This window comes from Ruegeria sp. H4, assembly GCF_056533065.1.
In genome coordinates this window covers 1-454,659 of the sequence record NZ_JBQFOC010000001.1, presented here as the reverse complement: position 1 = coordinate 454,659, position 454,659 = coordinate 1, and the positions used below count along the sequence as shown (strand labels likewise).

The 454,659-nt window shown below is 58.2% G+C and carries 445 protein-coding genes, 4 tRNA genes, 1 pseudogene and 2 riboswitches (2 of these 452 cut by a window edge); of the genes and pseudogenes, 211 read left to right on the top strand and 239 right to left on the bottom strand.

The annotated features are described in order from the left end of the window. Window positions 1–6: the 3' end of a 3-deoxy-D-manno-octulosonic acid transferase gene (locus ACR0KG_RS02250; protein ID WP_480826357.1), read on the top strand. 1,230 nt of this gene lie to the left of the window's left edge; 6 of the gene's 1,236 nt are visible here — the last part of the coding sequence; the start codon falls outside the window, past its left edge; it ends in the stop codon at window positions 4–6. Continuing rightward, a protein-coding gene (gene lpxK / locus ACR0KG_RS02245) for a tetraacyldisaccharide 4'-kinase (protein WP_480550673.1) crosses the window boundary here: on the top strand, window positions 1–991 show its 3' portion. It extends 8 nt beyond the left edge of the window; 991 of the gene's 999 nt are visible here — the last part of the coding sequence; its start codon lies off the left edge, out of view; the stop codon is at window positions 989–991. Before ACR0KG_RS02250 ends, lpxK begins: the two co-directional genes overlap by 14 nt. Before the next feature lie 33 nt (window positions 992–1,024). Here lpxK and ACR0KG_RS02240 read toward each other — a convergent pair whose 3' ends face one another. Then, window positions 1,025–1,687 carry a DsbA family protein gene (locus tag ACR0KG_RS02240; RefSeq protein WP_480543146.1) on the bottom strand — a complete coding sequence of 221 codons (663 nt, stop codon included), beginning with the start codon at window positions 1,685–1,687 and terminating at the stop codon, window positions 1,025–1,027. Between the two features lie 13 nt (window positions 1,688–1,700). Next, window positions 1,701–2,207: a DUF721 domain-containing protein gene (locus tag ACR0KG_RS02235; protein ID WP_480826356.1), complete on the bottom strand. Its 507-nt coding sequence runs from the start codon at window positions 2,205–2,207 to the stop codon at window positions 1,701–1,703. Between the two features lie 81 nt (window positions 2,208–2,288). On the opposite strand from ACR0KG_RS02235, the gene mutY reads away from it, so the two are divergent. Together mutY and ACR0KG_RS02225 are read left to right on the top strand one after the other, a co-directional pair. After that, window positions 2,289–3,344, top strand: coding sequence for an A/G-specific adenine glycosylase (mutY, locus tag ACR0KG_RS02230; protein ID WP_480826355.1), 1,056 nt, complete (start codon window positions 2,289–2,291; stop codon window positions 3,342–3,344). Between the two features lie 59 nt (window positions 3,345–3,403). Next, on the top strand, window positions 3,404–4,540 hold the full coding sequence (locus tag ACR0KG_RS02225) for an alkane 1-monooxygenase (RefSeq protein WP_480550667.1): 1,137 nt from the start codon (window positions 3,404–3,406) through the stop codon (window positions 4,538–4,540). Window positions 4,541–4,618: 78 nt separating this feature from the next. On the opposite strand, the gene ACR0KG_RS02220 is transcribed toward ACR0KG_RS02225, so the two are convergent. The 4 genes from ACR0KG_RS02220 to ACR0KG_RS02205 form a co-directional block, all read right to left on the bottom strand. Further along, a complete protein-coding gene (locus tag ACR0KG_RS02220) occupies window positions 4,619–6,001 on the bottom strand; it encodes an adenylate/guanylate cyclase domain-containing protein (protein WP_480550665.1) in 1,383 nt (460 codons plus the stop codon). A 141-nt stretch (window positions 6,002–6,142) separates the two neighbouring features. After that, complete coding sequence (locus ACR0KG_RS02215) at window positions 6,143–7,246, bottom strand: DNA methyltransferase (protein WP_480543152.1); 1,104 nt, start codon at window positions 7,244–7,246, stop codon at window positions 6,143–6,145. A gap of 105 nt (window positions 7,247–7,351) precedes the next feature. After that, a complete protein-coding gene (locus tag ACR0KG_RS02210) occupies window positions 7,352–7,969 on the bottom strand; it encodes a ribonuclease HII (protein WP_480543154.1) in 618 nt (205 codons plus the stop codon). Window positions 7,970–8,080: 111 nt separating this feature from the next. Beyond that, window positions 8,081–8,536, bottom strand: coding sequence for a hypothetical protein (locus tag ACR0KG_RS02205; RefSeq protein WP_480543156.1), 456 nt, complete (start codon window positions 8,534–8,536; stop codon window positions 8,081–8,083). A 176-nt stretch (window positions 8,537–8,712) separates the two neighbouring features. On the opposite strand from ACR0KG_RS02205, the gene ACR0KG_RS02200 reads away from it, so the two are divergent. The 3 genes from ACR0KG_RS02200 (at window position 8,713) to ACR0KG_RS02190 (ending at window position 11,352) form a co-directional block, all read left to right on the top strand. Then, complete coding sequence (locus tag ACR0KG_RS02200) at window positions 8,713–9,000, top strand: hypothetical protein (RefSeq protein ID WP_480826354.1); 288 nt, start codon at window positions 8,713–8,715, stop codon at window positions 8,998–9,000. Beyond that, window positions 8,972–9,673, top strand: coding sequence for a winged helix-turn-helix domain-containing protein (locus ACR0KG_RS02195; protein ID WP_353008969.1), 702 nt, complete (start codon window positions 8,972–8,974; stop codon window positions 9,671–9,673). The genes ACR0KG_RS02200 and ACR0KG_RS02195 overlap by 29 nt, the downstream gene beginning before the upstream one ends. A gap of 107 nt (window positions 9,674–9,780) precedes the next feature. Then, a complete protein-coding gene (locus ACR0KG_RS02190; RefSeq protein WP_480543160.1) occupies window positions 9,781–11,352 on the top strand; it encodes a DUF427 domain-containing protein in 1,572 nt (523 codons plus the stop codon). A 113-nt stretch (window positions 11,353–11,465) separates the two neighbouring features. Here ACR0KG_RS02190 and ACR0KG_RS02185 read toward each other — a convergent pair whose 3' ends face one another. The 6 genes from ACR0KG_RS02185 to ACR0KG_RS02160 all read right to left on the bottom strand — a co-directional run bounded on the left by ACR0KG_RS02185 (window position 11,466) and on the right by ACR0KG_RS02160 (window position 15,188). Further along, window positions 11,466–12,260, bottom strand: coding sequence for a DUF1217 domain-containing protein (locus ACR0KG_RS02185; protein WP_480543162.1), 795 nt, complete (start codon window positions 12,258–12,260; stop codon window positions 11,466–11,468). Further along, complete coding sequence (gene flbT / locus ACR0KG_RS02180; RefSeq protein ID WP_353008964.1) at window positions 12,257–12,658, bottom strand: flagellar biosynthesis repressor FlbT; 402 nt, start codon at window positions 12,656–12,658, stop codon at window positions 12,257–12,259. Before flbT ends, ACR0KG_RS02185 begins: the two co-directional genes overlap by 4 nt. After that, window positions 12,658–13,032 carry a flagellar biosynthesis regulator FlaF gene (gene flaF / locus ACR0KG_RS02175; protein ID WP_480543164.1) on the bottom strand — a complete coding sequence of 125 codons (375 nt, stop codon included), beginning with the start codon at window positions 13,030–13,032 and terminating at the stop codon, window positions 12,658–12,660. Before flaF ends, flbT begins: the two co-directional genes overlap by 1 nt. A 77-nt stretch (window positions 13,033–13,109) precedes the next feature. Then, window positions 13,110–14,360, bottom strand: a complete 1,251-nt coding sequence (locus ACR0KG_RS02170; RefSeq protein ID WP_170533499.1) for a flagellin N-terminal helical domain-containing protein — start codon at window positions 14,358–14,360, stop codon at window positions 13,110–13,112. Between the two features lie 209 nt (window positions 14,361–14,569). Beyond that, window positions 14,570–14,929 (bottom strand): flagellar biosynthesis protein FlgN, encoded by a 360-nt coding sequence (locus ACR0KG_RS02165; RefSeq protein WP_353008959.1) that lies wholly within the window; start codon window positions 14,927–14,929, stop codon window positions 14,570–14,572. Then, window positions 14,919–15,188: a rod-binding protein gene (locus ACR0KG_RS02160; RefSeq protein WP_170533505.1), complete on the bottom strand. Its 270-nt coding sequence runs from the start codon at window positions 15,186–15,188 to the stop codon at window positions 14,919–14,921. Before ACR0KG_RS02160 ends, ACR0KG_RS02165 begins: the two co-directional genes overlap by 11 nt. Window positions 15,189–15,301: 113 nt before the next feature. On the opposite strand from ACR0KG_RS02160, the gene ACR0KG_RS02155 reads away from it, so the two are divergent. The 3 genes from ACR0KG_RS02155 to ACR0KG_RS02145 are packed head-to-tail and all read left to right on the top strand — an operon-like array spanning window position 15,302 to window position 18,124. Then, window positions 15,302–16,534, top strand: coding sequence for a flagellar hook-length control protein FliK (locus ACR0KG_RS02155; RefSeq protein WP_480826353.1), 1,233 nt, complete (start codon window positions 15,302–15,304; stop codon window positions 16,532–16,534). Window positions 16,535–16,536: 2 nt separating this feature from the next. Then, on the top strand, window positions 16,537–17,199 hold the full coding sequence (locus ACR0KG_RS02150; RefSeq protein ID WP_480550645.1) for a flagellar hook capping FlgD N-terminal domain-containing protein: 663 nt from the start codon (window positions 16,537–16,539) through the stop codon (window positions 17,197–17,199). A 58-nt stretch (window positions 17,200–17,257) separates the two neighbouring features. After that, window positions 17,258–18,124 carry a phosphotransferase gene (locus ACR0KG_RS02145; protein ID WP_480826352.1) on the top strand — a complete coding sequence of 289 codons (867 nt, stop codon included), beginning with the start codon at window positions 17,258–17,260 and terminating at the stop codon, window positions 18,122–18,124. Between the two features lie 7 nt (window positions 18,125–18,131). Here the strand turns inward: ACR0KG_RS02145 and ACR0KG_RS02140 are convergent, their stop codons facing one another. From ACR0KG_RS02140 to ACR0KG_RS02120, 5 genes are all read right to left on the bottom strand, one after another. Continuing rightward, window positions 18,132–19,433: an NAD(P)/FAD-dependent oxidoreductase gene (locus tag ACR0KG_RS02140; protein WP_480826351.1), complete on the bottom strand. Its 1,302-nt coding sequence runs from the start codon at window positions 19,431–19,433 to the stop codon at window positions 18,132–18,134. Continuing rightward, window positions 19,430–20,248 carry an ABC transporter permease gene (locus tag ACR0KG_RS02135; RefSeq protein WP_480550639.1) on the bottom strand — a complete coding sequence of 273 codons (819 nt, stop codon included), beginning with the start codon at window positions 20,246–20,248 and terminating at the stop codon, window positions 19,430–19,432. Before ACR0KG_RS02135 ends, ACR0KG_RS02140 begins: the two co-directional genes overlap by 4 nt. Then, on the bottom strand, window positions 20,245–21,135 hold the full coding sequence (locus ACR0KG_RS02130; RefSeq protein ID WP_480550637.1) for an ABC transporter permease subunit: 891 nt from the start codon (window positions 21,133–21,135) through the stop codon (window positions 20,245–20,247). The genes ACR0KG_RS02135 and ACR0KG_RS02130 overlap by 4 nt, the downstream gene beginning before the upstream one ends. Then, window positions 21,135–22,262 (bottom strand): ABC transporter ATP-binding protein, encoded by a 1,128-nt coding sequence (locus tag ACR0KG_RS02125; RefSeq protein ID WP_480826350.1) that lies wholly within the window; start codon window positions 22,260–22,262, stop codon window positions 21,135–21,137. The genes ACR0KG_RS02130 and ACR0KG_RS02125 overlap by 1 nt, the downstream gene beginning before the upstream one ends. Before the next feature lie 66 nt (window positions 22,263–22,328). Then, window positions 22,329–23,414: a polyamine ABC transporter substrate-binding protein gene (locus ACR0KG_RS02120; RefSeq protein WP_480826349.1), complete on the bottom strand. Its 1,086-nt coding sequence runs from the start codon at window positions 23,412–23,414 to the stop codon at window positions 22,329–22,331. A gap of 176 nt (window positions 23,415–23,590) precedes the next feature. Between ACR0KG_RS02120 and ACR0KG_RS02115 the strand changes: the two genes are divergently transcribed. After that, on the top strand, window positions 23,591–24,238 hold the full coding sequence (locus tag ACR0KG_RS02115) for a GntR family transcriptional regulator (protein WP_480826348.1): 648 nt from the start codon (window positions 23,591–23,593) through the stop codon (window positions 24,236–24,238). Between the two features lie 71 nt (window positions 24,239–24,309). Further along, window positions 24,310–25,707 carry an aspartate aminotransferase family protein gene (locus ACR0KG_RS02110; protein ID WP_480826347.1) on the top strand — a complete coding sequence of 466 codons (1,398 nt, stop codon included), beginning with the start codon at window positions 24,310–24,312 and terminating at the stop codon, window positions 25,705–25,707. Between the two features lie 106 nt (window positions 25,708–25,813). On the opposite strand, the gene ACR0KG_RS02105 is transcribed toward ACR0KG_RS02110, so the two are convergent. The 3 genes from ACR0KG_RS02105 to ACR0KG_RS02095 form a co-directional block, all read right to left on the bottom strand. Further along, entirely contained in the window at window positions 25,814–26,173 is a 360-nt protein-coding gene (locus ACR0KG_RS02105; protein WP_480550631.1) for a 1-deoxy-D-xylulose-5-phosphate synthase, read from the bottom strand. A gap of 111 nt (window positions 26,174–26,284) precedes the next feature. Beyond that, window positions 26,285–27,577 (bottom strand): lytic murein transglycosylase, encoded by a 1,293-nt coding sequence (locus ACR0KG_RS02100; RefSeq protein ID WP_480826346.1) that lies wholly within the window; start codon window positions 27,575–27,577, stop codon window positions 26,285–26,287. A gap of 90 nt (window positions 27,578–27,667) precedes the next feature. Continuing rightward, window positions 27,668–28,381 (bottom strand): helix-turn-helix transcriptional regulator, encoded by a 714-nt coding sequence (locus ACR0KG_RS02095; RefSeq protein WP_480543202.1) that lies wholly within the window; start codon window positions 28,379–28,381, stop codon window positions 27,668–27,670. An 83-nt stretch (window positions 28,382–28,464) separates the two neighbouring features. Here ACR0KG_RS02095 and ACR0KG_RS02090 point away from each other — a divergent pair, with 83 nt between their 5' ends. After that, complete coding sequence (locus ACR0KG_RS02090; RefSeq protein WP_480826345.1) at window positions 28,465–29,163, top strand: glutathione S-transferase family protein; 699 nt, start codon at window positions 28,465–28,467, stop codon at window positions 29,161–29,163. Continuing rightward, window positions 29,160–29,546, top strand: coding sequence for a DUF1801 domain-containing protein (locus ACR0KG_RS02085; protein WP_353008932.1), 387 nt, complete (start codon window positions 29,160–29,162; stop codon window positions 29,544–29,546). Before ACR0KG_RS02090 ends, ACR0KG_RS02085 begins: the two co-directional genes overlap by 4 nt. On the opposite strand, the gene rnr is transcribed toward ACR0KG_RS02085, so the two are convergent. The 3 genes from rnr to dapE are packed head-to-tail and all read right to left on the bottom strand — an operon-like array spanning window position 29,537 to window position 33,571. Then, window positions 29,537–31,795 (bottom strand): ribonuclease R, encoded by a 2,259-nt coding sequence (gene rnr / locus ACR0KG_RS02080; RefSeq protein WP_480826344.1) that lies wholly within the window; start codon window positions 31,793–31,795, stop codon window positions 29,537–29,539. The genes ACR0KG_RS02085 and rnr overlap by 10 nt on opposite strands. A gap of 57 nt (window positions 31,796–31,852) precedes the next feature. Beyond that, complete coding sequence (locus ACR0KG_RS02075) at window positions 31,853–32,428, bottom strand: TIGR04282 family arsenosugar biosynthesis glycosyltransferase (protein ID WP_480826343.1); 576 nt, start codon at window positions 32,426–32,428, stop codon at window positions 31,853–31,855. A 3-nt stretch (window positions 32,429–32,431) separates the two neighbouring features. Beyond that, a complete protein-coding gene (gene dapE / locus ACR0KG_RS02070; protein ID WP_480826342.1) occupies window positions 32,432–33,571 on the bottom strand; it encodes a succinyl-diaminopimelate desuccinylase in 1,140 nt (379 codons plus the stop codon). Window positions 33,572–33,780: 209 nt separating this feature from the next. On the opposite strand from dapE, the gene ACR0KG_RS02065 reads away from it, so the two are divergent. Then, on the top strand, window positions 33,781–34,839 hold the full coding sequence (locus tag ACR0KG_RS02065) for a transporter substrate-binding domain-containing protein (RefSeq protein ID WP_480826341.1): 1,059 nt from the start codon (window positions 33,781–33,783) through the stop codon (window positions 34,837–34,839). On the opposite strand, the gene ACR0KG_RS02060 is transcribed toward ACR0KG_RS02065, so the two are convergent. The 4 genes from ACR0KG_RS02060 to ACR0KG_RS02045 form a co-directional block, all read right to left on the bottom strand. Beyond that, entirely contained in the window at window positions 34,836–35,183 is a 348-nt protein-coding gene (locus ACR0KG_RS02060) for a hypothetical protein (RefSeq protein WP_353008923.1), read from the bottom strand. The two genes, ACR0KG_RS02065 and ACR0KG_RS02060, sit on opposite strands and share 4 nt — an antisense overlap. A gap of 52 nt (window positions 35,184–35,235) precedes the next feature. After that, the gene (locus ACR0KG_RS02055) at window positions 35,236–35,862 is read right to left on the bottom strand and encodes a LysE family translocator (RefSeq protein ID WP_480500676.1); all 627 of its coding nucleotides are present in this window, start codon (window positions 35,860–35,862) and stop codon (window positions 35,236–35,238) included. 108 nt (window positions 35,863–35,970) lie between these two features. After that, window positions 35,971–36,798 carry a 2,3,4,5-tetrahydropyridine-2,6-dicarboxylate N-succinyltransferase gene (dapD, locus tag ACR0KG_RS02050; RefSeq protein WP_480826340.1) on the bottom strand — a complete coding sequence of 276 codons (828 nt, stop codon included), beginning with the start codon at window positions 36,796–36,798 and terminating at the stop codon, window positions 35,971–35,973. A 108-nt stretch (window positions 36,799–36,906) separates the two neighbouring features. Next, window positions 36,907–37,818, bottom strand: a complete 912-nt coding sequence (locus ACR0KG_RS02045) for a threonine/serine dehydratase (protein ID WP_480550612.1) — start codon at window positions 37,816–37,818, stop codon at window positions 36,907–36,909. Window positions 37,819–37,897: 79 nt separating this feature from the next. Between ACR0KG_RS02045 and ACR0KG_RS02040 the strand changes: the two genes are divergently transcribed. Together ACR0KG_RS02040 and ACR0KG_RS02035 are read left to right on the top strand one after the other, a co-directional pair. Beyond that, window positions 37,898–38,740 (top strand): LOG family protein, encoded by an 843-nt coding sequence (locus tag ACR0KG_RS02040; protein ID WP_170533568.1) that lies wholly within the window; start codon window positions 37,898–37,900, stop codon window positions 38,738–38,740. 3 nt (window positions 38,741–38,743) lie between these two features. After that, on the top strand, window positions 38,744–39,841 hold the full coding sequence (locus ACR0KG_RS02035) for a cystathionine gamma-lyase (RefSeq protein WP_480543222.1): 1,098 nt from the start codon (window positions 38,744–38,746) through the stop codon (window positions 39,839–39,841). On the opposite strand, the gene ACR0KG_RS02030 is transcribed toward ACR0KG_RS02035, so the two are convergent. Continuing rightward, entirely contained in the window at window positions 39,842–40,225 is a 384-nt protein-coding gene (locus ACR0KG_RS02030; protein ID WP_480550610.1) for a hypothetical protein, read from the bottom strand. 159 nt (window positions 40,226–40,384) lie between these two features. Between ACR0KG_RS02030 and ACR0KG_RS02025 the strand changes: the two genes are divergently transcribed. Together ACR0KG_RS02025 and ACR0KG_RS02020 are read left to right on the top strand one after the other, a co-directional pair. Continuing rightward, on the top strand, window positions 40,385–41,305 hold the full coding sequence (locus ACR0KG_RS02025; RefSeq protein WP_480550608.1) for a DnaJ C-terminal domain-containing protein: 921 nt from the start codon (window positions 40,385–40,387) through the stop codon (window positions 41,303–41,305). Next, window positions 41,302–41,640 carry a hypothetical protein gene (locus ACR0KG_RS02020; protein WP_170533578.1) on the top strand — a complete coding sequence of 113 codons (339 nt, stop codon included), beginning with the start codon at window positions 41,302–41,304 and terminating at the stop codon, window positions 41,638–41,640. Before ACR0KG_RS02025 ends, ACR0KG_RS02020 begins: the two co-directional genes overlap by 4 nt. 8 nt (window positions 41,641–41,648) lie before the next feature. Here the strand turns inward: ACR0KG_RS02020 and ACR0KG_RS02015 are convergent, their stop codons facing one another. From ACR0KG_RS02015 to ACR0KG_RS01995, 5 genes are all read right to left on the bottom strand, one after another. Next, window positions 41,649–42,272, bottom strand: coding sequence for a cytochrome P460 family protein (locus ACR0KG_RS02015; protein WP_480550606.1), 624 nt, complete (start codon window positions 42,270–42,272; stop codon window positions 41,649–41,651). A gap of 189 nt (window positions 42,273–42,461) precedes the next feature. Then, complete coding sequence (gene rlmN / locus ACR0KG_RS02010) at window positions 42,462–43,649, bottom strand: dual-specificity RNA methyltransferase RlmN (protein ID WP_480550604.1); 1,188 nt, start codon at window positions 43,647–43,649, stop codon at window positions 42,462–42,464. 93 nt (window positions 43,650–43,742) lie between these two features. Continuing rightward, window positions 43,743–44,120 carry a lysozyme inhibitor LprI family protein gene (locus ACR0KG_RS02005; protein ID WP_480826339.1) on the bottom strand — a complete coding sequence of 126 codons (378 nt, stop codon included), beginning with the start codon at window positions 44,118–44,120 and terminating at the stop codon, window positions 43,743–43,745. A 132-nt stretch (window positions 44,121–44,252) separates the two neighbouring features. Further along, window positions 44,253–44,420, bottom strand: coding sequence for a hypothetical protein (locus ACR0KG_RS02000; RefSeq protein ID WP_170533589.1), 168 nt, complete (start codon window positions 44,418–44,420; stop codon window positions 44,253–44,255). 164 nt (window positions 44,421–44,584) lie between these two features. Then, on the bottom strand, window positions 44,585–45,118 hold the full coding sequence (locus tag ACR0KG_RS01995; protein WP_480500665.1) for an invasion associated locus B family protein: 534 nt from the start codon (window positions 45,116–45,118) through the stop codon (window positions 44,585–44,587). A gap of 182 nt (window positions 45,119–45,300) precedes the next feature. On the opposite strand from ACR0KG_RS01995, the gene ACR0KG_RS01990 reads away from it, so the two are divergent. Then, window positions 45,301–46,299: an asparaginase gene (locus ACR0KG_RS01990; protein ID WP_480550600.1), complete on the top strand. Its 999-nt coding sequence runs from the start codon at window positions 45,301–45,303 to the stop codon at window positions 46,297–46,299. Window positions 46,300–46,301: 2 nt separating this feature from the next. Here ACR0KG_RS01990 and ACR0KG_RS01985 read toward each other — a convergent pair whose 3' ends face one another. Genes ACR0KG_RS01985 through serB form a run of 4 tightly spaced genes read right to left on the bottom strand, consistent with a single transcriptional unit; the run spans window position 46,302 to window position 48,312 of the window. Then, a complete protein-coding gene (locus ACR0KG_RS01985) occupies window positions 46,302–46,622 on the bottom strand; it encodes a YciI family protein (protein ID WP_480543238.1) in 321 nt (106 codons plus the stop codon). Between the two features lie 22 nt (window positions 46,623–46,644). Next, window positions 46,645–47,073 carry an SRPBCC family protein gene (locus ACR0KG_RS01980; protein WP_480826338.1) on the bottom strand — a complete coding sequence of 143 codons (429 nt, stop codon included), beginning with the start codon at window positions 47,071–47,073 and terminating at the stop codon, window positions 46,645–46,647. Beyond that, the gene (locus ACR0KG_RS01975; RefSeq protein ID WP_480543242.1) at window positions 47,061–47,390 is read right to left on the bottom strand and encodes an ArsR/SmtB family transcription factor; all 330 of its coding nucleotides are present in this window, start codon (window positions 47,388–47,390) and stop codon (window positions 47,061–47,063) included. The genes ACR0KG_RS01980 and ACR0KG_RS01975 overlap by 13 nt, the downstream gene beginning before the upstream one ends. A gap of 43 nt (window positions 47,391–47,433) precedes the next feature. Beyond that, a complete protein-coding gene (serB, locus tag ACR0KG_RS01970) occupies window positions 47,434–48,312 on the bottom strand; it encodes a phosphoserine phosphatase SerB (protein ID WP_480826337.1) in 879 nt (292 codons plus the stop codon). Window positions 48,313–48,469: 157 nt separating this feature from the next. Here serB and ACR0KG_RS01965 point away from each other — a divergent pair, with 157 nt between their 5' ends. After that, entirely contained in the window at window positions 48,470–49,987 is a 1,518-nt protein-coding gene (locus tag ACR0KG_RS01965) for a malonate--CoA ligase (RefSeq protein WP_480826336.1), read from the top strand. On the opposite strand, the gene ACR0KG_RS01960 is transcribed toward ACR0KG_RS01965, so the two are convergent. From ACR0KG_RS01960 to ACR0KG_RS01940, 5 genes are all read right to left on the bottom strand, one after another. Further along, complete coding sequence (locus tag ACR0KG_RS01960) at window positions 49,974–50,711, bottom strand: metallophosphoesterase family protein (protein ID WP_480826334.1); 738 nt, start codon at window positions 50,709–50,711, stop codon at window positions 49,974–49,976. The genes ACR0KG_RS01965 and ACR0KG_RS01960 overlap by 14 nt on opposite strands. 117 nt (window positions 50,712–50,828) lie before the next feature. Then, complete coding sequence (serA, locus tag ACR0KG_RS01955) at window positions 50,829–52,424, bottom strand: phosphoglycerate dehydrogenase (RefSeq protein ID WP_480826333.1); 1,596 nt, start codon at window positions 52,422–52,424, stop codon at window positions 50,829–50,831. Window positions 52,425–52,481: 57 nt separating this feature from the next. Then, window positions 52,482–53,636 (bottom strand): phosphoserine transaminase, encoded by a 1,155-nt coding sequence (locus ACR0KG_RS01950; RefSeq protein ID WP_480826332.1) that lies wholly within the window; start codon window positions 53,634–53,636, stop codon window positions 52,482–52,484. Window positions 53,637–53,795: 159 nt separating this feature from the next. Then, window positions 53,796–54,893: a Gfo/Idh/MocA family protein gene (locus ACR0KG_RS01945; protein WP_480826331.1), complete on the bottom strand. Its 1,098-nt coding sequence runs from the start codon at window positions 54,891–54,893 to the stop codon at window positions 53,796–53,798. Window positions 54,894–54,904: 11 nt separating this feature from the next. Further along, window positions 54,905–55,615, bottom strand: coding sequence for a GntR family transcriptional regulator (locus ACR0KG_RS01940; protein ID WP_480550588.1), 711 nt, complete (start codon window positions 55,613–55,615; stop codon window positions 54,905–54,907). Window positions 55,616–55,721: 106 nt separating this feature from the next. Between ACR0KG_RS01940 and ACR0KG_RS01935 the strand changes: the two genes are divergently transcribed. From ACR0KG_RS01935 to ACR0KG_RS01910, 6 genes are read left to right on the top strand one after another with little or no spacing between them, the layout of a single operon-like run. Further along, the gene (locus tag ACR0KG_RS01935; protein ID WP_480826330.1) at window positions 55,722–56,876 is read left to right on the top strand and encodes an LLM class flavin-dependent oxidoreductase; all 1,155 of its coding nucleotides are present in this window, start codon (window positions 55,722–55,724) and stop codon (window positions 56,874–56,876) included. Next, window positions 56,876–57,766, top strand: a complete 891-nt coding sequence (locus ACR0KG_RS01930) for an aldo/keto reductase (RefSeq protein ID WP_480550584.1) — start codon at window positions 56,876–56,878, stop codon at window positions 57,764–57,766. The genes ACR0KG_RS01935 and ACR0KG_RS01930 overlap by 1 nt, the downstream gene beginning before the upstream one ends. Continuing rightward, on the top strand, window positions 57,766–58,281 hold the full coding sequence (locus ACR0KG_RS01925; RefSeq protein WP_480550856.1) for a flavin reductase family protein: 516 nt from the start codon (window positions 57,766–57,768) through the stop codon (window positions 58,279–58,281). Before ACR0KG_RS01930 ends, ACR0KG_RS01925 begins: the two co-directional genes overlap by 1 nt. Window positions 58,282–58,334: 53 nt before the next feature. Further along, a complete protein-coding gene (locus ACR0KG_RS01920; protein ID WP_480543262.1) occupies window positions 58,335–58,922 on the top strand; it encodes a TRAP transporter small permease in 588 nt (195 codons plus the stop codon). Next, a complete protein-coding gene (locus ACR0KG_RS01915; RefSeq protein WP_170533636.1) occupies window positions 58,923–60,212 on the top strand; it encodes a TRAP transporter large permease in 1,290 nt (429 codons plus the stop codon). It abuts the gene before it with no gap. 24 nt (window positions 60,213–60,236) lie between these two features. Next, complete coding sequence (locus ACR0KG_RS01910) at window positions 60,237–61,298, top strand: TRAP transporter substrate-binding protein (protein ID WP_480543264.1); 1,062 nt, start codon at window positions 60,237–60,239, stop codon at window positions 61,296–61,298. 31 nt (window positions 61,299–61,329) lie between these two features. Here the strand turns inward: ACR0KG_RS01910 and ACR0KG_RS01905 are convergent, their stop codons facing one another. Continuing rightward, on the bottom strand, window positions 61,330–61,800 hold the full coding sequence (locus tag ACR0KG_RS01905) for a tetratricopeptide repeat protein (RefSeq protein WP_480550582.1): 471 nt from the start codon (window positions 61,798–61,800) through the stop codon (window positions 61,330–61,332). 42 nt (window positions 61,801–61,842) lie between these two features. Here ACR0KG_RS01905 and ACR0KG_RS01900 point away from each other — a divergent pair, with 42 nt between their 5' ends. Continuing rightward, entirely contained in the window at window positions 61,843–63,084 is a 1,242-nt protein-coding gene (locus tag ACR0KG_RS01900; protein WP_480550580.1) for a cytochrome-c peroxidase, read from the top strand. Window positions 63,085–63,104: 20 nt separating this feature from the next. Here ACR0KG_RS01900 and gcvP (ACR0KG_RS01895) read toward each other — a convergent pair whose 3' ends face one another. The 4 genes from gcvP (ACR0KG_RS01895) to ACR0KG_RS01880 all read right to left on the bottom strand — a co-directional run bounded on the left by gcvP (ACR0KG_RS01895) (window position 63,105) and on the right by ACR0KG_RS01880 (window position 69,038). Next, a complete protein-coding gene (gene gcvP / locus ACR0KG_RS01895) occupies window positions 63,105–65,960 on the bottom strand; it encodes an aminomethyl-transferring glycine dehydrogenase (RefSeq protein ID WP_480826329.1) in 2,856 nt (951 codons plus the stop codon). 113 nt (window positions 65,961–66,073) lie between these two features. Next, window positions 66,074–66,439, bottom strand: coding sequence for a glycine cleavage system protein GcvH (gene gcvH, locus ACR0KG_RS01890; RefSeq protein WP_480826216.1), 366 nt, complete (start codon window positions 66,437–66,439; stop codon window positions 66,074–66,076). Between the two features lie 17 nt (window positions 66,440–66,456). Further along, entirely contained in the window at window positions 66,457–67,551 is a 1,095-nt protein-coding gene (gcvT, locus tag ACR0KG_RS01885; protein WP_480543274.1) for a glycine cleavage system aminomethyltransferase GcvT, read from the bottom strand. Between the two features lie 299 nt (window positions 67,552–67,850). Continuing rightward, the gene (locus ACR0KG_RS01880; RefSeq protein ID WP_480826328.1) at window positions 67,851–69,038 is read right to left on the bottom strand and encodes a Zn-dependent hydrolase; all 1,188 of its coding nucleotides are present in this window, start codon (window positions 69,036–69,038) and stop codon (window positions 67,851–67,853) included. Window positions 69,039–69,173: 135 nt separating this feature from the next. Between ACR0KG_RS01880 and ACR0KG_RS01875 the strand changes: the two genes are divergently transcribed. From ACR0KG_RS01875 to ACR0KG_RS01860, 4 genes are read left to right on the top strand one after another with little or no spacing between them, the layout of a single operon-like run. Continuing rightward, complete coding sequence (locus ACR0KG_RS01875; RefSeq protein WP_480826327.1) at window positions 69,174–69,824, top strand: histidine phosphatase family protein; 651 nt, start codon at window positions 69,174–69,176, stop codon at window positions 69,822–69,824. A 10-nt stretch (window positions 69,825–69,834) separates the two neighbouring features. Then, a complete protein-coding gene (locus tag ACR0KG_RS01870) occupies window positions 69,835–70,449 on the top strand; it encodes a glutathione S-transferase family protein (RefSeq protein ID WP_480826326.1) in 615 nt (204 codons plus the stop codon). Between the two features lie 14 nt (window positions 70,450–70,463). After that, the gene (locus tag ACR0KG_RS01865) at window positions 70,464–71,519 is read left to right on the top strand and encodes a saccharopine dehydrogenase (protein WP_480551151.1); all 1,056 of its coding nucleotides are present in this window, start codon (window positions 70,464–70,466) and stop codon (window positions 71,517–71,519) included. A 3-nt stretch (window positions 71,520–71,522) separates the two neighbouring features. After that, entirely contained in the window at window positions 71,523–72,665 is a 1,143-nt protein-coding gene (locus tag ACR0KG_RS01860; protein WP_480543284.1) for a saccharopine dehydrogenase family protein, read from the top strand. Between the two features lie 97 nt (window positions 72,666–72,762). On the opposite strand, the gene ACR0KG_RS01855 is transcribed toward ACR0KG_RS01860, so the two are convergent. Both ACR0KG_RS01855 and ACR0KG_RS01850 read right to left on the bottom strand, forming a co-directional pair. After that, window positions 72,763–73,080: a DUF3775 domain-containing protein gene (locus ACR0KG_RS01855; protein WP_170533669.1), complete on the bottom strand. Its 318-nt coding sequence runs from the start codon at window positions 73,078–73,080 to the stop codon at window positions 72,763–72,765. A gap of 87 nt (window positions 73,081–73,167) precedes the next feature. After that, window positions 73,168–73,938, bottom strand: a complete 771-nt coding sequence (locus ACR0KG_RS01850; RefSeq protein WP_480551149.1) for a DUF1365 domain-containing protein — start codon at window positions 73,936–73,938, stop codon at window positions 73,168–73,170. Between the two features lie 149 nt (window positions 73,939–74,087). Between ACR0KG_RS01850 and ACR0KG_RS01845 the strand changes: the two genes are divergently transcribed. Beyond that, the gene (locus ACR0KG_RS01845; protein WP_353009261.1) at window positions 74,088–74,744 is read left to right on the top strand and encodes a sigma-70 family RNA polymerase sigma factor; all 657 of its coding nucleotides are present in this window, start codon (window positions 74,088–74,090) and stop codon (window positions 74,742–74,744) included. 10 nt (window positions 74,745–74,754) lie between these two features. Beyond that, window positions 74,755–75,405 (top strand): ChrR family anti-sigma-E factor, encoded by a 651-nt coding sequence (locus ACR0KG_RS01840; RefSeq protein WP_480827321.1) that lies wholly within the window; start codon window positions 74,755–74,757, stop codon window positions 75,403–75,405. 7 nt (window positions 75,406–75,412) lie between these two features. On the opposite strand, the gene ACR0KG_RS01835 is transcribed toward ACR0KG_RS01840, so the two are convergent. From ACR0KG_RS01835 to ACR0KG_RS01805, 7 genes are all read right to left on the bottom strand, one after another. Continuing rightward, complete coding sequence (locus ACR0KG_RS01835; RefSeq protein WP_480826325.1) at window positions 75,413–76,717, bottom strand: adenylate/guanylate cyclase domain-containing protein; 1,305 nt, start codon at window positions 76,715–76,717, stop codon at window positions 75,413–75,415. A gap of 50 nt (window positions 76,718–76,767) precedes the next feature. After that, window positions 76,768–77,997, bottom strand: a complete 1,230-nt coding sequence (locus ACR0KG_RS01830) for a DNA recombination protein RmuC (protein ID WP_480826324.1) — start codon at window positions 77,995–77,997, stop codon at window positions 76,768–76,770. A gap of 57 nt (window positions 77,998–78,054) precedes the next feature. Continuing rightward, window positions 78,055–79,911: a DNA mismatch repair endonuclease MutL gene (gene mutL, locus ACR0KG_RS01825; protein ID WP_480826323.1), complete on the bottom strand. Its 1,857-nt coding sequence runs from the start codon at window positions 79,909–79,911 to the stop codon at window positions 78,055–78,057. A 289-nt stretch (window positions 79,912–80,200) separates the two neighbouring features. Beyond that, window positions 80,201–81,130, bottom strand: a complete 930-nt coding sequence (locus tag ACR0KG_RS01820) for a metal ABC transporter permease (protein WP_480826322.1) — start codon at window positions 81,128–81,130, stop codon at window positions 80,201–80,203. After that, window positions 81,127–82,332 (bottom strand): metal ABC transporter permease, encoded by a 1,206-nt coding sequence (locus ACR0KG_RS01815; protein WP_480826321.1) that lies wholly within the window; start codon window positions 82,330–82,332, stop codon window positions 81,127–81,129. The genes ACR0KG_RS01820 and ACR0KG_RS01815 overlap by 4 nt, the downstream gene beginning before the upstream one ends. A gap of 3 nt (window positions 82,333–82,335) precedes the next feature. After that, complete coding sequence (locus tag ACR0KG_RS01810) at window positions 82,336–83,139, bottom strand: metal ABC transporter ATP-binding protein (protein ID WP_480826320.1); 804 nt, start codon at window positions 83,137–83,139, stop codon at window positions 82,336–82,338. Between the two features lie 3 nt (window positions 83,140–83,142). Further along, window positions 83,143–84,096 carry a metal ABC transporter solute-binding protein, Zn/Mn family gene (locus ACR0KG_RS01805; RefSeq protein ID WP_480826319.1) on the bottom strand — a complete coding sequence of 318 codons (954 nt, stop codon included), beginning with the start codon at window positions 84,094–84,096 and terminating at the stop codon, window positions 83,143–83,145. A 202-nt stretch (window positions 84,097–84,298) separates the two neighbouring features. Here ACR0KG_RS01805 and deoC point away from each other — a divergent pair, with 202 nt between their 5' ends. The 4 genes from deoC (at window position 84,299) to ACR0KG_RS01785 (ending at window position 89,304) form a co-directional block, all read left to right on the top strand. Further along, entirely contained in the window at window positions 84,299–85,297 is a 999-nt protein-coding gene (gene deoC, locus ACR0KG_RS01800) for a deoxyribose-phosphate aldolase (protein WP_480551133.1), read from the top strand. A gap of 10 nt (window positions 85,298–85,307) precedes the next feature. Beyond that, window positions 85,308–87,641: an aldehyde dehydrogenase family protein gene (locus ACR0KG_RS01795; protein ID WP_480826318.1), complete on the top strand. Its 2,334-nt coding sequence runs from the start codon at window positions 85,308–85,310 to the stop codon at window positions 87,639–87,641. A 24-nt stretch (window positions 87,642–87,665) separates the two neighbouring features. Continuing rightward, the gene (locus tag ACR0KG_RS01790) at window positions 87,666–88,481 is read left to right on the top strand and encodes an SDR family oxidoreductase (protein WP_480826317.1); all 816 of its coding nucleotides are present in this window, start codon (window positions 87,666–87,668) and stop codon (window positions 88,479–88,481) included. A 97-nt stretch (window positions 88,482–88,578) separates the two neighbouring features. Then, a complete protein-coding gene (locus tag ACR0KG_RS01785) occupies window positions 88,579–89,304 on the top strand; it encodes a Crp/Fnr family transcriptional regulator (protein ID WP_480826316.1) in 726 nt (241 codons plus the stop codon). A gap of 3 nt (window positions 89,305–89,307) precedes the next feature. Here ACR0KG_RS01785 and ACR0KG_RS01780 read toward each other — a convergent pair whose 3' ends face one another. The 7 genes from ACR0KG_RS01780 to ACR0KG_RS01750 form a co-directional block, all read right to left on the bottom strand. After that, a complete protein-coding gene (locus tag ACR0KG_RS01780; RefSeq protein WP_480826315.1) occupies window positions 89,308–90,612 on the bottom strand; it encodes a M16 family metallopeptidase in 1,305 nt (434 codons plus the stop codon). Continuing rightward, window positions 90,609–91,949, bottom strand: a complete 1,341-nt coding sequence (locus ACR0KG_RS01775; protein WP_480826314.1) for a M16 family metallopeptidase — start codon at window positions 91,947–91,949, stop codon at window positions 90,609–90,611. The genes ACR0KG_RS01780 and ACR0KG_RS01775 overlap by 4 nt, the downstream gene beginning before the upstream one ends. 79 nt (window positions 91,950–92,028) lie before the next feature. Beyond that, window positions 92,029–92,544 carry a DUF3035 domain-containing protein gene (locus ACR0KG_RS01770; protein WP_170533713.1) on the bottom strand — a complete coding sequence of 172 codons (516 nt, stop codon included), beginning with the start codon at window positions 92,542–92,544 and terminating at the stop codon, window positions 92,029–92,031. 49 nt (window positions 92,545–92,593) lie between these two features. Then, window positions 92,594–93,070: a signal peptidase II gene (gene lspA, locus ACR0KG_RS01765; RefSeq protein ID WP_480826313.1), complete on the bottom strand. Its 477-nt coding sequence runs from the start codon at window positions 93,068–93,070 to the stop codon at window positions 92,594–92,596. Then, complete coding sequence (gene purH / locus ACR0KG_RS01760) at window positions 93,070–94,659, bottom strand: bifunctional phosphoribosylaminoimidazolecarboxamide formyltransferase/IMP cyclohydrolase (RefSeq protein WP_480826312.1); 1,590 nt, start codon at window positions 94,657–94,659, stop codon at window positions 93,070–93,072. The genes lspA and purH overlap by 1 nt, the downstream gene beginning before the upstream one ends. Before the next feature lie 22 nt (window positions 94,660–94,681). Beyond that, window positions 94,682–96,421 carry a heparinase II/III family protein gene (locus ACR0KG_RS01755; protein WP_480826311.1) on the bottom strand — a complete coding sequence of 580 codons (1,740 nt, stop codon included), beginning with the start codon at window positions 96,419–96,421 and terminating at the stop codon, window positions 94,682–94,684. A 72-nt stretch (window positions 96,422–96,493) separates the two neighbouring features. Next, window positions 96,494–97,771, bottom strand: a complete 1,278-nt coding sequence (locus ACR0KG_RS01750) for an RsmB/NOP family class I SAM-dependent RNA methyltransferase (RefSeq protein ID WP_480826310.1) — start codon at window positions 97,769–97,771, stop codon at window positions 96,494–96,496. An 88-nt stretch (window positions 97,772–97,859) separates the two neighbouring features. Between ACR0KG_RS01750 and ACR0KG_RS01745 the strand changes: the two genes are divergently transcribed. Beyond that, the gene (locus ACR0KG_RS01745; protein ID WP_170533727.1) at window positions 97,860–98,042 is read left to right on the top strand and encodes a DUF1674 domain-containing protein; all 183 of its coding nucleotides are present in this window, start codon (window positions 97,860–97,862) and stop codon (window positions 98,040–98,042) included. A 4-nt stretch (window positions 98,043–98,046) separates the two neighbouring features. On the opposite strand, the gene ACR0KG_RS01740 is transcribed toward ACR0KG_RS01745, so the two are convergent. Next, window positions 98,047–98,901: a LysR family transcriptional regulator gene (locus ACR0KG_RS01740; RefSeq protein WP_480543321.1), complete on the bottom strand. Its 855-nt coding sequence runs from the start codon at window positions 98,899–98,901 to the stop codon at window positions 98,047–98,049. Between the two features lie 99 nt (window positions 98,902–99,000). Between ACR0KG_RS01740 and tmpA the strand changes: the two genes are divergently transcribed. After that, on the top strand, window positions 99,001–100,137 hold the full coding sequence (tmpA, locus tag ACR0KG_RS01735) for a 2-trimethylaminoethylphosphonate dioxygenase (RefSeq protein WP_480826309.1): 1,137 nt from the start codon (window positions 99,001–99,003) through the stop codon (window positions 100,135–100,137). Continuing rightward, window positions 100,134–100,724, top strand: coding sequence for a (R)-1-hydroxy-2-trimethylaminoethylphosphonate oxygenase (gene tmpB / locus ACR0KG_RS01730; protein WP_480826308.1), 591 nt, complete (start codon window positions 100,134–100,136; stop codon window positions 100,722–100,724). The genes tmpA and tmpB overlap by 4 nt, the downstream gene beginning before the upstream one ends. Window positions 100,725–100,784: 60 nt before the next feature. On the opposite strand, the gene dapB is transcribed toward tmpB, so the two are convergent. Next, complete coding sequence (gene dapB / locus ACR0KG_RS01725) at window positions 100,785–101,594, bottom strand: 4-hydroxy-tetrahydrodipicolinate reductase (protein ID WP_480826307.1); 810 nt, start codon at window positions 101,592–101,594, stop codon at window positions 100,785–100,787. A 91-nt stretch (window positions 101,595–101,685) separates the two neighbouring features. Here dapB and rbfA point away from each other — a divergent pair, with 91 nt between their 5' ends. The 6 genes from rbfA to rpsO all read left to right on the top strand — a co-directional run bounded on the left by rbfA (window position 101,686) and on the right by rpsO (window position 105,834). Next, complete coding sequence (rbfA, locus tag ACR0KG_RS01720; protein WP_170453633.1) at window positions 101,686–102,081, top strand: 30S ribosome-binding factor RbfA; 396 nt, start codon at window positions 101,686–101,688, stop codon at window positions 102,079–102,081. Beyond that, window positions 102,078–102,821 (top strand): phosphodiester glycosidase family protein, encoded by a 744-nt coding sequence (locus ACR0KG_RS01715; RefSeq protein WP_480826306.1) that lies wholly within the window; start codon window positions 102,078–102,080, stop codon window positions 102,819–102,821. The genes rbfA and ACR0KG_RS01715 overlap by 4 nt, the downstream gene beginning before the upstream one ends. Before the next feature lie 54 nt (window positions 102,822–102,875). Next, window positions 102,876–103,781, top strand: a complete 906-nt coding sequence (gene truB / locus ACR0KG_RS01710) for a tRNA pseudouridine(55) synthase TruB (RefSeq protein WP_480551103.1) — start codon at window positions 102,876–102,878, stop codon at window positions 103,779–103,781. Between the two features lie 21 nt (window positions 103,782–103,802). Beyond that, window positions 103,803–104,306 carry a DUF1643 domain-containing protein gene (locus ACR0KG_RS01705; RefSeq protein ID WP_480551101.1) on the top strand — a complete coding sequence of 168 codons (504 nt, stop codon included), beginning with the start codon at window positions 103,803–103,805 and terminating at the stop codon, window positions 104,304–104,306. A gap of 95 nt (window positions 104,307–104,401) precedes the next feature. Further along, window positions 104,402–105,421 (top strand): calcium-binding protein, encoded by a 1,020-nt coding sequence (locus tag ACR0KG_RS01700; RefSeq protein ID WP_480826305.1) that lies wholly within the window; start codon window positions 104,402–104,404, stop codon window positions 105,419–105,421. 143 nt (window positions 105,422–105,564) lie between these two features. Then, entirely contained in the window at window positions 105,565–105,834 is a 270-nt protein-coding gene (gene rpsO, locus ACR0KG_RS01695; RefSeq protein WP_170428415.1) for a 30S ribosomal protein S15, read from the top strand. Between the two features lie 66 nt (window positions 105,835–105,900). Here rpsO and ACR0KG_RS01690 read toward each other — a convergent pair whose 3' ends face one another. The 3 genes from ACR0KG_RS01690 to ACR0KG_RS01680 form a co-directional block, all read right to left on the bottom strand. Next, window positions 105,901–106,803 carry a hypothetical protein gene (locus ACR0KG_RS01690; RefSeq protein ID WP_480826304.1) on the bottom strand — a complete coding sequence of 301 codons (903 nt, stop codon included), beginning with the start codon at window positions 106,801–106,803 and terminating at the stop codon, window positions 105,901–105,903. A gap of 138 nt (window positions 106,804–106,941) precedes the next feature. Continuing rightward, on the bottom strand, window positions 106,942–108,543 hold the full coding sequence (locus ACR0KG_RS01685) for a BCCT family transporter (RefSeq protein ID WP_480826303.1): 1,602 nt from the start codon (window positions 108,541–108,543) through the stop codon (window positions 106,942–106,944). A gap of 189 nt (window positions 108,544–108,732) precedes the next feature. Next, window positions 108,733–109,497 (bottom strand): DUF3299 domain-containing protein, encoded by a 765-nt coding sequence (locus ACR0KG_RS01680; protein WP_480826302.1) that lies wholly within the window; start codon window positions 109,495–109,497, stop codon window positions 108,733–108,735. Window positions 109,498–109,779: 282 nt separating this feature from the next. Here ACR0KG_RS01680 and pnp point away from each other — a divergent pair, with 282 nt between their 5' ends. The 4 genes from pnp (at window position 109,780) to ACR0KG_RS01660 (ending at window position 115,427) form a co-directional block, all read left to right on the top strand. Further along, on the top strand, window positions 109,780–111,927 hold the full coding sequence (gene pnp, locus ACR0KG_RS01675; protein ID WP_480826301.1) for a polyribonucleotide nucleotidyltransferase: 2,148 nt from the start codon (window positions 109,780–109,782) through the stop codon (window positions 111,925–111,927). Window positions 111,928–112,134: 207 nt separating this feature from the next. Beyond that, the gene (locus ACR0KG_RS01670) at window positions 112,135–113,325 is read left to right on the top strand and encodes a hypothetical protein (RefSeq protein WP_480551091.1); all 1,191 of its coding nucleotides are present in this window, start codon (window positions 112,135–112,137) and stop codon (window positions 113,323–113,325) included. Between the two features lie 208 nt (window positions 113,326–113,533). Continuing rightward, window positions 113,534–114,538: a Hint domain-containing protein gene (locus ACR0KG_RS01665; protein ID WP_480826300.1), complete on the top strand. Its 1,005-nt coding sequence runs from the start codon at window positions 113,534–113,536 to the stop codon at window positions 114,536–114,538. A gap of 199 nt (window positions 114,539–114,737) precedes the next feature. Further along, entirely contained in the window at window positions 114,738–115,427 is a 690-nt protein-coding gene (locus ACR0KG_RS01660; protein WP_480543351.1) for an outer membrane protein, read from the top strand. A 136-nt stretch (window positions 115,428–115,563) separates the two neighbouring features. On the opposite strand, the gene ACR0KG_RS01655 is transcribed toward ACR0KG_RS01660, so the two are convergent. Then, window positions 115,564–116,214, bottom strand: coding sequence for a peroxiredoxin (locus ACR0KG_RS01655; RefSeq protein WP_480826299.1), 651 nt, complete (start codon window positions 116,212–116,214; stop codon window positions 115,564–115,566). Window positions 116,215–116,427: 213 nt separating this feature from the next. On the opposite strand from ACR0KG_RS01655, the gene ACR0KG_RS01650 reads away from it, so the two are divergent. After that, on the top strand, window positions 116,428–117,867 hold the full coding sequence (locus tag ACR0KG_RS01650) for an aldehyde dehydrogenase family protein (protein WP_480826298.1): 1,440 nt from the start codon (window positions 116,428–116,430) through the stop codon (window positions 117,865–117,867). Between the two features lie 55 nt (window positions 117,868–117,922). Here the strand turns inward: ACR0KG_RS01650 and ACR0KG_RS01645 are convergent, their stop codons facing one another. Both ACR0KG_RS01645 and ACR0KG_RS01640 read right to left on the bottom strand, forming a co-directional pair. Continuing rightward, a complete protein-coding gene (locus tag ACR0KG_RS01645; RefSeq protein WP_480826297.1) occupies window positions 117,923–118,357 on the bottom strand; it encodes a glyoxalase superfamily protein in 435 nt (144 codons plus the stop codon). Between the two features lie 177 nt (window positions 118,358–118,534). Further along, window positions 118,535–119,386, bottom strand: a complete 852-nt coding sequence (locus tag ACR0KG_RS01640) for a methylated-DNA--[protein]-cysteine S-methyltransferase (RefSeq protein WP_480551083.1) — start codon at window positions 119,384–119,386, stop codon at window positions 118,535–118,537. Between the two features lie 118 nt (window positions 119,387–119,504). Between ACR0KG_RS01640 and nth the strand changes: the two genes are divergently transcribed. Both nth and ACR0KG_RS01630 read left to right on the top strand, forming a co-directional pair. Then, a complete protein-coding gene (gene nth, locus ACR0KG_RS01635; RefSeq protein WP_480826296.1) occupies window positions 119,505–120,149 on the top strand; it encodes an endonuclease III in 645 nt (214 codons plus the stop codon). Continuing rightward, the gene (locus tag ACR0KG_RS01630; protein WP_480826295.1) at window positions 120,146–121,135 is read left to right on the top strand and encodes an adenosine kinase; all 990 of its coding nucleotides are present in this window, start codon (window positions 120,146–120,148) and stop codon (window positions 121,133–121,135) included. Before nth ends, ACR0KG_RS01630 begins: the two co-directional genes overlap by 4 nt. A gap of 51 nt (window positions 121,136–121,186) precedes the next feature. Here ACR0KG_RS01630 and trhA read toward each other — a convergent pair whose 3' ends face one another. Together trhA and ACR0KG_RS01620 are read right to left on the bottom strand one after the other, a co-directional pair. Further along, complete coding sequence (gene trhA / locus ACR0KG_RS01625; RefSeq protein ID WP_480826294.1) at window positions 121,187–121,783, bottom strand: PAQR family membrane homeostasis protein TrhA; 597 nt, start codon at window positions 121,781–121,783, stop codon at window positions 121,187–121,189. Window positions 121,784–121,924: 141 nt separating this feature from the next. Then, the gene (locus tag ACR0KG_RS01620; RefSeq protein ID WP_480826293.1) at window positions 121,925–122,410 is read right to left on the bottom strand and encodes an RNA pyrophosphohydrolase; all 486 of its coding nucleotides are present in this window, start codon (window positions 122,408–122,410) and stop codon (window positions 121,925–121,927) included. 136 nt (window positions 122,411–122,546) lie between these two features. Between ACR0KG_RS01620 and ACR0KG_RS01615 the strand changes: the two genes are divergently transcribed. Continuing rightward, window positions 122,547–124,574 carry an FAD-dependent oxidoreductase gene (locus ACR0KG_RS01615; RefSeq protein ID WP_480826292.1) on the top strand — a complete coding sequence of 676 codons (2,028 nt, stop codon included), beginning with the start codon at window positions 122,547–122,549 and terminating at the stop codon, window positions 124,572–124,574. A gap of 6 nt (window positions 124,575–124,580) precedes the next feature. Here ACR0KG_RS01615 and ACR0KG_RS01610 read toward each other — a convergent pair whose 3' ends face one another. Next, window positions 124,581–125,189, bottom strand: a complete 609-nt coding sequence (locus tag ACR0KG_RS01610; RefSeq protein ID WP_480543366.1) for a LysE family translocator — start codon at window positions 125,187–125,189, stop codon at window positions 124,581–124,583. A 73-nt stretch (window positions 125,190–125,262) separates the two neighbouring features. After that, entirely contained in the window at window positions 125,263–125,703 is a 441-nt protein-coding gene (locus ACR0KG_RS01605) for a DUF4399 domain-containing protein (RefSeq protein WP_480543368.1), read from the bottom strand. A 226-nt stretch (window positions 125,704–125,929) separates the two neighbouring features. On the opposite strand from ACR0KG_RS01605, the gene ACR0KG_RS01600 reads away from it, so the two are divergent. Continuing rightward, on the top strand, window positions 125,930–126,835 hold the full coding sequence (locus ACR0KG_RS01600; protein WP_170533810.1) for a LysR family transcriptional regulator: 906 nt from the start codon (window positions 125,930–125,932) through the stop codon (window positions 126,833–126,835). 77 nt (window positions 126,836–126,912) lie between these two features. Here the strand turns inward: ACR0KG_RS01600 and ACR0KG_RS01595 are convergent, their stop codons facing one another. From ACR0KG_RS01595 to ACR0KG_RS01580, 4 genes are read right to left on the bottom strand one after another with little or no spacing between them, the layout of a single operon-like run. Beyond that, a complete protein-coding gene (locus tag ACR0KG_RS01595) occupies window positions 126,913–127,815 on the bottom strand; it encodes an OmpA family protein (RefSeq protein WP_480826291.1) in 903 nt (300 codons plus the stop codon). Further along, window positions 127,812–128,369 (bottom strand): peroxidase-related enzyme, encoded by a 558-nt coding sequence (locus ACR0KG_RS01590; protein WP_480551161.1) that lies wholly within the window; start codon window positions 128,367–128,369, stop codon window positions 127,812–127,814. The genes ACR0KG_RS01595 and ACR0KG_RS01590 overlap by 4 nt, the downstream gene beginning before the upstream one ends. 31 nt (window positions 128,370–128,400) lie before the next feature. Beyond that, window positions 128,401–129,111, bottom strand: coding sequence for a GNAT family N-acetyltransferase (locus ACR0KG_RS01585; RefSeq protein ID WP_480551067.1), 711 nt, complete (start codon window positions 129,109–129,111; stop codon window positions 128,401–128,403). After that, the gene (locus ACR0KG_RS01580) at window positions 129,108–129,830 is read right to left on the bottom strand and encodes a competence/damage-inducible protein A (protein WP_480551066.1); all 723 of its coding nucleotides are present in this window, start codon (window positions 129,828–129,830) and stop codon (window positions 129,108–129,110) included. The genes ACR0KG_RS01585 and ACR0KG_RS01580 overlap by 4 nt, the downstream gene beginning before the upstream one ends. Before the next feature lie 49 nt (window positions 129,831–129,879). On the opposite strand from ACR0KG_RS01580, the gene sfsA reads away from it, so the two are divergent. The 3 genes from sfsA to map all read left to right on the top strand — a co-directional run bounded on the left by sfsA (window position 129,880) and on the right by map (window position 132,139). Then, window positions 129,880–130,596, top strand: coding sequence for a DNA/RNA nuclease SfsA (gene sfsA / locus ACR0KG_RS01575; RefSeq protein WP_480826290.1), 717 nt, complete (start codon window positions 129,880–129,882; stop codon window positions 130,594–130,596). Between the two features lie 63 nt (window positions 130,597–130,659). Then, entirely contained in the window at window positions 130,660–131,187 is a 528-nt protein-coding gene (locus tag ACR0KG_RS01570; RefSeq protein WP_480551062.1) for a GNAT family N-acetyltransferase, read from the top strand. Window positions 131,188–131,326: 139 nt separating this feature from the next. After that, window positions 131,327–132,139, top strand: coding sequence for a type I methionyl aminopeptidase (gene map / locus ACR0KG_RS01565; protein ID WP_480543380.1), 813 nt, complete (start codon window positions 131,327–131,329; stop codon window positions 132,137–132,139). On the opposite strand, the gene ACR0KG_RS01560 is transcribed toward map, so the two are convergent. The 4 genes from ACR0KG_RS01560 to ACR0KG_RS01545 all read right to left on the bottom strand — a co-directional run bounded on the left by ACR0KG_RS01560 (window position 132,127) and on the right by ACR0KG_RS01545 (window position 134,820). Next, a complete protein-coding gene (locus ACR0KG_RS01560; RefSeq protein ID WP_480543382.1) occupies window positions 132,127–132,306 on the bottom strand; it encodes a hypothetical protein in 180 nt (59 codons plus the stop codon). The two genes, map and ACR0KG_RS01560, sit on opposite strands and share 13 nt — an antisense overlap. Window positions 132,307–132,329: 23 nt before the next feature. Next, complete coding sequence (locus ACR0KG_RS01555; protein WP_480826289.1) at window positions 132,330–132,965, bottom strand: HAD family hydrolase; 636 nt, start codon at window positions 132,963–132,965, stop codon at window positions 132,330–132,332. 86 nt (window positions 132,966–133,051) lie between these two features. Continuing rightward, entirely contained in the window at window positions 133,052–133,612 is a 561-nt protein-coding gene (gene rsmD, locus ACR0KG_RS01550) for a 16S rRNA (guanine(966)-N(2))-methyltransferase RsmD (protein ID WP_480551061.1), read from the bottom strand. Then, window positions 133,609–134,820, bottom strand: coding sequence for an NAD(P)/FAD-dependent oxidoreductase (locus ACR0KG_RS01545; protein WP_480826288.1), 1,212 nt, complete (start codon window positions 134,818–134,820; stop codon window positions 133,609–133,611). The genes rsmD and ACR0KG_RS01545 overlap by 4 nt, the downstream gene beginning before the upstream one ends. A 99-nt stretch (window positions 134,821–134,919) precedes the next feature. On the opposite strand from ACR0KG_RS01545, the gene ACR0KG_RS01540 reads away from it, so the two are divergent. The 4 genes from ACR0KG_RS01540 (at window position 134,920) to ACR0KG_RS01525 (ending at window position 136,446) form a co-directional block, all read left to right on the top strand. Beyond that, complete coding sequence (locus ACR0KG_RS01540) at window positions 134,920–135,405, top strand: peroxiredoxin family protein (protein WP_170533843.1); 486 nt, start codon at window positions 134,920–134,922, stop codon at window positions 135,403–135,405. 103 nt (window positions 135,406–135,508) lie between these two features. Beyond that, window positions 135,509–135,754, top strand: coding sequence for a glycine zipper 2TM domain-containing protein (locus ACR0KG_RS01535; protein WP_480826287.1), 246 nt, complete (start codon window positions 135,509–135,511; stop codon window positions 135,752–135,754). Then, complete coding sequence (locus ACR0KG_RS01530; protein ID WP_480826286.1) at window positions 135,748–136,110, top strand: EF-hand domain-containing protein; 363 nt, start codon at window positions 135,748–135,750, stop codon at window positions 136,108–136,110. Before ACR0KG_RS01535 ends, ACR0KG_RS01530 begins: the two co-directional genes overlap by 7 nt. A gap of 24 nt (window positions 136,111–136,134) precedes the next feature. Beyond that, window positions 136,135–136,446, top strand: a complete 312-nt coding sequence (locus ACR0KG_RS01525) for a hypothetical protein (RefSeq protein ID WP_170533852.1) — start codon at window positions 136,135–136,137, stop codon at window positions 136,444–136,446. Here the strand turns inward: ACR0KG_RS01525 and ACR0KG_RS01520 are convergent. From ACR0KG_RS01520 to ACR0KG_RS01505, 4 genes are read right to left on the bottom strand one after another with little or no spacing between them, the layout of a single operon-like run. Next, window positions 136,443–136,736 (bottom strand): 4a-hydroxytetrahydrobiopterin dehydratase, encoded by a 294-nt coding sequence (locus tag ACR0KG_RS01520; RefSeq protein WP_480826285.1) that lies wholly within the window; start codon window positions 136,734–136,736, stop codon window positions 136,443–136,445. The genes ACR0KG_RS01525 and ACR0KG_RS01520 overlap by 4 nt on opposite strands. Then, window positions 136,733–137,920: a GNAT family N-acetyltransferase gene (locus ACR0KG_RS01515; protein ID WP_480826284.1), complete on the bottom strand. Its 1,188-nt coding sequence runs from the start codon at window positions 137,918–137,920 to the stop codon at window positions 136,733–136,735. The genes ACR0KG_RS01520 and ACR0KG_RS01515 overlap by 4 nt, the downstream gene beginning before the upstream one ends. 45 nt (window positions 137,921–137,965) lie before the next feature. Then, complete coding sequence (locus ACR0KG_RS01510) at window positions 137,966–138,733, bottom strand: glycerophosphodiester phosphodiesterase family protein (protein WP_480543399.1); 768 nt, start codon at window positions 138,731–138,733, stop codon at window positions 137,966–137,968. After that, window positions 138,730–139,185, bottom strand: a complete 456-nt coding sequence (locus tag ACR0KG_RS01505) for a RidA family protein (protein WP_480826283.1) — start codon at window positions 139,183–139,185, stop codon at window positions 138,730–138,732. The genes ACR0KG_RS01510 and ACR0KG_RS01505 overlap by 4 nt, the downstream gene beginning before the upstream one ends. Window positions 139,186–139,475: 290 nt before the next feature. Between ACR0KG_RS01505 and ACR0KG_RS01500 the strand changes: the two genes are divergently transcribed. Together ACR0KG_RS01500 and ACR0KG_RS01495 are read left to right on the top strand one after the other, a co-directional pair. Beyond that, window positions 139,476–140,291 (top strand): MlaA family lipoprotein, encoded by an 816-nt coding sequence (locus ACR0KG_RS01500; protein WP_480543752.1) that lies wholly within the window; start codon window positions 139,476–139,478, stop codon window positions 140,289–140,291. Beyond that, entirely contained in the window at window positions 140,281–140,889 is a 609-nt protein-coding gene (locus tag ACR0KG_RS01495) for an MlaC/ttg2D family ABC transporter substrate-binding protein (RefSeq protein WP_480826282.1), read from the top strand. Before ACR0KG_RS01500 ends, ACR0KG_RS01495 begins: the two co-directional genes overlap by 11 nt. 92 nt (window positions 140,890–140,981) lie before the next feature. On the opposite strand, the gene fliP is transcribed toward ACR0KG_RS01495, so the two are convergent. The 4 genes from fliP to fliF are packed head-to-tail and all read right to left on the bottom strand — an operon-like array spanning window position 140,982 to window position 144,175. Next, window positions 140,982–141,713, bottom strand: a complete 732-nt coding sequence (fliP, locus tag ACR0KG_RS01490; protein ID WP_480826281.1) for a flagellar type III secretion system pore protein FliP — start codon at window positions 141,711–141,713, stop codon at window positions 140,982–140,984. Then, window positions 141,713–142,000 (bottom strand): FliM/FliN family flagellar motor switch protein, encoded by a 288-nt coding sequence (locus tag ACR0KG_RS01485; protein ID WP_480826279.1) that lies wholly within the window; start codon window positions 141,998–142,000, stop codon window positions 141,713–141,715. The genes fliP and ACR0KG_RS01485 overlap by 1 nt, the downstream gene beginning before the upstream one ends. Then, window positions 141,993–142,589 (bottom strand): FliH/SctL family protein, encoded by a 597-nt coding sequence (locus ACR0KG_RS01480; protein ID WP_480826278.1) that lies wholly within the window; start codon window positions 142,587–142,589, stop codon window positions 141,993–141,995. Before ACR0KG_RS01480 ends, ACR0KG_RS01485 begins: the two co-directional genes overlap by 8 nt. Next, entirely contained in the window at window positions 142,589–144,175 is a 1,587-nt protein-coding gene (fliF, locus tag ACR0KG_RS01475; RefSeq protein WP_480826277.1) for a flagellar basal-body MS-ring/collar protein FliF, read from the bottom strand. The genes ACR0KG_RS01480 and fliF overlap by 1 nt, the downstream gene beginning before the upstream one ends. Before the next feature lie 119 nt (window positions 144,176–144,294). On the opposite strand from fliF, the gene ACR0KG_RS01470 reads away from it, so the two are divergent. From ACR0KG_RS01470 to ACR0KG_RS01450, 5 genes are read left to right on the top strand one after another with little or no spacing between them, the layout of a single operon-like run. After that, window positions 144,295–144,792, top strand: a complete 498-nt coding sequence (locus ACR0KG_RS01470) for a flagellar basal body-associated FliL family protein (protein WP_480551034.1) — start codon at window positions 144,295–144,297, stop codon at window positions 144,790–144,792. A 9-nt stretch (window positions 144,793–144,801) separates the two neighbouring features. Next, the gene (locus ACR0KG_RS01465) at window positions 144,802–145,293 is read left to right on the top strand and encodes a hypothetical protein (RefSeq protein WP_480551032.1); all 492 of its coding nucleotides are present in this window, start codon (window positions 144,802–144,804) and stop codon (window positions 145,291–145,293) included. Continuing rightward, complete coding sequence (locus ACR0KG_RS01460) at window positions 145,293–145,877, top strand: MotE family protein (protein WP_480551030.1); 585 nt, start codon at window positions 145,293–145,295, stop codon at window positions 145,875–145,877. The genes ACR0KG_RS01465 and ACR0KG_RS01460 overlap by 1 nt, the downstream gene beginning before the upstream one ends. Window positions 145,878–145,923: 46 nt before the next feature. Continuing rightward, a complete protein-coding gene (gene motA, locus ACR0KG_RS01455) occupies window positions 145,924–146,793 on the top strand; it encodes a flagellar motor stator protein MotA (RefSeq protein ID WP_480551028.1) in 870 nt (289 codons plus the stop codon). Next, entirely contained in the window at window positions 146,790–148,925 is a 2,136-nt protein-coding gene (locus ACR0KG_RS01450; RefSeq protein WP_480551026.1) for a hypothetical protein, read from the top strand. The genes motA and ACR0KG_RS01450 overlap by 4 nt, the downstream gene beginning before the upstream one ends. Before the next feature lie 53 nt (window positions 148,926–148,978). Here the strand turns inward: ACR0KG_RS01450 and ACR0KG_RS01445 are convergent, their stop codons facing one another. Beyond that, entirely contained in the window at window positions 148,979–150,331 is a 1,353-nt protein-coding gene (locus ACR0KG_RS01445; RefSeq protein ID WP_480551024.1) for an MmgE/PrpD family protein, read from the bottom strand. Then, window positions 150,328–152,769, bottom strand: a complete 2,442-nt coding sequence (locus ACR0KG_RS01440) for a GcvT family protein (RefSeq protein ID WP_480826276.1) — start codon at window positions 152,767–152,769, stop codon at window positions 150,328–150,330. The genes ACR0KG_RS01445 and ACR0KG_RS01440 overlap by 4 nt, the downstream gene beginning before the upstream one ends. A gap of 332 nt (window positions 152,770–153,101) precedes the next feature. Here ACR0KG_RS01440 and ACR0KG_RS01435 point away from each other — a divergent pair, with 332 nt between their 5' ends. Further along, window positions 153,102–153,431: a hypothetical protein gene (locus tag ACR0KG_RS01435; protein WP_480551020.1), complete on the top strand. Its 330-nt coding sequence runs from the start codon at window positions 153,102–153,104 to the stop codon at window positions 153,429–153,431. Window positions 153,432–153,434: 3 nt separating this feature from the next. On the opposite strand, the gene ACR0KG_RS01430 is transcribed toward ACR0KG_RS01435, so the two are convergent. Continuing rightward, window positions 153,435–153,947: a potassium channel family protein gene (locus ACR0KG_RS01430; RefSeq protein ID WP_480826275.1), complete on the bottom strand. Its 513-nt coding sequence runs from the start codon at window positions 153,945–153,947 to the stop codon at window positions 153,435–153,437. Window positions 153,948–154,012: 65 nt separating this feature from the next. Beyond that, the gene (gene trhO, locus ACR0KG_RS01425) at window positions 154,013–154,918 is read right to left on the bottom strand and encodes an oxygen-dependent tRNA uridine(34) hydroxylase TrhO (protein ID WP_480551016.1); all 906 of its coding nucleotides are present in this window, start codon (window positions 154,916–154,918) and stop codon (window positions 154,013–154,015) included. A gap of 97 nt (window positions 154,919–155,015) precedes the next feature. Here trhO and pncA point away from each other — a divergent pair, with 97 nt between their 5' ends. Beyond that, entirely contained in the window at window positions 155,016–155,609 is a 594-nt protein-coding gene (gene pncA / locus ACR0KG_RS01420) for a bifunctional nicotinamidase/pyrazinamidase (RefSeq protein WP_480551014.1), read from the top strand. Here the strand turns inward: pncA and ACR0KG_RS01415 are convergent. Then, window positions 155,606–156,139, bottom strand: a complete 534-nt coding sequence (locus ACR0KG_RS01415; RefSeq protein ID WP_480551012.1) for a hypothetical protein — start codon at window positions 156,137–156,139, stop codon at window positions 155,606–155,608. The genes pncA and ACR0KG_RS01415 overlap by 4 nt on opposite strands. A 165-nt stretch (window positions 156,140–156,304) precedes the next feature. Between ACR0KG_RS01415 and pncB the strand changes: the two genes are divergently transcribed. Further along, window positions 156,305–157,597 (top strand): nicotinate phosphoribosyltransferase, encoded by a 1,293-nt coding sequence (gene pncB / locus ACR0KG_RS01410; protein WP_480551010.1) that lies wholly within the window; start codon window positions 156,305–156,307, stop codon window positions 157,595–157,597. Here the strand turns inward: pncB and ACR0KG_RS01405 are convergent. From ACR0KG_RS01405 to ACR0KG_RS01380, 6 genes are read right to left on the bottom strand one after another with little or no spacing between them, the layout of a single operon-like run. Then, entirely contained in the window at window positions 157,594–159,045 is a 1,452-nt protein-coding gene (locus ACR0KG_RS01405) for an aldehyde dehydrogenase family protein (protein WP_480826274.1), read from the bottom strand. The two genes, pncB and ACR0KG_RS01405, sit on opposite strands and share 4 nt — an antisense overlap. Before the next feature lie 35 nt (window positions 159,046–159,080). Further along, entirely contained in the window at window positions 159,081–160,679 is a 1,599-nt protein-coding gene (locus ACR0KG_RS01400; RefSeq protein WP_480826273.1) for an ABC transporter ATP-binding protein, read from the bottom strand. Continuing rightward, window positions 160,676–161,491, bottom strand: a complete 816-nt coding sequence (locus ACR0KG_RS01395) for an ABC transporter permease (RefSeq protein ID WP_170640558.1) — start codon at window positions 161,489–161,491, stop codon at window positions 160,676–160,678. The genes ACR0KG_RS01400 and ACR0KG_RS01395 overlap by 4 nt, the downstream gene beginning before the upstream one ends. After that, window positions 161,488–162,435: an ABC transporter permease gene (locus ACR0KG_RS01390; protein WP_480826272.1), complete on the bottom strand. Its 948-nt coding sequence runs from the start codon at window positions 162,433–162,435 to the stop codon at window positions 161,488–161,490. Before ACR0KG_RS01390 ends, ACR0KG_RS01395 begins: the two co-directional genes overlap by 4 nt. A 40-nt stretch (window positions 162,436–162,475) precedes the next feature. Continuing rightward, on the bottom strand, window positions 162,476–163,495 hold the full coding sequence (locus ACR0KG_RS01385) for a hypothetical protein (RefSeq protein WP_480826271.1): 1,020 nt from the start codon (window positions 163,493–163,495) through the stop codon (window positions 162,476–162,478). A gap of 22 nt (window positions 163,496–163,517) precedes the next feature. Then, a complete protein-coding gene (locus ACR0KG_RS01380; RefSeq protein WP_480826270.1) occupies window positions 163,518–165,005 on the bottom strand; it encodes an ABC transporter substrate-binding protein in 1,488 nt (495 codons plus the stop codon). A 169-nt stretch (window positions 165,006–165,174) separates the two neighbouring features. Here ACR0KG_RS01380 and panB point away from each other — a divergent pair, with 169 nt between their 5' ends. The 4 genes from panB (at window position 165,175) to ACR0KG_RS01360 (ending at window position 168,869) form a co-directional block, all read left to right on the top strand. Continuing rightward, window positions 165,175–166,014: a 3-methyl-2-oxobutanoate hydroxymethyltransferase gene (panB, locus tag ACR0KG_RS01375; protein WP_480826269.1), complete on the top strand. Its 840-nt coding sequence runs from the start codon at window positions 165,175–165,177 to the stop codon at window positions 166,012–166,014. Beyond that, the gene (panC, locus tag ACR0KG_RS01370) at window positions 166,011–166,862 is read left to right on the top strand and encodes a pantoate--beta-alanine ligase (protein WP_480826268.1); all 852 of its coding nucleotides are present in this window, start codon (window positions 166,011–166,013) and stop codon (window positions 166,860–166,862) included. The genes panB and panC overlap by 4 nt, the downstream gene beginning before the upstream one ends. Before the next feature lie 72 nt (window positions 166,863–166,934). Further along, entirely contained in the window at window positions 166,935–168,413 is a 1,479-nt protein-coding gene (gene glpK / locus ACR0KG_RS01365) for a glycerol kinase GlpK (RefSeq protein WP_480826267.1), read from the top strand. Between the two features lie 39 nt (window positions 168,414–168,452). Next, a complete protein-coding gene (locus tag ACR0KG_RS01360) occupies window positions 168,453–168,869 on the top strand; it encodes a VOC family protein (RefSeq protein ID WP_480550992.1) in 417 nt (138 codons plus the stop codon). Window positions 168,870–168,878: 9 nt separating this feature from the next. On the opposite strand, the gene smpB is transcribed toward ACR0KG_RS01360, so the two are convergent. The 10 genes from smpB to ACR0KG_RS01310 form a co-directional block, all read right to left on the bottom strand. After that, entirely contained in the window at window positions 168,879–169,355 is a 477-nt protein-coding gene (gene smpB / locus ACR0KG_RS01355) for an SsrA-binding protein SmpB (protein ID WP_170379480.1), read from the bottom strand. Window positions 169,356–169,412: 57 nt separating this feature from the next. Continuing rightward, on the bottom strand, window positions 169,413–169,955 hold the full coding sequence (idi, locus tag ACR0KG_RS01350; RefSeq protein ID WP_353008698.1) for an isopentenyl-diphosphate Delta-isomerase: 543 nt from the start codon (window positions 169,953–169,955) through the stop codon (window positions 169,413–169,415). 198 nt (window positions 169,956–170,153) lie between these two features. Next, window positions 170,154–170,567: a c-type cytochrome gene (locus tag ACR0KG_RS01345; RefSeq protein ID WP_480826266.1), complete on the bottom strand. Its 414-nt coding sequence runs from the start codon at window positions 170,565–170,567 to the stop codon at window positions 170,154–170,156. Window positions 170,568–170,687: 120 nt separating this feature from the next. After that, window positions 170,688–171,692, bottom strand: a complete 1,005-nt coding sequence (locus ACR0KG_RS01340; protein WP_480826265.1) for a P1 family peptidase — start codon at window positions 171,690–171,692, stop codon at window positions 170,688–170,690. An 81-nt stretch (window positions 171,693–171,773) separates the two neighbouring features. Next, complete coding sequence (locus tag ACR0KG_RS01335) at window positions 171,774–172,520, bottom strand: SDR family oxidoreductase (protein ID WP_480826264.1); 747 nt, start codon at window positions 172,518–172,520, stop codon at window positions 171,774–171,776. A gap of 60 nt (window positions 172,521–172,580) precedes the next feature. Then, window positions 172,581–173,000, bottom strand: a complete 420-nt coding sequence (gene arfB, locus ACR0KG_RS01330; protein WP_480550986.1) for an alternative ribosome rescue aminoacyl-tRNA hydrolase ArfB — start codon at window positions 172,998–173,000, stop codon at window positions 172,581–172,583. A gap of 263 nt (window positions 173,001–173,263) precedes the next feature. Continuing rightward, window positions 173,264–173,911, bottom strand: coding sequence for a queuosine precursor transporter (locus ACR0KG_RS01325; RefSeq protein ID WP_480826263.1), 648 nt, complete (start codon window positions 173,909–173,911; stop codon window positions 173,264–173,266). 91 nt (window positions 173,912–174,002) lie between these two features. Continuing rightward, window positions 174,003–174,887: an esterase-like activity of phytase family protein gene (locus ACR0KG_RS01320; protein WP_480826262.1), complete on the bottom strand. Its 885-nt coding sequence runs from the start codon at window positions 174,885–174,887 to the stop codon at window positions 174,003–174,005. After that, complete coding sequence (mepA, locus tag ACR0KG_RS01315; RefSeq protein ID WP_480826261.1) at window positions 174,860–175,723, bottom strand: penicillin-insensitive murein endopeptidase; 864 nt, start codon at window positions 175,721–175,723, stop codon at window positions 174,860–174,862. Before mepA ends, ACR0KG_RS01320 begins: the two co-directional genes overlap by 28 nt. Then, the gene (locus tag ACR0KG_RS01310) at window positions 175,720–177,087 is read right to left on the bottom strand and encodes an MFS transporter (protein WP_170521177.1); all 1,368 of its coding nucleotides are present in this window, start codon (window positions 177,085–177,087) and stop codon (window positions 175,720–175,722) included. The genes mepA and ACR0KG_RS01310 overlap by 4 nt, the downstream gene beginning before the upstream one ends. Window positions 177,088–177,217: 130 nt before the next feature. Between ACR0KG_RS01310 and ACR0KG_RS01305 the strand changes: the two genes are divergently transcribed. The 3 genes from ACR0KG_RS01305 to yaaA all read left to right on the top strand — a co-directional run bounded on the left by ACR0KG_RS01305 (window position 177,218) and on the right by yaaA (window position 180,527). Then, a complete protein-coding gene (locus ACR0KG_RS01305; protein WP_170521175.1) occupies window positions 177,218–177,505 on the top strand; it encodes a YggT family protein in 288 nt (95 codons plus the stop codon). A 78-nt stretch (window positions 177,506–177,583) separates the two neighbouring features. Next, window positions 177,584–179,623 carry a DNA helicase RecQ gene (gene recQ / locus ACR0KG_RS01300; RefSeq protein ID WP_480826260.1) on the top strand — a complete coding sequence of 680 codons (2,040 nt, stop codon included), beginning with the start codon at window positions 177,584–177,586 and terminating at the stop codon, window positions 179,621–179,623. 133 nt (window positions 179,624–179,756) lie between these two features. After that, the gene (gene yaaA / locus ACR0KG_RS01295) at window positions 179,757–180,527 is read left to right on the top strand and encodes a peroxide stress protein YaaA (protein WP_480543472.1); all 771 of its coding nucleotides are present in this window, start codon (window positions 179,757–179,759) and stop codon (window positions 180,525–180,527) included. Window positions 180,528–180,610: 83 nt separating this feature from the next. Here yaaA and ACR0KG_RS01290 read toward each other — a convergent pair whose 3' ends face one another. Beyond that, window positions 180,611–182,800 carry a response regulator gene (locus ACR0KG_RS01290; protein WP_480826259.1) on the bottom strand — a complete coding sequence of 730 codons (2,190 nt, stop codon included), beginning with the start codon at window positions 182,798–182,800 and terminating at the stop codon, window positions 180,611–180,613. Between the two features lie 115 nt (window positions 182,801–182,915). On the opposite strand from ACR0KG_RS01290, the gene ACR0KG_RS01285 reads away from it, so the two are divergent. Both ACR0KG_RS01285 and pbpC read left to right on the top strand, forming a co-directional pair. After that, complete coding sequence (locus tag ACR0KG_RS01285) at window positions 182,916–188,339, top strand: alpha-2-macroglobulin family protein (RefSeq protein ID WP_480826258.1); 5,424 nt, start codon at window positions 182,916–182,918, stop codon at window positions 188,337–188,339. 36 nt (window positions 188,340–188,375) lie between these two features. Beyond that, window positions 188,376–190,412, top strand: a complete 2,037-nt coding sequence (gene pbpC, locus ACR0KG_RS01280) for a penicillin-binding protein 1C (RefSeq protein WP_480826257.1) — start codon at window positions 188,376–188,378, stop codon at window positions 190,410–190,412. Window positions 190,413–190,423: 11 nt separating this feature from the next. Here the strand turns inward: pbpC and ACR0KG_RS01275 are convergent, their stop codons facing one another. The 4 genes from ACR0KG_RS01275 to ACR0KG_RS01260 are packed head-to-tail and all read right to left on the bottom strand — an operon-like array spanning window position 190,424 to window position 197,101. Continuing rightward, window positions 190,424–192,466, bottom strand: coding sequence for a hypothetical protein (locus ACR0KG_RS01275; RefSeq protein WP_480826256.1), 2,043 nt, complete (start codon window positions 192,464–192,466; stop codon window positions 190,424–190,426). Then, entirely contained in the window at window positions 192,463–195,225 is a 2,763-nt protein-coding gene (locus ACR0KG_RS01270) for a DUF4159 domain-containing protein (RefSeq protein WP_480826255.1), read from the bottom strand. The genes ACR0KG_RS01275 and ACR0KG_RS01270 overlap by 4 nt, the downstream gene beginning before the upstream one ends. Continuing rightward, a complete protein-coding gene (locus ACR0KG_RS01265) occupies window positions 195,222–196,097 on the bottom strand; it encodes a DUF58 domain-containing protein (protein ID WP_480550962.1) in 876 nt (291 codons plus the stop codon). Before ACR0KG_RS01265 ends, ACR0KG_RS01270 begins: the two co-directional genes overlap by 4 nt. Next, on the bottom strand, window positions 196,094–197,101 hold the full coding sequence (locus tag ACR0KG_RS01260) for an AAA family ATPase (protein WP_480826254.1): 1,008 nt from the start codon (window positions 197,099–197,101) through the stop codon (window positions 196,094–196,096). The genes ACR0KG_RS01265 and ACR0KG_RS01260 overlap by 4 nt, the downstream gene beginning before the upstream one ends. Before the next feature lie 64 nt (window positions 197,102–197,165). On the opposite strand from ACR0KG_RS01260, the gene ACR0KG_RS01255 reads away from it, so the two are divergent. Then, window positions 197,166–197,744 carry a DUF1285 domain-containing protein gene (locus ACR0KG_RS01255; RefSeq protein WP_480543484.1) on the top strand — a complete coding sequence of 193 codons (579 nt, stop codon included), beginning with the start codon at window positions 197,166–197,168 and terminating at the stop codon, window positions 197,742–197,744. Here the strand turns inward: ACR0KG_RS01255 and ACR0KG_RS01250 are convergent. Beyond that, window positions 197,741–198,682: a DMT family transporter gene (locus tag ACR0KG_RS01250; protein WP_480550958.1), complete on the bottom strand. Its 942-nt coding sequence runs from the start codon at window positions 198,680–198,682 to the stop codon at window positions 197,741–197,743. The two genes, ACR0KG_RS01255 and ACR0KG_RS01250, sit on opposite strands and share 4 nt — an antisense overlap. 172 nt (window positions 198,683–198,854) lie before the next feature. Between ACR0KG_RS01250 and ACR0KG_RS01245 the strand changes: the two genes are divergently transcribed. Both ACR0KG_RS01245 and ACR0KG_RS01240 read left to right on the top strand, forming a co-directional pair. Beyond that, window positions 198,855–199,610 (top strand): hydroxypyruvate isomerase family protein, encoded by a 756-nt coding sequence (locus ACR0KG_RS01245; RefSeq protein ID WP_480550956.1) that lies wholly within the window; start codon window positions 198,855–198,857, stop codon window positions 199,608–199,610. 70 nt (window positions 199,611–199,680) lie between these two features. After that, window positions 199,681–199,911: a DUF2798 domain-containing protein gene (locus ACR0KG_RS01240; RefSeq protein WP_480550954.1), complete on the top strand. Its 231-nt coding sequence runs from the start codon at window positions 199,681–199,683 to the stop codon at window positions 199,909–199,911. Between the two features lie 13 nt (window positions 199,912–199,924). On the opposite strand, the gene polA is transcribed toward ACR0KG_RS01240, so the two are convergent. From polA to ACR0KG_RS01225, 3 genes are all read right to left on the bottom strand, one after another. Further along, complete coding sequence (gene polA / locus ACR0KG_RS01235) at window positions 199,925–202,720, bottom strand: DNA polymerase I (protein WP_480826253.1); 2,796 nt, start codon at window positions 202,718–202,720, stop codon at window positions 199,925–199,927. Between the two features lie 70 nt (window positions 202,721–202,790). Continuing rightward, entirely contained in the window at window positions 202,791–203,261 is a 471-nt protein-coding gene (locus ACR0KG_RS01230) for a hypothetical protein (protein ID WP_480550950.1), read from the bottom strand. 82 nt (window positions 203,262–203,343) lie between these two features. Further along, the gene (locus tag ACR0KG_RS01225) at window positions 203,344–203,520 is read right to left on the bottom strand and encodes a zinc-finger domain-containing protein (protein WP_170533977.1); all 177 of its coding nucleotides are present in this window, start codon (window positions 203,518–203,520) and stop codon (window positions 203,344–203,346) included. 87 nt (window positions 203,521–203,607) lie between these two features. On the opposite strand from ACR0KG_RS01225, the gene ACR0KG_RS01220 reads away from it, so the two are divergent. Continuing rightward, window positions 203,608–204,549, top strand: a complete 942-nt coding sequence (locus tag ACR0KG_RS01220; RefSeq protein WP_480827320.1) for an ABC transporter ATP-binding protein — start codon at window positions 203,608–203,610, stop codon at window positions 204,547–204,549. 20 nt (window positions 204,550–204,569) lie between these two features. Here ACR0KG_RS01220 and ACR0KG_RS01215 read toward each other — a convergent pair whose 3' ends face one another. Then, complete coding sequence (locus ACR0KG_RS01215; protein ID WP_480826252.1) at window positions 204,570–205,034, bottom strand: DUF1203 domain-containing protein; 465 nt, start codon at window positions 205,032–205,034, stop codon at window positions 204,570–204,572. Between the two features lie 153 nt (window positions 205,035–205,187). Between ACR0KG_RS01215 and ACR0KG_RS01210 the strand changes: the two genes are divergently transcribed. Both ACR0KG_RS01210 and ACR0KG_RS01205 read left to right on the top strand, forming a co-directional pair. Continuing rightward, complete coding sequence (locus ACR0KG_RS01210) at window positions 205,188–205,601, top strand: group III truncated hemoglobin (protein WP_480826250.1); 414 nt, start codon at window positions 205,188–205,190, stop codon at window positions 205,599–205,601. 144 nt (window positions 205,602–205,745) lie between these two features. Then, on the top strand, window positions 205,746–206,684 hold the full coding sequence (locus ACR0KG_RS01205) for a DMT family transporter (protein WP_480826249.1): 939 nt from the start codon (window positions 205,746–205,748) through the stop codon (window positions 206,682–206,684). A 45-nt stretch (window positions 206,685–206,729) separates the two neighbouring features. Here ACR0KG_RS01205 and ACR0KG_RS01200 read toward each other — a convergent pair whose 3' ends face one another. Next, a complete protein-coding gene (locus ACR0KG_RS01200) occupies window positions 206,730–207,455 on the bottom strand; it encodes an NYN domain-containing protein (protein ID WP_480826248.1) in 726 nt (241 codons plus the stop codon). A gap of 95 nt (window positions 207,456–207,550) precedes the next feature. Then, the gene (locus ACR0KG_RS01195) at window positions 207,551–208,663 is read right to left on the bottom strand and encodes an S-(hydroxymethyl)glutathione dehydrogenase/class III alcohol dehydrogenase (RefSeq protein ID WP_480826247.1); all 1,113 of its coding nucleotides are present in this window, start codon (window positions 208,661–208,663) and stop codon (window positions 207,551–207,553) included. A gap of 130 nt (window positions 208,664–208,793) precedes the next feature. Here ACR0KG_RS01195 and ACR0KG_RS01190 point away from each other — a divergent pair, with 130 nt between their 5' ends. Further along, entirely contained in the window at window positions 208,794–209,081 is a 288-nt protein-coding gene (locus tag ACR0KG_RS01190) for an I78 family peptidase inhibitor (RefSeq protein ID WP_480550938.1), read from the top strand. A gap of 13 nt (window positions 209,082–209,094) precedes the next feature. On the opposite strand, the gene ACR0KG_RS01185 is transcribed toward ACR0KG_RS01190, so the two are convergent. Then, entirely contained in the window at window positions 209,095–209,820 is a 726-nt protein-coding gene (locus tag ACR0KG_RS01185; protein ID WP_480826246.1) for an SDR family NAD(P)-dependent oxidoreductase, read from the bottom strand. A 186-nt stretch (window positions 209,821–210,006) separates the two neighbouring features. Here ACR0KG_RS01185 and ACR0KG_RS01180 point away from each other — a divergent pair, with 186 nt between their 5' ends. From ACR0KG_RS01180 to ACR0KG_RS01160, 5 genes are read left to right on the top strand one after another with little or no spacing between them, the layout of a single operon-like run. Continuing rightward, entirely contained in the window at window positions 210,007–211,341 is a 1,335-nt protein-coding gene (locus ACR0KG_RS01180; protein WP_480826245.1) for an NAD(P)/FAD-dependent oxidoreductase, read from the top strand. Further along, on the top strand, window positions 211,292–211,840 hold the full coding sequence (locus ACR0KG_RS01175) for a hypothetical protein (protein ID WP_480543509.1): 549 nt from the start codon (window positions 211,292–211,294) through the stop codon (window positions 211,838–211,840). Before ACR0KG_RS01180 ends, ACR0KG_RS01175 begins: the two co-directional genes overlap by 50 nt. Continuing rightward, window positions 211,840–213,063 (top strand): MFS transporter, encoded by a 1,224-nt coding sequence (locus ACR0KG_RS01170; protein WP_480550933.1) that lies wholly within the window; start codon window positions 211,840–211,842, stop codon window positions 213,061–213,063. The genes ACR0KG_RS01175 and ACR0KG_RS01170 overlap by 1 nt, the downstream gene beginning before the upstream one ends. Next, window positions 213,060–213,677: a DUF3833 domain-containing protein gene (locus tag ACR0KG_RS01165; RefSeq protein WP_480550931.1), complete on the top strand. Its 618-nt coding sequence runs from the start codon at window positions 213,060–213,062 to the stop codon at window positions 213,675–213,677. The genes ACR0KG_RS01170 and ACR0KG_RS01165 overlap by 4 nt, the downstream gene beginning before the upstream one ends. Next, window positions 213,674–214,216, top strand: a complete 543-nt coding sequence (locus ACR0KG_RS01160) for a DUF3833 domain-containing protein (protein WP_480543515.1) — start codon at window positions 213,674–213,676, stop codon at window positions 214,214–214,216. The genes ACR0KG_RS01165 and ACR0KG_RS01160 overlap by 4 nt, the downstream gene beginning before the upstream one ends. 17 nt (window positions 214,217–214,233) lie before the next feature. On the opposite strand, the gene ACR0KG_RS01155 is transcribed toward ACR0KG_RS01160, so the two are convergent. Continuing rightward, window positions 214,234–214,845 carry an FMN-binding negative transcriptional regulator gene (locus ACR0KG_RS01155; protein WP_480550929.1) on the bottom strand — a complete coding sequence of 204 codons (612 nt, stop codon included), beginning with the start codon at window positions 214,843–214,845 and terminating at the stop codon, window positions 214,234–214,236. Window positions 214,846–214,899: 54 nt separating this feature from the next. Further along, a riboswitch (FMN riboswitch) is annotated at window positions 214,900–215,047 on the top strand. 70 nt (window positions 215,048–215,117) lie between these two features. Between ACR0KG_RS01155 and ACR0KG_RS01150 the strand changes: the two genes are divergently transcribed. The 5 genes from ACR0KG_RS01150 to cobO all read left to right on the top strand — a co-directional run bounded on the left by ACR0KG_RS01150 (window position 215,118) and on the right by cobO (window position 219,095). Next, the gene (locus ACR0KG_RS01150) at window positions 215,118–215,558 is read left to right on the top strand and encodes a 6,7-dimethyl-8-ribityllumazine synthase (protein WP_480550927.1); all 441 of its coding nucleotides are present in this window, start codon (window positions 215,118–215,120) and stop codon (window positions 215,556–215,558) included. Window positions 215,559–215,701: 143 nt separating this feature from the next. Next, a complete protein-coding gene (gene aroC / locus ACR0KG_RS01145; RefSeq protein ID WP_480826244.1) occupies window positions 215,702–216,802 on the top strand; it encodes a chorismate synthase in 1,101 nt (366 codons plus the stop codon). Beyond that, a complete protein-coding gene (locus ACR0KG_RS01140) occupies window positions 216,786–217,448 on the top strand; it encodes an HD domain-containing protein (protein WP_480826243.1) in 663 nt (220 codons plus the stop codon). The genes aroC and ACR0KG_RS01140 overlap by 17 nt, the downstream gene beginning before the upstream one ends. 54 nt (window positions 217,449–217,502) lie before the next feature. Then, window positions 217,503–218,438, top strand: a complete 936-nt coding sequence (locus tag ACR0KG_RS01135; RefSeq protein ID WP_480826242.1) for a DMT family transporter — start codon at window positions 217,503–217,505, stop codon at window positions 218,436–218,438. Between the two features lie 57 nt (window positions 218,439–218,495). After that, on the top strand, window positions 218,496–219,095 hold the full coding sequence (cobO, locus tag ACR0KG_RS01130; RefSeq protein ID WP_480550919.1) for a cob(I)yrinic acid a,c-diamide adenosyltransferase: 600 nt from the start codon (window positions 218,496–218,498) through the stop codon (window positions 219,093–219,095). Window positions 219,096–219,137: 42 nt separating this feature from the next. On the opposite strand, the gene ACR0KG_RS01125 is transcribed toward cobO, so the two are convergent. The 5 genes from ACR0KG_RS01125 to ACR0KG_RS01105 form a co-directional block, all read right to left on the bottom strand. After that, entirely contained in the window at window positions 219,138–219,359 is a 222-nt protein-coding gene (locus tag ACR0KG_RS01125) for a hypothetical protein (protein ID WP_480550917.1), read from the bottom strand. Window positions 219,360–219,559: 200 nt separating this feature from the next. Beyond that, a complete protein-coding gene (locus tag ACR0KG_RS01120) occupies window positions 219,560–221,128 on the bottom strand; it encodes an alkaline phosphatase D family protein (RefSeq protein WP_480826241.1) in 1,569 nt (522 codons plus the stop codon). A 135-nt stretch (window positions 221,129–221,263) separates the two neighbouring features. Next, entirely contained in the window at window positions 221,264–221,629 is a 366-nt protein-coding gene (locus ACR0KG_RS01115; RefSeq protein ID WP_353008637.1) for an SPW repeat domain-containing protein, read from the bottom strand. Between the two features lie 109 nt (window positions 221,630–221,738). Next, entirely contained in the window at window positions 221,739–222,689 is a 951-nt protein-coding gene (locus ACR0KG_RS01110; protein ID WP_480550912.1) for an AraC family transcriptional regulator, read from the bottom strand. Window positions 222,690–222,815: 126 nt separating this feature from the next. After that, on the bottom strand, window positions 222,816–223,682 hold the full coding sequence (locus ACR0KG_RS01105) for a branched-chain amino acid aminotransferase (protein WP_480826240.1): 867 nt from the start codon (window positions 223,680–223,682) through the stop codon (window positions 222,816–222,818). Between the two features lie 159 nt (window positions 223,683–223,841). On the opposite strand from ACR0KG_RS01105, the gene ACR0KG_RS01100 reads away from it, so the two are divergent. The 6 genes from ACR0KG_RS01100 to dxs all read left to right on the top strand — a co-directional run bounded on the left by ACR0KG_RS01100 (window position 223,842) and on the right by dxs (window position 229,099). Continuing rightward, window positions 223,842–224,354 (top strand): MarR family winged helix-turn-helix transcriptional regulator, encoded by a 513-nt coding sequence (locus tag ACR0KG_RS01100; protein ID WP_480826239.1) that lies wholly within the window; start codon window positions 223,842–223,844, stop codon window positions 224,352–224,354. After that, window positions 224,351–225,052, top strand: a complete 702-nt coding sequence (locus ACR0KG_RS01095; RefSeq protein ID WP_480826238.1) for a response regulator — start codon at window positions 224,351–224,353, stop codon at window positions 225,050–225,052. The genes ACR0KG_RS01100 and ACR0KG_RS01095 overlap by 4 nt, the downstream gene beginning before the upstream one ends. A gap of 69 nt (window positions 225,053–225,121) precedes the next feature. Further along, on the top strand, window positions 225,122–226,048 hold the full coding sequence (locus tag ACR0KG_RS01090) for a histone deacetylase family protein (protein ID WP_480826237.1): 927 nt from the start codon (window positions 225,122–225,124) through the stop codon (window positions 226,046–226,048). After that, on the top strand, window positions 226,045–226,287 hold the full coding sequence (locus tag ACR0KG_RS01085; RefSeq protein WP_170534025.1) for an exodeoxyribonuclease VII small subunit: 243 nt from the start codon (window positions 226,045–226,047) through the stop codon (window positions 226,285–226,287). The genes ACR0KG_RS01090 and ACR0KG_RS01085 overlap by 4 nt, the downstream gene beginning before the upstream one ends. After that, window positions 226,288–227,154, top strand: coding sequence for a polyprenyl synthetase family protein (locus ACR0KG_RS01080; RefSeq protein ID WP_480826236.1), 867 nt, complete (start codon window positions 226,288–226,290; stop codon window positions 227,152–227,154). A 16-nt stretch (window positions 227,155–227,170) separates the two neighbouring features. Further along, a complete protein-coding gene (dxs, locus tag ACR0KG_RS01075) occupies window positions 227,171–229,099 on the top strand; it encodes a 1-deoxy-D-xylulose-5-phosphate synthase (protein WP_480826235.1) in 1,929 nt (642 codons plus the stop codon). Between the two features lie 537 nt (window positions 229,100–229,636). On the opposite strand, the gene ACR0KG_RS01070 is transcribed toward dxs, so the two are convergent. Then, window positions 229,637–229,712 (bottom strand) — tRNA-Thr (locus ACR0KG_RS01070). Window positions 229,713–229,893: 181 nt separating this feature from the next. Between ACR0KG_RS01070 and ACR0KG_RS01065 the strand changes: the two genes are divergently transcribed. Genes ACR0KG_RS01065 through arsB form a run of 4 tightly spaced genes read left to right on the top strand, consistent with a single transcriptional unit; the run spans window position 229,894 to window position 234,002 of the window. Continuing rightward, window positions 229,894–230,721 (top strand): arsenate reductase/protein-tyrosine-phosphatase family protein, encoded by an 828-nt coding sequence (locus ACR0KG_RS01065; protein ID WP_480550898.1) that lies wholly within the window; start codon window positions 229,894–229,896, stop codon window positions 230,719–230,721. A 1-nt stretch (window position 230,722) separates the two neighbouring features. Next, complete coding sequence (locus ACR0KG_RS01060) at window positions 230,723–231,721, top strand: ArsJ-associated glyceraldehyde-3-phosphate dehydrogenase (protein WP_480826234.1); 999 nt, start codon at window positions 230,723–230,725, stop codon at window positions 231,719–231,721. Then, window positions 231,718–232,983 carry an organoarsenical effux MFS transporter ArsJ gene (arsJ, locus tag ACR0KG_RS01055; protein WP_480826233.1) on the top strand — a complete coding sequence of 422 codons (1,266 nt, stop codon included), beginning with the start codon at window positions 231,718–231,720 and terminating at the stop codon, window positions 232,981–232,983. Before ACR0KG_RS01060 ends, arsJ begins: the two co-directional genes overlap by 4 nt. Next, entirely contained in the window at window positions 232,980–234,002 is a 1,023-nt protein-coding gene (gene arsB / locus ACR0KG_RS01050) for an ACR3 family arsenite efflux transporter (protein ID WP_480826232.1), read from the top strand. Before arsJ ends, arsB begins: the two co-directional genes overlap by 4 nt. Before the next feature lie 3 nt (window positions 234,003–234,005). Here the strand turns inward: arsB and ACR0KG_RS01045 are convergent. Next, window positions 234,006–234,082, bottom strand: a tRNA-Arg gene (locus tag ACR0KG_RS01045). A 115-nt stretch (window positions 234,083–234,197) separates the two neighbouring features. Between ACR0KG_RS01045 and ACR0KG_RS01040 the strand changes: the two genes are divergently transcribed. Beyond that, a complete protein-coding gene (locus tag ACR0KG_RS01040; RefSeq protein WP_170534041.1) occupies window positions 234,198–235,223 on the top strand; it encodes a LacI family DNA-binding transcriptional regulator in 1,026 nt (341 codons plus the stop codon). A gap of 4 nt (window positions 235,224–235,227) precedes the next feature. Continuing rightward, window positions 235,228–236,442: a winged helix-turn-helix domain-containing protein gene (locus ACR0KG_RS01035; RefSeq protein WP_480826231.1), complete on the top strand. Its 1,215-nt coding sequence runs from the start codon at window positions 235,228–235,230 to the stop codon at window positions 236,440–236,442. A gap of 3 nt (window positions 236,443–236,445) precedes the next feature. On the opposite strand, the gene ACR0KG_RS01030 is transcribed toward ACR0KG_RS01035, so the two are convergent. Continuing rightward, window positions 236,446–237,144, bottom strand: coding sequence for a fumarylacetoacetate hydrolase family protein (locus ACR0KG_RS01030; protein WP_480826230.1), 699 nt, complete (start codon window positions 237,142–237,144; stop codon window positions 236,446–236,448). A gap of 652 nt (window positions 237,145–237,796) precedes the next feature. Further along, entirely contained in the window at window positions 237,797–238,231 is a 435-nt protein-coding gene (hpaR, locus tag ACR0KG_RS01025) for a homoprotocatechuate degradation operon regulator HpaR (protein ID WP_480543556.1), read from the bottom strand. Window positions 238,232–238,417: 186 nt separating this feature from the next. Here hpaR and ACR0KG_RS01020 point away from each other — a divergent pair, with 186 nt between their 5' ends. Next, complete coding sequence (locus ACR0KG_RS01020) at window positions 238,418–239,188, top strand: aldolase/citrate lyase family protein (RefSeq protein ID WP_480826229.1); 771 nt, start codon at window positions 238,418–238,420, stop codon at window positions 239,186–239,188. Between the two features lie 2 nt (window positions 239,189–239,190). Here ACR0KG_RS01020 and ACR0KG_RS01015 read toward each other — a convergent pair whose 3' ends face one another. Next, window positions 239,191–240,333 (bottom strand): DUF3095 domain-containing protein, encoded by a 1,143-nt coding sequence (locus ACR0KG_RS01015; RefSeq protein ID WP_480826227.1) that lies wholly within the window; start codon window positions 240,331–240,333, stop codon window positions 239,191–239,193. Between the two features lie 137 nt (window positions 240,334–240,470). Between ACR0KG_RS01015 and ACR0KG_RS01010 the strand changes: the two genes are divergently transcribed. The 3 genes from ACR0KG_RS01010 (at window position 240,471) to ACR0KG_RS01000 (ending at window position 243,838) form a co-directional block, all read left to right on the top strand. After that, window positions 240,471–241,643, top strand: a complete 1,173-nt coding sequence (locus ACR0KG_RS01010; protein WP_480826226.1) for an MFS transporter — start codon at window positions 240,471–240,473, stop codon at window positions 241,641–241,643. 22 nt (window positions 241,644–241,665) lie between these two features. Then, window positions 241,666–242,703: a glycosyltransferase family 4 protein gene (locus ACR0KG_RS01005; RefSeq protein WP_480826225.1), complete on the top strand. Its 1,038-nt coding sequence runs from the start codon at window positions 241,666–241,668 to the stop codon at window positions 242,701–242,703. Between the two features lie 112 nt (window positions 242,704–242,815). Further along, complete coding sequence (locus tag ACR0KG_RS01000) at window positions 242,816–243,838, top strand: aspartate-semialdehyde dehydrogenase (RefSeq protein WP_480550878.1); 1,023 nt, start codon at window positions 242,816–242,818, stop codon at window positions 243,836–243,838. 159 nt (window positions 243,839–243,997) lie between these two features. Here ACR0KG_RS01000 and ACR0KG_RS00995 read toward each other — a convergent pair whose 3' ends face one another. Next, on the bottom strand, window positions 243,998–244,897 hold the full coding sequence (locus ACR0KG_RS00995) for a type IV pili methyl-accepting chemotaxis transducer N-terminal domain-containing protein (RefSeq protein WP_480826224.1): 900 nt from the start codon (window positions 244,895–244,897) through the stop codon (window positions 243,998–244,000). A gap of 392 nt (window positions 244,898–245,289) precedes the next feature. Here ACR0KG_RS00995 and ACR0KG_RS00990 point away from each other — a divergent pair, with 392 nt between their 5' ends. After that, a complete protein-coding gene (locus tag ACR0KG_RS00990; protein WP_480826223.1) occupies window positions 245,290–246,396 on the top strand; it encodes a TIGR03032 family protein in 1,107 nt (368 codons plus the stop codon). A gap of 83 nt (window positions 246,397–246,479) precedes the next feature. On the opposite strand, the gene ACR0KG_RS00985 is transcribed toward ACR0KG_RS00990, so the two are convergent. The 3 genes from ACR0KG_RS00985 to ACR0KG_RS00975 are packed head-to-tail and all read right to left on the bottom strand — an operon-like array spanning window position 246,480 to window position 247,580. Continuing rightward, window positions 246,480–246,635 carry a hypothetical protein gene (locus tag ACR0KG_RS00985; protein ID WP_480826222.1) on the bottom strand — a complete coding sequence of 52 codons (156 nt, stop codon included), beginning with the start codon at window positions 246,633–246,635 and terminating at the stop codon, window positions 246,480–246,482. Continuing rightward, on the bottom strand, window positions 246,635–246,886 hold the full coding sequence (locus tag ACR0KG_RS00980; protein WP_480826221.1) for a DUF6552 family protein: 252 nt from the start codon (window positions 246,884–246,886) through the stop codon (window positions 246,635–246,637). The genes ACR0KG_RS00985 and ACR0KG_RS00980 overlap by 1 nt, the downstream gene beginning before the upstream one ends. Continuing rightward, complete coding sequence (locus ACR0KG_RS00975) at window positions 246,876–247,580, bottom strand: SDR family oxidoreductase (protein WP_480826220.1); 705 nt, start codon at window positions 247,578–247,580, stop codon at window positions 246,876–246,878. The genes ACR0KG_RS00980 and ACR0KG_RS00975 overlap by 11 nt, the downstream gene beginning before the upstream one ends. Window positions 247,581–247,678: 98 nt before the next feature. Here ACR0KG_RS00975 and ACR0KG_RS00970 point away from each other — a divergent pair, with 98 nt between their 5' ends. Next, on the top strand, window positions 247,679–248,557 hold the full coding sequence (locus ACR0KG_RS00970) for a LysR substrate-binding domain-containing protein (protein WP_480826219.1): 879 nt from the start codon (window positions 247,679–247,681) through the stop codon (window positions 248,555–248,557). A gap of 159 nt (window positions 248,558–248,716) precedes the next feature. Here ACR0KG_RS00970 and ACR0KG_RS00965 read toward each other — a convergent pair. Next, window positions 248,717–250,046: pseudogene (locus ACR0KG_RS00965) on the bottom strand (aminotransferase class I/II-fold pyridoxal phosphate-dependent enzyme). A gap of 97 nt (window positions 250,047–250,143) precedes the next feature. Here ACR0KG_RS00965 and ACR0KG_RS00960 point away from each other — a divergent pair. Then, window positions 250,144–251,043: a LysR family transcriptional regulator gene (locus ACR0KG_RS00960; protein ID WP_480826218.1), complete on the top strand. Its 900-nt coding sequence runs from the start codon at window positions 250,144–250,146 to the stop codon at window positions 251,041–251,043. Here ACR0KG_RS00960 and ACR0KG_RS00955 read toward each other — a convergent pair. The 9 genes from ACR0KG_RS00955 to glyA all read right to left on the bottom strand — a co-directional run bounded on the left by ACR0KG_RS00955 (window position 251,040) and on the right by glyA (window position 262,084). After that, entirely contained in the window at window positions 251,040–252,032 is a 993-nt protein-coding gene (locus ACR0KG_RS00955; RefSeq protein WP_480550866.1) for a helix-turn-helix domain-containing protein, read from the bottom strand. The two genes, ACR0KG_RS00960 and ACR0KG_RS00955, sit on opposite strands and share 4 nt — an antisense overlap. Before the next feature lie 84 nt (window positions 252,033–252,116). Beyond that, on the bottom strand, window positions 252,117–254,972 hold the full coding sequence (gene gcvP / locus ACR0KG_RS00950; RefSeq protein ID WP_480826217.1) for an aminomethyl-transferring glycine dehydrogenase: 2,856 nt from the start codon (window positions 254,970–254,972) through the stop codon (window positions 252,117–252,119). A 113-nt stretch (window positions 254,973–255,085) separates the two neighbouring features. Continuing rightward, window positions 255,086–255,451: a glycine cleavage system protein GcvH gene (gcvH, locus tag ACR0KG_RS00945; protein WP_480826216.1), complete on the bottom strand. Its 366-nt coding sequence runs from the start codon at window positions 255,449–255,451 to the stop codon at window positions 255,086–255,088. Between the two features lie 17 nt (window positions 255,452–255,468). Next, on the bottom strand, window positions 255,469–256,563 hold the full coding sequence (gcvT, locus tag ACR0KG_RS00940) for a glycine cleavage system aminomethyltransferase GcvT (RefSeq protein WP_480826215.1): 1,095 nt from the start codon (window positions 256,561–256,563) through the stop codon (window positions 255,469–255,471). A 16-nt stretch (window positions 256,564–256,579) separates the two neighbouring features. After that, entirely contained in the window at window positions 256,580–257,002 is a 423-nt protein-coding gene (locus ACR0KG_RS00935) for a universal stress protein (protein WP_480826214.1), read from the bottom strand. Between the two features lie 77 nt (window positions 257,003–257,079). After that, complete coding sequence (locus ACR0KG_RS00930; protein WP_480550559.1) at window positions 257,080–258,453, bottom strand: alanine/glycine:cation symporter family protein; 1,374 nt, start codon at window positions 258,451–258,453, stop codon at window positions 257,080–257,082. A 24-nt stretch (window positions 258,454–258,477) separates the two neighbouring features. Next, window positions 258,478–259,422 carry a lipoyl synthase gene (lipA, locus tag ACR0KG_RS00925; protein ID WP_480826213.1) on the bottom strand — a complete coding sequence of 315 codons (945 nt, stop codon included), beginning with the start codon at window positions 259,420–259,422 and terminating at the stop codon, window positions 258,478–258,480. 14 nt (window positions 259,423–259,436) lie between these two features. Next, window positions 259,437–260,819, bottom strand: coding sequence for a dihydrolipoyl dehydrogenase (gene lpdA / locus ACR0KG_RS00920; protein ID WP_480826211.1), 1,383 nt, complete (start codon window positions 260,817–260,819; stop codon window positions 259,437–259,439). Between the two features lie 11 nt (window positions 260,820–260,830). Continuing rightward, window positions 260,831–262,084 carry a serine hydroxymethyltransferase gene (gene glyA, locus ACR0KG_RS00915; protein ID WP_480826210.1) on the bottom strand — a complete coding sequence of 418 codons (1,254 nt, stop codon included), beginning with the start codon at window positions 262,082–262,084 and terminating at the stop codon, window positions 260,831–260,833. 147 nt (window positions 262,085–262,231) lie between these two features. Here glyA and ACR0KG_RS00910 point away from each other — a divergent pair, with 147 nt between their 5' ends. Beyond that, entirely contained in the window at window positions 262,232–262,834 is a 603-nt protein-coding gene (locus ACR0KG_RS00910) for a helix-turn-helix domain-containing protein (RefSeq protein WP_480543596.1), read from the top strand. Window positions 262,835–262,844: 10 nt separating this feature from the next. Here the strand turns inward: ACR0KG_RS00910 and ACR0KG_RS00905 are convergent, their stop codons facing one another. Then, window positions 262,845–263,381, bottom strand: coding sequence for an SRPBCC family protein (locus ACR0KG_RS00905; RefSeq protein ID WP_480826209.1), 537 nt, complete (start codon window positions 263,379–263,381; stop codon window positions 262,845–262,847). A 114-nt stretch (window positions 263,382–263,495) separates the two neighbouring features. Then, window positions 263,496–263,969 carry a phosphoribosyl-AMP cyclohydrolase gene (locus ACR0KG_RS00900; RefSeq protein WP_480826208.1) on the bottom strand — a complete coding sequence of 158 codons (474 nt, stop codon included), beginning with the start codon at window positions 263,967–263,969 and terminating at the stop codon, window positions 263,496–263,498. A gap of 216 nt (window positions 263,970–264,185) precedes the next feature. On the opposite strand from ACR0KG_RS00900, the gene ACR0KG_RS00895 reads away from it, so the two are divergent. The 3 genes from ACR0KG_RS00895 (at window position 264,186) to ACR0KG_RS00885 (ending at window position 266,755) form a co-directional block, all read left to right on the top strand. Then, on the top strand, window positions 264,186–264,575 hold the full coding sequence (locus ACR0KG_RS00895; RefSeq protein WP_480543602.1) for a hypothetical protein: 390 nt from the start codon (window positions 264,186–264,188) through the stop codon (window positions 264,573–264,575). 63 nt (window positions 264,576–264,638) lie between these two features. Then, window positions 264,639–266,021 (top strand): leucyl aminopeptidase family protein, encoded by a 1,383-nt coding sequence (locus ACR0KG_RS00890; protein WP_480826207.1) that lies wholly within the window; start codon window positions 264,639–264,641, stop codon window positions 266,019–266,021. Then, a complete protein-coding gene (locus ACR0KG_RS00885) occupies window positions 266,018–266,755 on the top strand; it encodes a C40 family peptidase (protein ID WP_480826206.1) in 738 nt (245 codons plus the stop codon). Before ACR0KG_RS00890 ends, ACR0KG_RS00885 begins: the two co-directional genes overlap by 4 nt. Here ACR0KG_RS00885 and ACR0KG_RS00880 read toward each other — a convergent pair. From ACR0KG_RS00880 to ACR0KG_RS00835, 10 genes are all read right to left on the bottom strand, one after another. Beyond that, a complete protein-coding gene (locus ACR0KG_RS00880; protein WP_353009256.1) occupies window positions 266,752–267,102 on the bottom strand; it encodes a DUF2794 domain-containing protein in 351 nt (116 codons plus the stop codon). The two genes, ACR0KG_RS00885 and ACR0KG_RS00880, sit on opposite strands and share 4 nt — an antisense overlap. A 63-nt stretch (window positions 267,103–267,165) precedes the next feature. Beyond that, window positions 267,166–268,830 carry an ABC transporter permease gene (locus tag ACR0KG_RS00875; protein WP_480550547.1) on the bottom strand — a complete coding sequence of 555 codons (1,665 nt, stop codon included), beginning with the start codon at window positions 268,828–268,830 and terminating at the stop codon, window positions 267,166–267,168. A gap of 103 nt (window positions 268,831–268,933) precedes the next feature. Continuing rightward, window positions 268,934–270,151 carry a phenylacetate--CoA ligase family protein gene (locus tag ACR0KG_RS00870; RefSeq protein ID WP_480826205.1) on the bottom strand — a complete coding sequence of 406 codons (1,218 nt, stop codon included), beginning with the start codon at window positions 270,149–270,151 and terminating at the stop codon, window positions 268,934–268,936. Between the two features lie 19 nt (window positions 270,152–270,170). After that, a complete protein-coding gene (locus ACR0KG_RS00865) occupies window positions 270,171–271,004 on the bottom strand; it encodes an ABC transporter ATP-binding protein (protein ID WP_170534149.1) in 834 nt (277 codons plus the stop codon). Window positions 271,005–271,117: 113 nt separating this feature from the next. After that, the gene (locus ACR0KG_RS00860; RefSeq protein ID WP_480826204.1) at window positions 271,118–272,401 is read right to left on the bottom strand and encodes an ABC transporter substrate-binding protein; all 1,284 of its coding nucleotides are present in this window, start codon (window positions 272,399–272,401) and stop codon (window positions 271,118–271,120) included. Window positions 272,402–272,477: 76 nt separating this feature from the next. After that, a complete protein-coding gene (locus tag ACR0KG_RS00855) occupies window positions 272,478–273,554 on the bottom strand; it encodes a branched-chain amino acid ABC transporter permease (protein WP_480500931.1) in 1,077 nt (358 codons plus the stop codon). 3 nt (window positions 273,555–273,557) lie between these two features. Continuing rightward, entirely contained in the window at window positions 273,558–273,815 is a 258-nt protein-coding gene (locus tag ACR0KG_RS00850; RefSeq protein WP_480826203.1) for a hypothetical protein, read from the bottom strand. Window positions 273,816–273,817: 2 nt separating this feature from the next. Further along, window positions 273,818–274,804, bottom strand: coding sequence for a branched-chain amino acid ABC transporter permease (locus tag ACR0KG_RS00845; protein WP_480826202.1), 987 nt, complete (start codon window positions 274,802–274,804; stop codon window positions 273,818–273,820). Window positions 274,805–274,833: 29 nt separating this feature from the next. Next, a complete protein-coding gene (locus tag ACR0KG_RS00840; protein ID WP_170534159.1) occupies window positions 274,834–275,652 on the bottom strand; it encodes an ABC transporter ATP-binding protein in 819 nt (272 codons plus the stop codon). A gap of 79 nt (window positions 275,653–275,731) precedes the next feature. After that, window positions 275,732–277,675, bottom strand: a complete 1,944-nt coding sequence (locus tag ACR0KG_RS00835; protein WP_480827319.1) for an AMP-binding protein — start codon at window positions 277,673–277,675, stop codon at window positions 275,732–275,734. Window positions 277,676–278,049: 374 nt separating this feature from the next. Between ACR0KG_RS00835 and ACR0KG_RS00830 the strand changes: the two genes are divergently transcribed. Continuing rightward, window positions 278,050–279,171 (top strand): serine/threonine protein kinase, encoded by a 1,122-nt coding sequence (locus tag ACR0KG_RS00830; RefSeq protein ID WP_480826201.1) that lies wholly within the window; start codon window positions 278,050–278,052, stop codon window positions 279,169–279,171. A 217-nt stretch (window positions 279,172–279,388) separates the two neighbouring features. Further along, complete coding sequence (locus ACR0KG_RS00825) at window positions 279,389–280,168, top strand: class I SAM-dependent methyltransferase (protein ID WP_480550532.1); 780 nt, start codon at window positions 279,389–279,391, stop codon at window positions 280,166–280,168. An 84-nt stretch (window positions 280,169–280,252) separates the two neighbouring features. On the opposite strand, the gene mutT is transcribed toward ACR0KG_RS00825, so the two are convergent. Genes mutT through ACR0KG_RS00810 form a run of 3 tightly spaced genes read right to left on the bottom strand, consistent with a single transcriptional unit; the run spans window position 280,253 to window position 282,728 of the window. Further along, window positions 280,253–280,651 (bottom strand): 8-oxo-dGTP diphosphatase MutT, encoded by a 399-nt coding sequence (gene mutT / locus ACR0KG_RS00820; RefSeq protein WP_480550531.1) that lies wholly within the window; start codon window positions 280,649–280,651, stop codon window positions 280,253–280,255. After that, window positions 280,648–281,874, bottom strand: coding sequence for a bifunctional glutamate N-acetyltransferase/amino-acid acetyltransferase ArgJ (gene argJ / locus ACR0KG_RS00815; RefSeq protein ID WP_480826200.1), 1,227 nt, complete (start codon window positions 281,872–281,874; stop codon window positions 280,648–280,650). Before argJ ends, mutT begins: the two co-directional genes overlap by 4 nt. Window positions 281,875–281,879: 5 nt before the next feature. Beyond that, window positions 281,880–282,728, bottom strand: a complete 849-nt coding sequence (locus ACR0KG_RS00810; RefSeq protein ID WP_480826199.1) for a peptidylprolyl isomerase — start codon at window positions 282,726–282,728, stop codon at window positions 281,880–281,882. Window positions 282,729–282,904: 176 nt separating this feature from the next. Between ACR0KG_RS00810 and secA the strand changes: the two genes are divergently transcribed. The 3 genes from secA to ACR0KG_RS00795 all read left to right on the top strand — a co-directional run bounded on the left by secA (window position 282,905) and on the right by ACR0KG_RS00795 (window position 288,234). Next, the gene (gene secA, locus ACR0KG_RS00805) at window positions 282,905–285,622 is read left to right on the top strand and encodes a preprotein translocase subunit SecA (protein ID WP_480550527.1); all 2,718 of its coding nucleotides are present in this window, start codon (window positions 282,905–282,907) and stop codon (window positions 285,620–285,622) included. 101 nt (window positions 285,623–285,723) lie between these two features. Continuing rightward, window positions 285,724–286,653: a hypothetical protein gene (locus tag ACR0KG_RS00800; RefSeq protein ID WP_480826198.1), complete on the top strand. Its 930-nt coding sequence runs from the start codon at window positions 285,724–285,726 to the stop codon at window positions 286,651–286,653. Window positions 286,654–286,677: 24 nt separating this feature from the next. After that, window positions 286,678–288,234 (top strand): phosphate ABC transporter substrate-binding/OmpA family protein, encoded by a 1,557-nt coding sequence (locus ACR0KG_RS00795; RefSeq protein ID WP_480826197.1) that lies wholly within the window; start codon window positions 286,678–286,680, stop codon window positions 288,232–288,234. Window positions 288,235–288,238: 4 nt separating this feature from the next. Here ACR0KG_RS00795 and radC read toward each other — a convergent pair whose 3' ends face one another. The 13 genes from radC to dnaK form a co-directional block, all read right to left on the bottom strand. Then, window positions 288,239–288,994 carry a RadC family protein gene (radC, locus tag ACR0KG_RS00790; protein ID WP_170534177.1) on the bottom strand — a complete coding sequence of 252 codons (756 nt, stop codon included), beginning with the start codon at window positions 288,992–288,994 and terminating at the stop codon, window positions 288,239–288,241. A gap of 35 nt (window positions 288,995–289,029) precedes the next feature. Next, entirely contained in the window at window positions 289,030–289,764 is a 735-nt protein-coding gene (locus ACR0KG_RS00785; RefSeq protein ID WP_480550521.1) for an ABC transporter permease, read from the bottom strand. After that, a complete protein-coding gene (locus tag ACR0KG_RS00780) occupies window positions 289,761–290,486 on the bottom strand; it encodes an ABC transporter ATP-binding protein (protein WP_480550519.1) in 726 nt (241 codons plus the stop codon). Before ACR0KG_RS00780 ends, ACR0KG_RS00785 begins: the two co-directional genes overlap by 4 nt. Further along, complete coding sequence (gene tenA / locus ACR0KG_RS00775) at window positions 290,483–291,157, bottom strand: thiaminase II (protein ID WP_480826196.1); 675 nt, start codon at window positions 291,155–291,157, stop codon at window positions 290,483–290,485. Before tenA ends, ACR0KG_RS00780 begins: the two co-directional genes overlap by 4 nt. Beyond that, complete coding sequence (locus ACR0KG_RS00770) at window positions 291,154–292,089, bottom strand: ABC transporter substrate-binding protein (RefSeq protein WP_480826195.1); 936 nt, start codon at window positions 292,087–292,089, stop codon at window positions 291,154–291,156. The genes tenA and ACR0KG_RS00770 overlap by 4 nt, the downstream gene beginning before the upstream one ends. 20 nt (window positions 292,090–292,109) lie before the next feature. Further along, window positions 292,110–293,072 (bottom strand): HesA/MoeB/ThiF family protein, encoded by a 963-nt coding sequence (locus ACR0KG_RS00765; RefSeq protein WP_480826194.1) that lies wholly within the window; start codon window positions 293,070–293,072, stop codon window positions 292,110–292,112. Further along, window positions 293,069–293,665, bottom strand: a complete 597-nt coding sequence (locus ACR0KG_RS00760) for a thiamine phosphate synthase (protein ID WP_480826193.1) — start codon at window positions 293,663–293,665, stop codon at window positions 293,069–293,071. The genes ACR0KG_RS00765 and ACR0KG_RS00760 overlap by 4 nt, the downstream gene beginning before the upstream one ends. After that, window positions 293,662–294,426: a thiazole synthase gene (locus ACR0KG_RS00755; protein WP_480826192.1), complete on the bottom strand. Its 765-nt coding sequence runs from the start codon at window positions 294,424–294,426 to the stop codon at window positions 293,662–293,664. The genes ACR0KG_RS00760 and ACR0KG_RS00755 overlap by 4 nt, the downstream gene beginning before the upstream one ends. A 2-nt stretch (window positions 294,427–294,428) precedes the next feature. Beyond that, window positions 294,429–294,623, bottom strand: coding sequence for a sulfur carrier protein ThiS (gene thiS, locus ACR0KG_RS00750; RefSeq protein ID WP_480826191.1), 195 nt, complete (start codon window positions 294,621–294,623; stop codon window positions 294,429–294,431). Next, window positions 294,607–295,584, bottom strand: a complete 978-nt coding sequence (locus ACR0KG_RS00745; RefSeq protein WP_480826190.1) for an FAD-dependent oxidoreductase — start codon at window positions 295,582–295,584, stop codon at window positions 294,607–294,609. The genes thiS and ACR0KG_RS00745 overlap by 17 nt, the downstream gene beginning before the upstream one ends. Beyond that, window positions 295,581–296,384, bottom strand: coding sequence for a bifunctional hydroxymethylpyrimidine kinase/phosphomethylpyrimidine kinase (gene thiD / locus ACR0KG_RS00740; RefSeq protein ID WP_480826189.1), 804 nt, complete (start codon window positions 296,382–296,384; stop codon window positions 295,581–295,583). Before thiD ends, ACR0KG_RS00745 begins: the two co-directional genes overlap by 4 nt. A 43-nt stretch (window positions 296,385–296,427) precedes the next feature. Next, window positions 296,428–296,532, bottom strand: a riboswitch (TPP riboswitch). Between the two features lie 260 nt (window positions 296,533–296,792). After that, window positions 296,793–297,938, bottom strand: coding sequence for a molecular chaperone DnaJ (gene dnaJ, locus ACR0KG_RS00735; protein ID WP_480550501.1), 1,146 nt, complete (start codon window positions 297,936–297,938; stop codon window positions 296,793–296,795). Between the two features lie 74 nt (window positions 297,939–298,012). Beyond that, window positions 298,013–299,920 carry a molecular chaperone DnaK gene (gene dnaK / locus ACR0KG_RS00730; protein ID WP_480550499.1) on the bottom strand — a complete coding sequence of 636 codons (1,908 nt, stop codon included), beginning with the start codon at window positions 299,918–299,920 and terminating at the stop codon, window positions 298,013–298,015. Between the two features lie 214 nt (window positions 299,921–300,134). Here dnaK and ACR0KG_RS00725 point away from each other — a divergent pair, with 214 nt between their 5' ends. Next, complete coding sequence (locus tag ACR0KG_RS00725) at window positions 300,135–300,737, top strand: alpha-ketoglutarate-dependent dioxygenase AlkB family protein (protein ID WP_480826188.1); 603 nt, start codon at window positions 300,135–300,137, stop codon at window positions 300,735–300,737. Here ACR0KG_RS00725 and ACR0KG_RS00720 read toward each other — a convergent pair. Further along, window positions 300,734–301,555 carry an ABC transporter permease gene (locus ACR0KG_RS00720; protein WP_480543666.1) on the bottom strand — a complete coding sequence of 274 codons (822 nt, stop codon included), beginning with the start codon at window positions 301,553–301,555 and terminating at the stop codon, window positions 300,734–300,736. The two genes, ACR0KG_RS00725 and ACR0KG_RS00720, sit on opposite strands and share 4 nt — an antisense overlap. Before the next feature lie 122 nt (window positions 301,556–301,677). Here ACR0KG_RS00720 and cysQ point away from each other — a divergent pair, with 122 nt between their 5' ends. From cysQ to ACR0KG_RS00685, 7 genes are all read left to right on the top strand, one after another. Beyond that, the gene (cysQ, locus tag ACR0KG_RS00715) at window positions 301,678–302,475 is read left to right on the top strand and encodes a 3'(2'),5'-bisphosphate nucleotidase CysQ (protein WP_480550495.1); all 798 of its coding nucleotides are present in this window, start codon (window positions 301,678–301,680) and stop codon (window positions 302,473–302,475) included. Further along, window positions 302,475–303,275 (top strand): 3-deoxy-manno-octulosonate cytidylyltransferase family protein, encoded by an 801-nt coding sequence (locus ACR0KG_RS00710; RefSeq protein WP_480550493.1) that lies wholly within the window; start codon window positions 302,475–302,477, stop codon window positions 303,273–303,275. Before cysQ ends, ACR0KG_RS00710 begins: the two co-directional genes overlap by 1 nt. Window positions 303,276–303,344: 69 nt before the next feature. Next, window positions 303,345–304,328 (top strand): UDP-glucose 4-epimerase GalE, encoded by a 984-nt coding sequence (galE, locus tag ACR0KG_RS00705; RefSeq protein WP_480826187.1) that lies wholly within the window; start codon window positions 303,345–303,347, stop codon window positions 304,326–304,328. 7 nt (window positions 304,329–304,335) lie between these two features. Next, on the top strand, window positions 304,336–305,382 hold the full coding sequence (locus ACR0KG_RS00700) for a glycosyltransferase family 2 protein (protein ID WP_480826186.1): 1,047 nt from the start codon (window positions 304,336–304,338) through the stop codon (window positions 305,380–305,382). Between the two features lie 177 nt (window positions 305,383–305,559). Then, the gene (locus tag ACR0KG_RS00695; RefSeq protein WP_480827318.1) at window positions 305,560–306,546 is read left to right on the top strand and encodes a glycosyltransferase family 2 protein; all 987 of its coding nucleotides are present in this window, start codon (window positions 305,560–305,562) and stop codon (window positions 306,544–306,546) included. Then, window positions 306,543–308,243, top strand: coding sequence for a DUF5927 domain-containing protein (locus tag ACR0KG_RS00690; RefSeq protein ID WP_480826185.1), 1,701 nt, complete (start codon window positions 306,543–306,545; stop codon window positions 308,241–308,243). The genes ACR0KG_RS00695 and ACR0KG_RS00690 overlap by 4 nt, the downstream gene beginning before the upstream one ends. 6 nt (window positions 308,244–308,249) lie before the next feature. Continuing rightward, window positions 308,250–309,695 carry a nodulation protein NodH gene (locus ACR0KG_RS00685; RefSeq protein WP_480550487.1) on the top strand — a complete coding sequence of 482 codons (1,446 nt, stop codon included), beginning with the start codon at window positions 308,250–308,252 and terminating at the stop codon, window positions 309,693–309,695. Here ACR0KG_RS00685 and ACR0KG_RS00680 read toward each other — a convergent pair. From ACR0KG_RS00680 to hslO, 8 genes are all read right to left on the bottom strand, one after another. Continuing rightward, the gene (locus tag ACR0KG_RS00680; RefSeq protein WP_480543680.1) at window positions 309,679–310,197 is read right to left on the bottom strand and encodes a L,D-transpeptidase family protein; all 519 of its coding nucleotides are present in this window, start codon (window positions 310,195–310,197) and stop codon (window positions 309,679–309,681) included. The two genes, ACR0KG_RS00685 and ACR0KG_RS00680, sit on opposite strands and share 17 nt — an antisense overlap. A gap of 62 nt (window positions 310,198–310,259) precedes the next feature. Next, window positions 310,260–311,045: an ion transporter gene (locus ACR0KG_RS00675; protein ID WP_480550485.1), complete on the bottom strand. Its 786-nt coding sequence runs from the start codon at window positions 311,043–311,045 to the stop codon at window positions 310,260–310,262. A 13-nt stretch (window positions 311,046–311,058) separates the two neighbouring features. After that, complete coding sequence (locus ACR0KG_RS00670; protein ID WP_480826184.1) at window positions 311,059–312,288, bottom strand: class I SAM-dependent RNA methyltransferase; 1,230 nt, start codon at window positions 312,286–312,288, stop codon at window positions 311,059–311,061. A 39-nt stretch (window positions 312,289–312,327) separates the two neighbouring features. Beyond that, window positions 312,328–314,160 carry an ABC transporter ATP-binding protein gene (locus ACR0KG_RS00665; protein ID WP_480826183.1) on the bottom strand — a complete coding sequence of 611 codons (1,833 nt, stop codon included), beginning with the start codon at window positions 314,158–314,160 and terminating at the stop codon, window positions 312,328–312,330. Further along, the gene (locus tag ACR0KG_RS00660; RefSeq protein WP_480826182.1) at window positions 314,157–315,995 is read right to left on the bottom strand and encodes an ABC transporter ATP-binding protein; all 1,839 of its coding nucleotides are present in this window, start codon (window positions 315,993–315,995) and stop codon (window positions 314,157–314,159) included. Before ACR0KG_RS00660 ends, ACR0KG_RS00665 begins: the two co-directional genes overlap by 4 nt. Before the next feature lie 191 nt (window positions 315,996–316,186). Beyond that, the gene (locus ACR0KG_RS00655) at window positions 316,187–317,341 is read right to left on the bottom strand and encodes a CCA tRNA nucleotidyltransferase (RefSeq protein ID WP_480550477.1); all 1,155 of its coding nucleotides are present in this window, start codon (window positions 317,339–317,341) and stop codon (window positions 316,187–316,189) included. Continuing rightward, window positions 317,338–317,952, bottom strand: coding sequence for a CoA pyrophosphatase (locus tag ACR0KG_RS00650; protein WP_480550475.1), 615 nt, complete (start codon window positions 317,950–317,952; stop codon window positions 317,338–317,340). Before ACR0KG_RS00650 ends, ACR0KG_RS00655 begins: the two co-directional genes overlap by 4 nt. Further along, window positions 317,927–318,913: an Hsp33 family molecular chaperone HslO gene (gene hslO, locus ACR0KG_RS00645; protein ID WP_480550473.1), complete on the bottom strand. Its 987-nt coding sequence runs from the start codon at window positions 318,911–318,913 to the stop codon at window positions 317,927–317,929. The genes ACR0KG_RS00650 and hslO overlap by 26 nt, the downstream gene beginning before the upstream one ends. 76 nt (window positions 318,914–318,989) lie before the next feature. Here hslO and ACR0KG_RS00640 point away from each other — a divergent pair, with 76 nt between their 5' ends. After that, complete coding sequence (locus ACR0KG_RS00640; protein WP_480826181.1) at window positions 318,990–319,433, top strand: NUDIX hydrolase; 444 nt, start codon at window positions 318,990–318,992, stop codon at window positions 319,431–319,433. Here the strand turns inward: ACR0KG_RS00640 and ACR0KG_RS00635 are convergent. Then, window positions 319,430–320,701 (bottom strand): PP2C family protein-serine/threonine phosphatase, encoded by a 1,272-nt coding sequence (locus ACR0KG_RS00635; protein ID WP_480826180.1) that lies wholly within the window; start codon window positions 320,699–320,701, stop codon window positions 319,430–319,432. The two genes, ACR0KG_RS00640 and ACR0KG_RS00635, sit on opposite strands and share 4 nt — an antisense overlap. Before the next feature lie 155 nt (window positions 320,702–320,856). On the opposite strand from ACR0KG_RS00635, the gene ACR0KG_RS00630 reads away from it, so the two are divergent. Beyond that, a complete protein-coding gene (locus ACR0KG_RS00630; RefSeq protein WP_480550467.1) occupies window positions 320,857–321,186 on the top strand; it encodes an Hpt domain-containing protein in 330 nt (109 codons plus the stop codon). Here the strand turns inward: ACR0KG_RS00630 and ilvA are convergent. Both ilvA and ACR0KG_RS00620 read right to left on the bottom strand, forming a co-directional pair. Continuing rightward, window positions 321,183–322,409, bottom strand: coding sequence for a threonine ammonia-lyase IlvA (gene ilvA / locus ACR0KG_RS00625; protein WP_480826179.1), 1,227 nt, complete (start codon window positions 322,407–322,409; stop codon window positions 321,183–321,185). The genes ACR0KG_RS00630 and ilvA overlap by 4 nt on opposite strands. A 59-nt stretch (window positions 322,410–322,468) precedes the next feature. Next, window positions 322,469–323,239 carry a hypothetical protein gene (locus ACR0KG_RS00620; protein WP_480543701.1) on the bottom strand — a complete coding sequence of 257 codons (771 nt, stop codon included), beginning with the start codon at window positions 323,237–323,239 and terminating at the stop codon, window positions 322,469–322,471. Between the two features lie 144 nt (window positions 323,240–323,383). Between ACR0KG_RS00620 and ACR0KG_RS00615 the strand changes: the two genes are divergently transcribed. The 3 genes from ACR0KG_RS00615 to msrA (ACR0KG_RS00605) all read left to right on the top strand — a co-directional run bounded on the left by ACR0KG_RS00615 (window position 323,384) and on the right by msrA (ACR0KG_RS00605) (window position 325,793). After that, window positions 323,384–324,610: an argininosuccinate synthase gene (locus ACR0KG_RS00615; RefSeq protein ID WP_170534242.1), complete on the top strand. Its 1,227-nt coding sequence runs from the start codon at window positions 323,384–323,386 to the stop codon at window positions 324,608–324,610. Window positions 324,611–324,744: 134 nt separating this feature from the next. Further along, on the top strand, window positions 324,745–325,026 hold the full coding sequence (locus ACR0KG_RS00610) for an SCP2 sterol-binding domain-containing protein (RefSeq protein ID WP_480543702.1): 282 nt from the start codon (window positions 324,745–324,747) through the stop codon (window positions 325,024–325,026). Between the two features lie 95 nt (window positions 325,027–325,121). Then, window positions 325,122–325,793: a peptide-methionine (S)-S-oxide reductase MsrA gene (gene msrA, locus ACR0KG_RS00605; protein ID WP_480543703.1), complete on the top strand. Its 672-nt coding sequence runs from the start codon at window positions 325,122–325,124 to the stop codon at window positions 325,791–325,793. Here the strand turns inward: msrA (ACR0KG_RS00605) and ACR0KG_RS00600 are convergent. Further along, window positions 325,790–326,662, bottom strand: a complete 873-nt coding sequence (locus ACR0KG_RS00600) for a ribokinase (RefSeq protein WP_480550459.1) — start codon at window positions 326,660–326,662, stop codon at window positions 325,790–325,792. The two genes, msrA (ACR0KG_RS00605) and ACR0KG_RS00600, sit on opposite strands and share 4 nt — an antisense overlap. A 3-nt stretch (window positions 326,663–326,665) precedes the next feature. Beyond that, a complete protein-coding gene (locus ACR0KG_RS00595) occupies window positions 326,666–328,921 on the bottom strand; it encodes an NADP-dependent malic enzyme (RefSeq protein WP_480826178.1) in 2,256 nt (751 codons plus the stop codon). A 161-nt stretch (window positions 328,922–329,082) separates the two neighbouring features. On the opposite strand from ACR0KG_RS00595, the gene mutS reads away from it, so the two are divergent. Further along, window positions 329,083–331,698, top strand: a complete 2,616-nt coding sequence (gene mutS / locus ACR0KG_RS00590; protein WP_480827317.1) for a DNA mismatch repair protein MutS — start codon at window positions 329,083–329,085, stop codon at window positions 331,696–331,698. A 58-nt stretch (window positions 331,699–331,756) separates the two neighbouring features. On the opposite strand, the gene ACR0KG_RS00585 is transcribed toward mutS, so the two are convergent. Then, entirely contained in the window at window positions 331,757–332,320 is a 564-nt protein-coding gene (locus tag ACR0KG_RS00585; RefSeq protein ID WP_170534249.1) for a nucleotide exchange factor GrpE, read from the bottom strand. 10 nt (window positions 332,321–332,330) lie between these two features. Then, window positions 332,331–333,395, bottom strand: coding sequence for a heat-inducible transcriptional repressor HrcA (gene hrcA / locus ACR0KG_RS00580; RefSeq protein WP_480550455.1), 1,065 nt, complete (start codon window positions 333,393–333,395; stop codon window positions 332,331–332,333). 112 nt (window positions 333,396–333,507) lie between these two features. Here hrcA and rph point away from each other — a divergent pair, with 112 nt between their 5' ends. The 4 genes from rph to ACR0KG_RS00560 are packed head-to-tail and all read left to right on the top strand — an operon-like array spanning window position 333,508 to window position 336,334. Further along, on the top strand, window positions 333,508–334,221 hold the full coding sequence (gene rph / locus ACR0KG_RS00575) for a ribonuclease PH (RefSeq protein WP_480550453.1): 714 nt from the start codon (window positions 333,508–333,510) through the stop codon (window positions 334,219–334,221). Further along, window positions 334,218–334,832, top strand: coding sequence for an RdgB/HAM1 family non-canonical purine NTP pyrophosphatase (rdgB, locus tag ACR0KG_RS00570; protein ID WP_480543706.1), 615 nt, complete (start codon window positions 334,218–334,220; stop codon window positions 334,830–334,832). The genes rph and rdgB overlap by 4 nt, the downstream gene beginning before the upstream one ends. Then, on the top strand, window positions 334,822–335,976 hold the full coding sequence (gene hemW / locus ACR0KG_RS00565) for a radical SAM family heme chaperone HemW (RefSeq protein WP_480826177.1): 1,155 nt from the start codon (window positions 334,822–334,824) through the stop codon (window positions 335,974–335,976). Before rdgB ends, hemW begins: the two co-directional genes overlap by 11 nt. Before the next feature lie 4 nt (window positions 335,977–335,980). Further along, the gene (locus ACR0KG_RS00560) at window positions 335,981–336,334 is read left to right on the top strand and encodes a YbaN family protein (protein ID WP_480826176.1); all 354 of its coding nucleotides are present in this window, start codon (window positions 335,981–335,983) and stop codon (window positions 336,332–336,334) included. On the opposite strand, the gene ACR0KG_RS00555 is transcribed toward ACR0KG_RS00560, so the two are convergent. From ACR0KG_RS00555 to ACR0KG_RS00525, 7 genes are all read right to left on the bottom strand, one after another. After that, window positions 336,324–337,220 (bottom strand): ParB/RepB/Spo0J family partition protein, encoded by an 897-nt coding sequence (locus tag ACR0KG_RS00555; RefSeq protein ID WP_480826175.1) that lies wholly within the window; start codon window positions 337,218–337,220, stop codon window positions 336,324–336,326. The two genes, ACR0KG_RS00560 and ACR0KG_RS00555, sit on opposite strands and share 11 nt — an antisense overlap. Window positions 337,221–337,241: 21 nt before the next feature. Then, window positions 337,242–338,045 (bottom strand): ParA family protein, encoded by an 804-nt coding sequence (locus ACR0KG_RS00550; protein WP_353008488.1) that lies wholly within the window; start codon window positions 338,043–338,045, stop codon window positions 337,242–337,244. After that, window positions 338,038–338,658, bottom strand: a complete 621-nt coding sequence (rsmG, locus tag ACR0KG_RS00545) for a 16S rRNA (guanine(527)-N(7))-methyltransferase RsmG (protein ID WP_480543710.1) — start codon at window positions 338,656–338,658, stop codon at window positions 338,038–338,040. The genes ACR0KG_RS00550 and rsmG overlap by 8 nt, the downstream gene beginning before the upstream one ends. Next, window positions 338,655–340,523, bottom strand: a complete 1,869-nt coding sequence (mnmG, locus tag ACR0KG_RS00540; RefSeq protein ID WP_480826174.1) for a tRNA uridine-5-carboxymethylaminomethyl(34) synthesis enzyme MnmG — start codon at window positions 340,521–340,523, stop codon at window positions 338,655–338,657. The genes rsmG and mnmG overlap by 4 nt, the downstream gene beginning before the upstream one ends. 12 nt (window positions 340,524–340,535) lie before the next feature. Then, window positions 340,536–341,822: a tRNA uridine-5-carboxymethylaminomethyl(34) synthesis GTPase MnmE gene (mnmE, locus tag ACR0KG_RS00535; protein ID WP_480826173.1), complete on the bottom strand. Its 1,287-nt coding sequence runs from the start codon at window positions 341,820–341,822 to the stop codon at window positions 340,536–340,538. A gap of 30 nt (window positions 341,823–341,852) precedes the next feature. Then, window positions 341,853–343,124, bottom strand: coding sequence for a transcription termination factor Rho (gene rho, locus ACR0KG_RS00530; RefSeq protein ID WP_170656900.1), 1,272 nt, complete (start codon window positions 343,122–343,124; stop codon window positions 341,853–341,855). A gap of 122 nt (window positions 343,125–343,246) precedes the next feature. After that, window positions 343,247–343,696, bottom strand: coding sequence for a CopD family protein (locus tag ACR0KG_RS00525; RefSeq protein WP_480826172.1), 450 nt, complete (start codon window positions 343,694–343,696; stop codon window positions 343,247–343,249). Window positions 343,697–344,100: 404 nt separating this feature from the next. Here ACR0KG_RS00525 and ACR0KG_RS00520 point away from each other — a divergent pair, with 404 nt between their 5' ends. The 4 genes from ACR0KG_RS00520 to dnaQ are packed head-to-tail and all read left to right on the top strand — an operon-like array spanning window position 344,101 to window position 346,835. Further along, entirely contained in the window at window positions 344,101–344,700 is a 600-nt protein-coding gene (locus ACR0KG_RS00520) for a Maf family protein (protein WP_480826171.1), read from the top strand. Then, the gene (locus ACR0KG_RS00515; protein WP_480826170.1) at window positions 344,697–345,530 is read left to right on the top strand and encodes a shikimate dehydrogenase; all 834 of its coding nucleotides are present in this window, start codon (window positions 344,697–344,699) and stop codon (window positions 345,528–345,530) included. Before ACR0KG_RS00520 ends, ACR0KG_RS00515 begins: the two co-directional genes overlap by 4 nt. Continuing rightward, window positions 345,527–346,120, top strand: coding sequence for a dephospho-CoA kinase (coaE, locus tag ACR0KG_RS00510; protein WP_480826169.1), 594 nt, complete (start codon window positions 345,527–345,529; stop codon window positions 346,118–346,120). Before ACR0KG_RS00515 ends, coaE begins: the two co-directional genes overlap by 4 nt. Continuing rightward, window positions 346,113–346,835 (top strand): DNA polymerase III subunit epsilon, encoded by a 723-nt coding sequence (gene dnaQ, locus ACR0KG_RS00505; protein ID WP_480826168.1) that lies wholly within the window; start codon window positions 346,113–346,115, stop codon window positions 346,833–346,835. The genes coaE and dnaQ overlap by 8 nt, the downstream gene beginning before the upstream one ends. 24 nt (window positions 346,836–346,859) lie before the next feature. Here dnaQ and secB read toward each other — a convergent pair whose 3' ends face one another. Together secB and ACR0KG_RS00495 are read right to left on the bottom strand one after the other, a co-directional pair. Further along, window positions 346,860–347,360 (bottom strand): protein-export chaperone SecB, encoded by a 501-nt coding sequence (secB, locus tag ACR0KG_RS00500; protein ID WP_170534282.1) that lies wholly within the window; start codon window positions 347,358–347,360, stop codon window positions 346,860–346,862. 54 nt (window positions 347,361–347,414) lie between these two features. Next, on the bottom strand, window positions 347,415–347,915 hold the full coding sequence (locus ACR0KG_RS00495; protein ID WP_480826167.1) for an FxsA family protein: 501 nt from the start codon (window positions 347,913–347,915) through the stop codon (window positions 347,415–347,417). A gap of 108 nt (window positions 347,916–348,023) precedes the next feature. Here ACR0KG_RS00495 and ACR0KG_RS00490 point away from each other — a divergent pair, with 108 nt between their 5' ends. From ACR0KG_RS00490 to ACR0KG_RS00480, 3 genes are read left to right on the top strand one after another with little or no spacing between them, the layout of a single operon-like run. Beyond that, window positions 348,024–348,683 carry a Tim44/TimA family putative adaptor protein gene (locus tag ACR0KG_RS00490; protein WP_480826166.1) on the top strand — a complete coding sequence of 220 codons (660 nt, stop codon included), beginning with the start codon at window positions 348,024–348,026 and terminating at the stop codon, window positions 348,681–348,683. Continuing rightward, window positions 348,680–349,720, top strand: coding sequence for a murein transglycosylase A (gene mltA / locus ACR0KG_RS00485; protein ID WP_480543719.1), 1,041 nt, complete (start codon window positions 348,680–348,682; stop codon window positions 349,718–349,720). Before ACR0KG_RS00490 ends, mltA begins: the two co-directional genes overlap by 4 nt. Further along, the gene (locus tag ACR0KG_RS00480; RefSeq protein ID WP_170534288.1) at window positions 349,720–350,307 is read left to right on the top strand and encodes a Smr/MutS family protein; all 588 of its coding nucleotides are present in this window, start codon (window positions 349,720–349,722) and stop codon (window positions 350,305–350,307) included. The genes mltA and ACR0KG_RS00480 overlap by 1 nt, the downstream gene beginning before the upstream one ends. On the opposite strand, the gene ACR0KG_RS00475 is transcribed toward ACR0KG_RS00480, so the two are convergent. The 3 genes from ACR0KG_RS00475 to hslU form a co-directional block, all read right to left on the bottom strand. Further along, window positions 350,304–351,524: an MFS transporter gene (locus tag ACR0KG_RS00475; RefSeq protein ID WP_480826165.1), complete on the bottom strand. Its 1,221-nt coding sequence runs from the start codon at window positions 351,522–351,524 to the stop codon at window positions 350,304–350,306. The genes ACR0KG_RS00480 and ACR0KG_RS00475 overlap by 4 nt on opposite strands. Beyond that, complete coding sequence (locus ACR0KG_RS00470) at window positions 351,521–352,624, bottom strand: alpha/beta hydrolase (RefSeq protein ID WP_480826164.1); 1,104 nt, start codon at window positions 352,622–352,624, stop codon at window positions 351,521–351,523. Before ACR0KG_RS00470 ends, ACR0KG_RS00475 begins: the two co-directional genes overlap by 4 nt. A 100-nt stretch (window positions 352,625–352,724) precedes the next feature. Then, complete coding sequence (gene hslU / locus ACR0KG_RS00465) at window positions 352,725–354,032, bottom strand: ATP-dependent protease ATPase subunit HslU (protein ID WP_480826163.1); 1,308 nt, start codon at window positions 354,030–354,032, stop codon at window positions 352,725–352,727. A gap of 188 nt (window positions 354,033–354,220) precedes the next feature. Here hslU and ACR0KG_RS00460 point away from each other — a divergent pair, with 188 nt between their 5' ends. Further along, window positions 354,221–355,462 (top strand): MFS transporter, encoded by a 1,242-nt coding sequence (locus tag ACR0KG_RS00460; RefSeq protein ID WP_480550415.1) that lies wholly within the window; start codon window positions 354,221–354,223, stop codon window positions 355,460–355,462. Here ACR0KG_RS00460 and hslV read toward each other — a convergent pair. Next, window positions 355,454–356,011 carry an ATP-dependent protease subunit HslV gene (gene hslV, locus ACR0KG_RS00455; RefSeq protein ID WP_480550413.1) on the bottom strand — a complete coding sequence of 186 codons (558 nt, stop codon included), beginning with the start codon at window positions 356,009–356,011 and terminating at the stop codon, window positions 355,454–355,456. The two genes, ACR0KG_RS00460 and hslV, sit on opposite strands and share 9 nt — an antisense overlap. A 197-nt stretch (window positions 356,012–356,208) precedes the next feature. Here hslV and ACR0KG_RS00450 point away from each other — a divergent pair, with 197 nt between their 5' ends. Further along, a complete protein-coding gene (locus ACR0KG_RS00450; RefSeq protein ID WP_480826162.1) occupies window positions 356,209–356,403 on the top strand; it encodes a DUF1127 domain-containing protein in 195 nt (64 codons plus the stop codon). Between the two features lie 61 nt (window positions 356,404–356,464). Here the strand turns inward: ACR0KG_RS00450 and ACR0KG_RS00445 are convergent, their stop codons facing one another. From ACR0KG_RS00445 to regB, 10 genes are all read right to left on the bottom strand, one after another. Next, window positions 356,465–356,827, bottom strand: a complete 363-nt coding sequence (locus tag ACR0KG_RS00445; protein WP_480550409.1) for a Lin0512 family protein — start codon at window positions 356,825–356,827, stop codon at window positions 356,465–356,467. After that, on the bottom strand, window positions 356,824–357,174 hold the full coding sequence (locus ACR0KG_RS00440; protein ID WP_480826161.1) for a Lin0512 family protein: 351 nt from the start codon (window positions 357,172–357,174) through the stop codon (window positions 356,824–356,826). Before ACR0KG_RS00440 ends, ACR0KG_RS00445 begins: the two co-directional genes overlap by 4 nt. A 75-nt stretch (window positions 357,175–357,249) precedes the next feature. Continuing rightward, complete coding sequence (gene trxA / locus ACR0KG_RS00435; protein ID WP_480826160.1) at window positions 357,250–357,570, bottom strand: thioredoxin; 321 nt, start codon at window positions 357,568–357,570, stop codon at window positions 357,250–357,252. A 60-nt stretch (window positions 357,571–357,630) separates the two neighbouring features. Continuing rightward, window positions 357,631–360,990, bottom strand: coding sequence for a double-strand break repair helicase AddA (gene addA / locus ACR0KG_RS00430; RefSeq protein ID WP_480826159.1), 3,360 nt, complete (start codon window positions 360,988–360,990; stop codon window positions 357,631–357,633). Then, a complete protein-coding gene (gene addB, locus ACR0KG_RS00425) occupies window positions 360,987–363,911 on the bottom strand; it encodes a double-strand break repair protein AddB (RefSeq protein WP_480826158.1) in 2,925 nt (974 codons plus the stop codon). Before addB ends, addA begins: the two co-directional genes overlap by 4 nt. Next, window positions 363,904–364,590, bottom strand: coding sequence for a nucleotidyltransferase family protein (locus ACR0KG_RS00420; RefSeq protein WP_480543730.1), 687 nt, complete (start codon window positions 364,588–364,590; stop codon window positions 363,904–363,906). The genes addB and ACR0KG_RS00420 overlap by 8 nt, the downstream gene beginning before the upstream one ends. After that, window positions 364,587–365,591 carry an aminoglycoside phosphotransferase family protein gene (locus tag ACR0KG_RS00415; RefSeq protein WP_480543731.1) on the bottom strand — a complete coding sequence of 335 codons (1,005 nt, stop codon included), beginning with the start codon at window positions 365,589–365,591 and terminating at the stop codon, window positions 364,587–364,589. The genes ACR0KG_RS00420 and ACR0KG_RS00415 overlap by 4 nt, the downstream gene beginning before the upstream one ends. Then, window positions 365,588–366,061, bottom strand: coding sequence for a tRNA (adenosine(37)-N6)-threonylcarbamoyltransferase complex ATPase subunit type 1 TsaE (gene tsaE / locus ACR0KG_RS00410; RefSeq protein WP_480550402.1), 474 nt, complete (start codon window positions 366,059–366,061; stop codon window positions 365,588–365,590). The genes ACR0KG_RS00415 and tsaE overlap by 4 nt, the downstream gene beginning before the upstream one ends. Before the next feature lie 41 nt (window positions 366,062–366,102). Next, entirely contained in the window at window positions 366,103–367,611 is a 1,509-nt protein-coding gene (locus tag ACR0KG_RS00405; protein ID WP_480826157.1) for a PAS-domain containing protein, read from the bottom strand. Window positions 367,612–367,679: 68 nt separating this feature from the next. Then, window positions 367,680–369,077, bottom strand: a complete 1,398-nt coding sequence (gene regB / locus ACR0KG_RS00400) for a sensor histidine kinase RegB (RefSeq protein WP_480550398.1) — start codon at window positions 369,075–369,077, stop codon at window positions 367,680–367,682. Window positions 369,078–369,167: 90 nt separating this feature from the next. Between regB and ACR0KG_RS00395 the strand changes: the two genes are divergently transcribed. The 3 genes from ACR0KG_RS00395 (at window position 369,168) to ACR0KG_RS00385 (ending at window position 371,886) form a co-directional block, all read left to right on the top strand. Then, window positions 369,168–369,791, top strand: a complete 624-nt coding sequence (locus ACR0KG_RS00395; RefSeq protein WP_480826156.1) for an SCO family protein — start codon at window positions 369,168–369,170, stop codon at window positions 369,789–369,791. An 83-nt stretch (window positions 369,792–369,874) separates the two neighbouring features. Beyond that, entirely contained in the window at window positions 369,875–370,429 is a 555-nt protein-coding gene (locus ACR0KG_RS00390) for an ActR/PrrA/RegA family redox response regulator transcription factor (protein ID WP_480550394.1), read from the top strand. Window positions 370,430–370,659: 230 nt separating this feature from the next. Beyond that, window positions 370,660–371,886, top strand: a complete 1,227-nt coding sequence (locus ACR0KG_RS00385) for a CapA family protein (RefSeq protein WP_480826155.1) — start codon at window positions 370,660–370,662, stop codon at window positions 371,884–371,886. A 14-nt stretch (window positions 371,887–371,900) separates the two neighbouring features. Here the strand turns inward: ACR0KG_RS00385 and ACR0KG_RS00380 are convergent, their stop codons facing one another. Continuing rightward, the gene (locus ACR0KG_RS00380; RefSeq protein ID WP_480826154.1) at window positions 371,901–372,494 is read right to left on the bottom strand and encodes an HD domain-containing protein; all 594 of its coding nucleotides are present in this window, start codon (window positions 372,492–372,494) and stop codon (window positions 371,901–371,903) included. 207 nt (window positions 372,495–372,701) lie between these two features. On the opposite strand from ACR0KG_RS00380, the gene ACR0KG_RS00375 reads away from it, so the two are divergent. From ACR0KG_RS00375 to ACR0KG_RS00365, 3 genes are all read left to right on the top strand, one after another. After that, window positions 372,702–373,016 (top strand): hypothetical protein, encoded by a 315-nt coding sequence (locus ACR0KG_RS00375; RefSeq protein WP_480500812.1) that lies wholly within the window; start codon window positions 372,702–372,704, stop codon window positions 373,014–373,016. Between the two features lie 103 nt (window positions 373,017–373,119). Further along, window positions 373,120–374,508: an adenosylhomocysteinase gene (gene ahcY / locus ACR0KG_RS00370; protein WP_480543739.1), complete on the top strand. Its 1,389-nt coding sequence runs from the start codon at window positions 373,120–373,122 to the stop codon at window positions 374,506–374,508. Between the two features lie 13 nt (window positions 374,509–374,521). Then, window positions 374,522–375,271, top strand: a complete 750-nt coding sequence (locus ACR0KG_RS00365; protein ID WP_480826153.1) for an extensin-like domain-containing protein — start codon at window positions 374,522–374,524, stop codon at window positions 375,269–375,271. Window positions 375,272–375,297: 26 nt separating this feature from the next. Here the strand turns inward: ACR0KG_RS00365 and ACR0KG_RS00360 are convergent, their stop codons facing one another. Next, complete coding sequence (locus ACR0KG_RS00360) at window positions 375,298–375,492, bottom strand: hypothetical protein (RefSeq protein WP_480826152.1); 195 nt, start codon at window positions 375,490–375,492, stop codon at window positions 375,298–375,300. A gap of 150 nt (window positions 375,493–375,642) precedes the next feature. Here ACR0KG_RS00360 and ACR0KG_RS00355 point away from each other — a divergent pair, with 150 nt between their 5' ends. Both ACR0KG_RS00355 and ACR0KG_RS00350 read left to right on the top strand, forming a co-directional pair. Continuing rightward, window positions 375,643–375,975, top strand: a complete 333-nt coding sequence (locus tag ACR0KG_RS00355) for a hypothetical protein (protein ID WP_480826151.1) — start codon at window positions 375,643–375,645, stop codon at window positions 375,973–375,975. 66 nt (window positions 375,976–376,041) lie between these two features. Next, window positions 376,042–376,383: a DUF2853 family protein gene (locus tag ACR0KG_RS00350; RefSeq protein ID WP_170534337.1), complete on the top strand. Its 342-nt coding sequence runs from the start codon at window positions 376,042–376,044 to the stop codon at window positions 376,381–376,383. 228 nt (window positions 376,384–376,611) lie between these two features. Here the strand turns inward: ACR0KG_RS00350 and ACR0KG_RS00345 are convergent, their stop codons facing one another. From ACR0KG_RS00345 to tsaD, 4 genes are read right to left on the bottom strand one after another with little or no spacing between them, the layout of a single operon-like run. Then, window positions 376,612–377,034, bottom strand: a complete 423-nt coding sequence (locus tag ACR0KG_RS00345; RefSeq protein ID WP_480826150.1) for an EVE domain-containing protein — start codon at window positions 377,032–377,034, stop codon at window positions 376,612–376,614. Next, complete coding sequence (locus tag ACR0KG_RS00340) at window positions 377,034–377,303, bottom strand: YciI family protein (protein ID WP_480826149.1); 270 nt, start codon at window positions 377,301–377,303, stop codon at window positions 377,034–377,036. The genes ACR0KG_RS00345 and ACR0KG_RS00340 overlap by 1 nt, the downstream gene beginning before the upstream one ends. A gap of 1 nt (window position 377,304) precedes the next feature. Continuing rightward, window positions 377,305–378,267 (bottom strand): NAD(P)H-dependent glycerol-3-phosphate dehydrogenase, encoded by a 963-nt coding sequence (locus ACR0KG_RS00335; RefSeq protein ID WP_480826148.1) that lies wholly within the window; start codon window positions 378,265–378,267, stop codon window positions 377,305–377,307. Then, window positions 378,264–379,361: a tRNA (adenosine(37)-N6)-threonylcarbamoyltransferase complex transferase subunit TsaD gene (gene tsaD, locus ACR0KG_RS00330; RefSeq protein ID WP_480827316.1), complete on the bottom strand. Its 1,098-nt coding sequence runs from the start codon at window positions 379,359–379,361 to the stop codon at window positions 378,264–378,266. The genes ACR0KG_RS00335 and tsaD overlap by 4 nt, the downstream gene beginning before the upstream one ends. Window positions 379,362–379,491: 130 nt before the next feature. Here tsaD and ACR0KG_RS00325 point away from each other — a divergent pair, with 130 nt between their 5' ends. The 18 genes from ACR0KG_RS00325 (at window position 379,492) to ACR0KG_RS00240 (ending at window position 399,264) form a co-directional block, all read left to right on the top strand. Continuing rightward, a complete protein-coding gene (locus ACR0KG_RS00325) occupies window positions 379,492–380,172 on the top strand; it encodes a uroporphyrinogen-III synthase (protein WP_480826147.1) in 681 nt (226 codons plus the stop codon). Window positions 380,173–380,226: 54 nt separating this feature from the next. Then, a complete protein-coding gene (locus tag ACR0KG_RS00320; protein ID WP_480826146.1) occupies window positions 380,227–381,483 on the top strand; it encodes a COG4223 family protein in 1,257 nt (418 codons plus the stop codon). A 10-nt stretch (window positions 381,484–381,493) separates the two neighbouring features. Beyond that, entirely contained in the window at window positions 381,494–382,981 is a 1,488-nt protein-coding gene (locus tag ACR0KG_RS00315) for a heme biosynthesis HemY N-terminal domain-containing protein (RefSeq protein ID WP_480826145.1), read from the top strand. Window positions 382,982–383,063: 82 nt separating this feature from the next. Beyond that, the gene (locus tag ACR0KG_RS00310; protein WP_480826144.1) at window positions 383,064–384,161 is read left to right on the top strand and encodes an MHYT domain-containing protein; all 1,098 of its coding nucleotides are present in this window, start codon (window positions 383,064–383,066) and stop codon (window positions 384,159–384,161) included. Between the two features lie 139 nt (window positions 384,162–384,300). After that, complete coding sequence (locus tag ACR0KG_RS00305; protein ID WP_480545265.1) at window positions 384,301–385,134, top strand: FAD binding domain-containing protein; 834 nt, start codon at window positions 384,301–384,303, stop codon at window positions 385,132–385,134. Window positions 385,135–385,146: 12 nt separating this feature from the next. Continuing rightward, complete coding sequence (locus ACR0KG_RS00300) at window positions 385,147–385,641, top strand: (2Fe-2S)-binding protein (RefSeq protein ID WP_480545266.1); 495 nt, start codon at window positions 385,147–385,149, stop codon at window positions 385,639–385,641. Beyond that, window positions 385,638–388,055 (top strand): aerobic carbon-monoxide dehydrogenase large subunit, encoded by a 2,418-nt coding sequence (locus ACR0KG_RS00295; protein WP_480550369.1) that lies wholly within the window; start codon window positions 385,638–385,640, stop codon window positions 388,053–388,055. Before ACR0KG_RS00300 ends, ACR0KG_RS00295 begins: the two co-directional genes overlap by 4 nt. A 100-nt stretch (window positions 388,056–388,155) precedes the next feature. Continuing rightward, window positions 388,156–389,022, top strand: a complete 867-nt coding sequence (locus ACR0KG_RS00290; RefSeq protein ID WP_480826143.1) for an AAA family ATPase — start codon at window positions 388,156–388,158, stop codon at window positions 389,020–389,022. Then, a complete protein-coding gene (locus ACR0KG_RS00285; RefSeq protein WP_480827315.1) occupies window positions 389,022–390,212 on the top strand; it encodes a vWA domain-containing protein in 1,191 nt (396 codons plus the stop codon). Before ACR0KG_RS00290 ends, ACR0KG_RS00285 begins: the two co-directional genes overlap by 1 nt. Before the next feature lie 11 nt (window positions 390,213–390,223). Then, complete coding sequence (locus ACR0KG_RS00280) at window positions 390,224–391,036, top strand: XdhC family protein (RefSeq protein ID WP_480826142.1); 813 nt, start codon at window positions 390,224–390,226, stop codon at window positions 391,034–391,036. 107 nt (window positions 391,037–391,143) lie between these two features. Continuing rightward, window positions 391,144–391,596, top strand: coding sequence for an SRPBCC family protein (locus tag ACR0KG_RS00275; protein ID WP_480826141.1), 453 nt, complete (start codon window positions 391,144–391,146; stop codon window positions 391,594–391,596). A 142-nt stretch (window positions 391,597–391,738) separates the two neighbouring features. Beyond that, the gene (locus ACR0KG_RS00270; RefSeq protein ID WP_480550363.1) at window positions 391,739–392,764 is read left to right on the top strand and encodes a LacI family DNA-binding transcriptional regulator; all 1,026 of its coding nucleotides are present in this window, start codon (window positions 391,739–391,741) and stop codon (window positions 392,762–392,764) included. 95 nt (window positions 392,765–392,859) lie between these two features. After that, the gene (locus tag ACR0KG_RS00265) at window positions 392,860–394,164 is read left to right on the top strand and encodes an ABC transporter substrate-binding protein (protein WP_480826140.1); all 1,305 of its coding nucleotides are present in this window, start codon (window positions 392,860–392,862) and stop codon (window positions 394,162–394,164) included. Window positions 394,165–394,271: 107 nt separating this feature from the next. After that, window positions 394,272–395,138, top strand: a complete 867-nt coding sequence (locus tag ACR0KG_RS00260) for a carbohydrate ABC transporter permease (RefSeq protein WP_170534370.1) — start codon at window positions 394,272–394,274, stop codon at window positions 395,136–395,138. Between the two features lie 12 nt (window positions 395,139–395,150). Continuing rightward, the gene (locus ACR0KG_RS00255) at window positions 395,151–395,981 is read left to right on the top strand and encodes a carbohydrate ABC transporter permease (protein WP_170568548.1); all 831 of its coding nucleotides are present in this window, start codon (window positions 395,151–395,153) and stop codon (window positions 395,979–395,981) included. 12 nt (window positions 395,982–395,993) lie between these two features. After that, window positions 395,994–396,998: an ABC transporter ATP-binding protein gene (locus ACR0KG_RS00250; RefSeq protein WP_480545274.1), complete on the top strand. Its 1,005-nt coding sequence runs from the start codon at window positions 395,994–395,996 to the stop codon at window positions 396,996–396,998. Next, window positions 396,995–397,768 (top strand): L-iditol 2-dehydrogenase, encoded by a 774-nt coding sequence (locus ACR0KG_RS00245; RefSeq protein ID WP_480826139.1) that lies wholly within the window; start codon window positions 396,995–396,997, stop codon window positions 397,766–397,768. The genes ACR0KG_RS00250 and ACR0KG_RS00245 overlap by 4 nt, the downstream gene beginning before the upstream one ends. Then, window positions 397,768–399,264 (top strand): mannitol dehydrogenase family protein, encoded by a 1,497-nt coding sequence (locus ACR0KG_RS00240; RefSeq protein WP_480827314.1) that lies wholly within the window; start codon window positions 397,768–397,770, stop codon window positions 399,262–399,264. The genes ACR0KG_RS00245 and ACR0KG_RS00240 overlap by 1 nt, the downstream gene beginning before the upstream one ends. A 44-nt stretch (window positions 399,265–399,308) precedes the next feature. Here ACR0KG_RS00240 and ACR0KG_RS00235 read toward each other — a convergent pair whose 3' ends face one another. Then, on the bottom strand, window positions 399,309–399,752 hold the full coding sequence (locus ACR0KG_RS00235; protein ID WP_480826138.1) for a c-type cytochrome: 444 nt from the start codon (window positions 399,750–399,752) through the stop codon (window positions 399,309–399,311). Window positions 399,753–400,210: 458 nt separating this feature from the next. Between ACR0KG_RS00235 and petA the strand changes: the two genes are divergently transcribed. From petA to ACR0KG_RS00220, 3 genes are read left to right on the top strand one after another with little or no spacing between them, the layout of a single operon-like run. Beyond that, window positions 400,211–400,795, top strand: coding sequence for a ubiquinol-cytochrome c reductase iron-sulfur subunit (gene petA / locus ACR0KG_RS00230; protein WP_480550355.1), 585 nt, complete (start codon window positions 400,211–400,213; stop codon window positions 400,793–400,795). A 14-nt stretch (window positions 400,796–400,809) separates the two neighbouring features. Next, complete coding sequence (gene petB, locus ACR0KG_RS00225; protein ID WP_170534382.1) at window positions 400,810–402,141, top strand: cytochrome b; 1,332 nt, start codon at window positions 400,810–400,812, stop codon at window positions 402,139–402,141. Between the two features lie 17 nt (window positions 402,142–402,158). Further along, window positions 402,159–402,947: a cytochrome c1 gene (locus ACR0KG_RS00220; protein ID WP_480826137.1), complete on the top strand. Its 789-nt coding sequence runs from the start codon at window positions 402,159–402,161 to the stop codon at window positions 402,945–402,947. 144 nt (window positions 402,948–403,091) lie between these two features. Here the strand turns inward: ACR0KG_RS00220 and mtaB are convergent, their stop codons facing one another. Both mtaB and dapF read right to left on the bottom strand, forming a co-directional pair. Continuing rightward, window positions 403,092–404,348, bottom strand: coding sequence for a tRNA (N(6)-L-threonylcarbamoyladenosine(37)-C(2))-methylthiotransferase MtaB (gene mtaB / locus ACR0KG_RS00215; RefSeq protein ID WP_480826136.1), 1,257 nt, complete (start codon window positions 404,346–404,348; stop codon window positions 403,092–403,094). Continuing rightward, window positions 404,345–405,187: a diaminopimelate epimerase gene (gene dapF / locus ACR0KG_RS00210; RefSeq protein WP_480826135.1), complete on the bottom strand. Its 843-nt coding sequence runs from the start codon at window positions 405,185–405,187 to the stop codon at window positions 404,345–404,347. Before dapF ends, mtaB begins: the two co-directional genes overlap by 4 nt. Window positions 405,188–405,398: 211 nt before the next feature. Between dapF and ACR0KG_RS00205 the strand changes: the two genes are divergently transcribed. Together ACR0KG_RS00205 and ACR0KG_RS00200 are read left to right on the top strand one after the other, a co-directional pair. Next, window positions 405,399–405,474 (top strand) — tRNA-Lys (locus tag ACR0KG_RS00205). A gap of 277 nt (window positions 405,475–405,751) precedes the next feature. Further along, the gene (locus ACR0KG_RS00200) at window positions 405,752–407,731 is read left to right on the top strand and encodes a bifunctional 2',3'-cyclic-nucleotide 2'-phosphodiesterase/3'-nucleotidase (protein ID WP_480550323.1); all 1,980 of its coding nucleotides are present in this window, start codon (window positions 405,752–405,754) and stop codon (window positions 407,729–407,731) included. A gap of 72 nt (window positions 407,732–407,803) precedes the next feature. Here the strand turns inward: ACR0KG_RS00200 and ACR0KG_RS00195 are convergent, their stop codons facing one another. After that, window positions 407,804–408,721 carry an alpha/beta fold hydrolase gene (locus ACR0KG_RS00195; RefSeq protein ID WP_480826134.1) on the bottom strand — a complete coding sequence of 306 codons (918 nt, stop codon included), beginning with the start codon at window positions 408,719–408,721 and terminating at the stop codon, window positions 407,804–407,806. Window positions 408,722–409,021: 300 nt separating this feature from the next. Here ACR0KG_RS00195 and ACR0KG_RS00190 point away from each other — a divergent pair, with 300 nt between their 5' ends. The 9 genes from ACR0KG_RS00190 (at window position 409,022) to ACR0KG_RS00150 (ending at window position 418,355) form a co-directional block, all read left to right on the top strand. After that, on the top strand, window positions 409,022–409,585 hold the full coding sequence (locus ACR0KG_RS00190; RefSeq protein WP_480826133.1) for a GbsR/MarR family transcriptional regulator: 564 nt from the start codon (window positions 409,022–409,024) through the stop codon (window positions 409,583–409,585). Between the two features lie 42 nt (window positions 409,586–409,627). After that, entirely contained in the window at window positions 409,628–410,341 is a 714-nt protein-coding gene (locus ACR0KG_RS00185) for a DUF4166 domain-containing protein (RefSeq protein ID WP_480826132.1), read from the top strand. Then, the gene (locus ACR0KG_RS00180) at window positions 410,334–411,440 is read left to right on the top strand and encodes a saccharopine dehydrogenase family protein (RefSeq protein ID WP_480826131.1); all 1,107 of its coding nucleotides are present in this window, start codon (window positions 410,334–410,336) and stop codon (window positions 411,438–411,440) included. The genes ACR0KG_RS00185 and ACR0KG_RS00180 overlap by 8 nt, the downstream gene beginning before the upstream one ends. Before the next feature lie 46 nt (window positions 411,441–411,486). Continuing rightward, the gene (locus ACR0KG_RS00175) at window positions 411,487–412,086 is read left to right on the top strand and encodes a rhomboid family intramembrane serine protease (protein ID WP_480826130.1); all 600 of its coding nucleotides are present in this window, start codon (window positions 411,487–411,489) and stop codon (window positions 412,084–412,086) included. Window positions 412,087–412,242: 156 nt separating this feature from the next. Next, window positions 412,243–412,800, top strand: a complete 558-nt coding sequence (locus ACR0KG_RS00170) for a TetR/AcrR family transcriptional regulator (protein WP_480826129.1) — start codon at window positions 412,243–412,245, stop codon at window positions 412,798–412,800. Further along, window positions 412,797–413,633, top strand: coding sequence for a sterol desaturase family protein (locus ACR0KG_RS00165; protein ID WP_480826128.1), 837 nt, complete (start codon window positions 412,797–412,799; stop codon window positions 413,631–413,633). The genes ACR0KG_RS00170 and ACR0KG_RS00165 overlap by 4 nt, the downstream gene beginning before the upstream one ends. Before the next feature lie 17 nt (window positions 413,634–413,650). Beyond that, entirely contained in the window at window positions 413,651–414,877 is a 1,227-nt protein-coding gene (locus ACR0KG_RS00160) for a flavin monoamine oxidase family protein (RefSeq protein WP_480826127.1), read from the top strand. 294 nt (window positions 414,878–415,171) lie between these two features. Beyond that, complete coding sequence (locus ACR0KG_RS00155) at window positions 415,172–417,016, top strand: GumC family protein (RefSeq protein ID WP_480545288.1); 1,845 nt, start codon at window positions 415,172–415,174, stop codon at window positions 417,014–417,016. Between the two features lie 76 nt (window positions 417,017–417,092). Then, window positions 417,093–418,355: an O-antigen ligase family protein gene (locus tag ACR0KG_RS00150; RefSeq protein WP_480545289.1), complete on the top strand. Its 1,263-nt coding sequence runs from the start codon at window positions 417,093–417,095 to the stop codon at window positions 418,353–418,355. Between the two features lie 101 nt (window positions 418,356–418,456). On the opposite strand, the gene ACR0KG_RS00145 is transcribed toward ACR0KG_RS00150, so the two are convergent. Continuing rightward, window positions 418,457–418,543, bottom strand: a tRNA-Leu gene (locus ACR0KG_RS00145). Between the two features lie 201 nt (window positions 418,544–418,744). Between ACR0KG_RS00145 and ACR0KG_RS00140 the strand changes: the two genes are divergently transcribed. After that, complete coding sequence (locus ACR0KG_RS00140; protein WP_480826126.1) at window positions 418,745–419,728, top strand: complex I NDUFA9 subunit family protein; 984 nt, start codon at window positions 418,745–418,747, stop codon at window positions 419,726–419,728. Here ACR0KG_RS00140 and ACR0KG_RS00135 read toward each other — a convergent pair whose 3' ends face one another. Beyond that, window positions 419,729–420,532 (bottom strand): undecaprenyl-diphosphate phosphatase, encoded by an 804-nt coding sequence (locus ACR0KG_RS00135; RefSeq protein ID WP_480826125.1) that lies wholly within the window; start codon window positions 420,530–420,532, stop codon window positions 419,729–419,731. 229 nt (window positions 420,533–420,761) lie between these two features. On the opposite strand from ACR0KG_RS00135, the gene ACR0KG_RS00130 reads away from it, so the two are divergent. The 8 genes from ACR0KG_RS00130 (at window position 420,762) to ACR0KG_RS00095 (ending at window position 432,971) form a co-directional block, all read left to right on the top strand. Beyond that, on the top strand, window positions 420,762–422,195 hold the full coding sequence (locus tag ACR0KG_RS00130) for an NAD(P)-dependent oxidoreductase (protein ID WP_480826124.1): 1,434 nt from the start codon (window positions 420,762–420,764) through the stop codon (window positions 422,193–422,195). 26 nt (window positions 422,196–422,221) lie between these two features. Then, a complete protein-coding gene (locus tag ACR0KG_RS00125; RefSeq protein WP_170534481.1) occupies window positions 422,222–422,656 on the top strand; it encodes a GFA family protein in 435 nt (144 codons plus the stop codon). Continuing rightward, window positions 422,653–427,185: a glutamate synthase large subunit gene (gltB, locus tag ACR0KG_RS00120; protein ID WP_480826123.1), complete on the top strand. Its 4,533-nt coding sequence runs from the start codon at window positions 422,653–422,655 to the stop codon at window positions 427,183–427,185. Before ACR0KG_RS00125 ends, gltB begins: the two co-directional genes overlap by 4 nt. A gap of 186 nt (window positions 427,186–427,371) precedes the next feature. Beyond that, complete coding sequence (locus ACR0KG_RS00115) at window positions 427,372–428,286, top strand: Hint domain-containing protein (RefSeq protein ID WP_480545295.1); 915 nt, start codon at window positions 427,372–427,374, stop codon at window positions 428,284–428,286. A 39-nt stretch (window positions 428,287–428,325) separates the two neighbouring features. Beyond that, the gene (gene mtgA, locus ACR0KG_RS00110; protein ID WP_480826122.1) at window positions 428,326–429,060 is read left to right on the top strand and encodes a monofunctional biosynthetic peptidoglycan transglycosylase; all 735 of its coding nucleotides are present in this window, start codon (window positions 428,326–428,328) and stop codon (window positions 429,058–429,060) included. A gap of 58 nt (window positions 429,061–429,118) precedes the next feature. Then, a complete protein-coding gene (gene fzlA, locus ACR0KG_RS00105; protein ID WP_480826121.1) occupies window positions 429,119–429,784 on the top strand; it encodes an FtsZ-binding protein FzlA in 666 nt (221 codons plus the stop codon). 74 nt (window positions 429,785–429,858) lie between these two features. Next, on the top strand, window positions 429,859–430,896 hold the full coding sequence (queG, locus tag ACR0KG_RS00100) for a tRNA epoxyqueuosine(34) reductase QueG (RefSeq protein ID WP_480826120.1): 1,038 nt from the start codon (window positions 429,859–429,861) through the stop codon (window positions 430,894–430,896). Between the two features lie 71 nt (window positions 430,897–430,967). Then, on the top strand, window positions 430,968–432,971 hold the full coding sequence (locus tag ACR0KG_RS00095; protein ID WP_480826119.1) for a hydantoinase/oxoprolinase family protein: 2,004 nt from the start codon (window positions 430,968–430,970) through the stop codon (window positions 432,969–432,971). Between the two features lie 31 nt (window positions 432,972–433,002). Here ACR0KG_RS00095 and msrA (ACR0KG_RS00090) read toward each other — a convergent pair whose 3' ends face one another. Further along, window positions 433,003–433,512, bottom strand: coding sequence for a peptide-methionine (S)-S-oxide reductase MsrA (gene msrA, locus ACR0KG_RS00090; protein WP_480550291.1), 510 nt, complete (start codon window positions 433,510–433,512; stop codon window positions 433,003–433,005). After that, complete coding sequence (gene msrB, locus ACR0KG_RS00085; RefSeq protein WP_170534495.1) at window positions 433,512–433,958, bottom strand: peptide-methionine (R)-S-oxide reductase MsrB; 447 nt, start codon at window positions 433,956–433,958, stop codon at window positions 433,512–433,514. The genes msrA (ACR0KG_RS00090) and msrB overlap by 1 nt, the downstream gene beginning before the upstream one ends. A 142-nt stretch (window positions 433,959–434,100) precedes the next feature. Here msrB and ACR0KG_RS00080 point away from each other — a divergent pair, with 142 nt between their 5' ends. Beyond that, on the top strand, window positions 434,101–434,622 hold the full coding sequence (locus ACR0KG_RS00080; protein WP_480550289.1) for a glutathione peroxidase: 522 nt from the start codon (window positions 434,101–434,103) through the stop codon (window positions 434,620–434,622). Here ACR0KG_RS00080 and ACR0KG_RS00075 read toward each other — a convergent pair. The 5 genes from ACR0KG_RS00075 to ACR0KG_RS00055 form a co-directional block, all read right to left on the bottom strand. Further along, window positions 434,598–435,485 (bottom strand): DMT family transporter, encoded by an 888-nt coding sequence (locus ACR0KG_RS00075; protein WP_480550287.1) that lies wholly within the window; start codon window positions 435,483–435,485, stop codon window positions 434,598–434,600. The two genes, ACR0KG_RS00080 and ACR0KG_RS00075, sit on opposite strands and share 25 nt — an antisense overlap. Window positions 435,486–436,921: 1,436 nt before the next feature. Continuing rightward, on the bottom strand, window positions 436,922–437,209 hold the full coding sequence (locus ACR0KG_RS00070) for an HU family DNA-binding protein (protein ID WP_170453278.1): 288 nt from the start codon (window positions 437,207–437,209) through the stop codon (window positions 436,922–436,924). Window positions 437,210–437,339: 130 nt separating this feature from the next. Then, a complete protein-coding gene (locus ACR0KG_RS00065) occupies window positions 437,340–438,800 on the bottom strand; it encodes an AMP nucleosidase (RefSeq protein ID WP_480550285.1) in 1,461 nt (486 codons plus the stop codon). Continuing rightward, window positions 438,797–440,599, bottom strand: a complete 1,803-nt coding sequence (gene ade / locus ACR0KG_RS00060; protein WP_480826118.1) for an adenine deaminase — start codon at window positions 440,597–440,599, stop codon at window positions 438,797–438,799. Before ade ends, ACR0KG_RS00065 begins: the two co-directional genes overlap by 4 nt. Before the next feature lie 146 nt (window positions 440,600–440,745). Beyond that, window positions 440,746–441,606 (bottom strand): LysR substrate-binding domain-containing protein, encoded by an 861-nt coding sequence (locus tag ACR0KG_RS00055; protein WP_480826117.1) that lies wholly within the window; start codon window positions 441,604–441,606, stop codon window positions 440,746–440,748. Between the two features lie 112 nt (window positions 441,607–441,718). Here ACR0KG_RS00055 and ACR0KG_RS00050 point away from each other — a divergent pair, with 112 nt between their 5' ends. Both ACR0KG_RS00050 and ACR0KG_RS00045 read left to right on the top strand, forming a co-directional pair. After that, window positions 441,719–442,474 (top strand): class II aldolase and adducin N-terminal domain-containing protein, encoded by a 756-nt coding sequence (locus tag ACR0KG_RS00050; protein WP_480550279.1) that lies wholly within the window; start codon window positions 441,719–441,721, stop codon window positions 442,472–442,474. A gap of 21 nt (window positions 442,475–442,495) precedes the next feature. After that, window positions 442,496–443,485, top strand: a complete 990-nt coding sequence (locus ACR0KG_RS00045) for a sterol desaturase family protein (RefSeq protein WP_480826116.1) — start codon at window positions 442,496–442,498, stop codon at window positions 443,483–443,485. On the opposite strand, the gene ACR0KG_RS00040 is transcribed toward ACR0KG_RS00045, so the two are convergent. Beyond that, window positions 443,482–444,423: a GlxA family transcriptional regulator gene (locus tag ACR0KG_RS00040; protein WP_480826115.1), complete on the bottom strand. Its 942-nt coding sequence runs from the start codon at window positions 444,421–444,423 to the stop codon at window positions 443,482–443,484. The genes ACR0KG_RS00045 and ACR0KG_RS00040 overlap by 4 nt on opposite strands. Before the next feature lie 77 nt (window positions 444,424–444,500). Here ACR0KG_RS00040 and ACR0KG_RS00035 point away from each other — a divergent pair, with 77 nt between their 5' ends. The 3 genes from ACR0KG_RS00035 to ACR0KG_RS00025 are packed head-to-tail and all read left to right on the top strand — an operon-like array spanning window position 444,501 to window position 448,449. Continuing rightward, window positions 444,501–445,661 (top strand): acyl-CoA dehydrogenase family protein, encoded by a 1,161-nt coding sequence (locus ACR0KG_RS00035; RefSeq protein WP_480826114.1) that lies wholly within the window; start codon window positions 444,501–444,503, stop codon window positions 445,659–445,661. Continuing rightward, window positions 445,658–447,673 (top strand): acetate--CoA ligase family protein, encoded by a 2,016-nt coding sequence (locus tag ACR0KG_RS00030; protein ID WP_480826113.1) that lies wholly within the window; start codon window positions 445,658–445,660, stop codon window positions 447,671–447,673. Before ACR0KG_RS00035 ends, ACR0KG_RS00030 begins: the two co-directional genes overlap by 4 nt. Then, complete coding sequence (locus ACR0KG_RS00025) at window positions 447,670–448,449, top strand: carnitinyl-CoA dehydratase (RefSeq protein ID WP_170534515.1); 780 nt, start codon at window positions 447,670–447,672, stop codon at window positions 448,447–448,449. The genes ACR0KG_RS00030 and ACR0KG_RS00025 overlap by 4 nt, the downstream gene beginning before the upstream one ends. A 67-nt stretch (window positions 448,450–448,516) precedes the next feature. Here the strand turns inward: ACR0KG_RS00025 and ACR0KG_RS00020 are convergent, their stop codons facing one another. Further along, window positions 448,517–449,149, bottom strand: a complete 633-nt coding sequence (locus ACR0KG_RS00020) for a class I SAM-dependent DNA methyltransferase (protein ID WP_480827313.1) — start codon at window positions 449,147–449,149, stop codon at window positions 448,517–448,519. Window positions 449,150–449,236: 87 nt separating this feature from the next. Here ACR0KG_RS00020 and ACR0KG_RS00015 point away from each other — a divergent pair, with 87 nt between their 5' ends. Continuing rightward, on the top strand, window positions 449,237–450,082 hold the full coding sequence (locus ACR0KG_RS00015; protein WP_480826112.1) for an SDR family oxidoreductase: 846 nt from the start codon (window positions 449,237–449,239) through the stop codon (window positions 450,080–450,082). A 6-nt stretch (window positions 450,083–450,088) separates the two neighbouring features. Here ACR0KG_RS00015 and ACR0KG_RS00010 read toward each other — a convergent pair whose 3' ends face one another. Continuing rightward, entirely contained in the window at window positions 450,089–451,708 is a 1,620-nt protein-coding gene (locus ACR0KG_RS00010; RefSeq protein ID WP_480826111.1) for a GMC family oxidoreductase, read from the bottom strand. A gap of 393 nt (window positions 451,709–452,101) precedes the next feature. Here ACR0KG_RS00010 and katG point away from each other — a divergent pair, with 393 nt between their 5' ends. Further along, the gene (gene katG, locus ACR0KG_RS00005; protein WP_480826110.1) at window positions 452,102–454,303 is read left to right on the top strand and encodes a catalase/peroxidase HPI; all 2,202 of its coding nucleotides are present in this window, start codon (window positions 452,102–452,104) and stop codon (window positions 454,301–454,303) included. Window positions 454,304–454,659 lie beyond the last annotated feature (356 nt).

The following is a 454,659-nucleotide window of genomic DNA, read 5'->3' as shown; positions in this document are numbered from 1 at the left end:
ACCTGAATTTTGGAACACCCCCCCGGATCAACTGGATCTAAGGGCGCGCATATTGGCCCCCCTGGGTCGTATCTATGCGTCGGCAACGGCTCGCCGCGTCGCACAGGAGGCCGGTATCAAACCGGGCGCGCCGGTTATTTGCATCGGCAATCTGAACGCAGGCGGTACGGGAAAGACACCCACGGCAATCTGGATGGTCGAGCAATTGCGCGACAGCTGGCACACGCCACATATCGTGACCCGTGGGCACGGCGGCACTCTGGAAGGCCCGGTGCGGGTCGACCCCGGCAAGCATTCGGCAGCGCAAGTCGGGGATGAACCGTTGCTGCTGGCCATGTTCGCCGATGTCTGGGTTGCAAAAGACCGGGCCGCCGGGGCACGCGCGGCGGCGGAGGATGGGGCAACGGTCATCGTTTTAGACGATGGGTTTCAAAACCCCTCGGTCGCCAAGGATTTCTCGATCATCGTGGTGGACGCCCAGCGCGGGTTCGGGAACGGACTGTGCCTGCCCGCAGGTCCCTTGCGCGAGCCGGTCGATGTTGGTCTGAAACGCGCCGATCTGGTGCTTTCACTTGGAGATACCCCCGCACAGGCAAGATTTGCTGAGCAGTGGGGTGATGCGATCACCGTGCCGCTTGCAACCGGAGTGGTCGAGCCCTTGCAGACCGGTATGGACTGGACAGGCTCCAAAGTGTTGGCCTTCGCCGGGATCGGCCACCCTGAGAAGTTCTTTCAAACCCTCCGCCAACAGGGGGCAGAGCTTGCGCGCGCCGAAGCGCTGGATGACCACCAGCCACTGACCACAGCCCTGATGACCCGCCTTGAGAACGAAGCGCGCCTATTGGGCGCGCAAATGGTGACAACCGAGAAAGACGCTGTCCGCCTGCCCGAAGCCTTCCGGCGAAAGGTCGTGACCCTGCCGGTTCGTCTTCACATCTCGGATGCAGACGCCGTCAAAGAGATGTTGGCAAAGGTCGCGCCCTCACCCTAGCGTCGGCCCTGTTCGGGCCGACCGGATAACAGCTTAGCTGCCCAGTTCAGATTCGATTAGCTGCTTGAAATCGGCGTAGGACTGGTTGGACACTTTCTTGCCGTTGACGATGAAAGACGGTGTCGCCTCAATCCCGTCACGCTCGGCGTTTTCCTGATACCAAGCAACCAATGTCTGGGCGCGGGTTCCATCTTGCAAGCAAGCTTCAAGCTGATCGTTGTCGATACCTGCGAGGCGACCGATCTTGCGCAGCTCATCCACGATCTCAGTCGGGCCACCGGCGCGGGTCCATTCGGACTGACCCTCATAAAGCAGATCGGTGATGCCAAAGAACTTATCGGGACCCGCGCAGCGCGCTATCATCGACGCCCACAGGCCATAGCGGTCAAAATAGACCTCACGATAGGTGAACTTGACCTTGCCAGTGTCGATGAAATCCTTCTTCAACTGCTTATAGGCCCCTTTATGAAAGGTGGCGCAATGCGGGCAGGTGTAGGATGCGTATTCGATGATTTCGACCGGGGCATCTTCGGCCCCTTGAACCATTTCAACAATGGTTGATGTATCCAGCTCTGCCTCTTGTGCGATGGCACTTCCGACCAGCGGGTTGGCGGGGGTCGAACTTGTGGTTGTCAGCCAATACCCACCAGCGGCAATGGCGACAGCCGCACAGATTCCTGTTGCAATACGGCTCATTCTCAGCCCTTTCTCAGCGTTTGTGCTTAGATAAAATGTTGCGGCCCAGACGTTCAAGGGCAGCGCGCAAATCACCATCGTGAACGTCACGCGACACTTTGTCTGCCTCGGCTGCGATTTCAGGTTCTATTTCGGGTTTCGGCGGCTTCGGTTTGTGATCGAAACTGGCCTGCCCCTCGGCAAATCCGGTCGGAGCGGTCTGAGTGATCCGGATACGGCTGATCGCGTTGTAACCGTAAACGGCATTCACCTTGCCGCGCAGCTGCTCCTTCTGCATTTCCAGCATCGGAGCCTGCGGCCCTGTGGTCAGCAGCGTCAATGTGGCACCAATCCCGCCTTTGCCATATCCCACATTCACCGGACGCGCGATCGAGGCAGTATCCTGCCCCACAATCTCGGCCCAATGGGTCAGCAGTCGCGACACAGCAAACCCCCGGCTTTCCCCGGCGCGCCGAATCTGATCATTCAGCAAACTGGCGGTGCGTTTGAACCCGCGGGTCGAGGAACGTCTGCGTTGCATCTGGTTTCCAACTCCTGCGCCGCTATTGTAATGGGCAGAATGGCAGGTGCCAGCGAAACCTGACGGGGAGTTAGATAAAACTTGCGTGACATCACTGAATTCAGCGTGAGCACCGCGCTTTTGGACTGGTACGATCGCCACGCCCGCGAAATGCCATGGCGCGTGGGTCCGGCGGATCGTGCGGCTGGTGTACAGCCTGCCCCCTACCGCGTCTGGCTGTCCGAGGTGATGTTGCAGCAAACAACCGTGGCCGCCGTGCGTGATTACTTCACACGCTTCACCACGCGTTGGCCCACGGTTCAAGCGCTGGCCGCCGCACCGGATTATCAGGTCATGGGGGAATGGGCCGGACTTGGCTACTATGCCCGCGCCCGCAACCTGTTGAAATGCGCGCGGGTCGTGGCCGAGGATCACAAGGGGCAGTTTCCGGACACTTACGATGCGCTTCTGCAATTGCCCGGAATTGGCCCCTACACCGCCGCTGCGATCTCGGCCATTGCCTTTGACCGGCCCGAGACTGTGCTGGACGGCAATGTCGAACGGGTGATGGCGCGGCTTTATGACATTCACGATCCGCTGCCCGGATCGAAATCCGTTCTGAAGGAAAAAGCCTCTGCGCTGACTCCCGATCAGCGGCCCGGGGACTACGCACAAGCGGTCATGGATCTGGGCGCAACCATCTGCACTCCAAAATCCCCCGCCTGCGGCATTTGCCCGCTGCGCGATCCCTGCCAGGCCCGGATCGCCGGAACACAGGCAGAGCTGCCAAAGAAAACACCGAAAAAGCCCAAACCCACCCGCTTCGGCCATATCTACATCGCCCAACGCATGGACGGGGCGCTGCTGTTGGAACGCCGTCCTGATAAGGGTCTATTGGGCGGAATGCTCGGCTGGCCCGGGTCTGACTGGTCTGAAACCCCTGCCGAAGCGCCCCCTTTCCCAGCGGATTGGCGCACCCTGCCGGGCGAAGTGCGCCATACTTTTACACATTTCCATCTGGTGCTGAAAATCTGGACAGCCGTGCTGCCAGCCAACACCATACCAGATGGGCTGACACTTCTGACCAAGCATGAGTTCAAACCCAACGACCTGCCTACTGTGATGCGCAAGGCTCACGATTTGTGGAGGGGGCAATAAGCCCGCTGTCCAAGCGCGATTGCTCGGGCTAGGCTGCGTTCGAAGGTTCGGAGCACTAGATGATCGCAACTCAAACCCTGACCCGCTGGCAGACCGCGATGCCCTTCTGGGTATCGTTCCTGTTGATCCCCTTGATCTGGGCCACAGCAATAGCAGGCGGATGGTGGGTTCTGCTGATCCCCTTGTCCACCTGGTGGGCCTTTGCTGCGCTGGATCGGCTCACCGGGCTCAATCTTGACAATGCAAACCCGGAAACGCCCGACGATATCCTGCATTGGTATATATTGCTGACCAAGCTTTGGGTCCCTGCTCAGTTCGTCACCCTGTTTGGCCTGATCTGGTATGCAACCCATACCGACCATCTGACGACCTGGTCTAAGATTGGCCTGTTCTTCGGTATGGGCATCCTGTCGGGCACGGTGGGTATCAATTACAGCCATGAACTGATGCACCAGCGGTCTCGGCTGGAACGCTGGCTGGGGGATATCCTGCTGGCAATGGTCCTCTATTCCCATTTCCGATCCGAGCATCTGCTGGTGCACCACCGCTATGTCGGAACGCCGCGAGACCCGGTTACCGCGCGCTATAACGAGGGGTTCCATCGCTTCTATCCACGCGTTTTGTTGCAATGCCTGGTCTCTGCCTTTCACGCCGAGAAGGACAAGCTTGCCCGCAAAGATCGCCCTTGGACAGACCGCGCAAACCCGTTCTGGCGCTATTGGGCGTTACAAGGCGGGATGCTTCTGCTGGCGGGGCTGATCGGAGGATGGGCCGGGCTGGGATTACTCCTATTGCAGGCGGGCGTTGCCATCTGGCAGCTGGAATTGGTCAACTATGTCGAACATTACGGGCTGACACGGAAACACATGGGCGACGGAAAATACGAGCATGTCTTGCCCCGCCATTCTTGGAATGCCGCGCAAAAAGCCTCGAACTGGCTGCTGATCAACCTTCAGCGTCACTCCGACCACCATTACAAACCAAACCGGCGCTTCCCCTTGTTGCAAAACCATGCACAAGAGGACGCGCCGCAACTGCCCTATGGCTACCCCGTGATGACCGTTGCCGCGATGATCCCGCCCCTGTGGCGGCGCGTCATGAACCCTCGGGTCCGGGCCTGGCGGCGGCAATACTACCCCGAAATCACGGATTGGCACCCTTACAACAAAGCGCAGAACCCGCAGCCAAATACCTGACCGCAGCGCGCCCAGCGCGCTGCCCGGCCCAACGGGTGGGGTTGCATCTTTGATGCGGCCCCTCCGGGCGGGAGCCCCTTAGTTGATCCAGATATCCATAGGGTCTTCAACGCCGCGCACTGGTTGGCTGGCTTTTGGGGCGAACCCTTCCAGCAATGGCTGGCTCGTCGGGCTTTCTTTCAACACTTGGTCCCGCAGCGCATCGCTGACTACAATATCCGCTTTAAATTCACGGGTCATCGCCTCAAGCTTAGCCGCAACGTTCACCGCATCGCCGATCACCGCAAACTCCAGCCGGTTGGCACCGATATCTCCCAAAACGACCGAGCCATAGTGGACCCCGATCCCGACGTGAATCTCGACCTCACCCGCGCGCCGGCGTTCAAGGTTCCATCGCTCGATAACCTCGGCCATGGCCCGCGCGCAGCCAAGCGCGTTGGTCGCATCCAACGGCGTTGTGACCGGCGTTCCAAACGTGGCCATCAGGCCATCGCCAAGATACTTGTCCAACGTACCGTTATGCCGAAATACCTCAGTCTCCATCCGCCCGTGAAACCCACGCAGAACCTCGATCACCTCATAAGGGTCGCGACCCGCCGCAAACCGGGTGAACCCAACAATGTCGATAAACAAAACCGCTATGTTCTCTTTGCGAACCTGTTTCAGTGGCTCATCGTTATGGCTCAATGATTCAACCACATTGGGCGAGAAATACCGTGACAGGTTTGCGCGCTCCCTCTCTAGTCCTGCATTGCTGAGCAGAAGGCGATTGAGCCGTCGCATCGAAATGCCCAAGGTCACAGCGACCATCACAAATACGATGACTTCCTGAACCCGCAGAGAAACAAGGAAATTGTTGGGATCAAGCAATCCCTGTAGATCGGGATACCCTTGCAGCGCGACAAAGACACTGTCACCCAATTCAGGGAATGGCGTTGCAACCCACCAGGCAATAACCCAGCCAACGGTCCAAATCATAGCCGTCCAGGATCCGATCGCAACAACAGTGCGCCATGAATAGGCCAGCGTTCCCGCAGCAAGAATAATGAAAAAGTACTGGAAGTTGTCGAACCGAAATTGTGTCGCAAGGGGCCGTACATCATCGCTGAACGGGTTCGGGACGATCATACCAAGCGTCATGATCAGCAGATCCGCAAAGATCAAAAGCAGCTCGACCCTGGATTGCCCGACGCGCCCCGCACGCTGGATCAACCAGCCGTTTGCGCAAATCAGCAAAAGGATGAAGTGATAGTACAGAACTTCCCAGTTTGGGTTCAGATAGATCAGCAGAATCCCGGTCAAACCCATCGCAACCCAGCGGGCCCTGACCGCCAGCTCCAACCCTTCGCGCTTGTGCCGTTCCAGCGCCTCTTCGGCGTATTTGTGGTCCAGATCAAAATCGTCCGGCTGAGTTATAAAGAAACGGCTAAAGCGGGACGGGCTGGGTGCAATGTCGGTCAAGGGTCAGCACTCCTGTACGGTCTGACGAGTTTGGCTTATGCAATCATTCCTTGGCCAAAAACAAAAGACCCCGCCGTAGGATCGGCGGGGCAAGGCTAAGTGCCTTGTGTCAGGCCACAGGCACCGGCGGTATTCTTGAAATCAGTTGTGCATCTCAGACCGGATCTGCTGACGCAACACGTCGATGGGCACTGTCTTGCCATCGCGTTTGAAGCACCAATATGTCCAACCGTTGCAGGAGGGGGCGTTTTCCAGATGCGCACCAACCTGATGGATCGAGCCTTTGACATTGTCACCGACCAATGTGCCGTCTGCCCGAACCTTGGCCTTGTGGCGCTGGTTCATGGAATACAGTTCCTCACCCGGACGCAGCATGCCGCGTTCGACCAACTGGCCGAAGGGCACGCGCGGCTCGGCGCGTTTGCTGGCGCTGACCTCCAGCGCCTCGCGGTCAAATTTGCGCACTTTTGCGATGCGCTTTTCGGCGACCTTGCGATAGCTTTCTTCGCGCTCGATGCCGATGAACTCACGACCAAGCATTTTCGCGACGGCACCCGTGGTGCCAGTACCAAAGAACGGGTCCAACACCACGTCGCCCGGATTGGTCGACCCGATCAGAACGCGATGCAGCAGCGATTCCGGTTTCTGCGTGGGATGTGCCTTATCGCCGTTGTCGTCTTTCAGACGTTCATGCCCGGTGCAGATCGGCAGCACCCAATCGCTGCGCATTTGCACGCCCTCGTTCAGAGCCTTCAGCGCTTCGTAGTTGAACGTGTATTTCGCGCCTTCCTGTTTCGAGGCCCAGATCATCGTCTCATGCGCGTTGGTAAAGCGCTTGCCACGGAAATTCGGCATCGGGTTCGACTTGCGCCACACGACGTCATTCAGAATCCAATAACCCGCATCCTGCAGGGCTGAACCCACACGGAAGATATTGTGGTACGAGCCGATCACCCAGATCGCACCATTCGGTTTCAGCAGACGATGCGCCGCCTTCAGCCATTCCCGCGTGAACTGATCATAGGCACCGAAACTGCTAAACTGATCCCAGTGATCATCGACCGCATCCACCTGAGAGTTATCGGGGCGATGCAACTGACCTTTCAGTTGCAGATTATACGGTGGATCCGCGAAAATCAGGTCAACCGACGCCTCGGGCAGACTGTTCATCACGTCGATGCAGTCTCCGGAAAGAATCGTGTTTAAAGGGAGCGCGGCTGCGCCCTTTGTCTTAATGGTGGTCATATCACTGCCTCAGTTCCACGGCGCTTCTGCGCTCATTTGGTTGAGACAAGGATGAGTCAAAGATGATTCGCCGTCAAATTCTTTTTTGAATCAGTGACTTACAGTTTACTCTTGATACAAGATATTGTGGACCGGTTTGAATGAACGTCTATGGTGTGGGGTCACACCAAGATTTTGCAGCGCGTCACGGTGCTGTTTTGACGGATAACCGGCATTTGTCTCCCATCCATATCCCGGATGCTGTTGCGCCAAATCCACCATCAGTTGATCACGCCAGTTTTTGGCAAGGATCGAGGCCGCCGCAATCGACACTGATCGGGCGTCTCCTTTGACCACGGCTTGGGCGGGGATCTTCAGGCCGCGCGGGATCATATTGCCATCGATCAGCAGATAATCAGGCGCCAGGTCCAGGGCCGCCACCGCCCGCTCCATTGCCAAATGCGAGGCGCGCAGGATGTTGATCTCATCAATCTCGGCCACGGATGCTTCGGCCACTGCAAACTCTGCCCGGTCCCGCAACGCCGCATCCAAAGCGGCGCGGCGTTTCGCGGTCAGCTTCTTGGAATCATTCAACCCTTCGGGAATGTCCAGCGGGTTCAGGATCACGGCGGCCGCAACCACCGGCCCAGCCAATGGGCCGCGCCCCACCTCATCCACACCCGCGATGCGAAGACGCCCGCCGTCCAACAGGGCCTGCTCAAGCTCAAAATTCGGAACCATCATCCCTTTGGAAAACCGTGTTTCATCACCGACCGCAAGAAAAAAGAGAGGGCCGCTTGCGCCGCCCCCTCTCTTGCGCGGTGCTTCTGCGGCACCGCTCCTGCTCGTGACTGATTACTGATAAACCACGCGGTAACCTTGTTGGCGCAGGCATGCAGGCTCGTAGGCCCGTTTTACCTTTTTGCCATTCCAGAAACCGACCTTGCACTCTTGTGGCAGGCTATTGGCGTGTTTGTAATGCTTGTTTAGGCACCCGGTCCCCAACAGCGGCCGGTCCCCGTAGGCATTGAAAGTTCGCAGACAGCGTTGAGGCAGATCATAACGCGCCACCCGTCTGGGCAGTGGTTTCACATGGCGCGGTTTTGGGTCCACATGGGTATATTGCCGCGAAGCACGTTCACGATCTTTGCGTTTTTCCTTGTTATAGTGATTGACCGCCGCGCCAATGATCGCGATCGCAGCCAGCCCGCCCAGTATGTCACGCGTGTCCGCTGCGCGCGCTTGTGAGGCGGAAACCCCCGTTACAGCCATGGCAATCCCAATGATCAGAGCGATGAATTTCTTGTGCATCTTGCTTGTCCTTTCGGATGTGGATGCGACCACATGACGGGCCGCGCATTCGATGTATCCAAACTGGGCCCACACCTTTCAGACAGGCAATAACAGGCCTCTGCTATCCAATATCAGCCTGCGCAAACCCCTTGCGTTATTGAATATCGGGCCAACCCATGCGCAGGATGCGGCCTATGAAACAGATCATCTCTTCTTTGGCCCTGGCGTCCCTGATATCGGTGGGCTCAGTCGCGTCCGCAGCGGATTGCTACGCGGACTACAAGGCAAAACAGGACAACCCATTGCGCCTGCATTACGGTGTGATGCAGGTGACCTCGTGCGACAAAGGTAAGGCGCAACAAGAGGTTGCCCAGCGCCTGCAAGGCTCTGGCTGGACCTTGCTGAATGTAATGACGGTGTTTGGGCCGGAAGGGTTGGATCAAAGGAAGGCCAATGCCGGAAAATTCTATCTCCGTTTCTGATGCAAGACGGTCTGGCACCCGGCTGGTAGGGTTGGGAATCGCCGCGATCCTGATCATCCTTGTCACCGCTGCCGCCTTTTTGCTGTGGACATTGCCCGATGCCAACGCCTTCAACGCGCGGGTTGAACGGCTGTTCGTCGAAAGTGATCTGACCTCGCAGGCAGAAATCCGGCTGTTGGAAATTCTGGCTCAATCCGGCACCGCCTTTGCGGACACGCTGGCCAGCTATCGGATGGTGATCTACGTCTTGCTGGTCTTTTCCTGCGCGATGCTGATTTCGGCCTTTGTATTTCTGGTGATGCTGGTGCTGCTGAACCGTCGCATGGCCCAGATTGAACGCACAGGGATACAGGTTACTTCCCTGCTGATCAGCCGCGAGGAAAACACCGTTTACCTCAACAACATGGATTTCAAACTGACCCCGGCAGCGATGGAAACCCTGTCGGTTCTGGCGGAATCCCGTCTGGATGATGAGGTGCTGTCCGGCGCGCAGATCGAAGGAATGATCTCAGGCCGGGACGCCTCGGATTGCGACGAAGCGGCAGGTGCGACACGGATCAAACGTCTGCGCGATGCCTTGGGCAATCAGATGGTCAGCGAGTTGTTGGTGAAAAACATCGCGAAGAAGGGCTATATGCTGTCGATCGAAAAAGATGTCATTCAGATGGTCTGACATCAAGGGGGGCTCGGACCCGCAGCCGATAAAATCTGCATGATCCCTCTTGGAATGAAAGGCGTAAGGCCCCATTCTTTGTGGACCCATGGCAAGGGAGGTCGATCATGAACGTCCACGCCACACCAAGAACCACGGGCTATGGAATCTCGGTTGAACCGCTAAAGGGCAAGATTGCCATTTATCGGAACGATACATTGTTGGCCGAAAGCCACAACGCCAAGGTGATGTATGAAACTCGACTGCCGCCGACCATCTACATCCCCCGCGATGACCTATGTGTCGATCTGGGCGCCGAGACCGAGCTGCAGACCTTCTGTCCGTTCAAGGGCACCGCGACTTACCATGATATCACCGTGCAAGGCGAGTATCTGGCCAATTCCGTCTGGGCCTATGAGGAGGCTTTGCCAGAAAGCATCGCCATTCAGGGCCATATCGGATTTATGCCGGGCGCTTACACCGATATCGACCTGGGTCCGAACCAGCTGCGCGATCCCGATGACGGAAACATCAGCGGCCCGTTGATCGACTGGTTGATGCGCGGTGCCTCGGCCGCGACGACGCCCGAGGCTTTTACCAAAGCTCTGGCCGAGAAAATGCTGGAACACGGGATCGCGATCCAACGCCTCAGCATCCTTGCCTGGTCTCTGCACCCGCTGATCGCGGGGAAGCATTTTATATGGGAAAAGGATCAGGAGGAGATCCTGACCCGCGCACCAACTTATGAAATCTATGACCACCCTGCCTTTATCAACAGCCCGTTGCGCCACGTTTCCAACGGGCTCGGTGGCGTGCGCCAGCGGTTGAATGATGAAAACCCGCATAACAGCTTTCCCATCATGGAAGATTTGCGTGAGAAAGGTGCGACAGACTACGTAGCGATGCCCCTGCCTTTCTCAGATGGGCGCACGAATGTTCTGACCCTCACCTGCGACCACCCCAACGGCTTTACCACCGAAAACTTGGGGCTGGTGTTTGAATGCTCATCGGTCATCGCGCGCTATTACGAAGTGTTCATGCAGCGCGAAAATGCGCAGGTGCTGTTGGAAACTTATGTCGGCAAACGTTCAGGCGCGCGGGTTCTGGGCGGTGAAATCCGGCGTGGTGACGGCGATGAGATCGACGCCGCGATCATGTTCTGTGACCTGCGCAACTCCACCAGTCTGGAGGAACAGCTGGGGCGTGAAGCCTATATCAATCTCTTGAATGAGTTTTTCGAAACTGTCTCGGAAATCGTTCATGAAAACGGTGGCGAAGTGCTGAAATTCATCGGCGACGCTGTGCTTGCAGTTTTCCCGGCGTTGGATAACCCAGACCTCGCGCGTGAAAGCGCGCAGCGCACGGCGATTGATATCGTCGAACGGTTGGGCGAGTTGCGGCAATCGGGCACCGATATTCACTGCGATTGTTCAATCGGGCTCGCCTATGGGCGCGTGACTTATGGCAATGTCGGATCGCGCGAGAGGCTGGATTTTACAGTCATCGGCCACGCAGCAAATGTGGCAGCACGACTAGGTGAGTTTGGCAAAACGGTCGGCCATCGCATTGTTGTGTCCGAAGATATCGCCCCTGCCTGTGCCCATGCGCAACCCTTGGGTGCAGTTGCCCTGCACAATGTGTCAAAGCCTGTTAACTCTTACGCCCTGCGCACATCCGCGGATGAGATACTGAATTCTTAGCAAGCCCGGCAGCGGTTTCTTCGTCGCCAGAGCGGTTCGCCTATTACCATGGCATTGGCCAATCTTCCGAGTGGAACGCCTGAAAGCTCTGGTGGTTGAGTACCAGGTTCTGCCTATCCCGCCCCAAGCAAGATAAGCGCGGTCTGTGCTGGCGAGGTAGTGTTCTGCAACTGTGCGATCTGACTGCGCGCCAGATAGGTGTCGGTCAATCTCGTAACCGCGTCTTCTTCGGTGAATTGCGCCAGATCATCAGACCCGGTCAACCGAAGCAGCCTGTCCTTGAATTCGACCAACTGCTTATCGATATCCAACTGCCCAAAAGATGAGGGCAACCCCAGCGCCGTTTCCATCATGCTGCGCAGCGGAGGCAAACCCATCAGATCGAACCATTTGGTGTCGGTACTGACATTTTTTTGCGCCAACTCGGTCAGCGCATGTTGTGCATAGAGGGCGATCCGCATGGTCTCATCCGATTCACCAACCGAAATCTCGAACCTGGCCGTCATGTTGTCCTGAGCAACTTGTTCCATCAAAGATGCAAAGCCGGTTCGCCGTACTTGACCTGGTCCGAACCCAAACGCGTCCGAGAATTCCCGGTACCGTTTGTCGGCCAACCGATTGGCCAGAGCGTCATCTGCGCTGGTCCCGTCTTCCAGAATCTTACGAATGAAAAACCGATTGTCGAGATCCCCTTCCAGACCAAAGGCTCCCAGCGCGACCTGCAGCAGACGCCGGTCTGAGACCAGCTGCTCGGCCGTTTCAATCTTGCCGATGTTTTCCAGGAAGTAGCGGTTCTCGCGCTCGTTGATGTTCGAGCTCGAAAAAGCCTGAAACTGCGACTCATAAGTTCGCTGGAGGAAACGCCATCCGACCAATCCACCCGTTGGTATGACGGGTTGGAATGTCATTGCTGATAGGCCATCAAACGCTCTTCCCGCGGCAAGAGTGAGCGAAGGGATTTGAGGCATTTGTAGTATTGCTCGCCTACCAATGCATCCGTGGCCTCGCCCAGCACACGGCGGCTGTCGGAGTCAGTAAAAACCTGGCTCAATTCCTCGACCCGGCGCAGCAATTGCTGACGCGCTTCAACAGGGTCCATATCACCTGACAGAACAAGTTGTGCGGCATAACACACGCGCCGGACAGGGGTGTTAACCTCATCGGGGTGTATCGCGTCTCGCAGCCGCAGAACATTGGCCTGAGGCGTCATGATCGAGAACCGGCTGCGACGGTCCCCATTTTCGATCACAACTCCGTTGATCAGAACCCTCTCTTTCGGGGCGAGTTTCAGAACAAGGCCCCCCATTATGCCGCCCCACCCTGTCGCAGGCCGCGCAAGACCGCCGTATTGATCTCCAACAATGGTTCCACGGTGGCGTTGTTGCCAAGGACCTGACTGCTATGGTGTTCCGTGAATTCTGCCAGATAAAATATCCGCGCGCGCAATTCATTGGGCAAGGCGTTGTCGGAATCTGAAACGCCCGTCGCCAGAACCGTCCACAAGCGACGGTTTTCATGTACGGCCTGCACAAACGCGGCGAAATCTGTTGTCTTGCTGGCTGCAGCCGCTTTCAGGCGGCGTGTGATTTTCGAGATCGCCTCGAATTCGGTGTCTCGTGGTGTACGAATAGGAGCGGCAGTTTGCGCATAAGCGTTGTGAGCAAGCATTTGCGGGGTCACTTGAAATCCTTCCAATTGGCCGTCTTCAGGCGGTCAGAACCGGGGCGCGAAAACCGCGCCCCGGCCAAGCTCCGGGATTAGCGGAACAGCGACAGGATCGACTGCGGTGCCTGGTTGGCAATCGACAGCGACTGGGTCGCCAACTGCTGCTGGACCTGCAGCGCCTGCAGACGGGCCGAGGTTTCCTCCATATCCGCATCAACCATCGCGCCGATGCCGGATTTGAAGGAATCCGTCAGTTTGGACACGAAATCCTGCTGGGTCTCGATCCGACCCTGGGCCGAACCAAAAGCAGCTGCTGCGTCAATCGACGTGTCGATCAGCGATTCAATCGTGCCAAGTGCAGCAGCGGCACCTGCATCGGTGGATACGTCAATCGAGCTAAGCGCACCCAGACCACCCGAACCGGCATTTGAGAACTGAGCAGATACCGAAATATCCTGATCCGCGTCAGCCCCGGCAGCCGCCGTACCTGTTGCGAAGGACAGTGTATTCGGAGCGCCCGACGAGTCGTAGTCAACCGCCAATCCAGTGATGCCAAGCGCATCAATCTCGTTCTTCAGGCCAACCGCCACCAATGCGTCGGTATAGTTCTCGTCATATGTTCCAGAAGGATCAAGATCGCTGTCCTGGATGGTGTAAGACACTTCTTGATCGCCGACCCGAATCGAGACCCGGTCGCCAACTTCGAAGTTGTCAGTGGAACTGTCGATCAAGATATCGCCGGTGCCGGCTGTGCGGTCCATGGTGAACCCAGCCACATCGTTATCGGTGGTCGCACCATCCGAACCTGCAAGCACGCCTTTGGCGGTATAACCACCGATGGACAGATCCTGGCTTGCGACCGAGATAGACGCCGAGTTGACTGCACCAGTGCCATCACGGTCCAGCGAAGACAGGATCGAAACCGTACCCGCAGAACCATCCACAAGGTTCAAACCATTGAACTGTGCAGCACCAACAACCGATGCAATCTGATCCCGCAACGCTGTCACATCATCATTGATCTTGGCCCGATCGACGTTACCTTCCTGCGCGGCGACGATCTTGCCTTTCATCTGGGTCAAAAGGTCGGTCACAGTTTCAGATGCGTTCCGCGCAACCGCCACAGTCGACTCACCCAATGCAAGGCTGTCTTTGATCGCATTGAAGCCTTTGACGTCCGACTCCATCACTTTCGAAATCGCCCAGACCGCCGAGTTGTCCTTGGCAGTTGCGACGTCCTTACCTGTTGAAATAGCGTTCTGCGTCATCGCCAGATTTTTGTTGACCGACTTCAGGGTCTGCAGCGCAACCATTGCGCCATTGTTTGTCAGAATGCTGGACATTGCTGTCATCCTTTCACTTCGGGCGATTTGCGCCCATGTTCACCCCGCAGAGAACTGCAGGCTTGGCTGTCTTTCTGACCTGTGCGATGCGCCCTGCGGCCATTCGCGCCACCTGCTGATTTCAGGTGCAGGGATACTTTTGGCGCTGATCCCCTAACGGAGTGCTAAGATGCCCGATCCCGAAACTTCAGATTTGAATCAACACGGCACTAAGCCCGTTTTTCGAGCTTTGCGTGGCTGCGAACTGCAAAGCCGCTGCGTTGCCCGTCGGCCCCATAGGTGCTGAACTCCTGCCGTACGCGGCGCAGTTCGGCCATTCGGGCGGCAACGGCGCGGATGCCATCTGCCGCGCTGTTCAACAAAGCCTGATTACGTTCGACCTTCTGCTGAACCCGAATCAGATCGGCACTGTCGCGCACTTGCAGATCATTGATCGCGCCGATCAGTTTCTCTTTTTCCGGCACCATATGCGTCAGGCGGTCCAGATCGCCATCCACCAGCGCAGTGCGTTCAAGATCCAGAATCTCTTCCAAAGATTTAATGAGCGTCATGCTTGGTTCAGCCGTCATTGAATTTCTCCATCATTGAATTGAACAGAATTTCGGACAGACCGACACCGCCCGACTGGGCCAATTGCTGGGCCTGATGCTGGACAAGGAAAGATGAAAACTGATCCTCACCTGCACCCCCACCGAAGGAATCGCGCGATTCACCCAGCCCTGCGGATTTCAGCATCTCAGCCAGAAATGTCGCCTCAAGCTCGACCGCTGCGGCCTGCAGCTTATCTGCGTTGGTTTGAACCGGTTGGGGCAGCGCCGTGACCTTCATCGCTTTCTCCGAAATTTACATCGAACTTTCTCGATCAAAGGTGAAAGCAGTTAAAATAAACGTAACTTCCTGCGGGCAGATTTCTGATCAGACATGACGGAGCCCGGAGCAAAATGCCCAACCCGCTTACACTGATGACAGCTGCCACAACCTCGACCGTCAGACCCGAGGCGGGCGCAGAGAAAGCGCGCCATAACAAAGCCGGGAGCCAGTTTCAGGATATTCTTGATGAACAGGACGCGCCACCTGAGCTGGAAATCTCGTCCGAAGATCTGCCAGAGGATCAAGATGCTCCGGTGGCGGCCGAAACCGATATCCGCCCGGTCAAAGGTGATTCTTTGGACCCGGATGTTGTCGCATCTGACCCGACCCCGCGTCTCGAAACTCAAAACATTGTTGAGGTTGGGAAAACGGAACTCGCAATCGCCGCGACACAAACACAGCCGGGGAATGAGGCTATCTGGCAGCCGCTGCAGGGACGTGGCGGGGTGGATACTCCGCCAGAATCGGCACATAGCGTGATGCCCAAATCGAGGATCGGGCCTGCAGACCCAGCGCAGCAAGTTCACCCAAAGCCACAAGGGGAAACCCTCGTGGCTCATAAGGATGTGGCCAATCGTCCCGACACCAGTGTGATCGCAGTACACACCGCTACAACGCAAGCAAAAGACAGGTCCGTCCAGATCGATGCGGTGCCTGCTGACAAAGCCCCGGATACGAATCCCACCGCCACGCAACAGCAGAAGCCAGCACAAACTGTGCCCCCCGGGGCAGTCGGCATCAGCGTCGCGCAATTGCAATTGAGCGCCACTGCCCGGCAGCGAGACGCAGAACAGGCTCTAAAAGTCGATACCGGCGAACCTACTGCTGCCTTGGGTGATGAGCCTGTGTTGCAATCAGCCCGCGATTCGGCAGCACCGCTCAGCGCATCTGCACAGGCGGCGCGGGCCGAGGTTGCGCGGGCAATCGCGGGCCAAATCGCCGCAGCCATACAGGCGCGGCCTGGTTCGGGCGCAATCGAGATTGCCCTGAACCCCGAAGAATTGGGGCGCGTTTCCATTGTTCTGAATGGTCGCGAGGACGGGTTTCACCTGACAATTGCGGCTGAACGGCCCGAGACACTGGACCTGATGCGCCGCCATATCGCTGTACTATCCGAGGAGTTTCAGAAATTGGGTTATGGCGACCTGTCATTTGATCTCGGGAATTCCTCGGATTCGCAGCAAAATCCGCTCGATCATCAACAGGCTAACAGCTTCGACCTGACGCCCCAGGACCATGGTGCGCAGGCTGCACCGTTTCCAAAGAACACCGCCCCGGGCCGGGGCATAGATATGAGGCTTTGAACATGATCAATCCAACACAGGCCGCTCAGACACCGGTTCAGTCGCAAGCAACCTCAGGGTCAAAGATCAGTGCGATCGCCTCAGATTTTGAAACCTTCCTGTTGATGATGACAACACAAGCCCAGAATCAGGATCCGCTGGACCCGATGGATTCAGCCGAATACGCCTCGCAACTTGCGCAGTTTTCGATGGTGGAACAGCAAGTTCAGACCAATGATTTGCTGGCGTCCCTCACCTCCAGCATGGGCAGCCTGAACCTGGGCGAACTGGCGAATTGGGTCGGCATGGATGTCCGGTCAACATCCGGGTTCAGCTTCGATAGCCAACCGGTGACGCTGTTTGCGGCTCCGCATGAAGCTGCGGATCAAGCTACGCTGACCGTGCGGGACGCTGATGGAGAAGTGGTTTCCATCTCGGATGTCCCGCTTGATCAGACCGAATTTACCTGGGCCGGCACCGATTCTGATGGCAACCCGCTGCCGCCGGGGAACTACACCGCAACCCTTAGCAGCTATCAAGATGGAGAGCGCTTGTCTGAAACACCTGTCGCCTCATACGGCCGGGTTGTTGAAGCGCAGATTGGCACGGATTCGATCTTGCTGACCCTCGAAGGCGGGCAGATTGTTCCCACACATCAGGTGAGCGGGGTTCGATCAGGCGCTTGATCTGATCAGAAGCGCAGGCCAAACCTAGGCGGATCGCGATTCGCCCCTAGTACTGGTTTTGACCCTGCCAAACTTTTCCTCACCACCGCCTGATCTTGTTCAACAGCTTTCCGACCAAAAGCTGGTGCAAAACGATGCGCGTTTCGAAACGCTTTACGGCGGGCGGACCAATCAGGTCTGGAAGGTTCTGGGAGGAGACGGCGACCGCGTTCTGAAACTCTATCGATCCTCGTTGCAAAACCCGCTGTTTCGGAACGACGCCGCGCTAGAGGCACGATGCCTTACCGCATTGGAACCTACGGGGTTTGTGCCACGTCTATGCGCTGCCGGTGGTTATCATGCCGATCATTGGGTTTTGTACGATCATGCGCCCGGCGCCCCTTGGGACGATGATCCTGCGCCCGTTGCATTGTTGCTCCGGCAATTGCATCAGTCAGCGGTCAGAGTAACAGCGCCAGCGGGCTGTAATGGGAGTGCCGATCTTGCGCGACATGGGCAAGACATCCTGGACCTTTGTGCCCCCGAAACCCGCGACAAACTGCTAAGCCTTAGACCAAATCACGAAGTCACGCCAACGGCGAACCTAGGCCTGATTCACGGCGACCCGGTGCCCGGCAATATTCTGGTCGCTGCATCCGGGCTGACGCTGATTGACTGGCAATGCCCGGCATTGGGCGACCCATGTGAAGACCTGGCAATGTTCCTGTCCCCGGCGATGCAACTGCTCTATCGGGGTGCGCCTTTGGACGGAGATCAGGAAAACCGCTTTCTAAGTGCTTACGGAGACCCCGACATCCTGCCCCGATACGAACAGCTCCGACCGTGGTTCGCCTGGCGCATGGCCGCCTATTGCCTGTGGCGGATGGAAAATGGTGCCCCGGACTATGAACGTGGGTTTCAGCTTGAAGTTGAGGCGTTGCGTTAGCTGCAGATCACCAATCAGCAACCGCCATAGCCGCATAGGCGGGCGGCAACAGAGCGCGCCGCATGCGCCCCAACGGGAACCGAGCGGGCGTTTGCGTCATCGGCTCTGGCAGACCCGTCGCCTGCCCCAAAGCCAATCGCGCCAACGCACGGCCACAATAGCTGCCCATCGCAACACCGTTGCCATGAAACGCAAACCCCGCGAACAGGCCCGGTTGCCCCGGAACGCGCCCCGCATAAGGCAACAGCGAACGTGAAAGACACACCATACCCGACCAGATATGGGTGATCTCAACCTCGGACCATGCAGGGAACATCCGTCTGAAATCCCGCCGCACCAAGTCCCTGATCGCCTTCTCGAACGCCTCGGAAGATCGCAACCCCCCTCGCATTCCAAACAGAAACCGCCCATCCGGCATGAGACGGAAGTAGTGCAGAAGATGCCGCGTATCATAACACATCTGGTCCGAGGTCCAGCCCTGCGCTGCCTTCTCGGGCTCGGTCAGAGGCCGCGTAACCAGAACCGTCGATTGCGCAGGCATGTATCGGCCTGACATCCAATCGGGAACATCCTCACTGGAATAGCCGTTGGTGCAGATCAGCACTTGTTCGGCCTGCACGCGTCCCTTGGGCAGCTCAAGCTCAAAACCCGATGAGGTTTTTTCGACCGTCTGCGCAGGGCTGGTCTGATAAAACACCGCCCCCAATTCGGCTGCGGATTGAGCAAGCCCAAATAGGTATTTCCGAGGGTTCAATCCAAACCCGACCGGAGTCGTGTACCCGCCATAAAACGGGCCATTCAGGCCCAACCCCGGCAAATCCTCTTGCTCGTGCAAGGTGCCGTTTTGGTCTGCGGAACGACGCAGTTTCGCCATCGCGCGTGACGAATGCGCCAGCTGGGTCTCACCAACTGAATGCGTATCAGCCGCGATCTGATATTCCTCAAGCAAGGCGGCCACTAATGCGACGGCATCATGTTCTGCTTGTTCATAAGCGGCGGCACTGTCCTGCCCAAAGCGGCGCTCTAAGGCCCTGTGGCTCAGTTTTGATCCCCCCAGACAACAGAAACCACCATTGCGCCCCGATGCGCCCCAACCTGGGGTTTCCGCTTCAAGCACGGCGACCGAAGCCCCTGCTTTGGCAAGGTGCAACGCGGCAGATGTTCCAGTGAAACCACCGCCAATGATGGCGACGTCTACTCTCTGATCACCGTTCAGTTCCGGCCACTCAGGGCTGGGGCAGGTCTCATCCCACCAACAGCCCTCACGCGGGCCGGGGCCGTAGGTGTAGGCGGGATAGATGCGTTTCATTCGGCGCGGGCAGCGGCCATTTCATCCTGCCGCTGTCGCATCATCGCTCGTTTGGTGACCAGCGATGCGGTGATCACCCCCACCGTGACCACCGCAATCATGATAGTTGAAAGCGCATTGATTTCGGGGCTGACCCCAAGCCGGACAGCTGAGAATATCTTAATCGGCAAGGTGGTCGCCGATGGGCCAGATGTGAAGGACGCAATCACCAGATCGTCCAGCGACAGGGTAAAGGCCAGCAACCAGCCCGAGATCACGGCTGGAGCGATGATCGGCAAGGTCACAAGGCGAAACGCCTGCGCAGGGGAACAGCCCAAATCCAATGCGGCCTCTTCCAAAGACTGATCAAATGTCACAAGGCGCGACGAGACGACAACCGACACAAAGCACATTGAGAATGTCGTGTGCGCCAACACGATGGTCAGAATACCCCGGTCCAAACCGATCCCGATGAACAGCAAGAGCAGTGAGAGGCCAGTAATCACCTCGGGCATCACCAGCGGTGCATAGATCATGCCCGAAAACAGGGTTCGCCCAAAGAAGCGGCCTCCACGCACCAGCACATAGGCCGCAGCGGTGCCCAGAATGGTGGCAAGCGTTGACGAAAACACTGCAACCCGGACGGTAACCCAGGCGGCGTCCAGAAACGCTTCGTTCTGGACCAACTCGCCGTACCATTTGGTCGAGAACCCGGCCCAAACGGTGACCAGCTTGCTTTCGTTGAAGCTGAAGATGATCAGGATGATCATCGGGATATACAGGAACGCAAACCCCATCGTCAGCGAAACGGCATTGAACCAGCTTAGCTTGCTCATTGCTCGGCCTCCGTCTGTTTTTGCTGGTTGCGCTGGAACAGCACAATCGGGATCACAAGGATCAACAGCAAGACTACGGCCACAGCGCTGGCCACGGGCCAGTCACGGTTTGAGAAGAACTCCTCCCACAGAACCTTGCCGATCATCAGCGTACCCGATCCACCAAGGAGTGACGGGATCACGAACTCACCAATCACCGGAATCATCACAAGGAAACAACCGGCGATGATACCGGGGCGCGATAAGGGAATTGTGACCAGCCAGAAGGCTTGTAGTCGAGAACATCCAAGATCTTCGGCAGCCTCAATCAGGGATTCGTCCATTCGCTCCAGCGCCGAGTAAATCGGCAGGATCATGAAAGGCAGATAGGTGTAGACGATGCCAATATAGACCGCCGTATTGGTGTTCAGAATGGTCAGCGGCGTTGAAATGATACCCGTCCAGAGTAGAAGCTGGTTCAGATAGCCCTCGTTCGACAGGATGCCCATCCACGCATAAACGCGGATCAGGAACGAGGTCCAGAAGGGCAGAATCACCAGCATCATCAATGTTGGCCGCCATTCTTCGGGCGCGCGGGCCATACCATAGGCGATTGGATAGCCCACAATCAGCGTTAGAATGGTCGAGATCAGTGCGATTTTGACGCTGGACAGGTACGCTTTCCAATACAGGTCATCCTCGGTCAGCCAGATAAAGTTCTCGAAATCCAACTGGCTGAAGAAATCTCGGATGCCAGCCCACCCCTGTGACAGGTCCAGCGTCGGCGTATAGGGCGGGATCGCAAGTTCAGTGTCGGACAGCGATATCTTCAACACAATGAAGAACGGCACCATGAACAGCGCCAGCAGCCAGACATAGGGAACTGCGATCAGCAGGGCGCGACGCATCAGTTCGCCAGCAAAACCGCAGCCGTTGCTGTCCAAGACAGCCAGACCGGGTCTTCCCAAGTAAAGGATCGGCGCGAGATACGGCGCGTGTTGGCAGATTGCGCCTTGATGATCGTGCCGTTTGACAGTTCCACGTGATAGGTCGAGAGGTTACCAAGATAGGCAATGTCCAGCACCTTGCCCTGCACCGCGTTGATTGCTTCGGCCGGGCGATCGGTCGAGATTGTCACTTTCTCGGGCCGGATTGCGAGATGGCAGGATTGACCATTCGAAAGCTCAGTGCCCGATGTCGCAGTCAGGGGTGCCTGTCCTTCGGCCCAATCGATCTGATAGGTCTCATCACCTGTCGATGTTGCACGACCTTCGATGATGTTCACATCTCCGATGAAGTCGGCCACGTAGACCGAGTTCGGGTTTTCATAGATACGATCCGGCGTGGCGACCTGCATCAGTTTGCCCTGATCCATCACCGCTACACGGCTGGCAACGGTCATCGCCTCTTCCTGATCATGGGTAACGATCACAAAGGTGGTGCCGGTTTTTTCCTGAATATCCATCAGTTCGAACTGCGTGTCCTGTCGCAGTTTCTTGTCCAGCGCGCCAAGGGGTTCGTCCAACAGCAACAGCTTCGGAGCCTTCGCCAGCGACCGTGCCAAAGCGACCCGCTGCCTTTGTCCACCCGAAATCTGGTGCGGTTTACGACGGGCGAACTGTTCCAAACGAGTGAGGCGCAACATTTCCTCGACCCGATCCTCCAGATCATGCTTGGGCATGTTATCCCGGCGCAGCCCAAAGGCAATGTTGTCCCAAATGCTGAGATGCGGGAACAGCGCGTAGGACTGGAACATCATATTCACCGCCCGCTTATTCGGCGGGATCGGATCAATGTCTTGTCCACTCAGCATGATGTGTCCCTCGGTCGGGGTTTCGAACCCCGCCAGCATTCGCATCATCGTGGTCTTGCCACAGCCCGATGGGCCGAGCAGAGCAAAGAATTCCCGTTCGAAAATCTCCAGCGACAGGTTGTCGATGGCAGTGAAGCCCCCGAACCGTTTGGTAACATTCTGGAACTGGATCAGTGGTTTCGCCTGTGGGTCTTCCCACGGCGCAAAGACATCAGAGTTCAAAGCGGCCCCCGTATTTCTGTACGGCAAAGAAAAACGCGGGGCGTTGTTTCGCCCCGCGCCGCAAGATCAGGTGCCTGACTTGATCTTGGTCCACAGGCGGGTCACGACCCGCTGTGTTTTCGACGGATAGGGCGTCGTGATATAGAGGTTCTGCATCGTCGCATCATCCGGATAGATCGCCGGATCACCGATCACGTCTTCCTCCAGAAACTCCTGCGAAGCCTTGTTGCCGTTTGCGTAGTACACATAGTTCGACGCGGCAGCCATGTTGTTGGCGTCCAGGATGAAGTCCAGGAACTTGTGCGCGCCCTCGGGATTTGGCGCATCCGCTGGAATGGCCATCTGGTCGAACCACATCAGCGAGCCTTCGGCGAAGGGGTGATATTCGATCTCGACACCATTGTCGGCCTCGGCCGCACGGTCCCGCGCCTGAAGGATGTCACCGGACCAGCCAACGGCCACGCAGATATCGCCATTAGCCAACGCATTGATGTATTCCGAACTGTGGAATTTCTGAATATGTGGGCGTACAGCCGTCAGCACTTCTTCCGTCTTGGCGATGACATCTGGATCGTGGCTGTCAGGATCCTCACCCAGATACTGCAACGTCATCGGTATCATTTCAGCCGGCGCATCCAGGAAATGTACACCGCAAGAGGCCAACTTCTCCATGTTTTCGGGTTTCAGAACCAGGTCCATGCTGTTCAGGGCCACGTCGTCGCCCAAAGCTTCTTTGACCTTGCCGACATTCACACCGATGCCGGTGGTGCCCCACATGTAGTTGATGGAATAGGCGTTGTTCGGATCATACCCGGCGGTTCGATCCTGAATCACGTCCCAAAGGTTGCCAGCGTTCGACAGTTTGGCGGCATCCAGTTCCTGAAACGCGCCAGCCTGAATCTGACGTTGCAAGAAAGTGCCGGACGGCACCACAACATCATAGCCTGACCCACCGGCCAGCATCTTGGTTTCCAGTACCTCGTTACTATCGAAGACGTCATAGATCAGCGTCAGGCCGGTCTCTTCTTCGAACTTCGCCAGCAGGTCCTCGTCAATATAGTCGGACCAATTGTAAACACGCACCTCTTCAGCAAAGGCTGCCGAAGTCCCCAATGCGATGACCGCTGTCAGCGTCAGCGTTTTGATTGTCATTTTTTTCTCCCTGCAAATGTCCGGGTATTTTCCCGGTTTTTCAGATTTGATCAAGTTTTGCGTTTTTTGATGGTAACGACTATGGTTCCACGAAGGGTTAAACCCCGCAAGCCATAGGTATCGAAACTGGAACCAGCCCATTGGATTTGATCAAAAATAAAGCAAATGCAGCACAGATGAGTGACACAAAAAGCCCCGTGCATGAGCAGGTCTATCACACCCTCAAATCGCAAATCCTGTTTGGCGATTTGGTTCCGGGACAACCGGTCACGATCCAGGGTTTGGCCAATGCTTTGGGTGTTGGCATGACACCGGTGCGCGAAGCGATTCGGCGGTTGACCTCTGATGGGGCACTGGTGTTTCAGGGGAACCGCCGGGTCAGTGTTCCATTGATTTCCGATTCGGATATCGCCCAGATGAAATTCGCCAGAAGCGCAATAGAATCAGAGCTTTCCAGACGCGCAACCGCGAATCTAAGCCCTGCTGGTATTGATGAGCTAGAGCGAATTGACCAGCGTTTGGACAGCATGATCGACGAAGGCGATATCGGCGGTTATCTTCGCTTGAACTATGCCTTCCACAAAGCGCTTTATGCCCATGCGGATGCCCCGATTCTACGCGATCTGGCCGAGCGGATGTGGCTCAGATTCGGCCCGTCCTTGCGGGTTGTCAGTGGCCGATTCGGCACGCAGAGCCTGCCAGATCGACACAAGGACATCATCGCGGCACTGCGCGAAGGCGATGCCGAAAAGGCTGCATTGGCCACCGCACAAGATGTTGAACAGGGGATGGAGCTGATGGTCGGCGCGCTGACCCCTGCCTGAATCACGCGATTCGATTGACAGACAAAAATTTGATCATATTGTGACCTGCAACTGCTTTAGGAGGTTTCAGGATGTCCACCATCACCAACCATATGCCCACCGCTGAGTTGCAGGCCCTGGATGCGGCCCATCACCTTCACCCGTTCTCGGCCAATGGTGCATTGGGGCAGGAAGGCGCGCGCGTCATTACCCGCGCCAAAGGCGTCTACCTGACTGATAGTGAGGGCGAAGAGATCCTGGACGCAATGGCCGGTCTGTGGTGCGTGAACATCGGCTATGGGCGCGACGAACTGGCCGACGTTGCCGCGCGTCAGATGCGCGAGCTTCCCTACTACAACACGTTTTTCAAAACCACCCACGTGCCCGCCATTGCTTTGGCGGCCAAGATTGCCGAGCTGGCGCCCGGTGACCTAAACCACGTCTTCTTTGCCGCAGGTGGTTCCGAGGCAAACGACACCAACATCCGTCTTGTGCGCACCTATTGGGCAGAAAAAGGTCAGCCTGACAAGAACATCATCATCAGCCGCCATAACGCTTACCATGGTTCATCGGTGGGCTCCGCTTCGCTGGGCGGTATGGCCGGAATGCACGCACAGGGTGGCATTCCGATCCCCGACATCCACCACATCAACCAGCCGAATTGGTGGGCCGAAGGGGGCGACATGACGCCCGAAGACTTTGGCCTGGCCCGTGCGCGTGAGTTGGAAGAAGCCATTCTGGAGCTGGGCGAAAACCGCGTCGCCGCCTTTATTGCTGAACCCGTGCAAGGCGCTGGCGGGGTCATTGTCGCGCCGGATACCTATTGGCCCGAAGTTCAGCGTATTTGTGACAAATACGATATCCTGTTGATCGCCGACGAGGTCATCTGCGGCTTCGGCCGTACCGGCAACTGGTTCGGGTCGCAAACCGTTGGGATCAAACCCCATATCATGACCATCGCCAAGGGCCTCAGCTCGGGCTATGCGCCCATCGGCGGGTCCATCGTCAATGACGAAATCGCCGATGTGATCGGGGGAACCGAGTTCAACCACGGCTATACCTATTCCGGGCACCCGGTTGCGGCAGCCGTGGCGCTGGAGAACCTACGCATCCTCGAAGAGGAAAAGATCGTCGAGCACGTCCGCGACGTCGCCGCGCCTTATCTGAAGAAAAAATGGGAGGCTCTAGCTGATCATCCGCTGGTGGGTGAGGCTAAGATTGTCGGCATGATGGCCTCGATCGCACTTACGCCCGACAAGGCAAACCGCGCCAAATTCGCCTCGGCCCCCGGAACCGTGGGGTATATCTGCCGCGACCGTTGCTTTGCCAACAACCTGATCATGCGCCATGTTGGCGACCGGATGATCATCTCTCCCCCGCTGATCCTGACTCCGGCGGATATCGACGAGATGTTCATACGCATCCACAAATCGCTGGATGAAGCACAGGCTGAGATTCATGCGCAAGGGCTAATGAAGGCGGCGTCTTAGTCGGCTTTTCTTGGGTTGTAGTAAAGGCGGCTTTGACAGCCGCCTTTTTCTTGGGGATTTGGCCCCATGACAGGGTAAGCTACGAACCCAAACCTACATCGCTATCCTAACGGATAAGCGCCTCGTACTCGTCTCGTACATCGTCATCGACCAAGACGCCTTCGTTGCCACCATAAAGCCTATCGTTCTGATCTTTACGAGGCCCAGATATCCAATAGAAATCACCGCTCTCAGTTTCGAAGTAGTTTGCCTTGAAACCGGCACCCTTGAGGCTTTGGAAGCGAAGCCCCTTGTAATAAAGGGTTTTGCCAGTTTTTGAGAGATACACACGGCCGATAACAGCATCTCCCTCAAGTCCTTCGGACTTGGACTCGATGTACATAATTCGTGACCTGGTTAGCCGAAACTCGCTCGGAAGCGCCGCATCCTGATCGAGCTTTTCTTTCCAATGATCGGCATGTCGCATTAAGAAGTTCCATTTCACAGTTCGTGCAGTTGCGCAGATAGCAAGAAATTCGAACGACAACAAAGTCCGCATCGCGAACCCCACAGCAACTAAGATCGTTCACCTACCCAATCACCGCAACCGCTCCAACAGGTTCAACGTCGGGTACCCATCCGGCACCAATCCCTGCGCCAGTTGATACGCCCTCACTGCGTTGATGGTGTTTGGTCCTGTCCGCCCATCAATGCCTTGCGTATCAAATCCAGCTTTGGTCAGTCGGGTTTGTAGTTCCTTCTTCTCGGTAAAGCTCAGCACCCGGTCGCCGCGTGGCCAAGGGGCCTGAAACGGTGCGCGGCCTGCCAGGCGGTCGGACAGGTGACCAATGCCAATGACATAGGCATCTGCCCCGTTATAGCTCTCAATCACACCGAAGTTATCGAAGATCATCAGCGCAACGCCCTGCCCGCCAGCGGGTAGCAGGATCGCGGCCTGCCCGTGATCGGCAACAGTTTTACCATCGCGTCCAACCACACCTAGTGTCGCCCACTCCGACGGCATCAAGGTGTAATCCCGTTTGGCCGTGGCATAGTCGAACCCCTCGGGCAGGCGTACTTCGACACCCCAAGGCTGCCCCTTGGTCCAACCGTGCCGGGCCAGATAGGCCGCCGCCGAGGCCAGCGCGTCGGTTGGGTCGTCCGACCAGATATCGCGCCGCCCATCGCCGTCGAAATCAACCGCATGATCTAGGTACGAGGTCGGCATGAACTGCGTATGCCCCATCGCCCCAGCCCAACTGCCGATCATCCGGCCCGCACTGACATCGCCTGCCTGAATGATCTGTAAAGCCGCAATCAGCTGGGTTTCAAAGAAGGATGCGCGACGCGCATCAAAGGCCAGTGTCGCCAAAGACCGGATCGTCGGGTTACTGCCCCGATAGGTACCGAACGATGTCTCTAACCCCCAGATCGCGGTTACGACCTCTTTCTCGACGCCGTATTGAGCCTCGATCCGCTTTAGGACCTTTTGGTGCCGATCCAGCGCCGCACGGCCATTTGCGATGCGTGTATCCGAGACGGCGCTGTCCAGATATTCCCAAATCGGCTTTGAGAATTCAGCCTGATTGCGATCCCGCTTGATAACGTCCAGATCATAGGACAGGTCCGCCAAGGCGTGGCCCAGCGTAGATTGTGAGATACCCTGATCCCGCGCCCGGTCCTCAAACGCCCCAAGCCAGGCCTGAAACCGGGCGTTTCCTGCCGAGGACGCTCGCACGACCTCAACCGTGGGTCGGGGCACCGGTCGCAGGGATGTTGTAACATCCGCCGAAGCCAATTGAATTTCGCCACCCACAGGCCGAATCTCGGGCCTGGGGGCGTGTTCTGCCGCTGACGCCTGCACGATGGATGCCCATAATGCGGCGGTCATGACGCCACCTATGCATTTATGCATTCCGATTTTTTTCCTGAGTACTGCTCAACTTCAAGGATAGCGCAAAATCGGCAATTCTCAAAGGTCTCAGGTGTTTTCATCCTGCTCATGTGCGGCACGCTTTGCACGAATCTGGGCAATAACATCGCGCAGCATTGGTATACGATTTGGACGAAAGCTTTGATCTGTCACCGACATTTCCCGCATGCGATCCAACCGAAAGACGCGGAAATCCTGCCTGAGATGGCACCAACTGAGCAAGACATTCGAGCGGTCCATGTAGACGATGCTCAAGGGGTCCACCCGCCTGCGGGTCTCATCTCCCTTGGCGTCGGTATATGCGAATTCGACTGTGCGTTCATCCCATGTGGCCTGCCGCAGATCGGCAACTTCGATGGTCGGCGCAGGGGGGCGGTTGAATCGCGTTGCAGCCAGCACCGCGTGACTCAGTCGGTGGGATTGGCGCGGCGGCAGCCGTCCTTGAAGTTTGCGCAGTGCCGCGCTGGCAGCGTCAGCCAGTGCAGGATCGCCGATCACCTGCACTTCGCGCAGTCCCAGAACCAGCGCCTCAAGCTCATCATCGGTAAATCCCAGCGGCGGCAGGGTTGCGTCTTCGATCAACGTGAACCCGAACCCGGCCTCACCATCAATAACCGCGCCAAGGCCGCGCAGCGCATCGATATCGCGGTGGATCGTACGGGGAGACACGCCGAGGTCGTCAGCCAGTTGAACCGAAGTTTTCGGTGACGGGCCAGAGCGTAAGGCTTGCATCAATTGGAACAGGCGGGCGGTGCGGGACATATCGGATATTAGCTTACCCCTAATGTCAGAAAATGTCATCAGACGTGTTTAAGGTCCGGCCATCCCCAATGATGGAGCCCCTGATGCTGACTCTTCTCACTTACCCATCTGCTTTTGGCTTGTTCAGCGCCAGCCCGTTCTGCGTGAAAACCGCGCTGATGCTGCAAAAATCCGGCCAGACCTGGCAGCGATCCGACATTTTGGACCCTCGCAAGATGCCGCACCAGAAGCTGCCTGTGCTACGTACGCCCGAGCGTTTGGTCCCGGACAGCGATCTGATCCGCGATTGGCTGGAACAGCAAGGGGCCGACTTCGACGCGGGCTTGTCGGATGTTGAAAAGGCGCAATCCCGCGCCTTAATCCGTATGGCCGAGGAGCATCTATATTTCCACATCGTTCTGGATCGCTGGGGCAATGATGAGGTCTGGCCCATTCTGCGCGAGATGTTCTTTAACAGCATTCCAGCCCTAATCCGCAAACCGGCCTCTAATGCAATCCGCAAATCAGTTCTGAAGGGCATCAAAGCTCAGGGCATCGGCCGCTTTTCCCAGAATGAACGTCTGGACCGGGTCGAGCGCGACCTTGAGGCGATCTCGGCCTATCTGTGGCAATCACCGTTTCTGCTGGGCGAACGCCCGACCGCTGCGGATATGAGCGTTGGCCCCATGCTGGCCGCGATGCGTGCGACACCCGTCGAAACACCGCTGACCCGCCGCATCAAACAGGATAACCTGCTCAACAGTTACGTAGACCGGATGGAACAGACAGTACCCCTGTCATGACTCAGATTGAAGATCCCGCCGTAGCGGCCGCCTTTGCGGCGTTGCCCCCGGACACGCGTGCCGGAGCACTTGCCTTGCGTGATCTGATCCTTGAGACCGCCAGCGCACTGCCCAGTGCCCAACCGCTGCAAGAGGCGCTGCGCTGGGGTCAGCCCGCATATCTGGCCCCCAAAGGCTCAACCATTCGGTTGGGTGGACATAAGTCCGCGCCATTTGCCCTGTTCGTGCATTGCCAAAGCCGGTTGATGGGGGACTTCACGACCGCCTTTCCCGATGAGGATCGGATTGAAGGCAACAGGGCGGTGCTGTTCGACGATGTGGATCAGATCGACCCGACCCGCCATGGCTGGTTGATCGCGCGAGCGTTAACCTATCATCTCTGACGGCGCTTACGTTCGACCTTGCGCTTGATTTTGTCCTTCTTGCGCTTGGTGCTTGCCGCCTTGCGCCGCACGCCCCGTTTGGCGGGGCCGCGCCCCCGCGGTAAGGCCTGATCGTCGATGGACAGCAGTTCCAGCTCCAGCCCACCTGTCACCGGGGTTGCCTCGGTCAGGCGCACGGTGACACGCTGGCCTATGGCGATGATCAACCCGGTATCCGACCCCATCAGGGTTCCGGCCTCGCGGTCAAAATGGAAGAACTCACGCCCGAGGGACCGCACGGGCACCAGCCCGTCGGCGCCGGTTTCGTCCATCTTCACGAACGCCCCGAACCGCGCGATACCACTGATCCGGCCCGAGAACTCATTGCCCACCCGTTCGCTGAGATAGGCAGCCAGATAGCGGTCGGTCGTATCCCGTTCAGCCATCATCGAGCGACGCTCAGTGTCCGAAATATGCGTTGCGGTTTCATCAAGTCGGGCGATTTCCTCCTCGGTCAGACCGTCATCACCCCAACCGTGGCCCGTGATCAGCGCGCGGTGAACAATCAGGTCAGCATAGCGACGAATGGGCGAGGTGAAATGCGCGTAGTTTCGCAGCGCCAGACCAAAATGTCCGAAATTCTCGGGGTTGTAATAGGCCTGCGCCATCGACCGCAGGGTGGTCAGGTTGATCAATTCCGCATCTTCGGTACCCGCAGCCGCATTCAGCAGGGCGTTCAGGTGACGGGTTTGCAGAACCTGCCCCTTGGCAAGGTTCAGGCCAGCGGCTTGGGCCGTTTCACGCAAGCTCTCCAGCTTTTCGGGGGCCGGTTCTTCGTGCACACGGAACAGCAGCGGGCGACGCTTGGCGATCAGCGTCTCGGCAGCGGCGACATTGGCAAGGATCATGAACTCTTCGATCAGCTTATGCGCATCCAGCCGGTCGCGGAACGCCACGCTGGTCACCTCACCCGTGTCGGACAGGACGATCTTGCGCTCCGGCAGGTCCAGCTCCAGCGGCTGGCGCGCCGCGCGCGCGGTTTTCAGCGCGGCATAGGCGGCGTAGAGCGGTTTCAGAACCGGCTCCAACAGCGGTCCGGTACGTTCGTTGGGGGTGCCGTCGATGGCCTCCTGCACCTCGGCGTAGTGCAGAGACGCGGCCGAGCGCATCAAGCCGCGCAGAAAGCGATGACCGATCTTGTTGCCCTCGGCGTCGATCTGCATCCGCACGGCGATACATGCCCGCGGGACACCTTCGTGCAGGGAACACAGATCACCGGACAGGCGATCCGGCAGCATCGGCACCACCCGGTCGGGGAAGTAACTGGAATTGCCCCGCTTACGCGCCTCGCGATCCAGCGCGGTGCCGGGCTGCACATAGGCAGCAACATCGGCGATGGCGACCCAGATGACATGCCCGCCGGGGTTCTTCGGGTCGTCATCGGCATGCGCATAGCAGGCATCATCATGGTCGCGCGCGTCCGACGGGTCGATAGTCAGCAACGGCATGTCCCGAAGGTCTTCGCGGCCCTTCAAGCCAACGGGTTTGGCTTTGTCCGCCTCATCAATAACCTTATCGGGAAAATCGTCAGGGATGCCATGTTGGTGAATGGCTATCAGCGAGACAGCCTTGGGTGCGGTCGGATCGCCCAAACGTTCAACAACGCGCGCACGGGGCAGCCCCATACGGTTCTTGGGCCCGGCCTGTTCGGCCTCGACCAGTTCGCCATCCTTGGCCCCATGCATCGCGCCTTCGGGCACCAACCATTCCGTCGAACCGGCTTTGTCGATGGGCACGATCCGCCCGCCCTCGGCCCCTTTGCGATATATACCTACGATCTTGCGCGGGTTGGTTCCGATACGGCGGATCAGGCGGGCCTCATAATTGTGGTCTTCTTCCTGCACCACGGTCAGGCGCGCCAGAATGCGGTCGCCTTCCCCCAGCGCCGGATCGCTGGCGCGGGTGATCAGCAGAACGATGGGCTCGACCCCCTCGCCATGCCATTCCAAGGGCCGCGCGAACAGATCGCCATCTTCATTCGGGGCCTTCACTTGCAAAACGCTGACCGGCGGCAGACGATCCGGGTCACGATAGCTGCGCTTGCGCTTTTCCAGATGCCCCTCGGCCTCAAGCTCTTTGAGGATGCGCTTCAGATCGATCCGATCCGCGCCCTTGATGCCGAAGGCCTTGGCGATATCACGTTTCGAGGTCAGGGTGGGGTTCGCTGAGATCCAGTCGAGGACCTCCTGCTTGCTGGGAATGCGACTCATGTCTTTGGCCTAGCACGCGCATGCAACCGCGTCATGACCAAAAAGTGTCCATTCGGCTCAGCCGCGCAAATCAGCGACGGTATCCACATCACGCAGTTCGTTCAACAGGGCGACACGACAGCCGGGAACAGACGCCAGCGTATCGGCCAGCGCATGTTCTGTCGACCAGCGCACATCCCGAAACAAGCCCAAGGGCAACGCGCCATAGCGTTGCGCACCGACCAGCCAATAGCCGCCATCCGGGGCCGGGCCGAACACCATTTGCGAACGACCCAATGCCTTGAACGCGTCCGAGATATGACATAGCGCGATACCCGGAATATCCGCCCCAATCAGGCAAACCGGCCCTTTTGGCATCCCGCGCAGCATCCGCCCCATACGGTCACCCAGATCGCCTCGCCCCTGCGCCACGCGTGGCAGATCGGCAGGCCAGATCCGACTGGTCAGCCCTTCTGCGTCAGGGGAAACCGCCAACACAATCTGCCAACGCGGATCGCGCAGCCGCCGGATCAGCGACCGGGTCTGGTGCCGGAACCACCATGCAGCGCCTACCATACCGAAATCGCGTCCCAACCGGGTTTTAACGCGGCCCGGACGAGGCTCTTTGACCATGATGACCAGAGTGCGCTGCATCGCTCAGGCAAAATAGTCAGTCAGAATACGCATATAAATCGCCTTCAACTGCTCGATCTGGGCCACCTCGACGCATTCATCGACCTGATGCATCGTGCGTCCGACAAGCCCGAACTCGACCACCGGGCAGTGGTTTTTTACAAACCGCGCATCCGAGGTGCCGCCTGTTGTTGACAGTTCGGGTCGCATGCTCGTTTCGGCCTCAACCGCTTGCGCCACCAAATCGGACAGTGCGCCCGGCGGGGTCAGGAAACTTTCGCCCGAGATCTTGATCTTTGTATCAACCTGAACGCCAAACTCATCGGCTACGCGCGCCGCTTCAGCCTTAAGCCAGTCACTCAAGCTCGCACCGGTATGCGTGTCGTTGAAGCGGATATTGACGGTGCCACTGCATTGCGCGGGGATGACATTTGTCGCGGGATTACCGGTGTCGATGGTGACCACGGCCAGTGTGGACGCATCGAAGTGATCGGTGCCCTGGTCCAGTTCATGACTGGCCAGCCGATCCATCAGCCGCGCGATGGCTGGCAAAGGGTTTTTGGCCCGATGCGGATAGGCTGAATGTCCCTGAATCCCCGTCACGGTGAACCATGCAGTCATCGACCCGCGCCGGCCGATTTTCATCATCTCGCCCATCCGGTTCGGGCATGTGGGTTCACCAACCAGGCACACGCTCATCTTTTCGCCAAGCTGATCCATATGATCAAGCAGGGCGGTTGTGCCATCCAACGCGTCAGCTTCTTCGTCGCCCGTAATGGTCAGGATAATCGCCCCGTCGGGTGGGGTGTCGCGCACGAAATCAATCGCCGCAGCCGCAAAGGCGGCAACGCCCGATTTCATATCCGTCGCGCCGCGCCCATACATCACCCCGTCATGAACCTCGGCCCCGAAGGGCGGTTTGGTCCAGGCCGCCTGATCCCCCACAGGCACCACATCCGTATGGCCGTTGAACCCAAATGTCCGCGCGTGTCCCTTGGGGCCCCAACGGGCGAACAGGTTACTAATGCCACCGCGATCCACCCGAGTACATTCGAACCCTGCCTCCGTTAGGATGTCCTGCAGCAGAACGAGCGCTCCGCCTTCATCAGGTGTGACCGATGGGCAACGGATCAGGTCTGCCGTCAGTTGAACTGCATCGGTCATATGTAGGCCTCGCTGTTGGTCATGTGTTCAGGTTCGTGCACAGATTCAACGAATTGGCAGGATTGCCAAGGCCAATCCACAAAAATTATCGCACTGAACAAGCGATGTATCAGTCTGAGAGCGCAATAAAACATGCCGATTTACTCTGCGGCCACCTTGCCCATGCATATACATTCGCGTTACAGGGCCGCGAAACGGGTGACTTGACCATGAAGCGCGCATTCTACGCATTGATCAGCCTGACTTTCGCCGTTCTCGCACAGCAAAGCCTGGCACAGACGCTAAATGTCACGACAGTGACACGCCCGCCGTTTTCCTATGTCGAGGACGGTGCCGAAACCGGATTCTCGATGGACCTGCTGGGGGCTCTTTCTGAGGCCTTGGGATGGGAATACTCTGTCCAGCGCGTGGATTCCTTTGCCGAGATGCTGGGCGCGGTCGAGGACGGATCGGCCGATTTGGCCATCGCCAATATCTCGATCACGGCCTCGCGCGAAACGCAGATGGATTTTAGCCAGCCGATTTTCGAGGCGGGCTTGCAGATCATGGTGCCATCGGACGCGGTGCGCAGACCGTCGCTGTTGCAGGCATTACTATCCACCGAATTGTTCATCGCCATTGGGCTGGCCTTCGCCATCCTGCTTGGCGGCGGCATGTTGATGTGGGGGTTCGAACGGCGCGCCCAGCCCTATTTCGACCGCAAGCTGAACGAGGCATGGTTCCCATCCTTCTGGTGGGCGCTGAATCTGGTCGTGAATGGTGGTTTTGAAGAACGGATGCCCCGCACACCATTTGGCCGCATTCTGGGCGTGGTGCTCGTGGTATCCTCGCTGTTCATTGTATCGGTCTTCACCGCCCGCATCACCAGTGTCATGACGGTGGATGCGATCACCGGCAATGTGAATTCGGTGAATGATCTCTATGGCAAGAATGTCGGCACCATTACAGGTTCAACTGCGGCCAGCTTCCTGGACCGGCGCGAAATCGAATATGCGGGCTATCCGGGGCTCGATCAGATGCTTGAGGCATTTAAAGCCGAAGATCTGGACGCTGTCGTGTTCGACGCGCCTATCCTGTCCTACTTCGCGGCGCATGAGGGACGCAGGATTGCAACGATGACGGGTAGCATCTTCCTGCGAGAAAACTATGGCATTGCCTTCCCGACCGGCTCGCCACTGGTGGAAGAGGTCAATCAGGCGCTGCTATCCCTGCGTGAGGACGGGACCTATGACGAGTTACACCGCAAATGGTTCGGATCGCAGAACTAAGAGGCTGAGGTTTCGTCTTCAAAAAACGGAGTCATCTGCGCCACGATTACCGCGTTTTCGTCCAGCGCTCGCTGCATCAGGGTACGTTCATCCGCATCGATGTCATGGCCTTGGGCCTCACGCTCAGCCAACGTGCCGTAACCGGTGACATCCAGAGGCGCGGTATCTGCTTGCTTCAGGATCGCCACGGTCTCGCGCACGGCCTCGGCCTCATCCACGCCACTGGCATAACAGATCAACGCCGCACCCGTTGCCCCGTCGGGCAAACCATCTCCATCCTTCCGTCCGATCTGAACAAGAAGGGTATAGACTTGCTGGCGCGAGGGTTTTTTCTGCTTTTCCATGGCACGGGCCTTAGCCCTGCGGCCTGAATTGGTCAAGCTTAGGGTCAGGCCCCTAGCGCTCGGCCGTGGCCAGTTTGAGGGCCAGCGCAACAAAGATCACGCCCGAAACGCGGTTCATCCACAGCTGAACCGAAGGCGAACCCCTCAGCCAACTGCCCAAAGTACCCGCAGCAAGGGCCACGGCCCCGAACACCACAACCGTCGCTAGGAACATCAGCGCCCCTAGTTGATAGAACTGCCCGATCAGCGATCCGTTCAACGGATCGACAAATTGGGGCAGGAAAGCCAACATGAAAATCGTCACCTTCGGATTGGCGATGTTCATGATCAAACCACGCAGATAGAGCTTGCGCGTCGGGATCTCCGGCGCATCACCGCCGTCAAGCGCAGTCCCTGCTGCAGTAAACGCCTTCCACGCCAAATAGACCAGATAAGCCGCACCTGCGTACTTCAGCGCCGCAAAGGCAGTTTGTGAAGTTTGGAAAATGACGGCCACGCCCAAAGCCGCTGCGGTAGTGTGCACGATAAGCCCAGAGGCCAGTCCCAGCGTCACAACCAACCCTGACATCCGACCGTAAAGCGCCGACTGCGTCATCACAAAGATATTGTCTGGCCCCGGAACAGCGGCCAACGCAATCGCAGCCCCCATGAACAAGATGGCGATATCAATGGGGATCATGGGTCTTCCTCTTCCTGTGCAGCAGCGCCCGGTATAGCAGCATGATGTTATTACAAAAAAGGCCGCGGAGCCTATCCACGGCCTTTTGTCATTCACGCTACGTTTGGATCAGTCACGCAGCAGCTCATTGATCCCGGTTTTCGAACGGGTTTTCTCATCCACACGTTTCACGATAACCGCGCAATAGAGGTTCACGTTGTTCTTGGACGGCATCGATCCGGCGACAACCACTGAATAAGGCGGTACTTCGCCATACATGACCTCGCCGGTCTCACGATCCACGATCTTGGTCGACTTGCCGATGAACACGCCCATCCCCAGAACCGAGCCTTCGCGCACGATGCAGCCCTCGACAACTTCGGAACGCGCGCCGATAAAGCAGTTGTCCTCGATGATTGTTGGGCCCGCCTGCATCGGCTCCAACACACCGCCAATGCCAACGCCGCCGGACAGGTGTACATTCTTGCCGATCTGCGCACAGGACCCAACAGTGGCCCAGGTATCAACCATGGTGCCTTCGTCCACATAGGCACCCAGGTTCACGAAAGACGGCATCAGAACGACGCCCGGTGCGATGAAGGCAGATTTGCGGACAACGCAGTTCGGAACCGCGCGGAAGCCAGCGGCTTTCCACTGGTTGTCACCCCAACCTGCGAACTTGCTGTCGACCTTGTCCCACCAGCCGCCGCCCTGCGGGCCGCCGGTTTGCGTTTCCATATCCTTGATGCGAAAGCCCAGCAGAACCGCTTTCTTCGCCCATTGGTTCACATGCCAGTCACCGCTCTCCTGCTTCTCGGCAACCCGCAATGACCCGCCGTCCAGCGCGTTCAGGGTATCCTCGATGGCTTCGCGCCGCTCACCCGTAGTTGCTGGTGTGATCGTATCGCGCGCGTCCCAGGCGGCTTCGATGGCGGCTTCCAATTGCGCGTTGGACATTGGGCGTCTCCCTACAGAATCTGTTCGTGTTGGTTTGGCCTATACGCAAGTGACACTCATGGCGCAATGCGACGAACACGGTTCCGTTTACGTCTGGGCAACGATCATTCACCCGGCAAGCGGGTCGGGGGCGATATTCCCACCGCAGATCAGGACCGCGACACGCTCACCCGGTTCGGGCTGATAGGCCCCCGAGGTCAGCGCCGCCAGCGCTGCGGCCCCTGCGGGTTCCACCAGAATTCGATGCGCCTGCCAAAGCATCTGCTGCGCTTCTGCAATGGCTTCATCACTCACCAGAACCGAGCTCATACCCTGCGCCAGATCAAAGCAAATCTGGCCAATCCGCCGGGCACCCAACGCATTCGCTGCAATGCCGGACACGGACACATCCACAGGCTCACCCGCCTTCAGCGCCGCATTCAAGGCGCAAGAGGTCTCGGGTTCGACCGCCACAACCTTGCGCGCGCCGTCAAACCACGCCAGAGCGCCCGCAATCAGACCACCGCCACCAACCGCAACTAGAACAGTATCGGCTTCCAGCCCCTGAGCGTCCCACTCGGCAAAGCACGTCCCCTGCCCAGCCACCGTTGCGGGCGCGTCATAGGCATGAATCTGCATCGCGCCGGTAGCTTGTTCATGCGCCTGCGCGGCCGTCAGCGCGTTGGCATACTCACCCGAGACAACGCTCAGGTCCGCACCGGTTTGCTTGATCAATGCGATTTTGGACGGCCCCGCAAGCTCGGGCACAAAAATCTTGGCCGGGTAGCCCAGCGCCTGCGCCGCATAGGCGGCGGCTGCGCCATGGTTGCCACCGGATGCCGCGACCACACCGGCCTCAGGCACGTCGGAACTGATCAGAGTATTGAACGCCCCTCGCGCCTTGAAACTGCCGGTATGCTGCATCTGCTCCAGCTTCAGTTCGATGGGATAGCCTGGTATCTTGCTGGTCATCACGGGTGTGACCTGCGCATAGCCTGAAATGCGATGCTGGGCGGCTAATATTTCACTCTTCCAATTCATTCTTGTCTTTCCGTGACTGGCGCTCTGTCCGCGAACCCTATAGCTGTTTGAAAAACACGCAAGCAGGGATCGATCACCCATGAGAGAAGACCGTCACAGCCCGTTCCGCGACGCACAAACAGATCGCTCGACCGCGCGCGAGGTGCCGGATACGCCGCAGACCCGCTCGCCTGCCTATCGCCTTGCTTTTGCCGATGAAGAATTCCTTTGCCGGGATGAGCTGCGCCCAGTGCGTCTGCAGTTGGAGTTGCTCAAGCCCGAGATGATCATGAGCGAGCGTGAGATCACCTCGACCATCGTCATGTTCGGCGGCGCGCGTATTCCAGAGCCGTCGCAAAAGCACACTGCACGGACCGAAACGCTGGCAGGTCTATCTCAATACTACGATGAAGCCCGCGAATTCGCGCGACTTATGACCGAAAAATCCAACGAGACCGGTGGGCGTGAAAACGTGATCGTCACCGGCGGTGGCCCTGGCGTGATGGAGGCCGGGAACCGCGGCGCGCAAGACGCAAACGGCTGCTCCATCGGGTTGAACATCGTGCTGCCGCACGAACAGGCACCGAACCTGTACGTGACACCCGATCTTAGTTTCAACTTCCATTACTTCGCCATCCGCAAGATGCATTTCCTGATGCGCGCCCGCGCCATCACCATCTTCCCCGGTGGTTTCGGCACAATGGATGAACTGTTCGAATCCCTGACCCTGATCCAGACAGGCCGGATGGAGCGTGTGCCCTTCCTGCTGTTTGGTCGTGAGTTCTGGGAGAAAGTCATCAACTGGGCGGCACTGGCCGATGCGGGCACGATCTCGGACGAAGACCTTGACCTGTTCCGTTTTGTCGATACTGCGCAAGAAGCGGTCGATATCATCGAGAATTGGGAACCCGCCCCGCCCCGCGACGCCATTCCGGGGCGCTGAACCATGGCCCCCAAGATCGGAAAGATGCTGCACCTGCGTGGCAATTCCTTGAACGAAGGTGAACCGGTCGCCCTGCCGCTGACCCAAAGCAGCATGTACCACCTGCCGGGCGCAACGGATGGTCTGGCCACTTATGGCCGCGTCGACAATCCGACATGGGTGCAGCTGGAACATATGCTGTCACATCTTGAAGACGCGCCGAGCCTCAGCTTTCCATCGGGTATGGCGGCGATCTCAGCAGCGTTGTTTGCCACGGTTCAGGCCGGATCACGCCTGCTGATCCCGTCGGACGGGTACTATGTCACGCGCTTGCTGTCGGATCGATTCCTCTCGCGTCTCGGGGTCGAGGTTGAGGAACGCGCAACAACGTCCTTTGCCGAGGGTGGTTTCGAGGGGTTTGACGTGGTGTTCGTCGAAAGCCCGTCGAACCCCGGTCTGGATATGATCGATCTGGCCGACGTTGCTGAACAAGTGCGCACCGCCGGAGGGGTAACAATTTCAGATAACACAACCCTGACACCGCTGGGCCAGCGCCCGCTGGATCTGGGGATTGATGTCGTGGTGTCCTCCGACACCAAGGCAATGGGCGGACATTCAGATTTGCTGATGGGTCATGTCGCCAGCCGCAACGAGCAGATCATGGAACGGGTCGAGGAATGGCGACGCGTCTCAGGCGCGATCCCCGGCCCGCATGAGGCGTGGTTGCTACATCGCGGGCTGGAAACACTGGACGTGCGCTACGACCGAATGTGCAGTACAGCGCAGGTGCTGGCCGAACAGCTGGCTACCCATTCCGCTGTCATGCAAGTGCGCTATCCGGGGCTGCCTGGCGATCCGGCGCATGTGCTTGCGCAGGCTCAGACGAAACGGTTCGGATTTCTGTTGTCCCTGACGCTGGACAATGAGGACATAGCAGAGGCGTTTATTAACGGATGCCCTTTGTTGCGCCCTGCGACATCCTTTGGCGGCGTCCACAGCTCGGCCGAGCGTCGCGCCCGCTGGGGCGATGATGTTGACCCCGGTTTCATCCGCCTGTCTGTTGGATGTGAACCTGTTGAGGAACTATGGCAAGCCATCGAGGCCAGCCTGAACGCACTGTAGCTACTTCTTCGGCGCACGCAGTTCAGGGAACACATAGATCGGCAGAACAATACTGCCGATCAAAGCGCCCAACCAAACCAGCAGCGTTGCTGCCAACAGATTTGCCACCCCTCCGATAACAAGTCCGGCTGTGATCCATTCGGTCACCAGCAGACCCACAAAAGTCACGATCAGGGCGATCCCACCTCTGAGTGCAGGCGCTTTCTTTTCTCCGATCTTCAGGATCAAAGGCTCTGCGATCACTTGAACAACGGTGAAGACAATCACCACGACCACAAAGGACAAAGGTTTGATCGCAAAACCGGTCAGCAGCAGTACGGCCAATATCAACCCGATTGCGTTCCCGGCCAGCAAGGCCAAAGCGGATTTGAATCTGCGTGACATGCGGGGCCTCCGTCAAAGAACATCTGAGATCATGTAGATACTACCAGACCCGCCGGATTTTACGAAGCAATTCAATTGCCTCTTCCTTTCGGCCGGATGAAATCGCATGATAAAACACATTCATAAAGATCAGACCGACCCACATCCGCGAGAGGTGAGATGAGCGACGATCCCTATTCCGTCCTTGGCGTAGCCAAAGACGCCAGTGCTGCCGATATCAAGAAAGCTTATCGGCGCATCGCAAAAGAATGCCATCCGGATCTGAAACCCGGTGATGCCGAGGCTGAGGCAAAGTTCAAAGCCGCCGCCGCTGCTTACGATCTGCTGAAAGACCCTGAAACCCGTGCCCGTTATGACAATGGCGAGATCGACGCCTCCGGTCAGGAACGCCCGCAACAGCAATACTATCGTGATTATGCCGAGGCCGCCGGAAACCCTTATCGCGGGCGGCAGGCGGACCCGGATGATATGTCAGACATCTTCGCTGAATTCATGCGTGGCCGCAGTGGGTTTGGCAGTCAGCGCGCGCAGGAATTCCACGCGCCGGGTCACAACCTGAACTACTCGCTGCAGATCAGCTTTCTGGATGCTGTGTTTGGGGCCAGTCAGAAACTGACCCTGCCCGATGGCAACCGGATTGAGGTCAAGATACCGGCGGGCATCACCTCGGGCCAGACCATCCGGCTGCGGGGCAAAGGCGCTCCGGGCTATGGTGACGGACCGGCGGGTGATGCGCTGGTCACGATTTCGGTTGCGGACCATCCCGTGTTCGACCGGCAGGGCGATGATATCCACATCACCCTGCCCATCAGCATTGATGAGGCTATTCTGGGCGGCAAAATCCCCGCCCCGACAATCGACGGCGGTGTCAACGTGACCGTCCCGGCGGGCACCAGCAGCGGCAAGACACTGCGCCTGCGGGGCAAGGGGGTCAAAAAACGCGGCTCGTCTGGGCGGGGGGATCAACTGATCGAGTTGACCGTCGCCCTTCCCGATCAGATCGACGATGACCTGAAGCACTTCATGGAAACCTGGCGCGAAAGCCACAGCTATGATCCTCGGAAAGGAATGCCGTCATGACCCTGACCGAAGAGGAACTGATCGCCACCATCACCCGCCTGACCTCGGACCGTCTGACCGAATATCTGGCCGCTGAAATTGTGATCCCCGAGCAATCGGCACAAGGCGTGGTTTATCGCAGCATCGACGTCGCCCGGCTGGAACTGGCCTGCGAGCTTCATGAGCAATACGATATGGAGGCGGATGCCCTGTCGATGATGATCTCTCTGATCGATCAGATGCACGGGTTGCGCGCCGAACTGCGCGAGGTTTTGAATGCTGTCGAAGCCCAACCCGAACCCGTCCGCCAACAAATGATCGAAGTGATCGGCACGGCGCGCCTTAAGCGTGGATAAGTTGAACGCTACTCAGCCTTGACCCGATACTCTTCGGGCACGAAGAATGTGTAGTCACGCTCAGCCACCTGTTCGTGACATTCGTGGCAATAAACAACCTGATTGGGGCGTGATCCTGTGGTGTCTCCATAAAGCGAACCGTCAGGCAGCACCATGATGTAACGCCAATCAGCCGTTGCAGGGTTGGTGCCCTGCGGTAGCTTCTCCATCACGAACATCGCACCCGGAAAGATCTTACCCTCATCGGTAACCGTCATACTGTCCTTTGCCAGAACCGACCCCGCTGGCAACACGTCTCCGTCCTGCATGGCTCCGTAGTTATGGGCCATGCGATTGGCGTAGCTGTTCACATATCGTTGACCGTGGGTCGCCGACACATAAGGCGAGTCATTGAACAGCGCCCAGCTTTGATAATTCCGGATCAGGTCAAGTCGCGCCCCGGCATAGCCGCGTGCCAGACGTCGGCTAAGCGATTGATAAATCTCTTCGGCCTCGTCTTTGCTGAGCTCAGCGGGGTTCTCGATTGTGATGTGTGCCTCGCGGTCATCGGCCTTCGCGGCTCCGATATGGAAAAGAAGCGAGAATGAGGCGGTGAGTATTGTTTTGAAACTAATTTTTAAAATCGTGCTCATGGTATTGGCCCATCTGAAAACAGTTTGCCTGCGTTCGGTCCGCGCGCAGGACATTGTCAAGGATTTAGCTTGTGGTTCACAACGACCCATTCCTCTCACAGCCTTGTGCACAAAGGTGAGCCCGACCTGAACCGAACAGGCCAAATATAACAAATTTTGAGTTCAGAAAACAGGCGCTGGCAGTGTCGCTCAGCCGTTCAGCCCAGCCTCGGCCTCAATCTGCTTGCGTGATTTACGAGCACGTTCGGTGGCCGATTTCAGCTGGCCACAGGCGGCCATGATGTCTTCTCCGCGTGTTTTGCGGATCGGTGAGGCATAGCCTGCCTGATAGATGATGTTCGCAAAGGCCCGGATACGATTGTTCGAGCTGCGCTTGTACGGCGCGCCGGGCCATTCGTTGAATGGGATCAGGTTGATCTTGGCGGGTATATTGTGGCGCTTTATGTGCTCGATCAGGCGATGCGCGTCCTCATCACTGTCATTGACGCCATCCAGCATCACATATTCAAAGGTGATCCGCTCGGAATTCGACGCGTTAGGATAGCTCGCGAGCGCTTGCAGCAACTCCTCAATATTCCAGCGCTTGTTGATGGGAACCAGAACGTCTCGGGTCTCATCCGTGGTGGCATGGAATGAGATCGCCAGCAGGCAGCCGATTTCTTCGGCAGTCCGTGCGATTTCAGGCACCACGCCAGATGTGGACAGCGTGATCCGGCGGCGCGACAGGGAAATACCTTCAGGGTCCATGGCGATCTTCATCGCATCACGGACGTTTTCGAAGTTATAAAGCGGCTCGCCCATGCCCATCAGAACGATGTTCGACAGCAGGCGCGTTTCGTCCTTGGGGGCACCGGGGGTTGGCCATTCCTCAAGATCATCGCGAGCCATCATCACCTGACCAACAATTTCCGCCGCTGTCAGGTTGCGCACCAGCTTCTGCGTTCCAGTATGGCAGAAAGAACAGGTCAGCGTGCAACCCACCTGGGACGAGATACACAAAGTGCCGCGATCTTCTTCAGGGATGTAAACAACCTCAACCTCGTGGCCGCCTGCAATACGGCACAGGTATTTGCGGGTTCCGTCTTCCGAGACCTGACGGGTCACGACCTCAGGGATTTCGATTACGAAATTCTCAGCCAGCTGTGTGCGATAGGCTTTGGCCAGATTTGTCATCTCGGCAAAGTCCCGCACGCCCCATTGGTAGATCCACTGCCAGATCTGCCCGGTGCGCATTTTGGCCTGTTTTTCAGGCGTGCCATGTTCGATCAACACCTCACGCAGGCGATCACGCGACAAACCCACCAGATTCACTTTCCCCTCGGGCAGCTTGCGGGGGATGGTCATAACGTCTTGCGTGATCGGCGCTTTGGGCGACATGCTGGTACCTTTTGGGGCGTATCTATGCAGATTCTGGCTTGGGATGCGCCTCTATATAGGAACGCGCGCAAAGATCAAAAGGAATCGTACCAATCAGTTTGCCAGGCGCAAAAGTTCATCAACGCGTGCGCGACCCAGATTCACCCGGCAGGACGCAATTGCGATACCTGTTCCTGATCCGCCACCAAATGAAGCGCCAACAGCATTGCAATGCGCGTCCCTATACCTTGCCCATGCAGTTTGGGCAGTTTCCAGAGCAGGCTGTGCCTCTACACGCCCTGTGACGTCGTCCAATTCACCGGCGGCCTCTGCAGCCAGTTCATAACTTATCTCTAGCGCAACTTTGACCCTGTCTTCCATCTCCGCAACACAGGATCCGATTTCAACCTGTGAACTCGCGCTGGAGCATTCCAATGCCGGGTCAGCAATCGCGACAGTTGGAAAAAGCAGGGCAACAAAAACAAAACGCATAACCACCTCTCCGATCTGTTCACAACGGACGAGGTCAGGTTAGCATGTTTTTTTGAAAGCCTTCGATTGAATTCGACCGCAGCAAAGGCGTTGCTGCGGTCAGTCGTTTAGCTGGCGAATGTGGGTGCAGTGTCAGACACCTGAGGGTGGAACAAGGCAGTCTGCTGCATCCAGCTTTTTCACCGGATCATCTGGACCACATTCTTCACCGGTAACCGGATAGGTTTCTTCGTTGTTTTCACAGGCCGTCAACAGAACCCCACACACCATCATCAACGCGACCAGAGATTTGTTCATCATATCTTTCACTCCTTCGTTTCTCTTGAACCGATTAGTTCAGATTCTGAAGGCCGCGACATTGATACGGATCAAATTCAAAGCTGACATTGCGTAAAGACGCTAACGGGTCGCCAAAACGACAAAGCCCCGCCAGATGACGGGGCCTTTCACGCACGAGCGTAACCTTAGTTGGTGCAGCGAGTTTCGGCGTCTTCAATGGCCGCCGTGAAGCCCAGCAGCGAAAACGTGTCTTTGGTCTGCGTTCCACGCTCGGACCGTGCGGTCAGCACCGCCTCGGTCCCGCGTTTCATGGCGGTGACGATCTTGGCGTCATCGGCGGCTGTTGCCGGCCAAGCCCATTCGCCTTCAGTGAACAGCTCAAATTCACTGCCATCCACATTCAGGTTCACGGTCGAGCCCGATGCGAACGGATAGCCACCGGTAAAGGTGACCTGACCTTTGACCTCGGCATTGGGGCGATAGAACACGAACAGCAGGATGTCGCTGCGACGGACCGAAACCACACGCCCGCCACGGGTATTCACCGTTTCCTTCGGGGCGGAAACGCTCCAGCATTCGGTGGGATCATCTTCGACAAAAACGCTCCAATCGGTTTTTGCCGCTACGCGATTTGTGCTTGTCGCTTGTTGAGCGATTGCAGTTGTGGCCATCCCTGCCACACACAGGCCCGCGATCACGCGGACGAGCATTGATCCCATTTGTCCAGCCTCCTAGCTCGACCTTTTACCTCATACCCACCGGAATGCCCCGCGAACCCTGCCGGTTCGTCTTTACGAAAGTTGCGCATTCCGATGATTGCCGACATACACACACTAACGCAGGTTTCGCCACAGGCGAAAGGGCGATTGGCAGAATTTTGCGCAAAAAACCGGAGGTCCCGATGACGCAGCCTATCCCGATGACAGAACTGTGGCGCGGTCCTTTGCTGGAAAGCTTGCATCTGGGCCACGCTGTCATCTGCGACGATACCGGCCAGATTGTGCAAAGCTGGGGGGACCCGAACGCGGTGATCTATCCGCGCTCATCCGCCAAGATGATTCAAGCACTTCCCTTGATCACGTCGGGTGCGGCGGCAAAATACGGGCTGAGTTCCGAGCATCTGGCGTTGGCCTGCGCGTCACACAACGGGGCTGCCATTCACACGGATCGCGTGACCGCCTGGCTGGATCATCTGGGACTGTCAGAGCCCGATCTGCGCTGCGGCCCGCAGGAACCGGCGGACAAGGCCGCACGCGACCGGCTGATATTGGCCGACGATACACCCTGTCAGATACACAACAATTGTTCGGGCAAACACTGCGGGTTTCTGACCTTGGCACAGCATATGGGGGCCGGGCCGGAATATCTTGAAATCGATCATCCCGTTCAGCAGGCCAGCCTGGCTGCATTCGAAGAAACCACAGGGGAAACCAGCCCCGGCTATGGGATTGACGGCTGCTCGGCGCCGAATTTTGCCACATCGCTGGTGGGTCTTGCCCGTTCCATGGCTTGGTTTGCATCCGCTGCTGATCGCTCGGATCGGTCCAGCGATGCCGCGCAGAAGCTGACGGCGGCCATGATCCAGCATCCGGACCTGGTAGCGGGTGAGACGCGTGCCTGCACCGAGCTGATGCGCGCCATGAATGGCCGCGCCGCGATCAAAACCGGGGCCGAGGCCGTGTTTGTGGCCATCATCCCCGAGAAAAGGATGGGCGTGGCCCTGAAGATAGCCGATGGCACAACCCGCGCCAGTGAATGCGCGATTGCAGCCATTCTTGTCAGTCTTGGCGTGCTGGAGGCCGATCACCCGGCCACCCGCAAGTTCATGAATGCCACGCAATACAGCCGCCGAGGGCTGGAATGCGGCGTGATCCGGCCTGCACCGGGTTTTCCCGGTTAGGCCTAGGCCTCGAATTCGTGGATCTCAGCCACCTCGACCGAGCCGGTGCCACTGACGACCATGGGGCAGCCCTTGGCCATTTCATTCGCCGCCTCGACCGTGTCGGCCATAACGACGCTAAATCCCGACGCGGGATTTGCACCACCATCCTCGGCAACGCCTGACGCGCTGACAGTATAGGACTGCCCGACCGGGTTGCCTGGTATCTTGACCGCCGGTCCCATGTCCTGAAACCAGGCGCCCCATGCAGCCATGGTGGCGTCGATTTCGGCCTGAGATTGCGGCGCAGCACCGCCGTGGTAGACAAACAAATATTGGGGCATATCGCTCCTCCCTGATGAAACCCTATTTGCACTGCGCCTCAAGTTTGCGCAGCGACGATGTCCAGCCTTTGGTATGGTTTGCGGCGGCCTCGGCATCAGCCAGTTCGCGGTGATCCAGAACCAGCTGTGATCCGGTACCAGAGGCGGTGACGGAGAAGGTCACATGGCTTTCGGCCCCGCGCTGATCCTGATCGTCATGCCAGCCCCAGGTGAACCCGACCGAGTTTGGGGGATCGACATGGGTAACATGGCCCGAGACCTTGTATTGCTGACCCTCGGCATTCTGCATCACCGAATACCAGGGCCCGGTACGCGAGAAATCCAGATTGTGCTCGGGCACATGCATTCCCTCGGGGCCCCACCACTGCAACAGCTTCGCCCCGTCCGAGACCCACGCGAACAGAGTTTCGGGGTCAACGGGAAACTCCCGTTCGAGTTTCAGGTCGGCCATGAGGTTTCCCTTTCCAAAATGTCGCCCAAACGATCCAGGCTGTTCTCCCAGAACTGCCGTTTCGAGATTGTCCAATCCGCAATCGCTCGCAGGCCTTCGGGTCTCACCGAATACAGACGCTGCGTGCCCTGCACCCGCTGCTGAATCAGCCCTGCCTCGCGCAGAACTTTCAGATGGCGTGAGATTGCGGCACCCGACATGCCTTTGCCATCGATCAGATCACCGGCAGGCAATTCCCCATCGGCCATCAACTGCTCGACAATCGAGAACCGCGTGGCGTCGGATAAAGCGGAAAAGGCGGTCAGAAGCGTGTTCATGACCACTATTTAACATATCTGTTAAATAAAAGAAAGCTCAGTTCTACGAATCGGCAAACTCTGCGCGCGAATAGCCCTGCAGGTACAGCAGCGCCGTCAGATCCCCATGATTGATCCGCACCTCGCACTCTGCTGCGACCGAGGGTTTGGCGTGGAGCGCCACACCTGTTCCGGCGCGATGCAACATGCCCAGATCATTCGCCCCATCACCCACGGCAAGAACATCCGATTCCGCGATGCCCAAATGCGCAGTGATCCGCTCCAGCGATTCAACCTTGGCCTCGCGCCCAAGTATCGGACGCTGAACCTCTCCTGTCAGTTTGCCATCCGCGGCCAGAAGCGTGTTGGCCCGGTTTTCGTCAAACCCGATCAACTCGGCCACACGCGCGGTAAAGGCTGTGAACCCGCCCGAGACGAGCGCAGCGTATCCGCCGTTTCCGCGCATTGTTGCCACCAGGGCGCGCCCGCCGGGCATCAAGGTAATCCTTGTGTTCAACACCTGATCAATCACCGCCTCATCCAGACCTTTCAAAAGACCAACCCGTTCGATCAGGGCGCCTTCGAAATCCAGTTCGCCATTCATGGCCCGTGCGGTGATGTCTTTGACGCGCTCGCCGACACCGGCCTCATCGGCCAGTTCATCAATGCATTCCTGTTGGATCATCGTGCTGTCCATATCGGCCAGCAGCATCTTTTTGCGTCGCCCTTCTGCAGGCTGCAGGACAAGATCCACGCCCATGGACTGCAAGTCTGCCCAGACCTCCCATTGATTGTCGGGGCGGGCTGAAAGGTTGAATTCTGCCGCTTCATCGGGGCTGAGCCAGATAACATCTTCGCCGCCCCACGCGTTTCGCAAAGACTCGACCAGGGCAGTATCCAGCGCAGGCGCAGCGGGGTTGGTCAGCAAAGTGGCAACAAACATCTCAGGTCTCCGGCAAACTGCCTTGCGCATATCGCAGGTGCAGCATTTTCGCCAGAGTTGGATGGGCCTTCGCCCTGGAAATATCTGGGATTCGGGTCTTGTCCGCCTTGGATTTCCCGGTCAGGTTCAGGGCGCAGTGCACCGAAGGGACTAAACAATGACCAACCCGCTTTATGATCGTTTGTTCGGCATCCATGCGGGGAAAGAAACGCCGTTTCTGCACCTGCCCGATGGCCACACCATCACACATGCCGGATTCCTGAACATGGCCGCACAAATCGCCAATGCGCTGACGGCACTTGGGCTGAAACCGGGTGACAGGGTTGCGGTCCAGGTTGAAAAGTCACCGCAGATGCTGGCGCTCTATGCCGCCTGCGCGCAGGCCGGGCTGATCTTCCTGCCGCTGAACACCGCATATAAAACGGCGGAACTCACCTATTTCATCGAAAACAGCGGCGCGTCTTTGGTGGTCTGCGATATGGTCAATCAAGCCGAGCTGACCGCTATCGCACACGCTCAGAATGCCAAGGTGGAAACACTGAACGGGGATGGCGGCAGCAGTCTGATGCGAAACGCACAGACCATGCCAACCCATTTCGAGACAGTGAACCGGGCTGAGGATGATCTGGCCGCATTCCTTTACACCTCGGGCACCACGGGGCGGTCCAAGGGGGCCATGCTGACACAGGCGAACCTACTGTCCAATGCAGAAACGCTGGTGCGGGAGTGGCAGTTCACCCGCGACGATGTGCTGTTGCACGCGCTGCCGATCTTCCACACCCACGGGTTGTTTGTGGCAACAAATGTGATCCTCTCCTCAGGTGGGTCAATGATTTTTCTGCCGAAATTTGATTTGGATGAGATGCTGCGCCTGATGCCGCAGGCAACGTCGATGATGGGCGTGCCGACGTTCTACACCCGCTTGCTGGGAGATGATCGATTCAATGGCGATCTGACCAGCCTTATGCGGCTGTTCATCTCGGGCTCAGCCCCTCTTCTGGCGGAAACCCATGAGCAGTTCGAGGCCCTCACAGGTCATCGCATTCTGGAACGCTATGGCATGACCGAGACCAATATGAACACCTCGAACCCTTATGACGGCGAACGCCGCGCGGGGACGGTCGGGTTTCCCCTACCGGAGGTCGAGTTGAAAGTGACCGATCCGGACAGCGGCGAGACCCTGCCGCAGGGTGAGATCGGCATGATCGAAGTGCGCGGCCCGAACGTGTTCAGCGGCTACTGGCAGATGCCTGAAAAAACCGCAGCCGAACTGCGCGAAGACGGGTTCTTCATCACCGGCGATCTGGGGCGGGTGGATGAGGATGGCTATGTCCATATCGTCGGGCGCGGCAAAGACCTGATCATCTCGGGCGGGTTCAACATCTATCCAAAAGAGCTTGAACTGCTGCTGGACGACCAGCCCGGCGTGCTGGAAAGTGCTGTGATCGGCGTACCGCACCCGGATTTCGGCGAGACGGTTTTGGGCATCATCGTGCCTTTGCCCGGCCAGTCGCCGGACCTGACCGCAATCATGGCCTCGGTTCAGAACGACCTCGCCCGGTTCAAACACCCGCGCGAGCTGATCCTGATGGACACCCTGCCGCGCAATACGATGGGCAAGGTGCAGAAAAACGCCTTGCGGGAACACTTCAAGGACAGGTTCAGCCAAAGATAGGTTTCAGAGGTACGCGTCCGTTTTGAGTCAGTAGCCAACACTGACGACCTTCGAACACCGCAACGGCTAGAGACCGACCATAACCCGCACCTGCATCCAGATTGATCCGGTTGCCGCAATGCTCGGCTGCATCAACCGGTGTATGACCATGTACGACCAACCAAGGGTGAGGTTCGGTTTCCATCAGAAATTCTCGCCGTATCCAGACCAAATCGTCTTCGGATTGTTGTTCGAGCGAAATGCCTGGGCGGATGCCTGCGTGGACGAACAGCAGTTCACCTTCCTGATGGTACAGCGGCAAGGTATTGATGAAATCAATATGCGCGGGCGGGACCGCCGCGCGAGCACGTTCATTGACCTGAAAGATGCGGTCATTATCGACGACTTCAACACCGTAGGAGGCCAACGTTTCTCGTCCGCCCAAACGCGGGTGCAACCAACTGAGCGTGATCGGCAGATGTTTGTCTGCGATCTCGCAATCCTGCACGAAACGGGCAAACATGCGGTCGTGGTTTCCCTTGACCATGATCCAGTTCCGACCCGCGCGTTGTCCGTCGATCAATAGGTCGAGCACAGCTTTGCTGTCAGGGCCGCGATCGACATAGTCACCGAGGAACACAACCCTTGCATCAGGCCCGCCATCTGCCTCAATGCGGGAAAGTGCTAACTGCAACATGCCCAACTGCCCGTGAATGTCACCAATGGCGTAGATCGGGGAAGTCATAGAAAACCCTTGTATAAACGAATACCCTGCGAGCTCTCTATAATTGAGAGCCTGTTAAAGAAAACACCCGCGCCTTGGGCGGCGCGGGCAAAGGATGTCTCAGAAACTCAACACACGCTAGGCGACGTCAAATTCCAGCGGTTTGATCTGGGTGAATAGACCCGTCTCGGCCAGCTTGGCGCGTGCTTCGGCCGGGACCGGCTCGTCCACATAGAGAAGCGCGATGGCCTCCCCACCCGCCTCGGACCGGCCGAGGGTAAAGTTCGCGATATTCACTTCGTTCTCGCCCATGGTCTGGCCCAGCGCACCGATGATGCCCGGCACATCTTCGTTGGTGGTGTAGAGCATATGTGCCCCGATTTCGGCATCGATATTGATGCCTTTGATCTGGATGAACCGCGGCTTGCCGTCGCTGAACACTGTGCCGCCGATGGAACGCTCGCGTTTTTCGGTCACCACGGTCACTTTGATGTAACCCTCGAACGCACCGGATTTGTCCTGATTGGTGGTCGAAATCTGGATACCACGCTCACGAGCGACAACGGGGGCCGAGACCATGTTCACCTCGGGGTTAAACTTCTTCATGATCCCCGCAACGACCGAGCAGTTCAGTGCTGCAAGGTTCATCTCGGCAGCGACCCCGTCATAGAGGATGTTGATCGCCTTGATCGGCTCATCGGTCATCTGGCCGATGAAGCTGCCCAAGTGACCTGCCAGCTTAATCCACGGCCCCATCACTTTGGCTTCTTCGGCGGTGACGCTGGGCATGTTCAGCGCGTTTTCCACAGCACCGGTCAGCAGATAGTTCGAGATCTGCTCGGCCACTTGCAGGGCCACGTTCTCCTGCGCTTCGGTCGTGGCCGCACCAAGGTGCGGGGTGCAAACCACGTTGGGCAGGTTGAACAGGGCGTTTTCCTTGGCAGGTTCTTCGCTGAACACGTCGAAGGCCGCGCCGGCGACATGACCCGATTGCAGCGCCTCCGCCAGTGCGTCTTCGTCAACCAGACCCCCACGGGCACAGTTGATGATGCGCACACCCTTCTTGGTCTTAGCGAGATTCTCACGGCTGAGGATATTGCGCGTCTGATCGGTCAGCGGCACGTGCAAAGTGATGAAATCGGCGCGCGCCAGTAATTCGTCCAGCTCGACCTTTTCCACACCCATTTGCGCGGCTTTCTCTTCGCCCAGATAGGGGTCATAGGCGACAACCTTCATCTTCAGGCCAAGCGCGCGCTCGCAGACAATACCGCCGATATTGCCCGCCCCGATCACGCCGAGGGTCTTGTTGGTCAGCTCAATCCCCATGAACTTGGACTTTTCCCATTTACCCGCATGTGTCGAGGTGCTGGCCTCAGGGATTTGCCGCGCCACGGCGAACATCATCGCAATCGCGTGCTCTGCCGTGGTTATCATGTTGCCGAACGGCGTGTTCATCACGATCACGCCCTTTTTCGAGGCCGCATCCTTATCGATATTGTCGGTTCCGATCCCGGCACGGCCGATCACTTTCAGTTTGTCGGCCTTCTCCAAAATAGTCGGTGTGACCTTGGTGGCCGAACGAATGGCAAGACCGTCATACTGACCGATCACCTCGGCCAGTTTGTCTTTGTCCTTGCCCAGATCGGGCATGAAATCCACGTCGATGCCGCGATCGCGGAAAATCTGCACGGCGGTTTCGCTGAGCTTGTCAGATACGAGTACTTTGGGGGCCATGTTCTCTGGTCCTTGAATTGTATGGAAGGTCCGGGCCTTGGACGGCCCGGTGAAAAGTCAGGCAGCCTCAGACTGCGCCGCAATCTCGGCCTCAAAAGCCCATGCCAGCCAAGGCAGCATCGCTTCGATGTTCGAAGTATCGACCGTACCGCCGCACCAGATACGCAAGCCCGCAGGGGCATCGCGATAAGCTCCGATGTCCAATGCGATGTTCTCGGCCTCAAGCCGTTTGGCCACGGCTTTCGCGAATGCTGCACCGTCTCGAATGCGGGCATCGGTGAACTTCAAGCACACGGATGTGTTCGAACGCATCGCCGCATCCTCGGCCAGGTTGGCAATCCAGCCATTCTGGTCGCAAAACGCATGCAGCGCACCAGCATTGGCATCGGCCCGGGCGATCAACCCCTGCAACCCGCCAACCGAGCGCGCCCAGTCCAGCGCGAACAGGTAATCCTCAACCGCCAGCATCGAGGGCGTGTTGATGGTCGCGCCGGTGAAAATCCCTTCGATCAACTTGCCGCCCTTGGTCAGGCGGAAAATCTTCGGCAGCGGCCAGGCCGGGGTGTAGCTTTCCAGCCGCTCGACTGCGCGCGGGCTTAGGATCAGCATCCCGTGGGCCGCTTCGCCGCCCAGCACTTTTTGCCAGCTGAAGGTGGTCACATCCAGCTTGTCCCAGGGCAGGTCCATCGCAAAGGCCGCCGAGGTCGCATCGCAGATCGTCAGACCCTGACGGTCATCGGCGATCCAGTCGCCGTTGGGTACTCGAACGCCCGAGGTTGTGCCGTTCCACGTAAACACCACGTCATTGGCGAAATCGACCGACGCAAGATCAACGATCTGACCATAATCCGCTGTCTTCACTTCTGCATCGATCTTCAACTGCTTGACCACGTCAGTCACCCAGCCCGCGCCAAAGCTTTCCCAGGCCAGCATCTCGACCTTGCGTTCACCCAGCAGCGACCAAAGCGCCATCTCAACCGCGCCGGTGTCCGAGGCGGGAACGATGCCGATCTTGTAGTTTGCCGGAATGCCCAGAATCTCACGCGTGCCTTCGATGGCCGCTTTCAGCTTATCCTTGCCAACAGCAGCCCGGTGCGAGCGTCCCAGCGCGGCATCGGCCAGTTTGGTCAGATCAAATGTGGGGGGTTTGGCGCAGGGGCCCGAGGAAAAACGCGGATTAGCCGGCCGCGTCGCCGGTTGTTCATTCGTCATCTGTATTACCCTTCCAGATACACGCCCCTCGTTGGGGAGGGGTGTCCCACGGGCAGAGCTATTGCCTGCTCAACCGCTCAGCAAGCGGAAAAGACCTCTCCGATGCTAAAAACGACATCGGAAATCGCGTATATCGGGAACACAGGTTTCCTATCGGCATCACGGGCCAAAGCGAACGGCCTCGCCCGTGTTCAGCGCCTGCTGCGCCGCCAGCCCCATGCGCACGGCCCATAGACCGTCGTGAAGTGAGACATCCGGAGCAGTACGCTGACCGCGCAACAGTTCCAAAAATCCCTGATGTTGATAGAAGGTCGAGCCATTGTGGTCCCCAGCCGCCAGCAACTTGGGGTCAACCGGGATGTCTTTTGACACAGGTCCTTTCGGATCACGCGGGCTGACAATCAGTTGTGGCACCGGGGGCTCACCCAAATGATCAGGCCAGAACCGACCCGGGCCGGGCACCAACGCCTCGATCTTGGCCTTGGGGCCAATGGCCGAGACCTCTTCCTGATAGCGTGAGCCTTCGGCGAACATGCACAGTTCCAGCATCGCCCGCGCCCCGTTGGCGAAATCGACCAGCACATAGCCGTGATCCAGAATATCCGGCGTCTCGCCGCCGTAGTCTTCGTCCAGATGGTTCACGGCCTGCCCGCCGCTTGCTGTTATCCGCACCGGATCCGAGCCGATGATCAGGCGCATCAGGTCGAAGAAGTGACAGCATTTTTCGACAAACGTTCCGCCCGTGTTGCGGTTGAACCGGTTCCAGTTGCCAACCTTGCCCAGAAACGGAAAACGATGCTCTCGGATCGTCAGCATCTGAACCCCGCCCGTCACACCCGCCTGATCAATCAAGGCGGCGATGGGCGGCATATAGCGATACTCCATCGCCACCCAGATCGGATGGGGGTAGTCCCGCTGCACCTGCTCAAGCCGCGCGGCATCCGCCGGGTTGGTAAATAAGGGTTTCTCGACCAGCAATGGCAGAGGGCGCGTTTCTGCAATCTCACAGATCTGGTCCACATGCAGATGGTTCGGGCTGGCAATGACAACGCAATCCAAATTCTCGACCGCCAACAGCTCTTGCACAGACGCCACAATGGCCGCATCGCGCGCAATGGTTTGCGCCGCTTGGGCCATATCCGGGTCGGGTTCATAGATCGCGGCAACGCGCGCGCCGTCCAACAGCGCTATGTTGTGCAGGTGCTCCTGCCCCATCATGCCGCATCCGATCAGCCCGTAGTGGATGGTCCGGGTCATGCGTTTTCCTTTTACTTCAGACGTTGGACATAAGTGGCTCGATCTGGATCGAACCATGTTTTTGAAAACTCGACGGGTTCCGCCTTTTCCGACCAGCTGAACCGCTCGATATACCCTACCGTTTCCCCGGCAGGTTTGGTGAAGGTTTCGGGCGTCCAGCCGGGCAGTTTCCCGACCGAAACCCTGTCTTCCGCCCGCGTGATCCAGAACCCAAGCTGGTGCTGATAATAACGATAGAGCGAGTCTGACAGCAGGCTTCGATCGATCCGACCGGCTGATTCGTCCAGCCAGATCTCCTCGACCGCGATGATTGTGTCATTCAGATAGCGCATCCGGCGCACGCGCGAGCCGCGCTGCGAGGTTCCGAATTCCGGCAGATCGACAGGCTTGTCGACCTGATCAACCGACAGGATATCGGCGCGAGGCAAACCGCCCCCGTCTGGCAGCTCGAGCCGGAACATCGCATAGACACTGTTCTGCGTTCCGGTCTCGCGCACGTAATTGCCCGAGCCCTGAATGCGCTCCAACATCCCTTTTTTCTCAAGCTCAGCCAGCGATTTTCGCAACGTCCCGACCGAAACTTTGAGCTCGGCCGCCATGTCCCGTTCCGGTGGCAAACGCTCGCCATCAATCATGCGACCTGCCGCGATTTCGCGGATCAGCAGCTCTGCGATCTGAACATAGATCGGCAAGGCATTGGGGTTTCGGTTGGTCGTGGTCACTTGCGCGCGCTTCACTGGGTCGCAGGAAAAATTGATACACTATTGATCTACATCAATGTGCTTGCTACGCAAGAGGAAAGTCAAAGATGTACGGAGTGTGAATCAAATGACCATCGTCCCCATCACATCCCCCGATCTGGATGCGGCCGAGGTTTCCTGGTTTGCAGCACTTTGCTCGGATGACTACCAGTTTCTTGGCGTACCTGACGGCAATCTACGTTCGAGCTGGGATCATTGTTCCGGCATCGTCAAAGAGGCCGAAGCGCAGGGGTTCCGCAACATCCTATGCCCCTCGTCCTATCAGGTCGGTCAGGACACGCTGAGTTTCGTCGCCGGCTGCGCCCCGATCACCGAAAAGATCAACCTGCTGGCCGCCGTGCGTTGTGGCGAGATGCAGCCCATCATGCTGGCCCGTACCATTGCGACGCTGGATCACATGCTGAAGGGGCGGCTGACGGTCAACATCATCTCATCTGATTTCCCAGGTGAAAAAGCCGATAGTGCCTTCCGCTATCAACGCTCGCGCGAGGTGGTTGAGATTTTGAAACAGGCCTGGACGCAGGATGAGATCAATCATGCGGGCGAAGTCTACAATTTCTCAAGGCTGACTACTGACCCGGCAAAACCGTACCAGACCGGCGGTCCGCTTCTGTATTTCGGTGGCTACTCTCCGTCCGCTCTGGACCTTTGCGGTGAGCATTGCGATGTCTACCTGATGTGGCCCGAAACCAAGGACCAGCTAGCCGAGCGTATGAAGGCCGTTCACGCCGTGGCCGAGAATTACAACCGCACGTTGGATTACGGCCTGCGCGTCCACATGATTGTGCGCGATACCGAGGCCGAGGCGCAGGAATACGCGGATTACATCGTTTCGAGACTTGATGATGAATATGGCCGCGCGATCCGTGAACGGGCGCTGGATTCCACCTCGCTGGGCGTGGCGCATCAGGCCAAGAACCGCGATCTGGCGGATGAATACGGCTATGTCGAGCCGGGTCTGTGGACGGGCGTGGGCCGGGCACGTTCCGGCTGTGGCGCGGCTCTGGTGGGCTCGACCGATCAGGTGATGAGCAAGATCGAAGAATACCAGAAGATGGGTATCCGCGCTTTCATCTTCTCAGGTTATCCACACATGGATGAGGCCAAGCATTTTGGCGCCCGCGTGATGCCCAACCTGAAAACCTGCTCGCTGCCCGAAGCCTATGGGCGCGTGCCTGCAACATCCCCGGCGACCCCGCTGGGCAATGGAGTTCGTCGCTGATGCAACGTGTGAAACTATCCGACACGCTGGAAATGAGCCGCCTTGTCTATGGCATGTGGCGGCTGGGCGATGACAGCGATACGTCCGTGGGTCATGTCGAGGCTAAGATTCAATCTTGTCTGGATCAGGGCATCACCACCTTTGATCAGGCTGACATCTATGGCGGCTACGCTGCTGAGGCTGTTCTGGGCAATGCCTTGCGCGCCAATCCCAGCCTGCGCAAACAGATGGAAATCGTCACCAAATGTGACATCGTGGCGCCGATGGGCCGGTATTCGGACGCCAAGGTCAAATACTACGACACCTCGCGCGACCATATCCTGAAGTCCGTCGATACGTCTTTGTCGGAGATGGCGATTGACCATATCGACCTGCTGCTGATCCACCGCCCCGACCCGTTCATGGACCACTATGAGACCGGCGCCGCGCTAGATGAAGTTGTTGCCGGCGGCAAGGTTGGCGCGGTTGGGGTGTCGAACTTCCGCCCCTGGGACTGGTCGCTGCTGCAATCAGCGATGAAGACGCAGCTGGTCACTAACCAGATCGAAATTTCCCTCGGTGAGATCAGCCCTTTCACGAATGGCGATCTGGCCTTTCACCAGCAGCATGGGCAACCAATCATGGCATGGTCACCGCTAGGGGGCGGCCTTTTGATGGCCGGAAACCCGCCGGTGGGCGTTGTCGCGGACGAAATCGCAGCCGAGTCTGGCGTGGATCGCGCCGCTGTCGCGGTGGCGTTCCTGTTGGCTCACCCCGCGAACATCCTGCCGGTTATGGGCACAAATAACCTGAACCGCATCAAAACCATCTCGGACGCTCTGAAAGTCAAACTGGATCGTGAAAGCTGGTATCGCCTCTATGAGGTGGCATTGGGGCATGAGGTACCATGATGAATGCAATCTCAAAGGACATGACCCACACCTTCGTTCCACATAAGGACGACACCCGCACCCTGCGCGATGCGTTTGGGCGGTTTGCCACAGGCGTCACTATCGTAACCTGCAACAGCACCGATGGCCCGGTGTGCATCACCGCCAATAGCTTTTCGTCACTATCGCTGGACCCACCGCTGATCATGTGGGCAGGCGATCGCAACTCGCGGCGTTTTCCCTATTTTCACAAAGCCCGCCATTTCACCGTACATGTGCTATCGTCCGAACAGGCAGAGCTGTGCTTTGGGTGCTCCAAAGACGCCCACGCCCTGCGTGAGATCGAACATGAGCGCTGCGAGAATGGTACGCCGCTGCTGTCGGATTGCCTGGCGCGGTTTGAATGCGAACAACATGCCTATCACGATGCGGGCGATCATGTGATCGTGGTGGGCAAAGTCCTGAAGGCCAGCATGAGCGATGGAGACGCGCTGACCTTCTATGCCGGGAAACTCGGCCAATTCGCGCAACACTAAGCGCGATCTGACGACCGCAGGAGAAACCTGCGGCTGCACAAGGGAGGATCCGCATGGGCGGACTGGCATCGGTGCTTGCGCCGATTGCATTCGTGAACGAAACCGCGCTGCGCCTGGGCCGCGCGGTTGGCGTCGTTGCGATTGCATTGATGGTGATCGCGATCCTGATTCAGGTGTTCTTTCGATACGTGCTGGGCAATGCTCTGCCCTGGCCGGATGAAGCCGCGCGATTCTGTATGTTGTGGATGACCGGCCTGATGGCCCCCACCGCCTTTCGGCGCGGTGGCTTTGTAGCCATCGACATGGTGCCATTGATGCTGCCGCGCGTTGTCGGGCAGGTGCTGACCCTGTTCCTGCTGGTGGTCTCACTGGCGGTGTTGCTGGTCGCCGTTAATATCGGATGGTCCGAGGTCACCGGATTTGGCGGCAAATTCGCAACTGCTGCTTTGTACCTGCCCACCTCCCTCGGGTTCGACGAATGGTATCGCATCCCGCGCAGCTGGATGATGGCCTCACTGCTGGTGGGGATCATCCTGCTGATTTCTGTAAATATCGAGCTGGTCCTGCGTTCAGTCGTGACCCTCATGGGTGGCGGACATCTGTTGCCTGAAATTCCTGATGCGCCAGCGGGGGCTGAATAAATGCTGATCTGGTTCCTGCCCACTTTCCTGGTTTTCCTCATCATCGGCCTGCCGGTCTTCTTCGCCTTGCTGGCCGCACCTGGCATCCTGCTTTGGCTAAACGGCCAAACAAACGACATCACGCTGTTGTATCGCAATGTCTACAATGGCATGGACAGCTTTCCGCTGATGGCGATCCCCTTCTTTATGCTGGCCGGAGAGTTGATGAACCGCGGCGGCATTACCATCCGCTTGGTCGAGTTCAGCCAGGCGCTGATGGGCCACCTGCGCGGCGGTCTGGCACATGTGAACGTGCTGAGTTCGATCCTCTTCGCAGGCCTCTCGGGGTCGGCGGTGGCTGATACCTCGGCCCTTGGGTCGATGCTGATCCCGGCGATGGAAAAACAGGGCTACACCCGCAAATTCGCCGCAGCAATTACAGCGGCGAGTTCTGTGATCGGCCCGATCATCCCGCCCTCGGGCATCATGATCATCTACGCCTATGTCATGGGCGAAAGCGTCGCGGCACTGTTCCTGGCTGGTATTGTGCCGGGCGTGATGGTCGGCGTCGGCCTGATGCTGATGATCAAATTCATGGCCGACAAGTATGACTTCCCCGTCGCCAGCCGCAAATACACCTGGGGTGAACGGCGCCAGGCCAGCCTCAAAGCGTTTTTCCCGCTGCTGACTCCGGTGATCATTCTGGGCGGAATTCTGGGCGGTATCTTCACACCGACCGAGGCCGCCGCCGTGGCTGTAGGATATGCCTTCATCATCGGCTTTTTTGTCCTGCGCACACTAACGTTGAAAGAGGTGCCCGAGATTCTCAGCAATGCCGGTCTGACCTCGGCCGTTGTGCTGCTGCTGGTTGGTGCCGCGATGGCGTTCAAAACCGTTGTCAGCCTCAGCCACGCGCCGGAACAATTGGCTTCGCTGATCCTCAGCCTGTCGGAGAATCCGCTGATCCTGCTGTTCCTGATCAACCTACTTCTGTTTGTCGTCGGCATGTTCTTGGATGCGGGACCGGCGATCATCATCCTCGGCCCAATCCTTGGCCCCATCTTCACCAGCCTTGGGGTCGATCCGATCCATTTCGCTATCATCATGAGCGTCAATCTGACGGTTGGCCTGGCCACGCCGCCCATGGGGCTGGTGTTGTTCGTGGCCGCTGCCGTATCGCGCGAGAAGGTCGAGACCATCGCCAAGGCCATTCTGCCGTTCCTGGCCGTTGAAATCATCGTGATCTTTCTGATCACCTATATCCCCGCAATATCCATGACGATCCCGAGGATAACGGGATTTGCAAACTAACTGAGATCCATAGGGAGGAAACGCATGCTCAGAAACTTCATCAAAACCGCAGCGGTGGCCACGTCACTGGTGGCGGCATCTGCCATAGCGGCAACCGCAGCCGATTACACGTTGCGCGCCACGGCCAACTCGAACGAAAACGATGAGGACTATGACGGTCTGATCGTCTTCAAGAACTATGTCGAGGCCGCGTCAAACGGCGCCATCGAGGTGGAACTGTTCATTGGCACGCAGCTATGTTCGAACGGTGCGGAATGCCTGCAAGGTGTGGCTGATGGCACCATTGATATCTACATCTCAACTTCGGGCGGCGCGTCCGGCATCTTTCCTTACGTGCAGGTTCTGGACCTGCCGTATTTGATGGCCGATGACCGCATTGCGGAACATGTCCTGTCCGGCGACTTCACCCGTACCATGCGTGACATGGCGCTGGAGGATTCCGGCGGCGCGATCCGTCTGATGACCATCGGCAACACCGGCGGCTGGCGCAACTTTGCGAACACGCAACGGCGCATCGCTGAACCTGCCGATATGGACGGTCTGAAAATCCGCACCGTGGTCGCCGACCTGCCGCAGGAACTGGTCAAGGCACTGGGTGCATCGCCCACCCCGATCCCGTGGCCTGAACTGTTCACCAGCTTCCAGACTGGCGTTGTTGAGGGTTCCAAAAATGGCATCACAGACATCATGGGCATGAAATTCCCGGATGCGGGCCTGCAATATGTCACGCTGGACGGCCACGCCTATATGGGCGCGCTTTGGTGGATGAACAATGCGAAGTTCCAGGAGATGCCCGAGGACATGCGCCGCGTCGTCGTTGACGGTTTCTATGCGTTGCAACAGGCCACTTTTGCCTCGCCCAAGCGCAAGTCGATTCAAGCCTATGAAGACTTCGTCGCCGGTGGCGGTGACCTCTATGTTCTGACACCTGATCAGAAGGCCGCGTTCAAAGAAGCCGCTACTCCGGTTTATGACTGGTTCCAGTCCAACGTTACCCGCGGTGATGAGATCTTTGTTGCGCTGACCGATGCAGTTACAGCGGCTGAGGCCGACGTAAATGCCTCACGCGACGCTGACCTGAACTAAGACAATGGGTCGGGCCCAGAAGGCCCGGCCCTCACCGAAACGGGTACATCCAACCCTTGTAGTCATTCACCAGAACATGCGCCTTTTCGATTTGCTCCGGCGACATTTTCTTGACCACTTCCTCAAGGCTGATCGCCGCGTCGGGGTCGCCGCCAATGGCGCTGAGCGTGTACCACATATAGGCCCGCACCAGATCGGGCGCGGGCATGCCCAGACCAAGCTCATAATACCAGCCAACACCCGATTGCGCCCCCGGATGCCCCTTCATCGAGGCGCGCAGATACCATTCGAACGCGCGTTCATAGTCTTGTTCGACACCCAGCCCCAACCCGTACATCACGCCGATCAATTCCTCGGCCTCGGCATTGCCCGACCGAGCCGCTGGCAACAGCTCCTCACGCGCGGCCTCAAACTCCCCAGCCTCCATCATGTCGCGCGCCTGTTCCAGTTCGGCCAACGCCGGGGACGCGCACAGGCAAAGGGCATATACAAACTGACGCACGGGGCTGCTTTCCTTCTGGCCGGGGCTGCAGCGGCACAAGATTTGCCGCGTCCGCTGACGGATGCTGATTTCATCCCCTTTGATATGGAACAGGCCGCTATTGGTCATCAACTGTTTTATGATCCGATTCTGTCGGGCAACCAGAACATCTCTTGCGCCCATTGCCATCACCCGGATTTCGGCACCTCGGATGGGCTATCTTTAGGCATTGGCGAAGGTGGTGAGGGTCTGGGCCCCGATCGCACACCCGGCACTGGGATCGATAGAATCCGCAAACGTATTCCGCGTAATTCGCCGGGGCTTTGGAACCTCGGCGCTAAGGACATCCACACAGTGTTTCACGATGGTCGCCTGAGCATATCGGATGTCTATGGCAACGGCTTCAATTCACCCGCGCAGGAATGGTTGCCCGAAGGGTTGAATTCATTACTCGCCGCGCAGGCGCTGTTTCCCTTGACGTCGCAATTCGAGATGGCTGGGAATGTCGGCGAAAATCAGGTGACCGGAGCGGTGGCCGACCGGATCGATCTGGGCTGGCCCATTCTGGCCAAACGCGTCCGCACCAATCCGCGTTACGGACCGGCTATGATTAAGGCATTCGACGAAGTCGAAAATACCGAAGACATCACGATCACACAGATTGCAAATGCTCTGGCCGCGTTCATGGCCATCGAATGGCGCAGCACCGACAGCCCGTTTGATCAGTACCTGGCGGGTGATGCCACGGCGCTCACGGACGCTCAGAAAGACGGTATGAGCCTGTTCTATGGCAAGGCCAATTGCGCGAGCTGCCATTCCGGCCCTTTCATGACGGATCAGCAATTTCACGCTTTGGGCCTGCCTCCCTTTGGCCCTGGACGAACTCGCCAATGGGACCCATACGCCCGCGACGTGGGCCGCATGGGCGAAAGCAATCGGATCGAGGACGCCTATCGCTTCCGCACCCCCATGCTGCGTAACGTCGCGCTGACCGCGCCCTATGGCCATAACGGGGCCTTCCCCGATCTGGACACGATGATCCGCCACCATTTGAACCCGCAGGCCAGCCTTTCGAATTGGACACCGGATTCGGCGGCCCTGCCCGCGGTCCCGTGGCTGCAAAAAGCGGATTTTGTCGTCTGGCAAGACCGGTTCGAAATGCAGCGGGTGCGCAACACAATCGACATTTCCCCGGTGGTTCTTACCGACACGGAAATCAACGCACTCATTGCGTTCCTGAACGCCCTAACAGGCACGAACGTGGACACACCGCCTTTTGGTGTGCCCAAAGATTTCAAGCCGTAAAGTGCCCCCCTTGGGGGGAGTTACTCTGCGGCGTCTTGGTATTCGGTCATGGGTGGGCATGTGCAGATGAGGTTTCGGTCGCCGTATGCGTTGTCGACGCGGTTGACGGGGGACCAGTATTTGTCGACACCCATCGAGCCTGGAGGGAAGCAGGCCTGTTCGCGGGTGTAGGGCCGATCCCAGTCGCCGACCAGATCGCGCACCGTGTGGGGGGCGTTTTTCAGCGGGTTGTTTTCCGCGTCGATGGTGCCGTCGATGATGTCCTGCGCTTCCGAACGGATCGAGAGCATGGCGTCGCAGAAGCGGTCCAGCTCGGCCTTGGGCTCCGATTCCGTGGGCTCTACCATCAGGGTGCCTGCCACCGGCCAGCTCATCGTCGGCGCGTGGAAACCTGAATCGATCAAGCGCTTGGCCACATCGTCGACGGTGACATGCGCCTCGGCGTCCAAGGGGCGGGTGTCGAGGATGCATTCATGCGCCACACGACCGGTCTCGGAGGTGTAGAGGATGGGATAGGCATCCTGCAGACGCGCGGCGATATAGTTGGCGTTCAGGATCGCCACTTTGGTCGCTTGCGTCAGACCCGCGCCGCCCATCAGCAGCACATAGGCCCATGAGACCGGCAGAATGGACGGAGACCCAAAGGGCGCGGCCGAGACCGGACCCACGGCGGTGCCATATTCCGGATGGCCCGGCAGGTGTTCGGTCAGATGCGCCTTGACGCCGATCGGACCCATGCCGGGTCCACCGCCGCCATGGGGGATGCAGAAGGTCTTGTGCAGGTTCAGGTGGCTGACGTCACCGCCGATGTCTCCGGGACGCGACAGGCCCACCATGGCATTCATGTTGGCCCCGTCGATATAGACCTGACCGCCATGATCATGGGTGATCTGGCAGACCTCCTGCACGGTGGTCTCGAACACGCCATGGGTCGAGGGGTAGGTGATCATGCAGCCGGCCAGATGATCGGAATGCTTCTCGGCCTTGGCGCGGAAGTCGTTCAGATCGATATTGCCATTCTCATCCGCCAGAACCGGCACAACCTGCCAGCCGACCATCTGGGCCGAAGCCGGGTTGGTGCCATGCGCCGAGGTTGGGATCAGGCAGACGTTCCGCTGACCCTCGCCACGGGCGAAGTGATAATTGCGGATGGTCAAGAGACCCGCATATTCCCCCTGTGCGCCCGAGTTGGGCTGCTGCGAGATCGCGTCATAGCCGGTGATCTGGCACAGCTTGTCGTTCAGATCGGCAATCATCTCGTGATAGCCCTGCGCCTGATCTTGCGGCACAAACGGGTGCAGATTGCCGAACTCGGGCCAGGTGACCGGGATCATCTCGATCGTGGCGTTCAGCTTCATGGTGCACGAGCCCAGCGGGATCATCGCCCGGTCCAGCGCCAGGTCGCGGTCGGCCAGACGGCGCATATAGCGGGTGATCTCGGCCTCGGCCCGGTTCTGGTGGAAGATCGGGTGGGTCAGGTATGCGCTTTCGCGCAGGGCGTAATCGGGCAGACGGTAATCGACATTTGCGCTGTCATCCTGACGGTCGATGCCGAAGGCGCCCCAGACGGCCTCGATGGTCTCGGGCCGGGTCTGTTCGTCCAGGCTTATGCCAACCTTGGTCTCGCCCACCTTGCGCAGGTTCACACCGCGCGCGACGGCGGCCTCCATCACTGTTGTCTGCAGGGGACCGACCTCAACCGTGATCGTATCGAAGAACACTTCCGGTTCCACGGCAAAGCCCGCCTCTTCCAGACCGGCCGCCAGACGCGAGGTCTTGCGGTGTACCGATTGCGCGATGGCCTTGATGCCATCAGGGCCGTGATAGACCGCATACATCGAGGCAATCACCGCCAGCAGCGCCTGCGCGGTGCAGACATTCGAGTTCGCCTTCTCACGCCGGATATGCTGTTCGCGGGTTTGCAGCGACAAGCGGTAGGCCTTGTTGCCGCGGCTGTCGATCGACACACCGATGATCCGGCCCGGCATCGAGCGCTTCAGCTTGTCGGTGGTCGCCATATAAGCCGCGTGCGGGCCACCATAGCCCATCGGCACACCAAAGCGCTGGGTCGAGCCGATGGCGATATCCGCGCCCATCTCACCAGGGGATTTCAGCAGGGCCAGCGACAGGATGTCGGCGGCGACAATGGCGATGGCTTTGTGCTCATGCAGCGCGGCGATTTCCGATGTGAAGTCGCGCACGTGGCCATGGGTGCCCGGGTACTGGAAGATCGCGCCAAAGACGGCTCCTGCGTCCAGCGTGTCGGGATCGGCGACCTGCACGTCGATGCCCAGAGGCTCGGCCCGCGTTTTGATCACCGCGATGGTCTGCGGGTGGCAGTTCTTGTCGACAAAGAAGGCCGCGTTATTGGCTTTCGAACGCCCGCCGCGCTTGGCCATCGCCATGGCTTCGGCCGCCGCTGTGGCTTCGTCCAGCAAGGAGGCATTGGCCACATCGAGCCCGGTCAGATCGCTGACCATGGTCTGGAAGTTCAAAAGCGCCTCAAGACGGCCCTGGCTGATCTCGGGCTGATAGGGCGTATAGGCGGTGTACCAGGCCGGGTTTTCCAGAATGTTGCGCAGGATCGGCGCCGGCGTTGTGGTGCCGTAATAGCCCTGACCGATCAGCGAGGTCAGAACGGTGTTCTTGCTCGCCACCTCTTTCATGTGGAACAGCGCGTCACGTTCCGTCATCGCCGGACCCCAGTCCAGCGGCTCTTTCTGCCGGATCGCGGGCGGGACGGTGGCGTCGATCAGCTGGTCCAGCGTCTTGAAGCCGATCACCTTGAGCATGTCGCGCATCTCGGTCGGGCTGGGCCCGATATGGCGGCGGTTGGCGAAGTCATAGGCTTCGTAATCGGTCAGTTTGAAGGCCATCTGTGCGCTCCTCAAGGATAAGTCAGGTCGGGCGGAGACCGCGCAGGCCTCCGATACATCACGAGCCGGTTCGGCCCAAATGGGCGGAGCCCCGTGCAGGGCTCCGGTCTGGATCAGCCGATGAAGTCCTTGTAGCCGGCCTCATCCATCAGATCTTCCAGCTGCGACGCGTCGGTGATCTTGATCTTGTAGATCCAGGCCTCACCTTCGGGGTCTTCGTTCAGCGCGCCGGGATTGTCGGCCAGCGCCTCGTTGACCTCGGTGATCTCGCCATCAACCGGGGCATAGAGCTCGGACGCTGCTTTGACGGATTCGATCACGCCGATCTCACCATCCTTTTCGAACTCATCGCCCACTTCCTGCTGCTCAACAAAGACCACTTCGCCCAGCTGTTCAGCCGCGTGTTTGGTGATGCCCAGCGTGGCGGTGTCGCCCTCGACCATCAGCCATTCATGCTCTTCGGAATAATAGGTTGCCATGTCTCTCTCTCCTGGCTTCAACGCTTGTAATTCTGTGTGACAAAGGGCAGCGCCACAATCTGCGCCGGTTGCGCCTTGCCCCGGATGATCAGATTGACCTTTTCGCCCGGCTCACCATGGCCTGCGGACACGTAGCCCATCGCAACCGGGCCACCCACCGTGGGGCCAAAGCTGCCCGAGGTGATCCGACCGATGGTGTTGCCACTGCTGCACTGGATCTCGACACCCTGACGCGCCGGGGCGCGGCCATCGGGTTTGATGCCCACCAGCTTGCGCGCGGCACCCTCGGCCAGTTCTTTCTGCACGCGATCGGCACCCGGGAAGCCGCCCTCTTCCTTGCGGCGCTTCTGAATGGCCCAGCCAAGGCTGGCTTCAATCGGCGAGGTGCTCTGGTCAATGTCATTGCCATAGAGGCACAGACCCGCCTCAAGCCGCAGGCTGTCGCGCGCGCCCAGACCGGCCGGCTCACAATCCTCATGCGCCAGAAACGCCTTGGTGATCTCAATGGCCTTGTCCTCGGGGATCGAGATCTCATACCCGTCCTCACCGGTATAACCCAGCCGCGAGATACGGCATTCGACGCCGTTGATATCCGCCAGGGTGGTTTCCATGAACTTCAGGTCGCGGGCGGCGGGGCAAAGCTCACCCACCACGTCTTCGGCCTTGGGACCCTGCACCGCCACCAGCGCCCGGTCGAAGATCTCGGTCACTTCAACGCCGTCCAGGTTCGCCTGCATATGTGGAATGTCCTGATGCCGCAGCGCCGCGTTCACCACCACAAAATAATGATCCCCCGCGTTCGACACGATCAGGTCATCCATGATCCCACCGTCTTCGTTGGTAAAGAACCCGTACCGCGCCTTGCCTTCCTTCAGCGTCGCATAAGCCTGCGGGCACAAAGCTTCCAGCTTCTCCCCCACATTCTCACCCCGCAAAATCACCTGACCCATATGAGACACATCAAACACCGCCGCCTTCTCACGACACTGCTTATGCTCCCCCATAATCCCCAACGGATACTGAACAGGCATCTCCCAACCCGCAAAATCAACCATCTTTCCACCCAACTCAACATGAAGAGAGTACAAGGGAGTGCGTTTCGGGGAAGTCATGGCGGGTACTGCCTTTCGTCTCTAATGGTCGCAACGCATGCGCATCAGTCTGCCGCAAGCAGCAAAATTTGCAACGATTCAGCCCCGGATTCTAACTGCGGGGCTTTGCTGCGGCAAACCTGTATACGGGCGTATGCATCAATAATGTTCCTATAGGAAACTTTTTTCCGTTAGGCAACACTCGTTGCAATAGACCCTGCGCTTCACCGAAATTAATCAAAGGCGCGAACCCCGCCAAAGGGACTTACCCTGGGGTCAATACGCTGAGAACTCTGGATATTCCATGTCTTCTATTCAGATTACCCAGCCAAGGCTCTTACAGCATGTTCCAACACGCAAAGACCAGCGACTAGGTCATCCTCGGCCGTATCCTCGGCGAAATCATGGCTGATTCCATTGATCGAGGGCACAAATAGCATCGCAACTGGCATCAGGCGGGCGACATTGGTGGCGTCATGCAGCGCACCCGATGGCATTCCGCGCCAGTTGTCGGGCGAGACCTGTTGCGCACCACGCTCCAGCGCCGCGCGCAGGGTCGAGTCCATGGCCACCGGCTCCAGCCCCAGCATTGGGCCGTAACTGAGGGTCATGCCAAGCTCGTCGGCGACCTGCTGCGCGGTGGATCGAATGATCTCCTCCATGCGGATCAGCCGGTCCCCATCGCCATCGCGCCATTGCATCGAGAACCGTACACGCCCCGGCACGATGGAGGATGCATTGGGATGCAATTCGACGCGACCGATAGTCCATACGGTCTGAGGGGTCACCACGTTACGGAAGCGGTTATTTAATCGCGCGTTAAACAAAGACAAGGCCTGAAACGCATCGCGCCGCAAATGCATCGGCGTGGTACCCGCATGGTTCTGTTGCCCCTCAAACGTGATCGACATATCCCGGATTCCGACAATATCGGTGACAACGCCGATTTGCTGCCCCGCTGCGTCCAGCGCGGGGCCTTGTTCGATATGCATCTCGATGAAACCGCGGAACCGGGATGGTTCGACAAAGCCTTGTGTCAGGTCAGCCATCGCAGATCGGGCCGCGCCAAAGGGAACTCCAGAGCCGTCGGTCAGCTGATCGGCCTGTTCCAGCGGCAGCCCACCTGACCAAACCGCCGATCCAGTGGTCACGCCAAAGCGACCCTCTTCATCTTGAAAACTGACAACCGAGATCGGTTGATCGCTGGCCCGTGCAATCTCGAGCGCGGCAATCACGCCCAGCGCCCCGTCCAGCCAGCCGCCTTCTGGCTGGCTGTCGGAATGTGATCCCATCAGCAAGGAAGTGCATGGGGCAAGTCCAAACAGGTTCCCAACCGGATCAAAATGCGGCTCCAGCCCCGCTTCGGTCATACGGCCCGCCAGCCATTGCCGTGCGGCAATGTCCGCTGGGGAATAGGCCGGACGTACGACACCTTTGCCAACACCCGACACCCCGAATTCGCGCAGCTTGTGCAGATCGGTCAGAAAACGATTTGGATCGATGCTCATAGGTCCTCCAGACACATAGTCGCGGCAACCATAGCCAGAACACAAAAAGCTGTAAGGATTTTTTGCCACCAACGGGAAACCCCTCTGGCCCCGGCCCGGAACCTGCCCTAAGACATCCGCATAAGAGGGACCGACATGTCACATATTACATTGGTGCGGCACGGGCAGGCCAACACGGCGGCGCGCGACGAGGCAAACTATGACAAGCTGAGCGATTTGGGGCATCAGCAGGCCCGTTGGCTGGGTGCGCATCTGCGCGACACGCGCAGCCATTATCCCCGCGTCTATTGCGGAACGCTGACCCGGCACGCCGAAACAGCGGCGAGCATGGAGTTAACCGACCCGATCCGTGACCCGCGGTTGAATGAGATCGAGTACTTCACTCTCGCGCAATTGTTCGAGGATCAGCATGGCGTTGCCATCCCCACGGATCGCGAAGGCTTTGTCGAACACCTGCCCAAGACGTTTGCCGCCTGGGCCAATGGCGAGATCGAGAACACGCCCGAGACCTTTGGACAATTCGAAACCCGTGTCCGCGATGCGCTGCGGGACATAGGGACAGAAGGTGGGCCCGCCATCGTCGTCACCTCGGGCGGGTTGATTTCGATGGTGGTGCGGCAGGCAATGGGTCTGGATATCCCTTCGATGGCACGCGTCGCCCTTGCCATCATGAACACGTCAATGCATCGTCTGCATCCGATTGGCGCACATCTCAGCCCGGTTCTGTTTAACGCCGTCCCGCATTTGGAAACGCCCGATCGGCAATTCGCACAGACGCATCTGTAAGGAGACCCCTATGCAGCTTTACTACGCCCCTCGCACCATCTCGGTTGCCGTTGCCATCGCTCTGGAAGAGGCGGGACTGGACTATGAGGCCATCAAGCTGGATTTCGCCGGGGGCGAGCAGGCGAAACCGGCCTACAAACAGATCAACCCAAAGGGTCGGGTCCCGGCGCTGGTGGTCGACGGGGGCATTCTGACCGAGACCGGCGCGTTGCTGGAATTCATCGCCGCCAAAGCGCCTGAGGTCGGGCTGGTGCCTGCCGATCCGATGCTGGCAGCCCGGATGCGCGAGGTGATGTTCTATCTCGCCTCGACCATGCATGTGAACCATGCCCACAAGCAGCGTGGCCATCGCTGGGCGGATAAGGAAGCCAGCTGGAAGGATATGACGGCGAAGGTCGCGGAGACAATGACTGCGTCTTGTGACTACATCTCAGCCAACGGGCTGCGCGGGCCTTTTGTGCTGGGTGAAGCGGTCTCGCTGGCGGATGCGTACCTTTACGTGGTGTGCAGCTGGCTTGAGGGCGACGGGGTAGATGTTTCGGCCTTTCCCAAAATCGTCGCTTTCCGTGATGCGATGGAGGCGCGGGGGTCGGTTCAGGCCGTGCGTGCCGCCGGAATGCTCTGAGCAAAGGAAACTGCATGACACATCTGTGGGTCCGGGCAGAACAGCGCCCGAACGAGGAACGGGTCGGTCTGACCCCCGAAGGCGCCGCCGCGCTGATCGGAGCGGGTATCCGCGTGACAGTCGAAGAAAGCTCGGTCCGCGCTATTCCGATTGATGGGTACAAAGACGCAGGCTGCGAGATCGCGGTCGAGAATTCCTGGCCCGAAGCCCCATTGGATGCAATCATCTTTGGCCTCAAGGAATTGCCCGAAGATGGCTCGCCCCTGCCCCATCGCCACATCATGTTCGGCCATGCCTATAAGGGTCAGCATTCGGGGCGCGCGTTGTTGCAGCGATTCAAGGCCGGGGGCGGCACGCTTTATGATCTGGAATATCTGGTCGATGAAGATTGTCGCCGGGTGGCCGCCTTCGGATACTGGGCCGGATACGCCGGGGCGGCTGTCACCCTGAAAACTTGGGCCGCGCAACAACGCGGCGAAGAATGTCCGCCAGTCGGCGTCTATTCGAACAAAGATGCGCTGAACGCCGAACTGCTGGCGGAACTCGACGCTACGGAGACCACCCGCCCCCGCGCCATCGTCATCGGCGCTCTTGGCCGCGTGGGCACCGGGTCAGCAGACCTGTGCGAAGCGATGGGCGTCAGCGTCACCAAATGGGACATGGCTGAAACCACCAGCGGAGGGCCATTCCCGGAAATCCTCGACCATGACCTGTTCCTGAACTGTATCTTCGCGCGCCCCGGCACGCCGGTCTTTGTTCCGCGCGAGGCGCTGACCGCGCCGCGCAACCTGACCGCCATCGGCGACGTGGCCTGCGACCCGGACAGCGATTACAATCCGGTGCCCGTCTATGACCGAGCGACCACGTGGGACGCCCCCGCCCTGCGAATCGCCACCGAACCAGTGATGGACGTGATGGCCATCGACAACCTGCCCTCGATGCTGCCCGTCGAAAGCTCGCAAGATTACGCCGCGCAATTGCTACCCTCTCTGCTGACGCTGACCGATCTGGACAACGGCGTCTGGGGTCGGGCAGAAGCAACCTACAAAACTCATATCGAAGGACTCTGAGCGATGACGATTCACTGGTGTGGCACCGGCCTGTCGGCCATCCCCGGCCTGCGCCGCCTGATCGAAGGCGGTCAAAAGGTCACTGTCTGGAACCGGACCGTCGACAAAGCCCGCGCCGAAGTCGGAGACCTGACCAACGACATCCACGCCTTCGACATCAACACTCTGGGGGCAGTGCTGGAGAAAGGCGACGTGATCGTCTCGATGCTGCCGGGCGACTGGCACGTGCCGCTGGCGGAGCTGGCGATCTCGAAAGAGGCGAACTTCGTCTCCTCCTCCTACATAGCGCCCGAGATGCGCGCGCTGGACGACAAGGCACGCGACGCCGGTGTGGCGCTGGTCAATGAGGTCGGGCTGGACCCGGGCATCGACCACCTGATGGCGCATGCTTTGGTGGCCGACTACCGCGCCTCGGACGCGTTCGATGCGCAAAACCACCTCAGCTTCATCTCGTATTGCGGCGGTATCCCGAAGAACCCGAACCCGTTCCGCTACAAGTTCAGCTGGTCACCACTCGGCGTGCTGAAAGCGCTGCGCTCACCTTCAAAATCGATCCGTGAATACGCCCCACTGGACGTTGCCCGCCCATGGGACGCGATCAGCAGCTATATCGCGCCGCTGCCAACCCCCGAGAGCTTTGAGGTCTACCCAAATCGCGACTCGCTGCCCTTCATGGCCGAATACCAGTTTGAGGATCACTGGCCGGTCAAAGAGTTCGTCCGCGGCACCCTGCGCCTGAACGGCTGGACCGACGCCTGGGCCGACGTATTCACCGAGATCGAAACCCTCTCAGGCCCCGAAGGTGACGCGCGTCTGAAAGAGATGTCGGACCAGTTCTGGGCCGAAAACGCCTATGACGAAGGCGAGCCCGACCGCGTAGTGCTGTGCGTCGGCCTGAAAGCTGAGAAAGACGGCATTGAAGTCTGGCACAAAACCTATGTGATGGACGCCTGGGGCGACGAACGCGGCACCGCCATGGCCCGCTTGGTGTCGATCCCGGTGTCATTGGCCATCGAGGCCGTCCTGAACCGCGCGATACCGGCTGGCGTTCACGCAGCCCCAAACGACCCGAAACTGGTGCAGGGCTGGATGGCTGAGATCGACACCCTGGCCCAGCATTTGCAGATCGTGGATCATTTGGTCTGACAATACCTGCCGGAGCCGGCCGACCAATCCTTCTTCTGTTCAAAAATACCTCGGGGAGCCCGAGGGGCTGGCCCCTCGTTTCCAACTTTAGCAACGCCTACATCAGATCGTTTTCCACATCCTCGGCCGAAATCCCCAGCGCATCCAAGCCGTTCTCCAGATGGTCCGACAGATGCGGCGTTCCGATCAGGTAGTCAGCACATGGGGTTGAGGCCTCCGACCTTGCGGTCGCAATCGCCTCAGCCAGATCCTCGGCGAAGAAGCTCTCGCGCCCAATCCACATGATAGCGACCAGCTCGGCCTGCTCATCCTCGCTCATCCGGTCGACAAAGGCGCGTAACTCACCTTCGGCCCGCTCCAACTCACGGCCCATCATGGCGACCTGGGCGACTTTTCTTGCTGAGATTTCCAGCATGTTTCCAGCTCCTTCTGTTCGCGGTCTCAGAGCATCAAACCCGTTCCAAGGGCCCGAGTCTTTGATCTTACGCAAACAAGAGATGGCTTAGCGCCGACTGCGCGATACTGGGTGATCCGGCACGGGCGCGTGACGGAACGGGCGAAACCGGGCTTTCTTGAGCCAAAGCTTCAGCGCTTGCCAAACGATCAGGGCAAATGTCCGCCGCGCGCCGAAAGGCCGGCGCAGCAACGACCACAGGATCGTGCGATTGGTCAGTGGCTGTCGTGGCCCGGTCAAAGTGGCGATCAGCCCCCCGTCCGCACGTTCGTAGTCGATCCAGACCCCGATACGGTCAGAGCAATAGTCGAAGCGAAACGTGTAGCTGCCCTCGATCTGCTGGAACGGAGACACATGCATCAGCTTGTCCGCCACCACACGGTCAGACGGGCCAATAGGCGAAAAATCCGGCTTATGGCAGACATAGCTGTGACGGGTTCCATAGGTATTGGTGACCTCGGCAACAACCACGTACAGCTGCGCCTCAGTGTCAAAGCAAAGCCAAAAGCTGACAGGGTTGAACACATGGCCCAACACGCGGGGCTGCGTCAGCAACATGATCTGCGCGGGCTGCGGCACCTCCAATTCATCAAAGCGGGCACGCAACCAGCTTGCGCCAGCACCTTGCTTTGGCACGCCTCCGTGATCAGTACGCCGCCAGTTGAAGACATTCGCACGATCCATCGAAAACAGAAGGGGTGTTGTCAATTGCGCCTCGGGGTCGAACAGGATGTAGTCAACCGAATATCGGAACGCATTTTCAATCGCACCTTTGCGACCATGATATGTATGGCCTGCGATATGGTCGATTTTCTTCATGTCGTCGCGTATCCTGTCTGACCCGTAAACCGTTAGAATGGCGCTCTTTTCCTCAAAGAGCTGACATATCTAATACGAAATCTAGCGCGGATTGGATTATTTTGTCTCAGGAAAGTGATCCGCCTTGGGCCGCCCCGCGTAATGTGGTTATGTTTACCGAGATCAATACCGTGACCTTGGACGAACCTGCGGCTGAACAGGCCGCCCCTCAGCCTTGGCGCGCGAAGAAACGCATCAAGGGTAGACAGGTGAACGGAACGAACGGCAGTTGCGACACCAGGACTGAGTGGGTGGACCAAGTCAGGCGTATCCGGGATGCGCAGGACCAGGCGGCCTTTGCCGAGCTGTTCCAGCATTTCGCGCCGCGTATCAAGGCGTTCCTGATGAAGTCAGGGTCTGACGCCACGATGGCCGAGGAATGTGCGCAAGAGGTGATGGCGACCTTGTGGCACAAGGCCCATCTGTTCGATCCATCGCGGGCCACAGTGGCCACCTGGGTGTTCACGATTGCTCGGAACAAACGCATTGACGTCCTGCGCAAGCAGCGCCGCCCCGAACCCGAGGAACTGGGATGGGGACCCGAGGCCGAGCCTGATCAGGACGATGTCCTTGCGTTACAACAGGAAACCGCGCAGCTGCGTACCGCCCTATCGGCGTTGCCAGACGCGCAGAGACAGCTGATCGAGAAGGCGTACTTCGGAGATCTGAGCCATCGAGAGATCGCATCTCAGACCGGATTGCCGCTGGGCACGATCAAATCACGGATACGGCTGGCGCTGGACCGCTTGCGCCACGCGATGAATTGAGATGAGTAAGATGAGCAACCCGATCAAACATCACCTGACGGATGATCTGCTGATGGCTTATGCGGCGGGCACCCTGCCCGAGGCGTTTGACCTTATGGTCGCCACCCATCTGTCGCTGTGCGACCACTGTCGCGCGCGTGCTGAAAGCTTTGACGCCGTGGGCGGGCATGTGCTTGAGGATCAGTCAGACAGCATTAGCATGAGCGATGCGTCACTTGCGGCCACCATGGCTTTGATCGCCCAAGGCGCACCGACCCCCAAGCCCGCGAAACCGGGCTGCGCCGTTCTGCCGACTCCACTGCAGGACTATGTTGGCGGAACCGTGGATGACATCCAGTGGAAATCCATTGGTATGGGCGTGAAGCAAGCGATCCTGCCCACGTCCAAGGATGCCACTGCGCGGCTGCTTTTCATTCCGGCAGGCGTTGCCGTGCCGGACCACGGACATCACGGGACCGAGTTGACCATGGTGCTGCAAGGCGCTTTCTCGGATGAGGTCGATCGGTTTGCCCGTGGCGATGTCGAGATTGCGGATGAGGATCTGGAGCATACGCCTGTGGCTGACATGTCACAGGATTGCATTTGTCTGGCCGTCACCGATGCGCCATTGAAGTTCAATAAGCTGATGCCCCGGCTGTTCCAGCCTTTCCTGCGTATCTGACGTGCAGTCAGGCGCTGCAATCCGGCCGGGGTATTCCGTATACATCCAACGCACCGCTGCGCCCGCGCACCTCTACCGGGGGCAGCGATATCAGTTCGGTATCAGACACCGAGGCACTTGCGGCGTCGAGTAACGCGGCGGACATAATCAGGGTCATATCTGCTGTACGCGTCAGGCTTTCCAACCGGGCCGCAATGTTGACCGTGTCACCAAACACCGAATACTCCAGCCGCTCCTGATCACCGATCACACCAACAAAAACCTCACCCCAATGCAGGCCGATGCCCGTTTCCAGCGTGGGCAGGTCCGCGTGCCTGCGCTCGATACTCCAATCGCGCATCTCGTGCGACAACCCCAGCCCACATCGCAAACACCGTTCAGCCGCGCGTTCACCCTCAAAAACGATCATCACCGCATCCCCGATGAATTTGTCGATGATGCCATTCTCTTGCCGAACCACCTTTGAGACACGGCTGCGATAAGAAGTAATTAGCTCGGACACCTGCTCGGGCTGCAAGTTTTGCGATAAGGTCGTAAAGCCGCGCAGGTCTATGAAAATCACTCCGGCCAGCTGCCGCCGCCCCTGTTTAAGCGCTGACAAACCGCTTTCGCCCAGATCTCCGACCACTTGCGCAGGCAGGTATCGGGTCAGGTTCGCGCGGCGCTGCGCTTCGGTCACCGACTGAAACAGCAGCGCATTTACGCGATAGGCGGCAACGATGAGAACCACACCCGCAAGTGTGATCATGAACAGACGGATCAGGTTGGGTGGCGGCGAGAGGAACAGCCAGATCGGATTTGCATCTTGCCCCCTCGAAAGCCCCGCATCCTGACCGATCAGATATAACAATCCCAGAACAAGCAGCGCAACTTGCAGCGCCATGACCTTGGGGTTGCCACGCAAAACGCCAAAGGCCAGCACGACAGGCACCAGCCACACCGCTGGCAGCACAAACATCACGTCCCCTGACAGGCCAACATTGCGCATGCCCACCCAGACATTGAAAACCAAAAAAAGCGCATCTGCCGCGGAAACTGGCCAAGCCGTCCAACCGGCAAAGCGCTGTTGTCGCGCTACTGTCCATGTGACCAGGCCCAGCGCAAAATAGGCAAACATGGTGCCAAGGGCGGATACCCATTGCCGTTCCAACACGGCATGACCCGTATTCTGAACCGGTTGCACGGTGACCAGAAAGAACAGACCCAGGCCAAAGGCCACTAGCATACGCAACAGACCAACGATCTGTTCGGCATCCTGCTCAGCTTTGCCCAGCAGCTCGGCAATCTCTGACGGCGGAGTGTCTTGTGCCATATCTCTGCCAGTGCGCCCCTTGATCATACGACGCCTGTTCAGGCGCAGGATTAGCCTTCTTGGCGCGCCAGCGGAACAACGTCATGCGAGTCGTCCGGAGCTAACTCCTCAAAGTCGAAATTGTCCAGTCGGCGCGCCCTGCGCCCGGCCTTGTCAGCACTGATCTTGATCTCCGAGATATCCTTGGCCGCCTGTCCGAAATGACGATCCAGGTTGGTCACGCGATCACCCAGACGTTCAACATCCTTGTGCAGGGCACCCAGTTCCTTGCGGATCGCGCCCGCCTGTTCGCGCATGCGGGCATCTTTCAGGATCGCGCGCATAGTGTTCAGCGTCGCCATGCAGGTGGTGGGCGAAACGATCCATACCCGTTTGTTAAAGCTTTCCTGCACCAGTTCGGGGAACTTGGCGTGCAGCTCGGCATAGACGGCTTCGGACGGCAGAAACATCAGCGCGCCATCAGCCGTTTCGCCATCCAGAATATACTTCTCGGCAATGTCGTTGATGTGCTTGCGTACGGTGCTACGGAACATCTGAAGCGCCGCTTTCAACTCCATATCATTGGTCGAGCCAATAAGCGCCTCATAGGCCTCCAACGGAAACTTGCTGTCGATCACGATGGGGCCCGGCGGGTTCGGCAGATGGATCAGGCAGTCGGCGCGCCGCCCGTTCGACAGCGTTGCCTGCAACTGAAAGCTGTCTGACGGCAGCGCCTTGGAGACGATGTCATTCAACTGAATTTCACCAAACGCGCCGCGCGTCTGTTTGTTCGACAGGATATCCTGCAGCGAAAGTACATCCCCAGACAGTTTGGTGATATTGACCTGCGCCTTGTCGATGGCCGACAGACGTTCCTGCAATTGGGTCAGCGAGGTTGCCGTCTGTTTCGACGAGCCATGCAGCGATTCCTTCATCCGTTCCTGCATCTCGGCCAGCGCACGCGCCGATTTCATCGCGTTATCGGCCAGCCGATCGTTCATTTGCTGCTGGACCGAGGACAGGCGCGCCTCGACCGTCTGAATCACCTGCACCTGCGCATTGGCCTGCGTGTCCGAAACATGCTGCAATCCACCGCGCAACTGTTCCTGCCCCTGCCCCAACTGCTGCACATGCTGACCCAGATGCGCCATCTGCCGCGCCAGCGGTTCAGTCATACGTGCCGAGCGATTGGCCGCGCGCAGCGACAGGAACAACATCAGCACGATCAGCGCGACCAAACCGCCCACAGTCAGGACAACTGGGTCATTTATTGCGATCTGTATTCCTGCGATCTGGATCATGTGATTCAATTTGTTCTCGTTTTGTTTCGATCTTCTTAACGGGTCTGGAGCATCGGATCAACTGCGCCCGAACAGCCGCTCGATATCGCTCAGTTTCAATTCCACGTAAGTGGGCCGCCCGTGATTGCATTGGCCAGAATGGGGTGTTGCCTCCATCTCGCGCAGCAGGGCGTTCATCTCTTCTGCGCGCATCCGGCGACCCGAGCGGATCGAGCCGTGGCAGGCGATGCGGCTCAGGATCGCCTCGATCTTGGCCTGTACCATTTGGCTTTCGCCCTGATCTACCAGTTCGTCGAGGATATCCAGGATCATCGCACGGGCATTGACCTCACCCAAAATGGACGGAGTTTCGCGCACGGCGATGGCCCCGCCACCGAATGGCTCTAGCGTCAAGCCAAGGCGGGACAGATCATCGGAAACGGCCATCAGGCGGGCGCAATCGCCCTCGGACAGTTCTACGATCTCGGGAATCAGCAGGGCCTGCGCGGCGACGCCACTCTCGGCCATCTGAGCCTTGAGTTTCTCGTAGACCAGCCGTTCATGTGCAGCGTGCTGGTCGACAATCACCATGCCATCGGCGGTCTGGGCGATGATGTAATTCTCGTGCACCTGTCCGCGCGCCGCGCCCAAAGGCAGGTCCTGTGCCGGTGGTTCTTCGGCGACCGGTTCGATCGGGGTCGGTGCAACAATGCTGCCGCTATAGTCATTGGCCAGTTCCGCAAAACCCGGAGATTGCGTCCGGTACGCGGCCTGGCGCGCCACAGGGGTTGGCCGGTCCATCTGATAGACCCGCGCCGGGGTCGCCTGTGCCGGTTCCGGGCGCATCGCCCCAAGCGTTGCATTAGCCACGGTCGAGGATGCACGATGCCCAGCCTCGGCCAGCGCATGGCGCAGGCTGGACACGATCAGCCCGCGCGCAACGCCCGGATCCCGGAACCTCACTTCGGACTTGGCCGGATGGACGTTCACATCGACCAGCATAGGATCACAATCAATGAACAACGCCGCGGCCGAATGGCGATCCCGGCTGAGAAAATCGAAATAGGCCGCGCGCAAGGCGCCAGTCAGCATCTTGTCCCGGACCGGGCGACCATTGACGAACAGGTACTGCGCCACCGCCGCGCCACGGGAATAAGTCGGCAGGGCGGCATATCCGTACAGGCGCAGCCCTTCGCGTGTGGCATCGATACGCAGAGCGTTTTCGGCGAACTCGCGGCCAATCACGCGGGCCAGGCGGGCGTGCAGCGCGTCAAATAAATCGCCATTCTCACGGTCAGCACGAAAGGTCACGCGCCCCTCACCGCCTCCCGAGACATCGCGCAGGGAGAAGGTCACGGCCGGTTCCGCCATCGCCAGCCGCTTGACGGTATCGGTGATCGCCTGACCCTCGGCCCGATCCGTGCGCATGAATTTCAGCCGGGCGGGCGTAGCGTAGAACAGATCGCGCAGTTCAACCACCGTGCCCACGCGCAGAGCAGCGGGTTTCACCGCCTCCATCTTGCCACCAGCTACGTGGATTTGCGCAGCCTCGGCACCGGGCACTCGGCTGGTGATCGTCAAACGCCCGACAGCGCCGAGCGAGGGCAGAGCCTCGCCTCGGAACCCGAATGTTTGGATATTCAGCAGGTCCGAGCCGTCGATTTTCGAGGTCGCATGCCGCGACAAGGCCAGCGGCAAATCCTGGGCGGAGATACCGCAGCCATCATCCGTGACCCGGATCAAGGTCTTGCCACCGTCCGCGATATCTATGGCCACCCGGCTGGCGCCAGCATCAATGGCATTCTCAACCAGTTCCTTCACAGCCGACGCCGGGCGTTCCACCACCTCGCCCGCCGCGATCCGATTGATCGCTGCATCGTCGAGTTGCCGAATAACCGGGCGAATGTCGCTGATATTGGGGTTTGCTTGCGCCATACCACCACACCTAGCACATGGTACTACGATTCCGCCACCGATTTTGGCATCGGTTTCGATTTGATTTTAGACTTGGGAGAGGGGTGTCCGGGCAGTTGTGGGCGGGTACCAAATAAGGTGCCGCTTGTCCCCAACCACCCGGACGTTCTGAAGTGAGTGGTAGGTAACGAGTTCTTACCGTCACGCGTACCATGCGCATTTTCAGAAGGCTCACTAAGAGTCACATTCGAACAATCTGGGCAGAGTCCAGCCGATGACCTGCGGAAAGCACTGGCAGGAAAGCGCCAATTCACACAGTCGTGTGCGCACCAACTCTGGTTCGGCACGGGCCGAACATCGCACTCAGAGCCAGAATCACACCCGACATTGTGGCAATCATACCGGCCGCGCTAACCGCGTCTGCCGCGCCCAGCCAAAGCGGTCCGTAGCCTGCCAGCACATATCCTGACACAGCTGAGATCACGGCGAATGCAACGCTCCACGTAACTTGCGCCTCAAGCCGGTTGGTCATCATACGTGCCGCAGCGGGCGGGCAGATGAACATGGCGATTACTATGATCGAGCCGACCGCGTCAAACGCCGCCACAGCAGCAATCGCAGCCACAATCACCAGCGCCAGACCCAATGCATTGGTTCGGATCCCCAAGGTGCGGGCGAACCCCTCATCGAAGGTCGAAATTTTCAGCGGACGCCAGAACAGCCAGGTGAACAGCAGAACACCCAGCAATGTGATCGCGATCCGGGGCAGTTCGGGCGGCAAGCCCACCAGCGCTTCGACATCCCAAAGCGAGGACCAACCTGTGGCATCCAGCCAGATCAGGCTTTCCAGATTGCCATAGAGCGCGTGTTCCACGTCCAAATGCACGGTCGAGGTATCGGTCTGTTCCAGAAGCAGTACACCGCCTGCGAACATGGTGGTGAAGACAACGCCCATCGCTGCACCGGGTTCGATCTGACCCAACCGCCGGATGGCCTCGATCAGGATCACCGCGACAATCGCCGCACCTGCCGCGCCCAGCATCATGGGCCAGGTTGAGATTGCACCGGTGACCAAAAAGGCCACAACGATACCCGGCAACACGACATGGCTGATCGCATCCCCGATCAGCGCCTGTTTGCGCAACACCAGAAAGTTGCCGGGCAGCGCGCAGGCAACGGCTGCAAAGGTGCCAATCAGCAAAGGCGTCAGAGAAAGGGGAACGAATTCTTCACCACTCATGCCGGAACCTCCTGAGGGCCACCGATCTGGCGGTCGATCTCGGCGATCTGATCGCGGGTCAGCACGGTTTCGATGTCCCGTAGCCCGTCATAGAGCGCCGCCGTCGCCTCATGCGCCTGATCCGCGCGCACAACTTCCCACCGCTTCTCATCGCGCAGCGCCTTGGCGGCGCGCGCCTTTCCGGCATCGGTTGCAACCCCATCCGCACGAACCAGATCGGCGCGGCGCAACAGGCGCAGGGTCAGCGGCTCGTATATCTTTTGGTCTTGCGCCAAGGCCAGCAGCCCTTGCCGGATATGCACACGGCGTTGAAACCGCAGGTGACGCAGAACAGCGGCCAGAACACCTCGGATCGGCGCAAAGAATAGCGACAGGACAAAGAAACCAAAGCTGACCAGAACGATGATCGGTCCAGTAGGCAGGTTCGGCGCGGTGGCAGACAACGCGGCTCCGACATAGCCAGCCAATCCACCTGCCAAACCGGCAAGGATAACAACACGATCAGAGCGGTCGGACCAAAACCGCGCCGTGACGGGCGGGATGATCAGCAGGGCGACAATAAGGATCAGGCCAACGATTTTCAGCCCGACCACGGTGACGGCCATCACCAATCCCATCATCGCCAGATCAATCCGATGCACTGGCAAGCCTTGGGCCGTCGCATAATCCGGATCAAAGGCCACCAGTGTCATCGGACGACGCAGGATCATGACCAGCACCAAGGTGGCCGCGCCGCCAATGGCAATGATCATCGCATCCGCCCAAAGCATACCGGCGGTGGAGCCCAGCAGGAAACCTTCGAGCCCCGCCTGACGACCCACACCCATGGTCTGAATGACAGTCAGCAGGACGATGCCAAAGCCAAAAAACACTGACAGGACTGCGCCAATCGCAGCGTCTTCAACCAGCCGCGTGTGGCGTGTCAGCCAGTTCATGCACAGCAGCCCAATCCAGGCGGAAACCGCCGATCCCGCCAGCAGGCCCAACAGATTGCGCCCATCCCCACCGAACGCGACCAGCACCATGAAAGCAAGGCAGACACCGGGCAGGGTTGCATGGCTGATCGCATCACTGACCAGCGCGCGTTTGCGCAGAAAAAGAAAGGTGCCAGTGACACCCGCCGACACCCCCAGCAACGTCGCACCAATGGCAACGAGCGTGGCGTTATAGCCAAGCTGCAGGCTAAGCGCATCCCAAAGCATGTGTTACCCGACTGCGCGCGAAATCTGATCGATCTGCGCGGTAGCCAGACGCCCACCATATGCGGATTGCAGAGTTTCTGCGGTGAACGCCTCAGACACCGGACCTTCAGCAACCTTGCGGGTGTTGATCAGGAAGACATGGTCGAAATAGTCAGTGACGGTTGCCAGATCGTGATGCACGACGACCACGGTCTTGCCCGCCTCTTTCAGCGACTTCAGCACTGCGATGATGGCCTTTTCAGTGGCCGCATCGACCCCGGCAAAGGGTTCGTCCAACAGATACAGGTCGGCATCCTGCGCCAGAGCGCGGGCCAGAAATACCCGCTGCTGTTGTCCACCCGAAAGCTGGCCGATCTGGCGATCTGCGAAATCACGCATCCCGACCCGGTTCAGGCAATCCATCGCGCCGGCCATGTGGCGCGCACGAACCCGGCCCAACAGGCCCAGCTGCCGCGACAGACCCATCAAGACCACGTCGATCACGCGGGTCGGGAAATCCCAATCCACACTGGCACGTTGCGGCACATAGGCGATCCGGGCACGTTGATCTTCTAGCGATTTCCCGAACACGGTTACCAGACCGGACAGAGGCTTCACGATCCCAAGCGCCGCTTTCAAAAGGGTCGATTTCCCCGCGCCGTTCGGACCAATAATCGCCGTCATCGCACCCGGTTGAACGGTCATATCAACCGAGAATACCGCCGGTTTCTGACCATAAGAAACGGTCAGACCCCGCACCGCCAACGGGCTGGATTCAACGCTTTGATCTTCGATCGAAACACCCTGTGAAGCGGCCAGTTCCAGCATCGTTTAAAACCCCGCCGACAGTTTGCCGTTCAGGCCGCGCTCGGGCACGTCTGCACCCAATGCACCTGCAATCACGGTGATATTGTGATCCAGCATGCCGACATACGTGCCTTCATAGGTGCCATCGACACCCATTGCGTCAGAGAACAGCTCCCCCCCAACAGAAACCTCGTGCCCCTTGGCCGCAGCCCCTTCGATCAGTGCGCGCATGGAACGGTCAGAGACCGAGCTTTCCACGAAGACGGCGGTCAGTTGACGGTCAACCAACGTATCGACGAGCTCTCCGATCCGGTTCAAGCCGGCTTCGGATTGGGTTGAGATCCCCTGAACGCCCATGGCCTCATAACCATAGGCCGCCCCGAAATATCCAAAAGCATCATGGGCGGTCAGCAACACACGGCTTTCTTCTGGTACAGCCGTCAGAGACTGTTCTGCATAAGCTGCCAGCGCTTGCAGCTCAGCCAGATGCGCCTCGGCATTTGCCGCAAAAAGGTCTGCCGATTCAGGGCGGGCTTCGGTCAATGTGGCCTGAATCTCGGTCACAACCTCGCCCCACAAGGCTGGGCTCATCCAGATATGCGGGTCGTATTTGTCGGCATAATCGTCATGGGCACGCAGCTTGGATTTATCGATGCTTTCTGCCACAGCAACCACAGTCTGTTTGCGCGAAAGGTTTTCAAAGAAGTCCTCCATCTGCGCTTCCAGATACAGGCCATGCCACAGAACCAGATCCGCACGGGTCATGGCAACGATGTCGCTGCGGGTCTGGCGATACGCATGCGGGTCAACGCCAGGCCCCATCAGGCCCTTCACATCAACTTGATCTCCACCAACCTGACGCACCGCATCTGCGATCATGCCGGTTGTTGCGACGATTTTGAGAGGAGCCTCGGCCCAAGCGGCAAGCGGTAGCGTTGCAGCAACAGCCAATGCGGCAAGGAAATGGCGACGAATCATATTCAGACCTCGGAACTCGGGCTCAGTTGAGATTGAATATGAGAACCATTCGCAACTAAGTCAATGCTATTGAGAATTATTCGCAACAAATTCCGCATTATTTGTCCAAATGGTCAAATTATTCTGTGTCGCGCGGTTCTGATGCCTTCCATTTAGCCGCAGCCCGTGCGATTTTGGCGCAAACCTCCCAAAGGACGTGACAATGGAAACGCAGAGCTCAGACAGCCCCGTGCGCACCGCGCATCTGCCGCAAGTGACCGAACCCCGCAACCCCGGTATGGACCTTGACCTGGACTGGGTGCGCGCCGTGCAGGCAAACACCTCTGCGATCGAACGCCGAGCGGCCACCCTGCCGGGTCGGCGGTCGGTGAAGAAAGACTATCAAGCCGCATGGCTGCTGAAGGCGATCACGATGATCGACCTGACCACCCTGTCGGGCGATGACACTGTGGGACGGGTGCGTCGACTGTGCGCCAAGGCACGCCAACCGGTTGCATCCGCCACCTTACAGGCGCTGAATATGCCCGCGATCACCACAGGCGCGGTTTGTGTGTATCACGACATGATCGAAACTGCGGTTGATGCGCTCAAGGGCACTGGGATTCCAGTGGCAGCCGTTTCCACCGGCTTCCCCGCCGGCTTGTCCCCGTTTCACTTGCGTGTGGCCGAGATCGAGGAAAGCGTGAAGGCCGGCGCCGAAGAGATCGACATCGTGATCTCGCGCCGTCATGTACTGTCGGGTGACTGGCAAGCGCTGTACGACGAAATGAAGGCGTTCCGCGTGGCTTGTGGAGATGCACATGTGAAGGCGATCCTAGCGACCGGAGAACTGGGCAGCCTGCGCAACGTCGCCCGTGCTTCGCTGGTGTGCATGATGGCGGGGGCGGATTTCATCAAAACCTCAACCGGTAAGGAAAGCGTCAACGCTACCCTGCCCGTTTCTCTGGTGATGATCCGCGCGATCCGCGACTACTATGACCGCACTGGGTATCGCGTGGGATACAAGCCTGCGGGCGGGATTTCCAAGGCCAAGGACGCGTTGGTCTATCTGTCGCTGATCAAGGATGAGCTGGGCGACCGCTGGCTGGAGCCCGATCTGTTCCGCTTTGGCGCCTCATCGCTGCTGGGCGATATCGAGCGGCAGTTGGAACATTATGTGACAGGCGCGTATTCCGCCGGTTACCGTCACTCCATGGGCTGAGGACAAAACAATGACAGTCAAAGAGATTTTCGAAACCATGGATTACGGCCCAGCCCCCGAAAGCGCTGCCGAGGCACTGGCCTGGCTGGTCGATCAGGGCGACAAGTTCGGCCACTACATCGACGGGGCCTTCACCAAACCCGGCAAGGGGTTCGACAGCCGCAACCCCGCGACCGGAGAGGTTCTGGCCAAGCTAACCCAGGCGAAGCAAGCTGATGTGGACGCTGCCGTCGCCGCTGCCCGCAAGGCGCACCCCAAGTGGGAGAAACTGGGCGGCGCAGGTCGTGCACGGTACCTCTATGCTATTGCACGTCTGTTGCAGAAGCATTCTCGCCTGTTTGCCGTGCTGGAGAGCATGGACAATGGCAAGCCGATCCGCGAGTCCCGCGATATCGACATCCCCCTGGCGCAGCGACACTTCTACTACCACGCCGGTATGGCGCAGCTGATGGAAAGCGAACTGCCCGATGCTGAGGCCTTGGGCGTTTGCGGCCAGATCATCCCGTGGAACTTCCCTTTGCTGATGCTGGCGTGGAAGATCGCGCCTGCGCTGGCGATGGGCAATACAGTGGTTCTGAAGCCGGCCGAGTATACCTCGTTGACCGCGCTGCTGTTCGCCGACATCTGCTCGCAGGCTGGATTGCCGAAGGGCGTCGTTAACATCGTGACCGGAGACGGCGCGGTGGGCGAGATGATCGTGAACGCGGATGTGGACAAGGTTGCCTTTACCGGCTCGACCGTGGTTGGCCGCCGTATCCGCGAAGCAACCGCTGGATCAGGCAAGGAACTGACTTTGGAGCTGGGCGGAAAGTCCGCTTACGTCGTGTTCGACGACGCCGATATTGACTCAGCTATCGAAGGTTTGGTCGATGCGATCTGGTTCAATCAGGGTCAGGTCTGCTGTGCGGGTTCGCGCCTGTTGGTGCAGGAAGGCATCGCCGACCGCTTTCACGACAAGCTGCGCGCCCGGATGGATGGCTTGCGCATCGGTGATCCGCTGGACAAATGCATAGACGTCGGCGCTGTGGTGGACCCGGTTCAGCTGCAAACGATCAAGGGCATGGTCGATAGAAACACGGTTGGGCATGTGCATCAGGCCGCCTGTGAGTTACCGGAAAACGGCTGCTACTACCCTCCGACACTGATCTCGGGTCTCGAAACTTCGGACCCGCTGATGCAGGAGGAAATCTTCGGCCCGGTACTGGTCTCGTCCACTTTCCGCACTCCGGAAGAGGCGGTGGAACTGGCCAACAACACCCGTTACGGTCTGGCCGCGACGGTCTGGACCGAGAATGTGAACCTGGCGCTGGATATCGCGCCCAAGCTGGTCGCGGGCGTGGTCTGGGTCAACGCCACCAACCTGTTCGACGCCGCCGCAGGGTTTGGCGGCGTGCGCGAAAGCGGTTTTGGACGGGAAGGTGGCTGGGAGGGGCTGACGGCCTATACCAAACCCAAAGGCAAAGCTAAGCCGCTGGCCAAGGTCGAAGCGGCCATGGGCGAAGGGGCTCCGGTCGATCCCATCGACCGCACCGCCAAGATGTATATCGGCGGCAAACAGGCACGACCCGACAGCGGATATTCAAAACCAATCTGGGGCAAATCCGGCCTGCTGGGCCATGTGGGCTTGGCCAACCGCAAGGACGTCCGCAACGCGGTTGAGGCTGCGGCGGGGGCGAAAGGTTGGTCCAAAACTACCGGCCATCTGCGGGCGCAGATCCTTTATTATATCGGCGAGAACCTCTCGGCCCGCGCGGGTGAATTTGCCGCCCGTATCGACGCCTTGACCGCCAAAAAAGACGGCGCGAAAGAGGTCGAAGCCTCGATCCAGCGCCTATTCACCGCCGCCGCCTGGGCCGACAAATATGACGGTCAGGTGCATGGCGTTCCGATCCGGGGCGTGGCAATCGCCATGAAAGAACCCGTGGGCGTGATCAGCGCGCTCTGTGCGGATGAGGCACCACTGCTGGGTCTGGTTTCGGCCTTGGCCCCAGCGATTGCGATGGGCAACCGGGTGGTGCTGGCAGCGTCTGAACCCTACCCGCTGGCGGCGACGGATTTCTATCAGATCCTCGAAACCTCGGACGTGCCCGCCGGTGTGGTCAACATCCTGACCGGCAGCCACGCGGAACTGGCGAAACCGCTCGCCTCGCATCTGAACGTGGACGCGGTCTGGTCGTTCTCATCCACCGACCTATCGAAAGAGATCGAAGCCGCCTCAGCCGGGAACCTGAAACGGACCTGGGTCAATAACGCGACGGCAATCGATTGGAGCGTGGACCATTCCCGCCGCTTCCTGCAAGCTGCGACCGAAGTCAAAAACATCTGGGTGCCCTACGGAGAGTAGGGCTCCCGACCATGGGAGGCCCATATGGATTTTTCAGGAAAAACCGTCATCGTCATTGGCGGAACCAGCGGTATCAATCGTGGTATTGCCGAGGCCTTTGCGGCCTCGGGCGCGAAACTTGCGGTGGCCAGCCGGTCGCAGGAAAAAGTGGATGATACTGTCGCGGCCCTGAAATCCACAGGCGCTCAACAGGCCATCGGAGCAGCCTTTGATGTGCGCGATCCCGAGGCCGTTGCAGAAGGCCTGGAACAGTTCCACGAAGCCTTGGGCGAGTTCGACGTTTTGGTTTCCGGTGCGGCAGGCAACTTTCCGGCACTGGCGGCTCAGATGTCGGTCAACGCATTCAAGACAGTGATCGATATCGACCTGATGGGCACGATCCACGTGATGAAAGGGGCCTACCCCTATCTGAAACGTCCCGGTGCTAGCATCATCAACATCTCGGCCCCGCAATCCTATCTGCCTTACGAAGGCCAATCCCATGTCTGCGCCGCCAAAGCCGGGGTCGACCAGATCACGCGCACGCTGTCGATGGAGTGGGGGATCGAAGGGATCCGGGTGAACTCGGTCGTGCCTGGCTTCATTGAAGGCACCGAGGGCGCCAAACGTCTCACGCCTTCGGAAGACGCGCATGAAGAAATACGAAAGGACATCCCATTGGGCCGCTGGGGGCAGCCGCAGGATGTGGCCAATGCCTGCCTGTTCCTCAGCTCGGACCTGGCCAGTTACATCAGCGGGACAGTAATGGCTGTGGATGGCGCTCTGTATCAGCGCGGGTCGGGCAAATTCGGGCAGATGATGGGGGGTATGCTGCGCGCGCAGGCAAAGGCACGGACATAATCGTTAATAACTTGTGAAGCTGTTCATATACAGCATCCGGTTTTGAAGGCAGCCTTTGGTCCATCACATCGCAAGGGTGGGCCCGAAGATGCTAACATTGCCGACGGACGTCACAGACATTGCACAGCTGATCGTTATGATCGGCGTATTCGGTGCCGGGCTATACATTCTCAACTACTTTCTGTTGCAAATGGGGATCGTGCGCGGGTCAGGCGTTCTGTATCCCGTTCTGGTCATCGTTGCGGCAAGTTGCGTGCTAATCAGCATGGCGGAAGAATTCAATCTGGCAGGATCAATTATCCAGCTGGCTTACATCCTGATCTCGGTGCTGGGTTTGTTACGCGGATATCTCTCACATCATCTGGTGCGGTTTTCCGAACCCGAACAGCAGTTTGTTGACAACTACCTTGAAACGCTCAAACCCCATCACGCGCGCAAGCTGCTGAATACCGCAAAGCTGATCACTTACGAACCCGGCGTTACCCTGATCGAAGAAGGCATGACCAGTGACTTTCTCGCTTATGTCCTGTCAGGCCGAACCACGATTCTGAAGAACAGTCAGGTGATTAATCAATGCGGCCCAGACCAGATATTGGGAGAGTTGACCTTCGGCATCGGCCTACCCGCAACAGCCACGGTGCGCACCGATGAGCCGACGGTCTGCCTGGTCTTTGACAGCCAGCGTCTGGCCCGGGTGTTGCGGCGCAACCGCCAGATAGACGATGCGCTCAAGGCCGCGCATTTCCGGCATGCGCGCCAGAAACTGCTGAGCAGCAACAATCACACTGTCAAGGCGCGCACGATGTTGGCGGCTGCGGCCTGAGCTTTATCCGTCCAGCCCGACTGGCTTGCCCACGACAGTGAAGTGCAAACCTTCTGGGTCCAGCAGTTCACTCGCGACCCGGTTCACATCCTCCAAGGTCACCGCATTCACCTGATCGTTGCGGGTTGCAATATAGTCGATAGGCAGACCTTCCATCTGCATTCCAACCATGATCCCGGCGATCTGACCATTGCCGTCAAAGCGCAAAGGGTACGCCCCCGTCAGATAGGTCTTGGCATCATCCAGTTCTTTCTGTGTCACGCCTTCGCTGGCTGCGCGTGCCCATTCGTCGCGAATAACCTCAACCGCTTCGGCGATGCGATCATTGGAGGATGAAACCGACCCAATATAGACCGAGGCCAAATCCTTGGGCACAAGATAGGTGCCGACACCGTAAGTCAGGCCGCGCTTTTCGCGCACCTCCTGCATCAGGCGACTTTCAAACCCGCCGCCGCCAAGGATGTGATTCAAGATATAGGCCGCGAAGAAATCCGGATCGTCCCGGTCGATCCCTTTCTGGGCGAACAAGGCAACCGATTGCGGCGTGTCAAAGTCGACAACGGTGACACCGCCTTCGATCGACACTTCTGCCTTGCCCGGAATTGGCTTTGCGCTGTCAGGCAGATCAGCCAGCAATTTGTCCAGAAGCACGCCCAGTTCTTCGGCGGTGATGTCACCAACCGCACCGACATAAAGCCGGTCTTTGGCGAAGACACTGTCATACGCCTCGACCACGTCATCGCGGGTCAGGGCCGATACGCTGTCAATGGTACCTTTGCCCTCAGACCCATAGGGATGATCGCCATAGGCCATCGACGAGAAACTAAGACCCGCGATATCATTGGGGTCGTTGGCATCTGATTTGAGCCCGGACAGGATCTGCGCCTTCACCCGCTCAACCGCGTCCTCATCAAACCTGGGTTCGTGGATCGTGGTGCGCAGAAGGTCCGTGACCTCATCGCGATTCTCAGTCAGAAAGCGCGCTGAGATCGAGACGGTGTCATCGCTCGCGTTGTAACTGAATGACGCGGCCAGCGCTTCGAGTTCACGAGCATAGCTGCGAGCATCCATGTCGCCCGCGCCTTCTTCGATCAAACCGCTCATCAGATAGACCGCACCGCGTTTTTCGGGGTCATCCAGTGATGTCCCGCCACGGAAACGCAACTCCAGCGCAGTGAACGGGATCGCGTGATCCTCGACCAGCCAGGCGGTAATGCCCCCGGGTGATGTCACCTCTTTGATCTCAATCTCTGCCCATGCTGGCAATGCGACCAGAAGGGCGATCAGAGTTGTAAAAAGCCGTTTCATTGCGTCACCTCATCGTCGCGCATCAGCCAGCCGGTCACCGAGGCCTCGCGCTGCAGGACATCGCGCGCGGCGGCGATGATCTGGTCACCTGTGACCTCCTGCAGAATATCGGGCCAGGCCTGTACGTCTTCGACCGTCAGACCGCTGGCCAAGGCACGGCCATAACGGTTGCCGATCCCATCCACATTATCACGGGCATAGATCTGCGAGGCGCGGAGTTGCATCTTGATCCGGTCCAGATCCTCTTGGTTCACGCCTTCAGCGATGAAGTCTGCTACGGCCTGATCCATGGCATCTTCGGCCTCTTGCAACGTCACGCCCTGCGCTGGGACAACCAGCAGATCAAAGGTCGTGTCATCCAGCGAAACGCCGCGATAGAACGCACCTGTATAAACGGCGATCTGCTGATCGAATTGCAGTTCTTCATTCAAATACGAGGTCGTGCTGCCCCCCAGCAGCTCGGCCAGCAGGAACAAGGCGGCGGCTTTTTCCTGCGCGCCCGGGTCACGTTCGGGTGCCAGATAGGTGCGGTGCACATAGGGTTGCGCCACGCGCGGGTCCTTATAAGTCAAGCGACGCTCGGCTGTCTGCGGCGGCTCCTGTGGACGCGCGCGTTCGGGCACCTCGGGGTTTGACGGGATGACGCCATAATACCGATCGGCCAACGCGCGCACCTCTTCAGGGTCCACATCCCCGGTGACAACAAGGATGGCGTTGTTGGGTGCGTAGTGGTCCGCGTAGAAAGACAGGGCGTCGTCCATGTCCAGCGCCTCCATCTCATGCATCCAACCGATGATCGGTACGCCGTAGCCATGGTTGAGATACTGTGCCGCGCTCAGCTGTTCGCCAAACAAGGCACGTGGATTGTTTTCGGTTCTCTGGTTCCGCTCTTCCAAAATCACGCCGCGTTCAGCGGTGATGTCATTTTCTGTCAGGCGCAGATTGCGCATCCGGTCGGATTCCATCTGCATCATCAGCTCCAGCCGATCCGCAGCGACGCGCTGGAAATAGGCGGTGTAGTCGTATGAGGTGAAGGCGTTGTCATCGCCGCCATTGGCTGCGACCGTAGCCGAAAACTCCCCCTGTTTCAGGGTGTCCGTCCCTTTGAACATCAGATGTTCCAGGAAATGCGCGATACCTGATACACCCGCAGGCTCATCCGCCGACCCTGCCCGATACCAGACCATATGCTGCACGACAGGCGCACGGTGGTCTTCGACCACGACCACTTCCATTCCGTTATCAAGCGTAAATGTCGTGACCGCTTCTTGACCATCCTCGGCAAAAACCGGGGTCGCGGCAATCAGGGCGGCAGAAAGTGCCAAGGCCCGAACCATGGGGCATCCTCCGTTTCGTTATGAGCATAAACTACGGTGGCGCGCGGCAGGTTCAAGTCAGATGACAAAAAGTTAAAATTTATTCATCTGGCGGTGACGAGGGCGTTTCGAGCCCGGCACGGCGGGCAGCTTCCGTCTGCGCAAAGGGATCCAACGCCTGACGTTCATAGACCTGCTGATAGCGATCCACCGGGAACAGGCGCAGGCCGGTCCACCGGCCACGACGTTGGCGGAACTCATCGTCTTCGGCCTGAACGATCTGGCGCGTGTTCGCCGGCACACCATAGCGGCTGGACGCGGTCACCAGCGCGGAATCCGAGGCCGGGATCGCCCCGTTCGGGTTCGTCGCTGCCGGGTTACCACCCAGTGCAAGAACCGCATCTGCCTTGGGATTCGGATCTGTCAGATTACTACCACCCGGGGTTGGGGCGGGCAGAAATGCATAATCCTTGGGTTCTGTCAGAGGTTTGACCGGCAGCACCGAGAACTCATCGGGGCCATCCCCCGGAGGCGTCAGTTCGCGCAAACCAGGGTTCGAGCACGCCGCAACCGCAGCGGCAAAGATCAAAACATAGGGTGCGCGCGACAACCGCATCAGAGTCTCCAACCAGTTTCGGACGTTTTATCGCATATCCTTCGGCGCGTCACGAGGGCTTTTTCCCGTCAAACAGAACAAGCCCAATGGCCCCTGCAAAGACAAAAACATCCGCCAGATTAAACACATACGGGTTGTTAATGCCGCAGCAAGACATGTTCAGGAAATCCAGAACAAAACCATAAAACACCCGGTCAACCACGTTACCCAGCGCGCCACCGATCAATAAACCGCCGCAAATCAGCATCAGTTTGGACGGGGTTGAACGGCGCAGCCAGATAAAAACAGCGACACAAATCGCAACGGAGATCGCGACCAAAACCCAGCGCGCGGCATCAGAGTTGCCCTGAAACAGGCCAAAGTTGATACCGCGGTTTTCACCGTATTTGAACACGACCAAAGGTGGCAAAACGTCGATACCACCAGGCTGATCCGCCACGCGCAGTACCCGAACGACCAAATATTTGCTGATCTGGTCGATCAGAATGGCCACCAGCGCAGCCCAGTATAGCAGCCGATAGGACATCAGTGCCGGAAATGCCGCATGCCGGTGAAGACCATCGCCAGCCCGGCCTCATCCGCCGCTGCGATCACCTCATCATCGCGCATGGAGCCACCCGGTTGGATCACGCAGGTAGCACCAGCCTGCGCCGCCTCCATCAAACCGTCTGGGAAGGGGAAGAACGCGTCCGACGCCACGGCGGAGCCAATGGTCAATGGCTGGGGCAGGCCCAGAACATCGGCCATGCGCTCAGCTTTCTTGGCTGCGATGAGTGCGGAGTCGACACGGCTCATTTGCCCCGCACCCACACCGACGGTTGCTCCGTCTTTGACATAGACGATGGCATTGGATTTGACATGCTTGGCCACCTTCCACGCGAACAGAAGGTCGCGCATCTGTTCGTCGGTCGGCGCTTTCTTGGTGACCACTTTCAGGTCATCCATGCCAACAAAGCCATTATCCTTGTCCTGAACCAACAGGCCGCCAGCCACCTGACGCACGGTTTTGCCACCGGCGGTCACGTCCGGCAGGGCTTCGGTCGTCAGCAGGCGCAGGTTTTTCTTGGCCGCAAAGATCGCCTTGGCCTCATCCGACGCGCCGGGGGCAATGACGACCTCGGTGAAAATCCCGGTGATTTCCCGCGCGGTTTCAGTATCGAGCGGTTGATTTAGGGCTACAATGCCCCCAAAGGCTGAGGTTCGATCGCAATCGAAGGCCGATTTATAAGCGTCGAGCAAGGTTTCACCTGTCGCAACACCACAGGGGTTGGCGTGTTTGATGATGGCGCAGGCCGCGCCCTGTGCCGGATCAAACTCTGCCACCAACTCAAAGGCCGCGTCAGTGTCGTTGATGTTGTTGTAGCTCAGTTCCTTGCCCTGATGCTGAACAGCTGTCGCCACACCGGGACGGTTCGTGCCGTCGGTATAGAACGCTGCCTGTTGATGGCTGTTTTCGCCATAGCGCAGGGTCTGTTTCAGTTCGCCAGCAAAGGCACGGCGCTTGGGGGCCTCCAGCTGCAGCGCCTCCGCCATCCAGTTCGAAACAGCTGTGTCATAGGCCGCTGTGCGGGCATAGGCCTTTTGGGCCAGCCACTGGCGGAACCCGTATGAGGTCTTGCCGTAGTTCTCTTCCAACTGATCCAGCAGGGAAGAGTAATCTTCGACATCGACAACAACATTCACAAAGGCATGGTTTTTTGAGGCCGCGCGGATCATCGCAGGCCCGCCAATGTCGATGTTCTCGATACATTCATCATAGCCCGCACCTTTGGCAACGGTCGCCTCGAACGGGTAGAGGTTCACGACCAGCAGGTCGATTGCGCCAATGCCATGCTCGTCCATCGCTGCGACATGGGTGTCGTTGTCACGCAGGGCCAGCAGGCCTCCATGCACCATCGGGTGCAGCGTTTTCACCCGACCATCCATCATCTCGGGAAAGCCGGTGATCTCACTCACGTCCCGAACTTCAAGCCCCGCGTCACGCAGCGCTTTGGCAGTGCCGCCGGTCGACAACAGCTCAACCCCGCGTTCGGCCAGAGCCTTTCCCAGCTCGATCAATCCGGTCTTGTCGGAAACGGAAAGCAACGCGCGGCGCACGGGGTGAAGATCGGTCATGGGTCCAAAGGTCCTTTTGGCGTCAGTCGAATTCTGGCTCGTCCCGGTGCAGGTCACGCACGGCATAGGCAGTATCCTGCGCCTTGCTTAACGTCCACTGGATGCGCGTCGCATACTCCATTGCGCGGCCAGATAGAACGATCTGTTTTGTCGCGCGGGGCTTTAGGCGCCCTTTTTCAAGGTAAACGCTTGGCTGGACGTCCAATTTTCCTATGCCATCATGGCGGAAAACCCAGATCTCGCCGCTTTTGAGCGCCATCGACACCGCCGCCCCGCCCAGATCAACGGCTGTATCCACATCCGGATGCAGGTGAAAACGAATGTCAAAAGGGATGCCCGACAGGCCCGAGGCATCCATCGCCTTGTCAAACTGCCGCTTGGCTTTGTCGGTTGCGGTCAGAAGAATATCTTCGACCGTCAATTTGCGTCCGTCAAAACGCAACTCGAAGGTGCGCGCATGGGTCAGGCCAAACACTTTGGCGTACCCGTCATGCCCGGACATAAAGCGAATGCCTTCGATCGCGTCCTCAAAATCAAATGGAACACCGCGCGGCGCGTCGACAAGCGCCTGCTGCTCACTACCTTGAACCGGCTGGGCCAGTCGGGCGCTGGAATAGCCGTCCAGGCACAAAGTGGAATGAGACGGCGTTGCCCGGCCTGCCCGCCGCCAATCCAGCCCGAAACTGGCCCCGGACCCGCAATTGACGATCAGAGGACGACGACCCGACGTTAGCTCGAACGCCAAAGTCGAGGCATGCGCGTTGAACGAGGCCGCACCGGATGGCGGCGGGCTGGCATCGACAACAACCGTGGTCCGACCGGCAGAAAGGCAAGAATACCCCATCGGCAGCTCGGTCGCCGCCTTGTGTTTGACCCCGCTTTGCGCCAGCGCCTGTTCCAATCGCCCCTCGACCCCGCGACCACCACCATGGAACCGGGCCAAGGCCCCATCGGCGTGGCGCAAGCTGCGCAAGGTAGGTGCAATCCGCTTAATCGCGTTGGCCTGCGCCACGGGCGTGCCGCGGCCCACATCGTTCAGGGCGGCGGCGGTCCAGCTGAGCAAGGTGAAAACCTCCAGCAACTCCTCGGGGTTGCGGGTTGGGATACCACCTTGTGCATCCACCTGTCGTTCGCATTCCCGCGCCAAGGCACGGACTGCGGGGTCGGCCATCGCCTCCAGCCCCTCAAGGGCAAGGCCCGATTGCACCAGTCCGGCCAGTGCCTCGAACCTTGGCAATCCCGGCGTCGCCGCATGCCAACGCTTAGACAGGAACCAGGTCTGTTGCGCCAGAGACCGAAAGAACAGCTTACTTTGGGCATCATCAACGCCGCGCAGCAGGAAGAGAGCGTGATTGATCCAGCGCATGACCCTGCGCCCGGTCAGATCAGGAACCCATCCGGGCCCGCGGCCTCGCCCATGGGCCGCGATCCAGCCCCAGACCCAGCGCTGCGCCTTTTCCCGCGCGCGACTGTCTCCAACCGCAGCCAGATCATCAAGCCAGGCAAAGCCGTGGCGTTCATCGTCAAATCCAACGCTTGGGGCCGCGACCTCCCACAAACCCGTATCTTGCGCCTCGACCAGATAGCCGGAGAACAGCAGGTTTCCGGCGACCAGCTGACGCCCCCGCGCATAAGACCCAACGGTGCGCGGTTCGGGCTGTGAAACAAACCCGGTCACCGCCCGCTGCCTTTGACTTAGACGCGCATAAAACCGGTTCTGAAACCGCATCCACCGGCTGGTCATGGTGTCCGTTTCTGACATGACGCGTTTTACTCTGCCCCTTGCGCTCTGCTGGCGCTTGCGACCCAACGATAGACCGGGCTGATCGTCAAGTCATCGAAAAGCGTGACCTAAGGCGGATTTACTCAGGCAGGCGATGTAGAACCCATCCATACCGCCGTGATCCGCCCAATAATCCGGCCGCAGGCGCAAGCCGCCTTCTTCGGTGATCCAGTTATTGTCCACGCCCGGCAGGTTCAGCGCCACGCGATCCACTACCATATCCGGATGGCTTGCCAGCGCCTCTTCGATCTGCACCTCGCCTTCGTCCGGCAACAAAGAACAGGTGCAATAGACCAACCGCCCGCCGGGTTTCAGCAGACCCCAGGCATGGGCCAGCATCTGCGCTTGAAGATCGATCAAACCACCGAATTCGGACCCATCCTTGGCAAAAGGCAGATCGGGGTGCCTGCGGATCGTGCCCGTGGCCGAACAGGGTGCATCCAGAAGGATCGCATCATACTGTCCCGCATGCTCCAGTGCGTCGCCGACAACAACCGTTGCCTTCAAGCCGGTCCGTGCGAGGTTCTCTCGTACCCGCTCCATACGCGCCTCTGAGATATCCAGCGCCGTGACATCTGCCCCGGCAGCGGCCAGTTGCATCGTCTTCCCGCCCGGCGCGGCGCAAAGGTCCAGCACCTTTTCACCCGGCTTCGGGGCCAGAACGCGCACCGGCAGGGCAGCCGCCGCATCCTGTACCCACCACGCCCCGGCCTGATATCCCGGCAAGGTCGAAACCTGACCTGCATCTTTGACACGCACCGACCCGGTTGGCAGCGTTTCACCCGACGGCGCAGATGCCCCCGGCTTGACGGTCAGATCCAGCGGAGCCCCGGCAAAATGGGCCTGTTCCATGCCGATAACAGCACCCGCGCCCCAAGCGGTGATCAGGGGATCGCGCAACCATTCGGGCAGACGTGGTACACGCATCTTGGGCCAGGCCTCAGGCCCTTCGGCAGCGACCTTGCGCAATACTGCATTGACCAGACCCTTAAGGCGACCATGCTTGCGTGACCGGCTGACAATCTCGACCATGGAATTCACCACCCCATGCGCGGCTTCGCCATTGCACAGCTCAACCGCACCAAGACGCAGCGCATTATGCACAGTCAGGGCGGGTGTCCGGTTCAAATGATTGTCAAGAAGTCGGTCGGCGCGCTCCAACCCGCGCAGCGTTTCAACGGCCAGGCGCTGCGCACGCGCGCGATCTTCGGGGCCCAGCCGGTCCAGCGCACCTGCGGCCAGGCATTCGGACAGCAACCGGCCCTCACCCAGCACCTGATCCAACAGATAGATTGTGCTGCGCCGTGCTGCTGTTGCGCTGTTTGACATGATCCCGCCTTCATATGACCTGCGCCCGCATTGCCATTGGCGGACGCGGGCGTATATCAAGGCTGTGCCCGGAAAGGAACCCGATGTCATGAGTGATGACCGCAAAGACCTGCCCCCCGCGGCCCAGCGCGCGCTGGCCGAAGCGGAAGAACGCCGCCGTAAGGCCGAAGCCAAAGCAGAGGCATTGCCCAAAGAACTGGGCGGTCGTGACGGGCCAGACCCTGCCCGCTATGGCGATTGGGAGAAAAAGGGCATCGCCATCGATTTTTAGGCGATCAGCCGCGCAGCGCTTGCAGAAAATCCTGAATCAACGCGCGCTGTTTCTTGGATGTCGCCCGGTCTTCAGGCCATGTCAGCCAATAGCCATCCTTGGTCTGCAATTCTGGCAAGTCTAGCCTTTGCAATCGCCCCGATTGCAAATCCGCCTGCGCCAGAGGCACCGAGCCCAGTGTCACACCCTGCCCCTGCCGGGCTGCGGAAATCGCATGTTCCATCGAATCAAAGCTCACTTTTGACGGCGGAAGCTCCGCCCCGCCCGTTTTCCTTGCCCAGTCCCGCCAGCCCGGGCGTTCGCCACGCAGATCAATTAGCGGCGCGCCCCAAACGACACCGGGTGCGGCCATCGGCACCAGAACCTCGGACGCGATCAGCGCGGCATCGCGCCCCGGCCACGCTTCGCGCCCATAGCGGATTTGCAGCCAGGTGCGCTCTTCATCCAATGACGACCGGCGCGCAACCGAGTCTGTCATCACGCGCACCTTGGGCCGCATGTCCTGAAATCGGTCCAGACAGGGCAGAACAAGCGCATGAATGCTCGATGATAGCCCTGCAACCCGCAGCTCACGCGGGGATTTTCCGAACAAGTCCTCGGTATTGCGTTCCAACGCCTGCAAACTGTCCTGCACCAGCGGCAGATAGCTTTCACCTTCGACCGTCAGTGACACGCCGCGCGCTTCACGCACAAACAAGGACCGGCCCAGCCAGGATTCGAGGTTGGCAATCCGCTGGCTGACCGCCGCCTGCGTCAGCCCGAACTCTTTTGCCGCCGCTGAAAACCCGCCCAACCGGCCCGCAGCTTCGAACACCCGCAGCCAGTCCAGGGGCGGCAATCCGATCTTTTTCTTAGCCATAAGTTTTTCCGAGCCTCAGCCGCAAGAAGGATTAATTGTCGTAATGCCATGAACATCGTATCTGCTCAACCAAAGCTCGCGCTGAACAGGAGACCCCCCATGCTGCGCACCGCCACTCACACCGCCTCTGTCGTTACTGTTGTGTTTGACAGCGGAACCGAGGCCCGCTTTCACGCCATCTGGCTACGCGACAACGCGCTGGACCCGGACACCCGTGCGCCCGGCAATGGCCAGCGCCTGATTACTATCAGCGACATCCCCTCCGACGTCTCGGTCAGCGCGGTGCAAGTTGTTGCGGGCGATCTGCAGGTCACGTTCCAGCCCGAGGATAAGACGGTCATCTTCCCCGCCGACTGGCTGGCTGAACATTGCTATGACCGCGATCATGATGCTGTGCCGGGCCGCGTCGCGCCCGGCATCACCACATGGGAACGTGGCATCGATGCGCCCAGCGGTGACTGGTCTGAGGTTCATGCCAATCCTTCCGCCAAGCGCAACTGGCTGGCAGCGGTGGCTGAATATGGCTTTGCCAAGCTAACCGGAGGCCCGACCGAGGCGGAATCGCTGCTGAAAGTGGCCGACCTGTTCGGCTATGTGCGCAAAACCAACTATGGCCCCTATTTTGAGGTCCGAACCGAAGTGAACCCGACCAACCTGGCCTATACCGGGCTTGGATTACAGGCCCATACCGACAATCCTTACCGCGACCCGGTGCCCACACTGCAAATCCTCTATTGTCTTGAAAACTCCGCCGAAGGCGGCGATTCCATCGTGGTTGACGGATTCCGCGCGGCCGAAAAGCTCCGTGATCAGAACCCCGAAGGCTTTGCCCTGCTGGCAGGCTACCCAGCCCGGTTCGAATACAAAGGCTCAGACGGGGTCTGCCTGCGGTCGCGCCGCCCGATGATCGAACTGTCCCCGGATGGAGAGTTGATTGGCATCCGCTTCAACAACCGCTCCTCGGCCCCGTTTGTTGACGTGCCCTTTGACAAGATGGAAGTCTATTACGCCGCCTATCGCCAATTGGCCGAAATCATCGATGACCCGGCGATGGGTGTGGCGTTCAAGCTGGAACCGGGTGAGAGCTTTATCGTGGATAACACCCGCGTACTGCATGCGCGCCTCGGCTACTCGGGCGCGGGATCACGTTGGCTGCAGGGGTGTTATGCAGACAAAGATGGCTTGCTGTCGACCTTGGCCGCGATGGAAATGGCCCAGCCGGAGGCGGCGGAATGAAACCTGATTTCACGACGCTGAGCCGCGACAATATCGTGGCTTTCATCGGCGACATCTTCGACCGACGCGGCGGTGAAGAGTATCTGGGCGAACCTGTCACCATGGCCGAACATATGCTGCAGGGCGCCACCATCGCAGAACAGAACGGCATGGCCGAAGAGATCATCGTGGGCGCGTTGCTGCATGACATCGGCCATTTCACCTCCGAGTTCGGCACGTATCATCCCGACGACACCGAGGACCGCCATCACGAGGATGCCGGGGCTGAAGTGCTAGAGCAGTTCTTCCCCTCGGTCATCACCGATTGCTGCCGATATCACGTTGCGGCCAAGCGCTATCTCTGCGCCACCAAGCCGGAATATTTCAACCGGCTGTCAGCCGCGTCCATCCACACGCTTGAACTGCAAGGCGGCCCGATGAGCACAGAAGAAGTGGCAGAATTCGAAGCCAATCCAAACCTGAAAGAGATCATTCAGGTACGTTACCTCGACGAAGCAGGTAAGCGCGCGGATATGGATACACCCGATTTCGCCCATTTCGCGCCGATGGTGCAGCGCATGGTCGATCGTCATCTGAAGACCGATTGACGCAATCATAAGCGACCACCGAGGGCAACAAACACTTGTCCTCGCTGGCGCTGCGCAGGGCTACAGGCCCAGAACATCCAACATGTCATACTGACCCGGCGATTTCCCCTGTCCCCAAAGCGCGGCTTTCAATGCGCCTCTGGCAAAGATTGCGCGGTCGGTGGCCAGATGACGCAGAACGATGCGCTCGCCCGGTGCGGCGAACAAAACGTCATGTTCCCCCACGATGTCACCACCACGTATGGCGTGAAACCCGATATCGCCACGTTTGCGCGCACCGGTAATGCCGTCGCGACCCCGGTCGGAGACATCGGCCAGCTTGACTCCACGCCCCTCAGCGGCGGCCTCGCCCAGCATCAGCGCGGTGCCCGAAGGGGCGTCGACCTTGTGGTGATGGTGGCCTTCAATGATCTCGATATCGAAATCCTCATCCAGCGCCGCCGCAACCTTTTTAGTCAGTTGCACCAGCAGGTTGACGCCGAGGCTCATGTTGCCCGCCCGCACGATGACTGCGTGGCGCGAGGCAGGCTCCAACGCCGAAATTTGGTCGTCGCTCATGCCGGTGGTACCGATCACGTGGACACAGCGCGCCTGTGCCGCCAATGCTGCGAATTCCAACGTCGCCTCGGGTGCTGTGAAATCGATCACGGCCTGCGCCTGCGCAAAGGCTTCCAACGGGTCATCGGTGACTGTGACACCCAGCGCGAGGCCGCCCATGGCCTCACCTACATCCTGACCGATCCAATCATGGCCCGCGCGCTCGACCACGCCGACCAGACGCGCCTGATCGCTGTCGCTGACGGTCTTGATCAGCATCTGCCCCATACGGCCCGAAGCCCCTGTGATAACGATCCCCGGAATATGGGTCATGGCGGTGTTCCCTTGCTGCAAACTGCTCAAAGCCTCCTACCCGGTTCGCGCCCGCTTGGCAAAGCCCTGCTTTGCGCTTAGATCGGGGTTTATGGCAAAGAACAAATTCCACGATGGCCCTGGCCCGTCCCAACGACAGCTGCGAGTCGGCGAACTGATCCGCCGCACCCTGTCCGAGGTTCTGGCGCGCGGAGATGTCCACGATCCCGACCTGAACCGCATGTCGATTACTGTGGGTGAGGTGCGCACCTCGCCCGATCTTAAGATCGCCACCGCCTATGTGCTTCCACTCGGGGGCAAGGGGCAGGAGGACGTGATCGAACTGCTTGCCCGTAACAAGGGTGAGCTGCGGCGCGTGATCGGTAAGAAACTGAACCTGAAATTTTCACCCGATCTGCGATTCCGTCTGGATGATACGTTTGACCGTCTGGACGACACCCGTCGCATGTTCGAACAGGACGCGGTGCGCCGCGATCTGGACGAGTGATCCGGTCACTGACCATTTTGAGCGCGGTTCTCTGGGCCGTGCAAGCCGGCGCGGTGACCTGTGAGAAGGTCACGCATCAGGACAAGCGCTATACGATCTGCGAGGTAGATGCCACCAGCGAAGACCTGCGCCTGTTTCTAAACGATGAAAACGGCGATCTGCTTGGGCACTTTTCCTCGATCAACGAAGCGCTTGAACCCGGTGGCAAACGCCTCGCCTTTGCGATGAACGCAGGCATGTATCACGACGATCGGTCGCCCGTGGGCCACTATGTCGAGTATGGTCAGGAACAGATGCGCGTGATTGCCAATCCGGGCCCTGGAAATTTCGGCTTGCTACCCAATGGTGTGTTCTGCATCCGCGACGGCCGTGCCGATGTGTTTGAGACGTTGGAGTTTGTCGAGCAAGCCCCGCAGTGCCGTTTTGCGACTCAATCCGGTCCGATGCTGGTGATCGATGGCGAACTACACCCACGCTTTCTGCCCGATTCCACCTCGGTCTATGTGCGTAATGGGGTCGGCACCAGCGCGGATGGGACGCGCGCAGTGTTCGCGATCTCTGATGACTACGTCACTTTTCACGAATTCGGCAGCCTGTTCCGGGATGTTCTGGAAACACCAAATGCGCTGTTCTTCGACGGCAATATCTCTCGCATGTATGAACGTGCCAGCAACCGGTCGGATGTCGGGTTCTCGTTGGGGCCCATCGTAGGCGTGGTCGAGGATATGCCTGTAAATTGACAGCGTCTGGGCGATCCGCTAACTCGCGCGCCTCAGCAAGATTCTAGGTGCAAAATGGGACGCAAACGCAAAGGTCGCGATATCTCTGGCTGGCTGGTGGTGGACAAGCCCGCCGGCATGACCTCGACCGCGGTGGTCAACAAGGTGCGTTGGGCGATGGACGCCAAGAAGGCGGGGCATGCAGGGACGCTAGACCCTGAGGCGACTGGGGTTCTGGCCGTGGCTCTGGGTGAGGCGACCAAGACCGTTCCCTATATCACAGATGCTTTGAAAGCCTACACCTTCACTGTGCTTCTGGGTCAGGCCACCAATACCGACGATGCCGAGGGTGAGGTGATTGCACAATGCGATATGCGCCCCTCGGATGACGAGATCAAGCAGGCGCTTTCCCCGTTTCTGGGCGACATCATGCAGGTGCCACCTAAGTTCTCGGCGGTGAAAATCGACGGGCAGCGCGCCTATAAGCTGGCCCGCGATGGCGAGAATGTGGAACTGTCCGCTCGCCCCTTGTGGGTCGAAGAACTCATACTGGTTGATCGCCCCGACGATGACCATGTGGTGCTGGAGATGACTTGCGGCAAAGGGGGCTACGTCCGCTCCATCGCGCGTGATCTCGGTGAGGCTTTAGGCTGCTACGGCCATGTTCGCGAGCTGCGCCGCATCTGGTCCGGCCCGTTCGAGGCCGAGGATGGCCTGTCCATCGAGCAGATCGACGAGATGGCCAAGACCACCGCGCTGGACGACTACCTGCACCCGCTGGAAACCGGCCTGTCGGACCTGCCCGAACTGAAATGCACCCCCGAAGGCGCCACCCGCCTGCGCAACGGTAATCCGGGTATGGTTCTGGCCTCAGACGCAAAATACGGCGATGAGGCCTGGGCCTCGCTCGACGGCAAAGCCGTGGCGGTGGGCATCTATAAATCGGGCGAATTGCATCCTAGCCGGGTGTTCGTTGCCTGACCCACGTGCTAGGCGATGGGCATGATCACTCGAACCCACACCAAGGGCGATGCGCCATCAACCGCTGTTTATTCTGATTGCGAAAACTATCGCTATAGCCTCACCCGAATCTGGGATCCCGAGGGTCGCAAGGCGCTGTTTGTGATGCTGAACCCGTCGACCGCGACTGAGGTGCAGAATGATCCCACGGTTGAACGCTGTGAACGCCGCGCGCGCGCTTTAGGCTTTGGGGCGTTTCAAGTGACAAACATCTTTGCTTGGCGCGATACCGACCCACGCAAGATGCGCGCCGCTGTCGATCCGGTAGGCCCCGAGAACGACGCGGCCATTCTGGATGGCGTTCAGTGGGCCGATCAGGTCATCGCCGCCTGGGGCACCCATGGCGCGCATCTGGAGCGCGGACCAACAGTGGAAACCCTGCTGCGGAACACCGGGCACCCTCTGTTCCATCTGGGTCTGACGAAAGACGGCCACCCGAAACATCCGCTGTATATCGCATACACCCAACAGCCCGAAGCCTGGTGACAAAGGGTTAACCACACCTCCAGCTTGGCTTTGACCAAGCAACAGGCCGGATGGGATAGTCCATCCTCGGAGCAGTTTGCTTTCGGAGGGTTCCCATGTTTCTGGCCGGACTAATTGGATTGGCAGCCGTTGGTGGCGCAGCATATGCGATTGGCGATGTTCTGACCTCAGAAGAAGACGAGCGGGACGAAGACGAACCACAGGACAATATTGCCGACGACATCCCCGAAGGTGAGTTTCTGGAGGTCGGCGAATATGTCGATCCACCTGCGACAGAAGACATCCCCGACATTTCAACAGGTACGGTGATTTCCGAACATCTGGGCGATCTGGTGATCGCAGGAACGGACGGCGTGGATGAGATCACCGGGCAAGAGGGGACCGATCAGATCAACGGCTATGCCGGCGATGACCTGATCAACGGCGGATGCGGCAATGACGTTTTGCATGGCGGCGATGGGCAGGACGTGATGTTCGGCGGTCATGGGGAGGATACGCTGCACGGTGAAGATGGTGACGACCTGCTGTTCGGCAATCAGGGCGACGACCTACTTGCGGGTCATTTCGGTGACGATGAACTGGACGGTGGCGCGGGCGACGATACGCTCTACGGTGGTCAGGGCGATGATGAACTGGCGGGTGGCAAAGGAGATGACGCGCTGCATGGCGGATATGGCGATGACAGGCTGTCGGGGGGCGCGGGCACCGACACGCTGTTCGGGGGCGATGGCGATGATCTGCTGCTTGGCCGTGACGACGGAGGGTTCGACCAGACCGACTTTCTGAACGGGGGTGATGGCGAAGATACCATCGTGGCCCATACATCAGATGTGGCCAATGGGGGCGACGGGGCTGATAACATTGTCCTAAGTTCGGAGGCCGAGGATGTCACCATCATGGGCTTTGAACCGGGAGACGACAAATTGTTTATCACCTGGGAAGACCAGACCAATCCCGACATTCAGATCGAACGGGATGAGGACACTCCCAACCTGACCCGTATCGTGGTTGACGGAGAAGAGGTTGCCCAGGTCTTTGGCGCTGACGGCATCAGCCTTGATGATATTCAGCTGATCACCGAGGCCGAACTGGCCCAATATGGATCGATAGGCTAGGGCCCCAGAAACCCTTTGCCATTCCTTTCAAAAGCGCCTATACGCGCCCATCCGCATCGGAATCGGTGCGGTTTTCTCCATGGGCCTGCGCTGGACGACATCCCGGCCTGCGCCATTAACTCTAACCTTTGAAGGAGACCCCGATGTCGATCACTGCCGCTGAAAAAACACGCGTCATGAAAGAATTCGCAACCAAGGACGGCGACACCGGTTCGCCAGAAGTCCAGGTTGCCATCCTGACCTCGCGCATCAACACCCTGACCGAGCACTTCAAGACCCACAAAAAAGACAACCACGGTCGTCGCGGTCTGCTGAAAATGGTTGCCCAGCGCCGTAAGCTGCTGGACTATCTGAAGGGCAAAGAAGAAGCGCGTTACCAGGACCTGATCAAAAAGCTGGGCATCCGCCGCTAAGGTTGGCTCTCACCGCTTGCAGATTTCAAACGCCCGCCACTTTGGCGGGCGTTCTTGGTTTCCGGCCTAGATCGCCTGCCACTTTTTGTAGGTATCAACCGCCAGCGCGGTATCGATTACGAACATCGCCACCGCAGCGACCATCGCGACCATCGACAGCCAGAACGATCCGCTAGCCGAAGCCAAAGCCAGTGTCATGCCGCCCACGCAGGTGGCAATCGCGGCCGCCTTTTCCAGACCGCTCATATCGGTCAGAACGATACCTGCCAGCTTGGTGAAGCCGACCGATGCTTTGGCCACGCCCAGCATGGCCTTCATCTTGGCGACATCACCGCCTGCTTTGCCAGCCTTTGCGATGGCACCTGCATGGCGGGCAATCGGTTTGCTACATTTGACAGCGATACCGGCACCTGCCTTTGTCACGGTTTTGCTGCCTAGCGCTTGATAGACCCCCAAGGCGGCCATCGCCATGGTGATGATATCGGCAAAAGCCTTTGCTGCCGCGCCGATAAACGTATTCAATGCAGCCTTTTTCTTCTGGCTTTTGCTGGACCCAAGAGGCGCGCCCAGCAGTGGCGTATTGCCTTGCATCAGGATTAGACTGTCCGCCGTTTCTTCAATCGAGAAAGGCGCATCATCGATCGGGACAGTCGCGGCATCAGCTTCGGAGATCGGGTCCGGCGACAGGAAACGCGCCTTAATCTGTGCCTGCTGTTCTTCGGGAAGCGACCGGATATCGGCCCCCTCTTCAGAGTTATAAAGCTCTTGCCACGCGCTTTCCATGATCGCGGCAACATCCGCGTCACTTGGCTCGGCGGTTGGCGCGGCGGTCATCAGCGGCATTTCAGTAGTTTCGTCTATATCAATATCCTCGACCGCATCTTCGGGAAGATTGTCGAGCATATCGACAAATGATTCATCGAACACATCGGGATTGAATGAAATGCCTGAGGCGGAATGAAGCTGCATGAGAAAACCTTTGCTAAACTATGAAACAACAACGCGGGTAGAATAGACGGGTTTTGGATTTTCTCTGTGGTCAACCTCACACATAAAAAACGCCCGCCAAACAGGCGGACGTTTCATTTTCTCATGGCTTAAGGCGTTTTACATCTTCGCCTTTTCTGATTTCAGTGCCAGCCACAGGCAGTAGCACATGATCAAAACCACCAGCGTGAACGGTATGCCCGTAGACACCGCGGCACCCTGCAGGGCAGATAATCCGCCACCCAGCAACAGCGCGATGGCGACCAGACCTTCGAGCGTGCACCAGAAGACCCGCTGGATCACCGGCGCGTCCATCTTGCCACCTGCGGTGATCGTATCGATCACCAGCGAGCCCGAGTCCGACGAGGTGACAAAGAACACCACGATCAGGACCAACGCGATGGGCGCGACGATCCCGTAAAGCGGCAGCTCTTTCAGGAAGCCGAACAAGGCACCTTCTGGCGCATAGCTGTCAATCACCGTGGCACGCACGCCTTCGGCTCCGCCCGCGTTCAGCATGTCGATGGCGGCGCCGCCAAAGGTTGACATCCACAGCGCGCAGACCGCTGTCGGAGCCAGTAGCGCGCACAGGATAAACTCACGCACCGTGCGACCCTTTGAGATGCGGGCGATGAACATGCCCACAAAGGGTGACCACGCGATCCACCAGGCCCAGTAAAAGGTTGTCCAGCCATGGAAATAGCTGGTGTCTTCGCGCCCGAACGGGTTGGATAAGGCCGGAAGGTGGTAGACATAGTCGACCATGACGTTGAAATATCGCGCGATGGCAGTGCCGACGCCGGTCACGACGATCACAAAGATGAACAAGCCGACGGCCATGATCATGTTGATCTCGCTCAGCCGTTTGACACCTGCATCCATGCCCATCAAGACCGACCCCAAAGCGATCAGCGTGATCCCGATGATCAACAGAACAGTCACGGTCGGGCTGGGTTCGATACCAAACACCTCGTTCAGTCCAGCCGCAACCTGTTGTGCGCCCAGACCCAGCGAGGTTGTCAGACCGAACAATGTGGCAAATACCGCCAGCGTGTCGATAAGGTGGCCCCACCAGCCCCAGACGCGCTCACCCAGGATCGGGTAGAAAGCCGACCGCAGGGTCAGCGGCAGGTCCAGATTATAGGCAAAGATCGCAAGGCTCAGACCAACAGCTGCGTACACCGCCCAGCCTTCTAGACCCCAATGGTGGATCGTCCCCACAATACCGGCGTATTCATTGCCCGGAACCGCGATGTCGATACCCAATGGCACAGCGTTTCCGCCTTCGGCAAAGTTGTAATAGACCGGTTCCATCACACCAAAGAACAAGAGACCGATGCCAATACCGGCCGCGAACATCATCGCAATCCATCCGGCATAGGAATAGTCAGGTTTGGCATCCTTGCCCCCGATCCGCACCTTGCCAACCGGCAGGACGATCAGAACAAGGCAGAACAGGGTGATTGCATCCACTGAAAGCACCAAAAACCAGTCAAACGTGCTGGTCAGCCAGGGCCGCAGCCAACCGAAGAATGTAGCAGCGGATTCCTGATTGGCCAAAGCGATCAGAACGAACGCAAAGATCAGGATACTTGAGATCAAAAAGACCGGGTTGTGGATGTCCAGACCGAAGGGTCGGACATTATCCTGCCCCAGCTCGTATTCGGTCTCAAAATCATAGATCCGTGGATCCGGATCCAGCATTTTCTTGGTTTGTGCCATTCGACTTACCCTCAGTTTGCTAGGTGCAAACGCCAAGGTCTTCGGTCGGAGGCGGCATCTGTTTTTGTGTTACCTTGGCGCGTTACCGTCCTCACGACCATAGGTCTTGTAGGCCAAGCCTACACTGTCACTAAATTTACACAAAACTATTCTGCTTTTCGAATGTATCTTTTGTCCTGTGGTATCGGGTTAAGGTGCATCGACAGCACCGCTGGACTTTCGCCCCAATGCTGCGCGTAACCGATCATGCAACGTTAGAAATTCATTGAATTGAACCTCCCCGCCGTCCAGAATCTCGGCCTCCTGAACCTCCATGCTGAAGGTTGCGTGCATAGGAACCTGCCCATCGATGACAAACGTCTCGTACCTGGTTGGTGCAATCGCTAGACGACCGATCAGACGCACATGCTCATAGTAGCCGGCCGGGGCCCAGTGATCTGAAAGCAGGAGCCGGATCATCTGGTTGGGCGGCGGCGGCGGCAGATGGCTGCACATGCCGGGCTGAGGCACCAGATAGGCAACCGTGCGACCCTGTTCATCAGGCGGTACGGGGATGACGTAGCCCGCGATCGAAATGATCTGATCGTCGAGCACAGGGTTGCCTGTGGTATTGGCAGTCTCGCGCCGCTGGATCACCGCCTCGCGCTGAGACATGAGCCAGTCGATATCGATTTGATCAGCAGCCAGGGCGGCTTCGGTTTCGACCAACATCTCTTGCCATTGCTGCCGTTCCCCTGCGCTGCCGACATTCTGTTCCAGCCGCCCACGCAACCGCAGCGCAAACCTGATGTCATCGGCCTGCTCATCATTGAGATCACGAAAAGGATCTTCGAAGACCTGCGCTGCGGGGTCAGGCAAGGCGGACCACTCAATAGGTTTGACGGGCGCTGCTAGTGATGAAACGCCTGAAAGGGCCAATATGATGACGGTCAGAAACCGCTGGCAAAAGGTCATCGCATCCTCAGTTATCAGATATGTATGACCATGTATGCAATCCTACGCCGTTTGCCATGGCGTTCATTTGGGTGGGCCTATAGATGCAGGATGGCGACCCGCCGCTGCTTTGTTCGGTTTCGCTTCCCTTCGGCCCCAATCTCCTGTATGCGCGCGCTATCTGAGACGTTGTGCCCTGACCCCGGCACTCGAATGGAAGATAAAGTGGGGTCGGCGGCAATGGGGCCGCCATGCAAACCGGAGACCCGCAGGGGCGGGAGTGCTCCGTTCTAGGATACGCATATGTTTGATGTAACGAAGAAATCAATGCAGTGGGGCGAGGAAACGCTGACACTGGAAACCGGCAAGGTTGCCCGTCAGGCCGACGGCAGCGTGATTGCCACGCTGGGCGAAACCAGCGTCATGGCAAACGTGACCTTTGCACGGGCGCAAAAACCCGGTCAGGACTTTTTCCCGCTGACCGTCCACTATCAGGAAAAATACTATGCCGCCGGTAAAGTTCCGGGTGGCTTCTTCAAGCGTGAGGCGCGCCCGACCGAGAAAGAGACGCTGACCGCGCGTCTGATCGACCGTCCGATCCGCCCGCTGTTCGTTGACGGCTTCAAGAACGAAGTTCTGGTGATGTGCACCGTGCTGTCCCACGATCTGGTCAACGATCCCGACATCGTTGCAATGATCGCTGCATCCGCTGCCCTGACCATTTCCGGCGCGCCGTTCCGTGGCCCGATCGCTGGTGCCCGTGTTGGGTTTGAGGATGGCGAATACGTCCTGAACCCGACCGTCGACGACATGCAGGACCTGCGCCTGAACCCCGAACAGCGTCTGGATCTGGTTGTCGCTGGCACCAAAGACGCCGTGATGATGGTGGAATCGGAAGCCTACGAGTTGTCCGAGGCGGAAATGCTGGGTGCCGTAAACTTTGCTCATGAGCAGATCCAGCCGGTGATCGACCTGATCATTTCGCTGGCCGAAGAAGCCGCAAAAGAACCGTTTGACTTCCAGGCGCCGGATTACTCTGAGCTGTCCGCTGCCGTTAAGGCCGCCGGTGAAGAGCAGATGCGCGCAGCCTTCGCGGTCACCGACAAGCAAGAGCGCACCGCCGCTGTTGCCGCTGCCCGCGAAGCGATCAAGGAAGCGCTGACCGAGGAACAGTTGGAAGACGGCAACCTCGGTTCCGCAATGAAAAAGCTGGAAGCCGGCATCCTGCGCGGCGACGTCGTCAAGGGTGGCAAGCGGATCGACGGTCGGTCGACCACCGATATCCGTTCGATCGTTGCAGAAACCTCGATGCTGCCGCGTACGCACGGATCCGCCCTGTTCACACGTGGTGAGACTCAGGCGTTGGCCGTGACCACGCTGGGCACTGGCGACGATGAGCAGTTCATCGACGCGCTGCATGGCAACTTCAAATCGAACTTCCTGCTGCACTACAACTTCCCCCCCTATTCGGTTGGTGAAGTTGGCCGCGTGGGTGGCCCCGGTCGACGTGAGATCGGCCACGGCAAGCTGGCATGGCGCGCCCTGCAGGCGGTGCTGCCTGCGGCGACCGACTTCCCTTACACGATCCGTATCGTGTCGGAGATCACCGAATCCAACGGCTCCAGCTCAATGGCATCGGTCTGCGGCGGTTCGCTGTCGATGATGGATGCGGGCGTTCCGCTGAAAGCCCCGGTTGCCGGTGTGGCCATGGGTCTGATCCTGGAAGATGACGGCGAATACGCCATCCTGTCGGACATTCTGGGTGATGAAGACCACCTGGGCGACATGGACTTCAAGGTGGCGGGTACCGAAAACGGCATCACATCGCTGCAGATGGACATCAAGGTTGCGGGCATCACGCCCGAGATCATGGAGAAAGCCCTGGCGCAAGCCAAGGACGGCCGGATGCACATCCTGGGCGAGATGGGCAAAGCCCTGTCCGAGACCAATGAATTCTCGGTACACGCCCCGCGCATCGAGACCATGAACATCCCGACCGACAAGATCCGTGAAGTGATCGGCTCGGGCGGTAAGGTCATCCGCGAGATCGTCGAGGTTTCGGGGGCCAAGGTCGACATCAACGACGATGGCGTCATCAAGATCGCCTCGCCCGATGGTGAATCGATCAAAAAGGCCTATGAGATGATCCACTCGATCGTCGCCGAGCCGGAAGAAGGTCAGGTTTACACCGGCAAGGTCGTCAAGATCGTCGACTTCGGTGCTTTCGTAAACTTCTTTGGCAAGCGCGACGGTCTGGTGCACGTGTCCCAGATCGAAAACCGCCGCCTGAACCATCCGTCGGATGTTCTGAAGGAAGGTCAGGAAGTTAAGGTCAAGCTGCTGGGCTTTGACGACCGCGGCAAGGTCCGTCTGTCGATGAAAGTGGTCGATCAGGAAACCGGCGAAGAAGTCGTGCCCGAGAAGAAAGAAAAGAAAGAAGACGCAGAATAAACCGCCCTTTCTTTCGATATCAAAGGCCCCGGTTTCGACCGGGGCCTTTTTACATGGTGGGTTGTGGTAGCGCGCTTCCCTACAGGTGCTCAGTTCATTCCCGATGTCGGCTTCGAGCCCAAAGTGCCACATGCTGCGCACTGCACCAATGACGGCTTTTAATTTCGGGGCGTTACTCTGCCGCGCGGCACAGGTATGTCTCCAACCATGTTGAACTCCTTTATACTCGCAACCGTTACTCTGGCTGGAGCGGTCTTGATCTGGCCCCGGCTGGCCAATGCGCAACTGTGGCGCGCCACCATCACACCCTTGGCGTCGATCATTGGCAGCGGTTTTCTTGTTCTGGGACCCATTCTCGATGTGAGCTTTGGAGGTTATGCGCCGCTTGTGATGATCGGTCTGTGTGCGGTGGCCTATCTGTTTGGCACTGCGATCCGGTTCAACATCGCCGACATTGACCGTCAGCCGCACACCTCCCCGGTCATAAATGCGCTCGAAACGATGTCGTCCTGTGTCCTTGCCTTCGCATTCGTGGTATCCGTTTCCTATTACCTCAACCTGTTTGGGGCATTTGGCGTTAGCTTGACGCAGCTTGATGACGCGTTCCACGCCAACCTGCTCACCAGTGCGGTCTTCCTCCTGATTCTGTTTACGGGTCTGACGCGTGGCTTTGCCGCGCTGGAACGGATGGAACAGATTTCCGTGGGGTTGAAGCTTGCCATCATCGCGGGCTTGCTATTTGGCCTTGCCGTTCATTTTGGCGACGTGGCGGGGCAACACGCGCTGCAATTCGAGACACCGCAGGTCACGGGCTGGACCGCCTTCACGCTCATGGCCGGGTTGATCGTCACGGTTCAGGGATTTGAAACATCGCGCTATCTGGCCGGAACCTACGATGCCGCGACTCGCATCCGCTCCATGCGCTTGGCGCAGGTGCTGTCGACCGGCATTTACTGTCTGTATGTCGGATTGTTGACCTTTGCCTTCGAGACCGATCCGGAGTCGCTAGACGAAACCGCGATCATCGACCTCATGCAGGTTGTTGCCCCAATCCTGCCGCTGCTTTTGGTCGTGGCGGCGTTGAGCGCGCAGTTCAGTGCCGCTATTGCAGATACCAGCGGATCAGGCGGTTTGATTGCAGAAGTGAGCGGCGGGTTTGTCTCTGAAAAGTTGGCTTATGCTTTACTAGTTGCTGCTGGTCTTACGCTGACCTGGACCGCCAATATCTTTGAAATCATCAGCTATGCGTCGCGGGCCTTTGCGCTTTACTATGCGCTTCAATCCATGGCCGCCACGATCCGCGCCGCAAGATCCCGCGATCCTGCACGCATGGTGTTCTTTACAGCCTTGGCTTTGCTCGGGTGTGCTATCGCTGTCTTCGGCACCCCGGTCGAATGAAAGGCGGACCTTTGTGGACGAAGCAGTGAAAGGCAGCTTCGTCGGCATCGCTACAATCGACCGTCCACTGAATGGCACAGTATTTCTCGCGCCGCTCCGCCGACGAAACAACCGCACCGCGGATTGGTAAATCAATTGTTAACTCTTATCGCGTGTATTTGCTCAACCTTAAGGTTTGTTTTGTCAATTCCAGGGATGCCTTTCGATCGTGGCCTCAGTTACCGTATTCGAAATCAGTGCGGACCCGTTCAGCAATCGCAGCGTCGACATCACGCAGGCGTATTCGGTTGAGATCATCGACAATGATGCCTTCCTCCAAGACCCTGACCCAGACAGCGCACAGCTTGATTTGACATCCCTGCCCGGGTTTTCGGGCTCGTCCCAGAACTTCAGCACGTTCGAAAGCTATACGGGCACAGTTAATGGGGCGCCGGTGCGCTTTACCCTGATCCAGTTCAGCAACCCGCGATACATCATCGTCACCTCGGGGCAGGCTGCGCTGGGTGACACAATCTCGGATACCGGCTTTGCTGGAACCGCTCAGTCGGCGGCGTATCAATCCCTGCCCTCCTTCGTGTGTTTCACGTCGGGGTCTCTGATCCTGACACCCAATGGCCTCCGCAAGGTCGAGACGTTGCAACCCGGCGATCCAGCCTGCGTTGCCCAAGGTCAAACCCGCGTCATCCGCTGGATCGGCCGACGTCGCCTAAGCCGCCTCGATTTGCAGGCCAACCCCCATTTATGCCCGGTTCGGATCAAGGCAGACAATTTTGGCCACGGTTGCCCGCGCCGCGATTTGCTGGTCTCTCCACAACACCGGATCGCCGTCACGTCCCCCGTAATGGAGCTGACACATTGCGAACCGCTCATGCTGGCCACAGCGAAAGCGCTGATCAACCAGAACACTATAACGCAGGAAACACCCGAGAACGGTGTTGAATACATCCACATCCTGTTCGACCGGCATGAGCTGGTGAATGTAGAAGGACTGTGGTCTGAATCCTTTTTTCCCGGCGATACAACCGTCAATGCAATGGCTCCTGCAACCCGCCGAGAATTGTTCGAACTGTTTCCGGAACTGTCGAAAGGGGCAGTAGGCTACGGGTCAACAGTGCTACCTGTGCTGAAAAACTACGAGGCGCGAGCGCTGCAATTCGTTCTCACCGCGCCACAGTTGGAGATGCAGCACCACGCCCAAGAGAAAGCGGCGTAACGCATACGACACCAATTGCCCTGCACCGCGGAATCGACACACCTCCAATCGAGGGATGCAGGAACAACTTGAAACAGGAATTTATTCCCTCACCAGCTTCCAATTTAGAGTGATCCAACGTGAAGGCCCGCTGCCTTTTCTTCTGATCTTGCCCGCTCATATTGCTGCGAGAAATCAATCGGAACAAAGGACAACGACCATGGTCATTCGCGGTATTCTGGCATCGGCAACCCTGGCCCTTGCCGCAACGCATGCCTCAGCTCAAAGCCTGACTGATGGTGCATATATACAGGGGTTTCTGGGCTATAGTCAGCTTCAGGACAGCGACTTCTCCGGCACGATCGGAGGCGCAACACAATCTGTCGATACCGATTTCGATGCGGGATATGGTATCGGTATCGCGATCGGTAAAGAAATTCCGCAATGGTCAAATGACCGGATCGGCACTCGCCTAGAGCTGGAACTGTCCTATCGCGACAATGATGTCGATGGCGTGAACTTCTCGGGCAATGGGCCAGCGCCAGAAGGCAATGTTTCGGGCGATATCGCGCAAACCTCTTTGTTTGCCAATGTTCTGTTTGATTTCAAACAGTCCGGTAAGGTTACCCCGTTTGCTGGCTTTGGTCTGGGCGCTACCTATTCTGACATCGACTTTGCTTACGGCCCGGGCGTCGCTCTTGATGACAGCGATACCAACTTCGCTGCTCAATTGATCGCGGGTGTGGCCTATGAAATCAACGCGTCCACCGCCTTCACGGTTGATGCCCGTTATTCACGCGCTTTCGATGTGTCGTCGGCCCGCTTGGCCCCCAACGGCGCGCTGACTGGCACGGTCGAAGATGATCTGGATACGTTCAGTGTGAACTTCGGGCTGCGCTACAGTTTCTGATCCGCTAAAGTTCTGCGGCCGCGTGCACCCCTGAGGGCCCGAAGCCACTTGCTTCATCTGGCCACAAATATCCTCGGGGGGAGTCGCGCCACTAGGCGCGACGGGGGGCAGACAGCCCCCCTGACCCGGTCCCGCCTTACGACGGGGCCTTGGTCTTACGCAGATAGGGAAAGATCGTTTCAAACTCACCAAATTTCGCCTTGGCATCTTCGTTTGAAACGCCCGGCGGGATAATCACATCTTCGCCCGGAATCCAGTTGGCAGGCGTCGCCACACCTTTGGCCGACATCTGCAACCCGTCCAGCGCCCGCAGGATCTCGGCAAAGTTCCGGCCCACGGTCATCGGGTAGGTCATTGACAGTTTTAGCTGCTTGTCGGGCCCGATGATAAAAACAGACCGTACTGTGGCACTATCGGCCGGCGTGCGGCCATCGGGCAGGTAGGCTTCGGCAGGCAGCATGTCAAAGGCTTTGGAAACAGCCAGACCATCGTCGGCAATAATCGGAAAGCCGGGATTGGCCTTGCCGTATTCCTCGATGTCCTTTTTCCACTTCTTGTGATCCTCAACCCCATCGACCGAGACACCAATCACCTTGGTATTGCGTGCAGCCCATTCATCGTTCAGCTGAGCCACGGCCGAGAACTCGGTCGTGCAAACCGGGGTAAAGTCCTTTGGGTGCGAAAACAGGATCGCCCAGCTGTCACCAATCCAATCGTGAAACTGAATGGTGCCCTGATCTGTTTCTGCGGTAAAATTCGGGACCGTGTCGTTGATGCGCAAACCCATGGGGCATCTCCTTCTTTGGTTACTGACCGAGTCGAATGCTGTGAACCTAACCACTTTGCGCCAGAGTTAAACCTTCCGCAAATCCAGCTTTGCTTTTTTCTGAGTAAGCACCCGCAAGAAATTTGATCAAATTCTCCTCTTGTCGCGCGCCGGGGTCGGTGACAGTGTGTGCGCAACCCCAGTTTAGGACATCACGATCCCGGAGGATTCGCCATGATCGAAAAGCGTAATTTCTATATCAACGGTGAATGGGTTGCCCCGTCCCAAGCCCATGATTTTGAGGTGATCAACCCATCGACCGAAGATCCCTGTGCAGTGATTTCACTGGGGTCCGAGGCGGATACAAACGCCGCCGTGGCAGCAGCCAAATCCGCGCTGCCCGGCTGGATGGCCACTCCAGTCGAACAGCGGATCGCGCTCGTCGAGAAACTGATCGAGATTTACCAGACGCGCAGCGAAGATCTGGCTCAAGCCATGTCGCTTGAGATGGGCGCGCCCATCGATATGGCCCGCACACAGCAGGCTGGTGCCGGAACATGGCATCTGCAAAACTTCATCAAAGCCGCCAAAGCCTTTTCGTTTGAACGGCCCTTGGGTGATCATGCACCAAATGACCGCATCATTTACGAAGCAGTAGGCGTCGCGGCCCTGATCACCCCCTGGAACTGGCCGATGAACCAGATCACGCTCAAGGTGGGGGCAGCTGCAATTGCGGGATGCACCATGGTGCTGAAACCCTCGGAACAAAGCCCGCTGAACGCGATGATCTTTGCCGAAATGATGGATGAGGCAGGTTTCCCGCCCGGCGTATTCAACCTTGTGAACGGTGACGGGGTCGGGGTTGGCTCGCAACTGTCGGCACATCCGGACGTGGATATGGTCAGCTTCACCGGCTCGACCCGCGCCGGGACGGCCATTTCCAAGAATGCGGCAGATACCTTAAAAAAGGTGCATCTGGAGCTTGGAGGCAAGGGCGCGAACCTAATTTTTTCCGACGCCGATGAGAAAGCCATTAAACGTGGTGTACTGCACATGATGAACAACACGGGCCAAAGCTGTAACGCCCCCAGCCGGATGCTTGTGCAGCGCCCGATCTACGATCAAGCCGTTGAAACTGCTGCTGAGGTGGCCAATTCCGTATCTGTCGCTAGCGCGGCGGAGGAAGGCCGTCATATCGGGCCTGTGGTGAACGAACTTCAGTGGACCAAGATTCAAGATCTGATCCAGAAAGGTATCGACGAAGGCGCGCGCCTTGTCGCCGGTGGCACCGGGCGGCCCGACGGGCTGAACAAGGGCTACTATGTCCGCCCCACGGTCTTTGCCGACGCCAACAACCAGATGACCATCGCGCGCGAGGAAATCTTTGGCCCGGTTCTGACCATGATCCCCTTCGACACCGAAGAAGAGGCAGTCGAGATAGCAAATGACACACCCTATGGTCTGACCAATTATGTTCAAACTCAGGACGGCGGGCGCGCCAACCGCATGGCGCGGGTATTGCGGTCGGGCATGGTTGAGATGAACGGCAAATCGCGCAGCGCGGGTTCCCCGTTCGGCGGCATGAAGCAATCCGGAAACGGGCGCGAGGGCGGCGTCTGGGGGTTGGAAGACTTCCTGGAAGTCAAAGCAGTCGGCGGCTGGGCTGCTGAGTAACTCAACGCGTAATTAGTCATGAAAGGGCGAGGCGCATCCAGTGCCTCGCCCCTTTTTATGCCGGTTGAACAACAAGCTGAGGCTCGCCGTCCGAGGTGCACCGGGTGGATCGGCCATCCCAACCGATCACACCTGTAACGCGCTGCCGGATCGCCGAAAAACTGTCGAACCGCACCACATCCACGGGCGCATCGAATTGCAGGGTCAACCGACGCTGCGCGCCATCGCCCAGAACAGTCAGACCGCGAATTTCGGCGGTGAAGGGCTGACCCAGGTACCGGCCCTTGACCCGGTCACCCACGCGCAGATGCATCCGGTTTCCCGCGATTGCCGTCAGCGTGTTCCAATCCCGCACGCCGTGCTGCCGGGCCAGAAGCTCCAGCGCCGCACTGTGCGATACGAAAACCCCAGTGGTTTTCAAAGCCTCCCGCAGGCGTTTCGCTTGCGATTTCAGCTCCGCCACTGGGGCGATTGAGTCAGATCTTGTCATCATGTGCCTCGTTTTCTGTAACGGGCGCGAAGTCAGAACGGGGTTCGCATTTCCATCCACGCGCCAGAAAAGGGCAACAGATGTTCATTCAAACGGGTTTCACCAAAGCCAAGGGCCGCGAACGGCAGGAGACCCGAACCTGCCGCGCCTTTTGGCGATGTTTGGATCACTTGTCAATCAGGCGTCAGCTTGCGCGGCTTCATAGGCCAGCATCGCCCGCTTGACGGGCAAGCCCCAGTGATACCCACCAAGGCCGCCTGATTTGCGTAGCGCCCGGTGGCAGGGGATCAGCCAACTTACCGGGTTGCGCCCGACCGCCGTTCCGACTGCACGAACGGCCTGTGGCGAGCCAACCCGCTGCGCAATTTCAGAATAGGTGGTGACTTGACCCGAAGGGATGTGCATCAGCGCCTCCCACACTTTGATCTGCAGGGGTGAGCCGATCAGGTACAATGGCGTCGGCTGCAAACGGTCGCTGACCGACCCAAAGGCGCTCAGAACCCAGGGCCGCAGGTGCATCGGATCCTCGACGAACGCAGCCTGTGGCCAGCGCGACAGCATATCCTCCATCGCCTCTTCCTCGCCAGTCTCGGCCCCGAAGGCCATGCCGCAGATGCCCTTGTCGGTGCCCATGACCAGCGCAGGGCCAAAGGGACTTTCGAACCAGCCCCAATAGATCGTCAGATCCGCGCCTTTGCGGGCGTATTCGCCGGGGCTCATGGATTCCCATTTCAGGAACAGGTCGTGCAGGCGACCGCTGCCAGACAGGCCGACGTTATGGGCGGTCTCCAACGTGGTGAACCGTTCCCGCAGCAACGCCTTGGCGTGGCCCAGTGTCAGATATTGCTGGTACCGCTTCGGCGACACCCCGGTCCAGCGCGAGAACAGGCGCTGGAAATGGGCAGGGCTCATATCCATCTGTTGCGCCAGTTCCTCAAGGCTGAGGCCCTCGCCGCCCTGATCGATCAGCTCGATTGCGCGTCGCATGACGTTGTAGTGATAGCCGCTTTCCGGGGTCTGGATGTTCATGGTTCTCACCTCATTCTGTGGCCTAAACCATAGCGCGCGAGACACGTCCAAGCGACCCGGAACTTGCGCATTGGCTTTGGGCTTGTGTCATTGGCCCTTGGGCGGCATTAAGGCTCGGATGGCAAAGCAACTCGATTACCACACGATCCGCGAGATCTTTACGCGCTTTCAAGAGGCCGACCCCGAGCCCAAGGGCGAGCTGGAACATGTGAACGTCTACACTCTGGTCGTCGCAGTGGCGCTGTCGGCGCAGGCGACTGATGCGGGCGTCAACAAAGCCACGCGTGAGCTGTTCAAGATCGCAGATACTCCGCAAAAGATGTTGGATCTGGGCGAAGAGGGCCTGATCGAGCATATCAAAACCATCGGCCTGTTCCGCCAGAAGGCGAAGAACGTCATCAAGCTCAGCCGCATACTGGTTGAGGACTATGATGGCAAGGTTCCCAACTCGCGCGCCGCGCTGCAATCGCTGCCCGGTGTCGGGCGCAAGACGGCCAATGTGGTTCTGAACATGTGGTGGCGGCAGCCGGCCCAAGCCGTGGACACCCATATCTTTCGCGTTGGTAACCGCACTGGTATTTGCCCCGGCAAAGACGTAGACGCTGTCGAACGCGCCATCGAGGACAATATTCCAGCCGACTTTCAACTCCATGCACATCACTGGCTGATCCTGCACGGGCGCTATCACTGTAAAGCGCGCAAGCCGCAATGCCCGACCTGCATCATCCGTGATCTCTGTCAATTCGAGGACAAGACCCTATGAAAACCTACCAACTGACCGGCATCGGAAATGCCGTTGTGGATGTCATTTCCCAGGCCGATGACAGTTTCCTGGAACTGATGGGCATTGAAAAAGGCATCATGCAACTGATCGAGCAGGAGCGCGGCGAAGTGCTCTATGCCTCGATGGAGGGGCGGGTGCAGACGCCGGGCGGCTCGGTCGCGAACACGATCGCGGGCGCGGGTGCGCTGGGCCTGGATTCCGCGTTCATCGGGCGCGTGCATGATGACGCGTTGGGCCGGTTCTATGCGGATGCGATGAACGAGGATGGCGTCGATTTCGTCAATCCTCCGGTTCCGGGCGGCGAGCTTCCGACCTCGCGTTCGATGATCTTCGTCTCACCCGATGGTGAGCGGTCGATGAACACATACTTGGGGATTTCCTCGGAACTGTCGTCTCAGGACGTCTCGGACGAGGTCGCGGGCAACAGCCAGATCATGTTCCTTGAGGGCTATTTGTTCGACAAGGAAAAGGGCAAGGCTGCGTTTCTTGAGGCCGCCCGTGCCTGTCACAAGGGCGGTGGCAAGGCGGGGATCGCAATCTCTGACCCGTTCTGCGTGGAACGTCACCGGGTCGATTTCCTGCTGCTGATCGAGAACGAACTGGATTTCGTGATCGGCAACGAGGCCGAGATCAAATCTCTGTTCGAAACCGACGATCTGGAAGAGGCGCTGACCAAAACGGCCGAGATTTGCCCGCTGGTCGTGTGTACCCGTTCGGGCGACGGCGTGACGGTGTTGCACAATGGTCAGCGTGTGGACGTACCGGTTGAAAAGGTGGTTCCGGTGGATGCCACCGGCGCGGGCGATCAGTTCGCGGCCGGTTTCCTGTTTGGGATGGCGACGGGTCGGGATTTTGAGACATGCGCCAAGATTGGTAATGTCTGTGCCCGTGAAGTGATCAGCCATATAGGCCCGCGCCCTGAAGCGAATATGGTTGAGCTGCTGAAAAGCGAAGGCCTGCTTTAACCGGATCTTCTGGTTGAATTTTGAAAGGCCGGAGTGCCCACCGGCCTTTTTTTAGTTGCCCGAGAACAGCGCGAGCCAAATACCGGCGAACATGAAGATCCCGCCGATATTCACACAGGAATGCCAAATCGCATAACGAAACGGCATGGTTTTTCGCGCATAGAAAACCGTTCCGATTACATAGCTGGCAGCCCCGGCGACGATGCACCACAGGGTCGCCACCGGAACAGTTGTCATATCGGGCATCGCGCTTAATCCTATGGCCCCAAGCCCAAGATAGGAGGCGGTCGACCATTTGGATTTGATGGTTTCATTTGCGATCTTGTTCCAGACCGCCAAGATGGTCAGACTCCAGCAGAGCCAAAGCAAGGTCATGGTCCACTCCGTACCCGCCTGAACGAAGAACGGCGTAAACGTCCCGCAGATACTGGGGTAGATTGCTGCATGATCGATCCGGCGCAGCACCATGCGACGATCATGCCAGGGGGCGAAGTGATAGGCCCACGACGCCAGGTTCGAGACCAACGCGCACAGAACGTAGACCACAACCGCAAGAAACAAAGCCGTCTCAAGTCGGGCATAGGTATTGATCACAAGAACGCTGCCCGCTGACAGGATCAGCAGTAACCCGACCGCATGAACGGCCATGTCTGCACTACGGTGTGCCCGAGCGGTGCTTGGAAAGGTCGTATACGTCATGAGAAGCCCGAAAATGCCATCTCCGCGCTACCCATCAGCCTGGGAAATGTCCAACCTTCCCTAACGTTAGGCCTCACGCAAAGGGTGGGTTCAGGACAGATGCGTCTTGAACGCGCTCAGAACCTGTTCGTAGACATCTCGTTTGAATGGCACGATCTCATTCACCAATTGGTTGGGCTCTTGCCATTTCCACTGAGCGAACTCGGGATGATCCGTGGCGATATTGATCTGATCATCGGTCCCGATGAAACGCAGCAGGAACCACTTCTGCTCTTGCCCCCGATAGCGGCCTTTCCAGATGTTCGGCACGATGTCATGCGGCAGATCGTAGGGCAGCCAGCCCGCAGTCTCGGCCAAGACCTCGACCAGGTCAGCGGTCACCCCGGTTTCTTCCCTAAGCTCGCGCAGAGCCGCATCGCGCGGGTCTTCACCCTTGTCCACCCCACCCTGCGGCATCTGCCATGCGTCTTGTGGGCCGTCGTTTCGCATACCCACAAAAATCCTGCCGTCGGCATTCATCAGCATCAGCCCAACGCAGGGGCGATAGGGCAGTTTGGCAATCTCATCAGGGGTCATATGTGGCCTCGTCACTTGTCCGGCCAACCTCTAACAAGGGTAAAAGCGCCCGCAAAGGGGGTGACGTTAGGTTTCGCGTGACAAAGGTGACGTGCAGGTCAATTTAGAGCCCAACTTCGGGAGGGAGAGTTTCGCCATGACTGCGTACCCAAACATGCTGGCCCCGCTGGATCTGGGCTTTACCACGCTGAAGAACCGCGTGCTGATGGGCTCGATGCATACCGGGCTGGAAGAAACCGGTGACTGGAACCGCGTGGCCGAGTTCTACGCAGACCGGGCGCGCGGCGGTGTAGCATTGATGGTGACAGGCGGCATCGGTCCAAACCTCGAAGGCTCGGTTCTGCCCGGCGCATCGATGATGACTAATGATAAGGAAGTAGCGAACCATTCCATCGTGACGCAGCGCGTGCATGAAGCAGGCGGCAAAATCGCGATGCAAATCCTGCACGCAGGGCGCTATGCCTATGGCCCGAAATGCGTTGCCCCCAGCCCGGTGAAATCCCCGATTTCTCCTTTCCCCCCTCATGAGCTGGACGAAGACGGCATTGAGAAACAGATCAACGACATCGTGAATGCTGCGGTTCTGGCGCAAAAGGCTGGCTACGATGGCGTCGAGATCATGGGATCCGAAGGGTACTTTCTGAACCAGTTCCTGGTAACGCACACCAATAAGCGCGAGGATCGCTGGGGCGGTTCTTATGAAAACCGTATGCGCCTGCCGATTGAGGTGGTGCGCCGCACGCGCGCGGCTGTGGGCACGGATTTCATCATCATCTACCGCCTGTCGATGATCGATCTGGTGCCCAATGGCTCGACCCATGACGAGGTTGTGCAACTGGCACAAAAGATTGAAAAGGCCGGTGCCACGATCATCAATACCGGTATCGGTTGGCATGAGGCGCGCATACCAACCATTGCAACCAGCGTTCCACGCGCGGCCTTTGCGTGGGTGACCAAGAAGCTGATGGGCAAGGTATCGATCCCGGTCATTACCTCGAACCGGATCAACACGCCCGAAGTGGCCGAAGAGGTTCTGGCAACCGGCTGCGCCGACATGGTTTCATTGGCGCGACCAATGCTGGCGGATGCGGATTTTGTAAACAAGGCCATCGCCGGGCAGTCGACTCAAATCGCGCCGTGCATTGCCTGCAATCAGGCCTGTCTGGATCACACGTTCAGCGGCAAGCTGACGTCGTGCCTGGTCAACCCGCGCGCCTGCCACGAAACCGAATTGGTGATCGAGAAAGCCGAAGCACCAAAATCCGTCGCAATCGTTGGGGCGGGTCCGGCAGGCCTGTCTACTGCGATGACTGCGGCCCAGCGCGGCCACTGCGTAACCCTGTTCGACCGCGCGCCCGAGGTCGGCGGGCAACTCAACATGGCCAAACAGGTTCCTGGGAAAGAGGAGTTCTGGGGCCTTGTCGATTGGTACCGCACCATGATGGACGATCTGGGCGTAAACGTGGAACTGAACCGCGAGGTCAGCGTGGATGACCTGACCGGCTTTGATGAAGTGGTCATCGCCACCGGCGTCACCCCCCGCGATCCGGAAATCCCCGGCCAGGATCGGGACAACGTGCTCAGCTATATCGACGTGTTGCGCGACAAGGCTGATGTCGGAAAATCAGCGGCTGTGATCGGCGCGGGTGGCATCGGGTTTGACGTCTCTGAATTCCTGCTGGAGGACGGGCACAGTGCGACCACCGATCTGCCGCTATGGATGAAGGAATGGGGCGTGACAGACCCTGCCGAACACCGCTCGGGCCTTGCACCCGAAGGACCACAGCCCGAAGCGCCAGCCCGTCAGATCACCCTGCTACAACGCAAGAAACAGGCGCATGGCAAGGGTTTGGGCAAGACCACTGGTTGGATTCACCGCGCGACGCTGAAGATGAAGGATGTCAATTTTGTTGGCGGCGTGAACTACGAGCGGATCGACGAAGATGGCCTGCATGTCAGCTTTGGCGAAGAGCGCGCCGACCCCACGGTGATTGCGGCGGACACGATTGTCCTGTGCGCAGGTCAGGTCTCGGACCGGAGCCTCGCCGATGCACTGATTGATCGCGGGATTACCCCGCATGTAATCGGCGGCGCTGACGTGGCGGCCGAACTGGATGCCAAACGGGCGATCAATCAGGGGACAAGACTGGCGGCAGCGCTTTAGGCGCTGTCAGTCAGATAGGGCAAGCTTGACCCCAAGCGCACCAAAAGTTGTGGCAAAGCAGCGTTTGATCCATGCCATGACCGATGGGCGGTGGACGATATAGTCACGTGCAAACGCAGCACATGCGCCATACACAACAAAAACAACAAACGTCATTACCATAAAGACGGCGGCAAGTTGAACCAGCGCCAGACCCGCATGGGCTGTGTCAGTTGGTACGAACTGAGGCAGGAAGGCTAGAAAGAACAGCGACAGTTTGGGATTCAACACGTTGATCAACGTGCCGGTCACGGCGATCTTAAGGTAGCTTCGGGTGGATTTATTGGCATTCACTTCCATCGCACCGCCGTCGCGGAAAATTCCCCAAGCCATATAGAACAGGTACAACACTCCAAGGTATTTGAGCACCTGAAAGGCCAAAGCGCTTGTATGTAACAGTGCCGCCAGACCAACGATGCTTGCCAAAGCCGCTGGAAGGATACCAATGGTACACCCAACCGCTGCCGCGACGCTGGCGCGGAACCCACGCCCAAGGCCAATCGCCAACGTGTAGATCACACCCGTACCGGGCAATAGCACAACGATCAAAGACGTGAATAGAAACTCAAGCGACATGGAACCCTCCGGCTGGTCTGCGCAGAGTTCATCACTTCTGATGGGATGTAAACAGTGGCCGCGAACGCGCCGCTTATTCCACGGTAATCGTGATCACCTCGGACACCACAGGTGGATTATGCGGCACGTGGCCCGCATCCCCCAGCACCAGTTGCAGCGTATGCTGCCCGGCAGGCAGGTCCAATGTCACCTCAGTCTGGCCGCCGCCAAAATGCATATGATTGTCGTCGGCGGGCAGGCCATAGGCCAACTCATCCGCGCCGTCTTCGCCCTCACCAATCGGTGGGCGGTTGATCAGCAGGTGGTGATGGCCTGTATTCTCAGCCTCAGTTCCTGCAGGCGCGACACCCATTCCGCTGAGGCCAAAGACCACCGTGACCGGAGATTGAACACTGTCGCCATCCGCAAGATTCACAAAATAGACCTTTGCATCGGGATTCGAAGGGGTCTCACCCCCAGCCCAGACAAAACTTGCGCTCAGACAGAACGCGGCGGTGAATAGAAACGATTTCATTAACTCCTCCCAGGTCACAAAATTGCCATTCTAACCATAGCACAAACGCGAAATTATGTAGAATTCGGTGCTTATCGCCGATGCTGACGGATCGGAAACCACTGTTTCCGCGTTTCTGAACTGCAAACGATCCGATTCAAAACCCTGATATTATCCCATGTCTGCCCCGTTTCCGCCCAGATTCGGAACCAATATCACCTTCGAGAGCAAGACCTGGGGAACGAGTATGGATCGACTGACCGAAATGGAAGCCTTCGCCAACGTGGTGGACCAAGGTGGCTTCACCGATGCGGCCAAGAAGATGGGTATCTCCAAATCGGCAGTGTCCAAGCACGTGTCGAGCCTTGAGGCGCGGCTGGGTGCACGGCTGTTGAACCGCACCACGCGCCGGGTTTCACCAACAGAGATCGGGCTGGCCTATTATGACCGCGCGCGCCGCGTTCTGAATGATGCGGGCGAGGCGGATGCGCTGGTCACTTCGATGCAATCGGCACCATCGGGCCTGCTGCGCATCAGCGTTGCAACCGATTTTGGCGTCAATCACCTGTCGCCTGTGCTGTCCGAGTTTCTGTCAGCCTATCCCGACATCACCGTGAACATGGTTTTGAATAACCGATATGTTGAGCTGATATCCGAAGGCTTTGACGTGGCGGTCCGCATTGGAGAGCTGGAAGACAGCACCCTGCGCGCCCGCAAGTTGACAGAAACCGTCAAACGCATGGTTGCGGCACCCAGTTACATCGAAAAGTTCGGACGCCCGCAAAAGATCGACGATCTGAACGAACACAAACTGCTGCACTACTCCAGCCAATCCTCGGGCAGTGTGTGGAAACTGACCGCACCTTCGGGTGAAAAACGGCAGGTCCGCACCGCCGGCTGGCTAAGTGTGAATGACGGACAGTCCCTTTTGAATGCCGCAATTTCGGGCTTGGGCATCGCCCACCTGCCCAGCTACCTGTATGCGGATGCGTTGAAATCTGGCCTTGTGCTGGATGCCATGCCATCGCTACCGGACGAGGTGCAGGGGGTATATGCGGTCTATCCTCCCGGCCGCTTTACCCAGCCGAAAGTGCGCGCATTCATTGATTTTCTGGTTGAATCCTTCAACGAGAAGGGTCCGATGGATTGGTAAGTTTCTCCCTGTGAACTGGAACGGCCCGTGCAGAAATGTGCGGGTCTTTTTTTGTCTCTGACCAGGCTAGACCGAGCCTAATTGACAAGCAAAACGGCCTCGACCCGGCGGTTCAGGTCTCGCCCTTCGGGCGTCGCGTTCGAGGTTATCGGGGCAAGATAACCCACGCCCTGCGCTTCAATCCGGTCAGCCGCGACGCCATAAGCTTCGATCAACCGGCTACGAACCGCCTCGGCCCGACGTGTGCTGACCCGAATGTTGGCATCTAAATCGCCAGTGTCATCGGTGTTGCCAACCAGCGCCAAACGCAGGCCTGGATTATCTGTCAGAAATCCGGCCAGTAGGGCAAGCGAGGCAAACCGACCGTCGCCCAGCGCCACTTCACCCGTGCGGAAATGCAGGTCGTCCAGAATGACGTGCCCGTTTTGCTGTAGCTCGGCCAAGAGGCCTTGGGCCCCATCGACGGATTGTTCGACAACGATTGGCGCGGGTGCGGGCGCGTCAACAGGGGTGACGCGGATCATTTGCACATAGCCGTCGGGCGTATCCCGGCTGACCAGCAGGCTAAGCACGGTTTGCCCTTTCTGTGCCGCCAGAAACCGGTAATCCTGAATGGCCACATACATGTCAGGCGTGGGGACGACCTCGGTTCCAAACCGAAAGTCAAAACCGCCACACACGCGCGCCTCGCATTCAAAAAGGATGTCATATCCTTGCGCTTCGATCTGATCCCGCAACGGGGCCAGCAACTGCAGGGTCGTGCTGGACCCGGCCTGCAGGCGCCATGTGTATCGCTCAACCTGCCCTTCAACGGTCCGTGATGGCACAGCCCCATCTGCAATCGGCCCGGTTGGCAGATTATAGCTGTCCAAGGCCGAACTGCGGTCACTGATCTGCTGTGCCGTCTGCGGCAAGGTCAGTTCTTGCGCCACCACAGGTCCGGCAACAACCAAGAAGACAGATATAAGCGTTCGGATCATCGAAATTGCGCGTGATATTCTTGGTTCGGTGCCATTGCGGTGGCGCTGGCGACCCGGTTGGACATGTTGAAGAAGCCGGCCACATTGGCGATGTCCCAGATGTCACGATCACTGAACCCTACATCGCGCAAGTGCTGACGGTCAGGTTCTTCAATCTCGGCGCTGGCCTTGGTCATTTTGGCCACAAAATCCAGCATGGCACGCTGACGCGTATCGAGAGGCGCAACGCGATAGTTCATCGCCAGCATCTCTCCCAATTGCGGATTACTAGACAATTGCCGCACCGCTGCACCATGGGCAACGAGGCAATAGAAGCATTTGTTGATCGACGAAACGACTACCGCAATCATCTCACGTTCCAGTTTGGACAATCCGCTATCGGCCAGCATCAGGTCGTTATACATGGTGGTGAAAGCGTTGAGCTTATCAATATCGAACGCGTAAGCCTTCAGCACATTCGGCACCATGCCCAGTTTCTCGACACAGATATCAAAGTATTTCTGCGTCTCGGACGGCAGCGGATCGACCATAGGCAGGTCCAGCGCGGTAGGCATATCTTGTTGTGTCACGGGGGGCCTCTCTTCGTCAGATAAGCTGACGGTAATGGTATTCGCCCACGATCTCCATCCCAAGCGCGCGGTAGAGACCATTTGCCCCTTGGTTTGCTTTGGTACAGATCACACTGAGCGTTTTCGCACCGTTGTCGCGCCCCCAGATTGCAGCGGCACGCATCGTCCATTCGCCCATACCCTGCCGTCGGTGATCTGGCAGAATCTCAAGCGCATGCAGCATGGCGATGTCATCATGCATCGCCACAAATGCAGCTCCGCAAGGTTGATCCGAATGACGCAAGAGCAGGCTGGTCTTGGGCCCTTTGGCACGTTCCATGATCGCCACCCGTTCGGGGCCGATGCCGCCGGTTGCCCAAATTTCCCGCATGATCGCTAAGGGTTCCCAAATCTGAAATACCGTGACCAGCGGGATCAGGCGGTTAGTCAGGTCAGATACCGGGCAGGTGTAGATATTAACCGGGTCCAGCACCTGATAGCCGCGCGCTGCAAGCTGGGCATCCAACGCCTCGTCACCCGGACGCAGGCAAAAGATACGCTTTTGCCCCATGGCCAGCATCGCCTGTTCTGCTGCATCAATATCCGCTTCACTGACCGGGCCGATGGCGCTGGCTGCCGAAACCCGCGATCCACCGCCCTGCCCTTGGCGCAGTTGAAATGGTCCTGACTGCTGATAGCTGGCAGCAGGCCATGTGCCATCGACGACCTCGGCCCAATTGGCGCTCACAAGTCCAGCTCTTTTGCCAGTTGGGTCATGGCAGCGTCGATCCGCGCGCCGTCGGTCCCCCGGATCACGACATTTGCGCCGAAAACTCCGTTGATCTGGAACGGGTAGCAGCCAATCGACAGGTCACCATAAGCATCCGCCAAAGAGGCCAAGGTTGCCGCGATATCGCCCTCCCCCCGGTCCACACGCAGGGTCTGAGACAAGAGCGGGCTGCCTCCGGTGAGCTTGGGCAAAACGCTGGCCACCATGGCCTGAAACACCGACGGCACACCGGCCATGACATGGACGTTTCCAATGGTAAAGCCCGGCGCAGTTGAGACCGGGTTGTCGATCAAAACCGCCCCGTCTGGGATGCGGGCCATGCGCAGGCGCGCTTCGTTCAGTTCCAACCCCGATTTGTCATAATGCGCCTGCAACAGGGCGCGCGCATCATCCCGCACATCGATATACGCCCCAAAGGCCCGCGCGATGCAATCGGCGGTGATGTCATCATGGGTCGGGCCGATACCGCCGCTGGTGAACACAGTGTCATAGCTGTCGGACAACGCCTTAACAGCGGCCTCAATCGCCGGGGCATCATCGCTGACAATGCGCACCTCGTTCAGGTCGATACCGTGTTTGGTTAGCTCCCCAGCGAGGTAGTGCATATTCGCATCGCGCGTCCGGCCGGATAGAATTTCATCCCCGATCACCAGCATTGCAGCGGTTGGATTGGCCATGGAATGTCCCCTCTTGATCGACCTTTGGGGCAGGTATAGGCCCTAGGCTATGCGATTTGAAACCCCTCTTGTCCCCGCCCGCCTGATCCGCCGTTACAAACGCTTTCTGGCCGATTGCACACTGGAGGACGGCCGCGAGGTCACCGCCCATTGCGCCAATCCTGGTTCGATGTTGGGGCTGGCGGAACCTGGGCAGAAAATCTGGCTGGAACCGAATGACGATCCAAAGAAAAAGCTGAAATACGGTTGGCGGCTGGTCGACAATGAGAACGGACATTTCACCGGGGTCGATACATCCGTGCCGAACAAGGCCTTGCGATTGGCCTTACAAGCAGGCGAGATTCCCGAACTGGCCGCCTACGATACCGTCCGGGCCGAGGTGAAATACGGCCAAAACAGCCGCATCGATTTTCTGCTATCCGGGCCCGGCTTGCCCGATGCCTATGTCGAGGTCAAAAGCGTCACCCTGTCCCGCCAAACCGGTCTGGCCGAGTTCCCCGACAGCGTGACCGCACGCGGCACCAAACATCTGGGCGAGTTGGCCGAGATGGTTGAACAAGGGCACCGGGCGATCATGTTGTATCTGGTGCAGCGAACCGATTGCGAACGCTTCGCGCTGGCCGCAGACATAGATCCAGCTTACGCTGCGGCGTTTGAGTTTGCGCAGGTGAAAGGGGTGGAACGGTTGGTCTATGGCACTCGGATAACGCCCGAGGGCGTTTGGGTTGATACAATTGCCTGCATCGGAACCGAAACCAAGATATGATCATAGGATGTTAGCGAAACCTGTTCGCGGCAAAAGCCAGTACGGCCAGCTAGGAGCCCCCTGATGGTAGAAGTATCAATTGAAACCTGTACCGAGCTACCGGAAAAGGACGCATTCAGTAGCATTTTATCGCAGTATTATCGCCTCATCGTCCAACGAATGCAGGAAATGGGTTTCGACATAGACCCAACCGCACCCGAAAGCGCAATGGCCGAGTTCTGGGCCAATTCGAACGACTATCTGCCTCCGAACGGCTGCATCGTTGTGGCGCGAGATGCCACGGGTGAAATCATCGGATGTGGTATGTTGAAACGGCTTGATGACCAGACTGGTGAACTCAAGAGAGTCTTTGTTGTTGAGAGCGCAAGAGGAACAGGTACCGGAAAAGCGCTGATCGAAGCCCGAGAACAGGCCGCGCGCGCGATGGGTCTGACACGATTGGTCGCCGATACGCTTACACCCAATGTCGAAATGCGCAGCCTTTATCCAAAACTGGGCTTTGTCGAAGTCGATGAAGCAATTGAGACGACAACCTACAAAGACCAACCTATGCTGCGCCCGCATATGCACTACTTCGTGAAAGAAATTTAAGGCAACACGCCCTTGCTGGCGATACTTGAACACTGCGACACACCCGCCAATTTAGGAGCCACAGCCCCGCGCCCTCTGGAACTTTCTGCACAAGCAGCGTAAATAGAGTGCTGCGCGACACATTTGGAGCTTAGCGTCGATGAAAGAGCATCGCGGCCGTATGACGAAAGACGGCATCCGTATCTATGAACAGGGTGACTTTGCCGGCATGCATGCGGCAGGGGCCTTGGCTGCGCGGATACTCGACGATATTGCCGATCATGTGTTTCCCGGACAGACAACCGGCGCGCTTGACGGGTTGATTACGCAGATGGTCGAGGATGCAGGCGCGACCTCAGCAACCATCGGCTACAAAGGCTATCAGCACGCCAGCTGCATCAGTGTAAACCACGTGGTTTGCCACGGCATTCCCGGCGATAAGAAGCTGAAAGATGGCGATATCCTTAATATCGACGTGACCGTCGTTGTCGATGGTTGGTTCGGTGACACTTCGCGCATGTATGTTGCAGGAAAACTGCCTCGCAAGGCCGAGCGTCTGATTCAGGTCACCCATGACGCGCTGTTCAAGGGCATCGAAATGGTCAAGCCCGGCAACACGTTCGGTGATATCGGCCACGCCATTCAGGCTTATGTTGAGGCGCACCGGATGAGCGTTGTCCGCGATTTTTGCGGCCACGGGTTGGGCCGTGTGTTCCATGCACCGCCAAACGTCCTGCATTACGGGCGTCCGGGAACCGGTGCGGTTCTGGAAGAAGGCATGTTCTTCACCATCGAACCGATGGTCAATCTAGGCCGCCCGGAAACCAAAACGCTGGCCGATGACTGGACCGCCGTAACCCGCGACAAATCCTTGTCCGCGCAGTTTGAGCATTCAGTGGGTGTGACAGCCGATGGGGTGGAGATTTTCACCCTGTCACCCGGCGGGAAGTACCATCCGACCTATTCGTCCTGATCGACGGCCTGATCGCGTAGCAGCTTGAGCAACAGCGTTTCATCTCGCCAAGGGATTATCGCGTCGTGAATGAAAACAGGTGCGCGCATCGGCTTACGCTCGGGCGCAGGGGTGACGTCAGCATCCTGCGAAAATGACCAGATCGGTGGGTTCAGTACGCGGTCCATAACCCGACACTAGCACGGTTGTGTCAAATTCCCAAAAGACCCGGAACCTCGGTCATGTTGTGAAAAACCTCTGCCCCGATCTCCGCCAATTTCGCGCCGTGACCCTCTGGTACAAAGGCAAGGCACCGCATACCCGCGCGTACGGCGGCAGTCACACCACTCTGGCTGTCTTCAATCACGACGGGTGTGGATGCGTTGAACTGCTTCGCCGCCAACAGAAACATCTCTGGGTCCGGTTTTGCTGTCCCAAGCTGGTGGGCTGAGAACATGACACCCTGAAACCGGTCCCAAAGCCCGTTCTGCCCCAGCGTGATCGCCATCTTGTCCGGACTGCCATTTGAGGCCACGCAGAATGGGATACCGTGGTGGTCGAGCCGATCAAGCAAGTCCCGAATACCCGGCATCAATGCCACGCCCTGACGCAGACGCTCGTAGGTTTCCGAATAGACTTCATCGATCCAGTCATCGGGTAAATCAGCCCCCAGCGCACGTGCTTTGTCGCGCACGCCAGCCATTGTACCGCCCAAGAAAAAACCAACGCTGTCTTCCAGAGTCAGGTCCAGTCCATAGCGGGCAAGGTTGTCTACCAAAACCTGATTGGACAGCGGCTCACTGTCGACCAGAACGCCATCGCAATCGAAAATGACCAGATCGTGCATAAAGCCTCCGTCTGCTTTTCAATCGCCGTACCCGAGCGCAGGTTAATGCGCAAATCGGCAAGCGGCATCAATTCGCGCAGCAGGTTTCAGTTTGAAACATTGCGCCATATCAAGGAGATATGAGTATCTCCATACTTCCGGCTGTCGGACCGGCTGAACCCATCAGGCGCTGCCATGGGTGCGTTTTCCTCCCAGACCAACAAGGCGTCATCAGCCACCCATCCACCGGCGGTCAGGGCAGCCACCGCCTTTTGGCCCAGCGACTTGCCATAGGGCGGGTCCAGAAAAATCAGATCATAAGGGGCGTACGGGTTGTCGCCCAGCCGCGTCGCGTCCCGACGGACCAATTCGGTACGATCAGCACTGTGTGTCAGTTCGATATTCTTGCGGATCAAACCCTGTGCAACTCGACCGTCATCCACAAACGTGACATGCGCTGCCCCACGCGACAGCGCCTCAAGCCCCAATGCGCCGGTGCCTGCAAACAGGTCCAACACGCGCAGACCATCGAAGTCAATCTGATGCGTCAGAACATTGAACAGGCTTTCGCGCACTCGGTCGGTGGTGGGGCGCAGATGCGCGCCCGCATCGCCTTTGCCAACCAAGGCCAAGGCGCGGCCCCGAAAGTCTCCGGCAATGATCCTCACGCCTTAAGCAGCGGTTTCAGGTCCGCTTTCGGGTCCGCGACCACGGATGGATCAGCCGTCTTGCCCGCATCGATCAGGCGTTTGCCAACCATATAGGCGCGAGGGTCGTTCATGGCGTCGACCGCGATTAGCTGGTCGCCCTTGTAGTACCAGAAGGACACCGTCGCGCCTTCACCCTTGCGGGTTACCACGCGGTCATACCCTGTGTTCAGCCCGGCAATCTGCAGCTTGACGTCATACTGATCCGACCAGAACCACGGCGTTGCAGTGTAGTCCTTGGCGGCACCCAGCATGTTCTGAGCAACGATCTCGGCCTGATCGATAGCGTTTGGGACGCTTTCCAGACGAATACGCCCTTCGCCATGGGGGAAGGATGCACAATCGCCTGCCGCCCAGATCGACGGGTTAGAAGTACGGCCATGCGCGTCGGTTTTGATCCCGTTGTCCAGTTCCAGCCCCGCCATCTCCGCCAATTGCGTCGATGGGGCGATGCCAACACCGACAACAACGAAATCCACCTCGATTTCGGACCCGTCCGTCAAAACCGCTCCGACCACTCTGCCGTTGTCACCGACCAACCGATCCAACCCAACGCCTTCGCGGATATCCGCGCCGTATTCGCTGTGCAATGCGCGGAAATAGTCGCTGGTTTCCTTCGCAGCAACGCGTTGCAAGATACGCTCGGCCATCTCGACCAGAGTCACTTTGACCCCGCGCTTGGCACAGACGGCTGCTGCCTCAAGCCCGATATAGCCGCCACCCACGATCAGTGCGCGTGCGCCTTCAGTGACACGAGGCTCCATCTCATCGATATGTGCTAGATCGCGCACCACATGCACGCCGTGCAGATCACCGCCGATCGCGGCGGGAAGGTAGCGCGGGTCCGATCCGGTGGTCAGCGCCAGTTCGTCATATGTAAGGACATCATCGCCAACCGTCACCGTCTTTGCCTGCGGATCAATTGCGGTGACACGCTGCCCCAGGCGCAGAGTGATGTTGTTTTCGGCATAGAAGCTCTCGGGTCGCAGGAACAAACGCTCCAATTCCATTTCACCCAGCAGATAAGCCTTGGAGAGGGGCGGGCGCTGATAGGGCAAATGCGGCTCAGCCCCGATCAGGGTGATGTCACCATCAAACCCGTCTTTGCGCAGCCGCGCGACAAGCGAAGCGCCTGCTTGTCCGGCGCCGATCACGACAATATGGCTCATGTTCCTCCCACCCTGTCGAATTACCGTGGTCTCATCCACGCGACCACCTATATTGCGGCAAAGCCCGACTCTGCAAATCCAAACGACAGGAGGTAAAAAATGATTTCAACAGGTGACACGCTGCCCGATGCCACGTTGACCCAAATGGGTGCCGAAGGCCCGGAAGAGGTGCGGATTTCCGACAAAACCAAAGGTCGGAAAGTGGTCATCTTCGCGGTGCCCGGTGCCTATACCGGCACCTGCACCACCGCCCATGTGCCCAGCTTTATCCGAACCAAGGATCAGTTCGACGCAAAGGGTGTAGACGAGGTGATCTGCATTTCTGTCAACGACCCGTTTGTCATGCATGCCTGGGGCGAATCCACCGGCGCCGCTGCGGCGGGGCTGACCATGCTGGGCGATGCCACATCGGAATTCACCAAAGCCCTTGGCATGGATTTCGATGCACCGCCCGTAGGCCTGATCGCGCGGTCCAAACGCTATGCGATGCTGGTCGAGGACGGCAAGGTGGTCGCGCTGAACCTAGAAGAAAACCCCGGGGTTTGCGAAGTCTCGGCTGGCGAGGCGCTGTTGGACGCAATCTGAACCGATCTAGCCCCGGCCGAGGTCGGGGCCAGATAAACCCTATTTAACTTGCGACAACGCCCCGTTGCGCGAATACTTGGCGCATAAACACGGGAGTTGATTGATGAAACCCAAATTTTTAACCCTTTGCGCTGTCTGCGCAGGCGTTTTGGCAGCCTGCGGCCCGGCCCCGACCCCGCAACAGCAAGCCGCGCGCCAGCACGAAATCGCCTGCCTTGGCGGTACATTGGGCGGCGCCCTGATCGGCGGTGCAATTGGCAATCAATTCGGGGGCGGCTCCGGCAAAACCATTCTGACGGCAGCGGGCGCTGCTGCGGGTGGTATCGAAGGGCAGAGGTTCGCATGTTGAAAGCACTGAAATTGAAACCGCTTGTTTTGATCGCGTCCGTTGCGTTTGCCGCTGCGGCCAATGCCGAGACCGTGGCCGAGCTACACGAAAACGAATTGCGTGCTATTGATGCCAACAATGACGGGTTCTTGTCCAAGGACGAGTTCAACGCCTTTTCCGACTACGCGTTTCAGACGATGGACGAGGATAAGAACGGCACGCTGGGATTGGATGAGGCCAAGCCGTTTCTGGACATCAAACAGTTTCAAAACGTTGACCGGAACGGCGATAGCTTTATCTCAAGGGCAGAATACGACGCGCAGATGGGCAATGATTTCACCACTGCGGATCAGGACGGAAACGGCCAACTGGACTAGGCCAACTCTGAACAGGAGCGTGGTATGAACAAATGGATCGCCTTTGGGGCGCTTGCCGCCCTTTGCGCATGCGATGTGCCCCAAGCCCCAATCATAACGGGGCCGGATGGCCAAGCACGCATTCAGATCAATACCAGTGGTTTGACCTGCTACAATACAAAGTGTCTGGATATTAATCCGGCCGCGCGCAGCGTACGTCAGGTGGGCAACCGCACAACCGGAATTCCGGGCAACATCAATGTCAGTGACGGAACCGTGACACCGGCCGAGTTCGAACAGATGGGCGTTGCCGCCTCATTGGCTGGTGGAATGGGATCGCGCGGGGATCGCGGCTAGACTAGGCTGTCCATCTTGCGCGCCAGTTTGGCATCCAGAGATGACAAACCGCCCACATCGTGGGTGGAAAGCACAACTTCGACCGTTCGGTAGACGTTGAACCATTCCGGGTGATGGTTCCATTTCTCAGCCCAGATCGCCACCTGGGTCATCCAACCAAAGGCGGCAACAAAATTGTCGAAACTAAAGGTTTTTGTGATTGCATCGCGGCCCTCGACCATCGTCCAACCGTTGCTAAACAGCGGATCCAAAAGGGGGCCTCGGGTCTCGGTCGACAAAAGCTCGGTCATTGCTGTTCCTCCGGGTTCGACTTTCTGAACGGTCCGTAGTCCGTCAGAATCTCAATCTCTTCTCCTACGGCGCGGCCTTCGGCGTCCAGATATCTTTTGACAGCATCAGCAAAACCCGGATCACCGATCCAATGCAAGCTGTGCGTGCGCGTCGGCAGATAGCCGCGCGCCAATTTGTGCTCGCCCTGCGCCCCTGCCTCGACCCGCAACAAGCCCTGGGCAATCGCAAAATCAATGGCCCGGTAGTAACACAGTTCAAAATGCAGGCAGGCGTGGTGTTCGACACAGCCCCAATACCGACCAAAAAGCGTTTCGCGCCCGATAAAATTCAGCGCCCCTGCAATCGGATAGCCATCGCGCATGGCAAGAATCAGCGCCATGTCATTCGCCATCGTGTCCTGCGCTATGTCAAAGAACTGCCTCGTCAGATAGGGTGAGCCCCATTTCCGCGCACCGGTGTCCTGATAAAACCGCCAGAACGCATCCCAATGCTCGGGTCGCAGCTCTGACCCGGTCAAAGTGATGATCTCACCACCAAACCCGTTCGCTTGCGCCCGTTCTTTGCGGATATTCTTGCGTTTGCGCGACGACAGAGCAGCGAGAAACCCGTCGAAATTTGCATACCCGTCGTTCAACCAGTGAAATTGCTGCGAGCTGCGCAGCATCAGGCCCATCTGTTCGCCCGCCAGCGCCTCATCCTCGGTGCAGAAGGTTGCGTGCAGAGAGGAGACCTGATTGTCGGCCGCCAGTTGTACCGCACCCTGCACCAGCGCGGACATGCCAATCGCCTCATAGCCCGGTCGCACCAGAAACCGCCGCCCGGTTGCAGGCGTGAAGGGAACGGCAATTTGCAGTTTGGGATAGTACCGCCCGCCCGCATTTTCGTAGGCATGCGCCCAGCTATGGTCGAAGATGTATTCACCCTGACTGTGCGACTTGGCATACATCGGCGCGGCAGCGATCAGCATTCCGTCCAGATAGCTGGTCAGGTATTGCGGGTGCCAGCCAGTTCCCGACCCGACCGACCCGCTGTTTTCAAGCGCCAACAGAAACCGATGAGTGGTGAACGGATCCAGAGGGCGCCCGCCATCTGCCGCCTCGGGGCAAGCGCAGCCATCCCACTCTGCCGCAGAAATCTGCGACAGTGAGTTCAGTACCTGAACTTCTATCTGCGCCTGATCCATGTACCCTCCGCGTCTGTTCTTTATCTGTGACAGTGCGGGTCAGGTTCAACCCGGATGAGCGGCCAAATACCCCTCGAAGGTCACATTGTCGGCAACGGCGCGGGCCTGTGCCTCTTGTTCAGGCGAACGCACGGTCCAGCACAGAATCGGAACGCCCTGTGCCTTTAGCTCGGCAACACGGGGGCGGTTCAGGTCGTGAACCTCATGGCTGATGAAGCTGGCCCCCACGCGGTCAAAATCCGGAATACTGCGCAGATGATCGCAGATGCTATCAGACAGAGGCCAATCCTGCGGATCATATGAGCTGGTCACGATCCCGCGTGGCAAATGCGGGGCCAAACGCGCCAGTTCGGCCACGCTGTTGGGGTTGAAGGACATCAACGCCACCGGGCCTTTGTAGCTTTGCAGGGCCCGCACGGTATCAGCCTCAAGCGGGCCAATATCGGTGCCCATTGCGCCATCCTGATCCTTGAGCTCGATCAGCAAAGGCACCTTGCCGGCGACCATCGCAAGCACCTCATCCAGCGCTGGGATACCATCATCGCCATGCAGCAAGGGGATTTCCAACGCTTGCTCGGAAGTGATCCGTCGGATCGGACCCGCCTGTCCGGTCAGACGCGCCATATCATAGTCATGAAAGACCATGGCGCGGTTGTCCGACGTCAGCTGCAGATCGATCTCAATCCCGTACCCGGCATCCACCGCGGCACGAATGGCCGCCCGGCTGTTTTCCGGACGGCGATCCGAGATGTCGTGCAAGGCCCGATGCGCGATCGGGGCCCGCAGAAATTCGGCTGGCAGTTTTGGGGTCATTGGACCTCGAAAACACCTTCGATTTCAACCGCAACGCCCAAAGGCAATGAGGCCGCGCTGACGGCCGAGCGGGAATGACGCCCTGCATCACCCAGCGCCTCGACCAGGAAATCGGACGCGCCATTGATCACCTGCGGCTGCGCGGTGAAATCGGCGGTCGAGTTCACAAAGCCGGTTAGCTTGATCACGCGCACCAGTTTTTCGATATCGCCACCACAGGCCGCTTTGACCTGTGCCAGAAGGTTGATAGCGCAGACCTTCGCTGCCGCGGCGCCCGCTTCGACATCCATGTTATCGCCCAGCTTGCCTGTGATCAGATCATCCGCCTTGGAAATCTGGCCTGAAATATAGACAATATTGCCCACGCGCACGAAAGGCACATAGTTCGCTGCAGGTGCAGGGGCGTCGGGCAGGCTGACGCCCAGGCTTTCCAGTTTTGCGGTGATACTCATGCGATGATCCTCATCCCTCATTTGACTCCGGCGGACGCTACCCCCTTGGGCGCGACAGGGAAAGCAGGAAACTGGCATTTTTGAACGTGGCGCTTATCTGGGCATAACTTCTCTTATTCCGCAGTGTTGAAGCGATGTCACTTTACCACGCGCAGGCAGACACGTTAAACGCTGGATGTTTCAATTTGAACCTGAAACATTTATGTGACCAAGACTTGTGCCAACGCGGCACTATTATCGATTTAATATCTGGCAATCATGGGCCGGATTACTTTGGAGTGGCAAAGACCGTGTTGAGCAGATTGCGCCTGAAACACCTTGTTGTGCTGTCCCTGTTGCCGATCCTGACCGCCTGCGCCACGCAGCCCCCGGAACAGGCCGCCCGGGGTGAGGTGTTCGATCCTTACGAAAAGACCAACCGGGGCATCCACAAGTTCAATCTGGGTGTTGACCGGTTCCTGTTCCGCCCGGCCTCGAAAGGCTATGTCAAAATCGTCCCTGATCCGATGGTGACCAGCTTCAGCACCTTTGCCGAGAATATCTCGCTGCCGGGTCAGGCCGTCGACTATCTGCTGCAAGGCAATCCAAAACAGATGGGCAACGCCCTGTTGCGTTTTGTTGTGAACATGACAGTAGGCGGGTTTGGTCTGTCCGCACCCGCTGATGAGCTGAACCTGCCGCCCGTGGATACGGATTTCGGCGAAACGCTACATGTCTGGGGATTTGGTGAGGGCGCCTATGTCGAGCTGCCGTTCTACGGCCCCTCAACAACCCGCGATGCGGTAGGCGTTGTGGTCAACCTGTTCTCGAACCCGATCAACTTTACCCCCACACGCCCCGCCGACAACCTTGGCGTTTATGCCGAGATCGTGCGCCGCATGGGCGACCGGGGGCGGTTCTCGGATACGGTTGACTCGATCCTGTATGAAAGCGCCGACAGCTATGCACAGGCCCGCCTGATCTATTTGCAAAATCGCCGCTTTGAACTGGCGCGCGATGATGAGGATGCCTATCTGGATCTGTACTCCGATCCCTATGCTGAAATCGGAACCGACCCTGTCAGGGACCCCTATCTAGACCCTTACGAGGACCCCTATGCCGAGTAAATCTTTGAACCGACGTCATTTTGTTTTCACCGGCCTGACCGGATTGGCGCTGACTGCGCTACCTGGATCCGCCTTTGCCCAGACCGAAGCAAGCGCCAAGGCGCTGGTGAATAGTGTTGTGGCCGAGATCAACCGCGTGATCGCGTCCGGCAAATCTGAAAGCGCCATGCTGCGCGATTTCGAAAAAATCTTCGTGCAATATGCCGATGTTCCGATCATGGCACGCTATGCCCTTGGGGCCGATGCGCGCACTGCTAGCCCAGCACAGCTGAAACAGTTCACCAACGCCTTTCAGGGCTATATCTCGCGCAAATACGGTCGCCGATTCCGAGAGTTCATCGGCGGCCAGGTCGATGTGCGAAACGCCCGCAAAATCCGCGCCGGTTACGAGGTCAGAACACGGGTGAAGTTGCAGGGTTCCTCCCCGTTCGAGGTTACCTTTCTGGTGTCGAACAAATCCGGGCGCGACAAGTTCTACAATATGTTCATCGAAGGCGTGAACCTGCTGTTGACCGAACGGACCGAGATCGGGGCAATGCTGGACGCGCGTGGTGGCAATCTCAACCAACTGATCAAAGATCTGAACCGGACCGCTTAAATTTCTGTTTCGTGTGAAAGGGGCCGCATTGCCACGGGCAACGCGGTCCTTTTGTTATGATTGACACCGGGCCCTTCATTTTCCGGGCCCGCCTAGGGCATGTAGCTGCGCACAAGCGCACTGGCGATCAGGGCCCAACCATCTGCAATCACAAAGAACGCCAGCTTGAAAGGCAAGGACACGATGGCCGGGGGCACCATCATCATACCCATCGACATCAGCACCGCGGCGACAACCAGATCAATGATCAGAAACGGCAGAAAAATCAGGAATCCGATCTGAAACGCCCGCGCAATTTCGGACAGCATGAAAGAAGGCATCAGGACAGACAGCGGAGCCTCGGGCGATAACTCCATCGCTTCACCCCCTGGTCTCAGCGCCGCCATGGCTTGAAATGTATCTACATCCAGACGCGCAGCCATGAAGGCCCGAAACGGTTGCAAGGCGCGTTCTAGGGCCGGTTCCACTTCCATCGTTTCGTCGATCATGGGGCGTATTCCGGCGCTCCAGGCTTCGGTAAAGACCGGGTCCATGATGAAGTAGGTGAGAAACAGGGCCAGGCTGATAATCAGCATATTCGGTGGGGATTGCTGCAATCCGATCCCCTGCCGCAAAATCGACAACACCGTGATCAGGAAGGGGAAACAGGTGATCATGATCGCCAGTCCCGGCGCAAGGCTGAGCACCGTGATCAAAAGGATCAATTGGATGGTGCGCGCCGAGATCGATTCTCCGTCACCCAGCGACAGGCTCAGGTCTTGCGCGACGACCAGCGACGGTGTCAGCACCGCCGCGGCAAGCACCAGCCCGATCAGAAGGCGCATCAGCCGATCCCGTTCTGCAAATCTGCGATTTCCGTCAGGCGCACCGCCAGTTGCCCGGCCTGATCACCGTCCATCTCTTCCAGCAGGCCGCGCGCAACCAGTTGATCGCCAACATACAAATCCACCGGATCTTCGATCCGTTTATCCAAGGTCAAAACAGCGTTTTCGCCCATATTCAGCAAATCGCGGATCAACGGACGGGCACGACCCACTGAGACCGTAACCTCAATCGGGACCGCGTCGAACGGGCTGGCTTTTTCGGGTTTCTGAATCTGGGCGTCACTCATTTTCCAATGCCTCTCTGGCTTCAAATAGATATGCGTCAAAGGCTCGCGCGACCGAGGCCAGAACGGCGCTGCAATCCACCTCACTGCGCGAGATACCTACCTGCAGGCGGGCATGTCCCGGCTCTAACGCGGGGTCCTCGATGACCTTTGGGGGCGAGCCAAGAACTGCAGGCAACATCGCTTCAACCTCGGCTACGCGGCCCTCGGGAACCATGATGTGCATGGGCTGACCAACCTGCGCGCGGGCCAATTCGGTCAACTGCTCAACAACATGCGCAGCAAATCCACGATCGATCATCTCGGGCAAAACCAGCCGCGTCAGGCTGTCGAACATCGGTTCCAGAGACAGGGACATTCTGGTGACCGCTTCGGTGTAGGTGAACGACATGTCCTCAAGCGATTTCCCCAGTTCAGACGAAATCTGCCCACGGCTTTGTTCCTGCGCCTGCGTCGCGTCCTCCCACCCCGCGCCGTAGCCTTGTTCGAAGGCCGCAAGGCGCTGTTCTTCCAGGGCTTCTTCGTCCAGCAGATGAACCTGACCACCTCCGGCAAGTATGGTGAAATCTTCAAGAAGATGAGCGATCGACATCAGACACGCTCCTCACCTTCTTCCAGCCAACTGCGCAGAATCTCGACTGTTTCCTCCTGCTTGTCGCCAATCATCGCGCGCAAACGATCCACGGGGTCTTGCGATTGATCTACGCCAATTGCAGGCACGTCGGCTTGCGCGGCCAAAGGCGCGAACTCTGACATACCATCAGCGGCAATCTCACCCGTCAGCACCTGCGCATTCTCGGCCTCAACGTCCCCGCTCGCCGGCAGCAAGGCGGGCATGACCGCAGGTTTCATCAGGATCGGGCGAATGACAAACAGGGCCAAAACCAGTGAGACCACCGCCAGAACCGCCATTTGAACCAGAGACATCGCATCCAGATGAACGTTCTGAAACATCGATGCGGATACCAGGGTGCCTTGCGGTTCAACCACCGGTAAATCCAGCGATTTCAAGGTGATGACATCCCCGCGCTCGGCGTCGAAGCCCACCGCCGACGCCACAAGTTCCTGCAACGCGTCCAACTCGGCCTGCGGGAGTGGCGCAAAGCTCTCAGCCCCTGCAGCATCGACCACGCGTATGCCATTGACCAGCACGGCAACCGTCAGGCGTTTGACGGCGCCGGGCGCGGTATGCACTTCAAGCTCGGTTTCTGAGACCTCGTAATTCACCCGCTCACGTGTCTGGGTTGCGTTCGAGTTCGATTCGTCCCCACCAGCGCCATCACCATCCGGCAGGTTCGAGGCCACCGTCACATCCGACGACTGGTTGCGGGCGCTGTCCGAACGCTCTTCAACATCGGTGCTGATGGCAACGCGCCCTTTGGGATCAAAACGTCGTTCGCGGATCGATTCGGTTTTGGTCACGGTATCCACGCTGACCTCGACAACCGCGTTGCCCGCGCCGACGCGCGCCTCAACCAGGCGCATAACACGCTCACGAAGCTGACGCGATTTGTCATCGGCCGTTTCCGCAGCCACAGCAGTCTCCTGCCCTCCGATCACCGCGCCCTTCGAATCGATCACCGCCACGTTTTCCGGGGCCAGCCCGCTGACGGCTGAAGAAACAAGAAACCGGATGGCCTTGGCCTGATCACCGGTGATCTCAGCCCCGGTCGACACCAGATAAACCGATGCAGTTGGGGCCACGCTGCGTTGAAACGGGTTTGCGGATCCGTTGGCAATATGTACGCGCGCTTGGCTGACATGGGGGCTGCCGACAATCGTGCGCGCAAGCTCACCCTCTTTGGCGCGCCAATAGGCGGCATCAAACATCTGAGAGGTGGTGCCAAACCCGCTTAGCGAATCGAGCAATTCGTACCCACGATTGCCATTTGCAGGCAGCCCTTCGCTGGCCAGTGTCATCCGCAGCTCATCCCGCTGCCCGCCCGGCACATAGATAGACCCGCCGCGAATCTCATATGGCACGCCGCGTTGATCGAGCGAACGGACGATATCACCCGCTGCCCCGCTTTCCAGCCCCGCATAAAGCAGCGTCATCGACGGCGCGGATGCCAACCGCGACATGCCCAAAATTCCCAGAAACACCAGCACAACTGCGCCGGCAACGATGATTTGTTTTCGCCTGTCCAAACTTGCCCAGACAGTTCCGATCTGCTGCACGCTCACCTCCGACTCGCCGACATTCTGCCCGGCGCGTTCTCTGTTTGGACCATTGCCCTTAACAATCGGTTAGTCCCTGACGGGTTATGACGGATTCACAACGAATGGATGAGGACGTCATGACAGACGCAACGGCAGAAGAGGCAGAAGCGCCTGAGAAAAATGGAAAAAAGGGCCTGATGATCGGGTTGATTCTGGCCGTCGCTGGCGCGGCGGGAGGATATTTTTTGACCACATCGGGCCTGCTGCCTTTCGGCGCAAAATCCGAGGAGACATATGCCGAAAGTGACAAGAAAGACGCCAAGGCTGAACCGCTTGCAGATGTCGGTTTCGTGAATCTTCCGCCCGTGGTCATCTCTTTGACCGAAAGCCAGGCGCGTCATTTGAAATTTCACGCGCAGCTCGAAGTTAACGCTCCGTACATCGCTGATGTGGAAAAAATACAACCACGAATCATGGATGTGCTGAACGGCTATCTGCGCGCGGTCAGGGTTTCGGATCTGGAAGATCCGATGGCTTTGACCCGGATCAGAGGACACCTGCTGCGGCGCATTGAAATTGTTACCGGAGAAGGTCGGGTGCGTGATGTTCTGGTCATGGAATTTGTACTGAATTAGGAGGCGAAATTGGAGCTTATCGCGGATATTTTGCTGGTCGCGGGCGCGCTGGGTGCAGGGCTGTATTGCTTTGTTCTGTCGCGCAGACTCAGACGGTTTACCGATCTTGAAAAGGGCGTAGGCGGCGCTGTTGCAGTGCTGTCCTCGCAGGCAGATGAGTTGAAGAGATCCCTCGACAATGCGCGCGCGGCTTCGGATCAGTCAGGCGAGTCTTTGAAGGATCTGACTCAGCGCGCCGAAAGCGTGGCGCAACGTCTGGAACTGATGATGGCCTCGATGCACGACGTGATTCCAGCAGAGGAGACCGATCCCGAAACGGTCGACATGAAGGACCCTCTGGTCGAGCCTGCACCAAAGTCTGAGGTAGCGAACGAAGTCGCTGAAACTGACGTGGAACCGCCCGAAGCGCAGCCTGAGGACACACTGAGTGAGGCCCCTGCCAAAGCCCCCGAAGGGCTGATGTTTTTCCGGCATGGCCGAAACATGAACGAGGCCACCTGATGCATCCCAAAACTGCGGATAAAAGGCCAAATCGCCCGCGCGCGGGGGTGTTGACGGTCATCTCTCTGTTGATGATCGGATCAGCGATTATTCGTGTCGGGCTGGAAGCCGGGCCAGCGCTGGCGAAATCCGCGGATGTCGAGCAGTCGAAAGAAAAACCCGCAACAACGCAAGCGCGCGATGTTGAGGGCCTTCTGGCCGAGTTGTTGCGCCGTGAAGAACGCGTGAAACAGCGCGAAGATAGGGTGATGGAAAAGGAAAAGGCTTTGGAAATTGCCAATGAGGCCATCGACATGCGCCTCGCCACTTTGCAAGAGGCCGAAGAGTCACTGCGTGCGACCCTGGCCGTGGCAAACAAAGCCGCCGAAACGGACCTGACCCAGCTGACAGATGTCTATCAGAACATGAAGCCGAAAGACGCGGCCGCGTTGTTTGAGACGATGGACCCAACCTTTGCGTCCGGCTTTCTGTCACGCATGCCGCCAGAGGCTGCGGCGAGCATACTGGCCGGTCTCAGCCCGGATGCAGCCTATACCATCAGCGTTGTGATGGCAGGTCGCAACGCGACCGCACCGCAAGAGTAGACCCCATGGACCGCACACCTGCCTCGAACATGCCTGGAGATCGCAAATGATTGGAATTGTTGGAATTATCGTCATTTTCGTAATGGTGTTCGGCGGCTACCTTGCAGCCGGCGGTAAGATGACAATCATCCTGAAATCGCTGCCATACGAGATGATGATGATCGGCGGGGCTGCCGTCGGGGCCTTTTTGATCAGCAATGATGCAGGTGGCATCAAGCACACAATCAAGGACATGGGTAAGGTTTTTAAAGGGCCAAAATGGAAGCCCGAAGATTACCGTGACCTGCTCTGCCTTTTGTTCTCATTGATCCGTATTGCGCGCGCGAACCCGGTTGAGGTGGAACAACACATCGAAGAACCCGAAAGTTCGAGCCTGTTTTCCGCTTATCCCAAGATTCAATCCGACAAAGAGGCGGTGGATCTGATCTGCGACACGATGCGCGCTGCCGCCATGAACTATGACGATCCGCATCAGGTGGAAGAAGTGCTGGATAAACGGATGGAGGCGAATTTTCATCACGCCATGCATTCAAGTCACGCATTGCAAACCGTAGCGGACGGCCTACCGGCCTTGGGCATCGTTGCTGCGGTTTTAGGAGTGATTAAGACCATGGGCTCGATTGATCAACCGCCCGAGGTGTTGGGTAAACTGATCGGGGGGGCGCTGGTTGGGACTTTTCTGGGCGTCTTCCTCGCCTATGGCCTGGTTGGCCCTTTTGCAGGCAAGTTGAAAAACGTGGTGGAAGAGGACAACCATTTCTACCAACTGATAAAAGAGGTGCTTGTCGCCAATCTCCACAACCACAACGCTGCAATGTGTATTGAAGTCGGGCGACAGAACACACCCACACATAATCGCCCCGATTTCACCGAGTTGGAAGATGCCTTGAAAGAGTTGAAGCAGGCGGCGGCATGACCCGGCTTGTCGCGCTGGTATTCGCACTGATCGCCTGGGCGACCTGGGCATCGTCACAAGAGGTGACTGTTCGTTCTGGCGAGCATGATGGATACACACGCCTTGTGTTCACTGTGCCACCAAACACAGGTTGGGTTGTGAAGCACCGCAAAGGCGGGGCACGTTTGATCGTCGATCTGGACGATGTGACCTACAAGACCGGAGGTGTGTTCAGTCGGCTGACAACAAACCGCCTCGCCTCTTTGTCGCAGAAACAGCCGGGCGATGGGCTGGAACTGGATTTTGGCTGCGACTGCGTTGCTTCTGCATTTCTCTATCGCGACTCAATGATCGTTCTGGATATTGCACCCGGCGCGATACTGCCGCCTTTGCTGGCCAATATCCCGCCACCCCGATCGGCGCCGGAGCCGGACCTTTCGTCCCGCCCTAACCCGCCAGAAGTCATAGAGTTGCCTTCGCTGCCCCTTGGCGGGCAGAGTTTCAAAGACCAGCTATCGACGCGTCTGTTGCAAGGGGCGGATCGGGATGTGCTGGAACTGAATCTTGCTACTATCGGGCCAAGGCGACAGCGCGCGCTGCAGGCACTGCCTTTGACGGGTGGTTTGAGCTCGAATATAGAGCTTTCAACCGCATTGGATGAACTCAACGCGCTGCTGGGTTCCGAATTCCCGCAGATCGAAGCCAAACCTGCCTGTTTCACAAGCGTTGAGCTTGGATTTGAAACCTGGGCAAATGACCGACCTTTCCAGGATCAGGTCGCACAGCTGCGCGTAGGGCTGTTTCAGGAGTTCGACAGGCTGGACGCAGATCGCGCTTTGGCTTTGTCCAAGCTTTATGCCTATTACGGTTTTGGCGCGGAATCCCTTCAAGTGCTCGGTCTTTCGGGCTTGCAAAGTGATGAGGCTCAACAGGTTGCAGCAATTGCAAACATCGTTGACGATCAACAGTTTCCCCAGCGCAGCCCATTTCACGGCCTGCAGCGATGCGACAGCGATGCCGCGCTTTGGGCTGCACTTGCAGAGCGGGAACTGACAACCGATGCACGCGTTGAGGCAATCGAACAAAGCTTTGTCCGCTTGCCCGACCATCTGCGCCGCAACCTGGGGCCCCGGCTATCCTCTATTCTGGTTGAAGCAGGACAACTTGAAGCCGCGCGGCGGGTCTTGCGGTCGGTAGAGCGTGTTGAACCGGAGACAACTCCTTCACTCTTCAACGCCAAGGCCGAGGTGGCTTATGCCGAAGGGGATGGCCCATCAGAAGAAAGCCTCTTGTCCGAAGTGATTAGGGCACCCGAAGCCTCGACCGAGGCGCCGCTGGCCTTGGCGCGGTTGGTTGAAAAACGATGGAACGATCGAGGGGCTGTTTCTCTGCAGGAACTGGATCTCGCCGCCGCCTATGCGAACGAATATCGTAAAACCGAAATGGGGCCAATGATGGCCCGAACACATGTGGTTGCACTAGGTCTTGTGCAGGAATTCGAACAGGCCTTTGAGCTGATCGAGACATTGCCGGATAGCGCAGAAGATCCTGCCGTGCTTGACCGACATCTGCAATTGCTTGCAGAACGCGCCGATGACTTAACATTTTTGCGGCAGAGCCTGACTCTGTCACAGCCACAGAAGGATGCGGTGTCGACCGACACAGCCATCGCCCTGTCCGCGCGATTGACAAAGTTGGGGTTCGGCACGCAGGCGGCGGCACTGGCCAACCGCGGCCAAGACCGCGCGAGGCGCGCGGAACGGGCGCTGCTAAGGGCGCAGGCAGCGTTGCAGGTTGGTCGCCCCTATCAGGCGGTGCTGGAGTTGGCCGATGATCCATCAGAGGCCGCCAATGCTTTGCGGATCGAGGCGATGATCGCCAGCCGCGATTTTGCCAACGCCGCAGCTTTGTTGCAGGAGGTCGGCGATGTGCAGGCCGCAAACAGATATTACTGGTTGGCAAATTTGCCAGACCGAGCCGATGTGGATTCGAACGGAAAGTTCGCTGAGTTAAATGCGACAACGCAAGCACTGGCGGACGCACCTGAACGCATCGAGGACAAACCCTTGGCAGATGCTGTGAACCTGCTGGATGAAAGTGCTCAGGCACGCGCAAGAATCGCTGCTTTGCTTGAGATCGTTGAAACAGAATAGACCAACCCAGCGACGCCAATTGCGGTCTTAATTCTATGAGCTTAGGAAATAGACTATGGCGCTGGTGGTTCATACAGAAGCGCAGCCAAATCCGAATAGCGCGAATGCGGATCGGTCCAGCTCAATATCGCGTCGCGGATGGCCTCGGCGCGATCCGCGCCTACCACAGGCTTAGCGAATTCCATGTATTTCGCAATTACGTCTGATCGCGAAAACGGTGCTTCGGGGCCGCCTCGGGCATGGATATCACCCGAATGAAGAAGTCGCCCATCCATCGTGGTAATCTCAACATCAGCCCAGCGCCCTTTAGGGAAACGCGCGGTGTGCCGCTCAATTTCTGCAACCTGAATACGGGACATGAACTCAGCAACCTCTGGATCAGAAAGGCCGGGCCCCGAGATATGCTCAACACCGATCCGACCATGAAGTGCATAAACGGCCACCGCAAAAGGCAAAGAATACTGCGCTTGAGATGTTGTCAGAGGGATACCTGAATAAAGACAGGCGGCCTGATGAAAACTGTTCACCTTTAGGGTCGCAATTTGACTAGGGCTCAAATCGTGTTCGATCATCACCGCCCGCGTTGCATCGATGGCCGCATGGGCCCATCGGCAGATGGGATAGGGTTTCACATATTGATGCTCGACCTGCCAGAAGGTCCCTAGATCTGACCAATGCGATGCCGCTTCATCGGATTCGATCGTGATGGCCGGGGCTCCGGTAAACCCGCGTTCGGCCAGCACGGCGGCGGACAGACCAACCAATGCACCCCAGCCTGACCCGTCATGCAGCATGGTTGGGTTTGCAATCTCGCGCATCATCTGGCCGCGGGGTCCATGGTATTCGGCGATGCCCATGGCTTGCCGCAGTTGTTCAGCACTTTGCCCCCGCATGCGCGCGGCCATGGCCGCGACACCCAAAGCATTCCACGCGCCCGATGTGTGATAGTCAGTGACGCTGTCATGCAGCGATATTCCGGCCCGACCGGCAATTTCATAGCCTGTGATCACCGCTGCCAAAGCCTCGAGGCCTGACAGATCGGGGCGATGTTCAGCCAAAGCCACCAGAGTGGGCAAAACGACCACGCCAATATGACCCTTGGTAGGGTTATAGCCATCATGGCCGTCCAGATTATCGGTTTGAGTCGCGGCCGCATAAGCCGCACCTGCCAGACTGACCGCGCGGCCATCAAACATCATGCGGGCGCTGAACGCTGGATCAGTGCTGGCATACAATAGGGCCGCGGCATCGCGCGCGATCACGCCCGCCTCCATCGGTCCCGCCGCGATCAGAATGCCCATCGTGTCCAGCATCATCAGCGCCGCAGCCTCTTGCGCGCTGTTCGGCATGTCGGCAGCCGCCCGCATCAGCGCAAAATCGGCAACGCGGGCGAAGCTGTTGGTCACGCCGCGCCCTCCATCACCGGTTGTACATCACGCAGTCGGCGGCCTGCCGGGTCAAACGGGGGCTCTGACAGGATCTTCGCTTTGTGCGGTTTGCCGAGGATGAAAACCTCAACCGTATCGCCTGGCTTGGCCACTTTCGGGTTCGCATAGCCGATCGCCAGCGACTTCCCGACCGAATAGCCGTATGCGCCCGAGGTCACGCGGCCCACCGGCGTACCATCCGGGGCGAAGATCGGTTCACCGCCGCTGGCATCTGCATCGGCTGCGTCAACCTCGAAGATCGACAGAACCTCGCGCGCGGCATTGTCCTTGATAGACAGATAGGCGTCTTTGTGCAGGAAATCCTTATCCAGCTTGATCAGACCCGCAAGACCAACCTCTTGCGGCCAGTATTCCTGAGAGTACTCGCGCCCCCAAGAACCATAACCCTTTTCGATCCGCAGCGACCCCAGCGCGCGTCCGCCAACCGGGCCGCCGCCATGGTCCTTAGCGGCCTCTAAAAGCGCTGAATAGAGTCTGATTTGGTCGGATTCGGCGCAATGCAGCTCCCACCCCAGATCGCCGGTAAAGCTGACGCGGATGGCCAGGCAGGTGACACCTGCGACTTCGATGGTTTGTGAGCGCATGAAGCGGAACGCTTCATTCGACAGATCCGCGTTGGTCAGGCGTTGCAGGACATCGCGGGATTTCGGACCGGCCACGTTGAATCCGGCGATCCGGTCAGTTGCGACGTCCAGCGTGGTACCGTCGGGCAGGTCGACCATGTTGAAGAAACGCTGGTGATAGCGCTCGGCCATGCCCGAGCCGATCATCATGTATTCGTCGTCGGCAACCTTGGTGATCGTGAAATCCCCAGCCACGCCACCGCGCACTGAGATCAGAGGTGTCAGGCAAGATCGCCCAATCTCAGTCGGGATGCGGTTGGCGACCAGCCGATCAAGCCAGTCATGGGCACCGGGGCCCTTGATCACATAGTTGGCAAAGTTCGAGATATCGATCACGCCGACCGCGTCCCGCAACATCTGAACCTCGCGCCCCACCGGCTCCCACCAGTTCTGGCGGGTAAATCCGTTGGTTTCGACCGTGCCGGGCTGGTCGGCAAACCAAAGCGGATGTTCCCAGCCGCAGTTCAGGCCAAAAACACACCCCATCGCCTTTTGCATCTCATAGGCCGGGCGCACGCGGGCGGGGCGACCAGCGCTGCGTTCCTCGTTTGGGAAGTGGATGGCGAAACGGTGCGAATACTGATCTTCAACCCGTGCTTTGGTGAACTTCTTGTCGGCCCAATCGCCAAAGCGAGCCAGATCCCAAGCGAACATGTCGTATTGCGGCTCGCCCTCGATCATCCATTGCGCCGCCAACAAGCCCAGTCCGCCGGATTGCGAGAAACCGGGGATGATGCCGGTGCAGCAGAAATAGTTTTGTAGCTCGGGCACCGGGCCCCAGATCGCGTTGGAATCCGGCGACCAGATCATTGGGCCGTTGATGACGCGTTTGACACCCGCCGTGGCAGCAACCGGAACACGTTCGGTGGCGCGGATCACGTTCTCCATGATCCGATCCAGATCGTCGGGGAACAGATCGTGGGCGAAATCCAGCGGCGTGCCGTTTTCGGCCCAGAACCGCATGTCTTTCTCATAAGCCCCGATCAGCAGGCCATTGCCTTCCTGCCGGAAGTAATACTCGCCATCCCGGTCGGCGATTGAGGGCAGACGACGGCCCATACTGGCCACTTCGTCGATGGATTCCGTGACAAAATACTGGTGCTCGGTCGGTTGCAGCGGCAATTCGATGCCCGCCAAAGCCGCGACCTCGCGCCCCCACAGGCCCCCGGCATTGACCACCCATTGCGCGCGGATGTCACCCTTTTTGGTCCTCACGATCCAAGAGCCGTCGGGCTGCTGTTCCGTCCCTACTACGGGGCAAAACCGCTCAATCGTGGCTCCCATGGCACGCGCCCCAGCGGCATAAGCCATGGTCACACCGGACGGATCGACGTTGCCGCCATCGGGTTCGTACATGATGCAGCGGATATCATCGAACTGCGCCAGCGGATGCAGTTCTTTTGCCTGTTCCCGGCTGATTTCATAGAAGTTCAGACCGTAGAACCGCGCCTTAGCCTCTTGCAAGCGCAACTGATGTTCGCGGTCTTCAGTTTGGGCCAGGTACAGCGAACCCGGTTGAAATACACCGCAACCCTGGCCGGTTTCCTTCTCCAGCTCTTTATACAGATTCATCGTATAGTGTTGGATGCGCGTGACGTTGTTATTGTCATGCAGCCCGTGGATATTGGCCGCCGCATGCCAGGTCGAGCCGGATGTCAGCTCATCCCGCTCCAGCAGAACAACATCTGTCCAGCCAAGCTTGGCCAGATGATAAAGGATTGAACAACCGACTAGGCCCCCTCCGATAACGACGGCCTGTGCGTGGGTTTTCATGAGATCTCTCCTAAAAAATCGGGCGCTGCCTGCAGGGCAGGTTTAAACAAGAGTCAGCCATAGGTTGGAATGGGCATATGTTCTGTTCCCGACGCGAAATGTCGGGAACAGGGCTTTCTTAACATGAGTTTAACTCAACCCAATTGAATCCTTTATGATATTTTGAAAGCTTCAGGATTATGTGGAGTAACCCTGTGAACCTTTTGGATACGGACCAGTCACACAGGGTTGAGTTGGAGGAAAAGCGCCGAACAACACACCAAACCCCACAGAATACTTGAAATATTTGGTTAATGTTCTATTTATGTTCTACATAGTCAGAGGACAAGCCGATGGCCCAGCACATCCGAAATTCGGCTCTGGGTGAGCCAAGCAACGATTATCACCTGCTTCCGGTAACAGACCGGCAGATGCGGTATGCCCGTGCGATTGCAGAGCAATCTGCGCTGGAAATCCCCGTAGATGTGCAGCGAGACCGCAAGATGCTGTCGGATTGGATTTCAGCGCACAAGCCCCGCGTAACCTCGCAATTCGACAATTACCCAACTGGCAAGCAGGTCGCCTTTGCCGAGCGTATCTCGCGCAGCAAACGTCGACCTATCCCATCTGAGTGCTTCCATGACAAACGGATGATGTCGCGCTGGATTGACCAGAACAAATAGGCTCTAACCTTGGCTATTTGGGCTGTGGTTGCGTGCATAGATCGCAACCGAGGCCGCCACAAACATACCCAGCAGGATATAGCCCGTGACCGCTTCGGCCGCAGCAAGTGCGCGGCACAGTCCGACTGGGGACATATCGCCATAGCCGACGGTGGTGAAGGTGACATACGAGAAATACAGGATGTCCGCAGGCCCCTGCGCGCCGATCACGCAATTGTCGTTATAGCCAAAGGCGCCATAAGCGGCAGCAAACAGGAATGGCACGACTTGAATGAAGGACACGCCCATCAGCAGCAACAGCCGCCGGGGGGATTTCACCTGGGTCACATAGTACCAAGATTGCGAGGCGATCCAGATCAACAGACCCACTGAGGCGAAAGAACCGATTGTATCGCCAGCGGTCGCATCACTGAGGCGCGACAGGCCATACCACGCCAGAAAACTGGCAATCACCAAACCCAATGCGGCCAGCAGGGTCGATTTCCACTCTTCCAGAGTTTTGGGTTCACGATGCATTGAGGCTCCGTCCCGCAGGTGTGCCCCTGATCATCAGTCCTAAGGGGCGGACCCGCAAGCTGAATTTAGCTCGAACCCAGGTGCTCGAACCCACGTTTGCGTGCCAATAAAATTTGCTTTTGCCGTTCACGAAACCGGGCCTTATCTGCCTCAGTCGTTTCATCGACGCACCGATGACAAGCCACGCCATGCTCGTATTCTGGGCGTTTCATATCTTCGGGCAGGATCGGGCGGCGGCAGGCATGGCACAGACGGTGCGGCCCCTCCACCAGCCCATGACCGACCGAAACGCGGTTGTCGAACACAAAGCATTCGCCCTGCCAGGTGCTATCTTCGGCAGGCATCTCTTCGAGATAGCGCAAGATGCCGCCTTTCAGGTGATACACATCCTCGACCCCCTGCCCCAGCAGATAGTTGGTGGATTTCTCGCAACGAATGCCGCCGGTGCAAAACATGGCCACGCGCTTGTTGTGGAAGCGGTCCTTGTTTTTCTCCCACCAGGCCGGGAAATCCCGGAAACTGGCGGTTTCAGGGTCTATTGCGCCCTCAAACGTACCGATCGCCACCTCATAGTCGTTGCGCGTATCGATCACGACCACGTCGTCCGAGCGGATCAGGTCGTTCCATTCCTCCGGCTCAACATAGTTGCCGACACGGGCCCGCGGATCGACATCCGGCTGGCCCATGGTCACAATCTCTTTCTTCAGCCGCACCTTCATTTTGCCGAATGGCGGATGGTCTGCGGTTGCCTCTTTCCACTCAAGATCAGCACATCCGGGCAGCGCTTTGATATGCGCCAGCACCGCATCAATCCCAGCACGAGGACCCGCGATAGTGCCGTTGATACCTTCCTGCGCCAGCAGCAGTGTGCCCTTGACCGATTGGGCGCGGCACAGGTCCAGCAACGGATCCCGCAAGGCGGCGTGATCCGGAAAGCGGGTGAAGTGATAGAGAGCAGCGATCGTGTACATGCGCGCGGTCTAAACCCGCAGGCGCAGAGTCGCAAGAGACCGCATTGACGACCAACCCACGCCCGCCTACCGATAAGGCATCAAAGGAGGCCCCCAGATGACCCATGCCCTGATCGTAATCGACGTCCAAAATGATTTCTGCCCCGGGGGTGCGCTGGCCGTTGCGGGCGGGGACGAGGTCGTGGCCCCGATCAATGCCATGATGGATGATTTCGACGCGGTGATCCTGACGCAGGATTGGCATCCTGCAGGTCATTCCAGCTTTGCCAGTTCGCACCCGGGCAAAGCCCCGTTTGAGCTGATCGATATGCCCTATGGCCCGCAGGTCCTGTGGCCCGATCACTGCGTTCAGGGCACGGATGGCGCTGCGTTTCACCCCGGTCTGCGCACCGATGCCGATCTGATCATCCGCAAAGGGTTTCGCAGAGCAATCGACAGCTATTCTGCCTTTTTTGAAAACGACCGTGAGACGCCGACAGGGTTGAAAGGCTATCTTGACACACGTGGGTTGTCGAAGGTCACCCTCGTCGGGTTGGCTACGGATTTCTGCGTCCATTACTCTGCCGTAGATGCCGCGCAGCTGGGGCTGGATGTGACCGTTCGGCTGGATGCCTGTCGCGGGATCGATATGGACGGGTCGATGGCAGCGGCTGAGCAGGCGATGCGGACCGCAGGGGTGGTTCTAATTTAGGGTGTCGAGGTCCCGGTCGCCTCAAGGAACTTGAACAGAACAAACAGAATGACGGCCAGCCCTAGGGCAAAGCCAATGCGGCCCGGCACTGCTCGCCGTCTGGTTCGGTTTGTCGGCATTGGCTCGGGCGCGGGGGCAGTCATAACAGGCTGCACGATCCCCTGCACTGGCCGCGCGCGTTTCACATGCGCCAGGAACTGCAAAAGATCGAACTCACCACTGTATTCACCCTGAACGCCCTGGTTTTTGATGTTGGCAAACAGCACTTGCAAAATCTGGTCGCGGTCAGCCTTATCTGCGGGCGAGTATACATCGGGCGCAATTCCGCTGTCATGCGCGGCCAGCTCGAACCCCGCATCCTGAAATATCTTGCGAATCTTGGGCGACGCCCCGCGCAATGCATCAGACGTCTTCACATCCCGAAACATCGCCACCGGGCGAACCCCATCTTTGGTCTCGCCCGAAAGTGTTTCAAATGTTTGATCGTCTGATGCTGTTCTTAAAATATCAAAGTCGTATCGAAGACTCATTCACAACTAACAACCTTATCTTTCCATCCCGCACCCTCACTAATCGGTGATCCAATCAAACAATATGCCCGCTTTGTGGCGTCAAACGGGCATTGTCACCAAATCAGCGACTCTTGCTATTCGTCGTGCCGATTGATCTAACAACGGAAATCGCAGGAGTTCCCCATGGTCGATATTGCGACCCGTGTTTACAATCACAAATGGAAAATCGATCCGATTGTGCGGTCTTTGATCGATACGGATTTCTACAAACTGCTGATGTGCCAGTCAGTGTTTCGAAACAAGCCTCAAACAAATGTCGAGTTTTCACTGATAAACCGCTCGAATCACGTGCCATTGGCGCGCCTGATCGACGAAGGCGAACTGCGCGAACAGCTGGACCACATCCGCTCGCTCAGCCTCAGCCGAGGGGAAAGCACCTGGCTGCGGGGTAACATGTTTTATGGCAAACGGCAGATGTTCCGCTCGGATTTTATGGAGTGGTTCGAAAATATGCGCCTGCCGCCCTATCATCTGGAGCGCAAAGGCGATCAGTACGAGCTGACCTTCGAAGGTAAATGGCACGAGGTCATGCTGTGGGAAATCCCCGCTTTGGCCGTGTTGATGGAACTGCGTTCGCGCGCCGTCCTAAACCACATGCGCCGGTTCGAGTTGCAGGTTCTTTATGCCCGCGCCATGACCCGGGTGTGGGAGAAGATTGAACAACTCAGCGCCATTCAAGGTCTTGGGATTGCGGATTTCGGAACCCGTCGGCGGCACTCGTTCCTCTGGCAAGACTGGTGTGCTCAGGCGATGATCGAAGGGTTGGGCCCTGCTTTCACCGGCACCTCGAACTGTCTGATCGCCATGCGGCGCGAGGTTGAGGCCATCGGCACCAACGCCCACGAACTGCCCATGGTCTATTCCGCTCTGGCCGATACGGATGAGGCGCTGGCTCAGGCCCCCTATGACGTTCTCAGCGACTGGCATGAAGAACATGACGGCAATCTGCGCATCATTCTGCCAGACACCTACGGTACTAAGGGATTTCTGGACCGCGCGCCCGATTGGCTGGCGGGCTGGACTGGGATTCGTATCGACAGTGGCGACCCTGCTGAAGGGGCCGAAGTGGCCATCGACTGGTGGAAGTCCCGTGGAGAAGACCCAACGCAGAAACGGATCATCTTTTCCGACGGGCTGGACGTCGACAAAATCAAGGAGCTGCACGCGCAGTTTGTCGGGCGCACCAACATCTCATTTGGGTGGGGCACCTTGTTGACCAATGATTTCCGCGGGCTTGTGCCGAACGACGCTCTCGCGCCGTTCTCGCTGGTCTGCAAGGCGGTGTCGGCCAATGGGCGACCAACGGTCAAGCTGTCGGACAACCCGGAAAAAGCGATGGGTCCAGCCGATCAGATCGACCGATACAAGCGGGTGTTTGGTGTCGGTGCTCAGAAGGCAATTGAGGTGATTGTTTAGCCGTGAAACGCCGCCACCGTCTTGAGTTGTGAAAAGCCATACAGCGCCTCGAACCCTTTTTCGCGGCCGTGTCCGGATTTTCCGACCCCTCCAAACGGAAGCTCCACGCCGCCGCCCGCACCGTAATTGTTGATGAACACCTGACCCGAGCGCAGGCGCTTCGCCAACCGCATCTGCCGCGCGCCATCGCGGGTCCAGATGCTGGCGACAAGGCCATAATCGGTACTATTTGCTATAGTTAGAGCCTGTTCTTCGGTTTCAAACGGGATCAGAACCTGTACTGGGCCAAAAATCTCATCCTGCGCCAAAACGTGATTGGCGGGAACATCCGCGAACAGCGTCGGCCGGACATAGGCACCTGTCTCTGGCGCATCCGACGTGATCCTCCCTTGCCCCACGATGGTCAAATCCTCTCCCTTCTCCAGAAAACCCATAACGATGGTTTTTTGCCGGTTCGAGATCAGCGGGCCCACCCGCAGGTCATTTATCGCAGGCCCCACGGTCAGTTGACCATAGGCTTCAGCCATCCGCGCCTTGACCTGTTCGTAGACCCCACGCTGCACCAGAATGCGGGATGAGGCAGAGCAGGTTTGCCCGGCATTCTGAATGCCTGCATTGACCAGAAACGGCAGGGATGCGTCCAAATCGGCGTCATCAAACACCAGTTGCGGTGATTTTCCGCCGAGCTCCAACGTCACAGGGACTACATTGCGCCCCGCTGCTTGCTGCACCAAAGCCCCGGTCGCAACGGACCCGGTGAACGAGATGTGATCGACGCCCGGATGCCCGGACAGCGCGGCCCCGGCCTCGGCCCCCAGACCCGGCACAACGTTCAACGCACCGGCAGGCAGCCCGGCCTCAGTCGCCAGATGGGCAAAGGCCAGCGCGGTCAGGCAGGCCTCTTCCGCTGGTTTCAGCACACAAGCATTGCCCATGGCCAGGGCGGCCCCGACCGAGCGGCCAATGATTTGCATTGGGTAGTTCCACGGCACGATATGGCCCGTCACGCCATGTGGCTCGCGCAGCGTGTAGACGGTGTAGCCATCCAGATACGGGATGGTCTCGCCCATCACCTTATCCGCGGCACCACCATAAAACTCACAATACCGCGCCAAGGCCACGGCATCCGCCCTTGCCTGCGTCAGCGGTTTGCCAACGTCCTTGGCCTCCAAAACGGCCAGATCCTCGACACGGTCCAGAACCAACCGACCTAAACGACTTAGAATGCGCCCACGCTCGAATGCAGGCATTCGGCCCCATTCGCCATCTAGTGCAGCGCGGGCTGCCACGACAGCAGCGTCGATATCCGATGCTCCACCGCGCGCGATCTGGCAGATTTCAGAATCATCGGACGGGTTGACCAAGGGCAACGATTGAGCGGTGACCGGCGATTGCCACGCACCCCCGATCAAACAGAGGCTGGGATCAAACCATATCGCATTGGTCATATCTAACTCCTATTTCGGCTCTAACACGGGGAAAATCACGCAGCACCCACTCCGATCTCCGGCAACTGCGGCGCAGCAGAAATCAGCTTTTGTGTGTATGGATGGCGCGGATTGGTGAAGACCTGCTCGGTCTCACCCTGTTCAACGATCTTCCCGGCCTGCATGACCATCACCCTGTCCGTGATCGTGCGCACGACGCTCAGATCGTGGCTGATGAACAGATAAGTCAGATCATAGGCGTCACATAGTTCAGCCAGCAGGTCTAGAATCTGCGCCCGGACCGAGACGTCGAGGGCCGAGACCGCCTCGTCAAACAGGATCAGTTCCGGGCGGATGATCAGCGCGCGGGCAATTGCAATGCGCTGCCTTTGACCGCCCGAAAATTCGTGGATGTACTTGTCCGCATCCTCTGGGCGCAGCCCGACGGCGGTCAACATTTCGGCAATGCGAGCCTGCCGCTCGCCTCCAGTCAGAGGGATTTCGAGTAAATGAAATGGTTCGGTAATCAGGCGTGCAACCCGGTGGCGCGGATTGAAACTGCCATAAGGGTCTTGAAACACCACCTGCATCTTGCGCCGCACGGCCGGATTCGGCTTGTGACCGGAGAACACCGGCTGACCATCCAACCGGATGTTACCGGATTGAACCTCTTCCAATCCCAAAATCGCCCGTGTTAGGGTCGATTTTCCACATCCGGACTCCCCTACCAGACCCAGCCGCTCACCCCGGTTGAGGGTGAAGCTGACCTGATCCACGGCACGGGTATAGCCGGGCGCATCGAACAGGCCCTTGCGGGGCAGGCGATAGTCGCGGACCACTTGCGTGACCTCTAGCAACGGCTGCGGTTGTTTTGCATGAGGCAGAGCCACCTGATGGTTCGACGCCTCGAACAGCATCCGGGTATAGGGGTGCTGCATGTTGCGTAGCAGGTGATCTGTCGCGCCGCTTTCGACCACCTCGCCATGGCGCATGACGACGATCTGATCCGCCATATCGGCGACAACGGCCAGATCATGGGTGATCATCAGCAGGCCCATGTCGTATTCGGTCACCAAGCCCCTGAGCAAATCCAGAATCTGCGCCTGAGTGGTCACATCCAGCGCCGTTGTCGGTTCATCCGCGATCAGCAGTTTAGGGCGCAAGGCAATCGCCATTGCGATGACCACACGCTGACGCTGACCACCGGACAATTCATGCGGATAGCGGGACAGGGGGAAGCGATCAGAAGGCAGCCCAACTCGGGCCAATACCTCTTCCGCCCGCTCCCGCGCCTGCGCAGGAGGCATCGCCTTGTGGATCAGGATGGTCTCCATCACCTGATCGCCGATGGTTTTGACCGGGTTAAGCGCAGTCATAGGCTCTTGAAACACCATCCCGATCGAAGCACCGCGCAATGCGCACATCTCTGCCTCGGGCCGGTTCAGGATTTCCTGCCCGTCCAGCAGGATCGAGCCATCACTTTCCGTCCCATCGGGCAACAACTGCATCACGGCCAGCGCGGTCATCGATTTACCCGAGCCGCTTTCCCCGGTTACAGCAACGATCTGCCCCGGTGCAATCGACAAGCTGACCTGTTTCAAAATCTCGCCCCCGTGAATGCCGAGCGACAGGTTCTCGATCCGCAGCAAACTCATGCCCGCGCCACCCGGATTCGGGGGTCCAGCCAGTCGCGCAGACCATCACCCAGCAGGTTCAGGCCCAATACCGTCACGATGATCGCCAGACCCGGAATCAGAGCCAAATGTGGGGCAAAACTGACCATCGTCTGCGCATCGGCCAGCATCCGACCCCAGCTTGGCGTGGGTGGTTGCGCCCCGAGACCGACGTAACTCAAGCCCGCCTCGGCCAGAATGCCCAGGCTGAATTGAATGGTGCCCTGCACGATCAGCAGATTGGCCACGTTGGGCAGGATATGCTCCGCCGAAATCCGCGCCGCGCCCTTGCCCGAGACACGGGCGGCGAGGATGAACTCACGCTCCCACAGGGACAGGGCCGCCCCTCGGGTGATGCGGGCAAAGACGGGGATGTTGAAGATGCCGATGGCGATGATGGCGTTGATGGCACCCGCGCCGAACACGGCCGTGATCAGGATGGCGATGACCAGAGAGGGGAAAGCAAAGACCAGATCGTTGCCGCGCATGATGACTTCGTCCAGCCACGATCCCTTGCGTGCGGCCGCTGTCAGGCCCAAGGGCACGCCCAACGCCATACCGATCCCCACGGCGACCAGCGCCACGGCAATGGACGTCCGCGCGCCGACCATGATCATCGAGAACATGTCGCGCCCGAAGTGATCGGTGCCGAACCAATGCTGCGCGTTGGGTGGCTGCAGTTTCGCGGGAATGTCCAGCGCGGCATGGTCATAGGGCGTCCAGACAAACGAGATCAGCGCCGCCAGCAGGACCAGCGAGGACAGCACCGCGCCTAGGATCAGGTTGCGACTCATGTCCTGCTCCTCAGCCGCGGGTCAACGGCGGCATAGGCCAGATCCACCAGGAAGTTCACGGTGATGACAGCGAAGACCAGCAGCATGACCACCGATTCCACCACGATCAGATCGCGGGCCGAGATCGCCTGAAATACCAGCCGCCCGAGGCCGGGCAGATAGAAAACCTGTTCAATAATGATCGACCCGGCCAAAAGGAACGAAAACTGCAGCCCGATGATCGTCAGCACCGGGATCAGCGCGTTTCGCACCCCGTGTCGCCACAGCGCCTGACGACGGGACAGCCCTTTGGCGCGGGCCGTGCGCATGAAATCTTCGCCCAGTATGTCCAAAAGCGAGGATCGCATCACCCGCGCCAGAATGGCTGCTTGTGGCAAGGCCAGGGCAATCGCGGGCAGGGTCAGGGAATGCAGCCCGGCCCAGAATCCGTTGTCCCAGCCAGCAAACCCGCCCGCATTGAACCAGCGCAGGTTTATGGCAAAGATCAGGACCAGCATCATCGCAAACCAGAAATTCGGCACCGCGATGCCTAGCTGTGTTGCTCCCATCACCGTCAGATCACCCGGTTTGCCGCGGCGCGCGGCGGCATAGATGCCTGCGGGAAAGGCGATCAGGGTCGACAAGGTCAGTGCATAAAGCGCCAGTGGCAAAGACACCCACAGCCGATCCGCGATCATCTGTGAAACAGGCGTGCGATACGTGTACGAGGTCCCGAAATCCCCCACCAGCATACCGCCCACCCAGTTGAAGTAGCGCTGGGTCTTGGACATGTCCAAGCCCAACTCGGCCCGCAGCGCAGCCAATGTGTCGGGCTGCGCATTGACCCCCAACATGAACGAGGCCGGATCACCCGGCGCCACCTCGATCACCGCAAAGATGACGACCGAGGCTATGGCAAGGCTGATCACAAGCGAGAGCAGTCGTTTGAGCGCATAACGTAGCATTGTGGGCAGGTTAAGTGCGCGCCCTGCCCGGGTCCAGCGGCTAGTTATACTTACGCTGCTCTTGCCGAACCAGATCGACGGCGCAGGCCGAAAGCTCTTGCGCAGGGGCCGATTCAGCCAGCGTTTCCAGATTGGTTTCGGTGCGCGCAAGGGCCGCCCGACGCAGCACCATCAACCGGGCGCGCGGGCTGTCCAGAAACTGCGATTGCGGGATCACGGTCTCAAGGGGGCTGTCCATGCGGATCACCTCGAAATACCCGCCCAGCAGCGAGAGGAAGGCAAAGGAACAAGCCGCAGCCTCTGCCGAACAATGCGTGTTGCACAGATGCGCGATGGGTCGCGTTGCCTCGGCTGTCATCAGCCAATTCTCCACGGCGGGCCGCCACGGGTTGCCCGGTGACAGATCGCCATAACCCAGTCCCAACGCCAAAACACCAGCCATACCAAGCGCCTGCTCCGACTTTGCCGAAACCAGGTCGGGCTGAATATGACGCAGCGCAGCCAAGCCGTCCCCGCGCGGCTCGGGACTGTCCGAAAGATAGGCCAGATAGGGCTGCAGATCGTCCATGGTCCCGTCATAGGCGCGCAACTCATCCCGCATCGCCTGGCTGCCGTACAACGCAACGATCCGCGTTGGGTAATCTGTGGCTTGATGTTCACCAAGATCGTTGAGGCGTTTCACCTGATCGGGATCAGGCTGAGGCTGCCTGGATCGCAGCAAGGCCTGCGCCAGTGCATTCCCCTCGGCGGCCTCGATGGTCAACCAGGATGTGCCGAAATTGCTATTGTCGTTGCGCCGGAACAGGGCGCGGGATTGGGCGGGCTCAAGGCTTTGTCGAAACGGGGACGGTCCAAGATCCGTGGTTTCGATCCGGCCCAGCAACAAACGCGCATCCGAATTGCCAGACGCCGCCAGCGCGGCCAGCATTGGCAGCGCCTTGGCATCATCGCCGCCCAGCCATAAGGCTATTGCCGCATCCATAGTGGTCTCTGCCGATACGGATGGCGCAACACAAAGCTGCGCCAGGACCATCACGGCAAGGAAAGAGCGTTTGATCATAGGCCTTCCCTCAGGCTGAACGCTACTCCGCCCAGCTGATCGCTGTCAGATCAATAGCCGCTGTCGGCGCGTTCTGCCACAGCCCTTGTACGCCTGCCTTGGCCACACCCAGTTTGGCCAGCTGGAACAGGTACCCGTTGACATAGTCGTTGGAAATCAGGCGCTGCGCCTCTCCCATCAACCGGGCCCGTTCCTCGGGGTCGGTGGTGGTGTTCAGCAGCTCCATCAGGGCCTGAAAATCCGTGCTGTCATATTGGAAGTAATAATCGGGCCGCGCATAGATACCGATATCCATCGGCTCGGTATGGCTGACGATGGTCAGGCCGAAATCCTTGCCCTTGAACACCGATTCCAGCCATTGCGCCCATTCTACATTGATGATCTCGGCGGTGATCCCAACCTCGGCCAATTGTGCTGCGATGATCTCTCCACCCCGGCGCGCGTAGGAAGGCGGCGGCAGGTGCAGCGTAGTCTCAAAGCCTTCGGCAAAACCGGCCTCAGCCAGCATAGCCTTGGCTTTTTCCGGGTCATAGGCAGATTGGCCGGTTAGATCGACATAGGCCGGGTTATGCGGCGCGAAATGGGTTCCGATGGGCGTGCCGTAGCCGAACATGGCTCCGTTGATGATGGCCTGACGGTCAATCGCATGAGCCAGAGCCTGCCGGACGCGGATATCATCAAACGGCGCTTGCTTGTTGTTGGTCGACAGGATCGTTTCGCCTTCGGTCGAGCCAACAAGAACCTGGAACCGTGGGTCAGCCTCGAACTGAGGCAGGTTCTCCGGCGCGGGGAAATTATCGAACACATCCACATCTTCGGCCATCATGGCAGCAAAAGCGGCGGTCGGGTCCGAGATGAATTTGAACGTCGCGCTCTCTAATGCAGGCTGATCGCCCCAATAGTCAGGATTGCGGTTCAATGTGATGCTGTCGCCCTGCACCCACTCGCCAAAGGTAAAGGCTCCGGTCCCTACTGGGTTTGTCTTGATATCATCGATGCTCTCAGAGGCTACGATCACTGCGTCACCCCAGGCCATGTTGAACAGGAAGTTACCGTTTGGTTCGGACAGGGTCACCTTGACGGTCAGCGGATCCACGGCCTCGACACTTTCAATTCCGGCAAAAAGGGCCTTCTGCGCGTTGGCGCTGTCTTCTGCCATTGCGCGATCAAGGCTGAATTTGACATCCTCAGCATCCATCGCGCTGCCGTCATGGAAGGTCACTCCATCGCGCAGCTTGAAGGTATAAACGGTGCCGTCATCCGAGATTTCCCAGCTTTCCGCCAGCCCCGGCACGACCGATCCATCGCCCATGAACCGGGTCAGACCTTCGAAGATGTTGGTGTAGACCACCGAATCGATGGCCTGAGCAGCCGCGCTGGTCGGATCCAGATGAGGCGGCTCTAACTGCATGGCGATTGTAATGTCCGATTGGGCCATCGCTTGTGTTGCCAGCAATCCGGCGCTTAACGCCAGCACCGAGCCAAAGGTTCGAAACACCTGCTTAGTCATGGAAACTCTCCCCGTTGAAGTCAACGCAGCCGCGTGTTTGCGGGCTTTCTGGGCCCAGTGTTCCTTTAAACCTAAGGTCATTCAAGGAAATGTTCGCGCAACCGGGGTTTCGTGGGCCCTGCTCGATCTGTTATGCCGCACTGCAACATGAACCCCGCAAGGAGCGAACATGAGCGCCACCGCCCGAAAAAAAGCCCCAAACGCCGAAGATATTCGCGCCCGGAAGGGCGGTGAGCCGCTGGTCAGTCTGACCGCCTATACCACCCCGATGGCGCGTTTGATGGACACCCATTGCGACTTTGTGCTGGTGGGTGACAGCGTTGGCATGGTGCTGCACGGACTGGAATCGACCCTTGGCGTGACGATGGAGATGATGATCCTGCACGGTCAGGCCGTCGCGCGCGGCTTGAACAGCGCGATGATGGTCATCGACATGCCCTTTGGCAGTTATGAACATTCCCCTGCCGATGCATTCCGCAATGCCGCCCGTCTGATGGCGGAGACCGGTGCGGGGGCTATTAAGCTGGAAGGTGGGGTCGAGATGGCCGAGACCATCCGCTTTCTGGTCAAGCGTGGCATTCCGGTGATGGCCCATATCGGCCTGACGCCGCAATCGATCAACACGCTGGGCGGGTACAAGGTTCAGGGCCGGGATGACCAAGCACATGCTGTGCTGGCCGATGCCCATGCGGTGGCCGAGGCGGGCGCGTTTTCCGTCGTGTTAGAGAAAGTTCCGCAAAATCTGGCCGATCAGATCACCAACGAAGTAGCGATCCCGACCATCGGCATCGGAGCCTCTGCCGGATGCGACGGGCAAATCCTTGTGGTTGACGATATGGTGGGCTTTTTCACGGCGTTCAAACCGAAATTCGTCAAACGCTATGCCGAACTGGGCCCGTTGGCCGAAGCCGCGATAGCCGAATACGCCGCCGAGGTGCGCGCGCGCAGTTTCCCGGCGGATGAACATGTCTTTGCCGATCAGGCCCCGGCCAAAGGGTCCAAGACATGACCGCACCAATCCTGCGCCGTCTGGCCGATCTGCGCGCGCTGACGACCGAATGGCACCGCAAGAGCGAAATCATCGGCGTTGTGCCCACCATGGGCGCGCTGCACCAGGGGCATCTGTCACTGGTTCAGGCCGCCAAGGCAGGCACGGACCGCGTGATCGTCACGATCTTTGTGAACCCCAAACAGTTCAACAACCCCGAAGATCTGACCAATTATCCGCGTACCGAGAGCGAGGATGCGCAAAAGCTGGTCCCTTACGGTGTTGATGCGATTTATGTGCCCGATCCCGATGAAATCTACCCGGCAGGCTTTTCAACCACTGTGATCGTCGGCGGCCTCACTGATATGATGGAGGGTCCCTTCCGCCCCGGCCATTTCGAGGGCGTCGCCACAGTGGTTGCCAAACTTTTCCTGCAAACGCAGGCGGATAAAGCCTATTTCGGCGAAAAAGATTATCAGCAACTGCTTGTCGTCCGCCGTATGGCCCGTGATCTGGACATCCCCGTTGAAGTTGTGGGCTGCCCTACGGTCCGCGAGCCCTCGGGTTTGGCCATGTCATCGCGCAACCTGCGGCTGTCGGCCAAAGGGCTAAAGATCGCAGCGCGAAAGAACACGCTTATGCAAGCGATGGCCAAAGAACTCGCCGCCGGCGCACCGTTCGAGCCACTTGCAGAGCAAGCAAGGGATGACTTGCTGGCCGCGGGGTTCACCGAGGTGGAATATATCGATCTGCGTTGTGCCGAAACGCTTGAGCCCCTGCCCAATGCATCACGCCCGGCCCGGCTGTTCGTCACCGCGTGGGCCGATGGCGTGCGCCTGATCGACAATACCCCCATTCCGGCGGCCTGATTTCTGCTCTGGCCCCTGCGCGAGTGTTTGCGCTAAAGTCCCGCAAAACCATGCGGGGGAGGAGCGCAGGCAATGACCTATATTCTGGCAATCGATCAGGGCACCACGTCCTCGCGCGCGATCTTGTTCGACGCACAAATGCAGGCCGTCGGCACCGCCCAGCGCGAATTTCCTCAGCATTTCCCGCAGGAAGGCTGGGTTGAACATGATGTTGAGGATATCTGGGACAGCGTTCTGACCGTCTGCCGTGAGGTGATGGAGACCAGCGGCGTCTCGGCCGACCAGATCGCCGGGATCGGCATCACTAATCAGCGCGAAACCACCGTGGTCTGGGACAAGACCACCGGCAAAGCCATCCACAACGCTATCGTCTGGCAGGACCGTCGCACCGCCGAGATCTGCGCCCGCTACAAACAAGCCGGGTGCGAGGATGATGTGACGGCCCAAACTGGGTTGCTACTGGACCCCTATTTTTCGGGCACCAAGGTCAAATGGCTTCTGGATACCGTCGACGGAGCCCGCGACCGGGCCGCGGCCCAAGAGCTGCTGTTTGGCACCATCGACAGCTTTCTGATCTGGCGTCTAACCGAAGGCCGTTGCCACGTCACCGATGCGACCAACGCCGCGCGCACCCTTCTGTTCGACATTCACAAAGGCGCGTGGAGCCCCGAGATTTGTGACCTGCTGGACGTGCCTTTGACGATGCTGCCAGAGGTGCTGGATTGCGCGGCTGATTTTGGCAGCACGTCCCTGCTGGGTGGCAACATACCAATTCTGGGTGTCGCAGGGGATCAGCAGGCCGCCACGATCGGTCAGGCCTGCTTTCAACCCGGCATGATGAAATCAACCTATGGCACAGGGTGTTTTGCGCTGCTGAACACGGGCGCGCAGCCCGTCGCCTCAAAAAACCGTCTGCTGACCACCATTGGCTATCAGTTAGACGGGCAAAAGACCTATGCGCTGGAAGGTTCGATCTTTATCGCGGGGGCTGCGGTGCAATGGCTGCGGGATGCGCTGAAAATCATCGATGCCGCCCCGCAAAGCGGCGATCTGGCGGCGCAGGCCGACCCGACTCAGCATGTGGTTCTGATCCCTGCCTTCACCGGCCTTGGTGCACCCTATTGGAAGCCTGATTGCCGGGGCGCGATGTTCGGGCTGACGCGCAATTCAGGCCGGGCCGAGATTGCCCGCGCCACGCTGGACAGCATCGCCTTTCAGACCCGCGACCTGTGGCATGCAATGCAAGGCGATTGGGGCGCCGAGGCCAATGTGATCCTGCGTGTCGATGGCGGGATGAGCGCGTCAGACTGGACCATGCAGGGCCTGTCGAACTGTCTGGGGGCCCCGGTGGATCGCCCGGTGATGCAGGAAACAACCGCATTGGGCGCGGCATGGCTGGCCGGGATGAAAGCGGGCGTCTATCCTGATCAGGAGGGTTTCGCCCAGACCTGGCAGCTTGATAAACGCTTTGAGCCCCAGATGGCGCAGGATGCCCGCGATGCCGCCTATGCCCGCTGGCAACGTGCTGTACAGGCGGCCATGTCATTCTAAAATCTATTGTCTTGGGCTTCCAAGACGAGGAGGGATACAATGATCAGCTATGTCACGGTTGGCACCGATGACGTCGGACAGGCCAAGCGGTTCTATTCGGCCTTCATGCCTGCGTTGGGCTATGAGCTTGAGGAAGGGCCCGAAGGTCTAAGCTATGCCCTGCCAGTGGAACCGGACCAATCACCGGTATTGCCCGAGTTCTATGTCAAACCCACCTTTGACGGAGCACCCGCCTCGGCGGGTAACGGGTCAATGACCGCATTCGAGGCGCAAAATCAGCAGCAGGTGCGTGATCTGCATGCCGCCGCACTGGCTGCTGGAGGATCCGACGAGGGTGCGCCAGGCTTTCGCGCCGCTTACGGACCCAATTTCTATGTTGGATACCTGCGCGATCCGCAGGGCAACAAGATTGCTCTGTTTTCGAGCAATCCGAACGAGCCTGGGCGGGACGACTAGCGCCGAGACTTAGCTGTGATCTTTCATCAATCGCTGCTTCTGGCGTGACCAGTCACGCTTGGCCTGGGTTTCGCGCTTGTCGTGAAGCTTTTTACCCTTGGCGATCCCGATCTTCAGCTTGGCCCGGCCCTTGTGGTTGAAATACAGAACCAACGGCACCAGCGTCATGCCCTTGCGTTGCGTTGCATTCCACAGGTTCGACAACTCCTTGCGCGAGACCAGCAACTTACGGCGGCGGCGTTCTTCGTGCTTGAACACCTTGGCCTGCTCATACGGCGCGATGTAGCTGTTGATCAGCCACAACTCGCCATCATCGACCGAGGCATAGCTTTCGGCGATGTTCGATCCACCGGCCCGAAGGGATTTGACCTCGGATCCTTCCAGCATGATGCCACACTCGATATCCTCTTCGATCGCGTAGTCGAAGCGGGCACGCCTGTTTTCGGCGATCACTTTGTAGTTTGGATCAGTCTTCTGCTTTGCCATGACGCGTTGATTTAGGCGGCTTGAACCCGCCATGCAAGGCCAGCACAAGCTTTGGCATCAGGATTGTGCGGAAATGATCAGGTCCGGGCCGAAAATCGTGTCCGAATGGTTGTGCAGATAGATTTTGAGCCAGGGTGTAAAGCGTTCCGGGTGGCGCTGCACCTCGGCCAGAAGATCGTGATAATCGATCCAGCGAATATCCATCACTTCGTCCGGGTTCGGCTCGATCTTCAGCGGGCCGCGTACGTGCGCCAGAAAAACGTCCACCACCTCATGCTCGATCAGGTTGTTGCCGACATCGGCGTGATACTCCAGACGATGGCGGTACTCGGGATACAACCCGGTGATCCCGAGTTCTTCGCGCAAACGGCGCACTGCGCAGGCTGAGGCCCCTTCGTCCCAATCAGGATGGGTGCAACAGGTGTTCGCCCACAGGCCCGGGGTGTGATACTTGCCCAACGCCCGGCGCTGCATCAGGATTTCAGTACCGCGCACCACAAAGACAGAGACAGCCTTATGCCTGAGGCCTTTTTCATGTGCCTCAAGTTTGTCCACGGGGGTCAACTCACCATCAACCCAAGCCGGGATCATGATTCCCATATGTCGTCTCCTGATGCCGATCCATCGGACTGGCGAACTTTGATGTGGTGCTATGGCCGGATCGGCTTGGCATCGGGGCCCGTCGGCCCCGGATCGGGCCGCGTTGGGACAAAATGGCAATGATCGGTCGGATTATCAACCTTACGAAAAGCCGCAGGTGAAGCGGCTTTTCGATATGTCATTGGATCATCTGAAAGCTTATTCGCCTGATACGCTGAGGATATAGGCATAGACATCCTCGCCACCGGATTTCAGTTTGAAGCTCATCTTTGACTTGGCCGCAGTGTCATCAAGGTATTCTTTGAGGAAGGCTCTGGGATCCTGAGAATAGGCGACAAAGGTTTCTTCGTCCCAGACAAGCCCATTCTCGCCAGCGGCCACGATGCTGTCGCCATATTTAAACCCTTCCAAAGTCCCAGCAGTCCGACCCGCAATTCCGTAAAGGTTCGGTCCGGTTTTACCGCCTTTTACAATCACATCACCCGAAGGATCAGCGATCATGTGGCAGGATTTGCATCTGTTGAAGGCTTTCTTGCCCGCCTCTGCATCCCCTTCTGCATAAACAGGTAAGGCAAGCAGCCCGACGATTGTGGTTGCGAGGAAACGATTCATTGTCTTTGCTCCAGATTTACGTGGCTGGCCTAACAGGAGCTTTGGAGCGCCAATGAGTCAACGCGCAGATTGCCGCGCGTGGGGCTGTGACGCTGTGGCAAAACGCCGGGCCTAACCGGTTTATCTGAGCTGTGACCAGCACGGTAGCAGGTCGCCGGGTGCGGGTGAGGCGAGGTAGACCGCGCGCGCGATGGCCCGCGCCAGACAGAGCGAAGCCGCATGGCCGATCATTCCAAGTTCGGTATCATTGGCCAACTGCACCTCACCTGTACTGACGCCAAAGACCAAATCGCCATCCCCCGGTGTGTGGGCAGGCAAAACCGCGCGCGCGATACCATCATGCGCGGCTACGGCCAGCCTGTAACATTGAGATTTTGACAAGGCCGCATCGGTGGCAACAATGGCGATTGTGGTATTTGATTTCTCGGGATCGGCCCGCATTGCGCTGGCCTTGCGGCTCGCACAAGGCTGACCCAAACCGGCGCGCGGATCAGAGCCTAAACCGCCGAATTCTTTCCCTTGTTCGAATGGTGCCGCCCAGAAATGCCGGTCGCCTTGGGTGGTTACGCTCCCCATGGGATTGGCCGCAACAAGCGCACCCACCGTGATCCCTGTGTCTAGCACTGCTGAAGCCGAGCCCAACCCGCCCTTCTGCATGGCGGCCAAGGCACCGGTTCCTGCGCCAGCTGTGCCTAGTACAAAGTCTTCGCTGGCCGCCTCAAAAGCGCGCCGCCCCAATGCGCGGTAGGGATTTTCGGGCCAGTCTTTGTTGCCGCCATTCAATAGATCGAACAGGATCGCGCCGGGAACGATGGGGACCGCAGTATTGCCAACCGGATATCCCCGGCCTTGGGCCCTTAGCGCATCTGACGCGCCCGAGCAGGCGTCGAGCCCAAAGGCTGATCCGCCAGACAGGGCAATCGCGTCGACATGGGCGACCGATTTATCGGGGGCCAGAAGATCGGTCTCGCGTGTTCCGGGCGCGCCGCCCATTACGTGAACCGAAGCAGTGAATGGCGCGTCCGCCATAAAGACGGTTGTGCCGGATTTGAGATCCGCATCCTGCGCATTGCCGACCTTCAGGCCGGGGACATCGGTGATCAGGTTTCGGGGTCCGGGGGTCATTTTCGCCTTTTTTGTTGGGCCGAAAGCGCGCTGGTGCGTGCTGCCTCCGGCGGAGGTATTTTTGAACAGAAGAAAAGCGGATCAAATGCAGCGGCCACCGTCGACCTCAAGCGCTGTGCCGGTGATCATGCTGGCCTCATCCGAGCAGAGGAACAGGGCGGCATTGGCCATGTCCTGAGGGGTTGAGAAGCGACCGAGCGGGATGGTCGAGAGGAACTTGGCTCGAATCTCGGGCGTGTCTTCGCCCATGAAGGATTTCAGCAGCGGCGTTTCCCCTGCAACCGGGCAGATGGCATTAACGCGTACGCCCGAAGGGGCCAATTCGACCGCCATGGTTTTCGTCGCGGTGATCATCCAGCCCTTAGAGGCGTTGTACCAGTTCAGATTGGGGCGCGGCGAAAGCCCGGCGGTTGAGGCGACGTTGAGGATCGCCCCGGCGCCGCGCGCTTTCATCGCCGGAACAAAGGCGCGGGCAGTCAGGTAAACGGACTTCATGTTCACGTTGAAGACGCGATCAAAATCTTCTTCGCTGACGTCTTCCAGCGGGGTGGGCAGATGGGTGACGCCAGCGTTGTTGACCAGAATATCGAGCTGCCCATATGCGGCCTCGACCGCGCCGGCCATCGCCTGAACCGACGCCCCGTCGCTAACATCCACTTGCTGCGCCATCGCGCCAGAACCCAGTTGCACCGCCAGATCCTGCGCCGCGGCGGCGTTGATGTCAGCGATCATCACGCGCGCGCCCTCGGCCAGAAACGTCTGAACGATCCCGGCCCCGAACCCAGACGCACCGCCGGTTACGATTGCCGTTTTCCCCTCCAGCCTCATGGTGTTATCCTCCTGCCGCTTTTGCGGGTCAGAGTATCAACGGGTCGGCAAGATACCAGATCAATCTTCAGATACTTTCCCGCGCAGCGCCTTGACGTCGCCACGGGCCTTTTTCGCGGCCAGACGGCGTTTGACTGAGCCGTAGGTAGGCTTGGTGGCAATCCGCCGCTTGGGCTTGACCAGCGCCCTTGAAATCAACTCAGCCAATCGGGTGCGCGCGATCTCGCGGTTGCGGGCCTGAGAGCGGGTTTCCTCACATTGAATGATGATCGCCCCATCTTTGGTCCAGCGTCGCCCGGCCAGCCGTTTCAGGCGGTTCTTCACCTGCTCGGGCAGCGACGGTGAACGCGCGGCTTCGAACCGCAGCTCGACAGCGGTCGAGACCTTGTTGACATTCTGCCCGCCGGGACCGGAGGAGCGGACGAAGCTCTCGGTCATTTCCCAATCCTGTAGGATGATATCGTCGGTGATGCGCAACATGGGGCGGACCTTACAAGGCGTCAGGGAAAACAGAAAGGGCCGCCCCGGTGGGACGGCCCTTCGAAAGTTCAGGAGGTTGGGTCGGTTAGATCAATCGACCAGCCGGAGCGAGCGCTCCGCCAAGGGCTGCCCTAGCAGGCGATCCCCCCGGTTGTTCCGACACCTCTCTCCAATCTCTTTCTCGACACTGGATCACCTCCTTTTCTATCTGTTGCGGTTAACTTTGAGCCTGACACAAGATGCACCATTCTCAAAGCACTTTTTTAGGCAGGCTGTGCGGCGGTCAGACGGGCGACGATCACCTTGAACGGGATCAAGGCAATCAGGGCCAGCGACAGCTTTACCAACCAATCCGCGAAAGCCAGCGTAACCCAGAGCGGAGCCATCGGTCCGGACAGCATGAACGGCACAGGCTCCCACGCCCAGTTGATCGCGGCGTCCGCGTTTGCGCCGAAGAAGGTGACCGAGGCCGAGAAGGCCAGCGTAAAGAAGATCGCCGTGTCTAGCGCCGATCCGACAAGGGTCGAGACCAGCGGAGCACGCCACCAGCGGCCACCGCGCAGCGAATTGAAGATGGTCACATCAGTCAACTGCGCGATCAGGAAGGCGGTGCCGGACGCGACCGCAATCCGCAGCGGCACGGCGGCATAGGTGAACCCATCACCCTGCAGCATGATCTGGCTGCCGATCAGTGAGCAGATGATACCGGTGACAAACCCGGCGAACACGACCTTGCGGGCCGGGCCCACGCCATAGACGCGGTTCATGATGTCAGTGACCAGGAAGGCCAGCGGATAGGTGAAAGCACCCCAGGTCAGCAATCCGTCAAGGATCAGGAACTGGACCAGAATGTTCGAGGCCACAACAATGGCGGCCATGGCAATAATGCCGGGAATATAAGAGCGTTGCATTTTCAGATGCCCGTTTTGACAAGGTAGCGGCGACTTGGCCAAGGGTTCATCCCAAGGCAAGCCGTGCGTTTAGACCTTTGCCCTGCACCTGTCAATCGGGCAGTAGATATTCGACCAGTTCGGTCTGTTGCAGCGCCAGAAAATTGTCGTCCGAGATCATCGTGGCGCGCAGCCGCCCCTGATCGTCGCGCCAGACGGATAGGCCCTCCAGATTGTCATGCGTGCCTTTGCTGGTCTCGAACAGGATTTCCTCTGCTTCCGGGGTATCGCCAGAGACATCCCACCGCCGCAGTCGCGACCGAAACCCGGTAATGGAGGCCGTCCGCTCTAGCACATAGAACCGGCCATCGGGGCCGAAATCGGCTGCAACAGGTTGGAACTGACCACGTTGCGGCAGCACGAAAGGCGTCGACCAGACCTGACCATCCCAGCGATAAACCGGGATATCACCATCTATTGTGCGGCTCTTTTCAGTGAGCGTATACAGGCGGCCGGTGTCGTCGATCGCCAGCCCTTCGAACGATCCATTCCGCTCCAAATCATCAAAGGCCTTGGGGCGCGGCAAGACTCGGGCATTTGTCCCCGGTGCCGGATAGTAGGCGACCCGGTGCACACCTTCGAAAGAGATGTAGAAACCACCATCCGGGGCCATCGCGATCCCTTCGGAATCGCCAGCATAGCCCAGCATGATGCGCCCGGTACTGGATAAGACCGGCCAATGACCCAGAATGCGAATGCCTGAGATCTGATCCCCGTCGCGGTCGACCCGCCCAGTTATCAAGGTCGCCCGGTCGCTGAGAACCGTCAGATGGCGCCCCATGTCAGACACATGGATCGCCGAGAATCCACCGAACCACGCGGCGTTGTCCCTCCAGACATAACTGCCAAGCTGGGCGGCGGTTTTGACCTCAACCGCCCAGACCGACCCGGCACACAGAGATGCAGCAATCAGTTTGACGACAAAACGGCGGCGCATTGCTTGGGCAAATCGGCCAGAACATATTCCCGGCGTTTCTTGGGGGCAGGCGCATTCGGATCGGGCGGTGGCGGGTTGAGAATGTTGTTCACCCATTCCTGCGCCTGAGCGCAGCCATCACCTTTGGGGATAGGGTCCTGATTGACGCAGCCTTTTGACCCTCTGGGACAGTTCAGGCGCACGTGGAAATGATAGTGATGCCCCCACCAAGGCCTGATCTTGCGCAGGTAAGCACGGTTGCCTTTCTCATCCTTGCACATCTGAACCTTGGCCCCGGGGAAGACAAAAATCCGCGCCACGCGCTTGTCTTTCGCTGCTGCGCGCAGCACAGCGTGGTGTTGTTTCGTCCAGTTGTTGTTCACGAACGCCCCGTTCGAGCGGCGCAGGGAAATGGATGAGAGATTTTCGCGTGCTTTGCGGCTCAGGCGCATATCGCCCCCTGGCAGCATCCAGATATCGATATCCAGACCCAGTTGATGAGACCGATGACCCGATGTCATCGGCCCGCCCCTTGGCTGGCTGATATCCCCGACATAAAGGCCATTCCACCCCGGTTGCTTTGCGGCAAACCGGCTGAGGTCCTGCACATAGTCTATCGCAACAGGATGCCCCCAGTTTCGGTTGCGCGACAGGCGCATGGCCTGCCAAGTCGGTCCGGTTTCAGGCAACTGCACCGAGCCGGCCGCGCATCCACGCGAATAACTGCCGAAAGCAGCCGGTTTTTGTTGTGAACTAACCCGTTTTGACCCGAACAACTGTTTCGCCAAAGGTTCGGCCGTCGCCGTGCTTGCCAGTGCAAGTGCGGCCAAAGCGATTAAAAAACGTCGTAAAATCATCTGCTCTGATCCCCTTCCGGTTTCACCCAGCGCATTAGGAACAGCCCCAGAATAAACAACAGGACGATGGGTGACACCCCCAGTCGCGCGCTGCCGGTCACGGTTGTGGCAATCCCGATCAGCAGCGGCGCGGCAAAGGCTGTGGCGCGGCCCGACAGACCATAAAGCCCAAAGCTTTCAACCGGGGTGGCGGGATCCGTATGGCGTACCATCATCGAGCGGCTGGCCGATTGCAGGATACCGCCCATGCCACCAATCAGCACACCGCAGCCAAAGAACACCAGATCCGGCAGGTTGGACCCTTCAGGCAGGGAGATGCCGTAGATTTGCGTCCGGTCCATCATCACCACCGTAGCGCAGACAAAGATCAGCACCCAGATCGCGGTCAAAATCACCGGTTTAGGGCCGTATTTCCGATCCATCTTGCCGCCGATCCAAGCAAAGATGGCCGAGGCCAGAACGCTGACGATCCCGAACACGCCGATCTTGATCAGGTCCCATTCCAGCACCAGCCGCGCGTAAACGCCGCCAAAGCTGTAAAGCCCGTTCAGCGCGTCGCGGTAGAACATGGACGAACCCAGATAAGCCGCCAGACTGCCCCGATGACGCAAGGCGGCGATCGACTTGCCTAAAAGGCGCAACGCCTCTCCGACGCTGCCCTTCTTTTCGGTTTGCGGATCATCGCGCACCCACAGGAAATAGGGCACCATGAACAGAACGAACCACCCGGCGGTGAACGGACCGACAAAACGCGTGCCCTCGCGCGCGGCGGCGTCCAGCCCGAACAAGGGCTCCATTCCGATCAGGGTCTTGCCATTGGGCTGTTCCACAAACAGCGCCAGCATGATTGCGAGCGAGATCAGACCGCCGAAATACCCGAACGCAAAGCCCGAGCCGGAAATCTCGCCCACTTCGTTATCGTCCCCCAGATCGGGCAGCTGAGAATTGATGAAGATCAGCGCATATTCCGCCCCTACAAAGCCCAGACCAAAAGCCGACAGCATCAGCCACATATTCGAGCCATCGGGCATCGTGTACCACAGCGCAGCCGAGCCCACCGCGTACATCACCGAAAAGGCGAAAATCCACGGGATGCGCCGCCCCGACACATCCGCCATTGCGCCCAGCAAGGGCGCCCCGAACGCGATGATCAGACCGGTGATGGTCAGGCAGTTTGCCCAGACCGTCTGCGCCTGCGCGGCGGCGGCCTCGGCACCCAGCCCGGTATTTGCGTAATACCCGGCGGCGACCCCTGCGAAATAGGGGCCGAACACAAATGTCACCAGCAGAGTGTGATAGGGCTGGCTGGCCCAGTCGAAAAACCACCAGCCCCAGATGCGCTTGCGCTTGGAAATCTCTGCCATGACTGCCCCTGTTCTTCTTTGTCTTCATAAGACGGGGCTTTGTCCAAATTCGCAAGCTTTCAGTTGGGCCGGACTTGCTCTTTACGACAGGGGCGCTTAGGTCTCTGTTCGGTGAAAGAACGGAGTGCCCATGCTGTCGCTGATCCAAATCCTGCTGCTGATCCTGGACATTGTCTGGTTTATCATCCTTGCCCATGTGATCATGAGCTGGCTGATCAACTTTCAGGTGCTCAACCTGCATCAACAACTGGTCGCGCAAATCTGGTACGGCCTGAACCGTTTGTTAGAGCCTATATATGGCCCGATCCGCCGTGTTCTGCCCAATATGGGCGGGCTGGACCTGACACCTTTGGTGGTGCTGATCGGGGTCTATGCGCTGCGGATCATTCTGATCAACAATATGGGCTATTTTGTCTGAGGCCTTGTTCACCGAATCTTAGTATGTGATTGTCCTGTCTTAAGAGCAGATAAACCTTAAAACAGGGCACCCCCGCAGATGTTCGACTCCGCGCCTTTGCTGCGAGATGTCTTTGGATTCGACGCCTTCCGCCCCGGGCAGGAAGAGATTGTCGATGCCGTGACCGCTGGCGAAAACGTGTTGGCCATCATGCCCACGGGGGGCGGTAAATCCTTATGTTTCCAACTGCCTGCCCTGCTGCGCGACGGGGTGACGGTGGTGATCTCTCCACTCATCGCCCTGATGCGCGATCAGGTGCGTGGGCTGCAAGAGGCGGGCGTTGAGGCCGGGGCGCTGACATCCGGCAATACACAGGAAGAAACCGATGCGGTGTGGGAGGCGCTGGAGGCCGGGCGGCTGAAGCTGCTCTATATGGCCCCTGAACGTCTGGCCGCCGGGTCGGCGCTGGGAATGCTGCGCCGGATCAATGTCAACCTGATCGCCGTGGACGAGGCGCATTGCGTCAGCCAATGGGGCCATGATTTCCGCCCCGATTACCTGCGGATCGGAGAGCTACGGCGCGCGCTGAACGTGCCATTGGCCGCCTTCACCGCCACGGCGGATGCGGAAACGCAGGACGAGATTGTCGAAAAACTGTTCGACGGCACCGCCCCGCGCGAGTTCCTGCGCGGGTTCGACCGGCCCAACATCCATTTGGCCTTTGGCGCCAAGGATGGCCCCCGCAAGCAGGTCCTCGACTTTGCCGGTGCCCGCAAGGGGCAGTCGGGCATTGTCTATTGCGGCACCCGCAACAAGACCGAAGTGCTGGCGCAGGCGCTGCGGGCCGAGGGCCACTCGGCCTGTCATTACCACGGCGGGATGGAGGCCGAGGACCGCCGCATCGTCGAAACCCGGTTCGCGCGCGAAGATGGGCTGATCGTGGTCGCCACGGTCGCCTTTGGCATGGGCATCGACAAACCCGATATCCGCTGGGTCGCCCATGCGGACCTGCCCAAATCCATCGAGGCTTATTATCAGGAAATCGGCCGCGCAGGCCGCGATGGTGGCCCGGCTGAAACCCTTACCCTGTTTGGCCCAGACGACATCCGCCTGCGCCGGTCGCAGATCGATGAAGGGCTGGCCCCACCTGAAAGGCGCATGGCTGACCATGCGCGTTTGAATGCACTGCTGGGGTTGGCTGAAGCTTTGAAATGTCGCCGTCAGACCCTGTTGGGCTATTTCGGAGAACAGGCCGAAGCCTGCGGCAAATGCGATCTGTGCGATACCCCGCCCGAGGTTTTCGATGGCACCACACCGGTGCGCATGGCCCTATCTGCGATCTTGCGCACTGAGGAATGGTTTGGCTCAGGCCATCTGATCGACATTCTTTTGGGCAATGAAACCGACAAAACACGCGCCCGCTGCCATGACACGTTATCCACCTGGGGGATCGGCAAGGACTGGTCCCGCCCCCAATGGCAAGCGATCTTCCGGCAGATGATGGGGCATGATCTGGTGCGCCCCGACCCCGAGCGCCACGGCGCGCTGCGTATGACCGAGGCAGCGAAACCGATCCTCAAGGGTGAGGCGCAGATTGAGCTGCGCAAAGACACGATCCGCAAGGCCACGCGCCGCCCTGCGGTCAAAGCGATGGTATGCGAGGAAGACGCGCCGCTGCTGAGCGCGCTCAAAGCCAAGCGCCGGGCCTTGGCGGAATCCGCCCGTGTTCCGGCCTATGTCATCTTCCCGGATCGGACCCTGATCGAAATGGCCGAAAAGCGCCCGATGACGCTGGATGATATGGCCCGGATTGGCGGGGTCGGTGCGAAGAAGCTGGAACGCTATGGCGACACGTTTCTTGAGGTGATCGCGGGTGAGGCCGCTGCAGTTCACCCCGCGCGCCGTAAACTCGCGGGCCGCGATCAGGGTGAGATTTATGACCGTTTGCTAGAGGTACAGTCCCAGTTGTCACGTGGTCCGGATGGAATCGACAAACCACTGACTTGCTCTGCCTCGCAACTGGCGAAGGTGGCGCAGCTACGCCCGGATGATCCGCGCGGGATCGAACAGGTGCTGGGCGACCGCCGTCACGAAAGGTTTGGTGTGGCCTTTCTGGACGTGCTGCGAGATGCAGGTTAGGTCGTTTCGCGTCGCAATGGTGTCAAAAGACGATGCCTCTCCCTGCGGTCGACCGCGCCTTTCGACAAAAGCTCTTTTGGTAAAACGCAAAACGACCTAGATACCGCAGGACAGGCAAGGAAAGAGGGCGGATATGCTGGTAGTGATTTCCCCGGCCAAGCGGCTGGACTGGGCAGAGCGGGATGTTGAGGTCACGTCACCCGATTTTCAGGACGACGCAATCCGACTGTCAAAAACCACCCGCAACCTAACCCTTGGCGATCTGAAAAAGCTGATGGACCTCAGTGATGATCTGGCGCGTCTGAACCGCGACCGCTATCGCGCCTTTGCCGACGCGCCTGAGGCTGACACCACCCGCCCCGCCGCGCTGGCGTTTGCTGGCGACACCTATCAGGGGCTTGAAGCTGCGTCACTGGATGCGGATGAGATGGCCTGGGCGCAGGATCACCTGCGCATTCTGTCCGGCCTTTATGGCGTGTTGCGCCCCTTGGACGCAATTCAACCCTATCGGTTGGAGATGGGCAGCAAGCTGAAGACCCGCCGTGGTAAAAACCTGTATGAGTATTGGCGCGACCAACTGAGCAAGGCGCTGAATGCGCAGGCCGAAGAGGTTGGCAGCGATGTTTTGGTGAATTGCGCCAGTCAGGAATATTTTGGCGCAGTGGACTTGAAGGCCCTGAAACTGCGTGTGATCACGCCGGTCTTTATGGAAGACAAGGCGGGCAGCCCCAAGATCGTGAGCTTTTTTGCCAAGAAAGCCCGCGGTGCAATGGCGCGGTACATTGTTCAAAACCGCCTGACCGATCCGCACGCGTTGCTGGAATTTGACAGCGGCGGCTATGCATACCGCCCTGATTTGTCAGAAGCTAACAAACCGGTATTTGTACGGCCCTATCAAGCCTGATGGGCAGGGCAAGCGGTTGGAGCGCGGGGCCAGCCCCTCGCGCTCCCCGAGGTTTTTTTTGGACAGAAGACGGCGCGGCCATTTCAATCCGTTTCAGGTTTGATAGGAGCAGTGCCGTCGGGGCGGTGATCCAGGATCATCTGATGGATCAGCTTTTTGTGCAGCGGTTTGGTCAGGTAGTGATCAAGTCCGGCTGACAGGATACTTTGATCATCTCCTGCCATGGCATGGGCGGTCAGGGCTACGATGGGAATGTGCTGCCCGGTTTCAATCTCTTGCCTGCGAATCTCGGCGGTGGCCTGTTTGCCATCCATCTTTGGCATCGAAATATCCATAAAGATCAGATCGGGGGCAAAGTCTTGATGGGCCCCGACCGCCTCAATCCCGTTTCCGGCAAAGCGCAGTTCGATGTTCAGGTCTTTCACCATCTTTTTAAGGATCAGTTGATTGGTGCGATTATCCTCGGCTGCCAATACGCGCATCAGCCTGTCCCCTTCGACGCGTACCTCAGGCTCAGAATCATCAGCAGGTTCTGGGCTGAGCACAGAACTGCCTAGCGCGATCAGGCGGTTATAGAGCTCGGAGCGAGGGATGGGTTTTTGCAGAACGCCATCGATCAACTTCCGCGCGGGATTGGCGTGGATGACACCCGGATTGGCGGACATGATCACCAGAGGCACATCGGCCCAGCCGCGATCTTTCAGCGTTGTTGCCAGTTCCAGCCCGTCCATATCGGGTAGATCGTGATCGCAGAGGATCAGATCAATCGATGCATCCAGTTTTGACAGGGCTTCGCTGCCCGATGCGCAGACCGTGACCTCAGCGCCCATCCGGCTGAGTTGTTTTTCAAGGATCGCCCGGTTCACGGCCAGATCCTCGACCACCATGACGTTCTTCAGACGTCCGTCCAGATCAGGCGGCACGGGTTGCGGACCTTCCGCTGTAGGCAGAGAGATACGGAACCCAAAGCACGAGCCCTGCCCCAGCTCACTTTCTACCCAGACCGTGCCGCCCATCATCGTGATCAGACGTTTGGTGATGGCCAGGCCCAGACCTGTGCCCTCAAACTGGCGGTTGCGTTCGTCTTCGACCTGATTGAACTCTCCAAAAATATGCCCGATTTTGTCGGCTTCGATCCCGATCCCGGTATCCTCGATCGCAATGTGGATGTCGCAGTGCTGCTGATCGGGATGGGGCACGCCGGTGACGCGGATCAGCACATGCCCTTCGGTCGTGAACTTGACTGCATTGCCCACCAGGTTGGTCAGCACCTGCCGCACCCGCCCCGGATCACCGACAAAAAGCGTGGGCAGGAACAGGTCATAATCCACCAGCAGGGTCAGGCCTTTGTCGCGCACGCTGGGCTGCAACAGCATCGCAACCTCAAGAATACAGCGTTCCAGATCGAACTTTTCAGGATGCAGGATCAGCTTGTCGGCTTCGATTTTCGAGTAATCCAGAACATCGTTGATAATGACCAGCAAAGCCTCACCTGAGTTGCGGATCGTATTGACGTAAAGGCGTTGTTCTTCGTCCATCGGCGTCTCGGAGAGCAACTCGGTCATGCCGACGATACCGTTCATCGGCGTGCGAATCTCATGGCTCATATTCGCAAGGAAAGCCGATTTGGCGCGGTTCGCAGCTTCGGCCCTGTCGCGGGCGGCCTGCAACTCGGCCTCATGCCGTACCGAGGCGGTGATGTTCAGCGCCAGGCTCACCACATCGCCCCCGCTGCCGCGTTGGTCGATCAGGCGGATGTACTGGCCGTTCCACAGCTGGACCACCTCGGGCGGAGGGTTGGAACGCGTCCAACGCCTTTGCATACGGGAACACCATTCGGTTGCGCTTTCCCGACCAATATCCACAATCCCTTCGCTGGTCAGCAGCTCCAGAATACGCATGTATGAGATACCCGGCGTGACCTCATCCAACCCTTCGAACACGCTCAGATAGGAGGTATTGGCACTGATTAGCCGGCTGCCGCCATCAAAAAAGGCAAACCCGTCCTGAATGGTCTGGATCGAATGCCACAAGCGCCGTTCAGCCACTTCGATCTTGGCATTGGCGACCGTCAGGTCGGATTTGACCTTTTCATTCTCGTCCCGGACCGTCTCAACCTCGGCCTGGGTTTCGCCAATGCGCTTGGTCAGGGCCATGGCGTGGCGACCCAACTTGCGATTGGCCGAGGACAATTCCGCCTGTTTCAGTTCCAGCATCCGCTCGGCCGCAAGGCGCGCGCGTCGTTCTTGTGCCAGCTTCTGTGCAAGACTCATTGCGTTCGATCCCGTTCGTTCCATGCGCAGCATCCCGCCAACCGGTGAAAAAGTGTTTAAGCCGTTGCGTGACTGGCAGGCCGCGTGCGAGGCTACGTTGGAATAGGAGGTCGTCATGCACCGCTTTGTTTTGATTTCAATTGCTTACATCATTTCGTTCCTGATCCTGCCGATAGCGTCCTTTGCCCAAACCGCAATTCCTGAATTTCGCTATGTCACCACGCGGGATGCTGATTTCTATGGCTCGGATCTGGATGCGCTGTTCGATACAGATCTGGCGTCCTGCATTCGGGCCTGCTCGGCCAATCAAAGCTGTACGGCCTTTACCTATAACACCCGGTCGGATGCCTGTTTTCCCAAAAGCGGCGTCAACCGACAGGAAGAGTATCAGGGCGCTTTATCAGCGCAGAAAGTTCCAACCTCGGATCAGATCCTAATATTGGGGAAAACGCGGACTGAGGCGCTGGAATTCCTTAGTCAGAAAGACCTTAACCGAGCGGCAAAACAGGCCCGGGACCTGGGGTTTACTCACAACGCGGGGGGCCGTGATCTGCAGACTTTGCTGGAGGCGGCGCGAACCGCCGAAAACAATCGCTTGGCGATGCTCTGGACGGGGGCCGCCGTATCGCTTAGCGACGCGCCGGACCTGTGGGTCGAATATGCCCGGTTGCTGCAGGTCGCCAAACCGCCTGCGAATGGCAGTCGATTTGAACAGCGCCAACGCGCGGTCGATGCCGCAATCAACGGATATCTCCGCGCCGATGCACCGGGCACCCAGATTGCCGCCTTGTTGACACTCGCTGACGCGCTAGAAGCCGTGGATCGCGGGCGCGATATGGTCTCGGCCCTGCGGCTGGCCGAACAGGTGCAACCGCGCGAGGATGTACTGGCCGCTCTGGACGACGCCATTGGAAAGTATGGCTTTCGTGTCATCGACAGTACCGTTAAAAGCAACGCCGCCGCGCCGCGCATCTGCGTTGAATTTTCCGAGCCTCTGGTCAAGGCCGGGGTCGACTATGACCCGTATGTGCAGCGCAGCGATGAGGGGCTGGTGGTTCAGCTGGACGGCAAATCCCTGTGCGTCGATGGGGTGGCGCATGGTCAGCGTTATCGCCTCGCACTGCGCGAGGGGCTTCCCGCCGCATCCGGAGAGGTTCTGAACCGCACGGTTGAGCTGACGCATTATGTGCGAGACCGCGCGCCATCGGTTCGGTTTCCCGGGCGCAGTTATGTTTTGCCCAAGGCCGCAGATGCCGCGCTGCCGGTTGAAACCGTCAACACGCCGACGCTGGACCTGACCCTGCGGCGCGTCAGTGACCGCAACCTGATCCGCACCGTGCAGCAGGACTTCTTTGGCCGTCCGCTCAGCGAATGGCAGGAGCGGGCGTTCTCGGATGAAATCGCCGAGGATATCTGGAGCGGAACCGCCGAAGTTGCGAACCAGCTGAACCAGACCATGACCGCCCGCCTGCCCATGGCTGAAGCGATTGCCGATCAACCCGCTGGTATTTATGCGCTGACGGCCCGCGTACCGGGGGCTGATCCTTATGATGATCCCGGCGCGACCCAATGGTTTGTGCTGACCGACCTGGGGATCAGCACCGCGCTGGGTACCGATGGGCTGCATGTCACCGTGCGCGGGTTGGCAGACGCCATGCCGAGGGAGGGGATCGATGTTTCGCTGATCTCAAACGCCAATGCGGTGATTGCCAAAGGTCGGACCGATGGTAGCGGCTATATCCGATTCGAACCCGGTCTGACACGCGGTACGGGCGGCAGCGCGCCTGCGCTGGTTATGGTATCCAAGGGCGATGCGGATTTCAGCTTTCTGTCCCTAACCGACCCTGCCTTTGACCTGTCGGATCGCGGGGTCGAGGGGCGCGCACCCGCCGGACCCGTCGATGTGTTCCTGAGCACCGACCGGGGAGCCTATCGAGCCGGTGAGGTAATTCATGTCACCGCCCTGTCGCGGGACAGCACCGCGCAGGCGATTGACGGCCTGCCGCTGACAGTGATCCTGTCTCGCCCGGATGGGGTTGAATATCGACGCGCCGTCTCAGATGGCGGGGTTGCTGGTGGGCACGTCTTTGCCCTGCCCGTTGCCGCAGATGTACCGCGTGGGGCGTGGAAAATCGAGGTCAAATCTGACCCCAAAGGCGATGCACTGGCCCGCCAGACCATTCTGGTCGAAGACTTTTTGCCCGAACGCATCGACTTTGACCTGTCGCTGCCGGATGCGCCGTTGCGCCCGGGCGACACGCCTCCCTTGCAGATCGACGCGCGGTATCTGTTCGGCGCGCCTGGGTCGGATCTGAGCATTGATGGTCAGGTGATCGCCCGCCCTGCTAACACCGTTCCCGGCTATGAGGCGTATCGCTTTGGCCGCTACGATGCCGAGACATCAACCCGCAGCAGCTATTTCGGCGATGCCCGCACCGACGCAGCGGGACAAGCCACCATTGCCGTGGAAATCCCCGTGTTAGAGACTGATGGTGCACCCGTCGAGGCTGTGGTCATTGCGCGCCTTGCCGATGGATCGGGCCGCCCGGTCGAACGCCGCCTGACCGCGCCTGTGCAATCTGCGCAGGCGATGATCGGGGTCAGACCACTCTTTGAGGATGTGCTGCAACAGGGTACCGAGGCGGCGTTTCAGATCATCGGTCTGTCACCCGATCTGACGCCGGAACCCATGCGCCTGCGCTGGACGCTGAACAAGGTCGAGACCCGCTATCAATGGTATCAGCTTTATGGAAACTGGAATTGGGAACCGACCACGCGTCGCACGCGCATCGCCACTGGCGAGATTGAGACGACAGCAGACCCGATAAACCTGTCGCAACCTGTCGATTGGGGTCATTATGAGCTGGTCGTCCAGCGCCTGGATGGCGCTTACGCGGAAACGGCGGTCGAGTTCTCCGCGGGTTGGTATCAGGCCGCGGATGCCTCGGTCTCACCCGACCGGCTTGAGATGTCGCTGGACCGCAACAGCTATCGCCCCGGTGAGACCGCGCAGCTGCGCATCGTTCCTCGGATGGCCGGAGTGGCGCAAATTGAGGTTCTATCCAACCGGGTAATCCATCGCCAGATGGTCGAGGTGTCCGAAGGCGAAACCGTGATCCCGCTCGAGGTGAACGAGGACTGGGGTGCAGGTGCCTATGTCACCGCAACAGTGATCCGCCCAATGGATGTCGCCGATGGCCAGAACCCTGCGCGCGCCATGGGCGTGGCCCATGCAACGGTCGAACCGGTGGGCCGTACACTGGAGGTGGCAATTGACGTGCCCAGTGTGACCTCACCTCGACAAGCGCAAAAGGCTATTGTTAGGGTCGAAAATACTCGCGAGGACGATCCTGTTTGGCTGAGTTTGGCCGCTGTGGACGTGGGTATCCTGAACCTGACCGGGTTCGAAAGCCCAGACCCCGAAGGATACTATTTTGGCCAGCGACGTCTGGGCGTTGATCTGCGTGATGTTTATGGCCGATTGATCGACGGGATGAACGGCGCGATGGGAACCGTGCGTTCGGGCGGAGACAGTTCGGGCCTGCGGCGGCAATCCCCACCGCCGACACAGGACTTGATGGCTGTGTTCAGCGGGCCGGTTTTGGTCGACGCCAACGGCGAGGTCGAAATCGACATCCCGCTGCCCGCCTTTAACGGCTCCGTGCGCCTGATGGCGGTGGCCTGGTCCAACGCCGCCGTAGGTCAGGCCGAGGCCGAAATGATCGTCCGCGACCCGGTTGTTGTCACCGCCAGCCTGCCGCGTTTTCTGGCCCCCGGCGATGAAAGCCGGATGTTGCTGGAGGTCGTGCATGCCGATGGCCCCTCAGGCGAAATGGCGTTGGGGCTGACATCCTCTGCCAGATTGGAACTGGGCGATGCACCCACCAGCTTTGTCCTGGACGAAGGCGGCAGGGCGACATTCGAAATCCCCATCCGCGCTCTTGCGGTCGGAGACCCGGAGGTCAGCGTTGCAATCTCGACACCGGATGGACGTGATCTGGAACAGACCCTGCGGATGCCAATCCGCGCAAATGACCCTGTTGTGGCTCAAACACGGCGGTTTTCGCTGGGTGAAGGCGACAGCTTCCTGTTCACGCAGGATGTCTTTGACGGCTTCCAACCGGGATCGGCCAAGGCGATCCTCTCCGCAGGCGCTTTGGCGAGGTTCGACACGCCCGGCCTGTTGGACCAACTGAACCGCTACCCCTATGGCTGCACCGAGCAGATCACCAGCAAGGCGCTGCCGCTGCTCTATCTGTCATCGGTCGCGCAGGCGACCGGGCTGGGCGATGGGCCGCTGGTGGATCAGCGCATCAACGACTCGATCCGCAGCATCCTGACGCGGCAATCGTCGAACGGTGCTTTCGGCCTCTGGCGCGCGAACAGTGGGGATTTCTGGCTGGACGCTTATGTCACCGACTTCCTGTCGCGCGCCCGTGCACAAGGTCACGCAGTACCCGACCGGGCCTTTGCACAGGCCATGGATAACCTGCGCAACCGCATCAACTATGCCCCCGATTTCGACAAGGGTGGTCAGGACATTGCCTACGCTCTGATGGTGCTCGCGCGTGAAGGAGCCGCCTCGATGGGAGACCTGCGGTATTATGCCGACGCCAAGGGGGACGCATTCGATACCCCACTGGCAGCGGCGCAATTGGGAGCCGCTCTGGCGTCATACGGCGATCAGACCCGCGCGGATGCCATGTTCACCCGTGCGGCCCAAATACTGGACCAACGACCTGAACAAGGGCAATCCCTCTGGCGTGCGGATTATGGCACCAATTTGCGCGATGCTGCCGGTCTACTGACGCTGGCTGTGAATGCGGGCAGTCAGGCTGTGGACCGCAACGCCCTGATCCAGCGTGTCAGCGCTGGCAGGCAGTATCTGTCCACGCAAGAGGCCTCTTGGTCGCTGCTGGCCGCCCATGCGCTGGTCTCGGACCCGTCCGGGTCTGGGTTGAGTGTGAATGGCGCTCCGGTCTCAGGCCCATTTGTTCAGGTTCTGGAAAGCGTGCTGGCGGATGAGTTGAACATCACCGCCACGGACGCGAACCCAACCGACATCACCCTGACCGTCACGGGCATTCCGACCATACAGCCGCAGGCGGGCGGCACCGGCTATGCGATCGACCGGGCCTACTATTCGATGGACGGCGATCCGCTTGACCCGACCTCGTTCACCACTGGCGACCGGTTCGTCACCGTTCTGACGATTACGCCCTTTGAAACTGGCGGAGCGCGGCTGATGGTGGATGATCCGCTGGCCGCCGGGATCGAGATCGACAACCCAAGCCTGCTGCGCTCGGGCGATGTGCGTGCGCTGGACTGGCTGGACCTGTCCGAGGCCAGACATACCGAGTTCCGCTCGGACCGGTTCCTGGCGGCTGTTGATTTATCCGGGGGCGAGACGGTGACGTTGGCCTATGTGGCACGCGCAGTTACGCCGGGCTCGTTCCACCACCCGGCAGCATCGGTCGAGGATATGTACCGCCCGCAAAACCGTGCCCGGACAGGAACAGGGCAGGTTGATATCCGGTGATCATTCGTCCGACATATCAGGACGCGAGGCACCGGGATGCCTAAAAGCGCCACATTACTGTTGGCGCTGGCTGGTGCGCTCTACCTGACCGCCTTTGCGCGAGATCGAGTGGCGGAATGGGTCGACGCGACCATGCTGCCCTCGGTTCTGGCCGAAACCTCGGTCGAGATGCGGGATCGGAACGGCGCATTGCTGCGGGCCTTCCCGGTCGAAGATGGCATCTGGCGGATGCGGCCCGGCCCGATTGATCCCCGCTTTACCGAGATGCTGATCCGGTACGAGGACAAGCGGTTCTGGTCTCATTCCGGCGTCGATCCTGCCGCGATGATCCGCGCCACCGGCCAAGCGCTTTGGAATGGCCGCGCAGTCTCGGGCGGATCGACCCTGACCATGCAGGTCGCGCGGCTGATCGAGGATGGCCCAACCGGGCGATGGAGAGGCAAAATCCGCCAGGTTAGGGTCGCGTTGGCGCTGGAACGCCGCCTGACCAAACGGCAGATCCTGGACCTGTATTTGATACATGCGCCCTATGGCGGCAATCTGGAAGGCATCCGCGCGGGTGCGCGGGCGTGGTTCGGAAAAGACCCAACGCGATTGACAGCTGCGCAGGCGGCATTGCTGGTGGCCCTGCCCCAAGCGCCCGAATCCCGCCGTCCGGATCGGGCAAACGCGAATGCCGAAAAAGCCCGCAATCGCGTTTTACACCGGATGCAGCGGCAAGGGGTGCTGTCGTCAGACGACATGCAGGCAGCTCTGACCGAAGCGGTTCCTACGCAGATGCGCCCCTTCCCGCGTCTTGCAGCGCATCTGACCGATCACGCGCTACGCGCGCGCCCCGAGGCCCAGACCCACGATCTGACCCTGGATGCGCGCCTTCAATCCCGGTTGGAAGCATTGGTGGCCCAAGCGGCCTCCAAAGCGGGCCCGCGAATCTCGGGTGCGCTGATCGTGGCCGATCATCGCAGCGGTGACATACTCGCCTCGGTCGGGTCAGCGGGCTATCAAGACGCCCGGCAGGGATTTGTGGATATGACCCGTGCGGTGCGTTCGCCCGGATCAACGCTTAAGCCCTTGATCTATGGCATGGCCTTTGATCAGGGACTGGCCCATCCTGAAACCCTGATCAGCGACAGCCCGGTGATGTTCGGGCGTTACGCCCCGCGCAATTTCGACGGTATGTTTCGCGGCGATATCCGGGTGCGTGATGCGCTGCATCTGTCTTTGAACATCCCCGTCGTTCGGTTGACGAACGAACTTGGCCCAGCCCGCGTCATGGCCGCCCTGCGCGATGCCGGAACGCAGCCGAAACTGAGTGGCGGAGCTCCGGGTTTGGCGATCTCGCTGGGCGGCGTCGGGCTCAGCCTGCGGGATCTGGTACAGCTCTATGCGACGCTCGCAGCAGGGGGTCAGGGGCCAGTTCTATATCACGATGCTTTGGCTGGCCGGGCACAGACCACGCGCACCCTTTCAGATGTCGCCGCGTGGCAGGTGGCCGACATCCTATCCGGGCTAGCACCCCCTTCCGGTGCTGCTGCGCAGGGGTTGGCCTATAAAACCGGCACATCTTATGGGCATCGTGACGCTTGGGCGATTGGATTTGACGGGCAGCATGTCATCGGGGTTTGGTTGGGCCGTGCTGATGGCACCCCGGTGCCCGGCGCCTTTGGCGGAGAGCTGGCGGCCCCCCTGCTGTTTGAAGCCTTCGGGCATCTGAAACCCGCCCCCACGCCCTTGCGCCCGCCGCCGCCATCCACATTGATCCTTGGCGCGGCTGAATTGCCCCAACCTTTGCAACGGTTCCAACCGCGCAGCACCGCGTTTGAGAAAGATCCAAGCGCGCCCGACCTGGTATTTCCGCCCAACAACGCCGTGTTAGAGACGAACGGAGCCCCCGTGACCGTCAAACTGCGCGGCGGGGTTGGGCCGTTCTCCTTGCTGGCTGATGGGGTTCCGGTGCTGACAGGTCAGCGGCAACGAGAGTTTGATATCCCCAATCCCGGTCGCGGTTTTTCACACTTGTTGGTGGTAGATGCACGCGGCGCGTCTGATCAGGTCTCGATCCAGGTCGATTAAGGTGTGAACCCTTACCGGCGACCTTCGCGCAGCCAGCCGCCCAACAGGAACCCACCCGCAAGCAGCAGCACCAGCCAGGGGGGCAGCAGCCCGGCCTGGGTAACATCGCGTGTTTCATACGCCTCGCGCGGCGTCAGACCAATCCAGCCGCGCCCGGCCGCTGGTCGCCCGGCCCGGACGTTGCGGACCGCAGGCACACCATCCTCCAAGCGGATGACGCCGCCACGCATTTGATCAATCACTGGTTCCAGAACGTCGCCCGTCGCAATGGTCTGCTCAAACTCCTTTGGTGCGGCGGGGCCCAGCCCGATCACGGCCATTAGGTCGCCCTCTTGCAAGCGATAAAGACCAATCTCAGGCCCAAAATACTGCGCTTCAAACCGACCGGGCGTGACCTCATCAAGTGTCATCTCAAGCGTTTCGCCATTAGGGCGGGTGATTGTCACCGGGCCAACCTCTTCTTCGAGTGTCTGACGGATGATGCGCATCGATTGGCCATTGGCCTCGGCCCACAGTGCCTCTTCCTCTAGCTCCGGCTCTTTCATCATCCAATGGGCCAGACGACGCAGCAATTCCAGCTGCGGCCCGCCGCCCTCGAACCCCCGACTCCAGAGCCAGGCGTGATCCGAAGCCAGCATGGCAACGCGTCCTTCACCCACCCGGTTCAGAACCAACAGCGGGCGGTCCTCGACCCCCGTCATCAAAACCTGACCCTCGCGATGCTTCACGTCGATCTGACGCAGCCATGCGCCCCAATCCTCGGAATCACCCAGATTGGTGGTGACTGGATGCCGGTGGCCCAGATCGCTGACCATAGGCACATAGCGTTCTTCGATCACACGCGCGGTTGGCTGCGCCGGTAAGATCGACGCGAGCGGTGAGCGAAAGATACTGTCCGCCGTGGCAAAATCAGGACCCGCTGCAATCAGCACTGCACCGCCATCGTTGATATAATCGGTCACGTTGTCCAGATAGATCGCGGGCAAGATGCCGCGCCGTTTGTAACGATCAAAGATGATCAGATCGAAATCGTTTATCTTTTCCAGAAACAGCTCTCGGGTCGGGAAGGCAATCAGCGACAACTCATCGACCGGCACGCCATCCTGCTTCTCCGGAGGGCGCAAGATGGTAAAGTGAACCAGATCAACGGAACTGTCTGATTTCAACAGGTTCCGCCACGTGCGACCGCCCGGATGCGGTTCACCCGACACCAGCAGCACGCGCAGCCGATCACGGACACCATTCATCTGGATCAGCGCGGTGTTATTGCGATCCGTCAGCTCACCCTCGGCCTCGGGAACCGTGAACTGGATGACATTGCGCCCACCATGAGGCAGAGTGATGGGCAATTCTACATCCATGCCAATCGGGATGGTGAACTGCTGTGACTCGCCGCCATCGACGGAAATCTCAAGCGGTGCATTTGCGGCACCAACCGGTGCGGCGCCACTGTCTTCGACCCGCAAAGTCAGTGTTACAGGTTCGCCGATAATAGCAAAGGCAGGCGCGTTGCGGACGATCAGCCTGCGGTCCCAATCGTTTTCGCGCCCGGTTTGCAGCAGATGCATCGGTGCAGGCAGGTCGGGCGCCTGATCGACGTCGTGCACGATCCCATCCGAGACCACAAGGATACCGGCAATCCGCGCACGCGGTTCTTCGGCCAGCGCCGTGTTCACCGCGGCCATCACCTGCGTGCCTTCATCCCCATCCCCGTCGCCAACACGGATGCGGCGCAGCTCGGTATTGTCGCGCGAGTCGATCTCGGCGGCCAGCGCCTCAGCGGCCTCGGCGGTCTGATCCGCACGATCTGAGAGTGTCTGACTGGCGCTTTCATCTTCGATCATAAGAACGATATCGGTCAGCGGCGCGCGATCTTCGACCTGATACACCGGACCGGCCAGAGCAGCGATCACGACCAGAGCGGCCAAGCCGCGCAGCGCCCAACCGGACAGGCCGCGCCAAAGGGCCAGAACGATCCCGCAGACCGCAATCGCGGCAACAACGGCCAGCACGGGCCATGGTATCAGCGGATCAAAGATGACGGTTCCGGTCATTGTCCCAACCTGTCCAGCAGAGCAGGCACGTGGACCTGATCGGATTTGTAGTTTCCAGTCAGCACATGCATCACCAGATTGACCCCAAAGCGGTTGGCCAGTTCGCGCTGCCGCTCGCCCGCATAACCGCGTCCCACCGGCAGCAACGCCTGCCCGTTGCGGTCCACCGCCCAGGCCCCGGCCCAGTCGTTGCCGCCGATCACCACCGGCGTCACGTTGTCATTGAGGTTACGGAAGGGCATCCCCTCAATTTGTTCTGCATCCAGCGGCGCAGCTTCAACCCAGACCTCAGTGCCCGCATAGCGGCCCGGAAAATCCTGTAACAGATAGAAGGTCCGGGTCAGGACGTGGTCGCGGGGAATAGGCTCTAGCGCCGGGATATTTAGCGGGGCGGCCAGCTGTTGCAGCTTGCGCCCATTTGGGCTGGAAGCGCCGAACCCGGCAATATCCGCATCGCGCGTATCGAACAGGATCATGCCACCTGACCGCAGATAAGCGTTCAGCTTGGCATAGGCCTCGGCTGAAGGTTGCGACTGATCGGGGGTGATCGGCCAATAGAGCAATGGGAAAAAGGCCAGCTCATCGCGTTCCAGATCCACGCCAAACGGCTCTGCCGGCTCCACAGATGTGCGGAAGAACAGCGTCTGCCCTAAGCCACGCAGACCTGCCTGCGCGATGTCGTCCACCCGCGCATCGCCGGTCAGAACATGTGCCAGAACCAACTCTTGTGTCGCGGCGAGAGCGAAATCCGTATCATCCGGCGTTTGCGCCTGCGCCTCGGGCACCAAAAGCAAGGCCCCCAACGCAACAGCCGTTGCTTTGGCCAGACCCAACCGGCCTGACAGGGCAAGCGAGGCAATCACATCCACGGTCAGAAGGATCAGCGCAAGGCTGAGCAGCAAACCACCCAATGGCGTCTCGGTCGTTACTTCCTGTCCTTTGATTGGAACACCAGCGGGCCAGACAACCGGGCGCAGGGTTGCATCCTCGGCCAATACATTGCGGGCCAGCTTTTGCTTACCGCTTTCGTAGAGACCGGGGCGGATATCAGGACCAATTTGCCCAGAGACCAGTTCAACACCATCCACACCCGCCAGGGTGCCCGCGTCGGACAACGTACCAAAGCCGTCCATGATTTGCACAGGCTCCCACGTGGTGCCTTGTAGCTGATCCACCTGCCGTGATTTCGCCGCCGAGGCCACCGCCAGACGATCCAGCATTTCCACGAACAGACCCGAGAGTGGCAGGCTGGACCATTCAGCATCTGCGGTCACATGGAATAGAACCACCTGCCCCAATCCCAATGCCTTGCGGGTGACCAGAGGCGTGCCATCCGACAGCGACGCAATCACCCGATCCGCCAGATTGGGATCCGGTTGCGCCATGACTTGGGTTGAGACGACAACATCACCGGGTATCTGCAGCCCGTAAAAGGGCGACGCTTCAGGGAACGGGGCCAGTGTCTTGGCCTCGCCCCAACTCATCGCTCCGCCGACAGTACGCCCACCGCTGCGCAGGCGCACGGGCAGCAACGTGTCTTCTTCGTCCCGGCCCAGATCGCTGGCGGCCATGCGGGGCCCGGCAAAGCGCAGCAACAGGCCGCCCTGTTCAACCCATTCTATCAGACCCGCCTGTTCCGTGTCGGACATCTGCGCCACGTCGGACAGAACGATCACATCCGGGTTTGCAGGCAGAACCTCTAGCAACCCACCCTCGACAAAATCCGCCGTGGGGATCAGAACTTGGGTTAGATAGTGTAGCGGCGACAGCAGCTCCAGCCCTTCGCGGTTCACCGTTCCGGCAATCAGCGCGACCTCGCGCCGGCGCAGGCTGTCATCGGTCAGCGTGACGGCCCCTGCCGATTTCTGGCCCTGAATCTCGAACCGAGTGATCCGAGCGCGCAGTTCCGATGGCAGAGCAAGTTCGATCTGCGCCTCAGTCGCGCCTGCCTCAAAAGCCATTTCTGCAGATTGTAGAACGCGCGCGGTGCCCGCAGGGTCACGGCCCTGCGCCAGAATGGTCACGGTTTCCTCGGGGCCCGGCTCGGCCCGCAACACCGTGATCTGAATGACACCATCCTGATAGGCCGCCGGAAGGATGGCCAATGCATCCGATGGGGATTGGTAAACTGTCACGTCACCGCGCGATTGCAGCGCTGACACTAAACCCTCATGGCCGTCATAGGTCAGCCGATCACTGAACCAATGCGTGTCAAATCCTCCCTCGACCTGATCCAGCCCGGCTATGACCTGTTCGATCTGCGCCTCAGTCGGCTGCCATGGGTTGGGAACCAGGCCGGGCAGGCGGTTGCGCCATGCCTCTGCCGCCTGAAACACGGGCGGTACCGGTTCGGTCAATCGCAGGATCGAGACAGGACGGCTTGAGCGGCCCGCCTCGGTCAATTGCGCATCGATCTGGTCAAGCGTCGAGGACCACCGTGTAGCCCCGCCCCAGCTGGCATCCAACACCAGCAACAAAGGCCCGGTGCCCGTTTCATCGCGTGAAGGGTTCAGGACCGGACCCGCCAATCCAATAATGATCGCTGCCGCTGCCAGCATACGTAACAAGAGCAGCCACCACGGGGTGCGGTCCGAGACGCTCTCGTCATCCTTCAACCCCAGCAGCAATGTCACCGCCGGGAACAAGCGCCGGATCGGCGCGGGGGGCACGGCACGCAGGATCAACCACAGGATCGGCAAGGTCAGCAGACCCAACAGCACCCATGGCGCGGTAAAGCCGATGCCCGCCAGAACCGTCATCGCGTGCCCCCGTCCAACGCGCGATAGAGCCAAAGCAGCGCCGCCTGCGCGCTATCGCTGGTGTGATGCAGACCCAACTGCCACCCCGTCGCGCGGCACAGCCGCGTCAACGCATCCTTGCGCTGCGCCAATCGGTTCAGATAGCGATCGCGCAGGTCTCCGGCTTTTAGTGTTTCATGGCGAGCTGTTCCACCAACGCTTTCGAAAATGGTACGGCCGAGATAAGGAAAGCTCTCCTCGCTTGGGTCCAGCACCTGCAAGATCACACCGCGTACACCGCGGTCAGCGGCTTTGGTCAGCGCCAGTTCAACCTCGTCCATCGGGCCAAGGAAATCCGAGATAAACACCGCACGCGCATGCGGGATCATGGCACGGTGTTCAGGCGGGGCATAGTCTGCCTGATCATCCTCGGACCAGGCTTGAGCCAAGCGGATGATCTGCGCATTGCCGCGTCGGGGCGGCAAGGTCGTCCCCGTTAGCCCAACACGTTCACCGCCGCGCACCAGCAAGATAGCCGTAGCCAGACCCAACAGACGCGCCCTGTCCGATTTCGTCGGCAAGCCTTTATCAGAAGCAAACCGCATTGACGCGCCCTGATCGACCCACAGCATCACCGATTGCGCAATCTGCCATTCGCGCTCCCGCACAAATTGCTGGTCCCCTCGCGCTGATCGGCGGTGGTCGATCATCCGGCGGCTATCTCCGATCTGAGCCGGGCGATATTGCCAGAAATCATCGCCCATACCTGATCGCCGCCGACCATGGTCGCCCAATAAAACGGTTCCGGCCAGATGTTCGGCGCGCGCCAACAGCGGCGGCAGCCGGGACGCCTCGGCCTCAGATCGCTCTCGAAGGGTTAGCGCAGCATTCACGCCGCAGCCTCGGTTCGGATCAAACTGGCAGCGGTAGACTCGATGAGGTCTGACAAGCTGTCGCCCCGCGCCCGCGCCGCAAAGTTCAGTGCCATCCGGTGGCTAAGCACCGGGCGAGCCATATCCAGCACATCTTCGGCATTCGGCGCCAAACGCCCTTGAAGCATGGCACGCGCTCGAACTGTCATCATCAGCGCCTGCGCCGCACGAGGGCCGGGCCCCCAGGCGACGGTTTCCTTGACCCGCTCGGACACGCCCGCTTCATCCGGGCGGAAGGCGCGAACGAGATCGAGGATCAGTTCGACAACCGAATCCCCCACCGGCATCCGGCGCAACAGGACTTGCGCGGCGAGCAATTCCTCTTTGGTGAAAATCTGATGCGCGTCATCTTCTTCGACGCCTGTGGTGGCCAGCAGAATGTCCCGCTCAGTCTGACGATCCGGGTATTCAACATCGATCTGAACAAGGAACCGGTCCAACTGCGCCTCGGGCAAGGGATAGGTGCCCTCCTGCTCAATTGGGTTCTGGGTGGCCAGCACGTGGAAGGGTACACCCAGCGAGCGATCCTCGCCCGCCACGGTCACAGTCCGCTCTTGCATCGCCTGAAGCAGGGCCGACTGAGTTCGAGGGCTGGCGCGGTTGATCTCATCCGCCATCAGCAATTGGCAAAAGATCGGGCCTGAGATGAACCGGAAATGACGGCTGCCGTCATCCGCCGTGTCCAGAACTTCGGACCCCAGAATATCGGCAGGCATCAGGTCGGGCGTGAACTGAATTCGGTTTCCATGCAGGCCCATCACGGTCGACAGCGTCTCGACCAGTCGCGTCTTCCCAAGACCCGGCAGACCAATCAACAATGCGTGCCCGCCACACAAAAGCGCTGTCAGGGTCAGGTCCACAACCCTCTCCTGCCCGATGAAGCGGCGGGTGATCGAGGCCTTGGCCTCTTGCAACTTGGTTTCCAGCGCTTCGATCTCGGATACGAGGTCGGCAGGTTCGGTCATGACTTTCCCTTCCGTGGACTATTATAGATGAAGTGTATCGCGCTAAGAGGAAATGGCAAAAGCAATGAGCGGACAAAAACCCGTGAAACCTTCGCCGGATGGTTTGGCTGCATCAGTCAAAGCGGCCAAAACCAAGGGTTTACCGCCCGTTCACCTGTGGAATCCTCCGTTTTGCGGCGATCTGGACATCAAGATCGCCAAAGATGGTTCTTGGAGTTACTTAGGGTCGCCCATCAACCGGTTCGAGCTTGTGAAGCTTTTTTCCTCAATTCTTAAGAAAGAAGACGGCAAATACTACCTCGTCACCCCGGTCGAGAAGGTGGGAATCACTGTCGAGGATGCGCCGTTTCTTGCGGTCGACTTCGACCAGACAGGGGATGGCCTGTCGCAAGACCTGACATTTACCACCCATGTGGGCGATACGGCCATCGCCGGGCCGGATCACCCGATCCGCATTGTCATCGATGCGGAAACAGAGGAACCCGCACCCTACGTATTGATCCGAAACAACCTTGAAGCACGCATTGACCGCAAAAGCTTCTACCGACTCGTGGATATTGGTACCAAGCATGATGGCTGGTTTGGCGTCTGGTCGGGTGGGCAGTTCTTTCCGCTAATCTCAGCCTCAGATCTACCGGACTAAACGGTATGCGCCACCTTGCGGTCCTGCGCCAGCACCACAGCCACGGCCACGATCCCTGCGCCCAGCGCGCGAGTCCAGTTCCAGTCATCCCCCAACATCAGCATGATCAGCATCACGTAGAAAGGCGCTATGTTGATGTGGAATGAGGCCAATGCAACGCCCAGCTTCCCAACGGATCCAACGAACAGTACCTGACTGAGGCCCATTGCAACCAACGCATAAATTCCGAGCATTCCGATCTGTTGAACATCGATCTGTGCCGTTGGCATTACATCCACACCCAATTGTCGCGCAACGAAGAACAGCAATACAGCAACAATCAATCCGCCAAAAAATGTGATGGTACTGCGGCCTGTCTGGCTAAGGTCAGGGAAATCTCTCGCAGTTGCCATTGTCGCCCAGCAGAACAGCCCGGTCGAGGCTACGGCACAAATAGCGCCCAACCCCAGCTGCGCCGGGGCCACCGCACTGGTGGCGATCAGACCGCCTATGATGGACACCACCACACCCAACGCAAAATTCCAGCGTAACCGCCGTGTTCCAGTTGCCAACTCGATCAATGTGGCAAACAACGGTGCGCAGGATGCGATGATGGCCACTGTTACCGGATCTGTCAGCTTTTGCGCCAAAATGATCAGGAACATACCGGCGCCAAGCATCCCCCCAACAAACATTGCATGCCCCCATCGGGCACGCAAGACGCGCGATTGGCCGTCGATCAGAATCCAAATTGGCAACATGACAGCCACAGCGAGCGCCAGTCGTGCAACGAGCAACGCAACTGGTGGCCAAGTTTGTAACAAGACCTCAGCCGCGGGAAACCCGGCAGCCCATGTCAACATAGACGCAACCGCCAGCCCATTGCCTGGCAAGGCCGAGCTGCGCCCACCAGACACAGGTAAAGATGTCCCGCGCACGGGGTCTGGGCTCATCGCCATTGGATCGAACCTTCATAAAAAACGGCGCTCGAAAATGATTCGCCGTGTCGCCTAGAATTTCGATGATTTGCGCGGTCCGTTCTGGTCGATTTTCGACAATCTGTCGTTTTCAGTCTCTTTCCTGAAAACCACCCGCCCGTTAGAGTTTGCGAACCAAACCCCGGGACCACTCATGCCCAGATTTGCCGCCAATCTTTCGCTGCTCTTTACCGAGTTGCCGTATCTCGACCGTTTCGAAGCCGCCGCACAGGCCGGCTTCAAGGCCGTCGAGATTCTGTTTCCCTATGATCTGGCAGCCAAGGAAACCCGCCGCGCCTTGCTGGCGAACGGGCTGGAGCTGGTTCTGATCAATGCCCCTCCGCCCAACTACACGGGCGGCCAGCCGGGCTATGCGGCGGTGCCGAAGGGCGAGGCTCGGTTCCAATCTGACATCCGGCGCGTCCTGCGCTATGCAGAGCTGTTGCGCCCTCAGACGATACATATCATGTCCGGATATGCCTCCGGGCCTAAGGCCATGGAGCGTCTCATACAAAACCTGCAATGGGCAGCAGACGTCGCACCAAACCAGCAATTCACCATCGAACCGCTGAACCCGGTGTCACAACCCGACTACTTTCTGAACGACTACGCGCTCGCGGCTGAGGTGCTGGATCAGGTGGACCGTCCCAATATTGGCCTGCAATTTGACAGCTTCCACGCGCAGATGATCCATGGGGATGCGCTTGCCATATGGCAGAAATATCAGGACCGCGTGACCCACGCCCAGATCGGCGCCGCCCCAAACCGGTCAGAGCCGGGCGATGGCTCGATCGACTTTCCCGCCCTGTTCAACGCCATCGACAACAGCGGATACGACGGCTGGGTCAGCGCCGAATACAATCCAACGACGCCCCGCACCGTGGACTCGCTGGGCTGGATGGCGCGCTAACATACCCGTTACTGGCATTTTCTGCGAAGATATCGCACAGCTTGGCGCGGTGAATGAACGGATGATACCGATGACCCACGCCCGACTGTCACATATTATGTTCTGCCTGATCATGTCAGGACTGATGTCCTGCATCGTGACCGGGATTGCCACGGTCAAGGCCATCGGATTTGGGCCGGGCACCTTTGGGGATTGGATGGCGGCCTGGGCCTTTTGCTGGCCTATCGCCTTCACCGTCATCGTGATCCTTGGACCCAGTGTCAAACGGCTGGTCGATCGTCTGGTCAGGCCCAAGGCCTGATGAGCGGCGTGCCCTAGTGCGCTTCGGCCCAGTTTGCCCCGCGCCCGGCATCGACATCCAGCTTCACATCCAGCTTCACCGCCGGGTCCGAGGCCCCCTCCATCACATCGCGCGCCACCTCGATCAGCCGATCAACACCGTCCTCAGACACTTCGAACAGCAATTCGTCATGCACCTGCAACAGCATCTTGGCGGGCAACCCTTGAATCGCATCCGGCATCCGCACCATCGCGCGCCGGATCACATCCGCCGCCGTACCTTGGATCGGCGCGTTGATCGCAGCCCGGCGCGAGAAACCCGCATGCGGCCCTTTGGCATTGATCTCAGGCGTGTGGATTTTGCGCCCAAACAGGGTCTGCACATAGCCGTGCTCTTTCGCAAAGGCGATGGTGTCGTCCATATAGGCGCGAATACCAGGGAAGCGTTCGAAATAGCGGTCGATGAATCCCTGTGCCTCGGCCCGCGGAATACGAAGGTTGCGCGCCAGGCCAAAGCCCGAGATGCCGTAGATCACACCAAAGTTGATCGCCTTGGCCTGACGACGGATATCCGGCGTCATCTCATCCAATGGCACATCGAACATCTCGGACGCGGTCATCGCGTGAATGTCCAACCCGTCGGCAAACGCCTGTTTCAAGGCGTCAATCCCGGCAATATGTGCCAGAATGCGCAGCTCGATCTGGCTATAGTCGAGGCTCACCATCACATTGCCCGGCTCGGCGATGAACGCCTCACGAATGCGGCGGCCTTCCTCGGTCCGGACGGGAATGTTCTGCAGGTTCGGATCGGTCGAGGCCAAACGGCCCGTGTTCGCCCCAGTGATCGAATAAGACGTATGCACGCGGCCCGTGTCCGGATTGATATGGGTCTGCAGCGCATCCGTGTAGGTCGATTTCAACTTCGACAGTTGCCGCCAGTCCAGTACCCGGCGCGGCAATTCATGCTCGGTCGCCAGATCCTCAAGAATATCCGCCCCGGTCGAGTACTTCCCGGTTTTCCCCTTCTTGCCGCCTTCCAGACCCATCTTGTCGAACAGGATCTCACCCAACTGTGCGGGCGAGCCGACATTGAAGTTCTGACCGGCCAACCCGTGAATTTCAGCCTCTAGTCCGGCCATTTTCTGCGCAAAGGCATTCGACATCCGACTGAGGACATCGCGGTCCACCTTGATACCGTGCATCTCCATTTCTTTGAGAACCGGCACCAGCGGGCGTTCCAGCGTTTCATAAACCGTCGTCACCTGAACCTGATGCAGCTGCGGCTTGAACAATCGCCACAGGCGCAGAGTAATATCCGCGTCCTCGGCGGCATAAGCGGTGGCCTCATCAATCGGCACCTTGTCGAAGGTGATCGCCGATTTGCCCGAGCCCAGCAGCGGTTTGATCGGGATAGGAGTATGGCTTAGATAGCGCTCGGACAGAGTATCCATCCCATGTCCATGCTCACCGCCATGCATGGCGTAGGACATCAGCATCGTGTCATCGATCGGAGCGATATCGATGCCATAGCGCGCAAAGATCTTGGCATCGTATTTCATGTTCTGCCCGATCTTGAGGATCGAGGGGTCCTCGAACAGCGGTCTCAGCAGTGTTAGAGCCTCATCTAGCGGCATCTGCCCCTCGGCCAGCGCATCCGAGCCGAACAGATCATCCGCCGATCCGTCGCGGTGGGTCAGCGGGATGTAGCAGGCCTCCCCTGCTTCGATACAAAGCGAAATGCCGACCAGATCGGCGATCATCTCGTTCAGGCCGGTGGTTTCCGTATCAACGGCGATCCAGCCGGTTTCATAGGCCCGGTCGACCCAGACTTGTAGCGCAGCCGCATCCCGAACACATTCGTATTTCGAGGCGTCAAATGGTATTGCTTCGACTTCGGGCGCTGCTTCGGCCGCGGGAGCATCGGGGATTACTGGCGAGTCCACGCCCAGTTTATCCGCAATGCGCTTGGTCAGCGTACGGAACTCCATCTGAGCCAGAAAACTCATCAAGACGTCGGCCTCAGGGTCCTTCACTTCCAGATCATCGAGCGTGAAATCAAGAGGGGTCTGTTCATCCAGCTGCACCAGCTTCTTCGACAGCTCGATCTGATCGCGCTTTTCGATCAGGGTCTGGCGGCGCTTGGGCTGTTTGATCTCTCCCGCACGGTCCAGCAGGGTTTCGAGATCACCATATTCGTTGATCAGCAAGGCTGCCGTTTTGACGCCGATTCCCGGTGCCCCGGGTACGTTGTCAACGCTATCCCCAGCCAGCGCCTGCACATCAACCACGCGCTCCGGGCCAACGCCGAATTTCTCGATCACCCCGTCCCGGTCGATGCGCTTGTTCTTCATCGCATCCAGCATCTCGACGCCGCCGCCGACCAACTGCATCAGGTCCTTGTCGGAACTCACAATAGTCACACGTCCGCCAGCCTCACGTGCCTGAACGGCAAGAGTGGCAATGATGTCGTCAGCCTCATACCCCTCCAACTCTTTGCAAGCGATGTTGAAGGCCTTTGTCGCCTCGCGGGTCAGCGGCATCTGCGGGCGCAGGTCCTCGGGCATCGCCTCACGATTGGCTTTGTACAGGTCATAGAGGTCATTGCGGAAGGTGTGAGAGCCCTTGTCGAAGATCACCGCCACATGGGTCGGTGCATCCGGGCCATCGTTCCCCTCGACATATTTTTGCAGCATGTTGCAAAAGCCCGAAACCGCCCCGATCGGCAAGCCATCGGATTTCCGCGTCAGCGGCGGCAGCGCGTGATAGGCCCTGAAAATAAAGGCCGATCCATCGATGAGATGCAGGTGACACCCTTTTCCGAAATTGCTCATGCGCACGCTCCCTGTCGGTCAGAGATGGTTCTGCCACAGGGTCGCTCGGGTGACCAGTCTTGAACTTGGGCTAACCGCCGAAGAGGCCGCTGAAAACGTCCGAAAAGCTGTTGAGCAAAGCCATAATGACCAACACACCAAGGAAGGCAAAAAACGCGAAGGCAAAGAACTGGAACAGGATTGCGCCGACGCCAACCGCAATCCCGGCGATGGCAGGGCGGCGCTTTTCGTGACGCAGGATGCCGACAACAGACAGAACAACTGCCAGTGCACCCAACATGGCGACACCGATCTGCAGGAAATCATCCAGATCGCGCGCACGCGCAACAGGCTCGGGCTGTTCCAGCCCTGCCGCAGATCGAAGGGTGGATTTGCCGATTTCAGCCGCTAGCTCACCCAGCGACACACCCGCGGATTGCTGAGGTGCGAAGGGTCCGGCCCAAAAGACGAACAAGGCAGCAAACAGCGCCAAAGAGGCAATGCAAAAGCCGATCCATCCGAATATCGGGTTGGCAGAGTCATTAGGTGCAATGTCAGTCATCACGCTCGCCTACGCTGTATGCACCACCGAAATAGCATAAAAAACACGGCGAGATTTGGGCGAAACCCGATTGGACGGGCAATTAGCCTTGCTCTGTGCCTTTCAGAACATATTTGCAGTCGCAATACGGGCACTCGACCCAGCCCGTATCTTCAGGGATTTGCAGCCACACGCGCGGATGGCCCAGCGCACCTTCGCCGCCGTCACAAGCGACGCGGGTGGTTTCGACGATCTTGGTTTCCGGCGCTTCGATTGTCACGGCTGGCGATCCTTCACTGGTTGTCGGCCTCGCGGGCATGCATTAGGTGCGTTTATGAGCGATGAGCAATCCGGGGGCAAGAGCCACATGAGCGATGCGGCAATCAGGATCGAAGGTCTGCGCAAGACCTATCGGGCAAGCAAGGGCCAGCCCGAGAAGCACGCACTGAAGGGGATTGACCTGACCATTCCCAGCGGCTCGGTTTTTGGGCTTTTGGGGCCGAACGGCGCGGGTAAGTCGACCCTGATCAACATTCTTGCCGGGCTGGTGATCAAAACCTCCGGGAAGGTTTCGATCTGGGGCTTCGATCAGGATCAGAACCCACGCCAGTCGCGCGCCGCCATCGGTGTGATGCCGCAAGAGCTGAACCTGGACCCGTTCTTTACCCCGCGCGGCGCGTTGGAGGTACAGGCTGGCCTTTATGGCGTGCCCAAGGCCCAGCGCCGCAGCGATGAGATTCTGGAGCTCGTCGGCCTCAGCGACAAGGCCGAAGCTTATGCCCGCACGCTATCAGGCGGGATGCGGCGGCGGTTGCTGCTGGCCAAGGCGTTGGTGCATCACCCCAGGATTTTGGTTCTGGATGAACCGACTGCGGGTGTCGATATCGAGTTGCGCCAGATGCTTTGGACCAATGTGCGCAAGCTGAACGAACAGGGGATGACGATCATCCTGACCACGCATTACCTGGAAGAAGCGCAGGAAATGTGTGATCAAATCGCGATCATCAACCATGGCGAGAAGATCACTCAGGACAGCACCGCCAATTTGCTGGGCCGCATGGACCGGCGCACCATGGTGATCATGCCCGATAGCCCGGTTGCGGACCTTCCCTCGGCTGCCGGGGTCGAGGCCACATTACGCGACGATGGCAGCCTGCTGCTGCAGTATCGCAGCGCCCAGACCAGTGCCGAGCAGGTGCTGGAATCCGTTCGCGCTGCGGGTATCCGCATCCGCGATGTGCGCACCGAAGAAGTAGATCTTGAGGATGTGTTCCTTGCCCTGACCTCGTCTCAGGCTCGGGCGTCGTAAGCGCGGCTTAGAACCAGCCTTTAGCCCCGGTCGATCCGCGCTTGATAGCAGTTGTTGCGCGCAGATCGCACGTGGATATAGGCCACATCGGAGCGGTCAAAGATATCTTTGACCTTTGCACCAATCTGATCCGTGGGGGTGATCGCTCCGGTGCCATAAACGATCCGGTCATCCTGCCCGTATCCCTTGATCAAATAGTCAAGAGAGCTGGTCAAAATCTCGGGCAATTCATCCCCTTCATAGCGCTCGCAGGGTTCGGCGCACAAAAATATCGGCCCGGTTTCCGCATACGGATGCGTCTTGGCAAAGGGCCTGTGCGCCAGAACCAGCATCGGCGCCCCTTCGGGTATGTTTTGCAGACAATGACGGCAAGGATTGCCCGCGCCGGTTGAAACAGCGTGCTCCGGCGTGGCTCCATAGGCATCCGGACCACCCTGTTGCAGGGTGCGGACTTCTTCAGTGGGCAATGCAGTGATTTTGAACATATCAATCCTCCGGTTTTCCGGACCATGCCCAATCATGACCACGCCGCGCGACCCGATTCCTGCGCAAATCGCCCGTCACCGTTCGCCGTAAGGATAAGCGCGACAAAACCACGCCTGTAGAACCGTCGGGATTCTGGTTAGGACCAAAACACTATGACCCGACCCGTCCTGCCGCCGCGATTTCCGGCCACGTCTGATCAGATCAATGCGCAGGTGTGCGCCTTTTACGCCCGTGTCCGGACCGACCCGGTACTGGGGCCCGTTTTTGCGCAACATGTCGACGACTGGCCCGCGCATGAGGAAAAGATCGCCTCATTCTGGCGCAATGCGATCCTGTATGAGCGCGGGTATGACGGCAATCCGCAGCGGGTTCATATTGAACGGCCGGCAGTGCAGCCCGACATGTTCGCCCATTGGCTGGACCTGTTCGAAGAAGTCGCAGCCCAGACGTTGCCAGCCGAAACCGCGACGCCCTGGGCCGCCCTGGCGCGACGCATCGGTGTGGGGATGAAGGCCGGCGTGCAATCGGCGCGTCAGCCCAAGGATGCGCCACCGATCCTGCGTTGATCTGAAGACATGGCAGCTTTGCACTGTTAGCGGTAAAATGGGGGCTATGCGGGATGGTCAATTGGGTTTACTCAGGGCCAAGACAGCCCTTTTTGCGCTGAGCGGCATTGTGCCACCACACCAACATCACCCGAGGCCACAGCGATGAGCACTCAGAACACCACCCTTCGGGGACTTGGTTACGCGTTTCTTGGATTCGCAGTTTTTGCCAGCCATGACGCATTGATCAAAGTGCTGGGCGGGACCTATTCGGTGATGCAGATCATCTTTTTCGCCACTCTGTTTTCCTTTGTCCCCATGGCGGTGACAATCCTGACAGACCGGACCACCGGGAACTTTCTGCCGCACCATCCCTGGCTAGTGCTGCTGCGGTCGGCCCTGATGGTTACGGCCATGATCTGCGCCTTCTACGCCTTTTCGGTGCTGCCGCTGGCCGAGGTCTATTCGCTGCTCTTCTCCTTCCCATTGATCGTGACCGTTCTGTCGATCCCGATTTTGGGAGAGGTCGTCCGCGTCCAGCGCTGGGCCGCCGTGGCCGTTGGATTGATCGGTGTTTTGATCGTCCTGCGCCCGGGTTCAACCGACATCACTCTGGGCCACCTCGCCGCCTTGACCGCCGCGTTTTGCAGCGCGTTTGGGTCTGTTCTGGTGCGCAAGATCGGGAACGAGGAGCGGTCCGCCGTCCTGATCCTGTACCCCATGTTGCTGGCCATTCTGGTCATGAGCCTGATTCAACCCGCCGTCTATCAGCCGCCCTCGTTGCTGCATCTGGCAATGATGGCGCTGGTTGGTGTGTTTTCGGTCATCGCGCAACACCTGATCATCCTCGCCTACCGCGCCGCGCCCGCCGGGGTCGTCGCGCCCAGCCAATACAGTCAGATCATCTGGGCCACTTTGTTCGGCATGATCTTCTTTGGCGAGCGCCCGGATGGCTGGGTCGCCGTCGGCGCAGGTATCATCATCGCGTCTGGTGTTTTTGTGGTCTGGCGCGAGAGCCGGTCCAACACCACATCCGTGAACACTCCGGTCCTGCGGGTACGGTCGCCACGCGCAGATACCGGGGCGTCGCGACCGGGGGAGTAGCTCAAGACCAAAAGTGGAATTCATCAGAACGACAAATTTACGTGATCAGCTGGCTTTGATTCTAATCCTGTAACCGCCGTTTATTCCGTCTTCTTCGAATTTTCCCGTCGCGCGCACCAAATCGCTCAGCTTCGCGTAGCCATAGGAACGAGCATCAAAATCCGGGTAGATCTTGCTAAGCTGACTTCCTACTTGCCCTAGCTTAACCCACCCATCTGGTTCATCAGCGTTTTGAACAACATTGCGAACAAGCTGATAGGCATGGTTCAATTCTTGCCTTGGCTTTGCGCTTTCGGTTTTCTTTGCCTGCGGGATGTCCTCGGGCTGTTTCTCAATATTCTCGATATAAATAAATCGATTACACGCGGCTACAAACGCCTTGGGTGCCTTGCGCTCTCCAATACCATAGACGTCCAGCCCTTGTTCGCGAATGCGGCTGGCGAGACGCGTGAAATCGCTGTCTGAGGACACTAGAACAAACCCGCTGAACCTGCCGGAATGCAGGATGTCCATGGCATCAATGACCAAGGCAATATCGCTGGAGTTTTTTTTGGACGTATTGGCAAACTGTTGATGGGGAACGATGGCGTATTCGGCCAGGGACTTGGCCTCCCATCCCTGCGGTGGTCCATTGGAGAAGTCGCCGTATATCCGTCGTAGGCCAGCCTCTCCCAACGTAGCAATTTCTTCAAAAATCTCTGCCGCATGCTTTGCGGAGACATTGTCCGCATCAATCAGAACCGCAAGGCGGTCTGTTCGTCCTGTCGTCACCTGAATTCCTCAACCTTAAATTTAATTCATGGTGAGGAATGTAAGGGTCAAAAAGGGCGAGCAAAAGCCCGCCCTTGGAAAGTATTTTTGTCTTGTCAGTAAACCACCACCGACCGGATGCTTTCACCCTTATGCATCAGGTCGAAGCCGTGGTTGATGTCGTCTAAACTCATGGTGTGGGTGATCATCGGGTCGATCTCGATCTTGCCGTCCATGTACCAGTCAACGATCTTGGGTACATCTGTCCGGCCCCGCGCGCCGCCAAAGGCCGTGCCGCGCCACGAGCGGCCGGTGACCAGCTGGAACGGGCGCGTCGAAATTTCGGCACCCGCAGGTGCCACGCCGATTATGATCGACTCACCCCAGCCTTTATGCGCCGACTCGAGCGCGTCGCGCATCACGCCAACATTGCCGGTGGCGTCGAACGTATAATCAGCACCGCCCTTGGTCAGGTTCACCAGGTAGGGAACAAGATCGCCTTCAACCTCTTTTGGGTTCACGAAATCGGTCATGCCGAACTTGGTCGCCATTTCCACCTTCGACGGGTTCAGATCGACACCAACGATCTGATCGGCCCCGGCCAGACGCAGGCCCTGGATCACGTTCAGGCCAATACCGCCCAGACCGAATACAATGGCACGGCTACCCAGTTCGACCTTGGCGGTGTTGATCACCGCGCCGATGCCGGTGGTTACACCGCAACCGATATAGCAAATCTTGTCAAACGGCGCGTCCTCGCGCACTTTGGCCAGCGCGATTTCTGGCAGAACCGTGTGGTTCGAGAAGGTCGAGCAGCCCATGTAGTGCAGGATCGGATCGCCATCCAGCGTCGAGAACCGCGAGGTGCCATCCGGCATCAGGCCCTTGCCTTGTGTTTCACGGATTGCCTGACACAGGTTCGTTTTGGGATGCAGACAATATTCACACTCGCGGCATTCCGGGGTGTAAAGCGGGATCACATGATCGCCGGGTTTCAGGCTGGTCACGCCCGGCCCGACTTCGACCACCACGCCAGCGCCTTCGTGGCCCAGAATTGCCGGGAACAGGCCTTCGGGGTCTGCCCCCGACAAGGTGAACTCATCTGTGTGGCAAATACCGGTGGCCTTGATCTCAACCAGAACCTCACCCGCCTTGGGGCCTTCGAGGTTCACATCCATAATTTCCAAAGGCTTGCCAGCCTGAACGGCGACGGCTGCACGGGTGCGCATAGTGCTTGTCTCCCAGTCTTGTTTGTCCAAACCCTGCGTCAAAAACGGGGTTCTTTCAACTATGCATTCATGACAGAGTGGCTAAACTTTTGATATTGAAGAAACGACATTGTCCGAATGAGGAACGCCAATGCACCGAATTTTTCCGATCCTGATCCTTCTGGCGGCCTGTTCAGAACCACCCCCACCCGAAGATATTCCGATTGAGCCAGAGGCCGCGCCTGTCGATCTGGCCTTTTGTCAGGGTGATCCATTTGCCGAGACGATTGGCCAGCCGGTTTCAACCATTCAAGCCAATCTGCCCGAACGCAGTCGCGTACTGGGGCCAAACGACATTGCAACCCAGGATTATCGGATCGACCGACTGAATGTGTTTGTGGATGATACCGGCGTGATCCAACGCCTGACCTGCGGTTGACCCTGGATCAGCGCTATTTCCCGCGATAGATCAGCCAATCCGGAAGGTAGTCCAGCAACCGGATGACCCATGAAAATGGGGCCGGGAAGTCAGTCCGGAAACGACGGCGCGACATCGCTTTGATCACCCGGTCTGCCGCGTCCTCAGCCGTCATCAACATCGGCATCTTGAAATTGTTTTTCTCGGTCAGACGGGTCTTAATGAAGCCCGGGTTGACGATGCGCACAGTGACCCCGGTACCCGCAAGATCAAAGCGCATGGTTTCCGCCAGCGACACCAAAGCCGCCTTGCTGGCCGCATAGCCCACAGCCGCGGGCAACCCACGATAGCCAGACAGGGACCCGATCAGGGTGATATCGCCGCGGCCTGTACGCACGAAAGACGGCACCGTTTCACCCAACACCCGTAACGCACCGGTGTAGTTCACGTCGGTCATGGCCAGTACCGCCTCGGTCTCCCAATCGGCGCTGCGCATCGGCTCGTAGGCCCCGGCATTATAAACCAGCCCGTCGACCGCACCGGCCTCGGCCACAGCACGGCGCACAGCATCCAGATCGGTGACGTCAAAAGGAACCGCGCGGGCATTCGGCAGGCTCGCGCAGATATCGGCCAGCCGATCCGCATTGCGCGCCGACAGGATCAGATGCGCACCCCGGCGGCTGAGCCCCTCGGCCAAAGCGCGGCCCAGGCCCTCGCTGGCGCCAACGATCCAATAGGTTTTTCCGTCAAAGCTGCTCATGTCTGGGCCGTATTGTGTTCTGATGCTTATTTTACGGTCGGGCACGGGTGCTGGATCACGCCGCCATACTGGAAAATCAGCACAGACCTCACAACATAGAGCAACGTGGAAATTAATCTAATCTGATTGATCCGACATCAAACCTGCTACGTATCCCCTTGTAAAATGTCGCACTAAGGGGATCACATGTTCGACGAAACGCGAGGCGAACGCAAGAAAATCGCAATCGTAGGTGCAGGCATTTCCGGTCTATCCGCAGCCTATTATCTGTCAGAAGATCACGACATTACTATTTACGAGGCCGAACCCCGGCTGGGGGGACATGCGCGTACCGTCATGGCCGGCAAGAATGGCGATCAGCCTGTCGATACCGGGTTTATCGTCTTCAACTATGCGACCTACCCCTATCTGACCAAGCTGTTTGACGAGTTGAACGTGCCGGTCATCAAATCCGAGATGAGCTTTGGCGCAACCATCGACAACGGTCGGATCGAGTATGGGCTGAACAACCTGCGCACCCTGACCGCGCAGAAACGGAATCTGGCGCGCCCGTCCTACTACAAGATGATCGCCGACATCCTGCGGTTCAGCAAAGAAGCACCCGAGGCTGCCAAGGATGATGACACCACAATCGGAGAGTTGGTGGATCAGATGCGTCTGGGCCATTGGTTCCGCCACAACTATCTGATGCCGATGTGCGGCGCGATCTGGTCGACCCCGGTGGAGTTTGTCGATCAGTTCCCGGCGCGCTCGCTGGTACAATTCTTCCGCAATCATGCGTTGCTGGCCAGTGGCCGGGCCAATCAGCATCAGTGGTATACGGTCAAAGGTGGCAGCATCGAGTATGTTCGCCGCATCGACGCCGCCCTGCGCGAACGGGGCTGCGATATTCGACTGGCTGCCCCGGTCGATCACGTTCAGCGCGACGACATGGGCGTTTCGGTGACCAGTCAGGGCCACACTGACCAGTTTGATGAGATCATTCTAGCCACTCATTCCGACCAGTCTCGCGCCATTCTGGGCGAAAACGCCACCACGGCTGAGGCTGCTGCCCTGGAAGCGATCCGGTATCAGCCCAACAGCGCCATTCTACATTGTGATCCCAGCCAAATGCCCAAGCGTCGTGCCTGCTGGTCCAGCTGGACCTATCGCTCGCAAGCCGGAAACGTTGGTGTCACCTATTGGATGAACCGGCTGCAAAATATACCGGACAGCGATCCGCTGTTCGTGACGCTGAACGCGTCGTCAGAGATTGCCGCGGATAAAATCTATGATCAGGTCGAATTTGCCCACCCGGTGTTCGACAAGGCCGCCCTGAAAGCACAAGGGCAAATCCGCGAGATGCAGGGACAGAACCGGACCTGGTTCGCCGGAGCCTATAACCGGCACGGGTTTCACGAAGACGGGATTGCCAGCGCGATGCATGTTGTGGATCGCATCAAGGGCACCTCGCAAACGATCGGAGCTGACCATGGCACTTTGGAACAAGACCCGGCCATCCCTGCTGTTGCGGCTGAATAGACGCCTGTGGCGCGCTGGGCTTCTGTCCTTGACGCTGCTGGCCCCCGGTGGGCTGGCGGCTGATCCGCTGGCAAGCGAATTGCAAGATCCCAAACAGATCGGCAGCGGGACCTTTCGGTTTCTCGGCCTGCCGCTGTATGATGCGAAACTCTACACACCAAGCGGAGCCGCGTTCAGTTGGAGCCAGGATTTTGGCCTGAAACTGACCTACCGCAAAAACCTGAAACAAAAGGCGCTGGTAGAATCGACGCTGGAAGAAATGGCCCGTCAGGGCAATCCGCAGCCCACGCAGGCGCAGCTTGAAAAGTGCTTTCAGGCTGTCAGCAAAGGGGACAGCTATCTGGCAATCTCAGAGGGGCCAAACAAGGTTGGCTTCTGGCGGAATGGTACCCAGACCTGCACATTGGCGAGCAACGACATCAAGAAGTCCTTCATGTCGATCTTTCTGGGCAACAACACCCGCTCGGCCAGCTTTACGCAAAGCTTGAAGGGCCAGTGATGCTGTACCCCCGTGTCAGCCTGTATGCGCTGATGCTCGCTGCGGCGGGTATTCCGCTTTATATTCACCTGCCACGCTTTGCGGCGGTGAATCTGGGCATCGGCCTTGGGGTGATTGGTACGGTTCTGCTTGTGATCCGGCTGGTCGATCTGGTGCAGGACCCGCTGATCGGCTGGGCCATCGACCGCTGGCCAGGCAGGCAGCTTTTGTTCGCCGCCTTGGCCGCGCTGGGTCTGGCCATCGGCTTCCCCCTGCTGTTTGGCCTGCCCGCAGGCGCCAGTATTGCCACTTTGGTGGCGGTCCTGATCTTGCTGTTCTCGGCCTACAGCCTCGGTACGATCCTTTTATATGGTCGCAGCGCAACGCTTGCAAAAAAGGCCGATGCCAAAGAGCTGATGACGCTCGCCGCCTTCCGCGAAGGCGGGCAATTGACAGGCGTCGTGATCGCCGCCAGCGCCCCGGCCCTGTTCGTGGCCTTGGGTGCATCCGCACAAGGATACCCCGCCTTTGGCCTGTTTCTGGGCTTTTTGGCGCTGTTGACCCTAATCCTGACCATTCCAATCTGGCGACGCACGCCGATCACCGGTCAGGGCTTGTCTTTTGCCGGACTTGGGCAGGCCGGAGCGCTGCGTCTACTGGCATTGGCACTGGTCAACAGCCTGCCGGTCGCCATCACATCCACACTGTTCCTGTTCTTTGTCGAAGATCGCCTGCAACTGCCCGGCAAGGCGGGGCCGCTGCTGATCCTGTTCTTCCTCTGCGCAGGCGCAAGCGTTCCGCTTTGGGCCAAGCTCAGCAATCGGATCGGCCCGAAAAAGACCCTGATCATCGCCATGCCGCTCTCCATCGCGGGCTTCATCGGTGCCGCAACGCTATCCTCCGGAGACCTCACCGGTTTCGCCATCATCTGCATCGCGTCTGGCGCGGCGCTTGGGGCGGATATGGTTGTTCTGCCTGCCATGTTTTCCGTGGTGCTGACACGCGCGGGGCTGAACGCCTCGGCCGCTTTTGGCATCTGGTCTTTTGCCGGCAAGCTGGGCCTTGCCCTCGCTGCCTTTTTCACTCTGCCACTGCTGGAGCGCAGCGGCTTTACACCCGGTCAAACCAATAGTGTCGAGGCTTTGAAAACACTCAACCTCGCCTATGCCGTACTGCCCTGCATCCTCAAGCTTGGCGCGTTCGGGATGGTTCTGACCCTGCCCACGGAGGTTACAGCCAAATGAATACACTTGTCGTGCTTCTACTCGCCATCCTCGCTGTTCTGGCGGCCAAGGGGCGTTTCCTCAGCTTTCGCTCACAATCGCCTGCCGATTATGCGGGCACGGGCCCCAACTTCTCGCTGAAAGAGCACTTGAATGGCGAAATCCTGTCCGAAGGCCTGATCTATGGCCCGAATGGCAAGATGTCGAACAGCTTTGTCGCGCGCATGGTCGGCGAATGGGACGGCAACTCGGGCACATTGGCCGAATGGTTCACCTATTCCAATGGCAAACAGATGACCCGCAAATGGTATCTGACACTGGGCACCGGCAACACGTTCATCGCCACGGCGGATGACATTGTCGGTGAAGGAAAGGGAGAGATCTCGGGCTCGACAGTCAAACTGACCTATCGGATCATCCTGCCTGAAGATGCAGGCGGGCATACGCTGGATGTCACCGACTGGATGTACCTGACGGAAAATGGCGCGATCATGAACCGCTCGGAAATGCGCAAGTTCGGCATCAAAGTGGCCGAGCTGGTCGCCACGATGCGCCCCGCGCCCGAGGTCAAGACCGCGCATCTGAACGGCGCAAATGGCTATGATGCCAAGGCTGCGGAAAGACCACTTCAATGATCCGCGCCCGCTTTGTCATCACCTTTGCCGCCATCGCGTGCCTTGTGGTTCTGGCCGCCTGCTCGGCCAAGCCCCGCGTGCCAAAGACCTTCCTTTCGGACCGTGAATTGAACCTCGAGGAGTTTTTCGAAGGCAAAACCGTCGCTTATGGTCAGTTTCAGGACATCCTCGGCAACGTTCCGCGCCGCTTTACCGTGGATATCGACGGAACCTGGGACGGAGAAACGCTGACCTTGGTCGAGGATTTCGTCTATGACGACGGCGCAACCGAGCAGCGTATCTGGACACTGACCAAAACCGGCGCCGATACCTGGACCGGCACCGCCCCCGGCGTGCTTGGCACCGCTGAAGGGATCGAGCGCGGTGACACCTTCAACTGGAAATACAAGATCGACCTGCCGATCAAGGACGGCACCATGCGCGTGAAGTTCGACGACTGGATGTGGCTGCTGGAGGATGACCGCCTGCTAAACCGCGCCTATGTCTCGCGTTTTGGGGTCCGCATTGGCGAGGTGATCCTGTTTTTTGAGAAAAAGTAGGCTCTAAACAGGGTCTTCTACACCTCACGCATCAGCGCGGCCAGCTGATCGGTTTCAGCGCCAAAACCGGTCGCCACCTGATCCGCCGCAGCGCGTCGCACCTCATCGGGCTTGTTCTGACCCAGTTTCCAGGTGCCCTGAATATCCTCAACCTGCATCCGGCAAGGCACGATCATCCGCATCATCCGGGCCAGCGCATCCTTTGACATCTTACCTGTGACCCAAGGGGGTTTCGGCAGCAGTTTCTGTTCGTAGAAGGCAGATTGCCGGTTCAGCAGATCCAACAATTCCTCCTGCGGGCGCAGCTCAAGGCGACCGATCAGATGAACCGCCACATAGTTCCAGGTGGGCACCTGGTCATCCACCGCATACCAATCGGGCGAGATATACGCATCCGGCCCAGTTACAGCGATCCGCACCGCGCGCGGTTGCTTGAGCAGCCTGACAATCGGGTTCGACCGCACCAGATGCAACTCGGCCAGCTCACCTGTTTCATCCAGCAGAAACGGGACATGACTCATGATCGGCGCGGTATCGCCTGACACAGCCAAAACGCCAAAGCCACGGTCACGGGCAAAGGTGATATGCCGGTCGCGCTCTTCGGCACGAAATGCGGGATTGGGGTGCATAAAAATCCTCCTGTCAAATCTCTTGCAGATCAGGTGGGTTCTATGCAAGGTCGCGCCTGTTCTCAGGGCGGGGCGAAATTCCCCACCGGCGGTATGCGGGCGAAGACCCGTAAGCCCGCGAGCGGCCCCTAATTCCGGGGTGTCAGCAGATCTGGTGAGAGGCCAGAGCCGACGGTTACAGTCCGGATGAAAGAGAACGTGCATCGTGCCGCCCAGCGGCGCGCCTGCTCGTGATCGCCTTGGGTGACGTGTCTGTAACTCAGGAGGCCCGAATGACACACACCCGCTATGCCTTCATCAAAGCCAACTGGCACTCCGATATTGTCGACCGTGCACTGGATGGGTTTCTGCAACTCATCCCCAGCGATCAGGTTGATGTCTTCGATGTCCCTGGTGCGTTCGAACTGCCGCTACTGGCCCGTGATCTGGCCCAAACCGGACGCTACGCTGCAATCGCCTGTGCGGCGTTTGTGGTGGATGGTGGCATCTACCGGCACGATTTTGTGGCTCAAGCCGTAGTTGATGGGCTAATGCGGGCCGGGCTTGATACGGGCGTTCCCGTCCTCTCGGTCTCACTGACCCCACATCAGTATCAGGAAACCGATCACCACAACGCCATCTATCGCGACCACTTCGTGCAAAAAGGCCGCGAGGCTGCACACGCTGCGCTTGCGATCACCAAAACCCGCCAGTCCTTGAAAGCGCAAGCCTGATCCACTTCATCTGGCCAAAAACATCCCGGGGGTGAATTGAGCCAACGGCTCAATAGGGGGCTGGCCCCCTCCCCCCTTATCCGAAATCCGCTTGAGGCCAAGCCCTGTGCCCGCTAATCACAACCCACAAAGGAGCATGCCCCATGTCGATGAACAGCTTTGGACACCTCTTCCGCGTCACCACCTGGGGTGAAAGCCATGGGCCCGCATTGGGTGCAACCGTTGATGGCTGCCCTCCGGGTGTGACAGTCGACGCCGCGATGATCCAACACTGGCTGGACAGGCGCAAACCGGGGCAGAACAAATTCACCACCCAGCGGCGCGAGCCCGATCAGGTGAAAATCCTGTCCGGCGTGTTCGAAGGTCAGACCACCGGCACGCCCGTTCAGCTGATGATCGAGAACACGGACCAGCGCTCGAAAGACTACGGCGATATCATCGACAAGTTTCGCCCGGGACATGCCGATATCACCTACTGGCAGAAATACGGCATCCGCGACTATCGCGGCGGCGGGCGCAGCTCGGCCCGTGAAACCGCCTCGCGCGTCGCGGCCGGAGGGCTGGCCCGCGAGGCGATCAAACAAATCGCGCCGAATGTGCAGATCACCGGCTACATGACCCAGATCGGCCCGCACAGGATCGACCGCGCCAATTTCGACTGGTCGCAGATCGCACAGAACCCCTTCTGGACACCTGACCCCCAAGCCGCCGAGGACTGGGCCGCCTATCTGGACGATCTGCGCAAATCCGGCAACTCGGTCGGCGCCGTAGTTGAGGTCGTGGCGCGCGGTGTCCCTGCTGGGATCGGAGCACCCGTTTACGCCAAGTTAGACACTGATCTGGCCGCTGCGATGATGTCGATCAACGCGGTCAAAGGCGTTGAAATTGGAGAAGGCATGGCCGCCGCCGAACTGACCGGCGAGGCCAATGCAGATGAGATCTTCATGGGCCAGAAAGGCCCCCAATACAGCTCGAACCATGCGGGCGGCATTCTGGGCGGCATCTCGACCGGACAGGACATCGTGGTGCGCTTTGCCGTCAAACCGACCTCATCGATTTTGACCACCCGCAAGACGATTACCAAATCCGGTGAGGAAACCGAGATCATCACCAAAGGCCGCCACGACCCTTGCGTCGGAATCCGAGCCGTGCCGGTAGGCGAGGCGATGATGGCCTGCGTGATCCTGGATCACCTGCTGTTGCATCGCGGTCAGATCGGTGAGAACCGTGGCCATATTGGCTGATCTCCGCACCCAGCTGCGCGGCATCGTCGCGCAGCGCATGCAGGCTGACCCAGCCCATGATCTGGCGCATCTGGACCGCGTCTGGTGCAACGCACAGGCCATTGCAGATGATCAGGCCAATATGCAGGTTCTCATGGCCGCGTGCTATCTGCACGATCTGGTCAACCTGCCGAAAAACGATCCGAACCGGCATCTCGCATCTCGTAAATCGGCACAGGTATCAGAGTCTATATTGGACGATTTGGGCTTTGACGCCCCCTCGATCCATGCCACCCAACATGCAATCGAAGCGCACAGCTACTCGGCCAATATCCCGCCTCGCTCACCCGAGGCCCGCATCCTGCGCGATGCGGATCGCCTCGATGCGCTTGGGGCAATTGGGATTGCCCGGTGTTTCACCGTGGCCGGTGCTCTGGACCGGACGCTTTACGATCTTGATGACCCATTTGCAGAAAACCGCAATCTGGACGATCTGACATTCGCGATCGACCATTGGAAGATCAAACTGCTCGACCTAGCGTCCGGCATGCTTACACAGAGCGGACGGGATCTGGCGACCGCGCGTGTGTCAGTGATGCTGGGATATCTTGAGGCTCTGGCAGAGGAAATCGGCCACCCCGTTCCCGATCATTGGAAATCTGCATAGTTGGTACAATCCCGTCGTTGATCTTTCCGCGCCAAAGGCGCAGGTTCGCCGCACATGGCACAATCCTTAACATCGCATCGACCTATGCTTGCCGTGGGTCTGAAACTGGCCGCGCTGATGCTGTTCACTTCGATGTCGGCACTGGTCAAAGCCCTGTCCGAGGATTTCCCGCCGGGTGAGCTGGTGTTTTTTCGCTCACTCTTTGCCGTTCCGGTGATCATTGCCTGGCTGATCTGGCGCGGAGAGTTGGCGCAAGGCTTTGTCGTCAAGAAGCCTATGGGCCATTTCTGGCGTGGTGTGTTGGGCACCAGCGCCATGGGCTTGACCTTTACCGGCCTCAGCCTGCTGCCCCTGCCTGAGGTCACGGCCATTGGCTACGCCACCCCGATCTTCACCCTGATTCTGGCCGCCGTGATGCTGGGCGAGCGCATTCGCATGATCCGCATTGGTGCGGTTGCATTGGGGCTGCTGGGCGTTTTGATCATGATCTGGCCCCGGCTGGGCAGCACCCAGATGGAAATGGCGGCAACCATAGGCGCGCTATGCGTCTTAGCCGCAACGCTGGCCCGCGCCTTTGTACAGATCCATATCCGCCAACTGGTTAAGGTCGACCATCCCGCCGCCATCGTGTTCTATTTCTCGATGACCGCGACGCTACTCTCCTCGTTGACTGCGTTCTGGGGATGGACAATGCCAACCCTTAATCAGGCTCTAATACTGATTGCAATGGGCCTTATTGGCGGAGTGGCTCAGATATTGGTCACCTCATCCTATCGGTTCGGGCAAGCCTCAATGCTGGCACCTTATGACTATACGACGATGCTGTTTGCCATCTTCATTGGCTATGTCTGGTTTGATGAACTGCCAACACTGGCCATTCTGCTGGGGGCTACTCTGGTGATCGCGGGCAATGTAGTCGTGATTTGGCGCGAGCATCAGCTTGGGCTGGAACGAGGCAAGGCCCGTTCGGTCACGGACCCCAAAGCCTGATCTTTACCTTTCGCAAACTTCGCCTAGGTTGGGCGGAACAATCAATGAGGGTGCCCCATGAGCGACGCGCAGGATCACAAGGAAAAGATGCAGAAGGTGCAGGCCAAGCACCGCAAGAAAGTGTCCGAGGCGGTCGATCCGGGGCGCGGCCTGGTTCTGATCAATACTGGTAAGGGTAAGGGGAAGTCCTCGGCAGCCTTTGGTGTTGTGATCCGTGCGCTGGGCTGGCGGCAAAAGGTTGCCGTTGTTCAGTTCATCAAAGGCAAGTGGAAGACGGGCGAGCGCCGGTTCTTTCAAGACCGCGATCTGGTGACGTGGCACACGATGGGCGAAGGCTTTACCTGGGACACACAAGATCGCGAACGCGATATTGCCGCCGCTACCGCTGCCTTTGACAAAGCCTGCGATCTGATGGCCAGCGGGGATTATGATCTGGTAGTTCTGGACGAGATTAATATCGCGCTGCGGTATGAATACCTGTCGGTCGAGCGTGTACTAGACGGTCTTAAGGCGCGGTCGGATAAGACTAGCGTTTTCCTGACGGGCCGCGACGCGCCGCAAGCACTGCGTGACTATGCCGATCTGGTCACTGAAATGACCGAAGAAAAACACCCTTTCCAATCAGGCATCAAGGCACAGCGGGGCGTTGATTACTAAGGGGTTTCGTGACGGGCAGGATGTGAGAGGGCCACACCTGCCTTATTCGAAGCGCCTTAGAAGTACATTTTCGAAGATGTAGCGTATCGAATCCATGCGGCAGGTGGCGCTTTCAGGTGGTGTCGCGTCCTCGGGCCGTTCAGAAATCGCGCTCTCGCGTTTCGTGCAGTCGAAATAGGCTGCAAAGTCAGTGTCGCAGCAGCTGCAGCCACAAGCGGTTGCAGCGTCATGCCGTGCAATGATCTCTTCAAGCGGATCGCCCATGCCAGAACCCAACGCGGTCGTTTTCGGAGCGGCGACACGCCATCACCAAGTTGCGCGCTAAGCCTGCAAACCGCCCCGAAACCCATGGCCGGACAAGGTACAATCCGGCGTTGGCTTTTATCTGACTATTTTTGTATACTATTGCAAGGAAAAAACGCCCTCGAAAAACAACGAGGGCGCAAGTCACAGGGAAACAAGTATCAGATGGACTGACCCTGCGGATCCAAAGTCACCGACCAAAGCTCGGTATCGGCACGATCCATCAGGCGCACCGTCATCTGTTGCGTAGCACCATCAATGTCGACCAGACCAAAGAACTGCAGACCGGCGCTTGGGGGAAGATTGACACCCTGCCCTTTGGCGGGGGCTTTGACAAATTTCACCTCGGGACCAAAGGTACCATCCAGCGCATTCGGGCCAAAAGTTCCCGCGTGGAGAGGACCAGACACAAACTCCCAAAACGGCTCAAAATCCTGGAATTGTGCTTTGTTAGGGTCATAGTAGTGCGCCGCTGTATAGTGTACGTCCGCAGTGAACCAGACAGTGTTGGCGACGCCAGCGGTTTTGATGAACCGCAGCAGATCGGCAATCTCCAACTCGCGACCCTTGGCTGGTCCACTATCACCGTTCGAGATCGCCTCTGCCCCGGCCTGTTCCTTCCAGTTGTCCCAGACAATCAAGCCAATCGGCATGTCCGAGGCGATGACTTTCCAGGTCGCTTGTGATGCTGCAAGTTCGCGCTTTAACCAATCCAACTGTGCCGCGCCCAGAATGCGGGACTGGTCCGTGATCTCATCTTCCATCGCCGGGCCGTTCGGGCCGCGATAGCTGCGAAGATCCAAGAAGAACACCTCAAGCATCGGACCGTAAGATATCTTGCGATAAACCCGACCGGGTTCAGCCGGAGTGATCCGCAGCGGCGTCATCTCATGAAAGGCACGACCCGCGCGGGCTTGCAGAACATGCACCGATTTCTCGGAATACCGGTCATCGGAAATCAGGTCTTTGGCATCCGACCAGTTGTTCACCACTTCATGGTCATCCCACTGGAAAAAGGTCGGGCAAACCGCATTCATCGCCCGCACATGTTCGTCCATCATGTTGTATTTCCACTGAGCGCGGAATTCATCCAGTGTTTCCGCAACCTTGCGTTTCTCATCGATCAGAGTGGCGTTCTTCCAGATCACCTGCCCGTCTTTTTCAACCTCGTCCTGCATCGGGCCATCGGCATAGACCGTATCGCCAGAATGGATGAAGAAATCGGGCCGGTGTTGGCTCATGGTCGCATAGGTGCGCATTCCATCGTCATCGATGCCCCAGCCCTGACCGGCGGTATCCCCCGACCAGGCAAACCGAATATTGCGCCGTGCGGTCGGCGCGGTGCGGAATTGGCCAATAATAGGCTCTGATATGGTGTTGATATCGCTCAGATCAGCGGCCACAAAACGATAGAAGATATCCTGATCCGAGGGCAGCCCATCAATGAGACGCTTAACCGCAAAATCGCTGTTTGGGATCGCATCCATTGGCGGTAATTGGCGGGCATCAGCAAAGCTCTCGGTGGTCGAAACCTCCATCATCACGCGCGCCGGGCGATCTGTACGGGTCCAGATCATGCCAGAGCTTGTGTCCACATCGCCCGACTGAACGCCGTGGGTAAACACCGGGCGCGAAGCGGCGCGGCTGATCGCTGGCATCGACAGCGAGGCTGCAACAGCGGTGCTTCCAGCCAGAAACATGCGGCGGTTGGGGCGAAGGAATTTGGTCATTGGGGGCTCTCCTGTCTGGACACCTGTTCGAAGGCGCGCGATTGGTAAGCCACAGTGAGCCGCCCATTTGTAAAACGGACGGCTCAGTTTCTTGAAACTATCACGATGATATTATGAAGCCCTGTGGATAACTGCTCAGGCGGCTACGCGTTGCTCGGGCGCGCTGAGCGAGATAACCGCGACAACTGCAGCCCCGTTCAGCCAGTAAAATGCTGCGTCCAGACCCGAAAACCCAAACATGCTGGGTGCAAACAGGAATGTAATGCCGACCAGCAGATCGACAGCCAGATGAAATTTGTAGGGCAACACACGCCAGATGCCGAGGTGGTGATCCGTCAGGACAGTCAGCACGAAGGCAGCCGCCCCGGTGACGACAGACAGCCACAAAGCCAGTGGATTGGATTGACCCAGTCCAAGCACGAAGGGCAGCACCATCAAGGCGATGGCGACAGGATAGTCCAGATATGCGTGGACGGAGCGGGTGACAAAGCGAACAGACATTGCGATTTCCTTTCCTGGGTTGGTATGGCCCCAAGTTAGGTGCAGGTATTCGGTCGCAGAATTCCGGATCGTACGCGAAATCGTGCAGATCGTTCAGAAACCTGGTCGATCAGTGCATCGATCGATAGGCTGCCGGGGACAAGCCGATCTGTTTCTTGAACACACGGGAAAAGGCGGCTTCAGAAGCATATCCAACCTCTGCCGCCGCATCAGCCACATTCCAGCGCGCCTCGGTCAGGCCATGGCAAGCGATTTGCATGCGCCAATCGGTCAGATATTGCATTGGCGTAGTCGCCATCTTCTCAGCAAAAAGCTGCGCGAAGGCCGTGCGTGACATCCCCGCCTCACGCGCCAGAGACTCAACGCTCCACTCTTGCGCGGGCGCTTGATGAAATGCAGTCAAAGCGCGCGAGATACGAGGGTCAGCAAACCCCGCAATGGCCGAATCCGTAGGGCTTTGATGTTCAAGATGGGCGCGGATCGCCTGCGCAAACAGAACTTCCGAAAGCTTCAGAGCGATCAAGTCACCGCCAATCCGCGCACCGCTAACCTCAGACCCGATCATGCGAAGCGTGGCTTCGATCCAGGCCCCGGCCTCTTCGCCATAGTTCTCGATCAGGATGTAAGGTGGCAGGCGGTCGATCAGCATATGGCCGGTACCTTGGCGCCCCGGCGGACCCGTGAATGAGAAATGACCGCAGATCAGCTGAGTGTCACGCCCGGTCTCTTCACCGCCGTGGACCAGCACACCGTCCCCCTGGTAGCCCGACTCCTTCAGCACCTGTTCAAGCGGCAACGCATCGACCGGTTGGACCTGGTTGCATAGCAGTGCATGGGCAGAACCGTGGGGGATCAGGATCAGGTCGCCTTGCTTAAGTCGCACAGTTTCGCCTGTGTTAGAGACGAATACCTTCAGCTCACCCCGCTGCACGAAGTGGAAGCGCGCCACATTCTGATAGGATGGCACCTGGACACCGAAGGGTGGCGTGAAAGAGGTTCGGAAGTAGAACGTTCCCCTTAGGGACAGACGTGTCAGGATATCGCTCAGCAGGTCAAGCATGGGTCTAACCTACAGCGGCCCATGCGTTCGTCCAGATGTCTGAACGATCTGCACAAGAACTTGAACGATCCGCAAAGAAAAACCCCCGCTTAACGCGAGGGTTCAAAGCTGATGCCTCAACGTCGCTTAGGCGCGCACCAGTTTCTCATAGTCTTCGGCGATCTCACGGGTGATGTCGCCCACCTCAAACGTGTAGTCACCGATTTGGCCTACAGGCGTGACCTCGGCCGCTGTGCCGGTCAGCCAACACTGTTCGAAATCCGCCATTTCTTCGGGCTTGATGCGGCGCTCATGTACGGTCAGGCCCTTGTCTTTCAGCATCTGAATCACGGTCTGACGTGTGATGCCGTTCAGAAAGCAATCGGCCAGTGGGGTGTGGATCTCACCATCTTTGACAAAGAACACGTTCGCGCCGGTTGCCTCGGCCACATAGCCGCGCCAGTCCATGAACAGCGCGTCGGAACACCCCTTGGCTTCGGCCTTGTGCTTTGAGATCGTGCAGATCATGTACAGGCCCGCCGCTTTGGCGTGCACCGGGATGGTTTCAGGGCTGGGGCGCTTCCATTCCGCGATGTCCAGCTTGGCACCCTGCATCTTGGCATCGCCATAGTAGGCACCCCAAGGCCAGACCGCGATGGCCATGCGCACCGGGTTCTTGGCTGAGGCGACACCCATATCCTCGCCCGAGCCGCGCCAGACCAGGGCCCGCACGTAAGCGTCCGTCAGACCGCTGGCTTTCAGGGTTTCTTCCTTGGCGGCTTCGATATCTTCGACCGAGTAGGGCATCGGCATATCCAAAGCCTCGGCCGAGGCGATCAGACGCTCGGAATGTTCGCGGCTTTTGAAAATCTTGCCGTTATAGGCGCGTTCACCCTCGAACACGGACGAGGCATAGTGCATAGCATGGGTCAGAATGTGCACGTTCGCCTCACGCCAGGGCACCAGTTTGCCATCCATCCAGATGGTGCCATCACGATCATCATAACCCGCCATGCGAAACCTCCAGCCTTGGGTTGAATTTCCGATTGTTGCGCTATTTAGGTCCGATGCGGACACAATCTTGCGCAAAAACTGAGATTCGATACCTGTCTGCCCTTGGAATGTCAATAACGCTGACATAAACTCGGAGCCGTGTAACGCATGAGGCACGATATGTCCGAAATCCGTCCCGCCCCGAAGTTTGGGGGCGAAAGCCTGTTGTTTCTTACTGATGAGCAGTTGCGGCAGGGGATCGAGGCCATGTTTTTTGCCTATCGCGGCTTTACAGCTGATCCTGATCGTATCCTATCCGAGATGTCTTATGGCCGCGCGCACCACCGGGCGATCCATTTCGTCAATCGCGCGCCGGGCACGACCGTCAACAACCTGCTAGCCATTCTGGGTGTGACAAAGCAATCCCTGAACCGGGTCCTACGGACATTGATCGAGGATGGGATGGTCGAAAGCCGGGTTGGAACCGCGGACAAGCGCGAGCGGCATCTGTTCTTGACCGAAAAAGGCCATGCGCTAGAGGCGACATTGTCCGATGCTCAGCGCGCCCGGATGCGTGCGGCGTATAAGGATGCGGGGCCCGAAGCCGTCGCTGGATTTCGTAAAGTTCTTGAAGCGATGATGGATGCTGATATGCGTCATGCTTACACGAAGTTGCGGGATACGACCTCATGAGCGATATGGACGCCCATCTGCTGATCGTCGACGATGACGAGCGCATTCGCGATCTGTTGAAGAAGTTTCTGATGCGGAACGGATTTCTGGTGACGGCGGCCCGCGATGCGGCCCATGCACGGCGGGTTCTGTCCGGGCTGGATTTCGACATGATCGTACTGGATGTGATGATGCCGGGCGAAGATGGCGTAAGCCTGACCAAATCACTGCGCGAAACACACAGCACTCCGATCCTGCTGCTGACCGCCCGGGGGGAAACCGAACATCGGATTGCAGGCTTGGAAGCAGGGGCGGATGACTATCTGGCCAAACCATTCGAGCCGAAAGAGCTGCTGCTGCGCATCAACGCCATTCTAAGACGCATGCCAGAAGCGCCCGCTCAGGATGCGACTGCGAAGATCCTGACATTGGGGCCGATCCGCTATGACATTGAGCGCGGCGAGATGTGGCAGGGCGAAGACCCGGTGCGCCTAACCGCGACCGAAAGCCAGCTGATGAAGATATTCTCGGCCCAGCCGGGCGAACCGATCAGCCGGGCGAAACTGGTCGAGGATCTGGGCCGTGACAAGGGGCAAGCGCAGGAACGCGCGGTGGACGTGCAGATCACGCGGTTGCGGCGCAAGATCGAGCAGGACCCAAAGCAGCCCCGATACCTGCAAACCGTTCGCGGTGCCGGGTATATGCTGGCCCCGGATTGATTGGGCCGCTGCGCGGCGATTTTATGCCTTCGGCGAGGATATTTTTAACCATATGAACAGGGGATCCCGATGAAGACTGCCTTGCTGACCCATGCCGACTGTTTGAGACATGTGACGCCGGATGGACATCCCGAGCGGGTGGCACGGTTGGAGCATATCCTGCACGCTCTGGAACCTTTGGATTTGGATCGTAGAACGGCCCCAATGGCAGCGGATGATGATCTGTTGCGGGTTCACCCGCAGGACTACATCCGGGATATTCGCGCAGCGCGCCCGGCAGAAGGCTATACGCAGATTGATGGGGATACCTTTATGTCCCCGGGATCGGTCGATGCGGCCTATCGCGCGGCGGGCGCCGTGGTGCGGGCGGTTGATCTGGTGCTTGGGGGCGAGGCTCCGAACGCGTTTTGTGCCATTCGCCCCCCTGGCCATCATGCGGAAACAGACAAGGCAATGGGGTTTTGCCTGTTCGGCAATGCAGCGCTCGCGGCGAAACATGCGCTGGATCATCACGGGTTAAGCCGCGTCGCGGTGGTGGATTTCGATGTCCATCACGGCAATGGCACGCAGGATCTGCTGTGGGACGAGAAGCGCGCGTTGGTGATTACCAGCCAGCAGATGCCCCTGTGGCCCGGATCAGGACGGCCGGATGAGACCGGCGCATACGAAACCATCGTGAACATACCACTGGCCCCCGGCACGGGTGGGGCCGAGATGCGGGCGGCTTATGAAACGCAGGCGTTTTCGCGTCTGAGGGCATTCAGGCCTGAGTTGATCATCATCTCAGCCGGGTTTGACGCCCATCAGGACGATCCGCTGGCCAATCTGAACTGGTCCACCGACGATTTTGCATGGATCACAGCTGAGCTGTGCAAGATCGCCGATGAGGTTTGTAAGGGCCGTATCGTCTCGACTCTGGAAGGCGGGTATGATCTGAACGCACTGGCCGAGGCGACGCGCGCCCATGTGAAAGAACTGATGAAGGCAACACGATGACCGATACCCCAGTTGAACAGATGACGTTTGAGCAGGCGATGAAAGAGCTTGAAGCTGTGGTCGGCCAGTTGGAACGCGGCGACGTGGCGCTGGATCAGTCAATTGCGCTCTATGAACGCGGAGCGGCCCTGAAAAAACGCTGCGAGGACGAGTTGAAGCGGGCCGAAGAGAAGGTTGCCGCGATCACTTTGGACGCAGGCGGCCAGCCGACCGGGACGACACCTGTCGACGGTCAGTAAATGTTTCGGGACAGGCTGGCACAGGACGCCGCGCAAATTCAGGCGCAGTTTGACCATGTGCTGAGCGGCTTCGATGATTTCGACGTGACGCGGGCCATGGGCTATGCCACTCGGGGTGGCAAGCGGTTGCGGGGGTTTCTCGTGTTGGAAAGCGCCCGCCTGCATGACGTGGACGAAGCCCGCGCGATCTGGCCCGCCACGGCGATTGAGGCATTGCATGCCTATTCTCTGGTCCACGACGATCTGCCCTGCATGGATGATGATGACCTGCGGCGCGGGCGCCCCACGACCCATGTGAAATGGGATGAGGGCACGGCAGTTCTGGCCGGAGACGCGCTGCAGACCCTGGCCTTTGAGCTGTGCACACGCCCCGAGGTTGGCGATGCCGAAATTCGTGCGGATCTGGCCTTGTCGCTGGCCAAAGCCAGTGGTGCGCAAGGCATGGTCATGGGTCAGGCTCTGGACATCGCTGCTGAATCGGCGGCCGATCCTTTGTCGCTTGAGGCGATTACCCATTTGCAGGCCGGAAAAACTGGCGCTCTGATCGAATGGTCTGCTTGTGCCGGTGCACGGCTGGCACAGGCCAATCCGTCCGCCTTGCGCCAATATGCCCAAGCCCTTGGCCTTGCTTTTCAAATCGCAGATGACATCTTGGATGTGGAAGGTGATGCGGAGCGCGCCGGAAAACGGCTGCAGAAAGATGCGGATGCGGGCAAAGCCACGTTTGTGTCGCTGCTGGGGTTGGGGCCTGCCAAAACCCGTGCGGCAGAACTGGTAGATCGGGCTTGCGCCGCGCTGGATGGATATGGACCAAGGGCCGAAACCTTGAAGGATGCCGCCCGCTTCGTTATTGCCCGGGACAGCTAAGTCAGGAACGCGCTAAATGTCTGATCGTCCGAATACGCCCTTGCTGGACCTTGTGAGCCGTCCTGCCGACCTCAAGCAGTTTTCGGACGCGCAGTTGCATCAGTTGGCACAGGAATTACGGGCCGAGACGATTTCCGCCGTCTCGGTGACAGGCGGGCATCTGGGCGCGGGTCTGGGCGTTGTGGAACTGACCACGGCACTGCATGCCGTGTTCGACACACCCCGCGACAAGATCATCTGGGATGTGGGCCATCAGTGCTATCCTCATAAAATCCTGACCGAGCGGCGCGACCGTATCCGCACGCTGCGCATGAAGGATGGCCTGAGCGGGTTCACCAAGCGCAGCGAAAGCCCGTATGACCCGTTTGGCGCGGCGCACAGCTCGACCTCGATCAGTGCTGCGCTGGGCTTTGCCGTTGCGCGCGATCTGGGTGGCGTGACGCCCGAAGGGCTGGGCGATGCGATTGCGGTGATCGGCGACGGGTCGATGTCGGCGGGCATGGCCTTTGAGGCGATGAACAATGCAGGTCACTTGAAAAAGCGGCTGATCGTCATTCTGAACGACAATGAGATGAGCATTGCCCCTCCGGTGGGTGCGCTGTCCAACTATCTGTCGCGCATCTATGCGGAAGAACCTTTTCACGATCTGAAAGCCGCTGCTAAGGGTGCGGTGTCGCTGCTGCCTGAGCCGTTCCGCGAAGGGGCCAAGCGCGCCAAGGAGATGCTGAAAGGCATGGCCGTTGGCGGCACTTTGTTTGAGGAGCTTGGCTTTTCCTATCTCGGTCCAATCGACGGGCATGATCTGGACCAATTGCTGCCGGTGCTCCGCACGGTCAAAGCGCGTGCGACGGGTCCGATCCTTATTCATGTTCTGACCAAGAAGGGCAAAGGCTACGCCCCCGCCGAGCAAGCCCGCGACAAGGGTCACGCCACCGCCAAGTTCGATGTGGTGACGGGTGAGCAGAAAAAGGCGCCATCGAACGCACCATCTTATACGTCGGTCTTTGGTAAGACGCTGGTGGAAGAGGCCGCGCGCGATGACAAGATCGTCGCCGTCACGGCGGCGATGCCAGACGGCACCGGGCTGAACCTGTTTGCGGAACGCTACCCATCGCGCTGTTTCGACGTGGCGATTGCAGAACAGCACGGGGTGACCTTCTCGGCAGCGCTGGCGGCGGGCGGGATGAAACCCTTCTGCGCGATCTATTCGACTTTCTTACAGCGCGGATACGATCAGGTGGTGCATGATGTGGCGATCCAGCGCCTACCTGTCCGCTTTGCCATCGACCGCGCCGGGCTGGTCGGTGCCGATGGCGCAACCCATGCAGGGTCCTTTGACATTGCCTACCTATCAAACCTTCCAGGTATGGTTGTCATGGCCGCCGCAGATGAGGCGGAACTGATGCATATGGTGGCCACCGCAGTCGCACATGACGAAGGCCCCATCGCGTTCCGCTATCCACGTGGCGAAGGTGTGGGCGTTGACCTGCCCGAACGCGGAGAGGTGCTGGAGATCGGCAAAGGCCGCATGATCCAGGAAGGCGCGCGCGTGGCATTGCTCTCCTTTGGCACACGCCTCGCAGAGGTGCAGAAAGCCGCCGAGTCGCTGGCCGCGCGGGGGATCACACCCACCATCGCAGATGCCCGTTTCGCTAAGCCACTGGATCGCGATCTGATTCTGGGTCTGGCGGAAACGCACGAGGCGCTGATCACTATTGAAGAAGGCGCTGTGGGCGGGTTCGGCAGCCACGTAGCGCAATTGTTGGCGGATGAAGGGGTGTTTGATCGGGGCCTGAAATACCGATCTATGGTTTTGCCCGACATCTTTGTCGATCAGGCCAGCCCGGCTGACATGTATGCCGTGGCGGGTATGAATGCCGAACATATCGAGGCGAAAGTCCTGGATGTTCTGGGCGTCGCATCGATCGGCGAAAAACGCGCGTAAGCGCTAAGCTGAGCTTGGGTGCAACGCTCGCAGGCTTATCTGCGACCTTCAATTCCATCATTTTGCTTCTCATGGAGCACGCTATGAAAAAGAGCTTTGGTTTCCGATTGGTCTAGGCCTCCATCGAAACGCTCGTTGTCAGATGAGTCAGGAGCAAGATTTCCCGGTATGGAAATACGGACTGATTTGTTTTCCAACCATTGGTTCAGAAGCGACTTAATCGACATTGTTAAACTCCAGCGCGTGTATTTCTTAATCAATGAGGTCGCTGCGGGTCGTTTCCGAACCGTGAGGGGGAACTGGCTCAAGGAAATTTTGTGAGTGAGCGGAACCCGCAGCGACACGGCGCATCTACGAGTTTTATTTGACTGTGGGAGGTATGGAATTCCGCCAGTTTTTGCGTTTTTTTGACCGGTCAGTCAAAATTTTCATTGGCAAGCTTACGTTTACGTCAACTTCCTAACCAAACGGTCTTAAATTCGGACGTTGCGTCACATTCGTTCGATCGCTTCGGTGAGTGCTTTAAAGCCAGTTTTTTGGTGCCGCTGAAGGGACTCGAACCCCCGACCCCATCATTACGAATGACGTGCTCTACCAGCTGAGCTACAGCGGCACCTATGGTCGCCCTGACAGGATACGCCCGGGTGCGGAGCGTCATTTAGACCGTCATGATCGGGCCCGCAAGTCCAGATGCATATGCATGGGAAATCAGCGGGCACCTCAGTTTATGAAAGTTCTGTAAAAAGGTCGAACTTGGATTGATCGGCCAACATTATTTCGATAATTCATGAAATATGATAGAAAGAATCACAGATCAGCTGGCCATTCTGGGCCACCCACAACGCATCACCGTGTTTCGCATGTTAATGCGTCGGTTTCCTGACACCGTGCCGGCAGGTGAGCTGGCATCTGAGCTGGATATCAAGCCCAGCACCATGTCGAACTATCTGAACGCGCTGCAACGGTGCGGGTTGGTGACACAGCAACGTTCTGGCACGTCGCTGCTCTACTCCATCGACATGAAGAATGTGCAGGGGATGCTGGATTTCCTGATCGTCGATTGCTGCCGAGGGCGGCCCGATCTCTGTATGCCTTCAACAAAAGGAAAAGGCGAAATGACTGACCGCAAGTTCAACGTTCTGTTTCTGTGCGTGGGAAACTCTGCGCGCTCGATCTTTGCTGAATCGCTGCTGCGCCAGATGGGTGGGGATCGGTTCACCGTCTATTCCGCAGGAACGCAACCCGCGTCCGAGCTGAACCCATTTGCCGTGCAGGTCTTGCACGATAAGGGTCACGATACCTCGGTCCTGCGTTCAAAGCATATGTCCGAGTTCGCCACGGCTGAGGCACCACAGATGGATTTTGTCTTTACCGTCTGTAACAGGGCAGCGAACGAGGAATGCCCCGCCTGGGAGGGCCAACCGATCAGCGGCCATTGGGGCATGGAAGACCCAGTCAAAGCAACCGGAACAGATGCCGAGAAAAGCCTAGCTTTCCAAACAGCCTATGGCGCGCTGAAGCACCGGATCGAGGCGTTCACCTCCTTGCCAGTCGAAAACCTTGACCGGATCGCCCTACAATCTGCTGTCGATGAAATCGGCAGAACCTCTGTCGGAGACTGAAATGACCACATATGCTGTGAATGGCTTGGGCCGTATAGGAAAGCTGGCCCTGAAACCGCTGTTGGAAAAAGGCGCCAAGATCGCCTGGATCAATGACGCGGTCGGAGACGCCGAGATGCACGCGCATCTGTTGGAATTCGACACCGTCCATGGCCGCTGGGATGCCACTTTCGAGCATGATGACGACAGCGTCACCATCAACGGCACCCGGCTGCCCTTCATCGGTACCAAGGACCTGAGCGCCCTGCCGCTGGACGGCGTTGATGTGGTGATCGACTGCACCGGTGTCTTCAAGACCGAGGCAAAGCTGGCCCCTTATTTCGAAGCTGGTGCGATAAAAGTTGTCGTCTCAGCCCCAGTCAAGGACGGCCCGACCGCCAATATCGTGATGGGTGTGAATGACAACATCTACGATCCGGCGACCCATCAGATCGTAACTGCAGCCTCCTGCACGACGAACTGTCTGGCCCCGGTGGTGAAGGTCATCCACGAGAACCTGGGCATCCGCCACGGCTCGATGACCACAATCCATGACGTGACCAACACACAGACCATCGTGGACCGCCCCGCCAAGGACCTCCGCCGGGCGCGGTCTGCGCTGAACTCTCTGATCCCGACCACAACCGGCTCGGCCACGGCGATCACGCTGATCTACCCCGAACTCAAGGGGCGTCTGAACGGCCATGCGGTGCGCGTGCCGCTGTTGAACACCTCGCTGACCGACTGCGTATTCGAAGTTGAGCGCGAGACCACCGTCGAAGAGGTCAACGCCTTTTTCAAAGCCGCTGCCGAAGGTGAATTGAAAGGCATTCTGGGCTATGAGACCCGTCCGCTGGTGTCAACCGACTATACCAACGACGAACGCTCCTCGATCGTGGATGCGCCGTCAACCATGGTGGTGAACGGGACGCAGGTAAAAATCTATGCCTGGTATGACAATGAGATGGGCTATGCCCACCGTCTGGTCGATGTGGCGCTGATGGTCGGGGCCTCATTGTGACCGACCGGCCCGAGGGGCTGTCGGCCTATATCGCGGTCACAGCCGCCTATTGGGCCTTTATGCTGACCGACGGGGCCCTGCGGATGCTGGTGCTTTTGCACTTTCATACGCTTGGTTTCTCACCGGTGCAGCTGGCCTATCTGTTTGTCCTCTATGAAATCGCTGGGATGGTGACGAACCTTGCAGCGGGATGGATCGCGGCGCGGTTTGGCTTGACCTCGACGCTCTATGCCGGGCTTGGGTTGCAGGTTGTGGCGCTGCTGGCGCTGACGCAACTCGACCCTAACTGGGCGATTGGAGCATCCGTGGCCTTTGTCATGATCGTGCAAGGCGCCAGCGGAGTGGCCAAGGATCTGGCCAAGATGTCCTCGAAATCTGCGGTGAAACTGCTGGCCCCGACCGAGGGCGGCGGGTTGTTTCGATGGGTGGCCGTCCTGACCGGATCAAAGAACGCGGTCAAAGGACTGGGCTTCCTACTTGGTGCGGCCATGTTGGCAACGCTGGGCTTTCAGGCGGCAATCATTGTGATGGCAGTCGTTCTGGCGGTAATCCTGTTCGCCGTCATCCGCTTCATGCCCCCCGGCCTGCCCAAAGGACGCAAAGGCGCGAAGTTCTCTGAGGTCTTCTCGAAATCTGCCAACGTCAATTGGCTGTCCGCCGCGCGAGTCTTCCTGTTCGGTGCCCGCGACGTATGGTTCGTGGTCGGCATCCCGATCTATTTCTACGCCGTGCTCTCGGATGGCACCGAAGAGGGCAACCGCGCGGCCTTTTTCATGATCGGAACCTTCATGGCATTCTGGATCATCCTCTATGGCGTTATTCAGGCCAACGCGCCCAAGATCCTGAGGGCCTCAGACCGGTCCGAAGGTGATTTGATCCGCGCCGCGCGCAGCTGGGCCGCGATGCTTTTCTGCGTTCCTGCAGCTCTAACATTGGCCGTTTTGCTGTCTGCCGGGCCTGAAACATGGCTGACAATCACGCTGGTTTTGGGCCTTCTTGTGTTTGGAGCAATCTTCGCCGTCAACTCATCCCTGCATTCCTATCTGATCCTCGCTTTCACCAAATCCGAGCGAGTCACGATGGATGTGGGCTTCTACTACATGGCCAACGCGACGGGGCGCCTTTTGGGCACCGTCCTGTCCGGCTTTACCTATCAGGTCGGCGGCCTGCCCCTTGTGCTGGGCACAGCGGCTGTCATGGTGGCCCTTGCAGCGCTCACTTCGGGCAAGCTGACCGACCAAACAACTGAGGCATATTCATGAGCATCTTCGAGCGCTATCTGACCATCTGGGTCGCCCTCGCCATGGTCGGCGGCGTGCTGATCGGACTGGCAGCACCCGGTCTGGTCGGGTTGGTCGCCTCAGCCGAATTCGCAAGCGTCAACCTGGTTGTCGCCGTTCTGATCTGGGCCATGGTCTACCCGATGATGGTTGGTGTCGATTTCGGCGCTGTTGCAGGTGTGGCGCGCCAGCCAAAGGGCCTGATCGTGACACTTGTGGTCAACTGGCTGATCAAACCCTTCACCATGGCCCTGCTGGCCGTTCTGTTCTTTGACTATGTCTTTGCGCCATGGATCGCACCCGAGGATGCCGCCCAATACACTGCAGGCTTGATCCTGCTGGGCGCGGCGCCTTGCACGGCGATGGTCTTTGTCTGGTCACAGCTGACCAAGGGCGACGCGACCTATACGCTGGTGCAGGTCTCAGTGAACGATCTGATCATGGTGGTGGCCTTCGCGCCGATCGTGGCCTTTCTGCTTGGCGTCACTGACATTTCAGTTCCTTGGCAGACATTGGTACTGGCCACTGTCCTCTATGTCGTTCTGCCGCTAATCGCCGGGCTGCTCACGCGCCGAAAGCTGGGATCACAAGACGCAATCGACAGGTTCTCAGCACAGGTTAAACCATGGTCAATCATGGGCCTAATCGCCACGGTGGTCATCCTGTTTGGCCTTCAGGGGCAAACGATTCTGTCCAAACCCATGGTCATCGTCCTGATCGCCATCCCGATCCTGATCCAAAGCTACGGCATCTTTGCGCTGGCCTACGGCGCGGCCTATGCCCTGAAAGTACCCCACCGTATCGCCGCACCCTGCGCCATGATCGGCACTTCGAACTTCTTCGAACTCGCGGTCGCCGTGGCCATCAGCCTGTTTGGTCTGAACTCGGGCGCTGCATTGGCAACGGTCGTTGGTGTCCTCGTCGAAGTCCCGGTGATGCTGTCCCTGGTCGCCTTCGCCAACCGGACCCGCGGTAGGTTTGCTGAGCCTGTGGTGCAGTAACAATGGCGACCCCGGCAGGATTCGAACCTGCAACCTGCCCCTTAGGAGGGGGCTGCTCTATCCAGTTGAGCCACGGGGCCGCTTGGGGCCTTCTGTAACCGGGAATTTCGGGGTTGTCATTGCCTTTGCACAATTGTTGTACACGTCGACCTGTTCACGCTACCATCGGGCAAAACAACAACGCAGGTGCCTCTCGTGAACACAGAAACCAAACGCCCGCTGACCCTTCGAGATGTATCCGAGGCTTCGGGGGTCTCAGAGATGACGGTCAGTCGGGTCCTGCGCAATCGTGGGGATGTGTCTGATGCCACCCGCACACGTGTTTTGGCCGCCGCGAAAGAGCTGGGATATGTCCCCAACAAAATAGCAGGTGCACTGGCGTCCAGCCGGGTTAACCTGGTTGCCGTTATCATCCCGTCGCTGTCAAACATGGTGTTCCCCGAGGTTCTGACCGGCATCAACCAGGTGCTGGAAGATACCGAACTCCAGCCTGTGGTCGGCGTCACCGACTATCTGCCCGAGAAAGAAGAGAAGGTGCTGTACGAGATGCTCTCGTGGCGACCTTCAGGCGTGATCATTGCGGGACTGGAGCATACCGAGGCCGCCCGCGCCATGCTGGATTCCTCTGGCATTCCGGTGGTCGAGATCATGGATACCGACGGCAAACCGGTGGATGCGATGGTCGGAATCTCTCATCGTCGTGCGGGCCGCGAGATGGCGCAGGCGATCCTGAAAGCGGGCTATGAACATATCGGTTTCATGGGCACCAAGATGCCATTGGATCATCGCGCGCGAAAGCGGTTCGAAGGCTTCACCGAGGTCTTGGGCAAGCAAGGGATCGAGATCGAGGATCGGGAATTCTATTCCGGCGGTTCAGCGCTCGCCAAGGGGCGCGAGATGACACAGACCATGCTGGAACGCTCACCCGATTTGGATTTTCTGTATTATTCCAACGATATGATCGGGGCGGGTGGTCTATTGTATCTGCTGGAGCAGGGCATCGATATTCCCGGACAGATCGGTCTGGCCGGGTTTAACAATGTGGAACTTCTGCAAGGTCTGCCACGTAAACTGGCAACGATGGATGCCTGCCGATTGGAGATTGGCCGACAAGCGGCCGAAATCATCGCAGAACGGCTCAAGGACCCGGAGTCTGAGATTGAGACCCGTGTGACTCTGACCCCCAAGATCAGCTTTGGCGATACGCTGAAACGGCGCTAGGCCGATGGCACTGCGGCAACTGGACAACCGCACAGCGCGGGCGATTTTTATGGATCGTCATGCGCTGGCCGAGCCGCCTGTGGGACACGCCAAAGGGGCAGAGCTGCTGGACCTGATCCAGCGGCTGGGCTTTGTTCAGCTTGACAGTATCAACACCGTCGCCCGCGCCCATGACATGATCCTGTTCTCGCGCAGGCCCAGCTATCGCAGCGGGAATCTGAAACGCCTCTATGAGCGCGATCGAGCGCTGTTCGAACATTGGACCCATGACGCCGCTGTCATTCCGATGGAGTATTACCGTCATTGGCATCTGCGGTTTCTGCGTGATGCTGAACTGTTGAAGTCGCGGTGGAAAAACTGGCGCCGGGATGGGTTCGAACAGCAGTTCGAGACGGTGCTGAACCATATCCGGGATCATGGTGCGGTGTCCTCGTCCGATGTCGGGAAAGACGAAAAGAAAGGTTCCGGCGGGTGGTGGGATTGGCACCCCTCCAAGAGGGCGCTTGAGTTTCTGTGGCGATCCGGCGCGCTGACCGTTGTCGGTCGTGAGGGGTTTCAAAAACGCTATGACCTGACGGAGCGGGTGATCGAGACGCATCTGTGCCCCGGCCGACACCCATGTGACGCTGAGGCGACCGTCGATTGGTTGTGCAATGCCGCGCTGGACCGGCTCGGCTTCGCCACCTCGGGTGAGATCGCTGCATTCTGGGATACGGTCAGCCCGGCAGAGGCCAAAGATTGGTGTGCCAAAGCCCGGCAGTCGGGAGACTTGGAGGAAATCGAAATTGCCTGCGTGGACGGGCGAGTGCGCAAGCTTTTCATGCGGCCCGACCTGACCAATGATTTGGCGGACCTGCCCCAGCCAACAGGGCGCATCCGCGTGCTCAGCCCGTTTGACCCGATGCTGCGAGACCGGAACCGGGCCGAGCGGTTGTTTGGCTTTCACTACCGGATCGAGGTTTTTGTACCTGAGGCGAAACGGACCTATGGCTACTACGTGTTCCCATTGCTTGAGGGCGACAAGCTGATCGGGCGGGTTGATATGAAAGCCCATCGGGATGCGGGTGACCTACGCGTGCGCGCCCTTTGGCCGGAACGCACTATCCGATGGTCTGACGCGCGCACCCGCCGCCTTGAGGCCGAGTTGGATCGGGTTCGCCGATTTACGGAGCTGGATCGCGTTAGCTTTGCAAAAGATTGGCTGAAAGAACCAAAATAGACCCTATTCCGCGCCGGTCAGGGTCAGCCGAAGCGATGCAAGCCCGTCAATACCACCTTCGATCGTATCCCCTGCAACTACGGGCCCGACGCCAGCAGGCGTTCCCGTCAGGATCAGGTCTCCGGGACGTAGATGATAGTAGCCCGACAGATGGCATATGATCTCATCGATCTTCCAGATCAGCTCTTGCAGGGTTGCATCCTGACGCAGGGCTGAATTGACGCTCAGGTGAATGCGCTTGCTGTCGTCTGGCGCCCATTCGACCGCACGGGTCAGCGGCGCAAAAACCGTTCCATCTTCCATATCCTTTCCCAGATCCCAGGGGCGCTGTTTGTTGCGTTCCTGGATTTGCAGATCGCGGCGCGTCATATCCAACGCACAACCATAGGCATAAACCGCATCCCAGGCCTGATCACTGGTGGCTTTGAACACCGGCTTGCCGATGGCAACGACCAATTCCATCTCATGATGGAAGTTTTCGGTGCCGGGCGGATAAGGCACGGTCGCGCCGGTCAGAATAGCGTTCGGCGCGGATTTCGTGAAATAGAACGGCGCTTCACGATCCACCTCATGCCCCATCTCGGCTGCATGGGCGGCATAGTTGCGGCCAACGCAGAATATTCGATTAACCGGATACCGGGCCGTTTCACCGTGCACAGGGATGCCAAGGATATCCGGAATCGGGAACAAATGGTCGGTCATGATGGGCCCTCGCGCATGTTTGCGCGCATCTTAATTCACAAGACCAATCCCGCAACCCGCAGAAATCCGCCGGTTTTTACACAGCTCTCCCTGTAGATTCGGCACGGAACTGCCCAATTTTGACAATTTGGAAACGAATTGTTTCCCGAATCCCGGGGAATCGGTTTTAGATATACACATCGGATGCGCTTTTTGACCCCCGGCGCAGTTCGATACCTGCGATGGGCCCCAGAATCTGCACATCGCCATTTGACGAAAAGTGCTTGGATACCATCCTGTTCGCCCCAGAACGCTGGTTGCCAAAGTAATGAACCAATCTATTTGGCTCTGCGCTATCTGGTGCAGAGCGCTTTATCAACCGCCAGAACCGGATCGTTGGAATGCCGGACAAACAGCACGATCAAAGCGACGAAAAGAAACCACTTGCGGACCAGACAGCAAGTCGGCAAACGAGCATGACCGCTTCGGAGCACACGCAAAGGTTTAGGTCCATCCCCCTGGATCCTAAGCCTCGGTAACGAACCAATTTTCGGTTCTGCACGTCTTCGAAGCACGGGCCAGGCACATATCCAGTCCGGGTCTGGCCAAACCCCGTCGGAGAGTTCCCCCTACCATCTCCGACGGGGTCATAAACCTAAGGCCGGACCAGATCTTAGCTTTCCAGATCATTGAGTTCATTGAGAAGATCCAGCAGCATTTCATGCTTGTCGGGGCCAAGCTGGCTGCGCACCCGTTTGGCCTGTTCCACACTCACGGCCAAATTAGCGTGAATGATCTGAACACCCGCATCACTGATTTCGACAATCTGACGACGACCATCCTGAGGATGGCGGCGGCGCAAGATCAGGTTTTTCTGCTCTAGCGTTTGCAGAATACGGGTCAGGCTGGGCAACAGCAGGCAGGCGCGTTCAGCAATATGCGTCGGCTCTTGCGGCCCTTCTTCGTTCAAGACACGCAACACCCGCCATTGTTGTTCGGTGACACCGGCATCCACCAACAGCGCACGAATTGGCCCCATCACCTTTTCCCGCGCCCGCAACAGCGCGATGGGTAAAGATCTTGAAGTTAACGGTAAATCATCGGCCATGTTTAACCTTACCACGGTATTGGCGGATCGGCGCTTGCCGAGTTCCAGCCAAGGTCTGCGGCAATGCCTCGGGAATGCGATTGCTTGAAATCTCAAGCGGTTTGTTTCCAAAAGCTATGGATATTGACCGAGACTGCATGACAGAATGTAGCAGAATCTCAAGAGTCTCATACAGGACAGCGCAAAATGCCCGCCCCAAAGAACACGTTCAAACAGGCTCTGGCACAGGGCCAACGGCAGATCGGCTGCTGGATGAGCTTTGCCGAACCCACCACTGCCGAAGTTATGGGAACCACAGGGTTCGACTGGCTGGTCATCGATGGAGAGCACGCGCCCAATGATATCCGGTCGATCCGGGATCAGCTGGTTGCCCTGGCCAACAGCCCGTCTCATCCCGTCGTCCGCGTACCGGTGGGTGAGACCTGGCTGATCAAGATGGTTCTGGATGCGGGTGCGCAGACCATTCTAGTGCCAATTGTAGAAAGCGCAGAACAGGCACAAGAGCTGGTCCGTGCTTGCCGTTATCCACCCGAGGGTGCACGCGGTGTTGGCGCGACATCCGCGCGGGCGACGATGTATGGATCAACCCAAGACTACATACAGTCCGCCGATCAGGAAATCTGCCTATTGGTGCAAGTAGAAAACCGCGCTGGAATGGCAGCGCTGGACGAAATTCTACAGGTCGACGGGATTGATGGAGTCTTTATCGGGCCCGCTGATCTGTCGACCGATATGGGCTATCAGGGCAACAGCGCCGCGCCCGAAGTGCGCGCAACGATCGCCGACGCGATGAAACGGATCAGGGCCTCAGGCAAAGCACCGGGGATTCTGGGCACCAATGATGAAGCAACCCAAGCCTATCTGGACATGGATCCACTGTTCCTGGCGGTTGGCATAGATGTCATGCTTCTGGCCAACGCAGCGCGCGCACTGTCGGCGCGATGGAAGTCCTGCTAGCACTAGCCCCGCATCAAAGCCGCCGCCTGCGCGTACCCGCCGGATGCACCATCAACGAAATGAACGTGATCATCTCGCGTGGCGGCGGGCACAAAGCAGGTCATCATGGCCTCATCCTGTGCATGCAGGCCATATCTGATTTTGCCGCGACCGCGCGCCTCTTCCAGCATATGTTCGATCTGATCCAGCGTGGCATCGTCGCAATCCAGCGTCATCTTCAGCCCATCGTCAAACTTGCGGAAATCGGCATTGCGGCTGACCATCCGCTTATAATGCTCGGGCTCGAACTGACCCATACGCTTATTGGTCCAGAACAGGATCGCAATCAGCAGGTTCTGCCCCAGCAGCATCAGCTTTTGCAGCAACAGGCTGCGCCGGGTTCGCGATACATGCGCATCCAGATCAACACCCGGTGGCGGCCATGTCATGGGCGGTCCGTTTTCAGGCACTGGGTGACCCGCGCGGTCCAACCCGTCCGAAGCACGCAAGACCGATTGTGCCAGATCGGCAAAGTCGCGCTCGGTGGCTTGTGCCGTCGGCTGAACAACAACCGAGACAATGCGCCCATGCTGCGCCGGGCTGTTGGACCAGCGACAGGACAGACCGGTCAGATCTGGCTGGCTGCCTGGCTCGGCCAGCGGCACCTGATGCTCTCCGGCCTTCATCTGTGCCTCGGCCCAGGCCAAACCACCGCCCGAGAACATGGCATAGTCCACCCCGTTCGATGGCGCATACCGGGCCACGCGCAAATCCTTTCCCGCCTGACGCAGCTCTGCCACGGGCACCAACGCCGCCCGCAGCGGCATTGAAAACTCTTCCTCAGCCCAGCGCCGTAGCGCGGCAAGCGTCTGGCGGGCCTGATCGGCGGCACTGGGCGGCACGGCAAGCCCGGCACCGTCTCCACCAAAGACATAAGGAAACAGTTTGCCATCCATCGTGTTGATCATGCCCGAGATCACAGCCGCGCCCACCATGTTCACGGTCTTGTAGCGTCCGCGCGCAATCTCTCCGGTCGAGTCGACGATATCGGCAACGCCCAGAACCCATTCATCCGGGACAGCCGCAAACGAGGACGGATCCGCCAGCTGATTGAAATCGCGCAGCAGCGGCAGGTTTTCGTAAAATGCAGAATGGAGGTCTTTCATGGTCCCCCTCAGATTGAATTGAATGGTCAGATAGCTCAAACGTGATCAATGTCTGTTACCTGCAACATTCTACACGCGCTTGTGCGTTTTACCACAACATGCCAAGGAGTGATCGCAAGATTTGAAGGGGACGTTAGATGAAATCTGGGCTGGTTGTACTGTGTCTGGCCTATGTCCTCAGCCAGTTCTTTCGCGCGTTCCTTGCGGTCCTCAGCCTTGATCTGGAACGCGACATCGGTGCCACGCCCGAAGATCTGGCCTTCGCCTCGGGCCTTTGGTTTCTGGTCTTTGCGGCCATGCAAATCCCGGTCGGCTGGGCGCTGGATCGGGTTGGCCCGCGCCTGACCGCAGCCGCGCTGTTGCTGGTTGGCGGCGCAGGTGGGGCGACCGTGTTTGCCCTGGCCACATCCGCCGTTCACATCAGTGTCGCAATGGCGCTGATTGGGGTTGGCTGCTCTCCGGTTCTGATGGCATCGTATTTCATCTTTGCACGCGAGTATCCGCCCGCCCGGTTTGCCACGCTTGCAGCAGTGATGCTGGGCGTGGGATCGGTGGGCAATCTGGTCGCTTCCTACCCAACCGCTCTTGCGGCTGAAATACTGGGCTGGCGTGCCACCCTGCTGGGCCTGGCTTTGGTTTCTGCAGTTGTCGCCCTTGGCATCTGGATCAGCGTGCGCGACCCGGCCAAGGTTGAAACCGAGCATAAGGGATCGGTTCTGGACCTGCTCAAAGAACCCGCCTTATGGCTGATCCTGCCCTTGATGCTGGTGGCTTACGCCCCCTCGGCCGCGCTGCGTGGATTATGGGCCGGTCCTTATCTGAACGATGTCTTTGGGCTCAGCACCACCCAGATCGGCACTGCAACGCTGATCATGGGGGCCGCGATGATTGCAGGGACCTTTGCCTACGGTCCGCTGGATCGCATTCTGGGCACGCGGAAATGGGTGATCTTCGGCGGCAACGCGCTGGGCGCTGCGGCTTTGGGTCTGCTGTGTGTGTGGATCGACAGCGCGGTCTGGGTCTCGGTCCTGCTGCTGGCAGTCATTGGGTTTCTGGGGGCCAGCTTTCCGGTTATCATGGCCCATGGCCGCGCCTTTGTGCCGCCGCATCTGATTGGGCGTGGGGTCACCTTGCTGAATCTGTTTGGAATCGGAGGCGTCGGCATTGCACAATTCGTGACCGGGCGTATCCATGCGGCAAACGCCGCTACCGGAGCCACCGCGCCCTATCTGGCCATCTTCAGCTTTTTTGCCGTGACCCTTGCCATTGGCTGCGTGATCTATCTATTCAGCCGGGACAGCCTGGACTGATTGGAAACCGGAGGGACGGCCCGTGCAGGATATCGAGGTGATCGCACCCAACCTGAAACACAGCCTGTCCGGGGTCACAACCACGGTCATCCGCCTGCTGCCGATCCAGAAAGAGATGATCGGGATCGTCGCTACCGGTCCCGGCCTGCCCGAAGACCTGCCGCATATCCGCCTGATCAAGGTTCCGTTCCTGTCGAACCGCACCTGCCGGGTCTGGCACGCGCGACGCAATACCGAAATGCTGATGGGGCTGTTTCTGCGCAAGGTCCTGCGGCGCAATCTGAAACTGCTATTCACCTCTGCCGCGCAACGGGATCATTCGGGGTTTACCAAGACACTGATCTCGCAAATGGACGCGCTGATCGCGACAACGCCGCAGGCGGCCTCGTTTCTGCAACACCCGTCAACCGTCATCATGCATGGCGTAAACACCGAACTGTTCCATCCAGCGACCGACAAACAAACACTGCGCAACAAGCTGGGCTTGCCCAGTGGCACCCTGATCGGTTGTTTCGGGCGCATTCGCCCTCAGAAGGGCGTTGATCTGCTGGTTGACGGCGCACTGAACGTCCTGCCCAATCACCCCGATGCCCACATCATCTTCACCGGCCGCGCCACCAGCGAATTCGAAGGGTTTCAAGCCGAACAGGAATCCAAACTACAAGCCGCAGGTCTAGCTGACCGTGTGCATTTCCTCGGCGAACGCCCGTGGGAAGAGATTGTCGAGACCTACCGCGCCCTCGATCTGTTCGTCGCCCCCGCCCGCCACGAAGGGTTCGGGCTGACCCCGCTTGAGGCAATGGCCTCGGGCGTGCCCGCGATTGCCTGTCACGGCGTAGGGGCCTTTAGCGCCCAGATTAAGGATGGCGAAACCGGGCGGCTGGTTGAAAAAGACAATGCCCCGGCATTGGCCCAAGCGCTGGATCAGATGCTGTCCGACCCGGCCCAACTGGCTGCCGCCGGACAGGCCGCTCGCGCCCATGTGGAGCGGAATTTTCGAATCGAAGGCGAGGCGGAAGCCATCGTAAAGGTCTATCGATCTCTGCTGGACGCCGATTAGAGTGCGGTGAACGCCTCAAATCCGCGTCATTCATCGAAAACCGATCCGAAAGCTCTTTTTTCTTTGCTGCAACGCGGCTATGAACGCGCGTCCTTAACTTTGGAGACATGAAATGGGCTATCGCGTCGTTGTCGCCGGCGCCACAGGTAACGTGGGCCGCGAAATGCTGAACATCCTGGCGGAACGCCAGTTCCCGATCGATGAAATTGCCGCTCTGGCAAGCCGTCGTTCGCTGGGGACTGAGGTGACATTCGGCGACAAGACACTGACCACCAAAGACATCGACACATTCGACTTCACCGGCTGGGACATGGCGCTGTTTGCCATCGGCTCGGACGCAACCAAAACCTACGGCCCCAAAGCGGCCGCAGCGGGTTGTGTGGTGATCGATAACTCATCGCTTTATCGCTACGACCCGGACATTCCGCTGATCGTGCCGGAATGTAACCCGCAAGCGATTCACGACTACAAAAACAAGAACATCATCGCCAACCCCAACTGCTCGACCGCGCAGATGGTTGTCGCGCTGAAGCCGCTGCACGACCGCGCACGTATCAAGCGCGTAGTCGTGTCGACCTATCAGTCGGTTTCGGGTGCCGGTAAAGAGGGCATGGATGAGCTGTGGGATCAAACCAAAGCCATCTACAACCCCACGACCGAGGTTGAGCCGAAGAAGTTCCAGAAACAGATCGCATTTAACGTCATCCCGCAGATCGACGCCTTCATGGAAGACGGCTCGACCAAGGAAGAATGGAAGATGGTTGTCGAGACCAAAAAGATCGTCGATCCGTCGATCAAGGTTACGGCCACCTGCGTCCGCGTTCCCGTGTTTGTTGGCCATTCCGAGGCCGTGAATATCGAGTTCGAGGAATTCCTGGACGAAGACGAAGCCCGCGACATCCTGCGCGAGGCGCCGGGCATCATGGTCATCGACAAGCGTGAAGAGGGTGGCTACGTCTCGCCCATCGAGTGCGCGGGCGATTTCGCCACCTTCATCAGCCGCATCCGCCAGGATTCGACCATCGAGAACGGTCTGAACCTGTGGTGCGTCTCGGACAACCTGCGCAAAGGTGCTGCACTGAACGCAGTTCAGATTGCCGAGCTTCTGGGCCGTGAGGTTCTGAAGAAGGGGTAAGAAAACCACCCTGACAAGAATATACGAAGCCCCGCAGCATCACCTGCGGGGCTTCTTTGTTGTCTGAACCCGACGCGAATGCGCCGATTCAGACAGCGGCGTGCAAAATCTATTGAGTGAGAAGGTGTTGATTAAACCGCCAGTTCTGGACAAACCGGATCAGGACCCGATCTTGATGGCATCCTCATAAAGAAGAACCGCCCGTTCGGATTCGTTTTCAAGAACATCCATCTCAGCGCAGAAATGCACAACGTCATCAAGGCTGGGAACATCTGCGGCGTTCAAGGCTTCCACAGTCGGCTGAAGCTCGGCCCAATAGGCTTTTACCTGCTTCAGCGCAGCAAGCGAGGCGTCGCTTGGAGGCGTGGACATCTTGATATAGTCATTGCCGCCATCGATCAGCGCGTCGACGATCTTGCCAAATTTCGCAGCGTTCTTCTTGAACTTCTCGTGGTGCTCCGCCGTGTCTTTTCCTGTCGCGGCCAGGGCGATTTCCTTGCAGATTTTCTGCGTGATCATCCGCTGCCGACCCGCAAACTCCAGGGCCAAGGCCATAGACGGTTCGATATCGACCTCGCCATAGGCAGCTTCCAGCTTGCGAACGACCACATGGTTCGCCTCTTCCAAAGGTCCCACATCGCCCACGATCATGGTCAATTGTGCGTCGTTCACGGATTTGGTGGCGACAATATCCTCAACCGCGATCCGATAGGGCGCCCACAAGGTGGCGACTTCCTCAAGCGCTTTGTTGACCGAGTAGAACCGCTCGCGATCGATGCCCGACGAACCCTTGCCCTCTTTGAAACCAAGCAGGATATCGTCAAACTCGTCATGCGCTTGTTGCAGTTCGGTCAGAGCCTTGTCGGCTTCGGCACCCAGGCTCAACAACACGGTGGCTTTTGCGACTTTCTCGGTTAGAAAACTCAGCTTTTCTGCGGCCAGAATGCGATGCGCCACCTGACCTGCCGCCATAGCAAGCGCGTAACCCCCAATCGGCAAGAATGCTGTTAGCCCAAGCCCCAACGTTCCAGTGACGAAAACACGACGATCGATACTCATTTTTCTACCTAACCCTGCTGCTTTTGCATGTGCATATCGAGCAAGAAGCGCCGCAATTGTCCCAGCGTAATGTTGAAAATAAGAAAATATGGTGACCTTTTGCGGCTGAAATCCGCAGATTCACGCGCTAATCAACCGTATCAGCTAGGGATTCCGATCAGGGTTGTGTCCACCATCGACCCGTCGGCTTTTACGCAGGTTGATATCAGCGAGGCGCGCGCTCCACATGACCCAGACGGGTTTTCTGTTGGGAAATCACCGTGACGGGTACACCAGCCGGAAACCCCTGTTGTTGCATTCACCGGGTGCGTGTTTAGAAATCGAGTGGTCTGGACAAGTCTTACGCCCGCAATCGATCACATCGGCTCAAACAGAAGGCCCCGAGTAACCCTATGACGAACACAGCCTCCGAACAAAACCAACAGGACGCCGTCGAATACAGCCAATCCCGGGGTTTGGTGGATCGGCTGGCGCGATTGGAATGCTCGCTTGCGTTTTCATCCTACCAATCCGGGCTGTTGTACCATCTGGGTCGGGGTTCTGACGGGTCGTTGCATGTACATCAGTCGGCCATGCCAAAACCCATGGGGCTGCATTATGATGGTCAAGGTGGGCTGACGCTGGCCGGGGGCGCTGAAATTCTGAGGTTCGAGAACATTCTCGCCCCGCATGAGCGCATCAACAACGTCTTCGATGCCTGTTTTATGCCTCGGATTATACATAGTGTTGGTGAGTTGGATGTTCATGATATCGGGCTGTATGCAGATGGCGCGCCGGTCTTTGTGAACACCCGTTTCAACTGCCTGTCGACCCTGTCTAAGCGCCACAGCTTCGTACCTGTGTGGACCCCGCCGTCGATTACGCAGATCGTGGATGAGGACCGGTGCCACCTGAATGGGATGGCCATGCGCGACGGCCAGCCCGCCTACGTCACTGCCGTATCCCAATCCAACACGATTGACGGGTGGAGAGATCGCCGCGTTGACGGAGGCGTGGCCATTGACGTCCAGAACAACCAAGTTGTCTGCAAGGGCCTGTCGATGCCGCATTCGCCGCGCTGGTATGATGGCAAGCTCTGGCTTCTGAACTCTGGCACCGGTGAGCTTGGCTATGTGGACGGGTTGGAGAACGAGGCGCCGGGCCAGTTCAAACCGGTTGCCTTTTGTCCGGGGTTCCTTCGCGGGCTGCGGTTCTACAAGGGATATGCTTTCGTCGGTCTGTCCAAGCCGCGCTACAAACGTTTCGAAGGGCTGCCATTGGCAGATCGGCTGGACGCCGCAGACAGCGACGCGTGGTGTGGCCTGCAGATCATCGACCTTGCCACCGGCACCTGTGTCGACTGGTTCCGCATCGATGGCGCGATCGCGGAACTCTATGACGTCGAGATCATCCCAGGATTTGCAACGCCCATGGCAGTCAGCCCTGGCAGCGCCGAAGCGGTTAGCCTGATCACCTGGGATGAAGCGGGGTCAAACGCTGTGACTGGTTCACAAAGGTAATTCAGCCTGACCTTTGCTTCACAACCAACGTCTTGAACGTCACACGAACCTGAACCAACCGTCACAGTCAGATCAAGGCAAGACTAACGCTCGACATCAAAAGACCCCAAAAGATCGAACATTCCGTTTGCAATGAAGCTAGCGGCGAGTTGCTGATCGGTGCGATAAACCAATAGAAAGTCCACTAGCGCCCAAACTCCCAAATGCTGCGCAGCGGCCGAATGGCTGCTTGCGCTCATCAGACGCTTGCCATTCCGGCAGTCATTGCGCCCAGGGCGACAAGGTGGACAAGCATGAGCGCCTTGTCATTCCATAGTGCGCCGACGGCGAACCATCCCACGACACCGACAAGAAACAGGTAAAGGTTCCAAGGTGTCCAGCCAAACCCCGTCGCAGTGTATCCCATGATCTGAATTGCGGATGCGCCCCACTTGACCGCGAAGACAAGGCGCTCGCGCGGTGATACAAGGGCCAAGGTATCAGATTGCACGGGTCAAACCTCCGTCGATACGCAGGTTTTGTCCCGTCATGTAGCTGCCATCTTCCGAGGCGAGCCACGAAATGAGAGAGGACACTTCCGAAGCGAAACCGTAGCGCCCCAAAGGAATACGCGCCTTGCGGTCTTCGGTTTCGGGCAAGCTGTCGATGAATCCCGGAAGGACATTGTTCATCCGGATATTCTCTAAAGCATATTTGTCCGAATAGAGCTTCGTGAATGCCGCAAGCCCGGCCCGGAAGACCCCCGACGTTGGAAAAAGAGGGTCGGGCTCGAATGCCGCAAAGGTTGAGATGTTGATGATTGCTCCGCCCCCATGCTCCTGCATCAAGGGAGTGACAAGCCGTGTTGGGCGGATGACGTTCATCAGATAAACTTCCATCCCTTCGTGCCAATCGTCGTCGCTGATTTCGAGGACCGGTCCTTTTGGCCCGTGGCCAGCAGAGTTCACCAAGACATCGATGCGGCCCCAGCGCTCCTTCGCACCCTCGACCAAAGCGGTAAGCGCGTCTTGATCAAGGTTAGAGCCGGTTACGCCAAAGCCACCAAGTTCGCCGCCAAGCGCTTCACCCTTCCCGGACGAAGACAGGATGCCGATCTTGAACCCATCATCAGCCAGTTTGCGCGCTGCATCCGCACCCATGCCGCTGCCGCCTGCCGTGATCAGTGCTACTTTTTCTACTGCCATATCGAGTTTCCTTTCTTGGTTGAGCCATACATGCAAGATTCTATGACAAGTTTCGATTCAGAATTGATGTTGCATGACAGTAGAATTACTATTGCAGAATGATTGAACTCCCCCCGCTCAACAGTTTGCGTGCGTTTGACGCAGCAGGCCGCCGCCTCAGTTTCCGCTCAGCCGCCGATGAATTGGGTGTCACGCAGGGGGCCGTTGCGCAACAAGTGCGCCAGCTCGAAGCTCATCTGGGTGTGACACTGTTCGAACGGGTCCCAAAGGGCCTGAAGTTCACATCGGTCGGACGCAGCTTTCACAGCAGGATAGCTAAGGTGTTTGCAGACCTTCGATCCGCAACTGCCGAACTGAAACCAGAGCCGAACAAAGTTCTCATCAGTGTCACACCGACCTTTGCTGCGAAATGGCTGATCCCCAATCTACCGGACTTCACCGCAGCACACCCGGATATCGATTTGCGGATCATGGCGACCGAAAGAGTTTCCAGCTTCTACAGCGACGGGATAGACCTTGCAGTGCGCCAAGGATCGCCGCCGTTTGGCGCATCACTGGACGTAACCCTTTTGTTCAAGCAATCGCTGATCGCGGTCGCTGCGCCAAAGATTGCGGACGAAGGTGACATTCCTCTGGATCCAGAAGCCCTAGCAGAAAAGCCGAAGATCCATGACACTCATGACCAATGGCCCAGCTATCTCTCGTATTTGGGTGTGCAGGACCAGTCTCCTCGTCACCTTCGTCTAAGCCAAACGTCCCTTGCGGTCGATGCTGCTATCGCCGGGCAAGGTGTAGCCTTGGTAAGCCGGTTTCTGGTGGCTCATGACCTTGAGGCCGGACGTTTGGTCGAGGTCGGTAAAGCTTGGGACGCGGGCGGAAGTGATTTCTATGTCCTCATGCCGCGGACAGCGAAGAACAATGAGATGGTCGTCAATGTCATGATGTGGCTTACGGCGCGCTCCGCCAAACATACCTAACTGTCTTGAAACATGAGCGGCCATTCAGATCATTCGGGCGAACGGCGGCAAAGGTCCACACTCCCGCCATTGAGTTAGAAATGTTTGGCTTTTGGACCAACGATATATGACGTGGCAGTGAGATCATATTTGTCCGATCCGCAACTTAAACGTCGAAGGTCAAACATGGACAAAGGATAGGCTGTCAAAACTTTGCCGCCAGTGGCTGACCTCGGCACCAACGTCTTCGCCCTTCAAGCCGCGCGCGATCAGTGAGGCCAGCCTGTCTGCATGATTCGCTGTCATGCCCCACCTTACCAGTTCCGGGGTGCCTATGCGTAAGCCATTCATATCGCCTTGCACTTCTGGCGCCGGAAGGCCGATGCCACAGGCCAGAAAACCTACCTGTCGCAGGGTTTTGGAGGCGGTTTGCCCGCCGCCAAACGCCTTGGCCAAGACAGCAAACTGGTGGGAGCAGGTGAAACCCTCTCGGCCAGCAAAGACAGGTACGCCATTGTCATTCAGGCGCTCGGCAAGCGCTTGTGCCATTGCGATCATCTGTGCCGCATAGTCGGCCCCGAAATCGCGCCAATCCAGCATCGTGACCGCGAGTGCAGCCGATTTTGCCGCGTCGAAATTGGCCGTCATTCCGGGGAAGGCAATCGCGTCCAGCCGCTCGGCCAGATCAGCCTCATTGGTGACAATCAACCCTCCGGCAGGGCCGCCTAGGCTTTTGTAGGTGCTCATTGTCATCAGATGCGCGCCTTCGGCCAGCGGGTCACGCCACGCCTTGCCTGCGATGATCCCGCACTGATGCGCGGCGTCGAACATCACTTTGGCACCCAACTCATCGGCGATGGCGCGTATTTCTTTCACGGGATGTTCGAACAGGTTGAGGCTACACCCAACCGTGATCAGTTTGGGTCGTTCGCGTTTCGCCATGGCGTGCAGTTGATCCAGATCGATGGTGTATCCATCTGCGTCAACCGGTGCTTCAACGGTGCGCAGCCCGAACAGACCCGCACAGCCCGAACAGACCCGCACAGCCCGCCACATGATGCGTGACATGCCCGCCAATCGACGCAGGGGGCGCGATGATCGTGTCACCCGGTTTGCACGTGGCCATAAATCCATAAAGGTTTGCAATCGCGCCCGACGGCACGCGGATTTCAGCGAAACGTGCGTTGAAAACCTCTGCACAAAGCTGGGTTGCGATCACCTCGATCTCTTCGATGGCCTCAAGGCCCATCTCATATTTGTCGCCCGGATATCCAAGCGAAGGGCGCGACCCGATACCCGAAGACAGCAGCGCCTCGGCCCTCGGGTTCATGACGTTGGTGGCTGGATTGAGGTTGAAACACTCTTTCTCATGAATCTCGCGGTTCCGGTTCGCCATGTCTTCGATCCGGTCAAGCAATACGGCCGAGGTGCTGCGCGCGGTGGTCGCTGCGATCTGCTGCACAAGCGTTTCACTGGCGTCCGGGACCCAGGATCTTATGTCTATTGTCATTGCTGCATACTCCTTGCTTGGCTTCAGAATGGACGGTCTGCATGACAATGCAAATCAGTTCTGCTATTTCTTGCCCTAGAAAAACTAAGGCTAATGGATGGCAGTTCTTCCCCGACGACCCAAAGGGCCACCCCTGAACGCATTGCGCGCCTTCGAGGCAGCCGCCCGTCTGGGCAGTTTCGTTGCGGCAGCCGAGGAATTGGGTGTCACCCCAGGCGCGGTGTCACAGCATGTCAAAGCTGTTGAGGCGTGGTCCGGCACCAGCCTGTTTGAACGCAGCGCACAAGGCGTTTCATTATCTACCGCTGGTCGTTTGTTGACCGAGGATTTCACACAGGCTTTCGATCTTCTGGCAGCTGCAACCCAAAATCTGCGTAATCTGGCACCCAACCCCGAAGTTCACATTGCCGCATTGCCATCGGTCGCGCAGCTTTGGTTGTCGCCCCGTCTGGGTCGATTGCGTGACCTGCATCCCAATCTGAACATATCCGTGACGGCGATGGAGAACCCCCCAAGCCTGTCCAGGGATCTGTTTGATTTGTCCCTCTTCATATCGCGGCCGGACGAAACCGAAGATCAGATCATCGTCGAAGACGACATCATCTTTCCGGTTTGCTCGCCTAAGCTGGCGCAAGGTATCAATCTTTCAACGGCGCCGCTGCTGCACGATCAGACCTGGGACAGCGATTGGCCAGCGTGGTCAGGCGCCACCGGTATCGACATCGGCGATCCGGCACGCTGCCCTCGGTATTCTCTTTACGCTTTGGCGGTCGAAGAGGCAAAATCAGGTGCGGGTGTGCTTATGGGGCATGCCGCATTGGTTGCGCAGGCACTGGATGCGCAGCAGCTCTGCCGTGTGTCTGAACACAGTCACAAAACCGGCAAAGCCCTGGTGATCGAACGTCCACACAGGTCCCGATGCCACCCGGAAATCGATCACGTCATCGATCGGCTGTGTGGAACCGATCCGAACCAGCGCCAAGGTTGGTTTAGCTAACCGGCAGCATATCCGAGATAGCGGCGGGTCCTGATATCCTCTGGCCGCGATCCGCATTGTTCAAACAGGGCACGCGACATGGCTGCGCGTGAGGAAAACCCGGTCGCAGCTACAATTTCGACCAACGACATGTCGGTCTGTCTCAGCAGGTCAATAGCTCTCTCCACCCGAAGCTCTTTATACGTATGCAGAAGCGTCGCACCGGTTTTACACAGGTATCGTCTCTGAAGTTGACGGGTCGAAGCACCCACTGCCTTTGAAAGGTCAGTGATACTCAGAGGCTCCTCGATATGCTCCAGCATGGTCGCCAGCGTCAGAATGACCAGTTCATCCCCACCTGATCTGCGAATAAGCCGATTGGCGGTCTGGCTCTCTATTGCCTGTTTTGGCTCATCCAGGCCAACATATCTGCGTACCGCATCCGCAAGATGCTCGCCATGATCACCCGATACAAAATCGGCCAGCAACCGCAGGGCGCTGATGCGGGTATTGGCACTGTGCAATCGCCCGTTGGGTGAAAGATACGTTGAGGCACCGCAACTTCTTATGCCCTGCTCTGACGCTGCCGCCTGAAAACTGGAATGTATCGCAGCAATATGCCCGTCACACCCGCTGGCCTGGGCCAGCAGCATCACAGCGCCCCCAACCAGAATGACCCGGGGCGCCAGGTTCAGCACCTGGGTCGCCCAATGTTTTTGCGAGCCGCTCAGATTCCAACTGTCCTCCAGATCCCCCCAGATGACAGCCGTCCGCCCGGCCCAATACAACGGCCCACCGACCTTATCCTCGGCAAGAGCACGCAGAGTGATAACGTAGCGCTGATTTTCCATCAAACCGTTCAGAGCCCGGTAGAAATCCAACGCCAGCTCTGCCGTCGCGCGGGATGCATTCGGGTGCAGAATGACATCAACATATTGAACCCGCTCAGACACCGCTGCAAAGGCGTTTGCCTTGTTTTCGGGTTCGTTACGCAGGACGTAATGTTTCATATGTCATGACACTTCTGGTTTGAGTGGTAGAGAGCGGGAAGCGCTCTGCTGCCTGTGGATACCCCCCCTTTTGGGGGGATGTTTTTATTCAGCGGCTTCGATGTATTCGGTCATTGGGGGGCATGTGCATATGAGGTTTCGGTCGCCATATGCGTTGTCGACGCGGTTGACGGGGGACCAGTATTTGTCGACGCCCATGGAGCCCGGGGGGAAGCAGGCCTGTTCGCGGCTATAGGGCCGGTCCCAGTCGCCGACCAGATCGCGCACCGTGTGGGGGGCGTTTTTCAGCGGGTTGTTTTCCGCGTCGATCTTGCCGTCGATGATGTCCTGCGCTTCCGAGCGGATCGAGAGCATGGCGTCGCAGAAGCGGTCCAGCTCGGCCTTGGGTTCCGATTCCGTGGGCTCCACCATCAGGGTGCCCGCCACTGGCCAGCTCATGGTCGGCGCGTGGAAGCCGCTGTCGACCAGACGTTTGGCCACGTCATCCACGGTGACATGGGCCGCCTCGTCCAGGGGTCTTGTGTCGAGGATGCATTCATGCGCCACACGACCGGACTCGGAGGTGTAGAGGATCGGATAGGCATCCTGCAGACGCGCCGCGATGTAATTGGCGTTCAGGATCGCCACTTTGGTCGCCTGGGTCAGACCCGCGCCACCCATCAGCAGCACATAGGCCCATGAGACCGGCAGAATGGACGGAGACCCAAAGGGCGCGGCCGAGACCGGGCCCACGGCGGTGCCGTATTCCGGGTGGCCGGGCAGGTGCTCTTCCAGATGCGCCTTGACGCCGATCGGACCCATGCCGGGGCCGCCGCCGCCATGCGGGATGCAGAAGGTCTTGTGCAGGTTCAGGTGGCTGACATCGCCGCCAATGTCACCGGGACGCGACAGGCCGACCATGGCGTTCATGTTGGCGCCGTCGATATAGACCTGACCGCCGTGATCATGGGTGATCTGGCAGACCTCCTGCACGGTGGTCTCGAATACGCCATGGGTGGACGGATAGGTGATCATGCAGGCGGCCAGATGATCGGAATGCTTCTCGGCCTTGGCGCGGAAGTCGTTCAGGTCGATATTGCCATTCTCATCCGCCAGCACCGGCACAACCTGCCAGCCCACCATCTGGGCCGAGGCCGGGTTGGTGCCATGGGCCGAGGTCGGGATCAGGCAGACATTGCGCTGCCCTTCGCCGCGGGCAAAGTGATAGTTGCGGATGGTCAGCAGACCCGCATATTCCCCCTGCGCGCCCGAGTTGGGCTGCTGGCTGATCGCGTCATAGCCGGTGATCTGGCACAGCTTGTCGTTCAGATCGGCAATCATCTCGTGATAGCCCTGCGCCTGATCTTCGGGGCAGAACGGGTGCAGGTTGCCGAACTCGGGCCAGGTGACCGGGATCATCTCGATCGTGGCGTTCAGCTTCATGGTGCAGGACCCCAGCGGGATCATCGCCCGGTCCAGCGCCAGGTCGCGGTCGGCCAGGCGGCGCATATAGCGGGTGATCTCGGCCTCGGCCCGGTTCTGATGGAAGATCGGGTGGGTCAGGTATTCGCTTTCGCGCAGCGCGTAATCGGGCAGGCGATAGGCGACATTTGCACTGTCATCCTGACGATCGATGCCAAAGGCGCCCCAGACCGCCTCGATGGTCTCGGGGCGGGTCTGTTCGTCCAGGCTTATGCCAACCTTGGTCTCGCCCACCTTGCGCAGGTTCACACCGCGCGCCACGGCGGCCTCCATCACCGTTGTCTGCAGGGGACCGACCTCAACCGTGATCGTATCGAAGAACACTTCCGGTTCAACGGCAAAGCCCGCCTCTTCCAGGCCAGCGGCCAGGCGCGAGGTCTTGCGGTGTACCGATTGCGCGATGGCCTTGATGCCATCAGGGCCGTGATAGACCGCATACATCGAGGCAATCACCGCCAGCAGCGCCTGCGCGGTGCAGACATTCGAGTTCGCCTTCTCACGCCGGATATGCTGTTCGCGGGTTTGCAGCGACAAGCGGTAGGCCTTGTTGCCGCGGCTGTCGATCGACACACCGATGATCCGGCCCGGCATCGAGCGCTTCAGCTTGTCGGTGGTCGCCATATAAGCCGCGTGCGGGCCACCATAGCCCATCGGCACACCAAAGCGCTGGGTCGAGCCGATGGCGATATCCGCGCCCATCTCACCAGGGGATTTCAGCAGGGCCAGCGACAGGATGTCGGCGGCGACAATGGCGATGGCTTTGTGCTCATGCAGCGCGGCGATTTCCGATGTGAAGTCGCGCACGTGGCCATGGGTGCCCGGGTACTGGAAGATCGCGCCAAAGACGGCTCCTGCGTCCAGCGTGTCGGGATCGGCGACCTGCACGTCGATGCCCAGAGGCTCGGCCCGCGTTTTGATCACCGCGATGGTCTGCGGGTGGCAGTTCTTGTCGACAAAGAAGGCCGCGTTATTGGCTTTCGAACGCCCGCCGCGCTTGGCCATCGCCATGGCTTCGGCCGCCGCTGTGGCTTCGTCCAGCAAGGAGGCATTGGCCACATCGAGCCCGGTCAGATCGCTGACCATGGTCTGGAAGTTCAAAAGCGCCTCAAGACGGCCCTGGCTGATCTCGGGCTGATAGGGCGTATAGGCGGTGTACCAGGCCGGGTTTTCCAGAATGTTGCGCAGGATCGGCGCCGGCGTTGTGGTGCCGTAATAGCCCTGACCGATCAGCGAGGTCAGAACGGTGTTCTTGCTCGCCACCTCTTTCATGTGGAACAGCGCGTCACGTTCCGTCATCGCCGGACCCCAGTCCAGCGGCTCTTTCTGCCGGATCGCGGGCGGGACGGTGGCGTCGATCAGCTGGTCCAGCGTCTTGAAGCCGATCACCTTGAGCATGTCGCGCATCTCGGTCGGGCTGGGCCCGATATGGCGGCGGTTGGCGAAGTCATAGGCTTCGTAATCGGTCAGTTTGAAGGCCATCTGTGCGCTCCTCAAGGATAAGTCAGGTCGGGCGGAGACCGCGCAGGCCTCCGATACATCACGAGCCGGTTCGGCCCAAATGGGCGGAGCCCCGTGCAGGGCTCCGGTCTGGATCAGCCGATGAAGTCCTTGTAGCCGGCCTCATCCATCAGATCTTCCAGCTGCGACGCGTCGGTGATCTTGATCTTGTAGATCCAGGCCTCACCTTCGGGGTCTTCGTTCAGCGCGCCGGGATTGTCGGCCAGCGCCTCGTTGACCTCGGTGATCTCGCCATCAACCGGGGCATAGAGCTCGGACGCTGCTTTGACGGATTCGATCACGCCGATCTCACCATCCTTTTCGAACTCATCGCCCACTTCCTGCTGCTCAACAAAGACCACTTCGCCCAGCTGTTCAGCCGCGTGTTTGGTGATGCCCAGCGTGGCGGTGTCGCCCTCGACCATCAGCCATTCATGCTCTTCGGAATAATAGGTTGCCATGTCTCTCTCTCCTGGCTTCAACGCTTGTAATTCTGTGTGACAAAGGGCAGCGCCACAATCTGCGCCGGTTGCGCCTTGCCCCGGATGATCAGATTGACCTTTTCGCCCGGCTCACCATGGCCTGCGGACACGTAGCCCATCGCAACCGGGCCACCCACCGTGGGGCCAAAGCTGCCCGAGGTGATCCGACCGATGGTGTTGCCACTGCTGCACTGGATCTCGACACCCTGACGCGCCGGGGCGCGGCCATCGGGTTTGATGCCCACCAGCTTGCGCGCGGCACCCTCGGCCAGTTCTTTCTGCACGCGATCGGCACCCGGGAAGCCGCCCTCTTCCTTGCGGCGCTTCTGAATGGCCCAGCCAAGGCTGGCTTCAATCGGCGAGGTGCTCTGGTCAATGTCATTGCCATAGAGGCACAGACCCGCCTCAAGCCGCAGGCTGTCGCGCGCGCCCAGACCGGCCGGCTCACAATCCTCATGCGCCAGAAACGCCTTGGTGATCTCAATGGCCTTGTCCTCGGGGATCGAGATCTCATACCCGTCCTCACCGGTATAACCCAGCCGCGAGATACGGCATTCGACGCCGTTGATATCCGCCAGGGTGGTTTCCATGAACTTCAGGTCGCGGGCGGCGGGGCAAAGCTCACCCACCACGTCTTCGGCCTTGGGACCCTGCACCGCCACCAGCGCCCGGTCGAAGATCTCGGTCACTTCAACGCCGTCCAGGTTCGCCTGCATATGTGGAATGTCCTGATGCCGCAGCGCCGCGTTCACCACCACAAAATAATGATCCCCCGCGTTCGACACGATCAGGTCATCCATGATCCCACCGTCTTCGTTGGTAAAGAACCCGTACCGCGCCTTGCCTTCCTTCAGCGTCGCATAAGCCTGCGGGCACAAAGCTTCCAGCTTCTCCCCCACATTCTCACCCCGCAAAATCACCTGACCCATATGAGACACATCAAACACCGCCGCCTTCTCACGACACTGCTTATGCTCCCCCATAATCCCCAACGGATACTGAACAGGCATCTCCCAACCCGCAAAATCAACCATCTTTCCACCCAACTCAACATGAAGAGAGTACAAGGGAGTGCGTTTTAGTTCGGACATAATTCCAACCTTTCGATTAGCGGGACTGGTCGCGAACGACCATCACGGTGCAATGCGCGTTGCGCACGACACGGGCCAGGTTCGGGCCGATCTCATAATTCGGGAAGTCGCCCTTGGTGGAGGCCATGACAATCAGGTCAAACCCCTCTTTGTAGGCGAGTTTCAGGATTTCACGGTAAACGCTGCCTTCTTCGATATGGATCGCCACATCGGAGGCATCAGTGTGATCCAGAATGGCCTGAACCGCGCTGCGGACATGATCCTTGGCACCAGCGCCATAGTTCGCGGGCAGGTTCGGCAGCTGGATAATCTCGGGGATGACAGCGACGGCGTGCAGTTCGGCACCGTAGAACTTCGCCTGTTCTTGCGCCAGTGGCAGGGCGTTTGTCCACGACCGGTCATCGGTGTGATCAATGGGCAGCAGGATTTTCGTCGCCATCACGTCTCTCCTCGTGACTTAGAGTTTTGTTTCGAGGCCGGGGGGCCGGGATGGCCCCCCGGTCATTTCATCCCAGACTACTCGGCAGGTGTTGCGTCCGGCTCTTCGGACTTGCCGCCCGAGGCGAAGAACTCTTTCGTCAATTTGAAGACGATCGGGCTCAGCAGGGCCAGGGCGATCAGGTTAGGAATAGCCATCATGGCGTTCAGCGTATCTGCCAGCAGCCAGATGAAGCCCAGATCTGCAGTTGCGCCGAAGTAGATCATAACGATCCACAGAATGCGGTAGGGCAGCAGCGATTTGACGCCCAGCAGGAACTCGACACATTTCTCGCCGTAGAACGACCAGCCAAGAATGGTGGTGAAGGCAAAGATCGACAGAGCGATGGCGATCAGATACCCACCGATGCCCGGCAGCGACAATTCGAACGCGGCCGAAGTCAACGCCGCACCGGATTCACCCGATGTCCAGGCACCCGACGCGATGATCGCCAGACCGGTGATCGAGCAGACGATGATGGTGTCGATGAAGGTACCCAGCATCGCGATCAGGCCCTGATTAACCGGACCTTTGGTCTCGGCCGCGGCATGTGCGATCGGGGCGGAACCCAGACCGGCTTCGTTCGAGAAAACACCCCGTGCCACACCAAAGCGGATGGCGGCCCAGACGGCTGCACCGGCAAAGCCACCTTCGGCGGCGGACGGGGTGAAGGCGTGAGTGAAGACCAGCGACAGGGCAGAGCCGATGTTGCCGATGTTGATCAGCAGAACCAGCAGGCCGGCGATGATGTAGGCGATGGCCATGAACGGAACAAGTTTACCGGCAACCGCACCGATGCGAGTGATGCCGCCCAGGATCACGGCTGCGGTCAGGACCATGAGAACCACGCCGGTGACCGAGGTGTTCAGGCCAAAGTTGGCTTCCAGAACCTGTGCCACGCCGTTTGCCTGCACGCCGTTGCCGATGCCAAAGGCCGCAACAGCGCCGAACAAGGCAAATGCAACGCCCAGCCAGGCCCATTTCGCGCCGAGGCCGTTCTTGATGTAGTACATCGGGCCGCCGACAAAGTTACCCAGCTCGTCCTTTTCACGGTATTTCACCGCCAGAACAGCTTCGGCATATTTGGTGGCCATGCCCACCAGGGCGGTCATCCACATCCAGAACAAGGCGCCTGGACCGCCCAGGAAGACAGCAGTGGCCACACCAGCGATGTTACCTGTACCAATGGTTGCCGACAGCGAAGTCATAAGCGCGTTGAACGGGCTGATCTGCCCTTCACCCTGACCTTCCCGGCCTTTGAACAACAGGCTGAAGCCCGTGCCAATGCGCAGGATCGGCATGAATTTCAGCCCGACCTGCAAGAAGAAGCCGACGCCAAGGATGAGAACCAGCATCAGCGGCCCCCACACGACGCCATTGATGGCTCCTACGATTGAATTTAACGCTTCCATGGTATTCCTCCCTAATGCGTCTGGTTATGCCCCGGCAGCAATTGCCCGCTGGCGGGCTTGCTTGAGGGCGGCAAAGTCTTCGTCCGCATGGAACGACGAACGGGTCAGCGGCGCGGCCGACACGTGTAGAAAGCCCTTGGAGCGTGCGATCTGCTCCAGCTGGGCGAACTCTTCCGGTGACCAGAACCGGTCGATCGGGTGATGTTTCGGGGTCGGTTGCAGGTATTGCCCGACTGTCAGGAAATCGACATTTGCGGCGCGCAGGTCATCCATCACCTGGCGCACGTCACTGAGGCTTTCGCCAAGGCCGACCATCAGGCCGGATTTGGTGAAGATCTTGGGATTTGCGCGTTTGGCATCGTCCAGCAAACGCAGCGACGCATAGTAGCGGGCACCGGGCCGAACCGTCGGGTATAGATGCGGTACCGTTTCCAGGTTGTGGTTGAATACGTCGGGGGCGGCCGCAAAGACCAGATCGGCCGCATCCCCTTTGCCCAGGAAGTCGGGGGTCAGAACTTCTACCGTCGTGCCGGGATTCTGGTGCTGCACAGCACGGATGGTTTGGGCAATATGTTCAGCACCGCCATCGGCCAGATCATCGCGGTCGACCGAGGTGATCACCACGTGGCGCAGGCCCAGTTTCTTGACTGCGGCGGCAACCCGGGCCGGTTCAAACGGGTCCAGCGCATCAGGTCGACCGGTGGCAACATTGCAGAAAGAACAACCACGGGTGCAGACCTCGCCCATGATCATCATGGTGGCGTGACGTTTGGACCAGCATTCGCCGATATTCGGACAGGCGGCTTCTTCGCAGACCGTGGCGAGGTTATGCTCTCGCATCAAGCGACGGGTCTTATAATACTCGGCGCCATCGCCCTTTTTCTTGCGAATCCACTTGGGCTTGCGCGGAATGACGCTGTCGGCTTTTTTGGCCTTTTCGGGGTGGCGGGTGCGAAGCTGGATGGTCATCTGGTGGCTCCTTCTTACGCGTGGATCGCGCGATCCATGGCGTCGAGGCAGGCTTCTTTGACCGCCTCGCCCATGGCTGGGTGCGCATGACAGGTGGAGGCGACCTCGGACACGGTTGCGCCTTTGGTCATGGCCAGAACCAGTTCGGCAATCAGATCACCGCCATGGGCACCGCAGATATGCGCACCCAGGATTTTGCCGTTCGGGTCCGCCAAAACCTTGACCGCGCCGTCGGATTCACCTGTCGACCGCGCGCGCGAGTTGGCCATGAACGCGAATTTGCCGACTGCGTATTCGGCACCGGCTTCTTTCAGCGCCTCTTCAGTCACGCCGACCGAGGCAACCTCAGGGTCGGTGTAAACGACGCCCGGCACGGTGTTGTAGTCGACATGGCCGCCCTGCCCTGCCAACATCTCAACGCAGGCAACGCCGTCTTCCTCGGCCTTGTGGGCCAGCATCGGACCGGGGATGCAGTCCCCAATCGCATAGATCCCGGGAACCGATGCGCGGAAGCTGTTGTCCACTTGGACAAAGCCGCGCGGGTCAAGAGCTATCCCCAGTTCTTCCAGCCCCAACCCGCGCGTGACGGGGCGGCGTCCGACGGCGATCAGAACCTTGTCGGCTTCGATCACCTCTTCCTTGTCTTTGCCGACCCGGTCCAGAGTAAGCGTCAATCCGGTTTCAGACTTATCAATGGCCTTCAGCGCGCGTCCCAACTGGAACTTCAGACTGCGTTTGCTGAGTGCGCGCTGCGCCAGTTTCGCAATCTCGCCGTCGATACCGGGCAGGACACGGTCCAGATACTCAACCACTGTGACCTTGGCTCCAAGACGCGCCCAGACCTGACCCAACTCAAGCCCGATCACCCCTGCCCCGACGACAACCAGATGATCCGGCACCGTGTCCAGCGCCAAGGCACCGGTTGAGCTGAGAACATCCTGCTCATCGATCTCGATACCGTTCAGCGGTGTCGGCTCAGACCCTGTGGCGATCAGGATATTCTTGGCCTCATAGATGTCGTCGCCAACCTGCACCTGCCCGTCGGCGGGAATGCTGGCCCAGCCTTCGATCAGCTCAACGCCGTTCTTCTTGAATAGAAAACCAATGCCTTTGGTCAGATCGCCAACGATCTTGTCCTTGCGCCCCATCATCGCGGGCACGTCGATGCTGGCCCCCTCAACCGCAATGCCATGGGAGGAGAGATGTGCAAGCTCGGCATATTTGGCCGAGGAGGTCAGCAACGCTTTGGAGGGTATGCACCCCACATTCAGACAGGTCCCGCCAAGGGCACCACGCCCTTCGACACAGGCCACTTTCAAACCCAACTGAGCCGCGCGGATCGCAGCGACATATCCGCCGGGACCACCCCCGATGATGATGAGGTCATAGGTGCTCATTGGGTCTTCTTTCAGTAAATTGGATAGTTGGCGCACAGGGCGCGGACTTTTTCGCGGGTCTCGGTCTCGACAGCGGCGTTGCCTTCGGGCGTCTCACGCAGGGCATCCAGAACGTCGCCGATCAGGTGGCCGATCCGGGTGAACTCGTCCGGGCCAAACCCGCGGCTGCACCCGGCTGCCGTTCCCAAACGGATACCGCTGGTGATTGTCGGTTTTTCCGGATCGCCCGGTACGCTGTTCTTGTTGCAGGTGAAACCGGCACGTTCCAACGCGGCTTCAGCGTCTTTTCCGGTCACGCCAAGCGGCCTCAGGTCGACCAGCATCAGATGGTTTTCGGTGCCGCCTGAGACAATGTCACAGCCTCGTGCCATCATCACATTGGCCAGCGCTGCCGCGCTGTCAACGACGCGCTGCATGTAATCCTTGAATTCAGGTTTCAGCGCCTCTCCGAATGCAACGGCCTTACCGGCAATCACATGCATCAGCGGACCGCCCTGAAGACCGGGAAACACCGCCGAGTTGATCTTTTTTGCCAGCGCTTCGTCATTCGTCAGGATGATCCCGCCGCGCGGACCGCGTAGGGTTTTGTGCGTGGTCGACGTCACGACATGTGCGTGACCAACCGGTGAAGGATGCAACCCGGTCGCAACCAGACCCGAGATATGGGCCATGTCAGCCAACAGCCAGGCCCCAACCTCATCCGCGATGGCGCGGAACCGCGCGAAATCGATCTTTTGCGAATAGGCCGACGCACCCGCGATGATAAGCTTCGGCTTCTCTGCTTTGGCCAGCGCTTCGACCTGATCATAATCGATCAGCCCCGCATCGGTCAGGCCGTATTGAACCGGGTGAAACCACTTGCCCGATTGCGCGGGCTTTGCGCCATGGGTCAGGTGCCCGCCCGCATCCAGAGACATGCCCAGGATCGTGTCACCGGGGCTGAGCAGCGCCAGCTTGACAGCGCCGTTTGCCTGCGCACCGGAATGCGGTTGGACATTGGCATATTCGCACCCGAACAGCTTCTTGAGCCGCTCAATCGCCTCGACCTCGACCTCATCCACATATTCGCACCCGCCATAGTAACGACGACCGGGATAGCCTTCGGCATATTTGTTCGTCAGTACGGAACCCTGCGCGTCGATCACGGCCTGCGAGACGATGTTCTCGGATGCGATGAGCTCGATCTGCTGAGCCTGGCGCTGGCGCTCGCGATCAATCGAAGCGGCGATGATCGGGTCAGCATCCTTAAGCGATGTTGTGAACATATTTTCCTCTCTCGCGCTCGAATCTCAAGTACGAAACTTTGTTTCCTATAGGGGAATTTTGTAAAAGATGGCAATACCCATCTCAATTTTGTGAAGTTGTGTCAGGTCGTGGAAATCGTTAACCTACGGAAAACCAGGGAGGTTTCTATGGTCGATGACAGCCTGAATGACGCCGTCGGACCGGAGGAAGAGGATGACGGCGCAGCCTTGGGACGCACGATCCGAGACGCACGCCGTGCCAAAGGGTGGACGTTGGAGGAAGCCGGGCGCGCCGCGGGAATCGGTCGTTCGACGCTGTCCAAGATAGAAAACAACCAGACACGGCCAAGTTTTGAAATCGTGCGGCGATTGACTCAGGCGCTGGATATGAGCACCCCGCAATTGTTCCTGCAATCAGGTCAAACTGGGATCGCGGGTCGACGGGATTTCACCCCAAAAGGTGAAGGTGAGATGCGGGACACCCCCACCTATCTGCACGAGCTTTTGTGCCCGGAACTGACCAGCAAACGCATGCTGCCTTACATTGCGACCATCAAAGCCCGCGATGTATCCGAATTCGAGAACTGGATCAGGCACAGTGGGGAAGAGTTTCTGTATGTCATCAGCGGAGAGCTGACCTTTCTGTCCGAACACTATCGCCCCTTGCCGATGAAAGCTGGGGACTCACTGTATTACGACAGCGGCATGGGGCATGGCTGTATCTCGACCAGCGAAGAAGACGCTCGCGTTTTGTGGGTGTCCTTGGAGTAAGCCGCCCGGATCACCCCTGCGATTCAACAAGCACCTTCAGGTTCGACAAACCGCGCTCGTAGTCGCCACCGACCCAACTATCCATCATCAGGCCCATCCAGCGCGACATGGGATTGAGGCCCAGATTGGTTTCAAACCCCCAAGTGACCTGTGTCTGCCCACCTTCGGGCTGCAGGACAAACGCAGCCATTGCCGTCCCCATCGGGCCGAAATCAAGCGCCGTGCGGACGGTTTCGTTTTCAATGCTCTCAACAATCTCCTGCGATCCGGTGCCAACTTGAGGGTGGTCCGAACTCCAGTTCAGGGTGTTGCCAACTCCGGCCTCCGGACCGGAATAAGACAGTTTGGTTTCGGGATCGCGATGCAGCCACGGGGACCATTGTTCGGTCTCTTGCATGGAGTTCACGTAAGGAAAGATCGCCTCAGCCGGGGCGTCGATGGTGATTGAACGAGACACCTCGGCCTTTCCGGGCAGCAGATAAGAGACGCCCACAAGCGCCACGACAATCACAAGCAGAAAGACAAAAAGACGTTTGATAAATCTCATGGGTCCGATCCGATTCCAAAAATACTATTTGACGGGATCATATCAAAAAAATGGCCCGGAATCAGAGGTCTGATCCGAGCCATGTTCAATGTTCCTGTTGGGACAGCGTCGGAACTACGGCTGATAGGGCAGCGATGAGTGGTGCAAGACAATCCGCAGTACACCATCGGCGTCTTTCTTGTAACCAAAACTTTTGTCGACCTGCGTCACGTTCCCGTCCTTATCGGTCAGGATGACGGCGCCCATCCACATGGCTACGTCGCCTTCCACAAAACTGGCCGAAGTGACGCTATCCATCTCGCGCCAGCCTTTGATCCCAAAACCGCCGTCCAACGGGTAAGCGTCGTCATGACCAACGAAATAGGCCAGCGCACCGTGGCGTGTTGGGCGAAAGGTCTGGTCTCCTGATGCAAGTGTCGGCTTGAACAAAACCGGACCAAGATTGTAGCCATAGGCCGCATGCAGAACGGTTTCGGCAACCGGTCGTGCCGCGTCAATGCCACCTTCCTCGTAGGCTTTCGAGATTGCAATCAATCCATCGCCCCAGGCCACGCGGGCAGCAGTCAGTTCGTCAGCAGTGATCGACATAACTCGGTCCTTTTCCGTTGGTTTCGATGGTAAGTGTCAGCATGACGGTTTCATTTCAAGGGTGGCTGCGTCGATTTGCGCGCGCTTATTGCCTCACATCCGGAAACAAGCCTGAATTCACTGAAAATTCGAACCATTCTTGTGGCCTGGGGCAAGGTTTTGCAAAGGAATTCCCGACCAATATCTGGTCTACGCCGTGGGGGCGACAGAAGTAGGGTGAATGTGGTGGAAAAGATACTCACGCTTGAACATACAGAAACGGTGCGGCTGGACCCGGACAGGTTGAGCGGCCTGTACCGGCAATTGGGTGACAAGAACGCACTGGACGTTCTGTGCCGCACGGTCGAGGAACTGGCCGTGCGCCTGTCGAATTGCGAACGGTTCTGGCGGAAACGCGATTGGGACAATCTGCGCAAATGCTCGAAATCGCTGGTGGCGATTGCCGATCAGATCGGGATGACGGCGCTGGCAAGGGTTGCCGGCGATGTTACGCAATCGGTTGATGCCGGGGATGCGGTTGCCGCTGGGGCGACGCTTGGGCGGCTGATCCGCATCGGCGAACGGTCTTTGACCGCGATTTGGGATCAGCAGGACCTGTCTGTCTGACGGGGGTTGCAGGCGGATCGCGGGTGGCTAGTCTGGGCGCAAAGTCAAACAATCGAGACATCCATGCCCCTCAGCTTTGCCGAACCGACCGATCCTTTTGTCCCGCTTCATGTCATCGCCCAACCTGATCTGGACGCTTGGTTAGCGGATCAGCCCGAACATGTTGGCCGCTGGGTCGTGGCAAACGGGTTCACCGCTGCGCTGGGTCAAACGCTGTTGGTGCCCGGCGACGGTGGCGAAACCACCTGCGCGCTGGCGGGTTATGGAAGCGAGGCGAAACGTGCCCGCAAACGCTTTGCCTTGGCCACCGCAGCGGAGGCATTGCCCGAAGGCACCTATCAGATCGTATCTGGCCTTGATGCTGAGCGGGCTGAAATGGAATGCTTGGGCTGGCTGCTCACCGGCTACACATTCGACCGCTATGCTAGCCAATCCCCTTCCAAAACAAGTCTGATCGCGCCAGAGGGCGTTGATGCCGCGCGTATTGAGGCAATGGCCAATGCCGAGGCTTTGACCCGCGATCTGGTCAACACGCCCGCCTCGGATATGGGACCCGAACATCTGCAACAGGCCATTGAAACACTGGCGGAAGAATTCGGCGCATCCTGCAAGACCATCCTGGGTGATGCGCTGCTGGAACAGAACTTTCCCATGATCCACACTGTGGGGCGCGCAGCGGATCAGGCCCCGCGATTGATCGAGATGAATTGGGGATCGGCTGGCCCAAAGCTAACGCTTGTCGGCAAGGGCGTGTGCTTTGACACGGGTGGGCTGAACCTGAAGCCCGGCGCCTCGATGGGTTTGATGAAAAAGGATATGGGTGGCGCAGCCAATGTCTTGGGTCTTGCCCGGATGATCATGGCGCTGAACCTACCCCTGCAATTGCGGGTGCTGATCCCGGCGGTCGAGAACGCGGTGGCAGGCAATGCCTTCCGGCCCGGCGACATCCTGACCTCGCGCAAGGGGCTGACGGTTGAGATCAACAATACCGATGCCGAGGGGCGGCTGGTGCTGGCCGATGCGCTGGAGCTGGCGGATGAGGGCAACCCCGATCTGGTGATCTCGATGGCCACCCTGACCGGAGCAGCGCGCGTGGCATTGGGCCCCGATCTGGCCCCGTTCTACACTGATGACGATCAGACCGCAGCCGCACTGTCGGACGCCGCGCAACGCTCGGCCGATCCGGTTTGGCGGATGCCATTCCATACACCCTACGAGGCGATGATCGAACCCGGCATCGCCGACCTAGACAATGCACCTTCGGGCGGGTTTGCGGGGTCCATCACCGCCGCCCTGTTCCTGCGCCGCTTTGTCGAGAACAGCGCCTACATGCATTTCGACATCTACGCATGGCAGCCCAACAATTCCCCAGGACGCAGCAAAGGCGGTTTGGGCCAAGGCCCACGCGCTGTGCTGAACGCCCTGCCAGAGATTTTGGGCCTATGAACCGCCTGCGCGTCATCCAGCCTGTGATCGACCTGCTGCGCCAGCCAGACGGTCCACGCGATCGTCAATTGCTGTACGGCGACACGGTCGAGGTTACGGACAAAAAAGACAGTTGGAGCCGGATCACAGCGGATAAGGACAACTATCCCGGCTGGGTCCGCTCGGCCCAATTGGGTCCGGATGTTCCTCAAACGCATAAGATCACAGCCCCGGCAACTCATGCCTATGAACAGGCAAATATGAAGACGCGCGATTTGACCTCGCTGAGTTTCGGCAGCACCCTGCAGGCCCTGTCTGAAACCGAGGCGTTTGTGGAAACCGAACTGGGCTTCGTACCAGCGGTGCACACCACCCCAATCGCTGAGGTGCAAACCGATCCGGTGGCAGTGGCCGAGCTGTTTCTGGGCACGCCCTACCTATGGGGAGGCAACAGCCGGCTCGGGATGGATTGTTCGGGTCTGGTTCAGGCCGGGTTGCTGGCCTGTGGTATCCCCTGCCCAGGCGACAGCGGGGATCAGAAACAGGCTGTGGGCACTGCTCAGCCAGAGGATACAGAGCCCTTGCGCGGTGACTTGCTGTTTTGGAAAGGCCATGTGGCCTGGGTATCAGGTCCCAATATGCTGCTTCATGCGAACGCGTATCATATGGCGGTGACCTATGAGCCAATGGATCAGGCGATTTCGCGCATTCTGGCACAAGGTGACGGGCCTGTGACCGCCCATAAACGGCTCTAATCCGGAGAAACTGAGCGGATCAACTTACGCTCCAACACACGCAACACCGTGCGCAGGTCATGGCCACGCTTTAGGATGCGACCGTCCATGCCAACAACCGAATACATCCCTTGTTTCTGCCGCAAGCGCGGGTGTTTCTCGATGCGATAGATCGGATGTTCGGCTGTGCGCCGGAAGATCGAGAAGATTGCCGTATCGCGCAGGTTGGATATTCCGTAGTCGCGCCATTCTCCGGCGGCGACCATCCGACCATAGACAGACAGGATATGGGACATCTCACGCCGGTCGAATGCGACGGGCATCTGGGCCGAGTTTGCAGAGAACCGGCTGGGAGGCTGCATATTCATACTTCAAGCCTTGCCGGAAATCGCGCCCGAATCAAGCCTGATGCGCATCAACGCTGTATTTCCCTATCGCCGCCCGATCTGTCGACAGATCAGGATCACCGGCAACAAGCCAACGGCCAGAATGACCAGCGACGGCACGGCAGCCCCTTCGAGCCGTTCGTCCGAGGCCAAGCGGTAAGCCTGCACCGCCAGTGTATCAAAGTTGAACGGGCGCATGATCAGGGTCGCGGGCAACTCTTTCATCACGTCGACGAAGACGATCAGCAATGCGGTCAGCAGCGATGGGGTAAGAATGGGCAGATGGACCCGCCGCAATGTGCCCAAAGGTGTTTGGCCCAAAGACCGGGCAGCAGCATCCATATTCGCGTGAACCGTGCTCTGCCCGCCTTCATACGCGCCCAATGCTGCAGCCAAAAACCGTACCATATAGGCCGCGACCAACAGCCAGATAGACCCTGTAACCAACAAGCCGGTCGAGATATCAAAGGTCTGGCGCATCCAGGCGTCCAGTGCGTTGTCAAACGCAGCGAAGGGCACAAGCAGCCCAACCGCAATCACACCGCCGGGCACCGCATATCCCAGCCGAGCCAGATAAGCCGCGCTGGTCGAGGCGCGCCCGGGTCTGAGGCGCTGAAAGAATCCAACGCTGACCGCCGCCGCTACAGTGACCAGAGCCGCGGTGCCCGCCAGGATCAATGAGTTCTGGATGAACCCAAGGTACCGGTCCGACAGCAGGTTCTGTTCAGACTCCAATCCCATGTCGACCAGAATGAGAACCGGAAATACGAACCCAAACAGGACAGGCACTGCGCAAAGAAGAAACGCCCCAAGGGCGCGCCACCCGGTCAGATGCGCGGCGGGGTGCGCCACATGGTGTTTGCCGCTTTGATGATACTTTGCATTCCCGCGCAACGTTCGTTCAGCCACGGCCAGCATCAAGGCAAAACCCAACAAGCATAGTGCCAGCTGCGCGGCCCCAGCGCGATCACCCAGCGAAAACCAACTGGTGTAAATGCCGGTCGCAAAAGTCTGAACCCCGAAATAGGAGACGGTTCCAAAATCCGCGATGGTCTCCATGATCGCAAGCAGCACCCCGCCCGCAATCGCAGGGCGCGCCATGGGCAACGACACACGCCGAAACGCCAACCACGGATTGTTCCCCAAGGCGCGCGCCGCCAGAAACGCCGTAGCGCTTTGCTGCAGAAACGCGGCGCGGGCCAGCAGGTAGACATAAGGATAAAGTACAAGGATCAGCATTGCCGCCGCACCCTCGGTCGAGCGGATCTCGGGGAACCAATAGTCGCGCGGGCCCCATCCCGTCACGTTACGCAGGGTGGTTTGTACGATGCCTGGGTGATCCAGAACAAAGGTGTAGGCATAGGCAAGCACATAGGCCGGAAAGGCCAACGGCAGGACCAATGCGATTTCCAACAATCGGACACCGGGGAACCGAGTCATTGTCACCAGCCAGGCGGCGCCGGTTCCGATGCAGAACGTGCCGATAGCCACCAATATGACCAGAATAATCGTGGTGACTGTGTACCTGGGCAATACCGTCTCGGCCAAATGCGTTATTGCATCGGTCCCACCGGTCAGCGCAGCCAGAACAACCGCGATCATCGGCAACAGGCACGCCCCAGCCACGACGTAGGCCAGCCCGGCCAAAAGCCGGGTCCCGCGCACGCCGCGGTTTCGCGATCCGTTTTCAGAATAGTCGATCTGGGTCATTGCCCCGCTGCGTTGATGCCGAAGACTTCGCCTTTAATCGACCAAAACGCTCGGAAACACCAGTGTGCGGGCAACAAATCTGCGACACATACTGCCGCAGACCTTACTCATAAACCCGCTGGTCCTCGATCACTAAGCCGTCTTTGGGCAGGGAACCGGGCGCGACTACCTCGATCGCGCCTTTCAGCTTCAGCACTTCGGCCACGGATTTGGCATAGGCCATGTCATCGCCACCCGAGCTTTCGATCTGGACAGTCATGGTATCCATCTCTCCCTGCCGCGCGGCAATCACGCGGGCTTTGACGATCTCGTCATGCTTTTCGACCAAAGCGGCGACCTGTTCAGGGCGAACAAACATCCCCTTTATCTTGGTGGTCTGGTCGGCACGACCCATCCAGCCTTTGATCCGCAAATTGGTCCGCCCACAGGGCGAGACACCCGGCATCAGGGCTGACAGATCCCCGGTGGCAAAGCGGATCAGGGGATAATCGGGGTTCAGAGAGGTCACGACCACCTCACCCACCTCACCCATGGACACAGGAATGCCAGTTCCTGGGGTCACAATCTCGACGATCACATGCTCGTCGATGATCATCCCTTCCATCGCGGCGCTTTCATAGGCGACATTGCCCAGATCTGCTGTGGCATAGCATTGCAGGCAGGAAATCCCGCGATCCGCATAGTCCTGACGCAGTGACGGGAACAGCGCACCGCCGCCCACGGCAGCTTTGGAGAACTTGAGTTCGACCCCCATCGCATCAGCCTTGTCCAGGATGACCTTCAGGTAATCGGGGGTGCCCGCATAGGCGGTACATCCGATGTCGCGCGCGGCGGTGACCTGTAGTTCGGTCTGGCCGGTTCCGGCGGGCAGGACGGCGGCACCAACCGCGCGCGCGCCGCTTTCAAAGATCATGCCAGCCGGGGTCAGATGATAGCCAAAGCAGTTCTGAACGATATCGCCCACGCCAATGCCAACCGCATTCAGGAAGCGACCCATGCGCCACCAGTCCTGATCGGTATTGCCGGGCTCGTAGATTGGCCCCGGCGACTGGAACACGTGATGGAACTGATGCGCTGGCTTCACGGTGAACCCGCCGAATGGCGAATGAGCGGCCTGCGCGCGGGTCAGGTCTGACTTGCGTAGAACCGGCAACAGGGGCAAATCTTCGGCAGAATTGACCTTATTAGTGTCTATCTCAGCAAGATGTTCTGCAAAACCGGATGCGGATGTCACCTGCGCAAGCTGCGCCCGCAAAGCTGCGGCCTGATCCGAGGCACGCTGATCGGCAGAGCGCGTTTCGAGTGTGTCGAAATAGGTCATCGCCATATCCTCCATCAGATCACAACCACCGCTTGCGGCGACGATAGGACCGCACGTCGCGAAAGCTCTTACGGCCGTCCTCGGACATGCCGAGGTAGAACTCTTTCACGTCGGGATTTTCACGCAGCTCAGCCGCTGGGCCATCCATCACGACGCGACCGGATTCCAGAATGTAGCCATAATGCGCAAAGCGCAGCGCAACATTGGTGTTCTGCTCGGCCAGCAGGAAGGATACGCCTTCTTTCTCGTTCAAATCCTTAACGATGCCGAAAATCTCTTCGACCAGCTGCGGTGCAAGACCCATCGAGGGTTCGTCTAGCAGGATGGTCTCGGGTCGCGACATCAGAGCTCGGCCCATCGCGACCATCTGCTGTTCCCCGCCCGAGGTATAGCCGGCCTGTGACCGGCGACGCTCTTTCAAACGTGGAAAGTAGTTGTAGACAAGTTCCAGATCCTGCTGGATCGCGGCACTCCCGTCCTTGCGGGTATAGGCGCCGGTCAGCAGGTTTTCTTCGACTGTCAGGTGTTCAAAACAGTGGCGGCCTTCCATCACCTGGATAACGCCCTTTTCAACCAGATCAGCCGGATCGCTTTCATGTACGCTTTGACCGCGATACTTGATCGTGCCTTTGGTCACCTCGCCGCGTTCGGAATGCAGCAGGTTCGAAATCGCCTTCAGCGTCGTGGTTTTGCCCGCGCCATTGCCGCCCAGCAAAGCCGTAATTCCGCCCTTGGGCACAGTCAGGCTGACGCCTTTCAACACAAGGATCACATGGTTGTAGATCACCTCGATATTGTTGACCTCAAGCAGGGTTTCCGCCTGTACATCTGTGGTTTGTGCCGCATCCAGCATCAGCGCGTATCCTCATGCCTGCCCAGTAAGGGCGGTTCGTGAGGAGCGGCAAGCAACCTGCCGCTCCGTTTGTCTGGGGCGCCCAGGAATTCCCGGGGCGCGCGCTCAGTTTCTTACTCGCAGCGCTGCGAGATGTTGTTTTCAGCCGCGTATGCGCCCGAATCTTCTTCGATCAGGGCATTGATCACTTCGGCATCGGTCGGTTTGAAATCCTGAACCGAGTTCCACGTGCCTGCTGCTGCATCCCACTGAACGACGCCGACAAGGCCGGGACCACCGTGGTTTTCACAGCTGACCGAGAATTCGGGGCCGAAACCAGACATGCCCAGCGCTTCCATCTTGGCGTTGGTCATCTCCAGCGCTTCCATGCCGTCGCGCATCATCGATGCGTCGATTTCTGCAGTGCCGTGCATGTCCTGTGCGGTTTTCACCGCTTCGGCAGCCAGCATCGCAGCATAGAGACCACGGTTATACTGCACCGTGCCCAGCTGATCACCCGCGCCTGCGGCTTTGCCCGCATCGACAACATATTTCTGCAGATCGGCGTAAACAGGGTAGTCGTCGCCCAAACCGGTGAAGGTCAGCGCCTTGTAACCGGTGGCTTTGTCACCCGCAGGCTGCACGTCGAATTCCGCACCGGACCACCAGACGCCAATGAAGTTCTCCATGGGGAAGCGGATGTTGGCGGCTTCTTGCACCGCAACCTGGTTCATCACGCCCCAGCCCCACATGATCACATAGTCGGGCTTCTCACGGCGGATTTGCAGCCACTGAGACTTCTGCTCTTGCCCTGGATGATCCACCGGCAGCAGGGTCAGGTCATAGCCGTGCTTTTCGGCTAGCGTTTCCAGCGTACGGATCGGTTCCTTTCCATAGGCCGAGTTGTGATAGACCAGAGCAATTTTCTTACCACCCAGATCTCCGCCATTCTGATCCAGCAGATAGTTGATCGCGCCCGAGGCACCGTTCCAGTAGTTGGCGGGGTAGTTGAACACGTGGCTGAACACTTTACCGTTCGCGGCCGACGTCCGGCCATAACCCATCGTGTGAAGTGGGATCCCATCTGCAGTCACTTTGGGGATCAGCTGATAGGTGATACCGGTCGACAGCGGCTGATACACCAACGCGCCTTCGCCCTTAGTGGACTCATAGCATTCCACACCTTTTTCGGTGTTATAGCCGGTTTCACATTCCAGAACGCGGGCCGGAACACCGCCGATCCCACCGTCCCGCTCGTTCAGCAGGGTAAAGTAGTCAGCATAGCCATCCGCAAACGGGATACCGCCCGCCGCATAAGGTCCCGTCCGATAGCTGAGTGACGGGAACACGAGGTCGGCCATGACCGGACCTGCGGCCATCACGGCGCCCAGCGCCAGGGTTGCCAGTTTCTTGTTCATCGGGTGTCTCCTCCCTTGGTTAGTCCGATGTTGGGTTTCGGGCTTGAGCTGCCCGTCTTTTGATTGGGCCGGTCCTTTAGTGCGGGAACGGCCAGAGTCTGAGTTTTTCTTTCGCGACGCGCCACAGCTGTGCCAGCCCGTGCGGTTCGAGGATCAGGAACATGATGATCAAAGCACCAACGATCACCAGATTGAGGTGCGCCACGATATCGGTGGGCCAACCCAGCAGATCAACGCCAACCAGTTTCAGAACAACCGGCAGCAACACCAGGAATGCGGCCCCGGCAAAGGATCCGAAGATCGAGCCCAATCCGCCGATGATGACCATGAACAGCACCAGGAATGATTTCTGGATGCCAAAGACTTCGCCGACCTCGACCGCGCCAAGATAGACGGCAAAGAACAGCGCTCCGGCCACGCCTACGAAGAACGAGCTGACGGCAAAGGCGGTCAGCTTCGCCTTGAGCGGGTTCACTCCGATGATTTCAGCCGCAATGTCCATGTCGCGGATCGCCATCCATGTCCGGCCCGTAGTACCGCGCGTCAGGTTACGGGCGACAATGGCGCATACCGTCAGAAAGATTAGGCAGAACAGATAGGTCGCCCATGCGGGCGCGTTCGGCCCGGTGATGATGATGCCAAACACATCACGCTCTGGCGCATTGATCTGACCCGAAGCCGAGTAGTTGTAGAACCACGGAACCCGGTTAAACAGCCACACCAAAAAGAACTGTGCCGCCAGTGTGGCCACCGCCAGATAGAACCCTTTGATCCGCAGCGAAGGCAGGCCAAACAGCACGCCAACGATCGCCGTAATGCCACCTGCCAGCAGAACATGGATGAACATGCTGACATCGGGGAACGCCGTCATCAGCTTGTAGCAGGCATAGGCCCCCACGGCCATGAAACCCCCAGTCCCCAGGCTGACCTGTCCGCAATAGCCGACCAGAATGTTCAGCCCGATCGCGGCAATCGCATAGATCAGGAAGGGCAGCAGCAGGGCGTTTGCCCAATAGTCGTTTATGATGAACGGGATAATGCCAAATGCCACCGCTAGCACGACATAGTAGCGATACCGGTCAAACTTGATCGGGAAGGTTTGGCTGTCGGCAATGTACGAGGTTTTGAAATCCCCGGCCTCACGATAGAACATGCGTCACTTTCCCCATTGTTCCTGTGCCCGACCCCGGGCAGCAGCATCCAGTTGATTGGACCCTTTGGCATATCCGCTCGCCTCGGACGCGCGGACCAGTTTCATGTAAGCCATGATGCCGGTGACCAGCCCGGCAAAAGCCAGGATCGCCGCCACGACCAGTTGGCGATCGCTCAGATCATCCGAGGTGAGGGCGATGTACCCAAACGCCCAGAACCCGGCCCATGCGATGACGTTGATGATGGCGATCAGCTTGTGCATGGCTAAACCCTCTCAATGATCTTCTCACCGAACAGGCCCTGAGGCCGGAACACGAGGAAGATCAAAGCCAGCACATAGGCAAACCAGTTCTCGGTCGCACCGCCGACTAAGGGGCCAATGGCGAATTCAAACAGCTTCTCGCCCACCCCGATGATCAGCCCGCCGACGATAGCACCGGGGATCGAGGTGAAGCCACCCAGCATCAACACCGGCAGAGCCTTGAGCGCGATCAGCGACAGAGAGAACTGCACGCCGGACTTGGTGCCCCACATGATACCCGCGACCAGAGCGACGAAACCGGCGACCGACCAAACCATGATCCAAATGAAGTTCAGCGAAATGCCTACCGACAATGCCGCCTGATGATCATCCGCCACCGCGCGCATCGCCCGGCCCTGTTTGGTGTACTGGCTGAAGGCGACCAAAGCCGCCACCAGAAGCGCCGCAATGATCGTCGCCACGATGTCCAGATTGTCGATGAAGAAACCATAATCGAAGATGTTAAAGGTCGTCTCATCAATCCAAAGGTTGATGCCCTGCGGCAGACCTACATCAAGCGTCTTGATCTCGGAGCCCCACATCAGGTCGGCCACACCCTCAAGGAAATAGGCCAGACCAATGGTAGCCATGAACAGAATGATCGGCTCCTGCCCGACCAGATGGCGCATGACGAAGCGCTGCACCGCCCAGGCCAGCAACACCATCACCGCCATGGTCAAAAGGATCGCCAAAAGCGCAGGGACGTTCCAGCCAAAGTAGTGGATATGTGTCCCGAAAATCGCATTGATCAGATGGGCAAACGGCACTTGCCCCTTCATGATCCCCACCAGCGTCATCGCCGCAAAAAGCGCCATAACCCCTTGGGCATAATTAAAAATCCCCGAGGCCTTGTAGATCAGCACAAAGCCCAGCGCGACCAGCGCATAAAGCACCCCGGCCATCAGACCGTTGAGGATGACCTCCATCGCAAATACGAGTTGTTCAGGCATAGACGCCTCCCCAATTTACCACCTCGATGTCAGTCATGGCTGACCCCAAGATAGGCGTCGATGACCTCTTGGTTGTTGCGCACCTCGTCGGGTGTGCCGTCGCCAATTTTCTTGCCATAATCCATCACGACGACCCGGTCGCTCAGGTCCATCACCACGCCCATGTCGTGTTCGATCAGGGCAATCGTGGTGCCGAATTCATCATTCACGTCGAGGATAAAGCGGCTCATGTCCTCTTTCTCTTCAACGTTCATGCCCGCCATGGGTTCATCCAGCAGCAGCAGCTTCGGCTCCGCCGCCAGAGCACGCGCAAGCTCCACCCGCTTTTTCAACCCGTAGGGCAGGCGTGACACAGGCGTCTTGCGGATGTGCTGGATTTCGAGGAAGTCAATGATCCGTTCAACCGCCTCACGATTCTCGGTCTCTTCGGCTTCGGCCTTCCCCTTCCACCACGCCTGTTGAAGGATGTTGGTCTTCATAAAGCTCAGACGCCCGGTCATGACGTTGTCCAGAACGCTCATGCCTTCGAACAAGGCGATGTTCTGGAAGGTCCGCGCGATCCCCTGCTGCGCCACTTCAAAGGGCCGCATCTGTGGGCGCTTGGCTCCGTGGAACCAAACCTCACCCTCCTGCGGGACATAAAACCCCGAGATCACATTCAGCATAGAGGACTTACCCGCGCCGTTTGGCCCGATAATGGCGCGAATTTCGCCCTCTCGAATATCGAACGAGATATCCTTGATCGCCACCACACCGCCGAAACGCAGGGTGATGTTCTTCATCTCCATCACCACACCGCCGATCTTGCGGCCGTCTTCGGTGACATATCCTTCGGAATGATCCAGCATCAGCCTCTCCCAGACTTACGCAAAATTGGGACGGCGGGCGGGGCGATGACCGCAGGTCGAGCGGCGCTCGAACGGCCCATCATTCCGCCGCGACCTTGTGTTGCGCGACCGACACAACCGGCGCATCAACGATCTCAAGCGTTGCAGAAATCGACCCCTTGCGCCCATCCTCATAGGTCACTTCGGTTTTCGTCGAAACGCTGGAAGACCCATCATAAAGCGCGGCGATAATGTCGTGGAATTTGTCCTCGACAAAGCCACGCCGCACCTTGCGGGTCCGGGTCATCTCGCCATCATCGGCATCCAGTTCCTTGTGCAAAACCACAAAGCGATGCACCTGACAGCCCGACAACATCTCATCCGCCGCGACCGACTTGTTCACCTCTTCCACGTGGGATTTGATCGTCTCTAACACACGCGGATGGCCTGCCAACTCCTGATAGGACGCATATGCCACGTTGTTCCGTTCAGCCCAGTTCCCGACCGCCGTCAGGTCGATATTGATGAAGGCCACGCAACGATCCTTGCCATTGCCGAACAGCACGACCTCAAGAATGTCAGGATAGAATTTCAGCTTGTTCTCGACGTATTTCGGCGCAAACATCGACCCGTCAGCCATTTTGCCCACATCCTTGGCGCGGTCGATGATCCGCAGATGACCTGAGTTCTCCTCGATGAACCCAGCATCCCCGGTCGCAACCCAACCCTCAGCATCCTTGGTCGAGGCCGTCGAATCCGGGTTGTTGTAGTATTCGACAAACACACCTGGCGAGCGGTAGTGGATCTCGCCACTTTCGTCGATTTTCAACTCGACCGCAGGAGCCGGAACGCCGACCGTATCTGCCCGCACCTCGCCATCCGGCTGTTGGGTGATAAAGACGGTTGCTTCGGTCTGACCATAGAGTTGCTTCAGGTTGATGCCCAAAGAGCGATAGAAATCAAAGATTTCCGGCCCGATGGCCTCACCAGCAGTATAGCCAACACGAAACCGGCCATAGCCAAGCGTATCCTTCAACGGACCATAAACCAGCATATTGCCCAGCGCATATCTCAGCTTGTCGCCAAATCCCACCGGCTTGCCGTCCAGCAACAGGCCACCGACTTTCTTGGCATGCGCCATGAAGTAATGGAACATGCGCTGCTTCAGCTTGCCCGCATCCTCCATCCGGATCATCACGTTGGTCAGCTGGGTTTCGAACACGCGCGGCGGAGCAAAGAAATAGGTCGGCCCGATCTCGCGCAGGTCCGTCATCATCGTATCAGCGCTTTCGGGGCAGTTCACGCAGAAGCCACACCAATAGGCCTGACCGATCGAGAAGATGAAATCGCCCACCCAGGCCATGGGCAGATAAGAGAGAATATCCTCATCTCGAGTCAGATGATCGAATTCAGCCGAGTTCTTTGCGCTTTCAATGACATTCCGGTTCGACAGCACCACGCCTTTGGGCTTACCCGTCGTACCCGAGGTATAAAGCATCACGCAGGTATCGTCATAGGTGATCGCTGCGATGCGCTTGTCCAACTCGGTATCGAACCGCGCATGCCCAGCGCTACCTTCGGCCATAATGTCCTCAAGCGCGTTCATCTGGGAGTGGTCATACTTCCGCATCCCGCGCTTATCGGTATAGAGGATGTGTTTGACCTGATGCAGGTTTTCCTGAATCTCGACGACCTTGTCGACCTGCTCCTGATCGCCACAGACGACATATTTCGCGCCGCAGTGTTCTAGCACATAGGCCATCTCTTCAGCGACCGAGTCCTGATACAGAGGCACCGGAACCGCGCCCACCATCTGCGCGGCCACCATTGACCAGTAATGCGCCGGGCGGTTGCGGCCTATGACAGCAATGTGGTCGCCTTTTTCAACGCCCAACTCCAGAAAACCCAGCGCGATGGCGCGGATTTCCTTGGCCGCTTCTGCCCAGGTCCAGCATTGCCAGATCCCGAATTCCTTTTCCCGATAGGCCGGGGCATCCCCGAACTGGGTCGCATTGCGGTGTAACAGCGCCGGAAGGGACTGCATCCCTTCAGCGCCCGACTGCGTCTGAGCCAATCTTTCTCTCCTCCCCATCCGACCCCTCCCCGGGCCGGAACCGACAGGCCGGGACCACGCCCCGAATGCCGATGCCCCGATAAGGGACGCACGAAAGATCGACGTCAAGTTTTGCCTGATGTTTTCTCAATTCTTACGAATTGTAACAGGAGGGCATCGCAAACCGCCCTCGTCCTAAAACCCATTCTTTTCAAGACGTGTCGGCGATGCTATTGGGGCTGACACACAGTCTGGCGATGGCGTCGCCGGATACCACTCGTGTTCACCCCACATCCTGTACGCCGGGACTTTCAATCACGGGATTGAGGGCCCTGCCCCGATCTCCGCCACAGCAGGAGGCACTCATGGCCTGGTCGCCAGACAAAACCGAAGTCAAAAGCTGGAACGAATGGGACACCCTGCGCCACGTCATCGTGGGCCGCGCAGATGATTGCCACATTCCGCCCGAAGAACCCGCGCTGGACGCAAAGGTACCGGAAGACAGCGACATGCGCGGCCAGTGGGGCCGGCGCCCGCAGGAAACGATCGACCGGGCCAATGAGCTGCTCGACACTTTCGCCGATCAGCTGCGTAAACGTGGCATCCGCGTGGATCGCCCCACGTCCATCGACCATTCGCGACCCGCCACCACACCGGATTTTCACACCGACAGTCAGTTTGGCTGCATGCCACCGCGCGATGTGCTGTTGACCGTCGGGCATGAAATCCTCGAAGCAACGATGTCCTATCGCTGCCGCTGGTTCGAATACCTGAACTATCGCCCCCTGATGCAACAGTATTGGGATGAAGACCCCAATTTCCGGCACGAGGCCGCGCCCAAGCCGCGCCTGACCGATGCGGACTACCATCCCGATTATCTGAGCGACAAGATCGGCGTCGAAAAGCGCCTGCAATGGGCGGCTGAGAAGTTCTTTGTCACCACCGAGGAAGAGCCGCTGTTTGATGCCGCCGACGTACTGCGTTTTGGCCGCGATCTTGTGGTGCAGCACGGGTTTACAACGAACCTCAAGGGCATCGAATGGCTACGCCGTCACTTCCCCGATCACCGCGTCCACACGGTGAACTTCCCCGGCGATCCCTATCCGATCCATATCGACGCGACGTTCACGCCGCTGCGCCCCGGCCTGATCCTGAACAACCCGCAGCGCCGCCTGCCCGAAGACCAGCGCGGCATGTTCGTGAAAAACGGGTGGGAGATCGTGGACGCCGCCCAACCGGCCCACAACACGCCGCCGCCGCTCTGCTATTCCTCGACCTGGCTATCGATGAACGTGCTGGTGCTGGACCCGAAAACCGTCTGTGTCGAGAAGTCCGAGGTCTATCAGGCCGAGCAGATGGACAAGCTGGGCATGGAAGTGGTCGAAGTCGAGCTGCGCGACGCCTACGCCTTTGGCGGCGGTCTGCATTGCTGTACCGCGGATGTGTATCGGGACGGGGAGTGCGAGGATTACTTTCCGAATATGTAGGGTGTTCGGTTTGAAAACAGGGTGCCCGGTTATGCTCGGGCATCAGCATCCTGTCTCAAAAGACGATGCTGCGCTGGTACTCTGAGAGTGTTCGCTTCGAGCCCCAATGTCTGAATTGCCTCCGCTTTGGTAACGCTCAGCGATGCCGCCCCACTTCCGTACGAGCAGATGCAATGCTAGCGTCACTGCCAGTAATTGGGGGGATCACTTTATGGGAATGGAATACGACGACGCCGCAGCGGAGCGATTAGAGGCGGTGTACCTTGGGCCGGACGTAGTTTCTCAAAGAGTAGACACCCTTCAAAGGATTTCGGTTCAAAAGGGCGAGCGGGTCCTGGATATTGGAAGCGGCCCCGGCTTTCTCGCGGCTCAAATTGCGGATCAAACAGGACCCGATGGTGAAGTTGTAGGCATCGACATTTCGGAACAGATGGTAGACCGCGCAACGAAACGAATTGAGCATGACTGGCTAAGCTATCGTTGCGCCGATGCGACCGAACTCCCATTTAAAGACAGCTATTTCGATGTGGTCGTTAGCACCCAGGTTGCTGAATATGTGCCTGATGTAGCGAAGTTTTGCAGCGAGGTTTTTCGTGTTCTCAAACCCGGCGGACGTGCTCTGATCCTTGCCACAGACTGGGAAGGTGTCTGTTGGCACAGTGAGTATCCGGATCGAATGGACAAGGTGCTCAAGGCTTTTGCACCGCATTGCGCGGACAGCAAACTTCCGCGAACGCTTGGCGCGCACCTTCGAAACACGGGTTTGATCGTCAATGAGGTGAGCTATTTCTCCATCATAAATACGGACAGGTATGATGGTTGCTATGGCGAAATGATTGTGCCCTTCATTGTGGCCTACGTGAACGGGCAAAAAACTGTTCCAGATGATGAGCTGCAGGCCTGGGCAGAGGAGCAGGCCTCACTTAATGCAAGAGGAGAACACTTCTTCTCGACTGGCCGGTTTAGTTTCTCTGTCAGGAAAACTTCCGAAACCTGAAGCGGCCGTTGGCGCAGCCGCAGCGAAAGCCCGCTCCGTCCCGCGGACCGGACAAATGAACACAGCGTTGATACCAACCCACAATTACAACCATTCCCGCAAAATCGGGATCAGTGGTACATCCGCCGCAGGCATCGGATAAGTCCGCAGATCGTTCGCGCGCACCCATTTCAAAGCCTGACCCTCCTTAGACTGCGGAATCCCCTCCCATTTGCGGCACGCAAACAGAGGCATCAGCAGATGGAAATCGTCATAGCTGTGGCTGGCGAAGGTCAGCGGCGCGAGGCAGGAGGCCCAGGTGTTGATGCCCAGCTCCTCTTCCAACTCACGGATCAGCGCGGCCTCGGGGGTTTCGCCAAGTTCGATTTTGCCGCCGGGGAATTCCCACAGACCGGCCATGGATTTGCCCGCGGGGCGTTGGGCCAGCAGGACGCGGCCTTCAATGTCGATCAGGGCGACAGCGGATACCAGAACCGTTTTCACGAGCGATAATCCGCGTTGATCTCGATATAGCCATGGGTCAGGTCGCAGGTCCAAACGGTGGATTGCCCCTCGCCCAAGCCCAGATCGACAGCGATCACAAGGTCCTGACCTTTCATATAAGCGGCGGCGTCTTCCTCGCGATATTCGGGACTAACCCAGCCTTTTTCGGCCACCAGGATATCTCCGAACGAGATACTCAGGCGGTCGCGGTCGGCAGCGGCACCGGATTTGCCGATGGCCATGACCACGCGACCCCAGTTTGGGTCCTCACCCGCAATGGCAGTTTTGACAAGCGGGGAATTGGCGATGGCTAGCCCGTGGGTCTTGGCGTCGGCATCGTTGGCCGCGCCGGTCACGCGGATCTCCACGAATTTCGTGGCCCCTTCGCCGTCGCGCACCACTTGCTGCGCGAGGTCCAGCATCACCGCTTCAAGCGCTTGGGCAAATGCTTCGTTTCCAGTGGCATCAACGCCCGAGGCACCCGTAGCGCATAACAGCAGGCTATCCGAGGTCGAGGTATCGCTGTCCACAGTAATGCAGTTGAACGTCCGGTCCGTCTGCGCGCCCAGCATCGCTTGCAGCACGGATTGGTCCACCTGCGCATCGGTGAAGATGTAGACCAGCATCGTCGCCATATCCGGCGCGATCATGCCCGATCCCTTGGCGACCCCTGCAATAGAGACTGTTTTGCCATCAATTTCGACCTGCGCACTCGCCCCCTTCGGGAAGGTATCGGTGGTCATGATCGCACGCGCCGCATCTTCGATTGCGTGGCGGCTGAGGCCTGATTTCAACGCCTCAAGCTGCACAACGATCTTGTCATGCGGCAGCGGCTCACCAATCACGCCAGTGGAGGAGGTAAAGACGCGCTCAACTGATACTCCGGTCGCTTTGGACACGGCCTGCGTGACTTCGGCCACCGAGGTCTGGCCGTAGTGACCAGTGAAGGCATTGGCGTTGCCCGAATTCACCAAGATCGCCGCCGGGCCATCGCTGGGCCCGCCGATCTTGTCCTGACAATCCAGCACAGGCGCGGCGCGGGTGGCGGATAGGGTGAAAACCCCGGCGACCGAGGTGCCGGGGTCCAGAACAGCCAGCATGACGTCCGTCCGACCCTGATACCGCACCCCGGCTTCAACGGTGGCGAACCGCACACCGTCGATTGCGGGCAGGTCAGGGAATCCGGCGGGGGCCAGCGGCGAAACCTTGGTGATCGTGGCCACGCAGATTACTCCTGAATCAGGTCCAGCTGGCGGATGATCTCGGGGCCTGCCCCTTCCAACGGCGAGCGTTCGATCTGCGCCTGCTGGGTCAGTTCATCGATACGCGCCTGAATCGCGTCCTGCTGAAGGGTCTGAGTAAGCTCATCGCGAACCGCCTCCAGTGCGGGGGCTTCGGATTTGCGTTTGTCGTTCAGGATCACCAGATGCCAGCCGAACTGGGTTTGAACGGGGTCCGAGATCTGGCCCTTTTCCAGACCAACGACAGCGTTTTCGAATTCTGGCACCATCTGACCCTTGCCGAACCAACCCAGCGATCCGCCATTGGGACCGGACGGACCGGTGGAATGCTCGCGCGCCATCTCCGCAAAATCTGCGCCATCATCCAACTGTGCTTTGATCACCTTGGCCTCGTCTTCGCTTTCAACCAGAATGTGGCTGGCGTCGAACTCGTCTTCACCTTCGAACTCGGTATATTGCGCGTCATAGGCGGCCTGAATGGCTTCATCCGTTACAACCGAGTCGGTCAGGGCACCTACCGTCTGCACCGCCAGCAAGGACCGCTTTTCGTTGTCCAGAGTCAGCGCGTTCTGCGACGTCAGCTCTTGTTGCTGTTGGCCCAGCAACTGTTGCTGAATCAGCTGTTCCAGCACGAAGTCAAACAGAACGTCGTCTTCGATCTGCGTGTATTGTGGCGGCAGCACTGCGACAGTGGCGATGATGTGACCCAATGTGATCTCATCGCCATTAACCCGCGCCATTACAGTGCTGGCGTCAGACTTGGTTTCGGCGGCCAACGGCAGCGCCATCACGGCAGTCAAAGCCAGCGATGGCAGAAAAGTGAGGCCTTTGGGCATGGAATCATCCTATTTCTTTGCCGCGACAGGGCGCGGCGTTGACACTTCAGAACCTGCCGCTTACATCGCTTTGAAGCCTTGGACAGGGCCGCCTTTCACCCCCCGTATCTATGGGTTGCGCGCAAGGTGGGCAAGCCTGTCGCAACCAAGACAAGAACAGATCCGCTGGAGTGAACATGCTGGGATTCGGAACGCTCGCCAAAAAGGTCTTCGGAACGCCGAACGACCGCAAGATCAAGGCGACCCGCCCGCTGGTCGAAAAGATCAATGCGCTGGAGCCCGAGTTCGAACAACTCTCTGACGATGGTCTGAAGGAAAAGACTGAGGAATTGCGCAAACGCGCGCTCGAGGGCGAAAGCCTGGATGCGCTGCTGCCCGAAGCCTTTGCCAATGTTCGTGAAGGGGCGCGGCGCGCGCTGGGTCTGCGTGCCTTTGACGTGCAGTTGATGGGCGGCGCCTTCCTGCATCAGGGCAATATCTCGGAAATGAAAACGGGTGAGGGCAAGACGCTTGTCGCCACCTTCCCCGCCTATCTAAACGCGTTGACCGGTAAGGGTGTGCATGTCGTTACCGTGAACGAATACCTGGCCAAGCGGGATGCGGAATGGATGGGCAAGGTGTTTGCCGCCCTCGGCATGACGACCGGTGTGATCTGGTCAGGCCAGCCCGATGCGGACAAGAAAGCCGCCTATGCCTGCGATGTGACCTACGCCACCAATAACGAACTGGGTTTCGACTATCTGCGCGACAACATGAAGGCCGATCTGGGTGAGATTTATCAAAAGCACCACAATTTCGCGATTGTGGATGAAGTCGATTCGATCCTGATTGATGAGGCGCGGACACCGCTGATCATCTCGGGGCCGTCGCAGGATCGCTCGGACCTTTATACCGCGATTGACGCCCTGATCCCGTCGTTGAGCGATGAGCATTTCACGCTGGACGAAAAGTCCCGCAACGTGACCTTCACCGATGAAGGTAACGAATTCCTGGAACAGCAACTGATCGAGGCAGGTCTGATCCCCGAAGGGCATTCCCTGTATGATCCTGAAAGCACGACAGTGGTGCACCACGTGAACCAGGGCCTGCGCGCGCATAAGCTGTTCCAGCGCGACAAGGATTACATCGTCCGCGATGGCAATGTCGTTCTGATCGACGAATTCACCGGCCGGATGATGCCGGGTCGCCGCCTGTCAGAAGGTCTGCACCAGGCCATCGAAGCCAAGGAAGGTGCACCGATCCAGCCCGAAAACGTGACGCTGGCCAGTGTGACCTTCCAGAACTACTTTCGCCTGTATGGCAAGCTGGGCGGCATGACCGGTACAGCGCTGACCGAAGCTGAGGAATTCGCTGAAATCTACGGTTTGGGCGTGGTCGAAGTGCCGACCAACAAGCCAATTGCACGTCTGGATGAAGACGATCAGGTCTATCGCACCGCAATGGAGAAATACGGCGCGATCATCAAAGAAGCGAAAGAGGCCAGCGCAAAAGGCCAACCAGTTCTGATTGGCACCACTTCGATTGAGAAATCCGAAGTTCTTAGCCAGATGCTGAGTAAGGAAAAGATCGAACACAACGTTCTGAACGCCCGCCAGCACGAGCAAGAAGCGCAGATCGTGGCAGATGCGGGTCGCTATGGGGCGGTGACCATCGCCACCAACATGGCCGGTCGCGGCACCGACATTCAGCTGGGCGGCAATGTGGAAATGAAGGTTCTGCAGGCACTGGCCGAGAACCCCGAAGCCGACCCGGCCGAATTGCGAACGGCAGAAGAGGCCAAGCACGCAGAAGAAAAACAAAAGGTTCTGGATGCTGGCGGTCTGTATGTTATGGCGTCCGAGCGCCACGAAAGCCGCCGCATCGACAACCAGCTGCGTGGTCGTTCAGGCCGTCAGGGTGACCCGGGCCGCACCGTGTTCTACCTCAGCCTCGAAGACGATCTGATGCGCATCTTCGGCTCAGAACGGCTGGACAAGGTGCTGACCACATTGGGCATGAAAGAAGGCGAAGCCATCATTCACCCCTGGGTCAACAAATCTCTGGAGCGCGCGCAATCCAAAGTCGAAGGCCGCAACTTTGACATGCGCAAAAACGTTCTGAAATTCGACGATGTGATGAACGACCAGCGGAAGGTGGTCTTTAGCCAACGGCGCGAGATCATGTCGGCAGACGACCTGTCCGAGATCGTCTCGGATATGCGCGAGCAGGTGATCGACGATCTGATCGACGAATACATGCCGCCGAAATCCTATGCGGATCAGTGGGATACTGAAGGTCTACATGAGGCAATCAAAGACAAGCTGACCATCGACGCACCAGTTCAGGACTGGGCCGCCGAAGAAGGCGTTGATGACGAGCAGGTGCGTGAACGCCTGATCAAGTCCGCCGACGAGATGATGGCGCAGAAGGCCGTTGCCTTTGGCCCCGAAAACATGCGCAACATCGAAAAGCAGGTGCTACTGCAAACCATCGACAGCAAGTGGCGCGAGCATCTGCTGACGCTGGAACATCTGCGCTCGGTCGTTGGGTTCCGGGGCTACGCACAGCGCGATCCGCTGAACGAATACAAAACCGAAAGTTTCCAACTGTTCGAAGGCATGTTGGACAGCCTGCGCGAAACCGTGACACAGCAGCTGTCACGCGTTCGTCCACTGACCGAGGAAGAGCAGAAAGAGATGCTGGCGCAGATGGCGGCACAGCAGGCTCAGACGCAAGCTGCGGTGGATCAGGCAACCGATCGGGCCGAGGCCAAAGCCGAAGCTGCCGCGTCAGGTGACGCGCTGCCGGGATTTGACGAAACCGATCCGTCGACCTGGGGTAACCCGTCGCGAAACGACCCTTGCCCCTGCGGATCTGGCAAGAAGTTCAAACATTGCCATGGCAGGTTAACCTAACGTCATCGACATCCTGATCACAATGAGTCCGTTTCGAGGACACAAATAAGCCTCGATTCAGGATCAGTGTGCGACTCGCTCCTTCAACTGGGGAGGGTGTCTTGTTTGTTGTAAGAAACTACGTGACCATGTGCGGCACAATCGCCTGTGCCCTGGGCATTGGTTACTTGATGCAATATGGAACAGCTGCGCAACCAAGCGATGCGCAGAACCAAATTGCTGCGGCTACGCAAACAAATCAAACGTCGGTTCTGGCAGGGTTGGATAGCATCGTGCTGACCTCAGCCTCAGCAACCGCATCTGGCGCTGACGACGCTGTTGTTGCGCCCAAAACCACCCGTGTCGAACCCCGACAGAAGCCCACACAGAAATCCTGTAACCTAAGCGCCCGCGCTGTTGCCGTGCCCGGCGCGCAGGCCCGCCTGACCATCAAATCTCCGTGTCGCGGCAATGAGCGGATCAACATTCACCACAGCGGCCTGACCCTGACGCAAGTCACCGATCAGAACGGCACGCTCAGGGTAACCATCCCGGCGCTGTCTGAATATGCGATCTTTCTGATCTCATTCCCGGATCAAACTGGGACCGTCGCCACGACCCATGTCCCTGATCTGAAAGACTATGATCGTGTGGCACTGCAGTGGAAGGGCGACAAAGCGTTGCAAATTCACGCACTGGAATTCGGCGCCAGCTATGGTGGCGATGGTCACGTCTGGTCGAACAGCGCCACAGCAGGCGCTGGCAGTGTTGTCAGCCTAGGCCATTCAGGACTGACAGACGCCCAAAATATCGAAGTATATTCGTTCCCGGCGGGCCAGTCCCAGCAAACGGGAACCATCGACCTGACCGTCGAAGCGGAAGTGACCGAAAACAATTGCGGTCACACCTTGAACGTTCAGTCCATCGAGCTGCGGGCCAACACAGGCCTACGGTCACGTGATCTGAGCGTGGCCGTACCGGACTGCTCGCAATTGGGCGAGTTTCTGGTGTTGAATAATCTGCTCCAAGACCTGACAATCGCGGCAAAGTAACCCGCAGACAGGCTCGACTCTCTGATGACATTTTTCCGTGTGGCAGTGGCCGCGCTGATCTCAGCAACACTTGGAACAAGTGCTGTGGCGCAGGACATCACCCTCACTTCGCATGACGGCCAGGTCGAGATCACGGGCGACCTGCTGGGTTTTGATGGCGAATTCTACCGCGTCGACACACAATTCGGAGAGCTGACAGTCGACGGCTCGGGCGTCACCTGTGATGGCCCCGCCTGCCCGAATCTGACGGATTTCGTGGCCGAGGTCTGGTTTTCGGGCTCGTCGGTCATGGCCGAAACCGTTTTGCCCGCTCTGATCATTGGTTTCGCGCGGCAAGAGGGGCTGACCGCAACGCCGAAACGGGTGGATGAACGCAGCTTTGCCTATGAACTGTTTCAGTCGGGGCGAACGGCGCCACTTGCGCGATTGTTCTTTCGCGTCGGAAACACGGATCAGGGATTTTCCGATCTGATCGCAAATGATGCCGACATCGTCATGGCCCTGCGTGAAATCCGCGAGGCTGAGCAGACGGCAGCGGCAGAGGCTGGGTTGGGCGATCTGACCCGCCCCCGCCGGTCGCGGGTGATTGCCCTGGACGCCATGGTCCCGGTTGTTGCCCCGGACAATATCACCGGTCAAATCTCGCCCGCCGATCTGGCACGTGTTCTGTCCGGTGAGGTCACAAACTGGGTGGATCTGGGTGGACCTGATGCGCCTATCGCGCTGCATATGCCAGATGCGGGGTCGGGTTTGGCCCAAGCTGTCGAGGATCAGCTGTTGGCCCCGGCAGATGTGGAGCTGTCTTCTGATGCCATACGCCACGGGCGCAACGGCGATCTGGTACAGGCCGTGGCGAAGGATTCTTTTGCCATCGGGATCGCCAGCCATGCCTCGGCCGATATCACGCGCGCCCTGCCCATGACCGGCGGGTGCGGGCATGCCCTCGCCGCATCACGTGATGCCATCAAGACCGAAGACTATCCGCTGACGCTGCCGATGTTCCTCTACCTGCCGGAACGCCGCCTGCCCCGGATCGCGCGGCAACTGCTGGCCTATAGCTTGGGCGCTGATGCCCAATTGGCCATCCGGCAGGCCGGATATGTCGATCAGACACCGGAAAGAACGCGAATTGGTTTGCAGGGCGACCGCCTGTCAAACGCCATTGTATCCGGCGGGGCCGAGGTTGGGCTGGAAGAGGTTCAGCGCATGGTCGATACACTACGTCCGATGGCGCGTTTGTCGCTGTCGGTTCGGTTCGAGCCCGGATCGTCCAGACCCGACGCCCAATCACGCTCGAACATTCAATATCTCGCGCAGGCGCTTGAGACCGGAACGCTGAACGCCCGCAAACTGCTGTTTGTCGGGTTCAGTGACGGGGATGGGCCTGCCAGCACCAATGCCCGCATCGCCCTGCGCCGTGCGCAAACCGTTCGGAACTCGGTTCTCGGGGCTGTTGAGACCGAGATACCTGACAGTATCGAGATCGCCGTCGACGGGTTCGGTGAGGCGATGCCCATGGCCTGCGACGACACCGAATGGGGCCGCAAAGTCAACCGCCGCGTTGAAATCTGGGTCGAATGACCCGCTAGAGGTATCCTTCGGACCGAAAACTCAGCTCGGTCGATTTGCCAATGATCAGATGGTCATGCAGGGTCAGACCCAGCGCGGTGCAGGCATCTTGAATGCGGTTGGTCATATCGATATCGGATTTCGACGGCGTCGGGTCGCCCGACGGGTGGTTATGCACCAGGATCAGGGCCGAAGCATTCAGCTCCAGTGCGCGCTTCGCCACCTCGCGCGGATAGACCGGTACGTGATCAACGGTGCCCTTGGCCTGCTCTTCATCCGCGATCAGTACGTTCTTGCGGTCCAGATAGAACACGCGGAACTGCTCGGTCTCACGATGGGCCATGGTGGTATGGCAATAGTCCAGCAGCGCATCCCAGCCTGAGATCACATGCCGCTGCATCACACGCGCACGGGCCATACGATGGGCGCAGGCCTCAAGGATTTTCAGATCCGTGATCACCGTATCCCCTACGCCCTTAATCTGCCGCAGCCGTTCTTCGGGCGCAGTCAGAACGCGGTTGAAATCGCCAAACGTATCCATCAGCGCGCGGGCCAGCGGCTTCACGTCTTGCCGCGGGATGGATCGAAACAGGACCAGTTCCAGTAGTTCATAATCCGGCATCGCAGCAGAGCCACCCGCCATGAACCGTTCGCGCAGCCGCTTGCGATGGTCTTTGATGTAGGAGGGTAACCGACCCGTCGGCAGCGGCTGCGCTGGCGCTTCGTCCGTATCGAAGAGCATGGGGGCTTCGGCAAAGGCGTCCTGTGTCATGATCTGACACTGGCGCAGAATCGGTTTCTGAATGGTTAACGCATCTCACCCGCCATACGCGCCGTGGCGCGTCGGACGACCATGTGCAGAACAATCGAGAACACGCCCAGCGTCAGCATTGCGGCAAACATCAGATCGGTTTTGGCGCGACCATTGGCCAGCAGCATCAGATAGCCCAAACCTTGTGACGACCCGACCCATTCGCCGATCACCGCCCCAATCGGCGCATAGACCGCCGCCAACCGCATCCCCGAGGCCAGCGAAGGAAAGGCCGCCGGGATTCGAATATACCAGAGTACAGATCGTCTGCTAGCCTGCATGGTCCGCGCAAGGTCCAGATAACCGGACGGGGTGCGCATTAACCCGTCAAAGAAAGACGAGGTGATCGGGAAATAGATGATGAGCACCGCCATCGCGACCTTAGACCAAAGGCCATAACCCAGCCACAGCGTAAGCAGCGGCGCCAGCGCAAAGACCGGCAGAGCCTGCGTGAACACCAGCATCGGCTGCACCAGCACCCGTGCGGCCCGCGAATTGGCCAGTTGCAGCGCGGTGACGACGCCTAGAACGGTACCCACCGCCAGGCCGATCACGACCTCAACCGCTGTGATCCAGGTATGTTCCGCAATCAACCATCGGTTCTGCCACCAGGTCTCGGCCACGACCGCAGGTCCGGGCAGGATGAATTTCGGCAGGCCGGTGATCGAGACAATGGCCTGCCAGATGGCTACGGCAAACACCGTCGCAGCTAGGGCAGAGAGGTATTTCATGACGCCTCTCTCAACAGTTTGAGCAGTGCGCCCTGGGTTTCCAGCGTCTCAAGGTCGTCCACATGGCGCGGTGCCGGGGCCTTGGGCGGAGCGCAGGGTGTCAGGCCATCCTGTGTCATGACGGTGATCGATTGGCCCAGACGTGCGGCCTCAGCCGGATCATGGGTAACCAGCAGAACGGTTCGCCCCTGCAACACCTCAGCGGCCAAATCCTGCATATCCGCACGGGTGCGGGCGTCGAGGGCCGAAAACGGCTCATCCAGCAGGACAATGGGGCGATCTTCCATCAACGTGCGGGCCAAAGCCACGCGCTGGCGTTGGCCGCCCGACAGTTCCGACGGTTTCTTGGTCATGTGATCTTGCAAGCGCATCCGTTCGATCAGACGGTCACGACGGTCCAGATTGGGCTTTTCGCCCCGCAACCGCGCGCCAAGCGAGACGTTTTGTGCCACATTCGCCCAAGGCAGCAGCAAATCGTCCTGCGCCATATAGGCGACACGATCCGGCACCGGCTGTCCGTCACCAGCAGTGATCTGGCCCGTGAAGACTGCCCCGGTCTCCAGCCCTGCAATCAGCCGCAGGACCGTGGTTTTACCAACGCCCGATCCGCCCAGCAGACACGTCCACGCCCCGGCCTCAAGGGTCAGGGTCAACGGCACAAACAAAGACGTGCCGTCGATGGTGGCTGTGCCGCTGATGGTCAGATCGGGCGCTGGCGTCATGGGGTCAGACCCATTTGCCAGAAATTGACTTCCAGCTGCGTTGCCATCTCAAAGGTCTTGCAGAGGTCCGCCCAAACCGGCAGCGCGGCATAGTTTGGGCCAAGCCGCCGAATCAAAGCGCCATCCATCAGCGCTCCGATGTCATGGCAATAGCTTTGATACTGCTCACCCGCATAAGTATCGATCCAGGGGCGATAGGTCTCGGATGTCGCCTCTTGCGCCAAACGCGAGCCGATCTCGGCATAGCCGATGACGCAGGGCAAAAGCGCCGCCAGCAGGTTCAGATAGTCGCCCGAATAGCCGGATTCGAGCACAAAGCGGGTATAGGCGAGGTTTTCGGGCCGCTCGGGTGTGGCGATCAACTCCTCTCGGGAAATGCCTTCGGCTTCGCAGACGCCGACATGCAGCATCATCTCTTCATGCATCAGACCGTTCACCGTGGCGGCGGCTACCTGCATTTCCTCATGCGTCTGTGCCTTGACCACGGCCAGCGCCCAAGCACGCGAGAAATGGGTGAGAAACACATAGTCCTGTCGCAAATAATGCAGGAACGCGTCCCGCGGCAGCGTTCCGTCCTTCAGGCCCTCGACAAAGGCTTGGCGTGTATACTCCCGCCATGGCCCTCGTGCCGCATCGCGCATCAGCGCGAAGGCTGTACCATATCCGCTCATTGCGCGGTCACATCAATTGTGATGTCGCCAACCGGGTTGATGCTGTCGATCATGCCGCTGTCTTTCAGGAACTGCTCGAACCGCGCATACCGACCCGCGTCAAAACCGGCAGGGCGCAAAGCAAAGCGGGGCAGTGTGTCAACCCAAGCGCGCGCGTTCAACTCATCCTGCAACTCTGGCGAAGTGGAGGCAAAGATTTCCCAGCTTTTTTCGGGGTTGTTGACGATATACTGTGTCGCCTTTTCGGTCGCGGCCAGAAAACGCGCTATCATGTCCGCGTCCATGGTGTCAGGGTTGGCGACATAGATCAGCTCATCATAGGGCGGCACGCCTTCTTCCTCGATGTAAAAGCAGGTGCCGGGGACACCTTCGATATCCATTTGGTTCAGCTCGAAGTTGCGATAGGCACCAATGACGGCGTCCACCTGACCGGTCATCAGCGACGGAGACAGAGAGAAGTTCACGTTGATCAGTTCAACATCGTCCAGTGCTACGTCATATTTGCCCAGCACAGTGGTCAAAACCGCTTCTTCCACACCAGCGACCGAGAAGCCGATTTTCTTGCCTTTCAGGTCGGCAGGCGATTTGATCGGGCCGTCTTCCAGAACCAGCAGACAGTTCAGAGGGGTCGCGACCAGTGTACCGACGCGTTTAAGCGGCAAGCCTTCGTGGATCTGCAGGTGCAACTGCGGCTGATAAGATACGGCCAGTTCGGCTTGACCAGCAGCCACCAGACGCGGCGGGGCGGACGGGTCAGCAGGTGGAACAATTTCAACCTCAAGGCCCTGCTCGGCGAAATAGCCGTTTTCCTGCGCCACGATGATGGGTCCATGATCGGGGTTTACGAACCAATCCAGCAGAACGGTCATCTTGTCTTCGGCCCATGCCGGCGCAGCGGCCAGAAGGGCGATGGCTGTCATCAGCTTTTTCATATCTCGCGTTTCCTTTTCACTCACGAGGTTGAGGCCGCAACGAGGACAATCTCGCCCGGCCAATCCGGTTCAATCTGTTCAGCTGCGCGCCAAGCGCGCAGACCAGTTGCACAGCACAAAGCCAATCGTTTTGCTTTGTTAGGCTCTGATTTCAGATGTTCCACGCTTAGGCGGCGCGCCAGGGGATGGATCGGCTGTGGGGCTTCATCCTCGCCCCGAAGCTCAACAATCACATCGCCTGAAGACAGCTGCGAGGCGGCAACGAAAGCGAAGGACTGCTCAGGCTCAGGTGCTGCGTCAAAGCGGAAGCTGGAGATGCGGAAGGTCTGGGCATCTACCTGCACCATCCGGCCAAGGGGCGACGGGTCGAGGCCCAGGATCAAAGCCAACGCCATCTGCGCCTGCATCGCGCCGATCATCCCCACGACCGGTCCCAACACACCTGCCGTAGCACAGCTCGCCCCGCTGGTTGGGGCCTCGGGGAACACGGCCCGCAGTGACGGTGCGCCGCTGCAGAACGCACCAACATAGCCAGACAGGCCCAGCACCGACGCGCTGACCAAAGGTTTGCCCAAGTTGAGACAGGTATCCGACAGGGTGTAGCTGGCGGCATAGCTGTCCGCACAATCGAGGATCAGATCGGCCTGTGAAACGAAACCAGCCGCATTTTCGCTTGTTAGAGCCTGTTTTTGCGCCATGACACTGATATCAGAATTCAAAGCACGGCAGCGATCGGCTGCAACTTCGGCTTTTGGGCGTCCGCAATCGGCCTCTGTAAACAGCGTCTGTCGATGCAGGTTCGACAGGGCCACCTCATCCGCATCGAGGATCGTCAGATGGCCAACGCCTGCCCCGGCCAACAAAGGTAGGACCGGAGCCGCCAATCCGCCCGCCCCGACAACCAGAACACGCGCCTTGGATAGGCGCGCCTGCCCTTCACCCCCCACCTCAGGCAGGATCATCTGGCGGGCGTAGCGGTTCATCTGGTAGCCTCGATCCACTGGCGCACCCGCGCCTCGGGGTCGGCGTTAAGGGTAATGTCCGTAACGACCGAGACGATATCGGCACCCGCCTCAAGCACGCCGGGTGCGCGTTCGACGCTCATACCGCCGATCCCGACCAGAGGAATATCGCCCACACGGGCCTTCCATTCGGTGACTCGCGGCAAGCCCTGCTGCTCCCACTTCATCTTTTTCAGGATCGTCGGATAGACCGGCCCCAGCGCGACATAGTCGGGGTCCATGGCCAGAACGCGCTCTAGCTCATTATCGTCATGGGTGGAAACGCCCAGCTTTAGGCCCGCTTTTCGGATCGCCTTGAGGTCGGCATCATCCAAATCTTCCTGCCCCAGATGGATCCAGTCGCAGCCAGCATCTATCGCAGCCTGCCAAAAATCGTTCACCACCAGAACCGCGCCATGCTGATTGCACAATTCGCGAGAGGTCGCGATCTCGGCCCGGACAACATCGTCCGGCTGATCCTTCATGCGCAGCTGGACCAGCTTTACACCCAAGGGCATCATCCGCCGCAGCCAGTCCGAGTGGTCAAAGATCGGGTAAAAACGGTCCAAGCTCATGACAGGAACGCCTTTCCAACAACGGGGGTTGAGGGTTCGGCCATGTCCCGCGCCTCGATCGGGTCGGCCTGATGGGCCAGCTGCCCGGCCTCAACCGCGCGCATCATCGCCTTTGCCATCAACGCCGGATCACCGGCGCGGGCGACGGCTGTGTTCAGCAAGACGGCATCATATCCCAGCTCCATCGCGTGGGCCGCATGGCTGGGCAGGCCGATCCCGGCATCAATCACCAGCGGCACATCCGGAAACTCGGCCCGCATTGCGCGCAGGGCGTATTCGTTGTTTAGCCCCCGGCCCGAACCGATTGGCGCACCCCAGGGCATCAGAACCTCGCACCCGGCCTCAAGCAGCCGCCCGCCTACGATCAAATCGTCGGTGGTGTACGGGAAGACCTCGAACCCGTCCTCGGTCAGGATGCGCGCGGCCTCGACCAGTTGAAAAACGTCCGGCTGCAGACTGTCGGTATGGCCAATCAGCTCCAGCTTGATCCACTTGGTCTCAAACACTTCGCGGGCCATATGCGCGGTGGTTACCGCTTCTTTCACCGTGTGACAGCCGGCCGTGTTGGGTAGCATCAGCACACCCAGATCGCGGATCATCTGCCAAAATGTCTGCCCGGCCCCCGCTTCCCGCCGCAGAGAGACAGTCGCCACACCTGCGCCGCTGTCGCGGAACGCCTGTTCGAGGATAGCGGGGCTGGGATATTGCGCGGTGCCCAGCATCAGCGGGTTGGGCAGATCGACGCCATAAAAGCTTTTCATTCTCACCCTCCTTGCATCGGCGACAGGATTTCGACCCGGTCACCTTCGGACAGAGCGTGGGCAATGCGCAGACTGGAGGGGACGAATTCCTCGTTCACGGCCGTTGCAACACGGCCGGAGAAACCGCATTCCTCCAGCAACTCTGCCAAGTTGGAGGCCTTTACCTCCTTGGGGTCGCCATTAAGCACGATCTTCATCGACCATCTCCGAATGTTTGTTCTCAAGCGCCAGATCGGCCACGCCCTGTGCCAAGGCAGGCGCCAACAGGTAGCCATGGCGGTAGAGGCCATTGGCATAGATCGCCCGGCCCAAACGCCGAATACGCGGCAGGTTGTCAGGAAAGGCAGGGCGCAGATCGACGCCGATTTCCAGCACCTCAGCCTCACCAAAGGCCGGGTTCAAAGCGTAGGCCGCGCTGAGCAGTTCCAGCATTGAGCGCGCGGTGATCCGGCTACTGTCTTCGCTTTCGATCATGGTCGCGCCCAGCATGTAAGTGCCCTCACCACGCGGCACGATGTAAAGCGGTATCCGCGGATGCAGCAGACGCACCGGGCGCGTCAGGGTCACATCAGGGCACCGCACAACCAGCATCTCGCCCTTTACGCCCCGCAAATCGGGCAAAGCATCTCGCGCTTGAAGCCCCCTGCAGTCGATCGCATTCTCCAACTGCGCGGGTGCGGGCTTGTGATGAAACACCACACCTTGGTCTTTCAAGCCATGGTACAGGTCACTCAGCGCTTGCCTTGGATCAAGATGCGCCTCTTGTCCGAAGTACAGCCCCTTGCTGAATCCATGCAGATCAGGCTCTATTTCAACGATCTTTTCCCTATCTGCCTCGCAAAACGCTTCGGTCCTGCGCGCGAAACGTCGCAAGTCAGGCATATCCCGAGCGTTGGCAACAACCAGTGTACCGCACCGGCTCACGGCTGTACGATCCGCCCACCACGCGATGGCTTCTTGGCCTAGTCGCAAAACCGGTTCTTCGGCATTTTCATATTCACACCAAGGCGCCAACATGCCACCTGCCCACCAGGAACACCCATGCGGGCCAGGCGGGCCTTTGGGATCGAACACCTGTACCTTTGCCCCGCGCGCGGTCAGCTCGCTGGCGACGGCCAGCCCTGCCACACCGGCCCCTATGACGGACCAGATCGTCACGCCGACCACATCCGGTAGAAGTGATGCACCGGGCCGTGACCCGCTCCTACCCTTAGTGTATCTGCCTGTGCAATCGCGCCCTGCAGATACCCATGCGCTTCACGTGTCGAATCGATCAGGGACAGTCCTTTGGCCAAACCGGCAGCAATCGAAGACGACAGCGTGCAGCCGGTTCCATGCGTGTTTGTTGTGTTCTGCCGCGGGGCCTGAAACTCGGCGATCACGCCCGTTTCATCGACCAGAAGATCATGACAAATAACACCCGCGCCATGCCCTCCCTTCATCAAGACCGCCCCTGCGCCCAACGCGCACAGCGCTTTACCTTGAGTGATCAACTCTGCAGGTGAAGCCGCGCCGCACTGCCCCAACAGACACGCCGCCTCTGGCAGGTTGGGTGTCAGGACCGTCGCGCGCGGCAGCAAGACCTCGCGCAAGGTTTGAACCGCCTCTTGCGCCAACAAAGCGTCACCGGATTTTGCCACCATAACCGGGTCGAGTACGACAGGCCCGCCATATCTTGAAATCCCGTCCGCTACCGTCTGGATGATCTCAGGCGTGGCCAACATTCCAATCTTGATGGCCCGTACATCCAAATCACTCAGAACAGCGTCGATCTGAGCGGCAATCACATCCAGCGGAATACCATGTACAGCTGTAACAGCCTGCGTGTTTTGCGCTGTAACGGCGGTGATCACGCTGCAGCCAAACACTCCCAATGCTGACATGGCCTTGAGATCGGCCTGAATGCCCGCCCCGCCGCCGCTATCAGATCCCGCAATGGTCAAGGCAATTTCTACCACGTCGTTGCTCCACTTACTTGGGCAACGGGGTATGGAAAACGTCTGTTTGTGTTAGACCGTTCCCTCCGCCGGTATTGCCCGGATCAGGTTCGATGGGTTGACGCACGCGCCTCTCAGCCCTGCAATCAGGGCACCCCAACGGTTGATTGGGACAATCTCAGGACAGGTCTGGGAAATCAAGCATCAATCTGCGGGTCATATGGCCACATCCTACAAGGAAGTAAGACCAATAGATGTTGAATCCATGCGAAGCTCTGCCTCGCGCTCCGGGATATTTCTGGCCAGATGAAGCAGCGGATCCAAACTTCATCTGGCTCTAAATATCCCGGGGGAGACGCCCGTAGGGCGGCGGGGGCAGAGCCCCCAATGCAAAAGGCCGCCCCATTTTGGAGCGGCCTGTTTCTTGCTCTAGCTTTTCATCCCATCCCAGAAAGATTTGACGGACGAGAAAAAACTTTTTGATTCCGGATGGTTATCTTCACCCAGATCATCGAATTCTCGAAGCAGCTCTTTCTGGCGGCTGGTCAGATTAACCGGCGTTTCCACAGCCAGTTCGATGAACATGTCTCCAACACCACCGCCACGAAGGGCTGGCATGCCTTTGCTGCGCAGACGCATCTGGCGGCCCGACTGACTGCCAGCTGGTATTTGCACGCGGCCGCGGCCACCATCAATCGTAGGTACTTCGATGGACCCACCCAGCGCGGCTTTGGCCATGCTGACGGGCACACGGCAATAAAGGTTCACGCTATCGCGCTCGAACAGCTTGTGTTCGGAGACCTCGACAAAGATATAGAGATCGCCGGGAGGGCCACCGCGCATTCCCGCCTCGCCTTCGCCAGCCAGACGAATGCGAGTTCCGGTTTCAACGCCTGCGGGGATGTTCACCGACAGGGCGCGTTCTTTTTCCACCCGGCCAGAGCCGCTGCAAACCTTGCAGGGGTTTTTGATGATCTGACCCAGCCCGGAACAGGTGGGGCAGGTGCGCTCAACGGTGAAAAACCCTTGCTGCGCGCGTACTTTGCCCATGCCGGAACAGGTGGGGCAGGTAATCGGCTCGGCGCCGCCCTCGGCCCCGGTTCCGTCACAAGACGAACAGGCCACAGCAGCAGGGACATTGATGGTTTTTTGCAGGCCTGCATAGGCCTCTTCCAGCGTCACGCGTAGGTTGTAGCGCAGGTCTGATCCGCGCGCCGCGCGACGGCCACCGCCGCCACGCTGGCCACCCATGAAATCGCCGAACAGATCATCGAATACATCCGAGAATGCACTAGAGAAATCACCCTGCCCAAAGCCACCGCCAGGTCGACCGCCACCACCCATACCGTTTTCAAAGGCGGCATGGCCGAACCGGTCGTAAGCGGCCTTGCGGTCCGCGTCCTTCAGCACGTCATAGGCTTCATTCGCTTCTTTGAACTGCGCCTCAGCATCCGGGTTGTCTTTGTTGCGGTCGGGATGCAACTCTTTGGCTTTCTTGCGAAAACCCTTCTTGATCTCGTCCGCCGATGCGCCCTTGGTCACGCCGAGCACATCGTAATAGTCGCGTTTTGACATCAGTGTTTCCTTCTGCCTCAACGTAATCGGGCCGGCCCGGCAACCGGACCGGCCCGCATTGGCCCGGTTACCCGTTACTTACGTTTGTCGTCGTCCAGATCTTCGAACTCGGCGTCGACAATGTCATCGTCGGCTGGCGCTTCGTCAGCTGCCGCAGGCTCATCTTCGCCCTCTTCGGCTTGCGCCTTGTAGATAGCTTCACCCAGCTTCATGGCCGCTTCAGTGACGTTCTGGATGCCCGACTTGATCTTGTCGGCATTTTCCGTTTCCAGCTCGTCCTTCAGCGCGGCAATCGCCAGCTCGATGGCTTCGATGGTGGTCGGGTCAACCTTATCGGAATGTTCTTCCATCGACTTCTCGGTCGAGTGGATGAGGCTTTCCGCTTGGTTTTTGGCGTCGACCAGCTCACGGCGTTCCTTGTCGGCTTCCGCGTTCTCTTCGGCGTCCTTGACCATCTTTTCAATGTCCTCGTCGGACAGACCACCCGAGGCCTGGATGGTAATCTTCTGCTCTTTGCCGGTGCCTTTGTCCTTGGCCGAAACCGAGACAATGCCGTTGGCGTCGATGTCAAAAGTCACCTCGATTTGAGGCATACCGCGCGGTGCGGGTGGGATATCTTCGAGGTTGAACTGACCCAGGATCTTGTTGTCCGCAGCCATTTCACGTTCACCCTGGAACACGCGGATAGTCACGGCGTTCTGGTTGTCCTCGGCGGTCGAGAAGACCTGAGACTTCTTGGTCGGGATCGTGGTGTTGCGGTCGATCAGGCGGGTGAACACGCCACCCAGGGTTTCAATGCCCAGCGACAGCGGGGTCACGTCCAGCAGAACCACGTCTTTGACGTCGCCCTGCAGAACACCGGCCTGAATGGCGGCGCCCATGGCAACCACTTCGTCCGGGTTCACGCCCTTGTGGGGTTCTTTGCCAAAGAACTTGGTGACCTCTTCGATCACTTTCGGCATCCGGGTCATACCACCAACCAGAACAACTTCGTCTACGTCAGCAGCCGACAGACCGGCGTCTTTCAGGGCTGCCTGGCAGGGCTTCATCGACTTCTTGATCAGGTCCGCAACCAGCGATTCCAGCTTGGCACGGGTCAGCTTCATGACCATGTGCAGCGGCTGACCGTTGGAACCCATCGAGATGAAAGGCTGGTTGATCTCGGTCTGCGAGGTCGAGCTGAGTTCGATCTTGGCTTTCTCGGCGGCTTCTTTCAGACGTTGCAGGGCCATCTTGTCAGCAGACAGATCGACACCGTGTTCCTTTTTGAACTCATCCGCCAGGTAGTTGACGATGCGCATGTCAAAGTCTTCACCACCCAGGAAGGTGTCACCATTGGTCGACTTAACTTCGAACAGGCCGTCGTCGATTTCCAGAATGGTCACGTCGAAGGTACCGCCACCAAGGTCATAGACCGCGATGGTTTGGGTTTCTTCTTTGTCCAGACCATAAGCCAGAGCAGCCGCTGTCGGTTCGTTGATGATCCGCAGCACTTCCAGGCCGGCGATTTTACCGGCGTCTTTGGTGGCCTGACGCTGCGCGTCGTTGAAATAGGCCGGAACGGTGATAACCGCCTGCGTGACTTCCTCACCCAGATAGCTCTCGGCGGTTTCCTTCATCTTGCCCAGAGTGAAGGCCGAGATCTGGCTTGGGGAGTACTTTTCACCACGGGCTTCCACCCATGCGTCACCATTGCCGCCATCGACGATGGCATAGGGCACCATTTTCTTGTCTTTTTCGACTTCAGCATCATCCACACGACGACCGATCAGACGCTTGACGCCGAAAATCGTGTTGTCGGGGTTGGTGACCGCCTGACGTTTTGCAGGCTGACCGACCAGTCGCTCATCTTCGGTGAAGGCGACGATCGAGGGCGTGGTCCGCGCCCCTTCTGCGTTTTCGATGACCTTCGGCTGCGAGCCGTCCATGATGGCAACGCACGAGTTTGTGGTACCAAGGTCAATGCCGATTACTTTTCCCATAATTTTGATCCCTTTCAATTTAAGGCGATGTCCCGAGGGCCGGACCCGTTATGGCATCCTGTCCCCGATCTGATGTGCGCGACAGCACTACACCATCGCGCGTCCCGGCGTATATAAGGTCCGGACCAATGGCCTGCAAGCACTCTGAATCGCAGGTTTTCGGGAATCTGCAGCCTTTTTTGGCAAGGATTTGGTAAGGAATGGGGAATCAGGTATGGCGCAGCTGCTTTTGCGGGGGTTCGATATCAGGAAAGGGTATCTGGACAGTGCCGCCCAGACCCGACTGATCGAGGCATTGCGCCCGATTCTGAAAGCCGCGCCATTGGTGCGGCCTGTGACACCATCAGGCAAGGAGATGTCGGTGCGCATGACCTCGGCTGGGGCGCTGGGTTGGGTCACCGATAGATCAGGCTATCGTTATCAGGATCACCACCCCAAAGGTGAAAGATGGCCCGCGATTCCCGAGGCGATCTTGACCATTTGGCAAGATTTGGTCAGCGCCGAACGTGAACCGGATTGTTGCCTGATCAACTACTATGACGAGAGCGCCAAGATGGGCCTGCATCAGGATAAGGACGAGGCAGATTTTTCCTGGCCAGTACTTTCAATCTCGCTAGGCGATGACGCCCTGTTTCGCATTGGCAATACAACGCGCGGCGGCAAAACGGAATCTGTTTGGCTAAGCTCGGGCGATGTGGTGATCATGGGCGGCCCGGCTCGGCTGACCTATCACGGCGTTGATCGGATCAGGCCCGGATCATCCCGCCTGTTGCCCAAGGGCGGACGGATCAACCTGACCCTGCGCGTGGCAAGTTAACGTCGAGCGTTCCAGCTTTGGGACATGTGCTTGCGCGAGAAGAAATCGCCCAACAAGCCAATCATTGTCAGAGCGATCCCGACCCAAAGTGCATACTCCCAGTCGGAGTTGCGTGGATAATAGTTGCGGAACACAAACCCTCGGCACTGATCAATAAGATGAAACAAAGGGTTCCACGCAAACATCATCAAAACACTTCCACCCAATGCGTTTCCCAGAAACATTTTGCCTGAAAACACCATGTTCAGCCGCCGATAGATGGTGCTCAGCATTGTAGCGGTTGTTGGAAACCACGGCTTAAGCGCCATAAACACCAAACCAATCGAACACCCGGTGAACCACGCCAGTATCAGCATCCCAAAGGCTCCACCCGGGTCCTGAATTTCAAGAGGCGCCACTGCGACGCTGTAGACGAACAAGATCACGGTAATCGACATGATCTGCTTGTAAAGCGCACCAAATGCCGAGGCGAGCAACATGACCATGGCGTTCATCGGAGAATGCTGCATCATTGGATTGTTTTTTCCACCTAACTTGGACATGGCTGCAATCGACTGGGTATGCATCATGAAAAGAAACACACCCGACAGCAGATACAGGATGAATTCACCCCTGATCTTGGCCACGCGCGGGCCCATGAAGGTCATAAGTAGATAAAAAACCATAGCGATCAGAAGAATCTGCAGGATATTGATCAAGATCGCGATCACGGCATTTGAGTGTTGTGTGCGCACGTCACGCACCACACCGTGGAACACCAGTTCTGCGATGGTAAAGGCGCTGCCCAGCATCGATTGACTGCGCTTGAAGTAAAACACGCGAGGGGTCTTTCCTGTTTTGTTGCCCTCAAACTGGCACGAATACCTTGCCGTTCGGTAACCGGCACATCATAAGTCCGTCAGAGATTTGGATCAACAAACCACGTAAACGGAGCATTTTTGTGACCTACGATGCGCTTATCCCCGTCATCCGGCGTCTGGCCCTGGAAGCTGGCGACAAGATCATGGAGATCTACCAGGCGGATGATTTCGACGTGAAGGTCAAATCAGATGCAAGCCCCGTGACCGAGGCGGACGAAGCTGCCGACGCCCTGATTTCTGAAGGGCTGCGCGCAGCTTTCCCGGATATCCTGCTTGTGACCGAGGAACAGGCCGCGTCGCATTCGACCAAGGGGGAAACATTCCTGATCGTTGATCCGCTGGATGGAACCAAGGAGTTCATCAACCGGCGCGGCGATTTCACTGTCAATATCGCATTGGTCGAAAATGGCGTTCCCACGCGCGGCGTCGTCTATGCTCCGGCGCGCGGTCGCATGTTCTATACGCAAGCTGACGGGCAGGCGGTGGAAGAAACAGGCACATTGGACAAAGTTCAAGCTGGTGAGGTCACGCCCATCTCGGTCTCAGACCCAGACAATTCAGCGCTCTTGGTGGTGGCGTCGAAATCCCACCGCGATCAGGCCACAGATGACTACATCAACAAATATCAGGTGCAGGATAGCAAGAGCGCGGGCTCGTCACTGAAATTCTGCCTGGTCGCAACGGGTGAGGCCGATATCTATCCGCGCGTCGGTCGCACCATGGAGTGGGACACCGCCGCCGGTCACGCCGTTCTGGCTGGCGCGGGCGGCAAGGTCGTGCGGTTCGACAATCACGAATCCCTGACCTATGGCAAGGACGGCTATGCAAACCCGTTCTTCATCGCCTACGCTCCGGGTGTTGAGCTGAAAGAAGCCTGATGTCTGTTCTGATCGCCATCCCCACCCGCTATGCCTCGACCCGGTATCCCGGCAAACCTCTGGTTCCACTGACCGGTGCGACGGGCAAAGCGATGACGCTGATTGAACGATCCTGGCGCGCAGCCTGTTCGGTTTCGGGCGTGGATAAGGTGGTCGTGGCCACCGATGATGACCGCATCCGCGACGCCGCCGAGGGCTTCGGAGCCGAAGTCGTGATGACTTCGGAAGCCTGCCAGAACGGCACCGAACGCTGTGCCGAGGCGCATACCGTGCTGGGCGGAGGGTACGACATCATCGTCAACCTGCAAGGCGACGCCCCCCTGACCCCGCATTGGTTTGTCGAAGACCTGATCGCAGGCCTGCGCGCCGCACCTGATGCGGGTGTGGCGACCCCGGTTCTGCGCTGTGACGGTGACGCACTGAACAGCCTGTTGAACGACCGCAAACACGGGCGCGTCGGTGGAACCACGGCGGTGTTCACCCACGACAAAAGCGCGATGTATTTCTCGAAGGAAGTGGTTCCCTTCACCTCAGACACATTCGCTGGTGATGCGCCTACACCGGTTTTTCACCACGTCGGCGTCTATGCCTACCGGCCGGACGCTCTGGCCGCTTATCCCGGCTGGCCAACCGGCCCGCTAGAACAGTTGGAGGGCCTGGAACAGCTGCGCTTTATGGAAAACGGTCGCAAGGTCCTGTGTGTCGAGGTCGAAGCCAAAGGTCGCCAGTTCTGGGAACTCAACAACCCCGAGGACGTGCCGAAGATCGAAGAAATGATGGCCTCTATGGGTCTGGAGTGATCTCTTTTCCCCCTGACCCCTAACCCAAGATGGCGTAGGAACGCCCAACCCTGACCCCATGGATCACATATGAAAACTGTTCTTGTCACCGGTGGCGCTGGCTATATCGGATCCCATGCTTGCAAGGCGTTGTCGCAGGCGGGGTATGTTCCCGTGACCTATGACAACCTGATCACAGGCTGGCAGGATGCAGTCAAGTTCGGCCCGTTCGAAAAAGGCGACCTGCTGGATCGCACCCGTTTGGATGAGGTGTTCGCCAAATACCAGCCAGTCGCCGTGATGCATTTCGCAGCGCTTAGTCAGGTGGGCGAGGCGATGGCGGAACCGGGCAAATACTGGTCCAACAACGTGACCGGCTCCCTGAACTTGATCGAGGCTGCGGTCGCGGCGGGATGTCTGGATTTTGTGTTCTCATCGACCTGCGCCACCTATGGCGAGCATGACAATGTGGTTCTGGATGAGGCCACATCACAGCACCCGCTGAACGCTTATGGCGCTTCAAAACGCGCTATCGAAGATATCTTACGCGATTTCGAGGCCGCCCATGGCCTGCGCCATGTGATCTTCCGCTATTTTAATGTGGCGGGCGCAGACCCGGAAGGTGAGGTGGGCGAGTTCCACCGCCCCGAGACGCATCTGGTCCCGCTCATGTTGGATGCAATCGACGGCAAACGGGATGGGCTGACGGTGTTCGGCACAGACTATGATACGCCGGACGGCACCTGCATCCGCGATTATGTCCACGTCTGCGATCTGGTCGACGCCCACGTGCTAGGGTTGAACTGGCTGGAACAGGGCAAAGGCAGTCAGGTCTTCAACCTGGGCACCGGATCAGGCTTTTCGGTTCTTGAGGTGATCGAGCATTCCAAAGCCGTCACCAACCGAGCCGTGCCTTACACGGTCGGGGCCCGCCGCGAGGGCGATTGCACCAAGCTGGTTTCAGGCTCGGTCCGCGCCGAAGCCGAACTGGGCTGGAAGCCCAAAAGATCAACGCTAGAGACGATGATTGCCGATGCCTGGCGCTGGCATCAGAACGGACACTACGACCAATGAGGCGGGATTGAGCGGCGCTTCGCCGCAGACCCTGCCCCGGATTGGATGGGCTGACGCGTACCGCCTGCGCTGGAAACGTCGCCGCCTGTTGCTGCGATCCTGGCGCAGCCGCAATCAACTGACCAGTCTGAACGATCAGACCCTTAAAATCAAACCCGGCAACATCCTGGCCTTTACCACGCTGCGGAATGAAATCACCCGGATCCCGTGGTTTCTGCACCATTATCGGCAGTTGGGCGTTGATCACTTTCTGATCGTCGACAATGGCAGCGACGATCGCTCGACCGAATTGCTGCTGGGTCAGCATGATGTCTCGCTCTGGCAAACCCATGCGAGCTATCGCGCGTCTCGCTATGGGCTGGACTGGTTGACCTTGCTGCAAATGCGATACGGCCATGGGCATTGGTGCCTGATGGTCGATGCGGATGAGCTGTTGATCTACGCCCATCACCAGACACAAACACTGCACGACCTGACCGCATGGCTTGACCAGAACCAGCACCGGGCCTTTGGAGCACTGATGCTGGACCTTTATCCAAAAGGTGCACTGGGGGATCAGAGCTATGACCCAACAACCGACCCAACAACCGTGTTGAACTGGTTCGACGCAGCCCCCTATCGCGCCCAGCACCAAAGCCCTATGGGTAATCTTTGGGTTCAGGGCGGGGCGCGTGAGCGCATGTTTTTTGCAAAAACGCGCCAACGGTCACCAACACTCAACAAGATTCCTCTGGTGCGCTGGTGCCGACGTTATGCCTATGTGAATTCTTGCCACTCAGCCCTGCCGCGGCAACTGAACGCGGCCTATGACGGGCCCGGCGGGGAGGCACCTTCTGGCGTTTTGCTGCACACCAAGTTCCTGCCTGAAATCATCGAGAAATCTCAGATCGAAAAACAGCGCCGCCAGCACTTTCACGACCCCGATCAGTTCGGGTCGTACTATGATGGGATCATTGATGGCCCAACCCTTTGGACAAAGCAATCGGCGCCATTTGAAGGGTGGGAACAGCTCGAAACATTGGGGTTAATGAATGCCGGAGGATGGCAGCCATGACGAATACATACACATATATGTCATGTTTTCTGCTAACCGGTTCTAAATCCATTGCCCTGCAATATGCAAAAATGACATAACTTAGCATAATCCCGGCCCTTTTTTGAAAAGGGGCGGTGAATGCTCGCGTCACAATAAGGGTAGGCTAAACGCGTGAGCCTGTTGGATTCGTATCGGATGAGATTGCGGCGCAAGCGCCGTATTTTGCGCTGTCTGCGCCGTCGACGCGAGCTTGAACCCGCCAGCAACAACACCGCCGCTATTCGGCGCAACGATATCCTGTTGATGAGCGTTGTGCGCAACGAAAAAATCCGCCTGCCGTATTTTCTGGAATACTACCGCAAGCTGGGCATCGATCACTTTCTGTTTGTCGACAATGACAGCGATGACGGCAGCTTCGAATTCCTTCGGGCACAGCCGGATGTCTCGGTCTGGCGTACAAGAACCAGCTATAAGCGCGCCGGGTTTGGGCTGGATTGGTCGAACTACCTGCTGCGCAAATATGCCCATAAACACTGGGTTCTGACCGTCGACCCGGATGAATTCTTTATCTACCCGTTCTGCGATACCCGCCCGATCCGGGCCCTGACCGATTGGCTGGATGGCAGTGCTGTGCGCAGTTTCGGCACCATGCTGATTGATATGTACCCCCAAGGCCCCGTCGAGGATGAACCCTATCACGAAGGGCAGGACCCGTTCGAGATTGCGCGCTGGTTCGATGCGGGCAACTACATGATCACCAAGAACCCCGAATACAATAACCTCTGGATTCAAGGCGGCGCGCGGGCGCGTGTGTTCTTTGGCGACAACCCGTCGAAAGCGCCAGCGTTGAACAAAATCCCCTTGGTGAAATGGGACCGGCGCTATGTCTATGTCAGTTCGACCCATTCCTTGCTGCCACGCGGGCTGAATCAGGTTTACGACGAATGGGGCGGTGAAAAGACCAGCGGCGCTCTGCTGCATGCCAAGCTGATTGACACGCTGGGCGACAAAGCCCGCGAAGAGCTGCGGCGCGGCCAGCATTATCGCGGGTCCGGTGAATACAAAGCCTATGCCCAACAATTGGATGAAAAGCCTGTATTCTGGTGCGATTTCTCTGAAACCTATATCAATTGGCGGCAGCTTGAAATTCTGGGCCTCATGTCAAAAGGAAACTGGGCATGAGCTCTCTGGGCGTTGTTATGCTGGTCCATACGGCCTTGGATCGCGCCGAACAGGTGGCACGGCATTGGACCGCAGCGGGCTGCCCGGTTGTGATCCATGTGGACCAGAAAGTCCCGGATCAGGTGTATTCGGAATTTACAGCCTCCTGCGCCGACAACCCCCTGATCACGTTTTCCAATCGCCACAAATGCGACTGGGGTGGCTGGGGTATAGTTGCCGGAACACAGGCAGCATCCGAACAAATGCTCGAGAAGTTTCCGGAAGTGCGGCATGTGTTTCTGTCATCGGGGTCCTGCCTGCCCCTGCGCCCGGTGCAAGAACTTGTAAGCTACCTGTCCGATCGCCCCCGAGTGGACTTTGTTGAAAGCGCAACCACTGCCGATGTCAGCTGGACCATTGGAGGGCTGGATCATGAGCGTTTCACGCTGCGTTTTCCGTTTTCCTGGCGCAAGCATCGAAAACTGTTCGACACCTATGTCAGGCTGCAACGTGCGCTGGGTTTGCGCCGCCAAATCCCCGATGGCCTGATGCCCCATATGGGCAGCCAGTGGTGGTGCCTGACCCGCCAGACACTCTCTGCAATTCTGCAGGACCCTAAACGTAAAACCTATGATCGTTATTTCCGGCATGTCTGGATACCGGATGAAAGCTATTTTCAAACGTTGGCGCGGCTCTATTCGACCCATATCGAAAGTCGCTCGCTGACGTTGTCGAAATTCGACTATCAGGGGCGTCCACACATCTTCTACGACGACCACTTGCAATTGCTGCGCCGCTCAGACTGCTTTGTAGCGCGCAAGATCTGGTGGCGCGCAGATCGTCTGTATCAGACCTTTCTCACAGATCAGTCCGGCGCACTGCGACCGGCAGAGCCCAACCCCGGCAAGATCGACCGGGTCTTTGCCAAGGCGGTCGAACGTCGAACCCATGGTCGCGATGGGCTGTACATGCAAAGCCGCTTTCCCAAACATGGCAGCGAAAATGGCCTGACCTCATCGGCCTACTCGATGTTTCAGGGCTTTAGCGAGTTATTCGAGGGTTTTGAGGCCTGGCTGGAAACTACAACTGGCGCGCGGGTGCATGGTCATCTGTTTGGCCCTGATCGTGCTGAATTTTCTAAAGACCAGACCATCACCAATGGTGCGCTCAGCGATTGCGCGACATTGCGCGACTATAATCCCACGGCGTTTCTGTCGAACCTGATCTGGAACACACGGGGTGAGCGCCAGTGCTTTCAATTCGGGCCGAACGATACCCAAGACATCAACTGGTTCATGGCGCGGGACCGAAATGCGCAAATCTCGGTCATTACCGGTGCCTGGGCGGTTCCGCTATTCCGGTCAAACCTGAACTTCGCCGATATCCGGCTTGAGGCTGCGCGCCTGCAACAGATTGAAACCAAACAGATCGAGGTTCTGACTTCGGTCTGGACCAAGGCGAACGTGCGCAGCTGGACCTTATCGGACTTTGTCGAAGCGCCAATGGAGCCGCTGCAAACCATCATTGACGAGATCGGCACGCAAATGCCCAGCCATCTGACCGAAGCGCCCACGATGGTCGATCTGTCGGGTTTTGGTCAGTTTCTGCAGAACCTCAAAAACCAAGGAATGCACCCGAAACTTATGGGTGATTTCCCCGCCGATGACGTGTTTGGAACCCAGACCAAACCGTTCCAAAAGCCCTATCTGGTTCAGTGATGGCCGATGACGCGACCGTTTGACTACTTCATTATACTGGCCGCCATGCGCACAGGCTCGAACCTGCTTGAGGCCAATCTGAACGCACTCGAGAGCATCACCTGTCATGGAGAAGCCTTCAACCCGCACTTCATTGGTCGCGTCAAAGCGCAGGATGTATTGGGCATAACGTTGGAACAAAGGGATAAGGATCCCGCACAGCTGATAGAGGCGATGTGCTCTGACGCAAATGCGTTGAACGGCTTCCGATATTTTCAGGACCATGATCCCAGGGTGCTGGAGCCAGCCCTGAATGATCCACGTTGTGCCAAGATCATTCTGACCCGCAATCCGCTGGACAGCTATCTGTCGCTCAAGATCGTGCGCAAAACCAAGCAGTGGCAGCTAAAGAACATCAAACGACGGCTTGAGGCCCAAGTTGACTTCGACGGGCGCGAATTTTCGGACTATCTGGATGGGCACTATGGGTTTCAGTCCCGCCTGCACGCCCATCTGCAACGCACTGGTCAGGCCGCGTTCTACATTGATTACAACGACCTGACCGATCTGAGCATTCTGAACGGCCTGGCCGCCTGGCTTGGGGTTTCGTCAAGGCTGGGCCAATTGGATGACCGGCTGAAACCGCAGAACCCGACACCGGCCGTGTCCAAAGTCACCAACCCGGATGAAATGCAAAAAACACTATCCAGGCTGGACCTGCTCTCCATCACCCGCGGCCCAAACTTCGAGCCCAAGCGCGATCCTGCAGTGAGTGGATACATCCTCGCAGCCAAAACTCCGCTGATCTACATGCCCCTGAATGGTGGTATCGATCCGGTTGTGCAGCACTGGATGGCCGCGCTGGACGGTGTGGGTGCCGATGAATTGCGCACTGAACTGACGCCCGACATGGTTCGCGATTGGATGCGATCTTCGCCCGGTCATCGCAAATTCACGGTGCTACGCCATCCCTTGGCGCGCGCGCATAGCACGTTCTGCACCCATATCCTGAACAAAGGGCCGGAGTGTTATGAAGACCTCCGCACGCAATTGCGCAATCGGTTCAAACTGCCGATCCCCGGTCAGGTGCGCGAAAAGAACTATTCCAAAGACCAGCACTATGAAGCATTTTCTGCCTTCCTGACCTTTCTGCGCCACAACATTGCGGGCCAAACCCCAATCCGCGTGGATGCAAGCTGGTGCACCCAGGCGCAAGCACTAGAGGGGATATCAACCTTCGCGATGCCTGACCTGATCCTGCGCGAGGATGAGTTGCCAACCACCCTGCCCGATCTGGCGCGGATCATGGGCCATGACAATCCGCCAGCGCCGGGTACCAGCGCAGCGGAAACTCCGTTTTCACTGAATCAGATCTGCGATGACAGGTTGCAGGCGCTGGCAGCTGAAACCTACCAGCGCGACTTTGATCAATTCGGGTTTGGCGAATGGCGCCCGGTCAGGCCCGCAGGGTGATCAACGTCCCCCGATTGACCATCGCGTAGATCTCTTCCATCTCGTCATTCTTGACCGCGATGCAGCCCGCCGTCCAATCCGGCGTCTTTTTCGCGCGCTTGAATTCTGACCGCAGGTTCGGCTGGCCGTGGATAAAGATATCCCCGCCCGGATCGACTCCGGCGGCTTTGGCCTTGGCGATATCAGCCGAGTTTGGATAGGAAATCCCCAGCGACAGATGATACCGGCTGCGCGGGTTACGGCGGTCGATCAGATATGTGCCCTCGGGCGTGCGCCCATCGCCACGCTTGGTTTTGGTACCTCTGGGCGCAAAGCCCAGATCGACATCATATTGTCGAAGTATCTGTTCGTTGTGCAGAAGATACAGCTTCCGCGCACCCTTGTTGACGACCAAAGAGGTCACCTCGGGCCCATTGTAAGATAGAATTCTAGGGCTGGCTGAGGCACAAGCCGAAAGGCTTAGCGTAGCCATCGCACCCAATCCAAATGCTCGACGATCCATGTTTCACTGCCTGCTACTCTGGTTTTTTTTGGCTATTATGCCAAAAAATCAAAAAACTGAAATCACTTTTTGATGTTCGATTGCTCAATTAAGCGGCGTTCGATGGCTTCCAGCCGCTCAAGTACCTCATCACGGTAGGCATCGGTTTTGACCTCATCCTCGGCATGATGCGCATCCTGCATCGAGTTTACGATCAGACCAACCAGCAGGTTCACCACCGCGAAGGTCGTCACCATGATGAACGGAACAAAGAAAAGCCATGCGTAGGGATACACTTCCATCACGGGGCGGACGATGCCCATGGACCAGCTTTCCAGCGTCATGATCTGGAACAATGTATAGGCTGACAGGCCCAGATCGCCGAACCAGTTTGGGAAGCTTTCCGAGAACAGCTTGGTCGAGATCACCGAGCCGATATAGAACAGGATCGCCATCAGCAGGAACACACTGGCCATACCCGGTAAGGCCGAGATGAAGCCTTCGACCACCCGGCGCAGGCGCGGTGCAACCGAAATGACGCGCAACACCCGCAGTATCCGCAGCGCCCGCAGAACCGACAGGCTGCCAGCACTGGGCACCAAAGCGATCCCCACGATCACAAAATCGAACAGATTCCAGCCGCTTTTGAAAAAGTTGCGCCCTGTCGCCACCAGTTTCATCGCAATCTCAGCAACGAAAATGGCAAGGCAAAGCTTATCAAGCGTCACAATCAGCGGGCCTGCGATCTCCATCAAGGTCGGAGAGGTTTCCATACCCAACAGCACGGCGTTGAACATGATCACACCGGTGATGAAACGCCCAAACATGGGTGTTTCGATGATGTGCTGCAATCGCTGTCGAAAGCCCATGTTCGCTGTCTCCTCAGGATGCGGGGTTCAACACAAACCGCGCGGCCAGTTCCGTATGTGATGACCACCGAAATTGGTCAACAACCTGTACCCATTCAAGGGTGTAGCCGGCGTTGACAAGCATTTTTGCATCGCGCGCGAAGGTCACCGGGTTACAGGACACATAAGCGATCACTGGGCGCAGCGCTTGTGCCAGTTCAGCCACCTGCGCCTCTGCCCCCGCGCGTGGTGGGTCCAGAATGACCGCATCAAAGGCCTTCAACTCATCGGGCATCAATGGGCGGCGAAACAGATCGCGCGCCTCGGTCGTGACGCGCTTCAACCCCGTCGCCCTGCGCCAGCCCTGATCCAGTGCTTGGGCCATCGCGGCTTCGCCCTCAACTGCATGAACCTCGGCCGTCTGAGCCAGTGGTAATGAAAACGTCCCGCTGCCCGCGAACAGATCAGCAACGCGCTTGGCACCTTGCGTTGCCTCCAAAACAGCACGTGTTAGAGCCTGCACACCATCCTTCGTCGCCTGCAGGAACGCGCCCGGAGGTGGTGTGACCTCCGCCTGCCCGAACCGCTGAATTGGGGGCTGGCGCATGGCGATGACCTCACCATCCCAGCTGAGCCGGGCAAGCCCGTGCTTTTCAGTCGCTTGCGCAAGAGCCAGTTCCAACGGCCCATCCAGCGGTTTGCCACCCGCAACCGCAACATCCAGCCCGCCGTCGGACAAGGTCAGTGTCACGGCCAGAACGCCCTTGCGGCTGCCGCCCAGCATCGCAAGCGCCTCGGCCACGGGAATACCGGCGATCAATGCGGGATCCAGCAGATGGCAATCCGGGATTTCTGTGATTACGTCAGATGCGCGCCCGTGAAACCCGGCCAGCATCCCCTTTTTGGTCCGACGCACTGCGATTGTCGCACGACGGCGTGAGCGTTCGGGCGAGATATGGATTGGACGCATGGGCGCCTCCAACCCCTGTGCGGACAGCGCGGTTCGGACAACATCCACCTTCCAATCAGCAACAAAAGCGTCCGATGCATGCTGCAGCTGGCACCCGCCGCAGGCTTTGTAATGGCGGCAAGGCGCTTTCACGCGTTGGTCCGATGGAGTTTCCACGCGGATGTCCGATAGAAACTGACCCAGCAACGTACCCGAAACCACCTCACCCGGAAGGGTGCGGGGCGCATAGACCGGGCCGTCGGCGATGCCGTCGCCCTGATGGCCAAGCCGGTTTATGGTGTAGGTTTCGGTCATACCGGGCCTGATAACGGGGGTTTGGCCGCAACAAAACCCTTATTCGGCGGCTTCTGCCTGAATGAAACCACCCGACTGGCGATGCCAGAACCGCGCATACAGACCGCCCTGGTCCAACAGCGCGTCATGCGTGCCGGTTTCGACAATGCGCCCCTGGTCCAGAACGACGATCCGGTCCATCTCGCTGAGTGTGGACAGACGATGCGCAATGGCCAGAACGGTTTTGCCCTGCATCACGCGATGCAGCGCGGTTTGGATCAAGGCTTCGACCTCAGAATCCAACGCCGATGTGGCCTCATCCAGCACCAGGATCGGGGCATCTTTCAAAATGGCGCGGGCCAATGCGATCCGTTGTCGCTGACCCCCACTGAGCTTCACGCCGCGCTCACCCAGATGTGCATCATAGCCTTTGCGACCCTGCGCATCCTCCAGACTCAGGATGAACTCATGCGCCTCGGCTTTTTCGGCTGCCTCGATCATTTCATCCTCGGATGCATCTGGGCGCCCATACAGGATATTTTCACGTGCGGACCGATTGAACATGGCCGTTTCCTGCGTGACCATGCCAATCTGACGGCGCAAACTGTCCTGCGTCACCTGCGAGATGTCCTGCCCATCGATGCTAATAACGCCATTTTCCCCATCGTAGAGCCTGAGTAGTAGCGAAACGAGGGTAGATTTGCCTGCCCCGGATGCCCCGACAATCCCAAGCTTTTCGCCCGGTTTAATGGTCAATTCCAGTTCTGAAACGCCCCCGATTTCCCGGCCGTAGGCAAAGCTGACGTCGTCAAATGTGATCGCGCCATGGGTCACTACCAGATCTTTGGCCTGCGATGCATCCTCGACCCGGTCGCGCTTGGCCAGGGTTTTCATCCCGTTCTCAATCTCACCAACATTGGCGTACAGCCCCATCAGCGTGAAGCTGACCCAACCAGTCATCTGCGAGATACGGACCGAAACAGCCCCTGCCGCCACGATATCACCGGTGGTCGCAACACCGCTCTGCCAAAGCCACAGCGTCGCCCCAATAAGCATCACGGGCAGCACACCCGCCAAAGTCATAAGAATGACCCGAAAGCTGGCCGAAAGTAGCCCGAACTCTAACGAACGCTCCCGCAGATCAACCATCGAATTGCGCGCTGCCTGATCCTCATGCCGGGCATGGGCAAACAGTTTGACCGTTTTGATATTGGTGATCGTATCGACGATTTGCCCCGACACCATTGCACGCGCACCTGCCCGTGCACCTGATCGTTTGCGGATACGCGGCAAATACCAACGCACCAACATGAAATAGACCACCAACCAGGCAACAAAGGGCAGCATCACCAGAGGATGAATAGACCCTAACAAAAGCAATGAGCCCACTAGAGAAGCCAAAGCAAAGACAATTGCACTGATCGTTTCCGAGACAACTGAGGCCAGAGCAGTCGCTGTCTGAACCTGTTTCTGCGCGATCCGTCCCGCAAAATCATCGTCGAAATACGTGACCGACTGGCCCAGCGTCCATCGGTTCAGCTTGGCCAGAACCAGCGGCGGGATATTCGGCATGACGACATAGTTGTTCGAGAAGGCCGAGAACCCAAAAAATACAGGCCGCAACAGCATAAAGAAGGCAATGCCACCCAGGATCATCCACAAATTACTGCCGGTCAGAAACCCGTCGGGCCCGCTGGTCGTGGCCAAATCGATAACCCGGCCCAATATCCAGGCTGTTCCCGCCTCCATCGTACCGGCTGCCGCCGAGAAGAAGGCCGCAACAAAAAGCATGGGCCAAGCACCGGACAACGCCCAGCGAATGAACGCCCCCAACGTTTGTGGTGGAGGCGTTTCGATGTTTTTGAACGGGTTGATGAGGTCAGCGACCCTCATTCAGCGGCCTCCGGGTTCATGAAGCCGCCAGATTGCCGCGCCCAGAACTGGGCGTAAAGTCCACCCTGCGCCAGAAGATCAGCATGCGCGCCTTCTTCGACAATCCGGCCCGCATCCATAACCAGAATACGGTCCATCTGCGCGATGGTGCTGAGCCTGTGGGCAATGGCGATCACGGTTTTACCTTGCATCATGCCGTAGAGGGTTTCCTGAATGGACGCTTCAACCTCGGAATCTAGGGCAGATGTCGCCTCATCCAACAACAAGATCGGCGCGTCCTTCAAAATCACCCTGGCAAGCGTCACCCGCTGCCGCTGACCGCCGGACAATTTCACGCCCCGTTCACCCACATGCGCGTCATAACCGGTGCGCCCCCGCGGATCTTGCAGGTCAAGGATGAATTCATGCGCCTCAGCCTGTTTGGCGGCAGCAATCATCTGTTCTTCAGTCGCATCCGGGCGACCATAGAGGATGTTGTCACGCACCGACCGGTGCAACAGCGCGCTGTCCTGCTGAACCATGCCGATATGACTGCGCAAGCTGTCTTGCGTAACCTGGGCAATGTTCTGATCATCGATCAGGATCGCTCCTCGTTCGACGTCATAAAACCGCAAAAGCAGCTTAACTAGGGTCGATTTACCGGCACCAGACCGCCCAATCAGGCCGATCTTTTCGCCCGGCTGAATGGTCAGGTTGATATGATCCAGACCACCCGTTTCACGACCGTAGTGGTGCGACAGATCGCGGATTTCGATCTGGCCTTTGCTGAGCTGCAACGGCTTTGAGCCGGGCGCGTCCAGCAGATCGATGGGCTGAGCAATCGTCTCCATCCCTTCGGCCACGATGCCAAGCTGGCGGAAGAAGCTGGTCAGCGCCCACATGATCCATCCGGTCATCGCGTTCAAGCGCAGGGTCAGCGCCGTTGCAGCCGCAACAACGCCAACCGAAGCGGTACCCTGCATCCAAAGAGCAATCGCCCAGCCTACAACCCCAACGATCAGAAAGCCGTTCAAAGTAACCAGAACCGCATCCATGATCGTGAATATCCGCATCTCGACCTGAAAGGTCCGACGCGTTTCCTCGATCGCTTCACGCGCATAATCCAGCTCCTGTCGGCCATGAGCAAACATCTTGACCGAGTGGATGTTGGTGTAGCTGTCGACAACCCGGCCCGTGACAGTCGAACGCGCATCAGATGCAGCCTGAGACGCGGGGCCGACTCGTTTCACCGTCCAGTGGACAAGCAGCCCATACAACGCAAACCAGATGAGCAAAGGGATCAGCAGGCGTGCATCAGCCGCATAAAGCAAGATCGCAGCACCAATCAAATAAGCCAGCGAGAATGAGATGGCGTCAAAGACCTGAAACACCACCTCGCCTGCCGCGGGCGGGGTTTGCATGATCCGGTTGGCAATGCGGCCTGCAAAGTCATTCTCGAACCAGCCAACGGACTGACGCAGAACGTGTTTATGCGCCCGCCAGCGGATCAGCGTACCAAAGTTCGGCAGGATCGTGTTGTTCAGCAGCAGCACATCGACCAGATGCAGCAGCGGACGCAACAGCAGGATAAAGCCTGCCATCAACAACAGCTCGGTCCCGTGGTTTTGCCAGACCTCTGCGGGGGTGCCCCCCAACAGGTCCACGACACGGCCCATATAGTAGATCAACCCGATCTCAACAGCAGCCACGATGATGGAAATCAGCGCAGCCCAAAAGAAAACCCGGAAAAATGGGCGCGAGTAATCCAGCATGAACGGCCACAGCCGTGTGGGTGGCTTATCGGTCTCACGATAGGCGACAAAAGGGTCAACAAGGTTTTCGAAATAGCGAAACATGGAGAGTGCTCCGATTGAGCAGAAATACAGACATGCGAAGAAGAATGGCGCCTGAACACCACCCTTTACGGGGAAAGTGCCCTGGCTTTAGCCGAACCAGATCCCGTAATACATTCGCATTCCTCCATCCATGAGTCTGCCGCACGTAACCACAAACAAAATCGTTTGTCATCCCTTTTTGAGACTTCACTTCAACCGGCCAGCAATTCCTCGCGGGTCAGGGTGAAGTCAGATGCGATCCACCGCGCCTCAAGCTCGGCCAGTTTCTTGCCCAGCGCGGGGCCGGTGAAGTTGGGGATCAGATCGGCGGCGCTGATCGGGAAACGTGCCGCTGCACCGTGATGGAGAGCTTGGCGCAAGTCCTCTGACCAGGGGTGTTCGAAGAAGGCACAGCGCAGCAAGGTTTCGTGCAGGCCTCCGTCGTCGCCGTAGCGATAGCCCAACTCTTCGATGCTGGTTGAGGCCTGCGCCTCCTCCCGCATTCGGGTCATGCGTTGCAGTTGCGCCCGGCTCAAGCGCAGTGTCGCGGCATCCTCGGGTGTTGCAATCGCGGCCAGCCGGCGCACCGGATCAGGCGCGGCACCGGCGGCCTGTTCTATAGCGATCAGCGGCGCCATGGCACGGTCATCCGCACCGGGCAACAGATGAGCCAAGACACCCGCGCTGCGCATCGCAGCCACCGAGGGCGCAGGGTCTGGCGCGCCTAGCAGTTTTATCAGCTCAGCCCCGACCCGTTCACGGGATAGCGTTGTCAGCCCATCCAGATTGGACGCAATCGCAGCGAGCGCATCGGCGTCAAATCCGGCATCGGCGTCGCCATACCAGGCGTGAAACCGGAAATAGCGCAGCGAGCGCAGATAGTCCTCGCGGATGCGGTTTTCGGCCGTTCCAATAAACCGCACGCGCCGCGCCTGAAGGTCAGGCAAGCCTGACAGCGGGTCCAGCACCGTGCCGTCGGGCTGCGCGTAGATCGCGTTCATTGTGAAATCGCGGCGCGCGGCGTCTTCTTCAACGGTGTCGGCAAAGTCCACAACCGCACGGCGGCCATCGGTTTCCACATCGCGTCGAAAGGTCGTGACTTCATGTGGGGTATGATCGCAAACGATGGTAATCGTGCCGTGTTCCAACCCCGTCGGAATCGCCTTAAGGCCAGCCTTTTGAGCCAGTTCCATCACCCGTTCGGGATGCGCATCCGTGGCAATATCAATATCCGAAACGGGCGCGCCCAGCAGGGCGTTGCGCACGCATCCGCCCACGAACAGGGCCTGCGCCCCTCCTGTGGTGAGGGCTTCACAAACCGCCTGAGTCGCCGGGTCCGAAACCCAAGGCGCGCTGATCTGCTTCATTCACTTACCCGTGCTGCAAGCCCGCGCAATATGCGAGCCGTCGCGCCCCAGATGTAATAAGGACCATAGGGAACAGCGAAGTATTTCCGCCGTTGGCCACGCCACCGGCGCGACTCGATCACATAATTCTCGGGCTTTAGCAGATGTGCAAGTGGAACTGAGAAAACCTCATCCACTTCGCCCGGCTCGGGCACTGGATCAAAACCTTGGCGGATGATGGCCACAACCGGGGTAACAGCGAACGAGGTCACCGTTTCATGGCTGGGTAGAAAGCCGATCACTTCGGGCAACTCTGGATGCAGGCCAATTTCCTCATGCGCTTCGCGCAGGGCGGCGGCGGTGATATCCGCGTCACCTTCATCCTGTTTGCCCCCAGGAAAGGCGATCTGGCCGGGATGGTGTTTCAAAGCCGATGACCGCTTTGTCAGGATCAAACGCGGCACATCCCCGGAAACTGAGATCGGCACCAGAACCCCGGCCGGACGCAATTTGCGCCCGGGGGGAAGTACAGTTTCAGGGTTCAGATCAAAATCACTGGACCCATGGCCCGGACGATGCAACGCCGCAGCAATCTGATCCGTCGGATCATGCACCGCTGGCGTCTTCCGCATCAAAACCAACCGTCGCGGGATCCAGCACATAATGCGCCCCGCAAAACTGACAATCGGCAGTAACCTTGCCTTCGGGCGTCGTCATCTTTTCAATGTCCCTAGCCGAATAGATCGATAAGCTTTGACGTACGCGTTCTTCCGAACAGGTGCAGCCAAACTGTACCATCTGCGCGTCATAGACGCGTGGGCTTTCTTCGTGAAACAGGCGGATCAACAGATCGGTCGGCGCGATGGATGGGCCGATCAGTTCCAGATCATCAACCGTATCCAGAAGGATGTTGACCCGGCCCCAGTTTTCACCTTCTTCGCCGTCGACCAGATCGTTGGCGGTGAGGATTTCACCCGTCCCCTCACCCGAGGCCGCAAAGGGCGAAGCTTTGGGCATGTGCTGCAACATGATCCCGCCGGCGCGCCAATGCTCACCCACTTCAGGTTCGGTCGATTTGCCGAAGCTCAGCGAGAAACGGGTTGGCAGCTGTTCGGATTGGGCGAAATATGCCTCGGCCGAGGCGCTGATCGACGCTCCGTCCAACGGAGTAATGCCCTGATAAGGCTGCGTGCCTTCGCCCTGATCGATCATGATCGCAAAATACCCTTCGCCCACCTGATCAAAGGGGGCGCTGTTGGTCAGTCGATCCCGGTCAAAGTTGGCATAGGCGCGAATACGTGCGGGTTCACCTTCGACAGTGGGCGCATAATAATCGGTTGCGATCATGCGCACCGCGCCCTTGGATTGAACCTGCAACGACAGCTTCCAGCGCAGCGACACGGTCTGGCCGATCAATGCGGTCAGCAAGGCCATCTCGGCCACCAGCGCCTCGACCTGTTCGGGATAGTCATGCTGCTTCAGGATGCCATCCAGCACCCCGTCCAGGCGGGCGACGCGGCCACGCATGTCGGACACATCAAGTTGAAAGGGCAGGACGGTATCGTCCCACGCGATTTTTGTTCCAAGAGACATGGGGTTTCCTTACACGCCACAGGTTGGCATACCGGCACCATATAGGTCACAGAGTTTGGGTTGTAAGGGGCCATACATGATCAGACGGTTTGGTGAAAGCCCTGAACCCGGGCGATCCTATACGCGCAGGGTGGGCGTTTATGCGTTGCTTCCGCGTGAAAAGCACCTGCTTTTGACCTGCCAGACCGAACCGGGGCCAGATCTGCAGCTGCCGGGCGGTGGTATTGATCCCGGCGAATCGCCCATTACCGCGCTGCATCGTGAGGTTTATGAGGAAACCGGATGGCGCATCGCCTCGCCGGAACGCGTCGGCGCCTTTCGCCGCTTCACTTATATGCCCGAATACGATTTATGGGCCGAGAAGGTCTGCCTGATTTACCGCGCCCGCCCTGTCCTGCAATTGGGCCCGCCAACCGAAGCCTTTCACGAGGCGCTTTGGATGCACAGCGCGGATGCGGTTGAGCTGCTGAGAAATGACGGCGACCGCCACTTTGCAGCCCAGCACCTGAACGGTCTTTAGTGCCCGTTATATTCAAAAAATACCGCCGAAACGTCGTCTCCCATGCCTTCGTTGGGCGGCATGCGCTGGGTCAGCCGCCAGAACATATCATCCAGAAATTCTGATCCACCCTGGCCAGACGCACAGTCCAACGCCATTTCACGTAGACCCTCCTCCTCCAGCAGCCCGCCTTCTGCCAGGTGACATTCCGTGAAACCATCGGAATGCAGCAAAAGCCGGTCACCCGGATTCAGCTTTGTTTCAATCTGCTGAAAACTCGCGTCTGGGATCAATCCGATGGGAAGGCCGCCATCGCCAAGATATTCGGTGCTGCCATCCTGCCTCAGCAGCAAGGGGTACGGATGTCCGGCCTGCACCATTTTCATATGCCCGCTGCGCAGATCAACAATTGCGTAGACCATCGTAAAATACTCTTCGATCCCGGTGTCCACCATCAAACGTGAATTGAGCGTTTCGGCCACTTGCTCCGGCGGCAACAGCGCGTAGAATTTGTTCATCCGTTTTTCCAGCGCCACATTCTGATCGAAGTGCTGGCTGGACAGATAACCGCCAAGTCGTGCCGTCATCATCGCGGATGTGATCCCATGACCCGAAACGTCAATGCTGTAGAATCCAAGCCGGTTCTGGCCGGGCGAGAACATGCCCACCAGATCGCCGCCAATATGACCACAGGGCTTCAATAACAGACTGACCCGGGAAACACCGAACTCTCGCGTCAATTCCGGGACCAGTGATTCCTGTATCTTGCGGGCCTGTTTCAGGTCTTTGTCGATCGCATCATGGGCCAGCTTCAGCTCGTCGAGTGCAGATTCGATCAGTCGGTTCTTATCCGAAAGCTCTCTCTGCATATCCAATATGCGTGCGCCCGCAGAAATACGGGCCCGCAGTTCATCAGCCTCTAGCGGCTTGATTAGAAAATCATCCGCCCCGGCATCCAGCCCACGCGCGACTTCCTGCTTTTCGCTTTTCGATGTCAGAAGGATGAAATAGCTGTAGTGTTCAGAATCGAGCGCGCGAAAATCACGGCAGAACTCCAGTCCGCTCATGCCTGGCATCACCCAATCGCTGAGCACGAGATCAGGTGCAAACTCGGCGCAAAGCTCAAGGGCCTTTTCACCGTTGTCTGCCTCAAGCACCTCAAATCCCCATTTCTTGAGCGAGGCCACCAGAATGCGCCTTTGCAGGCGGCTGTCATCCACGACCAGCACCTTTCGGATCGCACCGAAATCCAGTTCAGAACCGGTTTGTTCAAGACTTAGTGCTGACACCCTTTAACCCCAGGCTTCCTTCTTCAGGGACGCGGCAAACCTATCGCGCTGGGGTTTAACATCCCGTGAAGGCGCTATGGTCTTTGGCCTTAACCGCACATTTACCGGACATGCGTTAGCAAAGATCACCCTTATTCCGATTCAGGAGGATGACGATGATCCACTGGCCGCGAGTCAGACAATTGCGGGACGAGGTCGGCGCAGATGAAATTGATGAGGTCATCGAAATCTTTCTGGACGAGGTGCAGGAAGTGATCGCGCGCCTGCATGCCGATACCGAACGACTTGAGTTGGAACAGAACCTGCATTTCCTCAAAGGCAGCGCCATGAGCTTGGGCTTCAATCAGTTCTCGAAACTCTGTCAGGATGGCGAACGCCGGGCTGCCGCCGGGCAAGCGGCAGAGGTGGATCTAACCGAAATCCTGGCCGTTTATGACGCATCCAAATCTGTGTTTCAGGCCGAATTACCTAGCAATCTGACCTAAATCACGAACTGTGCCAGCGTCTCATCTTCGGTGATGTCGGTATAGGTAAACCCGGCCTCATCCAGATGCGCAAACAGGCGCGCAAAATTCTCGGGCTTGCGGGTTTCGATCCCGATCAGGACTGACCCGAAGTTGCGCGCGGATTTCTTCATGTATTCAAACCGGGCAATGTCATCCTCGGGGCCTAGGATGTTCAGGAACTCTTTCAACGCGCCAGGGCGCTGCGGCAGGCGCAAAATGAAGTATTTCTTGACCCCGGAATAGCGCTGCGCGCGCTCTTTGACCTCGGGCAGGCGTTCAAAATCGAAATTGCCGCCCGAGGTCACGCAAACAACAGTTTTGCCGCGAATAAAGCTTTGCACATCTGCAATCGCTTCGATGGCCAGGGCGCCTGCGGGCTCTAGCACGATGCCTTCGACATTCAGCATCTCGATCATGGTGGTGCAGATACGATCCTCAGATAGAACCAGCACATCTGACAGATGCCGTGATTTCAGCAATTCGAACGGCTTGGCCCCGATCTTCCCAACCGCCGCACCATCGACGAAATTGTCCACGTGATCCAACGCCACCGGATGCCCCGCCGCCATCGCCGCATGCAGACAGGCACCGCCCTTGGGTTCGACAAACAGGCAATGGGTGCGATCCCTGAACCAGGTCGCCACTCCAGCGGACATACCACCGCCACCCACAGGCAGCAGCACATGGTCAGGCACTTGGCCCAGCTGTTCTTCGATCTCAACCGCCAAAGACGCCTGACCTTCGATCACATCCTCATCATCAAAGGGAGACAGGAAATGCCCGCCCTGCGCGGAGCACCACGCCTGCGCCGCGGCCAAAGTGTCGTCGAAATAGTCCCCGGTCAGGTAAACCTCGATATTGTCACCACCAAAGATGCGGGTTTTTTGGATTTTTTGCTGCGGGGTCGTCACCGGCATGAAGATCACGCCCTTCACGCCCAGATGCTTGCACATATAGGCCACGCCCTGCGCGTGGTTGCCCGCGCTGGCGCAAACGAACAGGTCCTGCCCCTGCTGTTTGCGCATCGCATTAAACGCGCCACGAATCTTGTAGGACCGCACCGGGCTGAGGTCTTCGCGCTTCAGCCAAATATCCGCACCATAACGGTCGGACAAATGCGCGTTTCGCTGCAACGGTGTTGCAGGGAACACGGTACGCATCGCCTGTTCGGCGGTTCGGGCACGGGTCATGAAGTCAGTCATGACCGTTTCAGTGGCCTATCCCGACTAAAAGGGCAAGGAATACATATGTGTACGAGGGGTCAGGTGAGCTCGCGCTTTTCCACAACGTAGCCATAAACCGTCGTTAGGATACTAATGTTCAGAATCGCCAAGAAGACTTGAAAGGCAAGTGACAGAATACCGTGAATGGGCGGAATGAACTGAAGCAAGTTGATTGCAAAGCTCACAATCAGTTGAAACATCACGTAGAAGAAAATCAGCCCCAAAGCGGTCCTCCCCGGGTTGTGGATTCGGCTCCAAGCGTTCCAACCCTCTGACAGGCCCATCGCTTTATCGACAGCAAATGAGGGCAAAACAAGCGACCATCTCAGGAAAGCGACGCCAACCAAAACCAACACAAAAACCAAGCCCGCCAACGCAACGGGCCAAATGACTTGGGCGACGTTCATAAGCACGAAACCAGTCGGAATAGCAATTGCCAAGAAAATGATTCCCAACAGAAACAGTCTCAGGACGTAACCAACTGCTAGCTTGATATCAAACCGGGGAATGAAGCCCGAGGTAAACTCTTCCAGCAAGATATATCGGTGCCAGGTGGTAACACCCCAAGCGCTTATGATGGCTGTCAGAATCCAGATCAAAAAGAACCATACAAAAAAGAAAGAAGGAATGTTTTCTTTTGGAATAGTTACGGTCTTGCCCCAAACTAGGTAGTCGCTCATACCGGACAAATAGAGAAACGATCCTATCACCGCGATGCTAAGCGCGGCAGGTGCCCAAAATATCCGAATGACCGCTGTCACGTTTCCGAGAACCATTACAACTGCGTGCGCAAAAATCTTCCAACTCAAATCCAAAACTCTGCCCTCTCAACCAATCCTTGTTCTCTATCCGCCCGTTTCACCCCAATTCCCATGCATGGTCAACGCACATAACTTGCCCCCGCGTTCAAAACCCGCTAGGGGCCAGTCGTTCTTCGCACAAAGGGAAATCAGATGTCCGCGCCCAAGAAAGTTGTTTTGGCCTATTCCGGTGGCCTTGATACCTCGATCATTCTGAAATGGCTGCAGACCGAGTATGGTTGTGAGGTCGTGACCTTCACCGCCGATCTGGGTCAGGGCGAGGAGCTGGAACCCGCTCGTCAGAAGGCCGAGCTGCTGGGGATCAAGCCCGAAAACATCTATATCGAAGACATCCGCGAAGAATTCGTCCGCGACTTTGTCTTCCCGATGTTCCGCGCCAATGCTCAATACGAAGGCCTGTATCTGCTGGGCACCTCGATCGCGCGGCCTCTGATCTCGAAACGTCTGGTTGAGATTGCTGAGGCGACCGGTGCTGATGCCGTTGCCCACGGCGCAACCGGCAAGGGCAACGATCAGGTGCGGTTCGAACTGGCGGCTTACGCGCTCAACCCCGACATCAAGGTTATTGCGCCTTGGCGTGAATGGGACCTGTCCAGCCGCACCAAGCTGCTGGAATTTGCCGAACAGAACCAGATCCCGATTGCCAAGGACAAACGCGGCGAGGCACCGTTCTCAGTCGATGCCAACCTGCTGCACACCTCGTCGGAAGGGAAAGTTCTGGAAGACCCCGCCGATATGGCGCCCGATTATGTTTACCAGCGCACCGTCCACCCCGAGGACGCGCCGAATGAGCCCGAATTCATCGAGATCGGTTTCGAAAAAGGTGATGCGGTCAGTATCAATGGCGAGGCGATGAGCCCGGCCACTATCCTGACCAAGCTGAACGAGTATGGCGGAAAGCACGGCATCGGTCGTCTCGATCTGGTCGAAGGCCGGTTCGTTGGCATGAAGTCGCGCGGCATCTACGAAACTCCGGGCGGCACCATCCTGCTGGAAGCACACCGTGGGATCGAATCCATCACCATGGACCGTGGCGCGATGCACCTGAAAGACCAGCTGATGCCGCAATATGCGGAACTGATCTATAACGGCTTCTGGTACTCACCCGAGCGCGAAATGCTGCAGGCCGCCATCGACAAATCGCAAGAACATGTCACCGGAACCGTACGGGTGAAACTGTACAAAGGTCTGGCCTCGACCGTGGGCCGCTGGTCGGATCATTCGCTCTATTCCGAGGCGCATGTGACCTTTGAGGAAGACGCTGGTGCCTACGATCAAAAAGACGCGGCAGGCTTTATCCAGCTAAACGCGCTGCGCCTGAAACTGCTGGCAGCGCGCGACAAGCGGCTTAGCAAGTAAGCCGTCCCAGAACAATTTGGAAACCCGGCAATCCTTTGGATGCCGGGTTTTTTATATGCTGCTTCCCGTGGGGTCAGGCTTGCCTGTTGGGTCTGGATATCTTTACGCCTGCGTCAACCAAGAAGGGACGCTCAATGCTGCAAGATATCGCCGACGGAATTCAAAAAGGGCTGAACGGCAAAAGCTTTGATGGCTCGCTCAAGTTCGATTGCGGCGAGGCGGGTGTCATCGTGCTGGCCGACAATCAGGCCAGTACGCTGGATCGGGAAACCGACTGCACGATCCGGATTTCACAGGACAACCTGACCAAATTGCTGACTGGTAAGCTGAATCCGATGACCGGCGTGGCCATGGGCAAGCTCAAGATTTCGGGCAATATGGGCGTTGCGATGAAGCTGGGGCAGCTGCTGGGATAGACGATAAAATCGTCTCACCAGCGCGTGACAATCGATGTCAGCGCATTGCAAGGCGAGGCATCTACGGGCAGCTTGGTCTCGGAAGGAGACCTGCCATGACCCGGACTGCTTATCTCGATTGTATAAAACCCTCCTTACTTTTTGTGCTAATCTTGCTGGCGGCACTACTGCGCGCCCTGCCGGGTTCTGCCGCAGAAACCGAAACGCTAACGGTCGCCGGCGGGTGTTTCTGGTGTGTCGAATCCGATTTTGAAACGGTACCCGGCGTAATTGGTGCGGTGTCCGGTTATACCGGTGGCACCACCGCCAACCCCAGCTACAAGGACGTGACCAAGGGCGAAACCGGCCATTATGAGGCGGTTCAGATCACCTTTGATCCCAGCAAAGTCTCTCGGGATACCTTGCTGGACATGTTCTTCCGTTCTGTTGATCCCACCGATGCAGGCGGACAGTTCTGCGACCGGGGTGACAGCTATCGCACAGCTATTTTCGTCTCTAACACAGGCGAAAAAGCCTTAGCCGAGCAAGCAAAGGCTGAGGCCCAATCCGCGCTCGGCCAAACCGTTGTGACGCCCATTCTACAGGAAACCACCTTTTATCCGGCCGAAGCCTATCATCAGGATTACTATAAGGGCGAAAAGGTTGTGTTCACCCGCTTTGGGCCCAAGCGCCAAAAGAACGCCTATAAGGCTTATCGCAAAGCCTGCGGTCGGGACGCGCGGGTCAAACAGCTTTGGGGTACAGATGCACCGTTTGCCGGGTCCTAATCGAACTGCGCGTCGCGCACCTCCCGCAGGTCCGGAATAACATCCGCCGTGCCGTGCCGTGTCACCATCAAGGCAGCGGCGCGGTTGGCTTGCAGAATTGCCTGTTCCATCGGCATACCCCGATCCATTCCCGCCAGCACGTAGCCGGTGAAAGTATCGCCTGCCCCGGTTGTATCCACGGCCTGCACCTTATGCGCAGCAAAATCGACCGGATCGCAGCCTTGCTGTAGATACCGCGCGCCCTTGGACCCAAGCGTCACGATCACATGTCGTACAGGCAGTTCGGCCGCACTTAGACCTGTTTCCTGTTTCAACTGTTCGGCTTCAACCTCATTCAGGATTAGGAAATCCAGATAGGGCAGCACGGCCTGAACCGCCTCAGCCTCGAACGGGGCAGCTGCATAGCAGACGGTCAGACCAAGCTCGCGCGCCATGCGGGCGGCCTCGACCTGTGCGTTGGTTTCATTCTGAAAAACAAGCAGATCGCCGGTGTTGGCAGACGCAAGCGCCTGCCCGATCTGCCCATCTTCAAGCGCGTGATTGGCGCCCGGATACAGAATGATCAGGTTCTCACCCTGCGCATCGACCGCAATGATGGCATGACCCGTGGGGCTGCTGGCCTCAGCAATAAACCGCGTATCGACACCATATTCCGTCAACCGCTCCTGTGCCCAGCGCCCATCCGCACCGACCGCTCCGATATGGCTGACGCGTGATCCCGCCCGCGCGGCAGCCACCGACATATTGGCGCCCTTGCCACCCAGAAACTTCTCGAGCCCGCTAGCCGCCAGAGTTTCCCCCGGCGCAGGCAGATGCGGCAAGGCATAGACCATATCCGCGTTGATCGAGCCGAGGTTCCAGATTGTCATTGCTTACCCAATCTCACACGAGGCCAGAATGGCCATGTTCAGGATATCATTGGCTGTTGAAACCGTCGAACAAATCTGAATTTGCTTACCTATGCCGGACAAGATCGGGCCTATCACAGTGGCCCCGCCCATTTCCTGCATCAACTTGGTTGAAATGCTGGCTGAATGGCGCGCAGGCACGATCAGAATGTTGGCCGGGCCGGTGAGGCGCTGAAACGGATACGCCTCCTGCTGGTCCACATTCAGCGCGACATCGACGGTCATCTCACCTTCGTATTCGAAATCCACGCCGCGCTGATCAAGCGCTGCGGGTGCCACATGCATTTTCTCGGCCCGCTCTGACACTGGATAACCAAAGGTCGAAAAGCTGACAAAGGCCACCCGAGGCTCTATCCCCATGTGGCGGGCCACGGCTGCGGCGCGCTCAGCGATATTGGCCAGATCGTTTTCGTCCGGCCATTCATGAACCAACGTATCACCGATCAGAACAATCCGCCCCTTGTGCAACAGCGCGGTTACACCCGCAGCGCCGTGTTGGGCGTCAGCGTCAAACACGTGGTTGATCCGATCCAGCACATGTGCCGATTTTCGGGTTGCCCCGGTGACCAAACCGTCACCATGTCCATGGGCCAGCATGAGGGACGAGAACACGTGCCGGTCCCGCGCCGCCAGACGATGAATATCCTTGTGATCAAAGCCTTTACGTTGAAGGCGTTGATAGAGGAAGTCTTTGTAGCTGTCCAAATGCGTGGTGTTGGCCGCGTTCACGACCTCAAGCTCGCGCACCGCATCGCCCAATCCAGCTGCTTCCAGCTTTTGCTTCACATCGTCTTGGCGACCAACCACCATCGCCTTGCCGAAGCCAGAACGCTGATACATCACAGCTGCGCGCAGCACGCGTGGATCGTCGCCCTCGGCAAAGATCATCCGGCTTTGCGCCTGACGGGCACGGGCGTTCAGGCCGCGCAGGATGCTGGCGGTCGGATCCATGCGGGATTTCAGGCTCAGCTCATAAGCGTCCATGTCGATGATCGGACGGCGGGCCGCGCCTGTGTCCATCCCGGCCTTCGCCACAGCGGGTGGGATACGGTGGATCAGGCGCGGGTCAAAGGGCGTCGGGATGATGTAATCGCGGCCAAAGGTCAGCGATTTGCCGTAGGCCATTGCAACCTCATCCGGCACATCCTCACGCGCCAGACGGGCCAAAGCATGGGCACAGGCGATCTTCATCTCGTCATTAATGGCGCGTGCGTGGATGTCCAGCGCACCGCGAAACAGGTAGGGAAAGCCCAGCACGTTGTTGACCTGATTGGGATAATCGCTGCGGCCTGTGGCAACGATCGCGTCAACGCGGACCTCATGCGCCTCTTCCGGTGTGATCTCAGGGTCGGGGTTCGCCATCGCAAATATCACCGGATTATCGGCCATGCTGACAACCATATCCTGCGTCACGGCGCCCTTGACCGAAACGCCCAGGAACACATCCGCACCCTTCATGGCATCTTCCAGCGACCGCAGATCGGTCGAGATCGCATGGGCCGATTTCCACTGGTTCATCCCTTCGGTCCGGCCCTGATAGATCACGCCCTTTGTGTCACAGACGATGCAGTTCTCGTGCCGCGCGCCCATCGACTTGAGCAGCTCGATACAGGCGATCCCCGCAGCCCCCGCACCGTTCAGTACAATCTTAACGTCCTCGATCTTTTTGCCCGAAATATGCAGCGCGTTCAGCAGACCCGCCGCGCAGATCACAGCCGTGCCGTGCTGGTCATCGTGGAAGACGGGGATATCCATCTCTTCCTTCAGGCGCTGTTCGATGATGAAACACTCGGGCGCCTTGATATCTTCCAGATTGATGCCGCCAAAGGTCGGCCCCATCAACCGCACCGCGCGGCAGAACTCATCCGGGTCTTCGGTGTCCAACTCGATATCGATCGAGTTCACGTCCGCAAACCGTTTGAAGAGAACCGATTTCCCTTCCATCACCGGCTTCGAGCCCAGTGCACCAAGGTTACCCAAGCCCAGCACAGCTGTTCCGTTTGAGATCACAGCAACCAGGTTGCCCTTATTGGTATAGTCATACGCGGTCTCAGGTGCCTCGGCGATGGCTTCACATGGAACAGCGACGCCGGGGCTATAGGCCAGCGATAGATCGCGCTGCGTAGTCATGGGGACGGTGGCCTGCACTTCCCACTTGCCGGGGGTTGGGTCCAGGTGAAAGGCCAGCGCCTCTTCTTTGGTGATCTTCGCTTTGGGCATTTTGAACGTCGTTTCCATGACTTCGGGGCTGATGCCTCATAGCGCAGGCAGGCGCGCGCCTCAACGGGAATGAGTTTTCGGCTTTTACAGAAGATGCGGGGTTTGTAAGGTCGCGTCCGGAACACGCCAGAAGGGGGCCACTTTTGTCCACAGTCACGCCGATGATGGCGCAGTATCTTGAGATCAAAGAGGCCCATGCCGACGCCCTGCTGTTCTACCGTATGGGCGATTTCTACGAAATGTTCTTCGAGGATGCCGTCAATGCTGCCGAGGCGCTGGACATCGCCCTGACCAAGCGCGGCAAACACAATGGCGACGACATCCCGATGTGCGGTGTCCCGGTTCATGCGGCCGAGGGCTATTTGCTGACCCTCATCCGCAAAGGGTTCCGCGTGGCCGTCTGCGAACAAATGGAAAGCCCGGCCGAAGCGAAGAAAAGAGGCTCTAAATCGGTCGTAAAGCGCGATGTTGTGCGTTTGGTGACTCCGGGAACGCTGACAGAAGACGCCCTGCTTGAAGCCCGCCGCCACAACTTTCTGGCCACTTATGCTGAGGTCCGGGATGAGGCCGCACTGGCCTGGGCCGACATCTCGACCGGGGCATTTCATGTGATGCCTTTAACCTCCGTGCGCCTCAGTCCCGAGCTGGCCCGGCTCGCCCCTTCCGAGCTGATCGTTGCCGACGGGATGGAGCAATCGCTGAACGAAACCGTCCGCGACCTTGGGATTTCGCTGACGCCTGTCGGACGCGCAAGTTTCGACAGTACCGCGGCGGAAAAACGCATCTGCGAGCTGTTTCACGTGGGCGCGCTGGAGGCGTTCGGGTCCTTTGGCCGGGCCGAAGTGTCCGCGATGGGTGCCCTGATCGACTATCTTGAAATAACGCAGAAAGGCAAACTGCCCCTGCTGCAAACACCCCTTAAGGAGTCCGAGGACCGCGTGGTACAGATCGATGCCGCCACGCGCCGCAATCTGGAACTGACCCGGTCCCTGTCGGGCGGTCGCGCCGGATCGTTGTTGTCGGTGGTTGACCGCACCGCCACACCGGGCGGGGCACGGTTGCTGGAACAACGCCTCTCAAGCCCGTCCCGCAATTTGGATGTGATCCATGCCCGTCTCGACGCTGTCAGCTTTGCCGCCGTAGACAGCCTGATCGCCTCGGACCTGCGCGAGGCCCTGCGCAAAACCCCCGATCTGGACCGCGCCCTGTCTCGCCTGTCGCTTGAACGCGGTGGGCCCCGTGATTTGGCGGCGATCCGCAACGGTCTGACCCAGGCCTCCGCGATTGCGGGCATTTGCGAAGCACAGGATCTCCCGGGCCTGCTAGCAACCGCCTTGCAAAACCTTGTTGGCTTCGACGACCTCCTGAACCTGCTAGATGAGGCCTTAGTCGCCGAACCACCCCTGCTGGCCCGCGACGGAGGTTTCATCGCCCCCGGATTTGACTCCGAACTCGACGAAGCGCGCACCCTGCGCGACGAAGGCCGATCTGTCATCGCCGGGTTTCAACAGAAATATGCGGAACACACGGGCATTACCTCGCTGAAGATCAAGCACAATAACGTGTTGGGCTATTTCATCGAAACAACGGCTACGCATGCCGAGAAGATGCTGAACCCGCCGTTCTCCGAGACCTATATCCATCGCCAAACCACCGCCAATCAGGTGCGGTTCACGACGGTCGAACTCTCGGAGATCGAAACCCGTATCTTGAATGCTGGAAACTTGGCGCTTGAGATTGAAAAGAGGCTCTATAAAAGGCTTTCTGACGAAATTCTGGCCCTTGCCGCCCGTATCAACCAGGCCGCCCGAGGGCTGGCCGAACTCGACCTGACCACAGCCCTTGCCGATCTTGCACGTGGTGAGAACTGGTGCCGACCACAGGTTGACACCTCGCGCGCCTTTGAGGTTCAGGGTGGACGCCACCCGGTGGTCGAACACGCGCTGCGCCAGCAAAGCGGCGACGCCTTCGTTGCCAATGACTGCGACCTCAGCGCCGAAGACGGGGCCGCCATCTGGTTGCTGACCGGTCCCAACATGGCCGGTAAATCAACCTTCCTCCGCCAGAATGCCCTGATCGCCCTACTCACCCAAATGGGCAGTTACGTGCCTGCGGAACAAGCACATATCGGCCTTGTCAGCCAGCTTTTCAGCCGCGTCGGAGCATCAGACGATCTGGCTCGAGGCCGCTCGACCTTTATGGTCGAGATGGTCGAAACTGCCGCAATTCTAAACCAGGCCGATGACCGCGCACTGGTCATTCTGGATGAAATCGGCCGCGGAACCGCCACCTATGACGGTCTCTCCATCGCTTGGGCCACGCTAGAGCATCTGCACGCCGCCAACCAATGCCGCGCCTTGTTTGCCACGCATTACCACGAACTCACCGCGCTTGCCGGAAAGCTTAAAGGCGTCGACAACGCCACCGTCGCAGTGAAGGAATGGGAAGGTGAGGTCATCTTCCTGCACGAGGTCCACAAAGGCGCCGCTGACCGATCCTATGGCGTGCAGGTCGCCCAACTGGCAGGTCTGCCTGCCTCAGTTGTTGAACGTGCCCGCATCGTATTGGATCAACTGGAAAAAACCGAGCGTGAGGGCGGCAAACAAAAATCCCTGATTGACGACCTTCCGCTCTTCTCTGCCGCGCCACCACCGCCGCCGCCTGCACCGAGAGCCTCACCGGTCGCGGACATGCTGAACGACATCCTGCCCGACGAGCTGACCCCCCGCGAAGCACTCGACCTGATCTACAAATTGAAAGAGGCGGCCAAATCCTGACCACCCCTTTTTCTGTTCAAAAATACCTCCGCCGGAGGCTTGGCCTCGCAGAGGCCAATCAGCTCGCAGGTGTCGACGACACGCCAACCTGCGCCGGGCGCAGCAAACGGTCGTGCAACATGAACCCTTCAGCCGAAACCTGAATGATGTCCCCCGCGCGTGTTCCCGGTACTGGCGCTTCAAACATCGCCTCATGCACATTCGGATCGAACCGATCACCAACTTCAGGCGTGATCACCTCAATCCCGTGCTTCTGAAAAACATCTTTCAACGCCCGCATGGTCAGTTCAACACCTTCCAACAGAGGGCCAGCAACCTCTTTCTGCTCATCGGTCGCGGCCTCAAGCGCACGCTTCATGTTGTCGTAAACCGGCAACATGTCGCGTGCCAGCTTTGATCCGCCATACTGTTCCGCGTCCCGGCGCGCTTTGTCGCCGCGTTTGCGCGCATTCTCGGCATCCGCCAACGCGCGCATGAACTTGTCTTTGTAATCGTCCCGCTCAGCGCGCAGCGCGTCGACTTCCAACGCCTCTTCGCTGATATCCATCAGCTCCTCGGCCAGCTCTTCTGCTTCGGCCGTTGCGATATCGTCCAGAAAATCTTCGTTCTTGGGCTCTGCCATCTCTTACCCTCTAGCTCCGGTCGGATATCAGCTTGCCGACCAGTTGCGCCGTATAATCCACGATCGGTACGATCCGCCCGTAATTCAGACGTGTGGGCCCGATGACCCCAACCGCACCAATTATCTTACGATCAGCGTTCATATATGGAGACACCACCAAAGAGGAACCCGAAAGTGAGAAAAGTTTGTTCTCAGAGCCAATAAAAATGCGAACGCCCTCACCTTCTTCGGCCAATTCAAGGAATTCCGCGATGTCTCGCTTGCGCTCCAGATCGTCAAACAAGGACCGAATACGCTCTAGCTCTTCTTCCTGACCAGATTCACCCAACAGATTCGCCCGCCCGCGCACGATCAAACGGGCCGAGTCAGTCCCGTCACCATCCCAGGCCGCAATTCCGCTTTCGACCATCGCGCGGGCCAGAACGTCAATTTCTTGCCTGCGCGCATCGATCTGGCTTTGCATCTGCCGTCGTACTTCGCTGAGCGTACGTCCCTCAATCAGCGCATTCAGGAAATTCGCCGCCTCCCGCATTGAGCTTGGCGTCTGTCCTGGCGGCGGCGTAAAAAGCCGGTTTTCCACGTGACCATCGGCAAAAACCAGAACCACCAGCGCGCGATCATGAGCAAGTGAGACAAACTCGATATGCTTGATCTCGGATTCATGTTTGGGCGTCAAAACCAGTGACGCTCCATGTGTCACGTGTGACAATGCAGAGCCCACACGATCCAGCATCCCGCCGACATTGCCAGCGTTAGAGCCTAAAGTCTCATCCAGTTTCTGACGGTCATCCGCGCCCAGATCACCAACTTCTAGCAGCCCGTCCACAAACATCCGCAGCCCTTGCTGAGTTGGAATGCGTCCCGCGCTGACGTGGGGACTGTCCAACAGGCCCAGAAACTCCAAATCCTGCATCACATTCCGCACGGTCGCCGCGCTGACTTTCTCCGAAAGGGTGCGTGTCAGCGTGCGGCTGCCGACTGGCTCACCGCTGTCCAGATAGCTTTCGACGATCAGCCGGAACACCTCACGTGACCGGTCGTTCATCTCGCTCAGAATTTTGCTCGCTTCGCTCATCCGCGCACCCTTGCTGGACAGCCATTAAATAGCAGGCACAAGAAAGGTCAATCGGGGTTGCATCGTAACGCTACAGAGCGGTATCCCCAACCCAGCAAACAAAGGAATTCCCATGCGACCCTCAGGACGTGATCTAAACGAAATGCGCGCCGTTTCAATCGAGACGGGTTTCACCAAACATGCCGAAGGGTCTTGCCTGATCAAGATGGGCGACACCCATGTGCTGTGCACTGCCACGATCGAGGATCGCGTGCCGCCTTTCATCAAAGGCTCGGGCCTGGGTTGGGTCACTGCCGAATATGGCATGCTGCCCCGTGCAACCAACACGCGGATGCGGCGCGAGGCTGCATCGGGCAAGCAAGGTGGTCGTACTGTTGAAATTCAACGCCTGATCGGCCGCGCCCTGCGCGCCGGTGTGGATCGGGTTGCCCTGGGGGAACGTCAGATCACCGTCGATTGCGATGTGATCCAGGCCGATGGCGGCACCCGCTGCGCCTCGATCACCGGGGGTTGGGTTGCGCTGCGTCTGGCGGTCAACAAACTGATGAAGGCGGGCGATGTGATCAGCGATCCGCTGGTCGATCCCGTCGCTGCCGTGTCTTGTGGTATCTATGCAGGCCAACCTGTACTGGATCTGGATTATCCGGAAGACAGCGAGGCGGGCGTTGATGGTAACTTTATCATGACTGGATCCGGCAAACTGATCGAAGTGCAGATGAGTGCAGAAGGGTCTGTCTTCAGTCGCACCCAGATGGACCAACTGATGGATCTGGCCGAAAAAGGCGTGGCTGAACTGTCCGCAACTCAGAAAGCCGCTACCGCATGACCCGTAAGTTCGACGGGGACAGGCTATTGGTCGCAACCCACAACAAGGGCAAGCTCGAGGAGATGGCACATCTGCTTGAGCCCTTTGGCGTGACCGTGGTTGGTGCGGCTGAGATGGAGTTACCTGAGCCGGAAGAGACCGAAGACACTTTTGTCGGCAACGCTCGGATCAAGGCCCATGCCGCCGCAAAAGCTACCGGTCTGCCTGCCCTGTCGGACGATTCCGGGATCACCATCGATGCGCTGAACGGAGCGCCCGGAGTCTATACCGCCGATTGGGCTGAAACCAGCAATGGCCGCGATTTCCTGATGGCGATGACCCGCGCGCATAGCGAGCTGGAAGCCAAAAACGCCGCGCATCCCCGCCTGGCTCAGTTCCGTTGCACGCTGGTTCTGGCCTGGCCCGACGGGCATGATGAAGTGTTCGAAGGCGTCGCCCCCGGCCATCTGACCTGGCCAATCCGTGGCAAGGACGGGTTTGGGTATGACCCAATGTTTGTCCCTGAAGGCCACGACATTACTTTTGCGGAAATGGATCGCTGGGAAAAGAATAAGATCAGCCACCGCGGCCGCGCGGTGGAAATGTTCGTGAAAGGCTGCTTTGGCGGATGATTGGCGCAACGGGGGCTTTGGCCTATATGTGCATTGGCCCTTTTGCGAGGCCAAATGCCCCTATTGCGACTTCAACAGTCATGTTTCCCGTGAAATCGATCAAAAACAATGGCTTGAGAGCTATCTTAGCGAGCTAAAGCGTTCAGCCGCCGAAACGCCTGATCGGGTGCTGAACACGATCTTCTTCGGTGGCGGCACGCCCTCACTGATGGCCCCTGACACCGTCGACGCCGTGATCGACGAAGCCCGCACTCTCTGGCGCCCTGCCAACGACATGGAGATCACGCTCGAAGCCAACCCAGGCTCTGTTGAGGCGGGCCGGTTTGCAGCTTATGGCGACGCTGGGGTGAATCGGATATCCATGGGAGTTCAGGCGTTGAACGACGAAGATTTGCGCCGATTGGGCCGCATTCACACAGTCGCCGAGGCACGCGCCGCGTTCGATATCGCTCGCACTTGCTTTGATCGTGTCAGTTTTGACCTTATCTATGCCCGGCAACATCAAACCTTGGGCGCTTGGAAAGCCGAACTGACCGAGGCACTGTCGATGGCTGTTGACCACATGTCTCTGTATCAGCTGACGATCGAAGACGGCACTGCCTTTGGCGACCGATACGCTGTCGGCAAGCTGCGGGGCCTACCCGAAGATGACAACGCCGCAGATATGTATCTTGCCACTCAGGAGATTTGCGACGCACATGGCCTGCCCGCCTACGAAGTATCAAACCACGCAAAACCTGGCGCCGAGTCTCTGCACAATCTGATTTATTGGCGATATGGCGACTATGTCGGGATCGGCCCCGGCGCACATGGCAGGATCACCGTTTCCGGGCAGAAACTAGCGACCGAAACTTATCTGTCGCCTAATGGGTGGCTCACCGCAGCGCAAAACGGGTCGGGAGAGAAAAGCCGCACTGCCTTACCCCTGAAAGATCAAGCAAGCGAATACCTTATGATGGGTCTGCGCATTAAAGAAGGACTAGATATAGATCGGTATCGTGTATTTGCCGGAGAACCGCTGGAGCAATCCAAGTTGGATCACCTGACGCAGATCGGCATGATCTCACAACACGGAGACCGTGTGTCAGCAACCAAAGACGGGCGCGCCGTTCTGAATGCTGTCATCCGAGAGCTATTGAGCTAGTTGCATGCGGTATCTTTGGGCCACATTCGGATTGCTCTGTGTTGCACTGGCAATGCTTGGCATTGTCCTTCCCCTATTGCCCACGGTTCCGTTTCTTCTGCTGGCGGCATTTTTCTTTGCCAAATCCTCATCCCGCCTCCACAACTGGCTTCTGACGCATCGGCTGTTCGGGCCCATGATCGAAGATTGGCAAAGATCAGGCGCTATTCGTCCAGCCGCAAAAAAGGCGGCAACCGTTTCCGTCGCCGCCGTGTTCGGCATATCCGTTATTGTCGCCGCCCCGCCCTATGTCCTGATCGTCCAAGCGATAGTCCTAAGCGCTGTGCTAACTTTTATATGGACTCGCCCTAACGGCTAAGTTTCGCGCAGAGATCGTCGAGCTGATCCAGGTTTTCATAGGTCAGAACGACCTGACCACTTTCAGAGCCCGGCTTGTGGTTGATCACCACTTTCATTGCCAGAATGGCCGAAAGATCCTTTTCCAGCGCGCGTGTATCTGCATCCTTATCTGCATTCAAATTGCGGGACTGAGGCGCAGTGCGGGGCGCATCCCCCTGCTGCTGCTTTTTCACCAGCGCTTCGGTCGCCCGAACCGACAAGCCATCTTTGACAACACGTTTTGCTAATTCAGATGGGTTTTCAGCCGTAATAAGCGCTCGCGCGTGGCCGGCTGACAGCTTGCCTTCGATCACCAGCGTCTGAACATCCATTGGCAAAGACAAAAGGCGCAACAAGTTTGCGATATGGCTGCGGCTTTTACCCAAAGCTTCGGCCATTTTTTCCTGCGTATGGCCAAACCGGTCCATCAACTGCTTGTATCCAGCAGCCTCTTCAACCGCATTCAGATCTGCACGCTGGATATTCTCGATAATCGCAACTTCCAGCACTTCGGTATCGTCAAAATCACGAATTATGACTGGAATATCATGTAGTTGCGCCATTTGCGCCGCGCGCCAGCGCCGCTCGCCCGCAACAATCTCATAGGCCCCTCCCTCAATCGACCGCACGATCAAGGGTTGGATGATGCCCTTTTCTTTAACAGAGGCCGCAAGCTCGTTCAGCTGTTCAGGCATAAATGTGCGGCGCGGCTGGTCGGGGTTGGCTTTCAGCTTTTCAATCGGAACAGTCATGTCCGGGCGGCGCGGCTCTGCAGGGGCGCGCCCATCTCCGTCCTGTGTCACATCCGCCATCAACGCAGATAGACCGCGCCCAAGGCCCCTTGATTTTGTTTTCTTGGCGCTCACGTCGCCCTCCTGACTTGTCGCTTATGCGGCGACTTTGTTGTTCTTGTGCATGACTTCGCGCGCCAGGTGCCGATAGGCCATCGCCCCAAGCGACCCCGAGTCATACTGCAGAACCGGCAACGCAAAAGATGGTGCCTCACTGACCCGCACATTTCTTGGTATCTTGGTCTTAAAAACCATCTCACCCAGATTGTCACGCGCGTCTTTTTCGACTTGGCGGGACAAGTTGTTGCGGTTGTCATACATGGTCAACACAACACCTTCGATTCTCAGGTCCGGATTCGCGGTCTGTCGAACCTCTCTGATCGTCAGCATAAGCTGCGAGAGGCCTTCCAATGCAAAAAATTCACTTTGCAGTGGAACCAATACCGAATGTGCAGCAACCATTGCGTTTACGGTCAGCAAATTCAGCGAAGGCGGACAATCAATCAGAACAAAATCCAGATCAAATTCATCGATTGACGTCTGTCTTAGGGCATCGTGCAACAAATAGCTGCGTTTTTCATTTGAAATCAGCTCGATATCAGCCGAGCTTAGGTCCACCGTGGCCGGTATGACGAACAAACCGCCGATCTCGGTTTCCTGAACAACTGCCTCGAGCGGTGCATCATCAAGAATTAGATCGTAGGTCGTCCAATCCCGGTCTTCAACCCCCAGCCCTGTCGATGCATTCCCCTGCGGATCAAGATCAACGACCAGAACTCGGCATCCAGCCTCGGCCAGCCCAGCCGCAAGGTTTATTGCCGTCGTAGTCTTTCCAACGCCACCCTTCTGATTGGCAACCGCGATTATCCGGGGCCCGGAAGGACGAGACAGATCAACCACGTGATACTCCTTTGATTTTAAGGATAACGGCCTGAGGTTCAGTTAAACTTGTAATCGGCTCCGCGTCGAATTTCCATTCCTCGCGCGCCTCGTCCATCTCTTTTTTCCAATTTGCGCCTTTCGGCAACAAGGCTAAGCCGGATTCGCTTAAGTGCCTGTCACAAAATGACAAAAGCGTCTTGAGATCAGCCAAGGCCCGCGCCGATAGGATATCCACGCCCAGCGGGTCAACTGCCTCGATCCGCTTTGAGATCACCTCACAATGAACACCGCATTCTCGCGCCACATTGCGCAGAAAGGCCGATTTGCGCTGATCGCTTTCGACAAACTGAAAACGCGCCTGTGATGCCTCGTCCGCGGCCATAATAGCGCAGACCATTCCTGGAAACCCGCCCCCGCTTCCAAGATCGACCCATGTTCGAAAGGACTTCGCGCAACGGAACACTTGCACTGAGTCCAGGACGTGCCGGTTCCAGATATCCTCCAGGCTCTTGCGGGAAACCAAATTGATCTTGGGGTTCCAACGCTTGACCAGCTCGACATAAGTTGTGAGGCGATCGAGTGTTTCACGTGAAACATCTAGTGCGTTGAACTCCGGAAATTCAGACGTCATGCCTGCCGCAGCCTCTCGTCACGACGAAGCCTTGCCAGCACAAGTGTCAGCGCCGCTGGTGTCACACCTTCAACCCGGCTGGCTTGTGCGATGTTGGCTGGGCGCGCGGCAGATAACTTCTGCTTCATCTCTGCAGACAGTCCATCGAGCGTACTATAGTCAAAACTCTGCGGGATTACGTAAGCTTCATCACGCTTCATCGCCTCCACATCACGCTGCTGCCGAGCTATGTAGTTGGCGTAGAGCGCGTCCCGCGAGATTTGCCGGCGAATCTCCGGTGCGGTATCATGCAGATCGGGGATTAAGGGGACTATGTCTTCAAAAGACACATCTGGAAACGCCAGAATCGCAAGGCCGTCACGGCGGTTTCCATCCTGATTTACGTTGATGCCGGCGGCTTTGATCTCTTTCGGAGTGTAGGTGCGATCAGTAAGTATCGCTTTTGCACTCTCCAGCTTCGCCATCTTACTTTCAAAAAGCGTGCGCCTGTTTTCACCAACGCAGCCGAGCTGCACCCCGACCGGTGTCAAGCGTTGATCCGCGTTATCCGCCCTCAGTGACAATCTGAACTCAGCCCTTGAGGTGAACATACGATAAGGTTCAGCAACACCCCGGGTCGTTAGATCATCGATCATAACCCCAATGTAGCTATCCGCTCGAGTGAAATGCACAGGTTCTTGCCCCTGCACCTCTAGCGCGGCATTCAGGCCAGTGACCATACCTTGGGCTGCCGCTTCCTCATATCCTGTGGTTCCATTTATCTGACCCGCAAGATATAGGCCTGGCACTGAAGCAAGCGACAGCGAGGCAGTCAGGATTCTGGGGTCCACATAATCATATTCAATTGCATACCCAGGTTGCAGAATTTCTGCCTTCTCAAGCCCCTTGATAGACCTAACATAATCCTGCTGAACATCCTGCGGCAATGAGGTTGAGATGCCATTGGGATAGATGGTGTGATCATTTACACCTTCAGGCTCCAGGAAAATCTGGTGCGAGGTTTTGTCAGCGAACCGAACAATTTTATCCTCAATGGATGGGCAGTATCTTGGACCAACACCATCGATATGCCCGCCATACATTGCCGATTTGTTGAGATTATTCTCAATAATCTCATGTGTCCGGGCATTCGTATGGGTGATACCGCATGAGATTTGGGGTGCGACTACAGATGTCGACAAGAATGAGAACAACGTTGGATCATCATCTCCGTCTTGCCTCTCCAAATCCGACCAATCGATCGTCCGCCCATCAAGCCTGGGCGGTGTGCCAGTTTTTAACCTGCCAATGGGCAGCTCGTAGCTGTCCAATCTCTCGGCCAGCTTTGTAGATGGTCGATCTCCCATACGACCACCCGGTCGCGATACATCGCCGATATGGATCACGCCACGCAAAAAAGTGCCTGAAGTCAGAATAACCGCGCGTGCTGAAACCTCCGATCCGTCGCCAAGGATTACGCCTGCAACGCGGTCCCCCTCCATTTTGAAATCCACAACCTCACCAACCAGAACGCTCAAATTCTCTTGTTGATCCGTTTCCGCTTGCATCGCTGCGCGATACAATGCTCGGTCAGCTTGCGTTCTCGGTCCTTGAACGGCTGGGCCTTTGCGGCGGTTAAGCAGTCGAAACTGAATACCTGCCCGATCTGCAACGCGACCCATGACCCCATCCAGCGCATCTATCTCTCGCACCAGATGACCTTTACCCAGGCCGCCAATCGCAGGGTTACAGGACATCACACCGATATCGGTTGCTGACAGAGTCACGAGCGCGGTTGACGCACCCATACGTGCAGCCGCATGGGCAGCTTCCGTTCCCGCGTGCCCCGCGCCGATAACGACGACATCAAAACCTGAATGTTTCACGTGAAACACTCCTTATTTCCCAAGGCAGAAACTTGAGAAGATTTCATCCAATAGATCTTCGACACCTATTCTACCCACCAAAGATTCAAGCGCCCGGATTGCAGTACGCACTTCCTCTGCTGCGATATCATACAGGTCCGGACCTGATTCCAGAACCGACATTGCACTGTCCAAAGCACGCTTTGCAGCAATCAGCGCAACCCTGTGCCGCTCCCGTGTAGCTATACCATGGCTAGTGGTACGACCATTCAACACGCGCGATATATTGTTGATCAACAGATCAATTCCCTGGCCAGTTTTCCCGGAAACTCCATTGTCAACATCTGGTCTAAGATCTGATTTCGGTCGAACCAGGATGTCGCCCGCTTGAATTGGTACGCCAAGTTCCGAGGGATCGTCAGAGAGAAAAACGCGCAGATCAGCCGTTTCTGCACGTTTGCGCGCCCGTTCGATGCCAAGGTTTTCAACATGGTCTTCGGTTTCTCGCAAACCAGCGGTGTCCAACAGCGTTACAGGCAACCCCGAAAGGTCCATGCGTACCTCAATCACGTCCCGCGTGGTTCCTGCATATTCCGAGGTGATCGCTGCCTCACGCCCCGCAAGCGCGTTTAGCAGGGTTGATTTACCTGCATTCGGCAGCCCAATGATCGCCACTTCAAACCCGGTTCGAATGCGTTCAGCAATCTGAACACCATCAGCCTCGCGCTGAAGGTCATCAGCAACACCAGAAATCAGCTGTCGAACTTCGGGCGTAACATCTGTTGGAACCTCCTCATCCGCGAAGTCAATCACAGCTTCCAACAACGAAGCTGCTCGGATCAGGTCGCGCCGCCAACGTTCGGCAAGCTGCCCCAACTCCCCTGCTAGTATGGTTTGAGCTTGCTGTCGCTGTGCTTCGGTTTCAGCGTCGATCAGATCGGCAAGGCCTTCAACCTGTGTCAGGTCCATCTTGCCGTTTTCCAACGCCCGACGGGTGAATTCTCCGGGGTCGGCCAGACGCACCCCATCAACATCTGACAGACACCGCATAACGGCATTCACAGTAGCTGTACTGCCGTGAATTTGCAGTTCAGCAACGTCTTCGCCGGTAAAACTGGCTGGCGCTTGAAAGGTCAGAATCAACCCATCATCTAACCGAGAACCGCCGAGATCACGCAAAGTGCGAAAGGCCATACCCCGTGGTGACAGGGCACCGCCCGACATCTCGGCTGCAGCGCGATGTGCATCGGGACCCGAGAGGCGGATGACCGCCACCCCGGCTTTGCCTTGCGCGCTGGCCAAGGCGAATATCGTGTCCATTCGAAGGCCTCGCGTCAGTTTAGACCTGTGTCAGGTATTCATCGAATCGAAGAACTCGCCGTTGGTCTTCGTCTGTTTCAACTTGGACAACAGGAACTCGATTGCATCGGTCGTGCCCATCGGGTTGAGGATACGGCGCAGAACGAATGTCTTGGCCAGATCGCCCTTGTCGACCAGCAGGTCCTCTTTCCGTGTGCCGGATTTGAGGATGTCGATGGCTGGGAACACGCGCTTGTCTGCGATCTTGCGATCCAGAACTATTTCTGAGTTACCGGTTCCTTTGAATTCTTCAAAGATGACCTCGTCCATCCGGCTGCCGGTGTCGATCAGCGCGGTGGCGATGATGGTCAGCGAACCACCCTCTTCGATATTCCGCGCGGCACCGAAGAAACGTTTAGGCCGTTGCAGCGCGTTTGCGTCCACACCACCGGTCAGAACTTTACCCGACGATGGGACCACAGTGTTAAATGCCCTACCAAGTCTTGTGATCGAATCGAGAAGGATAACAACATCTCGTTTATGTTCGACCAAACGCTTGGCTTTTTCGATCACCATTTCGGATACAGCCACGTGGCGCGTTGCGGGTTCGTCAAAGGTCGAGGACACAACCTCACCTTTCACCGAGCGCTGCATGTCCGTCACCTCTTCCGGGCGCTCATCAATCAGAAGGACGATCAGGTAACACTCCGGGTGGTTCTGTTCGATAGAGTGCGCAATGTTCTGCAGGATCACCGTCTTACCGGTCCGCGGAGGCGCCACGATCAGCGAACGCTGGCCTTTACCGATGGGCGAGACCAGGTCGATCACACGGGCCGACTTGTCTTTGATGGTCGGATCCTCGATCTCCATCTTCAAGCGCTCATCGGGATACAGAGGCGTCAGGTTGTCGAACAGGATCTTGTGCTTGGCCTTCTCGGGATCTTCAAAGTTGATCTTGGTGACCTTAGTCAGCGCAAAGTAACGCTCATTATCATCGGGCGCTTTAATCTCACCTTCGACGGTGTCGCCAGTCCGCAACGAATGCAGACGGATCATGTCAGGCGAGACATAGATATCATCCGGACCCGGCAGATAGTTCGCCTCGGGCGAGCGGAGAAAGCCGAAGCCGTCTTGCAGGACTTCCAGCACACCGTCGCCACCAACGGTCCAGCCCTCATCTGCGCGTTCGCGCAGGATCTGGAACATCATCTCGCCTTTACGCATGGTCGAGGCGTTTTCGATCTCCAGCTCTTCGGCCATCGCCAGAAGGTCTTTGGGGCTTTTGGCTTTCAGATCGGCCAGATTCAGGGATTCAGTTGTCATGATACATACCTTCACCGCTGATAGCGCGGCACGAAGTGGAATTTCAGTACGGAAAATACGCCGCCCGGACGGGCGTGTTGCGGTGTAGATAAGCGCTTAGTTGGAAAGAGTCAAACAGGCCGTCAGAACTTCAAAACAACCGACAGGACGATGACCACCATCAAAACGGTCGGAACCTCGTTCATCATGCGATACTGGCGCCCTGTGAGCGTGTTTCGGCCTGCAACGAAGTCCTTTCGGCGGGCCATGAGCCAATGATGAAACCAAGTCATCCCGATCACAGCCGCCCCTTTGGTCCAAGGCCAGACGAAATCCCAACTGACGATGCCTGGTGTGAACACCATGATCAGCCCACAAACCCAAGCCACGATACTGGCCGGTCCCATGATCACCCGTAGCAGCTTTTCTTCCATTTCAAAGAAAATCTTTTGAGCGCCATCGACTGTTTGCGCTTTCTCCACGTGATAGACGAATAGTCGGGGTAAATAGAACAAGCCGGCCATCCAAGAGATTACGGCCATGATATGGAGCGCCTTCACCCACGGGTAGATCGTGAAAAGAAGATCAGTCATTTTGGCTCCGAACGTTGTTCGACCCTTTCCCTAATAAAAAAAGAAGAAAGAAGAAAGGATGATGGTTTTGTAGTGTAGGTAATTTCCGTGGATTACTTTTTTGCCCTTCAGTTTTCCCCAGGTGGACAATTTTACCGAAGCTTAGATGATTATTGTGAATTTCATAAATATCATATATATATCAAATATTTATAACTTTATCATTCTTTGAAAGATGGGGATAACTGACAGAATATCTATGGGGGATAGAGTTATCCTGTGATCCAGACTTATCCTTGTCCCGGCTGGACAGTGTTTGAGCGACTCAGGGAAGTTTCGCGGGTTTTTCCCGGGCTTGCGTGTCAATCTGAAAACCATACAAAGCGTTCAAGACCGCTCATTGATTTGCACACGGGGTTTTCCACATGTCTGTCCCCATCATCCTGGCCTCGGGCTCAACCATTCGCGCGCAACTGCTGAGAAATGCAGGCGTGCCTTTTACTGCTCAAGTCGCGCGCGTGGACGAGGATTCCATAAGGCGCGCATTGCTGGCCGAAGATGCCTCACCCCGCGACATCGGGGATGCGCTTGCGGAAATGAAAGCGCGTAAGATCAGTGATAAGTCTCCTGGCGCGATGGTGCTGGGGTGTGATCAGCTGTTGGATTTTGAGGGGCAACTGCTGTCGAAACCACAAACGCCCGAGGATGCGTTGGCACAGCTCAAGGCAATGCGGGGCAAGCGGCATATGCTGTTGTCTGCAGCGGTGATTTATCAGGATGGAGAGCCGATCTGGCGACACGTCGGTCAGGTCCGTCTGCGGATGCGCATGAGTTCAGATGCCTATCTGCGCGATTATGTTGATCGGAATTGGGACAGTATTCGTCATGCTGTCGGGGCCTATAAGTTGGAAGAAGAAGGCGTGCGCCTGTTTGCGACCATTGACGGCGACTATTTTAACGTTTTGGGTATGCCCCTGTTGGAGCTGCTCAACTATCTGGCTGTCAAAGGGGTGATCGATCAATGACAGACTATCGTGTTCCCCTGGCCGGGGTGATTGGGCATCCGATTGGGCATTCTCGGTCGCCCACGCTGCATGGGCATTGGCTAAAAACGTATGGGCTGCCGGGGCACTATATTCCAATGGATGTGGCCCCAGCGGATCTTGAGACCGTGTTGCGAACACTGCCCAAGGCCGGGTTTGTCGGCGCGAACGTGACCGTGCCCCATAAAGAAGCCGCTTTGCGGATTGCTGATCATGTCTCTGACCGGGCAACGGTGATCGGGGCCGCGAATACATTGGTATTCCGCGAAGATGGTTCAATTCATGCCGACAACACCGACGGCTATGGGTTTATGGAAAACCTTCGCAACAGCGCGCCGGATTGGAATGCCAAGGATGGCCCTGCGGTTGTGTTTGGTGCAGGCGGCGCAGCACGGGCAGTGTTGCAAGCGTTGGCGGATGCGGGCGTGCCCGAGATTCTGCTGACCAACCGCACCCGTGCGCGGGCGGAGCATCTGAAAGAAGAATTCGGTCAGCGCATTACCGTGGTCGATTGGGTTCAGGCCGGAAATGTCGTCGAAAATGCAGAACTTGTGGTGAACACAACGTCTCTGGGCATGCAGGGCCAACCGGAACTGCGGGTGCCATTGGATGGGTTGCAACCCGGTGCGGTGGTGACTGATCTGGTTTACGCACCTTTGAAGACTAATCTTCTGAAAACAGCGGAAGAGGCCGGGTGCACTACAGTCGACGGTCTTGGTATGTTGCTGCATCAAGCGGTTCCCGGGTTTGAACGTTGGTTCGGCGTCCGGCCAGAGGTTGACGCCGACACCCGTGCGGCGGCTTTGGCATGAGTTTTGCGCTTGGCCTGACCGGCTCGATTGGTATGGGCAAAAGCACCACGGCTCAGATGTTTGTCGACGAAGGCTGCGCGCTGTGGGATGCGGACGCGGCTGTGCACCGGCTTTATGCGCCGGGTGGTGCGGCGGTTGCCCCGATGGGTGCGGCCTATCCTGACGCCATCATTGACGGAGCGGTCAGCCGGGAGGCGTTGAAACAGATTATTTCACAGGACGGGTCTGCGTTGAGAGCCATTGAGGCCATTGTCCACCCTCTGGTCGCGGCAGACCGTGCCACATTCCGCGAAAACGCAACAGCGGATATTCTGGTCTTTGACATTCCCCTGCTATTCGAAACCGGCGGCAATGAAGCCATGGACGCGGTAGCCTGTGTTTCTATTCCACCCGAAGAACAAAAGCGCCGGGTCATGTCGCGAGGCACGATGACCGAGGCGCAGTTCGAACAGATCCGCGCCAAACAAATGCCAAATGACGAGAAATGCGCGCGGTCGGATTATGTGATCGTGACCGACACTCTGGACCACGCTCGCGCACAGGTGCAAGATGTGGTCAGGCAGATACGGGCGGGGACGGCAGATGCGTGAGATTGTACTTGATACCGAAACCACTGGGTTCGATCCCGAAAGCGGGGATCGGATCGTGGAAATCGGCGCGGTTGAATTGTGGAACCATGTCGCCACGGGTGAGACCTATCATGTCTATATCAACCCCGAACGGTCCATGCCGGAAGAGGCGTTTGGTGTGCATGGGATTGGCCCCGACCTGCTGGAAACTCCGCGCCCGGCTGAAAAGGGTGAAGTTACATTGAAAGACAAGCCGGTTTTCGCCAAGGTCGGTCAGGGGTTTCGCGATTTTGTCGGCGACGCAAAGCTGGTGATCCACAACGCCTCATTCGACATGAAGTTCCTGAACGCAGAACTAAAATGGATGGGTATGGCCCCGCTGCCGATGGATCAAGCAATTGATACGTTGGCCATCGCGCGGAAACGCTTTCCCGGCTCGCCTGCGTCTTTGGATGCGCTATGCCGTCGGTTCAACATCGATAATTCGAACCGGGTGCTGCACGGGGCCTTGCTCGACTCGGAGATCTTGGCCGAGGTCTATCTGGAACTGATCGGCGGCCGTCAGCCAGATTTCGGCCTGTCCACCTCTGCTACCTCGGGTCCAGGTGGAGCAGATGATTGGCGGCCAAGCCCACGCGCAACACCGCTGCCCTCTCGGATCACCGATGAGGAACGCGCAGCGCATGAGGTATTTGTCGAGAAATTGGGCGACAGCGCCCTGTGGACCCGCGCCTGATCCATTCAGGCACGGGTCAGAACCTTAGGCGTCGGTCTTTTCCGCCTGAGCTGCCTGACGGCGCATCAACTCGTTGCGATACAGCGCGACGAAATCGATATTGTCCAAGTTAACCGGTGGGAAACCACCGTCACGGGTTACATCGCTGACGATGCGGCGCAGGAACGGGAACAGCATCCGGGGGCATTCGATCATCAGGAACGGGTGCATCTGATCTTCTGGCACACCTTCCACATGGAATAGGCCACAATAGTCAAGCTCGCATAGGAACAGGACATCATCCATGCCTTTGGCTTTGGAGGTCAGGTTCAATTTGATCGACACTTCGAACTGATGCTCGTTCGGGCGTTTCTTGGCATCCAGGTTCACCTGAACCTGAATTTCGGGCTGTACGTCACCCGACACGCCTTTTTGCGCCATCACGTTTTCAAAGGACATATCGCGGATGAACTGTCCCAGAACGCGCATTTGCACCTGAGGGGCAGTTTGTGCCGCAGTGTTTTCTGCAGCGTTTTCTTCGGCCATGGATCTACTCCAAAAATGAAATTCGCCACTGCTTATCAACTTGGGCGCGGCACCTCAATGCTCGTGGGGGCCTTCGACCCATTTCGATGGTTTTGAGGGGTCTTTCCGGGGGCGCACCTCGGTAAATTCTCCGTCAATCACATCACCCTGATCAAAAGGGCGATGTTGGGTATGAAAGCCCGCCCCGGACCCCATCTGGAATTGGGTGACTTTGACTTTGGACTTTAGATAGCGAAACACCGCGACCCGGACACCCGGGATAAGCAGTGCAAATCCAATGGCATCGGTGAAAAAGCCGGGTGTCAGAAGCAACGCGCCTGACAGCAAGATCATCGCGCCATGGGCCAGCGGTTCGGTCGGGTCATCCAGTTTGGCAAAGGATTGCTGCAACTGTCCCAGCGCCATGCGACCTTGTGTCCGCACCAAAACAGTGCCCAAAACCGCTGTAAAAACCACAATTCCCAGCGTTGGCCACAGGCCGATCAGACCACCCACTTGAATAAACAGAGCGATTTCGATGATCGGCACCAACAAAAATGCCAAGAACAGGTACATTTGCGCTATCCTTTCCATATGGCCCGGCGGTGGACTTGCCTCGCACTGTCACCTACATAGTGGCAAGAGGCCGTGTACACAAAGTCTTGGCTCTGAGAAGAGGATGAAATGAACGAACCCATGATCCAGTTGCTGGTCCTGGCCGGAATTGCCGTTTTCCTGATCCTGCGCTTGAAAAGCGTATTGGGTTCGCGTGAGGGTTTTGAAAAGCCTCCTGTCCCGCATCAACCCGATACAAGCACGTCGCGCCGTGATTTTGAGGTGATCGAGGGCGGCCCCGATCATGACATCACCGACCATGTGCCGGAAGACAGTGATCAGGCACAAACTCTGGCCGCCATGAAGCGGATCGAGCCCAGCTTTTCGGTCAGCGAGTTTGTTCAGGGTGCACGCGGTGCCTATGAGATGATCGTAATGGGCTTTGAAAAGGGCAATCTGGATGAAATCCAGCCTTTCCTGTCGGAAGAGGTGTTTGACACGTTTGTTTCGGTTGTTGCCGATCGCGAAGACAAGGGCCTTACGATCGAGGCGGAATTCATCGGCGTGCGTGAAACCACCCTGACGGATGTGAAATTCGACAAGGACACCAATGAGGCCGAGATCACCATGAAGTTCGTGGGCGAGTTGACCTCGGTCGTGCGGGATCGTGGTGGCGACATCATCGAAGGCAATCCGAACACCGTGAAACGCCAAAAGGACAGCTGGACCTTTGCCCGTGTGATGGGCAAGGACGATCCGAACTGGCTGCTTGTCGCCACGGACGCATGATTGCAACGCTCCGGTCGCTTTTTCTGGTGGGTGCAATGACCACCGCCAGCGCCACCGGAGCAGAGGTGACGCGATCCATTCTGTCATTTGATGATTTACAGGGCTGGGCCGAGGATGATCACGGCGCGGCCCTTTCCGTTTTTCTGAACACCTGCGGTGATCTGGGACATCCGGATTGGCGCTCGCTTTGCGGTGTTGCGCGCAGCTATGATGCGGATGCCGCACGCGCCTTCTTCGAGCTGTTCTTTCGCCCGGTTCTGGTTGAGGATGGCGAGGACGCGCTGTTCACCGGGTATTTCGAGCCTGAACTCGATGGTTCGAGGGTCCGCACCGAACGCTTCAAATATCCGATCTACAAAATGCCGCCCGAAGCCCGAAGTGATGGGCCATGGTTGAGCCGTCGGGAAATCCTGACCAGTGATGTGATGCAAGGCCGTGGCCTGGAAATTGCTTGGGTTGATGATCCGGTCGAACTTTTCTTTCTGCAGATTCAGGGCTCGGGCCGGGTAAAGCTGCCCGATGGTGGCGCATTGCGCGTTGGCTATGGTGGTGCCAATGGGCACCCTTATCGGTCGATAGGCGTTGAACTGATCCGGCGCGGGATTCTGGGATCGCACGAAGTCAGCGCCCAGATGATCCGCGCTTGGGTGCGCAAGAACCCACAGGCTGGGGCCGAGCTGCTGTTTCACAACCCTTCCTATGTGTTCTTCCGCGAAGTGAGCCGCGTTGCGCCCGAATTGGGGCCGTTGGGCGCCATGAACCGGTCTGTGACCACCATGCGCAGTATTGCCGCCGATCCGGTGTATACACCGCTGGGTGCACCGGTCTGGGTCGAGAAAGATGGTGCAAACCCTCTGCGCCGATTGATGATTGCACAGGATACCGGATCTGCCATCAAAGGTGCGCAGCGGGCTGATATCTTTTTTGGAACTGGTGACGAGGCTGGGCAAGCTGCTGGCAGGCTGAAAGATCCGGGCCGGATGATCCTGTTGCTACCCATTCAACGTGCTTACGCCTTGTTGCCGGATGAATTCTGATGACCCGGCGCAAACTGACAAGTGACGAGATCGAGCTTTGGCGCAAGGTCACTAAACAGGCTGAACGGTTGCATCCCGAGGTGCCTCAGACCGTGCACCCGACAACCCTGCCCAAGCCGACGCCCAAGAAGCTGCCGAAACCTCGGCTCGAAACTTTTGAACTGGGCCAGACCCATCAAGGCAGACCGTCCGGAAACAGTTTGAAGCCGTCGATAACGGAAACGTTGCGCGCTGCGCCAGTTCAGATGGACACCAAGGCGTTCGGTCGGATGAAGCGCGGCAAGCTGAAGCCCGAGGGCAAGCTGGACCTGCATGGGATGCGGATTGAAACAGCACATCCGGCACTGGTGCGCTTTGTTCTGACGGCGCAGGCACAAGGCAAGCGGCTGGTGCTGGTGATTACCGGCAAGGGTAAGGATCGGGACGAACCCGGCCCTATCCCGACCCCGCGCGGCGTGCTGCGCAATCAGGTGCCGCACTGGTTGTCCATCCCGCCGCTGGCGCAGGCGGTGATGCAGGTGACCCCGGCCCATATCAGCCATGGTGGAGACGGGGCTTACTACGTCTACCTAAGACGCACACGTTAGAAATCAGTTCTCGCGCGCCGGATACCCAAACCGATTAATGCGCAAACCAGCAGGAAAAACGCTGCGATCCACAGGAATTGTAGGCTGAGCGGGACACCAAGGTCGATCAAAACACCGGTCAAAACCGGACCTATCGCAGAGCCTAATACCATCAGCGCGGTTGCCAAGGCTTTGATGGCCCCGATATGTCGGGTGCCGTAAAACTCGGCCCAAAACGCGCTGGGCAATGTGTTATGGGCCCCGCCGGTGATGCCCATGAAGATCAAGCCAATCAAAGCGATGCCGATGGTGTCTGCAAAGGCCATGACGCCAAAGCCCATCGCCATTGGTATCTGATAGAATGGCATGATCCGGGCGGTGCCCCATTTGTCCAATGCCCATCCCGCCGCAAACATTGAGACGATCGAAACGACGGTAAAGATCGGGAACAAGGCCACCAATTGGATATGAGCCCAGTCTTTGACCTCGGCCAAATGGACCTGATGAAAGAAAAAGGCCGTGATGAACGCCGAGGGCCCCAATATGGCCGGCGCCATGCACCAGAACAGCGGATGCAAAAGCGCCTCACGACGGGTCCAGTGACGGCCCTGCATTCCCGTTGACGCATATTCATCCGCAAGGCTTTGGGGTGTTCGTTCCTGACGCAGTAGACGGACCAGAACCGGAATACCTAACAGGATCAGACCTGCCACCAAAACCCAAAGCCAGCGCCAATCCACAAAAGCCATTGCAGCAACAAAACTGAGGGGCAGCAGAGCCTCACCGATGGAATAGCCCAGCGAGGCGATGGACAGGGCTTTGCCACGTGATGCGGTAAACCAGCGTGCCATGGCAACTTGTGCCAGATGGGTGCTCATCCCCTGCCCGAACAGCCGCAGCAGAAAGATGACCACCGGCAAAAGGGCGCCCCAGGTGTTCCAAGCCAGCGCAAGTGCCGCTAGGGCAAGCCCCGCAAGGACAACAGGCCCCAGAACGCGGACGCGGAACACATCTGTTAAACCTCCGGCCCAGATCATCACCCCTGCTGCCACCAAGGTGCCCAGTGAGTAAAGCCCGCCCCAGACCCCATGGCTCAGCCCATAAGCTGCGCGGATTTCCCCAGCAAAGACCGAGATGAAGAATGTCTGCCCAAAGCTGGACAGGAAGGTCAACAGGACACCAGCGCCAAGCCAGGTTGCATTGTCATGAAGGAATTGACGCAGGTTGAACCGCGTCACGGCGTTGTCACCTCTGCCTGTCCGGTTTCGGTCAGCACAATTTCGGTTGCGCCATCGGGGTTGCGTTGATCTTCAGGCACCAGAGTGTTGATGCCCCGGCTGCGCCCGTCATCTGGTCCGAACGTGCCGCTGACGCGCCGGACCGAGCCGAGAATCGCCAAAAGCGCTGGCGAAGTGGCTGCCACGAAATGCGAGGATTGCGCATCACTGTTGAACGCAGTTGTGTCGATCACGTTGATCGGAAACTCTTCCAGCGCTTCGATCGAACTGATGTTCCCCAAACGCTCACCTTCTGCAGTTCCGCGTAGGCGAGCCGAGATATTGAGTATCTTGTCCTTCTGCGACACCATCACGATGAACGGGTCGGGCGGGTTTGCAATCCGGGTCATCTGAGATCGAAAAAGATCAACATCCAGATCGGGTGAGATCAGAACAACACCCTCCAGATTTCTTTTGGCCCAGCCAGGTTCTTTCAACTCGGCCTGTCGCATCATCTCCATCGACAGCGCGCCACCCATGGAATGCGCGACCAGAACAACGCGTTTCACGCCCATGGATTTCAAACTGCGAACCGTTTGTTCCAGCCCATCGCGCGCGAACAGCATGCTGTCCAGATCATAGGCATAGCCAAACCCCGTTGCGCGGCTGGGCCATGAATAAACCAGGATCGAGCCGGGTATTCCGATATCATTCGACAGCTGCGCCGCCCGGAACAGGGTTTCGGTCTGGGTCGAATTGTAGCCATGGACGAAAATCGTCACGTCATCCTGACCCTGCAGATGTTCTTTTAACCCGTTCGGGCCATCCAATTCAGTCACATTGGCCAGCACAAACTCTTTCTTCGGGTTTGCATTGGCGTATGAAAACTTAAGCGTCCCGGGTGTATGGGTCGGGGGGATTGAAACAGTGGTTTCAAGAAAGCGAAGGCTGTCGCCGCGCCGGAACCCATAGGATCCATCCGGTTCTTTTGCGCGCGAGGTGCTGGCGAACACCGTCTTGGGTGTACCAATAGACAGTGCCGAGGGCACTGTTTCTGTGACGGTTCTGTCGACACAGGCCCCAACCGAGAAAATCAGAAACAGAATGACCACATAGCGCAATGCACAAGACCTTCGGAAATGCTTTGCGCTAAGCTATCGATTTCTGCCCTCGCGTCCAGTGACACGGGGAATCTGCGGCGGCAAAATCCAGCTGAATCTGTTACAGAACGTAACGGCTCAGGTCGGTGGATTTGGTCAGCTCGCCCAGGTTTTCTTCGACGAAGGCGGCATTGACGGTGATCTCGGTCCCGGCCTTGTCGGGTGCGGTAAAGGACAGTTCCTCAAACACACGCTCCATCACGGTGTAGAGCCGCCGCGCGCCGATGTTTTCGACGCTCTGGTTCACATCCGCCGCGATCCGCGCCAGCGCCGCAATGCCGTCTTCGGTAAAGCTGACCGTAACCTCTTCGGTACCCATCAGGGCGGTATATTGGCGGGTCAGGGCGTTGTCAGTTTCGGTCAGGATGCGCACGAAATCTTCTTCGGTCAGCGCACGCAATTCGACCCGAATGGGCAAGCGTCCTTGAAGCTCAGGTAACAGGTCCGACGGCTTGGCGATGTGGAAGGCCCCGGAAGCGATGAACAGGATATGGTCGGTTTTCACCGGGCCATGTTTGGTGCTGACCGTCGTGCCTTCGATCAGGGGCAGCAGGTCGCGCTGTACCCCTTCGCGGCTTACATCGCCACCGCGCGCGTCTGACCGGGCGCAGACCTTGTCGATTTCATCCAGAAAGACAATGCCGTTTTGTTCAACCGACTCCAGTGCCACGCGGTTGACGGTTTCATCATCCAGCAGCTTGTCGGCCTCTTCGCCGATCAGGGCGTCGTAGCTTTCGGCGACGGTCATCCGTTTCTTGACGGTACGCCCGCCGAAGGCTTTGCCGAAGATATCGCCCAGATTCATCATCCCCATCTGGCCACCCGGTTGGCCGGGAATATCGAACATCGGCATCGGGTTTGCGGTTTCCGATAGCTCCAGCTCGATCTCTGTATCATCGAGATCACCCGCTTTCAGCTTTTTGCGGAACATCTCACGCGTGCCCTCACGGGCGTCTTCGCCTGCAATGGCGGTGATTACACGATCCTCGGCGGCCTGATGCGCGCGCGCTTTGACATCCTCGCGCATGTATTCGCGGGTTTGAACGATGGCGGCGTCGGCTAGGTCGCGGACGATCTGCTCAACATCACGGCCCACGTAACCGACCTCGGTAAACTTGGTGGCCTCGATCTTGATAAAAGGTGCGCGCGCCAGCTTGGCCAGGCGGCGGCTGATCTCGGTTTTGCCCACACCGGTGGGGCCAATCATCAGGATGTTTTTTGGATAGACCTCATCGCGGATGTCATCAGACAGCTGCTTGCGCCGCCAGCGGTTGCGCAACGCCACGGCAACGGCGCGCTTGGCGTCTTTCTGACCAATGATGAAACGGTCCAGTTCCGAGACAATCTCGCGCGGGGTCAGGTCGGTCAAGGCGCAGTCCTTTCAGTCGGCAGGTCAAACTTGGGCTTAGGTAATCATGTGCGGCATGAAAACAACCAAGTGGCTGTATTGGCAGCGTTGGTTAGCAATGCACCACCCGGTTTGCAATGCTTTCTATAGGTGAAGCGCGCCCACTCTGTTACAGTGATTTCAATGCCTTGCGGGTCAGGAGCGCAGAGATGACGAAAATCGCCAAGATCACCCTGCTATTTGTGGTGTTTGTGGACCTGATCGGACAAGGCCTTGTTTTTCCGATAATCAACTCGCTGATCATGGAAACGAAATCGGGCTTCCTGCCTGACAGCACACCCGAAGGACAGCGGCATTTCTACTATGGCCTCGTGATTGGGTGCTTCTTCCTGTCCTGGTTTCTTGGTGTGGTCTATGTCTCGAAAGTCTCAGATTCCATCGGGCGAAAGAATGCTTTGCTGGTTTGTCTGGGTGGGGCGCTGGTAGGCTATGCTCTGACCATCGCGGCGCTCTATATGAACAGTCTGATCATGCTGATTGTCGGGCGGTCGATCACAGGGTTCACGGCAGGCAACCAGCCCATCGCGCAGGCAGCAATGATCGACGGCAGCACAGATGCTGCGGACCGTGACCGAAACATGGGGTATATCGTGACGGGCGTCAGCTTTGGCCTTGTGGGCGGCCCGATTATCGGAGCCGTTCTGTCAGATGCCGCCCTGCTGGGCAGCTACGCGACGCTGAAAACCCCGTTTTATGGCGCGTTTGTCCTCGTGCTGATCGCCATCTTCCTTGTGATGACATACTTCAAGGACACCCGCACCGAACGCGAGCCTTTTGTCTTTCGCCCGCGCGACATCACTGACAGCCTGATCGCCGTGCGCGGCCACCCGATGGTTCTGAAAATCCTGCCAGTCTATTCCTTCTTCATGATCGCCAACGTGACCTTCTACGTGTTTGTTGACAACTTCCTGACCAGCCGTTTCGGCTATGGCGTGATAGGTGGCAGCATGGCGATGGTGGTCATTGGCTTTGCGCTGGCATTTTCCAGCACGTTCCTTGTCAAACCTGCACAAGAGAGGTTCAGCAAGCATCAGATCATTTACACTGCGCTGATCGTCATGGTGATCTGCGGGCTGGCATTCGCCTTCAGCCCCAGCGGGGTACTTAGCTTTGTGCCGGTGTTCTTCTTCTACTTCCTGTTCGGCGTCGCCTACCCGACCCTGCTGGGCCTGTTTTCATCATCCGTCAGCGAGACGGATCAGGGCTGGGTTATGGGCGTGACCACCGCAGTATTCTGCCTGGCGGGTGGCATCATGTCCTTAATCGGCGGCGGGTTGATGAGCATCGATATCCGCGTGCCCTACTACATCGTCGTTGTGGCCGCGATCTTTGGTCTGATCGGGATGCACCGCCGCTGGAAAGGGAAAGAGATTAAGGCGCTGTTAGCCTGAGATTGTCTCGATAGTCAGATTGCCGTTGGTATAAACGCAGATATCCGCGGCAATCGCCATCGCTTCGCGCGCCACCTGCTCGGCCTCTTTGTCGCTGTCCATCATCGCGCGGGCTGCGGCGAGCGCGAAGTTCCCGCCCGATCCGATGGCAGCCACGTTGTGCTCGGGTTCCAGCACATCCCCTGCCCCGGTGATCACTAACAGGTCCTTGCCATCGGTGACAATCAGCATCGCCTCAAGCTTTTGCAGGTATTTGTCGGTGCGCCAATCTTTGGCCAGTTCCACAGAGGCGCGGGCCAGTTGGCCGGGCGTGGCTTCAAGCTTGGCTTCCAGCCGCTCCAGCAGTGTGAAGGCGTCTGCTGTTGATCCGGCAAAACCAGCAACCACCTCGAACCCGCCCGGCGACAAACGGCGTACCTTGCGGGCGGTGCCCTTGATCACGGTCTGGCCCAGGCTGACCTGCCCGTCCCCGGCAATGACAACCTGCCCGCCTTTCTTGACGCCAATGATGGTCGTGCCGTGCCAACCGGGGAAATCGCTGTCTGCCATGAAAGCCTCCGTTCTGCTTGTCGCTATATATGGGCTGCGCGCGGGATCGGCGCAACCCGTTCTAAAACTGCGTAAAAGATATGCAATAGACGCAGATCGGGACTGTCAAACGAGCAATTGTGAGTCCGGGTCGCGCATCCTACATGAGGCTTACAACCGACAACGGGTCGGCTGTTTCAAATCCAAGGACTGCGCACATGGCAACCACTGCAAATATTCATGCGCCGCTCGGAGCAGCTACCATCCTGCACGTAGTGGACGCGTTCTCGAACGCTTTTGAAACCGTTGTTGAATGGAACGAGAGCCGCAAAACCCGCAAACTGCTGTCTCAGCTGACCGATACCCAGCTGGAAGACATTGGCTTGGTTCGCGCGGATATCGCGAAGCTCTGATTCTTCGACCGGATCGCCAAATCGGAACAGCCGCCCGGATACCCGAGCGGCTTTTTCATTGTCAGCTTTGGACGTATTTCCCTAGCTGAGATGGCACAAAGGCCTCAATCGCGGCAGTGGCAACCACATGTCGCGTGCCAACGGCCTTATCCACTACATCCTGTCCACCCAGAACCGCGCGCACTTCGGCTTTGCCGCGTGGAAGATCAGCTGCGACCAGATCACAATCGACCTGATCGGGGCTTTGCACACCAATCGTCACTTGGACCCGCATCTCGGTGTGATTGATTCCCAGGTTCGAAAACAATGTGATCGAGGAATGATGCAGTGCATCCTGCACCGCCCGTCGTGCAGCCTTGGTGTAATCCTGACCGTACAGGTCGTTCCCCATCCCCATCTCAAGAATGATACGCTGTTCACTCATTGCGCGGCCTCCATATCAAAAGAAACAGCCAATGCTGCATTGGCGATCACCGTTGGGCCCTGCCCGCCCGGTTTCTCGATATCAAGGCCGCCCTTGGCAACCGTAATGCTGGGGGTTCCATACGGAAACACAGCCAAAAGCTTATCGGCATCCACCTGTTCGGGCTGCTGCACCCCGATTTCGACATCGATGATCATCGCCTCTTTGGGAAAGCCGAACAGCTCGGCCATGTTGATCGAATTATGCCACAGCGCGTCCTTGATCGCGCGCAGCGCGGCTTCGGTGTAATCCGCACGGCGCAGGGACGTTCCCATACCGAATTCCACCAATACCCTTGTTTTTGCCATCTGCCTTCTCCGGCCTTTCAACAAAAAAGGCGCCCGGGAACAGGCGCCTTTGGTCTTTCTCTGATCTCAGTCGGATCAGATGGATTCGTCAATCCAGCTTTGCAGAGCGGCCTTGGGCGCCGCGCCCGCGCGGTTCGAGACCACCTGACCGTCCTTGAAGATGAACAATGCCGGGATGCCACGCACGCCCATGGCCGCGGCCGCGTTTGGGTTGCTGTCCACATCGACCTTGGCAATCTTTAACTTGTCGCCATACTCGGCGGCCAATTCTTCCAGTGCGGGGCCGATCTGCTTACAGGGGCCGCACCATTCGGCCCAGAAGTCCACAACTACGGGAACGGCCGAGTTCTTGACTTCGGCGTCAAAGGTGTCGTCGGTAACGGCAACGGTCGACATATTCTGTCTCCTGAATGGGGTAAACTTGGGATCAGAACGTAGGTGCCGCCGTGGGGAAGGTCAAGATATCTGGGTGCGGGCCAGCGCGCCCGTCACAAGATCGTGTGGCAGCCACATCAGTTCAGCATTGCGCGTCCAAAGGATCGCGGTGCGGATGGTCTTATCAGGATAGATCTGAGCCAGTGCCTGCGCGTAGGCGCCCATCTGCCGCAGCAGACCTTCGGGGCAGGCTTCGGCGGATACGGGGACCGTAGCATTTGATTTGAAATCAATCACATGCACTTCGGTGTCGGTCACGATCAACCGGTCGATAATCCCATGCATGCGCTGCCCGTTTAGGTCGGCAGACACGGGAACCTCAGCCAGCGCATCGGGCGCGAATATGGATTCCAGATGTGCGGTCGTCAGAACTGCTGTGGCTTCGGCCAGCAGCTCATTTCGTTCCCCGTCCTGCATATCGGGCAGAACGCGGGCGCAAAGCTCGGGCCAGCTATACTGCGCCGTACCGGGCAAATGTTCCAGCAGCAGATGCAGCCGCGTGCCGCGCAGCTTTGCGGCGTCTTCATCCTGACCCGCGTCACCAGGTAGCGCCTTGGCCCCGCCCAGATCGGATGGGCTGAGGGTTTCTGGGGTCTGAGGCGCATCTTGCGCGGGTGATTTGTAGAATTCGGGCAGATCGAGGTTTGGTTCCTGCGGTTCTGAATGCGCGACAAGGGGTAATGTGTCCCAGTCACCATGCGCCAACCGCCGCGTATTTGTTCCGTCCAGTTGTGTTGCCCCTGCCCGCGCCATCGCGGCCTCAACCATCTGATACCAGCTGGACCCATCCTTGCCGACATCGCCCGCCGCCGCCACGATCAACCACTTTTCAGCCCGTGTTAGAGCCACATAGAGTAGCCGCAACCGCTCATTTTCTTCTCGGTTGCGCGCCTCGTCCCGCGCCCGAGCGATTAGTTTGGGTGAGGCATCCGCCGGAACCTTCCAAAGTGGGGTCCCGTCTGCGACCATGATCTCAGCATCGCGCGGGGCCTGGCGTTTTCCGGTGTCGGGCAGGATCACAATGGGCGCTTCTAACCCTTTTGAGCCATGCACCGTCATGACGCGGATCATGTTGCCCACACCGCTCATCTGCCGTTTGATTTCCAGATCATCGGTCTGCATCCAGACCAGAAAGCCGGTCAGGCTGGGAATATCGGTCCGTTCATAGGCCAAGGCCTGCGACAGCAGGGCATTGATCCCATCCTCCGCTTCGGCCCCGAGCCGCCCAAGCAGCTTTCGCCGCCCATCGTGTCGGGTCAAAATGCGCTCGATCAGGTCGTAAGGGCGCAGAAAGTCGATTTGGCTGCGCAAATCGTTGAGCATGGCGAGCGTTTCGGGGAATTCTTCTGCCCGGTTGCGCAATGACGCCCAAAGGTAGGTTTCCTGCCGTCGATGGGCCAGATCAAACAACGCCTGTTCGGTCCAGCCGAACAATGGGGATTTCAGAACGGTGGCCAGCGACAGGCTATCCTCGGGCGTGGCGAGAAAGCTCAGCAACGCTGCCAGGTCTTTGACCGCCAGTTCTGCACCCACTTTCAACCGATCCGCCCCTGCTATGGGCAGCTTTTTGGCCTTACACGCGCGTATGATCTCGGCAAACAGATCCGAGCGACGCTGAACAAGGATAAGAAAATCACCCGGCTGTATTTTGCGGCGCACGAAAGTGTCGGGCTCCTGACCGTCTTCTGGGATCGTTACATCGCCCTCGATCATTTCCTGGATCGATGATGCAATCTGGTCGGCGAGAAGAACCGTGTGGTGGCGCGATCCGGGCCGGTCTACGGGGTCGGTCCAGTCGCCGTCTTCATCATCCTCGACCTTCTCGATAGCCGGCCAAAGATCGACACGCCCTGGCAGGCCTTCCTTGAAAGCAATGTGAAGCGCCTCGTCCTGAAAGCCCGCTTCAGCATGCTCTTCAAACAGAATATTGACCAAAGAAAGGATCGCGCTTGAGGAACGAAAGGAATAAGCAAGCTCGGATCTCTCCAGCTTAGAGCCTGATTCCGCCAGTTTCTGCCCAAACTCTGCCTGCATCCGATCAAAGGCTTGCGGGTCTGCGCCTTGGAACGAATAGATCGATTGTTTTTTATCCCCGACCACGAAAATCGTGCGCTCGACCCCCGACCGGGCCCCTTCCCCGCTGGTGAATTCCTGCGCGAGTTTCTCGATCACGTCCCATTGGTCCGGGCTGGTGTCTTGTGCCTCGTCCACCAGAATGTGGTCGATGCCACCATCCAGACGATACAGCACCCATTCCGCGACTGCCGGGTCGTTCAGCACTTGCCGCGCGCGCAGGATCAGATCGTCGAAATCCAGCCAACCGCGCAATTGCTTGCGACGTTCGTATTCGGGCAGGAACGCGGCGGCAAAACGGTGCAGAACGGCTGTTTTCTGCGCGGCGACCAGTGCTAGGCGCTGTTCTCGTGCTGCTTCGATCCGCAACATCAGCGCCTCTAGCTGAGGCATCCGGTCGGCCAGCGCGCCCTCGCGCAGCGCTTTTGTGGGGAAACTGCCAATCTTGGCCGAAAACGGCTCTTTCGCTGCCTTTCCGCTCAGGAAAACCCCTTCGAGTATTGGCAATTGCGTTAATCGAGTCTCGGTAACCCCGGCCAGTTTTTCCGCCGCCTTGGCATTGTTGCCGCCGCTTTCGGTAAGCGTAGGCAGGATTGATTGAATCAGCTCAACCTCTCCGCCTATAAATACTTGGGACAGCAGGCTATTTTCATCAAACCTATCGGGCAAACCAAACCGATCCAGAAGGTCGGACCACTGCAAAGGTTGATCAAACAAGCTTCGCCTTTGGGTTACCGCCGCTGTCAGCCTGTCAAATCCAGTATCGGTGATAAACTGGGCCACATCTTCGATCAGCGAAGCCTGAGGGCCTTCGGCGAAATCTTCGATGATTTCATCGCGCAACAGTGCGGCCGCTCGGTCTTCCATTTCTGCAAATTGAGGGCTGACACCCGCTTCCAGCGGGAAACGACGCAGAAGTGAGGCGCAAAACGAGTGGATCGTCTGAATTTTCAGCCCACCCGGTGTTTCGATAGCGCGGGCGAACAGGGTCCGCGCCTGTGCCAATCGATCTGGGTTAATCGCTCCTGTTACTCCCAAATCGACCAGTTCGCTTTCAAGGCCGTGGTTGTCCAGCATAGCCCATTCGCCCAGACGCTTGAACAGACGGTTCTGCATCTCACTGGCCGCAGCCTTGGTGTAGGTCAGGCACAGGATGTGCTGCGGCTGCACCCCATCCAGCAACAGCCGTGCCACGCGGTCGGTCAGAACCCGTGTCTTGCCCGAGCCCGCATTGGCAGCCAGCCAGGTTGAGGCATCGGGGCGCGCGGCCTGCACTTGCCGCTCGGTCGCATCATTGCGCGGGGTCATGTCAGATCCTCTGGCCGGGTCTCGGCAGAACGGTCCCATTCACCGAATCGCGCCAGATGATCATAATCGCCGATATCTGTGTCCTTGTGCAGCATCCGGCGGGATGAAAACCCCTGATCAGGCTCTAAATAGGCGGAAATGAGCTGTTTCAGATCTGCCAGAACCTTATCCGTTGGTTCTTTGATCAACGGGGCTGCGACTTCTTTGTAACTGCCACCCATCCCGATAAAGATTGCCTCGGCCACATTCGTTGGGTCGATCCCTTCAATGGCTCCTTGCTCGGCCATCGCCACCTCGATCAGCAACTGCTTGTCGAACTTGGCCTGCTGGCTTTCACTCGGCGGCACGCCAGTTTTGTAATCGATGATCCGCAATGCACCCCGGCTGTTGCGGTCAATCCGGTCGGCGCGCCCGGCAATGGTGAAATCTAGTGGAGTCAGCACCAGTTTCATTACAGCTTCAAAGGCTACCGGCCCGCCATCACCGCGCCGGGCAGTCTCGGCGCGTAGAAAATCGTCGGCAATTCGGGCCAGCCGCGCCAGCCAAAGCTTGCGGGCGGTGGGCCATGCGACGTGCTTTTCCAACAAATCATGGGCGCGTCTCAGGAAATTCTCGCGCGTCAGCAAGGCGGTGTCCAACACACTTTCCTTGACAAAATGTTCAAGGATTTCATGAACAACGATCCCACGCAGCAGGGCATCCGGGGCTTGCACCAAAGGATCAAGCGGCCTTAGGCGCAGCACATGTTTGGCGTAGATCGCATAAGGGTCGCGGATCAGGCGTTTGATTTCTGTTACCGACAACTGGCGCGGCCGCGCAGCAGCCGGAGGGCGCGGAGATGGACGGGGTGCCGGGTCAATCCGAGGCGCTTGTTCCAGTGTCTTGGCCCAACTCAGATATGTATTCCCCCGCGCCTTCATATCAGACAGCGCCGCCTGCCCCCCCTGATCCGGCAGGCCATTCAGCAGATTGGTCAGGCGGTTCAACCAGCGCGAGGGTACGGTTTGTGCATCATCCGAACGGGTTGCGCGGGTCAGCCAAACCTCGGGCGTGCCGATGGCCTGTTGAAAGTCATGCGCCGAAAGGCCGATCCGGCGTTCTGGCAGCAACAGGCCTGCCTTATCGCGCATCTGCCGGTTCAGCCAGGGGTCTGGAGCCGGGGCTTCGGGCCAGCTGCCTTCGTTCAACCCGCCGAGGATCAGCAAATCAGCCCCTTGCACCCGTGCCTCGAGCGTTCCCCAGATCATGATATGGGGATGCGGTGCGTCGCGGTCGCGCACCTCTTCCCCGGCCAGCAATGCCCCCAGAAGGTCTGCAAAGTCATGTGCAGTCATCGGGCCGCCATGTTGGGCCTCATCTTGCAGGGTAGTCAGGACGCCCAGCGCCTTCTGACCCGCGTTCTTGTCCCAGAGCGTACCTTGTTCACCAGCAGAGCCAGCCGAGATCGCTTCGGCCAGATCCCGTAACCTTGTGACCCAATCGGAAAGCGGAAGCGTGCCCGAGACCTGCTGATCGCAGAGATGCTGACCAACCCAGCCAATCCAGTCTGTGGATGCTTCGGTTCGGATAGCCGACGCCGTTAGGCTGACACGATCCGGAAACGGGGGGCCATGGCGACGCAGGTCCAGTTCCAGATCGCGGGTCTGTAGCAGATGGGTGCCACGCTCTCCACCATCATGGCAGAGGGGGTGTTTCAGAAGGGTCAACAGCGCCTCACCGTCCAGACGCCGGGCAAACAGGCCCGCAACATGGCGCAGGAAGCGGCCCGGAGGTGACAGCTGCAAGGGCAGACCCGCGCTGTCATCGGGCAAAATGTTCCACCGGTCCAGCGCTGCGCTGACTTGCCGGGTCAGCATCCTGTCAGGGGTGATCAGCGCGGCTGTCTGGCCAGTTTCTGCGGCCTCACGCAGGCGCAAGGCGATGGCCAGCGCTTCGGATCGGGGTGAATCCGCCTCGACCAGTGTCAGGTCTTTTGTTGCCTGATCCAGATCTGTCAGCTGCGGCCCTTCGGACATCCACGCATCGGTGATGGGTGCCGGGCGTAAGGCTAATGATACCAAACGGTTACGTGCGCGAGAGGGGGGCTCACCCCCTGTCCAAGACTGGATTTGATCTGGGGTCAAGCCCAGCTCTCGCATCAGTTTTCGGAACCGGAACTGCGGATGGTCTTCCGAAATCAGCGCCTCATCCAACCGATCCCAGACCGCCCGCGGCTGGTCGAAATCAAACCCCGGCAGGATCAGTGCCCCCTGCGGCAGTCGCGCGATGGCCTGCATCAGCATCAAAGTGGTGCCCCGCGATCCAGTTGAGCCCGCCAGAATGACCGGGTGCTGAGGAGGGGACTCTGCCCACCGCGCGATCAGGGCCTCAACCACCCGGCGTTGCCGGGTCTGTGAATCCATTGTTTGATCGCCCGCATCGACGAAATGATCTGTGATCCCGATGAAAGCCTGTGCGCGTGCCCAATGCCCGGACAAATCACTGACATCCAGCTGACGGATCGCATCGGGATGTACACCTTCGCCCTGCATCTCATCAATCAATGCGGCCAGGCTGTCGGACAAATCGAACAGCGAAGCCCGCGCTGCCAAATCCGGTTGTTGATCCAGCAGTTTGGCGACCAGCTGTGTCAGCTCCAAGCGCCGTCGCAGCGGCGGGATGGCGGGTGGAATTTGTGCCAGATCAGCGCTTTCGCCCAGATCTGTGACCAAAGACAGCCGTGGCAGCAGACAAGGCGGCCCCTCATCGAACAGGTCCCGTACGCGGCGCGCCATCCGGCGGGTATTGACCACCAGTTGCACGCGGGCCAGTGCTTCGGGCGGGCCAGCGCTGCGCTGGCGTAGCCCGTCAACCAGCGCTTTGGGAAAATCCGCGCCGGGTGGAACGGCAAAGACACGGGGCAGGGGGCTGGCGTCAAACATCGGCCAGCAGCCCCTCGGCCAGCGCGATCCCTTCGGGTCGCCCAACGTCGCACCAGCGGCCGGGATACTCGACCGCAAACAGGCGACTTTGCGCGTGCATCCGGTTCCAAAGCAGGTTCAGCGAAAAGGCCGGTTCAGCGAAATCCTGCAACCCGTCGGTCTTGATGATCTGCGCCCCGCCATAGACCAGCCCTGGCCCGCGTGTGATCCGACCGTCTGCATCGGCGGTGAAATCCCCGTCACCGCCGTGACCAATCGTGCGCCCAATCGGGATACACATCAGTAGCGCATCCATGCGCTCGGGATCCCACGCTTGTTGCAGCAATGTCAAAGGGTTCGGACCGGCCCAGATGGCATCTGTGTTCATCGTGAAAACCGGGTTCGAGCACAGCAGGGGCAAGGCAGCACGCAACCCCCCGCCGGTCTCCAATATCTCAGGCTCTTCCCGCGACAGGAGCACACCCTTGGGTATCAGATGCGCCGCCAGTTGATCGGCGCGGTAGTGCAGATTGGCCACAACACGTTCCGGCCCCAGCGTCTCAACATGATCCAGCGCGTGATCAATCAAGGCGCGGCCAGCCACTTCGATCAGCGGTTTGGGGCGATCCTTCGTCAACCCTCCCATCCGGGTGCCAAACCCGGCAGCAAACATCATGACAGCGGTTGGAGTGTCGGTCATGCGGCCCTCAGCTTGGCCAGATTGTCGGGCGTGGGTTCGGGCAAAGCGTCTCGCAGCAATTGGGCCACCGGGATCAGGGCAGGGTGTTCCAGATCGCGCATCAAATGAGACCAGGTGGCCGGAATCAGATCGATGTATTTCGGCTTGCCGTACTCCATGGCCAGACGAGAGAAACCGCCCAAAATGCGCAGATTCCGCTGTGCTCCAAGCACCGCATAGGCAGCTCTGAAGTCGTGATCGTTTGCACCAGAGGCCGTGATGTAGCGATTGATCATCTGCATTTCGGTTCCTGCGGAAACCGAGCGGCGCACATCTTGCAACAGCGACACCAGATCATAGGCTGGGTGCCCCAGCATCGCGAGTTGAAAGTCCAGCAATCCGACACGTTGCACGCCGTCCCGGTCCGGTAACCAGATCAGATTCTCGGCATGATAATCCCGCTGGATGACAACTTTCTGACCCGAAGTTTCCTGATGCAGCAGGTCCGAAAACCGGGTTTGAAATCGGTCCATCGCTGCGTGGTCATAACCGCCCTGAATGCCTTGGGCGTATTTGGTGAACGACAGGGCCGAAAGGTCAGTCATCAGGGCAGGGTCGTATGATGGCAGTGACAGCAGTGGCGCCTGATGCAGGTGCACCAGAACATCGGTTGCGGCCCCATAAAGCAGTCGCTCTTTACCCGGATCATGATCCAGAACACGCGCAAACAGATCGTCGCCAAAATCCTCTAGCAGCAGAAAGCCGAACTCGGAATCTTCCGCGTAGATTTCCGGCGCATTCAGCCCGACCGAGCGCAGATATTCGGCGACACGCACAAAAGCGTCGACATCCTCACCCTTTTCTGGTGGTGCATCCATGAGAACGGCAGTCCGACCGGTCGCCGGGTCGGTCAGCCGTTCATATCGTCGGTTCGAGGCATCCCCTGCCAGGTGCGCGCGCTGGGCGCCAGCCCATGGTGTCTGCGCGATCAGGGCCTCGGCCAATACGGCACGGTTTGTCATGTGATCGCCTCTAGCTTATGCGTCCATTTCGGGTCAGACCACGTAAGTGTCAGATGCCGTGTTTCGGTTTCATTCGGATCTATCGCAAAGGACATGGTCAGCGCGGATTGTGGAGCTAATGGACCTAGCTTCTCGGGCCATTCGACAAGGCAGATTGCAGTTTCAAAGGCATCGATCAGGCCCAGTTCCTCAACCTCATCGACCGAGCTGAACCGGTAGAGATCGCAGTGCCAGATTTCACCTACCGTGGTGTTATAGGCCTGCACCAGCGTGAATGTAGGTGAAGGCACGTCCTCGGGCACCTGCATCAGAGATTGGATCAGGCTGCGTGCGAAATGGGTCTTGCCGCTTCCAATCGAACCTTCCAGTAGTAGAACATCGCCAACGGCCAATTCCGTCCCCAATCGGGCCGCCAATGCGAGCGTGTCTTCGGGTGAAACCAGGGTCATGGAATGGGGCGGCATTGTCATGCCGCCACAATGGCCCCACGTCTGGGCGGCTGCAACCCGGTTCAGGCGCTGATTTGTTCGATTGTAGGCTGCCTGCTGATCAGAGCCTCATGACCAAATCGGACAATGGTCGCACCGTTCTGCATTGGGGTTACGGTACAGTCCAATTTCGTGCCGTCGCGCATGCCAATCTCGGCCGACCATTCGGCCCGGTTATCGCGCATTTCGATGAAATCGCGAATCTCACCCAAAACAGGTGTTGCGACACAATGCTCCTGCCATTTCCGGGTGACATCCATGGCTGTTTCCGCCTGAAACCCCGCGTCCGCCGGATCGCCCCATAGCTGTTGATAAGCGTAGTTTGTAAAGGCCAGCGTGCCGTCATCGGCAAACACCGCGATCGCATCTGCCAGCTTGTCAAAGATGGATTGCATCAGGTCCATTTCTGACCGGAAACGGCGGGTCAACGTGATCTCGGCGGTGATGTCTTCGAACAAAAAGGCCACCGCGCCATCGGGATGTGGCCGTCCGCTGACCGAATAGACCGACCCTGAGGGCAAAGACCAGGTTTCCTGATAGTTTCCGTCCTCTGCCGCTTCGAGCAGATCGTTCATCTGATTGCGCCACGAGCGGTAGTTCTTTGGCTCTGGCATCATGTGTTGTTCGCGCAGCATGTCAAAGAAGCTGGAGAGGCTGGGGCGACAGCTGAGAAAGTCAGGCGGCAATGTCGTCAGATCAATCAGTGCCGGATTGAACAGGGCCAGTTGGCGGTTGCGGTCGAAAATGGCCAGACCAATTGACAGCTGCGCAAAGGTTTTTGTCATCGTCTGCACGAATTTGCGCTGGGCGGTTTCTGCCTGGACAATGGCGTTGATGTCGACTGCGTAGCACAGACACCCTTGTTCGTCATCAACTTGAGTCAAATCGAACCAAAGCTGGCTGTCGCAATCATCAACCTTGACCGCGACACGCGCTTTGCCACTGGGCCCCGGTTTGTCATCCGCATTGGAAAACAGGGGCGCGGTCAGGTCCACGTCCGGGCCACGCGCCTTGCGCGCGACAGCAATATAGGCGGTGTTGCACCATCTGACCTGTCCGTTGTGATCCAGCAGCCAAACCGGATAGGGCGCCTGATCCATCGCGTTCCGGATCGGGTCATTGGGGTCGCGCATATGTGTTTCGGTTGGTCGGGTAGGTTCGTGTAGTTGCACCCGGACGATTCCGTCGATCCATTCGCACAAAACCTCGCGTTCGACAGTGCAGTCGATGGCCGAGACAACCAGATTGCCTTGATCGCGCACCAGTTCAGGCGTTTCAGGAAAGGTGGGAAAATCCCTTTGCAACAGGCGGTGCAGACCGCTCCAGTTTTTGACATCGTCAAATCCGGCCAGAGCGATGTCCGAATGGCTGATCAACCGAGCCCCGTCGAACAGAAAGACGGCGTCAAACAAGGACGCGTTTGAAAACAGTCCATAGCTGTCATCCCGCCGCGGGCGCCGCGGCAATAGCCATTGAACGGCCAGACAACATGAAACCAAACTGATTGAGGCCAGGATGATCCAGTCAGCCATAGGAAACCCCATGCCAGATTACGTGCTGGGATCAGACTATTGCTCCGATTGGTTAACGCACTATTAACTCACGCCCGAATGCGCTGGTTGCTACCGGATGGCACTGGCGTGTCACCTTTTTGCGCGTCAATCATTTTGCGCGGCCATGAAACGCGCACGATAGCCCCCCGATGTGCCGGATTATCTGACAAATGCTGATAGGGGTCTGCGCCATTGGCAAACTCAAGCTCGGCTCCACTGCGTTCCAGTAGGGTTTTGGCGATAAACAGGCCCAACCCCATCCCCTCGTATTCGGGGCGCGCGCGTTGGTCTGACTCGGCCCGCCTTCGGCGCATGAACGGATCGCCGATCCGGCCAATCAGGTGCGAGGGATATCCACGCCCATCATCCATAATGCTGACGGTGATCTGATCCGCGGTCCAATGCGCCTCGACCCAGACATTGGCGCGTGAAAAATCCACCGCGTTCTGGATCAGGTTGCGCAGCCCGTGAATGATTTCGGGCTTACGCAGGATCGAGGGCTGCTGCACATCCCCATCCAGCGCTGGGCCTTCGATGAAATGCACCAGCTTACCGCGTTCAATATGCGGTTCCGCGGCCTCGTGGATAACAGTCGAGATCGGGGCCTGGCGCAAATGCAAATCGTCCTTACCTGCCCGCCCCATATCACGCAGAATATCGCGGCAGCGATCAGCCTGTTCACGGATCAGGGCGGCGTCATCTTTCAGATCGGGGCGATCCTCAAGCTCTTCGATCAGTTCCGAGCTGGTCAGTTTGATTGTCGCCAGCGGCGTCCCCAGCTCATGCGCGGCGGCGGCGACAACGCCGCCCAGATCAGTCAGCTTTTGTTCACGCGCCAGCGCCATATGCGCGGCCGACAGCGCCTCAGACATGGATTGCACTTCGGAACTGACACGATGCGAATAGGCCCCGATGAAGACGATCGCAATGATGATAGCCGCCCAGTTGCCGAACAGAAGAATATCTGGGATGCGCAGAATGAACCCGATATCGGTGCGCAAGGGCAGGTGAAATTCAGCCAGTAAGGTGGCAAGGATGATGGCGACACCGCCCACGATCAGGGTAGAGCGCGTGCTCATAACATTGGCCGAGATTGTGACCGGACCCAGCAAGAGCAGAGCGAACGGGTTGTTCAGGCCGCCGGTCAGATATAGCAGAAACGCCAATTGCAGCAGGTCAAACAGCACCATCAGGAAATTCTCGAACTCGGACAGGCGTTTGTTCTGCGGAAACAGGAAGATCGCCGTCAGGTTGCCGAGGACCGAAACTCCAACGGCCAGATAGCAAAGTCCGAGCTCAAGCTGCACATGATAGGTTTGCTGGGCAACCGTGATGGCGGTGATTTGACCCACGATGGCCACCCAGCGCAGCAGGATTAGTGTGCGTAGCCGGATCCAGCTGCTGCGCTCCTGGCCGCGCCAAAACGTCTGATTGGAATCTGCCATGGGTCGATTATGTCCTGTTGCATCAGCTGTTCATCTTGATAGGTGTCCCGGCCGAAACGATCAACAATCCCTTGCGTATGGATATTCGTCATGACTCGCCTCTATGCAATTCTCGCAACTGTTGTCCTGGCTGTTGGCCTTGGGGCGATGTGGCTTTTGACACAAGGATCGGGGTCGGATGACAAATACGCCCAATGCCGGTCCAGCCAGATCGCAGGCGGGACCGCTGCGATTGGCGGACCGTTCGAGCTGGTCAATGGCAAGGACGAGACGGTCACTGACACAGATGTGATCACCGAACCGACGCTGGTCTATTTTGGCTACACCTTCTGCCCCGATGTTTGCCCGTTTGACATGTCCCGCAATGCCGATGCGGTGGATATTCTGGCCGAGCGCGGGCAATCAGTGACGCCCGTTTTCATCTCCATTGACCCGGATCGGGATACGCCCGAAGTGGTGGCTGACTATGCGTTCAACCTGCACGAGCGGTTGATTGCCCTGACCGGATCACCCGAACAGGTCAAAGCGGCCAGCCAAGCCTATAAAACTTACTACAAGGCCCACGACAAAAGCGACGAATATTATCTTGTTGACCATTCGACCTTTACTTATCTGGTCACACCCGAGGATGGATTTCTGGAGTTTTTCAAACGCGACGACACGGCCGAACAAATGGCCGACAAGATTGGTTGCTTTCTCGATCAGGCATCCTGAGGACAAGCCGGTTTGACCTTTAGTGCGGCGCTGCTATTACTCATGTTTAAGCCAAAGGCATGAAATAACCGAAAGACCCAAGAATGGCAGACCCTTCTCAGCTTGATATCGGCCCGGACAAAACCTTGCTTCTGGTGGATGATGATGAGCCATTTCTAAGGCGTCTGGCAAAGGCCATGGAAAAACGCGGGTTCGAGGTTGAAACCGCCGGTTCCGTTGCCGCTGGTCGCGCCATCTCCACCGCCCGTCCGCCCGCCTATGCGGTTGTCGATCTCAGGCTTGAGGATGGCAATGGACTGGACGTGGTCGAAGTGCTGCGTGAAAAACGCCCTGACAGCCGGGTTGTGGTTCTGACCGGGTATGGCGCGATTGCCACCGCGGTTGCTGCGGTCAAGATCGGGGCGACGGATTATTTGTCGAAACCAGCGGATGCCACAGACATCACAAATGCCCTATTGGCCAAAGGTGATGAGATGCCACCGCCGCCAGAAAACCCAATGAGCGCGGATCGCGTACGTTGGGAACATATCCAGCGTGTTTACGAGCTGTGTGATCGCAACGTGTCAGAAACCGCGCGGCGTTTGAACATGCATCGTCGGACGTTGCAGCGCATTTTGGCCAAACGCAGTCCGCGCTGACGGGTTCGCATGGCCAGGCTGGTGTCTGGTCGACCTGCCCTGCCAACCGGTTAAAATAATCCGCGCGACCGTTTTGGTCGCGTTTTTTGGTCTGGGCGTGCAGCGGATTTACAGCGTCATATTATTCTGAGTATCGTTTTGTTAACCCTATTTATGCTACCGCGAGGACCTGTGCATGTTGGTGATCTGCATGCGCACCAAGGTTTGGAAACGATAAGTGAGAAGCCCCAGTGTCCCTATTGCCCAACACGCCGTATGAGGCGCTGAAAATTTCCAATCCCGTTTTGAACGGGATTGTCGTGCTGGTGACAAAATCCGCAGAAACATTTGGGTTCTGGGCGCGCCCGCGTAAAGGCGCGGCGGGCGAAGTCTCGGAGATGAATTTGTTGGACAATCTCTATTGGGTCTACAAAAGCAAAAACCCGGTGCAGTTGCCCGAACCCGGTCTACAAACGTCCGAATTCATGCAAGCAAAGCATGCTCAGCTTGCGCCGCGAGCGGAGGGTGAAAGTGTTGACACACTCACGCTGAGTTTTGCCGGGGATATCCTGCGCACGCATCGGGCTGAGCCCGCGCAGGATCAGGTTTATGCACAGATCGAAGACCTTTTGTTCAAAAACGATATCGTCATCGCCAACTATGAATCGCCTGTTACAACCCAACCTCTGGTGGATGAAGTAATCGGCGATGCGGGCCCTCCTGTTGAATGTGCGTCAGAGGATCAGTTCGATGCATTGACCAGCCATAAGGGGCGGGCGATAGACGTCTTGAATCTGGCAAATAATCATATCTTCGACATGGGCGTCGAAGGCGTCGAAACGACATTGGCCACACTGGCCAAACGAAACATCATGGCGACTGGGATAAGCAAAGCCCCGGCTGATCCCGGCGCAGTCAATGTGATTGAACGGAATGGAATCAAGATCGGTTTTGCGTCCTGCGCGTTTGGAACCAACGGTCAAACGCTGCCCGACGGACATGGGTACAATGTCAATCTGGCCAAGCTGACCTCAAAGCACCAGCCGCCGGATATCGAGCTTCTGAAGACGCAGATATCGAATGCAAAGGCCGCCGAATGCGATTTGGTCATTGCGATCCTTCATTGGGGTCACGAATTCGAGCTGTTTCCACGCCGTGCACAGCAGAAAGCAGCTGAAGAATTGGCTGAATTTGGCGCAGATATCATCGTATGCCACCACCCGCATGTGCCCCAGCCGGTTCAGCTTTATCGGCTAGAATCTGACGCCGACAAAACGGTGCCTATCGCCTATTCGCTGGGTAGCTTGCTTTGGGGATTTGCCCATGAAGATATCGCAAGCAGCGTGATATTGCAGGCGGAAGTTCAAAAATCCGAAGGTAAAACGATGATCAAAAGCGTGACCGCCACGCCTGTCCGATGGTCGGCCCACGAGTCTGAAGGACGCATCATTCAGAAGGTTGAACAGCAGGCGGATTAGTTTGAAAGCAGCGTTCAAAGATTGCCCAGCAGCTGTTGATGCCGCCGGGTGTAAGCCAGTCGCACCTCAACCGGGGGGCGCAGTGTGATCTTTAAACCGTCCATAATGGCCTTATCCGGCCTCCCGAAGAACTTCGTCGCCTCAGTTTCGGAAAACCCTGCGATCTGGGTTGCCTCCATCCAGGCGCTGATCTTGTCGGCCTTCTTGATCTGCCGTTTCACCGCCTTCGGCACCTCGGCAGGTAGCCCGAACCGGATGTGGATCGCTGCCATCAGGCGATCATCCAGCGCGCCATAGCCCGGGCCGACGGCGGATTTGACGGGCGAGATCATGTCACCGATCACATATTCCGGCGCATCGTGCAGCAGCGCGGCCAGCTGCCATTTCACCGGGGCATTGGGTGCGATCCGGCCATAGATTTCTTCTACCAGCAATGAATGCTCGGCCACGGAATAGGCAAAATCGCCGTTTGTCTGCCCATTCCAGCGCGCCACAAAGGCCAGACCATGGGCGATATCCTCAATCTCGATATCCACAGGGGTCGGGTCCAGCAGGTCCAGCCTGCGACCCGATAGCATCCTTTGCCAAGCGCGTGGTTGTGTTGCCATTCTGCCATGCCTTGTGAAGTGGGACACATTAAAATCACGATTTTCTGCTATGATGTACCTGTCAGGATCACCAGCTGCCAACGTTTTCTTGAGCATTCGTGCTTTGAAATGAAACGATGCGATCCCGACATAAAAACCGAGGGGGGCGCACGCTTCTCCCGGTGCGCTCCTCTCACACAGCGAAACGCGAAACGAAAGGAGTTTGCTATGTTTAAGCGTTTATTCGCCCTTACCCTGACCTTTGGCATGGCCGCTACAGCCCCGCCCGCCTTTGCCCAAACCTGTGCAGAGCGCGCGCATGTGATTGCCAAGCTGCAGAAAAGCTACTCGGAAGAGCTGGCCTTTGGTGGTTTGCAGAAAACACGCGGCGCGCAGTCGGTCATGGAGGTCTGGACCTCAAAGGAAACGGGCAGTTACACCGTTTTGGTGACCCAGGCGAACGGCATTTCCTGTATTGTCGCCGTTGGCACCGATTTTTTCGAAGCGATCCCGAAAGTCAAAGTTGACGGCACGCCAAGCTGATAAAACTGGCGTAACACTCCGTTTTCGGACATCCACATTGCCACCTGCCCCAAGGGATGTTAGGGGCAGCCAAGTGTGATTGACCGGAAAAATGGAGCGCCAGATGGCCGGGGACTATATCGTTAAAGACATTTCGCTGGCCGGGTTTGGCCGCAAGGAACTGGATATCGCCGAAACCGAAATGCCGGGCCTGATGGCCCTGCGTGCGGAATACGGTGAAAGCAAGCCTCTGTCAGGTGCACGCATCGTTGGTTCGCTGCATATGACCATCCAGACCGCCGTTCTGATCGAAACGCTGGTGGCGCTGGGCGCGGATGTGCGCTGGGCGTCGTGCAACATCTTCTCAACCCAGGATCACGCGGCGGCGGCGATTGCCGAGGCGGGCATTCCTGTCTTCGCCATCAAAGGCCAGACGCTGGAAGAGCATTGGGATTATCTGGACAAATCCTTCCTGTTCGAAGACGGCCCCAACATGATCCTGGACGATGGCGGCGACGCGACGCTGTACATCCTGCTGGGCGCACGCGCTGAGGCGGGTGAAGACATCATTCCTGTTCCCGGCTCGGAAGAGGAAGAGGTGATCAAGAAACAGATCGCCAAACGTATGGCGGCCTCACCCGGCTGGTTCACCAAGATGCGCGACCAGATCCAGGGCGTGTCTGAGGAAACCACCACTGGTGTGAATCGCCTGTATCAGCTGGTGAAAGAGGGTCATCTGCCGTTCCCGGCGATCAACGTGAACGACTCGGTTACCAAGTCGAAATTCGACAATAAATACGGCTGCAAGGAATCGCTGGTCGACGGTATTCGTCGCGCCACTGACACCATGCTGGCTGGCAAGGTTGCCGTGGTTTGCGGATATGGTGACGTGGGCAAAGGCTCTGCCGCTTCACTGTCGGGCGCAGGTGCCCGCGTGAAGGTCACCGAAGTTGACCCGATCTGCGCCCTGCAAGCGGCGATGGACGGTTACGAAGTAACTCTGCTGGAAGATGAAGTTGAAACCGCAGATGTGTTCATCACCACAACCGGCAACAAGGATGTGATCCGCATCGAGCATATGCGCGCGATGAAAGACATGGCCATCGTTGGCAACATTGGTCACTTCGACAACGAAATTCAGGTGGCCAGCCTGAAGAACCACAAATGGACCAACATCAAGGAACAGGTGGACATGATCGAGATGCCCTCGGGCAACCGTATCATCCTGCTGTCCGAAGGTCGTCTGCTGAATCTCGGCAACGCCACCGGGCACCCTTCGTTTGTGATGTCGGCCTCCTTCACCAACCAGGTTTTGGCGCAGATCGAACTGTTCACCAAGGGTGATGAGTATGAAAACGACGTCTATATTCTGCCCAAGCATCTGGACGAGAAAGTTGCGCGGCTGCACCTGGATCGCATCGGCGTCAAGCTGACCAAGATGGACAATGAGCAAGCGGCTTATATCGGCGTGAAGCCGGAAGGCCCGTACAAGCCGGAACACTACCGCTACTGATTGTCCTCTGACGATGACACAGAATTCTGGACGCCGCCGATACCTATATCTGGCGGCGTCTTTCGTTTTTAGAATAGCTGTCATCGCAATCCTTCTGGGTGGCGGGGGTTGGGCCCTGTTGGTGCATCCAGAAACGCCGGTGCCATCATATTGGAACCCTTTGCGTGATCTCACTATAAAGGCGCCGGTCACACCGGTTACTAAATTCCAGTTGAATCGCGCCCTTGCGAATGAGATGCAGTGCAGGTCCGCGCTGTCGAATGCGGGTGCCCGTTTTGAGGAGATGGAGGATCTGGTCATCGATCAGAACTGCGGGATCACCGGGCGAGGGCTGTTGTTACAACTGGTGACCTCGCGAATTGACGCGGTCGAGACCAGTTGCCGGACAACCCTGCGATTGGCGATGTGGGAATACCATGTCGTGCAGCCTGCCGCGCGTGATTTCCTGGGGACGGGTGTACAAAGGCTGCGCCACGCTGGCAGCTACAATTGCCGCCGTATGCGCACTGCGCAAGGTCAATCCAGCCGATGGAGCAGCCACGCCACCGCCGACTCGATTGATATCGTAGGGGTCGAACTGGCCGATGGGCGGACGCTTTCGCTGTTGTCAGATTGGAGTGCTGCGGGGCCAGAGGCCGCGTTTCTAAGACAGATCGGGCAGGGGGCCTGTGATTGGTTCCGTGTGGTTCTGGGCCCAGAGTACAATCGCCTACATGCGGATCATTTTCATCTGCAAGGCCCCGGCTGGGGGTTTTGCCGATAGCTCGGGACCATGCAGTTGTCGCAGTGTCAGAGCCGATCAGCGTCAGCTAACGCCTTGAACCGAACAATCTCATAAATGCCTTGCCAAGCATCCTCGTCCGCGTTCAGGACGGGTGAGTGATGCAGCTTGTTGACTGTGGCATACATCGCCATCCGCTCCGATTGAACACCTGTCGGGTCAGGGCCGGAGTTACCAGAGACATTGCGCAGACTGCTGCGCAAAGTAATTTCATAGTGACCTCCGCCGATCATGGTAGAGCAGATGTCATTCGATTTTCTTCGATAACTGTCTGCACTCTGCAACCAGCGCAAGGAAATTCGAGTGTATTATGTGAATGATCTGTTGGCCTTCGTCTTGGTCGCAAAAAACCGGTGGTATCGGCTCAGCTGCGCAGCCGCTGGGTTCAGTTGACCAACGAGGGGCTGATCTTTCTGGATCGGATCGAGCCGGTTTTGTCGGACCTGCGAGAGGCAGGGTTAGAGACTGGGAGTAGTAAGGGCGCGTTGGTCGAGGTGCTGCCTGGGCTACTAAAATCCCCTGCTGCGCCGATTTCGTTCATGCAGGCAGCAGCACGCAGGGGCGCAAAGTTCGGGCTTATTCTGAATTGGCGGATTGGGCGTTTCGAAACGCTTCGCGAAGGCGCGCCTCCGCTTAGGGGGAAAGCTTGGAATTTTTCCCTTTGTGTTGAAAACACTTGTGATTAACCTTCCCGCACCTGTTTCAAGGATTTGAGTAACCGCAGCCAGGACTGCTGATAGGGAGACTGTTTAATGGGAAAACGCGACGACTTGATCGCCAAATATGCCGATGACCTAAAGAACAAATGTGGCATGGATCCGGATATGGACCTGCTGACCAAGGTCACAATCGGTTGTGGCCCTGCGATTTATGATGCGGATGCATCGACTGTTGCCGCCAGCCAGGACGGTGAAATTGAGACTGTCAAAAACAACTTCCTGATCAAAAAGCTGGGCCTGTCCGATGGTCCGGAACTGATGGAAGCGATCAACAAAGCCCTGGAAACCTATGGCATGTCCGAGCGTAACAAATACCGCGCTGTCGTGTATTACATGCTGACCAAGCATTTCGGAAAAGAATCCGTTTACGGCTGATCCGATCCAGCCAAAGATACAAGCGCCCGCCTGTCCTCATGGCGGGCGTTTTGCATTTGAGACAGAGTTTAAGGACTTGCCGTTTGAAACCGGGGTCTTGACCGGTCTATAGATAGTTCAGTGACCAGGACGGTCAGAACCAGATATTTCCAGATGCGTGTGGTGAGTAGGGAGCACGTGGGGTAGGGAAGGTTCTGCATCGTTCAGGGCCTTCCCTTTTATTTGTTCCTAATCGGCCTGCGTATTCCCCAATGCGCAGATCAAATCCCATTCGGCATCGCTGACGGGTTGAACGGACAGGCGCGAGTTTCGTACCAACACCATCTCTGCCAATCGCTCATCAGCTTTGATCTGATCTAATGTAACCGCCTGCGAAAACGGGCGCACAGCTTTGATGTCTACGCATTCCCAGCGCGCGTCATCGGTGGTGCTGTCTGGATGGGCCTCGGCGCAGACCTCGACAATCCCGACAATCGCTTTGTCTTTTTGTGAGTGATAGAAAAAGCCGCGATCGCCGATGGCCATCTGCCGCATGAAATTCCGGGCCTGATAGTTACGCACGCCATCCCATTCTTCGCCTGCGTCGCCCTTGGCGACTTGCTGATCCCAACTCCAGGTCGAAGGTTCCGATTTGAACAGCCAATATGCCATCAGCCAATCACCCGTTTCCAGGGGATCAACTCGACCGAAGCAAACAGCCCGGCTTTGGCATAGGGGTCATTGTTCGCCCAAGCCTGCCCGGCGGCGACGTCTTCGACATCCAGAATGATCAGTGATCCAATCATGGCGTCTCCGTCCAAAAGGGGACCGGCCTGTGAGACGACGCCTGTTTCCTCGATATAGGCCAGATGGGCTGATCGATTGTCCAACCGCGTTTGCAAGGCGCCGTCTTTGTCTTTGGCGATCAGGGCGATGAGCATTCTATTCCTCCTTCAGGGGTCGACCCAGCAATGACTGAATCGCTTGTGCCACACTGTAGGCACCGTCGCTGAGTTCTGCCACCGTTGTGCTAATGGGCATCTCCAGCCCTTCGGCTTTGGCAATCTTCGCCACAGCGCGTGCAGTAGCGACACCTTCGACTGTGGTGCCTGTGTCAAAAGGCCGATCTAGACCCAAACTTTGTCCAAAACGATAGTTTCGGGACAGATCAGACGAGCAGGTCAGGACCAGATCCCCCAGCCCGGACAAGCCCATCAAGGTCTCTGCCTGCGCACCGCGCTGGGTGGTAAAACGCTGCATTTCGGCAAAGCCGCGCGTAATCAGGGCAGCCCGTGCGCTGTCACCCAAACCCGCGCCGATGGCGGCCCCGCATCCAATCGCCATAACGTTTTTCAACGCACCGCCCAGTTCGGCGCCGGTGGTATCGGTTGTGCGATAAAGGCGCAGGTTGGCGGTGGTTAGTCTCGCCTGCAGGTCTTTGCCCAAAGCCGCTTCGGCGCAGGCCAGGGTCAGCGCAGTCGGCAGACCGCGTGCGATGTCATCTGCAAAGCTGGGCCCGGTTAGGAGCGCAGGTTGCGCGTCCGGGACGGTTTCGCGGATCACCGCCACGGGGCCAAGGCCGGTGGACAGTTCAATCCCTTTGCAGCAGGCGACCAAGGTTTTGCCTGCCAAGGCAGATTTATGCTGCTCCAAGGCCATACGCAGCTGTTGCATGGGCACCGAGACCAGCAGCAAGTCAGACTGGCACGCCTGATCGATTTGGGCTGTCACGTTGATCTCGGGCGGCAAAGCCACGCCAGGCAGGCGCTGCGCGTTTTCGGCCGTTTCTTGCATCACTCTCGCCTGCACCGCATCGCGGGACCACAAGATCACTGGCCCATTACCCGCCAGCGATATGGCCAAGGCGGTTCCAAATGCGCCGGAACCCAGAACAGAAACACTCATGCCTTGGCCCCTTTCTTGCCGCTGCCCAACATGGCCGGGCTGGTTTGATCCAGAGGCCAGCGCGGGCGGGCCGTCAGGTCCAGACCGTCTCGCGCACCGGCGCGAAAGCGTTCCAATCCGGCATAGGCAATCATGGCTGCGTTGTCGGTGCAAAGGGCCAAAGGGGGTGCAGTGAACCTAGCACCCATTTCATTGGAAACAGACTCTAATGCGGCGCGAATGCCCGAGTTTGCAGCAACCCCGCCCGCCACAGCGATCACCGGCTCTGCGGGGGTTTGTTCAAGATACAGGCCAATGGCGCGGCGTGTTTTTTCAGCCAGCGTGTCTACGACCGCTTGTTGAAATCCGGCGCAAAGGTCGGCGCGGTCCTGGCGGGTCAGCCCGCCGTTTTCGGCTACGATTTGATCCCGCATGCGCATCAGGGCTGTTTTCAAACCGGAGAAGGACAGATCGCAGCCGGGTCGATCCAGCAACGGACGGGGAAACCGGAACCGCTTGGGATCGCCTGACCGAGCCTCGGCCTCAACCGAAGGCCCGCCGGGTTGGGGCAAGCCCAGCAAACGGGCGGTTTTGTCAAAGGCCTCGCCCGGCGCGTCATCGATTGTGCCGCCAAGGCGGGTGAAGGTATCGGAACCATGGGCAATCAGGTATTGGCAGTGACCGCCCGAGACGAGCAGCATCAGATAGGGAAACGCGATTCCATCGGTCAGGCGCGGTGTCAGGGCGTGACCTGCCAGATGGTTGACGCCGATCAAAGGCAGCCCGGTCGCGGCGCTGATCCCTTTGGCGCACATCACGCCCGACATGACACCGCCGATCAGACCCGGCCCGGCGGTCACTGCGATGGCGTCCATGTTGCTCAGGCTCAAACCAGCGGCTTCCAGAGCCTGCATCACGCAGATATCCAGCTTCTCAGCATGAGCGCGCGCCGCAATCTCGGGCACGACACCGCCATACGCGCTGTGCAAATCGGTTTGACCATGCACAACCGACGACAGGATTTCAGCCGGTGTACCGTCAGTTTGCCGCACCACGGCTGCGGCTGTGTCATCACAGCTGCTTTCTAACCCAAGGATGGTTAGTGTTTGCACCATTGGCCCGTTCCGTTGCATCATGATTGGCATGCGGGGTATCACCCTGCGCGGATGCAAACAATCCCATGGCCAAAGGCGCAGATCGTTGTATTTGTTGATGACCCGCCCGCGTGCTGCCTCGGAGAGGTTTGTGGCGCAGCTGCCAACCCGCACCAGATCACGGGTCGAGGTCATTTATTCCCCTATTCTTGAAATCAAACCCCTGCCGGTTCAGGTGCAGACCGAAGATATCCAGGGATTGATTTTTTCCTCGGCGAATGCGGTGAACGCGGCGGCCTCCTTGGGGGTCAGGCGCGATCTACCGGCCTTCTGCGTGGGCCCTACAACCACCGGCACCGCAAAGGGTGCCGGATGGCAGGCGCAGATGATGGGGGCCACTGCAGAGGAGCTGGTGGCGACGCTGTTGCGCACCCGTCCCGATAGCCCGTTGTTGCATTTGCGCGGGGAACACAGCCGGGGCAACGTGGCTGATCGGTTGACGGCACTGGGCCTGACCACCCGAGAGCAACCCGTTTATCAACAGCGTTTGTTGCCGCTGAACGATGAGGCCGCAGCAGCCTCAACCGGTGAAAGGCCAGTCATCGCGCCCTTGTTTTCGCCCCGGACCGCGCGACAATTTGCCGATATTTGGGCCGGAACAGCCCCTTTGTGGCTGGCTGCAATCAGCGAGGCGACCGCGGAGCCCCTTAAAACCTTGGGGTTTCAGCGATTGAAGATCGCCAAAGAACCTACACCCAAGCATATGCGTAAAGCCGTTAAAAAGCTTGTGAAACACGCGATGCGGGTTGAGGGCGAGCCGGGTGCAGATTAACTTGGACCAGTCTGTAGTTCTGGTGATCTTAGAATCGATAAGGGGAATGTGACGGTGGCGGGCAAAAAGAAAACCGATCAGAAACCGGCGGAAACCCCGAAATCGGACGATCTGGTGGACGAAGGTGTTATCGAAATGGCTGAGCCTTTGGATGATGTACCGCTTGACCAAGACGCCCCTGGCGAAGACCTGACTTCCGAAGCCGAAGCCGAAGCCGAAGCCGAAGCCGAAGCCGAAGCCGAAGCCGAAGCCGAAGCCGAAGCCGAAGCCGAAGCCGAAGCCGAAGCCGAAGCGCCGGCGGAGGAAACGCATTCTGCGCCGGAAAAAACTGACGAACGCGTTGTTGAAAAGCGGGGCGGGTTTATGCCCGCACTGATCGGAGGCATCGTCGCCGCAGCAATCGGCTTTATCGCGGGACGTGCCGACCTGATCCCGTCGGGCGACGCCGACCCTGCCCAGGCCATTGCAGCGTTGGAGGCCAAATTGGCAGATCAATCCGATCAGATTGCGAAACTTGCCCAGACGTCTGAAACCTCGGGTCTTACGGATCAAATCAAAGCCTTATCTGACAAGCTAAGCCCGGTCGAAACCGACTTGGGCGCAGTGAAATCCAGCGTTGAAGCGCTGAGTGCACAAGTCGGACCGTTATCGGATCGGTTGAATACGCTCGAAGCGAACCCGGTCACCTCAAACGCCTCGCCCGAAGCAACGGCTGCGTTTGAGGCGGAACTGTCAAAACTGCAAGACTCATTGGCAGCGCAGCGGGCTGAGGTTGAAAAGATGGTTGCAGATGCGCAAGCGCTTGAGGCCAAAGCCTCGGCTGAGGCGCGCGCGGCGACCAATGCCGCGATCCTGTCGCGCCTGCGTGGTCAGATGCAGGCGGGCGAGCCGTATCAAGACCTTGTGACTGAACTGAAAGCAGGTGGTGTGGATATTCCGGATGCCTTGGCTGGCCCGGCAGAAAGCGGTGTTGAAACACTTTCGTCATTGCGGGCGTCTTTTGATCCGGTTGCGCGAACAGCGTTGGCCGATGCCCGGGGCGCGGATAAAGGCACAGGCTTCGTCGCCTTCCTGCAGCGCCAGACCGGTGCGCGGTCGGTGACGCCTCAGGATGGGGACGACCCGGATGCCATTCTGTCGCGTGCGCAAGCCGCCCTGGCCTCGGGCGATCTGAACGGGGCGTTGACGGAATTGAAATCACTGCCCGAAGCGGCGCAGACCGCAGTGGCCGAGTGGGAGCAGGCGGCACAGACGCGGGTCTCTGCCGTAGAGGCCGCGAATACGCTCGCGTCCAGCCTGAATTCGAACTGAGGGACCTGCCATGCTGTGGTCATTGTTTAAAATCCTTGTATTCGTTGCGATTATCGGACTGTTAGCCCTAGGTGCCCAGTTCTTGATGCAGACCAGCGGAGGCGTGCAGATCACCGTCGCGGGAACTGAATATACGCTGGGCCCGCTGCAATCGGTCATCGCGCTGGGCGTGCTGGTTTTTGCGGTGTGGCTGTTCTTCAAACTGCTCAGCCTTCTGATTGCGACACTGAAATTCCTCAACGGCGATGAAACCGCCTTGTCGCGTTATTTCGACCGCAGCCGCGAACAGCGCGGCTATCAGGCGCTGTCTGACGGTCTGATGGCGTTGGCTTCGGGCGAGGGGCGCGTGGCGATGACCAAGGCGAACAAGGCCGAGAGATTGCTGAACAAGCCGGAGCTGACCAACCTGCTGGTTGCCCAAGCGGCTGAAATGACCGGCGACACCAAGAAAGCGTCCGAGACCTACAAGAAACTGGTGACCAACAGCGCGACCCGGTTTGTTGGCGTGCGGGGCATCATGAAGCAGAAGCTGGCCGAAGGGGATCAGGACACCGCGCGGAAGCTGGCTGAGAAAGCCCTGGCGATCAAACCGCGCCACGAGGAAACGCAGGACGTATTGTTGAACCTTCAGACCAAGGCGCAGGATTGGGCTGGTGCGCGGTCCACTTTGAACTCAAAGCTCAAGGCCGGGTATCTGCCGCGCGATGTGTTTAAGCGGCGCGATGCGGTTCTGGCCCTGTCCGAGGCCAAGGATATCCTGAACGAAGACGCCAGTGTGGAACAGCAGGAACGCGCGATCGAGGCCAATCGTATGTCGCCCGATCTGGTGCCTGCCGCTGCAATGGCCGCGCGGGCCTATATCGAAAAGGGTAAACCCCGTGCTGCGACGAAGATCATCAAAAAAGCCTGGGAGGCTCAGCCGCATCCAGACCTCGCCCATGCGTTTGCCGAGATCGCTCCGGATGAGTCTGCTCAGGACCGGATCAAACGCTTTGCGGCGTTGACCCGCATTCATCCTGAACATCCTGAAACCCGCCTGATCCTGGCCGAGTTGAACATCGTTGCCGAAGACTTCCCCGAGGCGCGCCGCGCGCTGGGGGACGTGGTTAAACAGCAGGCGGATGCGCGTGGCTACACTTTGATGGCGGCGATTGAACGGGGCGAAGGTGCTTCGGACTCCGTGGTACAGGGCTGGCTTGCAAAGGCCCTGACCGCACCACGAGGGCCGCAATGGGTCTGCGACAATTGTCAGCATATTCAGGCGGAGTGGACCCCGGTCTGTGATAATTGCGGCAGCTTTGACACGCTTAGTTGGAAGGTTCCGCAAACACCCGAGATCACCAGCGCAACCGGTGTTCACATGTTGCCGCTGATCGTCGGCGCGCTGGAAGAAAACTCTGAGAACGAGGACGAGACCAACGCTGGCGAAGCAGAAACAGCGGATGTGATCGAATTGGATGTCGAAACGGTCGACGAGAAGGTCGAGAAACAGGCCTGACACTCCTGGTGGGCAGATGATTGTCCCAGCCAATTCCGTTTGCTAACGTCGCCCTCGTGTCGGGGAGGGCACCCAAATCTGAATGTTGGACTATTCGCATAACCCCTGGCTGGTGGCTGCGTCACTGGCTGTGGCGTTGATGGCCGGGTTTACCGGGCTGTACCTGACGCATGGCGCATCGAAACTGGATGATCAAAAGCGCAAATTCGTGGTCGCGCTGGCCGCGGTTATTTTGGGCGGCGGTATTTGGTCGATGCATTTTGTTGCGATGCTGGGCCTGCAACTGCCGATCCTGTTTTATTATGACGCGTTGATCACATTGATCTCAGCCCTTGTGGCGATCCTGATGGTGGGACTTGCGTTGCTGCTACTGCATTTCCGACCTCGCACGATGCAGACTATGGTGACGGCAGGTGTGATCGTCGGCCTTGGCATTGTGGTGATGCATTATGTCGGCATGGCCGGGATGGAGCTATGCCGCCCCGTCTATACCTTCTGGGACATTGCGATTTCGACCGTGGCTTCGGTGGTTCTGTCGGTGCTCGCGATCTGGGTGGCCTATGACAACCGTACCCAGCGCAACATTTTGCTGGGCACTGTGTGTTTTGGTCTCGCCGTCTTCACGATGCATTTCGTGGCCACTGGTCTGACTGATTTTGTTGCCAGCGACAATACGGGCGGAGCAGGGCCTGCGCTGAACAATCAGGTGCTGGCGATGGGTGTGACCGTCTCGGTTTTCCTGATTTGTGGGGCTTTCCTGTTGACCGGAATCACCTTCATCGGGCCTCAGCCCGCTGATGTAACTCCGATGCCAGACCCCGCGCCTGAACCTCAGCCAACGGCGTTGCGCGCAGGTGTTCCGTTCGAGCGCGAAGGACAGACCTTCTTTACAGACGCCGGCAGCGTGGCAGCAATCCGGGCCGAAGGGCATTATACGGTGCTTTACATGGGGGGCGAGAAACTCTTTTGTCCCTGGTCCATTACCGAGGCTGAAACGCGCCTGAAACCCGACGGGTTCTTGCGGGCGCATCGCAGCTATCTGGTGAACCCGAAACATGTGTCGAGTTTTGAACGACACAAGGACAACGGCACCTGCTATTTCGACGGTGTTGATGCCTTGCCTAAGGTTCCGGTCAGTCGATCTCGACTGACGGCAATCCGCGACGCGCTGGGCCTATGATCGCAACTCGTGCAGCTTATTCGCAATTCGTGAAACATCCGGCGCGCCCTGTTTCACGCCACTGGCGGCGATAGCGCCGGGTCCTCTTTTCTTTCCTCAGGTCCCCCAAGGCATACCGCTCGGACCCAGGGAGGAAAATATGATACCAGCCGGTTTTGAGTATCACCGGCCAGGCGATATCGCCTCGGCCATTGGCATTCTGCAAGAACATGGAGACGAGGCGCGCGTGATCGCGGGCGGGCACAGCCTGATCCCAATGATGAAGCTGCGCATGGCAGAGATGGGCCATCTGATCGATCTTCAGGCGATTGATGAGCTGAAGGGTATCGAGGTCGGGTCCGATACCGTGGCTTTGGGTGCCATGGTCACACAGCATGAGCTGATCACGCATGAGGGCCTGGCCTCGGCGATCCCTCTGATCCGCGAAGCGGCGTTGCAGATCGCTGATCCGCAAGTGCGTTACATGGGCACTGTTGGCGGCAATGTGGCCAATGGCGATCCGGGCAATGACATGCCGGGTCTGATGCAATGCCTTAACGCGACCTTTCATCTATCGGGTCCGGACGGAGCGCGCGACGTCGCTGCGCGTGAATTTTACGAGGCGGCCTATTTCACAGCGCGCGAAGATGAGGAAATTCTGACCCGCATCTCCATTCCCGTGCCGGGTGCGGGTGTCGGTCAGGCCTACGAGAAGCAAAAGCGCAAGATCGGCGATTATGCGACTGCGGCTGCAGCGGTGATGGTTGGCAATGGCACAGCCTCGGTCGCAATGACCAATCTGGCCGATACGCCCATCTGGTCAGAAAGCGCAAGCAATGCGTTGGCCGATGGCGATGTAAATGGCTGCGTTACGGCAATGCTCGATGCGATCGACCCGGTGGCCGACAACCGCGGCCCCGTCGAATTCAAGAAACATGTGGCCGCCGTGATGCTGCGCCGCGCCATCGACCGTGCGCAGAATCGCGCGGGTTGAAGGGAGGAAACCATGTCGAAAATGCACGTAAAACTCACTGTGAACGGCAAAGAGGTCGAAGGACTGGCCGAGCCGCGCACGCTGCTGATCCACTTCTTGCGGGAAGATTTGAAAATCACCGGCCCTCATATCGGTTGCGAAACCAGCCATTGCGGGGCCTGCACCGTGGATATCGATGGCAAATCCGTCAAATCCTGCACTACCTTTGTGGCGCAAGTGAACGGGGCCGATGTCACCACCGTCGAAGGCCTCACCAATGACGATGGCAGCCTAGGCGTATTGCAGGAGATGTTCCGCGAACATCACGGGCTGCAATGCGGTTTCTGCACGCCGGGCATGATCACCCGTGCGCATAGGTTACTGCAGGAAAACCCGAACCCGACCGAAGAGGATATCCGTTTTGGCATGGCCGGTAACCTCTGCCGCTGCACCGGCTATCAGAACATCGTCAAGGCGATCTCAGCCTCGGCTGATTTGCTCAATGCACAGAAGGAGGCTGCGGAATGAACGACCAGACCCTGACCCCCGAAGAACGCGCCGCCAACCTCAAAGGCATGGGCTGCGCCCGTAAGCGCGTCGAGGATGTGCGCTTTACTCAAGGCAAGGGCAACTATGTCGATGACATCAAGCTGGACGGGATGCTGTTCGGCGCATTCGTCCGCTCGCCCTATGCTCACGCCCGCGTAGTCAGTGTGAACAAAGAGGCCGCACTGGCCGTGCCTGGTGTTGTTGCCGTGTTGACCGCCGAAGATCTCGCGCCTTTGGGCCTGCATTGGATGCCGACACTGGCGGGTGACAAGCAGATGGTTCTGGCAGATGGCAAAGTGCTGTTCCAGGGCCAGGAGGTTGCCTATGTCGTTGCTGAAAACCGGTATATCGCAGCAGATGCGGCAGAGCTGGTCGAGGTTGAGTACGAAGAACTACCCGTCCTGACCGACCCGTTCGAGGCGTTGAAATCAGATGTGGTCCTACGTGAAGACCTGGAAGGTCAGACCGAGGGTGCCCATGGGCCGCGCAAGCATCACAATCATATATTCACCTGGGAACAGGGCGACAAAGACGCGACTGAGGCCGTTCTTGGTGAGGCCGATGTGGTCGCCGAAGAAATGGTTTACTACCACCGCACCCATCCTTGTCCGCTGGAGACCTGCGGTTGTGTTGCCTCAATGGACAAAGTGACCGGCAAGCTGACGCTATACGGTACCTTCCAGGCTCCGCACGCGATCCGCACCGTCGTGTCGCTGATTTCTGGTCTGGCCGAGCACAACATTCGCGTGATCAGCCCCGATATTGGCGGTGGATTTGGCAACAAGGTGGGCGCTTACGCGGGCTATGTCTGCTCGGTCGTGGCCTCCATTGTCACCGGCCAGCCAGTGAAATGGGTCGAAAACCGGATGGAGAACCTGATGTCCACCGCGTTTGCCCGCGACTACTGGATGCAGGGCAAGATCGCCGCCACTAAAGACGGTAAAATCACCGGCCTATGGTGTCATACGACGGCGGATCATGGTGGCTTTGACGCCTGTGCGGACCCGACTAAATTCCCGGCTGGGTTCATGAATATCTGCACCGGGTCCTATGACATCCCGACTGCCTATCTGGCTGTGGATGGGGTCTATACAAATAAGGCTCCGGGCGGGGTGGCCTATCGCTGTTCGTTCCGTGTGACCGAGGCGGCGTATTTCATCGAACGCATGATCGAGGTTTTGGCCATCAAGCTGAACATGGACGCGGCTGAACTACGCCGGATCAACTTTATCAAGGCCGATCAGTTCCCGTATCAGTCCGCGCTGGGCTGGGAGTATGACTCGGGCGATTATCACACCGCTTGGGACAAGGCGCTAAAAGCCGTGGACTATGATGGTTTGCGGGCGGAACAGGCGCAGCGGGTTGAGGATTTCAAGGCCGGAAAGACCCGCAAACTGCTGGGTATTGGTCTGACGCATTTCACCGAAATTGTCGGGGCTGGACCGGTGAAGAACTGTGACATCCTCGGGCTTGGCATGTTCGATAGCTGCGAAATCCGCATCCACCCTACGGGTTCAGCCATCGCGCGGTTGGGGACGATCTCTCAGGGTCAGGGCCATGCCACGACTTTTGCTCAGATCATCGCCAGTGAGATCGGTCTGCCCGCCGATGACATCACGCTGGAGGAAGGCGACACCGACACAGCGCCTTACGGGCTGGGGACATATGGGTCCCGGTCAACGCCTGTGGCGGGTGCGGCAACGGCCATGGCTGCCCGCAAAATTCGCGCCAAGGCGCAGATGATCGCGGCTTATCTGCTTGAGGTCCATGACGATGATGTCGAATGGGATGTGGATCGGTTCGCTGTGAAAGGTGCGCCCGAGCGGTTCAAGACGATGAAAGAAATCGCCTTCGCTGCCTATAATCAGGCTATCCCAGGGCTTGAACCTGGCCTAGAAGCTGTCAGCTATTACGACCCGCCGAACATGACCTATCCGTTCGGGGCATATATCTGTGTCATGGAGATCGACGTGGATACCGGCGAATGGGACGTTCGGCAGTTCTATGCGCTGGATGATTGCGGCACCCGGATCAACCCGATGATCATCGAGGGGCAGGTTCATGGTGGTGTGACCGAAGCGCTGGCCATCGCGATGGGGCAGGAAATTGCCTATGATGAGATGGGTAATGTGAAGACCGGTACGTTAATGGACTTTTTCCTGCCGACCGCGTGGGAGACACCGAACTATACGACCGATCATACTGTCACGCCCTCTCCGCACCATCCCATTGGTGCAAAGGGTGTGGGAGAAAGCCCGAATGTTGGCGGTGTACCCGCGTTTTCGAACGCGGTTCATGATGCCTTCCGGCCTTTTGGCCTTGTCCAGAGCCATATGCCACATGACCATTGGCGGATCTGGAAGATTGCCAACGGGTTGGGGATGCACGGGTGATTGGGTTCGGATCGGCTTGACCGATCCGACCGAGGCAAGGGGGCTCTGCCCCCTTGGACCCCCGGGATATTTTTAGCCAGATGAAGAATGGATCCTGGTTTTGACTTTAGTGGATGTGCAGAACGGGTTGGCCGCGCAGGGCTACGTCGCCGATGATCGGTTGGCGATGGCGCTGCATCTGGCGCAAGCCTTGGGACGGCCTTTGTTGCTGGAAGGTCCTGCTGGCGTCGGGAAGACCGAGGTGGCTAAGGCAATGGCTGCGTGGCGTGCGGCGCGTTTGATCCGCTTGCAATGCTATGAAGGGTTGGATGCGAGCCACGCCATCTATGAGTGGAACTATCAGCGTCAACTTTTAGCTATCCGAGCGAGTGAAGCAAAAGGTGGGGTGGGTGAGGCAGAGCTGTTTTCGGATGCATACCTGCTCAAAAGACCCTTGTTAGAGGCTATATCTGAAGAAACGCCGCCGGTCTTGTTGATTGATGAGATTGATCGGGCGGACGAGGAGTTTGAGGCGTATCTGCTGGAGATACTGTCGGATTTTCAGATCACGATTCCGGAGTTAGGGACCATTACAGCCCGATCACGGCCAACCGTGATCTTGACGGCCAACGGAACGCGAGACTTGTCTGACGCGTTGCGAAGACGGTGTTTGTACAGTTTCCTCAGCTACCCGTCGAAGGAAACTGAAATGGCGATCCTGCGCGCACGAATGCCAGAGATCGAAGGGATCCTGGCACGGCAGATCATCGGGGTCGTGCAAGCGTTGCGCAAAGAAGAACTGGAAAAAACACCAGGTATTGCCGAGATGCTGGATTGGGCGGCGGCCTTGTCCGGTCTTGGGGTCAATGATCTGGCGAAATCCCGGGATGAGGTGCAGGCAACATTGGTGTGTTTGCTCAAGACAGCTGCTGACTATGATGCTGCCCCGCCAGAGGTGATGGACCGGCTGATTGGGAAGGTGGCGTGATGCAAGTCACTCGGTTCCCCTCGCGCGCCGCAGGGCTTGCAGACCGAATGTCGGGCTTCATTGCACATCTGCGCATGAACGGCCTTCATGTGGGGCCGCGGGAAACTGGTGATGCGATCGCAGCTTTGTCCGCCGTTGAGGCAACAGATTCCGAACAGGCACGTCAGGCTTTGTGCGCACTTTTGGCGGGAGATGCAGAAGATTGGCTTCGGTTCGACGACCTGTTTGACGCCTACTGGTTCAACGCCGGCAAACAGCGCTCGGGTTTGTCCAAAACCACACATGTCAGGGTACAATCGGCGAAGCCCATGATCTGGCAAAGCCAAAACACAGGGGCAGAAGAGCCTCAGGCTGAAGCGGATGCAGAAGCTGCTGTACCGGAAACGGGCGCGGGTGAGGCTGAAGGGATCGATGGGCAGCTGATTGCAACCCAGACGACAAACCTATCCCGCCGCGATCTTCGTGAATTGATGGATGAGGAGAGTCTAAAACAGGCGGAAACGGCTGCTTTGACGCTTGCGCGTGCTATGCGGGATCGACGATCTCGCAGGCGAAAACAAGCGCTGAAAGGACCTGCGCTAGACATGCGACGTATTCAGCGGGCAAGCCTTGCGCGGGGTGGAGAGCCATTGGACCTGTATCGCCGCGCCCGGCCACCGCGCCCGATGCGGATCGTTGCGTTGTGTGATGTGAGCGGTTCGATGACCGTGTACTCTCGCGTGTTCCTTGCCTTTCTAAAAGGCCTAATCGGCAGCGGGACTGAAGCCGACGCGTATCTGTTTCACACACGGCTGATGCGAGTCACCGACGCTTTGCGGGATCATGACACGCTGCGGGCCGCTGGGCGGTTATCGCTTATGGCCGAGGGATTTGGTGGCGGCACCGATATCTCTGGCAGCCTCGAAACCTTTCTGAACGGGTATGGCGCGCGTGCCCTAAATGGGCGGACGATCGTGCTGATCCTGTCGGATGGCTATTGCAGCCGAGATTCCGAGGCGCTGGGCCATGCCCTTGTGCGTATCCGACGCAAAGCGCGGCGCATTGTTTGGCTGAACCCTCTCAAAGGATGGAAAGACTATCAGCCTATCGCGACTGCCATGCAGGCGGCAGAACCCCATCTGGATGCGCATCTACCCGCCAATACGCTCGATGCTTTGGCGGCACTTGAACCCGAGTTCCGGAAGCTTTGAAAGGCTCTAATATGGCGAATTTCGACATCTTCGACAGAATCGAGCAGTTGAGACAGAGCGATCAGCCTTTCTGCGTAGCGACAGTTCTGCGAACTGCGGATGCGACCTCGGCCAAGGCGGGGGGCAAGGCCGTGATCAATTGCGACGGGGATATCTTGGGCCATCTGGGTGGTGCCTGTGTACAGCGGGCTGTTCGCACATCGGCGCAAGAAGCACTGGCGAGTGGTGTCCCGCAGATGATCCGCGTGAAACCTTCGGAAAAGGTGGTGAGCATGACGGACCCTGATGATGTGCAGACCTTCAAAAGCGGGTGCCCATCTGGCGGCACCGTTGATCTTTTGGTCGAACCCTACCAACAGGCCCCGCGATTGGTGATCTTCGGTGACTCGCCCATTGCTTCGGCCTTGGCCGCCCATGGCGCATTGGCAGGGCTGCGTATTTATCTTGAGGATGCGGCTGTTGCCTCGGACGACTATGACCGGTTTTCACTCGATCAGGTCGAAGATATGGGGATTGAGGGGCGCGACTTTGTGGTTGTCGCCTCTCAAGGTCGCAATGATGGTGCTGCACTTCGGGCTGCGCTGAATAGTTCTGCCGATCGTGTGTCGATGGTCGCGAGCCGCCGCAAGGCTGATACGCTGTTGGCGAAACTTATTGGTCAGGGTATGGACCCAGTGCGCGCTGCGCGCCTTAAGTCCCCAGCAGGGTTGGATATTCATGCAATTGACCCGCACGAGATCGCCTTATCGATCCTGGCTGAGATCGTGCTTTGGCGGAACAGTGATACCGCACAGGAGGTTTCGCATGATGAAAGGCTTGCTTAAGCTGTGCCGCGCGACGTGGCCGAAGCGCCCTGATCTTAGCCTGAAGGAAAAAGAAGAGCTGGCGCTGATCGTGTTCCCGAGATGCTGCTGAAAGAGGAAAGATCTGAATGGAATTGAGCGACGAAATACGTATCTCGGCCCCGCGTGACGTGGTGTACAAGGCCCTGAACAATCCGGAGATTTTGCGGGAATGTATCCCTGGCTGTGAAGAGTTGACGCAAACCGCACCCGAGGAGCTTGAAGCTAAGGTGGTTCTGAAGATTGGCCCGGTCAAAGCCAAGTTTGCGGGTCAGGTAACGCTGGATACGGCCAAGGCGCCGGATGGATTTTCGCTAACTGGCGAAGGCAAAGGCGGGGCTGCTGGGTTTGCCAAGGGCGGGGCCGACGTAACCCTGACCGAGGACGGGGATGAGACAGTGCTTGCCTATACCGCGAAGGTGGATATCGGCGGCAAAATCGCACAGCTGGGCAGCCGTTTGATCGCCGGAACAGCCAAGAAACTGTCAGGAAAATTCTTCACACGGTTTGGTGAGATCGTGTCCGAGCAGGGGGCTTCCTGACGCGAGCAACAAACAGCACTCAACACCGTTCAGCCAACAGGACAGAAATAGCGGCACGCGCCGCTATTGATTTTTTACCGCGCGTAAAGAAAATGAAAAGCTGTGACAAGATACAGGCAGCAAGGGTCCGCAAGCGGTAGGCATGACGAAAATCAAGAACATGGAAGAATTCGCGGCGCTGAGCGGTATCTCAAGGCCGACGGTTTCGAAATACTTCCACGACCCCGAGAGCGTTCGGCCCTCGACGCGGGCACGGATCGAAGAAGCGCTGGAGCAGTTTGATTATCGTCCCAACATCTATGCGGTTAACCAGAACCGTAAGCTGACCAAGAATATCGGCATCGTGGTGCCTTATCTCGCTGACCCGTTTTTTGCCGAGATCGCGAGGTATCTGGAACAAAGCTGTATCGCTGCGGGGTATCGACCGTCCTTGTTCAGCTCGCATGGCGAACAGAAATTGGAGAATGAGATTCTCGACAGTTTGCGGTCGCTGAAGCCGGCGGGCGTGCTGCTGGCCCCCTTGGGGCGCGCATCGGATCGGTCTCAGATCGAAAAGTTCTGCGCCAATGTCCCGACCGTGCTGTTTGACAGTAATCTCGAAGGTTTGGGTGCTGCATTTATTGGTTCGGACAATTTCAGCTTTGTCTCTCAGACGGTGGAATACATGACACGGACCGGAGAGCCGCCGTCATTCTTCGAGATGCGGACCCCTGCCAACCCAAACGCCAACAAACGCCGTAAGGCGTATGTCGAGGTGATGGATCGTTTGGGGTTCGAGCCCCATGTCATCAAGATCGATGGTGAAGGCTGGGCTTTCGAAGAGATCGGCCATCAGGGGGCTTTGAAGGTTCTGGATCAAGGTCTGCTGCACACGGACTCAGTCCTGTGCAGCAATGACCGCCTTGCCATTGGCTTTCTGGCGGCATGTTACGAGCAGGGGATTCGCGTTGGGCGGCGTCCGGATTGCGCGCTTCGCGTTGCATCAAATGACGATCATCCCTTTGCCAAGTTTACCTGTCCGTCCCTGACAACTGCTGCACATGACTATGACAACGTGGCTGCGCGCAGCGTCGAGGCCTTGTTTGAACTTATTGAAAATGCGGGAAATTCTGGCAAGAGGACCGAAACTTTGTTCCCTGCACGGCTGGTGCTTCGAGAATCTGCGTGAGTCAATAAACTTAACGCGCGTAAAGTTTTTATTGACGCCGCGACAATTTTGGAACTACCCTCTCTGCACGACATCCAAGCTCAGGGAGGACAGGGATGTATCTGAAGAACGCACTTCGTGCGGCGACTGCACTGACATTCGTCGCTACGGCAGCGGCCCATGCACAAACCATAACGATCGCCACCGTCAACAACGGCGACATGATCCGGATGCAGGGCTATACCGACAATTTCACCGAAGCGACCGGCATTGATGTGGAATGGGTGACGCTGGAAGAAAACGTGCTGCGTCAGCGCGTGACCACCGATATAACCACCAAGGGCGGTCAGTTCGACATCATGACCATCGGCATGTACGAAACCCCGATCTGGGGTGCCAATGGTTGGTTGGTGCCGCTGGACGGAATGTCCGCTGACTATGATGTTGGGGACCTGCTTCCCGCGATGGCCGGTGGCCTGAGCAATGACGGCACGCTTTATGCCGCGCCGTTTTACGGCGAAAGCTCGATGATCATGTACCGCACCGACCTTATGGAAAAGGCCGGATTGGAAATGCCCGAGGGGCCCACATGGCAGTTCATCCGCGAAGCGGCAGCGGCCATGACGGATCGTGAAAACGACATCAACGGCATCTGCCTGCGCGGCAAGGCCGGTTGGGGTGAAGGCGGCGCTTTCATCACCGTGACCGCAAACTCGTTCGGCGCGCGCTGGTTTGATGAGGACTGGAAACCCCAGTTTGATCAGCCTGAATGGAAAGAGGCGCTGACTTTCTTTGTCGATATGATGAATGAATCGGGCCCAGCGGGTTATGCGACCAACGGGTTCAACGAAAACCTGTCGCTGTTCCAGCAAGGCAAGTGCGGCATGTGGATCGACGCGACAGTTGCGGCGTCATTTGTCACCAACCCCAACGATTCAACAGTGGCGGATAACGTCGGCTTTGCACTGGCGCCAAATTCGGAAGGCGTGGACAAGCGCGCCAATTGGCTCTGGGCCTGGGCGCTGGCCATCCCTGCCGGTACTCAACAAGAGGATGCCGCAAAGCAGTTCATCGAATGGGCGACCTCGAAAGACTACATTGAGCTTGTGGCCGAGAACGAAGGCTGGGCCAATGTCCCGCCCGGTGCGCGAACCTCATTGTATGAAAACGACAACTACAAGGACATCCCTTTTGCGCAGATGACGCTAAAGTCGATCCTTGCCGCTGATCCGCAGAACTGCTGCGCCCAGCCGACGCCTTATACCGGCATTCAGTTTGTCGCCATTCCTGAGTTTGCGGGCATCGCCACGCAAGTCAGCCAGGAATTCTCGGCGGTATATGCCGGACAACAATCGGTGGACGAGGCGCTTGCCAAAGCGCAGGCCTTCACAGCCGAAGAAATGGAAGCTGCAGGCTACTAAGGCTTCCCTCCCGTGGGGGACAGGCGATCTGTCCCCCGCTCCCCTCTTTCTCAATTTGTGTTTTTCTCGCAGGCTAACCGAGTGCCTGAACAGAGAGGTCTTGCATCATGGCGACCCAACATTCCCGATCCGTTGCCCGGCTGATGATGGCACCCGCAGTGGTCCTGCTGCTTGGCTGGATGCTCGTACCCTTGACGATGACGCTGTATTTTTCCTTCAAGAAATATCTGCCCCTGCGCGGTGGTGATCTGGGCTGGGTCGGCTTCGACAACTACGTTCGGTTCGTATCATCTAGCTCCTTCTGGCCCGCGGTTCAGGCAACGCTGATGATCGTCGGAGGGGTTCTGGTCATCACCGTTGTCCTAGGCATCCTTCTGGCGATGCTTCTGGATCAACCGATGTGGGGCCAAGGGGTTGTCCGCATCCTCGTGATCGCACCCTTCTTCGTCATGCCGACGGTTTCGGCACTGGTCTGGAAGAACATGTTCATGGACCCGGTGAACGGCCTGCTGGCGCATCTGTGGCGCTTTTTCGGAGCCGAGCCGATCTCATGGCTGTCCGAGGCGTCTATGACCTCGATCATCATGATCGTCTCATGGCAGTGGCTGCCCTTCGCGACGCTGATCCTGCTGACTGCGATCCAGTCGCTGGACAGTGAGCAGCTGGAAGCGGCCGAAATGGACGGCGCGCCAGTCCTAAAGCGCTTCTACCACATCATCCTGCCGCATCTGAGCCGCGCAATCACCATCGTGATCCTGATCCAGACGATCTTCCTTTTGTCGATCTTCGCCGAGATCTTCGTGACCACCGGCGGCGCATTCGGCACCCGAACACTCACCTACCTGATCTTCCAACGTGTGCTGGAAAGCCAAAACGTTGGCCTCGGATCCGCCGGAGGTGTCTACGCAATCATCTTAGCCAATATCGTTGCGATCTTCCTGATGCGCATCGTCGGCAAGAACCTGGACGCGTGAGGAGGTAAGATCATGGCCCGCGCTGTCACAACCCGTCGTAAATCGCTGAATACCGCCCTCGCTTGGGCCGTTGGATTGTTGATCTTTTTCCCGATCCTCTGGACCATTCTGACCAGCTTCAAGACCGAGGCACAGGCGATCGCCAGCCCACCGCTGTTCCTGAATTTCAACTGGACCCTGGAAAACTACGCCGTCGTGCAGGAACGTTCGGACTATATGCGGTTCCTGTGGAATTCGGTCATCATAGCCGGTGGTTCGACCATTCTGGGCGTGATCATTGCCGTACCTGCGGCTTGGGCGATGGCATTCGTTCCGTCCAAGCGCACCAAGGACATCCTGCTGTGGATGCTGTCCACCAAGATGTTGCCTGCGGTCGGCGTTCTCTACCCGATCTACCTGCTGTTCATTCGGCTGGGTCTGCTGGACACGCGCGGAGGGTTGGTCGTTGTCCTGATGCTGATCAACCTGCCTATCATTGTCTGGATGCTCTACACCTATTTCCGCGAAATTCCCGGTGAGATCCTGGAGGCCGCGCGGATGGACGGGGCGACGTTGAAAGAGGAAATCCTCTATGTCCTCACCCCTATGGCCATTCCCGGCATCGCCTCGACCGTTTTGCTGAACTTCATCCTGGCGTGGAACGAGGCGTTCTGGACCCTCAACCTGACCGCCGTCGACGCGGCTCCGCTAACAGCCTTCATCGCCAGCTATTCCAGCCCCGAAGGCCTGTTCTTTGCAAAGCTCAGCGCGGCCTCGACCATGGCGATTGCGCCAATCCTGATCCTTGGCTGGTTCAGCCAGAAACAACTTGTCCGCGGCCTGACCTTCGGCGCTGTGAAATAAGGAACACGACAAATGGGACGTATTCAACTCAAGTCCGTGACCAAAAGCTTCGGCGACGTTGAGGTCATTCCACCGCTGGACCTGACCATCGAAGATGGCGAGTTCACCGTCTTCGTCGGCCCCTCGGGCTGTGGTAAATCCACCCTGCTGCGGCTGATCGCGGGGTTGGAGGATATCACCTCAGGCTCTATCGACATTGACGGCGCGGACGCCACCGATGTTCCGCCTGCGAAGCGAGGGCTGGCGATGGTGTTCCAGTCCTATGCGCTTTATCCGCATATGACAGTGCGCAAGAACATCGCGTTCCCGTTGCGTATGGCCAAGTTGGATCAGGCCGAGATCGACAAGCGCGTCGAAGGCGCCGCCAGCGTCCTGAACCTGACCGATTATCTGGACCGCCGTCCCGGACAGCTCTCCGGCGGACAACGCCAGCGTGTTGCCATTGGGCGCGCTATCGTGCGCGAGCCGGCGGCGTTCTTGTTCGACGAACCTCTATCGAACCTTGACGCGGCACTGCGCGTCGGTATGCGGCTAGAGATCAGTGAGCTGCACGAACGTCTGGCGACCACCATGATCTACGTGACCCACGATCAGGTCGAAGCCATGACCATGGCAGACAAGATCGTTGTCCTTCAGGCCGGTGTGATCGAACAGGTGGGCTCGCCTCTGGAGCTCTATCGTACCCCGCGAAACTTGTTTGTGGCAGGCTTCATCGGCTCGCCAAAGATGAACTTTATCGAAGGCGAAGAGGCCGCAAAACATGATGCGCAGACGATTGGTATCCGGCCCGAGCATATCACTGTGTCCGAGAGCGGCGGTACATGGTCTGGTGTTGTGGGCGTATCCGAACATCTTGGATCGGACACGTTCTTCCATATCCACGAAACCGGGCTGGCCGAAACGATCACCGTCCGCGCAGATGGCGAGGTCGGGTTCCGGCACGGGGATCGTATTCACCTGACCCCGCGCTCGGACGTCATTCATCGATTTGACGCCAAAGGATTGCGGATCGAATGAAACGCTTGGCGGGCAAAACGGCGCTGATCACAGGCGCGGCGCGCGGGATTGGGCTGGCTTTTGCCAAGGCCTATATCGCGGAAGGCGCGCGCGTGGCATTGGCTGATATCGATATCGCCCGCGCGCAAATGGCCGCACAGGAGATCGGCGAAGCCGCGATTGCGGTTGAGATGGATGTCACCAGCCAGCACAGCATTGATAGTGCGATCGGGCAGACGGTGGATCGCTTTGGTCAGGTCGACATCCTGATCAACAACGCTGCGATATTCACTGCCGCGCCGGTCGTTGAGATTCAGCGTACCGACTATCAGCGCGTCTTCGATATCAATGTCTCCGGCACTTTGTTCACCCTGCAGGCTGTCGCACGGCACATGGTCGAACAGGGGATCAAAGGCCGCATTATCAACATGGCGTCGCAGGCCGGCCGACGCGGAGAGCCCTTGGTCGCGGTTTACTGTGCCAGCAAGGCGGCCGTTATCTCGTTGACCCAATCCGCCGGGCTGAACCTCATCCAACATGGCATCAATGTGAACGCGATTGCGCCGGGTGTGGTGGATGGCGAGCATTGGGACGGGGTCGATGCATTCTTCGCAAAGCACGAGGGCAAGCCACCGGGACAGAAAAAGCGCGAGGTCGCCGCTGCGGTTCCGCATGGCCGTATTGGGCGTGCCGAGGATCTGACCGGGATGGCGGTGTTTCTGGCCTCAGATGAAGCGGACTATGTCGTCGCACAGACCTACAACGTGGATGGCGGAAATTGGATGAGCTGATGGATCCATTGGCGCGTACTCATACACCAGTGAAGCTGCGGTTGGACAATCTGTCCCAGCTTCCTGCAGATGTTAAAACGCCCCGCTACCGGCGCGAGGACCTGACGCCCGGTATTGTCCATATTGGTCTTGGCAATTTTCACCGCGCGCATCAGGCGTGGTATATCCACCGGCTGATGCAGCAAGGTCTGGCGTTGGACTGGGCCATCATCGGCGCGGGTGTCCGCAGCTATGACGCCGAGTTACGCGAAAAGCTGATCCAGCAAGATTGCCTGACAACGCTGGTTGAGCTTGATCCGGCGGCCTTATCCGCCGAAGTGATTGGCCCGATGATCGACTATGTGCCGATTGAGCCGGGTAACGGGCCGCTGATCGAACGAATGTCAGACCCTGCCATCCACATCGTGTCGCTTACCATTACCGAAGGCGGATACTATCTGGACGCCAAAACGGGTGTGTTCGATACGGAACATGATGATATTCGCCATGATGCGCAGAACCCGGAACGGCCGCGCACCGTTTTCGGCGCACTTGTTGCCGCGTTGAAGCGTCGGCGCGCTGCCGGGCATGCACCCTTCACGGCGCTCAGCTGCGACAACCTGCAAGGCAATGGTGCGATCCTGCGTGACAGTGTGGTCGGGTTGGCGCGCCTGTCCGATCCCGATCTTGCGGAGTGGATCGACCAGACCGGGGCCTTTCCAAACTCGATGGTGGATTGCATCGTGCCTGCCACGTCGGATGACCTTCGCAGCCAATGTCAGGCGCTGGGCATCACAGACGCCGCCCCGGTATCGCACGAGAACTTCCGCCAATGGGTGATCGAGGATGATTTCTGCGCTGGACGTCCACCTCTGGAAACGCTTGGCGTAGCCATCACTAAGGATGTGCATGCCTATGAGGCGTTGAAGCTGCGCATTCTGAATGGTGGTCACCAGATACTGGCCAATGCGGGTGAGGTTCTGAACCTGCCTACGATTTCGGACTGCCTGCAGGATGCAGACCTCTCGGCCTTTTTTCGCAAGGTCCAGATCGAAGAGATACTGCCTCATATCGAAGGCGTGCCCGAGACCAGCCCAGATGCGTATCTAAAGCAGGTTGAGCGCAGGTTCCTGAACCCGACGATCCGTGATTCCACACGTCGTGTGGCCTTTGATGGATCAGCCCGGCATCCGGGGTTTCTGTTTCCATCGCTACGCGATGCGATATCCTCGGGCGCGTCCTTGTCGGGGTTGGCCTTGGCCGAAGCCTTCTGGTGCCGTATGTGCGCTGGCGCGCGCGAGGATGGGACCACGATTGCGCCCAATGACCCAATTTGGCCAGACTTGCAGGCCGCCGCCCGCGTGACTCGGGCAAATCCCGCACAATGGCTGGGTGTGGCTAACCTCTATGGTGAGGTGGGGCAGGACCAACGGTTTGCCCAAGCTTTCGTCGATTGGCTGGATTGTATCTGGCAAGAGGGGAGCCGTGCCGCAATTGCCAGATATGTCAGGTCGTAAGACCCCGCGCGAAATCGGGGTGCCTTCACTTTAGACCACCCTGCCTAGTCGCCGAAGGTTGCCAGATAGGCGGTAATATCTTCCGCGCCTTTTTTGAGCTTAACGCTCATGTTCGGGCGAGCGGCCTCGTCGTTCAGATACTCTTTGATGAAACTGATCGGATCCTGCGTATAGGCGATAAGGTTGGCTTCGGTCCAAACCAGACCTTCCTCGCCCGCGCGGATCATGTCATCGGTGAACATGCCAATAGGCAGACGCTCACTGCCATAGCGGTAGTCGTTCTCGGTTCCGGCGATGCGGCCAACTACGCCATATAAATTGGGGCCGGTGATTCCACCTTTCACCAGAACTTCGCCATCCTTGATAATCGCGTGGCAGGATGAACAACGGTTATAAAGCTGTTCGCCTTTGACAGGATCACCGGAGGCGGTGGCCTGGGAAGACAGGGCAATCGTTAACAGAACGGCAGCCAAGGGGGGTTTTGACATCGTAGTCTCCTGATTGACGTTCGCGCAGGAGTTGATGTCTGATGTATCCGGGCGAAGCGCAACGGAAATCCGCCGGATTTTGTGCTGTGAAAATCATCTATTTCAGGGGTGTTATTTGTTGCGGAACAAAGGGATGATCGCGCCCCAGATCGTGCCCGGTTTCGAACTAATCTTATGAAAGCTAAGGACAGTGAAACAGGCAAAGCTGATGTCGAGACGTACAGAAAGCTGGCCCGAATCAGGCCCGTTCGATTCGTTTTGTTGGCAAGCAGAGTGATATAGAATCCCCAAAAAACCCGGTGTGTCGTGACAAAATACACAGATGCGGCGTATTGCGCGTTTATGACCGCTGGACGAATACTAATTGCGTCGGTAGACAACGCGGTTAAGACACCGCCTTCGTGCGGTGTACGAGCTATTTGCCCGCACGCGGGCGCCAGACAATCGGAGATTACCTCGTGTCCCACGCAGAAGACCACGAAGGCACCCGCAGAGATTTCCTGTATTACGTCGCTGGCGGCGCAGGTGTCGTTGCTACCGGGGCAGCCGTATGGCCCCTGATCAACCAGATGAACCCATCCGCAGATGTTCAGGCCCTGTCCTCGATCCGCGTGGATGTCAGCGGGGTTGAGCCGGGTACGCAATTGACCGTCAAGTGGTTGGGCAAACCGGTTTTCATTCGTCATCGCACCGGCGCAGAAATCGCAGAAGCGCAACAGCAGGACGCCGAAGGCGTCGATGCCCTGCCGGATCCGCTGGCACGTAACTTCAACCTGAACGCCGATGCGCCCGCAACTGACGCGAACCGCGTTATGCCCTCGCCCGAAGGCGAAGCGCCGGGCGCGTGGATCGTTCAGATGGGTGTGTGTACGCACCTCGGCTGTGTGCCGCTGGGCGATGCCGGGGACTTTGGTGGCTGGTTCTGCCCCTGCCACGGCTCGCACTATGATCTGGCCGGTCGTATCCGCAAGGGTCCCGCGCCTGAAAACCTGCCTGTTCCGCCTGCGGAATGGGTCGACAATTCGACAATCCGACTCGGCTAAGGGAGACCCAACTTATGTCCGGAATTCCCCACGATCACTACGAGCCGAAGACAAATGGCGAAAAGTGGCTGCATAGCCGCCTGCCCATCGTCGGCCTACTGTATGACACCCTAATGATCCCGACTCCCAAGAACCTGAACTGGTGGTGGATCTGGGGTATCGTTCTGGCGTTCTGCCTGGTGTTGCAAATCGTCACCGGTATCATTCTGGTGATGCACTACACCCCGCATGTCGATCTGGCCTTCGCTAGCGTCGAACACATCATGCGCAACGTGAATGGTGGTTACTTCATCCGCTATCTGCACATGAATGGCGCGTCGCTGTTCTTTGTTGCGGTCTATATCCACATGTTCCGCGGCCTCTACTATGGCTCGTACAAAGCCCCGCGTGAGATCACGTGGATCATCGGGATGCTCATCTACCTGATGATGATGGGCACGGCCTTCATGGGCTACGTTCTGCCCTGGGGTCAGATGTCCTTCTGGGGTGCGACCGTGATCACCGGCCTGTTTGGCGCGATCCCGTTTGTGGGTGATGCGATCCAGACTTGGCTGCTGGGCGGACCGGCTGTGGACAATGCCACGCTGAACCGCTTCTTCTCGCTGCACTATCTGCTGCCGTTTATCATTGCGGCGCTGGTTATAGTGCATATCTGGGCCTTCCACACCACCGGCAACAACAACCCAACGGGTGTTGAGGTTCGCCGTGGCTCGAAAGCCGAGGCCGAGAAAGACACGCTGCCCTTCTGGCCCTACTTCGTGATCAAGGACCTGTTCGCACTGGCTGTTATCATGGTCGTGTTCTGGGCCATCGTCGGCTACATGCCGAACTACCTGGGTCACCCCGATAACTATATCGAAGCGAACCCGCTGGTTACGCCTGCGCATATCGTTCCCGAATGGTACTTCCTGCCCTTCTACGCGATCCTGCGGGCCTTCACCGGCGAAGTCTGGGTTGTACAGTTCGCCAGCTTCATCACCGGCGGCATCGTCGATGCCAAGTTCTTTGGTGTGGTTGCAATGTTCGGCGCGATCCTGGCGATGGCGCTGGCCCCGTGGCTGGACACGTCGAACGTGCGTTCGGGTCAGTATCGCCCGATGTTCAAATGGTGGTTCCTGCTGCTGATCGTAGACTTCTTTGCCCTGATGTGGCTGGGTGCGATGCCTGCGGAAGAACCCTATGCGACCTTCTCGCTGATCGCCTCGGCCTACTGGTTTGCCTATTTCTTCGTGATCCTGCCCGTACTTGGTGTGATCGAGAAGCCTCTGCCACAACCTGAAACGATCGAAGAAGACTTCAACGCGCATTATGGCAAGGCTGACGCCGAAGCCACGCCGGCCGAGTAAGAAGAGGGACCGGAAACATGTTCAAGAAACTTGCAATCGGTGCCGCGTTTGCCCTGGCCCTTGCGCCCGCCTCGACCTTTGCGGCGGGTGGCGGTGAGCAGCATATCGAAGACTATGCGTTCTCGTTCGAAGGGCCGTTTGGTACTTGGGATGAATTCCAGCTGCAGCGCGGTCTTCAGATCTACACCGAGGTTTGCGCAGCCTGTCATGGCCTGCAATATGTGCCTCTGCGTGATCTCGAAGCGCTGGGGTATTCGGAAGAACAGGTGATCGCTTATGCGGCCGCCAACTTCGAGGTGTTAGATCCTGAGCTTGAAGATTTTCGCCCGGCGATTCCCACCGATCATTTCCCGGCCAACACAGCGGCTGGCGCACCTGACCTGAGCCTTATGGCCAAGGCGCGTGCAGGATTCCACGGACCTTATGGTCTGGGGATCAACCAGCTGGTCAAAGGCATGGGTGGCGCAGAATACATCGCGTCCCTGTTGAATGGCTATACAGGAGAAGAGAAAGAAGAGGCGGGAACCATCCTGTACGAGAACAAAGCCTTCCCCGGCGGTTGGATCTCGATGGCACCGCCTCTGTCGGATGAGCAGGTCGAGTTTGCCGATGGTCACGCAAATGACGTTGAGCATATGTCGGAAGACCTGGCTGCGTTCCTGATGTGGACAGCCGAGCCAAAGTTGATCGACCGTAAGAATGCCGGTTTTGTCGGCGTGATCTTCCTGACGGTTCTGTCTGTGCTGCTGTATCTGGTGAACAAGCGTCTTTGGGCACCGCATAAGGGCAAAGCGCGTAACGACTGATCGTTCTTATCGGATTGGAATTGGAAACCCCCGCACCATCAGGTCGCGGGGGTTTTTGCTTTAAGGGTGGGCTGAAGGGGCCAGCCCCTTCTTGGCCTTTGGCCAATTCATCCCCGGGATATTTCTGGCCAGATGAAGAGTGGATCAGGCTGTTAGCTGTGTCGCAGTGTGACCGGTGACCGTTGCAGTTACGATCTGGCCTTCGGCTTGGGGCGCGTCAAAGGTCACTTCGGTAAATTGTTCGGTTCGGCCCATATGCGTGTTTTCCATCAGAACTTGACGGGTCTTGCCGATCTGGGAAGCGAGATGTTTGGCGACCTGTGTCTCACCGGCTTTGCGCAGACGGGCGGCGCGGGCTTTGATGATTGTGCCGTTGACCTGCTGCGGGATGCGCGCCGCCGGAGTGCCGTCGCGTTTTGAGTACGGAAAGATATGCAGCCAGGTCAGATCACATTCAGTGACCAGTTTCAGTGAGTTTTCAAAATGGGCGTCTGATTCAGTCGGGAACCCGGCGATGATGTCGGCGCCAAAAGTCATTTCGGGTCGCAGTTTGCGCGCCTCTTCGGTGAAGCGGATGGCGTCGTCGCGCAGGTGGCGGCGTTTCATCCGTTTCAGGATCAGGTTGTCGCCGTGTTGCAGGGACAGATGTAGATGCGGCATCAGGCGTGGCTCGGTCGCGATGGCTTGCATCAGGTTCTCATCCACTTCGATGGAATCGATCGAGCTGATCCGCAGGCGCGGCAGATCTGGCACCAGCTTCAGGATGCGCATTACCAGATCACCCAACTTGGGCTGCGCAGGCAGGTCCGCGCCCCATGAGGTCAGGTCGACGCCGGTTAGCACAACCTCGTTGTAGCCCCTATCAACCAAACGCTTGATCTGATCCACTACGACGCCTGCGGGCACACTGCGTGAATTGCCTCGGCCATAGGGGATGATGCAAAAGGTGCAACGGTGGTCACAGCCGTTCTGGACCTGTACATAGGCACGGGATCGAGTACCGAAGCCATCGATCAGATGACCGGCGGTTTCTGTGACCGACATGATGTCATCAACCTGAAGCGCCTCGGTCTCGCCAATGAAATCTGCAGCCATCCCCTTCCAGGTATCGGGCTGCATCTTTTCGGTGTTGCCGATGACCGCGTCGACCTCATCCATTTTTGCAAAGGTCTCAGGTTCGGTTTGTGCCGCGCAGCCGGTGACAATCAGGCGCGCGTCAGGGTTTTCCCGACGCAGCCTTCGGATTTCCTGACGGGCTTTGCGGACGGCCTCGGCCGTCACCGCGCAAGTGTTCACCACGACCGCGTCGGTCAGGCCAGCCTGCTGGGACAGTTCCTTCATCGCCTCGGTTTCATAGGCGTTGAGGCGGCAGCCCAGGGTGGTGAACTTTGGGGCGCTCATCCCAAAGACCTTAAGAATTCGGGTGTCAGGGTGCCGGAAAACACATGGGCTGTTGGTCCTGTCATCCAGACGCCATCGTCGCGCCAGTCGATCCAGATGGTACCGCCATCCAGTTCGATTTGAACCTTGCGGCCTGTCAGGCCACGGCGCGCGGCCGCGACGGCTGTAGCGCAGGAGGACGAGCCCGAGGCCAGGGTGATGCCAACGCCCCGCTCCCACACCCGCATTCGGATATGGTCTTTACCGATGATCTGCGCCACCTGCACATTTGTGCGCTGGGGGTAGAGCGGGTGGTGTTCGTACCGTGACCCGAATTCAGTGAGGGGAATCGCCTCGGCGTCTTCAACAAAAAACGTACAATGTGGATTGCCCATGCCGGTCGCGGTGGGTGCGCCTTCTATCGGCAGTTCCAGCGTATCCATTTCTTCGGCCAAAGGAATGTCACGCCAATTCAGCTGCGGGTGCCCCATATTGACCGAGGTCATACCATCGCCCGCATCTTTGGCCGCGAGAGAGCCCCGTTCGGTGGTCAATGAGAGCTCGGACTTTCCAGCCTCGTCCATTAGAAACCGGGCAATGCAGCGCGTGGCGTTGCCACAAGCGGCCGAGGTCGAACCATCGGCGTTATAGAATACCAGATGCGCATCTTCGGCGCCGTTTTCGATAACAGCCAGTTGATCGAAGCCAACGCCAAACTGGCGATGCCCGATGGCCTTGGCCATAGCCGGAGTGATCGATGACGCATGTTCGCGTGCATCGACAATGACGAAGTCATTGCCCAGCCCATGCATCTTCATGAAGGGCAAACCGGTATCGAGTCTCTGTTGCATGGCGGGCATATAACGTCGGTGGAATAATGAATCCACCCTGTCGCCACGATTCGTGAAAAAAGGTCTTGACCCCCCCGCGCCACCTGCCTAAGTAGGCCGCCTATCGGGTCGCCGGAAACATCTAAAACACAGGCGAAACGAGGTGTGAAATAAGGTCTTGAACCTGATCGGGAAAATACCTTACAGAGCGCCACGGATCAGCAAGATCCAACAAAAGAGTGGGCCGTTAGCTCAGTTGGTAGAGCAACTGACTTTTAATCAGTGGGTCGCAGGTTCGAATCCTGCACGGCTCACCACTTTTTTCAAAGAACATGTTTGACGTGGCGATTCCGGGCCTGGACCATTGGGAGCCGGTTCACTCTGGCGGGTTGCACCCTTTGCCGAGCTGGCGGGATCCCTCGGCAGAATTCCGTTCTTTATCCCGTGACGCTCTGGGAATCATGTCATATTGAGATATGGTGCAGCGCATTGCCCTTGATTTTGACGTACCCGAAAATCTGACCTCTCTTGTCACACGCGTGTAGTCAAAAGTTCAGAAAAGGCGCGTTGATTCACAAACTCGAAAGGTGACCTATGTCTTTCTCCAGCCGCAATCAGATTTCTCGCCGCCAGTTCCTCGCCACAACAACTGCAAGTGTTGCGGCTATTACGTTGCACCCGTTCTCGGCGGCTGCAGCGAGCAACCAGGCGCATCTGAGGATCATGGAAACCACTGACATTCACGTCCATGTCTTCCCCTACGACTATTACGCAGACAAACCCCGAGATACGGTTGGCCTGTCCCGCACCGCGTCGATCATCAATGAGATCCGGTCAGAGGCGACGAACTCTCTGCTGGTCGATAATGGCGACTTTCTGCAGGGCAATCCGATGGGTGACTACATCGCCTATGAACGGGGCATGAAAGAAGGCGACAGCCACCCGATCATCACTGCTTTCAACACGGTTGGCTATGATGCGGCGACACTGGGCAATCACGAGTTCAACTACGGCCTGGAGTTTTTGGACAAAGCCCTGGCCGGGGCCGAATTCCCGGTTGTTCTGGCCAATGTCGCCAAGGAAAAAGGCGCAAACCCGCGCGATGACAAGACCTTGGTGAAACCCTACGCGATCCTGGATCGTGAGATTGAAATGGGCGACGGCACCAAGCATCCGATCAAGATCGGGGTGATCGGCTTTACCCCGCCGCAGGTCATGAACTGGGATCGCAAGCACCTTGAGGGCAATGTCGAGGCGCGTGATATCGTCGAGACCGCGCAAGCCTATGTGCCCGAGATGAAGGAACAGGGCTGTGATCTGATCATTGCGCTGTCGCATTCGGGGATTGGCGAGGCCGATCATGCGGACGGGATGGAGAATGCTTCGGTCGTTCTGGCCGGAGTTGATGGCATCGACGCGCTGGTCACGGGCCACAATCACCTTGTCTTCCCATCACCAACCTTTGCGGATCGCCCTGGTATTGACGTGGAAAAGGGCACGCTGATGGGCAAGCCCGCTGTCATGGGTGGCTTCTGGGGCTCGCATCTTGGTCTGCTGGATCTGTTGTTGGAGCGGGATGGAAATGAATGGCGGGTGGTCACCACCACGTCCGAGGCGCGCCCGATTTCCAAACGCAACGAAGATCGTTCCATCACCGCTTTGGTGGGTGATGATCAGACGGTGCTCGACTCGGTTGCGCAGGATCACGATGAAACGCTGGCCTATGTCCGGCGCGCTGTTGGCAAAACCTCGGCCCCGCTGCACAGCTATTTTGCGTTGGTCGCGGATGATCCGTCCGTCCAGATCGTCTCAATCGCGCAAAAATGGTATGTCGAAGAGATGATGAAGGGCACCGAGCACGAAGGCCTGCCGATTCTTTCGGCAGCGGCTCCGTTCAAGGCTGGTGGCCGGGGCGGTCCTGAATACTACACCGATGTTCCAGTCGGTGATGTGGCGATCAAAAACGTGGCTGACCTGTATCTGTACCCCAACACGGTGCGCGCGGTGCGTGTGAACGGCGCTCAGGTCCGGGGCTGGCTAGAGCGGTCGGCGGGCATGTTCAATCAGGTTGAAGTTGGTGCGGAAGATGCGATCCTGCTGAACCCGGATTTCCCGTCCTATAATTTCGACGTGATGGATGGCGTGACCTATCAGATCGACCTATCACAACCCTCGCGCTTTGGACCGAAAGGGGAAGAGGTCAACCCAGACGCCGCCCGGATCGTGAACCTTGCCTTCAACGGTGAGCCGGTTACAGATGACATGGAGTTCATCATCGCCACCAACAATTATCGCGCTTCGGGTGGGGGCTCCTTCCCTGGCGCGTTGGGCGATACAGTGGTGTTCGAAGCGCCTGATACCAACCGCGATGTCATAGTGCGTTACATCGTTGAGCAGGGCACCATCGATCCAAAGGCAGACGCCAACTGGTCCTTTGCTCCGCTTGAGGGCACCACGGTTCTGTTTGAAACCGGCCCGAAAGCCCGCGACTATATGAGCGATGTCAAAGGGGTCACGATCGAGGATGCCGGCGAAGGTGCAGACGGGTTTGCCGCCTTCCGGATCAAACTCTGACGCCTGATCCAATTTGATGACTTCTTCCGCCACGGTAATATTGCGGTGGCGGAAGACCCAGTGGCGGAAGGCCTACAAGAAGTTACCAGTTTTTGTAATGATTTCCTGCGCATGGGTATAGGTCACTGCGTGACCTGCCCCTTCGATCACGTGGCTAACTTGATTCCGGTTCCATCTGTCAAAGCGCCTTTGCGCATCAGGATGAGGTATGGTGCTGTCTTGGTCCGCAAAGATTGCCAGAACTTTCACGTTTGAATCTGCAATCGCCTCATGCTCGGCCCTCATCTTGGATGCCAGCACTCCCTTTAATGAGGATAACAGCGCTGGGATGTACCCCCGGTACTCCAGCTCTGCCAGTTGATTCTCAAGGACAAACTGCACGTTCTTGTCATTCGGAAAGTCTCTTGCTGCTCTCTTGAACTGTTTCCACAGGGCGCAGGGTAAAAACTCTGAAATGATTGGATCGGAAAGCCTGGGAATCTGCCGGGCGACGAAGCGGGGGAACGGTTTTTGAACCGCCATGCCAGCCGGAGCAATCAGCAGAAGACGTTCGACGTCACCCGGCCGTTCGCTCACGAAACGCGCGGCAATGGCACCACCCATCGAGTATCCAACGATGTTCAGTTTTCGGTCATTCAGTTTCAGGTGTACCAGTATTTGGGTCAGTTGGCGTGTGAACAGCTCTGCCGTGTGCGCCACATTATCGGGACGGCTGGAATATCCACGCCCGTACAGATCATAGCTGAGGATGCGGTAGCCTTTCTTGCGCAGCTCGGGTTTCAGCGCGGTCCACACATAGCTTGCGGTTGACCAACCGTGAATGCAGATGAGCAAAGGTTTACCTTTGTCCTCCTCTTTGTTGTCTAACTCATAGTAGGTTTGGCCATGTTCGAGATCCAAGAAACACTCGGGCGACGGCTTATGGTCGGGGCCTACCATCACCTTGCGCGCGTATTCATCGTTCCGCCATTCTGATTCCAAAATCCCCATACCCAATCTCCTTGAATTGCTTCGGCACATTCCGACCGTCGCTGTGATTGTCATATAAAATGCGCCATGGTGGATGGGGTGTCGCGCCTTGAATCTCGCCACATCCGCAAAGGTGTAGGCTAGGCGCTTCTGTCAACCACGGCTTGGTTCAGCTCAATACATTCATTCAAATCGACCATTGCAAGGCTTTCGGCAACGGCCCGTCTGATCAGAGTATACCGGATCAAAGCACACGGCAAAGAGATCACAGATCGACTCTTCAGACTTGACTTTTGCATTGTTGCATCTGATATTTCTGTCATGACAGAAATTATTGACATATCGAAATCCAACGCATCCAGTCAGTTCATCCTATATTGGGGCGATATGGGCACCCAATGGGGCGTCAATCGATCTGTGGCGCAGATCCACGCGCTGCTGTTCCTCAGCACCAAGCCGATGAATGCGGAACAAATCTCCGAGGCGCTTGGGATCGCGCGTTCAAATGTGTCGAACTCTTTGAAAGAACTTGTCAGCTGGCGTTTGATCCGGCGGGTGCCGATTCCGGGTCAGCGGCGTGAACATTTCGAGGCCGAGACCGATGTTTGGGAGATGGTGATCCGCATCGCGCAAGGCCGCAAAGAGCGTGAGATCGATCCCGCTGCTGCAGCCATTCGCACATGTGTCGCGCAGGCTGAAAGCGAAAGTGGGCTAGAGCCGGAGGTATTGCAGCGTATGCAGGCGATGCAGGATTTCCTGAGCACGGCTGACAGGTGGTATCACGATATGCTGACGGTTCCTCGGCCCAAGCTGATCATGCTTATGAAGATGGGCAGCAAAGTCGCCTCATTTCTGAAGCTCACAGGGGGCAAGCCAAGCGGTTAAGAATTTTTGACTTATAAATTCTCTTCTGACGGAAATAACAGAATGTTCGAAAAATACGAAGCACAGCCCTTTCAAAACGCTCAGCCTATTGAGGCTGATGTCAAAACGCAGCCATCTGATCGGCACCAAGGGGATACCCGTTTCTTCGAGCTGTTGGGGCAAGACGGATGGAACCGATTGCCCGCTGCGATCAGGCGGCGCTTTAGCAAACGATTGTCTGGAGGTGCCAGTCTTGTTTATCAGGGTCGCGTGTCCGAGATGCAGATGAATCTGGCCGGGCGATTGCTGGCTTTTGTCATGCGAGCCATAGGCGCACCGCTGCCGTTTGATCGCACATCTGCCGGGCGCTCTGCCGTTGTGGTTGTCACCGAAGACGTTGCAACCGGGGGTCAATTCTGGATTAGGCAATATGGCCGGTCCTCGGGGTTTCCGCAGATTGTCAGCAGCTCCAAACGCTTCGACGGTCCGACCGGGTTAGAGGAATACATAGGCTATGGAATTGGCATTGCATTGCGGTTGCAAAGCACCCGGAACGCCTTGCTGTTCATCAGCGACAGCTATTTTGTGAAACTGGGCCGCTGGCGCATCCCTTTGCCCAAATGGGTGTGCCCGGGCAATCTTGTCATCGGGCATGAAGAACTGGGTGATGGGCAGTTCAAGTTCACACTGGCACTGACTCATCGGCTGTTGGGTTCGGTCATATATCAGGATGCCGTTTTCTTCGATGCCGAGATCGTTGAGGCGACCGATGCCTGACTTCCCAAACCACGCCATGAAGGTTGTGATCATCGGTGGATATGGCGTCTTTGGTGCGTTGACTGCCCGTTTGCTTGCGCGCGATGGGCATCAACTGTGGTTGGCCGGGCGGCGGCCTTCAAAGGGTCGCGCCCTTGCCCGAGAACTCGGGGCAGAGACCCTGGCGGTCGATATTCACTCTGCACCCGAGGTCATTTTCAGTGTCGCGCCGGATGTTGTTATCGATGCGGCGGGGCCGTTCCAGCATTATGGCTTTGATCCATATCTTGTCCCGCGCTTATGTGTTCAGCATGGCTGCCACTATCTGGATCTGTCCGACAGTTCAGAATTCACAATGGGTATCGCGGGGCTGAACGCACAGGCCGAGGCCGCAAATGTCTTTGTGCTTTCGGGCGCGTCCAGCGTACCCGGCCTGTCCTCGATCATCGTTGAAGATCTGATCGACAGGCTGGACAAGATCGACCTTATCGACATTGCAATACTGCCGGGCAACCGGGCGCCGCGCGGGATGTCGGTGATCAAGAGCATTGTCAGCGGCGTTGGCCGCCCCTCACAGGTTCTTCGGGATGGCAGTTGGCAGACCGTGCGGGGCTGGACAGATCGCAAAATCTACTCGCTTGCGCCGGGTCTGCGGCGTGCTGGTTATTTCGTGGACGTCCCCGACATTCACCTGCTGCCAGACAGGATTGCCGCCTCAACCGTCATGTTTCGGGCGGGTTTGGAACTAGGCGTGATGAATGCATCTCTGTCCGCATTGGCCTGGTTCCGCCGCCGCTGGCGCCTTTCCCTGCCCGAAACGGCGTATTCGGCGCTCTACTGGTTGTCGAAAGCGCTCTATCCGTTTGGAACAGATCGCGGGGGGATGCAGGTGCATGTCACGGGGCGGAAAAACGGTCAGAACATTAACCGCACATGGACTCTGATCGCCGAGGACGGAGATGGCCCGTTTGTGCCGGGTATCACCTGTCGTGCAATCCTGCGCGGGAATGTCAAACCGCGTTCAGGTGCGCGCCCATGTTTGGCTGAGATGCCCAGAGTCGTTGTTGAAGACGCCATGAGCGATCTGGCGATTGCCATTCGGTTGGACAAGACGGTCTAACCCAGCCCTTCTTGATCGGTTTTTGCGAAGGAATTATCTGGTCCAGATGACAGTTCAGAACAACAACAGTGTGGTTCGAAAACGACTTTGGGCGCTGGCTATCTTCATTGGTGCGCTATGGGCGATACAGGTCATCAACTGGGCGCTGGGCTATCGTTTGAACCTGGCCTTCGGTTTGATCCCCCGGCATATCGGCGGGATTGACGGGATTTTCGGGATGCCGGTTCTGCACGCCAGCTTCTCTCATCTCATGTCCAACACACCGCCACTTGTGTTGATGGGCGCGTTGCTTGCGCTGACCGCAACGCGCGCGCTTCTGTTGGTGAATGCCGTCATTATCGCCCTGGGCGGCGCGCTCGTTTGGCTTTTTGGCAGCAACGCCATCCATATCGGCGCATCTGGTCTGGTGTTTGGGTGGTTCGGGTTTCTTGTCGCGCGTGGTGTGGTCGACAGGTCTCCGGTGACGCTTGGGGCCGCGTTCTTGGTGGCTTTGGTCTATGGTTCGATCATCTGGGGCGTTTTGCCCGGCCAACCGGATGTCTCGTGGGAGGCGCATCTGTTTGGTGCCCTGGCCGGAGCCGTTGCAGCCCTTGTGATCCGCACCCATGTTCATGCGCCGCGTATCGGGAATGTCGAACAGCGATAGGGGCGTCCGACAAGGACGACCGGCAGAGACATGCTTGCGGTCATCTTTGGCTCGATCCTTAAAAAACGATAGCTGATTGCGGGCTTGCTGGCCGGGTAAGCATCTATGATCGCGGGTGGGGTTGAATTCAAGTCTCATATGATACATCTATGTCTCATGAGTGTAATTCGACCAACCACCAAAGATGCCATCATCGAAGCCGCGTTCGAGGTTTTTTCGCAGAACCAGGCCGCCTCACTTGGCGATGTCGCACAGCATGCCGGCGTGGGCCGTGCGACGCTGCATCGGCATTTCCCCGGACGGCCCGAACTGATGCGCGCCTTGGCAAAGATCGCAATAGCCGAACTTGATGAAGCTGTTGAACAGGCCACGGCAGGTGCAACAAGCTATGAAGAAGGTTTTCGGCTGTCACTGCACGCAATTGTTCCACTGGCAAACCGTCAGTTGTTTCTGGCCAATGAGGGGTTGGAGGCAGACCCTGAAATAGCCGCAGCCTATGACAAAGGCCTTCAGGAGCTTCGGCGCGATGTCGACGCGGCCAAACAAGAAGGCGCGTTTGACCCGAACGTTCCAACTGACTGGATTGTTGAGGCCTATGAAAACCTCATCTACGCCGGCTGGTCTCTTGTCCAATCCGGCGAGGCAACAGCCAAGCAAGCTGCCGATTTGGCCTGGCGAACACTTTCCCAAGGATTGAAAGGAGGGGCTCAATGAATCTCGAAACCCTGACCACACAGATCGACGATGTGTTCTTTCTGATCGGCGCTGCGATCTTGTTGATCGAAGTCGCCGAGATGCTCTTTAAAGGCGATTTCAAAGCCAAGACGTTCGGCGAAATGCTGGCAAGCGCCTCGACCCAGATTCCGTATCTGTTGATTGAAACCTTTGTTCTGACTGGGGCCTACGGGCTGTACTGGATCATTTCTCAGGGTTTGCCATGGGCCATCCCCGTGACGTGGTGGAGTGTGATCCTTGTGATCGTGCTGGCCGATATCACGTACTACTGGGAACACCGAATTGCCCACGAAGTGCGCCTGCTCTGGACCCAGCATGCGGTGCATCATTCCTCGCGCGATATGAACATCATCACCGGTATCCGATTTGGCCCCTTGGAAGGCGTATGGTCCCTGATCGCCCATTTACCACTGGCCCTGATGGGGTTTGCACCCGAGGCGATTGTGCTTGGTGTGATCGCAGTGCTGGCTTATCAGACATGGTTGCACACGGAACTGATCGGCAAATTGGGACCACTTGAATATGTGATGAACACGCCGTCTCATCACCGCGTTCACCACGGGTGCGATGATAAATATCTTGATAAGAACTATGGCGGTATCTTCATTATCTGGGATCGGATTTGGGGTACATTCCAGGTCGAAGAAGAAACCCCACGCTATGGCCTGACACGTGATTTCAACAGTCAGAACCCGATCAAAGTGTGGTTTTCGGAATGGCCTGACCTGATCCGGGATATTGCGAAATCCAGAAGCATCCGCGATGCCTTTGCCATTCTGTTCCGCCCGCCGGGCTGGGAACCGAAGAAGTAACCAGATAGAGGCTTAAAATGGATCGCAGAGATTTCTTAGCTGCAGCTTTGGGTGCCTTGGCGTCTGGCTTTGTTCCTCTGGTCGGGGCCGCGCAGGGCACACACGCCGCAACCGGATATCTCCGTACAAATTGGAGCCGCGATCCATACAGCCTTGGGTCCTATTCCTATGTTGCCAAAGGATCTTGGCGTAAGGATCACGTAGCCTTGGGTCGTCCAGTCGGTGATCGCCTGTTTTTTGCGGGTGAGGCCACGCATCCTTCCTATAACAGCACGGTACATGCCGCCTATGAATCCGGGATCTTGGCAGCAGAGGCGGTTTCAAAAACAGACGCCAAAACGGTTGCCATCATCGGCGCAGGGATGAGCGGCCTTGCCGCTGCGGATGCGCTGGCCAGGCGCGGATATGATGTCACGATCTGGGAAGCGCGTGACCGTATTGGTGGACGCATTTGGACCGACAATCGCCTTGGCACAGCGCTTGATCTGGGCGCGAGCTGGATACACGGCACCGATGGCAATCCGCTAACACAGCTTGCGAAATCACAGGGCGTAGCAACCCTGGCAACGACGAATAGCTATGTCATTCGTGGCAGTGATGGGCGCGAAATACCGGTTGATGATACCCCTGATTGGGTTGATAATGTTGTGTCCGTTCAGCACAGCGCAGGCGCGGATACTGCCGAGATCAATGTCTTGGCCTATCTGCGAGATACTGACTATGGCGGGGAAGAGGTGGTCTTCCCGGGGGGCTATGCACAGCTGCTCGACGCGTTTTCCAACGACTTCGACATCCAGTTGAATCGCGAATTGGCGCGTGTCGAGTTTGATGGCGAAGGCGTTCGATTGGAAGACAAGGCCGGGCAATCGGACAGGTTCGACACAGTTATCGTGACGGTTCCGTTGGGTGTGCTGAAACAGGGTTCGATCACCTTCTCTCCGCCTTTGCCAGCTGAAAAGCAAAGCGCCATCGCAAGTCTTGGTATGGGGACGTTAGACAAAGTGTATCTGCGGTATAAAGATGTCTTCTGGGATGCCGACAAAACATGGATCATCACACCGGAAACCGGTTTGCCGCAGGGCCAATTCAACCAATGGCTAAACCTTTATCCCTATACCGGGCAGCCGATCATCATGGCCTTTAACGGCGCACAGCCTGCGCGGGATTTGGCGAATTTGTCTGATGCAAAGATTGTCGAACGCGCCCAGAAAACACTCGACACTGCATATCCTATTTTTGATTAGCGGTCGCCGCACCTCTGCAAGGCGTCGTATTCTCTTAAATCTGGCGTTCCCAATCCTTATTCAGCAGTGACGGCCAGTTTCAAAAGCTGCGCTGCAGAGCTTTCTATTTCCGCCCAGTATTGTAATAAGTTCTACCAAACCGAAGAGCGGCATCATGACTGGTGATTGATGACGCCTACAGATCGTAAATCAAGGCCGTTAAAGTAGCTTTACAAACACCCGGTATTTCAATCTTCTTGCGCGCAGCGCCTCTGGGCCAGTTGAAGATTGTATCTGAAATTTTGGAGTATTCCTGTGCTTTCCAACAATGGTTTTCAAGGTGGTCAGGGCGACCCGGGAGAGTTTGTCAGCATATGGCTGGTGATCCGGCGCAATCTGCTTCCTGTGGCCTTCCTGTTTGGAATCGCAGTGATTTTGACGTCTCTGTACATGCGGACGGTTCCCGACAGGTACCGCACCGTCGCCCAGATGGTGCTGTCTTTGTCAGAGACACGATACAGTGACACGACGGGGCGTCTTGAAACCATTGAACTGGGTCGATCAAGTATCGAGACCGAGATCGAAAAGCTCAAATCGCGCGATTTCGCGGGTCAAGTGGCGGAAACACTGGGCCTGTTTGAGGATGATAGTTTCGTTTCGCGCATAAACCCCGATACCGGGCTCGAACAACCTGCGGCGCTGCATCGCGAGGCTGTGATTGACAAAGTTCTGGGCTCATACAGCCTGTCCCGCGCTGGCGAAAGCTTAGCGATTTCGGTGGAGGGTCGGTCCACAGATGCCGAACTGTCTGCTGCTTTGGCCAATACGGTCATCACGCAGTACATAAGTAACGAGCTTGGCGAACGTATTAATCGTTTGGACAAAAACATCGATGACGTACGGCGGCGTGTCAATTTGCTGGGCGAAGAACTTACCAGCAACGAAGCGGACCTGGCGAATTTTATCCGCTCGGACAATCTGGATGACGAGCAGCTGTTGGACCAATTGCGCAGCGCGGCCGAGCGGGCCCGCACCATCCTGTCCATTGGTCTGGAGCAAAACGTTCCACCGGAAGAAGAACTGGTGTTGCGTGAAGAACTGGCCGCCGCTGAGGAACGGCTTCAACTCAGAACCCGGCAAGAGCTGACGCTGCTGCGTAAGGAGCGGGAAATCGAGCTGCTCAGGTCGCGGTATCAGGCCTCGGTTGATGAGTTGAATCTGCTGGAAACCCGAAGCGGCCAGATCGAAGCAGGCACAAGCCAGGTGTCCGTCGCCCGCGTTCCACAAGTGCCATACGCGCCCAATCGTGCGCTGACAGTTGCCCTGGCCGGAGCGATGTCGATCATGATCGGCTTTGTTCTGGCACTGATCCGGGAAGGGCTTGATCGAACAATCAAGACCGAGAAACAGATTTTCAATGCGACAGGGCTGCAGAATCTTGGCTATTTCGTAAAGCAGAAATACGGGCCAAAAGGGCGTGCTGCTGCCGTGTTCGAACCGATTGAGAACCCACGGACCCCTCTGGCAGAAACGGCACGCGGGATTCTGACCAACTGCATCAAGTTTCAACACTCGAAGGTGGTATTGGTTTCATCGGCGCTGCCCAACGAAGGGAAATCATTCATCAGTACGGTGCTGGCGACCACGGCGGCCGCAGATGGAATGAATGTCGCCCTTGTTGATCTGGATGTGTACCGAAAAGGGGCAACCAAGCTTCTGATCCCGGACAGCGCTGATATCAAATGCTCGGACCTGTACTCGTATGACATCGTTCCGCAACAGGTTGTTGGCGCCCAGGATGCGCCGGGTAAGCTGGACCTGATCACGGTCGAATCCCCAACGCGCGAGCTGACAGATGATGCCGAAATGAAGCTGCGCAAGCTGAAGGACACGCTGACATCCAGGTACGATCTGGTGGTGATCGATACCCCGCCCGCGCTGGTCATGGATGAGGTCTATCGGAACAACACTTTGATCGATGCCGCGATCCTTGTGGTTCGCTGGGGCAGATCGCCCCAAGACGCCGTGCAGGCGGTCACGCGGCGCCTATCTCAGGCCGATGTCAATGTCATCGGAACCATCTTGAATGACGTCGATCCCAAAAAGTTCCGCTGGATCGGATATGAAGGCTACTATGGGCACTATGACTATTACAAATAGCGCCTTGGAGATCGGCGGTTAGCAGGCTCGACCGGGGAAGGTGACATCCACGCGATGACATAGGTTGAATGACAAGATGATCAGCAGCGAAACACTCAAGCGACCTCGGTCATCGTTGGAAAGCGCCGAGTTTTTCTGCGTCGTCCTGGGTGTGCTGTTTTCGTCTTTTGCGTCTTTGCGTCATCCCGGTGCCTCCTTCACGGTCAGCGATTTTTTTATCACCTTCGGGCTTTTGTTCCGATTTATCAGGGCCATCCCGCTATACCCGATGCAGGCAGCCTCTTCGATGTGGTGGCTGGGTATCGCGATGCTGATGACCGGGCTGCTGATCGGCAGCATCGCCTATGGCGATCCGGTGGATGCTGTGGTTGTCCTGATCCAGTACTTCTTTTCATTTGTCGCATTGCCGCTCGCCATTCTTGGCCGCCCGCACAAAGAGGCGGTATTGCTCGCCAAAATGGGCGTTATGTCCGTTGTCATAAGCTGCCTTGTCGGCCTTGGCGCCTATTCAATCGGGTATAATGGCGGGCACCGACGGCAGCTTGCGCTTGTTGCAGGCAACAACCGACTGACGGGTTTGACCGACAACGCCAACGCCTTTGCGGCAATCATCGTGCTGTGGTTCCCGGTGCTTTGGTATCTCGGCTTGGTGCGCGCCTATAAGATGATTACGTTTGCGTGTTTCTTCGCCTTGACCTTTACCGGGCTCATCTTCACCAGCTCCAACTCGAATCTGGCAGGGGCGCTGATCAGCGGCGCCATCTATCTGTTCTTGCTAGGAAAATTCCGTATTTTCTTTATCTGGTCGGCGGTGTTTGCCGTGACTGCCTGGGTGGGCATTACATTTGCCGACAAGATCCTACCGCAGAAATTTGTCGAACGCGTTCTCAGCCCACTTCAGCAAGGGAATATCGAGGGTGTCGGCACCTTCAGTGATCGTGCTGAGCTGATGATCGAGGCCTGGCGGTTCCTGCCCGACTACTATGTTCTGGGCATGGGGGCCGAGCAGTACCGCGAACTCAGTTCACATGATCTGCCGGTCCATAATCTGTATCTGCTGCTGGCCAACGAAGGTGGCCTGATGTCATTGATGGGTCTGCTGTTTTTGTATCTGGCAGCGATTACCTATGCCACTCTGGCGGGCCCCGATACGCCGTATAGAACCGCGGCGCGCACGACGGTCATAACGGCGACGCTGACCTTTGCTGCGTTGATGGTGAGCTTCACCCACATCTACCATCGCGCGTATCTGGTGCCGTGGATTGTCTCAATCGGGCTTTTGTACAGCCCGATGCGCCCGGATTGGCTGCATAAGGCGCAGGTACGTGGCGGAACTTGACGCCTGCGCATTGCAGCAGGTGTTCGGATGGGCTGCAAGTTGAACGTAAGTAGCAAGCTCAATGAAACCGAGCAGTCGTATCTATCTATGTTCAGAAGAAATGGTGCCCAGGAGAGGACTCGAACCTCCACGTCCATACGGACACTAGCACCTGAAGCTAGCGCGTCTACCAATTCCGCCACCTGGGCAGGTGTCGTGAGGGGGCGTTTAAGCCCAGCGACGGGGGGCGTCAACCGGATTCGGGAAGAATCCTGAAAGTTTTTTGAACCCGCTGATCCGGACCCTAGATTGGACAAAAGACAATGGGTATTGCGTGGCGATTTAGCGCCTTGTTCCGGGGCTGAGTGAGCGTTAGGTCTATGGCGTACACTTCGAACAGGAGGCCTCTCATGTCCAAACTGGTCACGATCTATGGCGGGTCAGGTTTTGTCGGTCGCTACATCGCGCGGCGCATGGCGGGTGAGGGGTGGCGTGTCCGGGTAGCGGTACGGCGCCCGAATGAGGCGATGTTTGTTAAACCCTATGGCGTTGTTGGTCAGGTCGAGCCGGTCTTGTGCAACATTCGCGATGACGCATCCGTTGCGCAAGCGATGCACGGCGCGGATGCGGTTGTGAACTGCGTGGGCGTTCTGAATGAGTTGGGCAAGAATGAATTCCCGGCGGTTCAGGCCGAAGGTGCCGAACGTATCGCAAGATTGGTTGCCGCGCAGGGTATTTCCCGGATGGTGCATCTGTCCTCGATCGGGGCGGATGCGGATGCCCAAAGCGAATATTCCCGCACCAAAGCGCAGGGTGAAGCTGGCGTGCTTCAGCATATGCCCGGTGCTGTGATCCTGCGGCCGTCGATCATCTTTGGTACGGAAGATCAGTTCTTTAACCGCTTTGCCAGTATGGCGCGCATGGGTCCGTTCCTGCCACTGGTCGGTGCGGAAACGCAGTTTCAACCGGTCTATGTGGATGATGTGGCGCAGGCGGCGGTCAAGGGCGTTTTGGGGCAGGCAACGACTGGTGTCTATGAGCTTGGCGGGCCCGAAGTGAAGACCTTCCGCGCGTTGATGCAGCAGATGCTTGAGGTGATCCACCGTCGTCGGATCATTCTGGGTGTGCCCTTCTTTGTGGCAAAGATCATGGCCGGTGTACTGGACATTGTGAAATTCGTCAGCTTTCAGCTGTTCCCCAACAATATCCTGACCCGCGACCAGCTCAAGAGCTTGCGTCACGACAATGTGGTCTCGGATGGGGCTATGTCCTTCAAGGAGTTGGGTATCGAGCCAACGACACTGGCGTCGGTACTGCCGGAGTATCTTTGGAAGTTCCGTCCCTCGGGCCAGTATGATGACATTCAGAATTCAGCCGACAATCTGCGAACCTGATCAGCTGTAGGCGACTGCTAACAGGATAATGCCCAGAACCACGCGATAGATCACGTAAGGCGTGAAGCTGACGCTGCGCAACAGGCGCATCATCAGGCTTAGGGCCAGTAGTGCGGAGACGAAGGCGAAGGCCGCAGCGATTGCTCCGTCTTTTGCAAGCTGCGCATCCGCCTGCTGGATAACATCTACAGATAGCAAAACCCCCGAGGCGATGATGGTCGGGATCGACATCAGCATGGCGATCCGGGCGCCGTCCTCTCGGGTGTATCCAAGTTGGCGTGCGCCGGTGATCGTGATGCCCGAACGCGAAGTGCCGGGGATCAGGGCGACGGCCTGCCACAGGCCCATGACAATTGCATCACGCAGACCCCAATCCTGTGCGGTTTTGGTTTGCGGTCCCTTTTGATCCATCCAATAGAGCAACAGGCCAAACACAAGCATCGTCCAGCCTATTACCGCGATTGAACGCAATGCCTCGGTCAGACCTGTCAGATAGAGGATCAGCCCAGCAATCACAGTTGGGATCGTTGCGATGATAAGCCCAAGTGCCAGCCGTGATTGCGGGGTATCCGTACGACCCAAAAGGGCACGCGGTAAGCCGCGGATGGCGTCTTTCACGTCGCTCCAGAAATACAACACGACCGCGCCCAGCGTGCCCACATGAACAGCGACATCAATGGTTTGGCCTTGATCCTGCATCCCTGTCAGGTTTGGCAGCAGGATCAAGTGACCTGATGAAGATATTGGCAGAAACTCTGTGAGTCCCTGAATGACCGCCACCAGAATCAAGTGAAAGAGACTCATTGAACCTGCCGTACCGCTATCGTTTTGTGTTCAAGTTCATGGGTATTCCGGCGCCCGTAAAAAGGAAAGCAGGTTGATAGGTCCGAAGCGGAACTAAAATTGGCGCGAAAATTCGCCAGAATCTTATCTTGTGGACATTTTTTCCAAATTAGGTCAGTATATTTGACTTTTCATCTGAATTCGCATCTCGTAAAGAATGCCGACCAAGCCAATTCATGGAGTCTGACCCGTGGCCAAGCAACCGATGCTGAAATTTGTGCAGATCGACCGTGCCATGCCCGAAAAGCGTGCCGCCGATGACCGTAGAGAAGATTTTGACGAAATCTATGCGGAATTCGCTGCAGAAAAAGCGGCAGAGCAGGCCAGCAGGTGCAGCCAGTGTGGTGTACCTTATTGCCAGTCACATTGCCCATTGCACAACAATATTCCTGATTGGCTGAACCTGACAGCAACCGGTCGCCTGGAAGAGGCTTACCAAACCAGTCAGGCCACCAATACCTTCCCCGAGATTTGCGGTCGTATTTGCCCGCAGGACCGCTTGTGTGAAGGCAATTGTGTGATCGAACAGTCGGGACACGGCACCGTCACCATCGGCACGATCGAGAAATACATCACTGATACCGCCTGGGACAAAGGCTGGGTACAGCCCGTTGTTCCAGCTTCTGAGCGCGGTGAAAGCGTTGGCATTATCGGCGGCGGCCCGGGCGGGTTGGCTGCGGCGGATATGCTGCGCCGCGCGGGTGTTCAGGTTACAGTCTATGACCGCTATGACCGTGCGGGCGGATTGATGATGTACGGAATTCCAGGCTTTAAACTAGAAAAAGACGTCGTACAGCGCCGCAACGACCTGTTGGCAGATGGCGGGGTCAAATTTGTTCTGAACTGCGATGTGGACGCATCTAAGTTTGATGAAATTCGGGCGCAGCACGACGCGGTCATCATTGCTACCGGTGTATACAAATCGCGCGATCTGTCGATGCCGGGAAGCGGGCTGAATGGGATCGAAAAGGCGATCGATTTCCTGACTGCTTCGAACCGTAAAAGCTTTGGCGATGACGTCGAAGACTTCGACAATGGCCGCTTGAACGCTGCGGGCAAGAAGGTCGTTGTGATCGGTGGTGGCGACACCGCGATGGATTGTGTGCGCACCTCGGTCCGACAAGGAGCGATTTCGGTCAAATGCCTGTATCGGCGCGACCGCGCGAATATGCCCGGCTCGCAGCGCGAAACACAAAACGCCGAGGAAGAAGGCGTCGTGTTCGAATGGCTTAGCGCACCAAAGGGCTTTACCGGCGATGACAATGTCACCGGTGTGATGGTACAGAAAATGCGCTTGGGCCAGCCTGACGCATCTGGCCGCCAAGCGCCCGAGGTGATCGAAGGCGCGGACTATGTTGAAGACGCCGATCTCGTGATCAAGGCGCTGGGTTTTGAGCCCGAGGACCTGCCGACCCTGTTTGGCCAGCCCGATCTGCCCGTGACCCGCTGGGGCACCGTCAAGGCGGCTTTCCAGAGTGGTGAGACCGAAATGGACGGTGTCTATGCCATCGGGGATATCGTGCGCGGCGCCTCTCTGGTCGTTTGGGCGATCCGCGATGGGCGCGATTGCGCCGACGCGATCATCGAACGGTTCAACGCCAAGGCAGCGATTGCGGCCGAGTAGCCAACGCCCGCGACAGGAGAGTTCAAATGCCTGAATTGCAAGGCCAATGTATGTGCGGTGCGGTCACGATCAGCGCCACCCCAGCAAAAGATTCGCTTGGCGCGTGCCATTGTGACCAGTGTCGCCGGTGGACCAGTTCAATGTTGGTGACGTTTCCAGCTGAACCCGGATATGCCGCTTTGGGTCCGGTCAAGACGTTCACATCGTCCGATTGGGCCGAACGGGCGTTCTGCGCCGACTGCGGATCGGCGCTCTGGTACCGGATCACGCTGCCGGGCGAGATGCACGGACAAACGCAAATGGCGGCGGGCCTGTTCCCAGACACGGGCAACGCGCTGCAACTGGAACTTTATATCGACAAAAAGCCCGACGGGTACGCGTTCGCAGGTGAACGCCGGCAGATGACCAAAGCAGAGGTCGAAGCCATGTACGCCTTGCCGGAAGAAGGAGACAGCCAGTGACCAAATATAATGCCGATTGGGTGCGGGCCGAAGAAGCCAAACGTCAATGGATGGCCGAAAACGGTCTCTATTCCGAGGAAGAAGAGCATTCCTCCTGCGGTGTGGGCCTGGTTGTGTCCGTCGATGGCAAGCCATCACGCAAGGTGGTGGATGCCGGGATCGACGCGCTTAAGGCAATCTGGCACCGCGGTGCCGTGGACGCCGATGGTAAGACCGGCGATGGCGCGGGTATCCACGTGCAGATCCCTGTTCCATTCTTCTACGACCAGATCCGTCGCACCGGCCATGAACCCAACCTGGATGAGTTTATTGCCGTTGGTCAGGTCTTTCTGCCTCGCACCGATTTTGGTGCGCAGGAACAATGCCGGACCATTGTGGAAACCGAAGTTCTGCGTATGGGTTACTACATCTATGGCTGGCGCCATGTGCCGGTCGATGTGACCTGCCTGGGTGAAAAGGCCAACGCGACCCGGCCCGAGATCGAACAGATTCTGATCTCTAACTCGAAAGGCGTCGATGAAGAAACGTTCGAGCGCGAGCTGTATGTGATCCGTCGCCGGATCGAAAAAGCGGCTGCGGCAGCGGGGATCTCCGGCCTTTATCTGGCGTCGCTGTCCTGCCGGTCGATCATCTACAAGGGCATGATGCTGGCCGAACAGGTGGCCGTGTTCTACCCCGACCTGATGGACGAGCGCTTTGAATCGGCCTTTGCGATCTATCACCAGCGCTATTCGACCAACACGTTCCCACAATGGTGGCTGGCGCAGCCGTTCCGCATGTTGGCTCACAACGGTGAGATCAACACGCTGAAGGGCAACATCAACTGGATGAAAAGCCATGAAATCCGGATGGCCAGCGCGACCTTTGGTAACCACGCCGAGGACATTAAACCGATCATCGCAGGCGGATCGTCAGATTCGGCCGCATTAGACTCGGTATTTGAGGTTCTGGTGCGCGCCGGCCGCTCTGCCCCCATGGCGAAAACCATGCTGGTGCCAGAAAGCTGGTCCAAGCAGGCGGTTGAGCTGCCACAGGCGTGGCGCGACATGTATTCCTACTGCAATTCGGTGATGGAGCCATGGGACGGACCTGCCGCTCTGGCCATGACAGATGGTCGCTGGGTTTGCGCCGGTCTGGACCGGAACGGCCTGCGCCCGATGCGCTATGTGGTTACCGGTGATGGCTTGGTTATCGCGGGGTCCGAGGCCGGGATGGTGCCGATTGATGAGGCCAGCGTGACGGAAAAAGGCGCGCTGGGACCGGGTCAAATGCTGGCTGTCGACATGAAGAAGGGCAAGCTGTTCCGCGACAAGCAGATCAAAGACAAACTGGCGCGTGCGTTGCCCTTTGGTGAATGGGTCGGCAAGATCAATGATGTTGATGAATCGCTTGCCGGAGTGACCGAGACGCCGATCTTTTCGGGCGAAGAACTGCGCAAGCGCCAGATCGCAGCGGGTTATTCTGTCGAAGAGTTGGAGCAAATCCTGGCCCCTATGGCCGAGGATGGCAAAGAATCTTTGGCCTCGATGGGGGATGACACGCCATCAGCGGTTCTGTCCAAGCAATACCGCCCGCTGAGTCATTTCTTCCGCCAGAACTTTAGCCAGGTGACCAACCCGCCCATCGACAGCTTGCGCGAATACCGCGTGATGTCGTTGAAAACACGGTTCGGGAACCTGAAGAACGTGTTGGACGAAGACAGCAGCCAGACCGAGATCATCGTGCTGGAAAGCCCCTTTGTCGGTAACGCGCAGTGGGACAAGCTGGTTGAAAACTTCAACTCTCCTCTGGCTGAAATCGACTGTAGCTTTGAACCGGGGCGCGGTGCTCTGAATGCCGCTTTGGCTCGTATTAGAGCCGAAGCGGAAGAGGCGGTGCGTTCGGGAGCAGGGCATCTGGTATTGACTGATCTGAACTCGGGTCAGGGTCGTGTGGCTATGCCGATGATCCTGGCGACCAGCGCGGTGCATTCGCATCTGACGCGGCAGGGGCTGCGGACGTTCTGTTCGCTGAACGTACGGTCCGCCGAATGCGTCGATCCGCATTACTTCGCGGTTCTGATCGGCTGTGGTGCGACCGTGGTGAACGCCTATCTGGCCGAGGATTCGCTGGCCGACCGTATTGATCGTGGCCTGCTGGACGGCTCGCTGACCGAAAACGTGGCGCGGTATCGCGAAGCCATCGATCAGGGCCTGTTGAAAATCATGGCCAAGATGGGGATTTCGGTGATCTCGTCCTATCGCGGCGGTCTGAACTTTGAAGCCGTGGGCCTCAGCCGCGCCATGGTGGCCGAGTATTTCCCCGGCATGACCAGCCGGATCTCGGGTATCGGCGTCACCGGTATTCAGACCAAGGCCGAGGAAATCCATGCCAAAGGCTGGGACAGCGGTCTGGACGTGCTGCCCATCGGTGGTTTCTACAAGGCGCGCAAGTCAGGTGAGACTCACGCGTGGGAAGCGACCTCGATGCATATGATGCAGATGGCCTGTAACCGCGCCTCATATGAGCTGTGGAAACAGTATTCGGCCAAGATGCAATCGAACCCGCCGATCCATCTGCGCGATCTGATGGATTTCAAACCGCTGGGCAAACCAGTGCCGATCGAAGAGGTCGAATCGATCACCTCGATCCGCAAACGCTTCGTCACGCCGGGCATGTCGTTAGGTGCGCTGTCACCCGAGGCGCATAAGACGCTGAACGTGGCGATGAACCGGATTGGTGCGAAATCCGACTCAGGTGAAGGTGGTGAAGACCCGGCGCACTTCGTGCCGGAACCCAATGGTGATAACCCATCAGCCAAGATCAAACAGGTGGCATCGGGCCGGTTTGGTGTAACCGCCGAATACCTGAACCAGTGCGAAGAGCTTGAGATCAAGGTCGCCCAGGGTGCGAAACCCGGTGAAGGTGGTCAGCTGCCGGGCATGAAAGTGACCGATCTGATTGCGCGTCTGCGGCATTCGACCAAAGGCGTGACACTGATCTCGCCGCCGCCGCATCACGACATCTACTCGATCGAGGATTTGGCACAGCTGATCTACGATCTCAAGCAGATCAACCCGCGCTGCAAGGTAACTGTGAAACTGGTGGCGTCCTCGGGCGTGGGCACGATTGCAGCCGGTGTGGCTAAGGCAAAAGCGGATATCATCCTTATTTCGGGTCACAATGGTGGCACCGGCGCCTCGCCGGCGACGTCGATCAAATATGCCGGTCTTCCGTGGGAGATGGGCCTGACCGAAGCGCATCAGGTTTTGGCGATGAACAACCTGCGCGACCGGGTGACCCTGCGGACCGATGGTGGCCTGCGGACCGGTCGCGACATCGTGATGGCCGCGATGATGGGGGCCGAGGAATATGGCATCGGCACCGCTGCCCTGATCGCGATGGGCTGTATCATGGTGCGTCAGTGCCAGTCGAACACCTGCCCGGTCGGCGTCTGCACACAGGACGAAAGCCTGCGCGCCAAGTTCACCGGCAACGCGGATAAGGTCGTCAACCTGATCACTTTCTACGCACAGGAAGTGCGCGAGTTGCTGGCAAGCCTCGGCGCACGTTCGATTGATGAGATCATCGGACGGGCCGATCTGCTGGCTCAGGTCAGCCGGGGCTCGGCTCACCTGGACGATCTGGACTTGAACCCGCTGCTGATCACTGTCGATGGCGCGCATGACATTGTCTACAACCGCGACAAGGACCGGAATGCGGTGCCGGATACGCTGGACGCTGAAATCGTCCGCGACGCGGCGCGGTTCCTCAAAGACGGTGAAAAGATGCAGCTATCTTACGCGATCCAGAACACGCACCGGACCGTGGGGACGCGCGTCTCCAGCCATATCGTTCAGAACTTCGGTATGCGGAATACGTTCCAGGACGACCATCTGCATGTGAAACTGCAGGGCTCGGCGGGTCAATCGCTGGGCGCGTTTGCGGCGCCCGGTCTGAAACTGGAAGTGTCGGGTGACGCCAATGACTACGTGGGCAAGGGTCTCTCGGGTGGTATGATCGTCGTGCGCCCGCCGCAGGTCAGCCCGTTGAAGGCAGATGACAACACAATCATTGGCAACACCGTCCTATACGGTGCCACCGATGGCCATCTGTTCGCAGCAGGCCGCGCGGGTGAGCGGTTTGCCGTGCGTAACTCGGGTGCCAAAGTGGTGATTGAGGGCTGCGGTTCGAACGGGTGCGAATACATGACGGGCGGAGTAGCCGTCATTCTGGGTGATATCGGGGCTAACTTTGGCGCCGGCATGACCGGGGGTATGGCCTATCTGTATGATCCAGAGGGCAAGGCCGAATTGCTTATGAACATGGAAACGCTGGTGACTTGCCCGGTGACCGTCGACCATTGGGAAGATCAGTTGAAAGCGCTAATCGAACGTCACGCCAGGGAAACCTCAAGCCGTAAGGCCGCGGATATCTTACAACACTGGGATGTCGAGAAGGCTCATTTCCTTCAGGTCTGCCCCAAAGAGATGCTGAACAAGCTCATTCATCCGCTGAGCGTTGAGGCAACCGCAGTCCCGGCCGAATAGTTCTGTGGCCCTTTTTGGGTTAAGGACCCCGCGTGCGCTTTGACGCAAGCGGGGTTCTTCTCAATCAGGGCTTTTCGCCACAATTTTGCCACATCCGCATAAACCAAATATAAATTTTGCCATAGTTTGATCTGGAATTTCTGCCATATTGCGTTTCAACACACGTGAGTACACCGGAGGCATCAAATGCCAACGACATATCTTGATCAGTTCTATTCGTTTGACCCTGCGAATCCGCCCCCAGGTGGCACGGCGGTTGTCGTTGACAAGTTCAACCTGACCGATGTGGATGATGACGGCGAAATCGACGCGCCTAGCGGGGATACCGTAAACGGACAGGACGTTACAGATTCGTGGCCGGGCGATACCGTAACGATCAATGTAACTGGTGTGGGCAATGTCACCTATACCGGCACGACCTTTTATCTTGCCGATGGAACACGGGTCTTTACACCAACGGACGGTCAGGTTCTGCAACCTGGTACGTTTGTGTCGTCGACATTTGTAAACACGCAGGGTCCGTTGCAAGTTGGCGATCTGGGTCCACCCTGTTTTACGCCCGGAACCATGATCGCAACACCAGAAGGCGAACGCCCGGTGGAAAGCCTGACGGCAGGCGATCTGGTGATGACAGTGGATCATGGTCCACAGCCATTGATCTGGGTTGGCGAAACCAAGGTCGAGGCGCAGGGTAAATTTGCCCCAATACAGTTCGCGGCGGGTGTGCTGGGATTGGAACGGCCCTTGCTGGTTTCTCCGCAGCACCGGATGCTGATCGACGATTGGCGGGCGGGTTACATGTTTGGCTATAGCGAAGCGCTGGTGGCCGCGCATACCTTGGTCAATGGCGATACGGTCACGCGCGTCGAAGGTGGCGAAGTTGTCTATTTCCATCTGCTGTTCAAGCAGCATGAAATTGTCATTGCCAACGGGGCCAAAAGCGAAAGCTACTACCCCGGCCATGCGCTGACGGCGTCGGAACGCGACACCCAGGCCGAAATCCTGCGGCTGTTCCCCGAATTGAAAGCGCGCGATGCAAAGCTGCCTGATACCGCCCGGCCTGTGGTTCCACCCCGCGAGGCGCGAGCAATCGCAATATAGGCCGTTCCAAAGCAGCGGCGCGCGTCGTATAGCTGTGATATGGCAAAGAAAGCAGCCCGCAAATCGAGCGGTAAAAAGAGCAAGGCACGCAAAAAGACAATGCCATTGGGTCAGAAACTGCGCCGTTGGGTAACGCGCGCGGTTCTGGGTATTATGTGTTTCTTTTTAGCGCTGGTGTTGCTCTACTCTGTGGTGAATCCACCGATCACCCATACGATCTGGTCCGAATGGCGGCGGCTGGGCAAAGTCGAGCGGGATTGGGTTCCGATCGAAGAAATCAACCCAATCATGGCGCGTTCGGTCGTTGCGGCCGAGGATGCGAATTTCTGCCTGCATTGGGGGTTTGATGTCGCGGCCATCCGTGATGCATTGGAGGATGGCGGCAACCGTGGCGCCTCGACCATTACGCAGCAGGTCGTAAAAAATGTGTTTCTTTGGCAGGGCCGCAGTTGGGTGCGCAAGGCGATGGAGACCTCGCTTACGCCGGTGGTCGAGATTTTCTGGAGCAAACAGCGCATTCTCGAAGTCTATCTGAACCTCGCTGAAACCGGCACAGGTGTGTTTGGGGTTGAGGCTGCGGCGCAGCGCAATTTCGGTGTCAGCGCGGCGAACATGACGTCGACACAGGCAGCGCGGATCGCGGCGATCCTGCCGTCACCGCGCAAACGCTCGGTCACGGATCCGTCAGTTTTCACCCGCAGACGCGCGGCGGCGATCCTTGAAGGGGCGGCCACCATCCGCGCAGATGGTCGCGCGGATTGTTTCGAGGATTGAAACTTATCGCCTCTCGGGGCTAAAGCTGAGATGTACTCACTGGTTCGATTGGAAGTCCATGGCGCGTCTGTTTCACGTTCCCCTGTCCCCCTACTGCCGCAAGGTGCGGCTGTCGCTGGCAGAAAAGAAAATCGAGGTCGAACTGGTTGAAGAGAAATACTGGGAGCAGGACCCGGATTTCCTGCGCCGCAACCCGGCGGGCAAAGTGCCCGTGTTACGGCTGGACGGACAGATCATGTCAGAAAGCGCGGCGATCTGTGAATATATCGAAGAAACACGACCCGAACCATCGTTGATGCCAAAAACGCCTGAGGCACGGTTTGAAGTGCGCCGTTTGGTGGCGTGGTTTGATGACAAGTTTCACCATGAGGTGACCTCGAAACTTCTGTATGAGAGGGTCAACAAGAAGATGACCGGACAGGGCTATCCGGACAGCAAAAACGTCAAGGAAGGTGCGCGGGCAATCAAGTATCATCTGGACTATATGGCATGGTTGCTGGATCATCGCCGCTGGTTGGCCGGGGATCAGATGACGCTGGCCGATTTCGCGGCGGCGGCGCATTTATCGGCGCTGGATTATATTTCGGACGTGGATTGGAATCGCAGTGCGGCGGTGAAGGACTGGTATGCCAAGATCAAGTCGCGCCCTGCGTTCCGGTCAATCTTGGCCGATCAGGTGCCAGGGTTCCGGCCTCCGCCCCATTACGCGGATCTGGATTTCTGATAGGGTGTTAAGGGGGCTGTCTGCCCCCTCTTGGCCCTACAGGCCAATTCACCCCCGAGGATATTTTTAGCCAGATGAAGAATGGATCGGGTTTAAAGGACAAACTGGTAGCGCAGGCGTTGGCCGAGGGGTTCGTATCCTGTCGGGTGTGCCGGCCGTGGGATGTGCCCCAAGTGCCTGAGCGGTTAGAGGCGTTTCTTGAGGCTGGGTATCACGGGCAGATGGGTTGGATGGCTGAACGGACCCATTGGCGGGGTGATCCGGCGGCTTTGTGGCCCGAGGCGCGTTCGGTGATCATGTTGGCCGAGAGTTACACACCTGAACATGACCCAACCGAGGTCTTGGCGCATCCCGAGCACGGGGCGATTTCCGTTTATGCGCAGAACAAGGACTATCATGACCTGGTCAAAAAGCGCCTGAAGCGATTGGCGCGGTGGTTGATTGCCGAATCCGGCGGCGAAGTGAAGGTGTTCGTCGATACGGCTCCGGTGCCCGAGAAAGCCTTGGGGTACGCGGCGGGGTTGGGTTGGCAAGGCAAACACACCAATCTGGTCAGTCGGGATTGGGGTAATTGGGCCTTTATAGGGTCTGTTTTTACCACGTTGGAGCTGCCGTCGGATGCGGCAGAAGTCGATCACTGTGGATCATGCCGTGCATGTTTGGACAGCTGTCCGACAGATGCGTTCCCGGCCCCGTACAAATTGGATGCGCGGCGCTGCATTTCCTACCTGACCATCGAGCATAAAGGTCCCGTCGACGAGGAATTGCGTGGAAAGCTGGGCAATCGGATTTACGGCTGTGATGATTGTCTTGCGGCTTGCCCGTGGAACAAGTTTGCAGTTGCCGCCAGTGACATCCGATATGCAGCCCGCGATGATCTGAAGGCGCCCGCGCTGGCGGAATTGGCGGGTCTGGATGATACTGCCTTCCGGGCGAAGTTCTCTGGCTCTCCGATCAAGCGGATCGGGCGGGATCGGTTTGTGCGCAATGTGCTGTACGCTATTGGAAACTCCGGGAAGCAGGCTTTGCGCCCGGTTGCTGAGGCGTTGACCGAGGATCCCGATCCAACGGTGGCTGATGCGGCGCGCTGGGCGGTGCAACGATTGGCCTGAATGCCGCAAACAGGCTGGACGTGTCGGTCCAAACCGCTACACCCATCCAAAGCGAACGAATGGAGGACCCGATGGCGCTGGCTTTGGGGGTGGATACAGGCGGAACCTATACTGATGCGGTGTTGATCCGGGACGAGGTCGATGTGATCGCCTCGGCCAAATCGCTGACCACGCGGGCTGATCTGGCGATTGGTGTGGGTCAGGCGATTTCGGCTGTGTTGGATCAGGCGCGGGTCACCCCCGATCAGGTCTCCATGGCGTCTCTTTCGACGACCTTGGCGACGAATGCGCTGGTCGAGGGACAAGGTGGCCGGGTCGCGCTGATCTATATCGGATTCAAGGAAAGTGATCTTGAGAAGCATGGGTTAAGGGACGCGTTGAAAGACGACCCAGCGCTGGTTGTGGCCGGTGGACATAGTCACGCAGGTGGCGAGGTTCAGCCATTGGATATCGAGGCTTTGGAGGGTTTTTTAGACTTTCACAAAGGCGTTTCGGGCTTTGCGGTTGCCGCTCAGTTTGCGACACGCAATCCGGCACATGAGTTGGAAGCGGCGCGGATCATTGCAGAAAGGACCGGTGCGCCGGTCACGTGTTCCCATCATCTTTCGGCCAAGCTAAACGGGCCCAAACGCGCTGTGACGGCGGTGTTGAACGCGCGTCTGATCGGGATGATCGACCGGTTGATCGGGCGTGCGCAAGATCAGTTGCTGACGTTGGGCATTACGGCCCCGATGATGGTCGTGCGCGGCGATGGCGCGTTGATGAGCGCCGAACAGGCGCGTGAGCGACCGATCGAGACGATCCTCAGCGGTCCTGCTGCTTCGATTGTAGGTGCGCGCTGGTTGACGGGGGCCGAGAATGCTCTGGTCTCGGATATTGGCGGGACGACGACCGATGTGGCGCTGATCCGCGATGGGAAGCCCGCGATTGACCCCGCGGGGGCGCAGGTTGGCGGGTTTCGGACCATGGTCGAAGCCGTTGCAATGCGCACCCATGGGCTGGGCGGAGACAGCCAGGCGCATGTGGTGACTGAAGGGCTGGGCGGCGGCGTTTTCCTGGGGCCGCGACGGGTGCTGCCGGTTTCTCTCATCGCTTCGGAGGCGCCTGAAGTGGTGCATTCGGTGCTTGACGAACAACTGCGTTCAACCACGGTTGGCGAGCATGATACCCGGTTTGCCCGTCGCGTGCCCGGGGTTCACGCGGATGGTGTTGGCGCGCGAGAAGAGGTTTTGCTCGATCGGCTTGGCGATCAGGTTCTGCCGCTGAGCGCTTTGTTGCGGACGCGAATGGAGAACGGGGCGCTGACTCGTCTGGTGGATCGAGGGCTCGTGCAGGTCTCAGGTATTACCCCGTCAGATGCCAGCCATGTGCTGGGGCGCGTAGATGCCTGGGATGCCGATGCTGCGCGCAAGGGACTGGAGCTGGTGGCCCGTAAGCGGGTTGGGTCGGGTGATATGCTGGCTACGTCGCCTGAACATTTGGCGCAGATGATCATCGATCAACTCACCGAGCAAACCAGTTTGACCTTGTTAGAGACTGCTTTTGCCGAAGAAGCAGAGGATTTCGACCTGCCCGCAAAAGACCTTGCCCGCCATGTTTTGACCCAACGGGGTTTGGCGCAACACCGGGGTTTGCTGGCTTTAGATGCAGCGTTGAATGTGGATGTGGTGGGGCTGGGCGCGTCTGCCCCCAGCTATTACCCTGCAGTGGGGGATCGGTTGCGCTGTCAGATGGTGTTGCCTGAACATGCAGGTGTCGCCAATGCCATCGGTGCGGTGGTCGGGCGGCTGACCTTGCGGCGGTCGGGCACCGTCACATCGCCTTCTGAAGGGCGATACCGCGTTCATCTGGAAGATGGGCCACAGGATTTTGGTGCATCAGACGAGGCGCTCGCACTGTTGGAGCGGGTGCTGCGTATTGAGGCTGAGGGTGCGGTAAGGGATGCCGGGGCCGACGATATTCGGGTGGTCGTCGACCGCGACATCCGAACAGCCCGGATTGAAGAGCGAGACGTGTTTGTCGAGGCGATGCTGACCGTTGAGGCCAGTGGCCGCCCGCGCGTGGCGACGGGATAGCCCCCTTCAGACCTCTGACAGGGGCCGATGTTTATTCTGCCGCGTCGCGCTTGGGCAAGACCCAATCGGGACGCGGGAAGTGGCATGTATACCCGTTGGGAATGCGTTCCAGATAGTCCTGATGCTCGGGCTCGGCCTCCCAAAAGTCACCCACGGATTCTAGTTCGGTCACAACCTTACCGGGCCACAGACCGCTGGCGTTCACATCGGCAATCGTGTCCAGCGCCACCTGTTTCTGTGCCTCGTCGACGTAGTAAATGGCAGAGCGATAGCTCATCCCGCGGTCATTGCCCTGACGGTTCGGGGTGGTTGGATCATGGATCTGGAAGAAAAATTCCAGCAGTTCCCGATAGGTGATGCCTGCAGGGTCAAACCAGATTTCGATCCCCTCGGCATGGGTGCCGTGGTTGCGATAGGTGGCGTTGGGCACATCGCCACCGGTATATCCGACACGCGTGCGCGATACACCGGGCAGTTTGCGGATCAGGTCCTGCATACCCCAAAAGCAGCCCCCTGCCAGAACGGCGCGTTGAATGGTCATCAGATTTCCTCCACATGATTCAGGTAGTCGCCGTAGCCCTCGGCCTCCATCTCATCGCGATGGATGAACCGCAAGGCGGCTGAGTTGATGCAATAGCGCAGCCCGCCCTGGTCACGCGGGCCATCAGGGAATACATGCCCCAGATGGCTGTCACCGTGTTTCGAGCGGACCTCGGTTCGGATCATACCATGGGTGGTGTCGCGAAACTCTTCCACATGTTCATGGATGATGGGTTTGGTAAAACTGGGCCAGCCACAGCCGGATTCGTACTTATGGGTCGACGCAAACAAGGGTTCACCCGAAACGATGTCCACATAGATGCCGGGTTCTTTGTTGCCCAGATGCTTCCCAGTTCCGGGTCGTTCGGTGCCGTTGCGCTGAGTCACATGGAACTCTTCAGGGGAAAGAGCGGCAATGGCCTCGGGGTCTTTAGTATAACGGGTCATGGCGTCTCCTTTTCGTGGCTTTTGCCCAATATTTGGGGTTTGAGCGCGGGAAAGCAAAGTCATATTTCAGAGGCCTCGCGCCTTCGTGCAAGTGATCTGCCGGCCCGTTTCGGACGTAGAAGTCTTAAAAGGAGGATGGTCAGTGTTGAGACTAATGCTTTTGACTGCTTTGATATTGGTGGGACGCGTAGTTCAGGCGGCCCCGCTGGTGGGTGAGTTTGAATCGATAGATGGCGGCACGCTGTCGATCGAAGACTGGCGTGGGCAGCCGGTTTTGGTTGTAAACACAGCGTCTCAATGTGGGTTCACCGGGCAATATGCTGTGTTGCAAGATGTGTATGAAGCTTACGCGGACCGAGGTCTTGTGGTTCTGGCCGTTCCGTCCGATTCCTTCAATCAGGAGCTGGAATCAGCGGATGAGGTCAAACAATTCTGCGAAATGAACTATGGTTTGACCCTTCCGATGACGGATATCACACCGGTCACAGGTCGAAACGCCCATCCGTTCTATCAGGCAGTTGCCAGTCAGACAGGTTTTGTGCCCAACTGGAATTTCAACAAGATCCTGATTGATCCCAACGGCGAGGTTGCGGCGACCTTTGGATCGAATGTCAGGCCAGACTCGCATAAACTGTTGTCTCAGGTCGAAGCGCTGCTGCGCTGAGCGGGTTGCCGGGACATCTGCACGGCCAAGATGCCAAGGGTTGTGACGGCAACGCCTAACAGGTCCAACGGCCCAAGTTTCTCTCCGAGTATGATCGCTGCGACGGCAACCCCAAAGACCGGGTTCAGAAAGTGGAATGTGGCCGCGCGGGTGGCGCCGATACGGTCAAGCAGCAGGAACCAGATCAACGTCGCCAAAAGGCCGGGGAAAAGGGTTGTGTAGATGAACGCCAGCGCAAGAGGGACGGTTGGGTTGATGTAGATGCTCTCGAAAACAGGCGCTGCAACGAACAGAACTGCCGACCCCACCAGCATTTGAAGACCAACAACCATCATGAAGTTCCCGCCCGAGGTCGCACCCCGCACCGCAAGCGTGGCAAAAGTCAGCGCCAGGGCACCTATGCCGCACAGCATCACACCAAACAGGTCGATCCCAGCGGTAACGCGGCTGCTCATGATCAGGGCGACCCCGGCGAATCCGGCCAGTAGGCCGAGTACCCCTAGGGGCCGAAGTTTGTCCTCAAGAAACAGCCAACCGGCCAGTGCCACCAGCAAGGGCATAGTCGAAGCGATGATGGCTGCAACCGAGGCTTCGATCGTTTGCATCGCATAGAAATTCAGACCCAAATACAGGGCATTTTGACATATTCCGAACAGAATAGTCGCCCGCCACTGCGCTCGCGTCAGCGCCCAGCTTTGCCCCATGGCGCGTGCGATGGCGACGCCGATCAGGCCCGAGATCAAAAACCGCAGGGCAAGGGAGAACAGAGGTGATGCATCGGCCACGATGATCCGGGCCGAGGTGAAGGCCGAAGACCAGATGAATGCAAATGTCAGCCCCATTGCAATGGCGCGTAGATCCATAACGGCCCCCGTCTCAACGTGGGGACCATTCCCGAAAATTGAATCATCTGCAAGGAGTGCCCACGAACAATCGGAGGCGATAACCAACAAATTCAAAGCTTGCGATCTTTGAACGAAAGCATGAAACTCATATCAACCTAGTTCTGGAACGTCAGGATATTCGCTTCGGAACTATTAAGTTGGTTTCCAGATCACGTTAGTTAGGTCATTTGAAGCAGATGCTCTATTAAGCATCTGCCTCTATCGAGTGTATTCATGCTCCGATGTTTTGTTGAGTTGCATCGCGGGAATTGCTTATTCAAGCGAGACTATATCGACGAACGATTAGTCAGGATTTGGGTTAGGTGTCGGGGGTCCTGCGTCCGCAAGGCAAACATCGTACCCTGACACGTTGCAGTGTAAACAACTGCTGGACGGTATGAAGTCGCAGCAGCTGGTTAGTCCGCATGGCCCGCCTTCCGAACAGCATAAAACCGGATCAGGTCGAATATCGAGAACAAGACTGTCAAAGATTATCAGTTCACGAGGAGACGCGGCTACGATTTCAATGCCTTCAAAAAAGTCGTCTGCTATAGGCGTATATGATCCTGACCTTGGACGCATCGGCAGTGCTTTGATACCGGTGCCATCGCGTCCCGGCGATCCTTTGGATTTGGTAGGATGATTGGCAAGCGACAGTGCAACTCGGGCAGAAACGTCGCCCGATGCATCGACTAACTCGAAGTTAACCTCTGCGCTTGCGTCGTTCGGAACGGTCCACTCGACCAAGCCGTCCTGCACGGGGTGCGATTTGTTCGCCATTCGAATTCGATAGCTGTCGAGCTTTCCATCCGGCAGGGTTTTCGTTCGAATTCGACTGGACACAGTATCGCCTGGCAGGATTTGCGCGGGAAGAAAAATGCTAACTGTTCCATGCTCGACAACTTCGTAATTCAGTCTAGTCAAGGTATTAGACGTTATCGTCTCAGTTTGAGTCTCTTGTGCAAGAAGAAAGGTTGCTTGCCCAAGATATGCAATTACTAATGATATTAATAGCTTAAGATACATAAGAAGAACTCCAATTTTACTGGAAGAACCCCCAGTTTTTAACTGATGGTTGTTTTCTTGTCAGTGAAGCTGCTCACTCAATAGTTTGCGCTTTGTCTAAATGAATAGTGCTGCCGTAATTCGGCAGTTCTTTAGTCGACACGACATATCGTAGACAGGCTTAGGCAATAGCGTGCGCCATTTGGAACCTTCACGCCGGAAAATGACCCAACCAACTCCGGGCTGGCAGCTATCATCAGCGCTCTTTGTGGAAACTTGACCATGGCAAATAAGAACTTGAGTAGGGCGAGAACAGCGATGCTTGCAAATTCGAGTATGCATCGATCCCACTAAGAAAAAGGGCCCCCAAACGGTGGCCCTTCTTGATCATGTTGCGGTGACAGCTCGGATCAGCCGTTCACGCTGTCTTTCAGCGCCTTTGCAATGGTCATCTTGACCACCTTGTCGGCCTCTTTCTTGAACTGCTCGCCGGTGGCGGGGTTGCGCACCATGCGCTCGGGGCGCTCGCGGCAGTAGATTTTGCCAACGCCGGGCAGGGTGACTGCGCCGCCAGCCGAAACTTCGCGGGTGATCAGGCCGGTGATGGCCTCCAGCGCGGAATTCGCTGATTTCTTGTCAGTCCCCATTTCCTCAGCGAGAGCAGCAACCAGCTGAGTCTTTGTCATAGGCTTTGCCATTTCTTGGTCTCCTTAACGTGCCCGATAAATTGGGCCTCACCGCGTAACTGTAACGGGATATTGTGGGTGAACACAACGAATAGTAGCGCCAAAACCCCTAAAAATATGGGGATTTCGTTGCTTTTTTACGTCACAGGAAGGCTGTTTCGTCGAAAGAGCGCAATTTCCGACTGTGCAGGCGCTCTAGCGGCATGCCCCGCAGGTGTTCCATCGCCCGTATTCCGATTGCCAGATGGCGGCTGACCTGGGTGGTATAGAACGAGGATGCCATGCCGGGAAGCTTTAATTCGCCATGCAGGGGTTTGTCTGATACGCAAAGCAATGTGCCGTATGGCACCCGGAAACGATAGCCGTTTGCGGCAATGGTGGCGCTTTCCATATCCAGCGCGATTGCGCGGGATTGGCTGAGCCGCTGCACCGGGCCGGACTGATCGCGTAGCTCCCAATTGCGGTTGTCAACCGAAGCCACCGTGCCCGTGCGCATGATCCGTTTAAGCTCATAGCCCTGCAACTCTGTCACCTCGGCAACGGCGTGTTCCAGCGCGACCTGAACCTCGGCCAGCGGTGGGATCGGCACCCAGACGGGCAGGTCATCGTCCAGCACCTTGTCCTCGCGCAAGTAAGCGTGGGCCAGAACGAAGTCCCCCAGCGCTTGTGTGTTGCGCAGCCCGGCGCAGTGCCCGACCATCAGCCAGGCATGCGGCCGCAAGACGGCGATATGGTCGGTTGCGGTTTTGGCGTTCGACGGACCGACCCCGATATTGACCAGCGTGATCCCTGACCCATCCGCGCGTTTCAGGTGATAGGTCGGCATCTGCGGCAGTTTCAGGGGCTGTTCCAGGTCAGCATCCGGGGTCGTGATCTCAACATTCCCGGTCGAAACAAAACTGGTATAACCGCTTTCGGGGTCGGCCAGTTGTTCACGTGCGTATTTCTCGAACTCCGAGACATAGAACTGGTAGTTGGTGAACAACACGTGGTTCTGAAAATGCCCGGCATCCGTTGCCGTATAATGCGCCAGTCGCGCCAGCGAATAGTCCACACGCTGTGCGGTAAACAAGGCCAGCGGGCCGACCGTGTCATGATCGAGCACACCGTTGACGATGTCATCGTTGGTTGTGTTCAGATCGGGCACATCGAAGACATCGCGCAGGGTGAAACCGGCGGCCCCCTGTTGTGGCACCATCAAATTTGGATTGTTGGCAACCGCGAAGTGCACCGGGATCGGCGTATCAGATGCGCTGATGGTCACGGGCTGGCCATGGTTTTTGATCAGCAGGGCGATCTGTTGCTCCAGATAGGATCGGAACAGATCGGGCCGGGTAACGGTGGTTGCGTGAACGCCGGGCTCGGATACATGGCCAAAGCTCAACCGGCTGTCGACCTGCGCGTAAGACGTGGTTTTGATGCGAATTTCCGGGTAATAGGCTCTGATCCGTCCCTCTGGCGCGCCGTCTTGCAGGGCCGAGGCGAAGCGGTCACACAGATATTCGGTGGCTTGTTTGTACAGCACTTCCAGCCGAGCTACGGCTGCTTTGGGGTCTGTGAATTTTTCCGGTGCGATTGCATCAGGTGTTTTTATTTTTGTCATGCCAGTGGTTCCAGAAGTTCGATCTTTTCAAATGTGCGCACATCTACAAGCCCCAGGTCCGAGATCCGCAATTCCGGGATCACGACCAGCGCCAAAAGAGAGTGCTGCATATAGGCGTTGTTCAAGGTACAGCCGCAGGCCTGCATAGCCTCGACCATATTCTCAGCTTTTGCTGCGACCTCAGAAGCGGGACTGTCGGACATCAAACCAGCGATGGGCAATTCGACCAACGCAAGCTCTTGCCCATCGCGGAACAAAGTGATCCCGCCTCCCACTTCGGCCAGCCGGTTGGCCGCCATGGCCATCTGTTCCCGGTCGGTGCCGACTACAATCATGTGGTGGCTGTCATGCGCCACGGTTGAGGCCATGGCCATTTTGCCCTGATAGCCAAAGCCCGAGACAAAGGCATTCGTCACCCCGCCTGTCGCCTGATGACGTTCCACCAGCGCGATTTGGCAGACATCACCTTCGCCTTCAACCAGCCCGCCAATGATCGGCAGTTCGGCCTTCAGCGCTTTGGTTGGGGCCTGGTTTTCGACAACTCCGATCACGTTGGCCTGTACGCGGTTGGCCCCCGCTGGGGGTTTGATCTCGAAATCACCCGCGCTAAGCGCGTGGCCCAGATGCACGGTATTGCGGGCGTTGTCGGGCCAGTGCAGATGTGGGCAGTTAACTGTAATCTCACCACCCTCTGCAACCACCTGCCCGCGCGCAATCACTGTCTCAATTGGCAAATCAGTTAAGTCGGAACTGAGAATGATATCCGCCCGTCGCCCGGGAGTGACTGAACCGATCTCACGTTCCAGCCCGAAATGGGTGGCGGTGTTGATCGTGGCCATCTGCAGCGCAATCAGCGGATCGCAGCCGCAGGCAATCGCGTGGCGCACAACCCGGTTCATATGCCCGTCGTTCACCAAAGTGCCCGAGTGGCAATCATCTGTGCACAGGATAAAGTTGCGCGGGTCCAGGCCCTTTTCGGTGATGGCCGTGATCTGACTTTCCACGTCATACCAGGCCGAGCCCAGCCGCATCATCGAGCGCATACCCTGCCGTACGCGGGCAATGGCATCGGCTTCGCAAGTACCTTCATGATCATCTGCAGGCCCGCCTGCGACGTAAGCCGCGAAATCTGGCCCTAAATCAGGGGATGCATAGTGTCCGCCTACCGTTTTGCCGGCGCGTTGAGTAGCTGCGATCTCGGCCAGCATCTTAGGGTCACCGTGGATCACACCGGGGAAATTCATCATTTCACCCAACCCGACAATGCCGGGCCAGTTCATCGCTTCGCGGACATCTTCGGGCGTGATCGCGTAACCCGTCGTCTCCAATCCCGGAGCCGACGGCGCGCAAGAGGGCATCTGGGTGAAGATGTTCACCGGCTGCATCATCGCTTCGTCATGCATCATGCGCACGCCGTTTATGCCCAGCACATTCGCGATCTCGTGCGGATCGGTGAACATCGAGGTGGTGCCATGCGGGATCACGGCTCGCGCAAATTCTGCGGGTGTCAGCATGCCCGATTCGATATGCATGTGGCCGTCGCATAGACCAGGCAGGATATAGCGCCCTTCTGCTTCGACGATCTGCGTCCTTGGGCCGATGCAATGGGTGGCATCCGGCCCGACAAAGGCAATACGCCCCTCAGCAATCGCGACCGAATGATCAGGCAGCAGCTCGCGGCTGTGCACATTGACCCAGATGCCACCGCGAATGACCATATCGGCGGCGTCGCGTCCGGCGGCAACGGCGATCAAACGAGGGGCGACATCGGGCCAGCTTGGGAAAGGTGTGTATTCCATGGCTCAACTTTCATGAAGTCGCGGTCGGGTGCAACCCCGGTAATTTTAGGTCATCAAATCATCACAAAACCTGCCCGCAGCGCGCCAGCGCTGTGCGGCCCAACCAGAGGAGATGCCCCGCAAGGGGCAACGACGATGGGCGGGAGCTACCCGATCTCGCGTCTTATCCAATTGGCAAAAGCGACAGCACCCGGGGTTTCCTCGGCCTGAGGGGAGAGCAACAGATAATAGGCCTCGGGCATCGGGGCGCGATGGTCGAACGGGGCGACCAGCTGCCCTTGTTCGATCAGCCTCCCTGCAATAGCGTCATGAGCCAGACATAGCCCACCCCCAGCCATCGCCGCCGATAGGCAGACCAGATACGTCGTTGCATAGGTGATCGTAGGTTTTTCCCAATTTAGACCCTGTTCTTCGGCCCAACTTGCCCAATTTGACAGCAGGTTCGAACAATCAAACAGCGGCTGCTGCTGCAAAGTGTCCAAAGTGACCGGAAAACCCGGTGCGCAAACAGGATAGTAGTATTCTTGCCGCAACAACTCGGTTCGAACAGTATCGGCAGGGCGCAGTGAGAATCGGATTTCTACCGCCGCGCCTTCCGCCATTTCCCGGGGCTCCCACAATTCAGTGAAGATGTTCAGTTGCACATCCGGGTGTTCAGCCTGGAATGCAGGCAGGCGAGGGGCCAGCCAGTTCACGGCGAAACTGATGTTGCACTGAACCTGAACGGCATTCTGCTGCGCGCCCGTCACGGCTTGGGTCCCACGCACCAGCGTCCAAAAAGCCTCTCGCACAACGGGCAGATAGGTGATTCCGGCCTCGGTCAACTCCAGCGCCTTGGGACGACGCAGAAACAGAGGCTGACCCAGATGCCCCTCCAGTGACTTAATCTGCTGGCTTACTGCGCTTTGCGTCATGTTTAGATCTCGCGCTGCTCCGGTGAATGAGAGATTGCGCGCAGCTGCTTCGAAGGTGCGTAGCCAGCCCAGAGGTGGAAGAGAGTTCCGCACGTGCATAACCTCAGCATAAGTTTTACTAATGAGATAGAGGCGTTTTTTTCGTTGGTCAAACTTCTGTGCGCGAGGCAGGCTTTTCCCAGATCAGTTGCTAGGGAGCCATGCCATGAGTGTTGCCAATCTTCGCCCCAATATCGACCATTGGCCTCAGCGCGTGGATATGGCCGCGACTTTTCGCTGGACTGAACGTCTGAACATGCATGAAGGCGTGGCCAATCACTTCAGTCTGGCGGTGAATGAGGATGGAACGCAGTTCCTGATGAACCCCAATCAGATTTATTTCGGGCGTATTCGGGCTTCGGACCTGTTGCTGCTGGACGCGAATGATCCCGACGTGATGACACAACCCGGCGCGCCGGACCCAACGGCTTGGGGGCTTCACGGCTCGATCCACCGTCACTGTCCCCACGCGCGATGCGTAATGCATGTGCATTCGATCTTTGCGACTGTGCTGGCCTCATTGGCTGAAAGCAATCTGCCGCCCATCGATCAGAACACGGCCACGTTCTACAACCGCTATGTCATTGATGAGGAATTCGGCGGACTGGCTTTTGAAAGCGAGGGCGAACGCTGCGCCTCAATGCTCTCGGACCCGAAGAAAAAGGTGATGATCATGGGCAACCATGGTGTACTGATCATCGGTAGTGATCCGGCAGATGCCTTTAATAGACTCTATTATTTTGAGCGCGCCGCCGAAACCTATATCCGCGCGCTACAAACCGGACAGCCTTTGCGCGTGCTCTCGGAAGAGATCGCCGAAAAGACCGCTCAGGAACTGGATGACTACCCCGATCAGGCCGAGGCGCATCTGCGTGAGATCAAAGCGATGCTGGATGCCGAAGGCTCGGACTACGCAACCTGACCTCTACCCGGAGTGACTGCCATGACCGACACCGCTCAGGACCCCGAAGCCGCCCGCTGGAATTACCACCCCGAAGGCCCGGTGGGATTGAACCCGCTGTTCAATTGGCCACCGCGCCTGGGTGCCGTGCTGAAATGGTACAGCGGGGCGTGGTTGCAGATCACGGCGTTGACCCTGTGTATGGGCTTGGCCATCACAGCCTATGTGCTGTTTTTTCCCGGTTTAGAGTCTATGCGAAACTTTTCGGCCGGTTGGATGTTCCGTATCTGGCTGTTGAACATGGTGCCTCAAATCCTGGTCGCTGGTGGCTTGCATTGGTGGCTGTACATGCGCAAGGGGCAGGGCATGTACAAAAAATTCGACCGCCGCGATCTGACCCGCGACAACGGAAACTTCACCTTCCGCAATCAAGTTCTGGATAATATCTGGTGGACGCTGGGCAGCGCGATGACTGTGGCGACCGTCTATCAATGGGTGATCTACTGGGCGATGGCCAACGGGTATGTCCCGACCGTGACCTGGGCCGCTGCACCGGTTTGGTTCGTTCTATGGATGCTGTTTATCCCGATGTGGTCGGGTCTGCACTTCTATTGGGTGCATCGGCTTGAGCATCACCCGAAACTCTACAAACACGTCCACGCGGTGCATCATCGCAACGTGAATATCGGTCCGTGGTCAGGGATCTCGAACCATTGGTTTGAGAACCTCCTGTATTTCACCACCTACTTCATCCACCTGATCATCCCTTCGCACCCGCTGCACCTGCTGTTCCACACGTATTTCCAGCAGATCAGCCCGGTTCTTTCGCATTCCGGCTTTGAAAAGCTCAAGGCTGGGGACACCGACGCCGCACGCGCCGGGGATTTCTTTCATCAGCTGCATCATCGCTACTTCGAGTGCAACTATGGCACTTCGGAAATCCCGTTCGACAAGTGGTTCGGCACCTATCATGACGGATCAGCGGAGGCGACAACCCGCACGCGGGCCTATAAAAAACAGATGTATACCTAGCGCCCCCTTAGCGCGCGCGGGGCCATTCCAAATTCACTCTTGAACGCGCGGGTCAGTGCGCTGGGGTCTTCGTACCCGGAGCGTAGGGCGATTTCAGCAATACTCAGGTCTGTCTCGGACACCAATTTGCGGGCCAGGTTTAACCGCAGCCGTCGATAGACCTGTGCTGGCCCTGCACCTAACTCGGATTGCATCCGCTGGGAAAGCGCCTTGTGAGATCGGCCAACGCGCCGGGCGATCTCGGATATCGAAAGGGGTGTTTCCAGATGTTCCTGCATCTGCGCCAGCGCCTTGTTCACATATCCGCTGGTCGCACCTGCGCCGCCCGTATGGGATCTGGCAGAATCGCGGGTCATGAACAGCTGCGCCACTTCCAGTGCCAATGCCTGCCCCTGTGCCTGTCCGATCAGGTGCAAAACCAGATCAAACGCTGCCATCGCGCCAGAACATGTGATGCGATCCCGATCAATCACGAACCGCTCGCGCACCGCATCAACATCCGGGAAACGCTCGATAAATCCTGTCAGCTCTTCCCAGTGAATTGTCGCGCGATACCCATCCAGAAGACCCGCCAGCGCCAGCAACCAGCTGCCGGTATCGAGTCCTGCCAATGTCTCAAAACGTGGCGCGGCCGATCTGAGACCCGAGAGGGTTTGCCAACCGCTATGAGCCTGAAACCCGTAAGACGGCATCACCATCAAAATGTCGCCACTTGCAGATTGCAGTGTGCCATGCGGCGCGACCTCTAAACCTGATGACGAAGTCACCGGCCCATCACTCAGCGACAGGAACGTCCAATGGTAGAGAATTCGCCCCGATAGCATGTTTGCGGCCCGCAAGGGCTCGACCGTGTTGGCCAGACAATGGTTCGAGAATCCATCGAACAAAAGCACACCGATTTGTTGCGGCGCAGCGGGGGATTTAGTCCAGGACTGCATGATTAACGATTAAAACTGCATGATAAAAATCTCAAGTCCGTTCACCATATGCGCAAACCCAGATTTGGAGAATTCAGATGCAATATGGTCTGTCCGACGAACAGGAAATGATCGCCTCGACCGTGCGCAGCTTTGTCGAGAACGAAATTTACCCGCATGAAGAGTTGGTCGAACGCATCGGCGAAGTCCCGCATGAGATCGCGGAAGAGATCAAGCGCAAGACCCTCGAGTTGGGCTTTTACGCCTGCAACTTTCCCGAAAGCGTCGGATGCGCCGGACTGAACCATTTGGAATTTGCGCTTGTTGAACGTGAACTGGGGCGTGGTTCGATGGCGTTGAACCATTTCTTCGGACGTCCGCAGAACATCCTGATGGCCTGCGAGGGTGAACAGGTCGAACGGTACCTGATGCCAGCCGTACGGGGTGAGCGGATGGATGCGTTGGCCATGACTGAGCCCGGCGCGGGATCGGATGTGCGCGGGATGAAATGTGCCGCCGTTCGGGATGGCGGGGATTGGGTGGTCAACGGGACCAAGCATTTCATCTCGGGCGCCGAGCACGCGGATTTCATCATCGTCTTCATCGCGACGGGTGAGGATCAGACGCCGAAAGGGCCGAAGAAGCGCATCACCGCGTTTTTGGTGGATCGCGGCACGCCTGGTTTCAACATCCGCGATGGGTACAAATCGGTCAGCCATCGTGGCTACAAGAACATGGTTCTGGATTTCGATGATTGTCGCTTGCCCGACAGCCAGGTTCTGGGCGAGGTTGATGGCGGGTTCGAGGTGATGAACACCTGGCTTTATGCCACCCGGATCACCGTGGCCGCGATGTCAGTCGGGCGCGCGCGCCGGGCCTTTGACTATGCGCTGGACTATGCCGCCACGCGCGAGCAGTTTGGCCAGAAGATTGGCAAGTTTCAGGGTGTATCCTTCCAGATCGCCGACATGATCACCGAAATCGACGCGGCGGATTTGTTGACCTTGGCGGCGGCGGATCGGCTGGACAAAGGCCTGCCCGCGAACCGAGAGATTGCCTCGGCCAAGCTCTATGCCTCTGAAATGCTGGCACGAGTGACCGATGCAGCCATTCAAGTTCATGGTGGGATGGGATTGATGGATGACTATCCGCTGGAAAGGTTCTGGCGGGATGCGCGGGTCGAACGTATCTGGGATGGCACCAGCGAGATCCAACGTCATATCATCAGCCGGGATTTGCTGAGGGCGCTGGGCGCATGAGGCCCCTGGGGCGTGTTCTGAACCCGTCATCGATGGCCGTGATCGGCGGTGGCGCCTGGTGTGCAGATGTTATTGCTCAGGCCCGGAAATTCGGGTTCACCGGGGATATCTGGCCCGTTCACCCCAAGGCGGATCAGGTCTCGGGCGAGTGTGCTGTGCCCTCGATTGCGGATTTGCCGCGTCCGCCGGACGTGGCCTTTATTGGCATCAATCGCCATGCCACGATCCCTGTGATTTCAGAACTGTCGGCTGCGGGTGCGGGCGGTGCGGTTTGCTTTGCGTCCGGGTTTACCGAAGCCAAGGCCGAAGATGATCAGGGCGCCGATCTTCAGGTCCAATTGGTTGCTGCGGCAGGGGACATGCCGATCCTTGGGCCAAATTGCTATGGCTTCGTCAACGGATTGGAACGTGCCGCAATCTGGCCGGATCAGCACGGAATGCGGCCGGTTGACCGGGGCGTGGCGATCCTGACGCAAAGCTCGAACATCGCCATCAATATGACGATGCAGCAACGCGCGCTGCCGCTGGCGTTCATGCTGACCTGCGGGAACCAAGCGCAGACGCATCAGGCCGATATCGCCTCGGCGCTTTTGGATGATGACCGGATCACTGCGATTGGTGTTCATATCGAAGGGTTCGGTGATCTGCGGAAATGGGAGGCTTTGGCCGCAAAAGCTCAGAACCGGGGCGTGCCCATCATTGCGTTGAAGATGGGCCGGTCGCAACACGCGCAGGCGGCGACGATCTCGCACACGGCCTCACTGGCGGGTGGTGATGCTGGAGCACAGGCGTTTCTGGATCGACTGGGCATTGCGCGGCTTGATGATATCCCCAGTTTTCTGGAATGCCTCAAGCTGTTGCATGTTGCGGGGCGGCTGGACGGAAACGGTTTGGGCATGATCAGTTGCTCGGGGGGTGAGGCCAGCCTGGCCGCTGACATGGCCGAAGGGCGAGATCTGCATTTTCCGCCCCTGACCGATCAACAGCGCACGGACCTGCGTGCCGCTCTGGGCCCGATGGTGGCGCTGGCAAATCCGCTGGATTATCACACCTATATTTGGCGCGATACCGAGGCGATGACCCGCGCCTGGTCGGGGATGACAGGGCCAGACAAGGGCATGACCATGGCAATTGTGGATTATCCCCATACGGACGCGACAGATTGGGTGTGTGCCACGCAAGCCGCGCTGAACTGTGTTGCTGCGACTGGTCGACCGTTTGCTGTGACGGCGACTTTGCCGGAGCTGATGCCTGAACACGTGGCGCGTCAATTGTCAGATGGTGGGGTCGTGCCCTTTTCCGGGCTGCATGAGGCATTGTCAGCCGTTGAGGCCGCAGCACGACCTTTGCCGCCCGCATCTGAACCGGTGTTGCTGCCTTCAGATACACCCGCAGATCAGGTTCTGAGCGAGGCAGAGGCGAAATCGGCACTTGCGGGTTTTGGTCTGCGCATCCCGCGCAGTTGTGAGATTGCAGCGCAAGACGCAACGCAGATTCCAGACGATCTGCAAGAGCCCTTTGCCGTGAAAGGCGTCGGGCTGGCGCATAAGTCTGAACATGGCGCAGTTCGGCTGGGCGTTGCGCGATCCGCCTTGGTCGAAACCGCCAGATTGATTGGCACCGATAGGGTGTTGATCGAGGAGATGGCAACCGGTGCTGTGGCCGAACTGTTGATCGGTGTGACCCGCGACCCGGCGCATGGCTATGTTCTGACCCTCGGGGCCGGAGGGGTGCTGACCGAAATCCTGCGCGACACGGTCTCGGTTCTGATCCCGTCCTCTCGGGCCGCTGTTCAGACGGCGCTGGGCAGGCTGGCCTGTGCACCTTTGCTATCGGGATATCGCGGCAAAGCACCTGCCGACATGGACGCGATTCTGGACGCGGTCGAGGCGGTGCAGAACTATGTCATTGCCAACGCGGCAACAGTCGAAGAAGTTGAGATTAACCCGCTGATCTGCACCGCCGAGGACGCGGTTGCAGTGGATGCGCTGATCCGAAAGGCAAGCCAATGAGTCCGATCAAAACCCGCCGTGATGGCGCCATCCTCGAAGTTACTTTGGACCGGCCCAAAGCCAATGCGATTGATCTGGCCACAAGCCGGATCATGGGTGAAGCGTTTCAGGAGTTCCGCGATGATCCCGAGTTGCGTGTGGCTATTCTGACCGGCGGCGGAGAGAAGTTCTTTTGCCCGGGCTGGGATTTGAAAGCGGCCGCTGATGGGGATGCGGTGGATGGCGATTATGGCGTCGGCGGGTTTGGAGGGTTGCAGGAGCTGCGCGGCCTGAACAAGCCTGTGATCGCTGCGGTCAATGGTATCGCCTGCGGTGGCGGGCTGGAACTGGCGCTGAGCGCTGACATGATCATCGCAGCAGATCACGCCAGTTTTGCCTTGCCCGAGATACGGTCAGGGACAGTGGCCGATGCGGCCAGCGTCAAGTTGCCCAAGCGCATCCCGTATCATATCGCAATGGAGCTGTTGCTGACCGGGCGCTGGTTCGACGCGGATGAGGCGCATCGTTGGGGGCTGGTCAATGAGATTGTGCCCGGCGATCAATTGATGGATCGCGCCTGGGAGCTAGCGCGGCTGTTGGCCAGCGGTCCGCCTCTGGTATATGCAGCGATCAAGGAGATCGTGCGTGACGCCGAGGATGCGAAGTTCCAGGACGCGATGAACCGGATCACAAAGCGGCAGCTGCCCAGTGTGGATGTGCTGTACGGGTCCGAGGACAATCTGGAGGGCGCGCGCGCCTTTGCTGAAAAGCGCGATCCGGTTTGGAAAGGGCGGTAGAGGGCTCTGCCCCCAGCGCGGCAGGCCGCGCCTCCCCCGGGATATTTTTGGCCAGATGAAGTTTGGATCAGATGCGCTCGAACAGTGCGATGAAAGCGGTGTCGTCTTTGTTGGGGCCAGCGGCGAGATCGCCGTAGATTTTGACTTCGGGCAGGGAGAGGTTTTGGATCTGACCCCGTTCCAACTGGCGGAGCGCTTCGGCAAAGCCCAGTTTTTCAAAATGCTTCGTATTAATCGACAGCGCGAATTGAGCGCCCGGACGGGCAACGCGTAGCAGGCTGGGCAGTACCTCGGAGCCAAGGTGCCCATGGGTGAAAGTGCCTGAGGATACGATGCCCGAATAGCTATGGCGCGGCACGGGGATACCGGTGTTGAGGTCGGCCTCGATCGCATCACGGTAGATATCCTTGCGCATGGCCTGTTCCAGCATTTCTGCGCTGATATCGGTGGCATCGATTGGTCCTACGCCCAAGCGGGTCAGAACTGCTCCGCAAAGGCCGGTGCCTGCGCCCACGTCCAGCACCGGGCCCTGCCCGAAGGCGCCGACAAAGGCGCGGGCGGTGTGGATATGCAGCTGATAATCCTCGCGCATAGAGAAACCGTCATCATAGTCGCCTGCCCATTCGGCATAGAGACGTTTGTTATCCTCGGGCGAGGTCAGCGCATAGGCGGCGCGCAGGTCGGGTGTTTTGTTGGTCATCCTGTCATGAAAGGCGCAGGAGGGGATTCGAATCAAGTCGTCCATGAGGTGCTTGCATCCCGGTTCCGTCCAGATCATCTAGGGGGGATGACACGAACGCTTTTCTCTTTTGGCCACGGCTATTCGGCGCAGGCCCTATCGCGCCGCTTGGCACCGGATGGGTGGAACATCATCGGGACCACGCGTGACGCGGATGGCATGGCTGCGATCCGAGCGTCTGGGGCCGTGCCCTTGGTCTGGCCCGGAGATTTGCCGGACCTGGACGGTGTGACACATGTTTTGATTTCCACTGCGCCGACCGAAGAGGGTGATCCTGTACTGGCGGCGTTGAGGGATGAGATTGCGGCGCGGGCGGCTCAGTTCACCTGGGTGGGGTATTTATCTACCACGGCGATTTATGGCGATCATCAGGGCGATTGGGTAGACGAAGCGACCCCGCCTGCGCCGACGGCGAAGCGGGGCCGCTGGCGTCTGCGGGCCGAGGAGCAATGGAAGGCCATTCCAGGGCTGCCCGTTCATATCTTCCGCCTAGCGGGGATCTATGGGCCTGGGCGGGGGCCGTTTTCCAAGCTTAAACGCGGTGGGTTGCGGCGGATCATCAAGCCGGGGCAGGTGTTTTCACGCATCCATGTCGACGACATTGCACAGGTTTTGGCGGCCTCTATGGCGGCACCAAATCCTGGCGCAGTGTACAATGTTTGCGATGACGAGCCGGTTCCGCCGCAGGATGTGATCGGCTACGCGGCGGAGTTGCAGGGTCTGCCCTTGCCGCCAGCCGTGCCCTATGAAGAGGCTGATTTGACCCCGATGGCGCGCAGTTTCTACAATGAGAACAAGCGCGTTCGGAATGATCGGATCAAGGACGAGCTTGGGGTGCAGCTGCTGTACCCCAATTATCGCGTTGGTCTTGAGGCGTTGCTGAAAGAGCAATAGCCCGTTTCATCGCGCCGCCGCTTTGATCATGTCAGCCGCTTTTTCAGCGATCATGATCGTGGGGGCATTGGTGTTGCCTGATACCAGTGTCGGCATGATCGAGGCATCGACAACTCTTAGTCCGTCGATACCGTGCACCTTAAGTTCGGGGTCGACCACGGCCATATCATCCAGGCCCATTTTGCATGTTCCGACGGGGTGATAGATCGTATCGGCGCGGGCGCGAATATGCTGTTCCCAATCCGCATCCGTGGTTGCGGTGTCGGTTCCGAACATTTCGGATTTCCGGAACGGAGCCAAAGCGGGGGCTTGCATGATCTCGCGCATCATGCGGGCGCCTTTGATCATGGTCTCAAGATCGCGGTCATCGGACAGAAAGCCGGGATCAATGGCGGGGGAGGTGAAAGGATTGGCGCTTTGCAGGCCGACTGAGCCGCGACTGTGGGGGCGCAGCTTGCAGACATGGCAGCTATAGCCGTAGCCATAGTGCAGTTTTCTGGCGTGATCATCGACCAGCGCGATGGCGAAATGCAGCTGAATATCGGGGCGGTCGAGATCCGGAGAGGTTTTTAAGAAAGCGCCGCCTTCGGCAAAAGGTGTCGCTGCCATCGACGCACCGGTTTTGCGCCATCGCCAGAGGTGGCCCAACAGGCGCGCTGCACCAACCAGACCAAGTCCGAAGTTATCCGTGTCCTTGCTTTTGTAGGCGAGAATGAAATCCAGATGGTCTTGCAGATTCTTGCCTACGCCGGGCAGCGCATGCCGGACTGGTATTCCGTTTTGGCGCAGCTCATCCTCGGCGCCGATCCCCGAAAGCTGCAACAGTTGCGGCGATTGAAGCGCCCCGGCGCAGATCAGCACTTCTAGTCTGGCAGATACACTAAGATCGGGGCCTTTCGCCTTTCGTTTGTAGATCACACCCGTGGCGCGTTTGCCTTCAAAGGTCAGTTCCTTTGCGTGCGCATAGGTGATCACCGTCAGATTGGGGCGGTCCATCACCGGGTGGACATAGGCAGCTGCGGTCGAACAGCGTTCTCCATTTCTGTCCGGATCATGAAACTGGGTGACCTGATACAGGCCCACGCCTTCGTTATTGCCGCGATTGAAATCTTGGGTGCGCCTATGTTGCAGTTGCTCTGCTGCCTCTACAAAGGCATGGGTCACTGGGCGCGGTTCTTTTTGATATGACACCTGCAGCGGGCCTTTGTCGCCATGCATATCATCAGCGCCCTGTTCGTTATTCTCGGACTTTTTGAAGTAGGGCAAGACGCTGTCCCAATCCCAACCGATGCACCCTTGATCGGCCCAGCCATCATAATCCTGTCGCTGCCCCCGAACGTAAAGCATCGCGTTGATGGCACTTGATCCACCCAAGGCCTTGCCGCGCGGCTGATAGCCCCTGCGCCCGTTCAAACCGGGTTGAGGAACTGTCTCGAACGCCCAGTTGCTGATCTTTGGGCGCCCCGGTAACGCGGCGACGATGGCGGCGGGCATTCGAATGATAAGGTGATCGCCGGCCCCCCCAGCTTCGAGCAAGCAAACCTTTTTTTTTGGATCTTCGCTTAGACGGTTGGCAAGGACAGATCCCGCCGAGCCGCCACCGACAATGACATAGTCAAATTCCATATAAGTGCCTTTAACGTTTTGGGAGCGCCGCGTGGTATTTGAGGGTCAGGGGGAACGGCGCGTGGTAATGAATCCGACTGTGCCCGAGCGGGATGTAGAAACACAATCGCCAATTTCAGTTCGGACACAGGGTCATTTGAAAAGCGAGGATAGTGTCTGCCTCAATAGTCGTTAAGCTATAAGAAAAACCTATTGTTGCCATCCAAAAAGAGAACTTATTCTCATGGCTTCACTTTGGTATACGAGGCGCGACGCAAGAGAGCAGTGAAGATTCCACATTATCTTTCTGGGCTTAGGCTTGAAAACGATATCGGTGACATCTTTCTGTAATCTTGTTGATTGCAAGTTTTACTGCGCAAAGCCGCAAGTCCTTAGCCAGCATTGGAGATCGATATGGATGGAAGTGATAACCCCAAAACGGGCGGATGCCCCGTGATGCATGGTGCCGGGACACGATCAAATCGTGACTGGTGGCCCAATCAGCTTAACCTGTCGATCTTGCATCAGCATGCGCCAGCTTCGAACCCGATGGATGCTGACTTCGACTATGCAGAAGAATTCCAGAAGCTGGATATGAAGGCGCTGAAAGACGACATTTATGCGCTGATGACGGATTCACAGGACTGGTGGCCCGCAGATTACGGCCACTATGGTGGTTTCTTCATCCGGATGGCCTGGCACAGCGCGGGGACCTATCGCACGGCAGATGGCCGCGGCGGGGCTTCGACCGGCAACCAGCGCTTTGCGCCGCTGAACAGCTGGCCGGATAACGGCAACCTGGACAAGGCGCGCCGCCTGCTGTGGCCGATCAAGCAGAAATACGGAAACCAGATTTCCTGGGCCGACCTGATGATTCTGGCGGGCAACTGCGCGATTGAATCAATGGGTGGTAAGACCTTCGGTTTCGCCGGTGGTCGCGAAGACATCTGGGCGCCAGAGGAAGACATCTATTGGGGCTCGGAAACCGAATGGCTGGCCCCGACCGACAACCCGCATAGCCGTTACTCGGGCGAGCGTGATCTGGAAAACCCACTGGCCGCCGTGCAAATGGGTCTGATCTACGTTAACCCAGAAGGTCCAGACGGACAGCCTGATGCGCTGGCTTCGGGTCGGGATATTCGCGACACCTTTGGCCGGATGGCGATGAATGACGAAGAAACTGTCGCTCTGGTCGCCGGTGGCCACACCTTTGGTAAGGCACATGGCGCGGGCGATCCCGATCTGGTGGGGCCGGACCCTGAGGCCGCCCCGATCGAGGACATGGGCTTTGGCTGGATCAACAAGTTCGGCTCGGGCAAAGGTGATGACACCACGACCTCAGGCATCGAAGGCGCATGGACCGCGAACCCGATCCAATGGGACAACGGCTATTTCGACCTGCTGTTCGGCTATGACTGGAACCTGACCAAAAGCCCCTCGGGCGCGTGGATCTGGGAGCCGGTGAATGTCAAAGAAGAAGACATGGCCCCGGCGGCGCATGATCCGTCGAAAAAGGTCAAGACCATGATGACCACCGCCGACATGGCGATGCGCATGGACCCGATCTATGGCCCGATCTCGAAACGCTTCCACGAGAACCCGGAAGAGTTCGCTGATGCTTTCGCCCGCGCCTGGTTTAAACTGACCCACCGCGACATGGGCCCACGCGCGGCCTATATCGGCCCAGAAGCCCCGACCGAGGAGCTGCTGTGGCAAGACAACGTCCCCGCCGTCAATCACGATCTGGTCGATGATGCGGATGTTGCCGACCTCAAAGCCAAGATCGCCGCCACCGGCCTGTCGGTATCCGAGCTGGTCTCGACCGCGTGGGCCTCGGCCTCGACATACCGGTGTTCGGACAAGCGCGGTGGTGCCAACGGGGCCCGTATCCGCCTTGCGCCGCAGAAAGACTGGGATGTGAACGAGCCGATGAAACTGTCCAAGGCGTTGGGCGCACTGGAAGGCGTTCAGTCTGCGTTCAACGATGCGCAGTCTGGGGGCAAGAAAGTGTCTCTGGCCGATGTGATCGTTCTGGCCGGCGCTGTAGGTGTCGAACAGGCAGCGAAAGCTGGTGGTCAGGATGTCGAGGTTCCGTTCACTCCGGGCCGCACCGATGCGACGCAAGAGCAGACGGATGTGGACAGTTTCGCCGTGATGGAGCCTGCCGCTGACGGATTCCGTAACTATCAGAAGGCTGAATACACTGTTTCGCCCGAAGAGCTGTTGGTCGACCGTGCACAGCTGCTGACTCTGTCAGCACCCGAGATGACAGCGCTTGTGGGCGGTCTTCGTGTTCTGGGCGCCAACTTTGGCGACAGCAAACATGGCGTGTTCACAGATCGTGTTGGAACGCTCAGCACAGACTTCTTCACCAACATTCTGGACATGAGCACAGAATGGAAGCCGTCTGGCAAAGGCGTATACGAAGGCCGCGACCGCACGAGTGGCGAGGTCAAGTGGACAGGCACTCGTGTCGATCTGGTCTTTGGTTCGAATTCGCAATTGCGGGCGTTGGCCGAGGTCTATGGTCAGGCCGGTGCCGAGGGCAAATTCGTCTGTGACTTTGTCTCGGCCTGGAACAAGGTGATGAACGCGGATCGTTTTGATATGAACTAATCGCGCGACGATCGTCGCAACTTGCGCCGCCCGTGTCTCTTCGGGCGGCGTTTTCTTTGACTCGGCTCTAGTGTGCATACCAAGCATTGGGTACGATTCCACTGGATGGTTGATCTTTGCTGGGATCGAAGCAATGGGTCAGCAGGTTTTCTGCGAAGTTTCTGAAGCTAACCTGTTGTTTTCATTGACCTGGACAAGTTTCTGCCGAGAAATGTGAAGTTTTTTCAAAATGGGGGTTGCAGGTGTCTGACCTAATCCGTAAATACCCCTTCACCGGCGGCGCTGAGGTTGTTGCTGGGATGCTAGAGATGGCGGAGACGGGCCGGAGAGACGGTTGAGACGCTCGGGAGAGACCG

Coding starts and splice junctions, on each gene's coding strand:
- ACR0KG_RS02240 (WP_480543146.1), bottom strand. CDS start 1,687: ATGAGCCGTATTGCAACAGGAATCTGTGCGGCTGTCGCCATTGCCGCT.
- ACR0KG_RS02235 (WP_480826356.1), bottom strand. CDS start 2,207: ATGCAACGCAGACGTTCCTCGACCCGCGGGTTCAAACGCACCGCCAGT.
- ACR0KG_RS02225 (WP_480550667.1), top strand. CDS start 3,404: ATGATCGCAACTCAAACCCTGACCCGCTGGCAGACCGCGATGCCCTTC.
- ACR0KG_RS02215 (WP_480543152.1), bottom strand. CDS start 7,246: ATGACCACCATTAAGACAAAGGGCGCAGCCGCGCTCCCTTTAAACACG.
- ACR0KG_RS02210 (WP_480543154.1), bottom strand. CDS start 7,969: ATGATGGTTCCGAATTTTGAGCTTGAGCAGGCCCTGTTGGACGGCGGG.
- ACR0KG_RS02205 (WP_480543156.1), bottom strand. CDS start 8,536: ATGCACAAGAAATTCATCGCTCTGATCATTGGGATTGCCATGGCTGTA.
- ACR0KG_RS02200 (WP_480826354.1), top strand. CDS start 8,713: ATGAAACAGATCATCTCTTCTTTGGCCCTGGCGTCCCTGATATCGGTG.
- ACR0KG_RS02195 (WP_353008969.1), top strand. CDS start 8,972: ATGCCGGAAAATTCTATCTCCGTTTCTGATGCAAGACGGTCTGGCACC.
- ACR0KG_RS02190 (WP_480543160.1), top strand. CDS start 9,781: ATGAACGTCCACGCCACACCAAGAACCACGGGCTATGGAATCTCGGTT.
- ACR0KG_RS02185 (WP_480543162.1), bottom strand. CDS start 12,260: ATGACATTCCAACCCGTCATACCAACGGGTGGATTGGTCGGATGGCGT.
- flbT (WP_353008964.1), bottom strand. CDS start 12,658: ATGGGGGGCCTTGTTCTGAAACTCGCCCCGAAAGAGAGGGTTCTGATC.
- ACR0KG_RS02170 (WP_170533499.1), bottom strand. CDS start 14,360: ATGTCCAGCATTCTGACAAACAATGGCGCAATGGTTGCGCTGCAGACC.
- ACR0KG_RS02165 (WP_353008959.1), bottom strand. CDS start 14,929: ATGACGGCTGAACCAAGCATGACGCTCATTAAATCTTTGGAAGAGATT.
- ACR0KG_RS02160 (WP_170533505.1), bottom strand. CDS start 15,188: ATGAAGGTCACGGCGCTGCCCCAACCGGTTCAAACCAACGCAGATAAG.
- ACR0KG_RS02155 (WP_480826353.1), top strand. CDS start 15,302: ATGCCCAACCCGCTTACACTGATGACAGCTGCCACAACCTCGACCGTC.
- ACR0KG_RS02150 (WP_480550645.1), top strand. CDS start 16,537: ATGATCAATCCAACACAGGCCGCTCAGACACCGGTTCAGTCGCAAGCA.
- ACR0KG_RS02140 (WP_480826351.1), bottom strand. CDS start 19,433: ATGAAACGCATCTATCCCGCCTACACCTACGGCCCCGGCCCGCGTGAG.
- ACR0KG_RS02135 (WP_480550639.1), bottom strand. CDS start 20,248: ATGAGCAAGCTAAGCTGGTTCAATGCCGTTTCGCTGACGATGGGGTTT.
- ACR0KG_RS02130 (WP_480550637.1), bottom strand. CDS start 21,135: ATGCGTCGCGCCCTGCTGATCGCAGTTCCCTATGTCTGGCTGCTGGCG.
- ACR0KG_RS02120 (WP_480826349.1), bottom strand. CDS start 23,414: ATGACAATCAAAACGCTGACGCTGACAGCGGTCATCGCATTGGGGACT.
- ACR0KG_RS02115 (WP_480826348.1), top strand. CDS start 23,591: ATGAGTGACACAAAAAGCCCCGTGCATGAGCAGGTCTATCACACCCTC.
- ACR0KG_RS02110 (WP_480826347.1), top strand. CDS start 24,310: ATGTCCACCATCACCAACCATATGCCCACCGCTGAGTTGCAGGCCCTG.
- ACR0KG_RS02105 (WP_480550631.1), bottom strand. CDS start 26,173: ATGCGACATGCCGATCATTGGAAAGAAAAGCTCGATCAGGATGCGGCG.
- ACR0KG_RS02100 (WP_480826346.1), bottom strand. CDS start 27,577: ATGACCGCCGCATTATGGGCATCCATCGTGCAGGCGTCAGCGGCAGAA.
- ACR0KG_RS02095 (WP_480543202.1), bottom strand. CDS start 28,381: ATGTCCCGCACCGCCCGCCTGTTCCAATTGATGCAAGCCTTACGCTCT.
- ACR0KG_RS02090 (WP_480826345.1), top strand. CDS start 28,465: ATGCTGACTCTTCTCACTTACCCATCTGCTTTTGGCTTGTTCAGCGCC.
- ACR0KG_RS02085 (WP_353008932.1), top strand. CDS start 29,160: ATGACTCAGATTGAAGATCCCGCCGTAGCGGCCGCCTTTGCGGCGTTG.
- rnr (WP_480826344.1), bottom strand. CDS start 31,795: ATGAGTCGCATTCCCAGCAAGCAGGAGGTCCTCGACTGGATCTCAGCG.
- ACR0KG_RS02075 (WP_480826343.1), bottom strand. CDS start 32,428: ATGCAGCGCACTCTGGTCATCATGGTCAAAGAGCCTCGTCCGGGCCGC.
- dapE (WP_480826342.1), bottom strand. CDS start 33,571: ATGACCGATGCAGTTCAACTGACGGCAGACCTGATCCGTTGCCCATCG.
- ACR0KG_RS02065 (WP_480826341.1), top strand. CDS start 33,781: ATGAAGCGCGCATTCTACGCATTGATCAGCCTGACTTTCGCCGTTCTC.
- ACR0KG_RS02060 (WP_353008923.1), bottom strand. CDS start 35,183: ATGGAAAAGCAGAAAAAACCCTCGCGCCAGCAAGTCTATACCCTTCTT.
- ACR0KG_RS02055 (WP_480500676.1), bottom strand. CDS start 35,862: ATGATCCCCATTGATATCGCCATCTTGTTCATGGGGGCTGCGATTGCG.
- dapD (WP_480826340.1), bottom strand. CDS start 36,798: ATGTCCAACGCGCAATTGGAAGCCGCCATCGAAGCCGCCTGGGACGCG.
- ACR0KG_RS02045 (WP_480550612.1), bottom strand. CDS start 37,818: ATGAATTGGAAGAGTGAAATATTAGCCGCCCAGCATCGCATTTCAGGC.
- ACR0KG_RS02040 (WP_170533568.1), top strand. CDS start 37,898: ATGAGAGAAGACCGTCACAGCCCGTTCCGCGACGCACAAACAGATCGC.
- ACR0KG_RS02035 (WP_480543222.1), top strand. CDS start 38,744: ATGGCCCCCAAGATCGGAAAGATGCTGCACCTGCGTGGCAATTCCTTG.
- ACR0KG_RS02030 (WP_480550610.1), bottom strand. CDS start 40,225: ATGTCACGCAGATTCAAATCCGCTTTGGCCTTGCTGGCCGGGAACGCA.
- ACR0KG_RS02025 (WP_480550608.1), top strand. CDS start 40,385: ATGAGCGACGATCCCTATTCCGTCCTTGGCGTAGCCAAAGACGCCAGT.
- ACR0KG_RS02020 (WP_170533578.1), top strand. CDS start 41,302: ATGACCCTGACCGAAGAGGAACTGATCGCCACCATCACCCGCCTGACC.
- ACR0KG_RS02015 (WP_480550606.1), bottom strand. CDS start 42,272: ATGAGCACGATTTTAAAAATTAGTTTCAAAACAATACTCACCGCCTCA.
- rlmN (WP_480550604.1), bottom strand. CDS start 43,649: ATGTCGCCCAAAGCGCCGATCACGCAAGACGTTATGACCATCCCCCGC.
- ACR0KG_RS02005 (WP_480826339.1), bottom strand. CDS start 44,120: ATGCGTTTTGTTTTTGTTGCCCTGCTTTTTCCAACTGTCGCGATTGCT.
- ACR0KG_RS02000 (WP_170533589.1), bottom strand. CDS start 44,420: ATGATGAACAAATCTCTGGTCGCGTTGATGATGGTGTGTGGGGTTCTG.
- ACR0KG_RS01995 (WP_480500665.1), bottom strand. CDS start 45,118: ATGGGATCAATGCTCGTCCGCGTGATCGCGGGCCTGTGTGTGGCAGGG.
- ACR0KG_RS01990 (WP_480550600.1), top strand. CDS start 45,301: ATGACGCAGCCTATCCCGATGACAGAACTGTGGCGCGGTCCTTTGCTG.
- ACR0KG_RS01985 (WP_480543238.1), bottom strand. CDS start 46,622: ATGCCCCAATATTTGTTTGTCTACCACGGCGGTGCTGCGCCGCAATCT.
- ACR0KG_RS01980 (WP_480826338.1), bottom strand. CDS start 47,073: ATGGCCGACCTGAAACTCGAACGGGAGTTTCCCGTTGACCCCGAAACT.
- ACR0KG_RS01975 (WP_480543242.1), bottom strand. CDS start 47,390: ATGAACACGCTTCTGACCGCCTTTTCCGCTTTATCCGACGCCACGCGG.
- serB (WP_480826337.1), bottom strand. CDS start 48,312: ATGTTTGTTGCCACTTTGCTGACCAACCCCGCTGCGCCTGCGCTGGAT.
- ACR0KG_RS01965 (WP_480826336.1), top strand. CDS start 48,470: ATGACCAACCCGCTTTATGATCGTTTGTTCGGCATCCATGCGGGGAAA.
- ACR0KG_RS01960 (WP_480826334.1), bottom strand. CDS start 50,711: ATGACTTCCCCGATCTACGCCATTGGTGACATTCACGGGCAGTTGGGC.
- serA (WP_480826333.1), bottom strand. CDS start 52,424: ATGGCCCCCAAAGTACTCGTATCTGACAAGCTCAGCGAAACCGCCGTG.
- ACR0KG_RS01950 (WP_480826332.1), bottom strand. CDS start 53,636: ATGACGAATGAACAACCGGCGACGCGGCCGGCTAATCCGCGTTTTTCC.
- ACR0KG_RS01945 (WP_480826331.1), bottom strand. CDS start 54,893: ATGACCCGGACCATCCACTACGGGCTGATCGGATGCGGCATGATGGGG.
- ACR0KG_RS01935 (WP_480826330.1), top strand. CDS start 55,722: ATGACCATCGTCCCCATCACATCCCCCGATCTGGATGCGGCCGAGGTT.
- ACR0KG_RS01930 (WP_480550584.1), top strand. CDS start 56,876: ATGCAACGTGTGAAACTATCCGACACGCTGGAAATGAGCCGCCTTGTC.
- ACR0KG_RS01925 (WP_480550856.1), top strand. CDS start 57,766: ATGAATGCAATCTCAAAGGACATGACCCACACCTTCGTTCCACATAAG.
- ACR0KG_RS01920 (WP_480543262.1), top strand. CDS start 58,335: ATGGGCGGACTGGCATCGGTGCTTGCGCCGATTGCATTCGTGAACGAA.
- ACR0KG_RS01915 (WP_170533636.1), top strand. CDS start 58,923: ATGCTGATCTGGTTCCTGCCCACTTTCCTGGTTTTCCTCATCATCGGC.
- ACR0KG_RS01910 (WP_480543264.1), top strand. CDS start 60,237: ATGCTCAGAAACTTCATCAAAACCGCAGCGGTGGCCACGTCACTGGTG.
- gcvP (WP_480826329.1), bottom strand. CDS start 65,960: ATGGCCTTCAAACTGACCGATTACGAAGCCTATGACTTCGCCAACCGC.
- gcvH (WP_480826216.1), bottom strand. CDS start 66,439: ATGGCAACCTATTATTCCGAAGAGCATGAATGGCTGATGGTCGAGGGC.
- gcvT (WP_480543274.1), bottom strand. CDS start 67,551: ATGACTTCCCCGAAACGCACTCCCTTGTACTCTCTTCATGTTGAGTTG.
- ACR0KG_RS01880 (WP_480826328.1), bottom strand. CDS start 69,038: ATGAGCATCGATCCAAATCGTTTTCTGACCGATCTGCACAAGCTGCGC.
- ACR0KG_RS01875 (WP_480826327.1), top strand. CDS start 69,174: ATGTCACATATTACATTGGTGCGGCACGGGCAGGCCAACACGGCGGCG.
- ACR0KG_RS01870 (WP_480826326.1), top strand. CDS start 69,835: ATGCAGCTTTACTACGCCCCTCGCACCATCTCGGTTGCCGTTGCCATC.
- ACR0KG_RS01865 (WP_480551151.1), top strand. CDS start 70,464: ATGACACATCTGTGGGTCCGGGCAGAACAGCGCCCGAACGAGGAACGG.
- ACR0KG_RS01860 (WP_480543284.1), top strand. CDS start 71,523: ATGACGATTCACTGGTGTGGCACCGGCCTGTCGGCCATCCCCGGCCTG.
- ACR0KG_RS01855 (WP_170533669.1), bottom strand. CDS start 73,080: ATGCTGGAAATCTCAGCAAGAAAAGTCGCCCAGGTCGCCATGATGGGC.
- ACR0KG_RS01850 (WP_480551149.1), bottom strand. CDS start 73,938: ATGAAGAAAATCGACCATATCGCAGGCCATACATATCATGGTCGCAAA.
- ACR0KG_RS01845 (WP_353009261.1), top strand. CDS start 74,088: ATGTTTACCGAGATCAATACCGTGACCTTGGACGAACCTGCGGCTGAA.
- ACR0KG_RS01840 (WP_480827321.1), top strand. CDS start 74,755: ATGAGCAACCCGATCAAACATCACCTGACGGATGATCTGCTGATGGCT.
- ACR0KG_RS01835 (WP_480826325.1), bottom strand. CDS start 76,717: ATGGCACAAGACACTCCGCCGTCAGAGATTGCCGAGCTGCTGGGCAAA.
- ACR0KG_RS01830 (WP_480826324.1), bottom strand. CDS start 77,997: ATGATCCAGATCGCAGGAATACAGATCGCAATAAATGACCCAGTTGTC.
- mutL (WP_480826323.1), bottom strand. CDS start 79,911: ATGGCGCAAGCAAACCCCAATATCAGCGACATTCGCCCGGTTATTCGG.
- ACR0KG_RS01820 (WP_480826322.1), bottom strand. CDS start 81,130: ATGAGTGGTGAAGAATTCGTTCCCCTTTCTCTGACGCCTTTGCTGATT.
- ACR0KG_RS01815 (WP_480826321.1), bottom strand. CDS start 82,332: ATGCTTTGGGATGCGCTTAGCCTGCAGCTTGGCTATAACGCCACGCTC.
- ACR0KG_RS01810 (WP_480826320.1), bottom strand. CDS start 83,139: ATGCTGGAACTGGCCGCTTCACAGGGTGTTTCGATCGAAGATCAAAGC.
- ACR0KG_RS01805 (WP_480826319.1), bottom strand. CDS start 84,096: ATGATTCGTCGCCATTTCCTTGCCGCATTGGCTGTTGCTGCAACGCTA.
- deoC (WP_480551133.1), top strand. CDS start 84,299: ATGGAAACGCAGAGCTCAGACAGCCCCGTGCGCACCGCGCATCTGCCG.
- ACR0KG_RS01795 (WP_480826318.1), top strand. CDS start 85,308: ATGACAGTCAAAGAGATTTTCGAAACCATGGATTACGGCCCAGCCCCC.
- ACR0KG_RS01790 (WP_480826317.1), top strand. CDS start 87,666: ATGGATTTTTCAGGAAAAACCGTCATCGTCATTGGCGGAACCAGCGGT.
- ACR0KG_RS01780 (WP_480826315.1), bottom strand. CDS start 90,612: ATGAAACGGCTTTTTACAACTCTGATCGCCCTTCTGGTCGCATTGCCA.
- ACR0KG_RS01775 (WP_480826314.1), bottom strand. CDS start 91,949: ATGGTTCGGGCCTTGGCACTTTCTGCCGCCCTGATTGCCGCGACCCCG.
- ACR0KG_RS01770 (WP_170533713.1), bottom strand. CDS start 92,544: ATGCGGTTGTCGCGCGCACCCTATGTTTTGATCTTTGCCGCTGCGGTT.
- lspA (WP_480826313.1), bottom strand. CDS start 93,070: ATGTCCTATCGGCTGCTATACTGGGCTGCGCTGGTGGCCATTCTGATC.
- purH (WP_480826312.1), bottom strand. CDS start 94,659: ATGACCGATCTTCACCCCGTGCGCCGCGCGTTGCTTTCCGTTTCCGAC.
- ACR0KG_RS01755 (WP_480826311.1), bottom strand. CDS start 96,421: ATGTCAGAAACGGACACCATGACCAGCCGGTGGATGCGGTTTCAGAAC.
- ACR0KG_RS01750 (WP_480826310.1), bottom strand. CDS start 97,771: ATGTCAAACAGCGCAACAGCAGCACGGCGCAGCACAATCTATCTGTTG.
- ACR0KG_RS01745 (WP_170533727.1), top strand. CDS start 97,860: ATGAGTGATGACCGCAAAGACCTGCCCCCCGCGGCCCAGCGCGCGCTG.
- ACR0KG_RS01740 (WP_480543321.1), bottom strand. CDS start 98,901: ATGGCTAAGAAAAAGATCGGATTGCCGCCCCTGGACTGGCTGCGGGTG.
- tmpA (WP_480826309.1), top strand. CDS start 99,001: ATGCTGCGCACCGCCACTCACACCGCCTCTGTCGTTACTGTTGTGTTT.
- tmpB (WP_480826308.1), top strand. CDS start 100,134: ATGAAACCTGATTTCACGACGCTGAGCCGCGACAATATCGTGGCTTTC.
- dapB (WP_480826307.1), bottom strand. CDS start 101,594: ATGACCCATATTCCGGGGATCGTTATCACAGGGGCTTCGGGCCGTATG.
- rbfA (WP_170453633.1), top strand. CDS start 101,686: ATGGCAAAGAACAAATTCCACGATGGCCCTGGCCCGTCCCAACGACAG.
- truB (WP_480551103.1), top strand. CDS start 102,876: ATGGGACGCAAACGCAAAGGTCGCGATATCTCTGGCTGGCTGGTGGTG.
- ACR0KG_RS01705 (WP_480551101.1), top strand. CDS start 103,803: ATGATCACTCGAACCCACACCAAGGGCGATGCGCCATCAACCGCTGTT.
- ACR0KG_RS01700 (WP_480826305.1), top strand. CDS start 104,402: ATGTTTCTGGCCGGACTAATTGGATTGGCAGCCGTTGGTGGCGCAGCA.
- rpsO (WP_170428415.1), top strand. CDS start 105,565: ATGTCGATCACTGCCGCTGAAAAAACACGCGTCATGAAAGAATTCGCA.
- ACR0KG_RS01690 (WP_480826304.1), bottom strand. CDS start 106,803: ATGCAGCTTCATTCCGCCTCAGGCATTTCATTCAATCCCGATGTGTTC.
- ACR0KG_RS01685 (WP_480826303.1), bottom strand. CDS start 108,543: ATGGCACAAACCAAGAAAATGCTGGATCCGGATCCACGGATCTATGAT.
- ACR0KG_RS01680 (WP_480826302.1), bottom strand. CDS start 109,497: ATGACCTTTTGCCAGCGGTTTCTGACCGTCATCATATTGGCCCTTTCA.
- pnp (WP_480826301.1), top strand. CDS start 109,780: ATGTTTGATGTAACGAAGAAATCAATGCAGTGGGGCGAGGAAACGCTG.
- ACR0KG_RS01670 (WP_480551091.1), top strand. CDS start 112,135: ATGTTGAACTCCTTTATACTCGCAACCGTTACTCTGGCTGGAGCGGTC.
- ACR0KG_RS01660 (WP_480543351.1), top strand. CDS start 114,738: ATGGTCATTCGCGGTATTCTGGCATCGGCAACCCTGGCCCTTGCCGCA.
- ACR0KG_RS01655 (WP_480826299.1), bottom strand. CDS start 116,214: ATGGGTTTGCGCATCAACGACACGGTCCCGAATTTTACCGCAGAAACA.
- ACR0KG_RS01650 (WP_480826298.1), top strand. CDS start 116,428: ATGATCGAAAAGCGTAATTTCTATATCAACGGTGAATGGGTTGCCCCG.
- ACR0KG_RS01645 (WP_480826297.1), bottom strand. CDS start 118,357: ATGACAAGATCTGACTCAATCGCCCCAGTGGCGGAGCTGAAATCGCAA.
- ACR0KG_RS01640 (WP_480551083.1), bottom strand. CDS start 119,386: ATGAACATCCAGACCCCGGAAAGCGGCTATCACTACAACGTCATGCGA.
- nth (WP_480826296.1), top strand. CDS start 119,505: ATGGCAAAGCAACTCGATTACCACACGATCCGCGAGATCTTTACGCGC.
- ACR0KG_RS01630 (WP_480826295.1), top strand. CDS start 120,146: ATGAAAACCTACCAACTGACCGGCATCGGAAATGCCGTTGTGGATGTC.
- trhA (WP_480826294.1), bottom strand. CDS start 121,783: ATGGCCGTTCATGCGGTCGGGTTACTGCTGATCCTGTCAGCGGGCAGC.
- ACR0KG_RS01620 (WP_480826293.1), bottom strand. CDS start 122,410: ATGACCCCTGATGAGATTGCCAAACTGCCCTATCGCCCCTGCGTTGGG.
- ACR0KG_RS01615 (WP_480826292.1), top strand. CDS start 122,547: ATGACTGCGTACCCAAACATGCTGGCCCCGCTGGATCTGGGCTTTACC.
- ACR0KG_RS01610 (WP_480543366.1), bottom strand. CDS start 125,189: ATGTCGCTTGAGTTTCTATTCACGTCTTTGATCGTTGTGCTATTGCCC.
- ACR0KG_RS01605 (WP_480543368.1), bottom strand. CDS start 125,703: ATGAAATCGTTTCTATTCACCGCCGCGTTCTGTCTGAGCGCAAGTTTT.
- ACR0KG_RS01600 (WP_170533810.1), top strand. CDS start 125,930: ATGGATCGACTGACCGAAATGGAAGCCTTCGCCAACGTGGTGGACCAA.
- ACR0KG_RS01595 (WP_480826291.1), bottom strand. CDS start 127,815: ATGATCCGAACGCTTATATCTGTCTTCTTGGTTGTTGCCGGACCTGTG.
- ACR0KG_RS01590 (WP_480551161.1), bottom strand. CDS start 128,369: ATGCCTACCGCGCTGGACCTGCCTATGGTCGATCCGCTGCCGTCCGAG.
- ACR0KG_RS01580 (WP_480551066.1), bottom strand. CDS start 129,830: ATGGCCAATCCAACCGCTGCAATGCTGGTGATCGGGGATGAAATTCTA.
- sfsA (WP_480826290.1), top strand. CDS start 129,880: ATGCGATTTGAAACCCCTCTTGTCCCCGCCCGCCTGATCCGCCGTTAC.
- ACR0KG_RS01570 (WP_480551062.1), top strand. CDS start 130,660: ATGGTAGAAGTATCAATTGAAACCTGTACCGAGCTACCGGAAAAGGAC.
- map (WP_480543380.1), top strand. CDS start 131,327: ATGAAAGAGCATCGCGGCCGTATGACGAAAGACGGCATCCGTATCTAT.
- ACR0KG_RS01560 (WP_480543382.1), bottom strand. CDS start 132,306: ATGGACCGCGTACTGAACCCACCGATCTGGTCATTTTCGCAGGATGCT.
- ACR0KG_RS01555 (WP_480826289.1), bottom strand. CDS start 132,965: ATGCACGATCTGGTCATTTTCGATTGCGATGGCGTTCTGGTCGACAGT.
- ACR0KG_RS01545 (WP_480826288.1), bottom strand. CDS start 134,820: ATGAGCCATATTGTCGTGATCGGCGCCGGACAAGCAGGCGCTTCGCTT.
- ACR0KG_RS01540 (WP_170533843.1), top strand. CDS start 134,920: ATGATTTCAACAGGTGACACGCTGCCCGATGCCACGTTGACCCAAATG.
- ACR0KG_RS01535 (WP_480826287.1), top strand. CDS start 135,509: ATGAAACCCAAATTTTTAACCCTTTGCGCTGTCTGCGCAGGCGTTTTG.
- ACR0KG_RS01530 (WP_480826286.1), top strand. CDS start 135,748: ATGTTGAAAGCACTGAAATTGAAACCGCTTGTTTTGATCGCGTCCGTT.
- ACR0KG_RS01525 (WP_170533852.1), top strand. CDS start 136,135: ATGAACAAATGGATCGCCTTTGGGGCGCTTGCCGCCCTTTGCGCATGC.
- ACR0KG_RS01520 (WP_480826285.1), bottom strand. CDS start 136,736: ATGACCGAGCTTTTGTCGACCGAGACCCGAGGCCCCCTTTTGGATCCG.
- ACR0KG_RS01515 (WP_480826284.1), bottom strand. CDS start 137,920: ATGGATCAGGCGCAGATAGAAGTTCAGGTACTGAACTCACTGTCGCAG.
- ACR0KG_RS01510 (WP_480543399.1), bottom strand. CDS start 138,733: ATGACCCCAAAACTGCCAGCCGAATTTCTGCGGGCCCCGATCGCGCAT.
- ACR0KG_RS01505 (WP_480826283.1), bottom strand. CDS start 139,185: ATGAGTATCACCGCAAAACTGGAAAGCCTGGGCGTCAGCCTGCCCGAC.
- ACR0KG_RS01495 (WP_480826282.1), top strand. CDS start 140,281: ATGCCGAGTAAATCTTTGAACCGACGTCATTTTGTTTTCACCGGCCTG.
- fliP (WP_480826281.1), bottom strand. CDS start 141,713: ATGCGCCTTCTGATCGGGCTGGTGCTTGCCGCGGCGGTGCTGACACCG.
- ACR0KG_RS01485 (WP_480826279.1), bottom strand. CDS start 142,000: ATGAGTGACGCCCAGATTCAGAAACCCGAAAAAGCCAGCCCGTTCGAC.
- ACR0KG_RS01480 (WP_480826278.1), bottom strand. CDS start 142,589: ATGTCGATCGCTCATCTTCTTGAAGATTTCACCATACTTGCCGGAGGT.
- ACR0KG_RS01470 (WP_480551034.1), top strand. CDS start 144,295: ATGACAGACGCAACGGCAGAAGAGGCAGAAGCGCCTGAGAAAAATGGA.
- ACR0KG_RS01460 (WP_480551030.1), top strand. CDS start 145,293: ATGCATCCCAAAACTGCGGATAAAAGGCCAAATCGCCCGCGCGCGGGG.
- motA (WP_480551028.1), top strand. CDS start 145,924: ATGATTGGAATTGTTGGAATTATCGTCATTTTCGTAATGGTGTTCGGC.
- ACR0KG_RS01450 (WP_480551026.1), top strand. CDS start 146,790: ATGACCCGGCTTGTCGCGCTGGTATTCGCACTGATCGCCTGGGCGACC.
- ACR0KG_RS01440 (WP_480826276.1), bottom strand. CDS start 152,769: ATGAAAACCCACGCACAGGCCGTCGTTATCGGAGGGGGCCTAGTCGGT.
- ACR0KG_RS01435 (WP_480551020.1), top strand. CDS start 153,102: ATGGCCCAGCACATCCGAAATTCGGCTCTGGGTGAGCCAAGCAACGAT.
- ACR0KG_RS01430 (WP_480826275.1), bottom strand. CDS start 153,947: ATGCATCGTGAACCCAAAACTCTGGAAGAGTGGAAATCGACCCTGCTG.
- trhO (WP_480551016.1), bottom strand. CDS start 154,918: ATGTACACGATCGCTGCTCTCTATCACTTCACCCGCTTTCCGGATCAC.
- pncA (WP_480551014.1), top strand. CDS start 155,016: ATGACCCATGCCCTGATCGTAATCGACGTCCAAAATGATTTCTGCCCC.
- ACR0KG_RS01415 (WP_480551012.1), bottom strand. CDS start 156,139: ATGAGTCTTCGATACGACTTTGATATTTTAAGAACAGCATCAGACGAT.
- pncB (WP_480551010.1), top strand. CDS start 156,305: ATGGTCGATATTGCGACCCGTGTTTACAATCACAAATGGAAAATCGAT.
- ACR0KG_RS01405 (WP_480826274.1), bottom strand. CDS start 159,045: ATGACCAATGCGATATGGTTTGATCCCAGCCTCTGTTTGATCGGGGGT.
- ACR0KG_RS01400 (WP_480826273.1), bottom strand. CDS start 160,679: ATGAGTTTGCTGCGGATCGAGAACCTGTCGCTCGGCATTCACGGGGGC.
- ACR0KG_RS01395 (WP_170640558.1), bottom strand. CDS start 161,491: ATGAGTCGCAACCTGATCCTAGGCGCGGTGCTGTCCTCGCTGGTCCTG.
- ACR0KG_RS01390 (WP_480826272.1), bottom strand. CDS start 162,435: ATGCTACGTTATGCGCTCAAACGACTGCTCTCGCTTGTGATCAGCCTT.
- ACR0KG_RS01385 (WP_480826271.1), bottom strand. CDS start 163,495: ATGATCAAACGCTCTTTCCTTGCCGTGATGGTCCTGGCGCAGCTTTGT.
- ACR0KG_RS01380 (WP_480826270.1), bottom strand. CDS start 165,005: ATGACTAAGCAGGTGTTTCGAACCTTTGGCTCGGTGCTGGCGTTAAGC.
- panB (WP_480826269.1), top strand. CDS start 165,175: ATGAGCGCCACCGCCCGAAAAAAAGCCCCAAACGCCGAAGATATTCGC.
- panC (WP_480826268.1), top strand. CDS start 166,011: ATGACCGCACCAATCCTGCGCCGTCTGGCCGATCTGCGCGCGCTGACG.
- glpK (WP_480826267.1), top strand. CDS start 166,935: ATGACCTATATTCTGGCAATCGATCAGGGCACCACGTCCTCGCGCGCG.
- ACR0KG_RS01360 (WP_480550992.1), top strand. CDS start 168,453: ATGATCAGCTATGTCACGGTTGGCACCGATGACGTCGGACAGGCCAAG.
- smpB (WP_170379480.1), bottom strand. CDS start 169,355: ATGGCAAAGCAGAAGACTGATCCAAACTACAAAGTGATCGCCGAAAAC.
- idi (WP_353008698.1), bottom strand. CDS start 169,955: ATGGGAATCATGATCCCGGCTTGGGTTGATGGTGAGTTGACCCCCGTG.
- ACR0KG_RS01345 (WP_480826266.1), bottom strand. CDS start 170,567: ATGAATCGTTTCCTCGCAACCACAATCGTCGGGCTGCTTGCCTTACCT.
- ACR0KG_RS01340 (WP_480826265.1), bottom strand. CDS start 171,692: ATGACCCCCGGACCCCGAAACCTGATCACCGATGTCCCCGGCCTGAAG.
- ACR0KG_RS01335 (WP_480826264.1), bottom strand. CDS start 172,520: ATGAGGCTGGAGGGGAAAACGGCAATCGTAACCGGCGGTGCGTCTGGG.
- arfB (WP_480550986.1), bottom strand. CDS start 173,000: ATGTTGCGCATCACCGACGATATCATCCTACAGGATTGGGAAATGACC.
- ACR0KG_RS01325 (WP_480826263.1), bottom strand. CDS start 173,911: ATGCAACGCTCTTATATTCCCGGCATTATTGCCATGGCCGCCATTGTT.
- ACR0KG_RS01320 (WP_480826262.1), bottom strand. CDS start 174,887: ATGCGCCGCCGTTTTGTCGTCAAACTGATTGCTGCATCTCTGTGTGCC.
- mepA (WP_480826261.1), bottom strand. CDS start 175,723: ATGATTTTACGACGTTTTTTAATCGCTTTGGCCGCACTTGCACTGGCA.
- ACR0KG_RS01310 (WP_170521177.1), bottom strand. CDS start 177,087: ATGGCAGAGATTTCCAAGCGCAAGCGCATCTGGGGCTGGTGGTTTTTC.
- ACR0KG_RS01305 (WP_170521175.1), top strand. CDS start 177,218: ATGCTGTCGCTGATCCAAATCCTGCTGCTGATCCTGGACATTGTCTGG.
- recQ (WP_480826260.1), top strand. CDS start 177,584: ATGTTCGACTCCGCGCCTTTGCTGCGAGATGTCTTTGGATTCGACGCC.
- yaaA (WP_480543472.1), top strand. CDS start 179,757: ATGCTGGTAGTGATTTCCCCGGCCAAGCGGCTGGACTGGGCAGAGCGG.
- ACR0KG_RS01290 (WP_480826259.1), bottom strand. CDS start 182,800: ATGAGTCTTGCACAGAAGCTGGCACAAGAACGACGCGCGCGCCTTGCG.
- ACR0KG_RS01285 (WP_480826258.1), top strand. CDS start 182,916: ATGCACCGCTTTGTTTTGATTTCAATTGCTTACATCATTTCGTTCCTG.
- pbpC (WP_480826257.1), top strand. CDS start 188,376: ATGCCTAAAAGCGCCACATTACTGTTGGCGCTGGCTGGTGCGCTCTAC.
- ACR0KG_RS01275 (WP_480826256.1), bottom strand. CDS start 192,466: ATGACCGGAACCGTCATCTTTGATCCGCTGATACCATGGCCCGTGCTG.
- ACR0KG_RS01270 (WP_480826255.1), bottom strand. CDS start 195,225: ATGACGGTTCTGGCGGGCATCGGCTTTACCGCGCCATGGGTGCTGTTG.
- ACR0KG_RS01260 (WP_480826254.1), bottom strand. CDS start 197,101: ATGACCGAACCTGCCGACCTCGTATCCGAGATCGAAGCGCTGGAAACC.
- ACR0KG_RS01255 (WP_480543484.1), top strand. CDS start 197,166: ATGAGCGGACAAAAACCCGTGAAACCTTCGCCGGATGGTTTGGCTGCA.
- ACR0KG_RS01250 (WP_480550958.1), bottom strand. CDS start 198,682: ATGGCGATGAGCCCAGACCCCGTGCGCGGGACATCTTTACCTGTGTCT.
- ACR0KG_RS01245 (WP_480550956.1), top strand. CDS start 198,855: ATGCCCAGATTTGCCGCCAATCTTTCGCTGCTCTTTACCGAGTTGCCG.
- ACR0KG_RS01240 (WP_480550954.1), top strand. CDS start 199,681: ATGACCCACGCCCGACTGTCACATATTATGTTCTGCCTGATCATGTCA.
- polA (WP_480826253.1), bottom strand. CDS start 202,720: ATGAGCAATTTCGGAAAAGGGTGTCACCTGCATCTCATCGATGGATCG.
- ACR0KG_RS01230 (WP_480550950.1), bottom strand. CDS start 203,261: ATGACTGACATTGCACCTAATGACTCTGCCAACCCGATATTCGGATGG.
- ACR0KG_RS01220 (WP_480827320.1), top strand. CDS start 203,608: ATGAGCGATGCGGCAATCAGGATCGAAGGTCTGCGCAAGACCTATCGG.
- ACR0KG_RS01215 (WP_480826252.1), bottom strand. CDS start 205,034: ATGTTCAAAATCACTGCATTGCCCACTGAAGAAGTCCGCACCCTGCAA.
- ACR0KG_RS01210 (WP_480826250.1), top strand. CDS start 205,188: ATGACCCGACCCGTCCTGCCGCCGCGATTTCCGGCCACGTCTGATCAG.
- ACR0KG_RS01205 (WP_480826249.1), top strand. CDS start 205,746: ATGAGCACTCAGAACACCACCCTTCGGGGACTTGGTTACGCGTTTCTT.
- ACR0KG_RS01195 (WP_480826247.1), bottom strand. CDS start 208,663: ATGCGCACCCGTGCAGCCGTCGCCGTTCAGGCTGGCAAGCCTTTGGAA.
- ACR0KG_RS01190 (WP_480550938.1), top strand. CDS start 208,794: ATGCACCGAATTTTTCCGATCCTGATCCTTCTGGCGGCCTGTTCAGAA.
- ACR0KG_RS01185 (WP_480826246.1), bottom strand. CDS start 209,820: ATGAGCAGCTTTGACGGAAAAACCTATTGGATCGTTGGCGCCAGCGAG.
- ACR0KG_RS01180 (WP_480826245.1), top strand. CDS start 210,007: ATGTTCGACGAAACGCGAGGCGAACGCAAGAAAATCGCAATCGTAGGT.
- ACR0KG_RS01175 (WP_480543509.1), top strand. CDS start 211,292: ATGGCACTTTGGAACAAGACCCGGCCATCCCTGCTGTTGCGGCTGAAT.
- ACR0KG_RS01170 (WP_480550933.1), top strand. CDS start 211,840: ATGCTGTACCCCCGTGTCAGCCTGTATGCGCTGATGCTCGCTGCGGCG.
- ACR0KG_RS01165 (WP_480550931.1), top strand. CDS start 213,060: ATGAATACACTTGTCGTGCTTCTACTCGCCATCCTCGCTGTTCTGGCG.
- ACR0KG_RS01160 (WP_480543515.1), top strand. CDS start 213,674: ATGATCCGCGCCCGCTTTGTCATCACCTTTGCCGCCATCGCGTGCCTT.
- ACR0KG_RS01155 (WP_480550929.1), bottom strand. CDS start 214,845: ATGCACCCCAATCCCGCATTTCGTGCCGAAGAGCGCGACCGGCATATC.
- ACR0KG_RS01150 (WP_480550927.1), top strand. CDS start 215,118: ATGACACACACCCGCTATGCCTTCATCAAAGCCAACTGGCACTCCGAT.
- aroC (WP_480826244.1), top strand. CDS start 215,702: ATGTCGATGAACAGCTTTGGACACCTCTTCCGCGTCACCACCTGGGGT.
- ACR0KG_RS01135 (WP_480826242.1), top strand. CDS start 217,503: ATGGCACAATCCTTAACATCGCATCGACCTATGCTTGCCGTGGGTCTG.
- cobO (WP_480550919.1), top strand. CDS start 218,496: ATGAGCGACGCGCAGGATCACAAGGAAAAGATGCAGAAGGTGCAGGCC.
- ACR0KG_RS01125 (WP_480550917.1), bottom strand. CDS start 219,359: ATGGGCGATCCGCTTGAAGAGATCATTGCACGGCATGACGCTGCAACC.
- ACR0KG_RS01120 (WP_480826241.1), bottom strand. CDS start 221,128: ATGACCAAATTCCTTCGCCCCAACCGCCGCATGTTTCTGGCTGGAAGC.
- ACR0KG_RS01115 (WP_353008637.1), bottom strand. CDS start 221,629: ATGTCTGTTCGCTTTGTCACCCGCTCCGTCCACGCATATCTGGACTAT.
- ACR0KG_RS01110 (WP_480550912.1), bottom strand. CDS start 222,689: ATGCTTGACCTGCTGAGCGATATCCTGACACGTCTGTCCCTAAGGGGA.
- ACR0KG_RS01105 (WP_480826240.1), bottom strand. CDS start 223,682: ATGGCGGGTTATGATGATCGTGATGGCACCATCTGGATGGATGGCAAA.
- ACR0KG_RS01100 (WP_480826239.1), top strand. CDS start 223,842: ATGTCCGAAATCCGTCCCGCCCCGAAGTTTGGGGGCGAAAGCCTGTTG.
- ACR0KG_RS01095 (WP_480826238.1), top strand. CDS start 224,351: ATGAGCGATATGGACGCCCATCTGCTGATCGTCGACGATGACGAGCGC.
- ACR0KG_RS01090 (WP_480826237.1), top strand. CDS start 225,122: ATGAAGACTGCCTTGCTGACCCATGCCGACTGTTTGAGACATGTGACG.
- ACR0KG_RS01085 (WP_170534025.1), top strand. CDS start 226,045: ATGACCGATACCCCAGTTGAACAGATGACGTTTGAGCAGGCGATGAAA.
- ACR0KG_RS01080 (WP_480826236.1), top strand. CDS start 226,288: ATGTTTCGGGACAGGCTGGCACAGGACGCCGCGCAAATTCAGGCGCAG.
- dxs (WP_480826235.1), top strand. CDS start 227,171: ATGTCTGATCGTCCGAATACGCCCTTGCTGGACCTTGTGAGCCGTCCT.
- ACR0KG_RS01065 (WP_480550898.1), top strand. CDS start 229,894: ATGATAGAAAGAATCACAGATCAGCTGGCCATTCTGGGCCACCCACAA.
- ACR0KG_RS01060 (WP_480826234.1), top strand. CDS start 230,723: ATGACCACATATGCTGTGAATGGCTTGGGCCGTATAGGAAAGCTGGCC.
- arsB (WP_480826232.1), top strand. CDS start 232,980: ATGAGCATCTTCGAGCGCTATCTGACCATCTGGGTCGCCCTCGCCATG.
- ACR0KG_RS01035 (WP_480826231.1), top strand. CDS start 235,228: ATGGCACTGCGGCAACTGGACAACCGCACAGCGCGGGCGATTTTTATG.
- ACR0KG_RS01030 (WP_480826230.1), bottom strand. CDS start 237,144: ATGACCGACCATTTGTTCCCGATTCCGGATATCCTTGGCATCCCTGTG.
- hpaR (WP_480543556.1), bottom strand. CDS start 238,231: ATGGCCGATGATTTACCGTTAACTTCAAGATCTTTACCCATCGCGCTG.
- ACR0KG_RS01020 (WP_480826229.1), top strand. CDS start 238,418: ATGCCCGCCCCAAAGAACACGTTCAAACAGGCTCTGGCACAGGGCCAA.
- ACR0KG_RS01015 (WP_480826227.1), bottom strand. CDS start 240,333: ATGAAAGACCTCCATTCTGCATTTTACGAAAACCTGCCGCTGCTGCGC.
- ACR0KG_RS01010 (WP_480826226.1), top strand. CDS start 240,471: ATGAAATCTGGGCTGGTTGTACTGTGTCTGGCCTATGTCCTCAGCCAG.
- ACR0KG_RS01000 (WP_480550878.1), top strand. CDS start 242,816: ATGGGCTATCGCGTCGTTGTCGCCGGCGCCACAGGTAACGTGGGCCGC.
- ACR0KG_RS00995 (WP_480826224.1), bottom strand. CDS start 244,897: ATGAGTATCGATCGTCGTGTTTTCGTCACTGGAACGTTGGGGCTTGGG.
- ACR0KG_RS00990 (WP_480826223.1), top strand. CDS start 245,290: ATGACGAACACAGCCTCCGAACAAAACCAACAGGACGCCGTCGAATAC.
- ACR0KG_RS00985 (WP_480826222.1), bottom strand. CDS start 246,635: ATGAGCGCAAGCAGCCATTCGGCCGCTGCGCAGCATTTGGGAGTTTGG.
- ACR0KG_RS00975 (WP_480826220.1), bottom strand. CDS start 247,580: ATGGCAGTAGAAAAAGTAGCACTGATCACGGCAGGCGGCAGCGGCATG.
- ACR0KG_RS00970 (WP_480826219.1), top strand. CDS start 247,679: ATGATTGAACTCCCCCCGCTCAACAGTTTGCGTGCGTTTGACGCAGCA.
- ACR0KG_RS00960 (WP_480826218.1), top strand. CDS start 250,144: ATGGCAGTTCTTCCCCGACGACCCAAAGGGCCACCCCTGAACGCATTG.
- ACR0KG_RS00955 (WP_480550866.1), bottom strand. CDS start 252,032: ATGAAACATTACGTCCTGCGTAACGAACCCGAAAACAAGGCAAACGCC.
- gcvP (WP_480826217.1), bottom strand. CDS start 254,972: ATGGCCTTCAAACTGACCGATTACGAAGCCTATGACTTCGCCAACCGC.
- gcvH (WP_480826216.1), bottom strand. CDS start 255,451: ATGGCAACCTATTATTCCGAAGAGCATGAATGGCTGATGGTCGAGGGC.
- gcvT (WP_480826215.1), bottom strand. CDS start 256,563: ATGTCCGAACTAAAACGCACTCCCTTGTACTCTCTTCATGTTGAGTTG.
- ACR0KG_RS00935 (WP_480826214.1), bottom strand. CDS start 257,002: ATGGCGACGAAAATCCTGCTGCCCATTGATCACACCGATGACCGGTCG.
- ACR0KG_RS00930 (WP_480550559.1), bottom strand. CDS start 258,453: ATGGAAGCGTTAAATTCAATCGTAGGAGCCATCAATGGCGTCGTGTGG.
- lipA (WP_480826213.1), bottom strand. CDS start 259,422: ATGACCATCCAGCTTCGCACCCGCCACCCCGAAAAGGCCAAAAAAGCC.
- lpdA (WP_480826211.1), bottom strand. CDS start 260,819: ATGAGCACCTATGACCTCATCATCATCGGGGGTGGTCCCGGCGGATAT.
- glyA (WP_480826210.1), bottom strand. CDS start 262,084: ATGTTCACAACATCGCTTAAGGATGCTGACCCGATCATCGCCGCTTCG.
- ACR0KG_RS00910 (WP_480543596.1), top strand. CDS start 262,232: ATGGTCGATGACAGCCTGAATGACGCCGTCGGACCGGAGGAAGAGGAT.
- ACR0KG_RS00905 (WP_480826209.1), bottom strand. CDS start 263,381: ATGAGATTTATCAAACGTCTTTTTGTCTTTCTGCTTGTGATTGTCGTG.
- ACR0KG_RS00900 (WP_480826208.1), bottom strand. CDS start 263,969: ATGTCGATCACTGCTGACGAACTGACTGCTGCCCGCGTGGCCTGGGGC.
- ACR0KG_RS00890 (WP_480826207.1), top strand. CDS start 264,639: ATGCCCCTCAGCTTTGCCGAACCGACCGATCCTTTTGTCCCGCTTCAT.
- ACR0KG_RS00885 (WP_480826206.1), top strand. CDS start 266,018: ATGAACCGCCTGCGCGTCATCCAGCCTGTGATCGACCTGCTGCGCCAG.
- ACR0KG_RS00880 (WP_353009256.1), bottom strand. CDS start 267,102: ATGAATATGCAGCCTCCCAGCCGGTTCTCTGCAAACTCGGCCCAGATG.
- ACR0KG_RS00875 (WP_480550547.1), bottom strand. CDS start 268,830: ATGACCCAGATCGACTATTCTGAAAACGGATCGCGAAACCGCGGCGTG.
- ACR0KG_RS00870 (WP_480826205.1), bottom strand. CDS start 270,151: ATGACCTATTTCGACACACTCGAAACGCGCTCTGCCGATCAGCGTGCC.
- ACR0KG_RS00865 (WP_170534149.1), bottom strand. CDS start 271,004: ATGCTGGATGCGGCACAAACCACAGATGTACAGGCGGAAACCCTGCTT.
- ACR0KG_RS00860 (WP_480826204.1), bottom strand. CDS start 272,401: ATGAACAAGAAACTGGCAACCCTGGCGCTGGGCGCCGTGATGGCCGCA.
- ACR0KG_RS00855 (WP_480500931.1), bottom strand. CDS start 273,554: ATGTTCTATCGTGAGGCCGGGGATTTCAAAACCTCGTACATTGCCGAC.
- ACR0KG_RS00850 (WP_480826203.1), bottom strand. CDS start 273,815: ATGCACAAGCTGATCGCCATCATCAACGTCATCGCATGGGCCGGGTTC.
- ACR0KG_RS00845 (WP_480826202.1), bottom strand. CDS start 274,804: ATGCCTGAACAACTCGTATTTGCGATGGAGGTCATCCTCAACGGTCTG.
- ACR0KG_RS00840 (WP_170534159.1), bottom strand. CDS start 275,652: ATGCTGGATCATTCCGAAGGATATGTCACCGAAGACGGCCGCAAGATC.
- ACR0KG_RS00835 (WP_480827319.1), bottom strand. CDS start 277,675: ATGCAGTCCCTTCCGGCGCTGTTACACCGCAATGCGACCCAGTTCGGG.
- ACR0KG_RS00830 (WP_480826201.1), top strand. CDS start 278,050: ATGGCCTGGTCGCCAGACAAAACCGAAGTCAAAAGCTGGAACGAATGG.
- ACR0KG_RS00825 (WP_480550532.1), top strand. CDS start 279,389: ATGGAATACGACGACGCCGCAGCGGAGCGATTAGAGGCGGTGTACCTT.
- ACR0KG_RS00810 (WP_480826199.1), bottom strand. CDS start 282,728: ATGCCCAAAGGCCTCACTTTTCTGCCATCGCTGGCTTTGACTGCCGTG.
- secA (WP_480550527.1), top strand. CDS start 282,905: ATGCTGGGATTCGGAACGCTCGCCAAAAAGGTCTTCGGAACGCCGAAC.
- ACR0KG_RS00795 (WP_480826197.1), top strand. CDS start 286,678: ATGACATTTTTCCGTGTGGCAGTGGCCGCGCTGATCTCAGCAACACTT.
- radC (WP_170534177.1), bottom strand. CDS start 288,994: ATGACACAGGACGCCTTTGCCGAAGCCCCCATGCTCTTCGATACGGAC.
- ACR0KG_RS00785 (WP_480550521.1), bottom strand. CDS start 289,764: ATGAAATACCTCTCTGCCCTAGCTGCGACGGTGTTTGCCGTAGCCATC.
- ACR0KG_RS00780 (WP_480550519.1), bottom strand. CDS start 290,486: ATGACGCCAGCGCCCGATCTGACCATCAGCGGCACAGCCACCATCGAC.
- tenA (WP_480826196.1), bottom strand. CDS start 291,157: ATGAGCGGATATGGTACAGCCTTCGCGCTGATGCGCGATGCGGCACGA.
- ACR0KG_RS00770 (WP_480826195.1), bottom strand. CDS start 292,089: ATGAAAAAGCTGATGACAGCCATCGCCCTTCTGGCCGCTGCGCCGGCA.
- ACR0KG_RS00765 (WP_480826194.1), bottom strand. CDS start 293,072: ATGAACCGCTACGCCCGCCAGATGATCCTGCCTGAGGTGGGGGGTGAA.
- ACR0KG_RS00760 (WP_480826193.1), bottom strand. CDS start 293,665: ATGAGCTTGGACCGTTTTTACCCGATCTTTGACCACTCGGACTGGCTG.
- ACR0KG_RS00755 (WP_480826192.1), bottom strand. CDS start 294,426: ATGAAAAGCTTTTATGGCGTCGATCTGCCCAACCCGCTGATGCTGGGC.
- thiS (WP_480826191.1), bottom strand. CDS start 294,623: ATGAAGATCGTGCTTAATGGCGACCCCAAGGAGGTAAAGGCCTCCAAC.
- dnaJ (WP_480550501.1), bottom strand. CDS start 297,938: ATGTCAAAACGCGACTATTACGATGTGCTCGGCGTGACCAAGGGCGCA.
- dnaK (WP_480550499.1), bottom strand. CDS start 299,920: ATGGGAAAAGTAATCGGCATTGACCTTGGTACCACAAACTCGTGCGTT.
- ACR0KG_RS00725 (WP_480826188.1), top strand. CDS start 300,135: ATGGCGCAGCTGCTTTTGCGGGGGTTCGATATCAGGAAAGGGTATCTG.
- ACR0KG_RS00710 (WP_480550493.1), top strand. CDS start 302,475: ATGTCTGTTCTGATCGCCATCCCCACCCGCTATGCCTCGACCCGGTAT.
- galE (WP_480826187.1), top strand. CDS start 303,345: ATGAAAACTGTTCTTGTCACCGGTGGCGCTGGCTATATCGGATCCCAT.
- ACR0KG_RS00695 (WP_480827318.1), top strand. CDS start 305,560: ATGAGATTGCGGCGCAAGCGCCGTATTTTGCGCTGTCTGCGCCGTCGA.
- ACR0KG_RS00690 (WP_480826185.1), top strand. CDS start 306,543: ATGAGCTCTCTGGGCGTTGTTATGCTGGTCCATACGGCCTTGGATCGC.
- ACR0KG_RS00685 (WP_480550487.1), top strand. CDS start 308,250: ATGACGCGACCGTTTGACTACTTCATTATACTGGCCGCCATGCGCACA.
- ACR0KG_RS00680 (WP_480543680.1), bottom strand. CDS start 310,197: ATGGATCGTCGAGCATTTGGATTGGGTGCGATGGCTACGCTAAGCCTT.
- ACR0KG_RS00675 (WP_480550485.1), bottom strand. CDS start 311,045: ATGGGCTTTCGACAGCGATTGCAGCACATCATCGAAACACCCATGTTT.
- ACR0KG_RS00670 (WP_480826184.1), bottom strand. CDS start 312,288: ATGACCGAAACCTACACCATAAACCGGCTTGGCCATCAGGGCGACGGC.
- ACR0KG_RS00665 (WP_480826183.1), bottom strand. CDS start 314,160: ATGAGGGTCGCTGACCTCATCAACCCGTTCAAAAACATCGAAACGCCT.
- ACR0KG_RS00660 (WP_480826182.1), bottom strand. CDS start 315,995: ATGTTTCGCTATTTCGAAAACCTTGTTGACCCTTTTGTCGCCTATCGT.
- ACR0KG_RS00655 (WP_480550477.1), bottom strand. CDS start 317,341: ATGAAGCAGATCAGCGCGCCTTGGGTTTCGGACCCGGCGACTCAGGCG.
- ACR0KG_RS00650 (WP_480550475.1), bottom strand. CDS start 317,952: ATGCGGAAGACGCCAGCGGTGCATGATCCGACGGATCAGATTGCTGCG.
- hslO (WP_480550473.1), bottom strand. CDS start 318,913: ATGTCTCTTGGAACAAAAATCGCGTGGGACGATACCGTCCTGCCCTTT.
- ACR0KG_RS00640 (WP_480826181.1), top strand. CDS start 318,990: ATGATCAGACGGTTTGGTGAAAGCCCTGAACCCGGGCGATCCTATACG.
- ACR0KG_RS00630 (WP_480550467.1), top strand. CDS start 320,857: ATGATCCACTGGCCGCGAGTCAGACAATTGCGGGACGAGGTCGGCGCA.
- ilvA (WP_480826179.1), bottom strand. CDS start 322,409: ATGACTGACTTCATGACCCGTGCCCGAACCGCCGAACAGGCGATGCGT.
- ACR0KG_RS00615 (WP_170534242.1), top strand. CDS start 323,384: ATGTCCGCGCCCAAGAAAGTTGTTTTGGCCTATTCCGGTGGCCTTGAT.
- ACR0KG_RS00610 (WP_480543702.1), top strand. CDS start 324,745: ATGCTGCAAGATATCGCCGACGGAATTCAAAAAGGGCTGAACGGCAAA.
- msrA (WP_480543703.1), top strand. CDS start 325,122: ATGACCCGGACTGCTTATCTCGATTGTATAAAACCCTCCTTACTTTTT.
- ACR0KG_RS00600 (WP_480550459.1), bottom strand. CDS start 326,662: ATGACAATCTGGAACCTCGGCTCGATCAACGCGGATATGGTCTATGCC.
- ACR0KG_RS00595 (WP_480826178.1), bottom strand. CDS start 328,921: ATGCCCAAAGCGAAGATCACCAAAGAAGAGGCGCTGGCCTTTCACCTG.
- mutS (WP_480827317.1), top strand. CDS start 329,083: ATGATGGCGCAGTATCTTGAGATCAAAGAGGCCCATGCCGACGCCCTG.
- ACR0KG_RS00585 (WP_170534249.1), bottom strand. CDS start 332,320: ATGGCAGAGCCCAAGAACGAAGATTTTCTGGACGATATCGCAACGGCC.
- hrcA (WP_480550455.1), bottom strand. CDS start 333,395: ATGAGCGAAGCGAGCAAAATTCTGAGCGAGATGAACGACCGGTCACGT.
- rph (WP_480550453.1), top strand. CDS start 333,508: ATGCGACCCTCAGGACGTGATCTAAACGAAATGCGCGCCGTTTCAATC.
- rdgB (WP_480543706.1), top strand. CDS start 334,218: ATGACCCGTAAGTTCGACGGGGACAGGCTATTGGTCGCAACCCACAAC.
- ACR0KG_RS00560 (WP_480826176.1), top strand. CDS start 335,981: ATGCGGTATCTTTGGGCCACATTCGGATTGCTCTGTGTTGCACTGGCA.
- rsmG (WP_480543710.1), bottom strand. CDS start 338,658: ATGACGTCTGAATTTCCGGAGTTCAACGCACTAGATGTTTCACGTGAA.
- mnmE (WP_480826173.1), bottom strand. CDS start 341,822: ATGGACACGATATTCGCCTTGGCCAGCGCGCAAGGCAAAGCCGGGGTG.
- rho (WP_170656900.1), bottom strand. CDS start 343,124: ATGACAACTGAATCCCTGAATCTGGCCGATCTGAAAGCCAAAAGCCCC.
- ACR0KG_RS00525 (WP_480826172.1), bottom strand. CDS start 343,696: ATGACTGATCTTCTTTTCACGATCTACCCGTGGGTGAAGGCGCTCCAT.
- ACR0KG_RS00520 (WP_480826171.1), top strand. CDS start 344,101: ATGTCTGTCCCCATCATCCTGGCCTCGGGCTCAACCATTCGCGCGCAA.
- ACR0KG_RS00515 (WP_480826170.1), top strand. CDS start 344,697: ATGACAGACTATCGTGTTCCCCTGGCCGGGGTGATTGGGCATCCGATT.
- coaE (WP_480826169.1), top strand. CDS start 345,527: ATGAGTTTTGCGCTTGGCCTGACCGGCTCGATTGGTATGGGCAAAAGC.
- dnaQ (WP_480826168.1), top strand. CDS start 346,113: ATGCGTGAGATTGTACTTGATACCGAAACCACTGGGTTCGATCCCGAA.
- secB (WP_170534282.1), bottom strand. CDS start 347,360: ATGGCCGAAGAAAACGCTGCAGAAAACACTGCGGCACAAACTGCCCCT.
- ACR0KG_RS00495 (WP_480826167.1), bottom strand. CDS start 347,915: ATGTACCTGTTCTTGGCATTTTTGTTGGTGCCGATCATCGAAATCGCT.
- ACR0KG_RS00490 (WP_480826166.1), top strand. CDS start 348,024: ATGAACGAACCCATGATCCAGTTGCTGGTCCTGGCCGGAATTGCCGTT.
- mltA (WP_480543719.1), top strand. CDS start 348,680: ATGATTGCAACGCTCCGGTCGCTTTTTCTGGTGGGTGCAATGACCACC.
- ACR0KG_RS00480 (WP_170534288.1), top strand. CDS start 349,720: ATGACCCGGCGCAAACTGACAAGTGACGAGATCGAGCTTTGGCGCAAG.
- ACR0KG_RS00460 (WP_480550415.1), top strand. CDS start 354,221: ATGACGAAAATCGCCAAGATCACCCTGCTATTTGTGGTGTTTGTGGAC.
- hslV (WP_480550413.1), bottom strand. CDS start 356,011: ATGGCAGACAGCGATTTCCCCGGTTGGCACGGCACGACCATCATTGGC.
- ACR0KG_RS00450 (WP_480826162.1), top strand. CDS start 356,209: ATGGCAACCACTGCAAATATTCATGCGCCGCTCGGAGCAGCTACCATC.
- ACR0KG_RS00445 (WP_480550409.1), bottom strand. CDS start 356,827: ATGAGTGAACAGCGTATCATTCTTGAGATGGGGATGGGGAACGACCTG.
- ACR0KG_RS00440 (WP_480826161.1), bottom strand. CDS start 357,174: ATGGCAAAAACAAGGGTATTGGTGGAATTCGGTATGGGAACGTCCCTG.
- trxA (WP_480826160.1), bottom strand. CDS start 357,570: ATGTCGACCGTTGCCGTTACCGACGACACCTTTGACGCCGAAGTCAAG.
- addA (WP_480826159.1), bottom strand. CDS start 360,990: ATGACCCCGCGCAATGATGCGACCGAGCGGCAAGTGCAGGCCGCGCGC.
- addB (WP_480826158.1), bottom strand. CDS start 363,911: ATGTTTGACGCCAGCCCCCTGCCCCGTGTCTTTGCCGTTCCACCCGGC.
- ACR0KG_RS00420 (WP_480543730.1), bottom strand. CDS start 364,590: ATGACCGACACTCCAACCGCTGTCATGATGTTTGCTGCCGGGTTTGGC.
- ACR0KG_RS00415 (WP_480543731.1), bottom strand. CDS start 365,591: ATGACAAACCGTGCCGTATTGGCCGAGGCCCTGATCGCGCAGACACCA.
- tsaE (WP_480550402.1), bottom strand. CDS start 366,061: ATGACAATGCCGCCCCATTCCATGACCCTGGTTTCACCCGAAGACACG.
- ACR0KG_RS00405 (WP_480826157.1), bottom strand. CDS start 367,611: ATGGCTGACTGGATCATCCTGGCCTCAATCAGTTTGGTTTCATGTTGT.
- regB (WP_480550398.1), bottom strand. CDS start 369,077: ATGGCAGATTCCAATCAGACGTTTTGGCGCGGCCAGGAGCGCAGCAGC.
- ACR0KG_RS00395 (WP_480826156.1), top strand. CDS start 369,168: ATGACTCGCCTCTATGCAATTCTCGCAACTGTTGTCCTGGCTGTTGGC.
- ACR0KG_RS00390 (WP_480550394.1), top strand. CDS start 369,875: ATGGCAGACCCTTCTCAGCTTGATATCGGCCCGGACAAAACCTTGCTT.
- ACR0KG_RS00380 (WP_480826154.1), bottom strand. CDS start 372,494: ATGGCAACACAACCACGCGCTTGGCAAAGGATGCTATCGGGTCGCAGG.
- ACR0KG_RS00375 (WP_480500812.1), top strand. CDS start 372,702: ATGTTTAAGCGTTTATTCGCCCTTACCCTGACCTTTGGCATGGCCGCT.
- ahcY (WP_480543739.1), top strand. CDS start 373,120: ATGGCCGGGGACTATATCGTTAAAGACATTTCGCTGGCCGGGTTTGGC.
- ACR0KG_RS00365 (WP_480826153.1), top strand. CDS start 374,522: ATGACACAGAATTCTGGACGCCGCCGATACCTATATCTGGCGGCGTCT.
- ACR0KG_RS00350 (WP_170534337.1), top strand. CDS start 376,042: ATGGGAAAACGCGACGACTTGATCGCCAAATATGCCGATGACCTAAAG.
- ACR0KG_RS00345 (WP_480826150.1), bottom strand. CDS start 377,034: ATGGCATATTGGCTGTTCAAATCGGAACCTTCGACCTGGAGTTGGGAT.
- ACR0KG_RS00340 (WP_480826149.1), bottom strand. CDS start 377,303: ATGCTCATCGCCCTGATCGCCAAAGACAAAGACGGCGCCTTGCAAACG.
- ACR0KG_RS00335 (WP_480826148.1), bottom strand. CDS start 378,267: ATGAGTGTTTCTGTTCTGGGTTCCGGCGCATTTGGAACCGCCTTGGCC.
- tsaD (WP_480827316.1), bottom strand. CDS start 379,361: ATGGTGCAAACACTAACCATCCTTGGGTTAGAAAGCAGCTGTGATGAC.
- ACR0KG_RS00315 (WP_480826145.1), top strand. CDS start 381,494: ATGCTGTGGTCATTGTTTAAAATCCTTGTATTCGTTGCGATTATCGGA.
- ACR0KG_RS00310 (WP_480826144.1), top strand. CDS start 383,064: ATGTTGGACTATTCGCATAACCCCTGGCTGGTGGCTGCGTCACTGGCT.
- ACR0KG_RS00305 (WP_480545265.1), top strand. CDS start 384,301: ATGATACCAGCCGGTTTTGAGTATCACCGGCCAGGCGATATCGCCTCG.
- ACR0KG_RS00300 (WP_480545266.1), top strand. CDS start 385,147: ATGTCGAAAATGCACGTAAAACTCACTGTGAACGGCAAAGAGGTCGAA.
- ACR0KG_RS00295 (WP_480550369.1), top strand. CDS start 385,638: ATGAACGACCAGACCCTGACCCCCGAAGAACGCGCCGCCAACCTCAAA.
- ACR0KG_RS00285 (WP_480827315.1), top strand. CDS start 389,022: ATGCAAGTCACTCGGTTCCCCTCGCGCGCCGCAGGGCTTGCAGACCGA.
- ACR0KG_RS00280 (WP_480826142.1), top strand. CDS start 390,224: ATGGCGAATTTCGACATCTTCGACAGAATCGAGCAGTTGAGACAGAGC.
- ACR0KG_RS00275 (WP_480826141.1), top strand. CDS start 391,144: ATGGAATTGAGCGACGAAATACGTATCTCGGCCCCGCGTGACGTGGTG.
- ACR0KG_RS00270 (WP_480550363.1), top strand. CDS start 391,739: ATGACGAAAATCAAGAACATGGAAGAATTCGCGGCGCTGAGCGGTATC.
- ACR0KG_RS00265 (WP_480826140.1), top strand. CDS start 392,860: ATGTATCTGAAGAACGCACTTCGTGCGGCGACTGCACTGACATTCGTC.
- ACR0KG_RS00260 (WP_170534370.1), top strand. CDS start 394,272: ATGGCGACCCAACATTCCCGATCCGTTGCCCGGCTGATGATGGCACCC.
- ACR0KG_RS00255 (WP_170568548.1), top strand. CDS start 395,151: ATGGCCCGCGCTGTCACAACCCGTCGTAAATCGCTGAATACCGCCCTC.
- ACR0KG_RS00250 (WP_480545274.1), top strand. CDS start 395,994: ATGGGACGTATTCAACTCAAGTCCGTGACCAAAAGCTTCGGCGACGTT.
- ACR0KG_RS00245 (WP_480826139.1), top strand. CDS start 396,995: ATGAAACGCTTGGCGGGCAAAACGGCGCTGATCACAGGCGCGGCGCGC.
- ACR0KG_RS00240 (WP_480827314.1), top strand. CDS start 397,768: ATGGATCCATTGGCGCGTACTCATACACCAGTGAAGCTGCGGTTGGAC.
- ACR0KG_RS00235 (WP_480826138.1), bottom strand. CDS start 399,752: ATGTCAAAACCCCCCTTGGCTGCCGTTCTGTTAACGATTGCCCTGTCT.
- petB (WP_170534382.1), top strand. CDS start 400,810: ATGTCCGGAATTCCCCACGATCACTACGAGCCGAAGACAAATGGCGAA.
- ACR0KG_RS00220 (WP_480826137.1), top strand. CDS start 402,159: ATGTTCAAGAAACTTGCAATCGGTGCCGCGTTTGCCCTGGCCCTTGCG.
- mtaB (WP_480826136.1), bottom strand. CDS start 404,348: ATGAGCGCCCCAAAGTTCACCACCCTGGGCTGCCGCCTCAACGCCTAT.
- dapF (WP_480826135.1), bottom strand. CDS start 405,187: ATGCCCGCCATGCAACAGAGACTCGATACCGGTTTGCCCTTCATGAAG.
- ACR0KG_RS00200 (WP_480550323.1), top strand. CDS start 405,752: ATGTCTTTCTCCAGCCGCAATCAGATTTCTCGCCGCCAGTTCCTCGCC.
- ACR0KG_RS00195 (WP_480826134.1), bottom strand. CDS start 408,721: ATGGGGATTTTGGAATCAGAATGGCGGAACGATGAATACGCGCGCAAG.
- ACR0KG_RS00190 (WP_480826133.1), top strand. CDS start 409,022: ATGACAGAAATTATTGACATATCGAAATCCAACGCATCCAGTCAGTTC.
- ACR0KG_RS00185 (WP_480826132.1), top strand. CDS start 409,628: ATGTTCGAAAAATACGAAGCACAGCCCTTTCAAAACGCTCAGCCTATT.
- ACR0KG_RS00180 (WP_480826131.1), top strand. CDS start 410,334: ATGCCTGACTTCCCAAACCACGCCATGAAGGTTGTGATCATCGGTGGA.
- ACR0KG_RS00175 (WP_480826130.1), top strand. CDS start 411,487: ATGACAGTTCAGAACAACAACAGTGTGGTTCGAAAACGACTTTGGGCG.
- ACR0KG_RS00170 (WP_480826129.1), top strand. CDS start 412,243: ATGAGTGTAATTCGACCAACCACCAAAGATGCCATCATCGAAGCCGCG.
- ACR0KG_RS00165 (WP_480826128.1), top strand. CDS start 412,797: ATGAATCTCGAAACCCTGACCACACAGATCGACGATGTGTTCTTTCTG.
- ACR0KG_RS00160 (WP_480826127.1), top strand. CDS start 413,651: ATGGATCGCAGAGATTTCTTAGCTGCAGCTTTGGGTGCCTTGGCGTCT.
- ACR0KG_RS00150 (WP_480545289.1), top strand. CDS start 417,093: ATGATCAGCAGCGAAACACTCAAGCGACCTCGGTCATCGTTGGAAAGC.
- ACR0KG_RS00140 (WP_480826126.1), top strand. CDS start 418,745: ATGTCCAAACTGGTCACGATCTATGGCGGGTCAGGTTTTGTCGGTCGC.
- ACR0KG_RS00135 (WP_480826125.1), bottom strand. CDS start 420,532: ATGAGTCTCTTTCACTTGATTCTGGTGGCGGTCATTCAGGGACTCACA.
- ACR0KG_RS00125 (WP_170534481.1), top strand. CDS start 422,222: ATGCCTGAATTGCAAGGCCAATGTATGTGCGGTGCGGTCACGATCAGC.
- ACR0KG_RS00115 (WP_480545295.1), top strand. CDS start 427,372: ATGCCAACGACATATCTTGATCAGTTCTATTCGTTTGACCCTGCGAAT.
- mtgA (WP_480826122.1), top strand. CDS start 428,326: ATGGCAAAGAAAGCAGCCCGCAAATCGAGCGGTAAAAAGAGCAAGGCA.
- fzlA (WP_480826121.1), top strand. CDS start 429,119: ATGGCGCGTCTGTTTCACGTTCCCCTGTCCCCCTACTGCCGCAAGGTG.
- queG (WP_480826120.1), top strand. CDS start 429,859: ATGAAGAATGGATCGGGTTTAAAGGACAAACTGGTAGCGCAGGCGTTG.
- ACR0KG_RS00095 (WP_480826119.1), top strand. CDS start 430,968: ATGGCGCTGGCTTTGGGGGTGGATACAGGCGGAACCTATACTGATGCG.
- msrA (WP_480550291.1), bottom strand. CDS start 433,512: ATGACCATTCAACGCGCCGTTCTGGCAGGGGGCTGCTTTTGGGGTATG.
- msrB (WP_170534495.1), bottom strand. CDS start 433,958: ATGACCCGTTATACTAAAGACCCCGAGGCCATTGCCGCTCTTTCCCCT.
- ACR0KG_RS00075 (WP_480550287.1), bottom strand. CDS start 435,485: ATGGATCTACGCGCCATTGCAATGGGGCTGACATTTGCATTCATCTGG.
- ACR0KG_RS00070 (WP_170453278.1), bottom strand. CDS start 437,209: ATGGCAAAGCCTATGACAAAGACTCAGCTGGTTGCTGCTCTCGCTGAG.
- ACR0KG_RS00065 (WP_480550285.1), bottom strand. CDS start 438,800: ATGACAAAAATAAAAACACCTGATGCAATCGCACCGGAAAAATTCACA.
- ade (WP_480826118.1), bottom strand. CDS start 440,599: ATGGAATACACACCTTTCCCAAGCTGGCCCGATGTCGCCCCTCGTTTG.
- ACR0KG_RS00050 (WP_480550279.1), top strand. CDS start 441,719: ATGAGTGTTGCCAATCTTCGCCCCAATATCGACCATTGGCCTCAGCGC.
- ACR0KG_RS00045 (WP_480826116.1), top strand. CDS start 442,496: ATGACCGACACCGCTCAGGACCCCGAAGCCGCCCGCTGGAATTACCAC.
- ACR0KG_RS00040 (WP_480826115.1), bottom strand. CDS start 444,423: ATGCAGTCCTGGACTAAATCCCCCGCTGCGCCGCAACAAATCGGTGTG.
- ACR0KG_RS00035 (WP_480826114.1), top strand. CDS start 444,501: ATGCAATATGGTCTGTCCGACGAACAGGAAATGATCGCCTCGACCGTG.
- ACR0KG_RS00030 (WP_480826113.1), top strand. CDS start 445,658: ATGAGGCCCCTGGGGCGTGTTCTGAACCCGTCATCGATGGCCGTGATC.
- ACR0KG_RS00025 (WP_170534515.1), top strand. CDS start 447,670: ATGAGTCCGATCAAAACCCGCCGTGATGGCGCCATCCTCGAAGTTACT.
- ACR0KG_RS00020 (WP_480827313.1), bottom strand. CDS start 449,149: ATGACCAACAAAACACCCGACCTGCGCGCCGCCTATGCGCTGACCTCG.
- ACR0KG_RS00015 (WP_480826112.1), top strand. CDS start 449,237: ATGACACGAACGCTTTTCTCTTTTGGCCACGGCTATTCGGCGCAGGCC.
- ACR0KG_RS00010 (WP_480826111.1), bottom strand. CDS start 451,708: ATGGAATTTGACTATGTCATTGTCGGTGGCGGCTCGGCGGGATCTGTC.
- katG (WP_480826110.1), top strand. CDS start 452,102: ATGGATGGAAGTGATAACCCCAAAACGGGCGGATGCCCCGTGATGCAT.